Origin of the sequence: Streptomyces sp. NBC_01707 (genome assembly GCF_041438805.1) — a bacterium.
In the GTDB taxonomy this organism is placed as follows: Bacteria; Actinomycetota; Actinomycetes; order Streptomycetales; family Streptomycetaceae; genus Streptomyces.
This window is the reverse complement of the sequence record NZ_CP109190.1, coordinates 4,984,448-5,445,820: the sequence shown is the minus strand read 5'-3', so window position 1 is coordinate 5,445,820 and position 461,373 is coordinate 4,984,448. Positions and strand designations below refer to the sequence as shown.

Annotated in this window: 401 protein-coding genes, 18 tRNA genes, 1 other RNA gene, 5 pseudogenes and 3 riboswitches (2 of these 428 only partly in view); of the genes and pseudogenes, 205 read left to right on the top strand and 220 right to left on the bottom strand. The window is 69.6% G+C overall.

Annotation, left to right across the window (positions count from 1 at the left end):
- Together OG963_RS24515 and OG963_RS24510 are read left to right on the top strand one after the other, a co-directional pair.
- Positions 1-315, top strand: the end of a protein-coding gene (locus OG963_RS24515; RefSeq protein ID WP_093774090.1) for a TetR/AcrR family transcriptional regulator. The gene continues 567 nt to the left of window position 1, outside the view; 315 of the gene's 882 nt are visible here — the last part of the coding sequence; the start codon falls outside the window, past its left edge; the stop codon is at positions 313-315.
- Positions 316-692: 377 nt separating this feature from the next.
- Complete coding sequence (locus OG963_RS24510; protein WP_371799456.1) at positions 693-2,684, top strand: sigma-70 family RNA polymerase sigma factor; 1,992 nt, start codon at positions 693-695, stop codon at positions 2,682-2,684.
- 49 nt (positions 2,685-2,733) lie between these two features.
- Here the strand turns inward: OG963_RS24510 and OG963_RS24505 are convergent, their stop codons facing one another.
- Positions 2,734-4,845, bottom strand: a complete 2,112-nt coding sequence (locus OG963_RS24505; RefSeq protein ID WP_030929581.1) for an asparagine synthase-related protein — start codon at positions 4,843-4,845, stop codon at positions 2,734-2,736.
- A 1,106-nt stretch (positions 4,846-5,951) separates the two neighbouring features.
- Between OG963_RS24505 and OG963_RS24500 the strand changes: the two genes are divergently transcribed.
- From OG963_RS24500 to OG963_RS24485, 4 genes are all read left to right on the top strand, one after another.
- Complete coding sequence (locus tag OG963_RS24500; protein ID WP_371799455.1) at positions 5,952-7,520, top strand: sporulation protein; 1,569 nt, start codon at positions 5,952-5,954, stop codon at positions 7,518-7,520.
- Positions 7,521-7,681: 161 nt separating this feature from the next.
- Positions 7,682-8,938: an L-2-hydroxyglutarate oxidase gene (gene lhgO / locus OG963_RS24495; protein WP_093774086.1), complete on the top strand. Its 1,257-nt coding sequence runs from the start codon at positions 7,682-7,684 to the stop codon at positions 8,936-8,938.
- On the top strand, positions 8,931-9,740 hold the full coding sequence (gene trmB, locus OG963_RS24490; RefSeq protein WP_234322222.1) for a tRNA (guanosine(46)-N7)-methyltransferase TrmB: 810 nt from the start codon (positions 8,931-8,933) through the stop codon (positions 9,738-9,740). Before lhgO ends, trmB begins: the two co-directional genes overlap by 8 nt.
- Before the next feature lie 90 nt (positions 9,741-9,830).
- On the top strand, positions 9,831-11,432 hold the full coding sequence (locus OG963_RS24485) for a PrsW family intramembrane metalloprotease (protein WP_371799454.1): 1,602 nt from the start codon (positions 9,831-9,833) through the stop codon (positions 11,430-11,432).
- A gap of 4 nt (positions 11,433-11,436) precedes the next feature.
- Here OG963_RS24485 and OG963_RS24480 read toward each other — a convergent pair whose 3' ends face one another.
- From OG963_RS24480 to OG963_RS24455, 6 genes are all read right to left on the bottom strand, one after another.
- Positions 11,437-12,381, bottom strand: coding sequence for an aldo/keto reductase (locus OG963_RS24480; RefSeq protein WP_030929595.1), 945 nt, complete (start codon positions 12,379-12,381; stop codon positions 11,437-11,439).
- Positions 12,382-12,552: 171 nt separating this feature from the next.
- Positions 12,553-13,659 (bottom strand): M23 family metallopeptidase, encoded by a 1,107-nt coding sequence (locus tag OG963_RS24475; protein WP_093774082.1) that lies wholly within the window; start codon positions 13,657-13,659, stop codon positions 12,553-12,555.
- Between the two features lie 11 nt (positions 13,660-13,670).
- Positions 13,671-13,823: riboswitch (cyclic di-AMP (ydaO/yuaA leader) on the bottom strand.
- Between the two features lie 247 nt (positions 13,824-14,070).
- Positions 14,071-15,213, bottom strand: coding sequence for a PP2C family protein-serine/threonine phosphatase (locus OG963_RS24470; RefSeq protein ID WP_030929601.1), 1,143 nt, complete (start codon positions 15,211-15,213; stop codon positions 14,071-14,073).
- A gap of 280 nt (positions 15,214-15,493) precedes the next feature.
- A tRNA-Met gene (locus OG963_RS24465) sits at positions 15,494-15,567 on the bottom strand.
- Positions 15,568-15,685: 118 nt separating this feature from the next.
- Positions 15,686-16,882: a flotillin family protein gene (locus OG963_RS24460; RefSeq protein WP_037823135.1), complete on the bottom strand. Its 1,197-nt coding sequence runs from the start codon at positions 16,880-16,882 to the stop codon at positions 15,686-15,688.
- Positions 16,883-16,959: 77 nt separating this feature from the next.
- On the bottom strand, positions 16,960-17,181 hold the full coding sequence (locus OG963_RS24455) for a hypothetical protein (protein ID WP_218160197.1): 222 nt from the start codon (positions 17,179-17,181) through the stop codon (positions 16,960-16,962).
- A gap of 159 nt (positions 17,182-17,340) precedes the next feature.
- On the opposite strand from OG963_RS24455, the gene OG963_RS24450 reads away from it, so the two are divergent.
- Positions 17,341-17,757, top strand: coding sequence for an SHOCT domain-containing protein (locus tag OG963_RS24450; RefSeq protein ID WP_093774080.1), 417 nt, complete (start codon positions 17,341-17,343; stop codon positions 17,755-17,757).
- A 6-nt stretch (positions 17,758-17,763) separates the two neighbouring features.
- On the opposite strand, the gene OG963_RS24445 is transcribed toward OG963_RS24450, so the two are convergent.
- Entirely contained in the window at positions 17,764-18,948 is a 1,185-nt protein-coding gene (locus OG963_RS24445; RefSeq protein ID WP_371799453.1) for a sulfite oxidase, read from the bottom strand.
- Between the two features lie 149 nt (positions 18,949-19,097).
- Here OG963_RS24445 and OG963_RS24440 point away from each other — a divergent pair, with 149 nt between their 5' ends.
- The 4 genes from OG963_RS24440 (at position 19,098) to cobM (ending at position 23,309) form a co-directional block, all read left to right on the top strand.
- Positions 19,098-20,483, top strand: a complete 1,386-nt coding sequence (locus tag OG963_RS24440) for an FAD-binding oxidoreductase (protein WP_319325303.1) — start codon at positions 19,098-19,100, stop codon at positions 20,481-20,483.
- Between the two features lie 174 nt (positions 20,484-20,657).
- Positions 20,658-21,065 carry an SSI family serine proteinase inhibitor gene (locus tag OG963_RS24435; RefSeq protein ID WP_256223920.1) on the top strand — a complete coding sequence of 136 codons (408 nt, stop codon included), beginning with the start codon at positions 20,658-20,660 and terminating at the stop codon, positions 21,063-21,065.
- 211 nt (positions 21,066-21,276) lie between these two features.
- Positions 21,277-22,563 (top strand): precorrin-6y C5,15-methyltransferase (decarboxylating) subunit CbiE, encoded by a 1,287-nt coding sequence (cbiE, locus tag OG963_RS24430; RefSeq protein ID WP_371800321.1) that lies wholly within the window; start codon positions 21,277-21,279, stop codon positions 22,561-22,563.
- On the top strand, positions 22,560-23,309 hold the full coding sequence (gene cobM / locus OG963_RS24425) for a precorrin-4 C(11)-methyltransferase (RefSeq protein WP_093930933.1): 750 nt from the start codon (positions 22,560-22,562) through the stop codon (positions 23,307-23,309). Before cbiE ends, cobM begins: the two co-directional genes overlap by 4 nt.
- A gap of 110 nt (positions 23,310-23,419) precedes the next feature.
- Here cobM and OG963_RS24420 read toward each other — a convergent pair whose 3' ends face one another.
- Positions 23,420-24,535: a cobalt-precorrin-5B (C(1))-methyltransferase gene (locus OG963_RS24420; RefSeq protein ID WP_371799452.1), complete on the bottom strand. Its 1,116-nt coding sequence runs from the start codon at positions 24,533-24,535 to the stop codon at positions 23,420-23,422.
- Positions 24,536-24,550: 15 nt separating this feature from the next.
- Between OG963_RS24420 and OG963_RS24415 the strand changes: the two genes are divergently transcribed.
- Positions 24,551-25,297: a cobalt-precorrin-6A reductase gene (locus tag OG963_RS24415; protein WP_030929627.1), complete on the top strand. Its 747-nt coding sequence runs from the start codon at positions 24,551-24,553 to the stop codon at positions 25,295-25,297.
- Positions 25,298-25,330: 33 nt separating this feature from the next.
- Here OG963_RS24415 and OG963_RS24410 read toward each other — a convergent pair whose 3' ends face one another.
- The 3 genes from OG963_RS24410 to OG963_RS24400 all read right to left on the bottom strand — a co-directional run bounded on the left by OG963_RS24410 (position 25,331) and on the right by OG963_RS24400 (position 28,859).
- Positions 25,331-26,845, bottom strand: a complete 1,515-nt coding sequence (locus tag OG963_RS24410) for a precorrin-2 C(20)-methyltransferase (RefSeq protein ID WP_093774069.1) — start codon at positions 26,843-26,845, stop codon at positions 25,331-25,333.
- 2 nt (positions 26,846-26,847) lie between these two features.
- Positions 26,848-27,474: a precorrin-8X methylmutase gene (locus OG963_RS24405; RefSeq protein ID WP_030929633.1), complete on the bottom strand. Its 627-nt coding sequence runs from the start codon at positions 27,472-27,474 to the stop codon at positions 26,848-26,850.
- Between the two features lie 68 nt (positions 27,475-27,542).
- Positions 27,543-28,859, bottom strand: a complete 1,317-nt coding sequence (locus tag OG963_RS24400; RefSeq protein WP_093774165.1) for a cobalamin biosynthesis protein CobG — start codon at positions 28,857-28,859, stop codon at positions 27,543-27,545.
- Positions 28,860-28,962: 103 nt separating this feature from the next.
- Positions 28,963-29,038, top strand: a riboswitch (cobalamin riboswitch).
- A gap of 93 nt (positions 29,039-29,131) precedes the next feature.
- Here OG963_RS24400 and cobN point away from each other — a divergent pair.
- The gene (gene cobN / locus OG963_RS24395; protein ID WP_093930935.1) at positions 29,132-32,731 is read left to right on the top strand and encodes a cobaltochelatase subunit CobN; all 3,600 of its coding nucleotides are present in this window, start codon (positions 29,132-29,134) and stop codon (positions 32,729-32,731) included.
- A 37-nt stretch (positions 32,732-32,768) separates the two neighbouring features.
- Here cobN and OG963_RS24390 read toward each other — a convergent pair whose 3' ends face one another.
- Positions 32,769-33,890 (bottom strand): peptidoglycan bridge formation glycyltransferase FemA/FemB family protein, encoded by a 1,122-nt coding sequence (locus tag OG963_RS24390; protein ID WP_030929642.1) that lies wholly within the window; start codon positions 33,888-33,890, stop codon positions 32,769-32,771.
- 185 nt (positions 33,891-34,075) lie between these two features.
- Here OG963_RS24390 and OG963_RS24385 point away from each other — a divergent pair, with 185 nt between their 5' ends.
- Positions 34,076-35,704, top strand: coding sequence for a hypothetical protein (locus tag OG963_RS24385; RefSeq protein WP_093774163.1), 1,629 nt, complete (start codon positions 34,076-34,078; stop codon positions 35,702-35,704).
- A 123-nt stretch (positions 35,705-35,827) separates the two neighbouring features.
- Here the strand turns inward: OG963_RS24385 and OG963_RS24380 are convergent.
- The 6 genes from OG963_RS24380 to OG963_RS24355 form a co-directional block, all read right to left on the bottom strand.
- Positions 35,828-35,900 (bottom strand) — tRNA-Lys (locus OG963_RS24380).
- Positions 35,901-35,990: 90 nt separating this feature from the next.
- Complete coding sequence (locus OG963_RS24375; RefSeq protein ID WP_371127975.1) at positions 35,991-37,511, bottom strand: amino acid permease; 1,521 nt, start codon at positions 37,509-37,511, stop codon at positions 35,991-35,993.
- Between the two features lie 124 nt (positions 37,512-37,635).
- Complete coding sequence (locus OG963_RS24370) at positions 37,636-37,875, bottom strand: VCBS repeat-containing protein (RefSeq protein ID WP_176902192.1); 240 nt, start codon at positions 37,873-37,875, stop codon at positions 37,636-37,638.
- A 114-nt stretch (positions 37,876-37,989) separates the two neighbouring features.
- Positions 37,990-40,263: a DEAD/DEAH box helicase gene (locus OG963_RS24365; RefSeq protein ID WP_093774065.1), complete on the bottom strand. Its 2,274-nt coding sequence runs from the start codon at positions 40,261-40,263 to the stop codon at positions 37,990-37,992.
- 209 nt (positions 40,264-40,472) lie between these two features.
- Positions 40,473-41,066, bottom strand: coding sequence for a hypothetical protein (locus OG963_RS24360; protein ID WP_319739107.1), 594 nt, complete (start codon positions 41,064-41,066; stop codon positions 40,473-40,475).
- A gap of 162 nt (positions 41,067-41,228) precedes the next feature.
- Complete coding sequence (locus OG963_RS24355) at positions 41,229-41,579, bottom strand: metallopeptidase family protein (RefSeq protein WP_030929660.1); 351 nt, start codon at positions 41,577-41,579, stop codon at positions 41,229-41,231.
- Between the two features lie 102 nt (positions 41,580-41,681).
- Here OG963_RS24355 and OG963_RS24350 point away from each other — a divergent pair, with 102 nt between their 5' ends.
- The 4 genes from OG963_RS24350 (at position 41,682) to OG963_RS24335 (ending at position 43,713) form a co-directional block, all read left to right on the top strand.
- Positions 41,682-43,262 carry a metallophosphoesterase gene (locus tag OG963_RS24350; protein WP_093774061.1) on the top strand — a complete coding sequence of 527 codons (1,581 nt, stop codon included), beginning with the start codon at positions 41,682-41,684 and terminating at the stop codon, positions 43,260-43,262.
- A 169-nt stretch (positions 43,263-43,431) separates the two neighbouring features.
- Positions 43,432-43,504: transfer RNA gene (locus OG963_RS24345), tRNA-Glu, on the top strand.
- A 38-nt stretch (positions 43,505-43,542) separates the two neighbouring features.
- A tRNA-Asp gene (locus tag OG963_RS24340) sits at positions 43,543-43,617 on the top strand.
- A gap of 22 nt (positions 43,618-43,639) precedes the next feature.
- Positions 43,640-43,713, top strand: a tRNA-Phe gene (locus OG963_RS24335).
- Positions 43,714-43,754: 41 nt separating this feature from the next.
- Here the strand turns inward: OG963_RS24335 and OG963_RS24330 are convergent.
- The 3 genes from OG963_RS24330 to OG963_RS24320 are packed head-to-tail and all read right to left on the bottom strand — an operon-like array spanning position 43,755 to position 45,760.
- Positions 43,755-44,603, bottom strand: a complete 849-nt coding sequence (locus OG963_RS24330; RefSeq protein WP_093774060.1) for a cytochrome c biogenesis CcdA family protein — start codon at positions 44,601-44,603, stop codon at positions 43,755-43,757.
- The gene (locus OG963_RS24325; protein WP_371799451.1) at positions 44,600-45,370 is read right to left on the bottom strand and encodes a DsbA family protein; all 771 of its coding nucleotides are present in this window, start codon (positions 45,368-45,370) and stop codon (positions 44,600-44,602) included. Before OG963_RS24325 ends, OG963_RS24330 begins: the two co-directional genes overlap by 4 nt.
- A 60-nt stretch (positions 45,371-45,430) precedes the next feature.
- Positions 45,431-45,760, bottom strand: coding sequence for a hypothetical protein (locus OG963_RS24320; protein WP_093930937.1), 330 nt, complete (start codon positions 45,758-45,760; stop codon positions 45,431-45,433).
- Positions 45,761-45,912: 152 nt separating this feature from the next.
- On the opposite strand from OG963_RS24320, the gene hrpA reads away from it, so the two are divergent.
- The 3 genes from hrpA to OG963_RS24305 all read left to right on the top strand — a co-directional run bounded on the left by hrpA (position 45,913) and on the right by OG963_RS24305 (position 50,576).
- Positions 45,913-49,845 carry an ATP-dependent RNA helicase HrpA gene (gene hrpA / locus OG963_RS24315; RefSeq protein ID WP_319325312.1) on the top strand — a complete coding sequence of 1,311 codons (3,933 nt, stop codon included), beginning with the start codon at positions 45,913-45,915 and terminating at the stop codon, positions 49,843-49,845.
- Between the two features lie 115 nt (positions 49,846-49,960).
- A tRNA-Asp gene (locus OG963_RS24310) sits at positions 49,961-50,035 on the top strand.
- A 139-nt stretch (positions 50,036-50,174) separates the two neighbouring features.
- The gene (locus OG963_RS24305) at positions 50,175-50,576 is read left to right on the top strand and encodes a DUF6274 family protein (RefSeq protein WP_319325313.1); all 402 of its coding nucleotides are present in this window, start codon (positions 50,175-50,177) and stop codon (positions 50,574-50,576) included.
- Between the two features lie 412 nt (positions 50,577-50,988).
- On the opposite strand, the gene bldC is transcribed toward OG963_RS24305, so the two are convergent.
- Together bldC and OG963_RS24295 are read right to left on the bottom strand one after the other, a co-directional pair.
- The gene (gene bldC / locus OG963_RS24300; RefSeq protein WP_003949541.1) at positions 50,989-51,195 is read right to left on the bottom strand and encodes a developmental transcriptional regulator BldC; all 207 of its coding nucleotides are present in this window, start codon (positions 51,193-51,195) and stop codon (positions 50,989-50,991) included.
- 537 nt (positions 51,196-51,732) lie between these two features.
- Positions 51,733-52,578, bottom strand: a complete 846-nt coding sequence (locus OG963_RS24295) for a hypothetical protein (protein WP_371799450.1) — start codon at positions 52,576-52,578, stop codon at positions 51,733-51,735.
- Between the two features lie 175 nt (positions 52,579-52,753).
- Here OG963_RS24295 and OG963_RS24290 point away from each other — a divergent pair, with 175 nt between their 5' ends.
- Complete coding sequence (locus tag OG963_RS24290) at positions 52,754-53,836, top strand: Glu/Leu/Phe/Val dehydrogenase dimerization domain-containing protein (RefSeq protein ID WP_093774049.1); 1,083 nt, start codon at positions 52,754-52,756, stop codon at positions 53,834-53,836.
- Positions 53,837-54,172: 336 nt separating this feature from the next.
- Positions 54,173-54,430, top strand: coding sequence for a DUF3073 domain-containing protein (locus OG963_RS24285; RefSeq protein ID WP_030929682.1), 258 nt, complete (start codon positions 54,173-54,175; stop codon positions 54,428-54,430).
- A gap of 163 nt (positions 54,431-54,593) precedes the next feature.
- On the opposite strand, the gene purM is transcribed toward OG963_RS24285, so the two are convergent.
- Positions 54,594-55,661 carry a phosphoribosylformylglycinamidine cyclo-ligase gene (purM, locus tag OG963_RS24280; protein ID WP_093774047.1) on the bottom strand — a complete coding sequence of 356 codons (1,068 nt, stop codon included), beginning with the start codon at positions 55,659-55,661 and terminating at the stop codon, positions 54,594-54,596.
- 59 nt (positions 55,662-55,720) lie between these two features.
- Positions 55,721-57,247: an amidophosphoribosyltransferase gene (gene purF / locus OG963_RS24275; RefSeq protein ID WP_093774045.1), complete on the bottom strand. Its 1,527-nt coding sequence runs from the start codon at positions 57,245-57,247 to the stop codon at positions 55,721-55,723.
- A 482-nt stretch (positions 57,248-57,729) separates the two neighbouring features.
- Here purF and OG963_RS24270 point away from each other — a divergent pair, with 482 nt between their 5' ends.
- On the top strand, positions 57,730-57,822 hold the full coding sequence (locus OG963_RS24270) for a putative leader peptide (protein ID WP_362270235.1): 93 nt from the start codon (positions 57,730-57,732) through the stop codon (positions 57,820-57,822).
- A 238-nt stretch (positions 57,823-58,060) separates the two neighbouring features.
- Positions 58,061-59,500: a sulfatase gene (locus OG963_RS24265; protein ID WP_371799449.1), complete on the top strand. Its 1,440-nt coding sequence runs from the start codon at positions 58,061-58,063 to the stop codon at positions 59,498-59,500.
- Between the two features lies 1 nt (position 59,501).
- Here OG963_RS24265 and OG963_RS24260 read toward each other — a convergent pair whose 3' ends face one another.
- From OG963_RS24260 to purS, 5 genes are all read right to left on the bottom strand, one after another.
- Positions 59,502-60,290, bottom strand: a complete 789-nt coding sequence (locus OG963_RS24260) for an META domain-containing protein (RefSeq protein ID WP_256223925.1) — start codon at positions 60,288-60,290, stop codon at positions 59,502-59,504.
- Positions 60,291-60,351: 61 nt separating this feature from the next.
- Positions 60,352-61,152 carry a maleylpyruvate isomerase family mycothiol-dependent enzyme gene (locus OG963_RS24255; protein WP_093774041.1) on the bottom strand — a complete coding sequence of 267 codons (801 nt, stop codon included), beginning with the start codon at positions 61,150-61,152 and terminating at the stop codon, positions 60,352-60,354.
- A gap of 202 nt (positions 61,153-61,354) precedes the next feature.
- Positions 61,355-63,604: a phosphoribosylformylglycinamidine synthase subunit PurL gene (gene purL / locus OG963_RS24250; RefSeq protein ID WP_093774039.1), complete on the bottom strand. Its 2,250-nt coding sequence runs from the start codon at positions 63,602-63,604 to the stop codon at positions 61,355-61,357.
- Positions 63,601-64,281, bottom strand: coding sequence for a phosphoribosylformylglycinamidine synthase subunit PurQ (gene purQ, locus OG963_RS24245; RefSeq protein ID WP_030929707.1), 681 nt, complete (start codon positions 64,279-64,281; stop codon positions 63,601-63,603). The genes purL and purQ overlap by 4 nt, the downstream gene beginning before the upstream one ends.
- Complete coding sequence (gene purS, locus OG963_RS24240; RefSeq protein WP_030929711.1) at positions 64,278-64,538, bottom strand: phosphoribosylformylglycinamidine synthase subunit PurS; 261 nt, start codon at positions 64,536-64,538, stop codon at positions 64,278-64,280. Before purS ends, purQ begins: the two co-directional genes overlap by 4 nt.
- Before the next feature lie 381 nt (positions 64,539-64,919).
- Between purS and OG963_RS24235 the strand changes: the two genes are divergently transcribed.
- The 8 genes from OG963_RS24235 to OG963_RS24200 all read left to right on the top strand — a co-directional run bounded on the left by OG963_RS24235 (position 64,920) and on the right by OG963_RS24200 (position 69,462).
- On the top strand, positions 64,920-65,255 hold the full coding sequence (locus tag OG963_RS24235; protein WP_030929714.1) for an Lsr2 family protein: 336 nt from the start codon (positions 64,920-64,922) through the stop codon (positions 65,253-65,255).
- Positions 65,256-65,381: 126 nt separating this feature from the next.
- Positions 65,382-65,453 (top strand) — tRNA-Gly (locus tag OG963_RS24230).
- Positions 65,454-65,534: 81 nt separating this feature from the next.
- Positions 65,535-65,607: transfer RNA gene (locus tag OG963_RS24225), tRNA-Gly, on the top strand.
- A gap of 152 nt (positions 65,608-65,759) precedes the next feature.
- Positions 65,760-66,716 (top strand): ABC transporter ATP-binding protein, encoded by a 957-nt coding sequence (locus OG963_RS24220; protein ID WP_093774037.1) that lies wholly within the window; start codon positions 65,760-65,762, stop codon positions 66,714-66,716.
- Entirely contained in the window at positions 66,713-67,483 is a 771-nt protein-coding gene (locus OG963_RS24215; protein ID WP_030929720.1) for an ABC transporter permease, read from the top strand. The genes OG963_RS24220 and OG963_RS24215 overlap by 4 nt, the downstream gene beginning before the upstream one ends.
- A 19-nt stretch (positions 67,484-67,502) precedes the next feature.
- Positions 67,503-68,756, top strand: a complete 1,254-nt coding sequence (locus OG963_RS24210; protein WP_371800320.1) for a sensor histidine kinase — start codon at positions 67,503-67,505, stop codon at positions 68,754-68,756.
- The gene (locus tag OG963_RS24205) at positions 68,753-69,364 is read left to right on the top strand and encodes a response regulator transcription factor (RefSeq protein WP_093774033.1); all 612 of its coding nucleotides are present in this window, start codon (positions 68,753-68,755) and stop codon (positions 69,362-69,364) included. The genes OG963_RS24210 and OG963_RS24205 overlap by 4 nt, the downstream gene beginning before the upstream one ends.
- A gap of 22 nt (positions 69,365-69,386) precedes the next feature.
- Positions 69,387-69,462, top strand: a tRNA-Gly gene (locus tag OG963_RS24200).
- A gap of 44 nt (positions 69,463-69,506) precedes the next feature.
- Here OG963_RS24200 and OG963_RS24195 read toward each other — a convergent pair.
- The 6 genes from OG963_RS24195 to ffs all read right to left on the bottom strand — a co-directional run bounded on the left by OG963_RS24195 (position 69,507) and on the right by ffs (position 77,990).
- Positions 69,507-70,406 carry a phosphoribosylaminoimidazolesuccinocarboxamide synthase gene (locus OG963_RS24195; RefSeq protein WP_093774031.1) on the bottom strand — a complete coding sequence of 300 codons (900 nt, stop codon included), beginning with the start codon at positions 70,404-70,406 and terminating at the stop codon, positions 69,507-69,509.
- Positions 70,407-70,517: 111 nt separating this feature from the next.
- Positions 70,518-71,978, bottom strand: coding sequence for a N,N-dimethylformamidase beta subunit family domain-containing protein (locus OG963_RS24190; RefSeq protein WP_093774029.1), 1,461 nt, complete (start codon positions 71,976-71,978; stop codon positions 70,518-70,520).
- 212 nt (positions 71,979-72,190) lie between these two features.
- The gene (locus OG963_RS24185) at positions 72,191-73,954 is read right to left on the bottom strand and encodes a hypothetical protein (RefSeq protein WP_093774027.1); all 1,764 of its coding nucleotides are present in this window, start codon (positions 73,952-73,954) and stop codon (positions 72,191-72,193) included.
- Positions 73,955-74,270: 316 nt separating this feature from the next.
- Positions 74,271-75,521 carry a phosphoribosylamine--glycine ligase gene (gene purD / locus OG963_RS24180; protein WP_030929733.1) on the bottom strand — a complete coding sequence of 417 codons (1,251 nt, stop codon included), beginning with the start codon at positions 75,519-75,521 and terminating at the stop codon, positions 74,271-74,273.
- A gap of 93 nt (positions 75,522-75,614) precedes the next feature.
- Positions 75,615-77,780: a DNA polymerase III subunit gamma and tau gene (locus OG963_RS24175; protein WP_093930941.1), complete on the bottom strand. Its 2,166-nt coding sequence runs from the start codon at positions 77,778-77,780 to the stop codon at positions 75,615-75,617.
- 113 nt (positions 77,781-77,893) lie between these two features.
- Positions 77,894-77,990, bottom strand: an RNA gene (gene ffs, locus OG963_RS24170) — signal recognition particle sRNA small type.
- 109 nt (positions 77,991-78,099) lie between these two features.
- Here ffs and OG963_RS24165 point away from each other — a divergent pair.
- Positions 78,100-78,187, top strand: a tRNA-Ser gene (locus OG963_RS24165).
- 80 nt (positions 78,188-78,267) lie between these two features.
- Here the strand turns inward: OG963_RS24165 and OG963_RS24160 are convergent.
- The 12 genes from OG963_RS24160 to OG963_RS24105 form a co-directional block, all read right to left on the bottom strand.
- The gene (locus OG963_RS24160; RefSeq protein ID WP_371799448.1) at positions 78,268-79,527 is read right to left on the bottom strand and encodes a tyrosine-type recombinase/integrase; all 1,260 of its coding nucleotides are present in this window, start codon (positions 79,525-79,527) and stop codon (positions 78,268-78,270) included.
- A gap of 9 nt (positions 79,528-79,536) precedes the next feature.
- Entirely contained in the window at positions 79,537-79,782 is a 246-nt protein-coding gene (locus OG963_RS24155; protein WP_371799447.1) for a helix-turn-helix domain-containing protein, read from the bottom strand.
- A 170-nt stretch (positions 79,783-79,952) separates the two neighbouring features.
- The gene (locus OG963_RS24150; RefSeq protein ID WP_371799446.1) at positions 79,953-81,203 is read right to left on the bottom strand and encodes a DUF3631 domain-containing protein; all 1,251 of its coding nucleotides are present in this window, start codon (positions 81,201-81,203) and stop codon (positions 79,953-79,955) included.
- 349 nt (positions 81,204-81,552) lie between these two features.
- A complete protein-coding gene (locus OG963_RS24145) occupies positions 81,553-82,455 on the bottom strand; it encodes a bifunctional DNA primase/polymerase (RefSeq protein ID WP_371799445.1) in 903 nt (300 codons plus the stop codon).
- An 83-nt stretch (positions 82,456-82,538) separates the two neighbouring features.
- Positions 82,539-82,712, bottom strand: a complete 174-nt coding sequence (locus OG963_RS24140; protein ID WP_371799444.1) for a hypothetical protein — start codon at positions 82,710-82,712, stop codon at positions 82,539-82,541.
- Positions 82,713-82,723: 11 nt separating this feature from the next.
- On the bottom strand, positions 82,724-83,212 hold the full coding sequence (locus OG963_RS24135; RefSeq protein WP_371799443.1) for a hypothetical protein: 489 nt from the start codon (positions 83,210-83,212) through the stop codon (positions 82,724-82,726).
- 212 nt (positions 83,213-83,424) lie between these two features.
- A complete protein-coding gene (locus OG963_RS24130; RefSeq protein WP_371799442.1) occupies positions 83,425-85,509 on the bottom strand; it encodes a hypothetical protein in 2,085 nt (694 codons plus the stop codon).
- A 2-nt stretch (positions 85,510-85,511) separates the two neighbouring features.
- A complete protein-coding gene (locus tag OG963_RS24125; protein ID WP_371799441.1) occupies positions 85,512-87,053 on the bottom strand; it encodes a hypothetical protein in 1,542 nt (513 codons plus the stop codon).
- Positions 87,050-87,385 carry an RRQRL motif-containing zinc-binding protein gene (locus tag OG963_RS24120; RefSeq protein ID WP_371799440.1) on the bottom strand — a complete coding sequence of 112 codons (336 nt, stop codon included), beginning with the start codon at positions 87,383-87,385 and terminating at the stop codon, positions 87,050-87,052. The genes OG963_RS24125 and OG963_RS24120 overlap by 4 nt, the downstream gene beginning before the upstream one ends.
- The gene (locus tag OG963_RS24115; RefSeq protein WP_371799439.1) at positions 87,385-88,263 is read right to left on the bottom strand and encodes a hypothetical protein; all 879 of its coding nucleotides are present in this window, start codon (positions 88,261-88,263) and stop codon (positions 87,385-87,387) included. Before OG963_RS24115 ends, OG963_RS24120 begins: the two co-directional genes overlap by 1 nt.
- A complete protein-coding gene (locus tag OG963_RS24110) occupies positions 88,253-88,465 on the bottom strand; it encodes a hypothetical protein (protein WP_371799438.1) in 213 nt (70 codons plus the stop codon). Before OG963_RS24110 ends, OG963_RS24115 begins: the two co-directional genes overlap by 11 nt.
- A complete protein-coding gene (locus OG963_RS24105) occupies positions 88,462-88,770 on the bottom strand; it encodes a hypothetical protein (protein WP_371799437.1) in 309 nt (102 codons plus the stop codon). The genes OG963_RS24110 and OG963_RS24105 overlap by 4 nt, the downstream gene beginning before the upstream one ends.
- Positions 88,771-89,298: 528 nt before the next feature.
- On the opposite strand from OG963_RS24105, the gene OG963_RS24100 reads away from it, so the two are divergent.
- Both OG963_RS24100 and OG963_RS24095 read left to right on the top strand, forming a co-directional pair.
- Positions 89,299-90,072, top strand: coding sequence for a GntR family transcriptional regulator (locus OG963_RS24100; RefSeq protein ID WP_371800319.1), 774 nt, complete (start codon positions 89,299-89,301; stop codon positions 90,070-90,072).
- Entirely contained in the window at positions 90,069-90,665 is a 597-nt protein-coding gene (locus OG963_RS24095; RefSeq protein WP_371799436.1) for a GNAT family N-acetyltransferase, read from the top strand. The genes OG963_RS24100 and OG963_RS24095 overlap by 4 nt, the downstream gene beginning before the upstream one ends.
- Here the strand turns inward: OG963_RS24095 and OG963_RS24090 are convergent.
- From OG963_RS24090 to OG963_RS24075, 4 genes and pseudogenes are all read right to left on the bottom strand, one after another.
- The gene (locus OG963_RS24090; RefSeq protein WP_371799435.1) at positions 90,645-91,070 is read right to left on the bottom strand and encodes a peptidoglycan-binding protein; all 426 of its coding nucleotides are present in this window, start codon (positions 91,068-91,070) and stop codon (positions 90,645-90,647) included. The genes OG963_RS24095 and OG963_RS24090 overlap by 21 nt on opposite strands.
- Positions 91,071-91,371: 301 nt before the next feature.
- Positions 91,372-91,851, bottom strand: a complete 480-nt coding sequence (locus tag OG963_RS24085; protein WP_371799434.1) for a hypothetical protein — start codon at positions 91,849-91,851, stop codon at positions 91,372-91,374.
- Between the two features lie 13 nt (positions 91,852-91,864).
- The gene (locus tag OG963_RS24080) at positions 91,865-93,343 is read right to left on the bottom strand and encodes a reverse transcriptase domain-containing protein (RefSeq protein ID WP_371799433.1); all 1,479 of its coding nucleotides are present in this window, start codon (positions 93,341-93,343) and stop codon (positions 91,865-91,867) included.
- A 799-nt stretch (positions 93,344-94,142) separates the two neighbouring features.
- Positions 94,143-94,966 (bottom strand): annotated as a pseudogene (locus tag OG963_RS24075) (tyrosine-type recombinase/integrase); the annotation flags it as partial.
- A 118-nt stretch (positions 94,967-95,084) separates the two neighbouring features.
- Between OG963_RS24075 and OG963_RS24070 the strand changes: the two are divergent.
- Positions 95,085-95,849 carry a hypothetical protein gene (locus tag OG963_RS24070; RefSeq protein WP_093930943.1) on the top strand — a complete coding sequence of 255 codons (765 nt, stop codon included), beginning with the start codon at positions 95,085-95,087 and terminating at the stop codon, positions 95,847-95,849.
- Between the two features lie 633 nt (positions 95,850-96,482).
- Here OG963_RS24070 and OG963_RS24065 read toward each other — a convergent pair.
- Positions 96,483-97,430 carry a Ku protein gene (locus OG963_RS24065; protein ID WP_371799432.1) on the bottom strand — a complete coding sequence of 316 codons (948 nt, stop codon included), beginning with the start codon at positions 97,428-97,430 and terminating at the stop codon, positions 96,483-96,485.
- A 442-nt stretch (positions 97,431-97,872) separates the two neighbouring features.
- Here OG963_RS24065 and OG963_RS24060 point away from each other — a divergent pair, with 442 nt between their 5' ends.
- On the top strand, positions 97,873-98,892 hold the full coding sequence (locus OG963_RS24060; RefSeq protein WP_371799431.1) for an LLM class flavin-dependent oxidoreductase: 1,020 nt from the start codon (positions 97,873-97,875) through the stop codon (positions 98,890-98,892).
- Between the two features lie 148 nt (positions 98,893-99,040).
- Positions 99,041-99,655 (top strand): HhH-GPD-type base excision DNA repair protein, encoded by a 615-nt coding sequence (locus OG963_RS24055; RefSeq protein ID WP_319739113.1) that lies wholly within the window; start codon positions 99,041-99,043, stop codon positions 99,653-99,655.
- Positions 99,656-99,734: 79 nt separating this feature from the next.
- On the opposite strand, the gene OG963_RS24050 is transcribed toward OG963_RS24055, so the two are convergent.
- Positions 99,735-101,366, bottom strand: a complete 1,632-nt coding sequence (locus OG963_RS24050) for a helicase HerA-like domain-containing protein (RefSeq protein WP_319739114.1) — start codon at positions 101,364-101,366, stop codon at positions 99,735-99,737.
- A gap of 103 nt (positions 101,367-101,469) precedes the next feature.
- On the opposite strand from OG963_RS24050, the gene OG963_RS24045 reads away from it, so the two are divergent.
- Entirely contained in the window at positions 101,470-101,766 is a 297-nt protein-coding gene (locus OG963_RS24045) for a type II toxin-antitoxin system VapB family antitoxin (RefSeq protein WP_003955420.1), read from the top strand.
- A 104-nt stretch (positions 101,767-101,870) separates the two neighbouring features.
- Positions 101,871-102,488, top strand: a complete 618-nt coding sequence (locus OG963_RS24040) for a LytR C-terminal domain-containing protein (RefSeq protein ID WP_371799430.1) — start codon at positions 101,871-101,873, stop codon at positions 102,486-102,488.
- A 61-nt stretch (positions 102,489-102,549) separates the two neighbouring features.
- Here the strand turns inward: OG963_RS24040 and upp are convergent, their stop codons facing one another.
- Entirely contained in the window at positions 102,550-103,185 is a 636-nt protein-coding gene (gene upp / locus OG963_RS24035) for a uracil phosphoribosyltransferase (protein WP_030929764.1), read from the bottom strand.
- 103 nt (positions 103,186-103,288) lie between these two features.
- Between upp and OG963_RS24030 the strand changes: the two genes are divergently transcribed.
- The 4 genes from OG963_RS24030 (at position 103,289) to OG963_RS24015 (ending at position 104,957) form a co-directional block, all read left to right on the top strand.
- Entirely contained in the window at positions 103,289-103,516 is a 228-nt protein-coding gene (locus OG963_RS24030) for a hypothetical protein (RefSeq protein WP_093774013.1), read from the top strand.
- Positions 103,517-103,703: 187 nt separating this feature from the next.
- Positions 103,704-104,273, top strand: coding sequence for a hypothetical protein (locus tag OG963_RS24025; RefSeq protein ID WP_030929770.1), 570 nt, complete (start codon positions 103,704-103,706; stop codon positions 104,271-104,273).
- Between the two features lie 81 nt (positions 104,274-104,354).
- A complete protein-coding gene (tadA, locus tag OG963_RS24020) occupies positions 104,355-104,783 on the top strand; it encodes a tRNA adenosine(34) deaminase TadA (protein ID WP_030929773.1) in 429 nt (142 codons plus the stop codon).
- An 89-nt stretch (positions 104,784-104,872) separates the two neighbouring features.
- Positions 104,873-104,957 (top strand) — tRNA-Ser (locus tag OG963_RS24015).
- A gap of 235 nt (positions 104,958-105,192) precedes the next feature.
- Here OG963_RS24015 and OG963_RS24010 read toward each other — a convergent pair.
- The 3 genes and pseudogenes from OG963_RS24010 to OG963_RS24000 form a co-directional block, all read right to left on the bottom strand.
- Positions 105,193-105,339 (bottom strand): annotated as a pseudogene (locus tag OG963_RS24010) (2-phosphosulfolactate phosphatase); the annotation flags it as partial.
- 84 nt (positions 105,340-105,423) lie between these two features.
- Entirely contained in the window at positions 105,424-106,833 is a 1,410-nt protein-coding gene (locus OG963_RS24005; protein WP_371799429.1) for an FAD-binding oxidoreductase, read from the bottom strand.
- 46 nt (positions 106,834-106,879) lie between these two features.
- On the bottom strand, positions 106,880-107,857 hold the full coding sequence (locus OG963_RS24000) for an antibiotic biosynthesis monooxygenase (protein WP_371799428.1): 978 nt from the start codon (positions 107,855-107,857) through the stop codon (positions 106,880-106,882).
- 107 nt (positions 107,858-107,964) lie between these two features.
- On the opposite strand from OG963_RS24000, the gene OG963_RS23995 reads away from it, so the two are divergent.
- The 6 genes from OG963_RS23995 (at position 107,965) to OG963_RS23970 (ending at position 112,246) form a co-directional block, all read left to right on the top strand.
- A complete protein-coding gene (locus OG963_RS23995; RefSeq protein ID WP_356639490.1) occupies positions 107,965-108,531 on the top strand; it encodes a nucleoside deaminase in 567 nt (188 codons plus the stop codon).
- Positions 108,532-108,732: 201 nt separating this feature from the next.
- Positions 108,733-108,897 (top strand): hypothetical protein, encoded by a 165-nt coding sequence (locus OG963_RS23990; protein ID WP_176902190.1) that lies wholly within the window; start codon positions 108,733-108,735, stop codon positions 108,895-108,897.
- A gap of 9 nt (positions 108,898-108,906) precedes the next feature.
- Positions 108,907-109,200 carry a Dabb family protein gene (locus OG963_RS23985; RefSeq protein ID WP_030929786.1) on the top strand — a complete coding sequence of 98 codons (294 nt, stop codon included), beginning with the start codon at positions 108,907-108,909 and terminating at the stop codon, positions 109,198-109,200.
- A 208-nt stretch (positions 109,201-109,408) separates the two neighbouring features.
- Positions 109,409-110,251, top strand: a complete 843-nt coding sequence (locus OG963_RS23980) for an RNA polymerase sigma factor SigF (RefSeq protein ID WP_030929789.1) — start codon at positions 109,409-109,411, stop codon at positions 110,249-110,251.
- Between the two features lie 235 nt (positions 110,252-110,486).
- Positions 110,487-111,356 (top strand): RNA polymerase sigma factor SigF, encoded by an 870-nt coding sequence (locus OG963_RS23975; RefSeq protein ID WP_030929790.1) that lies wholly within the window; start codon positions 110,487-110,489, stop codon positions 111,354-111,356.
- A 77-nt stretch (positions 111,357-111,433) separates the two neighbouring features.
- Positions 111,434-112,246, top strand: coding sequence for a hypothetical protein (locus tag OG963_RS23970; RefSeq protein WP_093773987.1), 813 nt, complete (start codon positions 111,434-111,436; stop codon positions 112,244-112,246).
- Between the two features lie 16 nt (positions 112,247-112,262).
- Here OG963_RS23970 and OG963_RS23965 read toward each other — a convergent pair whose 3' ends face one another.
- On the bottom strand, positions 112,263-112,472 hold the full coding sequence (locus tag OG963_RS23965) for a hypothetical protein (protein WP_030929795.1): 210 nt from the start codon (positions 112,470-112,472) through the stop codon (positions 112,263-112,265).
- A gap of 275 nt (positions 112,473-112,747) precedes the next feature.
- Here OG963_RS23965 and OG963_RS23960 point away from each other — a divergent pair, with 275 nt between their 5' ends.
- The 5 genes from OG963_RS23960 (at position 112,748) to OG963_RS23940 (ending at position 118,192) form a co-directional block, all read left to right on the top strand.
- On the top strand, positions 112,748-113,269 hold the full coding sequence (locus tag OG963_RS23960; RefSeq protein WP_093773985.1) for a MarR family winged helix-turn-helix transcriptional regulator: 522 nt from the start codon (positions 112,748-112,750) through the stop codon (positions 113,267-113,269).
- Between the two features lie 23 nt (positions 113,270-113,292).
- Positions 113,293-115,776, top strand: coding sequence for an MFS transporter (locus OG963_RS23955; protein ID WP_371799427.1), 2,484 nt, complete (start codon positions 113,293-113,295; stop codon positions 115,774-115,776).
- A 156-nt stretch (positions 115,777-115,932) separates the two neighbouring features.
- A complete protein-coding gene (locus OG963_RS23950) occupies positions 115,933-116,748 on the top strand; it encodes a YceI family protein (protein WP_093773981.1) in 816 nt (271 codons plus the stop codon).
- Between the two features lie 9 nt (positions 116,749-116,757).
- Positions 116,758-117,228: a PPOX class F420-dependent oxidoreductase gene (locus OG963_RS23945; protein ID WP_030929807.1), complete on the top strand. Its 471-nt coding sequence runs from the start codon at positions 116,758-116,760 to the stop codon at positions 117,226-117,228.
- Between the two features lie 13 nt (positions 117,229-117,241).
- Complete coding sequence (locus tag OG963_RS23940; RefSeq protein WP_093773979.1) at positions 117,242-118,192, top strand: NAD(P)-dependent oxidoreductase; 951 nt, start codon at positions 117,242-117,244, stop codon at positions 118,190-118,192.
- Positions 118,193-118,217: 25 nt separating this feature from the next.
- Here OG963_RS23940 and OG963_RS23935 read toward each other — a convergent pair whose 3' ends face one another.
- Together OG963_RS23935 and OG963_RS23930 are read right to left on the bottom strand one after the other, a co-directional pair.
- Positions 118,218-118,976 (bottom strand): TetR/AcrR family transcriptional regulator, encoded by a 759-nt coding sequence (locus OG963_RS23935; RefSeq protein WP_030929813.1) that lies wholly within the window; start codon positions 118,974-118,976, stop codon positions 118,218-118,220.
- A gap of 253 nt (positions 118,977-119,229) precedes the next feature.
- Positions 119,230-120,753 (bottom strand): MFS transporter, encoded by a 1,524-nt coding sequence (locus tag OG963_RS23930; RefSeq protein WP_371799426.1) that lies wholly within the window; start codon positions 120,751-120,753, stop codon positions 119,230-119,232.
- Between the two features lie 191 nt (positions 120,754-120,944).
- On the opposite strand from OG963_RS23930, the gene OG963_RS23925 reads away from it, so the two are divergent.
- Positions 120,945-121,787: an endonuclease/exonuclease/phosphatase family protein gene (locus tag OG963_RS23925; RefSeq protein WP_093773973.1), complete on the top strand. Its 843-nt coding sequence runs from the start codon at positions 120,945-120,947 to the stop codon at positions 121,785-121,787.
- 13 nt (positions 121,788-121,800) lie between these two features.
- On the opposite strand, the gene OG963_RS23920 is transcribed toward OG963_RS23925, so the two are convergent.
- From OG963_RS23920 to OG963_RS23895, 6 genes are all read right to left on the bottom strand, one after another.
- Positions 121,801-123,960: a glycosyltransferase family 39 protein gene (locus OG963_RS23920; RefSeq protein WP_371799425.1), complete on the bottom strand. Its 2,160-nt coding sequence runs from the start codon at positions 123,958-123,960 to the stop codon at positions 121,801-121,803.
- Positions 123,957-125,258, bottom strand: a complete 1,302-nt coding sequence (locus OG963_RS23915) for a bifunctional glycosyltransferase family 2/GtrA family protein (protein ID WP_093773969.1) — start codon at positions 125,256-125,258, stop codon at positions 123,957-123,959. Before OG963_RS23915 ends, OG963_RS23920 begins: the two co-directional genes overlap by 4 nt.
- A gap of 26 nt (positions 125,259-125,284) precedes the next feature.
- Positions 125,285-126,895: a HAMP domain-containing sensor histidine kinase gene (locus OG963_RS23910; protein WP_093930992.1), complete on the bottom strand. Its 1,611-nt coding sequence runs from the start codon at positions 126,893-126,895 to the stop codon at positions 125,285-125,287.
- Positions 126,896-126,911: 16 nt separating this feature from the next.
- Positions 126,912-127,649, bottom strand: a complete 738-nt coding sequence (locus OG963_RS23905; RefSeq protein ID WP_371799424.1) for a response regulator transcription factor — start codon at positions 127,647-127,649, stop codon at positions 126,912-126,914.
- A 78-nt stretch (positions 127,650-127,727) separates the two neighbouring features.
- Positions 127,728-128,606: an amidohydrolase family protein gene (locus OG963_RS23900; RefSeq protein ID WP_093773967.1), complete on the bottom strand. Its 879-nt coding sequence runs from the start codon at positions 128,604-128,606 to the stop codon at positions 127,728-127,730.
- A gap of 50 nt (positions 128,607-128,656) precedes the next feature.
- Positions 128,657-129,565 (bottom strand): DUF2797 domain-containing protein, encoded by a 909-nt coding sequence (locus OG963_RS23895; protein ID WP_093773965.1) that lies wholly within the window; start codon positions 129,563-129,565, stop codon positions 128,657-128,659.
- A 143-nt stretch (positions 129,566-129,708) separates the two neighbouring features.
- Between OG963_RS23895 and sigJ the strand changes: the two genes are divergently transcribed.
- Positions 129,709-130,653, top strand: coding sequence for an RNA polymerase sigma factor SigJ (gene sigJ, locus OG963_RS23890; RefSeq protein WP_093930950.1), 945 nt, complete (start codon positions 129,709-129,711; stop codon positions 130,651-130,653).
- 92 nt (positions 130,654-130,745) lie between these two features.
- Entirely contained in the window at positions 130,746-131,942 is a 1,197-nt protein-coding gene (locus OG963_RS23885; protein WP_093930951.1) for an NAD(P)/FAD-dependent oxidoreductase, read from the top strand.
- 128 nt (positions 131,943-132,070) lie between these two features.
- Here the strand turns inward: OG963_RS23885 and OG963_RS23880 are convergent, their stop codons facing one another.
- Positions 132,071-134,125 (bottom strand): SpoIIE family protein phosphatase, encoded by a 2,055-nt coding sequence (locus tag OG963_RS23880; RefSeq protein WP_319739140.1) that lies wholly within the window; start codon positions 134,123-134,125, stop codon positions 132,071-132,073.
- A 382-nt stretch (positions 134,126-134,507) separates the two neighbouring features.
- Between OG963_RS23880 and OG963_RS23875 the strand changes: the two genes are divergently transcribed.
- On the top strand, positions 134,508-135,095 hold the full coding sequence (locus OG963_RS23875; protein ID WP_371799423.1) for a hypothetical protein: 588 nt from the start codon (positions 134,508-134,510) through the stop codon (positions 135,093-135,095).
- Here the strand turns inward: OG963_RS23875 and OG963_RS23870 are convergent.
- Together OG963_RS23870 and OG963_RS23865 are read right to left on the bottom strand one after the other, a co-directional pair.
- Positions 135,019-135,846, bottom strand: a complete 828-nt coding sequence (locus OG963_RS23870) for a GNAT family N-acetyltransferase (RefSeq protein ID WP_371799422.1) — start codon at positions 135,844-135,846, stop codon at positions 135,019-135,021. The genes OG963_RS23875 and OG963_RS23870 overlap by 77 nt on opposite strands.
- Positions 135,827-136,123, bottom strand: a complete 297-nt coding sequence (locus OG963_RS23865) for a UTRA domain-containing protein (protein WP_371799421.1) — start codon at positions 136,121-136,123, stop codon at positions 135,827-135,829. Before OG963_RS23865 ends, OG963_RS23870 begins: the two co-directional genes overlap by 20 nt.
- A 30-nt stretch (positions 136,124-136,153) precedes the next feature.
- On the opposite strand from OG963_RS23865, the gene OG963_RS23860 reads away from it, so the two are divergent.
- Positions 136,154-136,867: a site-specific integrase gene (locus tag OG963_RS23860; protein WP_371799420.1), complete on the top strand. Its 714-nt coding sequence runs from the start codon at positions 136,154-136,156 to the stop codon at positions 136,865-136,867.
- A 93-nt stretch (positions 136,868-136,960) separates the two neighbouring features.
- On the opposite strand, the gene OG963_RS23855 is transcribed toward OG963_RS23860, so the two are convergent.
- Positions 136,961-137,033, bottom strand: a tRNA-Arg gene (locus OG963_RS23855).
- Between the two features lie 218 nt (positions 137,034-137,251).
- Positions 137,252-137,342, bottom strand: a tRNA-Ser gene (locus tag OG963_RS23850).
- 199 nt (positions 137,343-137,541) lie between these two features.
- On the opposite strand from OG963_RS23850, the gene OG963_RS23845 reads away from it, so the two are divergent.
- Positions 137,542-138,033 (top strand): SSI family serine proteinase inhibitor, encoded by a 492-nt coding sequence (locus tag OG963_RS23845; RefSeq protein WP_371799419.1) that lies wholly within the window; start codon positions 137,542-137,544, stop codon positions 138,031-138,033.
- Between the two features lie 226 nt (positions 138,034-138,259).
- Positions 138,260-142,327, top strand: coding sequence for a PAS domain-containing protein (locus OG963_RS23840; protein WP_371799418.1), 4,068 nt, complete (start codon positions 138,260-138,262; stop codon positions 142,325-142,327).
- Between the two features lie 111 nt (positions 142,328-142,438).
- Here OG963_RS23840 and OG963_RS23835 read toward each other — a convergent pair whose 3' ends face one another.
- The 9 genes from OG963_RS23835 to OG963_RS23795 all read right to left on the bottom strand — a co-directional run bounded on the left by OG963_RS23835 (position 142,439) and on the right by OG963_RS23795 (position 151,048).
- Positions 142,439-144,088, bottom strand: a complete 1,650-nt coding sequence (locus tag OG963_RS23835; protein WP_030929851.1) for a long-chain fatty acid--CoA ligase — start codon at positions 144,086-144,088, stop codon at positions 142,439-142,441.
- Positions 144,089-144,243: 155 nt separating this feature from the next.
- Positions 144,244-144,639 carry a nuclear transport factor 2 family protein gene (locus tag OG963_RS23830; protein WP_093773947.1) on the bottom strand — a complete coding sequence of 132 codons (396 nt, stop codon included), beginning with the start codon at positions 144,637-144,639 and terminating at the stop codon, positions 144,244-144,246.
- A gap of 160 nt (positions 144,640-144,799) precedes the next feature.
- Positions 144,800-145,489, bottom strand: a complete 690-nt coding sequence (locus tag OG963_RS23825; protein ID WP_093773945.1) for a SigE family RNA polymerase sigma factor — start codon at positions 145,487-145,489, stop codon at positions 144,800-144,802.
- Positions 145,490-145,667: 178 nt separating this feature from the next.
- Entirely contained in the window at positions 145,668-146,837 is a 1,170-nt protein-coding gene (locus OG963_RS23820) for a lipid-transfer protein (protein ID WP_371799417.1), read from the bottom strand.
- Positions 146,834-147,229 carry a MaoC family dehydratase gene (locus OG963_RS23815; protein WP_093773941.1) on the bottom strand — a complete coding sequence of 132 codons (396 nt, stop codon included), beginning with the start codon at positions 147,227-147,229 and terminating at the stop codon, positions 146,834-146,836. The genes OG963_RS23820 and OG963_RS23815 overlap by 4 nt, the downstream gene beginning before the upstream one ends.
- Positions 147,226-148,317 carry an acyl-CoA dehydrogenase family protein gene (locus tag OG963_RS23810; protein WP_319739143.1) on the bottom strand — a complete coding sequence of 364 codons (1,092 nt, stop codon included), beginning with the start codon at positions 148,315-148,317 and terminating at the stop codon, positions 147,226-147,228. Before OG963_RS23810 ends, OG963_RS23815 begins: the two co-directional genes overlap by 4 nt.
- Position 148,318: 1 nt before the next feature.
- Entirely contained in the window at positions 148,319-149,254 is a 936-nt protein-coding gene (locus tag OG963_RS23805; protein ID WP_362270268.1) for a bifunctional MaoC family dehydratase N-terminal/OB-fold nucleic acid binding domain-containing protein, read from the bottom strand.
- Between the two features lie 74 nt (positions 149,255-149,328).
- Positions 149,329-150,531 carry an acyl-CoA dehydrogenase family protein gene (locus tag OG963_RS23800; RefSeq protein WP_362270190.1) on the bottom strand — a complete coding sequence of 401 codons (1,203 nt, stop codon included), beginning with the start codon at positions 150,529-150,531 and terminating at the stop codon, positions 149,329-149,331.
- Between the two features lie 205 nt (positions 150,532-150,736).
- Entirely contained in the window at positions 150,737-151,048 is a 312-nt protein-coding gene (locus OG963_RS23795; RefSeq protein WP_319739145.1) for a hypothetical protein, read from the bottom strand.
- A gap of 379 nt (positions 151,049-151,427) precedes the next feature.
- Between OG963_RS23795 and OG963_RS23790 the strand changes: the two genes are divergently transcribed.
- Positions 151,428-152,333, top strand: a complete 906-nt coding sequence (locus OG963_RS23790; protein ID WP_093773931.1) for a bifunctional DNA primase/polymerase — start codon at positions 151,428-151,430, stop codon at positions 152,331-152,333.
- Between the two features lie 82 nt (positions 152,334-152,415).
- Here the strand turns inward: OG963_RS23790 and OG963_RS23785 are convergent.
- Both OG963_RS23785 and OG963_RS23780 read right to left on the bottom strand, forming a co-directional pair.
- Positions 152,416-152,502, bottom strand: a tRNA-Ser gene (locus OG963_RS23785).
- Between the two features lie 49 nt (positions 152,503-152,551).
- A complete protein-coding gene (locus OG963_RS23780) occupies positions 152,552-154,018 on the bottom strand; it encodes a S1C family serine protease (protein WP_093773929.1) in 1,467 nt (488 codons plus the stop codon).
- A 222-nt stretch (positions 154,019-154,240) separates the two neighbouring features.
- Here OG963_RS23780 and OG963_RS23775 point away from each other — a divergent pair, with 222 nt between their 5' ends.
- From OG963_RS23775 to OG963_RS23765, 3 genes are all read left to right on the top strand, one after another.
- Positions 154,241-155,044 (top strand): glycerophosphodiester phosphodiesterase, encoded by an 804-nt coding sequence (locus OG963_RS23775; protein ID WP_093930993.1) that lies wholly within the window; start codon positions 154,241-154,243, stop codon positions 155,042-155,044.
- A gap of 53 nt (positions 155,045-155,097) precedes the next feature.
- Complete coding sequence (locus OG963_RS23770) at positions 155,098-155,703, top strand: ATP-binding protein (protein ID WP_093773927.1); 606 nt, start codon at positions 155,098-155,100, stop codon at positions 155,701-155,703.
- Between the two features lie 250 nt (positions 155,704-155,953).
- Positions 155,954-156,919: a DUF5926 family protein gene (locus OG963_RS23765; RefSeq protein WP_030929889.1), complete on the top strand. Its 966-nt coding sequence runs from the start codon at positions 155,954-155,956 to the stop codon at positions 156,917-156,919.
- Positions 156,920-158,058: 1,139 nt separating this feature from the next.
- Here the strand turns inward: OG963_RS23765 and OG963_RS23760 are convergent.
- Complete coding sequence (locus tag OG963_RS23760; protein WP_093773925.1) at positions 158,059-158,742, bottom strand: bifunctional DNA primase/polymerase; 684 nt, start codon at positions 158,740-158,742, stop codon at positions 158,059-158,061.
- Between the two features lie 471 nt (positions 158,743-159,213).
- On the opposite strand from OG963_RS23760, the gene OG963_RS23755 reads away from it, so the two are divergent.
- Both OG963_RS23755 and OG963_RS23750 read left to right on the top strand, forming a co-directional pair.
- Positions 159,214-160,701, top strand: a complete 1,488-nt coding sequence (locus OG963_RS23755) for a PP2C family protein-serine/threonine phosphatase (RefSeq protein WP_371799416.1) — start codon at positions 159,214-159,216, stop codon at positions 160,699-160,701.
- Between the two features lie 207 nt (positions 160,702-160,908).
- Positions 160,909-162,372, top strand: coding sequence for an aminopeptidase P family protein (locus OG963_RS23750; protein ID WP_093773921.1), 1,464 nt, complete (start codon positions 160,909-160,911; stop codon positions 162,370-162,372).
- Between the two features lie 82 nt (positions 162,373-162,454).
- Here the strand turns inward: OG963_RS23750 and OG963_RS23745 are convergent, their stop codons facing one another.
- Entirely contained in the window at positions 162,455-163,018 is a 564-nt protein-coding gene (locus tag OG963_RS23745; protein ID WP_093773919.1) for an ATP-binding protein, read from the bottom strand.
- 228 nt (positions 163,019-163,246) lie between these two features.
- Between OG963_RS23745 and OG963_RS23740 the strand changes: the two genes are divergently transcribed.
- The gene (locus OG963_RS23740; RefSeq protein WP_176902187.1) at positions 163,247-164,083 is read left to right on the top strand and encodes a hypothetical protein; all 837 of its coding nucleotides are present in this window, start codon (positions 163,247-163,249) and stop codon (positions 164,081-164,083) included.
- Between the two features lie 41 nt (positions 164,084-164,124).
- Here OG963_RS23740 and OG963_RS23735 read toward each other — a convergent pair whose 3' ends face one another.
- Complete coding sequence (locus OG963_RS23735) at positions 164,125-164,265, bottom strand: hypothetical protein (protein WP_176902186.1); 141 nt, start codon at positions 164,263-164,265, stop codon at positions 164,125-164,127.
- Between OG963_RS23735 and OG963_RS23730 the strand changes: the two genes are divergently transcribed.
- The 8 genes from OG963_RS23730 (at position 164,264) to OG963_RS23695 (ending at position 173,186) form a co-directional block, all read left to right on the top strand.
- Entirely contained in the window at positions 164,264-165,010 is a 747-nt protein-coding gene (locus OG963_RS23730) for a YcnI family protein (protein WP_093773915.1), read from the top strand. The genes OG963_RS23735 and OG963_RS23730 overlap by 2 nt on opposite strands.
- 46 nt (positions 165,011-165,056) lie before the next feature.
- Entirely contained in the window at positions 165,057-165,707 is a 651-nt protein-coding gene (locus OG963_RS23725) for an SCO family protein (RefSeq protein WP_093930964.1), read from the top strand.
- Positions 165,704-166,153 (top strand): copper chaperone PCu(A)C, encoded by a 450-nt coding sequence (locus tag OG963_RS23720; protein WP_371799415.1) that lies wholly within the window; start codon positions 165,704-165,706, stop codon positions 166,151-166,153. Before OG963_RS23725 ends, OG963_RS23720 begins: the two co-directional genes overlap by 4 nt.
- Before the next feature lie 14 nt (positions 166,154-166,167).
- On the top strand, positions 166,168-168,108 hold the full coding sequence (locus OG963_RS23715; RefSeq protein ID WP_093930965.1) for a copper resistance CopC/CopD family protein: 1,941 nt from the start codon (positions 166,168-166,170) through the stop codon (positions 168,106-168,108).
- A gap of 23 nt (positions 168,109-168,131) precedes the next feature.
- Complete coding sequence (efeB, locus tag OG963_RS23710; protein ID WP_093773909.1) at positions 168,132-169,493, top strand: iron uptake transporter deferrochelatase/peroxidase subunit; 1,362 nt, start codon at positions 168,132-168,134, stop codon at positions 169,491-169,493.
- A 27-nt stretch (positions 169,494-169,520) separates the two neighbouring features.
- Positions 169,521-170,456 carry a prephenate dehydratase gene (gene pheA / locus OG963_RS23705; protein WP_093773907.1) on the top strand — a complete coding sequence of 312 codons (936 nt, stop codon included), beginning with the start codon at positions 169,521-169,523 and terminating at the stop codon, positions 170,454-170,456.
- A 658-nt stretch (positions 170,457-171,114) separates the two neighbouring features.
- Positions 171,115-172,392 carry a serine--tRNA ligase gene (gene serS / locus OG963_RS23700; protein ID WP_030929924.1) on the top strand — a complete coding sequence of 426 codons (1,278 nt, stop codon included), beginning with the start codon at positions 171,115-171,117 and terminating at the stop codon, positions 172,390-172,392.
- Positions 172,389-173,186, top strand: a complete 798-nt coding sequence (locus OG963_RS23695) for an HAD family hydrolase (RefSeq protein WP_030929926.1) — start codon at positions 172,389-172,391, stop codon at positions 173,184-173,186. Before serS ends, OG963_RS23695 begins: the two co-directional genes overlap by 4 nt.
- 74 nt (positions 173,187-173,260) lie before the next feature.
- Here OG963_RS23695 and OG963_RS23690 read toward each other — a convergent pair.
- From OG963_RS23690 to OG963_RS23665, 6 genes and pseudogenes are all read right to left on the bottom strand, one after another.
- Positions 173,261-173,347: transfer RNA gene (locus OG963_RS23690), tRNA-Ser, on the bottom strand.
- Between the two features lie 273 nt (positions 173,348-173,620).
- Positions 173,621-174,334, bottom strand: a pseudogene (locus OG963_RS23685) (hypothetical protein).
- A gap of 304 nt (positions 174,335-174,638) precedes the next feature.
- Complete coding sequence (locus OG963_RS23680) at positions 174,639-175,358, bottom strand: ABC transporter permease (RefSeq protein ID WP_030929931.1); 720 nt, start codon at positions 175,356-175,358, stop codon at positions 174,639-174,641.
- 30 nt (positions 175,359-175,388) lie between these two features.
- Complete coding sequence (locus OG963_RS23675) at positions 175,389-176,300, bottom strand: ABC transporter ATP-binding protein (protein ID WP_030929934.1); 912 nt, start codon at positions 176,298-176,300, stop codon at positions 175,389-175,391.
- A complete protein-coding gene (locus tag OG963_RS23670; protein WP_030929936.1) occupies positions 176,297-177,205 on the bottom strand; it encodes an ABC transporter permease in 909 nt (302 codons plus the stop codon). Before OG963_RS23670 ends, OG963_RS23675 begins: the two co-directional genes overlap by 4 nt.
- A complete protein-coding gene (locus OG963_RS23665; RefSeq protein WP_030929939.1) occupies positions 177,195-178,169 on the bottom strand; it encodes an ABC transporter ATP-binding protein in 975 nt (324 codons plus the stop codon). The genes OG963_RS23670 and OG963_RS23665 overlap by 11 nt, the downstream gene beginning before the upstream one ends.
- Before the next feature lie 365 nt (positions 178,170-178,534).
- Here OG963_RS23665 and OG963_RS23660 point away from each other — a divergent pair, with 365 nt between their 5' ends.
- From OG963_RS23660 to OG963_RS23630, 7 genes are all read left to right on the top strand, one after another.
- Positions 178,535-179,386, top strand: coding sequence for a M24 family metallopeptidase (locus OG963_RS23660; RefSeq protein ID WP_371799414.1), 852 nt, complete (start codon positions 178,535-178,537; stop codon positions 179,384-179,386).
- Complete coding sequence (locus OG963_RS23655; protein ID WP_093930967.1) at positions 179,383-181,164, top strand: SDR family oxidoreductase; 1,782 nt, start codon at positions 179,383-179,385, stop codon at positions 181,162-181,164. Before OG963_RS23660 ends, OG963_RS23655 begins: the two co-directional genes overlap by 4 nt.
- A gap of 20 nt (positions 181,165-181,184) precedes the next feature.
- The gene (locus OG963_RS23650) at positions 181,185-182,135 is read left to right on the top strand and encodes a MerR family transcriptional regulator (protein ID WP_371799413.1); all 951 of its coding nucleotides are present in this window, start codon (positions 181,185-181,187) and stop codon (positions 182,133-182,135) included.
- 147 nt (positions 182,136-182,282) lie between these two features.
- Positions 182,283-182,825, top strand: a complete 543-nt coding sequence (locus tag OG963_RS23645) for an RNA 2'-phosphotransferase (protein ID WP_030930650.1) — start codon at positions 182,283-182,285, stop codon at positions 182,823-182,825.
- Positions 182,826-182,938: 113 nt separating this feature from the next.
- Positions 182,939-183,394, top strand: a complete 456-nt coding sequence (locus OG963_RS23640) for a hypothetical protein (RefSeq protein ID WP_093773901.1) — start codon at positions 182,939-182,941, stop codon at positions 183,392-183,394.
- Between the two features lie 3 nt (positions 183,395-183,397).
- Positions 183,398-184,342: an LLM class flavin-dependent oxidoreductase gene (locus tag OG963_RS23635; protein WP_371126390.1), complete on the top strand. Its 945-nt coding sequence runs from the start codon at positions 183,398-183,400 to the stop codon at positions 184,340-184,342.
- Between the two features lie 188 nt (positions 184,343-184,530).
- A complete protein-coding gene (locus tag OG963_RS23630) occupies positions 184,531-185,391 on the top strand; it encodes a Cof-type HAD-IIB family hydrolase (protein WP_093773897.1) in 861 nt (286 codons plus the stop codon).
- Between the two features lie 43 nt (positions 185,392-185,434).
- Here the strand turns inward: OG963_RS23630 and OG963_RS23625 are convergent, their stop codons facing one another.
- The 5 genes from OG963_RS23625 to hisC all read right to left on the bottom strand — a co-directional run bounded on the left by OG963_RS23625 (position 185,435) and on the right by hisC (position 194,732).
- Positions 185,435-187,141 (bottom strand): GAF domain-containing sensor histidine kinase, encoded by a 1,707-nt coding sequence (locus OG963_RS23625; RefSeq protein WP_093930968.1) that lies wholly within the window; start codon positions 187,139-187,141, stop codon positions 185,435-185,437.
- A gap of 84 nt (positions 187,142-187,225) precedes the next feature.
- Positions 187,226-190,771, bottom strand: coding sequence for a thiol reductant ABC exporter subunit CydD (cydD, locus tag OG963_RS23620; protein WP_093773894.1), 3,546 nt, complete (start codon positions 190,769-190,771; stop codon positions 187,226-187,228).
- A 90-nt stretch (positions 190,772-190,861) separates the two neighbouring features.
- Positions 190,862-191,863, bottom strand: coding sequence for a cytochrome d ubiquinol oxidase subunit II (gene cydB / locus OG963_RS23615; RefSeq protein WP_093773893.1), 1,002 nt, complete (start codon positions 191,861-191,863; stop codon positions 190,862-190,864).
- A gap of 18 nt (positions 191,864-191,881) precedes the next feature.
- Positions 191,882-193,390, bottom strand: coding sequence for a cytochrome ubiquinol oxidase subunit I (locus OG963_RS23610; protein WP_093773892.1), 1,509 nt, complete (start codon positions 193,388-193,390; stop codon positions 191,882-191,884).
- Positions 193,391-193,652: 262 nt separating this feature from the next.
- On the bottom strand, positions 193,653-194,732 hold the full coding sequence (hisC, locus tag OG963_RS23605; protein ID WP_030930626.1) for a histidinol-phosphate transaminase: 1,080 nt from the start codon (positions 194,730-194,732) through the stop codon (positions 193,653-193,655).
- 367 nt (positions 194,733-195,099) lie between these two features.
- Here hisC and OG963_RS23600 point away from each other — a divergent pair, with 367 nt between their 5' ends.
- The 4 genes from OG963_RS23600 (at position 195,100) to OG963_RS23585 (ending at position 200,093) form a co-directional block, all read left to right on the top strand.
- Entirely contained in the window at positions 195,100-196,212 is a 1,113-nt protein-coding gene (locus OG963_RS23600) for a LacI family DNA-binding transcriptional regulator (RefSeq protein ID WP_078879120.1), read from the top strand.
- 173 nt (positions 196,213-196,385) lie between these two features.
- Entirely contained in the window at positions 196,386-197,441 is a 1,056-nt protein-coding gene (locus OG963_RS23595; protein ID WP_030930621.1) for a metallophosphoesterase, read from the top strand.
- 182 nt (positions 197,442-197,623) lie between these two features.
- On the top strand, positions 197,624-198,448 hold the full coding sequence (locus OG963_RS23590; RefSeq protein ID WP_030930618.1) for a membrane protein: 825 nt from the start codon (positions 197,624-197,626) through the stop codon (positions 198,446-198,448).
- Between the two features lie 562 nt (positions 198,449-199,010).
- Positions 199,011-200,093: a hypothetical protein gene (locus OG963_RS23585; protein WP_093773890.1), complete on the top strand. Its 1,083-nt coding sequence runs from the start codon at positions 199,011-199,013 to the stop codon at positions 200,091-200,093.
- 10 nt (positions 200,094-200,103) lie between these two features.
- Here OG963_RS23585 and thiC read toward each other — a convergent pair whose 3' ends face one another.
- On the bottom strand, positions 200,104-201,912 hold the full coding sequence (gene thiC, locus OG963_RS23580; protein WP_371799412.1) for a phosphomethylpyrimidine synthase ThiC: 1,809 nt from the start codon (positions 201,910-201,912) through the stop codon (positions 200,104-200,106).
- Positions 201,905-202,038: riboswitch (TPP riboswitch) on the bottom strand. (Overlaps the previous gene by 8 nt.)
- 71 nt (positions 202,039-202,109) lie before the next feature.
- On the opposite strand from thiC, the gene OG963_RS23575 reads away from it, so the two are divergent.
- On the top strand, positions 202,110-203,447 hold the full coding sequence (locus OG963_RS23575; RefSeq protein ID WP_093930974.1) for a YibE/F family protein: 1,338 nt from the start codon (positions 202,110-202,112) through the stop codon (positions 203,445-203,447).
- Positions 203,448-203,542: 95 nt separating this feature from the next.
- On the opposite strand, the gene OG963_RS23570 is transcribed toward OG963_RS23575, so the two are convergent.
- The 4 genes from OG963_RS23570 to OG963_RS23555 form a co-directional block, all read right to left on the bottom strand.
- Positions 203,543-203,980, bottom strand: coding sequence for an SsgA family sporulation/cell division regulator (locus tag OG963_RS23570; RefSeq protein WP_030930605.1), 438 nt, complete (start codon positions 203,978-203,980; stop codon positions 203,543-203,545).
- Positions 203,981-204,081: 101 nt separating this feature from the next.
- A complete protein-coding gene (locus tag OG963_RS23565; RefSeq protein ID WP_176902184.1) occupies positions 204,082-204,852 on the bottom strand; it encodes an IclR family transcriptional regulator in 771 nt (256 codons plus the stop codon).
- 247 nt (positions 204,853-205,099) lie between these two features.
- Positions 205,100-205,318: a DUF5326 family protein gene (locus tag OG963_RS23560; RefSeq protein ID WP_030930600.1), complete on the bottom strand. Its 219-nt coding sequence runs from the start codon at positions 205,316-205,318 to the stop codon at positions 205,100-205,102.
- A 137-nt stretch (positions 205,319-205,455) separates the two neighbouring features.
- On the bottom strand, positions 205,456-205,773 hold the full coding sequence (locus OG963_RS23555) for a cupin domain-containing protein (RefSeq protein ID WP_030930598.1): 318 nt from the start codon (positions 205,771-205,773) through the stop codon (positions 205,456-205,458).
- A 68-nt stretch (positions 205,774-205,841) separates the two neighbouring features.
- Here OG963_RS23555 and OG963_RS23550 point away from each other — a divergent pair, with 68 nt between their 5' ends.
- The 4 genes from OG963_RS23550 (at position 205,842) to OG963_RS23535 (ending at position 209,064) form a co-directional block, all read left to right on the top strand.
- Positions 205,842-206,219 (top strand): phage holin family protein, encoded by a 378-nt coding sequence (locus OG963_RS23550; protein WP_030930596.1) that lies wholly within the window; start codon positions 205,842-205,844, stop codon positions 206,217-206,219.
- A gap of 75 nt (positions 206,220-206,294) precedes the next feature.
- Positions 206,295-207,425, top strand: coding sequence for a cystathionine gamma-lyase (locus tag OG963_RS23545; protein ID WP_030930594.1), 1,131 nt, complete (start codon positions 206,295-206,297; stop codon positions 207,423-207,425).
- Between the two features lie 210 nt (positions 207,426-207,635).
- Positions 207,636-208,532 carry a LysR family transcriptional regulator gene (locus tag OG963_RS23540; RefSeq protein WP_093773882.1) on the top strand — a complete coding sequence of 299 codons (897 nt, stop codon included), beginning with the start codon at positions 207,636-207,638 and terminating at the stop codon, positions 208,530-208,532.
- 52 nt (positions 208,533-208,584) lie between these two features.
- Positions 208,585-209,064 (top strand): NUDIX domain-containing protein, encoded by a 480-nt coding sequence (locus OG963_RS23535; protein WP_030930591.1) that lies wholly within the window; start codon positions 208,585-208,587, stop codon positions 209,062-209,064.
- Positions 209,065-209,117: 53 nt separating this feature from the next.
- Here the strand turns inward: OG963_RS23535 and OG963_RS23530 are convergent.
- Positions 209,118-210,248 (bottom strand): annotated as a pseudogene (locus OG963_RS23530) (globin domain-containing protein); the annotation flags it as partial.
- A gap of 355 nt (positions 210,249-210,603) precedes the next feature.
- Here OG963_RS23530 and OG963_RS23525 point away from each other — a divergent pair.
- Both OG963_RS23525 and OG963_RS23520 read left to right on the top strand, forming a co-directional pair.
- Positions 210,604-211,131 carry a DUF2269 domain-containing protein gene (locus OG963_RS23525; protein WP_093773878.1) on the top strand — a complete coding sequence of 176 codons (528 nt, stop codon included), beginning with the start codon at positions 210,604-210,606 and terminating at the stop codon, positions 211,129-211,131.
- Positions 211,132-211,136: 5 nt separating this feature from the next.
- A complete protein-coding gene (locus tag OG963_RS23520; RefSeq protein ID WP_093773876.1) occupies positions 211,137-212,024 on the top strand; it encodes a GNAT family N-acetyltransferase in 888 nt (295 codons plus the stop codon).
- Positions 212,025-212,154: 130 nt separating this feature from the next.
- Here OG963_RS23520 and OG963_RS23515 read toward each other — a convergent pair whose 3' ends face one another.
- On the bottom strand, positions 212,155-212,586 hold the full coding sequence (locus tag OG963_RS23515) for a heme-binding protein (RefSeq protein WP_093773874.1): 432 nt from the start codon (positions 212,584-212,586) through the stop codon (positions 212,155-212,157).
- Between the two features lie 56 nt (positions 212,587-212,642).
- Complete coding sequence (locus OG963_RS23510; protein WP_093773872.1) at positions 212,643-213,854, bottom strand: MFS transporter; 1,212 nt, start codon at positions 213,852-213,854, stop codon at positions 212,643-212,645.
- Positions 213,855-213,992: 138 nt separating this feature from the next.
- Here OG963_RS23510 and OG963_RS23505 point away from each other — a divergent pair, with 138 nt between their 5' ends.
- Genes OG963_RS23505 through OG963_RS23495 form a run of 3 tightly spaced genes read left to right on the top strand, consistent with a single transcriptional unit; the run spans position 213,993 to position 216,146 of the window.
- A complete protein-coding gene (locus tag OG963_RS23505) occupies positions 213,993-214,460 on the top strand; it encodes a MarR family winged helix-turn-helix transcriptional regulator (RefSeq protein ID WP_093773870.1) in 468 nt (155 codons plus the stop codon).
- A gap of 19 nt (positions 214,461-214,479) precedes the next feature.
- Entirely contained in the window at positions 214,480-214,932 is a 453-nt protein-coding gene (locus OG963_RS23500; protein WP_371799411.1) for a GNAT family N-acetyltransferase, read from the top strand.
- A gap of 50 nt (positions 214,933-214,982) precedes the next feature.
- Complete coding sequence (locus OG963_RS23495; RefSeq protein WP_093773868.1) at positions 214,983-216,146, top strand: winged helix DNA-binding domain-containing protein; 1,164 nt, start codon at positions 214,983-214,985, stop codon at positions 216,144-216,146.
- Positions 216,147-216,240: 94 nt separating this feature from the next.
- Here OG963_RS23495 and OG963_RS23490 read toward each other — a convergent pair whose 3' ends face one another.
- Positions 216,241-217,623, bottom strand: coding sequence for a serine hydrolase domain-containing protein (locus tag OG963_RS23490; RefSeq protein WP_371799410.1), 1,383 nt, complete (start codon positions 217,621-217,623; stop codon positions 216,241-216,243).
- Positions 217,624-217,687: 64 nt separating this feature from the next.
- On the bottom strand, positions 217,688-218,272 hold the full coding sequence (locus tag OG963_RS23485; protein WP_093773864.1) for a dihydrofolate reductase family protein: 585 nt from the start codon (positions 218,270-218,272) through the stop codon (positions 217,688-217,690).
- A gap of 116 nt (positions 218,273-218,388) precedes the next feature.
- Here OG963_RS23485 and OG963_RS23480 point away from each other — a divergent pair, with 116 nt between their 5' ends.
- Positions 218,389-218,979, top strand: a complete 591-nt coding sequence (locus tag OG963_RS23480) for a TetR/AcrR family transcriptional regulator (RefSeq protein ID WP_093930978.1) — start codon at positions 218,389-218,391, stop codon at positions 218,977-218,979.
- Between the two features lie 127 nt (positions 218,980-219,106).
- Here the strand turns inward: OG963_RS23480 and dnaB are convergent, their stop codons facing one another.
- Complete coding sequence (dnaB, locus tag OG963_RS23475; protein ID WP_030930560.1) at positions 219,107-220,585, bottom strand: replicative DNA helicase; 1,479 nt, start codon at positions 220,583-220,585, stop codon at positions 219,107-219,109.
- Positions 220,586-221,044: 459 nt separating this feature from the next.
- Here dnaB and OG963_RS23470 point away from each other — a divergent pair, with 459 nt between their 5' ends.
- Positions 221,045-222,382, top strand: a complete 1,338-nt coding sequence (locus OG963_RS23470) for an MATE family efflux transporter (protein ID WP_030930558.1) — start codon at positions 221,045-221,047, stop codon at positions 222,380-222,382.
- A 105-nt stretch (positions 222,383-222,487) separates the two neighbouring features.
- On the opposite strand, the gene rplI is transcribed toward OG963_RS23470, so the two are convergent.
- The 4 genes from rplI to rpsF all read right to left on the bottom strand — a co-directional run bounded on the left by rplI (position 222,488) and on the right by rpsF (position 224,212).
- A complete protein-coding gene (gene rplI / locus OG963_RS23465; RefSeq protein ID WP_030930556.1) occupies positions 222,488-222,934 on the bottom strand; it encodes a 50S ribosomal protein L9 in 447 nt (148 codons plus the stop codon).
- Positions 222,935-222,952: 18 nt separating this feature from the next.
- Positions 222,953-223,189 (bottom strand): 30S ribosomal protein S18, encoded by a 237-nt coding sequence (rpsR, locus tag OG963_RS23460; RefSeq protein WP_003967857.1) that lies wholly within the window; start codon positions 223,187-223,189, stop codon positions 222,953-222,955.
- A 43-nt stretch (positions 223,190-223,232) separates the two neighbouring features.
- On the bottom strand, positions 223,233-223,847 hold the full coding sequence (locus tag OG963_RS23455) for a single-stranded DNA-binding protein (protein WP_030930554.1): 615 nt from the start codon (positions 223,845-223,847) through the stop codon (positions 223,233-223,235).
- Between the two features lie 74 nt (positions 223,848-223,921).
- Complete coding sequence (gene rpsF, locus OG963_RS23450) at positions 223,922-224,212, bottom strand: 30S ribosomal protein S6 (protein ID WP_030930552.1); 291 nt, start codon at positions 224,210-224,212, stop codon at positions 223,922-223,924.
- A 278-nt stretch (positions 224,213-224,490) separates the two neighbouring features.
- On the opposite strand from rpsF, the gene OG963_RS23445 reads away from it, so the two are divergent.
- The 3 genes from OG963_RS23445 to OG963_RS23435 all read left to right on the top strand — a co-directional run bounded on the left by OG963_RS23445 (position 224,491) and on the right by OG963_RS23435 (position 227,299).
- Positions 224,491-224,805, top strand: coding sequence for a hypothetical protein (locus OG963_RS23445; RefSeq protein ID WP_030930550.1), 315 nt, complete (start codon positions 224,491-224,493; stop codon positions 224,803-224,805).
- Between the two features lie 210 nt (positions 224,806-225,015).
- A complete protein-coding gene (locus tag OG963_RS23440; protein ID WP_030930547.1) occupies positions 225,016-226,134 on the top strand; it encodes a peptidoglycan bridge formation glycyltransferase FemA/FemB family protein in 1,119 nt (372 codons plus the stop codon).
- Between the two features lie 133 nt (positions 226,135-226,267).
- Positions 226,268-227,299 carry an alanine racemase gene (locus OG963_RS23435; RefSeq protein WP_030930544.1) on the top strand — a complete coding sequence of 344 codons (1,032 nt, stop codon included), beginning with the start codon at positions 226,268-226,270 and terminating at the stop codon, positions 227,297-227,299.
- 78 nt (positions 227,300-227,377) lie between these two features.
- Here the strand turns inward: OG963_RS23435 and OG963_RS23430 are convergent, their stop codons facing one another.
- Together OG963_RS23430 and OG963_RS23425 are read right to left on the bottom strand one after the other, a co-directional pair.
- Positions 227,378-228,874: a glycosyltransferase family 87 protein gene (locus tag OG963_RS23430; RefSeq protein WP_093773860.1), complete on the bottom strand. Its 1,497-nt coding sequence runs from the start codon at positions 228,872-228,874 to the stop codon at positions 227,378-227,380.
- A 138-nt stretch (positions 228,875-229,012) separates the two neighbouring features.
- Positions 229,013-231,763 carry a transglycosylase domain-containing protein gene (locus OG963_RS23425; protein ID WP_093773858.1) on the bottom strand — a complete coding sequence of 917 codons (2,751 nt, stop codon included), beginning with the start codon at positions 231,761-231,763 and terminating at the stop codon, positions 229,013-229,015.
- Positions 231,764-232,140: 377 nt separating this feature from the next.
- On the opposite strand from OG963_RS23425, the gene OG963_RS23420 reads away from it, so the two are divergent.
- From OG963_RS23420 to OG963_RS23410, 3 genes are all read left to right on the top strand, one after another.
- Positions 232,141-232,848 carry a PadR family transcriptional regulator gene (locus tag OG963_RS23420; protein ID WP_093773856.1) on the top strand — a complete coding sequence of 236 codons (708 nt, stop codon included), beginning with the start codon at positions 232,141-232,143 and terminating at the stop codon, positions 232,846-232,848.
- A gap of 67 nt (positions 232,849-232,915) precedes the next feature.
- Positions 232,916-233,998, top strand: coding sequence for an inositol-3-phosphate synthase (locus OG963_RS23415; RefSeq protein WP_030930532.1), 1,083 nt, complete (start codon positions 232,916-232,918; stop codon positions 233,996-233,998).
- 124 nt (positions 233,999-234,122) lie between these two features.
- A complete protein-coding gene (locus tag OG963_RS23410) occupies positions 234,123-235,391 on the top strand; it encodes an MFS transporter (protein ID WP_093773854.1) in 1,269 nt (422 codons plus the stop codon).
- A 227-nt stretch (positions 235,392-235,618) separates the two neighbouring features.
- Here OG963_RS23410 and OG963_RS23405 read toward each other — a convergent pair whose 3' ends face one another.
- Positions 235,619-237,061 (bottom strand): CCA tRNA nucleotidyltransferase, encoded by a 1,443-nt coding sequence (locus OG963_RS23405; RefSeq protein WP_093930982.1) that lies wholly within the window; start codon positions 237,059-237,061, stop codon positions 235,619-235,621.
- A 183-nt stretch (positions 237,062-237,244) separates the two neighbouring features.
- Here OG963_RS23405 and OG963_RS23400 point away from each other — a divergent pair, with 183 nt between their 5' ends.
- The 7 genes from OG963_RS23400 (at position 237,245) to trxA (ending at position 246,912) form a co-directional block, all read left to right on the top strand.
- Positions 237,245-239,542: a DUF6049 family protein gene (locus tag OG963_RS23400; protein WP_093773850.1), complete on the top strand. Its 2,298-nt coding sequence runs from the start codon at positions 237,245-237,247 to the stop codon at positions 239,540-239,542.
- 49 nt (positions 239,543-239,591) lie between these two features.
- The gene (gene murJ, locus OG963_RS23395; RefSeq protein ID WP_371799409.1) at positions 239,592-241,748 is read left to right on the top strand and encodes a murein biosynthesis integral membrane protein MurJ; all 2,157 of its coding nucleotides are present in this window, start codon (positions 239,592-239,594) and stop codon (positions 241,746-241,748) included.
- A gap of 128 nt (positions 241,749-241,876) precedes the next feature.
- Entirely contained in the window at positions 241,877-243,598 is a 1,722-nt protein-coding gene (locus OG963_RS23390) for a protein kinase family protein (protein WP_093930983.1), read from the top strand.
- Positions 243,599-243,757: 159 nt separating this feature from the next.
- Positions 243,758-244,462, top strand: coding sequence for an RNA polymerase sigma factor SigM (gene sigM, locus OG963_RS23385; RefSeq protein WP_319325344.1), 705 nt, complete (start codon positions 243,758-243,760; stop codon positions 244,460-244,462).
- The gene (locus OG963_RS23380; RefSeq protein ID WP_093773842.1) at positions 244,459-245,439 is read left to right on the top strand and encodes an anti-sigma factor; all 981 of its coding nucleotides are present in this window, start codon (positions 244,459-244,461) and stop codon (positions 245,437-245,439) included. Before sigM ends, OG963_RS23380 begins: the two co-directional genes overlap by 4 nt.
- Before the next feature lie 133 nt (positions 245,440-245,572).
- Positions 245,573-246,535, top strand: a complete 963-nt coding sequence (gene trxB, locus OG963_RS23375; RefSeq protein ID WP_030930510.1) for a thioredoxin-disulfide reductase — start codon at positions 245,573-245,575, stop codon at positions 246,533-246,535.
- 44 nt (positions 246,536-246,579) lie between these two features.
- Positions 246,580-246,912: a thioredoxin gene (gene trxA, locus OG963_RS23370; RefSeq protein ID WP_030930508.1), complete on the top strand. Its 333-nt coding sequence runs from the start codon at positions 246,580-246,582 to the stop codon at positions 246,910-246,912.
- A 79-nt stretch (positions 246,913-246,991) separates the two neighbouring features.
- On the opposite strand, the gene OG963_RS23365 is transcribed toward trxA, so the two are convergent.
- From OG963_RS23365 to rpmH, 9 genes are all read right to left on the bottom strand, one after another.
- A complete protein-coding gene (locus tag OG963_RS23365) occupies positions 246,992-247,609 on the bottom strand; it encodes a GNAT family N-acetyltransferase (RefSeq protein WP_030930506.1) in 618 nt (205 codons plus the stop codon).
- Between the two features lie 298 nt (positions 247,610-247,907).
- Positions 247,908-249,005: a ParB/RepB/Spo0J family partition protein gene (locus OG963_RS23360; protein ID WP_093773838.1), complete on the bottom strand. Its 1,098-nt coding sequence runs from the start codon at positions 249,003-249,005 to the stop codon at positions 247,908-247,910.
- Positions 249,002-250,078, bottom strand: a complete 1,077-nt coding sequence (locus OG963_RS23355) for a ParA family protein (RefSeq protein ID WP_078852786.1) — start codon at positions 250,076-250,078, stop codon at positions 249,002-249,004. Before OG963_RS23355 ends, OG963_RS23360 begins: the two co-directional genes overlap by 4 nt.
- Positions 250,079-250,371: 293 nt before the next feature.
- Positions 250,372-251,088, bottom strand: a complete 717-nt coding sequence (gene rsmG, locus OG963_RS23350; protein ID WP_030973746.1) for a 16S rRNA (guanine(527)-N(7))-methyltransferase RsmG — start codon at positions 251,086-251,088, stop codon at positions 250,372-250,374.
- A gap of 109 nt (positions 251,089-251,197) precedes the next feature.
- Positions 251,198-251,707, bottom strand: a complete 510-nt coding sequence (locus tag OG963_RS23345; RefSeq protein ID WP_030930494.1) for a R3H domain-containing nucleic acid-binding protein — start codon at positions 251,705-251,707, stop codon at positions 251,198-251,200.
- 14 nt (positions 251,708-251,721) lie between these two features.
- Positions 251,722-252,990: a membrane protein insertase YidC gene (gene yidC, locus OG963_RS23340; protein ID WP_371799408.1), complete on the bottom strand. Its 1,269-nt coding sequence runs from the start codon at positions 252,988-252,990 to the stop codon at positions 251,722-251,724.
- Positions 252,991-252,993: 3 nt separating this feature from the next.
- Positions 252,994-253,353 carry a membrane protein insertion efficiency factor YidD gene (gene yidD, locus OG963_RS23335; RefSeq protein WP_078879115.1) on the bottom strand — a complete coding sequence of 120 codons (360 nt, stop codon included), beginning with the start codon at positions 253,351-253,353 and terminating at the stop codon, positions 252,994-252,996.
- A complete protein-coding gene (gene rnpA, locus OG963_RS23330; protein ID WP_093773834.1) occupies positions 253,350-253,721 on the bottom strand; it encodes a ribonuclease P protein component in 372 nt (123 codons plus the stop codon). Before rnpA ends, yidD begins: the two co-directional genes overlap by 4 nt.
- 18 nt (positions 253,722-253,739) lie before the next feature.
- Entirely contained in the window at positions 253,740-253,877 is a 138-nt protein-coding gene (gene rpmH, locus OG963_RS23325) for a 50S ribosomal protein L34 (RefSeq protein WP_030930485.1), read from the bottom strand.
- Positions 253,878-254,269: 392 nt separating this feature from the next.
- Here rpmH and dnaA point away from each other — a divergent pair, with 392 nt between their 5' ends.
- The 9 genes from dnaA to OG963_RS23280 all read left to right on the top strand — a co-directional run bounded on the left by dnaA (position 254,270) and on the right by OG963_RS23280 (position 267,080).
- Positions 254,270-256,069 (top strand): chromosomal replication initiator protein DnaA, encoded by a 1,800-nt coding sequence (gene dnaA / locus OG963_RS23320; protein ID WP_093773832.1) that lies wholly within the window; start codon positions 254,270-254,272, stop codon positions 256,067-256,069.
- A gap of 1,026 nt (positions 256,070-257,095) precedes the next feature.
- On the top strand, positions 257,096-258,226 hold the full coding sequence (dnaN, locus tag OG963_RS23315; RefSeq protein WP_030930479.1) for a DNA polymerase III subunit beta: 1,131 nt from the start codon (positions 257,096-257,098) through the stop codon (positions 258,224-258,226).
- Between the two features lie 130 nt (positions 258,227-258,356).
- A complete protein-coding gene (gene gnd, locus OG963_RS23310; protein ID WP_093773830.1) occupies positions 258,357-259,235 on the top strand; it encodes a phosphogluconate dehydrogenase (NAD(+)-dependent, decarboxylating) in 879 nt (292 codons plus the stop codon).
- Between the two features lie 86 nt (positions 259,236-259,321).
- Complete coding sequence (recF, locus tag OG963_RS23305; RefSeq protein WP_030930476.1) at positions 259,322-260,452, top strand: DNA replication/repair protein RecF; 1,131 nt, start codon at positions 259,322-259,324, stop codon at positions 260,450-260,452.
- Positions 260,449-261,042 carry a DUF721 domain-containing protein gene (locus tag OG963_RS23300; protein WP_093931442.1) on the top strand — a complete coding sequence of 198 codons (594 nt, stop codon included), beginning with the start codon at positions 260,449-260,451 and terminating at the stop codon, positions 261,040-261,042. The genes recF and OG963_RS23300 overlap by 4 nt, the downstream gene beginning before the upstream one ends.
- A gap of 415 nt (positions 261,043-261,457) precedes the next feature.
- Complete coding sequence (gene gyrB, locus OG963_RS23295) at positions 261,458-263,527, top strand: DNA topoisomerase (ATP-hydrolyzing) subunit B (RefSeq protein WP_093773826.1); 2,070 nt, start codon at positions 261,458-261,460, stop codon at positions 263,525-263,527.
- 46 nt (positions 263,528-263,573) lie between these two features.
- Positions 263,574-266,216: a DNA gyrase subunit A gene (gyrA, locus tag OG963_RS23290; RefSeq protein WP_093773824.1), complete on the top strand. Its 2,643-nt coding sequence runs from the start codon at positions 263,574-263,576 to the stop codon at positions 266,214-266,216.
- A gap of 93 nt (positions 266,217-266,309) precedes the next feature.
- Entirely contained in the window at positions 266,310-266,933 is a 624-nt protein-coding gene (locus OG963_RS23285; protein WP_371799407.1) for a DUF3566 domain-containing protein, read from the top strand.
- A gap of 70 nt (positions 266,934-267,003) precedes the next feature.
- Positions 267,004-267,080, top strand: a tRNA-Ile gene (locus OG963_RS23280).
- A gap of 618 nt (positions 267,081-267,698) precedes the next feature.
- Here the strand turns inward: OG963_RS23280 and OG963_RS23275 are convergent.
- Positions 267,699-268,067, bottom strand: a complete 369-nt coding sequence (locus OG963_RS23275) for a DUF6344 domain-containing protein (RefSeq protein WP_030930466.1) — start codon at positions 268,065-268,067, stop codon at positions 267,699-267,701.
- Between the two features lie 274 nt (positions 268,068-268,341).
- On the opposite strand from OG963_RS23275, the gene OG963_RS23270 reads away from it, so the two are divergent.
- The 3 genes from OG963_RS23270 (at position 268,342) to OG963_RS23260 (ending at position 271,930) form a co-directional block, all read left to right on the top strand.
- A complete protein-coding gene (locus OG963_RS23270; RefSeq protein WP_003958712.1) occupies positions 268,342-268,476 on the top strand; it encodes a DLW-39 family protein in 135 nt (44 codons plus the stop codon).
- A gap of 221 nt (positions 268,477-268,697) precedes the next feature.
- Positions 268,698-270,578, top strand: coding sequence for a VWA domain-containing protein (locus tag OG963_RS23265; protein WP_371799406.1), 1,881 nt, complete (start codon positions 268,698-268,700; stop codon positions 270,576-270,578).
- Positions 270,578-271,930, top strand: coding sequence for a hypothetical protein (locus OG963_RS23260; protein ID WP_093773818.1), 1,353 nt, complete (start codon positions 270,578-270,580; stop codon positions 271,928-271,930). Before OG963_RS23265 ends, OG963_RS23260 begins: the two co-directional genes overlap by 1 nt.
- A gap of 54 nt (positions 271,931-271,984) precedes the next feature.
- Here OG963_RS23260 and OG963_RS23255 read toward each other — a convergent pair whose 3' ends face one another.
- Complete coding sequence (locus OG963_RS23255) at positions 271,985-273,394, bottom strand: protein kinase (RefSeq protein ID WP_362270104.1); 1,410 nt, start codon at positions 273,392-273,394, stop codon at positions 271,985-271,987.
- A gap of 81 nt (positions 273,395-273,475) precedes the next feature.
- Positions 273,476-274,024, bottom strand: coding sequence for a DNA-binding protein (locus tag OG963_RS23250; RefSeq protein ID WP_030930454.1), 549 nt, complete (start codon positions 274,022-274,024; stop codon positions 273,476-273,478).
- 170 nt (positions 274,025-274,194) lie between these two features.
- Here OG963_RS23250 and OG963_RS23245 point away from each other — a divergent pair.
- Positions 274,195-274,267: transfer RNA gene (locus OG963_RS23245), tRNA-Ala, on the top strand.
- A 198-nt stretch (positions 274,268-274,465) separates the two neighbouring features.
- Here OG963_RS23245 and OG963_RS23240 read toward each other — a convergent pair.
- Positions 274,466-275,404 (bottom strand): LysR family transcriptional regulator, encoded by a 939-nt coding sequence (locus OG963_RS23240; RefSeq protein ID WP_371799405.1) that lies wholly within the window; start codon positions 275,402-275,404, stop codon positions 274,466-274,468.
- Between the two features lie 73 nt (positions 275,405-275,477).
- On the opposite strand from OG963_RS23240, the gene OG963_RS23235 reads away from it, so the two are divergent.
- Genes OG963_RS23235 through OG963_RS23220 form a run of 4 tightly spaced genes read left to right on the top strand, consistent with a single transcriptional unit; the run spans position 275,478 to position 279,727 of the window.
- Complete coding sequence (locus OG963_RS23235; RefSeq protein ID WP_093931444.1) at positions 275,478-277,001, top strand: aminotransferase class I/II-fold pyridoxal phosphate-dependent enzyme; 1,524 nt, start codon at positions 275,478-275,480, stop codon at positions 276,999-277,001.
- A gap of 59 nt (positions 277,002-277,060) precedes the next feature.
- A complete protein-coding gene (locus OG963_RS23230; RefSeq protein WP_093773810.1) occupies positions 277,061-278,008 on the top strand; it encodes an ABC transporter substrate-binding protein in 948 nt (315 codons plus the stop codon).
- Positions 278,009-278,051: 43 nt separating this feature from the next.
- Positions 278,052-278,969 (top strand): amino acid ABC transporter permease, encoded by a 918-nt coding sequence (locus OG963_RS23225; protein ID WP_371799404.1) that lies wholly within the window; start codon positions 278,052-278,054, stop codon positions 278,967-278,969.
- Positions 278,966-279,727, top strand: coding sequence for an amino acid ABC transporter ATP-binding protein (locus OG963_RS23220; RefSeq protein WP_093931445.1), 762 nt, complete (start codon positions 278,966-278,968; stop codon positions 279,725-279,727). The genes OG963_RS23225 and OG963_RS23220 overlap by 4 nt, the downstream gene beginning before the upstream one ends.
- Positions 279,728-279,889: 162 nt before the next feature.
- On the opposite strand, the gene OG963_RS23215 is transcribed toward OG963_RS23220, so the two are convergent.
- Positions 279,890-280,606 carry a DUF5324 family protein gene (locus tag OG963_RS23215; protein ID WP_093774145.1) on the bottom strand — a complete coding sequence of 239 codons (717 nt, stop codon included), beginning with the start codon at positions 280,604-280,606 and terminating at the stop codon, positions 279,890-279,892.
- 376 nt (positions 280,607-280,982) lie between these two features.
- Here OG963_RS23215 and OG963_RS23210 point away from each other — a divergent pair, with 376 nt between their 5' ends.
- Entirely contained in the window at positions 280,983-281,510 is a 528-nt protein-coding gene (locus tag OG963_RS23210) for a peptidylprolyl isomerase (RefSeq protein WP_030972436.1), read from the top strand.
- Between the two features lie 154 nt (positions 281,511-281,664).
- Positions 281,665-282,561 (top strand): rhomboid family intramembrane serine protease, encoded by an 897-nt coding sequence (locus OG963_RS23205; protein ID WP_030930432.1) that lies wholly within the window; start codon positions 281,665-281,667, stop codon positions 282,559-282,561.
- A 301-nt stretch (positions 282,562-282,862) separates the two neighbouring features.
- Here OG963_RS23205 and crgA read toward each other — a convergent pair whose 3' ends face one another.
- Positions 282,863-283,117, bottom strand: coding sequence for a cell division protein CrgA (gene crgA, locus OG963_RS23200; protein ID WP_093773804.1), 255 nt, complete (start codon positions 283,115-283,117; stop codon positions 282,863-282,865).
- 136 nt (positions 283,118-283,253) lie between these two features.
- On the opposite strand from crgA, the gene OG963_RS23195 reads away from it, so the two are divergent.
- Genes OG963_RS23195 through OG963_RS23170 form a run of 6 tightly spaced genes read left to right on the top strand, consistent with a single transcriptional unit; the run spans position 283,254 to position 287,768 of the window.
- On the top strand, positions 283,254-284,021 hold the full coding sequence (locus OG963_RS23195) for a DUF881 domain-containing protein (RefSeq protein WP_093773802.1): 768 nt from the start codon (positions 283,254-283,256) through the stop codon (positions 284,019-284,021).
- A gap of 25 nt (positions 284,022-284,046) precedes the next feature.
- The gene (locus OG963_RS23190) at positions 284,047-284,772 is read left to right on the top strand and encodes a class E sortase (protein ID WP_093931446.1); all 726 of its coding nucleotides are present in this window, start codon (positions 284,047-284,049) and stop codon (positions 284,770-284,772) included.
- Positions 284,773-284,828: 56 nt separating this feature from the next.
- Complete coding sequence (locus OG963_RS23185) at positions 284,829-285,011, top strand: hypothetical protein (RefSeq protein WP_030930420.1); 183 nt, start codon at positions 284,829-284,831, stop codon at positions 285,009-285,011.
- Entirely contained in the window at positions 285,008-285,646 is a 639-nt protein-coding gene (locus tag OG963_RS23180) for an aminodeoxychorismate/anthranilate synthase component II (protein WP_030930417.1), read from the top strand. The genes OG963_RS23185 and OG963_RS23180 overlap by 4 nt, the downstream gene beginning before the upstream one ends.
- Positions 285,643-287,010, top strand: coding sequence for a class E sortase (locus OG963_RS23175; RefSeq protein ID WP_093773798.1), 1,368 nt, complete (start codon positions 285,643-285,645; stop codon positions 287,008-287,010). The genes OG963_RS23180 and OG963_RS23175 overlap by 4 nt, the downstream gene beginning before the upstream one ends.
- Before the next feature lie 26 nt (positions 287,011-287,036).
- Positions 287,037-287,768, top strand: a complete 732-nt coding sequence (locus tag OG963_RS23170; protein ID WP_030930410.1) for a class E sortase — start codon at positions 287,037-287,039, stop codon at positions 287,766-287,768.
- A 69-nt stretch (positions 287,769-287,837) separates the two neighbouring features.
- On the opposite strand, the gene OG963_RS23165 is transcribed toward OG963_RS23170, so the two are convergent.
- From OG963_RS23165 to OG963_RS23135, 7 genes are all read right to left on the bottom strand, one after another.
- Complete coding sequence (locus tag OG963_RS23165) at positions 287,838-288,854, bottom strand: restriction endonuclease (RefSeq protein ID WP_093931449.1); 1,017 nt, start codon at positions 288,852-288,854, stop codon at positions 287,838-287,840.
- A gap of 202 nt (positions 288,855-289,056) precedes the next feature.
- Positions 289,057-291,054 (bottom strand): Stk1 family PASTA domain-containing Ser/Thr kinase, encoded by a 1,998-nt coding sequence (pknB, locus tag OG963_RS23160; protein ID WP_319325355.1) that lies wholly within the window; start codon positions 291,052-291,054, stop codon positions 289,057-289,059.
- A gap of 170 nt (positions 291,055-291,224) precedes the next feature.
- Complete coding sequence (locus tag OG963_RS23155) at positions 291,225-292,679, bottom strand: penicillin-binding transpeptidase domain-containing protein (protein ID WP_030930400.1); 1,455 nt, start codon at positions 292,677-292,679, stop codon at positions 291,225-291,227.
- A complete protein-coding gene (locus OG963_RS23150) occupies positions 292,676-294,094 on the bottom strand; it encodes an FtsW/RodA/SpoVE family cell cycle protein (RefSeq protein ID WP_093773792.1) in 1,419 nt (472 codons plus the stop codon). The genes OG963_RS23155 and OG963_RS23150 overlap by 4 nt, the downstream gene beginning before the upstream one ends.
- A 23-nt stretch (positions 294,095-294,117) precedes the next feature.
- Positions 294,118-295,623 (bottom strand): Stp1/IreP family PP2C-type Ser/Thr phosphatase, encoded by a 1,506-nt coding sequence (locus OG963_RS23145; RefSeq protein ID WP_093774143.1) that lies wholly within the window; start codon positions 295,621-295,623, stop codon positions 294,118-294,120.
- A gap of 129 nt (positions 295,624-295,752) precedes the next feature.
- Positions 295,753-296,268 (bottom strand): FHA domain-containing protein, encoded by a 516-nt coding sequence (locus OG963_RS23140; protein WP_030930391.1) that lies wholly within the window; start codon positions 296,266-296,268, stop codon positions 295,753-295,755.
- A 10-nt stretch (positions 296,269-296,278) separates the two neighbouring features.
- Complete coding sequence (locus tag OG963_RS23135) at positions 296,279-297,154, bottom strand: DUF3662 and FHA domain-containing protein (protein ID WP_093773790.1); 876 nt, start codon at positions 297,152-297,154, stop codon at positions 296,279-296,281.
- Between the two features lie 326 nt (positions 297,155-297,480).
- Between OG963_RS23135 and OG963_RS23130 the strand changes: the two genes are divergently transcribed.
- Positions 297,481-297,563, top strand: a tRNA-Leu gene (locus OG963_RS23130).
- Positions 297,564-297,761: 198 nt separating this feature from the next.
- On the opposite strand, the gene OG963_RS23125 is transcribed toward OG963_RS23130, so the two are convergent.
- A complete protein-coding gene (locus OG963_RS23125) occupies positions 297,762-298,373 on the bottom strand; it encodes an FMN-dependent NADH-azoreductase (protein ID WP_030930385.1) in 612 nt (203 codons plus the stop codon).
- 129 nt (positions 298,374-298,502) lie between these two features.
- Here OG963_RS23125 and OG963_RS23120 point away from each other — a divergent pair, with 129 nt between their 5' ends.
- Positions 298,503-298,847: a helix-turn-helix domain-containing protein gene (locus OG963_RS23120; protein WP_030972465.1), complete on the top strand. Its 345-nt coding sequence runs from the start codon at positions 298,503-298,505 to the stop codon at positions 298,845-298,847.
- A 39-nt stretch (positions 298,848-298,886) separates the two neighbouring features.
- On the opposite strand, the gene OG963_RS23115 is transcribed toward OG963_RS23120, so the two are convergent.
- Entirely contained in the window at positions 298,887-299,354 is a 468-nt protein-coding gene (locus OG963_RS23115) for a MarR family winged helix-turn-helix transcriptional regulator (RefSeq protein ID WP_371799403.1), read from the bottom strand.
- 77 nt (positions 299,355-299,431) lie between these two features.
- On the opposite strand from OG963_RS23115, the gene OG963_RS23110 reads away from it, so the two are divergent.
- The 4 genes from OG963_RS23110 (at position 299,432) to OG963_RS23095 (ending at position 303,594) form a co-directional block, all read left to right on the top strand.
- A complete protein-coding gene (locus tag OG963_RS23110) occupies positions 299,432-300,592 on the top strand; it encodes a hypothetical protein (RefSeq protein ID WP_319325356.1) in 1,161 nt (386 codons plus the stop codon).
- A 136-nt stretch (positions 300,593-300,728) separates the two neighbouring features.
- Positions 300,729-302,180 (top strand): DUF2252 domain-containing protein, encoded by a 1,452-nt coding sequence (locus OG963_RS23105; RefSeq protein ID WP_371799402.1) that lies wholly within the window; start codon positions 300,729-300,731, stop codon positions 302,178-302,180.
- Between the two features lie 59 nt (positions 302,181-302,239).
- Positions 302,240-303,190 carry a hypothetical protein gene (locus OG963_RS23100; RefSeq protein ID WP_093773784.1) on the top strand — a complete coding sequence of 317 codons (951 nt, stop codon included), beginning with the start codon at positions 302,240-302,242 and terminating at the stop codon, positions 303,188-303,190.
- A 59-nt stretch (positions 303,191-303,249) separates the two neighbouring features.
- Positions 303,250-303,594, top strand: a complete 345-nt coding sequence (locus OG963_RS23095) for a rhodanese-like domain-containing protein (RefSeq protein ID WP_030930368.1) — start codon at positions 303,250-303,252, stop codon at positions 303,592-303,594.
- Between the two features lie 57 nt (positions 303,595-303,651).
- Here OG963_RS23095 and OG963_RS23090 read toward each other — a convergent pair whose 3' ends face one another.
- From OG963_RS23090 to paaA, 6 genes are all read right to left on the bottom strand, one after another.
- Entirely contained in the window at positions 303,652-304,848 is a 1,197-nt protein-coding gene (locus tag OG963_RS23090) for an acyl-CoA dehydrogenase family protein (RefSeq protein WP_319739172.1), read from the bottom strand.
- Positions 304,849-304,982: 134 nt separating this feature from the next.
- Positions 304,983-306,041, bottom strand: coding sequence for a 2Fe-2S iron-sulfur cluster-binding protein (locus OG963_RS23085; RefSeq protein WP_093773780.1), 1,059 nt, complete (start codon positions 306,039-306,041; stop codon positions 304,983-304,985).
- Positions 306,042-306,548, bottom strand: coding sequence for a 1,2-phenylacetyl-CoA epoxidase subunit PaaD (paaD, locus tag OG963_RS23080; protein WP_371799401.1), 507 nt, complete (start codon positions 306,546-306,548; stop codon positions 306,042-306,044). It lies immediately after the preceding gene.
- Positions 306,542-307,243: a 1,2-phenylacetyl-CoA epoxidase subunit PaaC gene (gene paaC, locus OG963_RS23075; RefSeq protein WP_371799400.1), complete on the bottom strand. Its 702-nt coding sequence runs from the start codon at positions 307,241-307,243 to the stop codon at positions 306,542-306,544. The genes paaD and paaC overlap by 7 nt, the downstream gene beginning before the upstream one ends.
- Entirely contained in the window at positions 307,240-307,530 is a 291-nt protein-coding gene (gene paaB / locus OG963_RS23070; RefSeq protein WP_018513917.1) for a 1,2-phenylacetyl-CoA epoxidase subunit PaaB, read from the bottom strand. Before paaB ends, paaC begins: the two co-directional genes overlap by 4 nt.
- On the bottom strand, positions 307,527-308,576 hold the full coding sequence (gene paaA / locus OG963_RS23065) for a 1,2-phenylacetyl-CoA epoxidase subunit PaaA (RefSeq protein WP_093931454.1): 1,050 nt from the start codon (positions 308,574-308,576) through the stop codon (positions 307,527-307,529). Before paaA ends, paaB begins: the two co-directional genes overlap by 4 nt.
- Positions 308,577-308,691: 115 nt before the next feature.
- On the opposite strand from paaA, the gene OG963_RS23060 reads away from it, so the two are divergent.
- The 3 genes from OG963_RS23060 to OG963_RS23050 are packed head-to-tail and all read left to right on the top strand — an operon-like array spanning position 308,692 to position 311,452.
- Positions 308,692-309,468 (top strand): DUF5819 family protein, encoded by a 777-nt coding sequence (locus tag OG963_RS23060; RefSeq protein WP_371799399.1) that lies wholly within the window; start codon positions 308,692-308,694, stop codon positions 309,466-309,468.
- Positions 309,465-310,700 (top strand): HTTM domain-containing protein, encoded by a 1,236-nt coding sequence (locus OG963_RS23055; RefSeq protein ID WP_362270078.1) that lies wholly within the window; start codon positions 309,465-309,467, stop codon positions 310,698-310,700. The genes OG963_RS23060 and OG963_RS23055 overlap by 4 nt, the downstream gene beginning before the upstream one ends.
- Entirely contained in the window at positions 310,697-311,452 is a 756-nt protein-coding gene (locus tag OG963_RS23050; RefSeq protein ID WP_371799398.1) for a TrmH family RNA methyltransferase, read from the top strand. Before OG963_RS23055 ends, OG963_RS23050 begins: the two co-directional genes overlap by 4 nt.
- Before the next feature lie 93 nt (positions 311,453-311,545).
- Here OG963_RS23050 and paaN read toward each other — a convergent pair whose 3' ends face one another.
- The gene (gene paaN, locus OG963_RS23045) at positions 311,546-313,246 is read right to left on the bottom strand and encodes a phenylacetic acid degradation protein PaaN (RefSeq protein ID WP_093931457.1); all 1,701 of its coding nucleotides are present in this window, start codon (positions 313,244-313,246) and stop codon (positions 311,546-311,548) included.
- A 123-nt stretch (positions 313,247-313,369) separates the two neighbouring features.
- Between paaN and OG963_RS23040 the strand changes: the two genes are divergently transcribed.
- On the top strand, positions 313,370-313,963 hold the full coding sequence (locus tag OG963_RS23040; protein ID WP_030930337.1) for a TetR/AcrR family transcriptional regulator: 594 nt from the start codon (positions 313,370-313,372) through the stop codon (positions 313,961-313,963).
- Between the two features lie 133 nt (positions 313,964-314,096).
- On the opposite strand, the gene OG963_RS23035 is transcribed toward OG963_RS23040, so the two are convergent.
- The gene (locus OG963_RS23035) at positions 314,097-314,603 is read right to left on the bottom strand and encodes an Lrp/AsnC family transcriptional regulator (protein ID WP_030930334.1); all 507 of its coding nucleotides are present in this window, start codon (positions 314,601-314,603) and stop codon (positions 314,097-314,099) included.
- Between the two features lie 264 nt (positions 314,604-314,867).
- Between OG963_RS23035 and pdhA (OG963_RS23030) the strand changes: the two genes are divergently transcribed.
- The 7 genes from pdhA (OG963_RS23030) to OG963_RS23000 all read left to right on the top strand — a co-directional run bounded on the left by pdhA (OG963_RS23030) (position 314,868) and on the right by OG963_RS23000 (position 323,615).
- Positions 314,868-316,031, top strand: coding sequence for a pyruvate dehydrogenase (acetyl-transferring) E1 component subunit alpha (gene pdhA / locus OG963_RS23030; RefSeq protein WP_093773766.1), 1,164 nt, complete (start codon positions 314,868-314,870; stop codon positions 316,029-316,031).
- Positions 316,028-317,056 carry an alpha-ketoacid dehydrogenase subunit beta gene (locus OG963_RS23025; RefSeq protein WP_093773764.1) on the top strand — a complete coding sequence of 343 codons (1,029 nt, stop codon included), beginning with the start codon at positions 316,028-316,030 and terminating at the stop codon, positions 317,054-317,056. The genes pdhA (OG963_RS23030) and OG963_RS23025 overlap by 4 nt, the downstream gene beginning before the upstream one ends.
- Entirely contained in the window at positions 317,056-318,450 is a 1,395-nt protein-coding gene (locus OG963_RS23020) for a dihydrolipoamide acetyltransferase family protein (RefSeq protein WP_319739174.1), read from the top strand. Before OG963_RS23025 ends, OG963_RS23020 begins: the two co-directional genes overlap by 1 nt.
- Positions 318,451-318,515: 65 nt before the next feature.
- Complete coding sequence (locus OG963_RS23015) at positions 318,516-319,364, top strand: NTP transferase domain-containing protein (RefSeq protein ID WP_093773760.1); 849 nt, start codon at positions 318,516-318,518, stop codon at positions 319,362-319,364.
- Between the two features lie 437 nt (positions 319,365-319,801).
- Positions 319,802-321,391: a molybdopterin molybdotransferase MoeA gene (locus OG963_RS23010; RefSeq protein WP_371800318.1), complete on the top strand. Its 1,590-nt coding sequence runs from the start codon at positions 319,802-319,804 to the stop codon at positions 321,389-321,391.
- Entirely contained in the window at positions 321,349-322,482 is a 1,134-nt protein-coding gene (locus OG963_RS23005; RefSeq protein ID WP_093773758.1) for a TrkA family potassium uptake protein, read from the top strand. The genes OG963_RS23010 and OG963_RS23005 overlap by 43 nt, the downstream gene beginning before the upstream one ends.
- Before the next feature lie 146 nt (positions 322,483-322,628).
- A complete protein-coding gene (locus tag OG963_RS23000) occupies positions 322,629-323,615 on the top strand; it encodes an NAD(P)H-quinone oxidoreductase (protein WP_030930315.1) in 987 nt (328 codons plus the stop codon).
- 108 nt (positions 323,616-323,723) lie between these two features.
- Here the strand turns inward: OG963_RS23000 and OG963_RS22995 are convergent, their stop codons facing one another.
- The 5 genes from OG963_RS22995 to OG963_RS22975 form a co-directional block, all read right to left on the bottom strand.
- Positions 323,724-324,272 carry a bacterial proteasome activator family protein gene (locus tag OG963_RS22995; RefSeq protein ID WP_093773756.1) on the bottom strand — a complete coding sequence of 183 codons (549 nt, stop codon included), beginning with the start codon at positions 324,270-324,272 and terminating at the stop codon, positions 323,724-323,726.
- A 134-nt stretch (positions 324,273-324,406) separates the two neighbouring features.
- Entirely contained in the window at positions 324,407-327,265 is a 2,859-nt protein-coding gene (locus tag OG963_RS22990) for an FtsX-like permease family protein (RefSeq protein ID WP_371799397.1), read from the bottom strand.
- Entirely contained in the window at positions 327,262-328,047 is a 786-nt protein-coding gene (locus OG963_RS22985; RefSeq protein WP_030930307.1) for an ABC transporter ATP-binding protein, read from the bottom strand. The genes OG963_RS22990 and OG963_RS22985 overlap by 4 nt, the downstream gene beginning before the upstream one ends.
- Positions 328,048-328,191: 144 nt before the next feature.
- A complete protein-coding gene (locus OG963_RS22980) occupies positions 328,192-328,809 on the bottom strand; it encodes a PadR family transcriptional regulator (protein WP_093773752.1) in 618 nt (205 codons plus the stop codon).
- A gap of 49 nt (positions 328,810-328,858) precedes the next feature.
- Positions 328,859-329,143: a hypothetical protein gene (locus tag OG963_RS22975; RefSeq protein ID WP_063756113.1), complete on the bottom strand. Its 285-nt coding sequence runs from the start codon at positions 329,141-329,143 to the stop codon at positions 328,859-328,861.
- A gap of 64 nt (positions 329,144-329,207) precedes the next feature.
- On the opposite strand from OG963_RS22975, the gene OG963_RS22970 reads away from it, so the two are divergent.
- Entirely contained in the window at positions 329,208-329,750 is a 543-nt protein-coding gene (locus OG963_RS22970; protein WP_093773750.1) for a hypothetical protein, read from the top strand.
- 270 nt (positions 329,751-330,020) lie between these two features.
- Here the strand turns inward: OG963_RS22970 and OG963_RS22965 are convergent, their stop codons facing one another.
- Positions 330,021-331,676, bottom strand: coding sequence for a protein kinase (locus tag OG963_RS22965; RefSeq protein ID WP_093773748.1), 1,656 nt, complete (start codon positions 331,674-331,676; stop codon positions 330,021-330,023).
- Between the two features lie 301 nt (positions 331,677-331,977).
- Here OG963_RS22965 and OG963_RS22960 point away from each other — a divergent pair, with 301 nt between their 5' ends.
- Positions 331,978-333,582, top strand: a complete 1,605-nt coding sequence (locus OG963_RS22960; protein WP_093773746.1) for a protein kinase — start codon at positions 331,978-331,980, stop codon at positions 333,580-333,582.
- 12 nt (positions 333,583-333,594) lie between these two features.
- Here OG963_RS22960 and OG963_RS22955 read toward each other — a convergent pair whose 3' ends face one another.
- The 3 genes from OG963_RS22955 to OG963_RS22945 all read right to left on the bottom strand — a co-directional run bounded on the left by OG963_RS22955 (position 333,595) and on the right by OG963_RS22945 (position 335,887).
- Complete coding sequence (locus OG963_RS22955) at positions 333,595-334,578, bottom strand: phosphotransferase (protein WP_093931460.1); 984 nt, start codon at positions 334,576-334,578, stop codon at positions 333,595-333,597.
- A gap of 63 nt (positions 334,579-334,641) precedes the next feature.
- Positions 334,642-335,076 carry a pyridoxamine 5'-phosphate oxidase family protein gene (locus OG963_RS22950; RefSeq protein ID WP_371799396.1) on the bottom strand — a complete coding sequence of 145 codons (435 nt, stop codon included), beginning with the start codon at positions 335,074-335,076 and terminating at the stop codon, positions 334,642-334,644.
- A gap of 151 nt (positions 335,077-335,227) precedes the next feature.
- Positions 335,228-335,887, bottom strand: coding sequence for a response regulator transcription factor (locus OG963_RS22945; protein WP_030930286.1), 660 nt, complete (start codon positions 335,885-335,887; stop codon positions 335,228-335,230).
- A gap of 338 nt (positions 335,888-336,225) precedes the next feature.
- Here OG963_RS22945 and pdhA (OG963_RS22940) point away from each other — a divergent pair, with 338 nt between their 5' ends.
- The 3 genes from pdhA (OG963_RS22940) to OG963_RS22930 are packed head-to-tail and all read left to right on the top strand — an operon-like array spanning position 336,226 to position 339,808.
- The gene (gene pdhA, locus OG963_RS22940; protein ID WP_030930283.1) at positions 336,226-337,374 is read left to right on the top strand and encodes a pyruvate dehydrogenase (acetyl-transferring) E1 component subunit alpha; all 1,149 of its coding nucleotides are present in this window, start codon (positions 336,226-336,228) and stop codon (positions 337,372-337,374) included.
- 2 nt (positions 337,375-337,376) lie between these two features.
- Positions 337,377-338,357 carry an alpha-ketoacid dehydrogenase subunit beta gene (locus tag OG963_RS22935; protein ID WP_030930280.1) on the top strand — a complete coding sequence of 327 codons (981 nt, stop codon included), beginning with the start codon at positions 337,377-337,379 and terminating at the stop codon, positions 338,355-338,357.
- Positions 338,358-338,368: 11 nt separating this feature from the next.
- Positions 338,369-339,808 carry a dihydrolipoamide acetyltransferase family protein gene (locus OG963_RS22930; protein ID WP_093773740.1) on the top strand — a complete coding sequence of 480 codons (1,440 nt, stop codon included), beginning with the start codon at positions 338,369-338,371 and terminating at the stop codon, positions 339,806-339,808.
- A gap of 76 nt (positions 339,809-339,884) precedes the next feature.
- On the opposite strand, the gene OG963_RS22925 is transcribed toward OG963_RS22930, so the two are convergent.
- Positions 339,885-341,798, bottom strand: a complete 1,914-nt coding sequence (locus OG963_RS22925; RefSeq protein WP_371799395.1) for a fibronectin type III domain-containing protein — start codon at positions 341,796-341,798, stop codon at positions 339,885-339,887.
- A 191-nt stretch (positions 341,799-341,989) separates the two neighbouring features.
- A complete protein-coding gene (locus tag OG963_RS22920; protein ID WP_078879111.1) occupies positions 341,990-342,889 on the bottom strand; it encodes a D-alanyl-D-alanine carboxypeptidase family protein in 900 nt (299 codons plus the stop codon).
- 173 nt (positions 342,890-343,062) lie between these two features.
- On the opposite strand from OG963_RS22920, the gene OG963_RS22915 reads away from it, so the two are divergent.
- Both OG963_RS22915 and OG963_RS22910 read left to right on the top strand, forming a co-directional pair.
- Positions 343,063-343,737 (top strand): GntR family transcriptional regulator, encoded by a 675-nt coding sequence (locus OG963_RS22915; RefSeq protein ID WP_030930267.1) that lies wholly within the window; start codon positions 343,063-343,065, stop codon positions 343,735-343,737.
- Positions 343,734-345,044 carry a nitrate/nitrite transporter gene (locus OG963_RS22910; protein ID WP_093773738.1) on the top strand — a complete coding sequence of 437 codons (1,311 nt, stop codon included), beginning with the start codon at positions 343,734-343,736 and terminating at the stop codon, positions 345,042-345,044. The genes OG963_RS22915 and OG963_RS22910 overlap by 4 nt, the downstream gene beginning before the upstream one ends.
- A 73-nt stretch (positions 345,045-345,117) precedes the next feature.
- Here the strand turns inward: OG963_RS22910 and OG963_RS22905 are convergent, their stop codons facing one another.
- Entirely contained in the window at positions 345,118-345,942 is an 825-nt protein-coding gene (locus OG963_RS22905; RefSeq protein ID WP_030930260.1) for a maleylpyruvate isomerase family mycothiol-dependent enzyme, read from the bottom strand.
- Positions 345,943-346,125: 183 nt separating this feature from the next.
- Here OG963_RS22905 and OG963_RS22900 point away from each other — a divergent pair, with 183 nt between their 5' ends.
- Together OG963_RS22900 and OG963_RS22895 are read left to right on the top strand one after the other, a co-directional pair.
- Positions 346,126-346,926 carry a carbon-nitrogen family hydrolase gene (locus tag OG963_RS22900; protein ID WP_093773736.1) on the top strand — a complete coding sequence of 267 codons (801 nt, stop codon included), beginning with the start codon at positions 346,126-346,128 and terminating at the stop codon, positions 346,924-346,926.
- A 192-nt stretch (positions 346,927-347,118) separates the two neighbouring features.
- Positions 347,119-348,936 (top strand): thioredoxin-like domain-containing protein, encoded by a 1,818-nt coding sequence (locus OG963_RS22895; protein WP_371799394.1) that lies wholly within the window; start codon positions 347,119-347,121, stop codon positions 348,934-348,936.
- A gap of 198 nt (positions 348,937-349,134) precedes the next feature.
- Here OG963_RS22895 and OG963_RS22890 read toward each other — a convergent pair whose 3' ends face one another.
- The 3 genes from OG963_RS22890 to OG963_RS22880 form a co-directional block, all read right to left on the bottom strand.
- Complete coding sequence (locus OG963_RS22890; protein ID WP_030930252.1) at positions 349,135-349,356, bottom strand: DUF6458 family protein; 222 nt, start codon at positions 349,354-349,356, stop codon at positions 349,135-349,137.
- A gap of 434 nt (positions 349,357-349,790) precedes the next feature.
- A complete protein-coding gene (locus OG963_RS22885; RefSeq protein ID WP_093774135.1) occupies positions 349,791-351,089 on the bottom strand; it encodes a M18 family aminopeptidase in 1,299 nt (432 codons plus the stop codon).
- Between the two features lie 377 nt (positions 351,090-351,466).
- Positions 351,467-353,293 (bottom strand): acyl-CoA dehydrogenase, encoded by a 1,827-nt coding sequence (locus tag OG963_RS22880; RefSeq protein ID WP_030930246.1) that lies wholly within the window; start codon positions 353,291-353,293, stop codon positions 351,467-351,469.
- Positions 353,294-353,466: 173 nt separating this feature from the next.
- Here OG963_RS22880 and OG963_RS22875 point away from each other — a divergent pair, with 173 nt between their 5' ends.
- The 3 genes from OG963_RS22875 to OG963_RS22865 all read left to right on the top strand — a co-directional run bounded on the left by OG963_RS22875 (position 353,467) and on the right by OG963_RS22865 (position 356,264).
- Complete coding sequence (locus tag OG963_RS22875; RefSeq protein WP_030930244.1) at positions 353,467-353,907, top strand: SseB family protein; 441 nt, start codon at positions 353,467-353,469, stop codon at positions 353,905-353,907.
- 173 nt (positions 353,908-354,080) lie between these two features.
- Positions 354,081-355,043, top strand: coding sequence for a pirin family protein (locus OG963_RS22870; RefSeq protein WP_093773732.1), 963 nt, complete (start codon positions 354,081-354,083; stop codon positions 355,041-355,043).
- A gap of 87 nt (positions 355,044-355,130) precedes the next feature.
- On the top strand, positions 355,131-356,264 hold the full coding sequence (locus OG963_RS22865; RefSeq protein ID WP_371799393.1) for an AI-2E family transporter: 1,134 nt from the start codon (positions 355,131-355,133) through the stop codon (positions 356,262-356,264).
- A gap of 41 nt (positions 356,265-356,305) precedes the next feature.
- On the opposite strand, the gene OG963_RS22860 is transcribed toward OG963_RS22865, so the two are convergent.
- Positions 356,306-358,384 carry a SpoIIE family protein phosphatase gene (locus tag OG963_RS22860; RefSeq protein ID WP_093773728.1) on the bottom strand — a complete coding sequence of 693 codons (2,079 nt, stop codon included), beginning with the start codon at positions 358,382-358,384 and terminating at the stop codon, positions 356,306-356,308.
- A gap of 173 nt (positions 358,385-358,557) precedes the next feature.
- On the opposite strand from OG963_RS22860, the gene aspS reads away from it, so the two are divergent.
- The 3 genes from aspS (at position 358,558) to OG963_RS22845 (ending at position 362,594) form a co-directional block, all read left to right on the top strand.
- Complete coding sequence (gene aspS, locus OG963_RS22855; RefSeq protein WP_030930233.1) at positions 358,558-360,375, top strand: aspartate--tRNA ligase; 1,818 nt, start codon at positions 358,558-358,560, stop codon at positions 360,373-360,375.
- 142 nt (positions 360,376-360,517) lie between these two features.
- Positions 360,518-361,459 (top strand): intradiol ring-cleavage dioxygenase, encoded by a 942-nt coding sequence (locus tag OG963_RS22850; RefSeq protein WP_371799392.1) that lies wholly within the window; start codon positions 360,518-360,520, stop codon positions 361,457-361,459.
- A 388-nt stretch (positions 361,460-361,847) separates the two neighbouring features.
- Positions 361,848-362,594: a L,D-transpeptidase family protein gene (locus OG963_RS22845; protein WP_371799391.1), complete on the top strand. Its 747-nt coding sequence runs from the start codon at positions 361,848-361,850 to the stop codon at positions 362,592-362,594.
- A 123-nt stretch (positions 362,595-362,717) separates the two neighbouring features.
- Here OG963_RS22845 and metG read toward each other — a convergent pair whose 3' ends face one another.
- The 4 genes from metG to OG963_RS22825 form a co-directional block, all read right to left on the bottom strand.
- On the bottom strand, positions 362,718-364,322 hold the full coding sequence (gene metG / locus OG963_RS22840) for a methionine--tRNA ligase (RefSeq protein WP_093773720.1): 1,605 nt from the start codon (positions 364,320-364,322) through the stop codon (positions 362,718-362,720).
- A 352-nt stretch (positions 364,323-364,674) separates the two neighbouring features.
- Complete coding sequence (locus OG963_RS22835) at positions 364,675-366,306, bottom strand: VWA domain-containing protein (RefSeq protein ID WP_371799390.1); 1,632 nt, start codon at positions 366,304-366,306, stop codon at positions 364,675-364,677.
- A gap of 353 nt (positions 366,307-366,659) precedes the next feature.
- Positions 366,660-367,628 carry a hypothetical protein gene (locus OG963_RS22830; RefSeq protein WP_176902179.1) on the bottom strand — a complete coding sequence of 323 codons (969 nt, stop codon included), beginning with the start codon at positions 367,626-367,628 and terminating at the stop codon, positions 366,660-366,662.
- Positions 367,628-369,124, bottom strand: a complete 1,497-nt coding sequence (locus tag OG963_RS22825) for an APC family permease (RefSeq protein WP_093931232.1) — start codon at positions 369,122-369,124, stop codon at positions 367,628-367,630. Before OG963_RS22825 ends, OG963_RS22830 begins: the two co-directional genes overlap by 1 nt.
- Positions 369,125-369,354: 230 nt before the next feature.
- Between OG963_RS22825 and OG963_RS22820 the strand changes: the two genes are divergently transcribed.
- Positions 369,355-369,765, top strand: coding sequence for an RNA-binding S4 domain-containing protein (locus OG963_RS22820; RefSeq protein ID WP_030931367.1), 411 nt, complete (start codon positions 369,355-369,357; stop codon positions 369,763-369,765).
- A gap of 88 nt (positions 369,766-369,853) precedes the next feature.
- On the opposite strand, the gene OG963_RS22815 is transcribed toward OG963_RS22820, so the two are convergent.
- The 4 genes from OG963_RS22815 to OG963_RS22800 all read right to left on the bottom strand — a co-directional run bounded on the left by OG963_RS22815 (position 369,854) and on the right by OG963_RS22800 (position 374,167).
- A complete protein-coding gene (locus OG963_RS22815) occupies positions 369,854-371,815 on the bottom strand; it encodes an FUSC family protein (protein ID WP_093773716.1) in 1,962 nt (653 codons plus the stop codon).
- 25 nt (positions 371,816-371,840) lie between these two features.
- A complete protein-coding gene (locus OG963_RS22810) occupies positions 371,841-372,089 on the bottom strand; it encodes a DUF2630 family protein (RefSeq protein ID WP_030931375.1) in 249 nt (82 codons plus the stop codon).
- 69 nt (positions 372,090-372,158) lie between these two features.
- Complete coding sequence (locus OG963_RS22805; protein WP_093773714.1) at positions 372,159-373,103, bottom strand: NADP-dependent oxidoreductase; 945 nt, start codon at positions 373,101-373,103, stop codon at positions 372,159-372,161.
- An 89-nt stretch (positions 373,104-373,192) separates the two neighbouring features.
- Positions 373,193-374,167 carry a hypothetical protein gene (locus tag OG963_RS22800; RefSeq protein ID WP_256328094.1) on the bottom strand — a complete coding sequence of 325 codons (975 nt, stop codon included), beginning with the start codon at positions 374,165-374,167 and terminating at the stop codon, positions 373,193-373,195.
- Between the two features lie 120 nt (positions 374,168-374,287).
- On the opposite strand from OG963_RS22800, the gene OG963_RS22795 reads away from it, so the two are divergent.
- On the top strand, positions 374,288-374,689 hold the full coding sequence (locus OG963_RS22795) for a hypothetical protein (RefSeq protein WP_093773712.1): 402 nt from the start codon (positions 374,288-374,290) through the stop codon (positions 374,687-374,689).
- Between the two features lie 94 nt (positions 374,690-374,783).
- A complete protein-coding gene (locus OG963_RS22790) occupies positions 374,784-375,914 on the top strand; it encodes a MerR family transcriptional regulator (protein WP_093773710.1) in 1,131 nt (376 codons plus the stop codon).
- 63 nt (positions 375,915-375,977) lie between these two features.
- On the opposite strand, the gene OG963_RS22785 is transcribed toward OG963_RS22790, so the two are convergent.
- The 3 genes from OG963_RS22785 to OG963_RS22775 all read right to left on the bottom strand — a co-directional run bounded on the left by OG963_RS22785 (position 375,978) and on the right by OG963_RS22775 (position 378,280).
- Positions 375,978-376,400, bottom strand: coding sequence for a universal stress protein (locus OG963_RS22785; RefSeq protein ID WP_030931386.1), 423 nt, complete (start codon positions 376,398-376,400; stop codon positions 375,978-375,980).
- 142 nt (positions 376,401-376,542) lie between these two features.
- Positions 376,543-377,193, bottom strand: coding sequence for an FMN reductase (locus tag OG963_RS22780; protein ID WP_093773708.1), 651 nt, complete (start codon positions 377,191-377,193; stop codon positions 376,543-376,545).
- 4 nt (positions 377,194-377,197) lie between these two features.
- Positions 377,198-378,280: an LLM class flavin-dependent oxidoreductase gene (locus tag OG963_RS22775; protein ID WP_093773706.1), complete on the bottom strand. Its 1,083-nt coding sequence runs from the start codon at positions 378,278-378,280 to the stop codon at positions 377,198-377,200.
- Between the two features lie 180 nt (positions 378,281-378,460).
- On the opposite strand from OG963_RS22775, the gene OG963_RS22770 reads away from it, so the two are divergent.
- Together OG963_RS22770 and trpS are read left to right on the top strand one after the other, a co-directional pair.
- Positions 378,461-378,589 carry a DUF6126 family protein gene (locus OG963_RS22770; protein ID WP_234322255.1) on the top strand — a complete coding sequence of 43 codons (129 nt, stop codon included), beginning with the start codon at positions 378,461-378,463 and terminating at the stop codon, positions 378,587-378,589.
- A gap of 268 nt (positions 378,590-378,857) precedes the next feature.
- Positions 378,858-379,922, top strand: coding sequence for a tryptophan--tRNA ligase (gene trpS / locus OG963_RS22765; protein ID WP_093773704.1), 1,065 nt, complete (start codon positions 378,858-378,860; stop codon positions 379,920-379,922).
- Between the two features lie 17 nt (positions 379,923-379,939).
- Here trpS and OG963_RS22760 read toward each other — a convergent pair whose 3' ends face one another.
- Positions 379,940-380,518, bottom strand: a complete 579-nt coding sequence (locus tag OG963_RS22760; RefSeq protein ID WP_093931168.1) for a 3'-5' exonuclease — start codon at positions 380,516-380,518, stop codon at positions 379,940-379,942.
- Positions 380,519-380,763: 245 nt separating this feature from the next.
- Between OG963_RS22760 and OG963_RS22755 the strand changes: the two genes are divergently transcribed.
- Positions 380,764-381,225: a DUF4267 domain-containing protein gene (locus OG963_RS22755; RefSeq protein ID WP_218160204.1), complete on the top strand. Its 462-nt coding sequence runs from the start codon at positions 380,764-380,766 to the stop codon at positions 381,223-381,225.
- A 4-nt stretch (positions 381,226-381,229) separates the two neighbouring features.
- Here the strand turns inward: OG963_RS22755 and OG963_RS22750 are convergent, their stop codons facing one another.
- The 4 genes from OG963_RS22750 to OG963_RS22735 form a co-directional block, all read right to left on the bottom strand.
- Positions 381,230-383,227, bottom strand: a complete 1,998-nt coding sequence (locus tag OG963_RS22750) for an NAD(P)-binding protein (RefSeq protein WP_093931169.1) — start codon at positions 383,225-383,227, stop codon at positions 381,230-381,232.
- Between the two features lie 25 nt (positions 383,228-383,252).
- Complete coding sequence (locus OG963_RS22745; RefSeq protein WP_371799389.1) at positions 383,253-388,145, bottom strand: DNA repair ATPase; 4,893 nt, start codon at positions 388,143-388,145, stop codon at positions 383,253-383,255.
- 248 nt (positions 388,146-388,393) lie between these two features.
- Positions 388,394-390,508: a hypothetical protein gene (locus OG963_RS22740; protein WP_093773694.1), complete on the bottom strand. Its 2,115-nt coding sequence runs from the start codon at positions 390,506-390,508 to the stop codon at positions 388,394-388,396.
- Between the two features lie 116 nt (positions 390,509-390,624).
- Positions 390,625-391,287, bottom strand: a complete 663-nt coding sequence (locus OG963_RS22735) for a hypothetical protein (protein ID WP_093773692.1) — start codon at positions 391,285-391,287, stop codon at positions 390,625-390,627.
- 300 nt (positions 391,288-391,587) lie between these two features.
- Between OG963_RS22735 and OG963_RS22730 the strand changes: the two genes are divergently transcribed.
- Positions 391,588-392,658 (top strand): CdaR family transcriptional regulator, encoded by a 1,071-nt coding sequence (locus tag OG963_RS22730; protein WP_093773690.1) that lies wholly within the window; start codon positions 391,588-391,590, stop codon positions 392,656-392,658.
- A gap of 162 nt (positions 392,659-392,820) precedes the next feature.
- Complete coding sequence (locus OG963_RS22725; protein ID WP_093773688.1) at positions 392,821-394,371, top strand: MFS transporter; 1,551 nt, start codon at positions 392,821-392,823, stop codon at positions 394,369-394,371.
- 224 nt (positions 394,372-394,595) lie between these two features.
- Here OG963_RS22725 and OG963_RS22720 read toward each other — a convergent pair whose 3' ends face one another.
- Positions 394,596-395,051, bottom strand: coding sequence for a tellurite resistance TerB family protein (locus tag OG963_RS22720; protein WP_030931413.1), 456 nt, complete (start codon positions 395,049-395,051; stop codon positions 394,596-394,598).
- A 165-nt stretch (positions 395,052-395,216) separates the two neighbouring features.
- Between OG963_RS22720 and OG963_RS22715 the strand changes: the two genes are divergently transcribed.
- Both OG963_RS22715 and OG963_RS22710 read left to right on the top strand, forming a co-directional pair.
- On the top strand, positions 395,217-395,675 hold the full coding sequence (locus OG963_RS22715) for a BlaI/MecI/CopY family transcriptional regulator (RefSeq protein WP_093774129.1): 459 nt from the start codon (positions 395,217-395,219) through the stop codon (positions 395,673-395,675).
- A gap of 3 nt (positions 395,676-395,678) precedes the next feature.
- Positions 395,679-396,611 carry a M56 family metallopeptidase gene (locus OG963_RS22710; protein WP_030931419.1) on the top strand — a complete coding sequence of 311 codons (933 nt, stop codon included), beginning with the start codon at positions 395,679-395,681 and terminating at the stop codon, positions 396,609-396,611.
- Positions 396,612-396,618: 7 nt separating this feature from the next.
- On the opposite strand, the gene OG963_RS22705 is transcribed toward OG963_RS22710, so the two are convergent.
- The 3 genes from OG963_RS22705 to OG963_RS22695 all read right to left on the bottom strand — a co-directional run bounded on the left by OG963_RS22705 (position 396,619) and on the right by OG963_RS22695 (position 399,091).
- On the bottom strand, positions 396,619-397,857 hold the full coding sequence (locus OG963_RS22705) for a cation:proton antiporter (protein ID WP_256224005.1): 1,239 nt from the start codon (positions 397,855-397,857) through the stop codon (positions 396,619-396,621).
- A gap of 2 nt (positions 397,858-397,859) precedes the next feature.
- Positions 397,860-398,330 carry a cation:proton antiporter regulatory subunit gene (locus tag OG963_RS22700; protein WP_030931425.1) on the bottom strand — a complete coding sequence of 157 codons (471 nt, stop codon included), beginning with the start codon at positions 398,328-398,330 and terminating at the stop codon, positions 397,860-397,862.
- Positions 398,331-398,539: 209 nt separating this feature from the next.
- Positions 398,540-399,091 (bottom strand): peroxiredoxin, encoded by a 552-nt coding sequence (locus OG963_RS22695; protein WP_093773686.1) that lies wholly within the window; start codon positions 399,089-399,091, stop codon positions 398,540-398,542.
- 97 nt (positions 399,092-399,188) lie between these two features.
- On the opposite strand from OG963_RS22695, the gene OG963_RS22690 reads away from it, so the two are divergent.
- From OG963_RS22690 to OG963_RS22680, 3 genes are all read left to right on the top strand, one after another.
- The gene (locus OG963_RS22690; protein WP_030931430.1) at positions 399,189-399,917 is read left to right on the top strand and encodes a serine aminopeptidase domain-containing protein; all 729 of its coding nucleotides are present in this window, start codon (positions 399,189-399,191) and stop codon (positions 399,915-399,917) included.
- Between the two features lie 191 nt (positions 399,918-400,108).
- Complete coding sequence (locus tag OG963_RS22685; RefSeq protein ID WP_093931234.1) at positions 400,109-401,824, top strand: SpoIIE family protein phosphatase; 1,716 nt, start codon at positions 400,109-400,111, stop codon at positions 401,822-401,824.
- Between the two features lie 33 nt (positions 401,825-401,857).
- Positions 401,858-402,247 carry a hypothetical protein gene (locus OG963_RS22680; RefSeq protein WP_093773684.1) on the top strand — a complete coding sequence of 130 codons (390 nt, stop codon included), beginning with the start codon at positions 401,858-401,860 and terminating at the stop codon, positions 402,245-402,247.
- Between the two features lie 211 nt (positions 402,248-402,458).
- Here OG963_RS22680 and OG963_RS22675 read toward each other — a convergent pair whose 3' ends face one another.
- Together OG963_RS22675 and OG963_RS22670 are read right to left on the bottom strand one after the other, a co-directional pair.
- Positions 402,459-403,310, bottom strand: coding sequence for a GNAT family N-acetyltransferase (locus OG963_RS22675; RefSeq protein WP_371799388.1), 852 nt, complete (start codon positions 403,308-403,310; stop codon positions 402,459-402,461).
- A gap of 61 nt (positions 403,311-403,371) precedes the next feature.
- On the bottom strand, positions 403,372-404,772 hold the full coding sequence (locus tag OG963_RS22670; RefSeq protein WP_371799387.1) for a hypothetical protein: 1,401 nt from the start codon (positions 404,770-404,772) through the stop codon (positions 403,372-403,374).
- A gap of 175 nt (positions 404,773-404,947) precedes the next feature.
- On the opposite strand from OG963_RS22670, the gene OG963_RS22665 reads away from it, so the two are divergent.
- Positions 404,948-406,240: a molybdopterin-dependent oxidoreductase gene (locus OG963_RS22665; RefSeq protein WP_093931173.1), complete on the top strand. Its 1,293-nt coding sequence runs from the start codon at positions 404,948-404,950 to the stop codon at positions 406,238-406,240.
- Between the two features lie 358 nt (positions 406,241-406,598).
- Here OG963_RS22665 and OG963_RS22660 read toward each other — a convergent pair whose 3' ends face one another.
- From OG963_RS22660 to OG963_RS22650, 3 genes are read right to left on the bottom strand one after another with little or no spacing between them, the layout of a single operon-like run.
- The gene (locus OG963_RS22660) at positions 406,599-407,465 is read right to left on the bottom strand and encodes a bifunctional 2-polyprenyl-6-hydroxyphenol methylase/3-demethylubiquinol 3-O-methyltransferase UbiG (protein ID WP_093773676.1); all 867 of its coding nucleotides are present in this window, start codon (positions 407,463-407,465) and stop codon (positions 406,599-406,601) included.
- Positions 407,462-408,133: a DUF2064 domain-containing protein gene (locus OG963_RS22655; protein WP_093773674.1), complete on the bottom strand. Its 672-nt coding sequence runs from the start codon at positions 408,131-408,133 to the stop codon at positions 407,462-407,464. The genes OG963_RS22660 and OG963_RS22655 overlap by 4 nt, the downstream gene beginning before the upstream one ends.
- On the bottom strand, positions 408,130-408,855 hold the full coding sequence (locus OG963_RS22650; RefSeq protein ID WP_030931456.1) for a glycosyltransferase family 2 protein: 726 nt from the start codon (positions 408,853-408,855) through the stop codon (positions 408,130-408,132). Before OG963_RS22650 ends, OG963_RS22655 begins: the two co-directional genes overlap by 4 nt.
- Before the next feature lie 123 nt (positions 408,856-408,978).
- On the opposite strand from OG963_RS22650, the gene OG963_RS22645 reads away from it, so the two are divergent.
- Positions 408,979-409,779 carry a response regulator transcription factor gene (locus tag OG963_RS22645; RefSeq protein WP_093773672.1) on the top strand — a complete coding sequence of 267 codons (801 nt, stop codon included), beginning with the start codon at positions 408,979-408,981 and terminating at the stop codon, positions 409,777-409,779.
- Positions 409,776-410,891: a sensor histidine kinase KdpD gene (locus OG963_RS22640; protein ID WP_030931463.1), complete on the top strand. Its 1,116-nt coding sequence runs from the start codon at positions 409,776-409,778 to the stop codon at positions 410,889-410,891. Before OG963_RS22645 ends, OG963_RS22640 begins: the two co-directional genes overlap by 4 nt.
- Here OG963_RS22640 and OG963_RS22635 read toward each other — a convergent pair.
- The 6 genes from OG963_RS22635 to OG963_RS22610 form a co-directional block, all read right to left on the bottom strand.
- Positions 410,882-411,964, bottom strand: a complete 1,083-nt coding sequence (locus OG963_RS22635) for an NAD-dependent epimerase/dehydratase family protein (protein WP_371799386.1) — start codon at positions 411,962-411,964, stop codon at positions 410,882-410,884. The two genes, OG963_RS22640 and OG963_RS22635, sit on opposite strands and share 10 nt — an antisense overlap.
- Before the next feature lie 91 nt (positions 411,965-412,055).
- Positions 412,056-413,942 (bottom strand): alkyl/aryl-sulfatase, encoded by a 1,887-nt coding sequence (locus OG963_RS22630; RefSeq protein ID WP_093773668.1) that lies wholly within the window; start codon positions 413,940-413,942, stop codon positions 412,056-412,058.
- A gap of 221 nt (positions 413,943-414,163) precedes the next feature.
- A complete protein-coding gene (locus tag OG963_RS22625; protein WP_256328090.1) occupies positions 414,164-414,775 on the bottom strand; it encodes a hypothetical protein in 612 nt (203 codons plus the stop codon).
- Entirely contained in the window at positions 414,772-416,028 is a 1,257-nt protein-coding gene (locus OG963_RS22620; protein WP_093931178.1) for an MAB_1171c family putative transporter, read from the bottom strand. Before OG963_RS22620 ends, OG963_RS22625 begins: the two co-directional genes overlap by 4 nt.
- Positions 416,029-416,072: 44 nt before the next feature.
- Positions 416,073-416,642: a toxin gene (locus OG963_RS22615; protein WP_093773664.1), complete on the bottom strand. Its 570-nt coding sequence runs from the start codon at positions 416,640-416,642 to the stop codon at positions 416,073-416,075.
- A 5-nt stretch (positions 416,643-416,647) separates the two neighbouring features.
- Entirely contained in the window at positions 416,648-417,097 is a 450-nt protein-coding gene (locus OG963_RS22610; protein WP_093774121.1) for a hypothetical protein, read from the bottom strand.
- A gap of 513 nt (positions 417,098-417,610) precedes the next feature.
- On the opposite strand from OG963_RS22610, the gene OG963_RS22605 reads away from it, so the two are divergent.
- The 4 genes from OG963_RS22605 (at position 417,611) to OG963_RS22590 (ending at position 420,677) form a co-directional block, all read left to right on the top strand.
- Entirely contained in the window at positions 417,611-417,964 is a 354-nt protein-coding gene (locus tag OG963_RS22605; RefSeq protein ID WP_030931483.1) for a MerR family transcriptional regulator, read from the top strand.
- Positions 417,965-418,269: 305 nt separating this feature from the next.
- Complete coding sequence (locus tag OG963_RS22600) at positions 418,270-418,473, top strand: cold-shock protein (protein WP_015609674.1); 204 nt, start codon at positions 418,270-418,272, stop codon at positions 418,471-418,473.
- Positions 418,474-418,748: 275 nt separating this feature from the next.
- The gene (locus OG963_RS22595) at positions 418,749-420,308 is read left to right on the top strand and encodes a DEAD/DEAH box helicase (protein ID WP_093773662.1); all 1,560 of its coding nucleotides are present in this window, start codon (positions 418,749-418,751) and stop codon (positions 420,306-420,308) included.
- 60 nt (positions 420,309-420,368) lie between these two features.
- Positions 420,369-420,677, top strand: coding sequence for an SCO5918 family protein (locus OG963_RS22590; protein WP_093773660.1), 309 nt, complete (start codon positions 420,369-420,371; stop codon positions 420,675-420,677).
- An 89-nt stretch (positions 420,678-420,766) separates the two neighbouring features.
- Here the strand turns inward: OG963_RS22590 and crcB (OG963_RS22585) are convergent, their stop codons facing one another.
- From crcB (OG963_RS22585) to OG963_RS22570, 4 genes are all read right to left on the bottom strand, one after another.
- Entirely contained in the window at positions 420,767-421,141 is a 375-nt protein-coding gene (gene crcB, locus OG963_RS22585) for a fluoride efflux transporter CrcB (protein WP_030931491.1), read from the bottom strand.
- Positions 421,138-421,521: a DUF190 domain-containing protein gene (locus OG963_RS22580; protein WP_093773658.1), complete on the bottom strand. Its 384-nt coding sequence runs from the start codon at positions 421,519-421,521 to the stop codon at positions 421,138-421,140. Before OG963_RS22580 ends, crcB (OG963_RS22585) begins: the two co-directional genes overlap by 4 nt.
- Positions 421,518-421,964 (bottom strand): fluoride efflux transporter CrcB, encoded by a 447-nt coding sequence (gene crcB, locus OG963_RS22575; protein ID WP_371800317.1) that lies wholly within the window; start codon positions 421,962-421,964, stop codon positions 421,518-421,520. Before crcB (OG963_RS22575) ends, OG963_RS22580 begins: the two co-directional genes overlap by 4 nt.
- A gap of 315 nt (positions 421,965-422,279) precedes the next feature.
- Positions 422,280-423,662 (bottom strand): glycosyltransferase family 39 protein, encoded by a 1,383-nt coding sequence (locus OG963_RS22570; RefSeq protein ID WP_256224009.1) that lies wholly within the window; start codon positions 423,660-423,662, stop codon positions 422,280-422,282.
- 526 nt (positions 423,663-424,188) lie between these two features.
- Between OG963_RS22570 and OG963_RS22565 the strand changes: the two genes are divergently transcribed.
- Entirely contained in the window at positions 424,189-424,926 is a 738-nt protein-coding gene (locus OG963_RS22565) for a polyprenol monophosphomannose synthase (protein ID WP_093774117.1), read from the top strand.
- Positions 424,927-425,123: 197 nt separating this feature from the next.
- A complete protein-coding gene (locus tag OG963_RS22560; protein ID WP_319329444.1) occupies positions 425,124-426,641 on the top strand; it encodes an alpha/beta hydrolase in 1,518 nt (505 codons plus the stop codon).
- Between the two features lie 40 nt (positions 426,642-426,681).
- On the opposite strand, the gene OG963_RS22555 is transcribed toward OG963_RS22560, so the two are convergent.
- Both OG963_RS22555 and OG963_RS22550 read right to left on the bottom strand, forming a co-directional pair.
- Entirely contained in the window at positions 426,682-427,047 is a 366-nt protein-coding gene (locus OG963_RS22555) for a PH domain-containing protein (RefSeq protein WP_030931508.1), read from the bottom strand.
- Positions 427,048-427,182: 135 nt separating this feature from the next.
- Positions 427,183-427,800 (bottom strand): annotated as a pseudogene (locus OG963_RS22550) (phosphoribosyltransferase); the annotation flags it as partial.
- A gap of 101 nt (positions 427,801-427,901) precedes the next feature.
- Between OG963_RS22550 and OG963_RS22545 the strand changes: the two are divergent.
- Positions 427,902-428,696, top strand: a complete 795-nt coding sequence (locus OG963_RS22545) for an HAD-IIA family hydrolase (RefSeq protein WP_319329441.1) — start codon at positions 427,902-427,904, stop codon at positions 428,694-428,696.
- A 194-nt stretch (positions 428,697-428,890) separates the two neighbouring features.
- Entirely contained in the window at positions 428,891-430,504 is a 1,614-nt protein-coding gene (gene dacB / locus OG963_RS22540) for a D-alanyl-D-alanine carboxypeptidase/D-alanyl-D-alanine-endopeptidase (RefSeq protein ID WP_093773650.1), read from the top strand.
- Positions 430,505-430,676: 172 nt separating this feature from the next.
- Here dacB and OG963_RS22535 read toward each other — a convergent pair whose 3' ends face one another.
- Together OG963_RS22535 and OG963_RS22530 are read right to left on the bottom strand one after the other, a co-directional pair.
- Complete coding sequence (locus OG963_RS22535; RefSeq protein WP_093773648.1) at positions 430,677-431,339, bottom strand: CAP domain-containing protein; 663 nt, start codon at positions 431,337-431,339, stop codon at positions 430,677-430,679.
- A gap of 468 nt (positions 431,340-431,807) precedes the next feature.
- Positions 431,808-432,593: a DUF72 domain-containing protein gene (locus tag OG963_RS22530; protein WP_093773646.1), complete on the bottom strand. Its 786-nt coding sequence runs from the start codon at positions 432,591-432,593 to the stop codon at positions 431,808-431,810.
- 189 nt (positions 432,594-432,782) lie between these two features.
- Between OG963_RS22530 and OG963_RS22525 the strand changes: the two genes are divergently transcribed.
- Entirely contained in the window at positions 432,783-433,523 is a 741-nt protein-coding gene (locus tag OG963_RS22525; protein WP_093773644.1) for a PP2C family serine/threonine-protein phosphatase, read from the top strand.
- 148 nt (positions 433,524-433,671) lie between these two features.
- Here OG963_RS22525 and OG963_RS22520 read toward each other — a convergent pair whose 3' ends face one another.
- The 5 genes from OG963_RS22520 to OG963_RS22500 all read right to left on the bottom strand — a co-directional run bounded on the left by OG963_RS22520 (position 433,672) and on the right by OG963_RS22500 (position 438,223).
- Positions 433,672-434,010: a P-II family nitrogen regulator gene (locus OG963_RS22520; RefSeq protein WP_030931525.1), complete on the bottom strand. Its 339-nt coding sequence runs from the start codon at positions 434,008-434,010 to the stop codon at positions 433,672-433,674.
- Positions 434,007-435,329, bottom strand: a complete 1,323-nt coding sequence (locus tag OG963_RS22515; protein WP_093931182.1) for an ammonium transporter — start codon at positions 435,327-435,329, stop codon at positions 434,007-434,009. The genes OG963_RS22520 and OG963_RS22515 overlap by 4 nt, the downstream gene beginning before the upstream one ends.
- 282 nt (positions 435,330-435,611) lie before the next feature.
- Positions 435,612-436,880 (bottom strand): ATP-binding protein, encoded by a 1,269-nt coding sequence (locus tag OG963_RS22510; RefSeq protein WP_093773640.1) that lies wholly within the window; start codon positions 436,878-436,880, stop codon positions 435,612-435,614.
- A 2-nt stretch (positions 436,881-436,882) separates the two neighbouring features.
- Positions 436,883-437,251, bottom strand: a complete 369-nt coding sequence (locus tag OG963_RS22505) for a hypothetical protein (protein ID WP_371799385.1) — start codon at positions 437,249-437,251, stop codon at positions 436,883-436,885.
- Between the two features lie 90 nt (positions 437,252-437,341).
- On the bottom strand, positions 437,342-438,223 hold the full coding sequence (locus OG963_RS22500; RefSeq protein ID WP_176902177.1) for a hypothetical protein: 882 nt from the start codon (positions 438,221-438,223) through the stop codon (positions 437,342-437,344).
- Positions 438,224-438,729: 506 nt separating this feature from the next.
- Here OG963_RS22500 and OG963_RS22495 point away from each other — a divergent pair.
- Complete coding sequence (locus OG963_RS22495) at positions 438,730-439,083, top strand: hypothetical protein (protein ID WP_093773632.1); 354 nt, start codon at positions 438,730-438,732, stop codon at positions 439,081-439,083.
- 197 nt (positions 439,084-439,280) lie between these two features.
- On the opposite strand, the gene OG963_RS22490 is transcribed toward OG963_RS22495, so the two are convergent.
- Positions 439,281-440,213, bottom strand: coding sequence for a TolB family protein (locus tag OG963_RS22490; RefSeq protein WP_371799384.1), 933 nt, complete (start codon positions 440,211-440,213; stop codon positions 439,281-439,283).
- Between the two features lie 215 nt (positions 440,214-440,428).
- On the opposite strand from OG963_RS22490, the gene OG963_RS22485 reads away from it, so the two are divergent.
- The gene (locus tag OG963_RS22485) at positions 440,429-440,734 is read left to right on the top strand and encodes a hypothetical protein (protein WP_371799383.1); all 306 of its coding nucleotides are present in this window, start codon (positions 440,429-440,431) and stop codon (positions 440,732-440,734) included.
- 240 nt (positions 440,735-440,974) lie between these two features.
- Positions 440,975-441,955 carry a helix-turn-helix transcriptional regulator gene (locus OG963_RS22480; protein ID WP_371799382.1) on the top strand — a complete coding sequence of 327 codons (981 nt, stop codon included), beginning with the start codon at positions 440,975-440,977 and terminating at the stop codon, positions 441,953-441,955.
- 246 nt (positions 441,956-442,201) lie between these two features.
- Here the strand turns inward: OG963_RS22480 and OG963_RS22475 are convergent, their stop codons facing one another.
- The 6 genes from OG963_RS22475 to OG963_RS22450 all read right to left on the bottom strand — a co-directional run bounded on the left by OG963_RS22475 (position 442,202) and on the right by OG963_RS22450 (position 447,071).
- A complete protein-coding gene (locus OG963_RS22475) occupies positions 442,202-443,668 on the bottom strand; it encodes a phytoene desaturase family protein (RefSeq protein ID WP_371799381.1) in 1,467 nt (488 codons plus the stop codon).
- The gene (locus OG963_RS22470) at positions 443,665-444,552 is read right to left on the bottom strand and encodes a serine hydrolase domain-containing protein (protein WP_371799380.1); all 888 of its coding nucleotides are present in this window, start codon (positions 444,550-444,552) and stop codon (positions 443,665-443,667) included. The genes OG963_RS22475 and OG963_RS22470 overlap by 4 nt, the downstream gene beginning before the upstream one ends.
- Complete coding sequence (locus OG963_RS22465; protein WP_143019988.1) at positions 444,537-445,034, bottom strand: hypothetical protein; 498 nt, start codon at positions 445,032-445,034, stop codon at positions 444,537-444,539. Before OG963_RS22465 ends, OG963_RS22470 begins: the two co-directional genes overlap by 16 nt.
- 71 nt (positions 445,035-445,105) lie before the next feature.
- On the bottom strand, positions 445,106-446,113 hold the full coding sequence (locus tag OG963_RS22460) for a hypothetical protein (protein WP_371799379.1): 1,008 nt from the start codon (positions 446,111-446,113) through the stop codon (positions 445,106-445,108).
- A complete protein-coding gene (locus tag OG963_RS22455) occupies positions 446,110-446,733 on the bottom strand; it encodes a DUF5819 family protein (RefSeq protein ID WP_319329414.1) in 624 nt (207 codons plus the stop codon). Before OG963_RS22455 ends, OG963_RS22460 begins: the two co-directional genes overlap by 4 nt.
- 11 nt (positions 446,734-446,744) lie before the next feature.
- Entirely contained in the window at positions 446,745-447,071 is a 327-nt protein-coding gene (locus tag OG963_RS22450; protein WP_093773617.1) for a hypothetical protein, read from the bottom strand.
- A 576-nt stretch (positions 447,072-447,647) separates the two neighbouring features.
- Between OG963_RS22450 and OG963_RS22445 the strand changes: the two genes are divergently transcribed.
- Positions 447,648-448,835, top strand: coding sequence for an acyltransferase (locus tag OG963_RS22445; RefSeq protein ID WP_093773615.1), 1,188 nt, complete (start codon positions 447,648-447,650; stop codon positions 448,833-448,835).
- A 104-nt stretch (positions 448,836-448,939) separates the two neighbouring features.
- Here OG963_RS22445 and OG963_RS22440 read toward each other — a convergent pair whose 3' ends face one another.
- Genes OG963_RS22440 through OG963_RS22430 form a run of 3 tightly spaced genes read right to left on the bottom strand, consistent with a single transcriptional unit; the run spans position 448,940 to position 451,380 of the window.
- On the bottom strand, positions 448,940-449,716 hold the full coding sequence (locus tag OG963_RS22440; RefSeq protein ID WP_093773613.1) for an ABC transporter permease: 777 nt from the start codon (positions 449,714-449,716) through the stop codon (positions 448,940-448,942).
- Positions 449,713-450,678: an ATP-binding cassette domain-containing protein gene (locus OG963_RS22435; protein WP_371799378.1), complete on the bottom strand. Its 966-nt coding sequence runs from the start codon at positions 450,676-450,678 to the stop codon at positions 449,713-449,715. The genes OG963_RS22440 and OG963_RS22435 overlap by 4 nt, the downstream gene beginning before the upstream one ends.
- Positions 450,679-450,717: 39 nt before the next feature.
- Complete coding sequence (locus OG963_RS22430) at positions 450,718-451,380, bottom strand: DUF4097 family beta strand repeat-containing protein (protein WP_093773609.1); 663 nt, start codon at positions 451,378-451,380, stop codon at positions 450,718-450,720.
- A 653-nt stretch (positions 451,381-452,033) separates the two neighbouring features.
- Here OG963_RS22430 and OG963_RS22425 point away from each other — a divergent pair.
- Positions 452,034-453,149 carry an endonuclease/exonuclease/phosphatase family protein gene (locus OG963_RS22425; protein WP_093931194.1) on the top strand — a complete coding sequence of 372 codons (1,116 nt, stop codon included), beginning with the start codon at positions 452,034-452,036 and terminating at the stop codon, positions 453,147-453,149.
- Positions 453,150-453,409: 260 nt separating this feature from the next.
- Here the strand turns inward: OG963_RS22425 and OG963_RS22420 are convergent, their stop codons facing one another.
- Positions 453,410-454,558 (bottom strand): hypothetical protein, encoded by a 1,149-nt coding sequence (locus tag OG963_RS22420; protein ID WP_371799377.1) that lies wholly within the window; start codon positions 454,556-454,558, stop codon positions 453,410-453,412.
- A gap of 59 nt (positions 454,559-454,617) precedes the next feature.
- Here OG963_RS22420 and OG963_RS22415 point away from each other — a divergent pair, with 59 nt between their 5' ends.
- Both OG963_RS22415 and OG963_RS22410 read left to right on the top strand, forming a co-directional pair.
- Entirely contained in the window at positions 454,618-455,223 is a 606-nt protein-coding gene (locus OG963_RS22415) for a TetR/AcrR family transcriptional regulator (protein ID WP_093773603.1), read from the top strand.
- 553 nt (positions 455,224-455,776) lie between these two features.
- The gene (locus OG963_RS22410) at positions 455,777-456,544 is read left to right on the top strand and encodes a hypothetical protein (protein WP_093773601.1); all 768 of its coding nucleotides are present in this window, start codon (positions 455,777-455,779) and stop codon (positions 456,542-456,544) included.
- A 294-nt stretch (positions 456,545-456,838) separates the two neighbouring features.
- Here the strand turns inward: OG963_RS22410 and OG963_RS22405 are convergent, their stop codons facing one another.
- Positions 456,839-458,833, bottom strand: a complete 1,995-nt coding sequence (locus OG963_RS22405; protein ID WP_176902176.1) for a cell wall-binding repeat-containing protein — start codon at positions 458,831-458,833, stop codon at positions 456,839-456,841.
- Positions 458,834-459,440: 607 nt separating this feature from the next.
- On the opposite strand from OG963_RS22405, the gene OG963_RS22400 reads away from it, so the two are divergent.
- Positions 459,441-459,725: a hypothetical protein gene (locus OG963_RS22400; RefSeq protein WP_319740360.1), complete on the top strand. Its 285-nt coding sequence runs from the start codon at positions 459,441-459,443 to the stop codon at positions 459,723-459,725.
- Positions 459,726-460,357: 632 nt separating this feature from the next.
- Positions 460,358-461,373: the 5' portion of an FG-GAP and VCBS repeat-containing protein gene (locus OG963_RS22395; protein ID WP_093773595.1), read on the top strand. The gene runs 442 nt beyond the window's last position; only the first 1,016 of its 1,458 coding nucleotides appear in the window; it begins with the start codon at positions 460,358-460,360; its stop codon lies off the right edge, out of view.

Below are 461,373 nucleotides of genomic sequence, written 5' to 3'. Positions count from 1 at the left end.
CGGGACGAGGTTCGGGTGCCTCACCAGCGACAGGGAGTGGCGCAGGCGGACCTCCGGGTCGTCGGTGGGCGCTCCGCCGACGAGGACGGGCTCGCGGACGACGACACGGGCGCGGCCGAGCTGCTGGAGGTTGTGGGCCGGCTGGTGGACCGGGCACGGGCGGCGGGTGAACTGCGCCACGACGTGACGGTGGCGGACGTGCTTCTCGTCATCGCCACGGCGGCACCCTCGCTGCCGGACGCGGCTCAGCAGGCCGCCGCTTCGGCCCGGCTGCTGGACATCCTGCTGGAGGGGCTGCGCTCACGCCCGGCGTGAGCGGGCTGTTCGGGCCACTCGGGCGAGGCCACCGCTCCGCGCGTGCTCCGGCGGGCCGGGTCCGTACTCCGGCGCGATCCGCGGATCCACCGGGCGGGCTGCTGTGCGCGTGAGGTCTTCGGCTCTGTGAGGGCGCCGCTTCAGGCGGGTGAGGACGGTGTGGGGGGTCGGCGTGGTTCCTGTGCGCAGGGTCGCGCTCGACAACTCACCCGCCTCCCGAACGCGTTGTTCCTTCCCTGTTCGAGTGGTTGTTAGTGCTCGCTTTCGGTAGAACGCCCCGGATGAGTGGTTGCGGGAACTGAACGACCGTCGCCATTGCGCCATGTGACACTCTTGCCCGGTGTTCGGGTCCGAAGGTGCATACGGGGGCTTCCGCGATGAGCGGTGACGGGCAGCAGGAAGAGCCGTTCGACGGCACCTCGACCGTGGGCGGTGGCACGGAGGCCGGCGGGACGCCCGCCCGGCAGGTGCCGAGTCAGGCCGGCCCCGAGCGGTCGGGCGAGGACGTCGGAGGCGGCAATGTGCTGCCCGGCCCCTGGCCGCCCGTCGGCAGCGGGCCGGCGGAGCCGGACGGCGGGATCGGCGGCGAAGCCGCCGTACCGATGCAGCGAGCAGGTGGCAGTGGCTCCGGCACCGCCGCACTCGCCCGGTCCGACGCTCAGTTGATCCTGCAGATGCGGGCCGGCGACGATCTCGCGTACGAGGAGCTGTTCCGGCGCCACTCGGGCAGTGTGCGTCGTTACGCGCGGAGCTGCTGCCGGGACGCCCATACCGCCGACGACCTGACCGCCGAGGTCTTCGCCCGCACCCTGCAGGCGGTACGGGGCGGTAAGGGGCCCGAGGAAGCCGTACGCGCGTATCTGATGACGGCCGTCCGGCACATCGCAGCCGCTTGGACAAAGACGGCGAAACGTGAGCAACTGGTCGACGATTTCGCGGTATTCGCCGCGCAGGCGGCCGGCTTCTCCGAGGTGTCGGACGCGGACACGCTGGATCTCGGCGCCGACGTCCTGGCGATGCACGTGGCCGAGCAGTCGATGGCCATGAAGGCGTTCCGCAGTCTGCCGGAGCGCTGGCAGGCGGTGCTGTGGCACACCACCGTCGAGGAGGAGTCACCGAGCGAGATCGCGCCGCTGTTCGGGCTCACCGCCAACGCCACGGCGGTGCTGGCCAGCCGGGCCCGCGAAGGGCTGAAGCAGGCGTATCTGCAGGCGCATGTCAGCCAGTCGCTCACTTCCGGCGTCGACTGTGCCCGCTATGCGGACCGGCTCGGCGCGTATGCCCGGGGCGGGCTGCGGATCCGGGCCGAGCGCGGGCTGCGCAAGCATCTGGACGAGTGCGCGAAGTGCCGGGTCGCCGTGGGCGAACTGGCCCATGTCAACGCCGGGATTCCGGCGCTGCTTCCGGTCGCGGTCATCGGCTGGTTCGCCGCCGGGTACGCGCTCAAGACCGCCGGGATAGTGGCGGGTGGCGCCGCGGGTGCGGCGGGTGCGGGTGCCGCGGCGGCGACGGGCGGGAGTTCGTCGGGCAGCTCGGCCGGTGGCGCGGCGGCCTCGGAAGGTCTGGGTGTACCGGTCAAGGTCGGGATCGCGGCAACGGTGGCCGTCGCGGCCGCGGCCGGTCTGGTGTGGGCGCTGCTCGGTGCCGAGTCGCCGAAGCCGGAGGCCAGGCCCGCGGCCAGGCCTCCGGTGGTGGCGCCCGCGGTGCCGTCGCCCGCACCGTCGAAGCCGACACCCACGCCCGAGCCGCCGAGCGCTCCCGCGCCGCCGGCGGCTGCTCACACTCCGTCCCCGAACCCCCCGACGACTATTTCCACGCCTGCCCCCACACCCACGGCCGAGCCCACGCCCGAGCCGAAACCGCCGGTCCCCGTACCGCCGGAGCCCACGCCGTCCGCGCCGGCCACGCCTGCCCCGCCACCTCCCGCGCCGCCGACCGTCTACCAGGTCAGCGAGTTGCGCTACTCCCTTCTCGGCGATCACACCGAGCCCGAGGTGAGGACGGGGGGGAGCAGTTGGGTCTGGCGGCGCTCCGGTATGTCCACCGGCGGTACGCGGTACGCGCACGGGGTGACCGTGCGGAGCAGTTCCTCGGTCACCGTCGAGCTGAACCGGCCGTGCAGCCGTTACGAGGCGATGGTCGGCGTCGACGATCTGACACGGGGGCTCGGCTCGGTGCGCTTCTCCGTGTTCAACGGTGCCGGGGCACGGCTGTGGCGCTCCCCGGTGATGAACGGCGACCATCCGCCCGTGCCGGTGAGCCTCGCTATCGCGGGACAACAGCGGATCCGGCTCGTCGTCGAACCGCACACGCCGTTCGGCGGGGTGGCGCTGGCCGACTGGGCGGAGTCGAGAATCAGCTGCGGCTGAGGCCAGGCCGGTTCGGGGGCGGGTGGTGGGTGACGGCGGCGGCCGGCCGTCAGCGTTGCAGGGTGCGTCGCGCCGGGGCCACTCCGCCCGCCACCGCGCGCTGTCGGGGGGCCGCCGTACCTGTCCAGCAGGTGCCGCGGCGCGAGACGAGGCGGCGGAGCCAGAGTTCCGTGGCGGCCAGATCGGCAAGGCCGTCCAGGGGCAGTGGTTCGCCCTCGGAGGCCGCGCGCAGTGCCTTCCGCACGACCCGGGCCTCGATCAGGCCCGCGTCGGCGAGCAGCGGAGCGTCGAAGAGCGCGATCAGGTCGGGGAGCGCGGTGCGCAGGCCGGTGCGGCTGACCGCGGTCGAGGTGGCCTGGGAGGGGGTGCCCCAGCCCGCCGGCAGTTCATGGATGCCGGCACCGGCGAGGACCCGGCGCAGGATCGCGGCGCGGGCGCCGGGCTGGACCCGCAGCGATTCGGGCAGGGCGCGGGCGGCGCGCACCACCTGGTTGTCGAGGAACGGGGCGTGCAGCCGCTGGCTGCGGATCTCGGCGGCCTGCTCCAGGACCCGGTGGTCGGCGGCGTGCCGGGCGAGCGCGGCCCGGGCGCGCGCCTCACCGGGGCGTTGCACGGAGGTGGGGCGGATCGCCGCCTCCTGCAGACGAACCGACACTTCGGCGAGCGCCTCCCCCGTCAGCCAGCGTGCGGCCGGGCCGGGCCGCGACCAGGTGAGCGCGGCGAGCGAGGCGTCGGCAGGGGTGTCGAGGCCGGGGGTGTGGCGATTGGCGTCCGGGAGGCGGTCGGCCGCCGCTTCGAGGCCGGTGCGGTAGGACGTACGGGCCAGGCGGCGGGCGGCGCGGTAGACGGTCAGCGGGACGAACAACGAGTGCGCCGACGGCCGTTCGGCTCTGGCCAGGGCGGCGACCGGGCGCAGGAGGTGGCGGCGGCGCCGGTCCATCAGGAGGTCGGCGAGACGGGCCGGGTGGGCGTCGAGGACCTGCCGTGCGCCGTCCCCGACGAAGTGGTCGGCGCTGCCCGCGGCGAGCCGGCGGCGGTGGCGTTCGGCGACGACGAGGGATGCGGCCGGTTCGTCGGTGAGCGGGCCACTACCCAGGTCGGCGTAGGGCAGGGCCTCCTCGCCGGCGGCGACGACGACGTGGTGCAGGCGCGGGTTGGCGGCGATGACCGCGGCGCGTTCGAGTTCGTCCTCGTGATCGCGGGTGGTGAGGTCGTTGAACGTGACGGCGAGCAGCCGCTCGCCCGCTCCCGTGCCGTGCCCGAGGAGCGTGCCCGGCAGCCCCGGCAGCCCCGCGGCGAGCAGGGCAAGGGTGGCGGAGGCACTGCCTCCGGAAAGATCGGCGCCGATGCCGGGGACGGGTGCGCCACGGGCGGCGCGGCGTTCGGCAGGACCCATGCCGGGGACCGGGCCCGGGTCGGGCGGCAGGGACTCGGGGGCGTGGCGTGGGGCCGTGAGCCTGGCGCGCACCGCTTCGACCAGCGCATCGCGCACCCCGTCCACGGCGCTCACCGGGTCGAGTTGGGGCGCCGCAACGGCGAGGGAGGCCACCGGTTCGTACCCGGTGATCTCGCGCGAGCCCTCGCGGAGGATGAGCGCGTGCCCCGGCGGGATGCGCTTCACCCCCACGTACGGAGTGCCGTCGCGCAGCGCCTCCGGTGTCTCGGGGCAGGCGAGCAGCGCGGCCAGGTGGCCGATGTCCAGCTGCGCCTCGATCAGGTCGGCGAGGGGGAGTGCGGCTGTCGCGTACGCCGTGCCGCCGGCCCACGGTGTGTAGAAGACCGGGCGGGCTCCGGCGAGGTCCCCGACGACGGTCACCCGTCGGCCTATCTGGACGACGGCCGTGTAACTGCCCGCCCAGGCGGTGAGATGGCGCAGCGCCCCGCCGCGGGCGGCAAGGAGGCCGAGCCGGAGCTGTTCGTCGGTGGCGCCGCAGCAGCCGAGGACGGCGAGGCGGGCGGTGGGTGTGCCCTCGGCGGTCTCCAGGGTGCTGATCCGGATCTCGTCGGGCCGCCAGTCGCCGACGGCCCAGAGCGGATCCGGGTCGCCCCACAGGAGCTGGGACCCCACGGGGTGCACCGTGCGCCCCTCGTCACCTGCGCCGACCGCCCCGACCGTGCCGAAACTCGCGGCGATACTGCTCCACCCCACCAACCAACGCATCGCCGCCTCCACAGGCTGTGGACAAAACGGCGCGCCGGAACATGTCGGGAGAACTGCGGGAGCATGCAGCGCCGTTGCGAACATGCTGCCACGACAACGGCGCGCAGGAGTGGCTGCGGACGGCGCACGTCGGAAGCGCATGCGCCCCTGGCAAAGGCCGGAGGGCAGGTGGCGGGCGCCGACTCCGGCAGCGCGGACGGCGTGGCGGATCAAGCGGCAACGGACTCAAAGGTTCCGGGTGTTGCGTTCCCCCGCCGAACCCGGACCGTACCGGGTGAAATCAGGCCAGCCTCCGACCTGCCCGCCAACAGCCCTTCGAGTGTCCGCGAATCGCTCCGACCAATCCCGACCGAGCGACGTCATTCAGCCATTCTCGGAGGGGTCTTCGACCACCGGGCACGGCGGACTGCGCACATAATGCCTCGCTATATGCCGTTCTGGGGCAAGGCTGTGGGGTCGAATCCGCACCGGTTCCGCCACCGGCTGTCCATCGGCTCCACGCACGGTCCGGGAGACGCGGTTCGCCTCCCGGACCGGTCCGCCGCCTGCGGGGAATGAGGCGGCAGTATCCCCCAGCCCACTGAGTCCAGTGCAGTGGGCCGACCCACGCAGCACCCATGGAAGCGCTCCCTCGACGGCCGGACAACAGCGCACGGCCGGGCGCACGGCCACACAGCAGGAGCACGAGGGGAGCTCACCCCGCAGGGTCCGGAGCGGCATTCCGGCAGGTCCGCAGGGCGACCGGATCGTCACGGCGGGCTCGCTCCCCGTCCGCCTCGTGTCCGCCGGCCGTCCGCCTCCTGCCCCCCTCCCGCCACTCGTACCTTTCCGCCTCCCCTCCGTCCCGTCGCGCTCCCTCCACCGTCGGTCCGCGACCCTCCGCACGGGCAACAATCCCGCCATACGGACGTCTGCCCCTTAACGGTAGGGATGCGGCGAACTACGCTGGGTTCACTGAGGTTCTCGGCAGGAGGCATATTCCTCGGGGCTCGGCCACATGCCTGTGCGGCCGGAGTGCCGGGGTCCGTCCCTGGGGAGGACACGGTACGAATGCCGCGCGCCTCGACGGGTGACGCGGCGGCCGTCTGTGTGTCGAGGGGTGGCGCATGTCCAGGGAGCAACGCGGGCCGAACGAGAAGCTCGGAACCGTTCTCGCCCTCGCGGGAATCAGCAACGCCGGGCTCGCCCGGCGGGTCAACGACCTCGGGGCGCAGCGCGGTCTGACACTTCGCTACGACAAGACCTCGGTGGCGAGATGGGTTTCCAAGGGCATGGTGCCTCAGGGCGCCGCGCCCCATCTCATCGCCGCGGCGATCGGCGCCAAACTCGGCCGCCCGGTCCCGCTGCACGAGATCGGGCTCGCGGACGCCGATCCGGCGCCGGAGGTCGGCCTCGCCTTCCCACGCGATGTGGGTGAGGCGGTGCGTTCGGCGACCGAGTTGTATCGGCTGGATCTGGCCGGACGGCGGGCGGGCGGCGGCGGGATCTGGCAGTCGCTCGCGGGCTCGTTCTCGGTCAGTGCGTATGCGACACCCGCGTCCCGCTGGCTGATATCCCCCGCCGACGCGTCGGTGGCACGCGACTCGTCGGCCGCGGAGGCGGCGATCCTCGGCACGCAGAGTGCGCCGGGCGCACAACGGGGCGCATCAGCAGGCGCGGCACCGGGCGTTCCGAGCACGGCGGGCGCACCGGGAACGCCGGGTGCGCCCGCCCTTCCCGGACAGCCGGGGCCCGACTCCATGACCGACATCTCGCCGCTCCGGGTCGGCCACAGCGACGTGACCAAGCTGCGCGAGGCGGCCCAGGACGCGCGCCGCTGGGACTCCAAGTACGGCGGCGGCGACTGGCGCTCCTCCATGGTCCCGGAGTGCTTACGGGTGGACGCGGCGCCACTGCTCCTCGGTTCGTACAGCGACGAGGTGGGCCGGGCGCTCTTCGGCGCCGCCGCCGAGCTGACCAGACTCGCCGGGTGGATGGCATTCGACACCGGCCAGCAGGAAGCCGCGCAGCGGTACTACATCCAGGCGCTGCGGCTGGCCCGGGCCGCCGCCGACGTACCGCTCGGCGGCTATGTCCTCGCCTCGATGTCACTGCAGGCGACCTATCGCGGCTTCGCCGACGAGGGGGTCGACCTTGCGCAGGCCGCCGTCGAACGCAACCGCGGGCTCGCCACCGCCCGCACCATGAGTTTCTTCCGCCTGGTCGAGGCGCGGGCCCACGCGAAGGCGAGCGACGCACCGGCCGCAGGGGCGGCGCTCAAGGCCGCCGAGAGCTGGCTGGAGCGGTCCCGGGACGGCGACGCGGACCCGTCGTGGCTGGGCTTCTACTCGTACGACAGGTTCGCCGCCGACGCCGCGGAGTGCTACCGCGATCTGAAGGCACCCCGGCAGGTGCGGCGCTTCACCGAACAGGCGCTGTCCCGGCCCACCGAGGAGTTCGTCCGCTCGCACGGGCTGCGGCTGGTGGTCTCGGCCGTCGCCGAGCTGGAGTCGGGCAACCTCGACGCGGCGTGCGCGGCGGGCACCCGGGCGGTGGAGGTGGCCGGCCGCATCTCGTCGGCGCGGACCACCGAGTACGTACGGGACCTGCTGCATCGCCTCGAACCGTACGGGGACGAGCCGCGCGTCGCCGAGCTGCGTGAGCGGGCGCGACCGCTGCTGGTGGCGCCCGCGTAGCGGCCACCCCCGGGCGGCGCCCGCCTCCTCGGATGCCTTCGCGGAGTCCTCCGGGCGACGCGCAGGCGGCCGCCGGCCGAAATCTCGGCGCCACGCTGGGCTCCGGTGGTTTGAGTGCGTTGTCAGTGGGTCAGTGCACTATCGGGGTGGGAGGTGGCGTGATGATGACGCACGCGGCGTACGACTGCGATGTGCTGGTGATCGGCGGCGGGATCGTCGGCCTGTCGACGGCGTATGCGATCACGCGGACCGCTCCGGGCACGCGGGTGACGGTGCTGGAGAAGGAATGGGGCCCGGCGCGCCATCAGACGGGGCGCAACAGCGGCGTGATCCACAGCGGTATCTACTACCGTCCTGGCTCGCTGAAGGCCCGCTATGCGGTCCGCGGCGCCGCGGAGATGGTCGACTTCTGCGCGGAGCACGGCATTCCGCATGCGGTGACCGGCAAGCTGATCGTCGCGACCGAACGGTCCGAGCTGCCCCGGCTGCACGCGCTGGTGCAGCGCGGCCGGAATCACGGGCTGCCGGTGCGGGAGCTGGGACCTGCGCAGATCACGGAGTACGAGCCGCAGGTGCGCGGGCTCGCGGCGATCCGGGTCGGGACGACCGGGGTGTGCGACTTCAAGGCGGTGACCGAGCGGTTCGCGGCCGAGGTGCGTGGCGCGGGTGGGCTGATCCGGTTCGGGGCGGAGGTCACGGCGATCGACCGCCGCCCGTGGGGTGTGGCGGTGCGGACGGCGGACGGACGGGTGGTGCGGGCACGGGTCCTGGTCAACTGCGCGGGGCTGCAGAGCGACCGGGTGGCGCTCCTCGCGGGCGACGACCCGGGCATGCGGATCGTGCCCTTCCGCGGGGAGTACTACGAGCTGGCCAGGCCGGAGCTGGTGCGCGGCCTGGTCTACCCGGTCCCCGACCCGGCGTTCCCGTTCCTCGGGGTGCATCTGACCCGGGGCCACGACGGCAGCGTCCACGTCGGGCCGAACGCGGTGCCGGCGCTGGCCCGCGAGGGGTACGGCTGGCCGGTCGTACGCCCGAACGAGCTCATGGACACGCTGGCCTGGCCCGGCTCCTGGCGGATCGCGCGCAGGCACTGGCGGTACGGGGCGGGAGAGGTGCACCGTTCGCTGTCGAAGCGCGCGTTCACGGCGGCGGTGCGGCGGCTGCTGCCCGAGGTCACCGAGGACGATCTGCGTCCCGCCGCGGCCGGCGTCAGGGCCCAGGCGGTGCTGCGCGACGGCACGCTGGTGGACGACTTCCTGATCCGCGAGGCCCCGCACACCGTGCACGTGCTGAACGCTCCGTCGCCCGCCGCCACGGCCTCGCTGCCCATCGGGCGGGAGGTGGCACGCAGGGCGCTGCTCCGGGCACGCGGGACAGGATGGAAGCCGCCCGCCGTAGAATCGGGGCATTGTGTCTGAGTCCTTGAATCCCGCCCCCGAGACCGACGAGTCCCACGATCTGCGTGCCGCCGCCTTCGAGCGGCAGCGCAGGCTGCGTCAGGAGCCGCGCTTCCCCGGCGGGCCCGCCGCCGATCCGGCCGGTTCGCACCACGAGCGCCGGATCCGTAGTTTCCAGCCGCGCCGCAGCCGTGTCACACCCGGCCAGGAGGACGCTCTGCAGCGGCTCTGGCCGAAGTGGGGTCTGGACATCGACGGACAGTCGGTCCTCGACCTGCCGGAGCTGTTCGACGGGCTCCCGGTCGTGCTGGAGATCGGCTTCGGGATGGGTGAGGCCACCGCGCAGATGGCGGCCGACGACCTGGGTACCGGCATACTCGCCGTCGATGTGCACACACCGGGCCAGGGCAACCTGCTCGGTCTCGCGGACCGGAACGGACTGTCCAACATCCGGGTCGCCAACGGTGACGCGATCATCCTGCTGCGCGAGATGCTGCCGCCGGACTCGCTCGACGGGCTGCGGGTGTACTTCCCCGACCCGTGGCCCAAGAAGCGCCACCACAAGCGGCGGCTGATCCAGCCGGAGTTCCTCGATCTGGTGGCGCAGCGGCTGAAGCCGGGGGCCGTGCTGCACTGTGCGACCGACTGGGAGCCGTACGCCGAGCAGATGCTGGAGGTGCTGACCGCGCACCCCCGCTTCGAGAACACCCAGGCGGACGGCGGCTACGCACCGCGGCCCGCGTTCCGGCCGCTGACCCGGTTCGAGGGACAGGGCCTGGACAAGGGCCATGTCGTGCACGACCTGCTGTTCACCCGCCACTGAGCCGCTGAACTGCGGATTTCCCTACGGGGTCGGTGCGCGTCCCCCGTCGCCCCATGGTCAGTTGTCGGTCCCGCTCGTTAGGGTCATCGGGTGTCCGACGGGTCTGTGCAGCAGAAGCAGTCGCAGCCGGCCGTCCCGCTTCTCCAGGAGCAGCGGGTCGGCGAGATCCTGGCGGCCGTCCCGGAGCGGGGCCAGTGGCGCTACCGGCCGCGCCGGGTCGGCCTGGTCTGGCGGAGCAAGACGTTCCGTGCCGGTGCGGTCTTCACGGTGCTGGCTCTCTGCGGACTGGTGATCCTCGCCCTGGTCCGCGATCAGACGGGTACGGAGGGGTTCCTGGTCGGTCTGGGCCTCGCCGTACTGCCGGTACCGCTGCTGATGGCGGCGTTCCGCTGGCTGGACCGGGTCGAGCCGTGGTCCTGGCGGAATCTGCTGTTCGCTTTCGCCTGGGGTGCGTGCGCCGCCGCCCTGGTCGCCATCATCGCGAATTCGTTCGCGACCCGCTGGATCGCGACGGCCACCGCCGACCCGGCGGGCGCGGACACTCTCGGCGCCACGGTGATAGCACCGGTGGTCGAGGAGAGCGCGAAGGCCGCGGCCCTCCTGCTGATCTTCCTCTTCCGGAGGCGCCACTTCAGCGGCATCCTCGACGGCGTCGTCATCGCGGGCTTCACCGCGACGGGCTTCGCCTTCACCGAGAACATCCTCTATCTGGGCAATGCCTTCGGCGAGGACCAGCAGATCGGCACGTCGGGCTTCGCGTCGGTGACGGCCGCGACGTTCTTCGTACGTGCCGTGATGACGCCGTTCGCGCATCCCCTCTTCACCGTGCTGACCGGCCTGGGCTTCGGATTCGCCGCGCTCTGCGCACGTCGCCACCGCATCCGCCGGATCCTGCTGCCCCTGCTCGGGCTGATCCTCGCGATGGGCATGCACGCCCTGTGGAACGGCTCGGGGTCGTTCGGTCCGTACGGCTTCTATGTCGTGTACGGGGCGTTCATGGTCCCGGTCTTCGGGCTGGTCACCTGGCTGGTGATCTGGTCGCGCCAGCGGGAGCTGCGGACCCTGGCCACCGAGCTGCCCGTCTATGCGGCGGCCGGCTGGCTCACCCCGGCCGAGCCGCTCGCGCTCTCCTCGATGCGGGCCCGCGGCATGGCCCGGGACATGGCGCGCCACCGGCACGCGAGTGCCTGCGGAAGCACGAACGCGTACAGCACCCCGTACGGAGCGCCGTACACGAGCCCCGGCTACGGCTGTCCCGTGCCCGGCCCGCCACCGGCCCACTCGCCAGCGTACGGCAGCAACAGGGTCGTGGCGCAGGTCCGCAGTCATGCCAAGGCGCAGGCCAGGGCGCGCGGCAGAGCGGCGGCCCGTGCGGTCGCAGAGTACGAGTCGTTCGCGACGTCGCTGGCGTTCCTGCGCCGTCAGGCCCGCCGCGGGGCCGCGGACCCGGACTTCGTGGCGCGCGAGCTGGAGCTGCTGCACCACCTCTGGCAGCGCAGGGAGGTGGCAGGACCCGCGCTGACGTACGCGGCGCAGGCGACGGGCCGCCTGCGCCCCCGGTACATACCTGCGGGGCCGGCCCCGCACCCGCAGTACGGCGGCTACCTCCCGAACCCGTATCTGGCACCCCACGCCCAACAGCCGTATGCCCGGCCGCCGTACGGCAACGTCCCGCCCCCGCGCTCCCGGTGAGGTCTCAGGCCGACGCCTCGGTGAGCTCCGCCAGTTCCTGTTCGGTCAGCTGAAGGTCGGCCACGGCCACCAGGGCGGGCACCTGCTCGACCGTACGGGCCGAGGCGATCGGCGCGGCGACGGTCGGACGGGCGGCGAGCCAGGCCAGGGCGACGGTCGCGACCTCGGCGCCGCGCTCCTCGGCGACCTTGTCGAGTGCCGCCAGGACCTTCTGTCCGCGCTCCGAGGCCAGGTGCTGACCGGCCTTCTCGGCCCGCGCGCTCTCCACCGACGCACCCGGACGGTACTTGCCGGTGAGGAAGCCCGCGGCCAGGGCGAAGTACGGGACGGCGGCGAGACCGGCGCGGGCGGCCGTCTCCTGGAGCTCGCCCTCGTACGTGTCGCGGGAGACGAGGTTGTAGTGCGGCTGCAGGGCGACGTATCGGGCGAGCCCCTCGCGCTCGGAGAAGTCCAGGGACGCCTGGAGCCGCTCCGGGCTGATGTTGGACGCGGCGATCTCGCGCACCTTGCCGTCCTTCACCAGCTGGTCGAGGGCGGTGATGATCTCCTCGACCGGGACGGTCTCGTCGTCGAAGTGCGTGTAGTAGAGGTCGATGTGGTCGGTGCCCAGCCGGCGCAGCGACTCCTCGGCCGCGGCCTTGATGGTGGTGGCGGAGAGCCCCTTGTACGCGGGGTGGGCGCCGACCTTGGTGGCGACGACGATGTCGGAACGGTTGGAGCGTGCGGCGAGCCACTTGCCGATGACCGTCTCCGACTCGCCGCCCTCGTTGCCGGGGATCCACGCGGAGTACGCGTCCGCGGTGTCCAGGAAGTTGCCGCCCGCCGCGACGTACGCGTCCAGTACGGCGAACGACTGCGCCTCGTCGGCGGTCCAGCCGAAGACGTTGCCACCGAGGGCGAGCGGGAAGACCTGGAGGTCGGAAGAGCCGAGCTTACGAAGAGAAGTCATGAGTGGATCAACGGACTCCGCCGCGCCCGCTATTCCGTACCGGGGGGGAAAGGGGGTGCAGGCGCATCCGCATGGGGTCCCAAGGACCGGGTGACAGCAGACCGGCAGCCCTGACGTCGGGGGGGAGCGTCAGGACTGCCGGGTACGAGGGGCCGGAGAACCGGCGCGGGTTCAGACGGTGAGGCCCTTGTCGCGCAGCCAGGCCATCGGGTCGATGCCGGTGCCGTCCGGGGTGTGGACCTCCAGGTGGAGGTGGGGTCCGGTCACGTTGCCGGTGGCTCCGACACGGCCGATGGTCTCGCCGGTGGTGACCTTCTGGCCGACGGTGACGTCGATCGACGACTGGTGGCAGAACCACAGTTCCGTACCGTCCTCGAGCTCCAGGACCGTGCGGTAGCCGTACGAACCGGACCAGCCCGCCGACTTGACGGTGCCGGTGTGGACGGCCTTGATCGGGGTGCCGGTCGGCGCCGCGAAGTCGAGGCCGGTGTGGTAGCCGGAGGACCACATCGAACCGGCTTCGCCGAAGGTCGAGGTGATCGTGTACGAGGAGGTGGGGATGGCGTAGGAGGCGGCGAGCTTGGCAAGCCGTGCGGCCTCGGCCTTCGCCTTCGCCGCTTCCTCCGCCTTCTTCTTGTCGGCGGCGGCCTTGGCCTCGGCGACGTCCTGCTTCGCCTTGGCCTCGGCGGCGGCCTTCTCCGCAGCGGCCTTCTCCTCAGCGGCCTTGATCTCCGCTTCGGCGGCGTTCTGCTGCTGCTCGGCCTGCTGGAGGATGCGGGCGCGCAGCGCCTCGCCGGCGTCGGTGGTGCCCTGCTCGGCCTCGGCGGTGGTGATGCCGGCACTGGTGAGCGGGGCGGTCGCAACCGCGGACTTCGCCTGGTCGGTCACGGACCCGTCGGAGAACAGGGCGCCCACGCCGGGAAGGGACTTGGCGTCGGGGAGGTTGTCCGCGAGAGAGTCGGGAAGGGAGATGGAGACCGGCGGCTTGCTCTGCGCGGTGGCCATGCCACCCGCTCCCACGGCCGCGATGACACCGACTCCGAGCACCGTGGAGCTGCGGGCGAGCCCGTTGCGCTGCTTGACGACGCGGTGCCTGCCGCGTACGGGGCGGACGGACTCCTCGGTGGGGTTCCATTCCTCCCACGCCCGGTCGGTCTCACCGAAACCGTCGGTCGCGAACTCAGTGGTGAACTCGGCGCCGAAATCGGTTCGCTGCTCGGTCGTGAAGTCGGAGCCGAACCGGGAGGGGGCTTCGGGGGCAGGCTTGTTGGACGCCACGGGGGCGCACTCCTTTCCTTCCTTCTCGCCTACCGGGTTAGCTGACGGGTTCGGAGCAGGAAGGTCTCCTACGGATCCCTCTGCCTCTCACGAGACACAGGTGTCCGATTCACCCCATGTAGGTGGTTCCCCGGTTCCCTTGCGGAATTCGGCGCTCGCGCACGGTGCCGCCACTGACGGCGGCTGGGACAACCGCGCTGCGTTATCGAACGTTAATAGACGGACGGGTCCGATTCCAAGCCGTTCCGACTGATCGTTAACGCCTTTGGCCTGGACTTTACGGGACACAATCGGGCGGAAACGGGCGAGTTGATCGCCACTCAGCCACTACCCGGTTTCTGACGTTGCGTCAAATGTTATGCGGAGCGAGGCCTTTCGATTACGCACCGTGGCATCGCCCTGCGAAGCCCTTCACCGACTCAGCCCTTCCTCACTCGCATCCCGGCCCACGATCTTCACAGTCCTGCGCCGATCCGGCTGCCTCCGGGCGGGACGTGCGACCGCGAGCAGCGCCATGTCGTCGGTGGATCGGCCGCCGGTGTGCAGCCGTACGTCGTCGACCAGCGCGGACAGCAGCTCCTCGGGCCCGGGAAAGATCCGCCCGCGCAGCCGGGCCGCCGGATCGTAGAAGACCCCTTGGGCGTCGCGCGCCTCGGAGAGTCCGTCCGTGTACGCGAGCAGCGTCATCCCGGCGTCCAGCTCCCATACGTCGGCCCGGTCCGTCCACACCCCCAGGTCCATGCCGAGCGGCAGCGCGGGCACCGTCGGGACCAACACGTCCAGTGAGCCGTCGGGGCGGAGCAGCAGCGGCTCGGGGTGGCCGCGGTTGACGATGCGCACCTCGGCCCCGCCGGGCGGGACCTCGGCGAGCACGGCGGTGACGAACCCCTCGACCGGATCGATGCCGCCCTGCCTCGCCCCCTCCCGCGCCAGCGCCCGCTCCAGCCTCCGCGCCACGCCCTCCAGCGAATCCTCCTGCTCGGCGGCCTCCCGGAACGCGCCGATGACCACCGCCACCGTCCCGACCGCTTCGAGCCCCTTGCCCCGCACGTCCCCGACCACGAGCCGTACCCCGTACGAGCTCTCCGCCACGGCGAACAGGTCACCGCCGACGAATTCGTCCGCCTGGGCGGCCTCGTACCGCGCGGCGACATGGAGCCCTCCGATCCGCTCGGACGGCGTCGGCAGCACGGCCCGCATGGCGGTCTCCGCGATGACCCGCGCCGAAGCCAGCTGCTCGGTGCTGCGCCGTACGACCCTGTTGATGACGACCGCAAGGATCGCGACCGTGATCACGGTGACGAGCTCGATGAACGGCACGACGTGCAGCAGACCGCCACTGGGCAACCGCAGCGAGAGGATCGAGCAAATCGCGGCGACGCCCGTGAGGACGGTGCTGACCGGAGAGAAGAACGGTGCGGCGATCAGCGGAGCGGCCACGAACATCGGCACGGCGGTGAAGGGCGGTGGGCTGAGGTAGTCGAAGACGAGTCCGCCGACGATCATCAGAAGCGGCAGCGCACGGACGAACCACCAGGCCCAGCCGCGCACCATGGCCCGCCCCCTGACCCGCCCCCCGAGCAGCTTCCTCGCCATCCCCACCTGTGGTCTCCTGCCCGGCGCGCCCGGTGCTGTCCTGGGCCGTGCGCCCTGTGGTCTCCTGCCCCGTGCACGCACGGCTGTCCTGACCTGCACGCGCCCGGCTGCGGACATGGGCCTGCTTCCCAGGCTTGCCGGGGCGCCGCCGCGCGGCGACTCCTCATCGGCCGAAGGGGGGACGGAAAACACGAGTCAGGCCCGGCACGCTCAATGCATGCCGGGCCTGACTCTTCAGTAGCGGGGACAGGATTTGAACCTGCGACCTCTGGGTTATGAGCCCAGCGAGCTACCGAGCTGCTCCACCCCGCGTCGGTGAACACAACTCTACGCCATCAGGAACGGACTGCTGACCACCCATGAAATGGCTGCCCGACCGAACGGCCCCCGACGCCCTTCCCGCACCTTTCCCGCCCCGGCCCTGCCCGGGTCAGTTCGAGTCGGTGATGCGCGGCGCCCGCTTCGCGTCGACCGCCGGTTTCCCCGCGCTCGCGCTGCGCTGGAGCGATTGGAGAATGGCCAGCCCCTGGCCCACCACACCCGCCGCCATCTCATTGACCCCGCTGGTTCCGTTGAGCACGGTCAGGTTGGCCCCCTTCATCCCGCGGGCGGCCGCGTCGGCCAGCGCCGGCAGGTTCTCCACGATGCGGTTGGCCGCGATCAGTTCCTGGTTGCCGTCCCGGAGCGAGGCGGCGCGGGCGGTGTTGGCGTCGGCCTGCGCCTGGGCCAGGGTCCGTTCGGTGTACGCGCTGCCGTCGGCCTGGAACTTCGCCCGGTCACGGGCGGCCTCGGCGAGCGTGCGCTGACGGTACGCCTCGGCGTCCGCCGGACGCCTGACCTCCGCCTCCAGCCGCTGTGCGGCCAGCCCGGCCTGCCGTTCGGCCAGAGCCGTCTGCTCCTCGATGACCTCCTGCGACGCCCTGGCCTGGGCCAGCGGTCCGGCCTGGGCGGCGCGGGCGTTGTACTGCTCGGTCTCGGCGAGGAAGCCGGCCCGCTTGATCGCGGTGTCCCGTTCGTACTCGGCCTTGAGCGCCGCGGCCTGCTGCTCGCGCTCGGCCGCTTCCTGGTCGGCCCTGGCCTGGGCGATCCGGGCCTGGCTGGCGACGGCGGCCGCGTGCGGGGCGGCGAGGTTGTTGATGTAGCCGGTGGCGTCGTCGATCTCCTGGATCTGGAGGGCGTCCACGACGATGCCGAGTTTCTCCATCTCGCCGTGACTTCCCGCGATGACCTCCTGGGAGACCCGGTTCCGTTCCCGGATGATCTGTTCGACGGTCAGGCCGCCGATGATGGAACGCAGGTGACCGGCGAAGATCCGGCCGGCGAGCTCTTCCATCTGGTCCTGCTCGGACAGGAAGCGGCGTGCGGCGTTGGCGATGGAGACGGCGTCGTCACCGACCTTGAAGACCGCGACTGCGCGGACGTTGAGACGGATGCCCTGCTGGGTGACGCAGTCCTCGGTGATCTCCGCCTCGCGCAGCGCCAGGGAGAGCATGCGCGCCTTCTGCTTCACGGGTACGACGAAACTGCCGTGGCCGGTGACGATCCGGAACTGGGTGTCCTGCGTCTGCCGCTTCGATCCGGAGATGAGCATCGCCTCGTTGGGGGCGGGAACGTGCCAGAACAACATGAGCGAACTCCTGCCGTCAGGTCATTTTCATCGCGGCGTCGGATCTCTGAATCGGGTCTCGGCTCCGCTTCCTGCGTTCAGGCCGGCAGCCGTTCGACGATCACGCTGCGCGCCGAGACCGAGTCGACGACAACCACACGTTCGTCCCGGTCGATCGACGTCGTCGACCATGCGGTGTAGGCCTCCGACCCGCCCCGTACGGCCACCAGCACTTCGCCGGGACCGCCCTCCGGGATCGGCACGGTCACGCGCCCGATCGCCCCGACCGGGCTCAGGGCCGACTCATCTGGGGCTCTCATACGCCCTCGCCCACGCCTCCCTCATGATTCCAAGGTACTCCGCACCACCCCTGAGGAAGGCCTCGGACGACGACGAGCAGGTGCCTATATCTGATGATATGACTGGTTCAGAATTCAGACATCAGACGCTGCGCCACAGCGACGACCAGGGAGCCGAACGTGGACGACTACCCCCTGCTCAACCTGTTCTGGACCATGCTCTGGTTCTTCCTCTGGATCATGTGGCTGTTCCTCCTCTTCAAGGTCATCGCGGACATCTTCCGCAGCGACGACCTGGGGGGCTGGGCCAAAGCGGGGTGGCTGATCCTGGCCCTGGTGCTGCCCTATCTCGGCGTCCTGATCTATGTGATCGCGCGCGGCAGATCCATGGGGAAGCGCGACCTCAAGGAGGTCCAGGAGAGAGAGGCCGCCTTCAAGGCGTACGTGCGCGAGGCCGCAGGCGCGGGTGACACGGGTGGCGGTGCGCCGAAGAGCCGCGGCAGCGTCGAGGAGCTGGCGAAACTCGCGGACCTCAAGGACCGGGGCGCCATCACGGAAGAGGAGTTCCGGCAGGCGAAGACGAAGCTCCTCATCTGAACCGCATCACCCGTGCGCCCCCTGAGGCGTACTCCTCACCCCCAGCTGTCCCGGCCCGCAGTGGACCAGGATCCGCTGGATGCGGTTGTTGCCGAAGCCGCCGCGGTTCCAGGGTTGGGTGAGGGGCTGGACCCGCCCCGCCGCATCGGTGGCGCGGGCGGCCAGGACATGGTTTCCGGGCGTGGCCGTCCACGTCGACTGCCACCGCTGCCAGGCCCAGGGGTGCGCTCCGCTCCTGTCCGGCGGGCCGAGTTCGGCGTCGTGCCAGGAACGGCAGTCGTCCGTGGTCACCTCGACCCGGGTGACCGGCGGCCGCCCCGACCAGGCCCTACCTTCCAGCAGAACGCGGCCGGGGCGTACGAAACGGATCCTGGACATGAAGTCCGGGCACCCCGGCGGGATCATCAGCGCCCGTGGGGCCATCCGGGTGACGGGCCGGCCCGGATCACCGGGCTCCTGGCGGTAGCGGTAGGCCGTCGCCTGCTGGAATCCGGTGAACGGGGCGCCCGTGAGCCGGATCTCGCGGAGCCACTTCACATGCGCCATGCCGTACCAGCCGGGCACCACCAGGCGTAGCGGATGGCCGTGCTGCGGCGGCAGCGGCCCGCCGTTCATCCGGTACGCCACCAGCACTTCCGGGTCGTCTCCGGTGGCCACGTCCAGCGGCAGGCTCCGCCGGTAGTCCTGTTCGACGCCGCGCTCGACCCCGTGGTCGGCCCCGCTGAAGACGACCTCGACGGCGTCGGGCCGGATTCCGGCCTCGGCGAGCAGCAGCCGCAGCGGTACCCCGGTCCACTCCGCCGTACCGACCGCCTCGACCAGCCATGGCTGGCTGACCGGGCGCGGTGCGAGCAGGGCCCGGCCGTTGCCCGCGCACTCCATCGTGACGCGGAGTGTGACGGCCGGGAACGACCGCAGGGCCGCCAGGTCCAGCGCGAGCGGTCTGCGGACCCGGCCGTGCACGGTGAGCTGCCAGCGCGCGACGCGGGCGTCGGGGACGTACGGGATGTCGTAGTGCACCAGTACGTAGTGCAGTCCGAGGGGGGTGACGTCGTGACGCAGCGCCTCCAGCGGCAGTCCATGGTTGCGCGCCGCGAGCGCCAGTTCCTCCGGGCTGATGCCCTCGCCGGGCCCGGCGAGGTGCCCCGGTGGGCTGAGGTCACCGGTGAAAGGCCCTGGGCCTCCATCCATGGCTTCATGGTGCGCCCACCGGCGTCCGGTGCCCACCCCTGCCCGACACCGCATGTCGCTCTTTGCGCGGCCCCTGGCGATTGCACGGCCCCCCGCCCGGCGGGAGCGTGGAGGCATCGGCGGTCCGCGCGCCCGGCAAGGAGACGACCATGGACGGCACCACTCTCGAAGCGATGCGAACCGCTCTGCGCGGCCCGGTCATCGGCCCGCAGGACCCGGAGTACCGCGAGGCCCGCACGATCTACAACGCCATGATCGACCGGCGTCCGGCCGCCGTGGTGCGGTGCACGGACGCGGCCGACGTCATGGCCGCGGTCGGCTTCATCCGCGACGAAGGTCTCGAACTCGCCGTACGGGGCGGCGGACACAGCGGTGGCGGACTGTGCCTGGTGGACGACGGCGTCACCCTCGACCTGTCACCCATGCGCTGGGCGCACATCGATCCGGGCACCCGGACCGCCCGCGTCGGCGGCGGCAGCAGGCTCGCCGACCTCGACCACGCCGCCCACGGCTTCGGGCTCGCCACCCCGGCCGGGATCCAGTCCACCACGGGCATCGGCGGCCTCACCCTCGGCGGCGGCCACGGCTATCTCACCCGCAGCTACGGCCTGACGGTGGACAACCTGCTCGCAGCGGACGTCGTACTGGCCGACGGCAGCTTCGTCACCGCGAACGAGAGCGAGAACGCCGATCTGTTCTGGGCGCTGCGGGGCGGCGGCGGGAACTTCGGCGTCGTCACCTCGTTCAGCTTCCGGCTGCATCCGGTGGACACCGTCGGTGTGGCGATCACCGTATGGCCGGTCGACCGGACCCGCGAAGTCCTCGAGTGGTACCGGGATTTCCTGCCGCAGGCGCCCGAGGAGCTGAACGGATTCTTCGCCGCGCTCAGCGTGCCGCCCGGCCCGCCGTTCCCGGAGGAGCTGCACGGCCAGAAGATGTGCGGCGTCGTCTGGTGCTGGACCGGCGACCCCGCGGTACTCGAAGAGACCCTCAAGGTCGTGAACGAACCGGGCCCGCCGGCCTTCCACTTCACCGCACCGATGCCGTACCCCGCGCTGCAGGCCATGTTCGACGACCTGCTCCCGGCCGGTCTGCAGTGGTACTGGCGCGGCAACCTCTTCGACCGGATCACGGACGCCGCCATCGACGTGCACACCAAGTACGCCGAGAACCTCCCCACCGATCTGTCGACCATGCATCTGTACCCGGTGGACGGAGCCGCCCACCGGCTGGGCCCCGACGACACGGCCTGGGCCTACCGGGACGCGGTCTGGTCCGGTGTCATCGCGGGCATCGACCCGGACCCGGACAGCGCCGAGAGGCTCAGGGAGTGGTGCGTGGACTACTGGGAGGAGCTGCATCCGCACTCGATGGGCGGCACGTACGTGAACTTCATCGGCGCGGGTGAGACGCCGGACCGGGTGAAGGCCACCTACCGCGGTCACTACGACAGGCTCGCCAAGATCAAGCAGGCCTACGACCCGGACAACTTCTTCCACGCCAACCAGAACATCACCCCCGCCGATCAGCACTGACCGCTCCCGGTTCCTCGGTCGTGGAGAGCGGACGAGGTGCGCGGCGCAGTGCGGCAGCCCCGCGTAAGAGAGATGCCCCGCGGACGGGTCGAACGGCGTGCCGGAACCTCCGCTCACCCCGTCCGTGAAGAACACCGCTCGTGTCCTCGTGACCGGCGGTTCGTTACCCCCACTGTGATCCTCTCCACCGTCGCCCGGCGCCTGGCCGCCGCCTCGCTGACAGCAGCCGCCCTGGCCGCGCCCCTGCTCATGTCCCCGACCGCGCAGGCCGACTCCCGGGAGACCCTCCTCTTCCTGACCGTCTCCGGCAGCGAGAACACCTGGATCCGCGGCATCGCCCTCGAGTGTCCGGCCACCTCCCAGGGCCACCACCCGAGGGCGGCGGAGGCGTGCGCCGCCCTGGACGAGGCCCGGGGCGACTTCGACACGCTGCCCGGCGACCCGCACCTGTGCCCGCTGATCCACGACCCCGTCACGGTCACCGCCGAGGGGACGTACGACAGCGACACGGTGGACTGGCAGCGCACCTACCCGAACGCCTGCGCCTTGGAGGCGGCAGCGGGACCCGTCTTCGCATTCTGATCCGGACTTCGGGTCTCGAACGCCCCTGCCCCGGCCCACACGCCGGGGCAGGGGCGTCCGCCTTCCTGCGTCCCGCGGAGAAGCGTTGTCCGGCCGAGGACGTTGCGGCGTACGTATGGCGATGCTCACCCGGCCGGAACGATCTCGCGGGTCAGCGCGAACAGTAGAGTTTCGGCTGCGTCAGCCCCCGAACACCGAGGTACCGGCCGTGATCCCCGCAGAGCCCGCAACACCCCCGCCACCTGCGCCGACCGTCGTGGGGATCGGCGCCGACGGGTGGGCGGGGCTGCCGGAGAGCTCGCGTGCGGTGCTGCTCGACGCGCAGGCGGTGATCGGCGGTGCACGGCAACTGGACCTGCTGCCGCCGGTCTGTACGGGACGCCGTGTGCCCTGGCCTTCTCCGCTGCGGCCCGCCGTGGCCGGTCTCCTTGCCGCACATCGGGGGCTTCGGACAGCCGTGCTGGCCAGCGGCGACCCCATGTTCTACGGCATCGGGCGCGCGCTCTGCGAGGAGTTGGGTGCGGGGAACCTCCGTGTCCTGCCGCATCCGTCGTCCGTCTCCTATGCCTGTGCCCGGCTCGGCTGGCCGCTGGAGGACACCGAGGTCGTCACGCTGGTGGGCAGACCCAACGCCCGGCTGGCCGCCGCCCTGCACGAGGGCCGGCGGCTGATGGTGCTGAGCGCGGGTGCCGGAACCCCCGGTGAAGTGGCCGCGCTGCTGCGCGAACGCGGCTTCGGGCCCAGCCCGATGCGGGTGCTGGAACAGCTCGGCGGCGAGGCCGAGGACTGTGTCACGGGGACGGCCGACGGTTGGGCGCATCCGGCGGGCGATCCGCTGAACGTCGTTGCGGTCGAGTGCCGGCGGGACCCGGACGCACTGCGGCTCGGCGCCGTACCCGGGCTGCCGGACGACGCGTACGAACACGACGGACAGCTCACCAAGCGTCATGTCCGCGCCGCAACCCTCGGGGCACTGGCCCCGGCACCCGGCGAGCTGCTGTGGGACATCGGCGGCGGTTCCGGATCGATCGCCGTCGAGTGGATGCGTACGCACCCGTCCTGTCACGCCGTCACCGTCGAGCGCGACCCGGTACGGGCCGGGCGCATCACCCGTAACGCGGACCGGCTCGGCGTCCCCGCGCTGCGTGTGGTCACCGGCCGGGCCCCGGAGGTGCTCGACGGACTGCCGGTGCCGGACGCCGTGTTCATCGGCGGCGGGCTGACCGTGCCGGGGCTGCTCGACGCCTGCTGGGACGCGCTGCCGCCCGGCGGACGGCTGGTCGCCAACACCGTCACGCTGGAGTCCGAGGCACTGCTCGCCGAGCGGTACCGGAGCCACGGCGGCGATCTGGTGCGGCTCGCGGTCGCGCACGCCGTGCCGGTCGGCGGCTTCACCGGCTGGCGGCATGCCATGCCGGTCACCCAGTGGTCCGTGTGCAAGCCCGTCGGCACCTCCCCGATACCGTCCTCACCGTCCTCATCAGGAGAGAACAGATGACCGTGTACTTCATCGGCGCCGGGCCCGGCGCCGCCGACCTGATCACGGTGCGCGGTGCCCGGACGCTCGCCGCCTGCCAGGTCTGTCTGTACGCGGGCAGCCTGGTCCCGCGCGAACTGCTCGCCGAATGCCCGCCGGACGCCCTCCTCGTCGACACCGCGCAGCTCAATCTCGACGAGATCACCGGCGAGTTGGTACGCGCACACGAGGACGGGCACGACGTGGCCCGGCTGCACTCCGGCGACCCGTCCGTCTTCAGCGCGGTCGCCGAGCAGATGAGGCGTCTCGACGCGGCAGGTGTGCCGTACGAAGTGGTGCCCGGCGTACCGGCGTTCGCGGCGGCCGCCGCGGCCCTGAAGCGGGAGCTGACCGTGCCGACCGTCGGCCAGACCGTCATCCTCACCCGGATCGCCCACCGCGCCACGGCCATGCCGGACGGCGAGGACCTGGCGACGCTCGGGCGCAGCGGTGCGCTGATCGTGCTGCACCTGGCCGCCCGGTACGTCGACCGGGTGGTCGAGGAGCTGCTGCCGCACTACGGGGCCGACTGCCCGGCCGCCGTGGTGGCCATGGCGTCCCGCCCGGACGAGCTGATCCTGCGCGGTTCGCTGAGCGACATCGCCGAGCAGGTGAAGACCGCCGGAGTGATCCGTACCGCCGTCATCATGGTCGGCCGCACGCTGGGCGCCGAGCAGTTCCGGGACAGCCACCTGTACTCGGCGGAGCGCGACCGGCACGTCTGCTGACCCCATGGGGCGCCCCCCGGGCCCCGGCCCTCACTCGCCGGACGGGCTCGAACACCGAGCCCGTCCCGTGATCGCGGACACGGGAACGGGCGGGGTGGGAGACCGAGCGGTCAGTGGACCCCGCTGCGGCCGACGACCGCGCCCGCCCGGTCGATACAGATGACGTCCACGGCCACCGGCGCCCCTCGCAGCACCGACAGCGCCTGGTCGCGGGCGGCGACCGCGACCAGGTCACCCAGGGGGACCCCGGCCGCCGCGCACAGCTGGAGGGCGGCCAGGCCCGTGTTGGCGTCCGCCACTGCGGCGGCCAGGGCCGTGTCCGCGCCGCCCCGCCGGGCGAGTTCGGCGAGGAACCCCTTGTCGACCTGGGAGCGGGCCGAGTGCAGATCCAGATGGCCCGCAGCGAGCTTCGACAGCTTCGCGAACCCGCCGCACACCGTCAGCCGGTCCACCGGATGCCTGCGTACGTACTTGAGCACCGCTCCTGCGAAGTCCCCCATGTCGAGCAGGGCGATCTCCGGCAGGCCGTACTCGGCGACGACGGTCTTCTCCGAGGTCGACCCCGTGCACCCCGCCACATGCGTGTGTCCCGCCGCGCGGGCCACGTCCACACCGCGGCGGATCGAGTCGATCCACGCCGAGCAGGAGTACGGGACGACGACCCCGGTCGTGCCGAGGATCGACAGCCCGCCCAGGATGCCCAGGCGCGGGTTCCACGTGGAACGGGCGATCTCCTCGCCGTGATCGACGGACACGGTGACCTCGACGTCGCCTGTGGCCCCGTGGTCCGCAGCGATCCGCGCGATGTGGTCGCGCATCATCTGCCGCGGCATCGGATTGATCGCGGGCTCGCCGACGTCGAGCGGCAGACCTGGGCGGGTCACCGTGCCCACCCCCGGACCCGCCCGGAACACCACACCCGAACCGGGCGGCAGGCGGCGCACGGTGGCCCGCACCAGCGCGCCGTGTGTCACGTCCGGGTCGTCCCCCGCGTCCTTGACCACGCCGACCGTCGCCCGCTCCCCGTCGAGCTCCTCCACCGCCAGCGCGAACGCGGGGGTCTGGCCCTTCGGCAGGGTGATGGACACCGGGTCGGGGAAGTCGCCGGTCAGCAGGGCCGTGTACGCCGCCGTCGTGGCCGCGGTCGCACAGGCACCGGTCGTCCAGCCGGGCCGAAGACCGGTGTGTTTGAGTTGGGCGCTGCGCCCGCCCTTCGCCTCACTCATGTCTGGACCGATCCCATGCACGTACTCGTCCTCGGTGGCACGACGGAGGCCCGCCGCCTCGCCGAGAGCCTGGCGGGGGCGCTCCCCGCCGGGGCCCGGGTCACCAGTTCGCTCGCCGGCCGGGTGGCCAGTCCGAAGCTGCCGCCCGGCGAGGTGCGGGTCGGCGGGTTCGGCGGAGCCGACGGGCTCGCCGAGTGGCTGCGTACGCACCGGGTCGACGCGCTCATCGATGCCACCCATCCTTTCGCCGGGACGATCAGTTTCCATGCGGCGTCGGCCGCCGCCGTCGCCCATGTTCCCCTGCTCGCGCTGCGCCGGCCCGGCTGGGTGCCCGTCGACGGCGACCGCTGGCATCCGGTCGGATCGCTGGACGAGGCGGCTGCCGCCCTGCCCACGCTGGGCCGCCGTGTCTTCCTGACCACCGGCCGGATGGGACTCGCCGCCTTCGCCGGCCTCGATTCCCTGTGGTTCCTGATGCGGTCGGTGGATGCCCCCGAGGGACCGTGCCCGGCGCGGATGGAGGTCCTGCTGGACCGGGGGCCCTTCACCCTCGACGGCGAGCGCGAGCTGATCCGCCGTCACCGCCTCGATGTCCTCGTCACGAAGGACAGCGGGGGCGACGCCACCGCGCCGAAGCTGGCCGCCGCCCGGGAGGCCGGCATCCCGGTGGTGGTGGTCCGCCGGCCGCCGGTCCCGGAAGGCGTACCGGTGGCCGCCACGCCGGAAGCGGCGGTGGAGTGGCTGGCCGGCCTGCGCGGCTGAGGCCGGCCCTGCCGCGGACGGCCGATGCCTGCCTCAGGCCTCCGGGTACCGCCGCGGCGTCCACACGATCTGCCGGCCGTCCCCCCGCCGCACCGACCGCGTCTGCGAGGAACCGACCAGCAGGATCGTCCGCATGTCGACCTCGGCCGGTTCCAGCTCGGCCAGGGTGACGATCCGTACGCTCTCCGAGGGCCCGCCCACATCCCGGCCGACGACCACCGGAGTGTCCGGCGAACGGAGCTCCAGCAGCAGGTCACGGGCCTTGCCGACCTGCTCGGTACGGGTCCGCGAACCCGGGTTGTACAGCGCCAGCACCAGATCCGCCGACGCGGCCGCGCGCAGCCGGGCGGCGATGACCTCCCACGGCTTGAGCCGGTCGGAGAGCGAGATCGTGGCGTAGTCGTGGCCGAGCGGCGCGCCCGCACGGGCGGCGGCGGCGTTGGCCGCGGTCACCCCGGGCAGCACCCGCACGGGCACCTTCGCGTACGCGTCCTGCGAGGCCACCTCCAGCACGGCGGTCGCCATCGCGAAGATCCCCGGGTCGCCGCCCGACACCACGGCCACGCGGCGGCCGCGGCGGGCCAGGTCGAGGGCGAACTCGGCGCGCTCCGACTCCACCTTGTTGTCCGAACCGTGGCGGGCCTGCCCTGGGCGGACCGGGACGCGGTCCAGATACGTGGTGTAGCCGACGAGGTCGTCGGCGGCGGCCAGCGCCCCGCGGGTCTCCGGGGTCAGCCACAGCGGTCCGGCGGGACCGGTACCCACGACCACGACCTCACCGGTGCCGGCCGCGTCCGCACCCGCTTCCGGGCGGGGCGCGTCGATCCGGCTGGGCAGCACCGCGACGGCGAAGTACGGCACGGAGTCCGGGTCGGTGTCCGCCAGTTCGCCGGTACGTTCCCCGGCCATCGTGGCCCGCTCGACGTAGTGCGCCTCGTCGAGCCGCCCCGACGCCTCGAAGGCGCGGCGCACCGCGGGGAACGTACGCCCGAGCTTCATCACCACGGCGGCGTCGGTGGCGGCCAGCCTGGCCGTCAGCTCCTCCTCCGGCAGGGTGCCGGGCAGGATCGTCAGCACTTCTTCGCCCTCGGCGAGCGGGGTGCCGAGCCGGGCGGCGGCCGCGCTGACCGAAGTGACGCCGGGGATCACCTCGGTGGGATAGCGGTCGGCGAGCCGCTTGTGCATGTGCATGTACGAGCCGTAGAACATCGGGTCGCCCTCGGCGAGCACCGCCACCGTCCGTCCGGCGTCCAGGTGCACCGCCAGCCGGGCCGCGGCCTCGCCGTAGAACTCCTCCATCGCACCCCGGTAGCCCCCGGGGTGGTCGGTGCTCTCCGTCGTGACCGGATAGACCAGCTTCTCCTCGATGTGGTCCGCGCGGATGTGCTCGGCGGCGATGGAGCGTGCGATGGACCGCCCGTGACGGGCGCTGTGATAGGCGATGACGTCGGCCTCGGCGATGATCTGCACCGCGCGTACGGTCATCAGTGCCGGATCGCCGGGCCCGAGTCCCACCCCGTACAGCCGGCCCGTGTTCTGTTCGCTCACTCTTACTCTTCCTCGCTGGCGATCGCGTTGAGCGCGGCCGCGGCTATGGCGCTGCCGCCGCGACGGCCCCGTACGACCAGGTGTTCCAGACCGGACGGATGGTCGGCCAGGGCGTCCTTGGACTCGGCGGCTCCGACGAAACCGACGGGCACACCGATGACCGCGGCCGGGCGGGGAGCACCCTCCTCGATCATCTCGAGCAGCCGGAACAACGCGGTCGGCGCATTGCCCACGGCCACCACCGCCCCCTCCATGCGGTCCCGCCACAGCTCCATCGCGGCGGCGCTGCGGGTCGTGCCCAGCTTCGCGGCGAGATCGGGGACCGCCGGGTCCGACAGGGTGCAGATGACCTCGTTGTCGGCGGGCAGCCGCTTGCGGGTGACACCGCTGGCGACCATGGCCACGTCGCACAGGATCGGCGCACCGGACCGCAGTGCCCGGCGGGCGTCGGCCACCACGCCCGGGGTGAAGTCGATGTCGCGTACGAGGTCGACCATGCCGCAGGCGTGGATCATGCGGACCGCGACCTGGCTGACGTCGGCGGGCAGCCCCGCGAGATCCGCCTCGGCGCGGATGGTGGCGAAGGACTGGCGGTAGATCGCCGGTCCGTCCTTCTCGTACTGGAACACGGTGGGTTCGCTCTCTCCGGTCGGTGGGTGGTCGGGCTGACAGAGTGTGGGGCCCTGGGGCCGGTGGTTCAGCTACGGGTGACGCGGGCGGCCGTCACCGCGGCGGCCAGGTCGGACGGGCTGCCGTGGACCGTCGCCGGGGCGCCCCGCACGTCTCCGCGCACCAGGGACACCTGGTGCCCGCCAGGGACGGCGACGACGTCGACCCAGCTGCCCTTGGGGTGGCCGCACCGGCGTTCACAGCCGGACCAGTACACGGGCAGTCGCGCGACGCCCGGATCCCCCGCCGTCACCGCGGCCTCCGCGTCCCCGCGGACATCGGCCAGGGACTTCGCACAGCCCGGCCGGCCGATGCAGGCCCCGACGCCGGTCCACGCGGAGTCGGGCCCGACCACCAGTCCGGCCGCGCCCCACTCGGCCAGCCGTGCCGCGGCCGCGCCGCGCGCCACACCTGTCACGACGACGCTCCGCCAGGGGGTCAGCCGCACTTCACCGCCCGCACGGGTCAGGCTCTCCCACTGAGCGCCGGTGAGGCGTCCGAACGGCACACCGACACAGAGCGCGGCCGGTCCGGAGGTGCCGACAAGTCCGTACCCGGGCTCCTGCGGCGCCGCCGGCGGCGGTACGCGCTCCAGGCGGTCGGCCGCGTCAACTCCCGCCGTACGCAATGCCGTTCCCACCCGCGACCACAACTCTGCGGCCGGGAAAGGCAGTTCGCTCACCCGCCAGGCACCCGTCTGCCGCGCCGCGTCCACGAACGTCTCGGCGGCAATCAGCGCGGCACGGGGCGCGTCCGCCCCGGAGACCCTCAGCACCGCCTCCGCGGCCCCGATCCGCAGCCACGCACCGCCGTCGACCCGCCCCAGCAGCGTCACATCCGCACCCAGTGCGTCCACATCACCGCGGCCGTCGTCGAGCGCGAACAGAAAGCGGCCGGACAACCCGGCCGCTTTGTCACTTCCGCACAACAGCCCGTCCAGCGTGGTCAGCCACGGCCGGACGTCCGAGCGGCCCCTGCCGTCGAGCCCGGAGAGCGGGGATGCCACCACATTGCGAATCCGCTCATGGCTCCAGGACGGCAGCAGCCCTACCGCACCGATGAGTTCGGCGAGCCGCCCACCGCAGTCCGCGTCGAGCCCGCGCAACTGGACATTGCCCCGCGAAGTGAGATGCAACTCACCGTCGCCCAACTCCCGTGCCGCCTCCCGGAGCACGTCCGCCTGCCGCGTGTCCAGCACGCCGCCGGGGATCCGGACCCGCGCCAGTGACCCGTCGTCCGCCCGGTGGAGCCGCAGCGACCCCGGGCAGGCATCGCCGCGGTCCCGGGAGAAGGACTCCCCCGAGGCCGACGGAGGGGTGTCGGAAGTGGACATGGCGGCGAGCATACCGACCATCATCCTGAGCGGTATGAACACCATCCGATGTACGGCCCTTACTATGCCTAGCAGCGGGCCACCCGGCCCGGCATCGCCAGAGACGGCGACAGGGGAGGAAGCCCGGTGCGAATCCGGCGCGGTCCCGCCACTGTGAGTCCGGCTGCAACAGCCGGGCGAGTCAGGAACTCCCTTCCCCACGCGCTCGACTCCGCTCGAGCAGGGGAGAACCCCATTCCGACACCGCCCGGGGCGTGGACACCCCGAGGAAGGCCCGACGCCGCATGATCCTGCTCCTGTCGACGTCCGACACCGACCTGCTCAGCGCCCGCGCCGCGGACGGTCCGGTGACCTATCGCTACGCCAACCCCTCGCGCCTGCCGCTCGCCGACCTCCCGGCTCTCCTCGACGGCACCGATCTCGTCGTCGTACGCCTCCTCGGCGGTGTCCGCGCTTGGCAGGAGGGGCTCGACCAAGTCCTCGCCACCGGGAGGCCGGTCGTCGTCCTCACCGGTGAACAGGCCCCCGACGCCCAGTTGATGGCCGCCTCCACCGTGCCGATCGGGATCGCCGCCGAGGCCCACGCCTACCTGGCGCACGGCGGCCCGGCCAACCTGGACCAGCTGGCCCGGTTCCTCTCCGACACGGTCCTGCTGACCGGCCACGGCTTCGAACCCCCGGCGCCCGCCCCCTCCTGGGGCCCCCTGGAGCGCACCGCGCGCACCACCGACGGCCCGACCATCGCGGTGCTCTACTACCGCGCCCACCACATGAGCGGGAACACCGCGTTCATCGACACGCTCTGCCGGGCGGTCGAGGACGCGGGCGCCCGCGCCCTCCCCCTGTACGTCGCCTCGCTGCGTACCCCGGAAGCCGAGCTCATCGACGAGCTGCGCGCCGCCGACGCCGTCGTCACCACCGTCCTCGCCGCCGGCGGCACCCGGCCCGCCGAGGCGTCCGCCGGCGGCGACGACGAGTCCTGGGACGCGGGCGCGCTCACCGGCCTCGATGTACCGATCCTGCAGGCGCTCTGCCTGACCGGCTCGCGCAGCGACTGGGAGGACAACGACGAGGGCGTCTCCCCGCTCGACGCGGCCAGCCAGATCGCGGTCCCCGAGTTCGACGGCCGGCTGATCACCGTCCCGTTCTCCTTCAAGGAGATCGACGAGGACGGCCTGCCCGCATACGTCGCCGACACCGAGCGCGCCGCCCGGGTCGCCGGAATCGCCGTACGCCACGCGCGGCTGCGCCACATCCCGGCCGCGGACAAGCGCCTGGCGCTCGTACTCTCCGCGTACCCGACGAAGCACTCCCGTATCGGCAACGCGGTCGGCCTCGACACCCCGGCCAGCGCCGTCGCCCTGCTGCGCCGGCTGCGCGCCGAGGGCTACGACTTCGGCCCCGAAGCCGACCTTCCCGGACTGGTCTCCGGCGACGGCGACGAGCTGATCTACGCCCTGATCGAGGCCGGCGGCCACGACCAGGAGTGGCTGACCGAGGACCAGCTGGCCCGCAACCCGGTGCGGATCCCGGCCGCCGACTACCGGCGCTGGTACGCCACCCTGCCGGCGGAACTCCGCGACGCCGTCGAGCAGCACTGGGGCCCGCCCCCCGGCGAGATGTTCGTGGACCGCTCCCGCAACCCCGAGGGCGACATCGTGCTCGCCGCCCTGCGCCGCGGGAACCTCCTGATCCTCATCCAGCCACCGCGCGGCTTCGGCGAGAACCCGATCGCGATCTACCACGACCCCGATCTGCCGCCCTCGCACCACTACTTGGCCGCATACCGCTGGATCGCGGCCGCCCAGGACGACGGCGGCTTCGGCGCCGACGCGATGATCCACCTCGGCAAGCACGGCAACCTGGAGTGGCTGCCCGGCAAGAACGCCGGCCTGTCCGCCGCCTGCGGACCGGACGCGGCCCTGGGCGATCTTCCGCTCGTCTACCCGTTCCTGGTGAACGACCCGGGCGAGGGCACGCAGGCCAAGCGCCGCGTCCACGCCACCCTGATCGACCACCTCGTACCGCCGATGGCCCGCGCGGACAGCTACGGCGACATCGCACGCCTGGAGCAGCTCCTCGACGAGCACGCCCAGATCGCCGCGATGGACCCGGCGAAGCTGCCTGCGATCCGCGCCCAGATCTGGACCCTGATCCAGGCCGCGAAGCTCGATCACGATCTGGGGCTCGACGACCGCCCGGACGATGAGGGCTTCGACGAATTCATCATGCATCTGGACGGCTGGCTCTGCGAGATCAAGGACGCCCAGATCCGCGACGGGCTGCACGTCCTGGGCGGCGCCCCGGCCGGTCCGGACCGGGTCAATCTGGTCCTGGCGATCCTGCGCGCCCGCCAGATCTGGGGTGGTACGGCCTCGCTGCCGGGCCTGCGCGAAGCACTGGGCCTGGACGAGTCCGCCGCCACCCGCACCACGGCCGACGAGGCCGAGGTGCAGGCTCGCGCCCTGGTCCAGGCGATGGAGGATGCGGACTGGAACCCGTCGTCGGTCGCGGTCGTGGCGGCGGCCCACCCTCGACCGGTACGGGACATCCTCGACTTCGCAGCCCGCGAGGTGGTCCCCCGCCTCGCCGCCACCACGGCGGAGCTGGACCACACCGTCCATGCCCTGAACGGCGGCTTCGTCCCTGCGGGCCCGTCCGGCTCCCCGCTGCGCGGCCTGGTCAACGTCCTGCCTACCGGCCGCAACTTCTACTCCGTGGACCCGAAGGCGGTCCCGTCACGGCTCGCCTGGGAGACCGGCCAGGCCCTGGCCGACTCGCTCCTGGAGCGCTACCGCACCGACAACGGCGACTGGCCCACCTCGGTCGGCCTCTCCCTCTGGGGCACCAGCGCGATGCGTACGTCGGGTGACGACGTCGCCGAGGCCTTGGCGCTGCTCGGTATCCGCCCGGTCTGGGACGACGCCTCACGCCGCGTCACCGGCCTGGAACCGATCGACCTCGCCGACCTGGGCCGCCCGCGCATCGACGTGACCCTGCGCATCTCCGGCTTCTTCCGCGACGCGTTCCCGCACACCATCGGTCTGCTCGACGACGCGGTACGCCTCGCCGCGTCCCTCGACGAACCCGCCGACCACAACCACATCCGCGCCCACGCCCAGGCCGATCTCGCCGAACACGGCGACGAACGACGCGCCACCACCCGTATCTTCGGCTCCCGCCCCGGTACGTACGGAGCGGGCCTCCTCCAGCTCATCGACAGCCGCGACTGGCGCACCGACGCCGACCTCGCCGAGGTCTACACGGTATGGGGCGGCTACGCCTACGGCCGCGAACTCGACGGCCGGCCGGCCCGCGACGAGATGGAGACGGCCTACAAGCGGATCGCCGTGGCCGCCAAGAACACGGACACCCGCGAGCACGACATCGCGGACTCGGACGACTACTTCCAGTACCACGGCGGCATGGTGGCCACCGTCCGCGCCCTGCGCGGCACGGCCCCCGAGGCGTACATCGGCGACTCCACCCGCCCGGAGACGGTCCGCACCCGCACCCTGGTCGAGGAGACATCCCGGGTCTTCCGCGCGCGCGTGGTCAACCCCAAGTGGATCGAGGCCATGCGCCGCCACGGCTACAAGGGCGCCTTCGAACTGGCCGCGACGGTCGACTACCTCTTCGGCTACGACGCGACGACGGGCGTGGTCGCCGACTGGATGTACGACAAGCTCACCGAGACGTACGTCCTGGACCCGACCAACCGCGAGTTCCTCCAGCAGGCCAACCCCTGGGCCCTCCACGGCATCGCCGAACGCCTCCTGGAAGCCGAGTCCCGCGGCATGTGGTCCAAGCCCGACCCGACGGTCCTGGAGGCGCTGCGCCAGGTGTTCCTGGAGACGGAGGGGGACCTGGAGGGCGAGGACTGAGCCCCGACGGGCGTGGTGGGACTTCCCCGACCCGGCCTCAGCGGCGGGACATGTACAGGTCGAGTGCCTTGTGCAGGAACCTGTTGAGAGGGAAGTCCCATTCGCCGAGGTACTCCACGGCCTCGCCACCCGTGCCGACCTTGAAGCGGAGCAGGCCCAGCAGGTGGTTGTCCTCGTCCAGGGTGTCGGTGATGCCACGCAGGTCGTAGACGCTCGCACCGAGTTCGTGGGCGTCGGACATCATCTGCCACTGGATGGCGTTGTTGGGCTGGACCTCGCGCTTGCGGTCGGTGGAGGCACCGTACGAGTACCAGACGTGCTCGCCCACGGTCAGCATCGTCGCCGCCGCAAGGCACTCGCCCTCGTGATGGGCGAGATAGAGCCGCATCCGGTCCGGGTCCTCGGCCGTGAGTGCGGTCCACATCCGCTGGAAGTAGGCCGCCGGGCGCGGAATGAACCGGTCCCGCCGGGCGGTCTCGACATAGAGCCGGTGGAAGGCGGGCAGGTCCTCGTAGCCGCCCCGGACCACTTTGACGCCGGCCTTCTCGGCCTTCTTGATGTTGCGGCGCCACTGCTGGTTGAGGCCTCGCTGGACCTCTTCCAGCGACTTGCCCGCGAACGGGACCTGGAACACGTACCGCGGCTGACCGGCGGCGAAGCCGTCCTCGCCGCCGGGCTCGGTCTGCCGCCAGCCCATCGCACGCAGCCGGTCGGCGATGTCGAAGGCCCGTGGCTCGCGGGCGGTGGCCTCGGCGTCCCCCAGCCGTCCGGCCCGCGGGTCGGAGATCGCGGCCTTGACGGCCTCCGCGCTCCAGCGGCGGGCGACGACGGGTGGGCCCATCTTCACCGAGAACACACCCTGCGCCTTCAGATGGTCGAGCATCGGCTGCAGCCACCGGTCCAGATCCGGCGCGGACCAGTCGATGAGCGGCCCTTCGGGCAGGTAGGCGAGGTATCGCCTGAGCTTCGGCAGCGGCCTGAGCAGGACCAGCCCCACGCCGACGAGCCGATCGCTCCCGTCGAACCAGCCCAGGCTCCGCGCCCGCCAGTCCGGCTTCACATCCCCCCACGAGGGAAGCTGCATGTGGCTCGCGGAGGGCCGGTCCCTGACGAAGGCCAGGTGGTCCTCGCGGGTGATCGCCTTCAGGCGCAGACTCATGCGCAGTGCTCCTTCGTCCGGGCGCATCAGCCTACTGAGACGCACCTCACATCAACGGCAACCGGCTCGCCGCCGCGGAGAAGAGGCAGCAGGACGCAGGTGTGATCACTCGGCCGGGTGGACCCGGCCTGGCGACCGCCGGTCGCACCTCGAGCGTCGGAGGTACTCGCGATCATGCGCAGGTGATCCCTGTGAACCGCCGCTCCGTGCGCCGCGCGCGTGGCCCCCTGGCCCCGATCGGTCTCGGCGCGCTCGCCGTCCTGTCCCTGCTGCCGGGCACGCTGCCCGCCGCCGCTCAGCCGGTGGCCGCCGCTCGGCCCCGTGCCGCCGCGCCCCTGCCGCCGCCCACCCGCGGGGAGCACCTGGCCTCCGCGCGGCTCGCCGCGATCCGGAACGATCCGGCCGCGCTGAGTGCCTTCTTCACGGCGCTGCCGAAGGGAGGGGACCTGCACAACCACCTGTCGGGCGCCGTCTCGACCGAGTACCTGATCTCGCTCGCCGCGGACGACGGTCTGTGCATCGTCGAGCAGACGCTGACTGCGGTGCCGCCGCCGTGCGGTGCGGGCCGACGGCCGGCGTCCGACGCCCTGACCGACGCCGCTTTCCGCCGCGCGGTGCTGCGCGCATGGTCCATGCAGGACTTCCCGCCGGGCCGGTCGGGGCACGACCACTTCTTCGACACGTTCGGGAAGTTCGCCGAGGTCACCTGGCGCCACCGGGGCAAGTTGCTGGCCGACGTGGCCGACACCGTCGCGAGGCAGAACCAGTTCTATCTGGAGACGATGGTGACCCCGGCGTCCGACGGCGCCCGGATCCTGGCCGACGAGGTCGGCTGGGACGAGGACCTGGCGAAGCTGCACCGCAAACTGCTGGCCGGCGGCAGGCTGGACGAACTGGTCGCCGAGGCGAGCCGGGAGACGGACGAGTCCGACGCGGAGTTCCGCACCGCGGCACGGTGCGGAACACCGCGCGCGGAGGCCGGCTGCCGAGTGCCGGTCCGGTGGATCTCCCAGGTGTCGCGCGGCAGTTCGCCGGAGCGGGTCTTCACCCAGATGGCGCTGGGGCTGCGTCTCGCCGAACGGGACGAGCGGTTCGTCGCCGTGAATCCGGTGCAGCCTGAGGACTGGGACAGCTCCTTGCGGAACTACAGCCTCCAGATGCGGATGCTCGACTATCTGCACCGTGTGTATCCCAAGGCGCACATCACTCTGCACGCGGGCGAGTTGTGGCCCGGTCTCGTCAAGCCCGAGGACCTGGCCTTCCATATCGGTGAGGCCGTGAACGTCGGCCACGCCGAACGCATCGGCCACGGTGTCGACCTGGTCCACGAGGACGACTGGCAGCGGCTCGCCCGCACCATGGCCGACCGGCAGATCGCGGTCGAGGTGCCGTTCACCAGCAACGCGCAGATCCTCGGGGTCAAGGGCGCCGACCACCCCTTCACCACCTACCGCGCCTACGGCGTGCCCGTCGTGCTGGCCACCGACGATCCCGGTGTCTCCCGGACCGACATCAGCCACGAGTACCGGTACGCCGCCAGGACGTACGACCTGGGCTACCGCGAGTTGAAGGACCTCGCACGAGCCTCCCTGGAGTACGCCTTCCTGCCGGGTGCCGGAATCTGGCGGGGCAACCCGACCCGCGACGGCTACCGTCTCACCGGCCCCTGCCGCCACAGCAGCCCCGGCGCGGACAACCTCCGGCCGCAGTGCCGGCGGCTCCTGGACACCAGCCTCAAGGCACAGGTCCAGTGGCACCAGGAGGCCGCGTTCGTGGCCTTCGAGCGGCGCTTCGCCACCACCAGGGCGGACTGACGGACCCGGCACACCCCGTCCTGACACCACGGGCGACCGCCGACGACGGAGCGCCCCGCCCGGTCGGAACCGGGCGGGGCGCTCCCATGCAGGTCAGAGGTCGAAACCTCACCCTGCGACACGTAGGCCGTGTGGGACTCGAACCCACAACCAACGGATTAAAAGTCCGCTGCTCTGCCAATTGAGCTAACGGCCCTCGGTGAATCACCCCTGAGCATAGCCCGCCTCGGCCCGGCCGCCGATCGGGTATCGGCCGCCGGGCCGGTCGCGCTGTCACCGGAGGTCGTCAGTCGGCCGACATGTCCGCGCTCGTGCGTTTGTGATCTGGTACGAGGAACCAGTGGCGCGCCGACGCGAACCACCACGTCGCCGCGAACCCCAGAACCACCAGGACCGCGATCGGGGCGTAGTTGAACGTCTCCCAGGTGACCGGGGACAGCTGCGGCAGCATGAAGAGGACTGTGATGACGACCACCCACACCACCGCGACGATCCCGATGGGCCGGGACCAGCGGCCGAGATGCCAGGGACCCGGGGTGAAGTCGTCGCCGCGCAGGAGACGGAGCAGGGTGGGGATGACGTACGCGATGTAGAGGCCGATCACCGCGATCGAGGTCACCGCGGCGTAGGCGGTGACGTTGATCAGGTACGGGAGACCGAGGACCAGTGCGCCGGCCGCGGCCAGCCAGACCGCGGCGACGGGGGTACGGGTGCGGGGGCTGACCGTGTGCCAGACACGGGAGAACGGGAGTGCGCCGTCCCGGGAGAACGCGTAGATCATGCGGCTGTTGGCGGTCACCGACGCCATCCCGCAGAACAGCTGCGCCCCGATGACGACCAGCAGCAGCAGCTTGCCGGTGGTGGCGCCGAGGGAGTCCAGGAGGATCTGGGCGGGCGGGGCGCCGGTCGGGGAGTTCAGGGCCCCGTCGTACGACTGGATGGCGAAGGTGAAGCCGAGGAGGAGGACGAAGCCGGCGATCCAGGAGGTCCAGATCGACTGGACGATGCCCCGCGGGCCCGCCGTCGCCGCGTCGTGGGTCTCCTCCGTCATGTGGGCGGACGCGTCGTAGCCGGTGAAGGTGTACTGGGCCATCAGGAGCCCGATCATCACGACGTAGAAGCCGCTGCCCCAGCCGGTGTTGTTCACGAACTCGGTGAAGACGAACGACGCCGACTGATGGGAGTCCGGTACGAAGGTCAGCGCGCCGACGATGACGGCGACCCCCAGCACGTGCCACCACACGCTCACGCTGTTCAGGATCGCGACGATGCGGACGCCGAACGTGTTCAGGAGTCCGTGCAGCAGCAGGATCGCGGCGAACAGCACGATCGTGCGGCCGGGCGTCACCTCGAAGTCGAACTGGAGATTCAGATACGCCCCGAGGAAGGAGGCCGCCCCGAAGTCGATCCCCGCGGTGACGGCGACCTGGCCGAGGACGTTGAACCAGCCCGTGAACCAGGCCCAGGCCGCCGCCGAGCGCGGCGGGGCCAGCCGGTGCGCCCAGAAGTAGAGGCCCGCGGAGGTCGGGTACGCCGAACAGATCTCCGCCATCGCCAGCCCGACGAACAGCGTCATCAGGCCGACGCCGACCCAGCCCCAGGTGATGACGGCGGGACCGCCGGTGTTCATGCCGAACAGATACAGCGTCAGGCAGCCGGAGAGCACCGAGATGATCGTGAACGAGACGGCGTAGTTGGAGAAGGCGGACATACGCCGGGCCAGCGTCTGCGTGTACCCGAGCTGCGCCAGACGCTCTTCGTCGGAAACGCCCGGTGGCGGCTTGTCCTCGCTGATGTCTGTTGTCATGACCCCAGCGATGCCCTCGCCCCGGCGCACGCATGCCGCCGTCGTGGTCACGACTGGGAAAACATGCCGTACGACGCAAGGGCGCGGCCCGGAGGCCGCGCCCCTGTCCTCACCCGCATCCGGATCAGAAGATGCCCTTGCAGCCCTGCAACCCGGTGGCGATCTGCGTGCGGCTGCTGAAGGATCCCTTGCCGTGATCGTTGTTGCGGAACAGCTTGCCCGCCGAGGCGCGCTCGATGATGTCCGCCCGGCCGTCGCCGGTGATGTCACCGACTCCGACAACGGTGTTGTACGACGCACCCCGGTCCTTGAAGACCAGCCCCCGCTCCTTGAACCGGCCCGGCGCCGTCCGTTGCAGCGCCACAGTTCGTTCGACCCGTCCTCGGCCGGGCAGCTCGCCGTACCCCTCAAATGCTGAAGCGGGCCCACTCGTGAAGAGTGGGCCCGCTTCAGCTGTTCAGCGGCTTACGCCTGAACGTCAGCCGTTGCGCTTCCAGCGCGGCTTGTCGTCGCGGCGGCCGAAGGAACCGGTGTTGGTGCCGGTGCCCGTGCCACCACGGTGGTCGTCGCGGCGGCCGGTCGGACGGTCGCTGCCACCGGAGCGGAAGCCACCGGACGGACGGTCGTCACGACGGTCGCGGTTGAACGGACGGTCGCTGCCACCGGAGCGGAAGCCACCGGACGGGCGGTCGTCACGACGGTCGCGGTTGAACGACGGGCGGTCGTTGTCGCGGTTGAACGACGGACGGTCGTTGTCACGGCGGAAGCCACCGGACGGACGGTCGTCACGACGCTGGAACCCACCACGGTCACCACCGCGGTCGTCACGACGGTCGCGGTTGAACGACGGGCGGTCGTTGTCGCGGTTGAACGACGGGCGGTCGTTGTCACGGCGGAAGCCGCCCGACGGACGGTCGTCACGACGCTGGAACCCACCACGGTCACCACCGCGGTCGTCACGACGGTCGCGGTTGAAGGACGGACGGTCGTTGTCACGGCGGAAGCCACCGGACGAGCGGTCGTCACGACGCTGGAACCCACCACGGTCACCACCGCGGTCGCCGCCGCGGTAACCACCGCGGTCGCCGCCCCGGTCGTCACGACGGTCGCCACCGCGGTTGTCGCGGCGGTCGAAGTTGCCGCGGTCGTCGCGACGGTCGTCGCGCGCTGCGGGCTGCTCCGGCACGGAGACGGCGGCCTCGATCGCGGCCTCCGCCTCGGCGGCGGCCTCGGCCACCGCTGCCTCGGGGTCGTCGCCCCGCTCGCGCGCGGCACGGGCGACCAGGCGGTCGGCCTCCTCGCGGAGCTCACCGGCGCGGCGCTGGACGCGCTCCAGCTGCTTGGTCAGGTCGGCGACCTCGCGCTCGGCCTGCTTGGCGGCGTTGTTCGCGGAGTCGGCCTGGACCTCGGTCAGCGACCGGGCACCCGTGATCTCGGCGACCTCCGGCTCGAAGACGCCCGCGCCCTGCACGATGTGGCGGGAGGCGTCGACGCCCGCGTCCTCCATCAGGCGGAAGATCTGGCGGCGCTGGTGCGGCAGCGCCAGCGAGACGACGACACCGGACTTGCCGGCCCGGGCGGTACGGCCCGAACGGTGCAGGTAGTCCTTGTGGTCACCGGCCGGGTCCACGTTCAGGACCAGGTCGATGCCGTCGACGTGGATACCGCGGGCGGCGACGTCGGTCGCGACGAGCGCGTTGACGTAACCCTTCTTGAAGTCCTCGAGAACGCGGGTACGGGCGCCCTGCGTCATGCCGCCGTGCAGCGCGTCCGCCTTCACGCCCGACTCGATGAGCTGCTCGGCGATGCGGTCCGCTCCCAGCTGGGTACGGACGAAGATGATGGTGCGGCCCTTGCGCGCGGCGATGGCCGAGGTGACCGGCGCCTTGTCCTTCGGCTTCACGACGAGGACGTGGTGCGACATGGTCGTGACGTTGCCCTGGGCGCTGTCGACCTCGTGGCTCACCGGGTTGTTCAGGTAGCGCTTGACCAGCGTGCCGATCTCGTTCTCCATCGTGGCGGAGAAGAGCATGCGCTGACCGCCGACCGGAACCTGGTCGAGCAGCTCGGTGACCTCGGGCAGGAAGCCCAGGTCGGACATCTGGTCGGCCTCGTCGAGGACGGCGACCTGGACGTTCTCCAGGGAGCAGGCGCCCCGGTTGATGATGTCGCGCAGCCGGCCCGGGGTGGCGACGAGGACGTCGACACCGCGCTCCAGCGCGTAGATCTGGTTGCCCATCGACGTACCGCCGCAGACGACCTTCATCTTCAGGCCGAGCACGTCGCCGTAAGGCTGCAGCGCGTCCGCGACCTGCATCGCGAGCTCACGGGTCGGGGTGAGGATGACCGCGCGGGGCTTCTTCTTCTCGGTGTGGCCGCCGGCCAGCGTGGCCAGGGTCGGCAGACCGAAGGAGAGCGTCTTGCCGGAGCCGGTGCGGCCACGGCCCAGGATGTCCTTGCCGGCCAGGGCGTCCGGGATGGTCGCGGCCTGGATCGGGAAGGGCGCGGTCACACCGTTCTGCGCGAGCTTGCGGACGATGCCCTCGGGCAGGCCCAGGTCCCCGAAGGTGACGGTCGGCTCGGCGTCCTCGGCATCGGCGGAGGTGGTGTCGTTGTCGGTGGTGGCCTCGGTGGAGTCGACGGTCTCGGTCGACTCGGACACCTCGGCGGCCTCGGCCACTACGGCCTCGGCTGCGGTGACAATCTCGTCGTTCTCGGGCATGACGGTGTTGTCAGAGCTGAAATTGGACATGCGAAATGCGAAACCTTCCGGAGTCTCGGCACGCGCCCATAACTCCGTGATTCGCAATTTCGACCGCCTCAATGCGGTCCAGCCACGGCAAGGGAGAGTACGCGCCACACGGCGCTCTTCTGTGTCGGCGCCGGGCAATGGGATCAAACGATCTACTACCATACGCACCCCCACCCACTTTGCGCAAACCGCGCGTCCCGAACCGCCCGCTACACCGGCCCCACCTGCGGTGACACCTCGGGCGTCCGCATGGCCTCCAGCTCGTCCGGCACGCTCATCGCGTCGCTGCGGAGCTGCACGGCCGGCGACTCGGACGGCACCGGAGGCAAATCCGACGGCTCCGGATCGGGCGTGCTCGGTGGCTCGGAGGTGGCCGGCCCCGACGGTTCGGAAGGCCCCGACGGCTCCGACGACGGCCCCGGCGGCTGCTGCGGCCCGCCGGACCCCGGCGGCGAGGGCATCGGCAGGTGCCCTCCGCGTGTCGGCAGCGGATGACCGGTCCCGACGGCCGCCTGCCCGCCGCCGGGACCGGCCGAGGCGCTCACGGAGGCACTCGGGTCCTGCGATTCGGGGGCCTCCCGGTCGGAGTGCGCCTCCGCGCCGCTTCCGGAGCGGCCCCGTCCCGTACCGGACACCGTCGAACCGTCCGGTTCACTCACCGAGCCCTTCGGCCGGGCCGACTCCGACGGGACCGGCTTCCCCCCGTCGTCGCTGACGCTCATGCAGCCGGTGGACGCGGCGATCGTCACCGCGGTGACGGCTGCCCATCGAACAGGGACGGACAAGGCGGGCAACTGGCGCACGGGCGGCACCTCCGGGGCGGGAGCCAAGCGGGACGGGAGCGGACGGGAGGGGGCGCTGTGCCCAACTCCCGTTGCCCCGCAAGGGACACGCCCCCAGCCCCGATCCCGGACGTCTCTGCGCCCCGCCCGACCCGAACGGCCGTTCCGTGTCCGCCCGTCGGCTCAGCCGTAACCCAGCGCGTGCAGCCGTTCGTCGTCGATGCCGAAATGGTGGGCGATCTCGTGGACGACCGTGATTTCCGTCTCGGCGACCACGTCCTCGCGCGACTCGCACATCCGCAGCGTCGGCCCCCGGTAGATCGTGATCCGGTCCGGCAGCACTCCGGCGTACCACTCACCGCGATCGGTCAGCGGCGTGCCCTCGTACAGCCCGAGCAGCTCCGGATCGCCGGGGTCCGGTTCGTCCTCGACGAACACCGCGACGTTGTCCATCAGCCGCGTCAGCTCCGGCGGAATGCGATCCAGGGCCTCGGCGACCAGTTCCTCGAACTCTTCGCGCGTCATCTCCAGCACCCCGCCATTGTCACGTAACCCCGGCCGCACAGCCCCCGGCCGCCGCGCCCCGCAAACGCCTCGTCCCGCATGGCCGCCCCGCTCTCCGGGCATACGCGTCCAATGCCCCGCGATCCGTTCCGCGCAGCAGCAGCCGTCCTGGCCGGAGTGAGCGCAGCGGCCGACGCGGTGGTCCGCACCCTGCGCGACCACCGCTCCCGTCCGGCCGCCCCCGGCAACCCCTCCGCACCGGCGCCCTCGCTCGGAAGCACCCCGCACCCGTACGCCCGTGCGCTGGGACTGGTCGCCGTCGTCGTGTTCGGTGCCTGGCTGGGGCTGCTGATCGTCGGCAGTGTCCGTACGCCCGTCGGGCCCATGGACACCACCATGACCCTGCGTCCCTCCCTCACCGGCGGTACGAAGATCAACGTGGCCCCGCTCGGCGCCCTGGAGCTGGACTCCCACATAGCCCCGGTCCGTCTCGACGTCGATGTCGACCGCCTCGACCCGGTGCGCTCCGAGGCTCTGGTCCAGCACCCCGAACGGCTCTCCGGTCTCCAGCAGGAGGTCACCCATGACGTCTCCACCGGCGCCCGCGATCTCGCTCTGCGCTCCTGCACGGCCGTCGTCTCCGGCGCCACCGCGCTCGGCCTCGCCGTCTACCGCCGCCCGCGCCGTGCCCTGGCCGCCGGAGGGCTCGCGCTGGCGCTCCTGGCCGCGTCCGGCGTCAGCGCGTACGCCACCTGGAACCCGAAGTCCGTGCTGGAGCCCAAGTTCTCCGGGCTGCTCTCCAGCGCTCCTTCGGTGGTCGGTGACGCCCGCTCGATCGTCACCGACTTCGACGTCTACCAGCGCGAACTGGCCCGGCTCGTCACCAATGTGACCAAGTTGTACGACGCCACGTCGACGCTTCCCGTCTACCGGCCGGACCCCGCCACCCTCCGCGTCCTGCATGTCTCCGACATCCACCTCAACCCCGCGTCCTGGCAGATCATCGGCTCGCTCGTCCAGCAGTACGACATCGACGTGATCATCGACTCGGGCGACACGATGGACCACGGCTCCGCGGTCGAGAACGGCTTCCTCGACCCGATCAGCGATCTCGGCGCGCCCTACGTCTGGGTCCGCGGGAATCACGACTCGCGGATCACCCAGATGTATCTGGAGCGGCTCGAGAACGTGCACGTGCTGGACGACGGCCGGGCGGTGGACGTCGGCGGGCTGCGGGTGGCCGGCATGGGGGACCCCCAGTTCACCCCGGACCGCTCGCAGCCCGCCCAGGGCGCGGCCGCCGAGCGGTTGGCGGGCATGCGGCTCGCCTCCGCGCTGCGCTACCAGGAGCAGGCCGGCACGCCGGTCGACATCGCCGTCACCCACGAGCCGGACGCGGCCCGCGAGACCGACGGCACGGTTCCGTTGGTCCTCGCCGGCCATGTGCACCACCGGCAGAACGAACTGATGAGATTCGGCACCCGGCTCAAGGTCGAAGGCTCCACGGGCGGCGGCGGGCTGCGCGCCGTGCAGAACAAGAAGCCGGAGAAGGTGCGCGCCTCGGTCCTCTATCTGGACCGCGCGACCCGCCGTCTGCAGGCCTGGGACGAGATCACCCTCGGCGGACTCGGCCTGACAACGGCCGAGGTCAGCCGCCATCTGCCGGAGGGGAACCAACCCGGAGCGACCCCTTCGCCTATTCGGTTTGGCTGACACCGAAACGCCGTAGTACAGTCTCCGACGTGCCCAAGGGCGCCGGTCAGGGCTTGACCGTTCCGATACCCCAGAGGTTGAAGAAGAAGCGGAACCTCTTGAGGGGAAGCGGAGTCAGATGCTTCTCAGGTCCCTCTTCGGGGGCGACAGACGTAGAAGCAGCAGTTCTGCCCTCATCGTCTAGTGGCCCAGGACGCCGCCCTTTCAAGGCGGTAGCACGGGTTCGAATCCCGTTGGGGGCACGCACCACCTTGTGCGACACTTAGTCGCACAACAGCTTGGTCCTGTGGAGCAGTTTGGAGTGCTCGCCACCCTGTCAAGGTGGAGGCCGCGGGTTCAAATCCCGTCAGGACCGCTGCAGCTCGTAAGTGCTGCGTGGCTGGGTAGCTCAGTTGGTACGAGCGATCGCCTGAAAAGCGATAGGTCGCCGGTTCGATCCCGGCCCCAGCCACCTCTCGAAGGCCCCATCCACCGGATGGGGCCTTCGTCGTGTCAGGCCTCTTCCCCGTCCGCGGAGTTCACGTCCCGGCGGCGCCACGCCCGTACCCCGAGAACCAGCAGCACCACCGCGACCGCGGTCACCAGTGCGATCGCGTCCGGCACCTGCTCACCGATGCGCCGGGCCCACTGTTCGACGGCGAACGAATCGTCGACATTCAGCAGTCCGGGCAGCGCGGTCGTCCCGTCGTAGGCCAGGAACAGCACGCCGAGCCCGATGAAGAACAGCCCCGACAGCAGGGTCGTGGTGTGCAGTTCGAAGCGGCCGAGCCGGAAGGTCCGACCGCGCAGCCACGCCCGGCGACCGAGGTCGAAGCGTTCCCAGAGCACCGCGAGCAGAAACAGCGGAACAGCCATGCCCAGGGCGTAGACGGCGAGCAACAGTCCGCCGTAGACGGGACTGCCGCTGACCGCCGCCACCGTCAGGACGCTGCCGAGGATCGGGCCGGCGCAGAAGCCGGCCAGGCCGTAGACGGCGCCGAGGGCGTAGACCGATACGGCGGTCGTCGGCCTGATCCGGCCGCTGAGCGCGGTGATCCGGCGCGAGGCGAGGCCGAGGCCGACGATCTGCGCCGCGCCGAGGACGATGATCAGCCAGCCGGCTCCGAGGACGAGCTGGTCGCGGTGACCGTAGAAGAGCCGTCCGGCATACGAGCCGGCGGCGCCGAGCGGCACAAGGGTGGTGGCCAGACCGGCGTAGAAGATGCCGGTACGGGCCAGCAGCCTGGCGGCGGAGTCGATGGAGTAGGCGAAGAAGGCGGGCAGCAGCAGGGCGCTGCACGGGCTGACCAGAGCCAGCAGCCCGCCGAGGAGGGCGGCGAAGTAGCCGATTTCCGAGGTCACTTGTCGGCGCCCTTGGCGTCCTTGGTGTTCGCGGCCCGGTCTGCCGCCGCGTCGATCGCCTGGGTGAAGACCTCCAGCGACTGGGCGCCGGCGATCGGGCGGCCGTTGATCAGGAACGACGGGGTGGAGGTGGCACCGATCCCGTATCCCTGCTCCTGGTCCCTGCTGACCGCGGCGGACGCGGCGGCACTGTCGGCGTCGCGGGCGAACCGGTCGAGGTCCGCCACCCCCGCCTGCCGGGCGAGGGCCCTCAGCCGCGCCTTGCCGAAGCCCTTCTCCTTGACCCCTTCGGCGTACGCGGCGGCATGGAACTGCCAGAAGCGGCCCTGCTGTCCGGCCGCCCAGGCGGCGCGCGCGGCCGCCTCGGACTCGGCGCCGAAGATCGGGAAGTTGCGCCATTCGATGCGCAGGGTGCCGTTGCCGACGTACTTCTTCACCAGAGCGGATTCGGTGTCGCGGGCGAACTGGCCGCAGTAGCCGCACCTGAAGTTGGCGTACTCGATGAGGACGACGGGCGCGTCCGCCCGGCCCTGCGCCAGCTTGTCGCCGGGGTCGCGACGGGCAAGCTTCGCCAGCTCGGGGTAGACGCCGGCGTCCGGGTCGGCGGTGACCTCGGCGACGTACGAGGAATCGGAAGCCGAGTGGTCCGGCGCGGTGGCCCGGTAGGAGGCGTAGCCGAACAGCGCGGCGGTGAGGACGACGCCGGTGCCGTAGAGCAGCGGCTTCCTGACGGACGGTTTCGGCGAGGACATTTTGGGCGTGGGCATGGCAAGCTCCGTGCTCGTGATGCGGGGTTGCGAGGGGGCGGCCGGGTGACGCAACGCCGTCTAGACCCGCAGTACGGAGAGTTCCACCGGGGTGGGCGCGGCAGGCCCGGGTCCCTCCAACCCGACTCGTGCGGACGGCTCGGCCGACCCCCGCCCGACGGGCCCGGGCGCCTGCCCGTGCACCGCACGGGCCCGGACCGGGACGCCCGGCTCGATGCCGTCACGCGTCGCGCCCTTGCCGCGGCCGGGCACCCGCCGACCGTCGTCGGCCGGGGCCGCCACCGTGCCGGCCTGCTGCGACGCACCGCCGCCCACAGCCGCAGCCCCGCGGCAGAGCCCCGGTACGACTACGGAAACCGCCGCCGGGCAGCACCACTGCGCACGGGACACGGGGACCAGCTTTCGACTGCGGCACGAAGATCGGTTGCCCGAAATGGTACGTGCTGTGATCCCGGGCTTCCCCACGGTCACCACGGTCGTGACGCAGACCGCGCAAAATATGTTCGCCGTTCCTCGGGCCCGGGTGCGATCCTGGGACCCGTATGTCTACTTCCTTTGCCGATCTCCAGTCCCAGCTCGGACAGCTCTCGCTCCGCGACGCGCACCGGCTCGGCCGCCGCCTCGAAGGGGCGCGCCGGATCCGTAAGCCCGACGCCCAGAAGGCCGTGCTGGACGAGATCGCCACCCAGGCCGGGAAGGCAGCCGAGCGGCTCGCAGGGCGCGCCGCGAGGGTGCCTGCTCTCTCGTACCCGGAAGAGCTTCCGGTCAGTCAGAAGAAGGACGAGATCCTGGAGGCGATACGCGACCACCAGGTCGTGATCGTCGCCGGTGAGACCGGCTCCGGCAAGACCACGCAGATCCCCAAGATCTGTATGGAGCTGGGGCGCGGTGTCCGGGGCATGATCGGGCACACCCAGCCGCGCCGGATCGCGGCCCGTACGGTCGCCGAGCGCGTCGCCGACGAGCTGAGGACCCCGCTCGGCGAGGCCGTCGGCTGGAAGGTCCGCTTCACCGACCAGGTGAACCCGGACGCCACGTATCTGAAGCTGATGACGGACGGCATCCTGCTGGCCGAGATCCAGACGGACCGCGAGCTGCTCGCGTACGACACGATCATCATCGACGAGGCCCACGAGCGGTCTCTGAACATCGACTTCCTGCTCGGCTATCTGGCCAGGCTGCTGCCCAAGCGCCCCGATCTGAAGGTCGTCATCACCTCGGCGACCATCGACCCCGAGCGCTTCGCCCGGCACTTCGGTGATGCACCGATCGTCGAGGTCAGCGGGCGTACGTATCCGGTCGAGGTGCGCTACCGGCCGCTCCTCGAAGAAGAGGGCGACGACTCCGACCGCGACCAGATCACCGCGATCTGCGACGCCGTCGACGAGCTGCAGGCGGAGGGCCCCGGCGATGTCCTGGTCTTCCTCTCCGGCGAGCGCGAGATCCGCGACACGGCGGACGCCCTGAACAAGAAGAACCTCCGCCACACCGAGGTGCTCCCGCTCTACGCGCGCCTGTCGCACGCCGAGCAGCACCGGGTGTTCCAGCGCCACACCGGCCGCAGGATCGTTCTGGCGACGAACGTCGCCGAGACCTCGCTGACCGTCCCCGGCATCAAATACGTGATCGACCCGGGCAACGCCCGGATCTCCCGCTACAGCCACCGCACCAAGGTCCAGCGGCTGCCCATCGAGCGGATCTCGCAGGCCAGCGCCAACCAGCGCAAGGGCCGCTGCGGCCGTACGTCGGACGGCATCTGCATCCGGCTGTACTCCGAGGACGACTTCCTGACCCGCCCGGAGTTCACGGACGCGGAGATCCTCCGCACGAACCTGGCGTCCGTCATCCTCCAGATGACCGCGGCCGGCCTCGGAGACATCGAGAAGTTCCCCTTCATCGACCCGCCGGACCACCGCAACATCCGCGACGGTGTGCAGCTTCTCCAGGAGCTCGGCGCACTGGACCCGGACGAGAAGGATCCGAAGAAGCGGCTGACGCAGCTGGGGCGGAAGCTCGCGCAGCTGCCCGTCGACCCCCGCCTCGCCCGCATGGTCATCGAGGCCGACCGCAACGGCTGCACGCGCGAGGTCATGGTGATCGCCGCCGCCCTCTCCATCCAGGACCCGCGCGAGCGGCCCTCGGACAAGCAGACGCAGGCCGATCAGCAGCACGCCCGCTTCAAGGACGAGACGTCGGACTTCCTGGCGTTCCTGAATCTGTGGCGGTACATCCGCGAGCAGCAGAAGGAGCGCGGCTCGTCCAGCTTCCGCCGGATGTGCAAGCAGGAGTATCTGAACTTCCTGCGCATCCGCGAATGGCAGGACATCTATGCGCAGCTGCGCACGGTCGCCAAGCAGATGGGCATGCATCTCGAGGAGCCCTCGGCGGACCTGGCCGCGCCCGAGCAGGCGGTGCACACCTCGCTGCTGGCCGGGCTGCTGTCGCACATCGGCCTGAAGGACACCGAGAAGAACGAGTACCTGGGTGCGCGCAGCGCCAAATTCGCGGTCTTCCCCGGTTCGGCGCTGTTCAAGAAGCAGCCGCGGTTCGTGATGTCGGCCGAGCTGGTCGAGACGTCCCGGCTGTGGGCGCGGGTCAATGCCAAGGTCGAGCCGGAGTGGATCGAACCGCTGGCCCAGCATCTGCTGAAGCGCACGTACAGCGAGCCGCACTGGGAGAAGGACCAGGCGGCGGTGATGGCGTACGAGCGGGTCACGCTGTACGGCGTGCCGATCGTGGCCCAGCGCAAGATCAATTTCGGCCGGATCGACGCCGAGACGTCCCGCGATCTCTTCATCCGGAACGCACTGGTCGAGGGCGACTGGCGGACGCACCATCAGTTCTTCCACGACAACCGCAAACTCCTCGGCGAGGTCGAGGAGTTGGAGCACCGGGCGCGCCGCCGCGACATCCTCGTGGACGACGAGACGCTCTTCGACTTCTACGACCAGCGGATTCCCGAGCACGTCGTCTCCGGCGCGCACTTCGACTCCTGGTGGAAGCACAAGCGCCGCGACGAGCCGGACGCGCTCGACTTCGAGCGCTCGATGCTCATCAACGAGAAGGCCGGGGCCGTCACCAAGGACGACTACCCGGACTCCTGGCGGCAGGGGAAGCTCAAATTCAAGGTGACCTACCAGTTCGAGCCCGGCGCGGACGCGGACGGTGTGACCGTCCATGTCCCCCTCCAAGTGCTCAACCAGGTCACCTCGGAGGGCTTCGACTGGCAGATCCCGGGTCTGCGCGAAGAGGTGGTCACCGAGCTGATCCGGTCGCTGCCCAAGCCGATCCGCCGGCACTACGTGCCCGCGCCGAACTACGCGGGCAAGTTCCTGGACCGGGCGGTGCCGCTGCAGGAGCCGCTGGCGGCCACACTCGCGCGTGAGCTCCAACGGATGGTCGGCGTCCCGGTCTCCGCCGACGACTTCGACCTGTCCCGGATCCCGGACCACCTGAAGATCACGTTCCGGATCGTCGACGAGCGGCGCCGCAAGGTGGCCGAGGACAAGGACCTGGAGGCGCTGAAGCTCCAGCTGCGCCCCAAGGCCCGTCAGGCCCTCTCCAAGGCCGCTGCGGCCACCGCGGGCCCGTCGGGTGAGTCCATCGAGCGCTCGGGCCTCACGGACTGGACGATCGGCACCCTGAACCGGGTCTTCGAGACCCGGCGGGCAGGCCAGCCGGTCAAGGCGTACCCGGCGCTGGTCGACCAGGGCGAGACCGTGGCCGTACGGCTCTTCGACACCGAGGCCGAGCAACTGCAGTCCATGTGGCACGGCACCCGGAAGCTGATCCTGCTGAACATCCCGGTGAACCCGGCCAAGTTCGCCTCGGACAAGCTGACGAACCAGCAGAAGCTGGCCTTGTCCCGCAACCCGCACGGCTCCATCCAGGCGCTGTTCGAGGACTGCGCGACGGCGGCGGCGGACCGGCTGATCGCCGCCCACGGCGGTCCCGCGTGGGACGAGGAGTCGTTCCGGAAGCTGTACGACAAGGTCCGCGCCGATCTCGTCGCACTGACCGAGCACACCGTCGCGCAGGTGCAGCAGGTGCTGGCCGCCTGGCAGGCCTGCGAGCGGCGCCTGAAGGCCACCAACAGCCTCGTCCTGGTCAACAACGTCACCGATGTGCGGGACCAGCTCGCGGCCCTCGTACCGCCGGGTTTCGTCACGAAGACCGGGCTGCGCAGGCTGCCCGACCTGATGCGCTACCTGGTCGCCGCGGACCGCCGGCTGCAGCAGATGCCGACGGCCGTCCAGCGCGACACCACGCGCATGGAGAAGGTCCACGAGATGCAGGACGAGTACGCCTGGCTGCTCGAACAGATGCCGCAGGGCAGGCCCGTTCCGCAGGAGGTCCTGGACATCCGCTGGATGATCGAGGAGCTCCGGGTCAGCTACTTCGCGCACGCCCTGGGCACCGCGTACCCCGTCTCCGACAAGCGGATCGTGAAGGCGATCGACGCCGCGGCGCCGTGACCCGGGCGACCTCGGCGCCGTAACCGAGCCGCCACCAGGAGTGAGGTCGACCAGAGCCTCCAACCTCCTGTACAGTCTGTTTTCGCAGCCAGCCGCAAGGCAGCAGCGAAAACCTGGTCCTGTGGAGCAGTTTGGAGTGCTCGCCACCCTGTCAAGGTGGAGGCCGCGGGTTCAAATCCCGTCAGGACCGCAGTAACGAAAGCCCGGATCCCCAAGGATCCGGGCTTTCACGCGTCTTGACTCCGGCAACTGCCAACGAGTACTCAGGCAACAGGGACTGCCCCTGTTCCACGGCACGGGGCAGCGCGTTCCACCGGGGGGTGGCGCGGATGGCGGCATCCACGGCAAGGCACGAGACCCGCGCGCTGCTGCGCGCCCACCTGGCGGCCGCTTCCGGCTATCGACACCTCACCCGGCACTGCCCGATCTGCCATCGCCTCCTGCGGCTCGCCATGGAGCCCACCACCGACTCCGTGGAGCCCGCCACGGGCTTCCTCGGGTACGTGACGGCCTCCGGGCCCGCGCGCGCCCCTGAACCCCCGGCCCCGCCCGCCGCGACGTCAGCAGGCGTTCCGGACACCGCCGCGGCCGCCACGCCCACCCACGCCTCCGACACGTCGGCCGACGAGGTGACGGCCGAGGGGGAAAGCCTGTCGCCCCATGGCCAGGAGCAAGGAATTTCCTTTCTCGGCAGTGGCGCGATCGACCCTGGCAAGACTCGGGCCGTGTGACGGGAGTCACTGAATGAGTTTTGAGAAAGGGTGACTTTACACCCTTCCTACAACTGGCGAATTTAATATGTGCAATTGCACTACTCGGACGGGGTCATCGGGGTACCGACGAAGGAGCCCTCGGGGGGCCGTCCGGCAGGGCCGGCAGGCATGCCCCACAGGCGTCACCGGGTCGGCATCTGAGCCGCCGCACCGCCGATCCAAGGGCCGCCCACAGGGCCGACCACTCGCCGTGCGGGCACAAAAAAGATCGCGCTGGACCCGGCGGAGTCCAGCGCGATCGAACGACGCACCCGTTATGACATAGGTATGGCGCCCGTTGGGGCGGACGCCCGTCGTGTGGAGCTATGGGTGGGCGAACACGGGTTGGGGGACCCGGGCAGCCCGGTTGTGGCGCGGCGACAGGGGTGTGTCAGGCCTCGCTGCGCTGCTGCGGAATACCCGCAAGCAGTGCGCGGACCTCTGCCTCGCGGTACCGGCGATGTCCACCGAGCGTGCGGATGGACGTGAGCTTGCCTGCCTTCGCCCAACGGGTGACCGTCTTCGGGTCCACGCGGAACATCGTGGCAACCTCAGCCGGGGTCAGCAGCGGCTCGGCATCAGGGGTGCGAGCGGTCATGAGCGGCCTCCTCGGGAGAACCGAACCATCTCGGTTCTTTCCTCTAAATTCTGCACCTTGACCCACGTTGCCCGAAATGGCGGACGCGGGCCGAGTCGGTTATAGGACGAACGGCTTGTCCTCGGCACTACAACTACACCATCCGTCCAGCCACGTCGGCCAAACCGATGGAATTGCCCTCCCAGGTGTTCATCAGCGACGGAAGCCGATGGACCATGCCATAGCGGACAGTCACACCACCGTGACGATCAGTCACAGAGCGATCAGGAGTCACCAGACCCCCCATAGCGTGCAATGCTGAGTATTCCGCCCATACTTGGGCGGAAGGAGTCCTCCCCGGACTCCTTGTCCTATTTTGGCACGAGGAGTAGGGAAGGGCGCAAGGGCCCAGTTAGTGCTATCCGTCACCCTTGAGGCAAAGGCCCGGTTCGGGACGTAGGTCCTGGAGCCACTGGAGTACGTTCCCGCCCCTTCGCTCCCACCGCTCTCACGCGTCACACGGGACAACGGTTCAAGGCCTGCTCGGATCGGCAGGAATCAGTTGGCGAACTGACGGTCCCTCACGGCTCGCCAGCGCTCGGCCAGCCGCCCGTACGCCTCGCCCGCGCCCTCGGAGTCACCGGCCTGCAGTGCCGCGATGCCCTCGGCGACATCCAGGGCCGACCGGTCCTCGGCGAGCTGCTTCGCCGACAGCGCGTGCACCAGGCCGCCGTAATCCAGCTCGACCAGCGCACGCGGATGGAACTCCTCCAGCCAGCGCCCGACGTCCACCAGCCCCTCGGTCAGCGGACCCTCGTCGACGCTCTCCCGCAGCGTCTTCAGCGCCCGGGCCAGCCGGCGCCGCGCCTGCACCATCGGAGTCCGGTAACGCAGCACCGGCGCTCCCCCGTCCGCGTCCGCCCCGGTGTGCTCGCGCTCCTCGTCGGCGAAGAGGACGAACCACCGCACCGGGACCTGCCACACCGCGGTTCGAATCCACGGCCGGGCGTCCGGATTGCGCTCCGCCCACCGCTCGTGGTCCGCGACCGCCTGCCCGCGCACCACCGGCGGCAGCACCGCGTCGAGCACCGGATCCGGGAACATCTCCGCCAGCTCCCCCAGTGCCAGCCAGCCGCGCAGCCGGGTCCGCCACGGACAGACGCAGACCACACCGTTCACCTCGGCGACGAACGCGTCCGCGCTCTCGTGCGCCGGCACCCCGACCGGTGGAGTGGCCACCAAGTCCGCCAGCGAACGGCGCAGTTCGTCCTGGGCCGTGGGGATGCGGGCGCGCCCCGCATACCGGGCCCAGTGGGTGCGTTCCGGCTCCGGGAAGGCCGCCAGCGGTTCGTACACCCGGAGGTAGGACGCGTAAGGGACGAGCACCGAAGACACCACCGACATGCAGCAAATCGTGTCACGCCCGTACTCCGCCGGGGGGTGATCCTCGGCACTGGAACAGATCTACGTCCGCGCAGGACTTACGCTCTTGCCCAGTCGGACCGACCGTGCCGGTCGTTCCGTGGCCCTCCCCACCTTCAGGAGGGTCCCCGCCGCTTCGTACTTGGGAGTCACCACAGTGACCGATGTGACCGACGGCGTCCTGCACACCCTGTTCCACTCGGATCAGGGGGGCCACGAGCAAGTCGTGCTCTGCCAGGACCGTGCCAGCGGCCTCAAGGCCGTCATCGCCATCCACTCCACCGCCCTGGGCCCGGCCCTCGGCGGCACCCGCTTCTATCCGTACGCCTCCGAGGAGGAGGCCGTCTCGGATGCGCTGAACCTGGCGCGCGGCATGTCGTACAAGAACGCCATGGCCGGTCTCGACCACGGCGGCGGCAAGGCCGTCATCATCGGCGACCCCGAGAAGATCAAGACCGAGGAACTGCTGCTGGCCTACGGCCGGTTCGTGGCCTCGCTCGGCGGGCGCTACGTGACCGCCTGCGACGTCGGCACCTACGTCGCCGACATGGACGTCGTCGCCCGCGAGTGCCGGTGGACCACCGGTCGCTCCCCGGAGAACGGTGGCGCCGGCGACTCCTCCGTCCTCACCGCCTTCGGCGTCTTCCAGGGCATGCGGGCCTCGGCCCAGCACCTCTGGGGCGACCCGACGCTGCGTGGCCGGAAAGTGGGGGTCGCGGGCGTCGGCAAGGTCGGCCGCCACCTCGTCGAGCATCTGCTGAAGGACGGCGCCGAGGTCGTCATCACGGACGTACGTGACGAGTCGGTACGCCGGATCACCGAGGCCCACCCCGAGGTCACGGTCGCCGCCGACACCGCCACGCTGATCCGCACCGAGGGCCTCGACATCTACGCCCCTTGCGCGCTCGGCGGCGCGCTGAACGACGACACCGTTCCGGTGCTCACGGCCAAGGTGGTGTGCGGTGCGGCCAACAACCAGCTCGCGCACCCGGGTGTCGAGAAGGACCTCGCGGATCGTTCGATCCTCTACGCCCCCGACTACGTGGTGAACGCGGGCGGTGTCATCCAGGTCGCCGACGAACTGCACGGCTTCGACTTCGACCGGTGCAAGGCGAAGGCGTCGAAGATCTTCGACACCACGCTCGCCATATTCGCACGTGCGAAGGATGACGGCATTCCGCCGGCCGCGGCGGCCGACCGGATCGCCGAGCAGCGGATGGCCGAGGCCCGCCGCCGCTGACATCCGTCACCGAGGGTCGCGGTGGCCTCACCAGGCGTCTTCCCCGTACCTCGGCGCTCCACGGCCCACCGATCCGCCGACCGGCGAGACAAGACTCACGCCGGTCGGCGGGTCGCATGCCAAGAAGAGGTTAAAATCGCAGTTGACCAGCGAGGACGGGGCTTCTTGCTGGTCCTGTTCCGGGGCCTGTGATGCGGGCGGCGTACCGTATGGCCACGGAAGCAGGTACCGTTAAAGCCCTACGGGCACGGTCTCTCTGCCGAGAGTCCGTCCTGAAACATGAACGCGTGTCAAGACTCTGGGGCCGTCGAGCCCCGTCACCGAGGGGGTCGAGCCATGGGGCGCGGCCGGGCAAAGGCCAAGCAGACAAAGGTCGCCCGCCAGCTGAAGTACAGCAGCGGCGGGACTGACCTGTCGCGTCTGGCCAATGAGCTGGGCGCATCGCCTTCGAGTCAACCACCGAACGCAGAGCCGTTCGAGGACGACGACGAGGAAGATGACCCGTACGCACAGTACGCGGATCTGTACAACGACGACGAGGACGAGGACGAGGACGATCAGTCCGGTCCGTCGTCACAGCGCCGCGGCGCTTGACCTCGCGCTGACACAACAACCCGGTTCGGGCTCGCCCGGACCGGGTTTTGTGCTGCCCGGATCCGGCTGACCGTGCCGGGCCGGGATGCGGTCGTTCCCGGGACGTCCGGCGATGGAGGGCAGAACGGCACCGGACGGCTCCGATGTGTCCTGCCCCGCCCGCCTACCGCGCGTACGAACCCGTGAGCTCGGCACCCGTCGTGTGCGTGCCACGATCCGTGATCTCGCCGGCGACCCAGGAGTCGACTCCGCGGTCGGCCAGCGTCGTGAGCGCGACGTCCACCGATTCCGCGGGGACGATCGCGATCATGCCGACACCCATGTTGAGCGTCTTCTCCAGCTCCAGCTGCTCGACCTGACCGGCCTTGCCGACCAGGTCGAAGACCGCGCCGGGCGTCCAGGTGGAGCGGTCGACCGTGGCGTGCAGCCCGTCCGGGATGACCCGGGCGAGGTTGTTGGCGAGGCCGCCGCCGGTGACGTGGCTGAAGCCGTGCACCTCGGTCGTACGGGTCAGTGCCAGGCAGTCCAGCGAGTAGATCTTGGTGGGCTCCAGGAGCTCCTCGCCGAGCGTGCGGCCGAACTCCTCGACGTCGCGGTCCAGCGCCCAGCCGGCCCGGTCGAAGACGACGTGGCGGACGAGCGAGTACCCGTTGGAGTGAAGTCCGGACGACGCCATCGCGATGACCGCGTCACCCTTACGGATACGGTCCGGGCCGAGCAGCCGGTCGGCCTCGACCACGCCCGTACCGGCACCGGCGACATCGAAGTCATCGGGGCCGAGCAGTCCCGGGTGCTCGGCGGTCTCGCCGCCGACCAGGGCGCAGCCCGCCAGGACACAGCCCTCGGCGATGCCCTTCACGATGGACGCGACACGCTCGGGATGCACCTTGCCGACGCAGATGTAGTCGGTCATGAAGAGCGGCTCGGCGCCGCAGACGACCAGGTCGTCGACGACCATGCCGACGAGGTCGTGACCGATGGTGTCGTACACGCCCATCTGGCGGGCGAGGTCGACCTTCGTGCCGACGCCGTCGGTGGCGGAGGCGAGGAGCGGACGCTCGTAACGCTTGAGCGCCGAGGCGTCGAAGAGGCCGGCGAAACCGCCGAGGCCGCCGAGGACCTCGGGGCGCCGCGTCTTCTTCACCCACTCCTTCATGAGCTCGACGGCACGGTCACCGGCCTCGATGTCGACGCCCGCTGCCGCGTAGGAAGCACCTGTTGTCTCAGACATTGCCTGGGATCTTTCGTGTGGAAATACGGGGCTGGTGGCAGGGCTGGGTGCCTGGCCGGTCACGGACGACGCAGGGCGTCGGCCGCGGCGGTGGCCGCGGGGCCCGCCGCCAGCTCGGTCTCCAGCAGCTGCTTGCCGAGCAGCTCCGGGTCCGGGAGCTCCATCGGGTACTCGCCGTCGAAGCAGGCACGGCACAGGTTCGGCTTGGCGATCGTCGTCGCTTCGATCATCGCGTCGAGCGAGATGTACGCGAGCGAGTCGGCCCCCATCGACGTGCAGATCTCGTCGACGGACATGCCGTTGGCGATCAGCTCGGCGCGGGTCGCGAAGTCGATACCGAAGAAGCAGGGCCACTTCACCGGCGGGGACGAGATCCGGATGTGGATCTCGGCGGCGCCGGCCTCACGGAGCATCCGGACCAGTGCGCGCTGCGTGTTGCCGCGGACGATCGAGTCGTCGACGACCACCAGGCGCTTGCCCTTGATGACTTCCTTGAGCGGGTTCAGCTTGAGGCGGATACCCAGCTGGCGAATGGTCTGGGACGGCTGGATGAAGGTCCGGCCGACGTAAGCGTTCTTGACCAGACCGGCACCGAACGGGATGCCGCTGGCCTCCGCGTAACCGATGGCGGCGGGGGTGCCGGACTCCGGTGTCGCTATGACCAGATCGGCCTCGACCGGGGCCTCGGCGGCCAGCTTGCGGCCCATCTCCACGCGGGAGAGGTACACGTTCCGCCCGGCGATGTCGGTGTCGGGGCGGGCCAGGTAGACGTACTCGAAGACACAGCCCTTGGGCTTCGCTTCAGCGAACCGCGAAGTGCGCAGACCGTTCTCGTCGATGGCGACGAGTTCGCCCGGCTCGATCTCGCGGACGAAGCTGGCGCCGCAGATGTCGAGGGCGGCGGATTCCGATGCCACCACCCAGCCGCGCTCCAGCCGGCCGAGGACCAGCGGGCGGATGCCCTGCGGGTCGCGGGCGGCGTAGAGGGTGTGCTCGTCCATGAAGACGAGCGAGAAGGCGCCCTTCACATCGGGAAGCACCTTGCCGGCAGCCTCCTCGATGGTGAGCGGCTTGCCGTCGTCGTCGGTCTGGCCGGCGAGCAGAGCGGTCACCAGGTCGGTGTCGTTCGTCGCGGCGACCTGGGTGGCGCGACCGTCCTTGCGGGGAAGGTCGGCGACCATCTCGGCGAGCTGGGCCGTATTGACCAGGTTGCCGTTGTGACCCAGGGCGATCGAGCCGTGCGCGGTCGCACGGAACGTCGGCTGCGCGTTCTCCCACACCGAGGCACCGGTGGTGGAGTAGCGGGCATGACCGACCGCGATATGGCCCTGGAGAGATCCCAGAGACGTTTCGTCGAAGACCTGCGAGACCAGTCCCATGTCCTTGAAGACCAGGATCTGGGACCCGTTGCTCACTGCGATGCCCGCGGACTCCTGTCCACGGTGCTGCAGGGCATACAGTCCGAAATAGGTGAGCTTGGCGACCTCTTCACCCGGAGCCCAGACACCGAAGACGCCACAAGCGTCCTGGGGGCCTTTCTCTCCGGGGAGCAGGTCGTGGTTGAGTCGTCCATCACCACGGGGCACGCCACCGAGTGTAGGCGAGATCGACCACTGGTCCGAATTGGGGACACCTCGCCGGAGCACCTGGGAACGGCGCCGGAACACCGTTCCCGGGGCCGATCGAAGGGTCACGGACAGTGATGACTCTCGGCTGCGGGCAGGCTGCGGAGCGGTCGAGGCCCGGCCTGGCGGCGGGTTACCGACCGGTTCCGGCCATGAGCGTGTCACGAGGCCTGCAGGGCCGGGCGCACGCTCGGCGAGTCGGCCGACGGGGCGGGGAAGGCGCTGGCCGAACGCTCGTTTCGTGGTGAGCCTCACACCGGACGAATGGCCGACGGGGCGGTATGCGGCTTTCCCTGCCACCATGTCTCGGCTCGCGGATCGCACCGGTCCAGGTCTCGGATCGCGCTGTCCCGGGCTGCGGATTCACCGTCCGCGACGCGTCGGCGTCCGGAGTGCGAGACCGGCGTTGACAGGCGCATGACCCCTTGGCAGGCTCCTGCCCCATGCAGCCTCTCGGTGACCGTTCGGTCACGCTCGTGGAGCGCCGCCACGTCGATCTGGGACGTGTCGCGAGCGCCATCTGTCGCTGCGTCTGATTCCCATGACGCGCACCGCGTCGACGCGCGCCTGCTGACGGCGCCGGGCCCGCCCTCGCGGCGCCCTCCACTTCCGCATTCCCTCACTCGTACCCGCGTGCGCGTCCGCATGTCCGCATGTGACGCCTGACGGGCCCTGCGTCCTCCCTCCGACGCTCCGCCGTGTGCGGCCGAGCCCTGCCCTGGAGCAGTCATGCCTTCTCGCGACCGAAGCAGTTCGAACGAAAATGTGGATTCGATGCCTCTGACCCGGCGTGCCTTCGGGACCGCCGTCGGCGCCACCGCCGCGACCGCGGCAGTCGGAATCCCGGCTGTCGCCACCCCGGCCTCCGCCGCCACGCCTGTCTCATCGGCCGTGGCCGCTCCGGCCGAGGCCGTCCGTGAGCGCCCCTTCCGGGCGGCCCGCGGCAAGCACTCCCGGCGGCCCAACATCCTCTTCATCCTCGGCGACGACCTCGGCTGGGCCGATCTCTCCTCGTACGGCTCCCCGCACATCCACACCCCGAACCTGGACCGTCTCGGCCGTCAGGGCGTGCGGTTCACGGACGCCTACTCCGGCTCCGCGACCTGCTCCCCCACCCGGTTCAGCCTCTACACCGGGCGCTACCCGGGCCGTACGAAGGGCGGTCTCGCCGAGCCGATCGCGGACCGGTCGGTGGGTCTCGAACCCACGCACCCGACGCTCGCCTCACTGTTGCGCGAAGCCGGGTACGCCACCGCGCTGATCGGCAAGTGGCACTGCGGCTATCTGCCGGACTACAGCCCCACCAAGTCCGGCTGGGACGAGTTCTTCGGGAACTTCGGCGGGGCGTTGGAGTACTACTCCAAGCTCGGCCTCGGCGGCGAGTACGACCTGTACGAGGGCGACGCCGAGTACAAGGACCTGCGCTACTACACGCGGATCCTGACCGAGCGCGCGAGCGAGTACGTACAGCGCGACCACGACAAGCCGTGGCTGCTCAATCTCAACTTCACCACCCCGCACTGGCCGTGGATCGCGGAGGGCGACACGGCCGAGAGCGCCGAGATCGTCCGCAGGATCAGGGCCGGGGGCCTGGCGGGGCTGTTCCACGCGGACGGCGGCTCGGTCGCGAAGTACAAGCAGATGGTGGAGGACCTGGACCGCTCGGTCGGCGAGGTGCTGAAGGCACTGGAGCGGTCCGGTCAGGAGGAGGACACGCTGGTCTTCTTCGCCAGCGACAACGGCGGCGAGCGGTTCTCGTACCAGTGGCCGCTGTCCGGCAACAAGTCCTCGCTGCAGGAGGGCGGGATCCGGGTCCCGGCAGTGCTGCGCTGGCCGGCCAGGATCGACCCGCACCAGGTGAGCGCTCTGCCGGTGTTCTCGCCGGACTGGACCGCGACGCTGCTGGAGCTCGGCGGCGCGCGGCCGGACCCCGCGTACCCGCTGGACGGCATCAGCCTCGCCGGATACCTGCTGAGAGGCGAGGAGCCGAGGGAGCGGGATCTGTTCTGGCGGGTACGCGGGGAGCGGGCGCTGCGACGCGGCGACTGGAAGTACTACCGGGGCAAGGGCGGGACCGACCAGCTGTTCCAGCTCGCCCATGACCAGCGGGAACAGGCGGACCGGGCGCAGGCCGAACCGAAACTGCTGGCCGAGCTGCGGGCGTCCTGGGAGAGGACGGACGCGGGCCTGCTGCCGTACTCGACGGGGTCCTGACTCACTTCCCGGGTGCGGGTGCCGCGGCGCTGAAACCCTCACCGTCCGCCGTGGTGAGGGTCAGCGTGCGGTGATCGATCCTGTACGTCGTCCTCCCGTCCAGGATCGCGAGCAGCGCGCGTTCCACCTTCATCTGCGGATCCGGGCACATCGTCCTGGTGCCGTTGATCCGGCCGAACGTGATGGCGGAGCCGGAGACCGTCGCGGTGCCTCGGATCCGGTTGCAGCCGGGGCTGCCCTGTACGGAGTCGTCCTTGCCGAAGCGCAGCTGCGCCTTCTTCCCCGCACCGGCGGGCAGCGACGAGGCGGCCGAGCCGGAGACCAGAGCGGTGACGGTCCAGGTGGTACCGACGAGCGGGGCGGCAGGCTCCGAGGTGAAGGCGATGGAGTCGCCCTTCGCTGTGGTCAGCGTCAGGCTCTTCTCCGCCGCTGCGGCGGTGAGTCTGCCGCTGAACGTGCGGGACAGGGCCCGCTCGAACCGCTGAAGATCCTTCTCGCAGCCCATCTCGGTGGTCGTGGCCGGCTTCACGGTGACCGTGTCGCCGTCCACGCGGACCGGGGCGGTGAAGTGGTTGCAGCCGAAGTTCCCGGTGGCCCTGCCGTCGGGCGTGATCGTGACGTGGGCGCCGCCCGGGGCCACGGTCCGCTTCCCTCCGACCGTCACCGAATCGACGTTCCAGTGGACGCCGGTGACAGGCCGGTCGGTCCGTACGGTGCCGCTGCCGTCGTCGGACCCCGACTCCGTACCGCACGCGGCGAGGGTGAGCAGAGCCAGGACACTGACAGTCATTCGTTGTCCGAACATGGCCATATGACGGGACGAGGGTCCGGTCCGGTTCCCCCGTCTTCCGTCAGCGGAGCAGCGGCAGCAGGTCGCTCAGGTCGGCCCGCTCACCGCTCGCGCTGACTTTCGCCTCGTCGAGCGCCCGGGACCACTGCGTACGCCCGGTGGCGAGCCGGATCCAGGTCAGCGGATCGGTCTCGACGACATTGGGCGGCGTACCGCGGGTGTGCTTCGGACCCTGGACGCACTGGACGACCGAGAACGGCGGGACCCGCACCTCGACCGAACCGCCGGGTGCCTTCTCCGCGAGGGCGTCCGTGAGCAGCCGGGTACAGGCGGCAAGGGCCTGCCGGTCGTACGGGATGTCCAGCCCGGCCGCCGCGTTCAGGTCGTCCGTGTGCACGACGAGTTCCACCGTGCGGGTGACGAGGAAGTCGCCCAGCCGCATCACGCCCACCCGGGTGGGCAGCAACCGGTCCTCGGCCGCTCCCGGCACCACCGCCTCGAACCGGTCGGCGGCCTCCGCGTACAGCGCCTCGAGGTCGGGACGTTCCGCGGCGAGCGCCTTGGTGTCATCGGTGATCCTGCCGGCTCGCCCGGCGGTCGAGAAAGGCCACTCCAGCAGCGTGAGCTCGGGCTTCTCGCCGGGCGGCTCCGGCAACTCCAGGTTCCGGCAGACGTTCGAGACAGCCATCGTCAGATGGGCGGCGAGGTCGCGCACCGTCCACTCACCGAGCCGGGTCGGCAGGTCCAGCTGATCCGGCGTCAGAGTGCCTACCGCCGCCCGGACATGGGCGAACTGTGCCTGGACGGCGGTGCGGGTCCGGACGAGGTCGTAGCGGCGGGCGCGCTTCTGGGACGGCGGCATGGCAGCGAGCCTACGGGCAGTCGGCAGGCGCCGTGCCCCGGTCGGCCCCGGTCGCGAAACAGCCCAGGCGGCACTCCGAGCCGCAGTGACGCTGCCGCTCACCACCGCCGGACCGGGCCGGCACCGGTACGCACGCGACGACGAAGCCCCCGTCCGATGGACCGGACGGGGGCTTCGCTCAAAGCGTCGGCACGGAACCGGCTCAGGCGAGCAGGCCCGGAATCGTCGCCTCGTGCGCCGTGCGGAGCTCGCTCAGCGGAATGCTGAACTCGCCCTGGACCTCGATCTCCTCGCCGTCCACGACACCGATCCGGGTGACGGGCAGACCCCGCGCCCCGCACATGTCGTTGAAGCGGAGCTCCTCGCTACGCGGAATCGAGACGACCGCGCGGCCGGCCGACTCCGAGAAGAGGAACGTGAACGCGTCCAGACCGTCCGGCACGACCAGCCGGGCACCCTTCCCGCCACGGAGGCAGGACTCGGTGACCGCCTGGATCAGACCGCCGTCGGAGAGGTCGTGCGCCGCGTCGACCATCCCGTCGCGGGACGCCGAGATCAGGATCTCGCCGAGCAGCTTCTCGCGGCCCAGGTCGACCTTGGGCGGCAGACCGCCGAGGTGGTTGTGGACGACCTCGGACCAGGCCGAGCCGCCGAACTCCTCACGCGTGTCGCCGAGCAGGTAGAGGAGCTGGCCCTCGTCCTTGAAGGCGACCGGCGTACGACGGGTCACGTCGTCGATCACACCGAGCACGGCGACGACCGGCGTCGGGTGGATCGCCGTCTCACCGGTCTGGTTGTACAGCGACACGTTGCCGCCGGTGACCGGGGTGCCCAGCTCCAGGCAGCCGTCCGCGAGACCACGGGTGGCCTCGGCGAACTGCCACATGACGTCCGGGTCCTCGGGCGAACCGAAGTTCAGGCAGTCCGAGATGGCGAGCGGCTTGGCGCCGGAGGTGGCGACATTGCGGTACGCCTCCGCCAGTGCGAGCTGCGCGCCCGTGTACGGGTCGAGCTTCGCGTACCGGCCGTTGCCGTCGGTCGCCATGGCCACGCCCAGGTTCGACTTCTCGTCGATCCGGACCATGCCGGCGTCCTCGGGCATCGCGAGCACGGTGTTGCCCTGCACGAACCGGTCGTACTGGTCCGTGATCCACGCCTTGGAGGCCTGGTTCGGAGAGGCGACCAGCTTGAGGACCTGCTCGCGCAGCTCGGCGGCGTTCGCCGGGCGGGCCAGCTTGTTCGCGTCGTCGGCCTGCAGTGCGTCCTGCCAGGACGGGCGGGCGAACGGGCGGTGGTACGTCGGGCCCTCGTGGGCGACGGACCGCGGCGGCACGTCGACGATCTGCTCGCCGTGCCAGAAGATCTCCAGCTGCGAGCCCTCGGTCACCTCACCGATGACGGTGGCGATGACGTCCCACTTCTCGCAGATCTCCATGAAGCGGTCGACCTTGTCCGGCTCGACGATCGCGCACATGCGCTCCTGCGACTCGCTCATGAGGATTTCCTCGGGCGAGAGGGAGGAGTCGCGCAGCGGAACGGTGTCCAGCTCGACGCGCATACCGCCGGAGCCCGCGGAGGCCAGCTCCGAGGTGGCGCAGGAAAGGCCCGCGCCGCCGAGGTCCTGGATACCGGCGACGAGCTTCTCGCCGAAGATCTCCAGGGTGCACTCGATCAGGAGCTTCTCCTGGAACGGGTCGCCGACCTGGACGGCCGGACGCTTCGCCGGGCCGGTCGACTCGAAGGTCTCCGAGGCCAGGACCGAGACGCCGCCGATGCCGTCGCCACCGGTGCGAGCGCCGTACAGGATCACCTTGTTGCCGGGGCCGGAGGCCTTGGCGAGGTGGATGTCCTCGTGCTTCATCACGCCGATGCAGCCGGCGTTGACGAGCGGGTTGCCCTGGTAGCAGGCGTCGAAGACGACCTCGCCGCCGATGTTCGGCAGACCGAGGCAGTTGCCGTACCCGCCGATACCCGCGACGACGCCGGGCAGCACCCGCTTGGTGTCGGGGTGGTCGGCCGCGCCGAACCGCAGCGGGTCGACGACCGCGACCGGGCGGGCGCCCATGGCGAGGATGTCGCGGACGATGCCGCCGACGCCGGTGGCCGCGCCCTGGTAGGGCTCGATGTACGAGGGGTGGTTGTGCGACTCGACCTTGAAGGTGACCGCGTAACCCTGACCGACGTCGACCACACCGGCGTTCTCGCCGATGCCGACGAGCATCGCGTCGTTGGCGGGGACCTTCTCGCCGAACTGCTTGAGGTGGACCTTGCTGCTCTTGTACGAGCAGTGCTCGGACCACATCACGGAGTACATGGCGAGCTCGGCACCGGTGGGACGACGGCCCAGGATCTCGCGGATCCGGGCGTACTCGTCCTCCTTGAGGCCGAGCTCCTTCCAGGGCTGCGCGACGTCCGGGGTCTCGGCCGCGTGCTTGACCGTATCCAGGCTCATGCGTTGACCAGCTTCTTGATGATCGAGGTGAAGAAACCGAGGCCGTCGGTGCGACCGGTTCCGATCAGCGGCTCGACGGCGTGCTCCGGGTGCGGCATCAGACCGACGACGTTGCCCGCGGCATTGGTGATGCCGGCGATGTCGCGCAGCGAACCGTTGGGGTTCACGTCCAGGTAACGGAAGGCGACACGGCCCTCCGCCTCCAGCTCGTCGAGGACGCGCTCGTCGGCGACGTAACGCCCGTCCATGTTCTTGAGCGGCACGGAGATTTCCTGGCCCGCGGAGTAGTCCGAGGTCCAGGCGGTCTCCGCGTTCTCGACGCGCAGCTTCTGGTCGCGGCAGATGAAGTGCAGGTGGTTGTTGCGCAGCATCGCGCCGGGCAGCAGATGTGCCTCGGTCAGAATCTGGAAGCCGTTGCAGATACCGAGGACCGGCATTCCGGCCTTCGCCTGCTCGATGACGGTCTCCATGACCGGCGAGAACCGGGAGATGGCTCCGGCCCTCAGATAGTCGCCGTAGGAGAAACCGCCCGCCAGGATGACCGCGTCGACCTGGTGCAGGTCCTTGTCGCGGTGCCACAGCGATACGGGTTCGGCGCCCGCGACGCGGACGGCCCTCAGGCTGTCCTGGTCGTCGAGCGTGCCGGGAAAGGTGACGACTCCGATACGAGCAGTCACTTCGACTCCTCGGCCTTCTCCACCTTCACGGTGAAGTCCTCGATGACGGTGTTGGCGAGGAACGTCTCGGCCATCTCATGAATGCGGGTGAGGGCGGCGTCGTCGACCGGCCCCTCGACCTCGAGCTCGAAACGCTTTCCCTGACGTACGTCCGCGATTCCCTCGAAGCCGAGACGGGGCAGTGCACGCTGCACCGCCTGTCCCTGCGGGTCGAGGATCTCGGGCTTGAGCATGACGTCGACTACGACGCGTGCCACTGGCACTCCCGGTGGTGGTGTGGTGCGGCTGTTTCTCCGGGGGGCTCCCCAGACCCCCGCAGGTGACCTCAGCCTACCTGGCCAGAAATTCTACGCGGGTAGATAACGTCAGGCCCTGATCACGCGGAGATATCGGCCGTGACAACGCGCGGGAAAAGTCGCGCGAAAAAAATCCTCACAGGATCGCGCATAGAAGGTGGACACGCGCAGGTAATTGGCTGGGCTTCACAATGCGGTGCCTACCGCTGTACAAATGATTAGCAGGGAAAGCAGTATTGCCTCTAAACAGTCGACACATGTCGGCCCCATCCGCCCAGCAGCCGGAAGGCCGGCATCAGCGCATGTCAGACGCGCCGATGCCGCAGGAAAGGACCAATATCCGTGGCTCAGCGCGTAGTGGTCACGCTCTCCGACGACATCGACGGGGGAGAAGCGGCGGAAACGGTTGCCTTCGCCCTGGACGGGAAGTCGTACGAGATCGACCTGAATCCGTCCAATGCAAAGAAACTGCGCAAGGCCCTGGCCCCGTACGTGGCGGCCGGCCGTAAGCAGACAAATGCCGGCAAGCACGGCAAGACCCCCGTGTCGTACCGGCACACCTCACTCGCACCCGACCCGGCGGCCGTGCGCGCCTGGGCCAGGTCGCACCGAATGGACGTACCGGCTCGCGGCCGGATCCCCAAGAAGGTCTACGAGGCCTTCCGCGAGGCGAGTTGAGGGGTACGGGAACGCACCTTGCGACGACACCCCGCAGACACCGACTTGCGCGACACCCCATCAGGTCGGCTAGAGTCTGGAGCACGCCGAGGGGCAAGGCCGAAAAGGCCGAACCTCACGCAGCGTGCGGGTGTAGTTCAGTAGCAGAACATCCCCCTTCCAGGGGGAAGGCGCAGTGTGCAATTCCTGTCACCCGCTCTACATCACTCTTATGGACCACTCCGGTGGATCGGGTAGAGTGGTGTTCGCACCGCCCAGTGAAAGCTGAGCGGCAGCAATGCGGACGTGGCTCAGTTGGTAGAGCATCACCTTGCCAAGGTGAGGGTCGCGAGTTCGAATCTCGTCGTCCGCTCTTGATCGTGTTGTTCGAAGGCCCTGGTCGATATCGACCAGGGCCTTCGTCGTATTCCGGCACCCTGCTCCGTGACCACCCATGACGTTTGTCATGGGCAGTGATGACAGCTCGCACTGCTCGCGGCCGCCATCAGGCGGAAACCTGAAGGTATGACCAGCGATGAATGCGTGATCGAGGCGGACGGGGTGCGGCGACGTTACGCCGGCGGCTTCGAGGCGGTGACCGGGATCTCCTTCTCCGTGGCGCGTGGCGAGATCTTCGCGCTGCTCGGGACGAACGGGGCGGGCAAGACATCCACCGTCGAACTGCTGGAAGGGCTGGCCCGGCCCGACGGCGGTACGGTCCGGGTGCTGGGCCACGACCCGTACCGCGAGCGCGCCGCCGTCCGCCCCCGGATCGGGGTGATGCTCCAGGAAGGCGGCTTCCCGTCCGATCTCACGGTCGCCGAGACCCTGCGGATGTGGTCGGGATGCACCAGTGCGCCGCGGCCGACCGGTGAGGCGCTGGAGCTGGTCGGGCTCCGTGACCGGGCGCGCGTACGGGTCAAGCAGCTCTCCGGCGGCGAGAAACGGCGCCTCGATCTCGCACTGGCGCTGCTCGGCCGTCCGGACGTGCTCTTCCTGGACGAGCCGACCACCGGACTCGATGCCGAGGGGCGGCGGGACACCTGGGAGCTGGTACGGACGCTGCGGGGCGGCGGCACGACGGTCCTGCTCACCACTCACTACCTGGAAGAGGCGGAATCACTCGCCGACCGGCTGGCGATCATGCACCGGGGCCGGATCGTGGTGGCGGGCACGCCTGCCGAGGTGACAGCGTCCCGTCCGGCCCGGATCCGGTTCGAGCTGCCCGACGGGGTCGGCGCGCGGCGGCTGCCGCTGGGGCTGCGGGCCGCGGCCGACGGCCGGCGGATCGAGATCCGCACCCACCGGCTGCAGGAGTCGCTGGGCGAACTGCTGCGCTGGGCACAGGAGTCGGACGTGGAACTCCTGCGGCTCGATGCCCGTTCGGCCTCGCTCGAAGAGGCATTTCTCGATATCGCCCGGACGGCGCACGACTCGACGGCGCGTGAGGCCTCAGAGCAGGAAGCGGCGGTGGCGGCATGACGAGCACAACGGCCCGGCGGCGGCTGCGTGCTCTCGGGCGGGCCGAGCTGACGCTGCTCCTGCGGAACAGGACGGCGGTCTTCGTCGCGCTGCTCGTCCCGGTCGTGATGGTCGCGGCGATGAAGTCGTCGCTCGAATCGGTCGACCTCGCCGGGACCGGCGTGAGCGTCGCCGGAGCGGCACTGAGCGGCGGCGTCGGCATGGTGCTGATCCAGGTCGTCTACATGAACCTGGCCGCCGCCTATGTCGCACGACGCGAGGATCTGGTGCTCAAGCGGCTGCGTACCGGAGAGGTGCCCGACCGGGAGATCCTCACCGGGACCGCTCTGCCGTCCGTCGCGCTGGCCCTCGCGCAGACCGCGCTGATGATCTCGGTCGGCTCCGCCGCCTTCGGGCTCGGCGGGCCGCGGCGGCCCGAACTGCTCGCCGCCGGGCTGCTGCTGGGTGCCGTGATGCTGACGGCACTGGCGGCCGCGACCTCCGTGGTGACCCGCACCGTCCAGACCGCCCAGCTCACCACCCTGCCGCTGTTCCTCGTCTCGATGGTGGGATCCGGGCTCTTCGTACCCCTCGAGGTACTGCCGGACGGGCTGGCGTCGGTGTGCGAACTGCTGCCGATGACCGGTGTGATGAGCCTCGTACGGATCGGCTGGCTCGGCGGCGGGGAAGGCGCCGAAGTGCTCGGGGCGGGGCTGAACGCACTGGTCTGGACGGCGCTCGCGGTGTTTGCTGTGCAGCGCTGGTTCCGCTGGGAACCGCGGCGGTGAGGGGGCTTGGGCGATGGGAATGCGCGTACGGGACTGGCGACGCGGCTGGCAAGAGCGCGGCAAGCTCGACCGAATTTCTCTCTATTCGCGGTTCACCGTGGCGGTGATGCCCTGGCTCTTCACGCTGGCGTGGGGACTGGCGCCCTTCTCCTCGGACATCTCGCACGATCCGCTGCCCTTGGCACTGGGCGGGGCGCTCCTGCTGGTGAGCCTCGCCCAGTGTGTGCTGAGCAACCGGAACGTGGAGCCGTCGTACGAGCACTACCTCGGCACGTCTGTCTTCCCCCGGCGCCGGCTGGTGGCGCCGTCGGCGCTGATGGCGCTGGCCCTGGGGCTGCTGGCGGCGCTGAGCGGCGTGGGCGGCATCGACGACGACGGGCTGCTTCTGCTGGTCATGAACACCCCGATGGCGTTGATGATCACCCAGGTGCTGCTCGTCCCGGCCCGCACCTTCCTGGTCCAGTCCCTGGTCCTGACGGCCCTGAGCGTCGGACTCTTCGCCGCGGTCGGGGTACGCGGCGGCATCCTGGCCGGGGTGGTCCCGACGACGATGTTCGGGGGCCTGCTGGTCCTGGTGTCCGTACGGCCCAGCGTCTGGAGCCTCAGCGTGATGTGGCAGGCGGAGGAGGCCCGGGATCTGCAGGCACGACTGGCCGTCGCCGAGGAGCGGCTGCGGTTCGGCCGGGACATGCACGACGTCCTGGGGCGCAATCTCGCCGTGATCGCGCTGAAGAGCGAACTTGCGGTGGGGCTGGCGCAGCGCGGCAGGACGGAAGCCGTGGACCAGATGGTCGAGGTGCAACGGATCGCGCGCGCCTCCCAGCAGGAGGTACGCGATGTCGTCCGCGGATACCGGGAAGCCGATCTGAGTACGGAACTCGTCGGCGCGCAGGGCGTACTGAAGGCGGCCGGCATCGAGTGCGAGGTGACGGGCGACGGCGGCGGGCAGCTGCCCGAGGCCGTGCAGTCGGCGCTCGGCTGGGCGGTGCGGGAGGCGGCGACCAATGTGCTGCGGCACGGTGACGCACGTCTCTGCACGATCCGGCTCAGCGCCTCGGCGGACAGGGTGGTGCTGAACGTGGAGAACGATGGGGCACCGTGCACGGCGGCCGGGGAGAGCGGTTCCGGGCTGGCCGGGCTGCGGGAGCGGCTCGGCGCCCTCGGCGGCTCGCTGGCCGCGGGTCCGGTGGACGACGGGCTGTTCAGGCTGACGGCAAAGATCCCGCTGACCTGCGGGGAGAACCGTCCGTCGGTTCTGGAGGGGCGGCGATGACCGCGATACGCGTACTGCTCGCCGACGACGAGCATCTGATCCGGGGGGCGCTCGCCGCGCTGCTCGCGCTGGAGGACGACCTCGTGGTGGTCGCGGAGGCGGCGACCGGCCCGGAGGCTCTCGCCATGGCGCGGGCCCACCACCCCGATGTGGTGGTCCTCGATCTGCAGATGCCGGGGGCCGACGGTGTGAGTGTGGCCACATCGCTGCGGACCGAACTGCCCGACTGCCGGACCATGATCGTGACCGGTCACGGCCGCCCCGGACATCTGAAGCGGGCGCTCGCGGCGGGTGTGCGGGCCTTCGTGCCGAAGACGGTCAGCGCCCGGCAACTGGCCGGCATCATCCGTACCGTGCACGCCGGAAGCCGTTATGTGGACCCGGAGTTGGCAGCCGACGCGATCTCCGCCGGGGACTCGCCGCTGACCGTCCGCGAGGCCGAGGTACTGGAACTGGCGGCGGACGGAGCGCCGGTGGCGGAGATCGCGGAGCGGGCGTCCCTGTCGCCGGGGACCGTGCGGAACTACCTCTCCGCGGCCGCCTCGAAGCTCGGCGCGGAGAACCGCCACGCGGCAGTGCGTCTCGCGCGGGAGCGAGGATGGGTATAGTAGTTCTCGCGCTTCGGCGCATGCGAACGTAGCTCAGCTGGTAGAGCGCAACCTTGCCAAGGTTGAGGTCGCGAGTTCGAACCTCGTCGTTCGCTCCACGCAAGAAGGCCCCGGTCCTCGTGACCGGGGCCTTCTTCGTGTCCTACTGCCAGGTGTTGCCGGTGAGGAGCTCGTACGCCTCCAGGTACTTCGACCGGGTCGCGTCGACGATCTCCTGGGGCAGTGCCGGCGGCGGCTGCTCGCTCTTGCGGTCCCAGCCGGAGGCCGGCGAGGTCAGCCAGTCCCGCACGAACTGCTTGTCGTACGAGGGCTGGGCCTTGCCCGGCTCCCAGGCGGCGGCCGGCCAGAAGCGGGACGAGTCCGGCGTGAGCACCTCGTCCGCGATGATCAGCTCGTCACCGTCGAAGCCGAACTCGAACTTCGTGTCCGCGAGGATGATGCCGCGCTCACGGGCGATGTCCCGGGCCCGGGCGTAGACGTCGAGGGTGGTGCGGCGCAGCCGGGCCGCGGTCTCCGTGCCGACCTCGCGGGCCACTTCCTCGTACGACACGTTCTCGTCGTGGTCGCCGACGGCCGCCTTGGTGGCGGGGGTGAAGATCGGCGCCGGGAGTTCGGAGCCGTCGACGAGGCCGTCGGGGAGGGCGAGGCCGCAGACCGTACGGGACACGTTGTACTCGACGAGGCCCGAGCCGGTCAGATAGCCGCGGGCGACGCACTCGACCGGGACCATCCGAAGCGACTTGCAGATCAGCGTCCGGCCGGACCAGTCCGCGGGTGCCCCGGCGGGGAGCTCCGTGGACAGGACGTGGTTCGGGACGAGATCGGAGAGCTGGTCGAACCACCACAGCGACAGCCGGGTGAGGACCCGTCCCTTGTCGGGGATCTCGGTGGGCAGGACCCAGTCGTACGCGGACATACGGTCGCTGGCGACCATGACGAGGTCGCCCGCCTCGTTCCGGTACAGATCCCGCACCTTGCCGGTGTGGAGGTGGGTGAGTCCGGGGACCACCACGGGCTCGGGCTTTTCTACGAATCCGGACACGCTGCCTCCGCGTAGGTTGATCCAGGAGTCGTTCCGATTGTCCCGTATCCGGATGGCGTGGGGTGGAGCGGGGTGGAGCAGGGGCAGTGCGTGGCGACGGTGACGCGTCGTTCAGACGTGTTTGCAGATGCGGTCGAGCAGATTGGCGGTGGCGCGCTGGATGCGCGGGTCCACATGGCCGGGGCGGTCCAGCGCCGGGGACCAGGCGAAGGTGCCGGAGGCGAAGACGAGGGCGCCTGAAGGGGCCCGGTACAGGGACGTCTCCTGGTGGCGCGTCGTGCCTTCGCTGTCCTGGTAGGGGGAGTGGGCGAGCAGGATGCGGTTCTCGTGCTGGGGGAGTGTGGTGCGCGGGAAGTAGCGGTCGGCCTCGCCCGCGACCAGGCCGTCGATCTCGTCGCCCTCGTCGGCCCCGGTCGCGTCCCAGAGCCAGTGCTCCGCGTTCCGTACGACCAGGGGGTGGGGGTCGGGGACCCGGCCCGCGTACTGGATGCCGAGGAGCTGCTGCTCGGCCCGGTCGACCTCGCGCCAGAGCGCGGGCTTCCCCGGGCCACGGCGCTTGCGGCAGGTGAGCAGGCGGTCCGGTACGCCGGACGGCGACGGGGAGAGGCTGACCTGCCAGTACATGGTGTTGGCGGAGAGGAAGACCAGCGAGGTGCCGCCGTCCCGGGCGGCCTCCGCCGTGCGGCGCATCGGTACCGACCAGTACTCGTCGTGGCCCGGGAAGACCAGACCTCGGTAGCGGCCGACGTCGATCCGGCCCGCGTGCAGATCGCGGGTGTCGGCGTACGCGATGTCGTAGCCGTACCGCTCGGCCCAGCGGATGAAGTCGTAGGCATGGCCGACATGGAGCGGCAGACCGGCACCCGCGTACGGGCGGTCGAAGGAGACGGTGACCGCGGCGTCCTCCTCGCCGAGGAGCCGGCCCTGCTCGTCCCAGGCGTGGTAGAGGCTGGCGCCGGTGCGGCCGTCCTCGGGGTAGAGGTTGTACGCCTGCCAGGTGATGTCCGGCAGGACGAGCAGCAGATCCGCCGGGTGGTCGTCGCGGACCGTGAAAGGGATGTGGGAGCGGTATCCGTCGGCCGTGGTGAGCACGGCGACATAGGCGCCGATCGACCAGTAGGTGGGGATCTGCAGCCGCCAGGACTGCCACCAGTGGTGGCAGGAGACGGTCCGGTCGGCGGTGAGCGGGGGCGGCTGGACGATGCCGGAGAGCCGCGGGCTGGTGGTGATCTTGGCGGCGCCGTCGCCGCCGTAATGGCCGATCCGGTAGATGTCCACGGAGAACTGCTGGGGCGGGTCCACGGTGATGTGGAAGTCGATCGCCTCGCCGGGGGCCGCGGCGCCGCTCGAGATGAAGCCCTTGATCTGGCGGTGTACGTCGTCGGCGGTACGGGTGCCGCCTCCGGTACCGCGGGCCAGGGCGAGATCGGCGTACCAGGGGACGACCTGGCCGGTGTCGTCGAAGTAGTTCTCACTGCCGCGCAGCCAGGGGAGGGGGCCCTGGCCGAAGGGGTCGGAGACGGCATGCGCCAGGGCACCCGATTCCCACCGACGAATCTGCTCCGCCCCCATAGCGCTTACCTCCCTCGAATCCCCCGAGACAACGGTGATGTGCCGACTGCGGTGCGCCGGATGTCAGCCTGTGGTGCGACGGCTGTCAGCGCCGATCCCCAGCACATCACATAACGCATGCACTCCGTCACCGTTCGTCGCGAATTGACGTGAATGGAACGCGCCCCTCCGGATTCCTCGCCGTGCCGGGTGGGGACGGGGTCGGCCGTGGGTCACACGAGACGGACCGGCTTGTCCGTGCGGACACCGACCGAGGCGAGCCAGCAACGCAGCGGTCCGGCGTCCCCGTCCTCGACCAGGCTGAGCACGGGGCTGCCCAGATCCGCCCTGCGCTCGCCGTCGACCAGCAGGGCCGGCCCGTCGAGCCAGTCGAGGCCGGGCGCCGCGCCTGCCGTGTCCACGGCGGCGCAGCAGACCATCGCCGCGACATGGTCGGCGAGCAGCTCCGTGCCGGTACGGGGCGGCTGGAGCGGAAAGAGCGGCAGGGGGTCGGTGCCCCAGAAGTCCAGGGCGTCCCCGTCGGACGAGGCGGGCGATCCTGCCGGAGGCTGCTGCGGGGCCGCCGCCTCCTCGCGGGCCACCGCCGCGCTGATCCCGGCCGCGAGCTCCTCACCCCGCCCGTCCGGGCCGGAGAGCTGCTCGACGACCCGGGCCAGTGTGGGCACGGCGACACCGACGGCATCGACGCCGTGTGCCCCGAAGGCCCGGACGGTCCCGACTCCCCCGACCGTCTCGTCGGGCCCTCCGGCCGGGGTGGGGCGTACGCCCATCGCGTCGAGGACGCGGAGCAGCCGCGCCGCTTCGGTACGCCACTTCCGGTCGACGACCTCTTCCGGATACTGCTGCCAGTCGACCGGGGACCAGTCGGGACCTGTCTCTGCGGGGCCGCCGTGGAAGAGGCGGGCGGCGAGCAGCGAGGCCGCCTCGTCGGCCGCGCCCGGCTCCTCGAGGAGGTCACAGGCGGGGCGCTCGCCGAGTCGGGAGGTGAAGCCGTCGGCGAGGCGATCGCGCCGGGAAAGCTCGGTGAGGGCGGAGACGACGCCGGCGTCGAGCCGGGACGGCCAGCGGCCCATCCGCCAGGCCGGCAGCGCAACCCGGGTGAGCAGCCGGTCCCAGCCCGCGTAGGCAAGGCCGACCTGCTCCTGGGCCGCGATCCGCAGCCCGTAGTCCACAGCCTGTGCACGCTCGGACGCGGCGGCGGCGACGCCCCGCTCCATCGCGGCGGCATGGCCGCGACAGCTGCGCAGGAGCAGCCGGGCGATCCAGCCGACGAGGCCGCGCGGCAGCCTCCGCAGCCGCGCGAACCCTCCGGGGGCGGCGACGGCCGCATCGGCGACCGCGCCGTCCAGCCCTCGTACGAAACGGCGGGCGGCGGCTATATCGGGGTGAGCGGCGGGTCCCGTACCCGCGACGACCGGGGCGAGCACCGCCCGTAGCTCGGCGACCCGCATCCACCACAGGAACGGCGACCCGATGACCAGCACGGGAGCCACCGGGGCGCGGTGACGGCGGCCACCGGAGGCGGCGGGCCGGGTCGCCGAGTTCTCCACGGGCTGCGCGGAGCGGTGTGTGCGGTCCTCCAGCCAGCTGTCGCAGTCGGGCGTCAGGGCTATGGCCGACGGCGCGGGCACGCCGAGCCGGTCGGCGAGATCTCGGACCAGCCGATAGAGATCGGGGGCGGCCTGCTCGGTGAGCGGGACGGTCGGACTGACCGCCGGCCTCGCTCGTGCGATCGCGACCGACACCGCTGCGGCGCCCAGCAGCACGACCGCCGCGCAGGCCGTCACGGCCCAGCGCAGGGCGTCCCAACCGCCGCCGCCGATGCGGCCCTGCGCGGCCGCGACGAGCAGCACGACGGCGACCGCCGCCGGCAGCAGGGCCGCGGCCGTTGCCCTGCTGCGGATGCGCAGCAGGGCGAGAGCTCGGGCGCGCGCAGCCTGCGCACCCAGCTCCTCACCAGTACCGGTACCGGACACGGCCGGACGTCACCCCCTCTGCCCCCGCGGCGGTAGTGCTCACTCCCCCACTGTGGCACCCGTCACTGACATCGCAATGCCGGTGGGCCAAGTGCCGGAACGCTTGCGCCGCACCCTAGTTGGGGCCTCGGCGGGCGTCATCCGGATGGCTCAGCCGTCACTCGATGGAATGGCTTTGGGCAAAGGTGCTGACGGACCGGTGTCCATAAGGCAAAGGCGCTCGGGCACCTGGTCGGGACGTCCCGGGACATGCCGCGCCCCCTCGGGCCTCGGACCTGAGGGGGCGCGATGTACAGGGCCTGCCGGGGCCGCCCGGTCAGACTCCGGCAGCCTTCCGGGCGATGTCCGTTCGCAGCTGCGAGCCTTCGAGCCGGATCCGCGCGGCCGCCGTGTAGGCACGCTCACGGGCGCCGGCGAGGTCCTTGCCGGTCGCGGTCACGGACAGCACGCGGCCGCCCGCACTGACGATCTGGTCGCCGTCTCGCCTGGTCCCGGCATGCAGGACGTAGGCATGCGGGGCATCCTGCGCCGCCACCTCGTCGAGGCCGTGGATCGGGTCACCCGTCCGCGGCGTGTCCGGGTAGTTGTGCGAGGCGATGACCACGGTGACCGCGGCGTCGTCGCGCCACTTGAGCGGGGGCAGCTCGTCGAGGTTGCCGTTGGCGGAGCCCAGCAGGACACCGGCCAGCGGGGTCTTCAGACGGGCCAGGACCACCTGGGTCTCCGGGTCACCGAAGCGGGCGTTGAACTCGATGACACGGACGCCGCGCGAGGTGATCGCGAGACCCGCGTACAGCAGCCCGGAGAAGGGGGTGCCGCGGCGGCGGAGCTCGTCGACGGTCGGCTGGAGGACCGTCTCCATGACCTCGTCGACCAGCTTGGGATCGGCCCACGGAAGAGGGGAGTACGCGCCCATGCCGCCGGTGTTCGGGCCCTCGTCGTTGTCGAGGGCCCGCTTGAAGTCCTGGGCGGGCTGGAGCGGCAGCACGGTCGTGCCATCCGTGATCGCGAAGAGGCTCACCTCGGGGCCGTCGAGGAACTCCTCGATGACCACGCGGTCGCAGGCCAGCGCGTGGGCGCGGGCCGCCTCGACGTCGTCCGTGACGACGACGCCCTTGCCTGCCGCGAGACCGTCGTCCTTGACGACGAACGGGGCGCCGAAGGCGTCGAGGGCGGTGTCGATCTCGGCAGGGGTGGTGCAGACGTAGCTGCGGGCGGTGGGGACACCCGCTCCGGCCATCACGTCCTTGGCGAACGCCTTGGAGCCCTCCAGCTGGGCCGCCTCACCGGAGGGGCCGAAGCAGGGGATGCCCGCGGCGCGCACGGCGTCGGCGACCCCGGCGACAAGCGGTGCCTCCGGGCCGACGACCACCAGCTCGGCGCCCAGTTCGGTGGCGAGGCGCGCGACGGCGTCGCCGTCGAGCGCGTCGACCGGGTGCAGTTCGGCCACCTCTGCGATGCCGGCATTGCCGGGCGCGCAGTACAGAGCGGTGACGTCGGGGTCGAGGGAAAGAGAGCGGCACAGGGCGTGTTCGCGGGCGCCGCCGCCGATGACGAGGACCTTCACGGGGTGCAGCCTAACCGCCGGGGCGCGGCGGCCTTGACGGATGCCGCTCCGTGGACGGCCCGTGAGGCGTACCGCGGCCCCGCCCGGCCCGCGCTACTCGTTGGTGAACTCCTCGACGACCGTGGCCCCCAGCTCCCGGACGATGAGGTCATGACCGGAGAGCGCCGAGTCGACCAGATCCGGGTCGTCCGCCTCCGGGGTGTCGTCCTCCGGGGCGACCGGACGCGGCGACTCGGGAGCGGCGTGCGGCTGCGGGGCGGAGGCCGCTGCGGGGGCGGCGCCCGGCTGCTGATGCTGGGCCGGCGCGGGCCGGGACTCGTACTGCTGCGGGGCGGGCGCTGCCGGGCGCTGCGGTGCGGGCGGGGCGGACGGCCGGCCGCCGCCGGTCTGCGGGGGCTGTCCCGTGCCGCCCGACGGGTCGACGATCGCCTCGATCTTCCACTGCATGTTGAACTGCTCGGCGAGTGCCTGCTTGAGCACGTCCTCGCTGCCGCTGCTCGCGAAGTTGTCGCGGGCACCGGCGTTGAGGAAGCCGATCTGCAGGGTGGCGCCGTCGAACCCGGTGACCTGCGCGTTCTGGCTGAGCAGGATCCAGGTGAACCGGCGCCGGTTCTTGACGGCCTCGAGGATGTCCGGCCACATGTTCCGCACCTGCGCGGCACCCTGCGTCATACCCGGACTCGGCTGAGGAGCACCGGGGGCGGGCGCCGGGGCTGCGGGGGCGGGGGCCGCAGGGGTGACGGGGGCCGGTGCCTGACCCGGGGCGGAGGCGGTCGGCCAGCCACCGGGGCGGCGCCCGGACTCAGGTGCGGCTGAGGCGGGCCAGGCCCCGGGACGCTGCCCACCCGCGGGAGCCTCGGGGGTCGGCTGCGGAGCGGGAGCGGCAGGCGCAGGAGCAACGGGCGCTGCCGGCGCCGCGTACTGGGCGGGCTGCGCGGGTTGTGCGGGCGCGGCGGGGGGCACGGCCTCGGGAGCGTCCCCCCGCACGGCCGCCCGCGCCGCGGCGACTCCGTCACCCGGCGGAACCACGGCCACGGGCGCGTGCGCCTGCGGTCCCGGCACGTACCCCATGGCGGGACCGGCACCGGCGGCCGCGAAGGAGGCGCCGCGTTCCAGCCGGTCCAGCCGGGTCTGCAGCGAACGCTCGTCGTCGAAGGCCGCGGGCAGCAGCACCCGGGCGCAGATCAGCTCGACCTGGAGACGGGGCGAGGTCGCCCCGCGCATCTCCGTGAGTCCCTGGTTGACCAGATCGGCGGCGCGGCTCAGTTCGGCGGCGCCGAAGACGGACGCCTGGGCCTGCATCCGCTCCACCACGTCGGCGGGTGCGTCGATGAGGCCCTTCTCCGCGGCATCGGGCACTGCGGCCAGGATCACCAGGTCGCGCAGCCGCTCCAACAGGTCGGCGACGAAGCGCCGCGGGTCGTTCCCGCCCTCGATCACCCGGTCCACGACCTCGAACGCCGCGGCCCCGTCGCCCGCGGCGAACGCGTCCACGACGGAGTCCAGCAGCGACAGGTCCGTATAACCGAGCAGCGAGGTCGCCATGGCGTATGTCACACCGTCGTCGCCCGCGCCGGCCAGCAGCTGGTCCATCACGGACATCGAGTCACGTACGGATCCGGCACCGGCCCGCACGACCAGCGGGAGGACGCCGTCCTCGACGTGGCTGTTCTCCCTGCCGCAGACCTCGCCGAGATATTCGCGCAGCGTCCCCGGCGGCACGAGGCGGAACGGGTAGTGGTGCGTACGCGACCGGATCGTGCCGATGACCTTCTCGGGCTCGGTGGTCGCGAAGATGAACTTGAGGTGCTCCGGCGGCTCCTCGACCACCTTCAGCAGGGCGTTGAACCCCGCCGACGTGACCATGTGCGCCTCGTCGATGATGTAGATCTTGTAACGACTGGACGCGGGCCCGAAGAACGCCTTCTCCCGCAGATCACGGGCGTCGTCCACGCCACCGTGCGACGCGGCGTCGATCTCGATGACATCGATCGAGCCCGGCCCGTTGCGCGCGAGGTCCCGGCAGGACTGGCACTCCCCGCACGGAGTAGGCGTCGGCCCCTGCTCACAGTTCAGACAGCGGGCGAGGATGCGCGCACTGGTCGTCTTCCCACAGCCGCGCGGCCCGCTGAACAGGTACGCGTGATTGACCCGGTTGTTCCGCAGGGCCTGCTGCAGCGGGTCAGTGACATGCTCCTGCCCAATGACCTCGGCGAACGACTCGGGGCGATAGCGGCGGTACAGCGCAAGGGACGACACACCTACGAGGTTATCGGGGCGGACCGACAACCGGCCCCGGCCCGGGCACACCACCAGGGTCCGGACGGCCCCGCACCACGGGAGAGACCGGGAAACTCCGCAGGCCCCGGGAACGCAAGGGCCCCCCACGCACCCGCCAGAGCCAACCTACCCTTGCTGCCTTCCGGCCCTGGGGGAGTTCAGTCAGATAGCGCCACGTGAGGGGCTGACGCCTACCTTAGCCGATCCCACCCCGATCAAGTCCACCGGCCGCCGTCCCGACCCCTGCCGTGGGGAACGTGTTCGCGAGCACTCCTCAACGTCTTGTATTGTTTGCCGCGGAGGATTCGCCTAGTGGCCTAGGGCGCACGCTTGGAAAGCGTGTTGGGGGCAACCCCTCACGAGTTCGAATCTCGTATCCTCCGCCATTGCTCTCACCGGGCAATACGTCGAAGGGCCCCACCGCTTGCGGTGGGGCCCTTCGACGTTCGTAGTCTCAACTGCAGTCTCAACGAGACTTCTCAGAGCCCTCCGGGCCGCTCTCCTCGGGGTCCTTGGCGACTTCCCAGATGAGTCCCCCGACCCGCTGCGCAACGTCGGCGAGGATGCCGCCCGTCACATGCTGGTACCGGGCCGCCATCGCCGTGGATGACCAGCCCATGATCTGCATCACGACCCGTTCGGGGACACCGAGGATGAGGAGCACTGTCGCCGCGGTGTGCCTCGCATCGTGCAGGCGCCCATCCCGGACCTTGGCGTCGGCGAGCAGCCGCTTCCACACGTCGTAGTCCGTACTCGGCACCAGCGGCTCGCCCACGGGGGAAGTGAAGACGAACCCCGACTCGCGCCAATCCTTCCCAGCGATCGCCCGCTCGCGTGCCTGCTCTCGGCGGTGGAGCTCCAGCAGCCTCACAAGCTCGTCGGGGACGCCGATAGCGCGGCGGCCGGCGCGCGACTTCGTGTTGGCCGTGTCCTCGTTCTTCCTGACCCGCTTCTTGCAGTAGCCCGGCTTCGTACCGCAATCGCCCCCGCACCCGTGCAGGTACTTCGGCCTCAGACGGTTCTTCCTGACGCGCAGGACACCACTGCTGGTATCGAGATCCGCCCACCGCAGCCCGAGCGCTTCACCCTGCCGCAGCCCCAGCGCGAGCGCGATAGACCAGCGGGCGCTGTTCCGGAGCTTGGCGGCCTCGAAGAGGAGACGTTGCACATCCTCGATGTCGTACGGCTCCACCTCCTCTTCCTCAATCCTCGGGGGAACCGCGAGAGCGGCGACATTCCGTGTGACGTGACCACGGCGCATTGCGTGGTTCAGTGCGGTGCGGATCGTTCGATGCGCCTGGTGGGCAGTGGCGGGCTTGCTGCCGTTGGCAAGCATCCGGCTGTAGAAGCGCTCCAGGTGTTCGGGCTCCAGCTTGTCCAGCCGGTGAGCCCCCACGCCCGGCGCGAGGTGCACTCGTACAGCCACCTCGTAGCCGGCGTACGTGTTCTCTCGCACCGAAGGCTTGGCGATCTCCTCTACCCAGTGCAGCAGCCACGCCTTCACGGTCCACGGCCGTCCGGGCTTCCGTACCTTGCCGTCGTCCCGCTGCTTCTCCAGGGCACGGACTTTCTTGATCACCTCCCCTTCGCTGACTTTGCTCATGACGTGGCGCCGGTCCGGCTTACCGTCGTCGCGGATGCCCACGGTCACGCGGCCGTGCCAGTAGCCGTCACTGCCGAGATAGATGGACGACGCCCCGTCCGGGCGCTTGGGCCGCTTGGCCATTGCTTCTCCTTACGCGGCTGCGTGGTTGCTTCGTGTCTGCATGCGCTGGGTCAGGTAGTCGACGAGCGCTTGAACGGGGACCCTTCGGCTACGGCCGAAGGGGACGGTCGGTACTGCTCCGTCGCGGATCAGGCCGTACATCGTGGTCCGGCCGATACTCAGGCGACGGGCCGCTTCCTCTACCGTCACGGCGAGCAGCGAGGGGTCAAAGTCGGCTCGGTTCGCGTCGGTCTTGTGCATCTGGACGAGTGCCACGGCTGGGACTCCTCTTCGAGTGCGTGCTCTTCCTTCGCTCTGGGGGATCCGCAACATCCGCCACGCCGCAACATTGCAGGTCAGCGGCTTGCGTTTGTGGCGGATAGCGATTCTGTGGCGGATAGGTGCCGCCACACCCGCGTGCGGCGGCACCTGCGCGCCGGTGCCGGTCAGCCGGCCACGGAGAAGAGTGGTGTGGCGGTTTCCGGAGGCGTGTGGCGGATGGCTGTGGCGCTATCCGCCACAGATTCACCCCCTCTGACCTGCGGTGTGGCGGCTGTGGCGGATGTTGCGGACCTGGGAGGGGGCGGGGGACAGTACCGGGTCCAGGCGTCCGTGAGGTCTTCCGCGTAGTAGCCCTTCGGGGTTCCGGAGGAGATGCGGATGCCGCGCGGCTTGATGGGCTTGTTGCCCGGGGTGACGTACTGACCGAGGAACTTGGCCAGACCCCGGGAGTTCAGCGGCCTGTCGTCCAGATCGGCCCACGGGGCGTCATCCATCGCGAGGAGGCGTTCGAGGATGACGGCGGTGGGCAGTCGCTCCGCTCCGCAGAACACAGCGTCGCGCAGGTCCGTGAGCAGCCGAACGCCCAGGGATGCTTCGTCGTTGTCCTGGGCGGCGTTGACGAGTTCGACGCACGCCGCCCGGGCCCGCTCGGGCCAGTGGCCGCCGGCCGCATCCGCGACGGCGAGGAGGGGTTCCCACACGTCGGCCGGCCGGTCGTTGATCCCGTCCGGCATCGCCGGCCAGGCGCCCTTCACGCTGTCGCGGACGCTATCGGCCCACTCGGCGAGACGGTCCCGCAGCGCGAACCCTTCATGCTCGTTGAGACGCTGCCGGTAGGACTCCACGCTCTCGTTGGGAGCCCGCTTGCGCATCCGGATGATGACGGAGCGGGTCAGGATCGTGTCCGGCAGGGAACCGAGCCCCGCCATGGCGACCGCGCAGAACGACGAGAACGGCTGGACGGTCTGGTTGGCGCCGTCACCGACGCAGCGGTGCATCTTCCCAGACCGCCGGTACCCCGAGTTCAGGAAGCCGCGGACCGGCTCGTTGTCCCCAGCCTTGGGACCGAACACGGTGTCAATCTCATCGAAGAGGATCGTGGGGCGGCCCTCAGGGGCGTCCACCAGGCGAAAGAGGGCGTTGGCAGAGGAGTTGACCGTGGTCAGAGCGCGGGGCACCACGGTTTCCACGATCTCCAGGGCCCGGCTCTTGCCACTGCCGGGCTCAGGGGAGAGGAACGCCAGACGGGCGGTCGAGTCGAAGCAGTCCATGAGGTGGGCGTGCGCGTCCCACAGGACCACAGCCACGTACGCGGCTTCCCTGGGGAAGATGTTGAACCGGCGGTGGAAGGCCTCCACCTCGTCGAGCAGTGCCGCGCCGTCGATGGGCGCCGTGGGCTGTGCGGGGGCGGTCATGCGGCGTTCCTCCTGTTCTCTGCGAGTGCGCGGTGTGGGCAGTGCCCGACGCGTACGCGGGTGGTCAGTGCGGTGACGGCTTTGCGGCCGCGGGCGCGTTCGTGGTGGCCGCATGCACACAGCCAGTCCGCGATGGGGAATCCGCCTCGTTCCAGCCCGCGCATGTGGAGTCCGGGTTGGATGCCGGTCACCGAGGCCGTGTGCGGGTCAGGACGAACGGATGAAAGGACGGCCTTACGGCCGACGACCTTCGGCGCACCACTGCCGGATGCGACCGGGGTCGGTTCGGCGACGCCGGGCCCGGTAAGGGCGGAGGAGGGGCATTTCAGAGGGGGATCGGGGCGGGGGCTCATGTCGTCTCCCGCGGCCGGCAGTTGCGCAGTGACCAGTTCAGGACGCTGCGCAACGTGGCGCGGCACTGGGATGCCGGGAGTCCGGCCGACTCCCCCGCCCTCTGAAATGCCTCTTCCACCTCTTGGCGGGTGAGGTCGCCCCATCCGACGAAGCGCGCCACCTTGCGGGCGCTCTCGAAGAGTTGGGCTTCACGGCGGCCCTCTTCGGTCGCGGCCACTAGGGCGGTTTCCCGTTCCAGTGCGGTCTCCGCGGCCCGGTTGCCCCGCTTCGGTACGGACAGTCGCAGTGGCTCTGTGGCGCGCTCAACGGGCTTGAGAGCGTCCAGTAGCCATCTGGGCAGTGGGGCGACGGGGGCGGCGTCGATTACCTCGTAGGCGTGGCCGTTCACGGTGCTGCCGGGGGCAACGATGTATCCGCCCCAGGCCCGGGTGTCGATCGGTGGGGCCAGGAACCCGGCCGTGTTGGCGAGCCGGATGCCGTTCGGGGCGGCGAAGTACAGGTGCTCTCCACCGCTCGCGGTCCGCACCCGGTAGGTGGTGGGGACGGCCTGGCCGGTGCGCTCGCAGAGCGCCTTGAAGGTCGTCACGCCGCAAGGCGTGTCCGCACTGCTGTTGGGCTTGGGCAGGTCGAGGTCGACGACGACCAGCCCGGACGGCCCGGTCGCGATCCCGATGTTGAACCGATCCGCGGACCAGGCCCGGTGGATGCGGTCGGGGTCGGTGGTGGCGCGCTGCTCCCACTTGCGGTGACCGGTGGTGCAGTCATCGGTGCGGGTGCAGGAGGCCTCACCGTGCAAGGCGGGCGGCTTACCGCCGGGCCGTAACGGGAACACCGCCCAGCCGCGGGCGGCGGCATCGAGCGCTGCACAGAGCAGCGCGGAACGTGCCTGATGGGTCATGCTGAACGTCTCCAGTTCTCTGTGAGAGGTGCTGGGAGAGAGGGCGGCCCCAGATCATTGGCGTGAGACGGGGGCCGCCCTCGTCAGCTGTGGAAGCGGTTGGAGTTGGGGTTCTGGTCGCACCAGTCCTCGGCGCACACCTTGTGGACCGGCTCGCGATCGTGGGAGCGCATAGGTGTCGGTTTGCCGCAGAGCACGCACGGCAGGTTCCGGGAGGCGTCGAAGTGACGGGCGTCCCGCCAGTCGAGCAGCGGCATGGCCCCACCCGTTAGCGGTGGTTGATGGTGCCGTTGGCCCGTCCGAACATCCCGCTCGCGGTGATGTTCTGCGTGATGTGCGTGGTCCCCGTGCCGGTGCCGGTCGCGCCACGTCCGAGGCGAAGCAGGAGAGGAACGCCGATGGCCGCGGCGGCGATGAAGGCGACGGCGGACCAGAGGGCTTGGCTCATGGCGATCAGTCCCGGGGCTGCGTAGGAGAGTCCGATTCCCGCGGCGGCGATGCCCCCACCGATCGTCGGCGTCAGCAGAGCGGTGGTCTTGGCCCATGCCGGGATCGGCTGCGAGACGGGCGCCAGCGGTGCGGCCGGCGCGGTGGGCTGGGTGTAGGCGAGGGTCCGTATCCCGCCGGGCAGGGTGACCATCTGGACGCCGGGCGGGATCTCCGAGGGCAGCATCACCCGCCCCTCGGGGGCGGGGAGGTAGGCGGGATAGTCGGCCGGACGTGGCTGGGTGGTGATCTCGTACGTGGTCTCATGCACGACGGGCCTCCTTCAGCAGCGCGGGCGGCGCCCCCGGTTGGGAAGGGGTGCCACCCGCGCTGACTTGTCGTGTCGCTTGTCGTTTGGCTTGTCGTGTGCCTTGTCGCTTGTCTTGTCTTGTCGCTTGTCGCCTTGCAGGTCACAAGCCGTTTTCGGCCCGCGCAGAGGCGCCCAGGGCCCTTCTCGTGCCGATGGCGACAAGCGACTGGCACTCAGTCCTCGGTGGGGTTGTCGGGTGCGTGTTGGCGGTGGACGTAGCGGGCTTTGGTGCCGGTGCCGACGCGGACGGCAGTGCCGTCCTCGGTCCATGTCTTGAGCCAGCCGACGACGGTTTGCCGGGTGGTGCCGTGTTCGTCGGCGAGGGCCCGGGCGATGGCTGAGGCGCCGGTTCCGTCCGGTCCGGCGGCGAGCAGTAGGGAGAGGGCGGCCTGTCGTGCGGCGTTGTCCTCGTTCTGGAGCGCGGACAGGTTCAGCCCGCCCGCCGTGGGGTGTTCGGTGTTTGTCCCGGGGTCGGCGAAGGTGGCGAACTCGGCGTCGATCTGCTCGCGGAACTTCCGGGCGAGCGCTTCCTCAGCGGACTCCCGATCGCCCCGGAGCGCGGACAGGTTCAGCCCGCCGGTGCTGCCGGCCGTCTGCGCCGGGGCGTCGGTGGCCGGGGTGTGGGTGGTGTCCCGCATCCAGGCCGTGCGGTCCGGATCCCACCGCGAGGCGTAGGCGTCGCCCGCGGCCTTGCGGGAGACGTCGTCCAGGTGCGGGTGCATGTCGGAAGTGGCGAGGACGATGTCGCGGATCTGGTTGGGCAGGATCCGCCAGTTCTTGAACAGCGCCGCCGGGGACTCCGGGGTGCCCATGAACCCGGCGCCCTTGAACGGGGCCTGGTCCACCTTGAGCCCTCGGGAGCCGGGGAAGACCTTGCCCAGGTCCATGCCCTCCACCTCGCCGCCGGTCAGGCAGACCCGCGCCTTGGCCTCCCGGCGGATCATCAGGTTGCCGAGGACGGATCCGGTGGCACCGAGCGCGGTCAGGACCGTGCGGATGCCCATGGCGCGCAGCATCCGGATCACTTCGAGGATCTTCTTCGCGAGGTCCTTCATGCGCCGGTCGGTGCTAGTCAGGATCTCCGCACCCTCGTCGATCACCAGCATGATCTGCGGGATCTTCGCGCTGATGGGGAGCTGGTCGGTGTTCCGCTCGGCCATCAGGTCCTGATAGGCGACCTTGCGGCGCAGACCGATCGCCAGTGCCGCATCGAGCATCAGCACGGCTTCCTCGTACGTCGAGGCGAGCCAGTCGATGCCCGGCCGGACCCCGTCGACCGGCGCCCCGTTCGCGTCGAGCGCGGGGCGGACCCAGGACAGGCCAGCCGATCCCGCGTTGAGGTCGATGACCCACGTCAGAACGTCGGTGGTGCGGGCGAACCCAGCGAGGATGACGTGCACCATGTTGGTCTTGCCGGAACCGGTGGGGCCGACGACCAGCGCGCACTGTTCGCGCAGGTAGACGCAGATCTCTTCGGCGTTGGTGCGGTAGCCCCACGGGATACCGGTGTAGATCGACAGCGGACTGTAGTCGGACGGGTAGGTGCGCTCCTCCGAGAGGACGTTGACCGTGGTCACGTCGATCAGGACGCGGCCCTGATGGATGCCCTGCGAGGCAACCGCGGTGCAGCCGTGCGGCAGACGCGCATCCGCGGACAGCTGCGCGGAGTAGCCCGCGATCTTGTCGTACGTGGCGCCGCCAGCCGGGAGTTCGGCATCAACCGTGAAGCCTGTCCCGGTGGGCCAGATCTCCACCGCGAGGACCCGCAGCGTGAGACCGCAGACCCGCTGCACCCGGTCCACCCACTCCGCAGCGATCGCACGCCGCTCGGCGGACAGTTCCCGGGCGACCTGCCGCTCAGCGGCGGCGATGGCCTCCAACTCCCGGGCCTCTTCGTACAGGAGGGTGGAGCGGGCCGCCGCACCCATGCCCACACCAATCGTGGCCAGGGAGCCGAGGGCGGCCCAGGTCAGGGGCCCGGTGGTCATGGCCCAGGTGGTCCACCCGGCCCCGATCAGCCAGGAAGCGGACCGCATGACGATGGTCCTGCCAGACAGTCGTTCGCGCAGGCTGCTGATGGTGTGGCCGATGGCGCCGGCGGCGCCGACGGCGAGGGCCCAGCCGGGGGGCATGCCGGTGGCTGCTCCGGTGGTGGCAACGGCAAGGCATCCGGTGGTGGCGGACAGAGCGCCGGTCACGGGTCCGTGACCGGCAGCCCAGTCCCACACCGGCCCCGTGGAGGCGGTGTTGGTGGTCATGATCAGACGTTCCATCCCTTCTCGGCCTCGGGCCCGTTGCGCGGGTCCTCGTGGCGGGCGATGTCCTGCTCGTGGGACTGGCGGAACAGCGGCCCCATGTCCTCGGCGACCGCCACGGCGCTCATCACGGCGCCGAAGATGTCGTTGAAGCCGTCCGCGACGTCCTTCTCCAGCGGGAACTCGCTGTCGGCCCGCTCGGCGAGGACCTTCATCACGTTCGCCACCGACGTCAGTGCCGCCGGGAGCCCCTCGACCATGGCCAGGATCTCCATGGCGTTCTCGGGGTCGTACTGCCCAGCGGCGGATTCCATCTCCGCCGCGTACTCCTCGAACCGGAAACCAGACACGCTCTCTCCCTCACTACTGCTCGTGGTGGTAGGTGCCGCCGGCGTCGGCCCAGTCGGGCGTTCCGCCGTGCCGCTGATCTGCTCGGTGCTCTCGGTCGCCTCCTGGTCGGCGGCGGCTTCGTCGTCCTGCAGGGCGGCGCGTATCGCGTCATCCCGCAGGTGGCGCTGCTCCTCGGCGGTACGGGTCATCCGGGCGTAGAGACGGCGGCCCGGACACATCAGCCAGGCCCAGCCGAACTTCCGACCGAGCGGGGTGGTGAGCATGCCGACCAGCCCCAACGCCCCGGCAAGCAGGGCGGCGCGCAGTCGACGGCCCTGGAACCGGGCGGCCGACCGCCACAGGGCCTTGCGGGCCTTCTTCCGGGCGGGTGCCTTGCGGACGTCGCCCCGCTGGGCGGCGACCTTGCCAGCGGCCCGCTGATCCCGGGCGGACCGGTTGCGGTCGATCACCGCACCCTTGGCCGCACCGACCCGGCCCGCGGCCTTGCCAACGGACCGGCCGATCGGCCCCTTACGGGCCATGGATGCCGACCTTGCTGCTGTCTTGGCACCTCGGCGGGCATCCGCCAGGGCACGCCGCGACCCGGTCGTCTCGGCCCTTCGTGCCGCCCGTGACGGGGCCGCCTGACGTGCCGACGCCCGAAGCGCTTTGACCTGTCCTGCACGCGCCGGGCCGTGCTGTCGGGTGGGCTTCTCGGAGACGGGACTGGCGGCCTTTCCTGCCCGATTGCTGGTGGTCTTGCGCTGGTGCGGCACGCCTGGGGTGGAACCGGTGCGTGAGGTGCTGCGACCTGCGTGCTTCGCGGATCGTCCGCTATTTCCGCGGGAGAATGCGCCGCGCACACCGCCCGCTGTGCGGCCTGTCCGACCGGCGCCGTGGGGGTTTGCGGTGCGGTTGGTGCGGCTGGTGGCGTGCTTGCGGTGGGCCCGGTGGTTGCGGGTTGCGGCGGCGACACCGAGGACGCATGCGCCGGTCGCGGCGACTGCGGCGGCGATGGGTCCGCCGGCGAGAGCAGCTGCGGCGAGCGCCGTGACGGTGGAGTTGGCGCCGGTCATCGCGATCGGGACCACGGGCCAACCGCCCGCCGTGTGCTCCACGGTGACCTCGGTCGGCGCAGTTGCGGGGTCAGTCTGGGGCAGTGTGGTCGGTGCGGGCTGGTTGTCGGTCACCAGCGGTTCGGTGCTGAGTTCCGTCATGCTGAACGCTCCCTTCGGATGTCATCGCAGGTGACGCACATGCCGAGCGACCGCGGGATGCAGTACCCGGCGTCCGTACGGCAGTTAGGGCAGGTCCGGCGAGCCCGCATCGCCTTCGCGAGCGCAGCAGTACGGGCCGGGGTCATCGGGCGTACGGGCTTGGCGTGGTCGATGCGGTAGAGGTAGGCGACCAGCGGGCCGCGACGCCGCCGGGGCCGCTGGAGTTCCGCGGCCACGTCCTGTCCGCCGGGCCGAAGCCCCATCGCGCGAAGCTGCCGACGGGTCGCTAGACCCTCCGGAGCCATCCGCCACCGGTACTCCTCGGTGGCCATCAGAGCGCCGCCCCCGTGGTCTGCGGTACCGGAACGAGGTGCGGGCGGCGGGTCACGCCGTCCTCTTCGAGCTGCTTGTAGACCTTGTGGACGTAGGAGGTGGAACGGGTGGAACGGACCGCCGCGGCAGGGATGGTGACGCCTTCCACCCAGCACTCCCGGATGATCCGGGCAGCCTCATCGGCGGGCAGCTTCACCGCCTCCCGGGCGGTCCCTCCACCTTGGGTGGAAGTGGGGGGAACGGTGAGGGGGAACACCCGGTGTCCACCGCAGATGACCAGCGGCGACACCGTCCGCCCGGCCACCGCCGGTGCAGCCGGGGCGGTGACGGCGGGCGGGGTGGATGCCGGGGTGGAAGCGGGGTGGACGGGCGGGGCTTCCACCCGTTCCACCACGGTGTCCACTTGATCGCGCAGCACGGCGATTCGATCAAGGATCGCGCGCCGGTAGAACGTGATCGCCTCCGCGAGAACGATCAACAGGACCGGTGGAATCGAGTGGAGGACGAGACCGGCCGGGTCCACTTCCCGCGGGACGCCAAAGGCGGTGCCCGCGGGCCAGAGAGAGGCCCAGCAGTTCATCAGCCACGTGCCCAGCCCCGCGAACCACCGGAGTCCGGTGGCCCATCCGGACGGGTGCACCCCGTGCTCCGACAGTCGGCCGTCCACGATCAGGACCGCACCGAGAGCGACCGCGACCATGGGGTCGAGCAGCCAGGCGATCCAGACGCTGATGTGGTGGTCGATCGCGAACAGCGTCACGTTCGTCGCGGTGAACGCGAGCGCGACCACCGCGACCGCCACGAGCACCTTCGTCAGGCCCGATTGCAGACCCTGTAGCGCGGCGATCTGTTCGGCCGCGCTCGTCTTACGCCTCATCACGGCCCCCGTCCCCACCGCGGTTGCGGTGTGCCCGGTGCAGGGCCATCAGGTGGAAGCAGCCGGCCACCACGAGCAGGTTCCACAGGAACCGGGCCCACGGCGGTAACGGGAGCAGCCACGACAGGACGCACGCCGCGACCAGCAGGGCCCCGCCATGGCGCAGCCACCACGCCCACAGGCCGGACAGCGGGGCGTTCATGCGGCGACCGCCGTTCGAGCGGTGCAGCCCTTTGCCGGGCGGCGGACCGCACGGCGCGGGCGCCGGCCGGACGGGCGCGGCTGCTTCAGCGGGAGGGTCCGCAGCAGGCTCTCCGCGTACGCGGCGGTCTCCGGGTCGCTCTCGCGGAGCTCCGCCAGCACCTCGTGCGCCACGTCCAGCCGGGCGGCCCGCTCCATCGCGGACTCCGCGGCCGAACCGGTAAACAGCTCCAGATCGATCCCTAGAGCCAGCTCAGCGAACTCAGTGGGGGTAACAGGCTCACGACCAGCAACGATGGTCTTCATGGGTCGTTGTCTCCTTCAGCGGTGGGACGGCCCAAACAGCGGCCCCGGTGTTCGAGCACCGGGGCCGCACGCCGTCTACGGGATGAAGCAGGAAAGACGTTCTCCGGCTCCCCTCAGCCCCGCCCGTACGACCAGTGGTCGGACGGGCAGAGGAGGCAACCGGCCGCAGCGCCGAAGCGCTCCGGGGTTGGTCGAACATGTGCGCGTCTCCTTCGGGGGCGACTCCCGTTTCAAGGAAGAGCCGCTAGCCCGTTGCAGGCAGAGACATGACCTTTCGGTCTCGTGCCATCCGGTTGCCAAGGGATCCGGTGCCCTCCCCCCGTCCCATGCGGGGCTCCTGTGCCGTGCAGTGGCGAGTCCTCCCAGGCGGGGATGTCGCCACAAGCGGGCACACTTAAAGGTGTTGCACCGCTTGCTCAACTTGTTGGTACAAGCTGTGCAGTGATGCTGCACCCACAGACAGTGAGTCGTCAAGGGATTGAGGCCTACATGTACCAACAAGTTGAGCGAGTGCGTCATGATGGGGCCATGAACAAGCAGCCGAAGTACCGGCAGGTGGCCGACGTGCTCCGTCGCGAGATCGACGGGGGCGTCTATCCTCCGGGCACTCGCCTGCCCTCTGAAAGCGAACTCTCCAGCCGCTTCGAGGCATCCCGAAACACGGTCCGCTCCGGCCTCAACATGCTGGTCAGCGAGGGGTTGATCTCCTCAAGTCAGGGACTCGGCTACGAGGTCCGCAAGCACGATGTCTTCAAGTTGAACGCCTCCCGCTTCGAGAACCTGACCTTCCCGCAGAACGGCGACGCCTACAGCACGGATGTCACAAAAGCCGGCCGCCGACCGACCCAGACGTTCCGCGTGGAAATGACTCTGGCAAGCGAGTACGTGGCGGAGCGGCTGAAGGTCGACAGCCGGTCCACGATGGTGCTCAGGTTCTGCCACCGATTCGTAGACGACGTTCCGTGGTCCACCCAGGCGACGTACTACCCCGAGTGGGTGGCAAAGGACGCGCCCCGGCTCGCAGAGCCGGGTGATGTCGCAGAGGGGACTACTCGCTACCTTGCCGGAATCGGTATCGAGCAGGCCGGATACTTCGACGAGATCGCCGCCCGTATGCCGACCCCCGATGAGGCCCGACTGCTGGACATCGGCGCAGGGGTGCCAGTACTGCTTTGGACCCGCACGGGCTATTCAGCGGACAAGCCCGTTCGATGCACGATCACCACGTTCCGGGGCGACCTCAACCGCCTGAATTACGAGATCGGTGACCTTTCCGCCCGGCCGGAGAGCGAGCCACAGTGATCATCGAGACAGCGACGCCGGACGATCTCGCCAGGCTGCTCACCTTCAGGGAAGAAGCGGCAGCCTGGCTCAGTGACCTCGGGACCGATCAGTGGCGTCGCCCGTACCCGGCCGACAAGCTACTCGCCACAATTGAATCTGGCGTCGTCTACATGGTCCGCGACGGGGAGGTGACAGCCGCCACCATCACGCTGACCCCGGAAGCCGAAGCGGGGCTGTGGACAGATCAGGAGCTTGTCGAGCGGTCGATATTCGTCAACAAGCTCACCGTCGCTCGGACCCACGCCGGCCGGGATCTAGGCGGACAGCTCCTCAACTGGGCGGCTGACCGAGCCTATCGCTCTGGCGCCACATGGCTCCGGCTCGACGCATGGACGACGAACAAACCGCTCCAGCACTACTACCTACGTCACGGCTTCACACACGTCCGCACGGTTACGGAGGGCGGCGCCGTGAACGGCGGCCCCAGAGTTTCCGGATGGCTGGCGCAGCGCGCAACAGCCCCGGAATGTCACGACTTTGACGACTTGACCAGCCAGCTCGCCGTTGGTTGTCACGAACACCAGCCCCCATCAACAGAAGGGGCCACCTGAGGCATTGGCCCAGAAGGAGAGGAACGACCAAGTTTGGGCTCCGATGCGCCCGTCGACGACGATCTCGGCACATTCCTGAAAGTCCCTTGTTGCGGAATCCGTGAGCCGGCCAAAGTCTCCGTCCTCATCTAGGCCTGCGCCTATGGCCCGATTCAGGTAGCACTGGGCTTGTTGGACCGTCCGCCCGGATGACCCCTGATGGAGGCTCGGCCGACGCTTGGTGTAGTTGCAAACGTCGGCCGGCCCCTGAGTCACGAAGTTTGTTGGATGCTTCAACTTGTGTGCGCCCTGAGTGGTGGCCACTATGGCGGTCGCAGAAGCGCCGTCGGATGCCGCGACAGCTGGCGCTCCTGCAAGGGCAATTGGGAGAGCTAGAGCTACTGCGGCGGCGAACGCACGTCGCATGCTCATCACCTCCAAGGAGGGAGCCGTCTCCTCAGCATGCGCTCCGCGCAAGCCGGTTGCATCTCGAAGACGACTGCTTGACGCTGTCGGGCTCGACACACCTTCATTCTATGTGGCGGGTGCCGTCGAACTCCTCACCTTGCGCGTCGGTCAAGGCCAAATGGCTGACATCCAAGGCCGCTTTCCTGTGTGACGGCGTTCGGTACGAAAAGGTCATCGCCGCTGGTGCGTTCCGCCAACCCGCGGCCAGGAGGTCAGCATGGAGGCCTGGCCGGGCTCGTACGTCCAGGTCACAGACGCTTCATGAGGCCATCCCCTGCTGGATACGCTTTCGCGCTACGTTGAAAGCCCGATTAGGCATCGGGACGTCGGTAGAAACGATCTGTACATAGGACGAATTCAATGAGCGCAACGTAGATTGAGCATCAATCCAATCCCGAGCGGTCGACAGCAAGGCTATTTCCATATGGACATTATGCCGTAGTGCAGTATAGGAGCGCGCTGATGACTGAAAATCGGCAGCTTTCTTGGTGGCCCCAAGGAATGAGGCTGTCGCAGCGACGGTCCCCGCTACTGCGGACACGGCACCCCAAGTAGGAGCTTTATTCATGGCCGACATAAATCCGGAAAGCGCTGACACACAGGCAGGAATGAAGACCATAAGTCGTCCCCAAAATTCAGCTCGCTTAGCCGCTTCGAAGTACGCCTGCGCACTATAAAGGCAGTTTTCTTGTATCCGTTCAAATTCGTTTTTGATGGCTTCAAATTGCTCATCATTCAAGGCAACCCCACCCTTAAGACGTTGGAATTTTAGGATTTTCCCCAAGATAATTGCATGTCCAACGCAACTCTGGCAACGAGTTTTTCACCTCGTCCAAGTACCTAACAGATAGCTTCCCTGCTTCATACAGTGCCATCAGAAGGGCCCTGCGCATTACGGTGCTCGCTTCGCTTTCGAACTTATGCCTTAGAAGCTGAGCCTCGGAAGCGGAAGCGACGCTGCCTAGGTACCTAACGGCAAACTCTCTCGGAAATTCCTCTCGATTACTGTCCTCCATTATTCCCCAAGCGGCACCCTTGATATTTTCACTCTCAGTTCCGAGTCCCACGAAGTACCGCAGCACTCTTTGCTCTACATAGGGATAGCTTGCGCTCTCAGAGGAGTGCATAAATTCTTCCAGGCGGCGCTGGATTACAGCGTGCTTACTCCCGCATACTGCGAAGTAGGCAAATATCTCCCTGGAGGCATAGGCAACTAGCCGGAGGTTGTCTAGGCACCAATCGACCGCATAGTCGTCCGCCATGTTCCTGAATCTGTTCAGAGAAAACTTCAGGTCACTGGCAATTATCTTATCCGCCGTAATCAACTTATCGAAGAATTCGCGCATGTCTCGGGCGGCCTCAGGGTCACCGGCACGAACGGCTTGATCAATCGACGCTTTCTCTGCGTTCAAGAACTCACGAAAGGACTCGAAGAAATCATGGATGCCTGTTTTGTGGGCTGACATCGATAGCCGCTTAGAACGAAGTATCCTATTGATTTCAATAATCGCATCCCTTAGCGCATTCCAGTCCTCATCGAAGATCATCACATCGTCCGAGTACCGGAAGAAAGGAAACCCATTGCGCTGCAGAAATTCATCCACGGGTGCTAGGTACGCGTTGGCCAATATGCCCGACGCATCCGACCCCTGCGGCAAACCCCAGGCATGGTTAATTCTTTGAAATCTCTTAAGGAAGGCGGAAATTCGATCGACTGCCGCTTCATTCCTGGATATCATGCCGAGATCGTCAGATAGGATCCCGATATCAACGTGCTCATAGAAAGACGAGACATCCAATGATGCCATGTTATAGCGCCAATTAGACATCAATTTTGCTTGAGCTCGTCGCCTCATCTCAGTCCAGGAGGTACGCCAAAACATTGGGCGCCCGGAGGCATGGTGCCACCTATAGCCATAGGAAGAATTGTGTCTAAAGTCATCCAGATCGGGGGCGATTTCGAAGACCATGGCATCATAAACAAGTCTATCCGCCGCCGAGAAGCGGGCCAGCGGGCGCACGCTTATCTCGTTTTTCGGATAGTCCACGATTTCAATATGCCTCGGACCAATATTGCCGTCCCGAATGGATTGTTCGCGCTCTTCCCGGTACCCCTTGTTCCACTGACTAGCAATATCGTCATAAGCGGCGATATCTGGAATTTCCGAGAACTCTTGCCCAGAAGTCATCCCGTGCAGAGCATTAGAAAGCCGATAAGATAGATCGTCCATGCAATTCCCCCCACTCCCAACCCAGATGATAAGGCACGGGTGCGTTCATGCGGAGCCCCGCGCAAACATTCAGCGCCGAGGAATGAGGGTCCTCCAAATTCGCACGTCCATGGGTTAGGAGCTTGAGCACTGCGTCTGGGGCCGCTGACGGGCCCCGTGCGGCGTCGAGAGTCGGCACGCCGCAGCCCGGGCAGTCTGTCGCCTGAGCGTGGCGGCTGAAGCTTCCGACTCGTCCCTCTGTGGCTACGCAGGGCGTGCTTCCGTGCGACGCGCATACGCCTCCCCCTACACGAGAACTGCGTGGAAGCCTCCTGGGGCTGAAGTTTCTTGGCTCGGCAGGGGGTATGGAGTGGCATCTCAGTCCAGGTGCGGCGCACGCACCAAAGCTGGCACAACTTGCCGGAACCTCGCAGTAGTCGGCACCTCTTCGTTGCGCGAAGCACCAAGGACCCTGGTCGGCCTACGGAGTCGCACAGCGCAAGGAGAAGGAAGCCAAGGCGAAGAAGCGCAAGATCCGCAAGAAGCGATAGACATTGCCACGAGACTTCCGGGAGGCCGCCGGCACAGTCTCATCCGTAGTCTCGTTCACAGCCGTACGCGGTCGTTCATCTTCCCGGCAAGCCCGCCCGTGAGCTGGCGAGTGGACGCGCACGGACCAGGATGAACGCGGCCGTGCAGAGTTGGAAAGCGTGTTGGGGGCAACCCCTCACGAGTTCGAATCTCGTATCCTCCGCCATTGCTCTCACCGGGCAATACGTCGAAGGGCCCCACTGCTTGCGGTGGGGCCCTTGACGTTGTCTCAGCCCTCGTTGTCCTGGTCTCTGTCCACAAGGGCTGTTTGTGGAGCTCCCCAGATCGCCGTGCCGATCTTCCGGGCCACCTCCTTCAACAGATGGTCGGGGACGTGGAGGTACCGTGCCCGCATCCGTGCGGCCCCGCCTGGTTCCCAACCCATGGTCTGGTCGATGACCCGGTCCGGGACACCCAGCACATGAGGACCGTTCCGGCCGTGTGCCGGGCGTCGTGCAGTCGGCCGTCCTGGACCGCAGCGTCTTCGAGAAGTCGTTTCCAGTCGTGGTAATCCGTGTTCGGGCACAACGGCCCACCTGTGAGCCTGGTGAAGACGTAGTCGGACTCGGTCCACAGATTTCCGGCGGCTTCGCACTCCCGGGCCTGGGCTTCCTTGTGCGACCGCACCATCAGGACCAGCGGACCCGGCAGGGGGACAGCCCGGCGGCCGGCACGCGACTTGGTGTTCTCTGTCTCGCGCCGTACCTGAACGCGATCGGGGCAGTACCCGGCCTTCCGGCTGCATGGCGCTGCATCCGCGCAGCCGTTTTCGTACTTGGGCCTCAGCCGGTTCCGGCGCAGCTTCGAGTACTCGTTATCCAGGTCCACGTCGACCCATCGCAGTCCGAGCGTTTCGCCCCGCCGAAGTCCGAGCGCCGGCGCCAACATCCAGCGGGCACTGTTCCGGCGCTTCTGCACTTCGAGCAGGAGACGCTGCAGCTCTTCCACGGAGTAGGGCTCAACCTCCGTCTGCTCCTCTTCCATCCGTGGTGGCTTGGCCGGTGCAGCAGCGTTCTTCGTGGCGTGGCCGCGCGTCACCGCCTGTGGAGCGGCGGGGATTGTCTGATGCCCCATCGTGATGCGCGGGTGTACAACCCCGTGTGGATGCCGGCTGTCTGTAAGGCGCTGGAGGGATGAGTTTGGTGCCTTCCGTACGGAGATTGGGGATCAGGTGGGGAAGCAGGTCTGGAGAGTCGTCGTGGCCGGTGGTGCGGCGGCGGTGTTCACGGCCGTGTCCGCAGTGCCGGCCGGCGCGGCCGAGGGTGGGGTCTCGTTCACCCGTGTCCAGGTGAACGGCGGCAAGCCGATTGTGATCGGGGTGTCGAAGGAGGTGGCGGCGCCCACCTCCTTCCGGATGGCGACCACTCACAAGTGGAAGTGGCCGGCGGTGTTCCTGTACCGCGGTGGTGCGGGTGATCGGCTGTGGCACGCCATCGAGACGAGCGACTGCATCAAGGTGAGCTCGGGCGTCTGCGACATCAACGAGACGATGTACTTCGACCCGAGCATATGGTCCATGCGCAACAGCGAGGCCGGGGCCTGGAAGGTCGGGGCCGAGGTGTCCTTCGAGGGCGGCGGTGGTGACACCGACGACGAGGGTCTGACGGTCCACGTCAAGCGCAACTCCCGCCTGACCGTCAACGCCTCGCCCGAACCGGTGTCCAAGGACAGGACCATCACCGTGACCGGAAAGGTCACGCGGGCCAACTGGGAGACGAGGAAGTACGCCTCCTACGGAGGCCGCCTGGTGAGCCTGCAGTTCAAGCCTGCCGGCGCCGCCTCCTACGCCACGGTGAAGAAGGTGTACGCGAACGGCTCGGGTGATCTCAGGACGACCGTGAAGGCCTCCAAGACGGGTACGTGGCGCTGGGTGTACTACGGCAACACCACCACCGGGCCGTCGACGTCGTCCGGGGACAACGTCGTGGTGAAGTGATGTCCGCGGTACTGGCGGGCCTGGTATCAGCGCCTGACTGTGAGGATGTCGGTGGCGCCGCCCGAGGGGCCTGACCCTCCGTCTGACAGACGCATGCTGTCCTGTTGATGATTTGTCGGCCGTTTCGGGCGGTGCCGCTCTGCACGCGGCAGGCCGGCCGGCCTCAACGGCGCACCCGCCTACGGATCAGAGGTGGCACCCACTGCCGCAGAGCCGCCCGATTGACCAAGACGAACGTATTGCGGCCATGCCCCCTCCGAGCGGTGGGGGCACGGTCACACCTACGACACCACAATCGAACGTGTGCCCTATATGCCACCTGATCTGCCTCGCCTCCGCACTCTGCGGACCTGGCACGCCATGTGGGTTGAGCGCATCGACTCGCGACGGTCGAGCAGCGGGAGAAGTAACGGCAGCAGGGCCAGGAGCGACGGCCGCTCACCCCGGACTGGATCGTTGAGCTCAGCATCGGAGTCGGCGCCCGGCCCATCGAGGTTCACGTCGGCGGGTGCCGTGCCGCGCCGGGAAGCGCTACCGGGCCATCACCCGCGGACAGGCCCTCGCCGCACTCGCCGACGGGATCCGGCCTGCATCCACTGCCGGCCAGACAGCGAGCTCGGGTTGCTCGGGTAGTCAGGCGCTGCGGGGCTTTCGGCCGGCGCTCTTCTTCGCTGCCGTCTTCTTCGTCGTGGTCTTCTTGGCCGCCGACCTTTTGGCGGGCGCCTTCTTGGCCGTCTTCTTTGCGGCCATCTTCTTGCGGGGTTTCATCTCGTGGACGGTGGCGTGTTCGCCGGTCTCGCCGCGGGACTCCTTGGCCCTCTGCACGGACGCGTTCAGGGCTGCCATCAGGTCGACGACCTGTGCCGGCTGCTGCGCTTCGCCCTCGGCTGGCTGGGCTGGTTCCTTGCCCTCGCTCTTTGCCTCGATGAGCTCTTCCAGGGCGTCCCGGTACGCGTCACGGAAGCCGGAGATGTTGTCGATGGTCATGCTGTCGGCGAGCTGTACCGCTTGCTCGATCTCTTTCTCGTCCAGTTCGGGTTCCTTCGGGGCCAGCTCGGACGGGTCGCGGATCTCGTCCGGCCACCTCATGGCGTGGAGGACGATGACGTTGTCCCGTACCCGGAGCAGGCCGAGGCGCTCGCGGTTGTGCCAGGCGAATTTCGCGATGGCAGCCTTGTCGGACCGCTCAAGTGCCCTGCGCAGCAGGGTGTACGGCTTCGCCGCTACCTGCCCGTCGGCTGCCAGGTAATAGCTGTCACCGATCCGCACCGGGTCAATCGTGTCGGCGTCCACGAACGCCGCGATCTCGATGGCCTTGGCCGTAGGCAACGGCATCTGGTCGAGCTCGTCGTCGGTGACCGGGATGGTCTGCTCCTTGGTGAGCTCGTAGCCCTTGCCGATGTCCTCCTGCGGCACGGCCTCGCCGTTGATCTCGCACACCTTCCGGGTGCGGACCCGTCCCATGTCTTCCAGGTGGACCTGGTGGAAGTGGATCGAGTGATCCTCGGTAGCCGAGATCACTCTGATGGGGATCGTGACCAGGCCAAAGCTGATAGCGCCGCTCCAGATCGTCGACGGCATACGCACCTCCCAGAACCCCATATACGGCCTGTCGGGCGGCGGTCCAGGCCACAGCAGGCAGAGACGTCTGAACCGTCACTCGTACACCGATCCTCATGCCGGACTTGGCCCCCCGCATCCCGCCTTGAGGGCGAAGCCAGCTCTCATCCGGAGGTCTGCCGGAGCGATTCGGGCCGTGGGAACGGTCTATGAACGGCATCGCCGCCGGTCAGCGGGGGAACCTGGAGGTGATGCGCCCGAATGAGCACGCGCCGCCTCCCAATGGGCGATGACCGGCGCGCGTGCGGGGCCGTACCCGTCGGTGGGCCGACTCGTCCGGACCACCTCACGGATCCGACGCCTTACGAAGGGCCCCGCTCGCGGTGGGGCCCTTTCGCCATCGGCGACAATCGGGGCAACGCCGGTGTACGGCAGTACCTGCCGTGAGCGATGGAGGAATGCTGTGCCGCCGACCTCGAAGCCACTGCGGAAGCTGGGCTTTCTGACCATCGGGCTGTTCGACGGGACCGATCCGCGCAGGGGCCACGAGGCGACCCTCTCGATCATCGAGCTGGGCGAGCGACTGGGCTTCGACAGCGCGTGGGTGCGTCATCGGCATCTGCAGTACGGCATCTCCTCCCCGGTCGTCGTTCTGGCGGCGGCCTCCCAGCGCACCAGCCGCATCCAGCTGGGCACCGCGGTCACCCCGCTGGGCTGGGAGAATCCGCTGCGGCTGGCCGAGGACCTGGCGACCGTCGACATCCTGTCGGGGGGCCGCCTCAATCCGGGGGTCAGCGTCGGCCCACCGATGCAGTACGAGCGGGTGAAGCACGCGCTGTACCCCGACACCGCCGATGCCGAGGACTTCGGTTACGAACGTGTGCGACGGCTCCTGGCATTCGTACGCGGCGAGCCGGCCACCGACTTCAGCGGTACGGAGGGTTTCGAGGCGTACTCCGACCTCGTCCAGCCGCACTCACCCGGCCTGGCCGGCCGTATGTGGTACGGCGGCGGCAGCCTGCGGTCGGCGCGCTGGGCCGGTGAGCAGGGCATGAACTTCCTGACCAGCAGCGTCGTGAAAGCGGAGGAGTCGGAGGACTTCGCCGAGATCCAGCTCTCGCACATCCGGGCCTTCCGCGCCCGTCACCCCGATGGCGAGCGTGCCCGTGTCTCCCACGGGCTGGTCGTCATCCCCACCGACACCGCCTCGGCGCAGCAGCGCGCCAAGTACGAGGCATACGCCCGCGAGCGGATGCCTCGCACCACCGCTCCGCAGGGGCCGGCCCGCATGATGTTCGCGCCCGACCTCGTCGGCAGTTCCGCCGAGATCGCTGAACGGCTCCATGCGCACGCCGCGTTCCGGGAGGTCGACGAGGTCGCGTTCGCACTGCCCTTCACCTTCGACCACGACGACTACGTCCAGATCCTCACCGACATCGCCACCGAGCTCGCCCCGGCTCTCGGCTGGCAACCGTCCGTCTGATCCAGGTCGCCGCGAGTGCTCGGACGGCCTCGGCGGCCGTCAGTGCCTGCCGCAGCGGCGATTCCCGGCGTCACGGCCCGCCGGACGCCCGACCGTTCGGCGGCACCTGGACTCGCCGTCGCCCGCCGCTGTCGCGATGATCGAAGGCATGACAGAGAGCAACAGGAGCAAGGCCATCACTTTGCGGATCGCTCAACAGCCGGAGGCGGACGAGCTTCTCGGCCGCAGCCCGCTCGCGGCCATGATCGGCATGCTGCTGGACCAGCAGGTCCCGATGGAGTGGGCCTTCTCCGGCCCGTTCACCCTGGCCCAGCGGATGGGATCCGACGACCTGGACGCCCATGAGATCGCCGCCTACGACCCCGAGGCGTTCACCGAGCTCTTCAGCGCCAAACCCGCTCTGCATCGCTATCCCGGATCCATGGCCAAACGGGTACAGCAACTGTGCCAGTTCCTGGTCGCGGAGTACGACGGTGACGCGAGCGCGGTCTGGAGCGACGCCGGGACCGGCGCCGAGCTGCTGAAACGGCTGAAGGCGCTGCCCGGGTTCGGTGACCAGAAGGCGCAGATCTTCCTGGCGCTGCTCGGCAAGCAACTGGATGTCCGGCCGACCGGCTGGCGGGCCGCGGCGGGGCCCTACGGGGAGGCCGGGTCGCACCGCTCGGTCGCCGACATCACCGGCCCCGACTCGCTCGCCAAGGTCCGCGCGCAGAAACAGGAGGCGAAGGCGGCGGCGAAGGCGGCGGCAGCAAAGAAGAGGTGAGGCCGCAGCGGCGCCCGGCCGCCGTGCCGGCTGCTCTCAGGTGGGGGCCGCCGGCCGGCTCCCACCCCCACCTCCTCCGCTACCTCCTGCGGCGCGCCGTACCGAAGAGCGAACGCGAGATCTCCCGCCCCAGCTGCGTCCCGACCGACCGCGCCAGCGACCGGAACACCCCACTCCCCACCACCTGTTCCACCAGCGAGGCGTCGTCCTCCGGCCGCCCGGACCTCTTCGCCGGCTCCTTCGCCGGCCGGCCCGCGGCCTCCGCCACGGCCCGCTGCTCCGCCTCGTGCTCGGCGGTGAGCTTCTCGTACGCCGACTCCCGGTCCACCGGCTGTGCGTAACTCCCGTACAGCGGCGATCCCTTCACCGCCGCGTCCAGTTCCGCCGCGCCGAGCGGACCCATCAGCGACTGCGGCGACCGCAGCCGGGTCGCGGCGACCGGCGTCGGCGCGCCCCGCTCGCTCAGCACGGTGATCACCGCTTCGCCGATGCCCAGCCCGGTCAGCAACTCCTCCAGGTCGTACGACGAGTTCGGGAACGTCTTCACCGTCGCCCGCAGCGCCTTCGCGTCGTCCGGGGTGAACGCCCGCAGCGCGTGCTGCACCCGGTTGCCGAGCTGCGCCAGCACATCCCCCGGCACATCGCGCGGAGTCTGCGTGACGAAGAAGATGCCCACTCCCTTGGAACGGATCAGCCGCACGGTCTGCGTGATCGAGTCCAGGAACGCCTTCGACGCCCCGTTGAAGAGCAGATGCGCCTCGTCGAAGAAGAACACCAGCTTGGGCCGCTCGAGGTCGCCGACCTCCGGCAGATCGTGGAAGAGATCCGCGAGCAGCCACATCAGGAACGTCGAGAAGAGCTCCGGCTTGTCCTGTACGGACGCCAGTTCCAGTACGGAGACCAGCCCCCGGCCGTCCGGCGCCTGCCGCAGGAACTCCGCCGTCTCGAACTCCGGCTCGCCGAAGAAGTCGCTCGCCCCCTGCTGCTCGAAGGCGGTGAGCGACCGCAGAATCACCCCGGCGGTGGCCGTGGAGAGCCCGCCGATCCCCTTCAGTTCGGGCTTGCCGGTGTCCGAGACGAGAAACGCGACGACGGCCCGCAGATCCTTCAGATCCACCAGTTCCAGGCCCTTGGCGTCGGCGTAGTGGAAGATGAGGCCGAGCGACTGCTCCTGCGTGCGGTTCAGCTGGAGCACCTTGGAAAGCAGTACGGGACCGAAGTCGGTGACCGTCGCCCGCAGCGGAATGCCGGGGCCGATGCCGCCGAGCGCGTAGAACTCGCACGGGAAGCCCTTGGCCTCCCACTGCTGCCCGACCTGCCCGGCCCGCTCGGCAACCTTGCCGCCCGGCACGCCCGGAGCGGCGATGCCGGACACGTCGCCCTTGATGTCGGCGAGAAAGACCGGCACGCCGTTGGCCGACAGCTGCTCGGCGATGAGCTGGAGGGTCTTGGTCTTGCCGGTGCCGGTGGCGCCGGCGACGAGTCCGTGCCGGTTGAGCATCGCCAGCGGGATCCGGATCTGCGCAGCAGGCAGGCATGCACCGTCCCAGAGCAGCGCACCCAGGTCGAGGGCCGCACCGTCGACGGCGTACCCGTCCGCGATCGCCCGGGCCTGCTGCGGCAGCACTCCGACGTCCTCCCCCGGGCCCGCTCCAGCGCCGTCCCCGATGCCCGATTCCGCGCTCCCGCCCGTGCTGTCGCTGCCACTCATCACGGCCTCTATTCCGGAATGTCTGCATTTATGACGCTCTGGCCAGCATCGCAGTACCGCTCCATAGCTGCGCCCGGAGCCTCTTGGCCGGTAGGCTTTCCGTGTGATCTTCAAGCGCATCGGAAATGGGCGGCCTTATCCCGACCACGGCCGGGAAAGCACCCGGCAGTGGGCGGATGTCGCGCCGCGCCCGGTCCGCCTCGACCAGCTGGTGACGACCAAGGGTCAGCTGGACCTCGAAACCCTCCTCGCCGAGGACTCCACGTTCTACGGCGACCTGTTCGCCCATGTCGTGAAGTGGCAGGGCGACCTCTATCTGGAGGACGGGCTCCACCGCGCGGTCCGCGCGGCGCTCCAGCAACGCCAGGTGCTGCACGCCCGGGTCCTCGAACTCGGCTGACGAACGGCACCCATCGGGTGCTTTCGGGTGCATTCGCACACGGACGGGTGCCATCGGTTGATCATTTAGTACGCATCTTCACCGGGTCGCACTACGCTGCGCCCATGAGCATGCTCACTCCCCCCGGCCTGGGCGGAAAGTACCGCATCACGGGCGACAAATATCCGCGCATGCGGCGTCCCCGGCACCGCCGCAGACTGGTCCTCGTGTCCCTCGCCTCCGTGGTGACCCTCGGGCTGGCCGGATGGGGGACGCTGCAGCTCATCGACGTCTTCACCGGCGACAGGACGGCCAGCGCCGCCGACCGCAAGGCCGACTGCCCCTCCGTCAAGCCGTCGGCGCCCGCGAAGGCGCTCCCGAAGCCGGCGAGGATCACGGTCAACGTCTACAACGCGACACCGCGCGGCGGGCTCGCGAAGGCCGCGGCCGACGAGCTGAAGAAGCGCGGCTTCCGCATCGGCAAGGTGGGCAACGCCTCTGCCGCCTACGACAAGAAGGTCCCCGGTCCCGGCGTCCTGCTGGGCGCCCCGACGGCCACGAGCGGCACGTTCCCGGTCCTCGGTACGCAGCTGATGGGCGCCACGCCGAAGACCGACACCCGCAAGACGGCGGATGTCGATCTGATCCTCGGTACGGCGTTCAAGAAGCTGAACACCCCGAAGGCCGCCGCTGCGGCCCTTGCCGCACTGAACAAGCCGGCCCCCGCACCCTCCTGCGGGTGACACCGCAGTACAGGATGCGAGGGCCGAGAGCCTTCTTCGGAACCGTCGGGCCGGACAGCCTCTAGTCGACGGTGCCGTACATCCGGTCGCCCGCGTCGCCGAGCCCCGGCACGATGTAGCCGTTCTCGTTGAGCCGCTCGTCGACCGAGGCGGTGACCACGGTGACCGGTGTACCGGCCAGTTCGCGCTCCATGACCTCGACGCCCTCGGGCGCCGCGAGCAGCACGACGGCGGTGACATCGTCCGCACCGCGCTTGATCAGCTCCTGGATGGCCGCGACCAGCGTGCCGCCGGTGGCGAGCATGGGGTCCAGGACGTACACCTGGCGGCCCGAGAGGTCTTCCGGCATCCGCGTGGCGTACGTCTCCGCCTGGAGCGTCTCCTCATTGCGGATCATGCCCAGGAAGCCGACCTCGGCGGTCGGCAGCAGCCGCACCATGCCGTCGAGCATGCCCAGACCGGCCCGCAGGATCGGCACGACCAGGGGCCGCGGGTGCGACAGCTTCACGCCGGTGGTCGGCGTCACCGGGGTCTCGATGTCGACCTGCTCGGTGCGCACGTCCCGGGTGGCCTCGTAGGCGAGCAGGGTGACCAGCTCGTCGGCGAGCCGCCGGAAGGTCGGGGAGTCGGTGCGCTTGTCGCGCAGGGTGGTGAGTTTGTGCGCGACCAGCGGGTGGTCGACGACGTGGATCCGCATGGGCTCAACAGTAGCCGGGCCAACCGCACCCGTGCGCTGGCATCAATCGCCCGTTCGGAGGGAAGGTGTGGGCATACGGACCCAGCCTTGGGGTGATGCGCCGATGCCCGACGGGGAGCAGCAGGAGCGGGACCAGCAGGAACCGCACGACACGCACGGCCGCCGGGACACGCTGGACGCGCCCGAGACGGACGAGGAGCGCCGCAGGCGCCGCGCCCAGTTCCTGCGTGAGCTTCATGAGGCGAAGGCACTGCGCGACCGGGTCCAGCCACGCCGGGCCAGGGCCGCCCGAATGCGCCAAGCCATGCGGATGCGGACCTTCCGCTGGTAGCCGCCGGGACCGCCGGACGGCCCCCTGGAAGCGGTGTTGTCGACAACTCATGGACGACGCAACGGTCGAACTCCTCTCGCGAACGCTCTGTTTCTGCCACGATTCCGATGGGCGGGGCACAGGACAGCCGGATCACCGACTCTCCTCCCGCCGGACCGACACCCCTATGACCAGTGGGAGAGTCACGGTGTACTTCGCCGCACTGCTCGCGCGCACCGAAGACGGGTGGGAAGCGAGCGACACGGAACTCGACGATGTGGAGACCCTGTCCGATCTGACGGATCTGGCCCGTGAGGCCTCGGTGGACGAGGACACGGTGCTCGTCTTCATCGAGCAGGAGGACGCCTGGTTCGGCGTCATCCGGGTGGACGGTGAGGAGGACCCCCGTATCTACATCTCGGACGCGTCCGCCGCCGCCCGCTCCTCCTACGGGGAGATCCTGCTCACCGATGAACTGCTCGGCCGCGAACCCGAGGCCGAGGACTCGATTGCCGCCCTCGAAGAGCTCGTCGGCCTCGACGGTACGGAGGACGGCGAACCGGACCACACCCCCGACAACGACAACGACACCGACCTCGACGACAACGACGACGACGGGCTCGACGCCGACGCCGTACCGACGGGTCCGCTCGGTGACACCGGGGTCCTGGCCGACCTCGGACTCCCCGAGAAGGAGCTGCTGATGCTGCGGACGGACGCACTGGTGGAGATCGCGGACGCGCTGGGAGCGGCCGAGGTCCTGGAAACCGTCCGTTAGGGTCCGCGGGTGACCGAACGACCGGGCCCGCACCGACTGTCAGAACCGCACGACCCTGTACGGGACCCGTGGCGGGCGCCCATGCGCCGCGCCCTGGACGAGGCCGCGCAGGCGGCGCGGGCCGGCGATGTGCCGGTCGGCGCCGTCGTCCTCGGCCCGGGTGGCGCCCTGCTCGCCACGGGACACAACGAACGCGAGGCGACCGGTGATCCGACCGCGCACGCCGAGATCCTCGCTGTGCGCCGGGCCGCCGCGGCGCTCGGCGAGTGGCGGCTTTCCGGGTGCACGCTGGTGGTCACCCTGGAGCCGTGCACGATGTGCGCGGGCGCGCTCGTGCAGTCCCGGGTGGCCCGTGTGGTCTACGGGGCACGGGACGAGAAGGCGGGCGCGGCGGGTTCGCTCTGGGACGTCGTACGGGACCGGCGGCTCAACCACCGCCCCGAAGTGATCCACGGAGTCCTGGAGGACGCCTGTTCCGCCCAGCTGACGGCCTTCTTCCGCGACCGCTGACGCTGCGGCGCCCCACCTCCGGCCCGGCTTCCGCGCGCGACGGAGAATCGGATTTCGACCCACGGCCGAGATGGTCTAAGCTCTCTCTCGGTAGCGTGTCCGAGCGGCCGAAGGAGCTCGCCTCGAAAGCGAGTGTGGGGAAACTCACCGAGGGTTCAAATCCCTCCGCTACCGCAGATGGATGAAGGGGCCGACCCGTTTGGGTCGGCCCCTTCACTGCGTTCCGGCCCGGTTTCCGTCCCAGTTGCAGTGTTGTCGTACCCCTGCAGGCGCCGAGATGCTCCGAACGGGCAACCCCCACGCAAGTAACGGAGCACCATCACGACGTGTGATGGTGCGGAAGCCGGGCGCCTGAAAGGCCCGAGCGGGTGCCGGCTCTCGCACGGCGGGAGCCGGACCTCACCAGCGATCAGGCCGAAGCCTCGTCGGGCGGCGAAGGCACGGCGCGCGGGCGGAGGGCCATGAGCGAGTCCTCCGCGGTCGCCACCATGGCAAAGGGGAACCGGTCGAGCTCAAGACGGAGTGCGACGTCATCAGAACGGACTCCCAACGCCCCGGGGCGAGACTCCGTAGCCACCCACCTCCGCACATGGGGACCGGGGCCCGTCGTGACGGTCCCCGTGATCGTGCCGGTTGCGTATCAAGGACGCTCGGGCCGGGCGCCCTGTGGCGCGGGCGCGAGGTAGGAGTGGAAGACGTTGTCCAGGTCCCACTTGAGCTTGAGTTCCTGCAGGCGGACCCAGTCGGCGGCGACGTACGAGCGCCGTGCCCGATCGGCATCGGCTTCCAGATCCGCTTCGGCGATGTAGTGACCACCGCGACCCGACGGGTCCGCCGCGGCCAGCGTCGCCCGCAGCCACCCGGTGTTCGCTGCGTCCGCGGCCGGATCGTCCCAGACCGCGTAACAGGCGAGGTAGGACTCACCGGGCGCCGAGAAAGCCATGTTCCGCAGCAGTGCCGGGTCCGGGGAGACCGGCTGCACGGGCGCGAGCACCAGGGACTTGCCGGAGGGGGCCCGGGCGAGGACGCCGGCGACGCGCGGCATCAGGGTCTCGTAACTCTCCGCCGACCACAGCGTGTCCGCCGCGTAGCGATGCGCCGACGGCCACGCCCGGGCGGCGCCGTCATGCAGTGAGGCGAAGGACGTCGGCTCGGGTGGCTGCCGGGACAGGGCCTGCTCGGCGAACGGGCAGGCGCCCAGGGGTTCGAGAGCGGCGAGCGCCTCGTCCCGCGTAGCGGCGAACGCGGTGGCACCGACAGTGATCCGCGGCCCCGGCGGGGCCGCGGCCGTCGCCTCGCCGGAGGCTGCCAGGGTGAGAGCCGTCTCGACGTTCGGCGGCAAGTCACGCGCGGTCCGGACGGCCCAGCCCGTCACCCGCTCGACGTCGGCCAGCGGGAAGGTGAGACCGGCGGTCGTGATCGCAGCGGGGTGAGGGTGCAGACCGAGCCGGAATCCGGTGACGACGGCGAAGAAGCCCGGCCCCGCGCCGCGCGCGGCCCAGAAGAGGTCGGCGTTCTCGGTCTCGCTGCAGATGACCGTCCGGCCGTCGGCGGTCACGGCCCGCATCTCCAGGACGTCGGCACATGCCGGTCCCCACACCCGGGAGTTCCAGCCGAGTCCGCCGCTCAGCAGAAAGCCGCCCACCGCGACGGAGGGGCAGTGCCCCACGGGGAAGGCCAGGTCGTGCGGGGCGAAGGCCTCGACCAGATCCGTCCCGGTGACGGCGGGCCCCACCTCGGCCGTCGCCGACACCGGGTCGACGCTGCAGTGCCGTAACCGTGACAGATCGATCAGCAGACCCCCGTCGCGGAGTTGGGAACCGGACCAGTTGTGCCCGCCGGAGCGCGTGGAGACGCGCAGCCCCTGAGCGCGTGCCCAGGCCAGGGCGAGGGGGATGTCCCGCTCGGTGGCGGCCTGCAGGATGGCCTCGGGAAACCGTTCCGGCGTCAGCCCGTTCCACACCGCGTCGGCCCGGGCGCCGTCGTAGCCGGGGTCGCCCCGCCGGAGCAGGGTTCCCTCGAAGAGGCCTGCGGGCGTCCGTTCGCGCATCAAGGCCTCCTCGAGCGGCCCGACCGCAGTCGGCCGGCGGAATCGGTCAGTGGTCGGCCAGGCCGAAGACAACGAGAAACAGTACGTAGCAGAGCACCACCACCGCGGCGCCGGCCAGGTGCACGCGGTGCCCGGTCGCGCGACCGGGCACCAGCCAGAAGGCGAGTGCCTTGTTGACCAGAGGCATCAGCAGCCAGGTCAGCGCGCTGACGCTCAGTACGTTGCCGATGAAGAGGCCGATGTATCCGGGAACGCCCAGCCCGTCCAGCCAGTGCCCCTCGGTCAGATTCAGGACCGCCACCGTGGGATAGAGAGCCAGGAGCACGGTCATGGCCTGCTTCCAGTTGGGCGGCGCGCCGTCCTGCTCGCCCTCGCCGAACCGGAACCAACCGCTGAACGCCGAGCCGACCTTGCGTACGTCGTAGGAGGCGAAGTAGTCGCGCCCCTCCTCCAACAGTGTCCGGCGGGCATCGGAGGCGAGCCAGTCGTCGAGGTGTCCGCGGGAGTCGAACCGGAAGACGGCGACCCAGTGCTCCTGCACGCCCTCCACGGGCTTGAACAGCTCGGACCCCATGAATCCGGGTGACTTGGCCTGTGCCTTGAACGCCTTCTCCTGCCAGCGCAGAAAATCCTCTTCCCGACCGGGCTTCACCTCGTGCGAGATGACGGCCGTGATCGTCTCGGGCGCCTGCTCGGCGGGGGCGCCGCCACGAAGCACCTCCTGCGTCGGAGATCCCTCGAAGAACTCCTGCCCTTCGTCGAGCAACTCCTGCCGTCTGTCCGAATCCAGCCAGGCCGTCAGGTGGTCGACACCGGTGAAACGGAAGACCGCCACCCATTCGTTCTCGTCGTCTGTTGCGGGCGGGTACACCTCGACGGCCTCGAAGCCGTCGAATTCGCGGGCCGCTTCGTTCATCCGACGCTGCCAGCGCTGATAGTCGTCGGCGCGACCCACGCACACCTTCTGCGAGGTCACCACGGTGGCGTTCTCTGCCGGCGGCTCACGGCTTGCACGGGGGCTCACCTGCAGTAGCCTAATGTATGCGTTATTTTAGGGGCAAATAAGACATTTGGTTGCCCGTTTCCCCACGTCCGTTTGGCCAAGGGCATCGATGTCGATCGGAGACCCGGATGGAACACAAAGAGCTCATCACCGAAGCGGTCCGACTGGCCACCGAGTCGGTGGAGAACGGCTGGGGCGGCCCCTTCGGCGCGGTGCTCACCCGCAACGGCGACATCATCGCCCGCGGGCAGAACCGGGTGCTGCTCACCGGCGACCCCACGGCCCACGCCGAGATCGAAACGATCCGCAAGGCCGTGCAGCGACTCAACCCCGAGGCCCCGTCGATCTCCGAGGAACACCAGAACGAGAGCACCTTGGAGTACGTGCCCCGTCCTGACGGGTCACCGGATCCCGTGCGCGAGCGGGCCCGGATGCTCCAAGGGTGCTCCATCTACATCAGCGGTGCCCCCTGCCCGATGTGCATGAGCGCCATCTACTGGTCGCGCATCGATGCGGTGTACTTCAGCTGCGACCTGGACGACACCCGCCGGATCGGCTTCGACGACGCCTACCAGTACGAGGACTTCAAGAAGCCGCTCGACCAACGCAGGATCAGGATCGAACAGGTCTACCCCGAAATCGGCGCCCAGGCCTACGACACGTGGACGAGCAAGCCGGACCGGCACGCGTACTGAAGGAGGCCCGGCCCGGAGATCCACGCCGCCGGCGCGCCCGGCGGCGCGGGCCGAAGAGGCGTCCGTCCTGGCAGTGGCGCGCGAGGCGCCGGTTCGGAAAGCCCATCGCAAACCCCGTCGGAAACCCCCACCGGATACGGCCATCTGTGCGGATAGAATCGCCCGACTGCACAGGGGGATCGAATGGGGTGGCAGGGGCTGATGGTGCAAGCGAAGAAGATCGCGCTCTACATGGTTGTCGTCTTCGTGCTGTACACGATCATCACGTCCCCAGCCCGGGCCGCTGATCTTGTCCAGGTAGGGTTCGAGGGCGTTTCGAGTGCCGCACAGGGCGTCGGCGATTTCATGTCCGAGCTCGTGAAGTAGGAGTACCCCATGATCCGCCACCTGGTCCTGTTCAAGCTGAACGACGGCGTGAAGCGCGACGATCCGCAGGTCGTCGCCGGGGCGAAGGCGTTCCAGGAGCTGTCGGGAAAGATCCCCGAGCTGGAGTTCTGGGAGTGCGCCTGGAACATCACCGACCGGCCGATCGCCTACGACTTCGCCATCAACTCCGCTGTCGCCGACGAGGACGCACTGAAGCGCTACATCGAGCATCCGGCCCATCAGGACGCCGCCGGACAGTGGCGGGCCTTCGCCACCTGGGTGATCGCCGACTATCCGTTCTGACCCCCTCGGTTCCGACCCTCCGACCCTCTCGGCCCAGGAGCGCGTAAGCCCCCCACCGATCCGGTGAGGGGCTTTTCCTCTTGTTTAAACCAACTTGACCCCAACACGGCACTACGCGGTGCTTGCACACAGTGGACATGTCTTGTGATGCTATGACCGCTTTTGACGGATGAGTTGACCGAAGTTGACCGCAAAGGGGTGGCGTATCGTGCCGGCCAGTACAGCGCCTCAAGTGCCTCCCCAGACCGTCCAGACGGAGACACCCGACGGCACGACGCCCGCCAGGACCCGGGGCGCGGACACCAGGGCGCTCACCCAGGTCCTCTTCGGGGAGCTCAAGCAGCTGGAACCGGGAACTCCGGAGCACAGCAGGGTGCGGGCGGCGCTGATCGAGGCGAACCTCCCCCTCGTCCGGTACGCCGCTGCGCGCTTCCGGAGCCGCAACGAACCGATGGAGGACGTCGTCCAGGTCGGCACGATCGGTCTGATCAACGCCATCGACCGGTTCGACCCCGAGCGCGGCGTACAGTTCCCCACCTTCGCGATGCCCACCGTCGTCGGCGAGATCAAGCGGTACTTCCGGGACAACGTACGGACCGTCCATGTACCGCGACGGCTGCACGAGCTCTGGGTCCAGGTCACCGGCGCCACCGAGGACCTGACGACCGCACACGGCCGCTCTCCCACCACCGCAGAGATCGCCGAACGACTGAAGATCTCCGAGGAGGAGGTCCTGGCCTGCATCGAGGCGGGCCGCTCCTACCACGCGACCTCGCTGGAGGCGGCCCAGGAGGGCGACGGGCTGCCCGGGCTGCTCGACCGGCTCGGCTACGAGGACCCCGCACTCGCCGGCGTCGAACACCGTGACCTGGTCCGGCACCTGCTCGTCCAGCTGCCCGAGCGCGAGCAGCGGATCCTGCTGCTGCGCTACTACAGCAATCTGACACAGTCGCAGATCAGCGCCGAACTGGGCGTCTCCCAGATGCATGTGTCAAGGCTGTTGGCGAGAAGCTTCGCGCGCCTCAGATCCGCAAATAGGATCGAGGCGTAACCGGATCGGGTAGATCACTCGAAGCCCGCCCCGGAACGCCCGAATGCCGCACACCCCCCGTTAACTGCGCATACTCCACCTTGACTTGTCGACATGTCACTACAGCGTGTTGCCGACATGTGACATTCTGCGTGAACCGCGTTTGCCGCAGCCCCACCTCCGGTATTCAGGTGGAGGCTGCGTTCCTCCGATGGTCGCGGCTCAACGCGACCGTCCGCGACCTCAAGGGGGTGGCATGTCCGCAGAACAGGGCAGCTCGAAGGTGCTCACGCTCACGAAGAGCGCACCCGCACCCGTTGTGCTCACCAGCTCGTCGGAAGCCATCGACACCCGCACTCTGTCCCGCTCCCTGTTCCAGCGGCTCGCCGCCCTGGGTCCCGCACCGGGCCCCGACGGACCGGACGACAGCCCGGAGCGTGCCTACGTACGGGACACACTCATCGAGCTCAACCTCCCGCTCGTGCGCTACGCGGCGGCGCGGTTCCGGAGCCGCAACGAACCGATGGAGGACATCGTCCAGGTCGGCACGATCGGTCTGATCAAGGCGATCGACCGGTTCGACTGCGAGCGGGGCGTGGAGTTCCCGACGTTCGCGATGCCCACCGTCGTCGGCGAGATCAAGCGCTTCTTCCGCGACACCTCCTGGTCGGTGCGGGTGCCGCGCCGTCTCCAGGAGCTGAGGCTCGCGCTGACCAAGACCAGCGACGAACTGGCCCAGAAGCTCGACCGCTCGCCGACCGTGCCGGAGCTCGCGGCGGCGCTCGGGGTCTCCGAGGAGGACGTGGTCGACGGCCTGGCCGTCGGCAACGCGTACACCGCGTCCTCGCTGGACTCGCCCTCTCCCGAGGACGACGGCGGCGAGGGTTCCCTCGCGGATCGACTCGGTTACGAGGACTCGGCGCTGGAGGGCGTCGAGTACCGCGAGTCGCTGAAGCCGCTGCTGGCCAAACTCCCGCCCCGGGAGCGGCAGATCATCATGCTGCGGTTCTTCGCCAACATGACCCAGTCGCAGATCGGCGAAGAGGTCGGCATCTCGCAGATGCACGTCTCGCGGCTGCTCACCCGGACGCTCGCACAGCTTCGGGAAGGACTCATCGCCGACTGACCGCGACCGGACACCACCGACCACCGCACCGGGGCACGAGGGTTCCGAATTGACGGACCGTCAGCCACACTGGCGCGATGCGACGTCAGACGTGGGTCTCGATCGGCCGCCGGGGCACAGTGTTTGCCGCCTCGGCGGCCGTGCTGTGCCTGGGCGGCGCGCTCGCCGCCTGTGGCACGGGGGCGGACGGGGGCGACGGCTATGTGGCGGTCGGCGCGGCGGGTGCCGGGCCGGAGAAAGCGCCGACGGGGGCGGTGGCCCCCTCGGGAAAGGTGACGCTGATCCCGCTGGACGGCGCCGGGAGCGATGACGGAGGCGGTGACGCCGGCGGAGGCGCGGAGCCGAAGCCGGGCTCCTCCGCGCGGAGCCGCTCCCCCGGCGGGGCGGTCGCCACGGGGGACGGCACGGACGGCGGTGCGCAGTCACCCGGCTCGTCCGGCGCCGCCACCACGGGCTCCGCAAGCAGCTCGAGCAGCGGTGGCGCCGGAGGTGCGGGAAGCGCCGACGGCACCGGTGGCACGGGAAGCGCCTCGCAGGGCACCTCCGGCCCACCGTCCGCACCGGGGCCCACCGCATCCGCAGGGCCCGCCGTACTGACGCTGAGCGCACCCGAGCGGGCGGCGGCCGATGACCGCTGGTGCGAAAAGGTGACCGTCGAGTTCCGCAATACCGGTGGTTCACCGGTCCGCTCGGGAACGGCCACCTTCGCCACACACATCATCGGCGCGCTGGGAATCGACTGGGCGACCATCGAATCGACAGCGCCGCTGCCCGCGCCGATCGACGCGGGAGCGGCACGGAAGAAGACGTACACCGTCTGCGTGGACGCCTGGCGGGTGCCCCTGGGCATGCATATCGAGACCCGGGACGTCACCGCCGTCTGGAAGTGACGGATGGAGAGCCAGGTCAGCCGAGCGCGAGCCAGGCGATCGCACCGAGGATGACAACCACCGCGACGACGGCGACGATCACCCCGGTCCTCGGTCCGGACGACGCGGCGGGCTGCTGCCGACGCTGCGGCTCGCCCTCGTCGACGAAGGCGCGGAACATCTGAGTGCTGCCCGCCGGGTCGTAGTTGCCCTCGGGGCCCTGGGGGGCATGGGGGTTGTGTGCCATGGGCCAGGACCCTAGCGAACTCGGGGGTACCGCCCAACCCCCGGGTCGGTGAAGGCCCCGCGCCGGAGACGGAGAACCGGTGAACCGCTTCGGGCTGTGGCGCGATGCACACGGCCGCGAAGTACGCCGGGCGCACGCTGGGCGTTTGACCCGGCCCCTACGCAGCCTTTTGCGTTCCTTTACTTATGCAAGGCTGATTTCGTTTGCCTGCAGCAACCAACAGGTTTTATGGTTGCCCTAAGCAACAACATGCAGTGGAACAGTCTGGGGGTCCCGTGGCCGCACGGAGTCAGTACGAAGAACTGGCCCGGCAACTCAGCGCCGTCGGAGCCGTCAAACGCGGACTCGCCCGCGCCCTGCCTGCTGAATGTCCTGGCGGATCCGCCGCCGTGCTGGCCCTCCTCGATCAGCACGGCGAGATGCGGATCAGCAGACTGGCCGAGCTGCTGGCCGTCGATATGTCGGTGACCAGCCGACATGTCGCCCACGTGGCCGAGCGCGGCTGGATAGAACGGTCTCCGGACCCGGCGGACAAACGGTCCCGCATCCTGCGGCTGACCCCCGCGGGAGACGACGCACTCGTCGATCTGAACCTGCGGGTCACCGACATGTTCGCCCATCACCTTCAGGAATGGTCCGACGACGACGTCGGACAGCTCAACACGCTGCTGGCCCGGCTGCGCGACAGTTTCGCCCGTCGCGGCTCCGGTGGGTGCGCCCCCGGAAAGCACAGCGACGAGTGCCGTCTGCGGCTCGCCGACAGCGACGACGACTCGTACACCCGTACACCCGTGTAACAGAAGCAAAGACAAGGAACTCAATGGCTACGACCACACCCACCGGTGTGCGGGGCGGCCACGCCAAGCACGGGGGAACCGCTTCCCCCGACGGCGCGCCGATGACACACCGGCAGATCATGGAAGCACTGACCGGGCTGCTGCTCGGCATGTTCGTCGCGATCCTGTCGTCGACCGTCGTCTCCAACGCTCTGCCCGAGATCATCTCGGACCTCGGCGGCGGCCAGTCCGCGTACACCTGGGTCGTCACGGCCTCGCTGCTCGCGATGACGGCCACCACCCCTCTGTGGGGCAAGCTCTCCGACCTGTTCAGCAAGAAGCTGCTGGTCCAGATAGCACTGATCATCTACGTCACCGGCTCGATCGTGGCCGGTCTGTCGACGAGCAGCGGCATGCTCATCGCCTGCCGTGTCGTACAGGGCATCGGCGTCGGCGGTCTCTCCGCCCTCGCCCAGATCGTGATGGCCGCGATGATCGCCCCGCGTGAGCGCGGTCGCTACAGCGGCTACCTCGGCGCGGTCTTCGCCGTCGCCACCGTCGGTGGCCCGCTGCTCGGCGGTGTCATCACCGACACCAGCTGGATGGGCTGGCGCTGGTGCTTCTACGTGGGTGTGCCGTTCGCGGTCATCGCACTGATCGTGCTCCAGAAGACCCTGAAGCTCCCGGTCGTCAAGCGTGACGTCAAGGTCGACTGGACGGGCGCGTTCTTCATCAGCGCCGCCGTCTCGCTGCTGCTGCTCTGGGTGACCTTCGCGGGCGACAAGTACGACTGGATGTCCTGGCAGACCGGCGTGATGCTGGCCGGCTCCCTGGCTCTCGTCCTGCTCTTCGTCTTCACGGAGTCCCGGGCCAGCGAGCCGATCATCCCGCTGCGCCTCTTCCGTAACCGCACCATCACGCTGGCCTCGCTCGCCTCGCTGTTCGTCGGTGTCGCCATGTTCGCGGGCACCGTCTTCTTCAGCCAGTACTTCCAGCTGGCGCGCGGCAAGTCGCCGACGATGTCCGGCGTCATGACGATCCCGATGATCACCGGCCTGTTCCTCTCGTCGACCATCTCCGGTCAGATCATCACCAAGACCGGCCGCTGGAAGGCCTGGCTGGTCAGCGGTGGTTTCCTGGTCACCGCCGGGCTCGGGTTGCTCGGCACGATCCGGTACGACACGACGTACTGGCACATCGCGATCTTCATGTTCGTGATGGGTCTCGGCATCGGCATGATGATGCAGAACCTGGTGCTCGCCACGCAGAACCAGGTCGCCCCGTCCGACCTGGGCTCGGCCAGCTCCGTCGTCACCTTCTTCCGTTCCCTCGGCGGTGCGATCGGCGTCTCGGCGCTGGGCGCCGTCATGGCGAACCGCGTCACCCACTACGTCAAGGACGGCCTCGCGGACCTGGGTCCGAAGGGCGCGGCCCTGGGCCACGGCGGTACCGGTGGCGGGGGCATCCCCGACCTGGACAAGCTGCCCGCACCGTTCCGTACGGTCGTGGAGAGCGCCTACGGACACGGTGTCGGCGACGTCTTCCTGTTCGCCGCTCCGGCGGCGCTGATCGCCTTCCTGATCACGATCTTCATCAAGGAGGTCGCGCTGAAGACGAACGCCGCGAACGACGCCCCGGCGGAGGCCGAGGTTCCTGCCGCGGTGCTCGCCGAGGTCCCGTCCGGTGCCGCCGCGCTGGTCGCCGAGGGAGCGGCCGGGGTCACCTCGGTCGACACGCTCGAGGCTCCGGTGGCAACCACGCCGGGCACGGCGGTGCGCGGTGTGGTGCGGGGCGCCGAGGGCGCGCCCGTGGCCGGTGCGGCCGTCACTCTGATCTCGCTGGGCGGCCGGCAGCTGGGGCGCTCCGTCGCCCAGGCCGACGGCAGCTACGGCGTGCAGGCGCCGGGCTCCGGCAGCTACGTCCTGATCGCGTCCGCCGACGGTTTCCAGCCGCAGGCGTCCACCGTGGTCGTCGGCGACGAGCAGCTGTCGTACGACATCCTGCTCGTCGGTACGAGTGGCCTGGCCGGGACCGTGCGGGCCGCCGAGAGCGGCTCTCCGGTCGACGGTGCCATGGTCATCGTGACCGATGTGCGCGGCGATGTGCTGGCCACCGGCAAGTCCGCCGAGAACGGCGGGTTCACCTTCACCGAGCTGGTGCCCGGTGCGGTGACCGTCGCGGTGAACGCCGCCGGGTACCGTCCGCTGGCGCTTCCGGTGGAGATCGGCGGCCAGGGGGTCACCCGGATCGACGCCACACTGCAGTCCGGCGCCCTGGTCCAGGGTGTCGTGCGGGCCGGTGCCGCGCTGCGGCCGCTGCCGGACGCCCGCGTCACGCTGGTCGACGCGGCGGGCAATGTGGTCGCCACCTCGACGACCGGCGAGGACGGGGCGTACGCCTTCGCCGACCTGGACGCGGGCGAGTACTCGGTCATCGCGACCGGCTACCCGCCGGTGGCCGGCGCGCTGACCGTGGCCGGTCGCGGGGTCGACGGCCACGACATCGAGCTCGCCCACCCCGGCGAGTGATCGAGTAGCACAGACCTCTGGTGGACAGCGCTTCGAGCGGAGAGGCTGCCCCCGGTGGAAATGGGCCCCGGTGGTGGGGACGGCAGGCAGGGGACGGCCTGCCGTCCCCGCCCCGGGGCCCGACTCATTGAGTCATGGAGCAAGGAGAGAAACGGGATGGGACTTCGCGCACAGGTACGGACGCGGGACGGCTGGGCCGTCCAGCACGCGGTCGTGACGGTGACCGACATGACCGGCACCCAGGTGCTGCGAGCCGCGGCCGACGAGGACGGGGCGGTCCGGACGGACGCTCTGCTGCCCGCCGGCGCGTACACGGTGATCGTGACCGCGGTCGGGTACGCCCCGGCCGCGTCTACCGCCCTCGTCACGGCGAGCGGCCGGGTCGAGGCCGGCACGGTGGTGCTGGCCCGCCAGGGCGGCGTGGAGCTTCCGCCGCCGGGTGCCTGGTCGCTGGACCCGGCGCACTCCTCGGTGGGCGCGGTCGCGCAGCACCTGGGGATCTCCAGCGTGCACGGCCGGTTCACCGAGTTCAGCGGCCGGATCGAGATCGCCGAGGATCTCCACCGGTCCCGGGTCGACGCGATCATCAGCGCGGCCAGCATCGATACCGGCAACGACATGCGGGACAAGCACCTGCGGTCGGCGGACTTCCTCGACTCGGACCGGTTCCCGGAGATCACGTACCGCTCCCACGGGCTGGACCCGGCCGGTCCCGACCGCTGGACCGTGCACGGCGAGCTGACGATGCACGGTGTCGCGCGAGACGTCGACCTGAACCTGAGCTACCTCGGCACCGGCCCCGACCCGTGGGGCGGGACGCGCGCGGCGTTCAGCGCCACGGCCGAGCTGCGCCGCGACGACTTCGCCATGAACTACAACCAGGTGGTCCAGGCCGGCATCTCGGCGATCGGTACGACGCTCCGGGTCGAGCTGGACATCCAGGCCGTGCAGGGTGACTCCCTGCCGTCGTAGTCTGCGGTCATGGCACCCAATATCGCGACCAACACCGCCGTGGAGCTCGACGAGTTGCTGGCGTTCGTGCGGCCCCGGCACCGGGCGATCCTGCTGACCACCCGGTCCGACGGCCGCCCCCAGGGCTCCCCGCTGACCTGTGGCGTCGACGACTCGGGCCGGATCGTCGTCTCGACCTACCCCGAACGGGCCAAGACCCGTAACGCGAAGCGGGACGAGCGCGTCAGCGTGATCGTCCTGTCGGACGACTGGAACGGGCCGTGGGTGCAGATCGACGGCTCCGCCGAGGTGATCGACGCACCCGACTCGGTCGAGCCGCTCGTCGAGTACTTCCGGAACATCTCGGGGGAGCACCCGGACTGGGACGAATACCGGGCGGCGATGGTGAAGCAGGGCAAGTCGATCATCCGCATCACTCCGGAGCGCTGGGGGCCCATTGCCACGGGCGGTTTCCCCGCCCACCTGGCGTCCGGCAACTGACCGCTGTCCGGGGATGAGTGAGAACCTTCCGGCGCCGGGCCTGCTCGCCCGGGCCCGGCTGCTGGCCGCACCGACCGTCGGCCCCTCCGTCGTCCGCGGCCTGGAGCGGATCACCGGCCGTCCGGTGGAACAGGGTTTCTCCGGCACACCGCCGGAGGAGCCCTTCATCTGCGTCGGGGCCACGCTGCCGGACGCTCTTCGGGGCGGGCCGTTGGTGTGGTTCCACAGCGTGAACGCCGGTACGGACGCCCTGCTCGGCGCCGGACCGTGGCCCTCCGGGGCGTTGCTCACCCGGACGGTGGGCCGTATGGGTGAGCGGATCGCCCAGTACGTACTGGCCTGGGTGCTCGCCGACTGCCAGTCGGTCCCCGAGTTCGCCGCCCAGCACGCACGGGCCGAGTGGCGCCGTATCCCCTCCGAACTCGCCACCGGGCGCACCGCCCTGATCTACGGGACCGGTCGCATCGGCTCGGCCGTCGCCGGGCTGCTGCGGGCGTGCGGCATCCGGACCGTGGGCGTCGGGCGCGGGGCGCGTACGGCATCGGCGGGCTTCGACCGCATCGTCGGGGCGGACGACGACGCACAGTCGCTCGCCTCGGCGCGGTGGGTGGTGTCCACGCTGCCGCTGACCCCCGCGACGGACGGCTTCTTCGGGACGGACCGTTTCGCGGGCATGGGCGGAGCCACGTTCATCAACGTCGGCCGGGGCGCGACAGTGGACATGCGAGCACTGGAGGCCGCCCTGCACACCGGTGCGGTGGGACGCGCGGTGCTCGACGTACTGCCCGAGGAGCCCGCCGGGACCGGCGACCGGTGCTGGCAGCTGCCCCGCACTGTGGTCACCTCGCACTCCGCGGGCATCACGGCGGACGAGGACATCGTCATCGACTTCGCCGCGTGCTGGGACGCGATGGCGGAGGGCCGGGTGCCGGACACGGCCGTGGATGTGGGGCGCGGGTACTGAGAGCCGTACCGGGACAGCCAGGGTCTCAGCGGTCCCGCATCGCCTCGATGCCCGCGATCAGCAGGTCCAGGGCGAAGGTGAAGTCCCGCTCGCGCATCTCCTCGACCGTGTCGCCGCCGCGGGCGTCCATCAGGTCCTGCGACGACTCCACGATCCGGCTGAGTTGCGGCTGGGACCGGATCGTGCCCATCGCCTGCTGGAAGAACTCGTCCTGGCTGAGCCCCGCTTCCGCACTGCGCTGCACGAAGTGGCCCTCGATGGTGCCGAATCCGTACACGAACTGGAAGACCGCGGAGAGTGCTCCCGTCTGCCTGCGCAGCGGCAGCCCCGTCGCCCGGATCACGTCCTGGACGGCGTACGAGAACAGCATCGAGTGCGGGCCGATGTTGAGGAAGTGACCCGCGAGCGGTGACACCCAGGTGTGCCGGACCAGCAGTTCCCGGTAGGTGGTGGCCAGTTCACGCAGCCGTTCGTGCCAGTGCGCCTCCTCCCGGGGAGGTGCGATCTCGCTGTAGACCGAGTCCAGGGCCAGCTCCAGCAGGTCGTCCTTGGTCTCGACGTACCAGTAGAGGGACATCGCGGTGACGTCCAGCTCGGCGGCGAGCCGGCGCATGGAGAATTTGGCGAGTCCCTCGGCGTCCAGCAGCCGGACCGCCGCCGCGGTGATCTTCTCGCGGTCGAGTCCGGCCGGATGATCGGCCCTGCGGTTGCGCGAGGGTGTCCGCCGGTCCAACCAGACGCTGGTCCGGGCACGGCTGTTCACACGGTCGGCCGCGGACACCATGGCGCACTCTCCTCGTCTTGCCGGCGGGACGGACCGGATCCGTACCCTGTGCGCAGTAACCGGATTCATGCGGTTCGGTACGCCCCGCCTGATGCTAAGCCCGTCCCATGATCCCTGGCGGGCGCGCGACGACGGCCACGGCACCTCGCCGAGCTGTCGGAACGCCCGGATACGCCCGCATGAGGACGTCCCTGCGCCTTGTGACACCCGCATCCGACGCCGCGCGCTGAACCACCAGGGCTGGGGGCAGCCCTCAGGCCGCCACCGCGGCCGAGTCCGCCTGGGCCGATTCTGCCCGCTCCGCCCGCCGCAGAAGTACCGCGGCGAGCAGACCGCCGGCCAGCACCGCCACCGCTCCGACCAGCTGACTCGTCTCCAGCCCCGAGGCGAAGGCATCGGTGATCCGCTGCCGCTCCCCGTCTCCGGTCGCCGCGGCGACGGCGGCGGGCAGTGAGGCGGCGCCGACCGCCGCCGGTACGAGGGCGGCGAACCGGGAGTTCAGGACCGCACCGAGCACCGCGACCCCGAGCCCGTTGCCGCATTCGGCCAGCGTGCCGTTGACCCCGGCGCCCACGCCCGCCTTCTCCGGCGGAATGGCACTCATGATCGCGTTGGCCATGGCGGGCATGGCGAGAGCGATGCCCGCGCCCATCACGACCAGGCCCAGCAGCATGCCGCCGTAGCCGTCGCCGCCGAACAGTGCGATCGCGGCGAGACCCGCGGCCAGCAGACTCATCCCGGCGGCGATGGTGGCGGGCGTGCCCAGTCTGGGCACCAGCCTGGCGCCCAGGCCCGTGAGGTTGAGCACGACGACACTCAGCGCCAGCGGAGCCGTACGCAGACCCGCCTCCAGCGGCTCGTAGCCGAGGACGAACTGGAGCTGCTGGGTGAGCAGGAACAGCGAGCCGCCCATCCCGAACGCCACCAGGATCGCACCCGCGACCGCCCCGATGAACTTCTGGTTCAGGAAGAAGTGCATGTCCAGCATCGGGTACGGGATGTGCAGCTCCCACAGCACGAAGCCGGTGAGGACGGCGACCCCGGTGAAGGCCGTGAGCAGGACCTGGCCCGAGGCCCAGCCGTGGGCCGGCCCGGAGATGATCGCGTAGACGACAGCGGCCATACCGACGGTGGAGAGCAGCGCCCCGAGCACGTCGGGGCGGTCGCCGCGCGGGTTCTTGGACTCGGGAACGAGCCGGACCACGGCGACCAGGCCGATGACCGCGACCGGAATGTTGACCAGGAAGATCGCGCCCCACCAGAAGTGGTCGAGCATGACCCCGCCGATCAGCGGCCCGACGGCGAAACCGAGCGAGTTGACGGTGGACCAGATACCGATCGCCTTCACGCGCTCGGCGTCGTCGAAGATCTGGACGACGACGGCGAGGGTCGTGGTGATCAGCAGTGCACCGCCGATGCCCATGCCCGCACGGGCGGCGATCAGTTGCCCGGACGACTGGGCGAGCCCCGCCACCAGGGAACCGACACCGAACAGGGCGAGGCCCGCGAGCAGCATCTTCTTGCGGCCGTACCGGTCGGCGGAGCTGCCCGCGGTGAGCAGCAGACCCGACTGGACGAGCGAGTAGGCGTTGATCATCCACTGCACGTCGGCGGTGGATGCGTCCAGCTCCCGGGTGAGCGAGGGGATCGCGACGTTGAGGACCGTGTTGTCGAGCAGCACGGTGAGCTGGGCGAGGCAGATGACGCCGAGGATCACCCAGCGCTGCGGGTGGCCCGGGGACGTGAGCCGGTTCTGGGCGGCTGTGGTCGCCGTCATGCGGGCTCCTGGAGTTCTTATACGGTGTACGGGAGAATCGTTGTACACCGTAAAACAACCCGCGAACGGCGTTCAAGCAACTTTCGCGCGGTACGGTGCTCGGCGCTGATCCGAGAAGGAGCCGACCAGGGTCTTTCGTTTGGATCAGATCCGGCCTGATCCAAACGAGAGGCCCTAACACCGGGAGTGGCATGTCATTGCGTCGTCGTACGGTGGAAGTCCTGATCGCTGCGGGCCTGTTGGGGGTGGCCGCCGTCCCGCCCGCCCAAGCCGCCGGGCACGGCCATCCGGTGCCGCTGCGCGTCGCCACGTACAACATCCATGCGGGCGCCGGCATGGACAACGTCTTCGATCTGGACCGGCAGGCGGCGGAACTACGCGCGCTGGACGCCGATGTGATCGGGCTTCAGGAGGTGGACGTCCACTGGGACACCCGCAGCCAGTGGCGGGATGTCGCGGGCGAGCTGGCCGAGCGGCTGCACATGCGGGTGTCGTTCGCCCCGATATACAGCCTCGATCCCACGACACCGGGAGCGTCACGGCGTGAGTTCGGAGTGGCGGTGCTGTCCAGGTACCGGATCGTGAGCGCCGAGAACCACGAGATCACCAGGCTCTCCACCCAGGTCCCCGACCCCGTTCCGGCGCCCGCGCCCGGCTTCGGGGAGGTGGTCGTACGGGTGAAGGGGATGCCCGTGCATGTATATGTGACGCACCTCGACTACCGAGGCGACCCGTCCGTACGGATCGCGCAGGTCGCCGACACCCGGCGCATCATGGCGGAGGACGAGGGGCGGAAGGTGCTGCTCGGCGACTTCAACGCGGAGCCGGGCGCTCCGGAACTCGCCCCCCTCTGGGAGGAGCTGGCCGATGCCGAACCGGGCGCGCCGACCTACCCCGCTCTGAACCCCGTGAAGCGGATCGATTTCGTGGCCGTGTCCAAGGACGGCGTACGGGTACGCGACGCGGCGGTGGCCGAGACACTTGCCTCGGACCACCGCCCCGTTGTCGCCGATCTGCTGCTGCTCCGACACTGACGGCGGGTTCGGATCAGCTCTTGGGCCGAGTCAGGTCGTAGAAGGTCGAGCTGCCTGCGGTGACCTTCTCGAAGGTGTCCTCGACCCACGAGCTGATCTTGGACGAGGTGCCGCTGTCGCCGCCCATGCCGCCCGTCCCGCCCGTGCCGCTCGAAATGAAGTAGTGGATCCTTCCGTCCTCGACGTACTGCTTGAACTGGGCGAGCGTCGGGGACGGGTCACTGCCGTTGAAGCCGCCGATCGCCATCACCGGGTCGCCGGTGGCGAGCTGGTAACTGGCGGCGTTCTGCGAGCCGATGGCCGCGGCCGCCCAGGTGTAGGCGTCGGCGTTCTTCTCCAGGAGCTTCTTGGCCTGCGAGCCGACCGACGAGCCGTTCAGCAGACCGCCCATGCCGCCGCCTCCGCCCATGCCGCCCTCGGCCATGCCGCCAGGGCCGCCGCCCGGCATGCCGTTCTGCTGCCCGGTGTTCTGCTGATTGCCCTGGGCCTGCCCCTGCCCGCCGCCACCCGGAAAGCCGCCCTGGCCGCCGGTCGGCGGCCGGCCCATGGCACCGCCCTGCTGACCGGCCTGACCGTTCCGGCTGTTCGGTCCCGGAGGCTGTATTCCGCCGCCACCCCCGGGACCACCCCGGCCGCCACCGCCCATCGTGCCGGCGCCCGACGGACCGGCCGTGACGATCGAGCCCTGGTGCCCGGTGTTCAGCGTGCTCAGGGTGTACGCGGCCGGCCCGGCCAGAGATGCGACGAAACCGATCCCCACCGCGGTGAACGCCAGCCGGCGCCCGGCCCGCGCCGCCGGCAGCAGACCCACCGCACCCACGAGACCGCCGACGAGGACGGCCCAGCGCAGCCACGGCAGGTAGTCCGGGGTCCGCCCCAGCAACACGTACGACCACAGCGCCGTGACAGCGACCGTGGCGCCGAGCACTCCGCTCGCCGCCCACTTGCCCCGCTCCTCCCACAGGACCGTGACGCCCATGCCGACGAGCGCCGCGATGTACGGGGCCAGGGCGACCGTGTAGTACTGGTGGAAGATGCCGGCCATGAAGCTGAAGACGACCGCGGTCATCAGCAGCGAGCCGCCCCAGGCGAGGAAGGCCGCGCGGGCGGTGTCCGTCCGCTTCGCCTTCCAGGTGATCCAGATGCCCGCGGCGAGCAGGATCAGCGCGGCGGGCAGCAGCCAGGAGATCTGGCTCCCGATCTCGGAGTTGAACATCCGCCCGATGCCGGTCTCGCCCCACTGGCCGCCGGACTGACCACCGCCACCGCCACCGCCGACGCTGCCGGTCTCGTCGCCGCTGATCCGGCCGAGCCCGTTGTAGCCGAAGGTCAGTTCCAGGAAGGAGTTGTTCTGCGAACCGCCGATGTACGGGCGGGAGGAGGCGGGCCAGAGCTCGACGACCGCCACCCACCAGCCGCCCGCGACCACCATCGCGAGCGCCGACAGCCCGAGTTGACCGAACCGCTTCCGTACCGTCGTCGGCGCGCACACCACGTACAGCACGGCCAGCGGCGGCAGGATCAGGAACGCCTGCAAGGTCTTCGACAGGAACGCAAGACCGACCGCGACCCCGGCCCACACGAGCCACTTCGTCCGGCCGTTCTCCAGCGCGCGCAGCACGCAGTAGACGGTCACGGTCATCAGCAGCGCGAGCAGCGCGTCCGGGTTGTTGAAGCGGAACATCAGCGCGGTCACGGGCGTGAGCGCGAACACCGTCATCGTGATCAGTCCGGCAGCCGCACCGAACCGGCGGCGCACCGCCGCGTACAGCACCCCGGCCGTCGCCACCCCCATCAACACCTGCGGAGCGAGGATCGCCCACGAGCTGAGGCCGAAGATCCGCACCGACAGGGCCATCGGCCAGAGCGTGGCCGGGGGTTTGTCGACGGTGATGGCGTTCGCCGCGTCCAGCGAACCGAAGAAGAACGCCTTCCAGCTCTGGCTGCCGGCCTGTACGGCGGCGGAGTAGAAGGAGTTGGCGTAACCGGAGGCGCTGAGGTTCCACAGGTACGCCAGCGCGATGGCCAGCAACAGGGCGAGGAAGGCGGGCCGTGCCCAGCGCGGGTCCTCGGGCCTGCCCTTCCGTAGGCGCCGCAGGAACGGCTCGTCCGCAGCCGGTGCGGCCGTGGTCGGCGGTGCCGGAAATCGGTCGGTGGGGTGCAGGGTGGTCATCGGACGTTCCCCAGTTCGTGGTGAGTGTCGTCGGCGCGGCCGGTCGCGGGGGCCCGGTCCGGGAAGACCCAGGCGCGCAACAGCAGGAACCGCAGCACCGTCGCCGCGAGGTTGGCCGCGATCAGCACGGCGAGCTCCGTGCCGTGCGAGGGCGATCCGGAGGCCGCGCCCAGCGCCGCCAGCGAGCCACTGGTCAGCGCGAGGCCGACGGCGAAGACGACGAGGCCCTGAGCCTGATGGCGTACCGCGCCGCTCCGGCCGCGTACGCCGAAGGTGAGCCTCCGGTTGGCTGCCGTATTGGCGACGGCCGACACCAGCAGCGCACCGCCGTTGGCGATCTGCGGGCCGGCGCCCAGTCGGAAGAGCGAGTACAGGGCGAGATAGAAGAGCGTGGAGAGCGCGCCCACGACGCAGAACCCGACCAGCTGCCGGGCCAGGCCGCCCGGCACACCGCTCAGTCCGCGGTCGCGCGGGTCGTCCCCGAAGGGCCGGGCGAGACGGTCCAGCGGCAGTGCCCCGACGGCCAGCGCCCGACCCACCCGCCACACACCTTTCAGATCCTCGGTAGCCGTCCGCACGATGTGGACCGTGGAGTCGGGGTCGTCGACCCAGTCCACCGGGACCTCATGGATGCGCAGCCCGGCGCGCTCCGCGAGGACCAGCATCTCGGTGTCGAAGAACCAGCCGGTGTCCTCGACCATCGGCAGCAGGCGCTGCGCGACGTCCCGCCGGATGGCCTTGAACCCGCACTGCGCGTCGCTGAACCGGGCGGCCAGCGACGACCGGAGGATGAGGTTGTAGGCCCGCGAGATGAACTCCCGCTTCGATCCCCGCACGACACGCGAACTGCGGGCCAGTCGCGATCCGATGGCCAGGTCCGAATGCCCGGAGATCAGCGGTGCGACGAGCGGGAGCAGGGCGTTGAGGTCGGTGGAGAGATCGACGTCCATATAGGCGAGGACCGGGGCGTCCGACTGCGACCAGACGGTACGCAGCGCCCGCCCGCGCCCCTTCTCCTCCAGCCGGTACGAGCGGCACCGCGGGAGGAACGCCGCCAGCCGGGCCGCCACCTGGGGCGTGCGGTCGGTGCTCGCGTTGTCGGCGACGGTGATCCGGAAGGCGTACGGGAAAGTGCGCACCAGATGGTCGTGCAGGCGCAACACACAGGTCTCGAGGTCCTTCTCCTCGTTGTAGACGGGTACCACCACGTCGAGGACGGGGGCGTCTGCCGCGTCCACCGCTCCGGCCAGGAGATGCTCCCGGGCCGGCAAGGTGCTCCAGGAAGAGTCGGTTCGCATGTCATCGACAGTCGCCAACCCCGCTGTCACACCGGTGTGATGGACCTGTGGCTGTGCTGTGAGTCGGTACGGACCGGCGGAGCAGCAGGCAGCACCGCAGGCAGATGGACGGCGAAGACCGTGCACCCCGGTACCGACCGCACCTCCACCCGGCCGCCGTGCGCAGTGACGACGGCCTGCACGATGGCCAGGCCGAGCCCGGTGGAACCGGCGCTGCGCGAGCGCGAAGCATCGCCGCGCGCGAACCGTTCGAAGACATGCGGCAGCAGCTGCGCCGGGATTCCCGGCCCGTCGTCCTGCACCTCCAGCGTCACCCACGGATGAGCGGCCCCGGCCCGTACGCGCGCGGTGACGGTGGTGCCGGGTGGGGTGTGCGTACGGGCATTGGCCAGCAGATTGACCAGCACCTGGTGGATCCTTGTCGGATCTGCGTGCGCGGTCGCGGGTTCGTCGGGCAGCTCCAGCCGCCAGTGGTGACCCCGCTGCCCGGCTGCGCGGGCATCGCTCACCGCGTCGACGACGATCGGTGACAGATCAGTGCTCTCGTACGAGAGCGGGCGCCCGGCATCGAGGCGGGCCAGGAGCAGCAGATCCTCCACCATGCCCGTCATCCGCTCCGCCTCGGACTCGATCCGCCCCAGCGCGTGCCGGGTGTCCGGACCGGTCTCCTCGCGTCCACGCCGGGTCAGTTCGGCGTAGCCGCGGATCGAGGCCAGCGGAGTCCGCAGCTCATGGCTGGCGTCCGCGACGAACTGCCGCACCCGCATCTCGCTCTCCTGGCGCACCGCCAGTGCCGAACCGACATGGCCCAGCATCCGGTTGAGCGCCGCGCCCACCTGTCCGACCTCGGTCCGCGGATCCGCCTCGGCGGCCGGCACCCGCTCCAGGGGTGCCACCTCACCGCTGTGCAGCTGGAGTTCGGAGACCCGGGTGGCGGTCGCTGCGACCCGGCGCAGTGGCCGCAGCGCAACCCCGACCATGGCGGCCCCGGCGATCCCGGCGGCGATCAGCCCGGCCCCGGTGACACAGACCTCGACGAGGATCAGGGTGGTGAGGGCGCCGCGCACCTCGGCGGCGGGGATGCCGACGAGGACGGTCGTCGTCCCGTCCGCCCCCTCGACTGCCGTCACGCGGTACGCGCCGAGCCCGGGCAGATCGACGCTCCGCGCCCCGTCCCCGATCTCGACGTGCGCCGCCTCCAGGGCCTTCTCCTCCGCCTCCTTCAGCCGCCTCTCACCGGCCACGGCGCTCTGCTCGAGGGCGGCGGAGTTGTCCTGGACCACGCTCGACGCAGTGATCGAGCCGTCCACGGACACCGCACCGAGCGTGCCGAAAGGCTGCCCGCGGGCATCTATGAAGGCCAGCGGATCGTCGTCCGGGCCGTCGGCGGGCATCGGCCGACCACCCGCGCCGGCCGCGCCGCCGCCCGGCGGCGGCTTCGTGGCCCGCATGGCGATGGAGCCCAGCTGGTCGTCGAGCTTGCCGTACATGTAACTGTGGAACGCGATGGTGGTGACCGAACCGATCACCGCGGCCACCACGGCGATCAGCGTCACCGCGGACACCACCAGCCGGGTCCGCAGTGTCCACGGCCCTCGTCCCCACCGCTCTCCGCGCCGCCCCGCCGTACGGCTCACCGGGCCGTTCACCGCGTCATTCACCGGGCTTGATGAGATATCCGGCCCCGCGCCGGGTGTGGATCATCGGCGTCCGTCCGGCGTCGATCTTCTTGCGCAGATACGAGATGTACAGCTCGACGACGTTCGCCTGCCCGCCGAAGTCGTAGTTCCACACCCGGTCCAGGATCTGCGCCTTGCTCAGCACCCGTCGCGGATTGCGCATCAGGAAGCGCAGCAGCTCGAACTCGGTCGCGGTGAGGTGGATGGAGGCCGTCCCCCGACTCACCTCATGGCTGTCCTCGTCGAGCACCAGGTCACCGACGACGAGCGTCGACTCGCTCCGTACCGTCGCCGTGCCGGATCGCCGGATCAGCCCACGCAGCCGTGCCACGACCTCCTCCAGGCTGAACGGCTTCGTCACATAGTCGTCGCCGCCCGCCGTGAGGCCGGCGATCCGGTCCTCCACCGAGTCACGTGCGGTCAGGAACAGCACGGGGACTTCGGAGAGGTCCCGGCGAAGCCTGCCGAGCACCGAGAGCCCGTCGGTGTCGGGCAGCATCACATCGAGGATCACCGCATCGGGCCGGAAGTCGCACGCCATGCGGACGGCACTCGCACCGTCCCCGGCGCTGCGCACCTCCCAGCCCTCGTAGCGCAGGGCCATGGAGAGCAGCTCGGCGAGCGGTGCCTCGTCGTCCACGACCAGCACGCGGACAGGATTGCGGTCCGGCCTCAGCAGTTCGGTACGCCCCTGGGGCGTGGTCGTCGTCATGCCGCAACCCTGTGGGACGCCTCTGAGAGGGCCCTTTTCCGATCCTGTGAATTCCCTGAGAAACCGGAAGACGCCGGCTCAGCGCCGGTCGAACATCGTGTGCGCGTTCTCGTAGCAGACCGCCCGCAACCAGTCGTCCCCCAACTCCAGCCGCTCCAGGGCATGCAACTGGTGCACGTACGGGTACGGAATGTTCGGGAAGTCCGTCCCCAGCAGAATCCGGTCCCCGAGATCGGCGAGCCGTCCCCGCTCCGCCACCGGGAACGGCGTGAGGTCCTCCGAGAAGTCCGTGAACGCCATCGTCGTATCGAGCCGAACCTCGGGGTACGCCTCCGCCAGCGCCAGGAACTCCGCGTACTCGGGCATCCCCATGTGTGCCACCACCAGCCGCAGCCGCGGGTGCCGGGCGAGCAGCCGGCCGACCGGCTCGGGCCCGGTGTACTTACCGGGCGCGGGACCCGACCCGCAGTGCATCACGACCGGGACCTCGGCCTCCGCCAGCAGCCCCCAGACCGGTTCGAGCAGTGGATCGTTCGCGTCGTACGCCCCGACCTGAAGGTGCGACTTGAAGATGCGCGCCCCCGCCTCGACAGCCTCGCGGACGTAACGCTCCACGCCGTCCTCGGGGAAGAGGGTCGCGGTGTGCAGACAATCCGGCACCCGGCGAGCGAAGTCGGCCGCCCATCCGTTCAGCCAGGCCGCCATCCCCGCCTTGTGCGGATAGAGCATCGAGGTGAACCGCCGCACGCCGAAGGACCGGAGCAGCGCGAGCCGTTCGTCCTCGTCGTGCCGGTAGGCGATCGGCCACTCCGTACCGGTGAGCGGACCGACGGAGTCGAAGTACGCCCACACCTTGCGGAGCACCCGCTCCGGCATGAAATGCGTATGGACATCGATCAGTCCCGGCAGCCCGAGCCTTTCCCAGAACCGCACCACGTCATCGCTGCCGCCACTCACCACGCACTCCTCCTCCGCCCAGACCCGTCCCGACCTGATCACCGACGATCTCAGAAGAGCCCGTCCTGCACGCCGCCGCCCCCGATATCGGTCACCGGCGCAGTCACCCCCGACCGGGCATCTGCCCCCACCAGCTCCCATCCGGTCATCAGCCGGGTGTCCAGCACGACCACCCCGTCCGTGGCCGCCAGATGCAGATCGGGCCCTGCGGCCGCGACCAGCCGCCCCGCGACCACCCCGCCGTCCGTCAACTCGGTCACCGACCGCGCCACTTCGACCGGACCGTCGAGCCCGAACAACCCGGTGTGATCGACGGGCTCGAACGGCAGCCGCTCCAGCGACTGCGGCCACCCGGCCCCGTCCCGCTCCAGTTCAGCCGCCCGCCCGTACAGCCCCTCGACCTCCGCGACCCGTTCCGCCGCCCCGGGCAGCGCGGCCCGCACCGCACGCTTGCGTACGTACGGGATCCGGTCCGGCACCCCCAGCGCCGACCGCAACAGCTCCTCGGTACGCCGCGCCGCCATCAGCGGCCCGCGCCCCAGCCAGCTGTAGACCACGGCCCCCTGCTCCCTCAGCCGCGCCGCACCCCGCTCCTCGGCGGTGATCCCCACCTTCACCATGGAGGGCCCGAACCAGGCGAGATAGACGCGGTACGTCCGCGGGTCGTCGGCAATCGTGTCGGCAGCCACCGAGTGCGCCCGGTCCAGCCGCGCGCACTCCGGGCACCGCGCCCCCGTACTCCGCCCGGACACCACGGCCCCCAGCGGACATTCGTTCCCCCGAGCGCCCACACAGTGCCGCTCACCGCCGGCGCGGAACCCGAGCTCCTTCCCGTACACAAGGACACTCACCCGCGTCGAACCGGACTCACGCTTCGCCCGATCCGTCGCCCCGCCCTTCTGCCACCCCAGGACCGGCCCTTCCTGGGGCCATCGCAACCCGGTGCAGTGCCAGCTCATGCGTGCGATCGTAACGAGGCTCCGCGCCGGGGCGGAGATCCTGACGAACAGACCGCGAACGGATGCGACGACCACGCCGACCAGTACGGTCGAACAGCGCAGGGACGCAGCCCGAGGTCCGTCACGGTACTAGGATCCGGGCCATGGCTCTGACCGTGAACGACATGGACCGGTTCGAAGCCTGCATGCCCCGTCTGGAGGCCATCGCCTACCGCCTCCTCGGCTCTGCGAGCGATGCCGAGGACGCCGTGCAGGACACGTTCCTGCGCTGGCAGGCCGCTGACATCGACCGCATCGAGGTCCCCGAGGCCTGGCTGACGAAGGTTCTCACCAACCTGTGCCTCAACCAGCTCACCTCGGCCCGGGCCCGGCGCGAGACCTATGTGGGCCAATGGCTGCCCGAGCCGCTGCTCGCCGGGGACCCGATGCTCGGCCCGGCCGACACCGCCGAGCAGCGCGAATCCGTCTCGTACGCGGTCCTCACTCTCATGGAGCGCCTCTCCCCCAACGAACGGGTGGTGTACGTGCTGCGGGAGGCCTTCGACTACCCGCACCGGCAGATCGCTGAGATCCTCGACATCACCGAGGCCGCCAGCCAGCAGATCTTCCACCGCGCCAAGAAGCACGTCGCGGACGGCAGGACCCGCACCGAGATCGACGAGGCCGCAGCCCGGCGAATCGTCGAGGAGTTCCTCGCGGCCGCCACCAGCGGCCGGACCGAGCCGCTCGTGCGGCTGCTCACCGAAGACGCCATCTCGATCGGCGACGGCGGCGGGAAGGTCCCGGCCCGCGCCAAGGCGTTCGAAGGCGCCCTCGCGGTCGCGAAATTCGTGCGGGGCCTGTTCAAGCCCGGCAAGGCCAAGCGCGCCATCGTCGGCGGCTCCCCCGGGATCTACGCCACGACCGCGAACGGCGCCCCCGCCCTCGTGGCTGTCTTCGACGGCCGGGTCGTCGGCGTCATGTGCCTGGAGATCACCGCCGAGGGGATTGCCGCGTTCCGCAACCAGGTCAACCCGGACAAGCTCGAACGCGCGACCCGGCGGTGGGCGGCCGGGGACCACGGGGAACCCTTGCTCAACGCCTTCTGACCTCGATGTGAGGTGCTTCACATCGCTCCCTTGTCAGGAAACGGCGGGCTGCCCGGTTCAAGTGGCGAACCCGCGCGAGACAGGAGCAGGGAATGCAGCACCGAATCATCGTCCTCGGAGCCGGATACACCGGAGCCATCGCCGCCGGTCGCCTCGCCAAGCGGCTGCGACCCGAGGACGTCGCCATCACTCTCGTCAACGCCGAGCCCGACTTCGTCGAGCGCGTCCGGATGCACCAGCTGGCCGTCGGCCAGAACCTCAAGCCCCGGCCCTTCAGCGAGATGTTCGCGGGCACCGGCGTCGAACTGAAGCTCGCGAAGGTCACCGGCGTCGACGTCGACAGCAAGACTGTCGCCGTCATCGACGCGAACGGTGCCGAGGAGTTGGAGTACGACAGCCTCGTGTACGCCCTCGGCAGCGGCTGGAACACCCAGGACGTCCCCGGCGCCGCCGAGCACGCCCACGAGATCAGCGGCCGCCCCGGAGCACTCCGGCTGCGCAAGCGCCTGGCCGGCCTGGACGCCGGACAGTCCGTCGTCGTCGTCGGCGGCGGCCTCACCGGCCTGGAGGCCGCGGCCGAGATCGCCGAGGCCCGCCCGGACCTCGACGTCGCCCTCGCCGCCCGCGGCGGGCTCGGCGACTGGCTCTCGCCCAAAGGCCGCCGGCACCTGCGGAAGGTCTTCGACAAGCTCGGCATCACCGTGCACGAGCGGACCGCCGTCACCGGCGTGGAGGCCGACTGCGTCACCACCGCCGACGGCACGTCCGTCCCGGCCGCGGTCACCGTGTGGACCACCGGCTTCGCGGTCCACCCGATCGCGAAGGCCACCGCTCTGGAGGTCACCGGCACAGGGCAGATCGTGGTCGACGGGACCATGCGTTCGGTCTCGCACCCGGACGTGTACGCCATCGGCGACGCGGCCATGGCCATGGGCCCCGGCGACAAGCCGCTGCGGATGTCGTGCGCCTCGGGCACCCCCACCGCGTGGCAGGCAACCGACGCCATCGCGGCACGCCTGACCGGCGGGAAGCTCCCGAACGCGCCGCTCCGCTACTTCAACCAGTGCATCTCACTGGGCCGCAAGGAAGGCGTGATCCAGTACGTCACCGCCGACGACCGTGCCGTCCGGACGGCCCTGACCGGACGGCTCGCCGCCGTCTACAAGGAGCTGGTCTGCAAAGGCGCGGCCTGGGGCGTCACCAACCCCACGCTCGGGATGCCGACTCGGCGGCGCCGCGTCGCGCAGGATCGGGCCCGGGCAGGATCGGCCGTCAACGCGTCGGCCTGACCCGGCCGCACTTCTACGGGCCTTGGACGACGACTCGGTCCCCGGGCGCGAACAGGTGGGTGGATCCACCCGGTCGGCCGCCACAGCCACGGGGCTCCGGGCGCTCGCGAAGGACCTCTTTGGAGGGTTCAGTTCGTTGCCTGGATGAGGAGGAGGGCGATGTCGTCGTTGCGAAGTGTGGTGTGGGTGGCGTGGTGGATGAGGGTGTCGGCGAGGGCTTCCATGGTCTGGTCTTGGGCGTGTGTGAGCTGGTTGGCGAGGTCGGCGATGGTGTCGTCGATGTCGGTGCCGGGGGTTTCCACGAGTCCGTCGGTGTAGAGGGCGAGTACGGCTCCGGGCGGCAGGGGGATCTCGGTGGTCGTGTAGTGGGCGGCCGGGTCGATGCCGAGCAGTAGGCCGGGGGGCAGGTCGAGAACTTCGGTGCGGCCGTCGGGGTGGCGCAGCAGTGGTGGGGGGTGGCCGGCGGTGGCCAGATGGGCGCGGTGGTGTGTCAGGTCGAGGTGGGCGTACAGGCAGCTGGCGAACAGACTGGCGCCGATGTCGGCCATGAGGCGGTTGGTCCGTGCGAGGACGTCGCCGGGCGGTGCGCCTGTTGTGGCGTGGGCGTGCACGGCGGTGCGGACCTGGCCCATGAGGGCTGCGGCGTTCACATTGTGACCTTCGACGTCGCCGATGGCCGCGGCAGCGCCGGTGGCATCGCAGCGGATGAGGTCGTAGAAGTCGCCGCCGACATCGATGCCGCGGGTGGTGGGGAGGTATCGCGCGACCACCTGAAAGCCTGGGATGGTGGGCAGGACATGCGGCAGCAGGGCGTTTTGCAGACCGTGGGCGAGCTGGTGTTTCGCGTCGTAGAGGCTGGCCCGGTCCAGGGCCTGGGTGATCAGCCCGGCCAGTGAGGTCAGGACGGCGCGTTCTGCCGGGGGGAAGGGGTGGGGCTGATCGTAGGAGAGGACGAGGGAACCGAAGGTGCGGCCGGAGACGATCAGCGGGAGGAAGGCCCAGGCGGCCTTGCCGTCATGAGGGGCGGCGGGGTAGACGCGTTCGAGGTCGGCGAAGGTGGCGAAGAAACTGGGGGCACCGGCAGCCACGACATGTGCTGCCGGGGAGCGGGAGGCCAGCGGTATCGCGTCGAGGCGGTTTATGAGGTCGGCTGTGTAGCCGCGGTGGCCGATGATGCGCAGCCGGCCTTCGTCCACGGCCATCAGGGCAAGCGCCTGGGCGCCGATGGCGGGCATCAGCTGGCCGGTTACCTGCGCGACCACCTCATGGACCCCGGCTGCCTCGGTGAGGGTGGTCGCCAGCTGCGTCAGGGGGTAGACGCCTATGACCCGGTCCGACTCCGAGGGGGGTGCCGACTGCTCCCAAGGTGCCTCGGTCGGTGCCCGCCCGGTCGTGGCGGGGGAGGTCTGGACGCTGATGCCGTAGGCGTGCGGGTACAGGCGGAAGAACAACCACTGGTCGGGCGGACGCGGCACGGTGAAGGAGATGGGCCGCCGGGTGACGATGGCTGCCCGGTAGGCGTCCCCGAAACGGGTGTCGGAGAGCCAGGGCAGTACTTTTTCGGGCCGGGCGCCCAGCAAGGCAGCGGCCTCGACCCCGACCATCTTGGCCGCGGCAGCGTTGACGAAGGTGATCCGGCCGTCCGGGTCCAGCGCCCAGCAGCCCATGGGCAACCCCTCGGCGAACTCGACCGCAGCCAGCGCCTCGGCCCGGCCGGGGATGCGGGGAGACCGCCGGGACAGTGCCCGCGGCTGGGCGCCCGGCAGGATCGGGAGGCCACGGTCGGCGGCCTGCTGCAGAAACAGCCCTGCGCGGGAGCAGAAGGCGTCCATCGCATCGCGTTCGACCCGGCCCAGCTCGGGCGGGTCCCGGGTAGGCCACACCAGCACGAGCGCACCCCACACCATCGTGCCGTGCGCCATCGGGGCGGCAGCCACCATGAAGTCATAGGGCAGCAGTAGCCCGGTCCGTGGATTGCGCAGCGCCACCTCCTCCTGACTGCCCAGCCACACCAAACGCCGCTCCCGCACGGCCTGGGCCATCGCCTCCGGGGAATCCAACGGGACCTGCGCCCACGGAGCGGTGAGCCGCACCGGCGCCCCGGACACCACCGCCAGGTGCAGCACCCGCTCGCTAGGCAACAGCAGATACACCAGCGCCACCGAAGCTCCTGTGTCCTGCACGACACGCTCCAGCGCTGCATCAAGCTCCTCAGCCCCGAACTCAGAGGCCGCGACGGGACCGGCGCCCGTGGACACCTTTCACCCACTCCCGCTGGCGATAGCAGCCGCCTGCATGTGCACGACAACAGCCACCTGCACCGGTTCCACACCCGCCGTCACCATCGCCTCCTCCGCTTGCGCCGCCTCCTGCCGATGCGCCGGTCGGCAATACCTTCGGGTCACGCCCACTGGATCCGGCAACAGACCATCGGACCGAATGTCGCATATATATGGACATTATGCCCGCATTGCCATAACGGCAGCCCGAGCGAGCGAGGCAGGAGCGCAGGGCCCCGGCGACGAGGAACCTTGATGGAGTAGGGAAAGTTCCATTGCGCACACAATGACGGACAAGGTGAACACCCGCATCGACCTACACGTCGACCGGCAGGGCAATTGCGCCGGCAGCTACCAGAACCTTGGCGCCACCACCGAGTTCGTCATCATCGGCAACCGCGCCTGGTGGGCGAACGACGAGAAAGGGCTGAACGCCTCCATCGAGTTCGCGGGATACGTGGGGCCCGAGGCGGTAGCCGCGGCTAAGGAAGCGGCCGCGAAAGCGCGCGGGAAGTACGTGGAATCGTCGGCAGCCAAGCTGACCGAGACAGTCGTCGCCCTGTCCCTGCGCAGGATGGACCGGGCGTACGCGGACGTGCCTGCCTCGGTGCCCAGCGTCGAACACAGCAGCCCCCGCACGGAGAAAGGGGAACGGCGCGTGACGCTCACCCACACGCACGAGAACGGCGAAGTGGTCGTCCAGGTGCCGAAGGCAGGAACACCGACACCCCGCCGCATCGAGTTCGAAATCCGGGACGTCCCCGTACTGGTCGACATCGACGACTACGACGCACCGGTCAAGGTACAACGGCCCGACCCTTCCGACGTGGTGCAGGCCAAAGACGTACGCGGGCTCGATCCGTTCGCCGACTGACCCCCGTACCGCCGTAGTACGCAGCGGCTGACAACGACGGAGAGGGCCTGGCAAACTGCCGCGCCTCTCCATCTGTTCCGAGAGGGCGCGTGCTGAGCCGTCCTGGAAGCTCCAGCCCCAAAGTTCTGGAGCTCCGCTCCCAATCAGTCATCGGGATACGCCGTGACGGGATCGGCGTCGACCTGTCCTCGCGAGGCGGGCCCACGGTCAGTGGAAGCTTCGGGAGGCTGAGCGCGGTAGTCGGCCGTTGAGCGAGCCACCCTGAGAGACGATGTGACGGGCTCTCAGTCCTCACGTGCCTGAACCCGAGCCGTTCGTAGTAGGAGTGAAGGCCCTCGTTCGTCCGCCAGGTGTCTATGCGCACCCAATCGCGACCTTCCATGGCGGCCAGTCTTGATGCCCAGTCCACGAGTCGCGCCCCAAGGTGCCGTCCGGCGGCTTGGCGAGCGACTATGAGCTTGTAGAGGTGGAAGGCAGTTTCGGGATGGTCCTCATCTGTCCAGAAGTCCCGATCCACGGGGCCTCTACTCACGGTGCCCAGGACCTTGCCGGAGTCGACGACGACCCAGGCACGCTCCTCATCGATCGATGCTCGCCACTTGGCGATCGCTTTGGCCCCGGTCTCGGGATCGCTCCATTGGTCAGTGCCCTTTGATCTGAGCCATACCTCGGCTTCTGTCCGGAGAGCCATGAGGGCAGGCACGTCCTCCGCCCGCGCCGGGCGGAGGTACTCAGTCAGTGTCGACTTCATAGAGGATCTTGTGCCTGTCTCCGGGGAGGATGGTGACCATGCAGCGCAGAGGCTTTCCGTCTGCGTCGTAGCCCGTTCGCGTGTGCTCCGCTACCGGCGTCGCCGCAGGCAGCGCCAGCAGTTCGGCCTCATGCCGTGTCGCCATACGCACCGCGATCTCATCCCTGTACTTGGTCCGGATGAGCCCAACGGATGCGAGGACGCCGCCCGGTGCTGCCACGTCGCGCGGTTCCATGAGGAGCGTCCCGGCGACTAGTTCCTGGGGGAAGTCATCCACGTGGTGCTGAGGTCCGCACTACAACAGGCGATGCGAGAGGAGCTGATCTCGCGGAACGTCGCTCGGATCGTGGAGACACCGACGGTCGACAGTCAGGAAGTTCGTCCCTTGGACGCGGCAGAGGCCCGAACGTTGCTCAAGGTCGCCCAGCCCCACCGCCTCCACGCGTTGTGGCTGTTGCTCGTATCCACAGGCTTGCGACGGGGGGAAGCTCTTGCCCTGACGTGGTCGGACGTCGACCTCAACGCGGGGACACTCCGGGTTCGGCGGAACGTACAGCGCATCCGGCGGGAACTCATCTTCGGCACTCCCAAGACGAAGCGTTCCGTCCGAACGATCTCGCTGCCTCAACGCTGTGTGCGGGCTCTCTCTGCTCACCGCGAGCAGCAGGAACGAGAGCGCAAGGTCGCGGGGGTGAAGTGGAAGCCGACCCCGGGGCAGCCGGCCGAACTCGTATTCAGCACGAAGTCCGGCGGGGTCACGGACCCAAGGGGCCTGAACCGGATGCTCACGATCTTGTGCCTTGAGGCTCGGGTGCGGCGGGTGCGGGTGCACGACATACGGCACACCTGCGCCTCTCTCCTGCTCGCCCAAGGCGTCGACGCCCGGACCATCATGGAGACGCTGGGCCACAGCACGATCACGATGACGCTGGACACGTACGCGCATGTGATGGGAGCGACCCTGCGAACTGCGTCCGATCGAAATGGACGACGTGTTGGGCCTCGACGAATCCGAAGATGATCCGGAGAGTGAGAGCGCAGCCTGATCGGCGCAATCCGGGGACGTTGATGTCAAAGGCCCCACCGGTTGAACCGGTGGGGCCTTTGACCTGTGTGCACTCGGCAGGATTCGAACCTGCAACCTTCTGATCCGTAGTCAGATGCTCTATCCGTTAAGCTACGAGTGCTTGGCGTTCCGGGCTTTTCTGCCTGGTCGGCGTTGCGGGAACAACATTACATGACCTGCGCCGTCACGCGAAATCCATTAGCCACACCACCTCTGACCTGCGAAAACGCCCTGTGGCGCCGCATTCGGTCAGCTCGCCTCGCGCTGCCGCGAGCACCTTCCACGCCGTCCGGATACGACTGAAGCCCCGGCCAGTGGCTCGGGGCTTCAGCGATCAAGCGGAGGCGGAGGGATTTGAACCCTCGATGGGCTTTAAGACCCAAACCGCATTAGCAGTGCGGCGCCATAGACCGGACTAGGCGACGCCTCCAGCACACCTCGCGCGAGCGCGAGTGGTGCGTGCAGATGATGACACAGCTGAGCGCTGTCTCTCCAATCGCCGCCTACGGTACTAGGCAGTCGGCCACGAGAGCAAAGCGCCCGGGTTGCGCAACGCCGCGGCATGCGGAGCGTTAGTGAAGACGGGGGTACCGCCTCCGCCGTTCTTCCGCGTCCGACAGGAGCTCCGCATGCTGCGCCGCCTCGCCCTCACCGCTGTCGCGTCCCTCGCCGTGCTGTCGGCCGTCGCACCGGCCGCGACCGCCGCAACCGGCCCCCTGCCGCTGCTGCCCCTTCCGCTGCCGCTGCCGTCGGCGCTCCAGGGCGACGACGGCACCGAGAGGACCCAGCTGAGGGTGATGGTCTCGGACTCCGGCGACCGGGAGGCCGACGGCGTGTACGAACTGCGGTGCCTCCCGGCCGGCGGTACCCATCCGGTGGCGCAGCAGGCCTGCGACCGGCTGGCGGAGCTCGCGCAGCCCACGGACGGGAATGGCGGCACGGACCCCTTCCGTCCGGTGCCCGCGGACGCCATGTGCACCCAGCAGTTCGGCGGCTCGGCCACGGCCCGGGTCACCGGAACCTGGCAGGGGCAGCACGTCGACGCGTCCTTCAACCGGACCAACGGCTGTGAGATCGCGCGCTGGAACACGCTGCGGCCGGTGCTCCCCAACATCCGCTGACCACGGTCGCCGGGCTCGCCGCAGAAGCCGTACCGGGAGCTTCACAGAACTCGCACAGGGCAGGAGTCGTACACCGTATGCACAGAACCTTGGTGAGAGCTCCCCCTCATCCGCCGTCGGATGCCCCTCCCCTGCCTTTAGACTCCTCCAGTGACAGCCTGCGGCCCGAGGGGCAAGATGGGGCCCGCTGTCGGCAAGGTGCGGTAATCAGGGAGGAAGCGTCGTCGTGAGCAGCAGGCCATCCCGAGGCGCTGCTCGCCTCGCAGCCATACTCGATGCCCTCCCGGACGGGCTGTTGCTCGTCAATTGCAACGGCACGGTCGTCAACGCCAACACCATCGCCCTCGAAATGTTCGAGACTCCGGGCACCGCGCTCGTCGGTCGTGGACTGCTCGATCTGCTGCCGGAGTTCGATTCCAAGCTGATTCCGGGGTCGATGCGCAGGCCCGAGGCCGCGGACGAGCGGGGCCGTACCAAACCGACGCGGATGACCGCGCGGCGGACCGACGGCACCGAGTACCCGGTCGAGGTCACCAGCGCCAGCCTCGAGGACGGGCAGGCCGCGTACACCGACTTCCAGGCCGGCTACACCGGCAGCTACACGGGTGACGAGCTGCTGATGCTCGTCGTACGGGATCTGTCGGGCACCGTCGACACCGAGGCCGAGCTGGCCCGTTCGCAGCGGCAGACCGAGATGATCCTGCGGGCCGCGGCCGAGGGTGTCGTCGGTACGGACACGGACGGCCGGGTCGTTCTGGTCAACCCCGCCGCCGCGCAGATCCTCGGATTCCGCGCCAGCGACCTGGGCGGCCAGGAGCTGCACCCGCTCATCCTGCACTCGCGTGCGGAGGGCGAGCCGTTCCCGTACGAGGAGTCGCCGCTCGCCGACACGCTCAAGTCCGGGCGCAAGCACCGGGTGCGCGGGCAGGTCCTGTGGTCCAAGAGCGGCGCCCCGGTGCCGGTCGACCTGACGACCGCGCCCGTCCGCGACGGGGACCAGCTGGTCGGCGCGGTGATGACGTTCACCGACCGCAGGCCGTACGAGGAACTCACCAAGCAGCACACCGCGCAGCTCGCCGAGCTGACCGAGAGCCACACCACCGAGGTCGCCGAGCTCACCGAGCGGCACACCACCGAAGTCGCCGAGCTGACCGAGAGCCACACCACCGAGCTGGCCGACCGGACCGACCGGTACGCGGCAGAGCTGGAGGAGCAGGCCGAACGGATCACGGACCTGACCGCCCGGCACCACCAGCTGACCGCCGTGCTCGGCGAGTCGCTGCGTGGCCCGCTGGAGGAGCTGAGGGGCGAGCTCTTCAAGCTCGCCGCCGACCCGGCGGGCCAGCTGTGGCCCGAGGCCAACCAGATCCTGCACCACCTGGCTGCCGGCTATGCCCGCATGACGACACTCGTCGACAACGTGCTGGGCTTCCAGCGGCTGGACAGCGGTGCGGAGCAGCTGATCAAGGAGACGGTGCTGCTCGACGGCGTCGTGACGGCCGGCATCGACGCGGCCGTCGAGCTGATCGGCCCCGGCCGGGCCCAGTTCGCGGTGCATGCGCCGCCGATCGAGGCCGAGGTCGACGCGGGTCGACTGGTGACTGCGCTCGCGCATCTGGTCGCGGATGTCGCCGGGGTCGACTCGACCGGCAAGGCGCGTGTGGTGCCGGGCGGCGGCTATGTCGACTCGACGGTGGTCGTGGCGGCGGCGCAGCGCGGTGAGGTCGTACGGATCGAGGTACGCGGACCGTTCGCCGGGGGAGACCCGGTGCACGAGCCGATCGTGCGCGGAATCGTGCGGGCGCACGGCGGTGTGCTGCAGACACACGAGATGCCGGGAATGAGCGGCAGCGCGTACGTGCTGGAGGTGCCGCTGGGTGCGGGGTCGGGCACCGTGATGCCGCCGGAGCCGCCCGTCGTGCAGGCCCCGGCGGAGGCGACGGTCGGCGGTGTTGCCGGGGCCGGTGCCGTTCAGCAGCAGCCGGGCACACCGCCCGGCGGGCGGCGCAGGGCCCGCCGGGCGTCGACGGATGCCTTCCTGGAGAGCCCGGTGGGTGCGGCGGAAGCCGGACCGGAGGCCGGCACAGGGGCGGTGGAGCCGACCGGACGGCGCCGGGCACGGCGCGAAGCGGTGGCACCGGAGGAGCCGGCTCAGCAGGTCCAGCAGGGTCCGCAGTCGCCTCAGGGGCTCGTCCCCGCACAGCAGCAGGGCGAGGGGTCCGGCCGCAGGCGGGGGAGGCCCAGCCCGGCCGAGGCGACCGCTGCGCCCGCGCAGTCCCCGCTGCCCGCACAGTCCACCCGGTCTTCGCAGCCGGGGCAGGCGTTGGCTCTGCCCGGAGCCGCGGCGCCGTCCGAGGGCTCCGTGGTGACGGCGGCCGAGGGCGCACAGGGCGGTGGCGGACGTCCGCAGCGCGGGCAGACCGTGCCGCCGCAGGGCGTTCCGGCCGAGATGCCGGCGTCTGCGGGCGGACACCGGACTCGTCAGGGCAGTGAGAATCAGCTGGCCCTCCCGGCAGCCGCTCCCGCCGCCGGCCAGGGGCAGGGCGAGGCCGCCCCGCAGCAGGGCCAGGCCCAGCCGCAGCCGACCGGGCGGCGGGCCCGTCGGGCGCTCGGGACCGCGCAGGACCGGTCCGTTCCGGCGGAGTCGGCGGGGCCGCGGACCGCGTTCGCGCTCCCGCCCGCCGATGCCGACCGGATCCCGCCCACGGCCGGTGAGGCGGACGCCTCGCTGCCTGGACGCCATGACGCCGTGCAGGCCCCGCACGACGCGCACACCCCACCGCAGGCGCACCCCACGCCGACCGGCCGCCGCCGGGCCCGTCAGACCGGCGCACCGCAGCAGCCGGAACAGCCGGAGTCCCCGCAGCAGCCGATGCAGCCCGGGCTGCCCGCGCAGCCCGGGGGCTGGGCGGAGAACGGCACGTCGGGACAGGGGCTGTCCTCCCTCACGCCGCCCGGCGACGGTCTGGACTGGGCCGGAGCGGGTCACACCACCCACACCACCGGTACCACCCACACCACCGGTACCACCGACGCCACCGGTGTGACGGAGAGCCGCCCGCGGGACACCGCACCCGCTCCTGCACCCGTGCCCGCTCCGGCAGCCGAGCCCGTGCCGGATGCGCGGCGCCAGCCGCTGCCGGCCGAGGCCCCCATGCCCGCATCCGCGTCGGCGGACTCGACGCAGGGGCGCGCGTTCAGTGTGCGGACGCTCGGGCAGGGCGTGCCGTTCGTCCAGCACCTCGCCCATCAGCAGAACCAGACGCTCGGCGGCGCCGGCCGGCGCCGTAAGCTCGCCGCCCCGCCCGAGGCCGAGCGCACCGCACAGCCCGCCGTGCCGCATCCGGCCGCCGGGCAGCCCGGTGCCGCACCGGCCGCCGCTGCGCAGCCCGCCCCCGCTCCCACCACCAACACCTCGGGGCAACTGCTGCACGCCCCTGCGGCCGAGGGGCGTGCATACGCCATCGGGGCACCCGACGAGGGCGCCGAAGGTCCGGAGCCGCTGGACGGTCCGGGAGGAGCGGTGGAAGTCGCCAACCGTCCGTCGCCGCAGCCGGTCGACGACGAGCTGCCCCCGGAGCCGCTGGACAACCCGCGTCGGCTCCTCGTCTGGCCCGCGCCGGACGTCTCCACCCAGCAGGCGCTGGGCGACCGCGGCTACCGGCCGGTGATCGTGCACTCCCGCGAGGAGGTGGACGCCCAGATCGCGGCGTTCCCCGCCGCGCTCTTCGTGGACCCGCTGACCGGCCCCATCACGCGTACGGCCCTGCAGTCGCTGCGCCAGGCGGCGGTGGCCGCGGAGGTTCCGGTACTGGTGACGGCCGGTCTGGGGCAGGCATCGCGGGAAGCGGCGTACGGTGCCGACCCCGCCGTACTCCTCAAGGCGCTCGCTCCCCGCGACAGCGACCAGCACCCGCCGCGGGTGCTGGTGATCGAGGAGCACGAGGAGATCGCGGTGGCCCTGACGGCGACGCTGGAACGCCGCGGCATGCAGGTCGCGCGGGCCGCCACCGACGACGAGGCGGTCGCGCTGGCCACCCGGATGCGGCCGAACCTGGTGGTGATGGACCTGATGCAGGTACGTCGCCGCCGGGCCGGGATCATCGATTGGCTGCGCGCGAACGGCCAGCTCAACCGGACCCCGCTGGTCGTCTACACCTCGGCCGACATGAACCGGGCGGAACTGCCGAAACTCAGCTCGGGCGAGACCGTGCTGTTCCTGGCGGAACGCTCGACGAGCGAAGACGTGCAGTCCCGCATCGTCGACCTGCTGGCGAAGATCGGCACGAACTGACCGACGGACGGACGCATGGGACGAGGGCGGTACGGGATTTCCCGTACCGCCCTCGTCGCATGCGCCTGGCAGACCCTTTTCAGGCCGTGACGGCGCCGTCCTACCCGTCGATCAGAGTTGGGTGATCTCCAGCTCGCCGTCCGCGTACTGCTTGCGGATCACCTTCTTGTCGAACTTGCCGACGCTGGTCTTCGGCACCGACGGAATGAGCGTCCAGCGCTCCGGCAGCTGCCACTTCGCTATGCCGGACTCCGCGAGGAACCCCTTCAAGGTCACGTAGTCGGCGGTGGCGCCGTCCTTGAGGACCACGGTCGCGAGCGGACGCTCGCCCCACCTCTCGTCCGGGACGGCGACGACGGCGGCCTCGGCCACATCCGGGTGCGCCATCAGGGCATTCTCCAGCTCGACGCTCGAAATCCACTCCCCGCCGGACTTGATGACGTCCTTGGCGCGGTCGGTGAGGGTGAGGAAGCCGTCCTCGCTGATGACGCCGACATCACCGGTCTTCAGCCAGCCGTCGTCGCTGAACTTGTCCTCGGGGCGCAGTGCCTCGCCGTCCGCACCTCCGTAGTACGCACCTGAGATCCAGGGGCCGCGCACCTCCAGCTCACCTGCCGACTCGCCGTCCCAGGGCAGATGGTCGCCGCCGGGGCCGACCAGCCGTGCCTCGACGCCGGCCGGGAAGCGGCCCTGGGTGATCCGGTACGGCCACTCCTGTTCCTCCGTCAGACCGGCGGGCGGGTTGGACATGGTGCCGAGCGGCGACGTCTCCGTCATGCCCCAGGCGTGGCAGAGGCGGACCCCCAGTTTGTCGTACGCCTCCATGAGAGCGGGCGGGCAGGCGGCGCCACCGATGGTGACGCGGGCCATCGAGGTCAGATCGCGCGGGTTGGCGGTGACCTCGGCGAGCAGTCCCTGCCAGATGGTGGGAACGGCGGCGGCATGGGTCGGCTTCTCACGCTCGATCATGTCGGCGAGCGGGGCGGGCTGCAGGAAGCGGTCCGGCATGAGCATGTTGACGCCGGTCATGAACGTCGCGTGCGGCAGGCCCCAGGCGTTGACGTGGAACTGGGGGACGACCACCAGCGTGGTGTCCTTGTCTGACAGCCCCATCGACTCGGCCATGTTGACCTGCATCGAGTGCAGGTAGATGGAGCGGTGGGAGTAGACGACGCCCTTGGGGTCGCCGGTGGTGCCGGAGGTGTAGCACATGGCGGCGGCCTGGCGTTCGTCCAGCTCGGGCCAGTCGTAGCTGGTCGGGCGGCCGGCGATCAGCTCCTCGTACTCGTGCACCTGCGGCACGGCTCCGTCGAGCACCGAACGGTCTCCGGGCCCCACGACCACCACATGCTCGATGGACGTCAGGTGGGGGAGGAGCGGCGCAAGAAGCGGCAGCAGCGAGCCGTTGACGAAGACGACCTTGTCGTCCGCGTGCTTGACGACCCAGATCAACTGCTCGGCGGGAAGCCTCAGGTTGAGCGTGTGGAGCACCGCGCCCATGGAGGGGATCGCGAGGTACGCCTCGACGTGCTCCGCGTTGTTCCACATGAGGGTCGCCACGCGCTGGTCGCCGACGACACCGAGCTCGTCGCGCAGGGCATGGGCGAGCTGTGTGGCACGACGGCCCACTTCGGCGAAGCTTCGCCGCTGCGGTTCGGGCTCGCCGGTCCAGGTCGTGACCTGAGACTTCCCGTGGATCGTCATCCCGTGCGTCAGGATGCGGGTGACAGTCAGCGGTACGTCCTGCATGGTGCTCAGCACGGCGTCCTCCCGGTGGGCGCTACGCGGCAGTAAGGTTCCGCTGATTCTGCGCACATACCGCTCGGTATGTCACTACTCCCGGGAGTACGAATCGCTTTCCGTCGGATTCCGCTGGCCGGCACGCGGGCGGGGCCCGCGGTGCGAGGAACCGGGAATCAGGACCAGAACTCGTCGCTGACCTGAATGTCTTCCATGCACTCGTCGAGGTCGGTGGCCTTGTCACCGATGATCCGGAAGACGATCCCGCCCATGGCGTCGATCGTCCGCCCCTTGCGCTTCGCCAGGACCCGATGCACAGACACTGCGTGCCCCCGGCCGTCGACCAGCACATTCAGCAGCGTGGCCGTCATCGTGCCGTCGCACTCCTCGGCCAGCCGCCGGTAGTGGGCGAGCATCTCGTCCCGGCCCTTGTAGTCACCGGAGAACGGACTGTTGCCCGGGACGTGGTGGGTCGCGTCGCCCGTCAGCATCTCGGCCAGCGTCTCCATGTCACCGCGGTTGAACGCTTCGTAGCCCTTGCGGACCAGCGCGGCATGCGGATGTTCAGCCATGACCGTCGCCACCTTTCTCGGCTTCTGGTTTCCCGGTGTCCTGGGAGGAAGGCTGATACCACCCACCGTCGCACCACCCGGAACGCCTCGCGAGCCCGCGCCCGCCCGCCTGCCGGCCGGTCGGGCCGCCGCACTGCCCGCCCGCCGGTGAGGTTCGGGCTCAGCGCACCGGGATCAGCTCCGGGTCCTCGCGGAGCTTGCCGAGCGCTCGTGAGACCGCGCTCTTGACGGTGCCGATGGACACCCCGAGCACCTCCGCCGTCTGCGCCTCGCTGAGGTCCTCGTAGTAGCGCAGGACGACCATCGCCCGCTGCCGGTCCGGAAGCTTCAGCACGGCCCGCCACATCGCATCGTGCAAGGACTGCTGCTCGGCGGGATCGGGCGCCGGAGAGGCCTCCTGCTCGGGCAGCTCGTCACAGGCGAACTCGTCGACCTTGCGCTTGCGCCACTGCGAGGTCCGGGTGTTCAGCAGCGCCCGGCGAACGTAACCGTCGAGGGCCCGGTGGTCCTCGATCCGCTCCCATGCCACGTACGTCTTGGTGAGCGCGGTCTGCAGCAGATCCTCGGCATCACTCGGGTTGGCGGTGAGTGAGCGCGCGGTACGCAGCAGCACCGGCCCCCGCGCCCGCACGAACGACGAGAACGACGGGTACGGCACGTACGGAGCACGCGGACCGTACGAAGTGACCGCGGTGCGCGAGGCCTGCGTGGGGGTCGATGCGCGCTGCGGGCGTGACGCCGATGAGGCGCGTGGCGCGTGCTGCGTGTGCGACGCCGACGAGGTGTGCGGCGCGTATCCGGTGGCGGCAGCGGCTCCCCTGGAGGCGCCCGTGCAGACTGGCGTGGTCATGGGTCCACGCTAGGAGTGGGCACCACCCCGGGGGATCGGCCCCAGGTCCCGAAGCCACGTCCGCCTCAGGTTGTAGGGGTGGGGCAGGCCCCACCTCCTGAAGGAGTAGAGGCCGTCATCAGGCCTCAGGGTCGCCCACGGACGTCCCCCACCGCCCCACCGGCGCCCTCGCACCCCGTCACCCGCCGTCCGTACCCAGTATGAGTCCCGAGGTGGGGACTCCCGTGCCTGCCGTCACCAGCGTTCTGGCCGCGCCGGGTATCTGGTTCACGGACGTGCCCCGGATCTGCCGGACCGCCTCCGCAATGCCGTTCATCCCGTGCAGATAGGCCTCCCCCAACTGCCCTCCGTGTGTGTTCAGCGGCAGCGCGTCGTCCGCCACGAAATCGGCGGCCTCACCCGGTCCGCAGAATCCGAACTCCTCCAGCTGCATCAGAACGAACGGGGTGAAGTGGTCGTAGAGGATGCCCACGTCGATGTCGGCGGGAGCGAGTCCGGAGGTACGCCAGAGCTGTCTGGCGACGACGTCCATCTCCGGCAGTCCGGTCATCCCGTCACGGTAGAAACTGGTCATCTGTTCCTGCGCCCGCCCGGCACCCTGAGCGGCGGCGACGATGACTGCGGGTGGCCGGGGAAGGTCACGGGCCCGCTCGGCACCGGTGACGACGATCGCCTGTCCGCCGTCGGTCTCCTGACAGCAGTCGAGCAGCCGTAGAGGTTCGACGATCCAGCGCGATGCGGCGTGATCGGCAAGCGTGATCGGCTTCTCGTAGAAGTACGCCGCCGGGTTACGCGCGGCATGACGCCGGTCGGTGACCGCGACGTGGCCGAAGGCTTCCGGCGTCAGGTTGTACGTGTGCAGGTAGCGCTGGGCTGCCATGGCGACCCACGAGGCCGGGGTGAGCAGCCCGAAGGGAAGATTCCAGCCGAGCGCGGTCCCCTCAGCCGTCGGTTCCCGGTGCTGCACCCCGGAACCGAAGCGGCGCCCCGAACGCTCGTTGAACGCGCGGTAGCAGACCACGACATCGGCCACCCCACTCGCCACCGCGAGCGCCGCCTGCTGCACGGTGGCGCAGGCCGCCCCACCTCCGTAGTGGATACGGGAGAAGAACGACAGCTCCCCCATGCCGACCGCCTGGGCGACGGTGATCTCGGGGCTGGTGTCCATCGTGAAGGTGACCAGGCCGTCGACATCGGCGGGGGTCAGTCCGGCGTCGTCGAGGGCGGCCCACACCGCTTCGACGGCCAGCTTCAGTTCGCTGCGCCCGGAGTCCTTGGAGAACTCGGTCGCCCCGATCCCCACGATCGCGGCCCGTCCGCCGAGAGAATCCGCCCTGCGCACGCTCATGCGGATCCTCCCGGAACACTGACGGTCACCTTGCCGGTGACGTGCCTGCCGAGACCATTGGTCCCGACGACCGTCACCTCTGCCGTCCCGTCGTCGCCGAGGGCCGTGACGGTGCCGCTCAACACCAGGGTGTCCCCCGGATAGTTGGGTGCGCCCAGCCTGATGGCGACCTTGTGGAGCACCGCCGAGGGCCCGAAGTGGTCGGTGACGAACCGCCCGACCAGGCCGTTGGTCGTCAGGATGTTCATGAAGATGTCCGGGGAGCCCTTCTGCTGTGCGAGCTCGGCGTCATGGTGCACGTCCTGGTAGTCGCGGGAGGCGATGGAGCCCGCGACGATCAGGGTGCGGGTCACCGCGACCTCCAGCGGTGCCAGCTCCTCGCCGACCTTCATTGCGATCCCTCCTTCACCAGCAACTGACCCAGTTCCTCGAGCACTTCGCTGCCGCATCCCAGATAGGCGTCGAGCTGGCGACCCCAGAGGAAGTGCCGGTGCACGGGGTGGTCGAGGTCGGCGCCCGTCCCACCGTGCAGATGCTGTCCGGCATGCACGACCCTCTTGCCCGCCTCCGAGGCCCACCAGGCCGCGGTCAGCGCCTGGGCCGCGTACGGCAGCCCCCTGTCGTGACGCCACGCCGCCTCGTATGCGGTGACCCTTATCGCCTCGGTGTCCATATGGGCATCGGCGGCACGCAGCAGCACCCCCTGGTTGGTGGAGAGAGGGCGCCCGAACTGTTCCCTGGTGGCGGTGTGGGCGACCGCCCGGGCCAGCGACCCGGCGCACACCCCGGCCTGCAACCCCGCGAACGCCGTTCGGCTCGCGGCCAGCACGGCTCCGTACGCCGTCGCCGCGGTCACGCTGTTCGCCCCCGTGCCCGCCCCCGTGTTCGTCCCCGTCCGTCCTGCTGGTCCAAGCCGCTCGCCGGGCGCCCGGTCCAAGGTGAGCCGGGCCGCCGACCATGGAGCCGTCGTCTCCACGGGCGTCACCGCCACACCCGGGTCTGCGATCCGTACGATCCACAGCACCCGGTCCGCGTCCGCCACGAGCACCGAAGTGGCGTCCCGCAGCCACGGCACATAGGGCACGGTGCCGCTCAACCTCCCTTCACCGTCGGCCCGTAGACCGTCTCGTGCCGGGAACGCACCGGTGGCGACAGCGGTTCCGTCCCGCAGCGGCGGAAGCAGCCGCTCCCGCTGTTCGTCCGTACCGTGCTCGGCGACGGCAAGCAGCCCGTACGCGCAGGTCACCGCGAGCGGCACCTGCGCAGTCGTTCTCCCCTGCTCCTCCAGCAGCAGTACCAGACCCAGCAGCCCGATCTCCTCGACGGCAGCCGTCAGCCCGGCCGCGCACAGCTCCTTCCACAGCTCGGTGTCCGTCCCCGTCCCGGCGGCGGCCAGCCGCTCGTGCGTGGCCAGATCTCCGAAGATCTGCGCGGCGAGACCCTGCGCCGCGGTCTGCTCCTCCGTGGGCGTGAAGTCCATGTCAACCCTCACTCCCCCGGAAGACCGGCAACTCCAACTCCGGATCCGTGCGCAGGAATTCCAGCCTGACCGGCATCCCTGTCCGCACCTTGTCGTACGGCACACCGACCACATTGCTGACCATCCGTACGCCCTCCGCCAGCTCTATCAGCGCCACCGCGTACGGCCCGGCGTCGTCGGAGGCGCCGAAGGCGGGGAAGGGCGGGTGATGCATCACCACATAACTGAAGACGGTGCCCTCGCCGCTCGCCTCGACCGTGTCCCACTCCTGGCAACCGCACTCATTGCACCCGGGCAGCCAGGGAAAACGCAGGGTCTCGCACGCGCCGCACCGCTGGATGAGTAATTTGTGTTCGGCGACGCCCTGCCAGAACCCGGCGTTGTCCCGATTGATCACCGGCCTCGGCCGCAGACTCCGGCCGCCTCCCTTCACCCCCTGCGGCCCTCCCGGACTCGTTCCTCGCCTCACCACTGCGGGCGTGTACTTGAGGATCCGGAAGCGGTGTGTCCCGGCCGGCTCCCCGGCTGCCCGGACATCCATCCGCGTCGTGACGAAGTAGCCCGTCCCCAGCCTGGTCGTCTTTCGCTCCGACACCGACTCGATCACCGCGTCGAAGGTGATCCGGTCCCCAGGCCGCAACGGCCGCAGATACTCCTGCTCGCAGTCGGTCGCGACCACCGAGGTGTACCCGGCGCCGTCGAGGAGGGCGAACAGCTCGTCGTACGCCCCTGAACGGTCCGAGTGCCCCGACAGACCGCCCATCGTCCACGCCTGCAGCATCGTGGGCGGAGCAATCGCCCCAGGTCCCGTGTATGCCGGGTTGGTGTCTCCCACGGCCTCGCACCAGTGCCTGATCATCGGCGCGTTGACCAGGTCCTTGCCGACGCCCGCGGTGGCGGCCGCCCGCCCCTCGTACACCCTGAGCCGCTCGTACAACTCGTCCGCCCCGCCCTGCCCGCCGCGCCCGCCCTGCGGGCTCCGGCGGCCGTCCTGCTCGTATCGCGCGTCCGTCACCGCTTCCCCCTCTTCATGCCGAGCCGCATCGTCGCGACGATCTCCCGCTGCACCTCGCTCACCCCGCCCCCGAAGGTGTTGATCTGTGCCGCCCTGTTCATCCGCTCCAGCTCCCCGTCCCCGAAGGAGCCGAGCGAACCACCGCGGACCATTCCGGTCTCGCCCGCGATTTCCTGGCACATTCGATACACCTCGACGGCCGATTCGGTTCCCATGAATTTCACGCCGCTCGCCTCGCCGGGGGCCAGCGAGCCCGCCCCCACATCCCCCACCAGACGCCAGTTGAGCAGGCGCGTAGCCGCCAGCCGGGCATAGGCCTCGGCCAGTCGGGACCGCACCCACGGCTCGTCAACCGGACACCACCCACTCACCGGATCGGGGGTACGGGCGTGGGCGAGCACCGCCTCGTAGAACTCCTCGGCCTGCATCCCGATCGCAGCGAGTGCCACCCGCTCATGGTTCAGCTGGTTGGTGATCAGCCCCCAGCCGCCGTTCTCCTCGCCGACCAGATTCGTGACGGGTACCCGAATCCCGTCGTAGTAGGTCGCCGTCGTGGTCAGACCACCCACCGTCTCGATGGGGGTCCAGGAGAACCCCGGGGCGTCCGTCGGCACCAGGATGATCGAGATGCCCTTGTGCTTGGCCGCATCCGGATCGGTACGGCAGGCGAGCCAGATCCAGTCCGCGTGCTGCGCATTGCTGGTGAAGATCTTCTGCCCGTCGATCACCCAGGCCTCGCCGTCCCGCACCGCTCTCGTACGCAACGCGGCCAGGTCCGTGCCCGCCTCCGGCTCGCTGTAACCGATCGCGAAGACGAGGTCGCCGTTCAGAATCCGCGGCAGGAAGTACGCCTTCTGCGCCTCGGTCCCGTACTTCATCAGGGTCGGGCCGACAGTGTTGAGCGTGACCATGGACACGGGCGCACCCGCACGGTACGCCTCGTCGAAGAAGACGAACTGCTCGTCGGGACCACGGCCCTGACCCCCGTACTCGACGGGCCAGCCCAGTCCGAGCATCCCGTCGGCGCCGATCCGACGCAGCAGCCGGCGTTGCCCGGCCGGATCATCGGCACGTCCTGCCCGCATCCCGGACGTCGCATCTGTCCCGGAGCCTTCGTCCGGCCCGGTGATCACATCGCGGAAATAGGTGCGGAGTTCGGCGCGCAGCTGCTGCTGACGCTCCGTCGGGGCGAGGTGCACGGCGGCGGGCCTTCCGGACGCGGGCGTACGGATCAGGGTTTCTGACTGTCCGTCAGATTTGTGGCCGCTGTCAAGGTCGGTGACATCCGAACGCTCCCGCGCGAGAAACGAGCGGCCTGCGCGAAGACGCGGAAGCGCCTTCACGCAGGCCGTCGTTCACCCCACCCCGCACCGGCCCCCCGACCGGTCCACGGTGGACCCCGGCTCACCAGAGTTTTGTGAAATTCACCGTGACGTTCTTGTTGAGCTGGTAGATCGTGGTGAATGCCGAGCGGTTCACCTGCGCCGAGTTGCTCTGATTCGATGCCCCGGAACCGGTGGCCTGCTGCTGCGACGTCGACGAGTTGCCGGAGTTGTTCCTGCCGACTCCACTGCCGCTGATCGTCGCAACACCCGCGTTCGACCCGTCGTTCGCGAACGAGCCGTTGTCGGCCTGGGCGACGCCGCCGAAGAGTGCGACGGCGAGGGGCAGTGCGGCGACAGCGGTGAGGGCGCGAGCGGTACGGATGCTTGCCATGTCTATTTCCTCCAGGAACCGAAAGTGCGGCTGGTTCCGAGGCAGTTGGCCGACCGCCTCGGTCTTGGTCACGACGTCGCGAGACCAAAGCTGCCCACCGAACCCCCGGCGAACCACCCAGGTCAGCCGGTTCCCCCGCAAGCATGAGGAACACCCGATAAACCTCCCACCCACTCCCAAAGCCCCAGCTCACCCCCCGGTGCCGCACAATCGCGCGCACCCCAAGAGGAAAAGCGTTTCGGCACATTTCCGCCCCCGCGCCCCATGCGATCCGGCCCACCGATCCGCAGCAACCGATCCGGCCGCGCCCTCCGCCGTCACCCACCCCACCACCCCACCCCCTCTTCCTTTCTTCGAACAGTTGTACGAACATAGAGTCATGGCCATCACCGACCGGCAGACCGCCACCCTGGCCCTCGCCCACGCGCTCTCCGCCGCCGAGCACGGGCTCCCCGTCATCCCGCTGTCCGCCACCAAGCTCCCCGCCCTGCGCTCTCCCCACCACGACGAGGACCGGCCGGTCACCTGCCGAGGCGCCTGCGGTCTCCCCGGACACGGCGTCCACGACGCCACCACGAACCCTGCCGCCGTACGCGCACTCTTCGCCGCCGCCCCCTGGGCCACCGGCTACGGAATCGCCTGCGGCCGGGCCCCGCACCACCTCATCGGCGTCGACCTCGACATCGACGCCACCGGCCGGAACGACTCCGTGGTGGCCCTCCAGCAGCTGGCACTGCACCACCTGTTCACCATCCCGCCGACGGTCACGGTGATCACTCCCAGCGGCGGCCGCCACATCTGGCTCACCGGCCCACCCGGCGTATCCGTACCGAATTCCGCAAGCCGCCTCGCCCCCGGCATCGACATCCGCGGTGCCGGCGGCTACCTGGTCGGTCCGGGCTCGGTCACCACCCGCGGCACCTACCGGCTCGCCCCCGGCGCCGCCGATCTCTCCCCGGCCCCCTGCCCCCGCGCGCTCCTCCGTCTGCTCACGCCCCCCGCACGCCCTCACCACCTCTCCGGCCGCCCCCACCACGGCCGCGGCCTGGTCCAGTTCGTTCTCGCGGCACACGAAGGACAGCGCAACACCCGTCTTTTCTGGGCTGCTTGCCGTGCGTACGAACACGGCTTCGGCGAAGCCCTGGCGGACGCCCTCACCGACGCCGCCGTCCGCACCGGCCTCACCGAACGCGAGGCCCGGGCCACCATCGCCTCGGCCGCCCGGCTCACCTCCTGTCGCCCCATGGGCCCGGAGGACGCCGACCGTCCCGACCGATCGTCCTGAGCCCGCACCACCGGGCGGTCCCGACACCGTCGGCCACGCACGCAGAAGGGGCGCCCTCTCGGACGCCCCTTCACAGGTGCTGCGGTGGGTGTGGGATTTGAACCCACGGTGACATCGCTGCCACGACGGTTTTCAAGACCGTTCCCTTAGGCCGCTCGGGCAACCCACCCCACGTCATCGGTCATGGACCGGCGTTGACGCGAGGACAGCCTAGCCGGTCAGCTGTCGCCCTTGCGCTCCCCCAGGGTGACTTCGGCCGTCGACACCTTGCCGTCGCGCTTGTAGGTCAGCGTGACCTTGTCGCCCGGCTTGTGGGTCCAGATCTCACCGATCAGGGTCGGGCCGCTGTCGATCACCGTCTCGTTGAACTTGGTGATGACGTCACCCGCCTTGAGACCGGCCTTGGCGGCGGGGCCGTCCGGGCTGACGGGCGGCGTGCCGCCCGAGCCCTGCTCCGAGATGACGGCGCCGCCGGTCTTCTCGTCCATGGTGACGGTGGCACCGATCACCGGGTAGACCGGCTGGCCGGTCTTGATCAGCTGCTGGGCGACGTTCTCCGCCTGGTTGATCGGGATCGCGAAGCCGAGGCCGATGGATCCCGCCTGGGCCTGGCCGCTGCTGCCGGTCGACTGGATGGCCGAGTTGATACCGATGACCGCACCGCGCGCATCGAGCAGCGGGCCGCCGGAGTTGCCCGGGTTGATCGAGGCGTCGGTCTGCAGCGCGCTCATGTACGAGTTACTGCCGCCGGAGCCGTCACCGGAGGCGACCGGGCGGTTCTTCGCGCTGATGATGCCGGTCGTGACCGTGTTGGACAGACCGAACGGCGCGCCGATCGCGATCGTCGAATCACCGACCGCGACCTGGTCCGAGTTGCCGAGGGCCAGCGGGGCGAGCCCCGACGGCGCGTTCTTCAGCTTCAGTACGGCGACGTCGTAACCCTCCGCGCGGCCGACCACCTCGGCGTCGTACTTCTTGCCGTTGGAGAACGTCGCCGTGAGCTGGCCACTGTTCGCCGCGGAAGCCACCACGTGGTTGTTGGTGAGGATGTGGCCTTCCTTGTCGTACACGAAGCCGGTGCCCGTGCCGCCCTCGCCGTCGCCGTTCTGCGCGTCGATCGTGACCACGCTGGGCAGCGCCCTGGCCGCGACGCCTGCGACCGTGCCGGGGTCGCGCTTGAGGGCCTGCGGATTGGTCGACGCCGTGACCGTGGTCGACCCGGAGGAGTTGCCGCTGTCGTTCCGGTCGGCGGCCCAGTAGCCGAGGGCGCCGCCGATGCCGCCCGCAACGAGCGCCGCGACCGCCACCGCGGCCACCAGACCGCTGCCGCGCGGCTTGCGCGGGGCCTCCGGCGCCGGCTGCTGGTTGGCCGCCCCCCACACGGGACCACCGCCACCGCCCTGCGCGTACGCGGGAACGGCAGGCGGGGGAGGCGGCCAGGCACCGGCCGGCTGCGGGTGCGCGGACGCCGCGTGCTGCGGCCCGGAAGGGGGCTGCGGCGGCGGCCAGTCCATCGCCTGCCCCGGCTGCTGTGGCGCTGCCGCGTGCGACGAATCCGGGCCCGCGGGCGCCGACGGGGGCGCAGGCGTGCCCTCAGGAGCAGCGGCCGGCACGGGAGGTGCGGACGGAACGGCCGGAACGGCCGGAGCCGCGGTGCCCTCGTTGCCCTCGTTCTCTGTGCTCACAGCTCTTTACTCCTCGGTTCCTCATCAATTTTCGGCAAGAGATCCGCTGTGTACGTGTCCGGAGCCAGCTTTTCCCATGACCCGTCAGGCCACTGTAAGCAGGACCTGTGCGTCCGTGCACCAATCTTTATATCCGGCAAAACGGTCCCCTGCCGCAAGGTACGCACCCCTGCCGCCACTCGGTGGCACCATGACGCGGTGACCCACGCACGGCAGCACACCATGCAACACCCCATCCAGGTCATCGCACACCGCGGGGCGTCCGACGACGCTCCCGAGCACACCCTGGCCGCCTACCGGAAGGCCATCGAGGACGGCGCGGACGCGCTGGAATGCGATGTACGGCTCACCGCCGACGGCCACCTCGTCTGCGTGCACGACCGCCGGGTGAACCGTACGTCCAACGGCCGCGGCGCCGTCTCCGCCCTGGAACTCGCCGAACTCGCCGCCCTCGACTTCGGCTCCTGGAAGGACCGCGAGGAGTCCCCGGACTGGGATCCCGTGCCGGGCGAGCTCACCTCCGTACTCACTCTCGAGCGACTGCTCGAGCTCGTCGTCGAGACGCGCACCGCCGGGCGCCCCCTCCAGCTGGCCATCGAGACGAAGCACCCCACGCGCTGGGCGGGCCAGGTGGAGGAACGGCTGCTGCATCTGCTGAAGCGCTTCGAGCTCGACACTCCGCCGGACGAGGGCCCCTCGCCGGTCCGGATCATGAGCTTCTCGGCACGCTCCCTGCACCGCATCCAGGCCGCCTCACCCACCCTGCCGACCGTCTATCTGATGCAGTTCGTCTCGCCGCGGCTGCGTGACGGGCGATTGCCGGCCGGTTCCCGGATCGCCGGTCCGGGACTGCGGATCGTACGCAGCCACCCGGGCTACATCGAGCGGCTGCACCGCGCCGGCCACCGGGTGCACGTCTGGACGGTCAACGAACCCGAGGACGTGGAGCTCTGCGCGCACCTTGGCGTGGAAGCAATCATCACGAATCGCCCAAAGCAGGTCCTGTCCCAACTGGGTCGCTTTTAACATCAGTTACAGGTTGTACACCGGCGCATTCAGCCTGTATTCGATCGTTACGAATGCGTCACCGGCAAGCCATTGGCCGGTTTCCGGTCCAGTCCAGGAGGGCATCCACTCCGTGGCGTGGGGCAAAGGAGGTCTCGGGGGTGGCGTTGGTGGTGGCACAGGAAGTGCCCACGTCGTCGAGCATGGCCGTACCCCATGGCCCTGCGGGCGTGGGGCAGGCGCGGCACCGGATGCGCGAGCAGTTGCGCAGCTACGGGGTGTCGGATTCGGTCGTCGACGATGCTGTATTGATCCTTTCCGAACTTCTCAGCAATGCCTGCCGACACGGCAGGCCGCTGGGGCGACACACAGATGTGGGTGACGGCGACGTACGGGCCGCCTGGCGCGTCGACGGAACAGGCGGACTGACCGTCGAGGTGACGGACGGAGGCGGTCCGACCCGACCGATTCCGGCCACACCGTCCGTGACGGCGCGCGGTGGCCGCGGGCTCAACATCATCAGCGCGCTCGCCGAGGAGTGGGGCGTGCGCGACAGCTCGTCCGGCGAGGTCACCGTGTGGGTGCTGATCAGCAAGGGCCGCGGGCACGGCAACGGGAACGGGCGTCTGCCGGGACTCGACGGGCTGGACTTCGCCGACGCGTTCGACGACGCGGGCTGAGGTGGCCTGAGGCCGATGCAGCGGTTCGGAATACGCACGGACCGGTGAACCGACGGGCTTGCGAACTTGCGTACGGATGGGCCTGCGCACCGACATCCGGCTGGGGCCCTGGGGCCTCCGAACGGACCGCGACACACCGGCGCTCCGGCGTACGCACCCCATGCGCCCCGGGCGGCTGTGCCCCGGATCCCGCACGGGCGGCTAGGCTCGCGGCCCAGACCGCACTGTCGCAATCGGGAGAAAGCCCACCATGGCCAAGAAGCGCCCTCAGACCAAGGCCGGGAAGCAGCAGCTCAAGGACGGCGAGATCCCGGTGGTCGGGGCTCGCGAGCCCTGCCCGTGCGGTTCTGGCCGCCGCTACAAGGCCTGTCACGGCCGCGCCGCCGCCCAGGCCGTGACCGAGCTGGTCCAGCGTCCGTTCGAGGGCCTGGCGGGTGAGTGCGACTGGGTCGCCCTGCGTGAGCTGGTGCCCGCCGCAACGGTCGAACTGACCCTGAAGGGCGGACTGCCCGAGGCCGTGCCGTCCGTGACGCTCGCGACCGTGCTGCCGATGGCGTGGCCGGCGCTGCGCCGCGACGACGGCTCCGTCCTGCTCGCCCTGCAGAACGACACCTCATCCGGCGACCTCAGCCGCGACCTCGCGGACACCCTGCAGCGTGCGCTGGAAACCGAGCCCGGCTCACCCGTCGCCGCCCGGCGCGTACCGGCTGACGGGCCGCGCCTGCAGGACCTGCTCGACCCGGAAGCCGCGTTCGAGCCGGTCGTCCACTCCGGCTTCGAGTTCTGGGTCCCGGGTGCGGAGAACGCCACGCCCGAGGTGTCCGCATCCCTGGAGCGTGCGAACGAGGCTGCGATCCCCACCACCATGCTCTCCGGCGTGGACGCCGCGTACTGGTGCGAGACCCCCGAGAAGAACCACCTGCGCTGGGTCATGCCGCACCCCGAGGAGCAGCTCCTCGACGCGCTCGCCCGGCTGCACGCCGCCGGTACCTCCTCGCTCGGCGAGGGGACGCGGCTGGTCGGCTCCTTCCGCGCGCACGGGCTGATGGTCCCGGTCTGGGATCTGCCCAGCGCGATGGGGGCGGAGGAGTGCGAGAAGCCCGCGGCCGAGCTCGCGGAGCGGCTGGCGCAGGCACTCGCCTCGGACGCTCCGCTCACCGCGGACGAGCGGCGGGCCCGCGGCGGTCTCACCAACCGCCAGGTGACGCTCAGCTGACCGTGACCGCGCGACGACAGCGGCGGTCCGATCGGTGACTCACGTCACAACTCGCAGTACCCGCAAGTAAATAGCTGTCCGAATAAGCGAGATCGAATTTGCGAACGGCAGATCTCTTGTTACCGTTCTAGAAGCCCGGTCGCTGGTGCATCCCCCGTCGCCAGCGACCGGGCGTTCTCATGCCCGGACACGGCGCAGGGAGCGACGCACGGGACCGGGCACAGCGACTGCGGATCCGGCGTCAACCCGCCACGGAGGGCACTGGATCGGATCCGGACCTCGGCATCAGCGGAACCTCCTCGGCCGCCCTGTCGGGCGACCCGTCGCCACCCGCACGCCCGGCCGCCCGCCACGCACTCCTCAAGGCCTCCGCACGACGAACGGTGCGGCATCTCGCAGTCGCGCGGCTCGTCCTGCGACTCCACCGTGCAGCGCGTTTCGACGGTCCGCCCTCCGGGCCCCATCAGCGTGAGTACGGACCGGAGTTCGTCACCCGTCGTATCGCGGTAGTAGCTGCGCGCCCATGTGGCACGCCCGTCGGTCATGACACAGGTCAACGCCCTTGGATGCCCTCGGGGGAGATCGGTTCGGGCCGCACCGGTCGACGGTCCACAGCGCGCAACCGGCCGGTCCGGCAAAGGCGGAGCCGGTCCCTCCGCCAGGCCCGCCGACTTCCCCGCGCCCGCCCGGCAGGTCGATATCGGACAGAAGTCCGGGCCAGGAACTCCCCCGCGAAGATCTTTTTGAAGCCGCCCCCCGAGACTTTTTCGAAGGCTCCTTCGAACCGGTTCCGGAAGGCACGTCAGAAAGCCCTCCGTCGCGGGACTTTGCATCGGCAGACTTTGCATCAGCCGTTACAGGACGGGGGACCGCCCGCGGTTTCCACAGACGCCGCGGGCGCGAGCACGACGGCGGAGAACACCACACCCGCTATAACGATCATGCGGAGATTCATGGCGGCCCCACCTGTCGACCGGCGGGAATTCCTGACGGTGCGCCGAAGATATCCACGAAAATGAGGGCACCGGGCCGGAGTGCACTCATTTGACGCGGAAACTCGGACGGCTCACACCCGAACGAGTGAGTCGAGCAGCCCGCCCGGACGCCGCACCGGTCTCCACGGCACCGACCGTTCTCTCTCAGTACGCGAGCCGGCTGCCGCCGTCGGGAGCGCTGTTGCTCGCTTCGACCAGCGCGTCCAGGACCGCTTCCACATCCGGCAGCCAGGGAGTCGCGGGGCCGGGCAGTGGAGCCCGTTCCCAGCGCACCTGCCCCGTACCCACCTCGGAGGGTGGAAGGACGAGATAGCCCCCCTCGCCGTGGAAGCGCAGCGAACTGGGCACCCAGTCCTTGGCGTGCAGCAGCTCGCCGAGCTGTTCGAGGGTGTAGGGAGCGACCAGCAGCGACCACCGTGTCGGTGTCGCCACCACGGGACCGAGCCGCATCCCCATCCGGTCGAGCTCGGCCAGCGCCCGGGCGCCGGCCATGGCGGGCAGGCTGAGCGCGCACGGGGCGCGACCGCCGGTGGCCAGCATGATCGGCGCGGTGGGCCGGTTGGTCCACCACCAGCGCACCATGCGCTCGTCGGTGGTCGCCGCGAGGAGGCCGGGATCGAAGGGGTGTGCGCCGGGTACGACGCACTCGGGATCGGGACAGGCACAGCCACGGCCGCGGTCACCGCGACCACCGCCTGCGCTCAGCCCCACTCCGGGAAGCACGGGCCACTGCCATGCGGTGGCACAGGTCAGGGCCGCGTCGAGCTGGGCGGGCCGTGCCTTGCGCCGGAGCCGGAGCCTGCGTCGCCTTCCGAGGATCTCGCGCATGAGCGCTCGTTCCTTTCCGTTGAACGCCGAGGGCCACATCACAACACGCGTGCGTCACGCCACGTGTGTATTACTTCACCGTGCGTACAAGCTCTCTAAGTCTGCGGTACGGGTAACCCGTCGGTACCGAGCGTGAGCCGAGTCGAGCTGAGCCGGTCCAGCCAAAAACATGGCGAGGGGCAGCGCATCGCGCCTGCCGTCCCATGGTGCACAACCCCGCCACTCGGGGATGGGGCGCGGCCGTCACATGTGAGGACGTCCGGGCTCGCTGCCAGGTTCCGGGGCGATCAGAACTGCCCCTGGTTCATCACCGATTACGTACCCAGCATGCCCGGAATGACGCTCCCCAGGGACTTCACCCCGAGGGAACCCCCTGCCGAACCAGACCCAGTCGACAGCAAATAGCGCCCATAGGGTGCATTTTTTGGCCAACTTAGTAGTCACGCGGACACCACGAATCCCGCAGGGACAATGCTGGACATCGGCTCACATCTGCGTGTACATGTGGATGCACTGATAGCGGCGCAGAATGACATGGGGGTTTGCGATGCTATTCGACGAAACGCACTGGTCGGAAAGCCGGTTGCCATGAGCGCCCCTCACCTGCCGAAAGTGGCTGGAATCGATCCCGCAGTTCCTGTTTCAGCGCACACTGGCGGGCCCCTGGACGGTGTGCCGGCCGTGCCAGGAGCCTTTCTTCAAGACCGTCTGGCCGGTTGGGTCTCCGACCTCACCACGCTGCACGAGCTCACCGAGCGCCTGGCCGGAACCAACACCCTCGACGACGCGTTGCACGAGCTTCTCGGTGCCGGCGCGGCCCTGGTCGGAGCCCGCCGCGGGCTGATCGTCTTCGAACCCTCCGACCGTCGCGGCCCGGTCTCCACCATCGGTCTCGGACTCGCCCACGCCGAGCTCGGCCACATCGAGACGGTGCCGCGCAGCGCAACCTCGTACGGCAGGATCCTGGACGGCCTCCCGGGCGCCGAAGGGCCCCAGACCAGCCCCGATCTGCTCGGCGACACCGGCCTGGACCCCCGCCAGCGCGAAGTCGCCGCCCGGCTCGGATACGCCGCCAGCTACGCCCTGCCCCTGACCACCACCGCGACGGGCCGACTCGGCGCGGCCGTCTGGCTCTACGACGAGCCCGCCGAACCCCTCGAACGCCAGCGCCACCTCGTCGGCCTCTACGCCCGTTACGCGGCCGCACACCTGGCCCGACTGCTGGAGCTGCATCGGGCCAGGGCGGAAGTGGCTGCCCTCACCGACGAGCTGCGGCCCGGCCGGCTGCCCCGGGTCCCCGGCGTGCAGCTGGCCGCCCGCCATCGCGCCGCACCGCGCGGCGGCGGCGACTGGTACGACGCCATGGCACTGCCGGAGGGTGCGCTCGGTCTCGCCGTCGGTTCGGTCGGCGGCTCCGGCCCCGGCGCGCTGACCGCCATGGGACGGCTGCGGGCCGGCCTGCGCGCGTACGCGGTGATGGAGGGCGAGGATCCGGTTGCCGTGCTCTCCGATCTGGAACTGCTGCTTCGGCTGACCGAACCCGCACGGTCCGCCACCGCCCTCTTCGCCTACTGCGAGCCCGCCGCACGCAAGATCGTGCTGGCCGGTGCCGGGCACACCCCGCCACTGGTGATCGGCGACCGGCGCGCGGAGTTCGTCGAGACCAGCCTGTCCGCGCCGCTGGGCATGCTCGCCTGCTGGGAGGCACCGAGCGTGGAGTTCGCTCCGGCGCCCGGCGAGATCGTGCTGCTGTACACCGACGGGCTGCTGCGCCGCACCGGCGACTCGATGGACCGGGCGTTCGCACGGCTCCACTCGGCGGCCGCGAGCGTGCCGAAGGCGCTGCGCCGGGACGCCGGATCGGTGGTCGACCATGTGCTGCGGACCGTCCTGCCGAACGGGCTCGACCAGGTGGACAGCGCCGAGGACATCGTCATTCTGGCCGCGCGCTTCGACTGAGCCGCGTCATCGGCGTCGCTTCGCGATCCGGCCGAGCTGTGCCGTCCGGCCGGCCTCTCCGCCCGGTCTCCGCAATCGGTCTTTTTGATCAGTCTGTGCGACGGGTCCCGGCAGCCGGTTCCTGTAAGAGGTCTTCCGGCCCTGGGCCCCCTTCCGTACGCCCGTACGATGGACGGGGTCCAGTGTCGTATCAAGGAGAGACAAGTCGTGTCTGAGGAGCCCACCCCGGAGACCCCGGAGACCGAAGAGACAGAGCCGGTCAAGCAGCGGAAGAACGGCCTGTACCCGGGCGTCTCCGATGAGCTCGCCGCCAACATGAAGTCGGGCTGGGCCGACACCGAGCTGCACGGCCTCGAGCCGATCGCCCAGGCCGAGCACACTGCGGCCCGTCGCGCCGCACTGTCCGCGCGCTTCCCCGGCGAGCGTCTGGTCATTCCCGCGGGCAACCTGAAGACCCGCTCCAATGACACCGAGTACGCGTTCCGCGCCTCCACCGAGTACGCGTACCTCACCGGCGACCAGACCCAGGACGGCGTGCTCGTCCTGGAGCCGAAGGACGGCGGGCACGAGGCGACCATCTACCTGCTGCCGCGCTCCGACCGCGAGAACGGCGAGTTCTGGCTCGACGGCCAGGGCGAGCTGTGGGTCGGCCGCCGCCACTCCCTGGCCGAGGCCGAACAGCTGCTGGGCATCCCGGCGAAGGACGTACGCCAGCTCCCGTCCGCGCTGAAGGAGGCCACCGGACCGGTCCGTAACGTCCGGGGCCACGACGCGGGCATCGAGTCCGCGCTGACCGACAAGGTCACCGCGGAGCGCGACGAGGAGCTGCGGGTCTTCCTCTCCGAAGCACGCCTGGTCAAGGACGCCTTCGAGATCGCCGAGCTGGAGAAGGCCTGCGATGCCACGGCGCGCGGCTTCGAGGACGTCGTGAAGGTCCTCGACAAGGCCGAGGCGACCAGCGAGCGCTACATCGAGGGCACGTTCTTCCTGCGCGCCCGCATCGAGGGCAACGACATCGGCTACGGCTCGATCTGCGCCGCGGGCCCGCACGCAACCACCCTGCACTGGGTCCGCAACGACGGCCCCGTACGCTCCGGCGACCTGCTGCTCCTCGACGCCGGTGTCGAGACCGATGAGCTCTACACCGCCGATGTGACGCGGACCCTTCCCATCAACGGCACGTTCACGCCGCTGCAGCGGAAGATCTACGACGCGGTGTACGAGGCCCAGGAAGCGGGAATCGCGGCCGTCAAGCCCGGCGCGGACTACCGCGACTTCCACGACGCCGCGCAGCGCGTGCTCACCGAGAAGCTCGTCGAGTGGGGTCTGCTGGGCGATCTGTCCGTGGACAAGGTCCTGGAGCTGGGTCTCCAGCGCCGCTGGACCCTGCACGGCACCGGCCACATGCTCGGCATGGACGTCCACGACTGCGCCGCCGCACGCACCGAGACCTACGTCAACGGGACGCTGGAGCCCGGCGTCTGCCTCACCGTCGAGCCCGGTCTGTACTTCCAGGCCGACGACCTGACCGTGCCGGAGGAGTACCGCGGCATCGGTGTCCGGATCGAGGACGACATCCTCGTCACCGAGGACGGCAACCGGAACCTCTCCGACAAGCTGCCCCGCCAGGCCGACGAGGTCGAGGCCTGGATGGCACAGCTCAAGGGCTGACCCAAGGGTTGATCAAGTACCGATCACCGACGGCCGGGACCGGCCGTGGACGGTCGGCACCGAGCGCCGCAGGGCGCCCCGCTCAGGACACCATGAGCAGGGCGCCCTCCCGCCATTTCAGGACCTTGTCGAAGCTCACCACCGCACCACGACCCGGGCGGTTGGCGAAGTGGACGTGGTCGGCGAGCTGTTCGATGAGGCAGAGTCCTCGGCCGTCCTCGGCACTGAGTGGCGGAAGCTGCTGCGGTTGGTGCGCGGGCGGTTGATGCGCATGTGACTGTTCGGCAGTGCGAAGCACACGCCGGGCGGGGAAGCCGGGCCCCGAATCGGCGACTTCGATACGGCACTTCTCACCGTCCAGATACGCGGTGACCCAGTACTGACCGGAGGTCGTACCGGACTGCTCGCTCCAGGAGTCCCATGCGTCCCATGGATCGCAGTCACCGGGGGCGAGGAGGTCGTCGGCGCTCCTCTGCTCCCCGCCGTGCTCGACGGCGTTCGCACAGGCTTCGCTGAGCGCGAGCGACAGGTCGAAAGAGATGTCCGGATCCACGCCCGCGGACTCCATGGTGCCGAGCAGGAAGCGACGGGCGAGCGGAACGCTCGCAGCTTCGCGCCGCAAATGGAGTGACCACCAGATGCTCATGCTCCAGCCTCCTGGCTGCGGCTCGACATACCGATACGTATTGCCGCAGTGGGCGGTTCGTAAGCACAGTTCTGATGTGAGACCGCTCATTCGGCGGATACCAGCACTCCGTACACCCGTGTATGCCGGACCCGGCCAGCTCACGCGCCTCGTGCCCAACCCTCCCGAAGACGACCTTCCGGACCTGACGCACGGAGGCCGGGGGCGCAGTGCGATGATGACCCCGCCATGTCTACGCCTGTCGCACGCGCCGGAGCCGGTCTGCGGCTCCTGAGGGCCGCGGTGTTCACCGCGGTCTGTGTCGCGCTGTCCGCGGCAGGGCACACACTGGCCTCCTGCGCGACCGTTCCCTGGTGGACGCTGCTCGCAGGCTTCCTCGGGGTCTTCGCGGTGGTGGCGCCACTCGCCGGACGCGAGCGTTCCATGCCGTCCATCGCCACCGTCCTGGCCGGCGGGCAGATCGCTCTGCACACACTCTTCGGCCTGGGCTCGCACGGCGCCTCCAGTACATCGACGGCCGACGCGGCGGGCGACGCCTCACTGATCCGGTTCGCGGCAGGCCTCGTCTGCGGCGCAGGACCGGAGCAACTGAACGCCACCACCGCCCACCGCATCGTCACCGACGCAGGCATCGATCCGGCGACGGTGACGGCGATGGACCAGGGCCATCAGCACATGGTCAGCGCGACGGGAGCGGCGGTCACCGCCGTGACCGACCCGGCCGCGCTCGCCGGTCTGCTGCCCAGCCTCCCCATGCTGCTCGGCCACCTGCTGGCCGCACTGGCCACCGGCTGGCTGCTGCGGCGTGGCGAAATCGCACTGTTCCGGCTGGTCCGGCTGTCGGCGCACGGCGCCGAGCAGCTCATGGCCGGGGCCCGGTTGCGTGCGCTGCGAGCCGCGCTCGCTCTCGTCCGGACACTGCGCGCCGGTCTCCCGGGCGCACCGGCGACCGGGCCGCACATCCCCCGTACCGCAGTCGACGCCCCGGCTCCCGCCACCGGCGATCCATTGCAGCACCTGGTGATCAGGCGCGGGCCTCCGCCCGTATTCACCCTCGCAGCCTGACGCGACACCCTCCACTCGTTGCACGCACGACTCGACCGCAGTCACCGCTCGGCGCCCGCCATGCGGTGGCCGCCGAGCTCGGTGCAGGCACGCCGCACGTGAGGAAGAGGTGTCGCGATGCCGTCGCGCATCCGCGCTTCGGACCACCTCTCTTCGTGCTTCAGTGGAGTGATTCCTGCCATGAACGTTTCCCGCATCGCCCTCGTCGGCGGCGTCGCCGCGTCCACCGTGCTGATCCTTGCCGGTACGGCATCCGCGCACGTCAGCGTGCAGCCGCAGGGCGAGGCCGCCAAGGGCGGCTACGCGACGATCAACTTCAAGGTCCCGAACGAGCGCGACGACTCCTCGACGACCAAGCTCGAGGTCAACTTCCCGACCGACCACCCGCTCGCTTCCGTGATGCCGCAGCCGGTGCCCGGCTGGAAGATCGTCGTCACCAAGAGCAAGCTCGCCAAGCCGCTCGAGATCCACGGCAACAAGATCGACGAAGCGGTCTCCAAGGTCACCTGGTCCGCCGAGGGCAGCAAGAACGACCTCGGCATCCGCCCGGGCCAGTTCCAGCAGTTCCCGCTCTCCGTCGGCCAGCTCCCCGAGGACGCCGACCAGCTGGTGTTCAAGGCCATCCAGACGTACGACAACAAGGACGTCGTCCGCTGGATCGAGGAGCAGAAGGACGGCGCCGAGGAGCCCGAGAGCCCGGCACCGGTTCTCAAGCTGACCGCCGCGACCACCGACGAGCACGGCGCCGCCGCCGACAAGGCCGGTGCGGCGGGCCCCGACCAGAAGAAGGACGAACACACCGAGGCGTCGTCCGCGTCGTCCTCCTCCAGTGACACCACGGCCCGCGTCCTCGGCATCGTCGGCATCCTCATCGGCGCCGCCGGGGTGGCCTTCGGCGTCCTGGCCGGCCGTCGACGCACCGCCTGACCCTCCGGCCCCACCGAATCACCGACCCACCAGGAATCAGCAATCCATGCGTAAGAAAACGGTGCTGGCCGCGGCGTTCGTCGCCGCGGCCGCTCTCACCCTGTCGGCCTGCGGCAGCAGCGACGACGCCGACAAGCCCCTCGCGGACGTCTCCGCCCAGGCGAAGACGCAGGCCGCGACGTTGCTCGACCAGCCGTTCACCAAGCCCGACCTCGTCCTGACCGACACCCATGGCAAGAAGTACGACCTGCGCGAGCGGACCAAGGGCAAGCCGACGCTCATCTACTTCGGCTACACCAACTGCCCCGACGTCTGCCCGCTCATCATGAGCAACATCGCCATCGCCAAGAAGTCCCTGCCCAAGGCCGACCAGGACAAGCTCCAGGTCGTCTTCGTCACCACCGACCCCGAACGGGACACCCCGTCCTCGCTGGGCAGCTGGCTCAGAGCCCAGGACGCCTCCTTCATCGGTCTCACCGGCGACTTCCCGACCATCCAGGCGGGCGCACGCCAGATCGGCATCGGCATCGACCCGCCGAAGAAGGAGAAGGACGGCACAGTCGTCTCGATGCACGGGTCGCAGGTCATCGCTTTCTCCCCGAAGACCGACAAGGGGTACGTGCTGTACAGCGAGGACACCACGCCCGACGACTACACCAAGGACCTCCCCAAGATCATCAAGGGGGAGAACCCGTGAACCGCCGCACCGTCCTCGCCGGCGTCGTCGCCCTCACCACCGGGCTGACGCTGGCGGGGTGCTCGGCCTCGGGCGACAAGCCCGAACTGAAGGTGACCGGTGCGTTCATGCCACAGCCCGTCAACGACATGGCGGCCGGCTTCCTCGTCGTGCAGAACAGCGGCGACAGCTCCGACCGGCTCACTTCGGTCACCAGCCCGCTCTCCGACGACGTCACGATCCACCGCACGACGAACCAGACGATGCGCATGGTGACGTCCTTCGAGGTGCCCGCGGGCGGCGCGCTGGACCTGGAGCGCGGCGGCAACCACATCATGTTCATGAAACTGAAGCAGCGGCCCAGGCAGGGCGAGAAGGTGTCCGTCGAGCTGCACTTCGAGAAGGCCGACCCCATAAAGGTCGACCTTCCCGTGAAGGAGACCACCTACAACCCGAAGAAGCAGTGAGGGACTGACACTCCATGACAGCCACCGCCCCGCCCTTCGGGCCCACCCCGTCCATGTCCCCGATGCGCCGACCGCTCGCCGCTGCCGCACTCCTCGCCGTATTCGTCGGCACGGTGTTCGGCCTGCTGCTGGGCGGCGCCGGACCGGCATCCGCGCACGCCGCGCTCACCGGGAGCGATCCACAGGACGGGGCGGTGGTCGCCACCGCCCCCAAGGAGGTCACGCTCACCTTCTCCGAACAGGTCGCCATGGGTGACGGATCCGTCCGGGTACTGGACCCGAGCGGCAAACGCGCCGATACCGGTGCGGAACCACGCGATCTGCACACCGGCTCCACCGTGAAGTACGGCGTCCCGCTGCACGCGGGGCTGCCCGACGGCACGTACACCGTGGCCTGGCAGGCCGTCTCCGCGGACAGCCACCCGGTCTCCGGCGCCTTCACCTTCTCCATCGGCGCCCCGTCCAAGACGACCGTCGCCGTGCCGACGGACCAGGCCGGAGGCGGCCTGGTCGGCACGCTCTACGGCATCGCACGCTACGCCGCATACGCCGGCTTCATCCTGCTGGCCGGTGGCGCCGCCTTCGTACTGGCCTGCTGGCAGCGCGGGGCGAGCGCCCGCCCGCTGCAGCACCTGGTCGTACGCGGCTGGATGACGCTCACCACGGCCACCCTGGTCATGCTTCTGCTGCGCAACCCGTACACCGGCTCCGGAAAGCTCGCGGACATCTTCGACCTGGACGGCCTGAAAGCCGTGCTCGACACCAAGCCGGGGGCCGCGCTGGTCTCCCGACTGCTGCTGCTCGGCGCCTCCGCGCTCTTCATCGCCGTGCTGTTCGGGGCGTACGCGAAGCGTGAGGACGAGCGGGAGAAGAAGGACCTGACCTTCGGGCTGGCCATCGGCGGCGCGGTCATCGCCGCCGGGATCGCCGGGACATGGGCGCTGGCCGAACACGCCTCGACCGGCATCCAGCCCGGCATCGCGATGCCCGTCGACGTACTGCACCTGCTGGCCGTCGCCACCTGGCTGGGCGGCCTGGCCGCGCTGCTGGTCGCGCTGTACCGGACGCCGGACATCGAAGTCACGGCGGTACACCGCTTCTCCCGTATCGCGTTCGGCAGCGTACTGGTGCTCACCGCGACCGGGCTCTATCAGTCCTGGCGGCAGGTCGGCTCCTGGTCCGCGCTGACCGGTACCCGGTACGGGCAACTGCTGCTCGTGAAGGTGGGGCTCGTCGCCCTCCTGGTCGGGGTCGCCTGGATCTCGCGGCGGTGGACGGCTCGCCTGGCCGCGGACACGACAGAGGCGCAGGGCGCGGGCGCCGGCACCGCTGACGCCACGACCGCGGTGGAGACCGAGCCGGTGACTGTGCCCGGGAATCCCGCACGGGCCGCCCAACTCGCCCGGCAGAAGGCCGCCGTGGCGACCGCCACGAAGAAGCGGATACGCGACGCCGACCCCGATCGGTCCGGGCTCCGCCGCTCGGTGCTGGCGGAAGTCGGTGTCGCGGTGGTGCTGTTGGCCGTGACGACCGTGCTGACCTCGACCGAGCCGGGACGGACCGAGGAGGAAGCGGCCCGCACCTCGACGGCTGCATCCGCGCCCACGACCGCGGGCCCCATCGCGGTGAGCCTGCCGTTCGACACCGGCGGCCGGAACGGCAAGGGGACGGTCCGGATGGACATCGACCCCGGTCGTACCGGCGCCAACGGGCTCCACATCTGGATCGACGGCCCCGACGGACAGCCCATGGACGTCCCCGAGGTGAAGCTCGCCTTCACCCTCGCGTCCAAGGACATCGGTCCGCTGCCCGTCGTCCCCGACCGGCTCACCGAGGGGCACTGGACGGCGAGCGGCGTCCAGATCCCGATGGCGGGCAACTGGAAGATGGCGGTGACCGTGCGTACGTCGGACATCGATCAGACCACCATCGCCAAGAACGTGAAGATCGGCTGAGCGGGATCATGAGCGGAACCAGCATGAGCAGCGCGAACAGCAAGCGCGGCTCGAACAACAAGAGCGGTACGGGCAACGCGAACAGCAAGCCCGGCACGGACGCCGGAGCCGAAGCCGCCACGGGGGACCTCTCCCGGCGACGGCTGCTCGGCGGTGTCGGCGCGGCCGGCGCGGCCGGACTGGTGCTGGGCGCGGCGGGCGGCGCGACAGGTTACGCCGCGACCCGCTCCGACGAGCCGACCGCGCTGACGACGATCGGCACGGCCCGGGCCATGTTTCACGGGAAACATCAACCGGGGATCACCACTCCGCTTCAGGCGCGCGGTCATCTCGTCGCGTTCGATCTGGCACCCGGCGCGGGACGGAAGGAAGCCGCCGCCCTGATGCGCCGATGGTCCGCCGTGGCCCAGCGGCTGATGGCCGGCGAACCCACCGCCGGCGGCAGTGCGGACGGCACGACACACGACACCGGGATCGCGCTGGACGCCGGGCCGTCCTCGCTGACCGTCACCTTCGGCTTCGGGCACACCTTCTTCGAACGCACGGGCCTGGTAGCCCATCGGCCGCCGGGGCTGGACCCGCTGCCGCCGTTCTCCTCCGACCGGCTCGACCCCAAGCGCTCGGGCGGCGATCTCTGGGTGCAGATCGGTGCCGACGACGCCCTCGTCGCCTTCCACGCATTGCGCGCCATCCAGAAGGAGTCCACCCCGGCGGCCAGGGTGCGCTGGCAGATGAACGGCTTCAACCGCACCCCCGGCGCCACGGCCGAGCCGATGACCGCCCGCAACCTGATGGGCCAGATCGACGGCACCGGCAACCCGAAACCGTCGGAGAGCGACTTCGACCGTCGCATCTTCGTCCCGTCGCACACGGCGGAGGGCGACGACGCGAAATACGGCTGGCTGGCCGGTGGCTCCTACGCAGTCGTGCGCCGGATCAGGATGCTGCTCGACGACTGGGAGAAGCTCCCGCTGGACCGGCAGGAGCGGGTCATAGGGCGGCGCAAGACGGACGGTGCACCGTTGAGCGGTGGCACCGAGACCACCGAGATGGACCTCGACAAGGCGGGGCCCGACGGCAAGCTGCTGATCCCGGACAACGCCCACGCCCGGATCTCCTCCCCCGAGAGGAACAGCGGCGCGGCGATGCTGCGGCGCCCCTTCTCGTACCACGACGGCATCGCGACGGACGGCACTCCGGACGCCGGGCTGCTGTTCATCTGCTGGCAGGCGGACCCGCTGAAGGGGTTCGTGCCGGTACAGCGCAAGCTCGACCGGGGAGACGCGCTGTCGCCGTTCGTCCGGCACGAGGCGAGCGGCCTGTTCGCGGTGCCGGGCGGCGCGGCGGAAGGGGAGTACGTGGGTCAGCGGCTGCTGGAGTCGTGAGCCACCGCGGCGCATTAGGGTGACGGTATGTCCGCCACGCGCTACGCCTATCTCGGTCCCGAAGGCACCTTCACCGAGGTCGCCCTCCGTACGCTCCCGGAAGCCGCCACCCGGGAACTCGTCCCGATGGTCTCCGTGCCGGCGGCTCTGGACGCGGTACGCAGCGGAGCTGCCGCGGCAGCCCTCGTACCGATCGAGAACTCCGTCGAGGGCGGCATCACCGCGACCCTCGACGAGCTGACGACCGGCGAACCGCTGATGATCTACCGCGAGGTGCTGCTCTCCATCACCTTCGCGCTGCTCGTACGGCCCGGCACCAAGCTGTCCGACATCAAGACGGTCACCGCGCACCCGGCCGCGCAGCCACAGGTGCGCAACTGGATGGCGGCCCATCTACCGGAGGCCCTGTGGGAGTCGGCCGCGTCCAACGCGGACGGTGCACGGCTGGTGCAGGAGGGGCGGTACGACGCCGCCTTCGCCGGTGAGTTCGCGGCGGCGACATACGGTCTCGAACCGCTGGTGACGGAGATCCACGACGCGGAGAACGCGCAGACCCGCTTCGTCCTGGTGGGCCGTCCGGCCCGGCCGGCGGCGCCGACCGGTGCGGACAAGACGTCGGTGGTCATCTGGCTGGGCGACGACCACCCCGGTGCGCTGCTCGAGCTCCTCCAGGAGTTCATGGTGCGGGGGGTGAACCTGATGCTGATCCAGTCACGGCCGACGGGTGCGGGCATCGGGAACTACTGCTTCGCAGTGGACGCCGAGGGGCACATCGCGGACCGCAGGGTCGGCGAGGCGTTGATGGGTCTGAAGCGGATCTGCCCGAAGGTGCGGTTCCTCGGTTCGTATCCGCGGGCCGGAGTGGCGCCGGAGGACGTGCGGCCGCTGCGCGCGGGGACGTCGGACACGGACTTCACGGACGCCTCGGACTGGCTGGCCCGGAATCAGGACGGCCGGGCCTGACTGTCGGGGCCAAGGGTCGCGATTGACGGTCGGTCCGAGAGTCGGGTTCGAAGGTCGGCGTCGAGGGTCGTGGTTGGTCCTCGTGCCGCGGTGGTGTGCACCCACCACCGCTGCTATCACCTGATTTTCACAACCCACAGAGTTATCCACAGGGCTGGTTCTCGACCTGGGGACAAGTCGACACCCCAATACGACATGGTCGACAAATCGCTCCAGTCACCCCACACCCCTCCACAGAGCCGCAGGTCGGCCTGTGTCACCTCAATTCCATTGATCAACTCTTTAGGACGAGGAATTCCCACCCGAATGAGTGTGTGAAGCGAGTTTGAACAGGGAATCCATGAGCCTTCATGCGGCTTTCGGAATGATCTCTTCCTGTGTCCACAGATCTTCTTCACAGCCTGTGGATAACTTCGGAGGGTCACCGCCCCCTGTGGACAAGCGACCTCCAACTCCCGCCCCACGCAAGGTCGGTGCGTCAAGAACGGAAGCCCCTTAATACCCCATTTAGGGGAATAGGAGCTCTTTATTTGACGGCCAAGATCGACTACGGCCGTCGAGCGTTCCCCAGCATTGCTAATTCCGACAATTCGGGCAAAGTGACACGCTCGGCAATATCGGTTCGAGCTATGGAAGCGCACACCGGTAGCCTGGAGAGGTGATTGACCTTCGCCTGCTCCGTGAGGACCCCGACCGTGTTCGCGCCTCCCAGCGCGCCCGTGGAGAGGACGTCGCGCTCGTCGACGCCCTTCTCTCCGCCGACGAACGGCGCAGGTCGTCCGGTGTCCGCTTCGACGAACTCCGCTCCGAGCAGAAAGCGCTCGGCAAGCTCATCCCCAAGGCTTCGCCCGAGGAGCGCACCGAGCTGCTCAAGAAGGCCGAGCAGCTGAAGGCCGACGTCAAGGCCGCCGACGCGGAACAGGACGAGGCGGACGCGGAGGCCAAGAGCCTGCTGCTGCAGCTCGGCAACATCGTCCACGAGGACGTGCCGGTCGGCGGCGAGGAGGACTTCGTCGTTCTCGAGACGCACGGCACCATCCGTGACTTCGGTGCCGAGGGCTTCGAGCCCAAGGACCACCTGGAGCTCGGCGAGGCACTCGGCGCCATCGACGTGGAGCGCGGCGCCAAGGTCTCCGGCTCGCGCTTCTACTACCTCACGGGTGTCGGCGCGCTGCTGGAGCTCGCCCTCGTCAACGCTGCGATCGCGCAGGCCACCGAGGCCGGGTTCATCCCGATGCTGACGCCGGCGCTTGTTCGCCCGCGCGCCATGGAGGGCACCGGATTCCTCGGCCAGGCCGCGGAGAACGTGTACCACCTGGAGAAGGACGACTACTACCTGGTCGGCACCTCCGAGGTCCCGCTCGCCGCGTACCACATGGACGAAATCATCGACGCGGACAAGCTGCCGCTGCGGTACGCCGGCTTTTCGCCGTGCTTCCGCCGCGAGGCCGGTACGTACGGCAAGGACACCCGGGGCATCTTCCGGGTTCACCAGTTCGACAAGGTCGAGATGTTCTCGTACGTCGACCCGGCGGACGCCGAGGCCGAGCACCGGCGTCTCCTCGACTGGGAGAAGCAGTGGCTCACCGGTCTTGAGCTGCCGTTCCAGGTGATCGATGTGGCCACCGGCGACCTGGGGTCCTCGGCCTCCCGGAAGTTCGACTGCGAGGCGTGGATCCCCACCCAGGGCAAGTACCGCGAGCTGACGTCCGCGTCGAACTGCGACGGTTTCCAGGCGCGTCGCCTCTCCGTCCGGATGCGCGAGGGCAAGAAGGTTCAGCCGCTCTCCACCCTGAACGGCACGCTCTGCGCCGTACCGCGCACCATTGTGGCGATCCTGGAGAACCACCAGCTGGCCGACGGTTCGGTGCGGGTGCCCGAGATGCTCCGTCCGTACCTGGGCGGGCGTGAGGTTCTGGAGCCGGTCGCCAAGTGACCTTCCCCTACAAACTCGTTGCGACCGACCTCGACGGCACGCTGCTGCGTAACGACGACACGGTCTCCGAGCGCACCCGCGAGGCACTGGCCGCCGTGACAGCGGCCGGTGCCGCGCACATCATCGTCACCGGACGGGCTGTCCCGTGGACCCGCCACATCCTGGACGACCTGGGCTACAACGGGATCGCGGTCTGCGGTCAGGGCGCGCAGGTCTACCACGCGGGCGAGCACAAGCTGCTGACCTCGCTGACTCTGGACCGGCAGCTCGCCGGTCTCGCGCTGTCCAAGATCGAGGCGGAGGTCGGCCCGCTGGCGCTGGCGGCGAGCCGCGACGGACTCGACGGCGAGGTGCTGGTCGGTCCCGGCTACCGGGTACAGGAAGGACCGCTTCCGGCCGTCTTCGTGGAGGACGCGACCGAGATGTGGTCCGCACCGCTGAACAAGGTCTACATCCAGCATCCGGCACTCGACGACGACGCTCTGGCGAAGGCCGCGCGCGGGGCCGTCGGCAGCCTGGTGGACGTGGTCATGGCAGGACCCGGTGTGGTGGAGATCCTGCCGCTGGGGCTGAGCAAGGCGACCGGGCTCTCGCTGGCAGCGCGCCGGCTGGGCGTGAAGGCGGCGGACACGCTCGCCTTCGGTGACATGCCGAACGACATCCCGATGTTCGCCTGGGCGCAGCACAGTGTGGCGATGGCCAACGCGCACGACGACCTGAAGGCCGTGGCACACGAGATCACCGCGTCGAACGAGGACGACGGCATCGCAGTGGTGCTGGAACAACTGCTCTAGGGATCCTTGCCGGTCGCACAGACGCACGGGTGCGTGGACGACTTGGCCGTTCCGGCTGGGCTGACGCAACTGTGCGGAGGATGCGCGGATCGAACGCGCGCGGGGTCCAGGCCCCGACGACGGCTTAGCAAGCCGCTGCCTTACCACTCGGCCAATCCTCCGGGAGGGCGGCCGCGCGATGTGCGCAGAAGGGCCGCCCCGGGCCTCCCGCTGCGAGCGGCTCGGCGGAGTGAGGTGATGGTTACTCCGGCGCCTGCTCCGGGCTGCCCCGATGGGAACTCGACGGACTCGGACTCTCGGTCATCGTCGCGCTCCTCTCCCGGTCTGTGGAATTCCTGTCGGCCTGTGCCGCACCGACAACTGTGCCTGGGGCGGACTTTCGATGCCACCCATTTTTTCCGGGTGGCACCGAAGGTCCGCGATCAGCAGTCGGATCAACGCTGCCTGTTGCGGCGGCTCAGATCCTTCAGGTTGCAGGCGAGATCATCCATCCGGCCATCGATGCGGACGATGTCCTCGGACATGTGGCCCAGTCGTACGCTCATGGCGCCGACGACCTGGTGCGTGGCGTCCAGCCGACGGTCGAGGCTGTCGAGCCGGTGCGAGATCCGGTTGAGGACCGGTTAAGGACCGGCCCGAGCTCCTGGAGAGCGATGCCGACTCCGGCGAGGCAGCTCTCGACCCGGGTGACGCGATGTTCGAGCGAGGCGTGCCCCGCACGCAGGTCCTGCTCGGCGTCGAGCAGGTAGGTGCGGACGCATCGGGCGATGTCGCTGTCGCGAAGAAGCATCGCGACATTGAGCACGGTCCTGCGGGTGTGCAGCCGGAGCTGAGTGGCTGCTTGTGGATAACTTTCTGGCCCTTCCCTCCCCTTCTCCTTCCATGGCGACAGGATGTCACTATGGAAGGAGCGCAGTTCAGGGCCCCGCAGTACCCGCATGCCGTTCTCCGTGAGCTCGTCCTGATACCGGTCGGTGAGTCTTCTGACGGCGGTTGTGGATACTTCGACGTAGCGGGCCACGCCCTCTGTGCGGATGTGAATTCCGTCCGGGAGCATGACAAGGCTTTTGACTTTGTCGAACGTCGACGCGCCCCATCTGCTCGACGCGCAGTGCGCGCGATTCGAGCAGGGCGACTTCCGTGGGCAGGGACATGCCTTCCGGTGGTGAAACCGACGCAGGGCAGCCCTGTCCCCGGGCTTCAGAGGCGGAGGCCGCTCACGGTTGCCACTCACCCAATGACCGGCCCGGCGGGTGTTCCCTCGCCGGCATCGGCAATCCCCTATTTCACGAACGCTACGACGCCACGGATTCCGGTTGCCTCCACGCATCCTGAACAACGAGCCGATAAACGGACAGTTACGCGTACGACTGTCCGCTCATGCGGCAACCCCCGCCCACCGGACGGGGGTTGCCGCCTTCGAGATGCGAAGGGAATCCGACGGGCTCCCGCTCACTCCTCGCCGGCGAGCTTCAGCGTGCGCAGCTTCTGGCCCGCGTACCAGGTGGCGAGCACCGTGACCGCCGCCAGCAGGACTGTCGCGAGCGGCAGTCCGACGTCGGAGGTGATCGCACCTTCCCCGCCGACCTTCTGCGCGAGCGCGAGCGACCACTGCTGCACGCTGAGCGTGCGCGCTCCGGGTACGAAGCTGCCGAAGAGGGCCTCCCAGACCAGCGCGTAGACCAGACCGAGGACCACTGCGTGCCTGCTGACCGTGCCGAGCAGCAGGAAGAGCGCGCTGTACGCGATCGAGGCGACCAGCGCCGCGATCGTGTACGCCACCGCGATCTGCTGGCCGTTGCCATTGAGGATCAGGCCCGCGACGAATGTCGGCAGGGCGGAGAAGACCATGGTCACTGCGATCGCCACGATCAGCTTGGTGAAGATGATCGTCGGCCGTTTCACCGGCTTGGCCAGCAGATAGACGATCGATCCGTCGTCGATCTCCGGTCCGATGGCCCCCGTACCGGCGATCACGCCGATCAACGGCACCATTGTGGCGATGGCGAAACCGCCCAGCACATTGGCGGCGACCTGGTCATCGGCCCCGGCGAACATCCGTACCGCCACGGCGATGACGATCAGCAGCGCGGGCAGGACGAAGAGGATCGCGGCCCGGCGCCGGCCGAGCAGGGCCCGGTAGGTGAGCCGGGCGACTGTGGGGTTGTACATGACGCTTCACAGCTCCTTTCAGGCCGTTGCTCAGGCCGCTACGAGATAGGAAAAGACCGATTCGAGGGACTCGTCGGACGGTGAGACGGTCAGCAGACGGATGCCGTGTTCACGCGCGACCTTCGGGAGCAGCGTGGTGAATCGTCCGAAGTCGACCGCCTGGATGCGCAGGGCCTGTTCGCCCAGGTCGACCTCGATCCCGGCCGTCGACGGGTCGGCGATGAGCGCGGCAGCGAGTGCGCGGTCGTCGCTGGACCGTACGAGATAGCGGTGCGGGCGGTCCGTCATCAGCCGGCGGATCTTCCGGAAGTCACCGGACGCCGCATGCCGTCCGGCCACGATCACCTCGATGTGCGAGGCGAGTTGCTCGACCTCTTCGAGGATGTGGGAGGAGAACAGGACCGTACGGCCTTCGGCGCCCATCCGCCGCAGCAGTTCCATCAGCTGCATCCGCTGCCGCGGGTCCATCCCGTTGAACGGCTCGTCGAGGAGCAGCACCGACGGCTCGTGGACCAGCGCGGACGCCATCTTCACGCGCTGGCGCATGCCCTTGCTGTACGTGGAGATCTTGCGGTCCTGCGCGTATTCCATCTCGACCGTGGCCAGCGCCTTGCGCGCCGCCGCATCACCGAGTCCGTGCAGTTCCGCATTGGCGACGACGAATTCGCGGCCGGTGAGGAAGTCGTACATCCCCTCCCGCTCCGGCACGATGCCGATCTGCCGGTACACCGCCTCGTTGCGCCAGATCAGTGCGCCGTCGAGCGTGACCTTGCCCGTCGACGGAGCAAGGAACCCCGCCATCATGTTGATCAGCGTGGACTTCCCTGCCCCGTTGGGGCCGAGCAGCCCGGTCACACCGGGGCCCACGGTCATGCTGACGTCGTTGACGGCGACCACATTGCCGAACCAGCGCGAGGTGTGGTCGATCTCGATGGTGGTCACAGCCCGACCCTCCGGTAGCGGCGCATCAGTACGGCGTACGAGCCGGCGACAAGCGCGAGAACAACGATCAGATACACCACACCTGCCCCGGCGCCCGGTCCTTCCCCTCCGGGGAAGGCGGAGGTGGCATCGAGGAACGCGGTCTGGACGCCGCCGATCAGCGTGATGGGCGAGAAGAGCCCCAGCCACTGCACCGCGCCCGACGAGCCCGTCTCCCAGGCGATGGCCTGGACCGTGGAGACCGCTCCGAACGAGATGGTCAGGACGGCGATCACCGCCGCGACACCGAAGCCGCGGCGCGGTGTCAGTGCGGCGACGACCAGACCGAGCCCGGCGAAGAGCACGGAGAGCAGCGCCACCGACGCCACTCCCTGCCCGAACCACTTGGTCTGGTCGGCGAAGTCGAACTTCGCCAGCAGGGCGCCCACGTACATCACCAGCAGCGGCGCCACGGTCAGGATGAACAGGGCGGATGCCATGGCGGCGTACTTGGCGACGACATAGTCGGCCCGCTCGATGGGCCGCGAGAAGTAGAGGGGGACACTCTTGAAACGGAGGTCCCGGGAAACGGACTGCGGCGCCTGCGAAGCGATGAACAGGCCGATGACGGCCTGCAGATAGATCGCAAAGTCCGTGTACTTCATCGCGAGTTTCGTCGCGTCGGGGGCGGCCATGGCGACGGCCACGATGATCAGGGCGACCAGGCACATCACACCGAAGAGCAGCATCGGCAGCACCTTGGACTTGACTGAACGACCCAGTCCGAAGGAGCCCCGCAGGGACTGCGAGTAGAGCGAGCGGCGGGCATAGGCGCGGCCCAGGCGCGGGCCGTCGTAGGAGCGGTACCCGATGTTGTGGATCCGGGAGGTCTCGTTCCCGGTCACGGCCCCGGTCTCAGTGCTCATCGTGACCGCTCCCCTTCTGCTGTGCGGCGCCGGCCAGGGCTGTCTCCGCTGCCTCTGTGGTGCCTTCGGTACGGAAGACCTCGGCGATGTGGTGGCGTCGCTGTTCCATCCGTACGAGTCCGAGTCCGAGCCCGGCGACGCTGTCGCGGACGACGTCGTACGTCTCCTCGCCGGTGGCCTCGATCAACAGGATGTGCCCGGCGCCGGGCAGACTGTCGGCCTCGATCCCGTCGCGGCCCACGAGCCTGACCCCGGCCGCCGTCAGCGCCCGGCGCAGCGCGTCTGTGCCGTCCGGGTGGGTGTCGCTGTCGGTGACCTCGACCGCGAGGGTCGTGGTGGTCTGGGTGAAATCGCTGGTGGAGCTGGACCGCAGCAGCGCGCCGCCGTCGATGACGACGACATGGTCACAGGTACGCTCCAGCTCGCCCAGGAGGTGCGAGGTCACCAGGACCGAGATGCCGAAGTCGGTGTGGATGCGGCGGATCAGGCCGAGCATCTCGTCCCGCCCGACCGGGTCCAGTCCGTTGGTCGGCTCGTCGAGGAGGACCAGTTGCGGGTCGTGGACCAGCGCCTGAGCCAGCTTCACACGCTGCTTCATACCGGTCGAGTAGCCACCGATGGGGCGGTAGCGCTCCTCGTACAGCCCCACATGGCGCAGGGTGTCGGCGGTGCGCTCGCGCGCCGCCGTCGGCGGCAGGCCGGACATCCGCGCCATGTGGACGACGAACTCGGTGGCCGAGACGTCCGGCGGCAGGCAGTCGTGCTCGGGCATGTAGCCGACCCGTTCCCGGATGGCGGCGCCACTGGTGGCGACGTCCAGCCCGAGCACCGCGGCCCGGCCTTCGGTGGCGGGGGACAGACCCAGCAGGATCTTGATCAGTGTGGACTTGCCGGCTCCATTGGCACCCACCAGGCCGGTTACACCGGGCCCGATGTCCAGGGAGAGCCGGTCAAGGGCGGTCACCCGGGGGAACCGCTTGCTCAGGCTTTCGGTTGCGATCACAGTCACGTACTCGAAGGTAGTGGCGCGGGCCACATCGGTCGTCAGACCAGGCGGTTGGATCCGCATCAGACTCCAGTCGTACGGACCCGTAGGGGGACCTCACGGAGGAGGACGGCCGAGCGCGACGAAAACTGGGGCGAGGGAGGACAGAGGGACGAAGGCCGGCGGTGGGGTCGGGGGGCGGGGTCGGGGGCGGGCCGATGCGGGTGCTCCTGGAGTTGTCCACAGGTCTGCGCACACCCCTTGACGTAGCCGCTGAGCATTGTCACATTCATCAATGTCACGTTACGAGCACGTACCGCACACGGCATGGGACGGACGGTGGCATGGCCTCATCGGTGAAGGACGCGACGGCCCCGGATCTCCAGGGGTTCAGAGAGGTGCAGCGCCTCGCGTACGAATGCGCGGAGGCGGTCGCCGCCCGGCTCGAACCGGGTGTGACGGAGCGCGAGGCGGCCCGGATGCAGCGGGAGTGGCTGCGCGAGCGCGGGGTGCGGGACTGGTTCCATCTCCCGTTCGCCTGGTTCGGGGACCGTACGGCGTTCGCCGGTTTCAAGGTGCCGCTGCAGTTCTTCCCGACCAACCGGAAGCTGGAGCCGGGGATGCCGTTCATCCTCGACATGGCCCCGGTGTACAAGGGGTTCACCGCGGACATCGGATACTCCGGCTGCCTCGGGCTCAACCCGCTGCACGACAAGCTCCTCGCCGATCTGGAGGCCCACCGAGCACTGATTCTGGGCGAGGTGCGCGAGCGGCGTTCGCTGCGCGAGATCTATGAGGACGTCGAGCGCCTGATGATCAGGCAGGGGTATGCCAACAGGCATCGCGCGTACCCCTTCGGAGTCATCGCTCACAAGATCGACCGGGTCGCCGAACGCCGGTGGTCCCCGCGTGTCTTCGGGTTCGGTACGCAGTCGCTCAAGGGACTGCTCAGCGATGCACTGCACGGGCACCGGGACGGCTGGTCGCCGCTGTGGAGCCCGTACAGCTTCTCCGACCATCCGCCGCAACCGGGGCTGTGGGCGGTCGAGCCTCATCTCGGATTCCAGGGAACGGGCGCCAAGTTCGAGGAGATCCTGGTCGTCACCGACTCCAAGGACCCCGAACAGAGCGCCTTCTGGCTGGACGACGATCTGCCGCATGTGCGGCGCTGGGCCGAGGAGAGGGTGGCGGCGTGAGTCTTCAGGACGTGCCGGGGATCCGCGAACGCCGGGTACGTACCGGCGGGATCGAGTTGTGCGTTGCCGAGCTGGGCGACGAGACCCGTCCCACGGTCGTGCTCGTGCACGGCTACCCGGACAGCAAGGAAGTCTGGACGGAGGTCGCGGAACGACTGGCCGAGCAGTGGCATGTCGTCCTGTACGACGTGCGGGGACACGGCCGGTCGACGGCTCCGGCGCCGTTGCGCGGCGGATTCACGCTGGAGAAGCTGACCGACGACTTCCTGGCCGTGGCCGACGCGGTGAGCCCGGACCGGGCGGTGCATCTGGTCGGGCACGACTGGGGTTCGGTCCAGTCGTGGGAGTTCGCGACGGTCAAGCGCACCGAGGGCCGCATCGCTTCCTTCACCTCGATGTCGGGCCCCTCCCTGGACCACTTCGGGCACTGGATCAAGCAGCGGATGTCCCGGCCCACCCCTCGCCGGATCGGGCAGCTTCTCGGCCAGGGCGCCAAGTCCTGGTACGTGTACATGCTGCACACCCCGGTGCTGCCGGAGCTTGCCTGGCGCGGCCCCCTCGGCAAGCGGTGGCCCCGGATACTGCAGCGGCTGGAGAGCGTGCCCGCAGGCGACTACCCGACGCCGTCCCTGCCGGACGACGCGGCGCACGGCGCCTGGCTCTACCGCGACAATGTCCGTGCCAGGCTGCGCAGGCCGCGGGAAGACGCTTTCGCACATGTGCCGGTCCAGCTGATCACACCGACCGGTGACATTTTCCTTTCGGAGCGGCTCTACGACCAACTGGAGCTGTGGGTACCGCAATTGGTGCGGCGCACCCTGCCCGCCAAGCACTGGGTACCACGCACCCGACCGGACCAGCTGGCTTCGTGGATCAGCGAGTTCGTAGCCGGTAACGAGTCGGCCCAGGAGGGCGGGCGGCCGCTCCAGGACCCCGCACCGACCGGGGCGCACGCGGACCGGTTCGGCGGACAACTGGTGCTGGTGACGGGCGCGGCCGGCGGTATCGGACGGGCCACCGCGTTCGCCTTCGCCGAGGCCGGCGCCCGGGTGGTGGCCGTGGACCGGGACGCGGAAGGGGTGGCCAGAACAGCCGAGTTGGCCCGTCTGATCGGGTCCCCCGCGGCCTGGGGCGAGGCGGTCGACGTCAGCGACGAGCTGGCGATGGAGAAGCTCGCCGAGAAGGTCGCGTCCGAGTACGGCATCGTCGACGTCCTGGTCAACAACGCCGGGATCGGACTGTCGGGCTCCTTCCTGGAGACCACGAGCGAGGAGTGGAAGAACGTCCTCGACGTCAATCTGTGGGGTGTCATCCACGGCTGCCGGATCTTCGGCAAGCAGATGGCCGAGCGCGGCCAGGGCGGCCATATCGTCAACACCGCATCCGCCGCTGCGTATCAGCCGTCCCGGGCACTGCCCGCGTACAGCACCTCCAAGGCGGCCGTGCTGATGCTCAGCGAGTGCTTGCGCGCCGAACTGGCCGAGCGCTCGATCGGGGTCAGCGCGATCTGCCCCGGTGTCGTGAACACCAACATCACAGCGACGACGCGCTTCGCCGGAGCCGATGCCGCCGAGGAGAAGCGGCTGCAGGAACGGACCGGGCGGCTGTACGGGCTGCGCAACTACCCCCCGGAGAAGGTTGCCGACGCGATCATCGAGGCCGTGGTGCACAACCGGGCCGTGGTGCCGGTGACACCGGAGGCCCGCGCCGCCCGGTTCCTGTCCAGGTTCAGCCCCAGCGCACTGCGCGGGATCGCCCGGCTGAAGCCGCCGCTGTGAACGGGCAGGCAACGTCGGCGGTGAGCAGCCGGTCCGCCGCCGAGTACCGGATCGAGGACCTGGCGCATGCGAGCGGCGCCACGGTCCGCACGATCCGGGCCTACCAGGACCGGGGGCTGTTGCCGACACCGGAGCGGCGCGGCCGGGCCAATATGTACGGGGACGCGCATCTTGCCCGGCTCCGGCAGATCGCCGACCTGCTGGACCGCGGCTACACGCTGGCCAGCATCAAGGAACTGCTGGAGGCGTGGGACGCGGGCCGCGGTCTCGGCGGGGTGCTCGGGCTCGTCGCCGAGGTGCAGGGGCCATGGACGGACGAACAGGCCGACCGGATCTCCCGGGACGAGCTGCACAGGAGGTTCGGCGGTGCGCAGGACGACCAGGCGGTCGCCGAGGCGGTCGAGCTCGGTGTGCTCGAGCCGATCCCGGGCCGGCCCGACGAATTCCTGGTGCCGAGTCCACAAGAGCTGTCGGTGGCTGTCGAGTTGCATGGAGCCGGCGTACCGCTGACAGCAATCTCGGTCCATCTGAGGGAACTTCGCGGACAGGTCGAACACATCGCCTCCCGGTTCCTGGAGTTCACCACGGAGCATGTGTTCGCGCGTTACCTCGGCCATCGTCCACCGACGGACGCGGATGCGGCCGAAGCCGCGGAGCTCGTGCGGCGACTACGCCCGCTCGCCCAGCAGACGGTCGATGCCGAACTGGCACGCGCCATGCGGACGTTCGCCACTCGTCATCTGCAGCATCACCTCGGGGCGGGCGTACCCAACGGCTTGTATCCCGCAGCGAGTGAGCCCCGCCCCGTGCTGCTGCCGCCGGACACAATAGGGGCTGTCCAACGGCTTGTTGGACCGCAGAATGTCGCGGCCTTCATCGCTGCTGCCACCGAACGTGAGGTTCAGGCAAGGACATTGGATGCACTTGCCACATCACATGCCGAATCCAGGCGAGTTGACCAAATGGGTTGATTACGCCTGCACTTGTCCACAGAATCATCAAATCGCCTGTGGATACGTCTAGTTGACTGGGGATCAAACCTCTGGGCGAAAATCGCCGGTGTGAATCCTGAGCAAATCCGGATGCGCCGACGAGATCACCACGGGCACTCTTGCGGGATGGATGAAAGACGCACGGTCAAGGTGTCCAAATACCTTTCGAAACACCTTCGGCATCAACCGGAGCGGATCGGTCTCACTCTCGATGCGAACGGCTGGGTGTCGATCGACGACCTCCTCCGCGCCACGGCCCGGCACAACTTCCCCATCACCCGGGCCGAGCTCGACCATGTCGTCGCGGTCAACGACAAACAGCGTTACGCCATCGAGGGCGACCGCATCCGGGCGAGCCAGGGCCACACCGTCCCGGTGGACCTCGATCTGCCGCCGGTCGAGCCGCCCTCGTACCTCTACCACGGCACGGTGGGCCGCGCCCTGGACGCGATCCGTACCGAGGGGCTGCGCCCCATGAACCGACGACACGTCCACCTCTCGTCCGACCGCGAGACGGCGACCCGTGTCGGCGCCCGGCGCGGGCGGCCCGTCGTCCTCTCTGTGGACACGGCCGCGATGTACCGGGCGGGTCATGTCTTCTACGTCAGCGCGAACGGGGTCTGGCTCACGGAGGCGGTACCGCCCGAGTTCCTGCGCTTCCCCGGCTGACTCCGAACGGCCCCGAACAGGTCCGCTCGCGTCGCCACCCCACCACACCGAGCCCGCGACCGACCGGCGGCATCGACCGGCGCAGCGGTCGGCACACCGGCATGATCGTGAGCATGTGCCGCCTCCGCTTCGCCAGCACCGAAGCCGTAGTCGTAGCGATCCGCGAGGTCGCCCGCCAATTCGACCTGGAGGTGCGGACCACCGATGAGATCGGCGCCGACCAGGTCTCGCGGCGTACTTCCGCCGGCGCGTTCTCGGTCATCGATCCGGACGGCTCGCTGCCGCACGAGGCGTTTGTCGAGCTCAGCGGCTTCCCGGCCGTCACCGTCCAGGTCTTCCCCGACGACGACGCGAAGATCACTGTCGACGGCATCGAGTTCCCCGACGTCCCACGCGACGCCGTGCCCGCCTTCCTGCGGGCGGTCCACTCCGGGACGGCCCACGTGAAAGGCACGGTCTTCCCGCCCGGATGGTGGCTGATCGTCCCGCTGCCCGGCGACGAGACCTACAAGGAGCTCGTGCCGCGCGGAACTCTGTCGCCCTGGCTCAGCCGCAGCGTCCGTCGTTAGGGGCTGTCATGTGTTTTCTGTCCGCAGCACGTCCACCGTATGGTCGTGGGTATGCGTCTGAGCACTGTAATTCTGCCGATCCACCGCTGGAGCGACGGCCGGAAGATCTGGCAGCGCGCCGAGGAGCTGGGGTTCCACGCCGCGTACACGTATGACCATCTGGCCTGGCGGACCTTCCGCGACGGACCGTGGTTCGGCGCGGTTCCGACCCTGACCGCCGCGGCCGCCGTCACCGAGCGGATGCGTCTGGGCACCCTGGTCACGTCCCCCAACTTCCGGCACCCGGTGACCTTGGCCAAGGACCTCATCACGCTGGACGACGTCTCCGACGGACGCATCACCCTCGGTATCGGCGCGGGCGGCAACGGTTTCGACGCGACGACGCTGCGCAGGAGCGACGAGGAGCCGTGGACCCCACGCGAACGGGCCGACCACTTCGCCGAGTTCGTGCCGTTGCTCGACCGGCTGCTGCGGGAGCCGTCGGTCACGCACGAGGGCGAGCTCTACGTGGCGAACGAGGCGCGGAACATCCCAGGTTGTGTGCAGCGGCCGCGGCTGCCCTTCGCGGTGGCCGCCACCGGGCCGCGCGGGCTGAGGCTTGCCGCACAGTACGGCGAGGCATGGGTCACCACCGGAGACCCCAAGTTGTTCGAGACGGGCACCCCGGAACAGTCCGTGGAGGCCATGCGCGGGCAGATCACCAAGCTCGGCACGGCCTGCGAGGCCGTCGGCCGGGATGTGGCCGAGCTGGACAAGATCCTGCTCACCGGCTTCACCCCGGACCGCCCTCTGGAGTCCTTCGACGCGTTCGTGGACTTCGCGGGCACCCACTTCGAGCTGGGTTTCACGGAGATCGTCATCCACACGCCGATCGCGGACTCCGACTTCGCGGCGGACGAGAAGGTCTTCGAGCGGATCGCCACGGAGGGCCTGTCCCAGCTCGGCTGACCCACCCCTGTCGCCCGCCGGTCGCGATACCCGCCGCCCGCTGACCGGAGCACCTGCTGTCGGCTGCGTGGCAGCGAGCCTCGAACCACTGGCATATGCCGCAGACATGTTCCCCAGCTCAGGGGCGCGCACACTCAAATGCGCGCCCCTCCGCACACCCGTGCGCTCCCGTACGCGAGAATGGCTGGGTGACCTCAGCTATCGATTCGCCTCTGCCTGCCGTTCCCCGGCTGATTGCAACCGATCTGGACGGCACTCTGCTGCGTGACGACAAAACCGTCTCGGACCGTACGATCGCGGCACTCGCCGCGGCCGAGGAGGCCGGGATCGAGGTCTTCTTCGTCACCGGCCGGCCGGCCCGTTGGATGGATGTCGTCAGCGCCCATGTCCACGGCCACGGCCTGGCGATCTGCGCGAACGGCGCCGCGGTCGCCGATCTGCACGCGGGCGGCAAGCTGGTCGAGGTCCGGCCGCTGGAACGCGATATCGCCCTCGATGTCGTCCGCACCCTGCGCGTGGCCGCCCCCGGCACCTCGTTCGCCGTCGAGCTGACCACCGGCATCCACTACGAACCGTCCTACCCGCCGTTCCACTTCGACCCGGGCGCCACCGTCGCCATCGCCGAGAAGCTGCTCCACGAAGAGGTGCGCGGTTCGGGCGCCCCCGTACTGAAGCTCCTCGCGCACCACGCGGAGACGGCACCGGACGAGTTCCTCGAAGTGGCTCGCACCGCAGCCGGTGACCGGGCGTCCTTCACCCGGTCCAGCCCCACGGCCCTGCTGGAAATCAGCGGTCCCGGCGTCTCCAAGGCCAGCACGCTGGCTCTCTGCTGCGCCGAGCGCGGCATCTCGCCCGCGGAGGTCGTCGCCTTCGGTGACATGCCGAACGACGTGGAGATGCTGAGCTGGGCGGGCACCTCGTACGCGATGGGAAACGCCCACCCCGCAGCGCTGGCCGCCGCCTCCGGCCGGACCGTCACCAACAACGAGGACGGTGTCGCGGTCGTCATCGAGCGGCTCGTCGGCGAGCGCCGGAAGCACCGTAGCTGACGCCGATCATCCCGAGGCCCGCCCGATCCGGCGAAGGCGGCCGTCACAGCGGTGCCTCCCACACCACCGTCGTGCCGCCCCCGTCGTCAGCGATTCCCGGCCCGAACCAGCTCGCCCCACCCAGCGATTCCGCCCGGCGCGCCAGGTTCCGCAGCCCGCTGCGCCGGCCGCCGTCGGGGATGCCCACCCCGTCGTCGGCGACCGACAGACGTACCCCGTCGCGTCCGTCGGGCAGCGTCGCGGTCGCATCGACGACGACGTCGATGCGGGACGCCCCGGCGTGCCGGAAGGCGTTCGACAGCGCCTCCCGCAACGCCGCGATCAGGTTCTTGCCGGTCCGCTCGCCGACCAGTGAGTCGACCGGGCCGAGGAAGCGGTGCGCCGGCTTGAAGCCGAGGGGGACGGCCGCCATGTTGATCTCGCGCAGGACGCGGGTGCGCAGCCCGGCGGGTGCCTCGGCCGGTTCCTGCTGCAGCGCGAAGATCGCGGTACGGATCTCCTGAATGGTCACGTCCAGTTCGTCGACGGCCCGGCCGACGCCGGTCTGCACCTCGGGCACCGCCGACCGGCGCTGGGCGCTCTCCAGCATCATCCCGGTGGCGAACAGCCGCTGGATGACGAGATCGTGCAGGTCACGGGCGATCCGGTCGCGGTCCTCATACACTGCGAGCCGCTCCCGGTCCCGCTGTGCCTCGGCCATCATCAGCGCGAGTGCGGCCTGTGCGGCGAACTGTGTGGCCAGGGTCCGTTCGGTCTCGGTGAAAGGCCGGTCGCCCCGGGCTCGCGGGGTGGCGAGTGCGCCGAGCACCCGTCCGCCGCTGTGCAGCGGCAGCAGCATGCTCGGGCCGAACCGGTGGGCGAGGCGGGTGATCATGCGGAAGTCGGTGGCCGCGTCGTCCGTGAAGACCGCCTCGCCGGCCAGCAGCTTCGCCACCACCGGACTCTCCGGGCCGATGATCACCCCGAGCGAGGCGGACGGCTCGTCGGCGGAGACGGCGACGACCTCCAGCCCGCCCCCCTCGGCCGGAAGGAGCACGATCCCCGCGGCGGAGGCGGCGAGGTGGCGGGCCTGCTCGGCGACGACGGCGAGGGCGTCGTCGGCGTCCCCGCCGGAGAGCAGCGCTGTGGTCACGGCCACCGATCCGTCGATCCACCGCTCGCGCTGGCGTGCCGCCTCGTAGAGCCGGGCGTTGCCGATGGCGATGCCGGCCTCCGTGGCGAGTACCCGCACCATGTGCAGGTCGTAGTCGGTGAACTCGCCCCCGCCGTCCTTCTCGGCCAGATAGAGATTGCCGAAGATCTCGCCCTGCACCCGGATGGGGACGCCGAGGAAGGTCCGCATCGGGGGATGGCCCGGCGGAAATCCGGCGAACCTGGGGTCGGCCGTCAGATCGGCGAGCTTCACGGGGGCCGGGTCGTGGAGCAGTGCACCGAGGAGCCCGCGGTGTCCATCGGGCCGGTGCCCGATGGCGGCTTCCACCTCTGTGGACACCCCGTGTGTGAGGAAGTCGGAGAGGCCCTTGCCCCCCTCGTCGGCGACGCCGATGGCGGCGTAGGCGGCGTGGGCGAGCTCGGCGGCGGTCTCGCAGATCCGGTCGAGGGTGGAGTGCAGTTCGAGCCCGGTACCGACGGAACGCATCGCTTCGAGCAGTTGCGGGACTCGGGCGGTGAGTTCGGCGGACAGGCCCTGCAGGCCGCGGGTCGCCTGCGTTGCGGCTTCGAGTGAGTCCTTCGGGTCCTGCTCTGCCATACCCAGAGCCTAGTTAGTCATATTTCGGGAGGAAAGTGGACCGATGGGTCCTGCGGATCGATCCGGCGGCCGCCGCCCTCCCCGCTACGCCCGCGAGGCGCTGTCCGGCGCTCGATCCGCCTCCCGCACGGTCTCCCGTTCGCGCTCCAGCATCCGGCGCAGCGGGCCGTCCGCCGCCGTGAGAGCGGCGTACGGACCGCGCTGCACGATCCTGCCTGCGTCCATCACCATCACCTCGTCGACCGCTTCGAGCCCCGCCAGTCGATGGGTGATCAGTACTGTCGTACGGCCCCGGGTCGCGGCCAGCAGATCCGCGGTCAGCGCGTCCGCCGTCTCCAGGTCGAGATGCTCGGCGGGCTCGTCCAGGACGAGCACGGGGAAGTCGGCGAGGAGCGCCCGGGCCAGCGCGAGCCGCTGGCGCTGGCCGCCGGAAAGGCGCGCGCCGTGCTCGCCGACGAGGGTGTCGAGCCCGTCGGGCAGCGCTTCTGCCCAGTCGAGCAGCCGCGCCCGGGCGAGGGCGGCCCGCAGTTCGTCGTCCGTTGCGACGGTGCGGGCCAGCCGGAGGTTCTCCCGGATGGAGCTGTCGAAGACATGCGCATCCTGGGCGCAGAGCCCGACGAACCGCCGGACGGTGTCCCCGTCCAGCGCCGAGGCGTCCACACCACCGATCCGGTACGTCCCTGCCCGCGCGTCCAGGAAGCGGAGCAGGACCTGCGCGAGGGTGGTCTTCCCGGAGCCGGAAGGGCCGACGACCGCGATGCGCCGACCTGCGGTCAGCGTCAGGTCGACGGAGTCCAGGGCGTCCCGCGACGCTCCCGCGTAGCGAGCCGCGACTCCCCGTACCTCCAGCGGGAAAGGTGTCGCGGGGGCCTCGGCCGGGGTGGCGGGCTCGTGCACCGGCACCGGCGCGTCCAGCACCTCGTACACCCGCTCCGCGCTCCGCTTGACCCGCTGCCGGTACTGCACGGCGAGTGGCAGACCGGTGACGGCCTCGAAGGCGGCAAGCGGGGTGAGCACCACCACCGCGAGCTCCACACCCTCCAGCCGTCCGTCGTGAACCGCCGGGACGGCGACGAGTGCGGCGGCGACGACGGTGAGTCCGCAGATCAGGGCGGAGAGGCCACCGCCGAGTGCGGTGGCCGTCGCTGCGCGTGACGCGATCCGGGTCAGGACGGTGTCGGCCTCCCGCGTACTCTCCTTGCGCGCGGGCAAGGCGCCCGCGACGGTCAGCTCGGCCGTCCCGCCGAGCAGGTCGGTGATCCGGGTGGCCAGATCGGCCCGCGCGGGCGCCAGTCGGCGTTCCGCACGACGGGCACAGGCGCCACTCACGAGCGGCACCCCGACCCCGGCCAGCAGCAGTCCGAAGGCGAGTACGACACCCGCCTGGGGCAGCAGCCAGCCGGTGAACCCGGCTGCCGCCGCTCCCACCACGACCGCGGTCCAGGCAGGCAGCAGCCACCGCAGCCAGTAGTCCTGCAGCGTGTCCACGTCGGCGACGAGCCGGGACAGCAGATCGCCGCGCCGCGTCCGGCCCAGTCCGGCCGGCGTGATGCGCTCCAGTCCGCGGTACACGGCGACGCGCAGCTCGGCGAGCATCTTCAGCACGGCGTCGTGCGAGACGAGACGCTCGGCGTAGCGGAAGACGGCGCGCCCGAGCCCGAAGGCACGGGTCGCTGTGACGGCGACCATCAGATAGAGCACCGGAGGCTGTTCGGAGGCACGGGAGATCAGCCAGCCGGAGACGGCCATCAGTCCGACGGCCGACCCCACGGCGAGGCTGCTCAGCAGCAGGGCGAGCGCCAGTTGTCCGCGCTGCGCCCCTGCGGCCTCCCGGATGCGGGTGAGCACCCGCCCGGGCCGGGCTGCGGTCCGCCGCAGCGCCTCGGGCTCCTGCCCGCCTTCGTACGTGCCCCGGTCCCCGGAGCCGTCCGCGCGCGCCTGGCGGGGCACCACGGCCGCTTCCTCGCCCGGCACCGCCCGCTGCCGTTCCGGTGCCGCACCGGGTTCCAGCACCACCACGCGGTCGGCGACCGAGAGCAGCGCCGGACGGTGCACGACCAGCAGCACGGTCCGCCCCGCCGCCAGCCTCCGTACCGCCTCGACGATCCCCGCCTCCGTCTCGCCGTCCAGGCTCGCGGTCGGCTCGTCGAGCAGCAGGAGCGGCCGGTCGGCGAGGAACGCCCGCGCGAGCGCGAGCCGCTGCCGCTGACCGGCGGAGAGTCCCGCACCGTCCTCGCCGAGGAGCGTCTGTGCTCCGTCGGGCAGTTCCGTCACGAAGTCGTACGCCCCCGCGTCCCGCAGCGCCGCTGTCACCGCACTGTCGTCCGCGTCCGGCCGGGCCAGCCGCACGTTCTCCGCGATCGTGCCCGCGAAGAGCTGTGGGCGCTGCGGCACCCAGGCGATCCGTTCCCGCCAGCGCTCGAGCGCGAGCGTCGCCAGATCGATGCCGTCGACCCGTATCCGTCCCTCGTCGGGCGTGGTGAAGCCCAGCACCACATTGAGCAGCGTGGACTTCCCGACACCGCTCGGACCGACCAGGGCGACGGTCTCCCCTTCGTCCACCACCAGCGAGGCTCCGTCGAGCGAGGGTTCGACACGGCCCTCGTGCCGTACGGTCACCCCCTCCAGCTCCAGCCGCAACGACGGCGGGATGTCCGCCGCACCGCCCGCCCGTGGCTCGGTCTCCAGAATCGCGAAGATCTCCTCGGCGGCCGAGAGCCCCTCGGCTGCCGCGTGGTACTGCGCCCCGACCTGCCGGATCGGCAGATAGGCCTCGGGCGCGAGGATCAGCACCACCAGGCCGGTGTAGAGGTCGAGTTCACCGTGCACGAGCCGCATGCCGATGGTGACGGCGACCAGCGCCACCGACAGGGTGGCGAGGAGTTCCAGGGCGAAGGACGACAGAAAGGCGATCCGCAGGGTCCGCAGGGTGGCCCTGCGGTACTGCGAGGTAATGGTGCGGATGGACTCGGCCTGCGCCTTGGCGCGACCGAAGACCTTCAGCGTCGGCAGGCCGGCGACCACGTCGAGAAAGTGTCCGGAGAGCCGCGAGAGCAGCTGCCACTGGCGGTCCATCCGGGACTGGGTGGCCCAGCCGATAAGGATCATGAAGAGCGGGATGAGCGGCAGCGTGACCACGATGATCGCCGCTGAGACCCAGTCCTCGGTGACGATCCTGGCGAGGACCGCCACCGGAACGACCACCGCGAGTCCGAGCTGTGGCAGATAGCGCGCGAAGTAGTCGTCGAGCGCGTCGACACCGCGGGTGGCGAGCGCCACCAGGGAGCCGGTGCGCTGGCCGCTCAGCCAGTCCGGTCCGAGCGCTGCCGCCCGGTCGAGCAGCCGGCCGCGGAGCTCGGACTTCACCGCCGCACTGGCCCGGTAGGCGGCCAGCTCAGTCAGCCAGGAGACCAGCGCGCGGCCGAGCGCGACCGCCACGAGCAGGATCAGCGGGGTGCGCAGACCGGGAACGGTGAGACCGTCCTCGAACCCACCCACCACCACTTCGGCGATGAGCATGGCCTGGGCGATGACCAGTACAGCCCCGACCACTCCGAGTGCCACCACGGCCGCCAGGAAGAGCCGGGTGGCGCGGGCGTGACGGAGCAGACGCGGGTCGATCGGTTTCACGTGAAACAGCCCCCAGAGAGCTCGTTCGGTGGACCGGGGCGAGAGAGGGGCCGGGACCCTTCTCTCGCCCGACAGGGAGGCCCGGACGCGTCAGTGCGCCTCGGCTATGTGCTGCGTGCCGATCCGCTTGCGGAACACCCAGTACGTCCATCCCTGGTACAGCAGCACCACGGGGGTGGCGATCCCTGCGCACCAGGTCATGATCTTCAGCGTGTACGGACTGGACGAGGCGTTGGTGACCGTGAGGCTCCAGGCGTCGTTCAGCGAGGAGGGCATGACGTCGGGGAAGAGCGTCAGGAAGAGCATCGCGACCGCAGCCGTGATGGTCACTCCGGAGAGCGCGAAGGACCAGCCCTCACGTCCGGCCGCTATGGCCCCGATCGCTCCGACCAGCGCCAGCACAGCGATGATCATCGCGACAAGGCTCTTGCCGTCGCCGTTGTCGATCTGGGTCCAGAGCAGGAAACCGAGTGCGAGCACCGCGGTGATCAGGCCCAGCTTGAGCGCCATGCCGCGCGCCCGATTCCGGATGTCGCCGACCGTCTTGAGCGCGGCGAACACCGCACCGTGGAAGGTGAAGAGGAAGAGCGTGACCAGGCCGCCGAGGATCGCGTACGGGTTGAGCAGGTCCCCGAAGTTGCCCACGTACTCCATGTCGGCATCGATCTTCACGCCGCGCACGACGTTCCCGAAGGCCACACCCCAGAGCACGGCCGGGATCAGCGAAGTCCAGAAGATCGCGTGTTCCCAGTTGGTCTGCCACTTCTCCTCGGGCCGCTTCGCCCGGTACTCGAAGGCGACACCGCGCACGATCAGGCAGAGCAGGATGATCAGCAGCGGCAGGTAGAAGCCGGAGAACAGCGTGGCGTACCACTCGGGGAAGGCGGCGAAGGTGGCGCCGCCCGCGGAGAGCAGCCATACCTCGTTGCCGTCCCAGACGGGTCCGATCGTGTTGATCAGGACCCGTCGTTCCTGGCGGTCCCGGGCCAGCAGCTTGGTGAGGACACCGATGCCGAAGTCGAAGCCCTCCAGGAAGAAGTAGCCGGTCCAGAGGACGGCGATGAGGACGAACCAGACGTCGTGGAGTTCCATCTCTCCGCTCCTCTGCTCTCAGTAGGAGAAGGCCATCGGCCGGTCGGCGTCGTCATGGTCGCCGCCGATCCTGGTGGGCGGGTTGAGGTCGGACTCCGTGAGTTCTGGTGGCCCGGCCTTGATGTACTTCGTGAGCAGCTTGACCTCGATCACGGCGAGCGCCGCGTAGAGCAGGGTGAAGAGGATCAGTGAGGCGAGCACCTCGCCCTGCGAGACACCGGGGGAGACGGCGTCTCGGGTCTGCAGCACCCCGAAGACGACCCAGGGCTGGCGGCCCGTCTCGGTGAAGATCCAGCCCCAGGCGTTGGCGATCAACGGGAAGAGCAGCGTCCAGAGGGCGACGATCCAGTAGAGCCTGGCGAGCTTCGGACTGAGTGCCTTGCTCTTGAAGAGGACCAGATGCGGCACCTCGTCCTCACCGGTCCGCAGCCCCGGTCGCAGCATGAACTTCTTCCGCGTCAGCCACAGCCCGAGCAGGCCGAGACCGAAGGACGCCATGCCGAAGCCGATCATCCAGCGGAAGCTCCAGAAGGCGACCGGGATGTTCGGCCGGTAGTCGCCGGGTCCGAACCTCTCCTGCTCGGCCTTGTTGATGTCGTTGATGCCGGGGATGTACGAGTGGAAGTTGTCGTCCGCGAGGAACGACAGTATCCCCGGGACGGAGATCTCCACGGTGTTGTGCCCCTTGGCCACATCGCCGACCGCGAAGATCGAGAAGGGTGCCGAGTTCTGCCCCTCCCAGAGCGCCTCGGCGGCGGCCATCTTCATCGGCTGCTGTTTGAACATCACCTTGCCGAGCAGGTCGCCGCTGACGGCGGTGAGCAGTCCGGCGATCACGACGGTGACCAGTCCGAGCCGCAGCGAGGTACGCATCACCGGGATGTGCCGCTTGCGCGCCAGGTGGAAGGCGGCGATGCCGACCATGAAGGCGCCGCCGACCAGGAAGGCCGCCGTGAGGGTGTGGAAGAACTGGGTGAGCGCGGTGTTCTGGGTGAGCACATGCCAGAAGTCGGTGAGCTCGGCCCGGCCGCGTTCCTTGTTGATCCGGTAGCCGACCGGATGCTGCATCCAGGAGTTGGCCGCGAGGATGAAGTACGCGGAGAGGATCGTCCCGATGGAGACCATCCAGATGCAGGCCAGGTGGATCTTCTTCGGCAGCTTGTCCCAGCCGAAGATCCACAGCCCGATGAAGGTGGACTCGAAGAAGAAGGCGATCAGCGCCTCGAAGGCCAGCGGGGCGCCGAAGACATCTCCGACGAAGCGCGAGTAGTCGGACCAGTTCATGCCGAACTGGAACTCCTGGACGATGCCGGTGACGACGCCCATGGCGATGTTGATCAGGAACAGCTTGCCCCAGAACTTGGTGGCCCTGAGGTACTTCTGATTGTCGGTCCGCACCCAGGCGGTCTGCAGGCCGGCGGTGAGCGCGGCGAGAGAGATCGTCAGGGGAACGAAAAGGAAGTGGTAGACGGTGGTGATCCCGAACTGCCATCGCGCCAAGGTCTCAGGTGCCAGAGCCAGCTCCACGTCGTCTTCTCCTTACGTCGCCGTAGTGAGCGGAGGTTCGCACTACTAACCGTCCGATCACGGGAGGAACGGGACGCGCTTGTGAACGCGTTCACATTCACAAGCAATTATGGCGCACATGCTTTCGGAGTGTTCGAGGGGGGTCCCCCTATCGGGACGCTCCCACGCGAAGGCCCCGCACCTCGACGAACGAGAGGTACGGGGCCTTCCGGTGCACGCGCGACGCCGCGCCGCGACTGGTCGCGGCAAGCGCGATCTCGATTTACAGCTCCTTGCGGTACGCCTCCGCCACCCTCAGGAAGACGTCATTGGCCTCGTCCTCGCCGATCGAGACCCGCACGCCCTCGCCCGCGAACGGCCTCACCACGACTCCGGCCCGCTCGCACGCCCCGGCGAAGTCCAGCGTGCGGTCGCCGAGACGCAGCCAGACGAAGTTGGCCTGGGACTCCGGAACGGTCCAGCCCTGGCTCACCAGAGCCTTGTGCACCCGGATGCGTTCGCAGACCAGGGAGCCGACCCGGCCGAGCAGCTCGTCCTCGGCGCGCAGCGAGGCGACCGCCGCGTCCTGCGCCAGCTGACTGACCCCGAACGGCACCGCCGTCTTGCGCAGTGCGGCCGCCACCGGCTCATGGGCCACCGCGAATCCGACCCGCAGGCCGGCCAGACCGTAGGCCTTGGAGAACGTCCGCAACACCGCCACATTGGGCCGGTCCCGGTAGATCTCTATGCCGTCCGGCACCTCGAGATCGCGGATGAACTCCTTGTACGCCTCGTCGAGCACCACCAGCACATCGCCCGGCACCCGGTCCAGGAACCGCTCCAGCTCGGCCCTGCGTACCACCGTCCCGGTCGGGTTGTTCGGGTTGCAGACGAAGATCATCCGAGTGCGGTCCGTGATCGCGTCCGCCATCGCGTCGAGGTCGTGCACCTCGCCGTCGGTCAGCGGCACCTTCACCGAGGTCGCGCCGCTGACCTGGGTGATGATCGGGTACGCCTCGAAGGAACGCCAGGCGTAGATGACCTCGTCGCCCGGGCCCGACGTGGCCTGGAGCAGCTGCTGCGCCACCCCGACGGAGCCGGTTCCGGTGGCGAGATGCGACACGGGCACGCCGAACCGGTCGGCCAGCTCGTTCATCAGACCGGTGCAGGCCATGTCCGGGTAGCGGTTGAAGTTCGCGGCCGCGGCCAGGGCGGACTCCATCACGCCGGGCAGCGGCGGATACGGGTTCTCGTTGGAGGACAGCTTGAACGCGAGCGGCCCGTCGGCCGCCGCCGGCCTGCCCGGCACATAGGCGGGGACGCCGTCCAGTTCGGCACGCAGCTTGGGGCTCGTCTCGCTCACCGCAGGTCCTCCTCGACCGTCGTACACATCAATACTGCTCACCTTATGAGGATTGGGCGCCGGTGCGAATGGGCGAGCGGAGGAATCGTCCGGTGGGCCGGGAATGGGGGAGCGTCCCTCATCCCGGCGTGCGCCGGTGGCTCACTCCGTGGCGCGCATCCCCCGAAGAGGTGAGTTGAGACCTCTTCGAAACATGGACCACTTAGCAGGCCCATCCTCATCGACACATCACACCCTACGATCGATCCCATCAACGCCCTTGCTTTGCAAGGCATTTGACACCAAACGATCATGCAAAAACGTGCCTGTCGATGCGTGAATATGCGACCGGCCCAACCGCCCGCCCGAGCCCTACTATCGGCTCGCCATGACAGCAGCAGGGAAGCACCAGGTGAGCCGGACGGAGACCCCCCGGCGCGGCGGCCGGCAGGGACGAGCGGGAATCCGGGATGTGGCCGCCGCCGCCGGGGTCTCCATCACGACCGTCTCCGACGCGCTCAACGGCAAGGGACGGCTCCCGGACGCCACCCGCAGCCATGTCCGCGAGGTCGCCGAGCGCCTGGGCTACCGCCCGTCCGCCGCGGCCCGAACCCTCCGTACCGGCAAGTCCGGCCTCATCGGCCTGACCGTGACGACGTACGGGGATGAACCTTTCACCTTCACCGAATTCGCCTACTTCGCCGAGATGGCCAGAGCGGCCACCTCCGCCGCGCTCGCCCGCGGCTACGCCCTCGTCATCCTCCCCGCCACCTCACGCCACGACGTCTGGTCGAACGTCGCCCTCGACGGCACCGTCGTCATCGACCCCTCCGACCAGGACCCGGTCGTCACCGAACTCGTCCGCCAGGGGCTGCCCGTCGTCTCGGACGGCCGCCCCGCCGGGAGCCTGCCGGTCACCGCGTGGGTGGACAACGACCACCGGGCCGCGGTGCTCGACCTCCTCGACCATCTCGCCGCCGCCGGGGCCCGTCGGATCGGCCTGCTCACCGGCACCACCACCGACACGTACACCCGTCTCTCCACCACCGCGTACCTCCACTGGTGCGAGCGCGTGGGCCAGGATCCGGTGTACGAGTCCTATCCCGCCCACGACCCGTGCGCGGGGGCGGTGGCCGCCGACCGGCTCCTCGCCCGCCCGGACCGGCCCGACGCCGTATACGGGCTCTTCGACCCCAACGGCACCGATCTGCTGGCGGCCGCGCGCCGGTACGGGTTGCGCGTCCCCGAGGATCTGCTGCTGGTCTGCTGCAGCGAGTCCACCGTGTACGCGACGACCGAGCCCCCCATCACCACGCTCTCACTCAAGCCGCGCCAAATCGGCACAGCGGTCGTCCAGCTCCTCATCGATGCGATCGAAGGTGTCGACCAGGACGGTCCGGTGGAGCGGGTGATACCGACCGAACTCATCGTCCGGACGTCCTCGCAACGCCGTCCGCCCCGTACCACGGTCAGCGCGCCTCGATCCCCGTCCAGGGACTGATCAGGCCAATTAGGACCAATCGACCGGTGAACCTGTCGTGCGCCCGGATTCACCACCCCTGGTGCATCACACTGCACGATCCGCATTCCTATGATGGGCGCACGACACCGCGGACCACCCCGACCAGCTGGGCCCGTCAGGTGTACGGCGGCGCGACGGTGGTGGAGGGGTCGATGACACAGGGGGCCGGTCAGGAACCCGTGGAGCGGACGGCGACGTTGCGTGACTTCCGTGTGCCGCCCTATGCGCAGACTCCGGCGCCGCCCGCGGCGCCGCATCCCGGCAGCGTCGTTCCGGGCGACGAGCCGGAGGGGTACACGCCCACCGCGCGCGATCTTCCCGTGATCAACCGCGGTGACACCCTCCAGGTGCAGGCCGTCCCGGATCCGCGGCCCGCCACGGACCAGGGTCTCGGACCGCTCTACGTGGTCGGCGACGTCCACGGGTACCTGGACGAGCTCCGCGACGCCCTCATGGCACAGGGCCTCATCGACGCCGAGGGCGCCTGGGCCGCGGGCAACGCCCGGCTCTGGTTCCTCGGCGACTTCACCGACCGCGGTCCGGACGGCATCGGCGTCATCGACCTGGTCATGCGTCTGTCCGCCGAGGCCGCGGCCGCGGGCGGCTACTGCAAGGCCCTGATGGGCAACCACGAACTGCTCCTCATCGGCGCCAAGCGGTTCGCCGACACGCCGGTCAACTCCGGCGCGGGCACCGCCACCTTCCAGGCCGCCTGGCTGCTCAACGGCGGCCAGAAGACCGACATGGAGCGGCTCCAGGACGTCCATCTCCAGTGGATGTCCCGTCTCGACGCGGTCGTCGAGGAGGACGGGCACCTTCTGATGCACTCCGACACGACGGCGTACCTCGACTACGGTTCCACCATCGAAGACGTCAACGAGACCGTGCACGCCATTCTCACGCGTAACGACGCCGACGAGTGCTGGGACCTGTTCCGTAAGCTCACCAGGCGGTTCGCCTTCCGCGACGAGGGGGGCTCGCAGGCCGTCCAGGAGCTGATGGGTGCGTACGGCGGACAGCGCATCGTCCATGGTCACAGCCCCATTCCGTATCTGCTCGGCGAGGTCGGCTCGGAGGACGGCGAAGACAGCGCCGGCCCCGTGGTGGACGGCCCGCACGTGTACGCAGACGGGCTCGCCATCGCCATGGACGGCGGCGTGACCATGGCCGGAAAGCTGCTGGTCGTCCGACTGCCGTTGCATGACTGACGGTCTTCGGGGAAGACGCATCCACGACCTGACCACGCCGACCACTGGGCCTATTTACGGAAACCCCCTGTCACCCCGTGCCGTGGGCGCTCTACCATCGGCCTATCAGTAGCAGGCTCTCCTCCGTTTCCGCCCAACTGCCCGGTCCAAGCGGGTACTCAGGCCCAACGGAGCATCGGGGGATGCACATGAACAGCGCTCCGCACCTGCTGGCCGAGGACCGACCCGAGTACGAGCGGATCCTCGGCGATGCGCTACGCCACGCTCACGAACGACCGGACCTGGCCGGAGTCGGCGAACGGCTCAACACGGAGCAGCTGCGCACCATGGCACTGAACGCCACGGCTCTGATCACCGCGGCGGCGGCCACCGAGTACGACCACTACGTGAAGGTCCGCGAAGAGCTGCGCGGACCGGCCGCCGACTCGGCCCAAGGCTCGGGCCTCGGATCCGAAGCGGACGATCCGGACCGGCCGGGCGCGGGCATAGGGGCGGTCGTCACCGTCCTGGCCCCGATGCTCGCGGGAACCGCCGCGCTGATCTTCCTGCTGGTCGGCTACATCCTGAAGATGCTCAGCAAGCCGCCGTCGTTCGCCGACACCATGGTCACCGCCGGCTGGTTCTTCGCGGCGGTCATGGCGGCAGCGATACTGGCCGCTGCCATCGGACTGCTCACCACGGCGCTGCGCAACGGCTCGACGTCGCTGCCGGCCGAGGACACCGAGGACGAACTGCCGGAGGACGTGGCGCGCGCCAGAGAGGCCTGGCGCCATGCGCTGCTGGAGCGGGGCATCCTGCCGTTCCTACGGGATGCGCTCGCCGATCCGACAGCCGGCCCCGCCTCACGTACACCGCACCGTTCGGCCAATCGCATCCCGAAGATCGGCTACTCCAGGCCGGACTTCTCGGGCCCGGAAGAGGGCCCGGCGGCGGGACCCCGCCCGTCGTTCACCAGCCCCGACTTCACCAGCCCGGACTTCGGAGGCCCGGAGCACGAGCTGGACTGACCGGCCGCTCCGGCCACCGAGGGGTGTCCGGAGGTCGAAGGGCCGGACGCCCCTGGTCCGCTCCCGTGAGCGACGGCGTCGTCAGGGTGGGGGCGCCAGGAGAGCCACCCCCAACTGCTCACACGGAATGCCTCGGTATCAGTCCGCTATCGGCAGATGGACGCGGTTGCCTGCAGCCGCGAACTCCTTGGCCTTCTCCGCCATGCCGGCCTCATCTCCGACTGCGAACCGCCGTGCTCACGCCGGACGTCCTGGGAATCTTCATCGAGCAGAAGGGCGGCATGCACCGGCCCCGAGCTGCGCGCGAGGTCGCAGCTCAGCACGCGGGGGCCTCTCCGGTCTCGAGCGCCTCCTCCGGTGGGGGCCGTACGAGCGTGGCGGCGTCGAGCGCGCAAAGTGACCCGTCTCGTGGTCCTGCGGCTCGGCCGGACTCCCGCTGAGCGCCGGAAGCGACAGCAACCGCACCGCGGGCCCTCCACCCGCCGCCTCCGCCCCCGGTGTGACGTCCTACGATGCGTCAGTCCTCCGGCGGATCCGGATCATCGTGCGGCAAGGGAAGTCCATGCGCCTGTCCAGATACGTCAAGAAGGCCGCCATGGGCGCGGCGGCGATACCCCTCCTCGCCGGGTGCGCGGGGGAACAGGGTACGGGCGGGGCCGTGGAGCGAGCCGCGGAGAGGCCTGCCTCCTGGACGGACCTGCCGGTGCGGACGGGCGCACGGGACGTCGTCCACACGGACGCCGACCACCGGTCGTACAAGGTCAGGATCACGGTCAAGAGCCTGGTCCGGGGCTCGGAGGAGGACATGCGGGGGGCGCGGGCGGACGAAGAGCTGAAAGGCATGGTCCCCCACTACCTCAGCTTCGAAGTCACCAACACCGGTCGGAAGAGGATCCCCGCTGCCTACATGGTGGACAGCAACTTCGCCCTGAACGGCACCGACTGGGCGCGCGGGGAGAAGGTCTACGTCAGCGGCGGCAGGCCAGGCGGGGTCGACCTGCCCTGCGCGGACACCGCGCCGAAGACGCTGGCACCCGGCGACTCGTACAACACCTGCGTGACCTACGCACTGCCCAAGGGCGTGGGCGTGCTGTCGCTGACGCACAACGCCGACGGCTACCTCGACGAGGGCGGCGCGGTCGCCACCTGGCGCGTCGAGGGCGGCCTCGAGGCGGCGTCCGCCGGGCTGGCGGAGCCGGGCGAAGTCGTCCGCGTCCGATGGGACGCCCGCGAGGACGGCGTACTCGAACTGCCCGCCACGCTGGTGTCCGTACGCCGGGGCAGCGCGACCGACCTCGCGGGCCTGGACCTCGGCCTCAACGGGAACGAGCGGCGCGGCATCCCGTACTACGTGTCGGTCACCTACACCAACCCCGGCCCGAAAGACCTCTACGCCGATCAGGCCAACCGCGTCCGCCTGCTCACCGAGGGCGGTCGGCAGATACAGGGAAAGACCCCCTTCGTCGTCGACACGAAAATCCCCGGCTGTCCTTCCGACTGGGTCGCGCGGACGATCCCGCCGGGCGACAGCGTGACGGAGTGCAGCATCCACCTGGTGACGGACGACGGCGACAAGCCGTTCGCGGTGGGTTTCGCGGAGGCGGGCCGGCCGGGGCTGGTGGCCTGGCGGGCCCCCCTCCGCTGAGGCGGCCGGGTCAGCCGGCCGACGTGCCGCCCGTCTCCGCGAGCGGCAGGTACACACGGTTGCCTGCCGCCGCGAACTCCTTCGACTTCTCCAGCATCCCTGCCTCGATCTCTTCAGCCGTCGAGCCGGTGTCACCGCCGAACTGCTCTGTGATGCTTCGACTGATCTTCATCGAGCAGAACTTGGGGCCGCACATCGAGCAGAAGTGCGCCGTTTTCGCCGGCTCGGCCGGCAGCGTCTCGTCGTGGAACTCCCGTGCCATGTCCGGGTCGAGAGCCAGGTTGAACTGGTCCTCCCACCGGAACTCGAAGCGCGCGTCCGACAGGGCGTCGTCCCAGTCCTGCGCACCCGGGTGTCCCTTGGCGAGGTCCGCCGCATGGGCCGCGATCTTGTAGGTGATCACCCCTGTCTTCACGTCGTCCCGGTTGGGCAGGCCCAGATGCTCCTTGGGCGTGACGTAGCAGAGCATCGCCGTCCCCCACCAGGCGATCATCGCGGCGCCGATGCCCGAGGTGATGTGGTCGTACGCCGGGGCCACATCGGTGGTCAGCGGGCCGAGCGTGTAGAACGGCGCCTCCTCGCAGATCTCCTGCTGGAGGTCGATGTTCTCCTTGATCTTGTGCATCGGGACATGGCCCGGGCCCTCGATCATCGTCTGGACGCCGAACCGCTTCGCGATCGTGTTGAGTTCACCGAGGGTGCGCAGTTCGGCGAACTGCGCCTCGTCGTTGGCATCGGCGATCGAGCCGGGGCGCAGCCCGTCGCCCAGCGAGTACGTCACGTCGTACGTCGCGAGGATCTCGCAGAGCTCCTCGAAGTTCTCGTACAGGAACGACTCCTTGTGGTGCGCCAGGCACCAGGCCGCCATGATCGAGCCGCCGCGGGAGACGATGCCGGTCTTGCGGCGCGCGGTGAGCGGGACGTACGGGAGGCGCACGCCGGCATGGACCGTCATGTAGTCGACGCCCTGTTCGGCCTGCTCGATGACGGTGTCCTTGTAGATCTCCCAGGTCAGTTCCTCCGCCCTGCCATCGACCTTCTCGAGGGCCTGGTAGAGCGGAACGGTGCCGATGGGCACCGGGGAGTTACGCAGAACCCACTCACGGGTGGTGTGGATGTTGCGGCCGGTGGAGAGATCCATGACCGTGTCGGCGCCCCACCGCGTCGCCCACGTCATCTTCTCGACCTCCTCCTCGATGGAGGAGGTGACCGCCGAGTTGCCGATGTTGGCGTTGACCTTCACCAGGAACCGCTTACCGATGATCATCGGCTCGATCTCCGGGTGGTTGACGTTGGCCGGCAGCACCGCGCGGCCCGCGGCGATCTCCTCGCGTACGACCTCGGGTTCGACGTTCTCCCGGATCGCCACGTACTCCATCTCCGGGGTGATCTCGCCCCGGCGGGCGTACGCGAGCTGGGTCACCGGCTGCCCGTCACGGCTGCGGCGTGGTTGCCGTGGGCGACCGGGGAAGACCGCGTCGAGGTTGCGCAGTCCACCGCGCGGCGAGGTGTGCTTGAGCCCGTCGTCCTCGGGGCGGACCGGGCGGCCCACGTACTCCTCGGTGTCGCCGCGGGCGACGATCCAGTTCTCCCGCAGCGGTGCGAGGCCGCGGCGGACGTCCGTGTCGGTGGTGGGATCGGTGTACGGCCCCGACGTGTCGTACAGCGTCACGGCGTTGCCGTTGGTGAGGTGCACCTGCCGGACCGGCACCCGGATGTCCGGGCGCGAGCCCTGGACGTATCCCTTGTGCCAGCCGATGGACTGCCCGGCCTCGTCGCTCTGGTTCGAGGCAGGCGTGCGTGTGTCCGATGTGGTCATGAGACCTACTCCCTACGCCGGCATTACCCGGTAACAGGTTCAGCGGTCGGCGCAGCCTGTCCCGTACGGATGTACGGATATCAGCGCCCTCTCAGCCCGGTGCTCCGAGCTCCCGCGTGTACAAAGGTGACATCAAGCTAGCGCCCTTCGAGGCGTACTGAACAGTGGGCCCCTTCGCTTCTTGCGATGATCCCCCGGTGACGTCCCCTCGAAATGACTCCGGATCGCAGGACCACCAGCATGGTCACTCGCACAGCCACGGGCCTGCCGCACCGGTCTCGAAACACCTGCGCAAGGTCATCGCGGCCGTTCTGATCCCGTTCACCACCGCCGTGGTGGTCGGTCTGGTGGTGCTCTGGCCGGGCGGCGCGCCCGCACACGAGCGCACCGGCGTCGGCTTCGACCGGCAGACCCAGCAGGCCACGGTGGCGAACGTGGAAAAGGTCGACTGCAAGGACGTGAACGCCGCGCAGGCCCCGGCCACCGGCAGCACCACCACGCCGTCGGGGAACGCCACTCCCGGCCGGCAGCCGGGGCTGTGCGAAAAGGCCACGATCCAGGTGACGACCGGCCACGACAAGGGAAGGACCTTCGTCGAGATCGTCCAGCCCGACGCGCCACGGCAGTTGCACGAGGGACAGGGCGTGATCGTCGCGTACGCCCCCGACGCGCCCCATGACCTTCAGTACTCCGTGACGGATGTGGACCGGAAGTTCCCGATGGCTGTGCTGGCCGGAATCTTCGCTCTCGCAGTGGTCGTGGTGGGCAGGCTGCGCGGGGTGATGGCGCTGATCGCGCTCGCCGTGTCGTTCGCCGTGCTGACCCTGTTCGTCCTCCCCGCGATCCTGCAGGGTTCGAATCCGCTGCTGGTCGCGGTCGTCGGGGCCAGCGCGATCATGCTGATCGCGCTCTACATGTGCCATGGGCCGACCGCCCGCACCTCGGTCGCGGTCATCGGCACGCTGATCTCGCTGCTGCTGATCGGGCTGCTCGGGTCGCTCTTCATCGGCTGGGCAAGCCTGACCGGCAACACCGACGACAGCACCGGCCTCATCCACGGCCTGTACCCCCACATCGACATGAGCGGCCTGCTGCTGGCCGGTGTCATCATCGGCTCGCTCGGCGTGCTGGACGATGTGACGGTCACCCAGACATCGGCGGTCTGGGAGCTGCACCAGGCGGACCCGACGATGGGCGCACGCAAGCTGTACCGGGCAGGTATCAGGATCGGTCGCGACCACATCGCCTCAGTGGTCAACACGCTGGTGCTCGCCTACGCCGGCGCCGCGCTTCCCCTGCTGCTGCTGTTCTCGATCGCGCAGAGCAGTGTGGGCACGGTGGCCAACAGCGAACTCGTGGCGGAGGAGATCGTACGAACGCTGGTCGGGTCGATCGGACTGGTCGCCTCGGTGCCGGTGACGACGGTGCTGGCGGCGCTGGTCGTCTCCGCGGACCGCACAGGGCTCGGCGCGGAAGCCGGAGCTTCGGCACCCGCACGGAACGGAAAGGGCCGACGTCGCAGGACGAGGCATTGACGCTCGATGCAGTGGCCGTCCGGGGCGCGGAGCACATATCACCCGTTCGGCAGACCCGTGTTCGACCGGTGCGCCGACCATCGGCGCAAACCTTCTCAGCCGGCGTTCTGTTCCTTGGCCAGGATCCGGCCCAGCGCCTCCTCGAGGTTTCCCTCGAAGTCACTCAGCGTGCACTCCTGGCCGAGGGGTACGAGCTTGTCCGTCCGGTCGAGAAACGCGACGAGTGGGGCTGTGCCGGCCCTGAAGAGAGCGCGGTCCGCGCCGACCTGAAGCCGGATGTGTACGTCGGACAGCCCCTCGGGCTCCGTGGGACTGATGTGCACATCACCGTCACCGCTGGGGCTGTTGAGGCCGTCCAACAGGAGCTCACGACCGAAAGCCCAGGTGACGGGGGCGTCACCGGGCAGATGGAAGGTCATCCGGATCGCATACGGATCGCATACCTCGTACCGGAGCTCCACCGGGATACGGAATGAGAGCTCCTCGGAGACGAGAAAACTCATCATGACCTCAGCTTGAACCGACTCGCGCATCGTTCAACCCCGCAGTAGATGAATCTGGCCAGGAATGATCCCCCATGGCCCTATTGACGCCATCGTGGTGCACGCGATAGCAGATCACAAGGAGTGATTTTTCAGATACTGATAGAGAACACGAACGAACGCAAGAGGCTCGCCACTTCACCGCGTAGTCGTTCGACTGCGGGGAGCAACCTATCTTCTTCGTCGAGGGGTACCGAAATGGCCATGGCGGCGGCCGTGTAGCCGACGGCGATCGGGATGGCGGCGCAGACCGTTCCGAGGGCGTACTCCTGTCGTTCGACAACAGGTTCTGTTCGCTCCAACGACCTCAGACGCTCAAGGAACGCCGGTCGGTCCCGCACCGAGTAGCGGGTCAGCGGGTGCACAGGGTGACGATCCAGATGGTCCTCACGGGCCTTCTCGTCGAGCCGGCTCAAGAGACACTGGCCGATCGCATGGGCATGCCCGGTCTCCCGGAACGAGGCCCACTCCTCGACCGCCGGCGCTGCAGGGGTATCGGCGACCGCGATCAGTTCGATCTCACCCTCGCGGTAGACGGCGCAGTACACCGGTGCACCGATGATGTCGCGCCAGCGGGCCAGCGACTGGGCCATGGTGCTGCGACGGTTCTGCAGCGCACCGTCGTCGACCAGCCGCTCGGCGGCGGAGCCGAAGAGGAATACGCCGTTCTCCCGGCGCAGATAGCCTTCGTGGGTCAGGGTGCGCAACAGGTGATAGGCGGTGGGAAGGGGAAGCCCCGCTTCCCGTGCGAGCTGCTTCGCAGGCGCCCCGTCCCGATGGGCGCCCACAGCCTCCAACAGCCTCAACGCCCGCTGAACCGAACCGATCAACGTCGGGACAGCGGTACTCGATGCCGTGGTCAAAGGTCACCCCCAGGCGTGGTGACGGGCAGTCAGCCCGTTCGTGGGGGCCGCCCCCACGGACCTGCCGCAGACCTGGGGTCCGGAGACCGAGTGTGTACACAAACCACTGGTCAGGGTGATGGCGGACAGTTGTTTCCCAGGCAACGGCAGCGGACCGCCACTGTATCGGCAGCGTCCGCGAGGGGTGTCGTTTCGTCTTGTACTTAGCTCAGCTGGGCTAATTGCCCGACTGGTGACCGGCCACCACCTACCAGTCGCCGCGCGACGACGAGGACGACATGAACTTCCGTACGACGAACACGAGCCCACCGACCAGGATCACGAAGACCAGGACCTTGAAGAGCAGACCGATCACGAACCCGATCACACTGGCGATCAGGCCGCCGAACACGACGATCGCGATGACGGGCACCGCGACCCACTTCACCCACCAGGGCATCCCCGCGAATATCTCCCGAACGGCCATCGTCCCAACCTCGTCTCTGTGCGTAACGGCTTCGATGAGCACCTGCTTCGATGCTAGAGGCGCAGGGGTGGCCCGCGGGGGCACCGGAGCCCCCGAACTCCCCTGATCGAACCCTTAGGGATCCCTGAGGACCCGGCTCAGCTCTCCGGCGGAGAGAAGACCACCATGACCCGCAGATCCTCGGTGATGTGGTGGAACTTGTGAGCCACACCGGCCGGTACGTACACCACGCTTCCCCTGCCCACCTGTGTTGTCTCCATGCCGACGGTGATCGAGGCACGGCCGCTGACCACGAGGTAGACCTCGTCCTGCTTGTGCGGCTGCTGCGGATCGAGGTCGCCGGCGTCCAGCGCGTACAGGCCGACGGACATGTTCCGTTCCCGCAGGAACTGCAGATACGCGCCGTCGTTGGCGGCCCGCTCCGCCTCCAGTTCGTCCAGCCTGAATGCCTTCATGGCCCGTCCGCCCCTTGCTTTCGCTCTGCCGGTGTTCGCCACCGATCATGTCTGCCACGATCAGACACATGAAGAATTTTGTAGTCAAGACGATCGCCAACGCAGGTGCGCTGGCCGTGGCCATCTGGCTGCTCGACAACATCACGCTGTCCGGCGGCAGTACCGGACGCAAAGTGCTCACCCTGATCCTCGTGGCCCTGCTCTTCGGGCTGGTGAACTTCGTGGTGAAGCCCATAGTCAAGGTGCTCACCCTGCCGCTGTTCATACTCACACTGGGTCTGATCACCCTTGTGGTGAACGCCCTGATGCTGCTGCTGACCTCCTGGCTGGCCGACCAGTTCGACCTCAGTTTCCATGTCGAGGGATTCTGGACCGCCGTGCTCGGCGGCCTGATCATCTCGGTCGTGTCCTGGGCACTGAATGTCGTCCTGCCGGACGAGGACTGATCCCACCGGATCGGAGCGATCAGCGAACCAGCAGGATCAGAAGCACCGGTACGACCAGAGAACAGAAGGAACAGCATGAGCACCATGGGTGACGGGACCCGGGCGGTACGGGCGGGTCTTCCAGAACCGGAGCAGTACGAACCCACGCTGCCCGGTCCGGTATTCGCCGCGCACTTCCACCTCTCCGGCGAGCCCACCGGCCCGTACACGTACGGCCGGGACACCAATCCGACGTGGACCCACCTGGAGCGGGCCATCGGTGAGCTCGAAGCGCCGGGGGAGACGGTCGAGACCACGGTGTTCGCCTCCGGCATGGCGGCGATCTCGGCCGTACTGCTGTCCCAGGTGCGGTCCGGGGACACGGTCGTCCTGCCGGACGACGGCTATCAGGCGTTGCCGCTCGTGCGCCAGCAGCTGGAGGCGTACGGCGTCGAGGTGCGGACCGCGCCCACCGGGGGCGACGCACAGCTGGCGGTCCTGGAAGGGGCCCGACTGCTGTGGATCGAGACACCGTCCAACCCTGGGCTCGACGTCTGCGACCTACGGCGGCTCATCGAGGCCGCGCACGGGGCCGGCGTCCTGGTGGCCGTCGACAACACGCTCGCCACCCCGCTCGGTCAGCGTCCGCTGGAGCTGGGCGCCGACTTCTCGGTGGCCAGTGACACCAAGGGCATGACCGGACACGGTGACATCCTGCTCGGCCACGTGACCTGCCGCGATCCGGAGCTCGCGGCGGGCGTGCGACGCTGGCGCAAGGTCGTCGGCGCGATCCCCGGACCGATGGAGGCCTGGCTCGCGCACCGTTCGCTGGCCACGCTGGAGCTGCGGATCGACCGGCAGTGCGCAAACGCGCTCGTTCTCGCCGAGGCACTGGGCAAGCGGCAGGAGATCACCGGGCTGCGGTACCCGGGGCTGCCCACCGACCCTTCGTACCCGGTCGCCGTGCGGCAGATGCGGCGCTTCGGCTCCGTGGTGTCGTTCGTACTGCCCGACCGTGACATCGCCGAGCGCTTCCTGGCCGGGTTGCGGCTGGTCGACGACGCCACGAGTTTCGGCGGCGTACGTTCCACCGCCGAGCGGCGGGCGCGCTGGGGCGGCGACGCCGTACCGGAAGGCTTCATCCGGTTCTCCGTCGGGGCCGAGGACGCGGACGACCTGGTGGCCGACGTGGAGCGGGCGCTGGACGAGGCGACGAGCCGGCGCTGAGCCCGCAGGGCACAGGAAGACATGGCCGGTACGGACGGTCCGAGCCTCCCCCCTCGTGGCTCGGACCGTCCCGGTTCCACGCGCGAAGAACCGCCTGGACAAGGCTAATTGACTCTGCGTCAGTGTCCAATCACGGTAGCGACAGCGACCTATCGACATATTTATAGTTGTTCGCGTCGGACGCTTCGCAAGGGTGGGAGGGGACAGGACGTGGACCTGGCCCTGCTGCGTACTTTCGTGACGGTGCACCGGGCCGGGTCCTTCACCCGGGCCGCCGCGCTGCTCGGCCTCTCCCAGCCCGCGGTCACCTCGCAGATACGCACACTGGAACGGCAGCTGGGCCGACCACTCTTCCTTCGCAGGGCCCGCGGCGTGACCCCGACAACCATGGGCGACGAGCTCGCGCAGCGGGCGGCCCCGCACCTGGACGCGCTGGTCGAGATCGCCGAGAGCGGGGTCGACGAGGAGTCGGCCGTACGGACGCTGCATCTGGCCGGGCCCCCGGAATTCATCTCGTTGCGCGCTCTGCCCGCACTCACTCCCCTCGTCTCCCACGGTCTCGCCCTGCGCAGTTCGTTCCTCGCGAACGCCGAGGAGACGCTGGAGGGTCTCGCCGCCGGACACCATGATCTGGCCATCGCGACGGCCCGGCCGCGCGGTGGGCTACTCACCGCGACCCCGCTCTGCGACGAGGAGCATGTACTGGTCGCCGCCCCGCTCTGGGCCGCGCGCATCGGCCCCGGAGCGCTGCGGCACAAAGGTCCTGTGGTGCTGGAGCAGCTGCCGGTGGTGGAGGTGCACGAGAGCCTGCCGCTCGTCTCCCGCTACTGGGCGGCTGTCTTCGACTGCCGCCCCGCGGCCGCGGGCACCGTCATAGCACCGGATCTGCGGGCGGTCCTGGAGTGCACCGCCGCGGGCGCCGGGCTTGCCGTGCTACCGCGCTATCTCTGCGAGGGGGCTCTGGAGCGCGGCGAGGTGGTGGCGCTCCTGGACCCGCCGGTCCCGCCACTGCGCACCTATTTCCTGGCCGCTCGGACCGGCACACTCGCCCTGCCTCACATCGCGCGGGCGCACGAGTGGCTGGTGCGCGCTGCAGCCGACTGGTGACCCCCGGGCGTGCGGGTGTTTCAGAACGGGTTCTGTGGGCCACTCTCTTGCCATGACCGAACGTCCTGTGGTCAAGCGCACCGCACGCGCCATCCTGCTCGACGGCAACGACCTCATCCTCATCAAGCGCACCAAGCCTGGGGTGGATCCGTACTGGCTCACGCCGGGCGGCGGGGTCGAGCCCGAGGACGCAACCGTTGTCGAGGCTCTTCACCGCGAGGTGGACGAGGAGCTCGGCGCCAAGATCACCGATGTGGTCCCCTGCTTCGTCGACACCGTGGAGCACATCGAGGGCGGTGGGGTGAAGGGCGTGAAGGTGCAGCACTTCTTCGTCTGCCGACTGGACTCGATGGACCTCTCCCGTCGGCACGGCCCCGAGATCGAGGATCCGTGCGGCGAGTACGACGTCGTACGGGTGCCGTTCAGCCGGATCGGGATCGCCGCCGTTCATCTCGTACCGCTGTCGCTGCGGCACTACCTGGACGGCAATATCGAGGGCGTGCGGGCGATGCACGCGCCGGACCTGGGCTGATCCGGGGCCCGTGGGCCTGTTTCTGCCTGCTCCTGCTCGGACGGGCCCCGTGTTCAGGCCGGGCCCGTCGTCGGCGCCAGTTCCTCGACGGCGTCGTAGCGGATGCGCGCGGACGGCATGCCGATGCCTGTAAGGACGTCCACGCCGCTGCGGATCATCCCCGGCGGGCCAGAGAGATAGGCGTCGTACTCGTGCCACGGGCCGAGCTCGCGCACCGCGTCGGGCAAGAGGCCCTTCAGTCCCATGCCCGACCCGCCGGAGACCACCGGGCGGACGGCGAGCCAGGGAAAGGTCTGCTGGAGCCGCAGCATGGTGTCGATGTCGTACAGGTCGCGGTCGCTTCGTGCGCCGTAGAAAACCTGCATCGGGCGCCGATCGCCGTGTTCGGCGACATCCTCGACGAGCGCCTTGATGGGTGCGATGCCCGTGCCGCCGCCCAGGCACAGCAGTCCGTTGTGGGTCGTGTGGTCGACCGTCATCGAGCCGGCGGGCGGGCCGAGCCGCAGGACGTCGCCGGGGCGGGCCCGGTGCACCAGTGCGCTGGAGACCCAGCCCGCCGGGACCGCCTTGATGTGGAACGTGAGCAGGCCGTCGGGCCGTGGCGCCGAGGCGAAGGAGTAATGCCGCCAGATCCGCGGCCACCACGGGGTCTCCAGGGCGGTGTACTGGCCCGCCAGGAAGGGGTAGGCCTGGTCGGGGCGGAGTGTGAGGATTGCTATGTCGGGCCTTCTGAGGTCATGGGAGACGATCTCCGCGACCCACCAGGCGGGCGCTCGTTCCTCGTCCTCGGCGGCCGCGTCGATCATGATCTGCGACAGCGCGGTGTAGGTACGGATCCACGCCGCCTCGGCCGCCCCGTCCCATGTGACGGCGTAGCGGCTCAGGGCGCCCAGGAGTGCCTCGCCGACCGCCGGATAGTGCGTGGGCAGGGTGCCGTATTTGCGGTGTCCCCGGGCCAGTCCGCCGAGGTACTCGGCCAGCGCATCGGGGTTGTCCATACGATCGGCGGCCATCAGGATCGCCCGCAGGAGACGGTCTCGCTGGGTGTCCATCGCGGCCGGGAAAAGGGCGCGCAGTTCGGGGTGGCGGACGAAGAGCAAGGCGTAGAAGTACGAGGTGGCCCGGTCCGCGACAGGGGCGATCTCCGTCAGCGTGCGGTGGATCAAGGCCGCATCGGGAGATCTGAGAGTTTCGTCGCCGGGCATGGTGGCCTGAGCGTCCATAACTGTGCCTCGCCTCGAACATCTTCTGGTCGCCTTGCGTGCCGACAGTGCTCGCAGCCACCGCGTGCGGCCCCTCGTCCCAGCATCCCTGCGTCGACTCAGGGCCGGACAAATAATGGGAAGTCCGGGTATCCGAACCGCGTTTCCCGTTACGCTCCCTTGCCCCATGGCCGTACCCGGGATCCAGGGCAGGGCTTCGGCCCACGGTGCCCGCCGGAGAGTTCGACAGGAAGGCGCCACGTACGCCCGAGCACGTACACACGGATACTCCCGCTGTCGGACGCCCAACTGCCCTTTGCCAGGCACCGTGTTTCACGTGAAACCACTCAAGCGCCCCGCTCGCCGAAGTCTTCTGGTCGCCCATGTCGCGGTCTCCGTCAGCTGGCTGGGCCTCAGCGTCGGCCTGCTGACACTCGGGATCACGGCCTTCCTGACCGGCGACACCACCACCGCACAGGCCGCGACCCGCGCCATGAAGATCTTCGGGGACTGGCTGGTCGTGCCCGTCGCTCTGATCTCGCTCCTCAGCGGTCTCGTGCTGGCGCTCCGTACCCCGTGGGGTCTGGCCAGACACCGCTGGGTCTGGACGAAGTTCTGGCTCACTCTGATCACCACGGCCCTGTCGATCTTCTCGCTGCGGCCAGGCATCAACGAGGCAGCGGCGCAGGGCGCCGTCGACATCAATCTGGTCGTCGCGCCTTCTGTGGCAACAGCCACGTACCTCTTCATCACCGCGGTCTCGGTACTGAAGCCATGGGGGCTGACCCGGCGCGGCCGACGGCTGCGTGTCTCGGCCAGTTCCGGTAAAGCGGTGGACGAGCGATCAGTGCGTCGGACAGCCTGAGCCCCATGCCCAGCCCACTGCCCCGTCCGCACGCCGACGCGCCCGTCCGGCGTCTCACCCGGGGAGACCTGGTCCCCTGCGCCGATCTCTGTGAGGACCGCGGCTGGCCGCGTGATGAGCCCCGATGGGGCCTGCTCCTGTCCGCAGGGACCGGCTACGGCATCGACGACCCCGAGGGCAAAGGCCTGATGGCCGCCTGTGTGGTGACCTCCTACAGCCAGGGCTTCGCCGCCGTCGGCATGTTGCTCGTCGCCGAGCGGTACGCGCGGCAAGGGATCGCCCGTCGTCTGATGCGCCATGTGATCGAGGCGACCGGGAAGACCTCGCTCAGCCTGTACGCGACGGAGCCGGGGCGGCCGCTCTACGAGGAGCTCGGCTTCGAAACGGTGGGACGGGCGGAGCGAGTGGTCGGGCACTTCCGGCCGAGCGGCTCATCGGGCGGCGGCGTTTCGACGGCGGGCGCCGTGACCGTCCGCCCGGCCGCCGCAGGGGATCTGCATGCCATGCTCCGGCTGGACGCGGAGGTCTTCGGCGCCGACCGGACGCACATTCTCGCCCGGCTGCCGGCGTTCGCGGACCACCTGCGGGTCGCGGAGGACAACGGTGAGCTGGTGGGTTACGCGGCGATCTGGCCGAGCGAGCGGACCCATGCGGTCGGTCCGCTGATCGCCCGGGACACCGATACGGCGAAGGCGCTTGTCACCTCGCTCGCGAAGGCAACGGACCGTCCTCTTCGCCTGGACATCGACGCACGTCACGGGGAACTGCTGAGCCTGCTCAAGGAGTGCGGTCTGCAAGCCGGCTCCTTCACCACGGTGATGACCTACCGGGCCCCGGAGCTGCCGGGCGACTGGACTCGTCGCTTCGCGCCGCTGACCGTGGCGACGGGCTGACACCGACCGGACCGGCCCGAGGCGTCGTCCGCCCGCGCAACCGCGAATGTCCGTCCCCTGTGCCGAGGTTCTCCAGGCACGTGGGAACGGACATTCATGCGCTTCCGCTGTCCGTGGGGTGGTTCGCCGACTAGGCGAGCGCCTCCACGGCAGCTGTCGCGAAGCCGTGGTCCTGCTCGGGTGCGCCGCCTCCCACGCCGACGGCGCCGATCAGCCGGCCGTCGCGAAAGACCGGCACCCCGCCGGCGATGAAGAGCAGCGGCCGGTCAAGGGCGGTCGGCAGGGTGTGGAAGAGCCCGCCCGGCTGGACCGCGTCGACCAGGTCGGCGGTCGGGGCACCGAGCTGGAGGGCCGTGAAGGCCTTGCGGGTGCTGGTCTCGCCCGCGATGAGGACGGCCCGGTCGTCGCGCCGGAAGGCCAGCAGGTGACCGCCCGCGTCGAGGACCGAGACGGCAGCGGCGACACCTGCTGCCTCCGCGGCGGTGCGAGCAGTGGCGACGAGCGCTTCCGCGTCCTGGATCGTCAGCGGAGTGACGGCGGCCGGCGAGAGGGTGGTGGTCATGAGGGACATCTCCTTGGTGCGATGGTGCGTACGTACGTGTGTTGGCTGTGGGGGTTTCAGCGCCGGGCTTCGGCGACTACGACCGGCTCGGGGACGTGACCGGCGACGCTTCGACTGTGCGTGCCCGTCCGGCGTTCCAGGCCGCTGGAGAGGAGGGCGAGGGCGAGGGCGGATGCGGCCAGGACGGCGCCGACCCAGTTGGGTGCGGTGTAGCCGAGACCCGCCGCGATGACGATGCCGCCGAGCCACGCCGACAGTGCGTTACCGAGGTTGAAAGCGCCGATGTTGACGGCGGAGGCGAGAGTCGGGGCACCGGCGGCCTGATCGAGCACGCGCTTCTGCAGCGGCGGTACGGTCGCGAAGCCCAGGCCGCCGATCAGAACGATGGTGACGGCTGCCGCGAACTTGTTGTGGGCGGTCAGGGTGAACAGGGACAGGACCACGGCAAGGGCACCCAGCGAGATGTACAGCATCGGCATCAGGTGGCGGTCGGCGAACTTGCCGCCGAGCAGATTGCCGCCGACCATGCCGAGCCCGAAGAGGACCAGCAGCCAGGTGACGGAGGACGCGGAGTAGCCGGCGATCTCGGTCATCATCGGCGTGATGTAGGTGATCGCGGCGAAGACACCGCCGAAGCCCAGGACGGTCATCGCCATGGCGAGCAGCACCTGCACGTTGCGGAACGCGGCCAGCTCGTGGCGGAGCCGTACGCCCTCTGCCCTCGGCTGCTCGGGAACCAGTCTGGCCACACCGAGGAGGCCGACGACTCCGAGGGCCGCGACGATGAAGAACGTGGTGCGCCACCCGACGCTCTGCCCGATGTACGTGCCCAGCGGTACGCCGACGACATTGGCGACGGTGAGGCCGGTGAACATCGTGGCGATCGCGCCGGCCTTCTTCTGCGGGGCGACCAGATCTGCCGCGACGACCGACCCGATGCCGAAGAACGCGCCGTGGGCGAGAGAGGCGATCACCCGTCCCGCGAGCATCACGCCGAAGACCGGGGCTACGGCGGACACCGCATTGCCCAGGATGAACAGCCCCATCAGGAGCATCAACATGCGTTTGCGGGTGACCCGGGTGCCGAGGACCGTCATCAGCGGGGCACCGAGTACGACACCGAGGGCATAGCCCGTGACCAGGAATCCTGCGGTCGGGATCGAGACCTGGAAGTCCGCAGCAACCTCTGGGAGCAAGCCCATGATCACGAACTCGGTGGTGCCGATACCGAATGCCCCGATGGCGAGGGCGAGGAGCGCCAGCGGCATGGGTTTCACCTTCCCAGAAGATTGCGTCTGCGCCTTACGAGCGTCGACAATAATTGCAGACGCTGGTTAATTGCAAGCGCGGGCTATTGCAGACGTCCCCTATCCTGGACGGAAGCAGCTCCGCACGGAGGAGAGACCATGACAGCGACGGATCCCGCACTGACCGCCCTCTCCCAGGGCTGGTGCGCCCTCTCCCTGCTCCACGGCAAGATCGAGGCCCGCATCGAACGGGCCCTGCAGTCCGGGCACGGCCTCAGCGTGCGGGAGTACTCCCTGCTCGACGTCCTGAGCCGGCAGCACAGCGGCCCGGGCGGCCATCTCCAGATGAAGCAGGTCGCGGACGCCGTCGTGCTCAGCCAGAGCGCCACCACCCGTCTGGTCACCCGTCTCGAGGACCGCGGGCTGCTGACCCGGTATCTCTGCGACACCGACCGCCGCGGCATCTACACGGATGTCACCGAAGCCGGCCTCACCCTTCTCTCGGAGGCGCGGCCGACGAATGACACGGCCCTGCGCGCCGCTCTCGACGAGGCAGCCAGGAATCCCGAACTGGCACCGCTCGTCAGGACGGTCGAAGAACTGAAGGTCCCCGCGCGGGCCGCGTGATCTGCGTAGTCTGCCGATCATGAGCGATCTGGAGATACGCCCTGCCGCCCTCACCGACATCCCGGCCATCGTGGCCATGCTGGCGGACGATCCCCTGGGCGCACAGCGCGAGTCACCGGACGACCTCACTCCGTACCGTGCCGCGTTCCAGCGGCTCGCCGACGACCCGAACCAGCATCTGGTCGTCGCCGTACGCGACGACGTTGTCGTGGGGACCCTGCAGCTGACCGTGATCCCCGGACTGTCCCGGCGCGGCTCGACACGCTCGATCATCGAGGGCGTCCGTATCCATGCCGACGAGCGCGGGAGCGGCCTCGGCACGCGGCTGATCCAGTGGGCCGTGGACGAATCCCGGCGCCAGGACTGCCAATTGGTCCAGCTGACGTCCGACGCGACCCGGACCGATGCGCATCGCTTCTACGAGCGACTCGGCTTCATCGCCAGTCATGTGGGCTTCAAGCTCGCCCTCTGACCACTGCCCGCAACCCGGTGGCGACATCCCAAGGACCGAAGGAGGTCTCGGTGCACGGCATCAGCGACGCACAGCGCCGGTCCAGGCTCGGCAGGCGCCATCTCCTGGCACCCGCCGTACGGGCAGCGTCCGCGGAGTCCGTGGCCGACGCGGTCGTGGCACTGCACGCCACCGACGCGGCCACGGTCTTTCTCTCCGTCTGCGCCCGGCTGTCCGAGGCCAGCGTCGGCACGGTGGAACGAGCTCTCTACGAGGAGGTCTCGCTGGTCCGGCTGCTCTCCATGCGCAACACCCTCTTCACCGTGTCGCACGGGCTCGCTCCGTACGTCGACGCGTCGAACGCCAGGGTGGTGGCCGCCAAGGAGCGCCGGACCTTCCTCAAGCACCTGCGGGACGACGGGAACGGACTGGACGCGCACTGGCTCGCCAAGACGGAGGAGGAGACTCTCGCCGCCCTGACGGCTCGTGGGTCCGCAACCGGCAGTGAGCTGTCCGCCGCCGTGCCGGCGCTGCGCACGAAGATCACGGTCTTTCCCGGCAAGAAGCAGGAGACCGTACAGGGCGTCGCCACACGCGTCATACGAGTGATGGCGGCCGACGGTCTGATCCGCAGGGACAGGCCACGTGGCTCCTGGACATCCAGCCAGTTCCGATGGACGGCAGCCGAGCCCTGGCCCGCCCGGGAGACCTCAGCGGCACAGGCGGAACTGGCCCTGCGCTGGCTCCGCTCGTACGGCCCCGCGACCGAGGCCGACCTGAAGTGGTGGACGGGCTGGGGCCTCGGCCAGGTACGCCAGGCACTGGAAGCCGCCGGAGCCGAGGAGGTGCGGCTCGACAACGGCGCCACAGGCTGGGTATCGCCTGGGGACATGGAGCTCGAACCGGACCTGGAACCCTGGGCGGCGCTGCTCCCGGCCCTCGACCCGAGCGCGATGGGCTGGGCCGATCGCGGCTTCCACTTGCCGGCCGAGTACCGGACGGCGCTCTTCGACCGAGCCGGCAACATCGGACCGACGGTGTGGTGGAACGGCCGGATCGTGGGCGGCTGGGCTCAGCGCGCCGACGGTGAGCCGGTGTGGCGACTGTTGACCGACGCCGGCCGGGAGGCCACCACCGCGATCGAGGCGGAGGCGTCCCGGCTGTCGGGATGGGTGGGTGAAACGCGGGTCACCCCGCGCTTCCGTACGCCACTGGAAAGGGAGTTGACGGCCTGAGCGGTCCGCGCCTGAGACCTGTATCGGTCACCACGCGTCGCGTTTCACGTGAAACCTGACGCCGACGCGGCACAGAGCCGTGACCGTGTGACACTCAGCCGCCGAGGCCTCGCCAGCCCCCCGCGTCCACCCCACCGGGGACGGCCGATGCAGGGTCGTACGGTTCACGCGTGAAGACGAACGACCCCAGGTCGAGGTGGCTCACGCTGCCGTCGCCCGCCCTGACGACGCGGAGCGTCTCCCCGGCGTAGTACCCGTCCAGCCCGATCCAGCTGCCGTCAGGCTGCGCGACGAACCGGGCGCCACGACCACTGCCCCGCAGCGGCTGCAGTGTCAGCCCTCCGTCCGCGGTCAACTGCAGGATGTTCGGACGCGTCCCCCAGTACCAGGGACCGGTGAGGGCGAGGAGGTCCGGGTCGACCTCGGTCAGCGGGCGCCAGGGCTCCGGAATACGGGGCTCGGCATCGGCGACGATGTCCACGATGTCTGCGGCGACCTCACCGACGAACAGTCCCGAGGTGGTGTTGGTGAGCACCACCGCAGCCACATCGTCCTCGGTGCTGAACCAGAGCGCTGCCAGAAAGCCCGGCAGTGAACCGGTGTGCCCGAGAAGGGTGCGCCCGTCCTGGCGCACGACCTGCAGACCGAGACCGTAATTTCCCTCCCAGTCGCCGGACTCGGGCGGCGCCGACGGCACGCGCATCTCCTCCACCGAGGCGGCGCCGAGAACCCGGTCGTCCCCCTCGGCAAGGAAGGAGGCGAAGCGGAGGATGTCGGTGGCCGTGGACCAGAGCTGCCCGGCCGGAGCCATCAGGCCGAGGTCCTCGGTAGGTTCGGGCAGCAAGGCATCGGCCCAGGGGTGCACCGCCCAGCCGCCCGCGTGTGGCGCCTGCGGCTGGGTGGAAGTACGGCTCATGCCCAGCGGCTCCAGAATCTCGCGCTCCAGCACCTCCGCCCAGGATGCCCCGCGCACCGTCTCGATCAGCGCACCGAGCAGGGTGTAGCCAGGGTTGGAGTAGTGATGGCGCCGGCCCGGAGGATGCATCCGGGTCTGCTCCCCGAGTACATCGGCGAGGTCGGGACGCAGGGTGCCCGGCGTCCGCTCCCACCAGGGTGCGGGCGACTCAGCAGCCAGTCCCGCACTGTGACCGAGCAGCTGAAGGATGGTGACACCGCCGACGCCCGTACCCGGCAGATGCTTCTCCAACGGGTCGTCGAGATCCAGCAGACCCTCGTCGCGCAGCCGCAGGACCAGCACGGCGGTGAAGGTCTTGGTGAGGGATCCGATCCTGAACTGCGTATCGGCGTCAGGGGAATGGTCGTCGACGCAGCTGCGGGAGCCGCTCCAGACGACCCGGCCCCGACGCTGCACCGCGGCGACGAGTGAGGGTGCGCGGCCCTCGGCCTGCGCGGTGGCGATGCGGTGCAGCAGTGCGCGCTGCGTGCCGGGAAGCAGTTCTTCTGAGTGGTAGGTCATGGTCAACAAGTACCGGCGCAGCCGCTCCGTGGCGACCCCATTTCGCGGTATGCGGGCCAAGAGGTCAACGCTTGCGGCTGTACGTCCTGACCAGCACCCCGTTGTCGAAGACACGCACCGACTCGAGCGCGAACTCGGTGGCCGCGAATTCCGATCCGAACATCGGCATGCCTGACCCGTAGACCAGCGGATACGTCTTGATCACGAGCTCGTCGATCTCGTCGAGCAACTCCCCCGCGAGCTGTGAGCCGCCGCAGAGCCAGATCCCGAGTTCGCTGTCCTCCGCCTTGAGTTCCCGCACCCTGCCGACCACATCGTCCGAGATGAGCTCGACGTTCGGGTCGGGCGATTCCTTCAGGGTCCGCGAGGCCACGAACTCACGCAGCTGGGCATACGGACTGGTGATGTTCATGTCCAGCGCCAGCTGATAGCTGGCCCTTCCCTGGACAACGGTGTCGAACTTCTGATTCTCGGCATCGTGAAAGCCGAGTTGTCGGCGGCCCTCGGTCGCAACCGTCTCCGGATACTGGGATGCGAGGAACGCGATGAACTCCTCGTTCACGAACGGGTACATGGACGACGCGTCGCCGCCCGGGTCCCCGATGAAGCCGTCGATGGAGCAGGCAATGAAGTAGGTCAGCTTTCGCACGAGTTCCCCGTTCGGTGAGGGTTGGCAGAGGACTCAACCACTACGCTTATAGTGCTTCACATGTAGTGGTTGAGCAATCCCTTTTCACCGATGAGCCAATGGATACGGAGATACGCATGGTCAGGAACCCCGAGCGCAGGACGGCGCTCGTCGACGCGGCCATCGAGGTGCTGGCGCACGAAGGCGCACGAGGACTCACCTTCCGCGCGGTCGACGCACGGGCAGGCGTCCCTGTGGGCACGTCGTCCAACTACTTCGCCAGTCGCGACGAGCTGTTCCTGCAGACGGGCGCCCGGATCACCGACCGGATGACACCGGATCCGGTCAGGGTCGAGGAAGCCATGCGCCCGACACCCTCACGCCATCTGGTCACCGAGCTGATGCAGTGGCTGGTGCAGCGCATGGCCGATGACCGCACCGGCTATCTCGCCATGCTGGAACTACGCCTGGAAGCCACCCGCCGGCCGGCCCTCCTCGATCACCTCAACCGAACGGTTCGCGCGGACCTGGACGCGAACGCCCGCTTCCACCGGGAGGCCGGTCTGCCGGGCGACGCCGACGCCTTCCTCGTGCTCTACCTCGCCATGACGGGCCTGCTGCTGGACCACTTCACCCTGCCCGGCATGCTCACCGGCGGCGCCACCGCCCACCGCGACCTGGACCGGCTGGTGGAGACGATCGTCACGCGGACCATCCCGGCGGAGTGACCACGTCGGCGAACGCGGCAAGCACGGCCGCGCTGCCCTCGCGCAATCCCAGCCCCAGGTGCGTCACACACAGCCCACCGTGAACCCACCCAGGTCACGGACCCGACGATGATCCGCCGGGCACGGCTCAGGTCTGCGCCATGTCCACGAAGCGTGAGTAGTGGCCCTGGAACGCCACGGTGATCGTCGCCGTCGGACCGTTACGGTGCTTGGCCACCATCAGGTCCGCCTCGCCCGCTCGCGGGGACTCCTTCTCGTACGCGTCCTCGCGGTGCAGCAGGATCACCATGTCGGCGTCCTGCTCGATGGAGCCGGATTCACGCAGGTCGGACACCATCGGCTTCTTGTCCGTGCGCTGCTCAGGACCACGGTTCAGCTGGGACAGCGCGATGACCGGCAGCTCCAGCTCCTTCGCCAGCAGCTTGAGGTTTCGGGACATGTCCGAGACTTCCTGCTGACGGCTCTCCGCCCGCTTCGAACCACCGGACTGCATCAGCTGCAGATAGTCGATGATCACCAGCTTGATGTCGTTCCGCTGCTTCAGCCGACGACACTTCGCCCGGATCTCCATCATCGACAGGTTCGGCGAATCGTCGATGTAGAGCGGGGCGGCCGAGACGTCCGGCATCCGGCGGGCCAGCCGCGTCCAGTCCTCGTCGGTCATCGTGCCCGAGCGCATGTGGTGCAGCGCCACCCGCGCCTCGGCGGACAGCAGACGCATCGCGATCTCGTTGCGCCCCATTTCGAGGGAGAAGATCACGCTGGGCAGGTTGTGCTTGATCGAAGCGGCCCGGGCGAAGTCCAGGGCCAGCGTGGACTTACCCATGGCCGGACGTGCCGCGATGACGATCATCTGGCCCGGGTGCAGGCCGTTCGTCAGCGCGTCGAAGTCGGTGAAGCCGGTCGGTACACCGGTCATCTCACCGGAGCGCGATCCGATCGCCTCGATCTCGTCGAGTGCGCCTTCCATGATGTCGCCGAGCGGCAGATAGTCCTCGCTGGTGCGCTGCTCGGTGACGGCGTAGATCTCGGCCTGCGCGGAGTTGACGATCTCGTCGACGTCGCCGTCGGCCGCGTATCCCATCTGCGTGATCTTCGTGCCGGCCTCGACGAGCCGCCGCAGGACCGCCCGCTCGTGGACGATCTCCGCGTAGTACGAGGCGTTGGCCGCGGTCGGCACGGACTGCACGAGGGTGTGCAGATAGGGAGCACCGCCCACCTTGGTGATCTCGCCGCGCTTGACCAGTTCGGCCGCGACGGTGATCGGGTCGGCCGGCTCGCCCTTGGCATAGAGATCGAGGATCGCCTGGAAGACGGTCTCGTGGGCGGGGCGGTAGAAGTCGTGCCCCTTGATGATCTCCACGACGTCGGCGATGGCGTCCTTGGACAGCAGCATGCCGCCGAGGACCGACTGCTCGGCGTCGAGGTCCTGCGGGGGTACGCGTTCGAAGCCGGGCGATCCACCGTCCCAGCCGCTGCTCTCCCGGCCGCGGTCGTGTTGCTCACCACGGTCCCTGCTGTCACCGCGACGCTGGCGGGAAACAGGCAGACGGTCACTGGGACCGGTGTCGGTCCAGGGGTCGTCCAAAGGCTCGGGAATACTCACCGGCCACCTCCTCCCGTCCGCTCCGCGGACCCTCGCCGTGCCACTCCTTCTTACGGCACAGCACCGACAATCGAGACGCTCGACTCCGGTTCCATCACGTCGAGATCTGTGGGATTCCAGGGCTGAAACGGGGTGTGGGCGCCGGTCCACGGTAGGCGGCCCGGCACCGTCAGCCAATCTGGTTATCCACAGGGCATGTGGACGACGGACCAGATGCTGTGGAGAACTCCGCAGAACCTGTGCACGGAGCGGGGGACAGCACTGTGGACAAACTCATAACGCCACCATGAACACGGTCCTGACCTGCCTTTTCTCCATCCACGGGCTGTGGGGGAGAAAAACTTTCAGACTCGGCACAAGATCACGGCAAACCACGCGCAGAAGAACACGACGCACCGACAAATGTAAGGACCACTATCACCTTGCATCCGTTACCTGTGGAAGGTTAGATTTGCGCCCATGACCCTGGCTCCGGTGACCTCGCACTCCAGCCGTCGACGGCATGATCGCGAGATCATCGCGCTCGCTGTCCCCGCCTTCGGCGCACTCGTCGCCGAGCCCCTCTTCGTGATGGTCGACAGCGCCATCGTCGGCCATCTGGGCACACCGCAACTGGCCGGTCTGGGGGTCGCGGCGGCACTCCTCACCACCGCCGTCAGCATCTTCGTCTTCCTCGCGTACGCCACCACGGCAGCGGTTGCACGGCGGGTAGGGGCGGGTGATCTTGCCTCCGCGATCCGGCAGGGCATGGACGGCATCTGGCTGGCTCTGCTCCTCGGTGTCGCCGTCATAGCCGTGACGCTCCCCTCGGCCCCTTGGCTCGTCGAGATCTTCGGCGCCTCCGACACCGCCGCCCCGTACGCCACCACCTATCTGCGGATATCCAGTCTCGGTATCCCTGCCATGCTCATCGTGATGGCCGCGACCGGCGTACTCCGCGGCCTGCAGGACACCAGAACCCCGCTCTACGTCGCCATCGGCGGCTTCGCGGCCAACGGCGCCCTCAACGCGGGTCTTGTCTACGGCGCCGGGCTCGGCATCGCCGGATCAGCCTGGGGCACGGTGATCGCCCAGTTCGGGATGGCTGCCGCCTATCTGATCGTGGTGGTACGGGGCGCGCGTCGGCACGGGGCCTCGCTGCGCCCCGACGCGACAGGAATCAGGGCCAGCGCACAGGCCGGCGCCCCTCTCCTGGTCCGCACCCTGTCGCTCCGTGCCGTACTGATGATCGCCACCGCCGTCGCCGCACGCCTCGGCGACACCGACATCGCCGCCCACCAGATCATCCTCTCGTTGTGGAGCCTGATGGCTTTCGCCCTCGATGCCATAGCCATCGCCGGGCAGGCCATCATCGGCCGGTATCTGGGAGCCGATGACACCCAGGGCGCACGTGAGGCATGCCGTCGCATGGTCCAGTGGGGCATCGCTTCGGGTGTGGTCCTCGGGGCACTGATCGTGCTCGCCAGGCCCCTGTTCATCCCGCTCTTCACCGGCGACGGGGCGGTCCAGGACACACTCGTCCCAGCCTTGCTGGTGGTGGCGCTTTCCCAGCCGATCGCCGGCGTGGTCTTCATCCTGGACGGTGTACTCATGGGCGCCGGGGACGGCCGCTACCTCGCCTGGGCCATGCTGATCACCCTGACCGTCTTCGCCCCGGTCGCCCTGCTCGTTCCCACGGTCGGCGGGGGGCTGACGGCTCTGTGGTGGGCGATGGCCCTGATGATGACGGTCCGCATGCTGACGCTCTGGCTGCGGACCCGTTCGGGCAAGTGGATCGTCACCGGGGCCACCCGCTGACCACCGGCCGCTGACCACCGGCCACCGAGCCTGTTTCACGTGAAACGACGAGGGGCCGCACTCCCATGGAGTGCGGCCCCTCACCTGCTCTGGTGAGCTCTGCCCTTAGGCAGCAACGACCTCGATGCCGAGCTTCGCCGCAACCTCGGGGTGCAGACGCACGGACACCTGGTGTCCGCCGAGCGTCTTGATCGGCGAGCCGAGCTCGACGCGACGCTTGTCGACGTCCGGGCCACCGGCAGCCTTGATCGCCGAGGCGATGTCGGCCGGGGTGACGGAGCCGAAGAGGCGGCCGGCGTCGCCGGAGCGAACAGCCAGACGGACCTTCACGGCCTCGAGCTTGGCCTTGACCTCGTTGGCCTGCTCGATCGTCGCGATCTCGTGGATCTTGCGGGCGCGGCGGATCTGCGCCACGTCCTTCTCGCCACCCTTGGTCCAGCGGATGGCAAAGCCACGCGGAACCAGGTAGTTACGGGCGTACCCGTCCTTGACGTCGACGACGTCGCCGGCAGTGCCGAGGCCGGAGACCTCGTGGGTGAGGATGATCTTCATTATTCGGTCACCCTTCCCTTATCGCGCGGTGGACGTGTAGGGCAGCAGCGCCATCTCACGGCTGTTCTTGACTGCCGTGGCGACGTCACGCTGGTGCTGCGTGCAGTTGCCGGTGACGCGGCGGGCACGGATCTTGCCGCGGTCGGAAATGAACTTCCGCAGCATGTTCGTGTCCTTGTAGTCCACGTACTGGGTCTTGTCCTTGCAGAACGCGCAGACCTTCTTCTTAGGCTTGCGCACAGGCGGCTTCGCCATGGTGTTTCTCCTGTGTGATCAAGAAGTGGGGGTACGAGCTGCCCTAGAAGGGAGGCTCGTCCGAGTAGCCGCCACCAGAACCGCCGGAACCGCCGGAGCTTCCGCCCCAACCGCCTCCGCCGCCCTGCTGACCCCCGCCCTGCTGGCCGCCGGCCGGCGCGCTGGTGGCCCACGGGTCGTCGGCGGGAGCACCGCCGCCGCCCTGCTGGCCACCGCCACTGGGACCGCCGCCCCAGTTGCCGCCGCCCTGCTGGCCACCGCCGTAGCCACCCTGGCCGCCCTGGCCACCGCGACCGGTGGTCTTGGTGACCTTGGCCGTGGCGCTCTTGAGGCTGGGGCCGACTTCCTCGACGTCCAGCTCGTAGACCGTGCGCTTCACGCCTTCGCGGTCTTCGTACGACCGCTGCTTCAGCCGGCCCTGCACGACAACGCGCATGCCTCGCTGAAGCGACTCGGCGACGTTCTCCGCCGCCTGCCGCCAGACCGAGCAGGTGAGGAACAGGCCTTCGCCGTCCTTCCACTCATTGGTCTGCCGGTCGAAGATGCGGGGAGTGGACGCGACACGGAACTTCGCGACCGCCGCACCGGACGGGGTGAAGCGCAGCTCGGGGTCGTCGACGAGATTGCCGACGACCGTGATGACGGTCTCGCCTGCCATGGGTGAACCTCTCGGCGGGGATTGCTTCTGGCTGCTTGCTGCTACTCGAACCCGATGACCGCTGAGCTAGATGCTCAGTGGATCTCGGGACGGAGGACCTTGGTCCGGAGGACCGACTCGTTCAGGTTCATCTGGCGGTCGAGCTCCTTGACGATCGCAGGCTCGGCCTGCAGATCGATGACCGAGTAGATGCCCTCGGGCTTCTTCTTGATCTCGTAAGCGAGACGACGACGGCCCCAGGTGTCGACCTTCTCAACCTTTCCGTTGCCCTCACGGACGACGGAGAGGAAGTTCTCGATCAGCGGGGAGACAGCGCGCTCCTCGAGATCGGGGTCGAGGATGACCATCACCTCGTAGTGACGCATGTGGAACCCACCTCCTTTGGACTCAGCGGCCACGGTCGTTCCGTGGCAGGAGGGTCGTGATGCGTAAAGCAACAGTGTCTCCGAGTAAAACAGCCGACACTGACAACGCCCTCCATCGAGAGGGGCTGCTGTGCTGGCCTGGGCAGACACCGGTGCAGACCGTACAGAGTACCCGCACACCGGCTTCCGGTTGAAATCCGGTGCTCAGGAGACGCAATCTGTACACATCGGGTGTGAGCGGCGACACCATGCGCCGCCTTTCGGCCAGGAGGTACTCCATGGCACAGACAACGCGAACCCGCCCTGCCGTTTCCCTGCTGGCCACGGACGGCAGGCCCCATCCGCTCCAGGACACCCTGATGGCGGTGACCGTCGTTCTCGGCCTTCTCGCCTTCGTGACGGCGATGTTCCACAGTCTGCATCTGATCAGCTCGTGGGCCGGACTCCTCGGGATCCTGACGGGTGCGTACGGGCAGTACATCTCGGTGACCACGCGCGAGAGGTTCCCGCTGATCCTCGGCATGGGTGCGTCCGCCATCGGATTCTTCCTGGGCATGGCCCATGGAGGCCTCTTCGGCGGTGTGATCGGCTGACTCCGGCCCGGACCCGGCCGAACGCACCGGGACCCGGCGCCGGTCCACACCAAGGGGCCGTCCAGGTCCCGGTGGACCGGGCTGCCGGGTTCCACCGGGTCGGCAAGGTCCCATAGGGCCAGACGGGGCGCTCCCCGGTCGCAGTAGGCTTCGGCGCGAGAGCCGGAGCCCCTGACCGATGGGGACACACCTGCCGAGGAGCGCCCCGACATGAGCCTGACCCTGAGGACCATCAGCCGAGAGCAGCATCTGGCGTACATCCAGAGTCTGCCTTCGGCCAGTCACTGCCAGGTCCCGGCGTGGGCTGATGTGAAGACCGAATGGCGCTCGGAGAATCTGGGATGGTTCGACAAGAGCGGCGAGTTGGTGGGCGCCGGCCTGGTCCTGTACCGCCAGCTCCCCAAGATCAAGAGGTATCTCGCGTACCTCCCTGAGGGCCCGGTCATCAACTGGTACGCCCCGAACCTGGACGACTGGCTGCAGCCGATGCTGGCGCATCTCAAGCAGCAGGGTGCCTTCTCCGTGAAGATGGGCCCGCCGGTCGTCATCCGTCGCTGGGACTCGACCGCCATCAAGTCCGGTATCCAGGACCCCGACGTGAAGCGTCTGCGCGATGTCGAGGCCACCCACATCGAGCCTCGCGCCTTCGAAGTCGCCGACCGGCTGAGGAAGATGGGCTGGCAGCAGGGCGAGGACGGCGGCGCCGGATTCGGTGACGTACAGCCGCGCTATGTCTTCCAGGTCCCGCTGGCCAACCGGTCGCTCGAAGACGTTCTCAAGGGCTTCAACCAGCTGTGGCGCCGCAACATCAAGAAGGCCGAGAAGGCCGGTGTCGAGGTCGTCCAGGGCAGTTACGAGGACCTCGCGGAATGGCAGCGGCTGTACGAGATCACCGCGGTCCGCGACCACTTCCGGCCGCGCCCGCTCTCCTACTTCCAGCGCATGTGGACGGTGCTCAACTCCGAGGACCCCAACCGCATGCGGCTCTATTTCGCGCGGCACAACGGCGTGAACCTGTCGGCGGCGACGATGCTCGTCGTCGGTGGCCACGTCTGGTACTCGTACGGCGCATCCGACAACATCGGGCGCGAGGTCCGGCCCTCGAACGCGATGCAGTGGCGCATGCTGCGCGACTCGTACGCGATGGGCGCGACCGTCTACGACCTTCGTGGCATCAGCGACTCGCTCGACGAGACGGACCACCTCTTCGGCCTGATCCAGTTCAAGGTCGGCACGGGCGGCGAAGCCGTCGAGTACGTCGGCGAGTGGGACTTCCCGCTCAACAAGCTGCTCCACAAGGCTCTCGATATGTACATGTCGCGCCGCTGACGAAAACGGCTTCATTCGTTTGAATAGGTGCTTCAGCAGGCATGCCGGAAGGCAAGCCGACAATCTCAGGCACTTCATCAAGCTCCGCACACCTCTGATACACCGCAGCCACCAGAAAGGTTCCGGACCGGCCATGGCGCTCTCCCTCTACGTCGACACCGCGCGCTGGCGGGCGCACCAGAAATCCGTGCTCGACCAGTTCCCCGGACTCGTCCCGGTCTGCAAGGGCAACGGATACGGCTTCGGCCACGAGCGGCTCGCCGACGAGGCGATCCGCTTCGGCTCCGACACCCTGGCCGTCGGCACCACCTATGAGGCGGCCCGCATAAAGGACTGGTTCAGCGGCGATCTGCTGGTGCTCACCCCGTTCCGGCGGGGCGAGGAGCCGGTGCCGCTGCCCGACCGCGTCATCCGGTCCGTGTCCTCCGTGGACGGTGTGCACGCGCTGGTCGGGGCCCGGGTCGTCATCGAGTGCATGAGCTCGATGAAGCGTCACGGCGTCAAGGAGGAGGAGCTGGGGCAGTTGCACGCCGCCATCGAGGACGTACGCCTCGAGGGTTTTGCCCTGCACCTGCCGCTGGACCGGACGGACGGCTCGGACGCGGTCGAGGAGGTCATCGGCTGGATGGACCGCCTGCGGGCGGCCCGGCTGCCGCTGCACACCATGTTCGTCAGCCATCTGCGTGCCGAGGAACTGGCCCGGCTGCAGCAGCAGTTCCCGCAGACCCGCTTCCGCGCCCGCATCGGCACGCGGCTGTGGCTCGGCGACCACGACGCGACTGAGTACCGGGGCTCCGTCCTCGACGTCACACGTGTCGTCAAGGGCGACCGGTTCGGCTACCGCCAGCAGAGAGCCGCCTCCGACGGCTGGCTGGTGGTCGTCGCCGGAGGTACGTCGCACGGCGTGGGCCTGGAGGCTCCGAAGGCCCTGCACGGCGTGATGCCGCGGGCGAAGGGCGTCGCCCGCGCCGGCCTGGCCACGGTCAACCGCAACCTGTCGCCGTTCGTCTGGGCGGGCAAGCAGCGCTGGTTCGCCGAGCCGCCGCACATGCAGGTGTCGATCCTGTTCGTGCCTTCGGATGCGCCGGAGCCGAAGGTCGGGGACGAACTGGTCGCCCATCTGCGCCACACGACCACCCAGTTCGACCGCCTCGTCGACCGCTGAGGCGGTGGGCCGGCCGGCAGAACGACCGTTGAGGCCAGGGCCTCGCCGGAGGCTCGCAGCCTTCCGGCGAGGCCCTGTTCAGTCGGTGGCGGACTCGCGCGTCGCACCCCACTCCACCCACGGTCCCTCGACCGCGTGCGCCGCGTGCCGCGGCCGGTGCGTCGCTGCGTGTCCCAGGACGAAGACGTCCTCGGCGCCGTCGAGCACCCCGCCCGACGGATCGTCCGACCCGTCGCTGCGTACGACGTCCCGCTCCGGCATCAGGATGTCCCGTACGACGACGGCGCAGAGGTACAGCGTGCCCAGCAGATGCACGGCGATCGCCAGCTGGTAGCCCTCCGTCGGCAGCCCCTGGTGCTTGTCGCCGCTCGTCGTGTACGCCAGGTACATCCAGATCCCCAGGAAGTACATGACCTCGCACGCCTGCCAGATGAGGAAGTCCCGCCAGCGCGGCCTGGCCAGCGCCGCAAGGGGGATCAGCCACAGCACGTACTGCGGCGAATAGACCTTGTTGGTGAGGATGAACGCCGCGACGACGAGAAACGCGAGCTGGGCGAAGCGGGGCCGGCGCGGGGCCATCAGCGTCAGCACACCGATGCCCGCGCACAGCAGGACCGTCAGCAGCAGCGAGATGTTGTTCACCGTGTCGACCGAGATGGAGATGCCGGCACGCTGCGCGATGATCAGCCAGAACGAGCCGAAGTCGAGCGGCCGGTCGTGGCTGAACGTGTAGAACTTCTTCCACCCCTCGGGCGCGAACACCATCACCGGCAGATTCACCACCAGCCAGGAGGCGGCCGCGCCGAGCGTCGCCACGAAGAACTCCCGCCATCTGCCCGCGCGCCAGCAGAGAACGAGGATCGGCCCCAGCAGGAATACGGGATAGAGCTTGGCGGCCGTGGCGAGGCCGATGAGGACGCCGAACGCCAGCGCACGCTGCCGGGACCACATGAGCATGGCCGCGGCCGTCAGGGCGACGGCCAGCAGGTCCCAGTTGATCGTCGCGGTGAGCGCGAAGGCGGGCGCCAGGGCGACCAGCAGCCCGTCCCACGGACGGCGCCGGTGCGTACGGGCGACACACACGGCCATGACCGCGGTACAGATCATGAGCATGCCCGCGTTGACCATCCAGTACATCTGCTCGCGGTACTGCATGGAGCCGCCGGGCGTCAGCCAGGCCGCGACCTGCATGAACACGCCCGTCAGTACGGGGTACTCGAGGTACTGCATGTCGCCGCTCAACCGGTCGAAGTACGGCACGAGGCCGTCGGCGAACCCACGTCCGACGAAGAGATGCGGAATGTCGGAGTAGCACGCGTGCGTGTACTGCGAACTGGCGCCTCTGAACCATGCCCAGTTGTAGCAAGGCGCCTTCTGCACCATGCCGAGCGCAAACATCCCGATCGCCACCAGTGCGACGACACGCACGGCTGTGAGCGGACCGGTGCCGATCCTCGCCCAGCGTCCCGACCGGCCGCCGATCAGCTCACTGCCGGCCGCCGCGATCTCGTCCTGCTGTGTGGGCCGTACGACGGGCCGCTCCTGGTGCACGCTCGTGTCCTCTGCGCTTGGCATGCCGCACATCCTGCCGTACGGGACTGTGGAGACGGCGAGGGCCGCCGCACCGAGTGGTGCGGCGGCCCTTGGGGACGTCCTCCTGCGGCTCCACCTTTGTCGGCCTGTCGGCCGCGCGGAGCGCTTGCCTGCCGGGCGCTACCCGGCCGGGCCTCCGAAGATGTTCCCGCTCCCGTTGCCGTTGCCGTTGCCGTTGCCGCCGGTGTCCGTGGTACCACCGTCGCCTGCTGACGTACCGGTGGTGGTTCCGGTGTCCGTACTGCCCGTACCACCATCGGTCGTGCCGGTGGTGGTGCCGCCGCCGGTATCCGTTCCGCTGTTGGTGCCACCGTTGTTGTTCTGGCAGTTCCAGTCCCATGCCCCGCAGCTGTTGCTCGGGTCGGGCGTCGGAACGGAGGGTGTCGTCGAAGGCGTCGTGGACGGCGTACTGGAGGGGGTCTCCGAAGGCACGTCGCTCGGCGTCGGGCTGGGGCTCTTCGCGCCGCCGCCGTAGACCGTGTCGCCCCAGGGCTGCGGCTTCGGGAAGCTCTCGGGCGTCGTTCCCTTCAGCGCTTCGATCATGTAGTCATGCCAGATCTGGGCCGGGAACGAGGCACCGTGGATCGTCTGCTCGCCACCCGTGCCGTACATCTTCTCGAACTTACGGTTCTTGTGCTTCTCGTTGTCGTCCAGCCGGTACATGCTGATGGCCGTCGACAGCTCCCGGGTGTAGCCCACGAACCAGGCGGACTTGTTGTCGTCCGTCGTACCCGTCTTGCCCGCCACGTCGCGGCCGGGGATCCGGGCAGGCGTGCCGGTCCCCTTCTCCACGACGTTCTTCAGGACGTCGGTGACGTTGTCGGCGATGGCGGGGTCGAAGGCGCGCTTGTTGACCTTCTTGTGCTGGTAGATGACCTCGCCGCGCAGCTTGACCTCTTCGACCGAGTACGGGTCGCGCTGCATTCCGCTGGTGGCGAAGGTGCCGTACGCCCCTGCCATCCGGATCGCACTCGGCTGCGACGTACCGATGGAGAAGGACGGAACGGTCGAGTCCGCCATGGAGCGGTCGTCGCGCAGACCCGCGGCGACGGCGACCTCCTTCACCTTGTCGGTGCCGACGTCCATACCGAGCTGGACGTACGGGGAGTTGGCGGACCACTGCATGGCCTCGCGAAGGGTGATGTTCCCCCTCGACTCATGGCCGTCGTTGGACTGCAGCCACTCCTTGCCGTTCTCATCGGTCCAGACTTCACCGTTGTACTTCTTGATCTTCAGCTGGTCGTCGGCGTTGTAGATGCTCTTCGGTGAGACCTGGGTACGTTCGGACTCGCCCTGGTCCGGACCGCCGGCCGGGTCACGCTTGCCGTACTCCATCGCCGCCGTCAGCACGAACGGCTTGAAGGTCGAACCGACCTGTGCACCGGTGGTGTCGGCGTTGTTGGTGTAGTGCGTCGTCGCATTCTGGCCGCCGTAGATCGCGGCGATGGCACCGGTATTCGGATCCACCGACGCGCCACCGAACTGGACGTGCGTGTCCGTCGTGGGGCGCTGCTTCGGCTTGATCTTGTTGTCGTAGACCTTCTTGACCGCGGCGTTGAGTTTGTCCACCTTGTCCTTGACGAAGGTGGTGTGGATCTCGTATCCGCCCTGGGCAAGCTTGTCCGCGGTGATGCCCTTGTCGTTGTTGTTGAGGAAGTTCGCCTTGGCCAGGTCCACCAGATAACCGATCTGGCCGCCCAACTGCGCACTCTTCTTCGGCGGGTCCGGCATGGGGAACCCCTTCTTCAGGAACTTCTGGCGGTCCCCAGCCCCCAACCGGCCGTCCTTCACCTCTTCCTCGAGGATCCAGGCCCAGCGCTTCTTCGCGCGATCCAAATTCTTTGCCGCGGTCGCCTGTACGGGGTCGTACTCGGGCGCACCCGCCGGGTCGTAGTAGGTCGCGCCCTTGAGCAGCGTGGCCAGGAAGGCACACTCGCTCGCGTCCAGATCCTTGGCGTCCTTGCCGTAGTACGTGCGCGCTGCGGCCTGGATTCCTGATGCACCTCGTCCGTAGTACGAGATGTTGAGGTAACCCTCCATGATCTTGCGCTTGGATTCGGTCTTGCCCACCTTGAGCGTGATGAAGAGCTCTTCGAACTTACGGCTCAGGGTCTGCTCCTGGTTGAGCCGTGAGTTCTTCACATACTGCTGGGTGATCGTCGAGCCACCCTGGGTCTCACCGCCCTTGGCCATGTTGTAGAAGGCTCGGGCGATACCCATGGGGTCGATTCCGCTGTCCGTTTCGAACGACTTGTTCTCCGCCGAGATGACGGCGTTCCGCATCGCTGCGGGAATCTGTGAGTAATCGATGACCTGGCGGTTGGTCTCACCACCCGTCGCGACCATCTGCGTGTTGTCGGCCCAGTAGTAGACGTTGTTCTCCGCCTTGGCGGCCGCCTTAATCGTGGGCGTGCCGACCATCGCGTAAGCCAGCCCGGCGAAGCCCATGAGCAGGCCGAGGAAGCCGATACACAGGCTGGAGACCAGCTTCCACGACGGCACCCAGCGCCTCGCTCCGTACTTGCCGGCGCGCGGGTAGTCGATGAAGCGCTTCTTGGCAGGAGGCTGATTACCGCGTCCGCGGCCCCGGCCGGGGCCTTCGCGCCCGTCGCCGCCACCGCGACGACGACCCCCTCCACCATTACCTGCACCACCCCCCTCGGCGGCACGGCGCCCGCCGCGCTGGGCGGCTCTCCTGGCCTCGGCGCGTCCGCCGTAGGGACTCTCCCCGCCGTAGGAATCGGAAGGTGACTCGGAAGTTACTCCGCGTGACGGCGCTGCACGGCGTCCTGAGGACGACTGGGCGGCTCGTCTGGCCGCGGCACGCCCGCCACCTTGCGGTTGCTGCGTTTTGCGACGGTGCTCGCTCATCGAACGACTACTCCTCGGGCAGGCGAGAACGCCTGGAAGCGGCAGTTGAGATCCGGTCCCCCCGAATTACGGACCAGCCCTGCGACAGGCTCATCCGCAGCCGATCCGGCAGGTCCGCGATGACTGACGCGCGCGGACGCCACACGGTTCCCGGTGGTCTGCATGCCGCACAGACTACGCACGGTCAAAACCCCCCTAGAGCCGAAGTTCACCCCAAATAACGCAAGTCGCTTCCCACGAATTGATGATGTGACGCCGCTCACGACGGCCCCCCTTGTCGCAATGCGGCGAGCGATCTATCGTCGGGATGTATCGAGTCGATACATCAGCTCGGCATAGGGCTCCACGAGAGCACTCGGAGTAAGGAGGAGGCGAAGTTGAGCAGACGCTCCGGCATCCTCGAATTCGCCGTACTCGGCCTGCTCCGCGAGTCGCCGATGCACGGGTACGAACTGCGCAAACGCCTCAACACCTCGTTGGGGATCTTTCGCGCCTTCAGCTACGGCACCCTCTACCCCTGCCTCAAGACGCTGGTCGCGAACGGCTGGTTGATCGAGGAGACAGGAAATGCTCCCGCCGACCTCCCGCCCGCCACCGGCCGTGCGGTCGCCCCTGCCTCTTCACTGGCAGGGCGCCGCGCCAAGATCGTCTACCGGCTGACGGCAGAAGGTAAGGAGCACTTCGAGGAGCTGCTCTCGCACACCGGCCCCGACTCCTGGGAGGACGAGCACTTCGCAGCCCGCTTCGCCTTCTTCGGGCAGACGGAGCACGAGGTGCGGATGCGCGTGCTGGAAGGCCGCCGCAGTCGGCTGGAGGAGCGCCTGGAGAAGATGCGCGCCTCTCTGGCACGGACCCGCGAACGACTCGACGACTACACACTTGAGCTGCAGCGACATGGCATGGAGTCCGTGGAGCGCGAAGTGCGCTGGCTGAACGAGCTCATCGAGAGCGAGCGGTCGGGACGGGATCAGCGACGATCCTCGCCCGAGAGCTCGGCTCCGCAGAACACAGCAGGAGAGTCGGACGGCCTGCCCCGGCATCGGGGTCACACCCCGCCGGATCCGTCCGACGACACCCGCAAATGAAGTCCCGGCAGTTCCGCCGGACCTTCATCGGAATCACCGAGAACACTCAACACAGGGAGCAACCGGAATGGGTTCGGTTCGCGTAGCCATCGTCGGCGTGGGCAACTGCGCCGCCTCGCTGGTGCAGGGCGTCGAGTACTACAAGGACGCCGATCCGGCCGGCAAGGTGCCCGGTCTGATGCACGTCCAGTTCGGCGACTACCACGTGCGTGACGTCGAGTTCGTCGCCGCCTTCGATGTCGACGCGAAGAAGGTCGGACTCGACCTCGCGGACGCCATCGGCGCCAGCGAGAACAACACGATCAAGATCGCCGACGTCCCGAACACCGGCGTGACGGTCCAGCGCGGCCACACCCACGACGGTCTGGGCAAGTACTACCGCGAGACCATCGAGGAGTCCCCCGAGGCCCCGGTCGACATCGTCCAGGTCCTCAAGGACAAGCAGGTCGACGTTCTCGTCTGCTACCTGCCCGTCGGTTCCGAGGTCGCTGCGAAGTTCTACGCGCAGTGCGCCATCGACGCCAAGGTCGCGTTCGTCAACGCCCTCCCGGTCTTCATCGCCGGCACCAAGGAGTGGGCCGACAAGTTCACCGAGGCCGGTGTCCCGATCGTCGGCGACGACATCAAGTCGCAGGTCGGCGCCACCATCACGCACCGTGTGATGGCGAAGCTCTTCGAGGACCGGGGCGTCGTCCTGGACCGCACGATGCAGCTGAACGTCGGCGGCAACATGGACTTCAAGAACATGCTCGAGCGTGAGCGCCTTGAGTCCAAGAAGATCTCCAAGACGCAGGCCGTCACCTCCCAGATCCGTGACCGTGAGCTGGGTGCCGACAACGTGCACATCGGCCCGTCGGACTACGTGGCCTGGCTGGACGACCGCAAGTGGGCGTACGTGCGCCTCGAGGGTCGCGCCTTCGGTGACGTTCCGCTGAACCTGGAGTACAAGCTCGAGGTCTGGGACTCCCCGAACTCCGCCGGTGTCATCATCGACGCCGTGCGTGCCGCGAAGATCGCCAAGGACCGCGGCATCGGTGGCCCGATCCTCTCCGCGTCCTCGTACTTCATGAAGTCCCCGCCGGTCCAGTACTTCGACGACGAGGCCCGTGAGAACGTCGAGAAGTTCATCAACGGCGACGTCGAGCGCTGACCCGACCGGAAACGGCGTGTCACCGTAGGAGGGCGATGAGCGGCAACGCTCCGCCTCTCCCACATCGTTGAGGGTCCCCGGGTAATCCGCCCGGGGACCCTCAACGTATGTGACCCTTGCCCTCATGCCCGTCGTACGTGATCTGCGCGTACTCCTGCGCCTTCGGAACTTCCGTCGTCTGCTCGTCGTACGGCTCCTCTCCCAGTCCGCCGACGGCGTCTACCAGGTCGCCCTCGCCGCGCACGTCGTCTTCTCCCCGGAGAAGCAGACATCGGCGGGAGCCATCGCCTCCGCGATGGCCGTACTGCTGCTTCCGTACTCCCTCATCGGCCCCTTCGCCGGCGTCTTCCTGGACCGCTGGCCGCGCCGTCAGGTCTTTCTGTACGGCAATCTGCTGCGCACCGCCCTCGCCTGCTGCACCGCCCTGCTGATCCTCGGCACCGCGCCCGACTGGCTCTTCTACGCCTCGGCGCTGTGCGTCACCGCGGTCAACCGCTTTGTGCTGGCGGGCCTCTCGGCCGCGCTGCCCCGGGTCGTCGACGAGGACCGGCTGGTCATGGCCAACTCGCTCTCACCGACCGCGGGAACGCTCGCCGCCACGGCAGGCGGCGGCCTCGCCTTCGCCGTACGTCTGGTCGCGGCGGACTCGGATGCAGCGGTCGTGCTGCTGGGCGCGGGGCTCTATCTGGCGTCAGCATTGGCGTCCCTACGCCTTGCGGCCGATCTTCTCGGGCCGGATCCGGGCGGCCCCCGTCTCCGACTGAGGGACGCCCTGGCCACCACCGCACGGGGGCTCGTCGACGGACTGCGCCATCTGTCGGAGCGGAAGGATGCGGCACGGGCGCTGGCGGCCATCACGGTGATCCGGTTCTGCTACGGGGCGCTGACCGTCATGGTGCTGATGCTGTGCCGGTACGCCTGGTCCGACAGCAACTCCGGCGGGCTGGCCCTGCTCGGCCTTGCCGTGGGGTTCTCAGGTGCGGGATTTTTCGCGGCCGCGCTGGTGACGCCCTGGGCTGTGGGGTGGCTCGGCCGGCTCCGCTGGATGGCGGCCTGTGCCGCCGCGGCCGCCGTCCTCGAACCCGCGCTGGGGTTGTGGTTCAGGCCCGGACCGATGCTGGTCGCGGCGTTCGTCCTCGGAGTGGTCACCCAGGGAGCGAAGATCGCAACGGACACCGTCGTGCAGGCGTCGGTGGACGACTCCTTCCGAGGCCGGATCTTCTCCCTCTACGACGTGTTGTTCAACGTGGCTTTTGTAGGTGCTGCTGCAGCAGCCGCCCTGGTCCTTCCTCCTGACGGCGAGTCGGCCGCGGTGGTGATCGGAGTTGCCGCGCTCTACACGATCGTCGCAGTGACGATGTTCCGATGGAGCCGCGTCGCCGGAGCGCTGTAAGCGTGCGTGCACCGATGGGAGGGAGGCGCACATCCGAAAGCGCCGAATGACCTCTACGCAACAGCAAGGCCCCGGACCCTTCTACGGGCAGCTACCCCACGGCCGTAACCGACGGGGTGACCTCCAAGCCGGTAGACGCGACGAGGGGCGCTGTTTCACGTGAAACAGCGCCCCTCGTCGCGTCGGTCACGTCATGTTTCACGTGAAACATGACGCCGGCTCCGACCTCAGCTCTGCGCGGCCCACCACTTCTTGAGCTCAGCGACCGCGGCATCGTGCCCCATCGGGCCGTGCTCCATCCGCAGCTCCAGCAGGAACGCGTATGCCTTGCCGATCACCGGCCCGGGGCCGACGCCCAGCGTCTGCATGATCTCGTTGCCGTCCAGGTCGGGCCGGATGGCGTCCAGCTCCTCCTGGTTCTTCAGCTGCGCAATACGCTCCTCAAGTGCGTCATACGTCCGCGAGAGGGCACCGGCCTTGCGCTTGTTCCGCGTCGTGCAGTCAGAGCGGGTCAGTTTGTGGAGCCGCTCCAGCAGCGGACCCGCATCACGCACATACCGGCGAACTGCGGAGTCGGTCCACTCCCCGTCGCCGTAGCCGTGGAAGCGCAGATGCAGCTCCACCAGCTTCGCGACATCCTTGATCATGTCGTTGGAGTACTTGAGCTCAGCCATTCGCTTCTTGACCATCTTGGCGCCCACCACCTCGTGGTGATGGAACGAGACGCGCCCGTCCTTCTCGAAGCGCCGGGTCCGCGGCTTGCCGATGTCATGGAGCAGCGCCGCGAGGCGCAGAGTGAGGTCGGGTCCGTCCTCCTCCAGATCGATCGCCTGCTCCAGGACGGTCAGCGAGTGCTCGTAGACATCCTTGTGACGGTGATGCTCGTCACTTTCAAGTCGCAGTGCGGGCAGCTCCGGCAGTACCTGCTGCGCCAGTCCCGTGGAGACCAGCAAGCCAAGACCCTTCCGAGGGTGAGCGGAGAGCAGCAGCTTGTTGAGCTCCTCACGCACCCGTTCGGCGGAGACGATCTCGATGCGTCCTGCCATCTCAGTCATCGCGGTGACCACATCGGTGGCGACATCGAAGTCCAACTGCGCGGCGAAGCGTGCGGCGCGCAGCATCCGCAGCGGGTCGTCGGAAAACGACTCCTCGGCCGTCCCAGGGGTGCGCAGCACACGCTCCGCCAGGTCCTCGCGGCCGCCGTGCGGGTCGATGAATTCCTTCTGCGGCAGTGCGACGGCCATCGCGTTGACCGTGAAATCGCGGCGAACCAGGTCTTCCTCGATGGAGTCGCCGTAGGAAACCTCCGGCTTGCGCGAGGTCCTGTCGTACGCCTCCGACCGATATGTGGTGACTTCGATCTGGTAGCCGTTCTTCTGACACCCCACCGTGCCGAAGGCGATACCGACCTCCCACACCGAGTCCGCCCACGGACGGACGATCTTCAGGACGTCCTCGGGGCGGGCATCGGTGGTGAAGTCCAGGTCGTTCCCCAGCCTGCCGAGAAGCGCGTCCCGGACCGAGCCGCCAACCAGGGCGAGACTGAATCCGGCATCCTGGAAACGGCGGGCGAGGTCGTCGGCGACCGGGGACACCCGCAGCAGTTCACTGACTGCGCGGTGCTGCACCTGGGTCAGGGCACTGGAAATGTCTTCATTGGCGTTCGGCACAACAGAAAAGGGTACGTGCCCGGACCGGCCCGGGCGTCATCGTTTCTTTTCGCCCTGCAAGACTCTCCCGATCATCAAGCGCACTCCCGAGCACGTGGCCCCCGCGCACATCGTTACCATGCGGGGACGCAGCAACGGACAACGATCGACAGCAGCTGACTACGACGAGGGACGGACGGGCGCGTGGCCGAGGCGGCAGACATTCAGGGGATCAGTCACTCTCCTGCCCGCCGGTGGCTGCGGCGCACAGCCTCCGTGATCCTCGGAGCGCCGCTCGTCGCCACTCTGCTCGCCGGTCCGGCCGTGCCCGGGGCGCAGGCCGACGAGGCGAGCAAGGCTCCGTCCGGCTCCAGCACCGTTGACGTGACCCTGGACTCCCTGGCCCCCAGCGCGCCGGTGAAGGGGGACACACTCACTGTCTCCGGCACGTTGACCAACAGGAGCAAGGAAACGGTCACCGATGCCCGGGTCGACCTGCGGGTGGGGCCGCGACTGTTCGGCAGGACATCCATCGACACGGCAGCAGAACGCACCGGGTATGTCCCCGGAAGCGATCCGGCGGCGATCGGCGGCAAGTACACACTGAAGATCGCGAAGCTCCCGTCCGGGATCACGCAGAACTTCACGCTGTCCGTGCCCGTCGGAAAACTGGGGCTCGACGACGCCGGTGTCTACCAGTTCGGTGTCTCGCTGTCCGGACAGACCTCCCGTGTCCCGTACGAGCAGGTGCTCGGCATCGAGCGCACCTTTCTTCCCTGGCAGCAGAACGAGAGTGATTCCAGGACCCGGATCACCTATCTCTGGCCGCTGATCGCGTCGGCCCACCTCACTGCCGAGACGGGTTCCGACGAGCAACAGACCCCGGTTTTCGCGGACGACGACCTCGCCGCGGAGCTCGCTCCGGGCGGGCGCCTCGAGCAGATGGTCTCGCTGGGCAGGCAGCTGCCCGTGACCTGGGTGATCGACCCGGACCTGCTGGCCGGCGTCGACGCGATGACGAAGAGCTACCGCGTCAGAGTCGGTGACACCACCATCGCCGGAAAGAACCAGGTCGTCGCCAAGCAGTGGCTCACCCAGCTGGAGTCAGCCGTGGCGGACGACAAGGTCGTCGCGCTGCCGTTCGCCGACCCGGATCTGGCATCCCTCGCCCACCGCGGAAAGAACGTCTCGGGAAGCCTCAGCCACCTGCAGAACGCCACCGAGGTGGCCAGCCCGACGGTGGAGACCGTCCTGCACGTGAAGCCGTCCACGGACTTCGCGTGGCCGGTCGAAGGCGCCATCGATCCGTCGATCGTCGATGTCGCCACATCGGCCGGTGCGCACAACGTGATCGCCCGCAGCGACAGCCTCCAGGAGACCGGAGGGCTGCCGTACACGCCGAGTGCGGCCCGGCCGATCGGTGGCGGCACCACCGCTGTCGTCGCCGACTACCGGCTCTCCAGGGCCTTCGAGGGCGACATGTCGAATGCGGGGAATTCCACCCTCGCCGTTCAGAAGTTCCTCGCCACGACCCTGGCGCTGAACGACCAGGACACGGACGACGAGCGCAGCATCGTCGTGGCACCGCAGAGGATGCCGACCGCCGCTCAGGCACAGTCGATGGCGCGCGCCCTGCACGCCCTCGACGACGAACGGTGGACTCAGCCCCTCGACCTGGTGGACGCGGCCGAGGCGAAGCCGGACGCCGACGCGACGACGAGGGTTCCCGGGACTTCCCAGTACCCGAGGAAGCTCCGCAGCCAGGAGCTGCCCACCCAGGCCTTCCAGGACATCAAGGCCACCCAGGCCTCGCTCGACAGCTTCCGGGTCATCCTCACCCAGCCCGAGCGGGTCGTAACCCCCTTCGGCAACGCGATCAACCGGTCCATGTCGACCTCGTGGCGTGGCAGGCCGCTGGAAGCACAGCAGTACCGGGACGCGGTTCGCACGTATCTGCACGGCCTCACCAACGAGGTGCAACTCATCTCCAAGTCGGACGTCACCCTGTCCGGCCGCAGCGCCACCATCCCGGTGACGGTGCAGAACAAGCTGGTGCAGGGTGTCGATCATCTTGTTCTCCGGCTGAAGTCGGACAACGCGACTCGGCTCAGGCTGAACGACGGCAGCGCGGTGGCGGAGAAGCCGATCCGCATCGCGGGCGGCCACAGCCAGTCCGTGAAGTTCGACGCCTCGGCAAACGCCAACGGCCAGGTGCAGGTGAGGGCGCAGCTCTACACCGAGGACGGCACGCCGTACGGCGAGGAGATGACCTTCACGGTGAAGGTCTCCGAGGTCACACCGACCGTGCTGCTGGTGATCGCGGGCGGACTGTTGCTGCTGGTCCTCGCGGGCATCAGGATGTACACCCATCGCAAGCGTGCCAACGCGGACGGCCCGTCCGGAGGCGACGGCGGTGAACCCGAGCAGCCGAGTGACCCGACGCCGGACACCGGTCCGGAAAGCGGGGAGCCTTCGGGCACGGGTGAGAAAGTGGACCGTTGAGCGATGTCTGTCGTGGCCGGTCGGCCGGGGACAATGAGGTGGGGTATCGATGAACGCGCCGTACGACGGTGACCGCGGTCAGGGTGCGGGCGGAGCCGGGCCCTCCGATGGATCCGCGACGCCTTCGGACCCGAGGCGGGTGGATCCCGCGCCGGACCCGTACCTCCAGGACGCGTACAACCGCGATCCCTACCGCGCCCAGGACCTCTCCGCCCAGGACCCGGTGGCGGAGGTGCTGTACGACCGCGCCGCACACCCGCCCCCGCCCCCGGGCACATACCAGCAACCGCAGCCGCTCTACCAGCAGCCGCCCGCGGCGCAGTACGCCCCCGATCCGCGCATCTGGGCGCAGACCCCGCCGCCCGAGCCCGCCGGTCCGTCCCGGCACCTGCCGTACGGCGAAGACGCGGCAACCACCCAGTTCGTCGGCGTCGACGACCTCGTCACCCAGGCGTCCGAGGGCCACGAGGGACCGGACGCGTTCGCGCACCTGTTCCGGGACCAGGAGGGGCCGGCCGGGCCCCCCGTTCCGCCCGAGCCCGAACCGGATCCGGCGCCCGCCCCGCCGAAGTCCGGCGGCCGGGCCTCCAGCCTGTTGAAGTCCAGCGCGGTGATGGCGGCCGGCACCCTGGTGTCCCGACTCACCGGATTCGTACGCAGCCTGGTGATCACCGCTGCGCTGGGTGCGGCGCTGCTCGGTGACAGTTTCACCATCGCGTACACGCTGCCGACAATGATCTACATCCTCACCGTCGGCGGCGGACTCAACTCGGTCTTCGTTCCACAGCTCGTCCGTTCCATGAAGGACGACGAGGACGGTGGCGAGGCCTACGCCAACCGTCTGCTGACCCTTGTGATGGTCGCGCTCGGCGTGATCGTGGCGATCGCCGTCTTCGCCGCCCCTCTGTTGATCCACCTGATGTCGAGCACGATCGCGAACGATCCTGCGGCCGACAACGTCGCCACCACGTTTGCCCGGTACTGCCTGCCCACCATCTTCTTCATGGGCGTGCATGTGGTGATGGGCCAGATCCTGAACGCACGCGGCAGGTTCGGCGCGATGATGTGGACCCCGGTCCTCAACAACATCGTCATGATCTTCACGTTCGGCATGTTCATCTGGGTCTACGGCACCTCGGCCGAATCCCACATGGGTGTGCAGACGATTCCGCCGGAGGGCATCCGGCTGCTGGGTATCGGCACGCTGCTCGGTCTGGTCGTCCAGGCCCTGGCGATGATTCCGTATCTGCGCGAGGCCGGCTTCCGCTTCCGTCCGCGCTTCGACTGGAAGGGCCACGGCCTCGGTAAGACGGTCAAGCTGGCCAAGTGGACCGTCCTGTTCGTCTTCGCCAACCAGGCCGGTGTCCTGGTCGTCACGCAGCTGGCGACAGCGGCCGGGAAGGCTTCCGGCAGGAATGGCGCGGGTTTCCTCGCCTACTCCAACGCCCAGCTGATCTGGGGAATGCCGCAGGCGATCATCACCGTCTCGGTCATGGCGGCCCTGCTGCCCCGTATCTCCCGTGCCGCCCACGACAACGACCCCGGCGCGGTCCGTGACGACATCTCCCAGGGGCTCCGCAACTCCGCCGTGGCCATCGTTCCGGTGGCTTTCGCGTTTCTCGCGCTCGGCGTCCCGATGTGCACCCTGCTGTACTCGTCCAGCGGCACCGAGGCGGCCCGGTCCATGGGCTTCATCCTGATGGCGTTCGGACTCGGCCTCATCCCGTACTCCGTGCAGTACGTCGTGCTGCGCGGCTTCTACGCGTACGAGGACACCCGCACGCCGTTCTACAACACGGTCATCGTCGCCGGGGTCAACGCTGCCGTCTCCGCTCTCTGCTACGTGGTCCTTCCGGCCCAGTGGGCGGTCGTCGGCATGGCGGCCTCGTACGGGCTGGCCTACGCCGTCGGCGTGGGCATCGCCTGGCGTCGACTGCGCAACCGGCTGGGCGGCGACCTGGACGGCGCCCATGTCGTGCGTACGTACGCCCGCCTGTGCCTGGCGGCGATCCCCGCAGCGGTCATCGGCGGTGGCGTGGGCTTCGCCCTCCTGCTGGGCCTGGGCGAGGGTGCCCTCGGTTCGCTGGTCGCGTTGATCTTCGGCGGGGCCGCGCTCATGGGGGTCTTCTTCGTGGCTGCGAAGCGCATGCGGATCGAAGAGATCAACGGCATGGTCGGTATGGTCCGCGGACGGCTCGGACGCTGAGGACCGACGGCCCGCACAACCATCGCCGGTCTCTGTGTGTCGTGCATAGCGCTGGAGTGTGGGCACAATTGGCGTGACTGTGCAGAGCTGGCTGGCATCGCGCAACGGATGGGGAGGCAGGAACGACGGTGGCGGAACGTAGCACGGCTGCCGTCGACGTGGCCGACAACAGCGGTGATGAACCGCTGACCGCCAAGGCGGACGAGGCCACGACCGACGGGACGACAGAAGCCCAGGACACGGAGGGCGTAAGCCCCCAGGACGCGGACGGTGAGCGAAGCAGCTCTGAAGCCGCCGCAGCGACCCCGGACCTGCACAGCGGTCACAAACTGGCGAGACGCTACCGGCTGGAGGAGTGCGTCACCCGTCTGGACGGATTCAGCAGCTGGCGTGCTGTCGACGAGAAACTGCGCCGCGCAGTGGGTGTACATCTGCTCCCTGCGGACCATCCACGAGCCCGTTCCGTGCTGGCCGCGGCCCGGTCCTCCGCGCTGCTCGGGGACCCGCGTTTCGTGCAGGTCCTCGACGCGGTCGAGGAGGACGACCTCGTCTATGTCGTCCACGAATGGCTCCCCGATGCCACCGAGCTCACGGCTCTGCTGGCCGCCGGTCCGATGGACGCTCACGATGCCTACCAGCTGGTCAGCCAGGTATCCCAGGCCATGGCGGCCGCGCACCGCGAGGGCCTCGCGCATCTGAGGCTCACACCGGGCGCGGTGCTGCGGAGCTCGACCGGCCAGTACCGGATCCGCGGCCTCGCCGTGAACGCCGCCTTGCGCGGCATCACCGCCGACGGGCCGCAGCGCGCCGACACCGAGGCAATCGGCGCCCTGCTCTATGCCGCATTGACGCAGCGCTGGCCCTACGAGATCGATGCCTACGGTCTCACCGGGCTCCCCAAGGGTGTGGGGCTGATCGCGCCCGACCAGGTGCGGGCGGGAGTCCACCGCGGCCTCTCCGAACTCGCCATGCGCGCCCTCGTCAACGACGGGGCCACCGCCTCCCGGCAGGAGCAGCCGTGCACCACACCGGACGAGCTGGCCAAGGCGGTCGCGGCGATGCCCCGCATCCGGCCGCCGGAGCCCACCTTCACGGCTCCGCCGGAATACCAGCGCACGACCTATCAGCAGGGCAGCTACGGGCGTCCGCCCGCCGGCCCCGGTGTCCCCGTGACACAGCCTGTGCTGTCCACACCGCCGGCCCCGCTCGAGAGTCGCACCGGCAAGGCGCTCAAGTGGGCCGTGTCAGCCCTCCTCATCGCGGCCCTGGGCCTCGGCAGCTGGCAGCTCGCGGAGACGCTCCTCGACCGCGGCAAGGAGAAGGACGACCCCGGAACTACACAGACGGATCCGGAGAACGGTGACAAGGCTTCTCCCGCCCCCACCAAGCCGCTGCGGCTCAGCGGTGCGACAGAGTTCATGCCCAGCGGGTCGGGAATCAAGCAGCAGGACGCACCGAACGCCGTCGACGGCAAGTCCGACACCGCCTGGATCACCCCCAGGTACGACGGCTACCCGAATTTCGGGAACCTCGCGCCCCGCAGAGACGGCAGCGGCATAGTCGTTGACCTGGGCAGTGTCCAGAACGTCAGAGGCATCAAGGTCCAGCTGTACCGCAGCGGTCAGAAGACCGAAGTGCTCGCAGCTGCCGAGGATGCCTCCGCCCCGTCGTCGCTTTCGGATTTCCCGCAGCGCCTCACCAAGCTGACCAAGGCAGGAAGCAGCCTGGAGGAGACGTTCACCAAGCCCGTACGCACCCGCTACGTGCTGATCCATGTCACCGAACTCCCACCGGACGGGTCGGCAGGTTCCTTCCGTGGCGGAATCTCGGAGATCTCCGTACTCGGCTGACCGGTCAGGCCGGCAGGGACCTCTTCCCTGCCGGCCTGCTGCATGTCCGGCTGCTGGTGACCACAGCCCTCGCTGAACTGATCTTCCTCATCTCTATGCCGCAGGGCATATGAATCGTGATAGACAGACGGCCCCGACGCACAGAGGGAGGGAGGGGAGGTGGCCTCCGAGCCGTCAGAGCCACTCAGCGACTCAGACCTCCTCGCTCGCCATGTAGCCGGTGAACCGGATGCTTTCGGTGAGCTCGTCCGACGCCACCGAGACCGCCTGTGGGCCGTGGCACTACGGACCCTGGGGGACCGCGAGGAAGCGGCCGATGCGGTCCAGGACGCCCTGGTCTCCGCCTTCCGGGCCGCCCACACCTTCCGCGGTCAGTCGGCCGTCACCACCTGGCTGCACCGCATCACTGTCAACGCATGCCTCGACCGGGTGCGTAAAGCCGCTACACGCAAGACCTCACCGGTCGACGACACCGAGCGGCTCGAGCAGCTTCTCGAGCCTCACGAATCCGCCGAGGCGCCGGCCGAACGCCAGGATCTGCACCGTGAACTTCTGGCAGCGCTCGGCACCCTTCCCGCCGAACAGCGCGCCGCGCTTGTCCTCGTGGACATGCAGGGCTACCCCGTCGCCGAGGCCGCCCGCATCCTCGACGTGCCGACCGGCACGGTGAAGAGCCGCTGCGCGCGGGGCCGGGCCCGGCTCGCTCCGCTGCTCGTCCATCTGCGCAGCGACGGCAGAGAGACCGATGATCTCAGCCCCGGAAGGAACCGGACGCAGAGAGCATCCGTCCCACCCGCGTCGGAGCCGAGCGACACAGGAACCAGTGATCCTGCCGGAGTGAAGGGCGGAGGTGGACACGCATGACATCAACGGCCGACACGACCCAGCACCCGGACGTCTCGGAGATCGCCGATCTCACCGAAGGACTGCTGTCTCCGTCCCGCACGACGGAAGTACGCCGTCACGTCGACGAGTGCGGCATCTGCGCAGAGGTCCTGGTCTCTCTCGAAGAGATCCGTGGGCTTCTTGGCGCCCTGCCTGCTCCTGAGCGCATGCCCGATGACATCGCAGACCGCATCGATGCCGCACTGGCCGCCGAACCACTTCGTGCCTCGGACGACGCGGCAGATGTTTCACGTGAAACAGCCGCTCTCGTGGAACACGCTCAGGAAGCCGGAGATCAAGAGACAGAGGGCCAGGAGACAGGGGGCCGGGAGATACAGCCGACCCTCGCGGACCGTCCTACGGGGCACCCGCGGGCCACAACCGGCCCCGGTCGCCGACCCGCACGACGACGCCGCCGCATCGTTCTCGGCACAGCCCTCGGTGCAGCCATGGTCGGCCTGAGCGTCCTGATGCTGCAGACGGTCCAGAATGCCACGGACTCCGCAGGGGCCAGCAAGGCCGCGGACAGCGGCGTGAGCGCCCCCGGAGACGGGGTGAACACGTTCTCGGGTTCTCCGCTCAGCCAACGCGTGGAAGCGCTTCTGAACAGCACCGGCATGCCCGCCTCAGGGGAATCGGACGAGAAGCGAGCGCCGTCCGTCGAGATGCAGTCGACGCCCGATTCCGAGTCCCCCGCGCCCCCCTCGCCCAAGACGCCGCTGCGCACGCCCGCCGTGACAGTCCCTACCTGCATCCAGCAGGGCATCGGACGAAGGACTCCCGCTCTCGCGATCGAGGAAGGCGCCTACGAGGGAACTCACGCCTACCTCGTAGTCCTGCCGCACCAGACCGACGCGACGCTCGTCCAGGCCTATGTCATGGACGCCGGCTGTGTCGACACAGACCCCACGGGCAAGGGCAAGCTACTCCTGACCCACAGCTACGCCCGCCCCTGAGAAGCGTGCCGAGCGCCGCTCCGGCACGTCGGGAATGCATCCCCCGTAGGATCCGTTGGGTGGGGTGTGAGTCGTTGAACCGACCCCATTAGGCGTGGACAGTAGGCAGTCTGCAGAGACGAGGAAGAAACCCGTGAGCGACGTCCGTAATGTGATCATCATCGGCTCCGGCCCTGCGGGCTACACCGCGGCCCTCTATACCGCGCGTGCGTCGCTGAAGCCCCTGGTGTTCGAGGGCGCCGTGACCGCTGGTGGCGCTCTGATGAACACCACCGACGTGGAGAACTTCCCGGGCTTCCAGGACGGGATCATGGGCCCCGAGCTCATGGACAACATGCGCGCCCAAGCGGAGCGGTTCGGCGCCGAGCTCATCCCGGACGATGTCGTTGCCGTCGATCTGGCCGGTGACATCAAGACCGTCACCGACACGGCAGGCACGGTTCACCGCGCCAAGGCCGTCATCGTCACCACCGGCTCTCAGCACCGAAAGCTCGGCCTGCCGAACGAGGACGCCCTCTCCGGACGTGGCGTCTCCTGGTGCGCGACCTGCGACGGCTTCTTCTTCAAGGACCAGGACATCGCCGTGGTCGGCGGTGGCGACACGGCCATGGAGGAGGCAACGTTCCTCTCCCGCTTCGCCAAGTCGGTCACGATCGTCCACCGCCGCGACTCGCTGCGGGCCTCCAAGGCCATGCAGGAGCGGGCCTTCGCCGACCCGAAGATCAAGTTCGCCTGGGACAGCGAGGTTGCCGGTGTCCACGGCGAGCAGAAGCTCTCCGGTCTGACGCTGCGCAACACAAAGACCGGCGAGACGTCCGAGCTCCCGGTCACCGGCCTTTTCATCGCTGTCGGCCACGACCCGCGTACGGAGCTCTTCAAGGGGCAGCTCGACCTCGATGACGAGGGCTACCTCAAGGTCAGTGCTCCTTCGACGCGCACCAACCTGACCGGTGTCTTCGGCGCCGGCGACGTCGTAGACCACACCTACCGGCAGGCCATTACCGCTGCCGGTACCGGCTGCTCCGCCGCCCTCGACGCCGAGCGCTTCCTTTCTGCGCTCGCCGACGAGGAGAAGGCCGCCGCGGCCGCCGTCTGATCCACGCCTCTCACCCCACACCCCGCAAAGTTAAGGAGGCCGCCGTGGCCGGCGCCCTGAAGAACGTGACTGACGACTCCTTTGACGAGGACGTCCTGAAGAGCGAGAAGCCCGTCCTGGTGGACTTCTGGGCCGCATGGTGCGGTCCGTGCCGCCAGATCGCCCCGTCGCTGGAGGCAATCGCAGCCGAGCACGGCGACAAGATCGAAATCGTCAAGCTCAACATCGACGAGAACCCGGCCACCGCTGCCAAGTACGGCGTGATGTCCATCCCGACGCTGAACGTGTACCAGGGCGGCGAGGTCGCCAAGACCATCGTCGGCGCCAAGCCGAAGGCCGCCATCCTCCGCGACCTCGAAGGCTTTATCGCCGAGTAGCACCGCGGTCCGCTGTTTCACGTGAAACGGGTCCATCCCCAAGGGATGGACCCGTTTCACGTTCTCGTAGGGTCTCCGATCACAGCGGCCGCAGCGCCGGTTCCTTCTGTACGGCACCGAGCAGCCGATCCAGTGCCAGTTCGACGTCTTCCTTCCATGAGAGCGTCGTGCGCAACTCCAGTCGCAGCCGTGGATGCACCGGATGCGGACGTACGGTCTTGAAGCCCACCGCCAGCAGATGGTCCGCCGGGAGCACGCACGCCGGCTCCTTCCACCGGGCATCGCCGAACGCTTCGATCGCCTTGAATCCCCGTCGCAGCAGGTCCTTGGCGACGGTCTGCACCATGACCCGCCCCAGCCCCTGCCCCTGGTAGCCGGGCGTGATCCAAGCAGTCATCAACTGCACGGCATCGGGGGAGACCGGGCTTGTGGGAAAGGCGGTCGAGCGCGGCACATACGCCGGTGGCGCATAGAGAACGAAGCCGACCGGGATGTCATCCACATAGACGACACGGCCGCAGGATCCCCATTCCAGAAGGACTGCGGAGATCCAGGCTTCCTTCTCCAGCTCCGGGGTACCTGCCTTTATCGCAGCTTCCCCACTGACCGGATCAAGCTCCCAGAAGACACACGAGCGGCACCGCTTGGGGAGATCGGGAAGGTTATCCAGTGTGAGCGGTACGAGCCGCCGTCCCATGAAGGCTGTTCCTCGCTTCCTTCGCCCGCCGCATCGCGTGCGGCGGCCAATGCGCTCCGTTCACGGAGCAGGCCGCCGACAAATCCTCCGACAGCCCCCAGGCCCAGCCCCACTGTCACCAGTTGGCTGCGGCTCACTGATCGCATGGCCCTCCCTCCGCCGAGGTGGATCAAGCTGATGTGCCATACCAGAACGAATCGTATCCACCCGGAGATGAAGTCGATACCGTGAGAAAGCAAAGGGCGGGCTGTATTCCGGCATGATCCGGAATGCAGCCCGCCCCGACGTTCCGCCGACGTCAGCTCTCGCTGTCCTCGGCAGTCTCGTCGGCGAGACCCCGCTCCAGCACGCGGCCCTCGCCCGGCGCCAGGCTGCCGAGAATGCGGTCCAGATCTTCCATCGAGGCGAACTCGACGACGATCTTTCCCTTCTTCTGTCCGAGGTCGACCTTCACCCGGGTCTCGAAACGGTCAGAGAGCCGGGATGCAAGGTCGGAGAGTGCGGGCGACAGTCGGCCGCCGGCCCGCGGCCCCTTGGACTTGGGAGCGCTGCTGGGGCGGGAGCTCATCAGCGTCACGATCTCCTCGACCGCTCGCACTGAGAGCCCCTCGGCCACGATGCGATGGGCCAGCCGGTCCTGCTCCTCGGAGTCATCCACGGACAGCAACGCCCTCGCGTGGCCGGCGGACAGCACTCCGGCAGCGACCCTGCGCTGCACCGGCGGAGACAGCCGCAGCAGCCGCAGCGTGTTGGACACCTGCGGACGGGAGCGCCCGATCCGGTCGGCCAGCTGGTCATGCGTGCACTTGAAGTCCTTGAGCAGCTGGTCGTACGCGGCCGCCTCCTCCAGCGGGTTCAGTTGAGCCCGGTGCAGGTTCTCCAGGAGCGCGTCCAGAAGCAGCTTCTCATCGTCCGTGGCCCGGACAATGGCAGGGATCCGCTCCAGACCGGCCTCGCGGCAGGCCCTCCAGCGCCGCTCGCCCATGATGAGCTCGTAGCGTTCGGGGCCCAGCTTCCGCACGACTACGGGCTGGAGCAGGCCGACCTCCCTGATGGAGGTGACCAGCTCCGCGAGCGCGTCCTCGTCGAACACCTCACGCGGCTGACGGGGGTTCGGGGTGATGGATCCGATAGGGACCTCGGCGAAGTACGCCCCAGCGGCACCCGTCGGCTCCGCGGACGACTCGGACTCCGCGGGTGCACTCGGCTCCGGCACCACGGGAGCAGCCGTGAGTGTGGTCACCTTCGCGGCGGCCACGCCTCGCTCGGTGGTCATCACCGGGATCACGCCCGACGAGTCCGAACCCGCTCCGGTAGCCGGCACCTGACGTTCCTGCGGGGCAGCGGGAATCAGTGCACCGAGCCCACGCCCCAACCCTCTACGACGCTCACTCACTGGATCCCCTCCGAAATGTTCTGCTGGCTGTTCTGGCTGCCCGTCTGGGCATGCTGAGCCTCGTAATGCACCCCGACCCCCCGAAAGGCGATCTCACGAGCGGCTTCAAGATACGACAGGGACCCACTCGAACCCGGGTCGTAGGTCAAGACAGTCTGCCCGTAGCTCGGTGCCTCCGAGATCCGCACGGACCGAGGAATGCTTGTACGCAGCACCTCCTTACCGAAGTGGCTGCGCACCTCCTCCGCCACCTGGGAAGCGAGCCTGGTCCTGCCGTCGTACATGGTGAGCAGGATCGTCGACACATGCAGATCGGGGTTGAGGTGCCCCCGAACGAGGTCGACGTTCCTCAGCAGCTGCCCCAGTCCCTCCAGCGCGTAGTACTCGCACTGGATAGGAATCAGCACCTCGGCGCCGGCGACCAGGGCATTGACCGTCAGCAGACCGAGCGAAGGCGGGCAGTCGATGAGGATGTAGTCCAACGGCTGCTCATACGCCTGAATCGCCCGCTGCAGTCGACTCTCCCGCGCCACCAGCGACACCAGCTCGATCTCCGCACCGGCGAGATCGATGGTGGCGGGGGCGCAGAAGAGGCCTTCGACGTCCGGGACGGGCTGAACCACGTCGGAGAGCGGCTTGCTCTCGACCAGGACGTCATAGATGGAGGGGACTTCGGCATGGTGATCAATGCCCAGCGCCGTGGAGGCGTTGCCCTGCGGGTCGAGGTCGACCACGAGAACGCGTGCTCCGTGAAGGGCCAGCGAGGCGGCAAGGTTGACCGTCGTAGTGGTCTTACCCACTCCGCCCTTCTGGTTGGCCACCACCATGACGCGCGTCTGGTCAGGACGAGGCAGCCCCTCGCCGGCACGGCCGAGGGCCTCGACGGCCAGCTGGGCCGCACGACCGATGGGTGTGTCATCCATCGGCGGCGGTGTTTCACGTGAAACACCGTCCCCCGCCGATTCGGTTCGGGGACCGGGGACCGGATCGGTCATCGGTCCCGCGATGTTGGCGTCGGACCGCACGGATTCACTCTCCTCGACTTCAGGCTCGCAATGAGCAGAGCCTGCCATGCTTTCGGGGTCGCGAACCAGCGAGGCCCACTCTTCTGTGGATGAATCCACTTCTGTGGACAACCCCGTAGCCCTATCGGGCTTGCGATGCCGCGGCGCGGCAGCCGCACGACCGCGACTGATGATTCCATGCAGCAGAGAGCGACGTTTCACGTGAAACACGATGCCCCTGCAGCGTAGCTACAGGGGCACGACACTCCGCGTGCGGTACATATGGCCGCTTGCGCGGAGCATCACTGGTAAACGGCGCGAACCGCATGTAACGGGCCATGTCGCTCCGTTACGGCACGGCCTCAGCGACGCCGTCGCGTACGGCTGACCCTGGCAGCCTTCGCCCTCTTTGCGGCGAACCTCACACCGCCCGGGCTCTCACCGACCACCACTCGCACCACAGTGGACATCGGTTCGACCACGCCCTCGCCGACATGCAGCACCTCGGTGTCCACCACTCCGAGCTTGCTCAAGGCCGCACGCGCTCCGCTGATCTCCTCCTCGGCGGTATCGCCCTTGAGCGCGAGCATCTCTCCGTACGGACGCAGCAGTGGCACGCCCCAGCCCGCCAGCCGATCGAGGGGCGCCACGGCGCGAGCGGTCACGACATGGACCGGCTGCAGCGTCCCCAGGACCTCCTCCGCGCGGCCGCGGACGACCGTCACGTGGTCCAGCCCCAGCAGCTCGACCACTTCCTGGAGGAAATTCGTCCGCCGAAGCAGCGGTTCCAGCAGCGTGATCTTCAGATCCGGACGTACCAGCGCCAACGGAATACCCGGGAGACCGGCACCGGAACCCACATCGCAGACCGTGACCCCCTCGGGCACGACCTCGGAGAGCACCGCACAGTTCAGCAGGTGCCGCTCCCACAGCCGCGGCACCTCACGAGGGCCGATCAGCCCTCGCTTGACCCCGGCATCGGCAAGCAGTTCCGCGTACCGGACAGCCTCCGGGAAGAACTCACCGAAAACCGCCCGCGCCCCTTCGGGCGCCTGGGGAAGTTCTACCTCCGCCGTCACGGGAACCGTCCTTCCGTACCGCATTACCGCACTGTGGGTGGCTGACTATCAGGCTGACAAAGATCGGCCCCGCCTGCGAACAGACGGGGCCGACAGAACAGGGGTCCGGTCAGGCCGGGAGAACGACGACGAAGCGCTGCGGCTCCTCGCCCTCCGACTCACTGCGCAGACCTGCGGCCGCAACCGCATCGTGCACAACCTTGCGCTCGAACGGCGTCATCGGGTCCAGCTTGACCGGCTCACCGGTCTTCTTGACCTCGTCCGCGGCCTTGGCACCCAGCTCCGCGAGGACCGCGCGCTTCTTGGCCCGGAAACCCGCGATGTCCAGCATCAGCCGACTGCGGTCACCGGTCTCCCGGTGCACGGCCAGACGCGTCAGCTCCTGGAGTGCCTCCAGCACCTCACCGTCGCGGCCCACGAGCTTCTGCAGTTCACGTGCCGAGTCGCTGATGATCGAGACCGCGGCCCGGTCCGCCTCGACATCCATGTCGATGTCACCGTCGAGGTCGGCGATGTCGAGCAGACCCTCGAGGTAGTCGGCTGCGATCTCCCCTTCCTGCTCGAGGCGGGTCAAGGTGTCGCTGCCCTCAGCGGCCGTGGAGGTGGTGCCTTCCGTCACGGATGGACTCCTTCTTACTTCTTGGACGGGTGCTTGGGCCGCTGCGGACCCTTGCGCTGTCCGGACTTGGCTTGGCGTGAGGAGCCGGACGCGGGCTTGCCGCCCGCCGGCTTGGGCTTGTCGTCCTGCGGTGCGTCCTGCTTCTCCAGCGAGGTCTTGGGCTCCGACTCGGTGGAATCGGCCTCCTTCACCCCGCCCGGCTGGGTGGCACCGCTCTGACGCTTCGCCTTGGTCTGGCGCTTGGGCTGCTGACGCTTCTGCGCGGCTCCGCCCTCGGCCTCGGCCACAGCGGTGTCGCTCTTGGTCACCGTGCCGTCCGCCTGGGCGGCGAGGCCCAGCTTGGCCAGCCCGGTGATGAACTTCCGCTCGATGTCGTTGCGGTCCGCACCCTTGGCAACGATCCGCTTGACGGTGTTGCGCTTCGTCCTGCCCCGCACCTCACCGTGAGCGGTGACACTCTTCAGCAGACGTCCCAGGTAGTGGTCCTGCGCCTTGCTGCCCGGGGTCGGGTTCTGGTTGATCACGTACATCTGCTGACCCATGGTCCAGACGTTGGTGGTCAGCCAGTAGACGAGGACGCCGACGGGGAAGTTGATGCCCATGACGGCGAAGATCAGGGGGAAGACGTACATGAGCATCTTCTGCTGCTGCATGTACGGCGTCTTGACCGTCAGGTCGACGTTCTTCGTCATCAGCTGGCGCTGGGTGAAGAACTGCGAAGCCGACATCATCACGATCATGACCGCGGTGACGACGCGGACGTCGGTCAGCGAGGCACCGAGCGCCTCGACCTTGTCCGCGCTGTCCATGAACTTGGCAGCGAGCGGTGCACCGAAGATGTGCGCCTGACGAGCGCTGTCGAGCAGCGGCTGGTCGATGACACCGATCGTCTTGCCCGAGGCGATGGCCGACAGCACGTGATACAGGGCGAAGAAGAACGGCGACTGCGCCAGGATGGGAAGGCACGAGGAGAGCGGGTTGGTACCCGTCTCCTTGTACAGCTTCATCATCTCTTCGGACTGACGCTGCTTGTCGCTCTTGTAGCGCTCCTGGATCGCCTTCATCTTCGGCTGGAGCACCTGCATGTTCCGGGTCGACTTGATCTGCTTAACAAAAAGCGGGATCAGACAGATCCGGATCAGCACCACCAGGGACACGATGGACAGGCCCCAGGCCCAACCCGTGTCATCGCCGAAGATCGCTCCGTACAGCTTGTGGAACTGGACGATGACCCACGAAACGGGGTAGGTGATAAAGCTGAACAGACTGGCAATCGTGTCCACTAATCAGGCTCCTTGAGCTTTGGGCGAGGTCTCTGAGGCCGGGCCAGGGGGTTCGGAGACCGTCCCCCCAGGAGGCACATCAGCGGCGGAGTCCCCGCCCTTGCTGCCACGTATTGCGTTACGCAGCAGTTCGTGCCAACGCGGGCGTTTGCGTGGCGGAACGTGATCCACGCCGCCGGGTGACCACGGATTGCATCGCAGGATGCGCCATGCGGTCAGCGCCGTTCCCTTGATCGCTCCGTGCCGGTCGATCGCCGTATATCCATAGTGGGAACACGACGGGTAGTAACGGCAGACAGGCCCGAGTAGTGGGCTGATCGTCCACTGATACAGCTTGATAAGAGCCAGCAGCGGGTACTTCATCGCGCGCCCCCTCCCAGCAGCCGCTGAAGGGCGGCATCCAGGTCTCGGGCCAGCTGTTCATGGTCGGCGTCGCCCGATCCGGGCAGCGCTCGTACGACAACCAGGCTACCGGGGGGCAGCAGGGTCAGTCGTTCGCGGACCAGATGGCGAAGCTTGCGCTTCACCGCTGTGCGGACGACCGCTCCACCCACGGCTTTGCTGACAACGAAACCCGCACGCGGCGGGGGAGCACTCTCCCCAGTCACGTGCGGGTCCGTTGCACCGCTGCGTAGATGGACGACGAGTAGCGGGCGGCCGGCCCGGCGTCCTCGGCGTACTGCGGTCGCGAAGTCCTCGCGCCGCCTCAGCCGATTCTCGGTAGGCAGCACGTCATGACCTGTACGCGATCAGGCGGACAGGTTGGCGCGACCCTTGCCACGGCGGGACGCGAGAATCGCGCGGCCGGCACGGGTGCGCATACGCAGCCGGAAGCCGTGGGTCTTCGCGCGACGACGGTTGTTCGGCTGGAAGGTGCGCTTGCTCACTCGGGGGCTCCAGAAATGATCGTGTGTTGGCGGGACATCGCCTGGCTGTCACCGTGCGCCCACGAGAGACTCGCGTAAACGCCTTAGTGCACCGCTTCACAATCACTGATCGTGATCTTTGCCCATCGGAGGCAGGCGGCAGCAGCCATCGACAACTCGACCTGGTCACGGTACGCGCGGCTACGCCATCCGGTCAAACCGGCTCCGCGGTGGCCCTGCGACGGCCTTACCACGACCCACGCTGTACACAGCCTGTGGACAACAACTTGAACGACGCGGGTCGGCCTGACTACCGTGGCTGAACTCCGGTTCTTTTTCTTCCCGCCTGCCGGGCCTTACCCATCCCGTCCCGAGAACCACACATTCGTGGGACCAGCGAGAGAGCGTGCCTTGTGGCTGACGTACCTGCCGATCTTGCCGCAGTGTGGCCACGAGTGCTGGAACAGCTCCTCGGGGAGGGCCAGCAGGGCATCGAGCCGAAGGACAAGCAGTGGATCGAGCGCTGCCAGCCGCTCGCACTCGTCGCCGACACTGCGCTGCTCGCCGTACCCAACGAATGGGGCAAGCGTGTCCTGGAGGGCCGGCTCGCGCCGCTCATCAGCGAAACGCTCAGCCGGGAGTGCGGCCGCCCGATCCGGATCGCGATCACCGTCGACGACTCCGCGGGCGAACCGCCGAACCCGCCGGCACCCCCGATGCACCAGTCCCAGCAGCCGCAGCAGCACCGCTACCAGGGACCGCAGCACGACGAGCGGCAGCACAACGACGCGTACGAGGGTTACGGCCACCGGCCCACCGACGACGGCATGCCGACGGCCCGGCCGGCCTACCCCGACTACCAGCAGCAGCGCCCCGAGCCGGGCGCCTGGCCACGCACCCCTGAGGATCTTTCCTGGCAGCAGCCCCGGCTCGGCGGTTTCCAGGAACGCGACACGTCCGCGGAACAGTGGCGTGAGCAGCACGACTACCGTCCGCAACAGCCGCAGCACGACTACCGGTCGCAGCCGCCCGAGCGCCAGGGCTACGAGCAGCAGCGCCCCGAGCGCCACGACATGCCGGAGCCCCAGCACCGGCAGGGCGGTCCCGGCACCGGACGCCCCGGCGGCGTCACCGGGCCGATGGGCGCACAGCCCGCACCCGCACCGGGCCCCGGCGAGCCGCATGCCCGGCTGAACCCGAAGTACCTCTTCGACACCTTCGTCATCGGCGCGTCCAACCGGTTCGCGCACGCGGCTGCCGTCGCCGTCGCCGAGGCACCCGCGAAGGCGTACAACCCCCTCTTCATCTACGGGGAGTCAGGGCTCGGCAAGACCCATCTGCTGCATGCCATCGGGCACTACGCGCGCAGCCTCTACCCGGGCACCCGGGTGCGCTACGTGAGCTCCGAGGAGTTCACCAACGAGTTCATCAACTCGATCCGCGACGGCAAGGGCGACACCTTCCGCAAGCGGTACCGCGACGTGGACATCCTCCTGGTCGACGACATCCAGTTCCTGGCGAGCAAGGAGTCGACGCAGGAGGAGTTCTTCCACACCTTCAATACGCTCCACAACGCCAACAAGCAGATCGTGCTGTCCTCGGACCGGCCGCCCAAGCAGCTGGTCACCCTGGAGGACCGGCTGCGGAACCGCTTCGAGTGGGGGCTGACCACCGACGTGCAGCCGCCGGAGCTGGAGACGCGGATCGCGATCCTCCGCAAGAAGGCGGTGCAGGAGCAGCTCAACGCTCCGCCGGAGGTCCTGGAGTTCATCGCCTCCCGTATCTCGCGCAACATCCGCGAGCTGGAGGGCGCTCTGATCCGGGTGACGGCCTTCGCCAGCCTCAACCGGCAGCCGGTGGACCTCGGGCTGACCGAGATCGTGCTCAAGGACCTGATCCCGGGCGGCGAGGACTCGGCGCCGGAAATCACGGCATCGGCCATCATGGCGGCGACCGCGGACTACTTCGGTCTGACGGTGGAGGATCTCTGCGGATCCTCGCGCAGCCGGGTACTGGTGACAGCTCGCCAGATCGCGATGTACCTCTGCCGCGAGCTGACGGATCTCTCGCTGCCCAAGATCGGCGCGCAGTTCGGTGGTCGCGACCACACGACCGTGATGCACGCGGACCGCAAGATCCGTGCGCTGATGGCGGAGCGGCGCTCCATCTACAACCAGGTCACCGAACTCACCAACCGCATCAAGAACGGCTGACGCAGCGCCGGACGGCATCTGTCACGTTCTCTGTACGGCGCCTGACGGGCGCCCCGGACGGACTCTCACACAGTCCTCGGGGCGCCCTTCGTCGTTCCAGGACGCCCGCGAAGGTCTCCTGGGCTTCTCTCAGGAGGCTTCTGAGACCTCGCCACGGACCACTGCGCCGGCTCGACGGGCCTCATGAGCGCCTCCGAAGGGTGTCCGGAACAGGTCCGAGCCCTCTTCGGAAGGCTTCCGTGCGTCTCCGTCGCAACCCCGGTGTTCGAATACACGCCGCCGACCTGGGGTTCTCCACAGATCTGGGGAGAATTCCCCCTCCACAGCCTGGGGACCACGAAGTTGTCCATACTGCTTCCACAGGGGCGACAGCCGATACTTCATCAGGCCTGGTCAAGAGCCTGGGGATTTGTGGCCAACAGTGATCCACAGCCTGTGGACAGAATATTCGTCCACAAGGGGCATTCGATGTTGTCCACTGGCGGCCCACAGGCAGGGCCATGTTGTCCCCAGCTTCTCCACACCCCTGTCCACTGTTCGGCAACGCGACACCGCCTTTCACCGCACAGAGTGAAAGGCGTCACACCAAGGAGGCCGGTTGGGCTGTGGGGAACCTGGGTAAAGCTGGGGACAGCCCTGGGGAGAAACACCCCCACCCTGTGCATCGGGTGTGCAGAACTTTCGTGTGTCCACAGAAACACCGGGTTGTCCACCGGTGCCACCCACAGGGTCGGTGGACAAAAAATGGGGCCTGACCTGCGGAAACGACGTTATCCACGGTTTCCACAGCCCCTACTACTACTGCCACTTAGAGTTAGCTGGGAATCCGCTTCGAAGTGGGGCCTGTGCACAACTTGATGCCGGAGCTCCCCGAACCTCTTGTCGCGACTTGACCCCGAGCAGCACCGAGTGTCGGTGCCGTACGTCAGACTGGTCCCCGGCGTCCTCCTCCTGCCATCGGCGGAGTGACCCGACCAGACGACGAAGGCCAGCAGGGCGAGCGAGCAACAGCAGGAGGCGGTTCCGGTGAAGATCCGGGTGGAGCGCGATGTACTCGCGGAGGCGGTGGCCTGGGTGGCTCGCAGCCTTCCGGCCCGTCCGCCGGCGCCCGTTCTTGCGGGCCTTCTGCTGAAGGCTGAGGACGGGGCCCTCAGCTTCTCGAGCTTCGACTACGAGGTCTCGGCCCGGGTCTCGGTGGATGCCGAGGTCGAGGAGGACGGCACGGTGCTGGTCTCCGGCCGACTGCTCGCCGACATCTGCCGCGCCCTTCCCAACCGTCCGGTGGAGATTTCCACCGATGGTGTGCGGGCCACCGTGGTCTGCGGCTCCTCGCGATTCACACTCCACACCCTTCCTGTGGAGGAGTACCCGGCGCTGCCGCAGATGCCGACCGCGACGGGCACGGTCCCCGGCGAGGTCTTCGCCTCCGCGGCCGCCCAGGTCGCCATCGCGGCGGGCCGCGACGACACGCTGCCGGTCCTGACCGGCGTGCGGATCGAGATCGAGGGCGACACGGTCACCCTGGCCTCCACCGACCGCTACCGCTTCGCGGTCCGCGAGTTCCTGTGGAAGCCGGAGAACCCGGACGCCTCGGCCGTCGCCCTGGTGCCCGCCAAGACGCTGCTGGACACCGCCAAGGCGCTGACCAGCGGTGACACTGTGACTCTGGCCCTGTCCGGCTCGGGTGCCGGTGAGGGCCTCATCGGTTTCGAGGGCGCGGGCCGGCGAACCACCACGCGACTGCTCGAAGGCGACCTGCCGAAGTACCGGACGCTGTTCCCCACCGAGTTCAACTCGGTCGCGGTCATCGAGACCGCCCCGTTCGTCGAGGCCGTCAAGCGTGTGGCCCTCGTTGCCGAGCGGAACACCCCGGTGCGGCTCAGCTTCGAGCAGGGTGTGCTGATCCTGGAAGCCGGTTCCAGCGACGATGCACAGGCTGTGGAGCGTGTCGACGCCGTGCTGGACGGCGATGACATCTCGATCGCCTTCAACCCGACGTTCCTGCTCGACGGGCTGAGCGCGATCGACTCACCGGTCGCCCAGCTCTCGTTCACGACGTCCACCAAGCCCGCGCTGCTCAGCGGCCGGCCCGCGGTGGATGCCGAGGCGGATGACGCGTACAAGTACCTGATCATGCCGGTCCGCCTCTCCGGCTGATACGACCGCCGGTCCGTCACGGCAGATCTGACGGGCACGCTCAGCGCCGAGCATGCCCGTCGGCCTGTCCCCGGCCGGGCGTAGGCTCGGCTATTGGGTACGAATCGGCACAACGCTTAAGGAATCTCTGATGGAGCTCGGTCTCGTCGGCCTCGGCAAGATGGGCGGCAACATGCGCGAGCGCATCCGCCGCGCAGGCCACACCGTCCTGGGTTACGACCGCAATCCGGACGTCTCCGATGTCCACAGTCTCGAAGAGCTTGTGGGCAAGCTGAAGGGCCCGCGGGTCATCTGGGTGATGGTCCCGGCCGGTGCGGCGACGCAGTCCACGATCGACGAGCTGGCCGCGCTGCTGTCGCCCGGCGACATCGTCGTGGACGGCGGGAACTCCCGCTGGACCGACGACGAGAAGCACGCGGTCGAGCTGGGCATCAAGGGCATCGGTTTCGTCGACTGCGGTGTCTCCGGTGGCGTCTGGGGCCTGGAGAACGGCTACGCGCTGATGTACGGCGGCGACGCCGACCATGTGGCGAGGGTCCAGCCGATCTTCGACGCCCTGAAGCCGGAGGGCGACTTCGGTTCCGTCCACGCGGGCAAGGTCGGCGCCGGCCACTTCGCGAAGATGGTTCACAACGGCATCGAGTACGCCATGATGCAGGCCTACGCCGAGGGCTGGGAGCTGCTGGAGAAGGTCGACTCCGTCACCGATGTGCGCGAGGTCTTCCGCTCCTGGCAGGAGGGCACGGTCATCCGTTCCTGGCTGCTCGACCTGGCGGTCAACGCGCTGGACGACGACGAGCACCTCGAGAAGCTGCGTGGCTTCGCCGCCGACTCGGGTGAGGGCCGGTGGACGGTGGAGGCGGCGATCGACAACGCGGTGCCGCTGCCTGCGATCACCGCGTCGCTCTTCGCGCGATTCGCCTCGCGTCAGGACGACTCCCCGCAGATGAAGATGATCGCCGCGCTGCGCAACCAGTTCGGTGGCCACGCGGTCGAGAACAAGAAGTAACCGCAACGCAAGGCGGGCCGGACCAGCATCTCCGGCCCGCGCTACGGAGCACGGAGCAGGAAGCCGGGAAGGTCGGCGTACACCCCATGCATGTCACGCATCTCTCGCTGGCCGACTTCCGCTCGTACGCCCGGGTCGAGGTACCTCTCGATCCGGGCGTCACCGCGTTCGTGGGTGCCAACGGCCAGGGCAAGACGAATCTCGTCGAGGCCGTCGGCTACCTCGCGACGCTCGGCAGCCATCGTGTCTCCTCAGATGCGCCGCTGGTGCGGATGGGCGCGGACCGGGCTGTCATCCGGGCCGCTGTCGCGCAGGGCGAGCGCTCCCAGCTGATCGAGCTGGAGCTCAACCCGGGCAAGGCCAATCGTGCTCGGATCAACAGGTCGTCACAGGTCAGGCCGCGTGATGTGCTGGGGATCGTACGCACGGTGCTGTTCGCGCCGGAGGATCTGGCGCTGGTCAAGGGCGATCCCGGGGAGCGTCGGCGCTTTCTCGACGAGCTGATAACGGCCCGTTCGCCGCGGATGGCGGGGGTCCGCTCGGACTACGAAAGGGTGCTGAAGCAGCGCAACACTTTGCTGAAGTCCGCGGCGATGGCGCGTAGGCACGGTGGCCGGTCGATGGATCTGTCCACCCTCGATGTGTGGGACCAGCATCTGGGCCGGGTGGGCGCGGAGCTGCTGGCACAGCGGCTCGATCTGATCGCGACTCTGCAGCCGCTGGCGGACAAGGCGTACGCGGATGTCGCGCCCGGCGGTGGCCCCGTGACTTTGGAGTACCGCAGTTCGGTCGGTGCGGGGGTGGAGCCGGCCCGTACCCGGGACGAGCTGTACGAGCAGCTGATCGTCGCCCTCGCGGAGGTGCGTAAGCAGGAGATCGAGCGGGGCGTGACGCTGGTCGGCCCGCACCGTGACGATCTGCTGCTCGGGTTGCGCGGTATGCCCGCCAAGGGGTACGCGAGCCATGGCGAGTCCTGGTCGTACGCGTTGGCGCTGCGGCTGGCTTCGTACGATCTGCTGCGCAGCGAGGGCAATGAGCCGGTGCTCGTTCTGGACGATGTCTTTGCCGAGCTGGATGCGCGGCGTAGGGAGCGGTTGGCGGAGCTGGTGGCTCCGGGTGAGCAGGTGCTGGTGACGGCCGCGGTGGACGATGACGTTCCGGGTGTGCTGGCGGGTACGCGGTACACGGTGTCGGCGGGCGAGGTGGAGCGCGTATGAGCGGCTCCGGTGGTGCGGCGAAGGGCATGGGCGGTGCCGGCGGCTCGGGCTCGGAGGAACCGGCGCGCGAGGTGAAGCAGTCGGAGGCTTCGGGCGTCGATCTGGCGCGGGTGGCGTTGCGTGCGGCGAAGGAGCAGGCTCGGGCGCGGGGCGCTGCGGCCCAGCAGAAGAAGCAGGCCAGACGGGGCGGCGGGCTGCGTTCCGGAGCGCGGGCGGACGGCCGTGATCCGTTGCCGTTGGGTGCTGCGATCAATCGTCTGATCACCGAGCGTGGCTGGGAGACGCCTGCTGCGGTGGGTGGGGTGATGGGGCGCTGGCCGCAGATCGTCGGTGAGGATCTGGCAAATCATTGTGTGCCGTTGCGCTATGACGAGGACCCCGAGGAGCGGGTGCTCACGGTGCAGTGCGACTCGACGGCGTGGGCGACGCAGCTGCGGCTGCTGGCGCCGCAGCTGGTGGCGCGGCTGAACGCGGATCTGGGGCACGGCACAGTGAAGTTGATCAAGGTGTTGGGGCCGGGCGGTCCGCAGCACAGGTACGGTCCGCTGCGCGCGCCGGGGAGCACCGGTCCGGGCGACACGTACGGCTGACCTGGGCTTTCTCTTCATGTTCGGCCCTCTGCCGGGCTCCGGCGGCAACCGTTCCCGGTTCCGTCGAGGGTCGGCCGTGGCGGTGTGCTGCCTGGTCCGGCGAGGTGCCTTCGGGGTCCGGGGCATGTCGTTCCGTGGCGAGTGAAACCGTACGGATCGGGTGATGCGTCCCTCACCGTAGCGGGAGGTTGACAGGCCGAAGCGCTGAATGCCCGTGTGAGCCTCTTAGAGCCCCTTCCTGAATATGGGGAGTCGTCAGGCGCTCATCCAGGGCGGCACATGCGGACTCAGGTACCGGCAAACCCCCATTCATGTCGGCGCTACCGGTAGACTGGTGGACAATCCCGCATCTTCGCGGGAGTCGTCGATACAAGCCGAACGACGCAGCCGCTCCCGCCTGTCCGGAGAACGGCCTGTGCTGTGCCAGAAAGGGCGCTTCGTGGCCGATTCCGGCAACCCCAACGAGAACATTCCGTCCACACCCGGTGAGAGCGGCGGGGTATCTGCCTCGTACGACGCCAGCGCGATCACCGTCCTCGAGGGTTTGGACGCGGTCCGCAAGCGGCCTGGCATGTACATCGGCTCGACCGGTGAGCGTGGCCTGCATCACTTGGTGCAGGAAGTGGTCGACAACTCGGTCGACGAGGCCCTGGCCGGGCACGCGGACACGATCGACGTCACGATCCTCGCCGACGGCGGGGTTCGGGTGATCGACAACGGCCGTGGTATCCCGGTCGACATCGTGCCGTCGGAGAAGAAGCCGGCGGTCGAGGTCGTGCTGACCGTGCTGCACGCCGGCGGTAAGTTCGGCGGTGGCGGTTATGCCGTTTCCGGCGGTCTCCACGGTGTCGGTGTCTCCGTGGTGAACGCGCTGTCGTCGCGCGTGTCAGTCGAGGTCAGGCGGGATGGCTACCGCTGGACCCAGGATTACAAGCTCGGTGTGCCGACGGCGCCGCTGGCCCGTAACGAGGCCACCGATGAGTCGGGGACGACGGTCACCTTCTGGGCCGACGGGGACATCTTCGAGACCACCGAGTACTCCTTCGAGACTCTGGCGCGCCGCTTCCAGGAGATGGCGTTCCTCAACAAGGGTCTGACGATCAAGCTCACCGACGAGCGTGAGTCGGCGAAGGCGACGGCGGGTGCGGATGTCGCGGAGGCGGTCGAGATCGCCGAGGAGGAAGCGGCCCGCACGGTCACGTACCACTACGAGGGCGGCATCGTCGACTTCGTGAAGTACCTCAACTCCCGCAAGGGCGACGTCATTCACCAGTCGGTGATCGACATCGAGGCCGAGGACAAGGAGCGACTCCTCTCGGCCGAGATCGCGATGCAGTGGAACACGCAGTACAGCGAGGGTGTGTACTCCTTCGCGAACACGATCCACACGCATGAGGGCGGTACCCACGAGGAAGGCTTCCGTGCGGCGCTGACCACGCTGGTCAACAAGTACGCGCGGGACAAGAAGCTGCTGCGTGAGAAGGACGACAACCTCACCGGTGACGACATCCGTGAGGGTCTGACGGCGATCATCTCGGTGAAGCTGGGCGAGCCGCAGTTCGAGGGCCAGACGAAGACCAAGCTGGGCAACACGGAGGCGAAGACCTTCGTGCAGAAGGTCGTCCACGAGCACCTCACGGACTGGTTCGACCGGAACCCGAACGAGGCGGCGGACATCGTCCGCAAGGGCATCGCGGCGGCCACGGCCCGTGTCGCGGCCCGCAAGGCGCGCGATCTGACGCGTCGCAAGGGGCTCCTGGAGAGTGCCTCGCTGCCGGGCAAGCTGAGTGACTGCCAGTCCAACGACCCGACGAAGTGCGAGATCTTCATCGTCGAGGGTGACTCCGCCGGTGGTTCGGCGAAGTCCGGCCGTAACCCGATGTACCAGGCCATCCTGCCGATCCGCGGCAAGATCCTGAACGTCGAGAAGGCCCGGGTCGACAAGATCCTGCAGAACACCGAGGTCCAGGCGCTGATCTCGGCCTTCGGTACCGGAGTCCATGAGGACTTCGACATCGAGAAGCTCCGCTATCACAAGATCATTCTGATGGCGGACGCCGACGTCGACGGTCAGCACATCAACACCCTGCTGCTGACGTTCCTCTTCCGCTTCATGCGTCCGCTGGTCGAGGCCGGACACGTCTACCTCTCCCGCCCGCCGCTCTACAAGATCAAGTGGGGTCGGGACGACTTCGAGTACGCGTACTCGGACCGCGAGCGCGACGCCCTCGTCGAACTCGGCAAGCAGAACGGCAAGCGGATCAGGGAAGACTCGATCCAGCGCTTCAAGGGTCTCGGCGAGATGAACGCCGAGGAACTGCGCATCACCACGATGGACATCGACCACCGGGTGCTCGGCCAGGTCACGCTGGACGACGCGGCGCAGGCCGACGACCTCTTCTCGGTGCTGATGGGTGAGGACGTCGAGGCACGGCGCTCGTTCATCCAGCGCAACGCCAAGGACGTCCGCTTCCTCGACATCTGAGTCGGCCGTACCAGCAAGCCGCCGCTCGAAAGGACTTTGACCAGCAATGGCCGACGAGAACACCCCTGTGACGCCCGAAGAAGAACCCGCAGCCGCGGGTGTGGGAATGCGTGTCGAGCCCGTCGGGCTCGAGACGGAGATGCAGCGCTCCTACCTCGACTACGCGATGTCCGTCATCGTGTCGCGTGCGCTGCCCGACGTACGGGACGGTCTCAAGCCCGTCCACCGCCGCGTGCTGTACGCGATGTACGACGGCGGCTACCGGCCCGAGAAGGGCTTCTACAAGTGCGCCCGTGTCGTCGGTGACGTCATGGGTACGTACCACCCGCACGGTGACTCGTCGATCTACGACGCACTGGTGCGACTGGCGCAGCCGTGGTCGATGCGGATGCCGCTGGTGGACTCCAACGGCAACTTCGGTTCTCCGGGCAACGACCCGGCTGCCGCCATGCGGTACACCGAGTGCAAGATGATGCCGCTGTCCATGGAGATGGTCCGGGACATCGACGAGGAGACCGTCGACTTCCAGGACAACTACGACGGCCGTAATCAGGAGCCGACGGTCCTGCCGGCGCGCTTCCCGAACCTGTTGGTCAACGGTTCCGCGGGCATCGCGGTCGGTATGGCGACCAACATCCCGCCGCACAACCTGCGTGAGGTCGCGTCGGGTGCGCAGTGGTACCTGGAGCACCCGGAGGCCTCGCACGAGGAGCTGCTGGACGCCCTGATCGAGCGGATCAAGGGCCCGGACTTCCCGACCGGTGCGCTCGTGGTGGGCCGCAAGGGCATCGAGGAGGCGTACCGCACGGGCCGTGGTTCCATCACGATGCGCGCGGTCGTCGCGGTCGAGGAGATCCAGAACCGTCAGTGCCTGGTCGTCACGGAGCTTCCGTACCAGACCAACCCCGACAACCTCGCGCAGAAGATCGCCGACCTGGTCAAGGACGGCAAGGTCGGCGGGATCGCGGACGTCCGTGACGAGACGTCCTCGCGCACCGGTCAGCGTCTTGTGGTCGTGCTGAAGAGGGACGCGGTCGCCAAGGTCGTACTGAACAACCTGTACAAGCACACCGACCTGCAGACGAACTTCGGCGCGAACATGCTGGCCCTGGTCGACGGGGTGCCGCGCACGCTGTCGATCGACGCGTTCATCCGCCACTGGGTGACGCACCAGATCGAGGTCATCGTCCGGCGTACGAGGTTCCGCCTGCGTAAGGCGGAGGAGCGGGCGCACATCCTGCGCGGTCTGCTGAAGGCCCTCGACGCTATCGACGAGGTCATCGCCCTCATCCGGCGCAGCCAGACGGTCGAGATCGCGCGTGAGGGCCTGATGGGCCTCCTGGAGATCGACGAGATCCAGGCGAACGCGATCCTGGAGATGCAGCTGCGCCGACTGGCCGCGCTGGAGCACCAGAAGATCACGGCCGAGCACGACGAGCTCCAGGCGAAGATCAACGAGTACAACCAGATCCTGGCGTCGCCCGAGCGGCAGCGGCAGATCGTCAGCGAGGAGCTGGCGGCGATCGTCGACAAGTTCGGCGACGACCGACGCTCCAAGCTGGTGCCCTTCGACGGTGACATGTCCATCGAGGACCTGATCGCCGAGGAGGACATCGTCGTCACGATCTCGCGCGGCGGCTATGTGAAGCGCACGAAGACGGACGACTACCGCTCGCAGAAGCGCGGCGGCAAGGGCGTACGCGGCACGAAGCTCAAGGAAGACGACATCGTCGACCACTTCTTCGTGTCGACGACCCACCACTGGCTGCTGTTCTTCACCAACAAGGGCCGGGTCTACCGGGCCAAGGCGTACGAGCTTCCGGACGCCGGCCGTGATGCGCGCGGGCAGCATGTCGCCAACCTGCTGGCCTTCCAGCCGGACGAGCAGATCGCCGAGATCCTGGCGATCCGCGACTACGAGGCCGCGCCGTATCTGATCCTGGCCACCAAGGGCGGCCTGGTGAAGAAGACCGCGCTGAAGGACTACGACTCGCCGCGCTCGGGCGGTGTCATCGCGATCAACCTCCGTGAGACGGAGGACGGCAGCGACGACGAGCTGATCGGTGCGGAGCTGGTGTCGGCCGATGACGATCTGCTGCTCATCAGCAAGAAGGCCCAGTCGATCAGGTTCACTGCGACGGACGAAGCGCTGCGCCCGATGGGCCGCGCCACTTCGGGTGTCAAGGGGATGAGTTTCCGCGAGGGCGACGAACTGCTCTCGATGAATGTCGTCCGGCCAGGTACGTTCGTCTTCACTGCCACCGATGGCGGGTACGCGAAGCGGACCCCCGTCGACGAGTACCGCGTTCAGGGTCGCGGCGGCCTCGGTATCAAGGCCGCCAAGATCGTGGAAGACAGGGGCTCGCTGGTCGGCGCGCTGGTGGTCGAGGAGACGGATGAGATCCTTGCCATCACGCTCGGCGGTGGTGTGATTCGCACGCGAGTCAATGAAGTCAGGGAGACGGGCCGTGACACCATGGGCGTCCAACTGATCAATCTGGGCAAGCGCGATGCCGTCGTCGGTATCGCTCGTAACGCCGAGGCCGGCCGCGAGGCCGAAGAGGTCGACGGAGCCGATGACGCCGATGGCGAGACGGCTGAGACGACTGCCGAGGTGACGACAGCCGAGTCGACTGTCGAGGGCACTGTCGAAGGCACGTCGCCTTCGGCCGGGGAGCACGAGGAGTAGAGCGTGAGTGGAGCCACGGGCGCCGGTTCGGCCGCTTCCGGAGCTGGAGCGAACGGTGCCCGTGGCCCTGCCACGGACTCCCAAGGGGGCACTGTGACAGACACCCGGGGGCCTCAGCCCCAGTACGAGGGATACGCGACCGGGCCGTTGCCCGGTGAGCGCGAGCCCGCACCGGGGCAGGCAGGCGGGCCTTACCACCCGCCGCAGGCGTACCCCTCGCCCGCGGGCGGGACGCAGGGCGGCCGGCCCCAAGGAGCGCAGCAGCACGGCACACAGGGCGGTGGACAGGACGGCGGCGGTACTCAGGCGACCCGTCTGCCCCGGACGGGGGCGCGGACAACTCCGCGTATCCGTAAGGCGCGACTGCGGGTGGCGAAGGCCGACCCGTGGTCGGTGATGAAGGTCAGCTTCCTACTCTCCATCGCGCTCGGCATCTGCACGGTCGTGGCGGCCGCGGTGCTGTGGATGGTGATGGACGCCATGGGCGTCTTCTCCACCGTGGGCGGCACGATCAGCGAGGCGACCGGTTCCAACGAGAGCAACGGCTTCGATCTGCAGTCGTTCCTGTCGCTTCCGCGCGTTCTCGTCTTCACGTCGGTCATCGCGGTGATCGACGTGGTGCTGGCCACCGCGTTGGCGACGCTGGGCGCCTTCATCTACAACTTGTCGGCGGGCTTCGTGGGCGGCGTGGAGCTCACGCTGGCCGAGGACGAGTAGGGCTTCGGGTATCGATTTTGGGACTGGCCCCGACGTGCGCTAATCTTCAGAAGTCAGCGCACAGCGCGGCGGGGCTATAGCTCAGTTGGTTAGAGCGCATCCCTGATAAGGATGAGGCCACAGGTTCAAATCCTGTTAGCCCCACCAGTACAAAGACCTCCAATCGATCATGGTTGGGGGTCTTTGACATCTCCGGCTGACATCAGCCGATGAGTAGGTCTGTCAGCAGTCCCGAGTGCAGTGGCTTCGACCGCTGTGCCGAGGCTCACACCATAGGGCCGGCGGGGGCGCCATGACTGATCGCGGTTGGTCCGACGGCAGCGATGACGAAGACCCCTTCGAACGCGGGAAGCCGGATTGGGCGTTTGTGCGGTGGATCCTTCTCGCGGGGTTCGTGATCTGCGTGATCGGCGTGGCGTGGTTCAGCTGGGCCTTCGCTCAGCGGAACCCTTAGCCCTCTCGCCGGTCATGGCTGGGTGCTTGCGATTGTCGGCGGATATCAGCCGATGGCCGTGCGGGGCGGTGCGACGTCGCGAGGGCGCGTGCGGCGGGTCGTAGGTGGCGCGCTGTACGCGCGGGTGTGTGCGTGGCGGTTGTATGTGGCGCCGTACTGCGCGGCGGTTGGCGCGTGGCGGTGTACGGGCCGGGGTGCGGCGGGAGGTTGCACCCGGCGCCTGGCTCTTTCCGACAGGTGCGCGGGCGCACGAAAAGGCCCCCGCCCGGTGTGAACCGGACCAGGGGCCCTGTGTGTCAGGTGCGCCGCTCTCAGGGCGGAAGAAGTGAGGCCTTCCCCGCCGGGGCGCCGTGAGCGATGCGGGCGGCACCTGTGGTGCCTGTGGCGCCCAGGGTGTTCCTCGTGTCCACGGTCAGGTTTCTGGTGGCCGGTGACGAGCCGTGCGCCTCGGCGCGGATGCGCTGCTTCATCGTGGGTGGCAGCGCCCTGTCACGCGGAAGGGTCCATCGCACCGACGGAGTGGTCGCGGTTGCGGGGGCAGCAGCCGTGTGCTCCTGGTTCGTGGCCGTCGGCTGCTGCGCGTTCGCGGCGGGGGCACTGATGAGCCCCATCGACGCGAGGAGCGCGAAGAAGGCGGTGATGAAGGCGGTCCAGATGCTCTTGACCTTGAAGGTGCTCATGGCCCCTCGCTTTCGGGTGGTCCGGTTTGCTTACCTTTCTGATGATGTGGATCCGGCTCGCGATTTCAGGGATCGACGCCGGGGATCCGCCGATCTTCAGATGAACACCACTCGTATGGTTCAACCGGGCTGGACGGGTCGGCGCGGGCCGGCCGGGATGGTCGGATTTGCCCGGGCGCCGGCTGGGTCGCGGGGAGGTAACCGATCGATATCGGCCGGTGTGTATAGTCGGGCGGCAGAAGTCTCCTACGTCAAGGAAAGACGAGGTCGCGCGGTGAAGAAGCTTCTCCTGGTCGCACTGGCCGCCATCGGCGGGCTCCTCGTGTACCGCCAGATCCAGGCGGATCGCGCCGAGCAGGATCTGTGGACGGAGGCGACTGACTCCGTGCCCGCAGGTTCGGGTGTGTGAGACAGAACAGCCTTTTGCGGGCCCCGGTCGCTGAGCGGCCGGGGCTTCGTGCTGTTGCGGGACCGTGACACCTGTGCTCTTGAGTTCGCTCACGCAAATCAATAAGTTGCGTGAGCAAAGAAGCCGGTATCTCGGTCGAGGGGGCACGGGTGAGGGGACTCAATCACCGTCGGACTGCAACAGCGGTGGGGGCATTGGCGGGCGGGGCGTTACTCGCCTTGATGGCGGGAGCGCTGCCGGTCGCGGCGGCCGGACCTGGAGCCCACGGAGACCATGGTGCAGCTGCCGCGCCGGGCACGGCTGCTCCGGACGACAGCAGCCTTGTCATGGTGCTCGACTCCTCCGGATCCATGGCGGACGACGACGGCACCGGCCGGACCCGGATGGAGACCGCACGTAGGGCCGTGGGCACGGTCGTGGACGGTCTTCCCGACCACTATCCGACAGGGCTGCGCGTGTACGGCGCCGATCACTCCCGGGGATGCGCGGACACCCGGCTGGTACGGCCGGTGCAACCGCTCGACCGCGCCGCCGTGAAACAGGCCGTGGCGGCCGTGCGGCCCAGGGGTGACACACCCATCGGCCTGTCCCTGCAGAAGGCCGCGAAGGACCTTCCCGGGCCCGCCGACGGCGCCATGGGGACGCGCACGATCCTGCTGATCTCCGACGGCGAGGACAACTGCGGCACGCCGCAGCCCTGCGAGGTGGCCGAGCAGCTCGGCAAGGAGGGGGCCGGGCTGCGGATCGACACCGTCGGTTTCCAGGTGAAGGGCAGGGCTCGGGAGCAGCTCGAATGCATCGCGGCGGCGGGCAACGGCCGCTACTACGACGCACCGGACGCCAAGGCGCTGGCCAGGCAGTTGCAGCGGGCATCGCAACTCTCCGCGGACGGCTACCGGTTCCGCGGCAAGCGGGTCGAGGGCGCCGCTACCGGCGACCGGGCACCGCTGCTCGCCCCCGGGCAGTATCTGGACACCATCGGCCCCGGTGAGAAGCGGTACTACGCCGTCGATCTGGACGCGGTGTCCACGGCGGACTTCTCTGCGACGGCTGTGCCGCAGCCCGGGGCGGCTGTCGATACCTTCGACGCGCTGCGTACCAGCCTTGAGTACGGCACCGACAGTTTCTGCGCGACGAACACCGAGCGCTTCTACCAGAAGGAGGGTGCGACCCCGCTGACCTCGGCGGTTGCCCGCATCCCCGCCCCGGAGGGAACCCGTGTCTGCGACAGGGCGGGCCGCTACCGGTTGGTGGTGGAGCGGGAGAGCAAGAAGGGCTCCGATGCCGCGCGTTGGCCGCTGGAGCTCGTCCACGGGGTGGAGGCACCGCTGAAGAAGGGGGTCACGCCCGCCGCGTCGGAGCCGGAGTACGGCGTGGGTGGCAGGAGTGCGGCGCTGCCCTCCGGCGACCCCCGTGATGCGCGGGGCGGCACCGGATTCAACGATGCCGAGGAGCTCGGCCGGGGCGTGTGGCGCGACCGGATCCTTCCGTCGCAGACGCTCTGGTACAAGGTTCCGGTCGGCTGGGGCCAGCAGGTGCGCTACGACGTCGAGTTCGCCAACGAGCCGACCGTGGAGCAAACCTCCTCGTACTCGTACGGGGCTACGCAGCTGTTCACGCCGGGCCGCTTCCCGGTCGGCGGTGGCGGCGAGTTCACGTCGACGGCCGTGTACAGCGGCCGTCCGGCCGCAATCAGGATGGGGTCGGTTCCGGTCTCCTGGACCAACCGCTACGAGTTCCGCCCCACGGTCCAGCCGGTGCACACCGGGGGCGAGTTCTACATCTCCGTGACGCTGGGCGCGCGGGCCGCCGAGATCGCCGAGAACCCGCAGATCGGTGTGGTGCTTCGGGTATCGGTGCTCGGCGACGAGCGGGCCGGACCGGAGTACGGTGCGCCCGCCCTCGGGAAGAAGACGGGCGACGGGGCGGACAAGAGGGGCAATTCACCTTCGGCCGCAGACAGCGACGGTACGGGCGGGGCAGGATGGACCGGCATCGCGGCCGCTGCCGGGGCGGGCGCCGTGGTGGTTGTGATCGCGGGGCTGGTGTTCGTGCGCAGCCGCCGCAGGGCGGCCACCCAGACGACGAGGGGAAGCGCGTGATGAGGCAGCGCAACAGGGGCCGGGCGACGCTGGCCGCGTTCGCGGCGATGTGCGCGGTGGCGGCGCTGCCGGGTCAGGCGTACGCGGCCGGGGAGCCTGCTCCGTACACCTTCGACCCCGAGGCCAAGTCGATCCAGGGCGCGGAGATCAGCACCGACGCGTCTGCGCTGAGCGCCGGATCCGTGTACAAGAGCTCGATCAAGCCGGGCGAGAAGCTCTACTACCGCCTCGACCTCGATGCCGACACGAATGCGTATGTCTCGGCGGTGGCGGTGCCCGAGCTCGGCGGCCAGGTCGCGTACGGGGACGGCATCAAGGTCAGTATCCGGGACAGCACGGACCTGCAGTGCAGCTCGGAGGATGCCAGGTTCGAGTCGGCGGAGTACCCCCGTCCGATCGCCGCGTACGCCTACCGGGTCCCCGAGAAGAACAGCACCACCTGCGACGACGCCGGTACGTACAACGTGCTGGTCGAGCGGGAGGGCAAGGAGACATCGACCCCGGCGGAGTGGGATCTGGAGATCCGTTACGAGTCGGAGCCGAAGCTGAAGCAGGGCGGGTCGGTACCGACCGAGGCGCCGGAGAACTGGCCGTCGGCGTCGCCGTCACCGCCCACCCAGGCCGCGCAGAAGCGGCCGGGCGGCACCAGCTACTACGACGCCACCAGCCTGGAGACCGGCGAGTGGGATGACAGCATCGAGCCGGGGCAGACCCGCTTCTACCAGGTGCCCGTGGACTGGGGACAGCAGATCTTCGCCACCGTCGATCTCGGCAACAGCGTCGACGGCTCGGACGAATACGTGGGCAGCGCGCTCGCACTGTCCCTGGACAATCCCGCGCACGGCCATGTCGACGATGCCTCACCGCTGTCGTACTCGGGTAAGCCGGCCTCCGTGTCACTCGATCCGCTGCCCCCGGTGGCGTACGAGAACCGGTTCGCCTCCAGCGCAGATGTCAGCGCCATGCGGTTCGCGGGCTGGTACTACCTGTCGGTGACGCTGAGCCCGGAGGTCGAGAAGGCGTACGGCAGGAAGGCGATCCCGATGACCCTCAAGGTGAAGGTCGAGAACTCCGCGGGTCCGTCGCCGTACGAGGGTTCCGCCGGGGTCTTCGGTGTCACACAGGACGACAAGGACATGGCCAGGAACGGGCAGAGTGCCCCGCAGGCCGCCAAGAGCGACACCATGAAGATGGTTGCCGCCGCCGGGATCGGCGCGGGCGCCGTGCTCGTGCTCGTGCTCGGGGCGTGGACGCTGCTCGCTCGGCGACGCGCGGCGACCGTCGCGGGCGGGCAGGCAGCCGTGGGCACGGCGGGGCAGCCGCCGTACGGAGGACCGCCGCAGGCCTGGTGATTCCGGGGATGGGGCCGCAGGCCGGAGACGTCAGCGGGCTGAGACCCGGTGAGCTCAGGTCTGGGTCAGCGCCCAGATACCTACGGCGAAACAGATCAGCGCCATCAGCAGGACCGGGACCGCCACCTTCGGGGGCGGTCCCGGTCGCTTCTGAGGAACGTGCGTGGCAACTCCCGCTGCGGGATGGGGAACCTGCGGCTGCTGAGCGGTGTAAGCACGAGTGAGAGCTTGTTCGTGCTGCACCGCCGCTGTCGGGGCCTGGGAGGGATCCGGTGCGGCGGCAGGGAAGGGGGAACCTGTATGCGCCGGGAGCGGAGGGGGAAAAGCGGCCGGCTGCACCGGCTGTGGCCGGGCCTGAGTCTGGGCCTGTGGCTGGGGGGTGGGCGGCTGCTGCGGGGGCGGGGCGAGGTGGAAGCTACCCGTCTCCGACATCGGGGAGGGCGACGGGGTGTGCGGCTGCTGCTGCACGGACGGCTGTACGGGCACCTGTCCGGACAGGTGGGCGTCCTGCTGGAGTGGCTGGCCCGTGGGTTCGATCTGTGGCCGCACGGCGTGCGCGGGTCCGGCGGGGGTCCGGGGGGCGGCGAGGGGGCCTGCGGGACCGAATCCGGCGGGCAGCGGGCCGATCTGATCGAAGACCTCCACCGGTTCGTCGTCGACGCCGGGCTCCGGCAGCATCTCGACAGCGGCGGTCAGCGCCTTGCGTGCGCCCGTGGCCGTCCGGAACCGGGCCTGGGGATCCGGCTGGAGCAGGCCTGCGAGGACCTGCCACAGCGGTTCCGGGATGCCCTGTGGGGCGCCGGGTGTGCCGTGCGACGCGAAATGCTCGACGAGAGCCCTGGAGTCGGGCTTCTGACCCTGCAACAGATAGAGCGCCACGAGACCGACGGCGAAGAGGTCCGCGGGGAAGTCGGGCTCCGCACCCATCATCTGCTCGGGCGCGAAGTAACCCGGCGTTCCCACCACATAGTTGGTCTCGGTGAGGCGGGGCTCGCCCTTGCGCATGGAGATGCCGAAGTCGGAGAGCCGCAGATGCGGCCGACCGGTGCCGGTGGCCTCCATCAGGATGTTGGCGGGCTTGATGTCGCGGTGCACGACACCCTCGGCGTGCACCGTCGACAGCCCGGACAACAACTGGTCCAGCAGCGTGCAGACGAAGCGCGGGGGCAGCGGGCCGTAGTCGCCGATGACATGCGCCAGCGAGCCACCGCTGACCAGATCCATGGTGAACAGGACCTTGTCGTCGTCCGCGGCCCAACTGGCCGGGGCGAGCACATGCGGATGCTCGATCCGCAGTGCCTGCTCGCGGACGAAGCGCAGCAGTGTGTGCGCGTCGCTCTGCTGGAGCACCTTGGCCGCCACGTACCGGCGACGCCGGTGGTCCCAGGCACGCCAGACGGCGCCGACGCCACCACGTCCGATCGGATCGATCAGCTCGTACCGACCCGCGAAGACCTCACCCATTGCGCTGCGCCCGCTCCCAGTTCCTGTTCCGGCTCGTGCCCGGCTCTCGGAGTTAGTGCCCTAGGACTTGTCGGACAGGCCCTAGCCCTGGTGTCCCTCGTAGTGCGCGACCGCGTCCGCGGTGCGCCCTGCCCCGTACACCTTGAGGAACTCTGCCAGTTCCGGGTGGGTCGGGGCGAGGGAGTCGGCGGCATCGATGATGTCCCCGGCGGCCGCGACCGACCGCAGCAGCGACTGGATCTCGCGGACCACGCGCCGGACGGTGGGCGCCCCGCCGGTGGTCGAGGTCTGACCGGTGCCGGTGAGGACGGAGCCGCCCTGGGACTTCTTGATCTCTTCCATGCGGTCGGTGGCCTCTCCCGCGCTGACGCTGCCGTCGGCGACGTGGCCGGCCAGTTCCTGCAGGGCCTGGACACGCTGGACGACCGCCGGGTTCCCGATCTTCGCCCGCTGGCCGCTCATCAGCTGGGAGAGCATGGGGGCGGACAGCCCGAGTACGGCGGCGAGCCGGGCCTGATTCAGGCCGAGATCATCGATCAGCCGACGGAAGAGCGCCCCCAGTGGCTCTCCGTACCAACTGCGCTGAAGCTCCCTGGCTCTTGCCGTTGCCTCTTGCTGAGCTGCGTCCATTGCGTCTCCCCTTCGCTGCGGCTTCGCTGCTGCGAACCTCGACGAGCATCTTACGGAGAGTGGTTCCTGACCGGGAGCCCCAATCTTTTTGGAAGATTCAGGGGGTCACCCGGTACTCTGGTCTGCGGCGGTGACCGAGACGCTGATGCGTCCGGTGCTGTCCGCTTTTCGGGGCCTTAGCTCAGTTGGTAGAGCGCTGCCTTTGCAAGGCAGATGTCAGGAGTTCGAATCTCCTAGGCTCCACATCTGTAGAGACTCCCCCGGCCTGTGGAAGCGCAGGCCGGGGGAGTCTCTGTGTTTCTGACGTCGGCGTTTGTGGGCGCCGGTGCCGTGTCGGTGCAGGTCTGCTGAGCGCCGCCGTATGGCATCTTCTGGCATCCCTCGGCAATCGGGACAGCAGTGAGTCCGCGGCAACGGCTGACGAGGACCGCACGAGGACGGCTACGCGAGTCCGGCGTCCTCGTCCGCGTCGCTCCAGCGCCGCTGGATCAGCTTGGCCTGTTCCGTGAGGGCCTCCACCAGCTCGCGAATACTGCGCGCGGCGGTGGTGCGGAGAACGGCAACGCTGATCTCCCGTGCCAGCGGGGCGCCCTCGAGCTGTCGTACGGCGACGTCCTCGCGCGGTGGGCCGAGGGCGAGCCGCGGGATGAGGGCCACGCCGGCGCCCGCTGCGACGAATCCCTGGACGACCGCGTAGTCGTCCGTACGCAGGGTGTGGACGGGTTCGAAGGAGTGCTGGGCGCAGGCCCAGGACAAAAGGCGGTCGCACGGGTCACGGGGGTCCGCCGCGCCGATCCAGTCGTCGTCCCTGAGTTCTTCGAGAGGCACGTACGCCTGGCCGGCGCACCGGTGGTCCTCGGGCAGGACCAGCTGCAGTGGATCGTGCAGCAGCGGATACAGCTCGAAGTCGTCGTCGAGATCGAGACGATCACCCGGCTGGGAGAAGACCAGGGCGGCGTGGAGCTCCCGTGCGCGCAGTCCCCGCAGCAGGGTCGGCAGTTCGCCTTCGGTGAGTGAGATGTGCACCCCGGCGTGACGGAGAGCCTTCACGGCGGGCGGCAGCAGCAGCGCGCCGGCCGTGGGGAACGTGCCGATGTGCAGGGTGTGCGCACCCCGTTCGGCGAGGTCCCGGACCTCCCGCTCGGCGAGTCTCAGCCGTTCGATCACTGCCTCCACGTGCGGCAGGAGTGCCGCGCCGAGCTCGGTCAGTGCGGCCCCGCGCGGCCCGCGTTGCACGAGGCGCGCGTCGAAATGGGACTCCAGCACCGCGAGGTGGTGGGTGATTGTCGGCTGGGTGTAGTGGAGGGCACGGGCTGCTGCGGCCAGGGAGCCCTCTTGCGCGATCGCCTTCAGTACGTGCAGCTGACGGAGCTCAAGCATATAGACATTATATGGAGGGTGGCAGGGAACTCATGTATTCCTCGATAGCTCAGGCGGTGCGACGCTCACCGGCGTGAACAGCACAACCACCGCATCCACTGATGCGCGACGGTCGACCGGATCCGGACAGCACCGCGCTCCGTACGCCGAAGCCCTGCGGGCCCACGCGCGCCGCAGCTGGGTTCGGCTGAACGTCCCCGGGCACGCGGCGGACACGCTCAGCTTCGAACCCCTGACCTCCCTGCTCGGGCCCGAGCCGCTCCGGCTGGACTTTCCGCCGCTCCTCGACGGGATCGATCTCGGCTCCGACGCTCCGCTGCACGAGGCGCTCGCCCTGGCCGCGGACGCCTGGGGCGCCCGGCGCACCTGGTTCCTGACCAACGGCGCCTCGCAGGGCAACCAGATCGCGTCCCTCGTGGCGCCGGCACTCGGCCCCGTCCTGGTCGTGCAGCGAAGCGTCCACTCCAGCGTCATCGACGGGCTCGTGCTGTCGGGGCTGGACGCCGCCTTCGTAGAGCCGTCGGTCGACACCGACCAGGGCATCGCCCATGGAGTCACCGCCGAGGACCTGGCCAAGGCCCTCGCCGAACAGCCGGACGCGGCGGCCGCGTACGTCGTCAGCCCCAGCTACTTCGGCGCGGTCGCCGACGTCCGTGCCCTGGCCGACACGGCCCATGCCGCCGGCGTTCCACTGATCGTGGACGAGGCATGGGGCTCGCACTTCGGCTTCCACCCGGCCCTCCCCGACAACGCGCTCTCCCAGGGCGCCGACCTGGTCACCTCCAGCACACACAAGCTGGCAGGCAGCCTCACCCAGTCGGCGATGCTCCATCTCGGCCACGGCCCGTTCGCCGACCGGCTGGAGCCGCTCGTGGAGCGTGCCTTCCGCATGGTGCAGTCGACGAGCGCGAGCGCGCTGCTCATGGCCTCGCTCGACGTGGCGCGGGCGAGCCTGATGACCAATCGTGAAGGCGTCGGCGCATCGGTGGAGGCGGCGGAGAACGCACGCCGGGTGATCCGGAGACTCGGCCGGTACGCGATCGTCAGCGACACCTTCCCGCTGTTCCCGGACATCGTCGCCGCCGATCCGCTGCGGATCGCCGTCGACACCCGCAGCGGCGGCATATCCGGGCACGAAGCGCGCAGGCTCCTGTCACGCGACCACCAGGTCATGGTGGAGGTGGCGACCGATTCCGCGATCGTCGCCGTGGTGGGCGCAGGCGCCGTGCCCGACATGGACCGCTTCATCGAAGCCCTCCACTGCCTTCCCTCCCCCCTGGTCGGCAGTGGCGAGGACGACCGGTCCCGCCTGCGGCTGCCGTCCCCCGGGCCGGCCCTGCTCACCGCCCGCGATGCCTTTCTCAGCCCCTCCCGGTCCGTGCCGGCCTCGGACGCGGTCGGCATGATCTCTGCGGACACCCTGGCGGCCTACCCCCCGGGCATCCCCAACGTGCTGCCGGGCGAGGTCATCACGGCAGAAGTGATCGATTTCCTCCAGCGCACCGCTGCCGCTCCCAGCGGTCATGTACGCGGAGCGCTCGACCCCGCCGTCTCGCGCCTTCGTGTCGTCGCCCCCGACGCACAGCTCTCGCACTGAGCCGGCCTCCTCCCCCTGCCCTCCCTGCCGGACCTGCCCGAACCCACGGAGAAACCACCATGACCAGATACATGGCCACACGCCGAGCCGTCGTGGCAACCGTCGCCGCGACAGGACTTCTCTCCCTCCTTGCCTCATGCGGCAACCAGACGAAGGACGAGGCCGACGACGGCGTCCCCAGCGCCACCTCCGCGGCCCCGCTCGCGGACAAGCTTCCCCGGGCGATCCGCGACAAGGGCGTCATCAAGGTCGGTTCGGACATCGCGTACCCGCCGGTCGAGTTCAAGGACAGCTCCGGCAAGGTCGTCGGGATCGACCCGGACATCGCGGACGCTCTCGGCAAGCAGCTCGGTGTGAAGTTCGAGTTCGAGAACGGCACCTTCGACACGCTGATCACAGGTCTGCGCGCGAAGCGGTACGACCTCGCCATGTCGGCCATGACGGATACCAAGGACCGGCAGAACGGTGTCGACCCGGAGACCGGGAAGAAGGTCGGCGAGGGCGTCGACTTCGTCGACTACTTCACCGCCGGTGTCTCGATCTACACCAGGAAGGGTGACGACCAGGGCATCAGGACCTGGGCCGACCTGTGCGGCAAGAAGATCGTCGTCCAGCGCGGCACGGTCTCCGAGGACCTTGCCGAGCTCGAGAACACCAAGTGCCTGAAGGCCAAGAAGGGCAAGATCGCGATCGAGGCCTTCGACAACGACCAGCAGGCCCAGACCCGGCTGCGGTCCGGCGGCGCGGACGCCGGGGTGTCCGACTTCCCGGTGGCGGCGTACGCGGCCAAGACCTCGGGCGGCGGGAACGACTTCCGGATCGTCGGCGATCAGGTCGAGGCCGCCCCGTACGGCATCGCCGTCGCGAAGGGCAACACCCAGCTCCGCGAAGCGATTCAGGCCGCGCTCGACGCCGTCATCAAGAACGGCGAGTACAAGAAGATCGTCGCCAAGTGGCGTGTCGAGGCCGGCGCGGTGACCGAGGCAAAGATCAACGGTGGCACATGACCGGCGAAGAAAAGTCATCGAGCCGTTGAGAGGCCACACCCCCATGTCTGTTGAGACCACAGCCCCGCCCCGCGAGCGGGAGACAGTCAAGGCCGTTCCGGTCCGGCACCACGGCCGGTACATCGCCGCCGTCATCGCCATCGCACTGTTCGCCGCGGTCGTCTACGCCTTCTCACAAGGAAAGATCAACTGGGGCGCCGTCCCCGACTACTTCCTCGACCGGCGCATCCTCGACGGCGTCGGCCAGACGCTGATCCTGACCGTCCTGTCGATGGCCATCGGCATCACCGGCGGCATCATCCTCGCGATCATGCGCCTGTCGAAGAACCCGGTGACCTCATCGATCTCCTGGTTCTACATCTGGTTCTTCCGCGGCACCCCGGTCCTGGTCCAGCTCTTCGTCTGGTTCAACCTCGGCCTCGTCTTCGAGTACATCGACCTGGGCCCGTTCTACAAGGACGAATGGTCCGACTTCATGACACCGTTCCTCACGGCACTCCTGGGGCTGGGACTGAATGAAGCCGCGTACATGGCCGAGATCTGCCGCGCCGGTCTGCTCTCGGTCGAGGAGGGCCAGACCGAGGCCTCCCACGCCCTCGGCATGAGCCACGGCAAGACGCTGCGCCGCGTCGTCATACCCCAGGCCATGCGCGTCATCGTGCCCCCCACGGGCAACGAGGTCATCAACATGCTCAAGACGACCTCCCTGGTAGCCGCAGTGCAGTACGACGAACTCCTCCGCCAGGCCCAGGACATCGGCCAGACCTCCGGTGCACCGGTGGAGATGCTGTTCCTGGCAGCCGTCTGGTACCTCGTCCTCACCTCGATCCTCAGCGTCGGCCAGTACTGCCTGGAACGCCACTACGCCCGCGGCTCCAGCCGCAGCCTCCCGCCGACTCCGCTGCAGAAGCTCAGCGCCACCCTGCTTTCCGTGCGCCGCCCGAAGGGAGTCACGGCATGAACGCGATGGTGAAGGCCGAGGGCGTCCACAAGTCCTTCGGCCCGATCGAGGTCCTCAAGGGCATCGACCTCGAAGTCGCCCCCCGCGAGGTGTTCTGCCTCATCGGCCCCTCCGGCTCCGGCAAGTCGACCTTCCTGCGCTGCATCAACCACCTGGAGAAACTCAATGCAGGCCGCCTCTACGTCGACGGCGACCTCGTCGGGTACCGGCAGAACGGCAACAAGCTTCACGAGCTCAAGGACAGCGAGGTCGCTCTGAAGCGCCGGGACATCGGCATGGTCTTCCAGCGCTTCAACCTCTTCCCGCACATGACCGCCCTCGAGAACGTCATGGAAGCCCCCGTCCAGGTCAAGGGCGAAACCAAAGCCGTCGCCCGCGAACGCGCCGGAAGACTGCTGGACCGCGTCGGCCTGGCCGACAAGGCCGGCAACTACCCCTCCCAGCTCTCCGGTGGGCAGCAACAGCGCGTCGCCATCGCCCGCGCCCTGGCGATGGAACCCAAGCTGATGCTGTTCGACGAGCCCACCTCCGCCCTCGACCCCGAACTCGTCGGCGACGTCCTCGACGTCATGCGCGGCCTCGCCGAAGACGGCATGACCATGGTCGTCGTCACCCATGAAATGGGCTTCGCACGCGAAGTCGGCGACTCCCTCGTCTTCATGGACGACGGCGTGGTCGTCGAAGCCGGCAACCCCCGGGACGTCCTCACCAACCCGCAGCACGACCGCACCAGGACCTTCCTCTCCAAGGTCTTGTGAGCGGATCTCGGCGCATGCCGAGGTGCGAAGAGGCGGTACGGATCTTCCGTACCGCCTCTCTACGCGCACACTTCTCCTCCGCCGATGGCCCTCCATGAAAAACGCAACGGGCGCCGGAAAACCTCAGGGTCTTCCCGGCGCCCGTTCTGTCGGGCCGGTTGCTCAGCGGCGGTCGTCGAGGTCCGTTCCGTCCACCTCGTCAGGGCCGGCGTCGTCCTGCTTGGCACGGACCTCGGGGTCGAGGACCGTCGGGCCGCTGCCGTCGACCGAGGTCAGCGGTGCGCGGTCGGAGACCTCCGTGGGGGCGGGGGGTTCGACCAGCCAATCCGGGTTGGCCTGCTTGTCCCACCACCGCCAGGCGGCATAGGAACCGGCCGCCACCAGGGAGACCGCGGCGAAGCCCTTCAGCGCGCGGCCGGCCTTGGCCCGCCTCCTGTTCCTCCTGACCAGCTGCTGGATCTCCTTCGGAGTGACCTGCCCGCGCAGGGCTGCCAGGGCCGCGATGCTGCGGGACGTGGCCTCCTCGGCGACGGGCTGGGCAGCGGCCACCGCGGACCCGACGCGGGGCACGGTGTACTCCGCGGCGTACTTCGTGGCCTGGCGGGTGCGGAGCGCGGCACGCTGCGCGGCCTCGTCGACCTTGGGCGGCACATGAGAGCGGGCCAGTTCGATGTGCGGTGCGAGATAGGCGTCGTACTGGACACGGGCCTGTTGGGCTGCTTTCGACGCCTTCGGCGCGAGCCGCGTACGGGCCTCGTGCGCATAGCGTGCGGCCTGGTCCTTGGCCGTCTCGGCGTAGGGCGCCACCACTTCCGCGGCGTGCTGCACGCTCTCCTTCGCCGAGTCGGTTGCGGCGCGCACGCTGTCGATGCGGGTCACGGGATCCTCCTCCTTGGTGGCGGGTAGGTACTCCGCCTTTCCACCCATTTCGAGATCATGCCTGCCGGTGGCCCAACTGGCATGTGGGGCGGGCATCCGGGTCATGAGCGACGGTCGTGAGGGACGGTCGTGAGAGACGTCCTCGGGCAATGCGGTGCAAGGGGAGCTTGCCGACGACAATGCCACGGTTCAGCTCAGTACGCGCCGGTTCGTCACGCGCTTGGCCTCATTTGTTCCTGCGGGAAGCGGCAGGCGAGCGGTGTGGAATCAGGCAAGAAGGTGAGGGATGTCCGTTCGCGGGTGGCGGTCGGGCGACCTGAGGGAGCGTCCATGCAAGGATCGGTGGACGTCAGCGAAGACTTACGGAAGGCAGATCGTGGCCGAGCAGCTTTACGCCACCTTGAAGACCAACCAAGGCGACATCGAGATCCGGCTTCTGCCGAACCACGCGCCCAAGACGGTCAAGAACTTCGTCGAGCTCGCCACGGGCGAGCGCGAGTGGACTCACCCCGCGACCGGCAAGAAGTCCAAGGACCGGCTGTACGACGGCACCGTCTTCCACCGTGTCATCAGCGGCTTCATGATCCAGGGCGGCGACCCGCTGGGCAACGGCACCGGTGGCCCGGGCTACGAGTTCGGTGACGAGTTCCACCCGGACCTCAGCTTCAACAAGCCGTACCTGCTGGCCATGGCCAACGCCGGCCCGGGCACCAACGGCTCGCAGTTCTTCGTGACCGTCTCGCCCACCGCGTGGCTGACCGGCAAGCACACCATCTTCGGTGAGGTGACGGACGAAGCCAGCAAGAAGGTCGTGGACGCCATCGCAGGCACCCAGACCAACGCCCGCACCGACCGTCCGGTGCAGGACGTGGTGATCGAATCGGTCGTCGTCGAGACCCGATGATCTCCAGTGGTCACCGGATGATCACTCTCTGATTCCTTCGCCGGGAACCAACCGCCCTGCTTGTCCGTACTGCATACATAGCGGATGAGCAGGGCGGCTTTGTGCGCGCTGGCCGCTCACGAGATACCGAGGGGACCAGGAAGTGAAGGGACCGATGGACGAGCAGCCACCCGGCACCCGCGACCAGTCCGGCGCCACCGACGGCCCGCTCGGCTGCTACCGCCACCCGGGCCGTGAGACAGGGATCCGCTGCACCCGCTGCGACCGCCCGATCTGCACCGAATGCATGGTCAGCGCCTCGGTCGGCTTCCAGTGTCCGGACTGCGTCCGTCAGGGATCCGGCACGGGGCACGGACCGGCGGCCAATCAGCCACGCACCCTCGCCGGCGGCACCATCGCGGCCGACCCCCGGCTGGTCACCAAGATCCTGCTCGCTCTCAATGTCGCCCTGTTCATCGTGGTGCACGTGAAGGGGGCGCTGCTCCAGGACCTGACGCTCTTCGGCCGGGCCAACCTCTACTACGGCGGCCCGCCGGAAGGTGTCGCCGAGGGCCAGTGGTACCGGCTGGTCACGGCGATGTTCCTGCACCAGGAGGTGTGGCACATCGCGTTCAACATGCTGGGACTGTGGTGGCTCGGCGGCCCCCTGGAGGCGGCGCTCGGGCGCGCCCGCTACCTCGCGCTCTATCTGCTCTCCGGCCTGGCGGGCAGCGCTCTCACCTACTGGCTCGCCGCACCGAATCAACCCTCGCTCGGTGCCTCCGGAGCCATCTTCGGCCTGCTGGGCGCCACCGCCGTGCTCATGCGCCGCCTGAACTACGACATGCGGCCGGTCCTCGTGCTCCTCGCGCTGAACCTGCTCTTCACCTTCACCTGGGGCGGAATCGCCTGGCAGGCGCATGTCGGCGGTCTGATCGCGGGCACGGTGATCGCCATCGCCATGGTCCATGCGCCGCGCGGGCGGCGCGCGCTGGTGCAGTACGGCACCTGTGCGCTGGTCCTGGCGGCGGTGATCCTCGTCGTGGTCGCCAGAACGGCCGCACTGACCTGATCGCAGGGGTGATCGCAGACCGGCCGAGGTCGCCCTTCGTGCAGTTGTCCACAGCGGGGATGTGATCTTGTGCATTTCTGTGGGTACAACTGTGCCCCTTGCCGCTGAGCTGGGTTTTTCCAGTCCGGACAAGGGGCGTGCCACCCCTCGACGGGGGAGGCTGCAGTCACACCGGCGTCAACATCCAGGGAGTTATCCACAGATCGTCTGACCTTTTCCCCTGCCTGTGGATAACGCTGTGGGTAACTCAGGGCAAGGGTTGCGCTACGGGGTCAGCTGTGGTGCCGGGTACGAGGTGGAGCTACTTCCACTGGGTGGAGACGCCGAAGCCACCGGCGATGAAGCCGAAGCCGACGACGATGTTCCAGTTCCCGAGCGCGTCGATCGGCAGATCGCCGTCGGTCACGTAGAAAACGACGATCCAGGCCAGACCGATCAGGAAGAACGCCAGCATCACCGGCGCCACCCAACTGCGATTGGTCAGCTTTATGTTGGTTGCCTGCTTCGCCGGGGGCGGCGTGAAGTCGGCCTTCTTGCGGATACGTGACTTCGGCACGAGGAACTCTCCTGTCGATGCGCTGCGTGACCGCGCAGGGAACTATGGCTGGCGCCGGGGCGCGAGGGGGAATGCTGCCTCCCCCGGGCGTCCGTTAGCGTAGTGCTTCCGTGGCGCCGAAGGAGATAAGGGTACGTTGAGCAATTCTGCCGACTCTCCCCAAGAGCCGGTCCGGCGCCCCTTCAGGCACCCGGTCCGGGTGCTCACCGCTGCTGTCTTCGCCCTCGCCGGACTGATCTTCGTCACCAGCGCCAACACGGCCAAGGGCACCAACATCCGCACCGACTCCTCGCTGCTGAAGCTCTCCGACCTGATCCAGCAGCGCAGCGGGAAGAACGCGGCGCTCGACGACTCCAACGCATCCCTGCGTGACGACATCGACTCCCTCGCCCAGCGCGACGACGGCAGCACGAAGGCGGAGGACGCGAGGCTCAAGGCGCTGGAGCGGGAGGCGGGCACCACGAAGCTCTCCGGCCGGGCCGTCGCGGTCACCCTCGACGACGCCCCGCCGGACGCCACCGCGAAGCCTGGCTACCCCGACCCGCAACCCAATGACCTGGTCATTCACCAGCAGGATCTGCAGGCGGTGGTCAACGCTCTCTGGCAGGGGGGCGCTCGCGGTATCCGGGTCATGGACCAGCGGCTGATCTCCACCAGTGCCGTGCGCTGCGTCGGCAACACCCTGATCCTGCAGGGCCGGGTGTACTCGCCCCCGTACAAGATCACCGCGGTCGGCAGCCCGGACAGTCTCAAGAAGGCCCTCGACAACTCCCCGGCGATCCAGAACTACCTGCTGTACGTGAAGGCGTACGGGCTGGGCTGGAAAGTCGACGAGCGCGAGGCGGTGACTCTTCCCGGCTACTCGGGCACAGTGGATCTCCACTACGCGAAGCCGGTGAAGTAGCGAGCAGTTCCGGGGAGGCCGACCGGTGTCGGTGCGACTGATCGTCAGGACGTTCAGCGAACTGTGCATCACCGTTGGCGCCCTGATCATCCTCTTTGTGGTCTACGTGTTGTTCTGGACCGGAGTGAAGGCCGCCGGCGCGACCGAGGGGCAGATCGACGGCCTTCAGGACCGGTGGGCCCGCGGGGCCGTGTCCGCACCCGCGCCGGCCGTGTCGCCCTCGCCCACCACCGATGCGCCCGCCTCCACCGCGTCCGTGCCGCCCACATCCGTCGTGTACCCGGACGGGAAGGCGTTCGCGATGCTGTACATCCCCCGTCTCGGCAAGGGCTGGCAGTGGCCCATCCTGGAGAACACCGAGGTCAGGACGTTGCAGAAGGGCCTCGGTCACTACCGGGGAACCGCCTCCCTCGGCGCGACGGGCAACTTTGCCGTGGCCGGACACCGGCGCACGTACGGGGATCCCTTCAAGGATTTCCCGGAACTGCGCCCCGGCGACGCGGTGATCGTCACGGACGGGACGACATGGTTCACGTACCGCATCGACAAGAAGCCCTACCGGACCGTGCCGAGCGACACGGGTGTGATCGACCCCGTCCCCCGCAAGTCCGGCTTCGACGGTCCCGGACGCTATCTGACGCTGACGACCTGCGACCCCGAATGGGGCAGCAGCCACCGGCTGATCGCCTGGGCGCACCTCGACGCGACCCAGCCTGTGACCGACGGCAGGCCCGCGGCTTTCCACAGCTGACCCACGCTCCGGCCCCGGCCCTTTAGTCTGGTCCCGTACCGAATGGAGGGGACAGCATGTACGGCTGGATCTGGAAGCATCTGCCGGGCAATGTGTGGGTGCGCGGGCTCATCTCGCTCGTCCTGGCGCTCGCCGTCGTCTATGTGCTTTTCCAGTACGTCTTCCCGTGGGCCGAGCCGCTGCTTCCGTTCGGGGACGTGACGGTCGACGGCACGAGCGGAACGGGGGCCGGACAGTGAGCGCCCGCATCCTTGTCGTCGACAACTACGACAGTTTTGTCTTCAACCTCGTTCAGTACCTCTACCAGCTCGGCGCCCAGTGCGAAGTACTGCGCAACGACGAGGTGACCACGGCCCATGCCCAGGACGGCTTCGACGGCGTCCTGCTCTCGCCCGGCCCCGGCACCCCCGAGCAGGCCGGTGTCTGCGTCGACATGGTGCGCCACTGTGCTGCGACCGGCGTTCCGGTCTTCGGTGTCTGCCTCGGCATGCAGTCGATGGCCGTGGCGTACGGCGGTGTGGTGGACCGGGCCCCGGAGCTGCTGCACGGCAAGACGTCGCCGGTGACCCACGAGGGCAAGGGAGTCTTCGCCGGACTGCCGTCGCCGTTCACCGCGACCCGCTACCACTCGCTGGCCGCCGAACCGGACACGATCCCGCAGGAGTTGGAGGTCACGGCGCGCACGGCCGACGGCATCATCATGGGCCTGCGCCACCGGGACCTGGCGGTGGAGGGCGTGCAGTTCCATCCGGAGTCGGTGCTGACGGAGTACGGCCATCTGATGCTGGCCAACTGGCTGACGCAGTGCGGTGATGCGGGCGCTGTCGCGAGGTCGGTGGGGCTCGCGCCGGTGGTGGGCAAGGCCGTCGCGTGACCGCACTCCGTCCCGAGCACGACCCCGGACAGGACGGCCCGTACGAGCACCATGCGTACGAGGCCACGGGTGCGTTCGAGGCGGCAGTCGAGCAGTTGGCGGATCCGCTGAACGATCCGCTGCCGGGGCAGCACGCCTCGCCGTGGTTCCCGGCGGAGGACCCTCCGGCGCAGGGGGCGGCCACCGGGGTGGCGCAGGGCGGGCAGGCACAGGCGTCACAAGGGGCTCAAGAGCCCCAGGGGGCGCCGCGCGAGTGGTATGACCCCGAGGGGTACGAACGGGACTGGTACGGGCAGCAGGAGCCCGTCACGGCGTCTTCGCCTCAGCCGCTTTCCCTCCATGACGAGACGGTCGGTCTGCGGTCGGCCGACACCCGGCGCATGGCCGATCGTGCGGTGACTCCACCCGCACCGGCGCCGCGACCGGAGTCGGAGACGGCGTACGTGCCCGAGTACGCACCGGAGCCCGACGTGGACAGCACGGCGGCGGCCGCCGATTCCCGCCCGGAGTCTGCCGAACCCGGACCGCGGACGGATTCACCGGCCGGCGGCCGCGCAGAGCGTCGGCGCGCCGCCAAGGGGCGCGGCCGCCGACGCGCCGACCCGCGGTCGGAAGCCCGGTCGGAATCAACGGCTGCGGACGGAAGACCGCTGACGCGCGTCGAGGCGAGGCGCGCCGCCCGCGCGGCCAAGGACAGCCCTGCCGTCGTCGCCAGCCGGGTCGTGGGCGAGCTGTTCATCTCGCTCGGTGTGCTGATGCTGCTGTTCGTCACGTACCAGCTGTGGTGGACGAATGTGCGTGCGGACCAGATCGCCGGCAACGAGACGCACAAGATCCAGGACGACTGGGCAAAGGGCGACCGCAAGCCCGGGGCGTTCGAGCCGGGGCAGGGCTTCGCCATCATCCACATCCCGAAACTCGACGTGGTCGCGCCGATCGCCGAGGGCACCAGCAAGGAGAAGGTCCTCGACCGCGGGATGGTCGGTCACTACGGCGACGGCGCACTCCGTACGGCGATGCCGTCGGCCGCGCAGGGCAACTTCGCGCTGGCCGGTCACCGCAACACGCACGGTGAACCGTTCCGCTACATCAACAGGCTGCGCAAGGGTGACTCGATCGTGGTCGAGACGCAGGACGCGTACTACACGTACGAGATGACCAGCGTGCTTCCGCAGACGTCACCGTCCAACGTCTCGGTGATCGGGCCGGTGCCACCCGGATCGGGGTTCACAAAGCCCGGCCGCTACATCACTCTGACGACCTGCACGCCCGAATTCACAAGTACGTACCGGTTGATCGTGTGGGGCAAGATGGTCGACGAACGGCCACGCAGCAAGGGGAAGCCCGACGCGCTCGTCGGCTGAACATCATCACAACAGGGACGGGTGCGGTGGCAGCGAGGACCCAGCAGCAGGAAGAACAGACCGACGTGTCCGCGCCCCCGGTGCGGAGCAGGGACCGCCACCCCGTGGCGACCGCGGTCAGTCTCTTCGGTGAGTTGCTGATCACTGCGGGCCTGGTGCTGGGCCTGTTCGTCGTCTACTCCTTGTGGTGGACCAATGTGCTCGCGGACCGCGAGGCCGAGAAGCAGGGGCACACCGTCCGCAACCACTGGGCCGACGGACCCGGCGCCCTCGACACCAAGGACGGCATCGGCTTCCTGCACGTACCCGCGATGAAGAACGGCGAGGTGCTGGTCAAGAAGGGCACCGACACCGAGAACCTCAACGACGGCATCGCCGGCTATTACACGGACCCGGTGAAGTCCGCTCTTCCCTGGGACAAGCAGGGCAACTTCACGCTGGCGGCGCACCGCGACGGGCACGGGGCGAAGTTCCACAACATCGACAAGGTGAAGACGGGCGACGCGGTCGTCTTCGAGACCAAGGACACCTGGTACGTCTACAAGGTCTTCAAGGAGCTCCCCGAGACCACGAAGTACAACGTCAAGGTGCTCCAGCCGGTCCCGAAGGAAGCGGGTGTGAAGAAGCCCGGCCGCTACATCACGCTGACGACGTGCACACCGGTCTACACGTCGAGGTACCGGTACATCGTGTGGGGCGAGTTGGTGCGTACGGAGAAGGTCGACAAGGACCGTACGAAACCGGTTGAGCTGCGTTAGCCGTTACGATGAGTCAGGCCCGAAGTCGCAACTATCCTTTGCGACTTCGGGCCTTCTGCGGTGTGGCTACTACCTGAGAACCTGAAGTGTCGCGCCCGCGCTCCAGGCCTCCAGCAGGCCGCGGTGTACGGCAGTGACGCCGACCTGCAGCGCGATGTCGAGCGCCTCACGAGAGAACGGGCAGGTCGCCACGTACACGGCCACGTCTGCCTGGTGCAGCGTCTTGGTACCGACGAACTTCTGCATCTCGCCGCTCCACACCGAGCGGTAGGGCGCGAAGTTCTTGCACTGGACGACGAGACGCCGCCCGTCGGCCGTGTACGCCGTGATGTCGGCACCGCGGTCGCCACTGCCGCCGTGGATCTCGACGTCGGTGCAGCCGTCCCGACGCAGCAGGCTTGCGATGTGCTGCTCGAACTCCCGCCAGTTCATGGCGTCGATGGAGGCCATGACTCCGGCTAGGGGGCGCTGCTCTCGGGTGCGCTCCAGTCGGTGCAGCCGCTGTTCGTGCTGGGCCAGCTTGCGCTGTACGCGGTGGATGTCCGCGCGCGCCGAGATGAGATCCCGACGCTGCTCGCCCGAGGCCTCGATGAGGGCGTTGAGCATGGGGACGACGGTCTTGCCGAGGATGTGGGTGATGCGGTCGTCGAGGGCGGCGGAGGAGCTGTGGACAGAGTTATCCACAGGATGAGTCCGTGCGGCGTACTCCGTGTCGAGGAGGTACGTACGCACCTGACGTGCGACTTCGCTGTCGCGGAGCAGCATGGCTACGTTGAGGACAGCTCGCCGGGGGAAGAGCGCAAGCGACGCCGTGCGTGACTGGATCCCACTGAGTTGCTTGAAGTAACTCAGTTCCGATCCAGCGAGGACGCGATAGCCGTTGCTTTCGAGCTCTTCGCGATGGTCGAACACCATGGCCCGAATGACGGTTTCGGTCACTTCGAAGTACGAGGCGACCATCGCCGTCGTCACGTGCATGCCGTCCGGAAGAAGAGACAAGGTCTTGACCTTGTCGATGACGTCCGTCCGGCTCACCACGCCATCACGCAATGCCCTCGACTCCAGCAGAGCCGTTTCGTTGATCATGCTCCCGACCTCCTATGTGTGCAGAAGTGAGGCAAGAGCTCGATACCCCGCCCCATCGATTCAACGAATCAGCACATATGAAGACACGATCGGTTTACGACTGCATGTGCGGTATGCCGGTCAGGAGGCGTCGTGGCAGGCACAGCAAAGGGCCCCGGTCACCGTTGAGGTGCCGGGGCCCGATGGGTGGTGCGGTTCGGGGTCAGTCCTGTGAGCCGGACGGGCCGCCGAAGATGTTGCCGTTCCCGTTACCGTTGCCGCCGCCAGTGGTGAGGGTGACGACGGTGGTTGCCGGGTCGGCCTGGGTGCCAGGTGCCGGATCGATGCTGATGACCCGAGCGTTGTCGTCCGTGGCGCTGCCTGGCGTGAACTGGATCTGGGTGAAGCCCTGTGCGGCCAGGAGCTGCTTGGCTTCGCCCACCGTCTTGAACCTGACCTCGGGGATCGGCTTCGTCGCAGGCTGCGTCGGGCCCTTGGAGACCTTCAGGACGATCTGCGTGTCCAGCGGCTTCTTGCCGTCCGGTGCCGGGGTCTGGTCGATGACCTCGCCCGCGGGCTTGTCCGAGTCGACGTCGCTTCGCGAGACATTCTTGAAGCCGACACCGTTGAGCTGGGCCACCGCGGCGTCGTACTGCTTGGTCCTGACATCGGGGACGTTCTGGGTGGCCTGCCTGGCGACCGTGATCTTGACCTCGGACTCCGGCTCGGCCTTCGTGCCGCCCTTGGGGTCCTGGTCGAGTACGGTGCCGGGCTCCGCGGTGGACGATTCGGTCGCTACGACCGTCACCTTGAAGCCCTTGTCCTCCAGGTTCTTACGGGCGTTCTCCTCGGACTTCTCCGTGACGTCCGGGACCTCGACCTTCGGCGCACCGGTGGAGACGACGACCGTGACGGTCTCGTTCTCCCGCATCTGGCCGTCCTTGGGGGTCTGGCTGCAGATCTTCCCCTTGGGCTGGTCGTCGCAGGGTTCCCGCGAGCCGACCTTGAGGAGGACGCCGGCGTTCGTCGCGAGATCCCTCGCCTCGTCCACGCTCGACCCGACCATGTTCGGCACGTCGACCTTGCCGTTGTCGCTGTTGTCGCCGCCGAAGACGGATCTGCCGATCAGGATCGCGCCGATCAGCACCAGAATGCCCGCGGCGATCAGCAGGATCGTCGAGGTGTTGCTCTTCTTCTGGCGTCGGCGGTCCGGGCGGTCGTCGTGTCCGTAGCCGCCGTCGTCCGGGTTGACCGGGGGCAGCATGGAGGTCTGGGCGCCGTGCTGGTCGGCAGCGCGCAGCGCTGTGGTCGGCTGGTCCTGCCCGTAACCGTCGTAGCCGCCGTAGCCGGCCGCGCCCATGGCCGCAGTGGCGGCGACCGGACGTCCGTCGAGGCAGGCCTCGATGTCGGCGCGCATCTCATCGGCCGACTGGTAGCGGTAGTCCGGGTCCTTGACCAGTGCCTTCAACACGATCGCGTCCATTTCGGGCGTGATCTCGGGGTCGAAGTTGCTGGGGGGCTGCGGCTCTTCCCGTACGTGCTGGTAGGCAACCGCGACGGGTGAGTCGCCGATGAACGGCGGCCGGACCGTCAGCAGCTCGTAGAGCAGACAGCCCGTCGAATACAGGTCGGAACGCGCGTCGACCTGCTCCCCCTTGGCCTGCTCCGGGGAGAGGTACTGGGCGGTGCCGATGACGGCCGACGTCTGGGTCATCGTCATGCCGGAGTCACCCATGGCACGGGCGATGCCGAAGTCCATGACCTTGACCTGGCCGGTGCGCGTCAGCATGACGTTCGCCGGTTTGATGTCGCGGTGGACGATGCCTGCCCGGTGCGAGTACTCCAGCGCCTGGAGGATCCCGACCGTCATTTCGAGCGTGCGCTCGGGTAGCAGTCTGCGGCCGGAGTGCAGAAGTTCTCTGAGCGTCGACCCGTCGACGTACTCCATCACGATGTACGGGATGGAGACCCCGTCGACGTAGTCCTCGCCGGTGTCGTAGACGGCAACGATCGCCGGGTGGTTGAGCGAGGCGGCGGACTGGGCCTCACGGCGGAACCGGGCCTGGAAGGACGGGTCGCGGGCGAGATCGGTCCGCAGCGTCTTCACAGCGACGGTGCGGCCGAGCCGGGTGTCGTGAGCGAGGTAGACCTCGGCCATGCCACCACGGCCGAGCACCGAGCCCAGCTCGTACCGGCCGCCGAGGCGACGCGGCTCTTCCATAACTGTTCCAGCCCTCTCCGTCAGTCCCGACCACACCGGTGTGTGGTCCGGCGGTGTGCTGCTCGCGCATACGCTACCGGCCACGCACTACCTGATCGGCCCAGAGCCGTCACCTGATATCTGACCGGTATCCCAATGTGCAGATATGGCGCCCCATGTGATGGGCGTCACTACTTGTTGTCGATGACCGCCTTCATCACATCCCGGGCGATCGGAGCGGCGAGGCCGCCACCGGAGACGTCGTCCCTGTTGGCCTGGCTGTCCTCGACCACTACGGCCACTGCGACCGGGGAGCCACTGGCGGTCTTCGCGTACGAGATGAACCAGGCGTACGGCTTCTCGCTGTTGTTCAGACCGTGCTGGGCGGTACCGGTCTTGCCGCCGACAGTGACGCCGTCTATGAGGGCGTTCTTTCCCGTGCCGCTCTTGACGACGGTCTCCATCATCTGCTGAAGCTTCTGCGCGTTCTCACCCGACAGGGGCTGGCTGAGCTGCTCCTTCTCGTGGGTGTAGATCACGTCGAGGTTAGGAGCCTGCCGCTCGGCGACCATGTACGGCTGCATGAGCTTGCCGTCGTTGGCGACCGCGGCGGCGACCATGGCCATCTGCAGCGGAGTGGCCCGGTTGGACGCCTGGCCGATGCCTGCCATGGCGTTCTGCGGCCGGTTGTCCTTCGGGTAGATGCTCGCGTCGGTGCGGACCGGGGTGAAGATCTCCTTGTTGAAGCCGAACTTGCCGGCTTCGTCCATCATCTTCTGGTTGCCCAGGTCATCACTGATCTTGCCGAAGACGGTGTTGCAGGACATCCGCAGCGCTTCCCGGAGAGAGGCGTTCTCGCACGGGATGTTGCCCTCGTTCTGCAGGACGGTGCTCACCTGCGGGAGCCGGTAGGGCAGCGGGGAGTCCGTCTTGCCGTCGATGTCGGTGTAGAGGCCGTTCTCCAGGGCCGCGGCGGCGGTGACGACCTTGAAGGTCGAGCCGGGCGGGTAGGTCTCGCGCAATGCCCGGTTGAGCATCGGCTTGTCCTTGTCCTTCAGGAGCTTCTGCCAGGCCTTGGTGTCCGTGTCGGAGTTGCCTGCGAAAGTCGAGGGGTCGTACGAGGGGGTGCTGGCGAGGGCCAGGATGGCACCGGTCTGCGGGTCGAGCGCGGCGACGGCGCCCTTCTTGTCGCCCAGTCCCTCGAAGGCGGCCTTCTGGGCGGCGGCGTTGAGCGTCGTGACGATGTTGCCGCCCTGCTTCTTCTCGCCGGTGAACATCGACAGTGTCCGGTCGAAGAAGAGCTGGTCGTCGTTGCCGGTGAGGATGCCGTCCTCGATCTTTTCGAGGAAGTTGGCGTCAAAAGCCTGCGAGGAGTACCCGGTGACCGGCGCCCACATGGGGCCGTCCTTCCAGACCCGCTTGTACTTGAAGTCGCTGCCCTTGGTCTCGACCGAGCTGGTCACGGGGTTGCCGTCGACGATGATGTTGCCCCGCTCATGGGCGTACCGCTCGATGCGGACGCGGCGGTTCTCGTCGCGGGTGTTCAACTCGTCGGCGCGGACGTACTGCAGGTAGTTGGTCCGCACGAGCAGGGCGAGGATGAGGACACCGCAGAAGATCGCGATCCGGCGCAGGGGCTTGTTCACGGTCGGACCACCTGGGTCATCTCGGCATCGGAGGAAGGGGCGGGGGCCGGTGCGGGGCGGCGGGCGGTGTCGCTGATCCGGATCAGGATGCCGATCAGAGCCCAGTTGGCGATCACGGACGAACCACCGGCGGCGAGGAACGGCATCGTCATACCGGTCAGCGGGATGAGCCCCATGACACCGCCGGCGACGACGAAGACCTGGATCGCGAAGGCGCCGGAGAGGCCGATCGCGAGGAGCTTGCCGAACGGGTCGCGGGCGGCGAGTGCGGTGCGCACACCGCGCTCGACGATCAGACCGTAGATCAGCAGGACGGCCATCATTCCGGCGAGGCCGAGCTCTTCGCCGACGGTGGAGAGAACGAAGTCGGCGTTGGCGGCGAAGCCGATCAGGTCGGAGTTGCCCTGGCCCCAGCCGGTGCCGAGGGTGCCGCCCGACCCGAAGGACATGATGGCGTTGGCGATCTGCTCGCAGGCGCCGCTCGTATCGGTGGTGTAGCAGGCGAACGGGTCCATCCAGGCGTTCACGCGGGACTGGACGTGCGGCTCAAAGGTGGCAACGCCGACTGCGCCGGCTGCGGACATCAGCAGACCGAAGACGATCCAGCTGGTTCGTTCCGTGGCGACGTACAGCATGATCACGAACAGGCCGAAGAACAGCAGAGACGTACCGAGGTCGGTCTCGAAGACCAGGATCAGGATCGACAGTCCCCAGATCACGAGGATCGGGCCGAGGTCACGGCCGCGGGGCAGGTACAGGCCCATGAAGCGGCGGCTGGCGAGGGCCAGGGCGTCACGCTTCACCATCAGATAGCCGGAGAAGAACACCGCGATGATGATCTTGGCGAACTCGCCGGGCTGGATGGAGAACGGGCCGAGGCTGATCCAGATCTTGGCGCCGTTCACCGCCGGGAAGAACATCGGCAGGATCAGCAGTACCAGTGCCAGGGCCATGGAGATGTACGTGTAGCGCTGCAGGATGCGATGGTCCTTGAGCACCATCAGTACGGCTACGAACAGGGCGACGCCGATCGCGGAGTACATCAACTGCTTGGGCGCGTCGGGGCTGAAGGCGCCGAACAGCGTCTTGGCTCGCTGAATCAGCCGCGGCGACTGGTCCAGGCGCCAGATCAGCACCAGCCCCAGCCCGTTGAGCAGGGTCGCCAGTGGCAGCAGCAGCGGATCCGCGTACGGAGCGAACTTGCGCACCACGAGGTGGGCGACGCCGCCGAGCAGGATCAGGCCGAGCCCGTATCCGAGCATGCCCGAGGGCAGCTTGCCGTCCATGGCAAGGCCCACATTGGCGTACGCGAACACCGAGATGCCGATGGCGAAAGCCATCAGGCCCAGCTCGGTGTTGCGACGGCTCGGCGCGTCGATCGCGCCGATCGTGGTCGTATTGGTGACAACGCTCATGGTGCTGAAGGCTCCCCTACGGCTTACTGCTTACCGCACTGCGGGACCAGCCTCTGCTCTTCCTCCGAGAGGCTGGGGCCGGGAGTGGGAGTCGCTGTGGTCGGCTTGGTCTTGGTGGCGTCGGACCGGGCGGACGTCTTGGTGACCTCCGAGCCCGTGCCGCCGGCTTCGCCCTCGCCGGTGCGGGCGCTGCTCTCCGCCTCGGCCGCGCGGCGTTGCGCGTCCTTCTTGCAGGCGGATGCCTGGGTCGAGAGCTCACTGATCTTCTCGCGGGCGTCCGTCAGGTTGCCCTCGGCGATGGTCGCCTCGACCTGCTTGCGCTGGTAGGGCGGGAGGTACTTGAGTTCGATCTCGGGGTGGTCCTTCTCGACCTTCGAGAGCGAGACCCACGCGAGGTCCTGGCTGATGCCGCGGAACAGTGCGACGTGTTCGTTCTTGGCGCCCACGTAGAACTGGTTCTGGGTCCAGCGGTAACCGCCGTACGCACCACCGCCGATGACGGCCAGCGCGAGCACGATGTAGAGGGACCTCTTCAGCCACCTGCGGCCGCCACCGGGCTTGACGAAGTCGTCGTCGGTGTAGGCGTCGAAGGAGCCGTTCGGCATTCCGCCGTAGCCGAGGCCGTCACCGCTTCCGGGTGGCCCGAAGCCGCCCGCGGGGGGTGGGACGGGACGGCCGAGGCCGGCCGCGCGTCCGGCGGGGGTCTCCATCGCGCCGCCGTCGTTGAGCTGGGCGGCCTGGTTCTCGGCGACCGCGCCGACGATGACCGGGGTGTCGTTGAGCCGCCCGGCCAGGGTGTCGTTGCTGTCGACGTCGAGGACGTCGGCGACGATGCAGGTGATGTTGTCCGGGCCACCGCCGCGCAGGGCGAGTTGGATGAGCTCCTGGATCGTCTCCTGCGGGCCCTGGTAGCTGGCGAGGGTCTCTTCCATCGTCTGGTGCGAGACGACGCCGGAGAGCCCGTCGGAGCAGATCAAATAGCGGTCGCCGGCCCGGACTTCACGGATGGAGAGGTCGGGTTCGACGTGGTCGCCGCTGCCCAGCGCGCGCATCAGCAGGGAGCGCTGCGGGTGGGTGGTGGCCTCTTCCTCGGTGATCCGGCCCTCGTCGACCAGCCGCTGCACCCAGGTGTGGTCCTGGGTGATCTGGGTGAGTACGCCGTCGCGCAGGAGGTACGCGCGGGAGTCGCCGACGTGGACCAGGCCCAGGCGCTGACCGGTCCAGAGCAGGGCGGTGAGCGTGGTGCCCATGCCCTCCAGCTGGGGGTCCTCCTCGACCATCATGCGCAGTTGGTCGTTGGCACGCTGGACCGCCGTGCCGAGCGAGGTGAGGATGTCCGAACCAGGCACGTCGTCGTCGAGCTGGACGAGCGTGGAGATCACCTCGGAGCTGGCGACCTCACCGGCCGCCTGACCGCCCATGCCGTCGGCGATGGCGAGAAGGCGTGGACCGGCATAGCCGGAGTCCTCGTTGCCCTCCCGGATCATGCCCTTGTGCGATCCGGCGGCGAAGCGCAGGGACAGACTCATGCGCACCTCGCCCGTCGGCTCGGGGTACAGCCGGTCTCGAGCCACACTGCCCACCCTCCGGTCGGGAGCCGGGCCGGGTCCGTTGCCCGGACGGCCGCGGCTCGCTCGCTCCGCTCGCTCATTGTCGTACTACTTCCGCAGCTCGATGACGGTCTTGCCGATCCGGATCGGCGCGCCCAGCGGAACAGGCGTCGGGGTGGTGAGACGGGTCCGGTCGAGATACGTGCCGTTGGTGGACCCGAGATCCTCGACGATCCACTGGCCGTCACGGTCGGGGTAGATCCTGGCATGCCTGCTGGACGCGTAGTCGTCGTCCAGCACGATCGTTGAGTCGTGGGCCCGTCCCAGGGTGATGGTCTGCCCCTGGAGCGCCACCGTGGTGCCGGTGAGGGTGCCCTCGGAGACGACCAGCTTTGTCGGTGCCCCCCGGCGCTGGCGGCCGGGCTGCTGGCGTTGCTGCGGTGGTGCCGCGGCAGATTGGCGTGCCTGTTGCGGACGTGCGTCGCTCGCACTGCGGCGTGAGCCGCGTTGCGTGACGCGCGTTCCGAACAGGTCGCTGCGGATGACCTGGACGGCCACGATCACGAACAGCCACAGAACGGCCAGGAAACCTAGCCGCATGACCGTCAGGGTCAGCTCTGACATTGCCCCCGCTTCACCCTTCGGCTTGCCGGTAAACGATGGTGGTGCTACCCACGACGATCCGCGAGCCGTCGCGGAGCGTAGCGCGGGTTGTGTGCTGCCCGTCTACCACGATGCCGTTGGTAGACCCGAGATCCTGGATCGTCGAGGGCGTTCCGGTCCGGATCTCACAGTGCCGGCGCGATACGCCGGGGTCGTCGATCCGCACGTCGGCTTCGGTGCTGCGTCCCAGCACCAGCGTCGGGCGGGAGATCTGATGGCGGGTGCCGTTGATCTCGATCCAGCGTCGCACCTGCGCGCTCGGCATGACGCCGGGCGCGGCCGGCGGTCGCCGGTCGGTGGTGGGTGCTCCGGGACGGCCGCCGCCCGGCGGCGGGGCCGCGGGCATGGGCGGGACGGAGCTGGGAGGGTAGCCGTAGCCGCCGGTGGGCTGAGGGGCGGCGGGCCGCCCCTGGCCCGGGTGGCCGGACTGTCCCAGGTGGCCCTGAGCGGCCTGCTGGCCCTGCTGTGACGAACTCGACGCAAGCGTGCGGCTCCGTACGCGGTAGAGCCCGGTGTCGAGATCGTCGGCCTTCTCCAGGTGGACCTTGATGGGTCCCATGAAGGTGTAGCGCTGCTGCTTGGCGTAGTCCCGGACCAGACCGGAGAGCTCGTCGCCGAGTTGGCCGGAGTACGGGCTGAGGCGCTCGTAGTCCGGGGCGCTGAGCTCGACGATGAAGTCATTGGGGACGACGGTTCGCTCGCGGTTCCAGATCGTTGCGTTGTTGTCGCACTCGCGCTGGAGGGCACCCGCGATCTCGACCGGCTGGACCTCGGACTTGAACACCTTGGCGAAGGTGCCGTTGACCAGACCTTCGAGACGCTGCTCGAAACGCTTCATGACTCCCATGGGGCACCTCCTCCGGTGTTCTCGTCCCTGTACTGCTTACTGATCGTATCCACGCGTCGGGAAATCGGCTGGTTCCCCTTCTCTGCCCTGTGGATGAGTGTCACCTCTCACACGGATCGTAGAGGTGGTGTCCTGACAGTGTCCCGCACCTCGGGTGTGCTGAGGAGGAGTGGGGGGCGGTGGTCGCGCGTTCCCGCTGTCCGTCATTCGTTCTGCATCCGTCCGCGAAACAACGGATGTGAATCCACCCTGTCCAGCGTGCTAATCTTCCGGATGTCGCCAGGCGCTCACACCAACAGGTGAGAGAGTCTGAAAACACCACTCATGCGCGAGTGGCGGAACGGCAGACGCGCTGGCTTCAGGTGCCAGTGTCCTTAGGGACGTGGGGGTTCAAATCCCCCCTCGCGCACAAGAGAGAAGCCCCACAGGCCAACGGCCTGTGGGGCTTCTCCGTTCCCCGGTGGATTCGGCGCGTTGTTTCACGTGAAACGCCCGATTCGGGGTGTTCCGGGTGAGTGGGTGTTCCGATGTGTACGAGCGTGACGAAGGGCCGGCGCCCGCGGAGGTCGACTACTCCGCGGGCACCGGCCCTTCGTCATTGCATGGCTCAGGCCGCGAGGCGGGCGGCGAGGGCCTTGGCCTTCTCCGCGGCATCGGTGAACGCCTTGGCGCGGGAAGCCTCGGCAAGGGGGATGAGCTCGGCCATCGCCGGCTGGGAGTGGGCCATCGTCAGCTCCGGAACGATGAAGTCGACCTCGGCGCCGAACATGCTCGTCAGCAGCTTCTCCAGGTAGTTCTGGACGAACTCGGAGTCCGCGCGCGGCGTGCCGGGAGCGTATGAACCGCCGCGGCTGGCGACGACGGTGACGGGGGTGCCGGTCACCGGGCTGTCGGGGCCTGCGTTGTGGCCGACGATGATCACCTGGTCGAGCCAGGCCTTCAGGGTGGACGGAATGCTGAAGTTGTACATCGGCGCGCCGATCAGTACGGCGTCCGCCGCTGCGAGTTCGGCGGCGAGCTCGCTGCGCAGCGGGTCCCCGGCGCCGGCGGCGGCCGCGGCGGCGTCCAGGTGGGGCAGCGGGTTCGCGGCGAGGTCGCGGTAGACGACCTGACCGTCAGGGTGCTGCTCGCGCCACGTCTGGACGAAGGTGGCGGTGACCTCGCGCGACGCGGATCCCTGGGGGAAGACGGCGGAGTCGAGGTGCAGGAGCGTGGCCATGGGGGTCTCCACGGATATCTAGGGATGACGCCCGACCTGACAGGAGGGCGTCCTTTTCGTACGTACCTAGTAATAGCATAGGCCCTTACTATTCGTAAGTCCCGCACAGCGACGCAGTAGTCTGGGTGTATGGCGGAGCACAGCGAACAGGCGTGTCGGCGGGTCGACGTGGGCATCACGCGCGTTTTCGAGCTGTTCGGGAAGCGCTGGACGGGCCCGATCGTGTCCGTGCTCATGCAGCATCCGGTGCACTTCGCCGATCTGCGACGGGCGATTCCGGGCATCAGTGAGCGCATGCTCTCGGACCGGCTGTCCGAGCTCGGTGCTGCCGGGCTGGTGGTCCGCGAGGTCGACGAGGGGCCGCCGCTGCGGGTCTCGTACCGCCTCACGCAGGCGGGCGCCGCGATGGAGCCCGCGCTCAAGGAGCTGGCGCTCTGGTCGAAGACGTACCTCGCGGACGACGGCGGCTGCTAGCGGCTCAGGCTCCTGCGGTTGGAGCCTCTGCGGGCAGGGCTATGACTGCCGGGGTGCGTCCCGGGTGGCCGTCCCGCCCGACGAGTTGTAGCGCAGCAGATACTCCGCGAACCGGGCCAGGTCGTCCGCCGTCCACTCCGCGAGGCGTTCCTGATAGGCCGCGCGACGGCTGGCCTGCGTCGAGGCAAGGGCCCGGGTCCCGGCTTCGGTGGGATGCAGCACCTGGATGCGGTGGTCCGCCGGGTCCTGGCGGCGCTCCACCAGGCCGAGCTTCTCCAGGGTGCCGATCTGTCGGCTGACCGTCGACTTGTCCAGCATGTAGTGCGCCGCCAGGTCGGTGGCACGGCAGCCGTGCTGGTCGTCGATGTGTGCCAGCAGTGTGTACGAGACCAGGGGCAGCTCGGGATGGAGACGGGCTGCGGCGGCGCGCGCTCGGCGTGCGAACGCGGTCAGTTCCCGCTGGATGACATCCAGTGACTCTTCGCGTTCCCGGGGGGTGCCTGTCACGGAGCTCACCTTTCTGAAATTGCAGTTGTATAGTACAACGGATTGAGGAGTTGTAAAAGCCAACCATTGGAGTTCCGATGTCCACAGGCCAGAGTGCCGCCGCCGGCTCCACCGCAGGCGCCCTGCGCCACGTGCTGAGCCATCTCGTCACTCCACTGCTGATGTGTATCGGTATGGGGCTCGCCTACCTGGGGGCGTTCCACGCTCCGGAACCGCACGACCTACGGGTGGACGTGGTGGGGTCGGGGCCGACGGCCCAGGTGCTCGCACAGACACTGCAGGACAAGGGCGACGGGGCACTGAGCGTGCGTACCGTCGCCGATCGGGCCACTGCTGTGAACGACCTCAAGACACAGGAGAGTTACGGCGCCTACCTGCCGGGGAAGCACCCCGGACTGCTGGTGGCCACCGCCTCCTCGGACACCAGCGCCACGGTGGTCGAGAAGGTCTTCACGAAGGTGGCGGCCGCGCAGGGCGACCCACTCGAGGTGACGGACACGGCGCCGACCGCGGACGGCGATCCCACCGGCCAGGGAATCTTCTTCCTCCTCGTCGCGGTGAGCATCGGGTCGTACGCATCCGTCGCGGTGATCGGTGGCGCGGGCGCGGCGCTTGCGCTGCGGATCAGGGCGGCGCTGGTCGTCGGCGCCTCGCTGATGGTGAGCGCGATCGGTGCCGCTTTCGCGGGGCCGCTGTTCGGCCTGGTGGATCACGGACTCGGCGGCGTCTGGGCGATGGCGTGGCTCTACTCGGCGGGCATCCTGACGGTCGGGGTCGGGCTGCACACGTTCTTGAAGCGGTGGACGACGCTCGGCGTGATGGTGCTGTTCGTGATGCTCAACTTCACCAGTTCCGGCGGCATCTTCCGGCCCGAACTGCAGCCCGGCTTCTTCGGTTCGCTGCACGCCTTCTGGAACGGTGCGGGCTTCGTCGAGGGTGTACGCAGCCATGTGTACTTCGGCGGGTACGCGCTCGGCGGACATGTGCTGGTGCTCACTCTGTGGCTCGTGGCGGGGCTGGCCGTGATGGGCGTGGCCGGGCTGGCCGAGGCGAAGCGGCGGAGCGTTGCCGCGGATGCTCAGGGCGCGGCCGGGTCCCGGCACCGGGCCGGGGCGGAGAGCCGGTCGGTGGCAGGGAGCGGTTCCGGGCCGGGGAGCCTGTCCGTGGCCGGGCGTCGGTCCGAGGCCGAGGCGGGCGAGGAGCTGGAGGAAGAGCTCGAGGAAACCGTCGGCGTCTGACCAGCACAGGGCGTTGTCCACAGGCGTCTGCTTCGGTTTTCCACAGGGGCAGACGCCCGTCGGCGGACGGCGGTACCGTCGTCGCCAGTTGATGTTGGACAAGGACGCCGGTCGAGGGCGGGGGAGGCTGCGTGCCATGGATCAGTTCGAGGCGACGGTGCCGGTGCAGCGGGCTGTGACGGATGGTCCGCGCATTCCGGTCGTGCCCGGGTTCGCGCGGCGCGCGGCCGTGGTGGAGCAGAGTGCGCCGCAGTCGCCCCGAGCGGCGGGCAAGGCGTTGCGTGACCGGGTGCCCAGGGCCTCGCACGACTCCCTTGTCCTTCCTTCCGGTCGGCCCGACGCGGTCCAGGCGGTCGAGGAGTCGAACCGGGGCCGCGTCCCCGGCCTCGCGCCGATCCGGGTGGGGCGGATGGCTGCCACGCCGTTCGCGTTCTTGCGGGGTTCGGCCGGGCTGATGGCCCATGACCTGATGGGCACACCCGTGACGGGGGTGGGTGCTCAGCTCTGCGGCGATGCGCATGCGGCCAACTTCGGGCTGTACGGCGATGCGCGGGGCAGCCTGGTCATCGATCTGAACGACTTCGACGAGACCGTGTTCGGCCCGTGGGAGTGGGACCTGAAGCGGCTCGCCACGTCACTGGTGCTCGCGGGGCGCGAGGCCGGGGCGGACGAGGACACCTGCCGCCAGGGCGCGTACGACACGGTGGGCGCGTACCGGCGGACGATGCGGCTGCTGGCCAGGCTTCCCGCCCTCGATGCCTGGAATGCCATCGCCGATGAGGAGCTCGTCTCGCACACGGACGCGCGGGATCTGCTCGGCACACTGGAGCGGGTCTCGCAGAAGGCCCGCAACAACACCAGCGCTCGCTTCGCCGCGAAGTCCACGGAGGAGTCCGAGGGCGGCGGACGCCGCTTCGTCGACGCACCGCCGGTGCTGCGGCGGGTGCCGGATGCGGAGGCCGCCGCGGTGGCGGCGGGGCTCGGCGACTATGTGAGCACGATCTCGCAGGACCGGGTGCCGCTGCTCGCCCGGTACGCGATCCACGATGTGGCGTTCCGGGTGGTCGGCACGGGGAGCGTCGGCACCCGGTCGTACGTCGTGCTGTTGCTCGACCACCGGGGCGAGCCGCTGGTGCTGCAGGTGAAGGAGGCGCGGCCGTCCGCGCTGGCGCCCTATCTGCCGGCCGTCGGGTTCGACGTGCCGGAGGCGGCGCACGAGGGACGGCGGGTGGTCCTCGGGCAGAAGCGGATGCAGGTCGTCAGCGACATTCTGCTGGGGTGGGCGACCGTGGACGGCCGGCAGTTCCAGGTGCGGCAGTTCCGGAACCGCAAGGGCAGTGTGGACCCGGTGGCCCTGACGGCCGACCAGGTCGACGACTACGGGCGGATGACGGGTGCGCTGCTGGCGCGGGCCCATGCGCACAGCGCCGACCCGCGGCTGATCGCGGGGTACTGCGGGAAGAACGACGAGTTGGACGAGGCGATGGCGGACTTCGCGGTGACGTACGCGGACCGTACGGAAGCCGACCATGCGGAGTTGGTGCGGGCCGTCGGTTCGGGCCGAATAGCGGCCGAGCTCGGGGTGTGAGGCGCGGTTCCGCCGACCGCGCGTCCTCGCGGCGCGGGGTGGGGCCATACGCTGGACGGGTGACCCACGAAGCCGCCGGGGTGCCGACCACCCGGAACGACGATGACCGGCAGGACAACGACCGGCAGCACGAGCAGCAGGTGCCGTACGAGCAGCATGCGGCGGGCGCGCAGCCTGGGCGCAGGGCCGACGAGGGTCCGGGCGCCGGTGCGGATGCCGGCAGTGCTGCCGACGGGGCGCGCCCCGAGGCGCGGCTGGCGAAGGCTGTGCGGGTGGCGGAGCAGGCGCTGATCGAGTTCGAGATCGCCGTGGAGACCTTCCGGGTCGAGGTCGAGAACTTCTCCCGGCTGCACCACCAGAAGCTCGGCCCGATGTACGCCCGCCTCGACGAGCTCGATGCGCAGATCGCGGAGGCCCGGGCCGCCAGGACCGGTGACCCCGAGGACCTGCGGAAGGCGCAGGAAGCGCGGGCGCTCGTGATGCCGATGCCGGGTGTCGAGGAGCTGTTCCACGACTGGATCGACTCCGATGGGCTGTCCCCCGAGGCGGCGGCCATGCTGACCGAGCAGCCGGTCCGGCCGCCCAAGCGGGTCCGGCCGACCGAGGAGGCGCGCAAGCTCTACCGCGAGCTGGCGCGCAAGGCCCACCCGGATCTGGCCCAGGACGAGACGGAGCGGGCACGCCGGGACGAATTCATCACGCGCGTCAATGCCGCTTACGGGCGCGGGGACGAAGCGCTGCTGAAGGAGCTGGCGCAGGAGTGGGCTGCCGGACCGGCCACACAGCGGGCGGAGCTCAGCGAGAGTGAGGAGCTCTACGCCAGGCTGGACTGGCTGACCCAGCGCAAGGAGCTGCTGACGGTCCTTGCCCAGGAGCTGGAGGAGAGCGCGATCGGGGCCATGCTCCGGATGGCGCCCGACGATCCGGACCGGTTGCTCGACGAGATCGCCGAGCAGCTGCTGGGCGAGGTGTCGCAGCGCGAGTCGGAGCTTGCGGGGCTGGTGCAGTAGCGTTTCTTGTGACTCGGGAGCGTGACTCCGGAGCGTACGCACGAGAGAAGGCATGACCCATGAATTTCGCTCCGCTGCCCTCGGTGGATGTCGCGGCGGTGCCGTCGGACGGCCTGGTGCTGGACGTCCGGGAGAACGACGAATGGGCCGCCGGGCATGTCGAAGGTGCCCTGCACATTCCGATGAGTGACTTCGTCGGCCGTTTCGGTGAGCTGACCGAGGCGGCCGAGGACGGTCGGCGCGTTCATGTGATGTGCCGGGTCGGTGGCCGGTCCGCCCAGGTCACCCAGTACCTGGTGCAGCAGGGCATCGACGCCGTGAACATCGATGGCGGGATGCTCGCCTGGGACGGTGCCGGACGTCCGATGGTCACCGACAACGGCACCCCGGCCTTCGTTCTCTGACCTGGCCGGGGTCCCGTCGGGTCCGCCTCGGTCGGTACGAGGTCGGGCCCGTGGTTCTCAGCCGAGGGGATGAGCGGCCAGCAGGTCGCCCAGTGCTTCCTCGTGCGCCGCCGCCGGGCCGAGGGAGAGCTCGACCTGCTTTGCCCAGGCGTGGAAGCGGTGCAGCGGGTAGTCGGTGTCCGCACCGAAGCCGCCATGCAGGTGTTGTGCCGTCTGCACGATCCGGCGGACGCCGTCCGCGGCCCAGATTTTCGCCACGGCGATATCGCCCACGACGGGCAGCGCGCCGGCTGTACCCGTGGAGATCCGCCAGGCCGCCTGCCAGAGTGTGACTTCCATGGCCCGCAGATCGATGTACCGGTCGGCCGCCTGGACAGCGACGGACTGGAATGTCGCGATGGGGAACCCGAACTGCTCGCGCTTTCCTGTGTATTCGCTCGTCATGGACAGCACCGTCTCGCCAAGTCCCAGTGCGAGCGCGCAGGTTCCGGTGGTGAGCAGGGCGCGTAGCCACTCCCAGGCCCCCGGGGTGCCGATCAGTGCCCGGTCCTCGATCCGCACTCCGTCGAGCCGCACCTCGGCCAGCAACTCGCCGCTGGTGGAGACCTGTTCGGACAGCGTGACGCCTTCGGCGGTGCGGCGTACCAGGGCCAGGACGGCGCGGCCGTCGGCTGTGTGGGCGGGCACGGCGATCCAGTGCGCGGAGTGGGCCCACGGCACGCCTGACTGCACTCCGTCGAGTACCCAGGCCGAACCGTCGCTGTCGTGGCCGGCGTCGCTGCTGTCGGCACTGCCGGACCGGTCGTTCTTCCCGTTGCTGTCACGGAGGGCGGTGACGGCGAGTTCGGCCGCATCGTGGCCGGTGCGGCCGTTGGCCCCGACGGTGAGAACAAGTTCGCCCCGGCCGACGCGGGGCAGCAGTTCGGCGGCCAGACCGGGATCGCCGTCGCGCTGGAGCGACATCGCGACCGCGCAGGTCTCCAGCAGCGGTACCCGGGCGAGTACCTTGGCCGACTCCCGCAGGACCAGGCAGAGCGCGACCGGATCGAGCCCGGCCCCGCCGTGCTCCGGCGCCAGCGCCAGGCCCAGCAGGTCGCCCGTGGCCAGCTGGGCCCAGAGGGGGCGGTCGATGTCCTCGGCGACCGCGCCCGGGGTGAGAGCGGGGCTGGGCACTCCGTCGGGCTCGACGCCCGAGAAGACCGCCCTCGCTGCCTCGACGGCCGCCTGCTGCTCCTCGGTGAAGGTGAAGTCCACTGCCCTGGCCTCCTGCGAACCGCTGCGCTCGTACTCGGACCTGACGGGTCGTCAAGATAGAACAGGTTCTACAAGAAGGGAACAGAAGGGCGGAGGAGGGCAGACGGAGAGGGCAGTGGGCCGGGGCCCCCGTGTCAGCGGTCGAAGTCGAGCTCCACCTCCGGTGTGACCGGATGTGACTGGCAGGCCAGCACATAACCCGCCCCCGTCTCTTCCGGTTCCAGCGCGAAGTTGCGGTCCATCCGGACCTCGCCGGAGACCAGGAAGGCTCTGCACGTCCCGCACACCCCGCCCTTGCAGGCGTACGGGGCGTCGGCACGGCTGCGCAGCACCGTCTCCAGCAGTGATTCGCCGTCCTGGACCGGCCAGCTGCCTGAGCGGCCGTCCAGCCTCGCGGTCAGCGTGCTGTGTGCCGGGGCCTCGACGCGGGTGCGGGTGGTTGCGGCAGGCCCGTCGTCGACGTGGAAGATCTCCTGGTGGATACGGGTCCGGTCGACACCGAGGCCGTGCAGTGCGCCTTCCGCCGCCAGAACCAGACCGAACGGCCCGCACAGATACCAGCCGTCGACCTCTCCCACCGAGAGCAGCGCAGGCAGCAGCCCGGTCAGTCGCTCCCGGTCGAGCCGGCCGGACGGCAGACCGGCCTGCTGCTCCTCACGGGAGAGCACCGTCACCAACTGGAACCGGTCCGGGTAGCGGTCCTTGAGGTCGGCGACCTCGTCCAGGAACATCGTCGAGGCCGCGGTCCGGTCGCTCCGGATCAGACAGAACCGGGCCGCAGGCTCCCGCGCCAGCAGTGTCGACGCGATCGACAACACCGGGGTGATGCCGCTGCCGCCGACGATCGCCGCGTAATGCCCGGCGCGCGGCGTGAGCACGAAACGTCCCATCGGAGGCATCGCATCGACCTGGTCGCCGACGGCGAGCTCCTTGAGGGCGTACGTGGAGAACGCACCGCCCTCGACCAGCCGGATGCCCACCCGCAGAGCCGGATCGGCCGGCGCCTCGGTGGCCGGGGCGCAGATCGAGTACGAACGCCGGATCTCCTCGCCGTCGACCGTGTAGCGCACGTTGAGATGCTGGCCGGGCTTGTGGCGGAAGGTCTCACGCAACTCGGGCGGCACCGTCAACGTGACGGCCACCGAGTCATCGGTCAGCCGCTCGATCGCGCGGACCCGGAGCGGATGGAACATCTACAACTCCTTGAAGTGGTCGAACGGTTCGCGGCAGCTCACGCAGCGGCGCAGCGCCTTGCAGGCGGTGGAGGAGAACCGGCTCAGCAGCTCCGTGTCCGTGGAGCCGCAGTGCGGGCAGCGCACGGACAGGGCGAGCGGCACCGGACCGCCGGACGAGCCGACCGCGTCGTGCGGGCGCGGTGGTGCTATGCCGAACTCGGCGAGCTTGCGCCGCCCTGCCGCACTGATGTCGTCCGTCGACCAGGCCGGTGCGAGGACGGTGACCACGGAGACCTCCGGTATCCCGTGCTCGTGCAGCACCTGCTCGATATCGGTGGACATGGTCTCGATCGCCGGGCAGCCGGTGTACGTCGGGGTGAGGAGGACCGTGACCTTGCCCGGGGCGAGCACCTCCACCCCGCGGAGCACTCCCAGCTCCTCCAGGGTCAGGACGGGCAGCTCGGGGTCGGGCACGGACCCGGCGAGCCTGCGCACCTCCTCCTCCAGCAGTGTCCCGGTCACCATGACGCTCCCGGGTGGCTGCGGTGCAGATGCTGCATCTCGGCGAGCATCCGGCCGAACGGTTCCGTGTGGATGCCCTGCCGTCCCGCTCCGGCTGTCCAGGCCCCGGACCGGGGGCCGGCCGGCACGGTCAGCGTTGCCCGCTCCAGCACGCCGGTGACGGTCGCCAGCCAGCTGTTCTGCAGCGACTGCCAGTCGATCTCCACGCCCTCGACCGGCTGGAACAGCTCACCGGTGAACCGCCACAGGGCGTCCACCCCGCGCTGCATCCGCTGGTGGCTCTCGGCCGTACCGTCGCCGAGACGCAGCGTCCAGTGCTCGGCGTGGTCCTGGTGGTAGGCGACCTCCTTGACGGCCTTCGCCGCCAGCCCGGCGAACTCCCCCTCACCGGCTGCCAACTGCTCGTACAGCCCCCGCTGATAGACGGAGAAGTAGAGCTGACGGGCGATGGTGTGGGCGAAGTCGACGTTGGGCTGCTCGACCAGCTGGACGTTGCGGAACGCCCGCTCCTCGCGCAGGAAGGCCAGCTCGTCCTCGTCCCCGGCGAGCGAGAGCAGCACCCGGGCCTGCCCGAGCAGGTCCAGGGCGATGTTGGCGAGGGCCACCTCCTCCTCCAGCACGGGCGCATGGCCCGCCCACTCCGCCAGCCGGTGCGACAGCACCAGCGCGTCGTCGCCGAGGGCGAGGGCCGCGGTCACAGGTGCTTCACCCCGTCCGGGATCTCGTAGAACGTCGGGTGCCGGTAGGGCTTGTCGCCGGCCGGTTCGAAGAACGAGTCCTTCTCGTCCGGCGAGGAGGCCGTGATCTCCGTGGACGGCACCACCCAGATGGAGACGCCCTCGGAACGGCGCGTGTACAGATCGCGGGCGTTGCGCAGGGCCATCTCGGCGTCCGGGGCGTGCAGGCTGCCCGCGTGGGTGTGGGAGAGGCCGCGCCGCGACCGCACGAACACCTCCCACAGCGGCCAGTCCGTCGAGCTGCTCATGCCGTCGCCTCCGCGGTCGGTGTCGGTGTGGTGGTGTGCTTTTCTGCGTGGTGCTTCACGGCGTACGCAGCCGCCGCGTCCCTTACCCAGGCGCCTTCTTCGTGTGCCCGGCGCCGCTGGGTGAGGCGCTGTTCGTTGCACGGGCCGTTGCCCTTCAGGACCTCCTGGAACTCCGTCCAGTCGATCGACCCGAAGTCGTGGTGTCCACGCTCCTCGTTCCACCGGAGGTCCGGGTCCGGGAGGGTGAGCCCCAGCGCCTCGGCCTGCGGGACACAGATGTCGACGAACCGCTGCCGCAGCTCGTCGTTCGAGTGCCGTTTGATCTTCCAGATCATCGACTGCTCCGAGTGCGCCGACGCGTCGTCCGGCGGGCCGAACATCATCAGCGACGGCCACCACCAGCGGTTCACCGCGTCCTGGGCCATGTCACGCTGCGCCGGGGTGCCGCGACCGAGGGCGAGCAGCAGCTCGTACCCCTGGCGCTGGTGGAAGGACTCCTCCTTGCAGATGCGAACCATGGCCCGGGCGTACGGACCGTACGAGCAGCGGCACAGCGGCACCTGGTTGGTGATCGCGGCGCCGTCCACCAGCCAGCCGATCGCGCCGACATCCGCCCAGGTCAGCGTGGGGTAATTGAAGATCGACGAATACCTCTGGCGGCCTGCGTGGAGTTTGTCGAGCAGCTCTTCGCGGCTCGTCCCGAGGGTCTCCGCCGCGCTGTAGAGATACAGCCCGTGTCCTGCCTCGTCCTGCACCTTGGCCATCAGGATCGCCTTGCGGCGCAGCGAGGGCGCGCGGCTGATCCAGTTGGCTTCGGGCTGCATGCCGATGATTTCGGAGTGGGCATGCTGGGCCATTTGCCTGATCAGCGAGGCCCGGTAGGCGTCCGGCATCCAGTCGCGCGGCTCGATGCGCTCGTCTGCTGCCACCGCGGCGTCGAACGCGGCCAGCTGGGCACCGTCAGCCCCCTCGGGGCCGCCTGCTGTCGCCTGCACTGTCCCTTGCGCCTTCGCCTGCGTCGTCTGGTCCGCAGTCACTGCCGCCATCCCGGGCTCCCTACCGACCGATCGTTCGGTTCAATGACTTCAATGGTGAGTCGGCGGCCCGTAGGGTGTCAACCCTGTGGATAACTGACCGGGGATCGACGGGGATCGGGGCGGGATGGATTCGTACGACGACAGGGGCGTCGGAGGCGGGAACGGAAGCGCCGGGCCGGAGGTGGCGCAGCGCGAGGACGCGCCGTTCGGCGCCGGCCGGGACTCTGGTTCGGCCGCAGCACCCGCGCCGCTCCGTTCCGGTATATCCGGTCTGTCTCTTCCGTACCAGATCGGTGCCGTAGTCGCGCTGTCGATCATCGGGCTGATCGCCTGCACTCACCTGGCCATGGTGTTTCTGCATGTCGCCCCCTCCAACACCCTGACCAAGCAGCACGGCAAAGTGGTCGACGACTGGGTCTATCCCGAGTTCGAACAGAACTGGAAGCTCTTCGCGCCGAATCCGCTGCAGCAGAACGTCGGCGTGCACGTCCGGGCCGAGATAGCCGGCTCCGACGGCCGCCGTACGACTGCCTGGATGAGTCTCTCCGGCGAGGACGGCAAGGGGATACGCGGCAATCTTCTCCCGAGCCACGTCGATCAGAACGAGCTCCGCCGCGGCTGGGACTTCTACCTCAACTCCCACGACACCGAGAACCGTCCGAACGGCCTGCGCGGCGAACTCGCCGAGCGCTACATCCGCCGCATCGTGATGCTCCGCCTGGGCGAGCACGACTACGGCGGCACCGTCGAGCGCATCCAGGTCCGCTCCGAAGTGCGCTCCGTCGCGGCGCCGCCGTGGAGTACGGAGAAGATCAGCACGAGGCCGAACTATCGGGTGCTGCCGTGGTGGACCGTCACCCCCGCCGACCTTCCCGAGAGCGCCAAGGAGGCGGACAAGTGAGCACGCCTTCCCCCGACCGCGGGCTCGCCCGCGGTGTTCAGCACATCACGTCCTCGGCGCTCGGCCCGTACCAGAGCGCTGTCATCCGGATCGGTTTCTCTGTCACCTATCTGCTGTTCCTGCTGCGCGAGCTGCCGCACCGTCACGAGATGTACGGCCCCGACTCCCCGTGGAGCTGGGGTATGGCGAAGCAGCTCATATCGGGCAACGAAGCCTTCTCCGCGCTCATGTGGTCGGACGGCACTGTCTGGTTCGAGCTCGTCTATGCGGTCGCCCTGCTGTCCGCCGCGCTGCTGATGGTCGGCTGGCACACCCGTGCGATGTCCGTCCTTTTCATGGTCGGTGTGCTCTCGCTGCAGAACCGCAGCATTTTCTTGGGCGACGGTGGCGACAACGTCATCCATCTGATGGCGATCTATCTGGTGCTGACGCGCTGCGGGCAGGTCTGGTCGCTGGACGCGCGTCGAGCGGCGCGGGCAGCGGCCTCTGCAGCGGCGGGCGCCGGTCGGCCGGTGCGGAACGTGGCCGGGGCGGTCCTCTGGGTGGGGCTCGGCCTGGTTCTCGTGGCGGGCTCGGTGGCTGACGGCTTCGGCGGCACCTGGTGGCTGCCGACCCTGTTCTGGGTGCTGTGGATCGGCCACGGGGCCTGGTGGGCCGTGAACCGCTACGCACCGCGGAGCGAGCCGCGCATTCTGCTCGATGTGATCGCCAACCTCGTCCACAACGCCACGCTCGTCGTGATCATGGTCGAGGTCTGTCTGATCTACGCGACAGCGGGCTGGTACAAGATCCAGGGGTCGCGCTGGCAGGACGGCACGGCGCTGTACTACCCGCTCAAGCTCGACTACTTCACGCCCTGGCCCGAACTGTCCGGCCTCCTCGCGTCCAGCGGTGTGATGGTCATGATCCTTACGTACGGCACGGTCATCGTGCAGGTCGCGTTCCCCTTCACCCTCTTCAACCGGCGCGTCAAGAACGTCCTGCTCGTCGCCATGATGTGTGAGCACGCCGGCATCGCCCTGCTGCTGGGTCTGCCCTTCTTCTCGATGGCGATGATCGCCGCAGACTCCGTCTTCCTGCCGACGGTCTTCCTGGTCTGGCTCGGCGGTCGGGTGACGCTCGGGCGGCAGCTGCTGTCCTCGCGCGCGGGCCGGGTGCCCGGGCAGCGGCGCGGCGGCGAGGAGGAGGCCCCGCAGCACAGCGGAGGCGGTGGCCATACGCTCGTCGGGTGAGCAGCGATACCGGCAGCACCGGCCGTACCAGCAGTAGCAGCAGTCCCAGCAGTGTCAGCAGCGAGGATCCGTCGGACGCAGCCCTTGCCTCGGGTGGGCCGCCCGTGGAGCCGTTGCAGTACGACGACGGGTTCGGGTCGGAGATCGGTGTCGGGCCGCATGCGCTGCCCTGGCCCGTGGGCGAGCGGTACGACCCGGAGCTGCTCGCCCACGGCGACCGGCGCAACGTCGGCGACGAGTACCGCTACTGGACGCGGGAGGCGATCGTCGCCGATCTGGATCTGCGTCGGCACGACTTCCATGTGGCGGTGGAGAACTGGGGCCACGACTTCAACATCGGGTCGGTGGTGCGCACCGCGAACGCTTTCCTCGCCAAGGAGATCCACATCGTCGGCCGGCGGCGCTGGAACCGGCGCGGCGCGATGGTCACCGACCGGTATCAGCACGTGCGGCACCATCCCGACACGGCGGATCTGACCGCCTGGGCGGCGGCCGAGGGGCTGCCGATCATCGGGATCGACAATCTGCCGGGGGCGGTGCCGCTGGAGCGGACCGTGCTGCCGCGCCGATGTGTGCTGCTCTTCGGGCAGGAAGGCCCGGGGCTCACGGAAGAGGCCCGCAAGCACGCCGCGATGGTCTGCTCGATCGCGCAGTTCGGCTCGACGCGGTCGATCAACGCGGGTGCTGCGGCGGCCATCGCCATGCATGCGTGGGTGCAGCGGTACGCCGATATTCCGGAGACCGGGGTCTGAGGGGTCGGGGACACCGGAGCCAGGGGGTTCTGCCTGCCCCCTGGCTCCTGCTCCTGTGCCCCCGGCACCGGAAGGACTGCATGCGGCCCCTTGCTAGGCCTGGCGGCGGACTTCCACCATGCGGAACCGGTTCGATACGAACGCTCCGTCGCACAGGGCGGAGTTCGCCGCAGGGTTGCCGCCCGAGCCGTGGAAGTCGGAGAAGGCCGCCGTCTGGTTGACGTACACCCCGCCCGTCAGGTTCAGCGAGAGCTGAGCCGACTCTTCGAGACAGACGTCCTCCACCGCGCGCTCCACCTCCGGCGAGGTCGTGTACGCGCCGACCGTCATCGCGCCCTTGTCACGGATCGTGCGGCGCAGCAGCTCCACCGCGTCCGCCGTCGAGTCGACCGCGACCGCGAAAGCGACCGGTCCGAAGCACTCCGAGAGATAGGCCGCCTCGTCGTCCGGCTTGGTGCCGTCGAGCTTGACGACGAGCGGGGTGCGGACCACCGCGTCCGGGAACTCCGGGTTGGCGACCTCGCGCGACGCCAGGGCGATCTCGCCCAGTCCGGCCGCCGCCTCCAGCCGGGCCTTCACCTCCGGGTTGACGAGCGCACCGAGCAGTGCGTTGGCCCGCGCGTCGTCTCCGAGCAGGCCGGTGACCGAGGCGGCGATGTCGCCGACCACCTCGTCGTACGTCTTGTCGCCGGCGTCCGTCGTGATGCCGTCGCGGGGGATCAGCAGGTTCTGCGGGGTGGTGCACATCTGGCCGCTGTACAGGGAGAGTGAGAAGGCCAGATTGGCCAGCATGCCCCGGTAGTCGTCCGTGGAGTCGACGACGATCGTGTTGACCCCGGCCTTCTCCGTGTAGACCTGGGCCTGGCGGGCGTTGGCCTCCAGCCAGTCGCCGAAGGCGGTGGACCCGGTGTAGTCGATGATCCTGATCTCGGGCCGGACCGCCAGGGTCTTGGCGATGCCCTCGCCCGGCCGCTCTGCGGCCAGACAGACCAGGTTGGGGTCGAAGCCCGACTCACTCAGCACGTCGCGGGCCACCTGCACCGTGAGCGCCAGGGGAAGAACGGCGCGCGGATGCGGCTTCACCAGGACGGGGTTACCGGTGGCGAGGGAGGCGAAGAGGCCCGGGTAGCCGTTCCACGTGGGGAAGGTGTTGCAGCCGATCAGCAGCGCGATGCCGCGGCCCGCCGAGATGAACGACTTGTGCAGCTGGAGCGGGTCGCGCTTGCCCTGGGGCTTGGACCAGTCCGCGGTCCGCGGGGTGCGGATCTGCTCCTCGTACGCGTACGTCACCGCTTCCAGGCCGCGGTCCTGGGCGTGCGGGCCGCCCGCCTGGAACGCCATCATGAAGGCCTGCCCGCTCGTGTGCATCACGGCGTGGCCGAACTCATGCGTGCGGGCGCTGATCCGCGACAAAATCTCCAGACAGACCAGGGCCCTGGTCTCGGGCCCCGCCTCACGCCAGGCGGCCATCCCCGCACGCATCGCCGGAAGCAGCACGTCCAGGTCGGCGTGCGGATATTCGACGCCGAGCTCCGGACCGTAGGGAGAGACCTCCCCGCCCGTCCAGCCGTCGGTGCCCGGCTGGCCGAGGTCGAGCCGGGTGTGCAGCACGGCGTCGAACGCGGCCTTGCCCTCGGCAGCGCTCAGGCTGCCCGGGGCGCCGCCGTCGCCGTACGCCTTCGGATGCTCGGGGTGCGGGGACCAGTACGCGCGCGTACGGACCGCGTCAAGGGCTTGGTCGAGCGTGGGGCGGTGCTTCTCGGACAGCAGTTGCGGGGAGAGCTCGGCGGCCATGACGGACCAACTCCTCATCGAGCTGGGCAGGGACGGGCGGACAGAGTTAGAGTAACCGAACGATCGGTCGGGACAAGGGGGCCCACGGAACCCGTGGACAACTCGTAGGGGAGGATCGCGGACATGACCACGGCCAAGCGGGACACGTACACCCCGGAGACTCTCCTCACCGTCGCCGTCCGTGTCTTCAACGAGCGCGGTTACGACGGCACGTCGATGGAGCACCTGTCCAAGGCGGCGGGTATCTCCAAGTCGTCCATCTACCACCATGTCGCGGGCAAGGAAGAGCTCCTGCGACGTGCGGTCAGCCGGGCGCTGGACGGGCTCTTCGGGATTCTCGACGAGTCGGGGGCGAGTCGGGGGCGCGCGATCGAGCGGGTCGAATACGTCACTCGCCGTACCGTCGAGGTGCTGATAGCCGAACTGCCCTATGTCACGCTGCTGCTGCGTGTGCGGGGCAATACGGCGGCCGAGCGCTGGGCCATGGAGCGAAGGCGCGAATTCGACCAGCGGGTGGCCGAGCTGCTGAAGGCGGCGGTCGCGGACGGTGATCTCCGCTCCGACGTGGACATACGGCTGGCGACGAGGCTGCTCTTCGGGATGGTCAACTCCCTGGTGGAGTGGTACCGGCCGCAGCCGGGCGGCGGCGCCGAGGGGGAGCAGCTGGCGGACACGGTCGTCCAGCTGGCCTTCGAGGGGATGCGCTCCAGCCGCTGAACCGCCCACGGCCGGACGGGGAAGGCCACCAGCCTGCGCAACGGCTGACCTCCCGCGGGTGCCTGCCTTCCTGGGCGCCGCAGTGATGCTCGCCGCCGGCCGGCGGCACGGGCCCCGCCGCGTGTGATCCGCGCTAGCCGAGTTCGGTGGGGCGGTCCGGGCCCGGGGCCAGGTCGGTTTCCTCGAACACCAGCAGTGTGCGGGTGGAGAGCACCTCCGGGATCGCCTGGATCCTGGTCAGGACCAGCTCGCGCAGCGACCGGTTGTCCGGGGTGTGCACCAGCAGCAGCACGTCGAAGTCGCCGCTGACCAGCGCGATGTGCGTCGCGCCCGGCAGGGCCTGGAGTTGCTCGCGCACTGTCCGCCAGGAGTTCTGGACGATCTTGAGCGTGATGTATGCGGAGGCGCCCTGTCCCGCCCGCTCATGGTTCACGCGCGCGCTGAAGCCGCGGATCACCCCGTCGTCGATGAGCCGGTTGATCCGGGCGTAGGCGTTGGCGCGCGACACGTGGACGCGGTCGGCCACCGACCGTATCGAGGCTCGGCCGTCCGTCTGGAGCAGTCGGAGGATGTCGCGGTCGATGGCGTCGAGCGGGCGCGCGGGCGGAACCTGGCCGGGGTCCTCGCCCCCGTCGGCCATTTGTTCAGCTGCCATGTCCCCGTGCCTCCCTGCCCTGGACGACCTGTCCCTATCCCAGGCTGTGAAGAACCGTTTGTCCACAGGCTGACGGTGCCTGTAGCCAAAATGCGCTCGCGACCGAACAATCGGTAGGTGAGGCGCACCACATCCGCGCCTCGGCCAGTGCTCGACATTTCGACGTATTCAGCCACCCCTCGATATCGGGCGACCCCTCGATATCGCCAGACGCTGCTCGATATCCCTCGATGCCAGGAGGTGCTTGTCATGACGGTCCAAGAGCTGCCCGGCGCGGCCGCCTACCGGCCCACGCCGCCCCCGGCCTGGAAGCCGCTCACCGACCCCGCGCCGCTGCTCCCGGACCCCGAGCCGTACCGCGTGCTCGGTACGGACGCCGCGGCCGACGCAGACCCCGAGCTGCTGCGGCGGCTCTACACCGAGCTGGTGCGCGGTCGGCGGTACAACGCCCAGGCCACCGCCCTCACCAAGCAGGGCCGGCTCGCCGTCTACCCGTCCAGCACCGGACAGGAGGCCTGCGAGATAGCCGCGGCGCTGGTGCTGGAGGAGCACGACTGGCTCTTCCCCAGCTACCGCGACACGCTCGCGGCAGTGGCGCGCGGCCTGGACCCGGTCGAGGCGCTGACCTTGCTGCGCGGTGACTGGCACACCGGTTACGACCCGCGCGAACACCGCATCGCCCCGCTCAGCACTCCGCTCGCCACCCAGCTGCCGCACGCCGTGGGCCTGGCCCACGCGGCGCGGCTCAAGGGTGACGACGTGGTGGCGCTCGCCATGGTCGGCGACGGCGGGACCAGCGAGGGCGACTTCCACGAGGCACTGAACTTCGCGGCCGTCTGGCGGGCCCCGGTGGTCTTCCTGGTGCAGAACAACGGATTTGCGATCTCCGTACCCCTGGCCAAGCAGACGGCGGCGCCGTCGCTGGCGCACAAGGCGGTGGGGTACGGCATGCCGGGCCGGCTGGTCGACGGCAATGACGCGGCCGCCGTGCACCAGGTGCTCGGCGAAGCGGTGGCGCGGGCCCGGGCGGGTGGCGGACCGACCCTGGTCGAGGCCGTGACGTACCGGATGGACGCGCATACGAACGCCGACGACGCCACGCGCTACCGCGGCGAGAGCGAGGTGGAGGCGTGGCGGGCGCACGACCCGATCCAGCTTCTGGAGCGGGAACTGACCGCCCGAGGGCTGCTCGGCGAGGAGGGCATCGAGGAGGCGCGCGTTGCTGCGGAACGGATGGCGGCCGGGCTGCGTGAGCGGATGAACGCCGATCCGGTGCTCGACCCGATGGACCTCTTCGCCCATGTCTATGCGGAACAGACCGCGCAGCTGCGGGAGCAGGCGGCCCGGCTGCGGGTGGAGCTGGACGCCGAGCAGGGCCAGGACGGTACGAGCGGTGCGGGGGACGGCCGATGACAACGGCGGCGATGGCCGGCGAGCAGACGGACAGGGCCAAGCCGGCCACCATGGCGCAGGCTCTCGGGCGTGCGCTGCGTGACTCGATGGCCGAGGACCCGACGGTGCACGTCCTCGGTGAGGACGTCGGCACGCTCGGCGGGGTCTTCCGGATCACCGACGGGCTGGCGAAGGAGTTCGGCGAGGACCGCTGTACGGACACGCCGCTGGCCGAGGCGGGCATCCTCGGTGCGGCCGTCGGCATGGCGATGTACGGGCTGCGGCCCGTGGTGGAGATGCAGTTCGACGCATTCGCCTATCCGGCGTTCGAGCAGCTCATCAGCCATGTCGCCAAGATGCGGAACCGGACCGGGGGCGCCATGCCGCTGCCGATCACGGTGCGGGTGCCGTACGGCGGCGGGATCGGCGGGGTCGAGCACCACAGTGACTCCTCGGAGGCCTACTACATGGCGACGCCGGGCCTGCACGTCGTCACACCTGCCACGGTCGACGACGCATACGGGCTGCTGCGGGCCTCGATCGCCTCGGACGATCCGGTGGTCTTCCTGGAGCCGAAGCGGCTGTACTGGTCGAAGGCGGCATGGTCGCCGGACGCGCCGGTGGAGGTCGAGCCGATCGGGCGGGCCGTGGTCCGCCGTCCCGGGCGCAGCGCGACGCTGATCACCTACGGGCCGTCCCTGCCGGTCTGCCTGGAAGCCGCGGAGGCGGCTGTCGAGGAGGGCTGGGACCTCGAAGTGGTCGACCTGCGTTCACTGGTGCCGTTCGACGACGAGACGGTCGCCGCTTCCGTGCGGCGTACCGGTCGGGCGGTCGTCGTTCATGAGTCGTCCGGGTTCGGCGGCCCCGGTGGGGAGATCGCAGCTCGCATCACCGAGCGCTGCTTCCACCACCTGGAGGCGCCGGTGCTGCGGGTCGCCGGGTTCGACATCCCGTATCCGCCGCCGATGCTGGAGCGGCACCATCTGCCGGGCGTGGACCGGGTGCTCGACGCGGTCGCGCGGCTGCAGTGGGAGGCGGAGAGCTGATGCCGAAGGTGCTCGAATTCAAGCTGCCCGACCTCGGCGAAGGGCTGACCGAGGCGGAGATCGTCCGCTGGCTGGTGGAGGTCGGCGACGTGGTCGCCATCGACCAGCCGGTCGTCGAGGTCGAGACGGCCAAGGCGATGGTGGAGGTGCCGTGTCCGTACGGGGGCGTGGTGACCGCACGCTTCGGCGAGGAGGGTACGGAACTTCCGGTCGGTTCACCGTTGTTGACGGTGGCCGTGGGGTCCGCGGAGGGTGACCTTCCCGAGGATCTCTCCGACAAGGGCACCGACGGGGCCGAGTCTTCCGGCAATGTGCTGGTGGGGTACGGGACGGGGGCGCCGGCGGCGAGACGCCGACGGGTGCGGCCCGAGGCGATTTCGGCCGCTGCAGCACCGGTGGCGGAGCCGGCCCCGGTGCCTGTGACGGCTCCTGCTCCGGCCCCGGGGCCGGTCCCTGCGCCGGTTTCCGATGAGGCGTCGGGGCCGGTGGCGGTGGTCTCTCCCCTGGTACGGAGGCTGGCGCGGCAGCACGATCTCGATCTGCGGCAGTTGACGGGGTCGGGGTTCGACGGGCTGATTCTGCGGGCCGATGTCGAATCCGCGATCAGGGCCGCGGCGAACGGGACGGCGGCGGCGCCGTCGGTGCCGGTCCCGGTGTCGCCCCCCGCCTCGAGTCCGACGTCGGCTCCGGTTGCCGGGGAGCGGATTCCGTTGCGCGGGGTACGGGGCGCGGTCGCCGACAAACTGGCGCGCAGTCGGCGTGAAATTCCCGATGCCACGTGCTGGGTCGACGCGGATGCCACCGAGCTGATGGCTGCCAGAGCAGCGATGAACGGGGCCGGTGGTCCGACCGCAGGGCCCAAGGTGTCGGTGCTCGCCCTGCTGGCCCGCATCTGCACGGCGGCCCTGGCCCGGTTCCCCGAGCTCAACTCCATGGTGGACCTGGAGGCCCGTGAGATCGTGCGGCTGCCCGCCGTCCATCTCGGCTTCGCGGCCCAGACGGAGCGAGGGCTGGTCGTCCCCGTAGTGCGGGATGCGCAGTCCCGTAACGCGGAGTCGATCGGCGCCGAGATCGGTCGGCTGACCGAGGCGGCCCGGACGGGCACGCTGACGCCGGCGGAGCTGACCGGCGGCACGTTCACGCTGAACAACTACGGGGTGTTCGGGGTCGACGGGTCGACGCCGATCATCAACCACCCCGAGGCCGCGATGCTGGGTGTCGGCCGGATCGTGCCCAAGCCGTGGGTGCACCGGGACGAGCTGGCCGTGCGCCAGGTCGTCCAGCTCTCGCTCACCTTCGACCACCGGGTCTGCGACGGGGGCACGGCGGGCGGATTCCTGCGATACGTGGCCGACTGCGTGGAACAACCGGCGCTGCTGCTGCGCACGTTGTAGGAGGAAGACGAGGAGAGAGGGGGCGGGGAGGTTCAACGGGGGCGTGTGGCACGCATACTCGGGGCATGACCGCGTATGACGCCATCGTTCTTGCCGGAGGGGCCGCCAAGCGCCTCGGGGGTGCCGACAAGCCGGCCGTTCGGGTCGGTGGCCGGGCACTGCTCGACCGGGTGCTCGCGACGTGCACCGATGCCGCCACCACTGTCGTGGTGGGCGGGCGGCGGCCCACCACGCGTGCTGTGACCTGGACACGCGAAGAGCCGCAGGGCGGGGGCCCGTTGGCGGCTCTCGACGCCGGGGTACGGCATACGGGCGCGGAGCGCCTGCTCGTCCTCTCCGCCGACCTCCCGTTCCTGGGGGAGAGCACGGTCGAGGCGCTGCTGGCCGCCGCCGGGCGCCCGGACCGCGACGGGGCCCTGTGCGTCGATCAGGACGGCCGGGACCAGCCCTTGGTCGCGGTCTACCGCGCCGAACCGCTCCGCCGCGAACTGGCTCTGCTCGCCACGGAGCACGGTGGTCTGGCCGGGCTGCCGCTGCGGTTGCTGACACACGAATTGGACCTCGCCCGCGTCGAGGCGGGTCCGCTCGCCTCGTTCGACTGCGACACCTGGGAAGACATTGCCGCAGCCCGGGCCCGCATCAGAGAGCATGGGACCGTGCTGGACGAATGGATCACCGCAGTCAAGAACGAACTGGGCATCGAACTCGACGTCGACACCGGCGTCCTGCTCGACCTCGCCCGCGATGCCGCCCACGGTGTCGCCCGGCCTGCCGCGCCCCTGACGACGTTTCTGGTCGGGTACGCGGCGGCGAAGGCGAGTAGCGGCGGGGGCGGACCCGAGGCGGTGGCCGAGGCTGCTCGCAAGGCGGCCGCACTCGCCCTCCGCTGGGCGGACGAGGCCGAGACGCCATGACGGCGTACCAGCGCAAGGCCGAAGGCGGCCCGGCGGCCGAACGGACAACCGGGGCTCCGCCGGATCCGGGGACCAGGCCTCCGACGGCTGAGCGTGCCGTCGCGGTCGCTCCGCCGGAAGACGCTGCCGTCGGAGCGGTCGGAGCGGTCGGTGCCGTCGGTGCCGTCGGTGCCGTCGGAGCGGTCGGAGCGGTCGGTGCCGTCGGGGTGACCGGCGCCGAGAAGGAAGCCGGTGCTGTCGAGCGGACCCGCTCGACGGAGGCAGGCCGGGTGGTCGGGGCGGCTGACGGCGATGAGCAAGCCCGGGTAGCGGAGGTGACCCGTGCTGCCGATGTGCCCCGGACGGCCGACGCGGCCCGAGCTGTCGAGCAGGCCCATACCGCCGAGGAAGCCGATGCCGCCGAGGAGGAGGAGCGAGCCGTCGATCAGGCTCTTGCGCTGGTTGCGGGTCACTCTTCGCATGAGCCTCGATTCGTCGCTCAGCCGCAGCCCCAGGCCAGGGCCTCGGTGCAGAGCCCCCGACAGACCGCCGGCCGGAGCGCCGAACACGGACCCGGCGCCGGCCTCGGCGCCGGAAGTTCCGGGGTCAGCCCTCGTCAGAGTTCTGGCCGCAGTTCTGGACAGGGCGATGACCAAAGCCCCGGTCACAGCTCCGACCGGAAGCCCGGCAACGGTCCTGGCAGCGGTTCCGGTCACGATTCCGGCGGGAGTCCCGGTCAGGCCCCTGCTCGGGGCCGGCGCGGACAGGCCACCGCCTGGCGTGAGGCCCGTGCTCTTGCCGCGCGGGCCGGTCGCGGCGCCGCCCCCCGTACCGAGCGACTCTCCCTCGACTCGGCCCTCGGACACGTGCTGGCTGAACCTCTGACCGCGCTCACCGACCTGCCGTCGTTCGACACGTCCGCCATGGACGGCTGGGTCGTCGCCGGACCCGGCCCCTGGGCTCTCGGCAGCAACGAGAGCGGGGGCGGAGAGCTGGGCATCCTCGCCGGGCACAGCGCCCCGGCGCCGCTCCCCGACGGTGAGGGCGTACGGATTGCCACGGGCGCCCGCATCCCGGCGAACGCCACTGCCGTGATCCGGAGCGAACACGCCCATGTGGACGAGGCCAGGGGGTTGTTGTACGCACAACGTCAGGTGGTCCCCGGGCAGGACATCCGGCCGCGCGGCCAGGAGTGCCGTTCCGGCGATCAACTGCTGCCCGCCGGAACCGTGGTGACGCCCGCTGTCCTCGGTCTGTCCGCCGCTGCCGGATACGACGAGTTGGTGACGGTCCCCCGCCCGCGCGTCGACGTCCTCGTCCTCGGGGACGAACTGCTCACCGCCGGTCTGCCGCATGACGGGCTGATCCGGGACGCTCTGGGCCCCATGATCGGACCCTGGCTGCGGGCCCTGGGCGCCGAGGTCTCCGCCCCACGCCGCCTCGGCGACGACGCGGAGGCTCTTCAGCACGCCCTCTCCACCTCCGACGCGGACCTTGTCATCACCACCGGAGGCACCGCGGCGGGTCCGGTCGATCACGTCCACCCGGTCCTCGCCAAGATCGGCGCCGGGCTGCTGGTCGACGGCGTCGCCGTACGCCCCGGCCACCCGATGCTGCTGGCCCGGCTGCCGTCCGGTGGCCCATATCTCGTAGGACTGCCCGGCAACCCGCTCGCCGCCGTCTCCGGTCTCCTCACGCTCGCCGAGCCTCTCCTACGTGGGCTGGCCGGCCGAGCGCCGGAGGAGCCGTACCGGGTCGTCGTACGCGACGAGGTGCACGGCCACCCGCACGACACCCGCTTGGTCCCCGTCGTCCATCGGGTCGGATCGGCGAAGGGCGTCGGCAGCCAGGCAGGCAACGGGGCCGGTGCCGGCGTCGAGCACGTCGTGCCTCTGCACTACAACGGCCCGGCCATGCTCCGTGGGATCGCCGCCGCCGACGGGTTGGCCGTCGTACCACCGGGCGGGGTACGGTCCGGCACCGAGGTGGAGATCCTCGATCTGCCGTGGGCCTCGGCGATGCCGTGGACGGAAGGGTGTTTCACGTGAAACTTCCCGGCCACGACGCGATGGCCCGGCGCGTCGACGAGCACCTCGTGCCCACCCGGATCCTGCTTCCGCGCCGAGTCGTCGACCGGCCGCTCCGGCAGGTCGCCAAGCGGCTGCTGATGGCGATACTTGTCCTGGCCGCCACGGTGCTGATCGTCTGGCTCGACCGTACCGGTTACCACGACGCTGCCGATGGCTCGGTGGATCTGCTGGACGCCGTCTACTACTCGACGGTCACCCTCTCCACCACGGGGTACGGCGACATCACCCCGTACAGCGACAGCGCACGGCTGACCAATGTGCTGCTCGTGACACCGCTGCGCGTGCTCTTCCTGATCATTCTGGTCGGCACCACCCTGGAGGTCCTGACGGAGCGGACCCGGGAGGACTTCCGGCTGAACCGTTGGAGAACCAACTTGCGTGACCACACAGTTGTCGTCGGCTTCGGCACCAAGGGCCGGTCTGCGATCCAGACGCTCTGTGCCACCGGTCTGAAGAAGGAACAGATCGTGATCGTCGACCCGGCGACCAAGGTGATCGAGTCCGCAAACGCCGAGGGGTTCGTGGGTGTCGTCGGCGATGCGACGCGCAGCGATGTGCTGTTGCGGGCCGAGATCCAGAAGGCGCGGCAGGTCATCATCGCCACTCAGCGCGACGACACGGCGGTGCTGGTCACGCTGACCGCGCGGCAGCTCAATCGCGGTGCGAAGATCGTCGCTGCGGTCCGCGAGGAGGAGAACGCTCCGCTGCTGCGGCAGTCCGGCGCCGATGCCGTGATCACCAGCGCCAGTGCGGCAGGCCGGCTGCTCGGTCTCTCGGTCCTCAGCCCCAGTGCGGGCACGGTGATGGAGGATCTCATCCAGCAGGGCACCGGCCTCGATCTTGTAGAACGGCCGGTGATAAAGGCCGAGGTCGGTAAGAGCGTCCGGGAGACCGACGATCTGGTCGTGAGCGTGCTGCGCGGCCACCGGCTGATCGGCTACGACGATCCGGCGGCCAGTCCGCTGCAGTTGACGGACCGCCTGATCACGATCGTGCGCGTCTCGGGCGGCGCCCCGCCACTGAATACGCTGCGCCAGCAAGGGGCGTGACAGCGGTGATTCGCCCGCGGTGAGTCGCGCGCGTTCCGGACGGAAGGCGGGCAACGTGTCGTCCGCCTCGGACGGCAGGCGACCGCGACGTGTCGTGACCCCGCCGCCGACCCGTTGCGCCGCCGTCACGGAGTAGCCTCGCCGCCATGCATGCGATCACAATCCCCGCACCCGGTGGCCCCGAGGCGCTCGTATGGGCCGAGGTCCCCGATCCCGTACCCGGCGAGGGCGAGGTCCTCGTCGAGGTCGTGTCCAGCGCGGTCAACCGCGCCGATGTTCTGCAGCGGCAGGGCTTCTACAACCCACCGCCCGGCGCGTCCCCGTACCCCGGTCTGGAGTGTGCCGGCCGGATCGCGGAGGTCGGCGCCGGTGTCACCGGCTGGTCGGTCGGCGACGAGGTGTGTGCGCTGCTCGCCGGCGGCGGTTACGCGGAGAAGGTCGCCGTACCCGCCGGGCAGCTGCTACCCGTGCCGGACGGCGTCGATCCGGTGATGGCCGCGGCGCTGCCCGAGGTGACGGCCACGGTCTGGTCGAACGTGTTCATGGTGGCCCATCTGCGCCCCGGTGAGACGCTGTTGGTGCACGGAGGCTCCAGCGGTATCGGCACGATGGCGATCCAGCTGGCCAAGGCCGTGGGCGCACGGGTCGCGGTGACCGCGGGGGGTCCCGAGAAGCTGGCGAGCTGCGCGGAGCTCGGAGCCGACATCCTGATCGACTACCGGGAGCAGGACTTCGTCGAGGAACTGAGCAAGGCGACGGACGGGGCGGGCGCGGACGTCATCCTCGACATCGTCGGTGCGAAGTACCTGGACCGGAATGTGAACGCGCTCGCCGTCAACGGCAGGCTCGCCATCATCGGCCTGCAGGGCGGCGTCAAGGGCGACCTCAATCTGGGTGCTCTGCTGAACAAGCGCGCCGCGATCACCGCAACGTCCCTGCGCGGCCGTCCGCTCGCCGAGAAGGCCGCCATCGTCGCCGCCGTGCGCGAGCATGTGTGGCCGCTGATCGGCAGCGGCGTGGTCCGGCCGATCGTGGACCGTACGCTGCCGATGTCGGACGCCGCGGAGGCCCACCGGGTGCTGGAGTCCAGCACCCACATCGGCAAGGTGCTCCTGCGCACGCCGGCGGTCTGAACGCAACCGGAGACACAGCGGGCCCGGCACACGCTCCGGTGTGCCGGGCCCGCTGTTCGTATGTACGTGGACGAGATCGAGATACGGAAGGGAACCGGAGTCCGGCCTTTACAGGTACGGGCCCGATCGGATCGCTCCGTGCGGGTCCGAGCCGTCGTCGTCCTCGTGACCGCTGCCGGGCGGAAGCGCGCGGCGCATCTGTTCCAGCTGCGCGCGGGCCGCCATCTGCTGGGCGAACAGCGCGGTCTGGATGCCGTGGAAGAGACCCTCCAGCCAGCCCACCAACTGGGCCTGTGCAATCCGGAGTTCCGCTTCGGAGGGGACCGACTCCTCGGTGAACGGCAGGGAGAGTCGTTCGAGCTCCTCCACCAGCTCCGGCGCGAGGCCGTCCTCCAGCTCCTTGACGGAGCTTGCGTGGATCTCCTTGAGCCGGACTCGGCTCGCCTCGTCGAGAGGAGCCGCCCTGACCTCTTCCAGGAGCTGCTTGATCATGCTGCCGATGCGCATGACCTTCGCGGGCTGTTCGACCATTTCTGTCACCGGGACCTCACGCGATTCGTCGTCAGTGCCACCGCCGCCGCCGATCGCCATGCCGTCCTGTCCCACTACGAGGACTTGGGGGTGCTCTTGCGACCGTTCATTCCTCGGCATCTCCATGCCGCCATTGTCTCGCACACGTGCTGTTCAACAGGGTGGTGCCCCCGATTACGGTTGATCCACCATTCTCGGGGGCAACGAAACCGCCCGGTCAGCCCCGCAATCAGCCTTCGACCGCAGTGTCCGGCCGCGCGTCACCCGGCCCGGCGCGCCACGGTCTGCCGTGAGCGGGTGAACGCCGCCGCACCCAGCCCGGCCAGCAGCGGCACCACCACGGCCAGCAACCCGATGGTCGCCCACGGCAGCACGATCGGCGTGTAGGCGGATTCCATCGGCTGCGCCCGCATGGCCTTCACGGCTTCACGCAGGTCGATGAGCCGGAGCGCCACCGCGGGGACCAGACCGGCTGCCGTGCCGAGCAGAACGCCGGTGAGCGCGACGACCAGGCACTGGAAACCGGAGAGAGTGCGCCGAACGCGTGGGGGTGCGCCCACCGCGCTGAGCGTGGTGAGGTCTGCTTCCGCGTCAGCCTTGGCGAGACCTGTCGCGATCGCGGCCGCGCCCAGGGTCACCACACCGGCGAACAGGGAGAGGAACAGCAGGATCGCGTCCTGCCGCCCGGACGGCCCCGTGTCCGACTGCAGATAGATCCCGCCGCCGGCCACTTCGACCGCCGCCGAGACCCGCTGGTCCTCGCTGTCCGTCGGCTCATGGGCGACCGCGTAGACACTGCCGTACATCTCGGTGTGCAGTCCGAGCTTCTTCGCTGCCTGCAGGGGCAGGATCATGCGGACCCCGGGTGTGGTGGCGTACTGCTCGGGTGCCTGATACACCTTCAGCCGGTCGGTTCGGGTTTCGGCCTCGCCCGGGTGCAGCTTGCGGTTCTTCTTGTCCTGGTCGCTGTACCTGTGGACGGTCTTGAGGGTGACCTCGCCGTTGTTCGCGTACGCCGGGTTGAGCAGCACGGGTGTGCCGGCGGCGAGGGCCTTGGCGGCCGCGGGGTCCCGGAGCTTCACATAGGTGGAGAGGAACTTGGCGTCGCCCAGGACGACGCCGTCCGCCATGCCGATGAACGGGCTCGCATACATCAACTCGTCCAGGCAGGCGGGGGACCGCATCAGTCTCCTGTGGTCTTCGGCGGAGAGACTTGCGGCGAGCTTCTTGGCGCCCTTGCCGACGAGCGGGCAGGAGTGGCCCTTGCCGGCGGGCTTGATCATCTCGACCGAGCCGCAGTCGTTCTCCTTCTCGTAGTAGACGTTGCAGTCGCTGCCCGCCCAGACCCGGCCGACGTCGGCATGTCCACCGGTGACGGCGAGGTTGCGTTCGACGGCGGTGCGGGCGAGCGGGAGCCGGTCGACCGCCTTGACGTCGGAGGCGGTGAGCACGACCGTGCCCGGGGTGAGGCTCGCCGTGTACTCGAAGTCCGACTCGGCCTGGCCGCTGGACATGTAGGTGGCGATGGCCACCGAACCCGCGACGGCTGCCATCACGGCGGCGACCGCGGGGGCCGTACGCCCCCGGTTGCGAGCCGCGTCGCGCAACGCCATCCGCGGGGAGAGCGGCAGCCTGCGGCCGAGCCGTCCGAGGAAACCGACGATCACCGGGATGCAGCCGAGCAGGCCGAGTTCGGCGACGACCGACCCGCCGGCGACCAGTGTCGAGTTGCCGCTGGTGCCGCCGTAGACCGCGACCGCAATGCCGATGAGCAGGGTGATGGAGCCCAGCACCGGCAGTACCCGGGAGCTGCGGCGGATGCCGCGGCGGCCGCTGAGCGACTCCAGCACGGACTGCCGGCTCGCCACGATCGCGGGTACGAGCGCTGCCAGCAGACCGGTGACCAGGCCGATCACGGCAATGATCAGCAACTCCGACGGGCGCACGTCCAGCGATCCGAAGCGGTTTCCGGCCCAGCCCTCGATCATCGGGCGGAACACCGCGGTGAGCGCGAGTCCGGCCGCGACACCGGCCACGGCGCCGACGCCGCCGAGCACCAGCCCACCGGAGAGCACCACGGCCCGGACATGGCGCCGGTCGCCACCGCACGTACCGACGAGACCGAGCTGGCGGCGGGAGCGGCGGGCGCCGACGGCGAAGGCCGGTCCGGCGAGCAGCACGAGCTCCAGTACGGCCATGGCGACCACGGTGATCAGCGCCGCGCTGAGCTCCTCGGAACCACCGTACGAGCTGCCGCTCATGGACCGGGCCATCGGGACCTCGGAGTCCGGCGGCGGGTCGAGGACGACCTGCCGGGACACGACGAGGACGCCCCGCGCGTTGGCGGCCAGCACGTCGGACCAGCTCACGCCGATCCCCTCGGCTCCCTTGACCAGCCACTCCTTGGAGTCGGCGTTCGGCGGCAGCACCTTCTTGTCGTGCTCGGCCGCGTTCGTCCACGGGGCGATGACCGCCCCCGGTTCGGCGTACAGCGCCTCGGACTCGAGGTCGTCGGGCTGTTCGACGACACCGGTGATGGTGTACGTGCGCTCGGCGCCGTGCAGAGTGGTGCGCGAACCGACGTGCAGCCCCGACTTCGTCAGGAAGGGCTCGGTGGCAGCCATCTCGCCGTCACCGTGCGGGAAGGCGCCCCGCAAGAGGGTGACCTTGCCACGGGCCATCGGGTCCGACGTCCGGATCTCGACGACGTCGGCGGTGGTGATGCCGTACTTGGTGGTGACGGTGGCCGGGACGGACTGGAGGCTGATCGCGTGCGCGCCTTCGGGGAGCGCGGTCCTTATGTCGATCGGCGGAACGGGTTCGGCGCCCGGCCCCGGGCTGTCCTCCGAAGCCGGGCTGTACGACTGCCCGTCGGGCATCTGATAAATGGCACCCGACCCCATCCCCGGATCGGTGAACAGTGCGTCGGCGGAGCCCATCGAGGCCGTCAGCTTCTCGGCCCGGGTCGGCTCCACACTGCGGTACGTCACATCGGCGGCCGTCACCCCGAGCACCGGCAGCGCGATCATCGCGACGACCAGTGCACTGCGGCCCTTGGCCCGCATCGCGTCGCGCCGGGCGATCCTGAGGGCGGCACGCCAGCCCGTGAACACGCTCACTTGGCGCCCTCGGCGGCAAGCAGCGAGTCGGCTCCGGCGGTCAGAGTCTGGTCGACGATCGAGCCGTCCCGGAGGAACACGACCCGGTCCGCCCAGGCGGCGTACCGCGGCTCGTGCGTCACCATCACCCCGGCCGCACCCTGGTCGCACCGGTTGCGCAGCAGTGCGAGGACGGCCTCACCGGTCTCGGAGTCGAGTGCCCCGGTCGGTTCGTCGGCGAGCACCAGGCGCCGGTCCCCCACCAGCGCGCGGGCGATCGCGACCCGCTGCTGCTGGCCGCCGGACATCTCGTCGGGGAACCGGTCGGCGATCTGCAGGAGGTTCATCTCCTCCAGCGCCGCCCGTGCCTCCTTGCGTGCCTTGCGCACGGAGACCCCGTCGAGCTCGCGCGGCAGGGCGATGTTCTCGGCGGCGGTCAGCGCCGGGATCAGGTTGTAGTCCTGGAAGACATAGCCGACGCTGCGCCGGCGCAGGGCCGCGACGCCCTTGCGGCCGAGGGTGGAGATGTCCTGACCCTCGATGATCACCTGGCCGCCGGTCGCGGTGTCGAGACCACCGGCCAGCGTGAGCAGGGTGGACTTGCCGGAGCCGGACGGGCCCATCACGGCGACGAGTTCACCGGTGTGCACCGAGAGATTGATGCCGCGCAGGGCGTGGACCTCGGCGATGCCGGTTCCGTGGGTACGTGTGAGGGCGCGGAGTTCGAGCACGGGAGCGTCGACCGGCAGGGGCGGGACGGACAGCCGGGGCGACGGGGTTGCGGACGGGTCGTGCGAGGACATGGTGACTGGTTCCCCCTCGGGAATGGTTCTGTGGTCGAACCCGCGTCCGCGGGCGGCCTGCGACGCGGCAGAAGGCGGTCGACGGCGCGCTCTCGGACAGGCGGCACCGTGATCGAGGACAGCCGGTGCCGCGTACGCGGATGGTCAGCGCCGTGTACGCGGGCGTGCAGGCGTGCGCGCCTGTGTGTGGTTGGCCGTACGCGCCTCCGGCTCCGGATCCGTGGCGGCGGCCTCGGCGAGACGGACCAGCCGCGACTCGCAGTGGTCCAGCCAGCGGGCCTCGGCCTCGGCCTGGAAGATCAGCTGTTCCAGTACGAGCAGCCAGGCCACTTCGTCGCGGTTGCCCGGGACGTCGGCGAGGGCCTGCGCCTTCAGCCGGGTGTAGTCCTGCATCGCTCGCACGGTGTGGTGGCGCTGGGACTGGATGACGGCCCGGATGTCGACTCCGGGAGCGCCGACAGCCATGGCGAGCTTGATCGCCAGCTCGTCGCGGGGCGGGCTGCTGCGGTCGACGGGTGTCTCGAACCAGTTCCGCAGTTCGGTACGCCCGCCGTCGGTGATCGAGTAGAGGGCGTGGCCCTGATCGTCCTCGCCGTCCTGGACGACCAGGCCGTCGCGTTCGAGCCTGCTGAGCGTGGTGTACACCTGGCCGACGTTCAGGGGCCAGGTGGAGCCGGTGCGCGACTCGAATTCGGTGCGGAGCTGGGAGCCGTAGCGTGGCCCGCGCTCCAGTAGGGCCAGAAGCCCATGGCGGATCGACATACTCAGTATGTATACCGAGTATGTTGTTCGATGCAAGCCCCTGAGTCCCTCAGTTCGTGCGACGCAGACGGAGCCCGAGAAAGCCCAGACCCAGCCCTATCAGGGCGATTCCGGTGCCCAGCGACACCAGCTGCACCTGTCGCGCGGCGGGCTGTTCGAGGCCCTGCGGCGCGAGCCGGCCCGGTACCGGGGAGCCGCTGGCCGTGGTTGTCGCCGTGATCGTCGCCGAGGGCAGTGCCGCCGGGGCCGTCGCGGCGGGCAGTTGGTCGGACTCTTCGAACGAGTCGTCCCGTTTCGCGAGCTCCCGCGGGGAGAACGGCCGGCCGGGCCGCACGCGGCCCTCCCCGGCCTCTCGCCCGGCGAGCGGGGGCTGCGCCTTGAGGCGCGCGGGCCGTCGGGTGGACCGGCCGGCGGACGGCGAGGGTGAGGGCCGGTCGGAAGCGGACGGCGAGGGCGAGGCGGAGTCGGAGACGGAGGCCGACGGCGAGGGTGAGCGTGAGGGCGAGGGCGACGGTGGGTCGGAGGCCGACGGCGACGCCGAGGTGGACGGGGCGGCCGGGGCGCTGTCGGACGGGGTCGCAGTCGCCGGAGCAGGAGGTTTCGACGGCGACTCGGCCGAAGGGGAGGCGGGTCGCTTGTCCGGTGGGGTTATGTGCGTACCGGCCGAGGGGGAGGCGGGCCGCTCGGCCGGTGGGGTTATGTGCGTTCCGGCCGAAGGGGCGATGGGCCGCTTGGCCGGTGGGGCTGTGTGCGTACCGGCCGAAGGGGCGGCGGGCGGATCGGCCGGGGGAGCGGCGGCCGGCTTGGCCGGGGAGTCGGCGGACGGCCCGGTGGACGGAGAGGAAGGGGGAGTCGTGGGGGTCTCGGGGGCCGTCGGATCGGCTGACGAAGGGCTGGTCGACCTGCGTGCCGACCCCGGCGTCCAGCCGGTTTCGCGCTGATCCGCGCGCGCCTGACCCTGCACCGGCCCTAGCGCCGCCCCCGTCGCTATCACCAGGCAGGCCAGGCACCTCGAAGCCCATGGGGGGAGGAGTCCTGAAGCCATGAGGCCAGCGTCACATGTGTCGATATGTCCGGCATCCGGTGGCATGCGAGACGAACCGTCCCGGCGCACCTCACGTGTGCCGGGACGTCACCTCTGTACGAACAGCGCTGCCGTCGAGCAGCGGTACCGCTGAACGGGCTACCGCCGCACAGCGTGAGCGGCTTGGTCAGGCCGGGTCGCCCGAGGAGATGCGCAGCTCGAAGTGGGCGCCCTTCTCGGGGACGGCGGTACCCGCGGAGGGGAACTGGTCGATGATCTGGTCCTCGGCATAGGTGTTGCCGGCGACCTCGATCGTCTTGATCGTCCACCCCGCGGCCAGGGCGCATTCCTTCGCGGAGACGATGTCCTTGTAGAGGAAGCTCGGCGCGTCGACCTTGTTCGGGTCGTCGCTGTCCTCGATGGCGTCCGTGCAGTCGTCGGTCTTCATCGTCCGGTTCCGCTCCGGATCCTTGTGCTCGCCGGCCACCGCCGAGCTGCTCGGGTCGCCCCCGTTGCCCGAGTCCGACCCCGGGTCGTCCCTCAGCGACAGCACCGTGATGAGCCCGCCGATCGCGATCAGCGCGACCACGATCGAGCCCACGATCACGGGCATGTTCCGCTTGCTGCCACCCCTGCTGCCGGAACCGCCGCCACCCACCGGCTGCGGGCTGATGTCGTACGGCGTCGGTGTCCCGTACTGATGCTGCATCGGAGACGGGGTCCCGTACGCCGGGTTCGCCTGCGGGTAGCCGTACGACGGCGAAGCGGCAGGGGCCGGTGTCGGCGGGCCGTACGGGCCGGGCTGCTGCTGGTACTGCTGCGGCTGGTACGGCATCTGCACGCTCTGCGGCGCCGGTGTGGACTGGTCGACCGGCGGGAAGACCGCCGAGCCGACGCCCGAGCCGCTGTTCGCCGGCGTGCCGCCGCCGACGATCACCGGTGCGCCCGTGCGGCCGCCCGCGTTCAGCACACGCGTGATCTCGTCCTGCATCGCCGCCGCGCTGGGGAAGCGTTCGTTCGGATTCTTCTTCAGCGCGCGGGCCACCAGCGCGTCCATCGCCGGGGTGATCGACCGGTTGATGGAGGACGGTGCGACCGGCTCCTCCTGGACGTGCGCGTACGCGATGGCGAGCGGGGAGTCCGCGTCGAACGGGATCCGGCCGGTCAGCAGCTGGAACAGCATGATGCCGACCGAGTACAGGTCGGAGCGCGCGTCCACGCCACGGCCGAGGGCCTGTTCGGGAGAGAGGTACTGGGGAGTGCCGACGACCATGCCGGTCTGCGTCATCGACGTGACGCCCGACTGCATGGCGCGGGCGATGCCGAAGTCCATGACCTTCACGACACCGCGCTTGGTCACCATGACGTTGCCGGGCTTGATGTCGCGGTGGACCAGGCCCATTTCGTGGCTGGTGTCCAGCGCGGCCAGCACGTCGCCGGTCACCTTGAGCGCCTTCTCGGCCGGCATCGCACCGTAGTTACGGATGTCCGCCTGGAGTACGGAGCCGAGCGGCTCGCCTTCGACGTACTCCATGACGATGTACGGCATCAGCGCGCCGCCGAGCTCGTCCTCGCCGGTGTCGAAGACCGAGACGATGTTGGTGTGCTGCAGCTTGGCAACAGCCTGTGCCTCGCGCCGGAACCGCTCACGGAAGGACTGCTCGCGCCCGAGCTCCGTGTGCAGCGTCTTGATCGCCACCTGGCGGTCGAGCGCGGAGTCGTACGCCAGATATACGGACGCCATTCCGCCTTCGCCGAGAAGGTCGCGGAGCTGGTAACGGCCGCCGGCGACCGAACCGCCCGCGTAGCGACCCTGGGCACCGTGTGCGCCGTCCTGGCTCATGACTTGCTCCCCCTCGGCGCGCGTCTCACGCGAAGATCCCTATTACGCGCCAAGTCTGCCCGAGGGGTACGACACGTCAAGCCGGGTGCCCGTTCCGTGACCCTACGCACAAGAAGCGTCTCGTAAGCGTTACAGGAACCGCATGGAATTTGCGTGAGCGGTGCAGCAGCCGGTTGGATGGCCCGTCCCTCTCGAAACGGGGTGTCCGACAGAGGCTGTAGCGTGACGTGGCAATGCAGCAAGGCATGCAAGACACCGTGAGAACGCGCGGACGCGCGGACAGATACGACGGCGAGGACTGATGGCACCCGAACCCGAAGCAAACGGCGGCGGAGTTTCGGATGCGGCCGACTCCTGGGGCATCGGCGGTGTGGTCGGTGACGGACGTTATCGGATGACGCACCGGCTCGGCCGGGGTGGCATGGCCGAGGTGTTCGCGGCCGAGGACGTCCGGCTCGGACGGACGGTCGCAGTGAAGCTCCTCCGTTCCGATCTCGCCGAGGACCCGGTGTCCAAGGCCCGGTTCACACGTGAAGCACAGTCGGTCGCGGGCCTCAACCACCACGCGATCGTCGCGGTGTACGACTCCGGCGAGGACGTCGTGGGCGGCCAGACCGTCCCCTACATCGTGATGGAGCTCGTCGAGGGCCGCACCATCCGTGATCTGCTGCTCAATGCCGAGGCCCCGCCGCCGGAGCAGGCGCTGATCATCGTCTCCGGGGTGCTGGAGGCCCTCGCCTACTCGCATCAGCACGGCATCGTGCACCGCGACATCAAGCCGGCGAACGTGATCATCACGCACTCCGGTGCGGTCAAGGTGATGGACTTCGGCATCGCCCGTGCGCTGCACGGCGCGCAGTCGACCATGACCCAGACCGGCATGGTCATGGGCACGCCGCAGTACCTCTCCCCCGAGCAGGCACTCGGCAAGGCCGTCGACCACCGCTCCGATCTGTACGCCACCGGCTGTCTGCTGTACGAACTCCTCGCGCTGCGGCCCCCGTTCACGGGCGAGACGCCGCTCTCGGTCGTCTACCAGCACGTCCAGGACATCCCTGTCCCGCCGTCCGAGGTCGCGGGCGCGGTGCCGCCGGAGCTGGACGGGCTCGTCATGCGTTCGCTCGCGAAGGACCCGGACGACCGGTTCCAGAGCGCCGAGGAGATGCGCGGGCTGGTCCAGTACGGCCTGCAGATGCTTCAGGTGCAGGGCGGTCACACGGGCACCTGGAACACCGGCCCGGTCGCCATGCACGAGGGGGGCCACACCCCCGCCATGGGCATGGCGGGCGGCACGATGGCGATGGGGCACCCGCAGCACGGGGACACCTCGCAGGGCCCGATCCTGCCGCCGATGAACCCGGACGACGGCGGATACGACGGCGGTCACGGGGGTGACGGCGGCCGCGGCAAGCTCTGGCTGTTCGTCGTCCTCGCACTGATCGCGATCGGGGCAGGTGTCGCCATCGCGGTCAACGCGGCGAACACCGGCGGCAACAACCACAAGAAGACGCCGACCACGACCTCCAGCTCCCCGGCGCCGACGAAGAGTTCGGAGGCGCCCAGCGACGAGGAGACGAAGGTGGTCCCGCCGCAGGACGAGACCACCGGCGGTGACCAGCAGCCGAGCTGGCAGCCGTCCACCTCGCCGTCCACCGCGCCCAGCAAGCCGTCCGAGGCCCCGTCCGAGACGGCCTCCCCGCCGGACACCGGCACCACCGGTGGCGGCACGACGACCGACGGCGGTACGAGCACGGACGGCGGCACCGGTACGGACGGGGGTACGACCACCGACGGTGGAACGACGACCGACGGTGGAACGACGACCGACGGGGGTACGACCACCGACGGCGGGACCGCCACCGGTGCCAACGGAACGGCCGGAACCGCCGCGGGCGCCACTCCCTGATGCGCCCGGCCCTCACTCCGTGAAGGCTTCGCGTACCGCCTCGTACTCCCGCGTCCACCAGACCGCCAGGGCCGACACCGCAGGAAACTGCGGGTCGGCCCTTCGGTCGTGCAGGCGGTACCGCCAGTGCAGTATCCAGAAGTCGTTGAGCCGCTCCCACCACACCCGGTGCACCGCGGCGGCGAGTTCGGCGGCGCTCGCCCCGGCTGCCCGCCGGTAGGCCCGCGCGTACGCCCGTACCTTCTCCAGTTCCAGCTTCCCGGTCGGCTGTACGAAGAAGATCGCCGCGGCCCTCACCGCCTCCTCGGCGCGCGGCTGCACCCCCAGCCGGTCCCAGTCGATGATCGCCACCGGGTCCGCGTCCCGGTACAGCACGTTCAGCGGGTGGAAGTCGCCGTGCACCCAGCCGGTCGCCGGGATGTCGGGGGTGGGCGGCCGGTGGTCGGCGTACTGCTCCAGCAGGGCGCGTCGCTCGACGAGGCGGTGTTCGGCGAGCTCGTCGAAGGCGTCCCGCGGGCGCCGGCCGCGCGTCGCGGTCAGCAGGTCGTCGATCAGGGCGAACGTGTCGGCGGCGTCCGGGCCGGCATGTCCGTACGCCTGGGCCACCCCCCTCTCCATCACCTGCGCGAGCCCGGTGTGTACGGCTCCGAGGAGCGCCCCCAGCCGCTGGGACTGGGAGGTGGTCAGCTGGGCGCCGACCCGATGCAGTCCGTCGACCCAGGGGTGCAGGGCATAGCACCGGCCACCGATCTCCGTGACCGTGTCGCCCTCCGTGTCCTCGACGGGCGGGGCCACGGGCACCCCGAGGGACTGGAGCCGCTGGGTGGCGCGGTGCTGGCGGACGATCGTCGCGCGGTCGCCGGTGGAGTCGTCGAGGTGGTGCTTGAGGAAGTACGAGCCGCGGGTGGTGGAGACCCGGTAGCCGTGGTTGAGGAGGCCCAGGGTGATGGGCTTGCAGGTGAGGGGCTCACCGGCGTTCGGATAGCGGCGCAGCACCTCGCCGACCGGAGGAACAGGCGGGAGGGTTACAGATGAGCGCGGCACTCACCAAATGTTAGATCACGCTGTGTGGTGGCTCGGTTGAGTTGTGTGGAAGTCCAGAGTGTGCATGGTGACGAAGTGGGGGTCGAGGCGGAGGTAGACCGGCTCGAAGGGTTCGCCGTTGACCTGCAGAGGCGCCGCACCGAAGCGTGTGCGCTGCTCCTTCGTGGGATGCACGACCTCGGCGGGGCCGGTGAACTGCACCGACCACAGGGCGCCGCTGTCCTCGCCGCCGCCCTCGTCGGTGGCCGCCGTGTCGAAGTTGTCCACCCCGTACGCGACGACGGTGCCGTCGCACGACTCGTGGTGACCGAGACCGCTGTGCATCCGCAGGACCACACGTCCGTCGATCACGAGATGGCGGGCCACCGCCAGGAACGGGAGAGCCCGACGGGTGGTCGCCAGCCGGCCGTACCGCACCCGACGGATCAGCTCGATCGCTCGGACTTCCATCACTTGGGTTTCCATCGCTCGGGGTTCCGCAGAGGACATGGATCCACTTTCCGGCACCTCGACGGGGGCAGAAAGAGGCCGCGGGCCCCGGTGATCGGGGACCAAGGTCCCGAAACCCGCAAATCCCCTCGCGCAGCCTCGCCGACGCGGCTCAGCGCCGCTCCGCCTGCAGACGCGCCACATAGGCGGCGGCCTGCGAGCGCCGCTCCATGCCCAGCTTGGACAGCAAACTGGAGACATAATTCTTGATCGTCTTCTCGGCGAGATGCAGCCGTTCGCCGATCACCCGGTTCGTCAGGCCCTCGCCGATCAGATCGAGGATGCGGCGTTCCTGGTCGGTGAGGGCGGACAGCTTGTCGTCGCCCCTGGCTTCCTTGCCCTCGCGCAGCCGCTCCAGCACGCGCGCGGTCGCGACGGGGTCGAGCAGCGACTTCCCGGCCGCCACGTCCCGTACCGCGGTCAGCAGCTCATTGCCGCGGATCGCCTTCAGCACGTATCCCGACGCGCCTGCCATGATCGCGTCGAAGAGAGCCTCGTCGTCGGCGTACGAGGTCAGCATCAGGCATTTGATGCTCTCGTCCTTGGAGCGGATCTCCCGGCAGACCTCCACGCCGCTGCCGTCCGGCAGTCGCACGTCGAGCACCGCCACATCGGGCCGGGTGGCGGGGATGCGGAGCAGTGCGTCCGCCGCCGTGCCCGCCTCGCCGACGACCTCGATGTCGTCCTCGACCGCCAGCAATTCGTGCACTCCGCGGCGGACGACCTCATGGTCGTCCAGCAGAAATACGGTGATTTTTCCTTCTTCGCGCACAAATGCAGTCTCACACACTCCCCTCTTCCCTGCCGCTGAACGGCGGGATAACGTGCCGTTGTTCCGGCAGCCTGCAAGGCTGTTACCAGTGCTGTGACCAGCGAAAGTTCCCGACTTTTTCGATTTACTTGGAAATCCAAGCAAAATCGCAGGTCAGATAGGGTTTCGCAGTTGTGCGACGCACTGGGTAACGTGCCTTTGACAGGACGCTCGCCGGGGCACCTGTCACGCCTGTTCCCGGCCGAGCGGCACCCACCCCGTGCACGGGTACGGACACAGGCGAGCCGCACTGGTCTCCCGGCAGACCCCGGGGGCCGGACCGACGGAGGAGCACGCACGTGACCGTGGAGAGCACTGCCGCGCGCAAACCGCGACGCAGCAGCAAGCGGACCAGCGCCGCGAAGACGCCACAGAGTTCCGAGCCCGAGCTCGTACAGCTGCTGACGCCTGAGGGCGAGCGGGTGGAGCACCCGGACTACGAAATCGACCTGACCGCGGACGAGCTGCGCGGTCTGTACCGGGACATGGTCCTGACCCGCCGCTTCGACGCCGAGGCCACCGCGCTTCAGCGTCAGGGCGAGCTGGGCCTGTGGGCCTCGCTGCTCGGCCAGGAGGCCGCCCAGATCGGCTCCGGCCGGGCGCTGCGGGACGACGACTACGTCTTCCCGACCTACCGTGAGCACGGCGTCGCCTGGTGCCGCGGGGTCGACCCGACCAATCTGCTCGGGATGTTCCGCGGTGTGAACCACGGCGGCTGGGACCCGAACACCAACAACTTCCACCTGTACACGATCGTCATCGGCTCGCAGACCCTGCACGCCACCGGCTACGCCATGGGCGTCGCCAAGGACGGCGCGGACTCGGCCGTGATCGCGTACTTCGGTGACGGCGCCTCCAGCCAGGGCGACGTCGCCGAGGCGTTCACCTTCTCCGCGGTCTACAACGCGCCCGTGGTGTTCTTCTGCCAGAACAACCAGTGGGCCATCTCCGAGCCGACCGAGAAGCAGACCCGGGTGCCGCTCTACCAGCGCGCACAGGGCTTCGGCTTCCCCGGCGTCCGGGTCGACGGCAACGACGTACTGGCCTGCCTGGCCGTCACGAAGTCGGCGCTGGAGCGGGCCCGCCGGGGCGAGGGACCCACCCTCGTCGAGGCGTTCACGTACCGGATGGGCGCGCACACCACCTCCGACGACCCGACGAAGTACCGGGCGGACGAGGAGCGCGTCTCCTGGGAGGCCAAGGACCCGATCCTGCGGCTGCGTACCTACCTGGAGCAGCAGGAACTCGCCGACGAGGCGTTCTTCACCGCGCTGGACGAGGAGAGCGAAGCCCTCGGCAAGCGGGTCCGCGAAGCGGTACGGGCCATGCCCGACCCGGACCGGATGGCGATCTTCGACCACGCCTACGCCGACGGGAACCCGCTCGTCGACGAGGAGCGCGCCCAGTTCGCCGCCTACCAGGCTTCGTTCGCCGAGGAGGGCAACTAGTCATGGCCACCCAGAAGATGTCCCTCGCGAAGGCGCTCAACGAGTCGCTGCGCAAGGCCCTCGACACCGACCCCAAGGTCCTCATCATGGGTGAGGACGTCGGCAAGCTGGGCGGGGTCTTCCGGATCACCGACGGGCTCCAGAAGGACTTCGGCGAGGACCGGGTCATCGACACCCCGCTCGCCGAGTCCGGCATCGTCGGCACGGCGATCGGTCTGGCCCTGCGCGGCTACCGGCCGATCGTGGAGATCCAGTTCGACGGCTTCGTCTTCCCGGCGTACGACCAGATCGTCACCCAGCTCGCGAAGATGCACGCCCGCGCGCTCGGCAAGATCAAGCTGCCGGTCGTCGTCCGGATCCCGTACGGCGGCGGCATCGGCGCGGTCGAGCACCACAGCGAGTCGCCCGAGGCCCTGTTCGCACATGTCGCGGGGCTGAAGGTGGTCTCGCCGTCCAACGCCTCGGACGCCTACTGGATGATGCAGCAGGCCGTCCAGAGCGACGACCCGATCATCTTCTTCGAGCCGAAGCGGCGCTACTGGGACAAGGGCGACGTCGAGACCGACCTGATCCCCGGACCGCTGCACAAGGCCGCGACGGTGCGAGAGGGCTCGGACCTCACCCTTGTCGCGTACGGCCCGATGGTGAAGGTCTGCCTCGAGGCGGCCGCGGCCGCCCAGGAGGAGGGCAAGTCCATCGAGGTCCTGGACCTGCGGTCGATGTCCCCGATCGACTTCGACGCCGTCCAGGCGTCGGTCGAGAAGACCGGCCGGCTGGTCGTGGTCCACGAGGCGCCGGTGTTCTACGGCTCCGGGGCCGAGATCGCCGCCCGCATCACGGAGCGCTGCTTCTACCATCTCGAAGCACCGGTGCTCCGGGTCGGTGGCTACCACGCCCCGTATCCGCCGGCGCGCCTCGAGGACGAGTACCTGCCGGGCCTGGACCGCGTGCTCGACGCCGTCGACCGCTCGCTGGCGTACTGAGGAGAAGGTTCGTGACGACGATGACCGAAACGTCTGCTCGCTTCCGTGAGTTCAAGATGCCCGATGTGGGCGAGGGACTGACCGAGGCCGAGATCCTCAAGTGGTACGTCCAGCCGGGCGACACCGTCACCGACGGCCAGGTCGTGTGCGAGGTCGAGACCGCCAAGGCGGCCGTGGAGCTGCCGATCCCGTTCGACGGGGTGGTGCACGAACTGCGCTTCCCCGAGGGCACGACCGTCGACGTCGGTCAGGTGATCATCGCGGTGGACGTGGTGCCGGGCGGCGGCGAAGCGGCGGAGCCGGTGGCTCCGGCCGCGGCCGAACCGGAACCGGCCGCGGAACCGGAGGCACCGAAGGGCCGCCAACCCGTGCTGGTGGGCTACGGCGTGGCCGAGTCCTCCACCAAGCGGCGCGCCCGCAAGGGCACCGAGCCGCCGGCTGCCGCGGCTGCCGCGATCCAGGGCGAGCTGAACGGTCACGCCACCGTTGCCGCTGACGTCCCCGCCCCCACCGTTGGCACCGTTGTCCCGGAGAGCCGCCCGCTCGCCAAGCCGCCGGTTCGCAAGCTGGCGAAGGACCTGGGCATCGATCTGGCGACGGTCACCCCGACCGGTCCGGGCGGGATCATCACCCGCGAGGACGTGCACGCGGCGGCCGCGCCCGTACCGGCGCCGGCATCCGTACCCACCGCCCCGGCCGCGGTGGCCGAGGCTGTCGCGGTGCCCGTCGCCGCAACCCCCGTCCCGGGTGCCCGGGAGACCCGTATCCCGGTCAAGGGCGTACGGAAGGCCATTGCGCAGGCGATGGTCGGCAGCGCTTTCACGGCGCCGCATGTCACCGAGTTCGTGACGGTCGACGTCACGCGCATGATGAAGCTCGTGGCGGAGCTCAAGGAAGACAAGGACATGGCGGGGGTCCGGGTCAACCCGCTCCTGATCATCGCCAAGGCGCTCCTGGTCGCGATCAAGCGGAACCCGGAGGTCAACGCCGCCTGGGACGAGGCCGACCAGGAGATCGTGCAGAAGCACTATGTGAACCTGGGCATCGCGGCCGCCACCCCGCGCGGTCTGATCGTGCCGAACATCAAGGACGCGCACGACAAGACCCTGCCCCAGCTCGCCGCGGCGCTGGGCGAGCTGGTCACCACGGCGCGCGAGGGCAAGACGTCCCCCGCAGCCATGGCGGGTGGCACGGTGACGATCACCAACGTCGGAGTCTTCGGCGTCGACACCGGTACGCCGATCCTGAACCCGGGCGAGTCCGCGATCCTTGCGGTCGGTGCGATCAAGCTGCAGCCGTGGGTCCACAAGGGCAAGGTGAAGCCCCGCCAGGTCACCACGTTGGCGCTGTCGTTCGACCACCGCCTGGTCGACGGTGAGCTCGGTTCCAAGGTCCTGGCGGACGTCGCCGCGATCCTGGAACAGCCCAAGAGGCTCATCACCTGGGCCTGACGGCTGTGTGAGACATGAGAAAGCGGGCCTGCGCGGAGTTTCCTCCGCACAGGCCCGCTTCTGCTGTCGGGTCAGGTCACCTGACGGGTGCCAGGACGACCCAGGCCGCGGCGGGTGCCGCCTCGGTTCCGTCGCCGAGCACGGGCGTCACCCGGTAGAAGTGGGTGGTGCCGGCCGGAGCGGTGGCGTCCGTGTACGACATCTCCGTGACGGGTCCGGTGGTCAGCTGCTCGTAGGCGTCCGTGGCCGGGTTCCAGCGTTCGACCAGGTAGCCCGTGGCGTCCGCGACCCTGTTCCAGGACAGGTCCACCGAGGTGCCGGTGGCGCCCTTGAGCGCGGTGAGCGCGAGGGACGCGTTGTCCGGCGTCTCGACGGACGGTGTCAGATCCCGCTCGGTGACGACGGCGATCTCGGCGTCGTGAGTCGCCCCGAAGTTGGAGTTGCCGGAGGTGTCCTCGACGTCGACGAAGTAGCACCGCTCCTCGCCGTCGGGCAGCCGCTCATCCGTGTAGGACGTGGTGCCCGCGCCGAGGTACACGGACGAGACGCCGTAGCAGACTCGCTCGTCCTCGCTGTCGATCAGCTCGCCGACGTACACCACGTACCGCTTGAGGTCGGGCTCGGTGTTGGCGTTCCAGCGCAGCTCGATGCCGTACTCGGTCGCCTCGGCGGTCAGCCCGGTGACCGCCGCGGGCGGGGTCAGATCCCTGGCGAGTGTCGTGACGGTGATGGTGGGGGAAGCCACCGACTCGATCGCGTTGTCGTCCCAGGCCTTGATCACGTAGTGGTACGTGGCGCCGCCTGCCGGTGAGGTGTCGGTGCAGGTGTACTGGAGCCGTCCGTTGTCGAGTCTCTTGTAGGTGGTGCTGCACCGGACCGGCTCGGTCGAGGTGTCCACGGGGAGCGTCTCGGAACGGTAGACGTGGAAGTCGTAGACATTGCCGTCGATGGCGTGATCGGTCGTCCAGGTGAAGGTCACCCTGCTGATCCCCGGTGTCGCGACGATGTCCTTCGGCGCCGCGACCGGACGGTAGGCCGTCACGGTGGAGCTGTACGCGGAGGTGCGCCCGGCGCCGTCCACGGCGGCCACCTGGTAGGTCCGCTCCTCGGATCGCTTCACCGTGGTGTCGCTGAAGGACGTGGCGGTGACGGAGCGGACCTGGCCGCCGCTTTTCAGGTTGTAGCGGACCGCGCCCGGGACGGGCTGCCAGGACAGCACGATCGCGGCGTCCGTGCCCCGCGCGGTGAGACCCGCCGGAGCGGTGACGGCGACGGTGGTCACCGGCTGGTCGGTGCTGCCGGTGGAGACGTTTCCGGCCTTGTCGTAGGCGCGGACCTCGTAGTAGTACGTCTTCCCGGCCTCGGGCGGGAGACCCGCGTACGAGGTCGCGGTGGTCGTCTTGACGTGGGTGAAGGTGCTGGAGTCCTTGAGCCGGCGGTAGACCCGGTAGCCCGCGAGGTCCATCTCGTTGTTCTTCGTCCAGGTCACCTTGGCGTTGGCCGTGGCGTTGTCGAGGACCGCCTTCACACCGACCGGGGCGAGCGGCTTGACCTTGTCGACGGTGGCCGACGTCCGCGGTGTGTAGGCGAACTTGACGTTGGCGGAGCCCGTCCAGTTGACGAAGTCGATGCGCAGGGAGTGCTTGCCCTTGGGGACGGTGACGTTGACCGTCTTCTTCTGCGTGGCGGAGACGTTCTTCCAGATGTCGACCTTGCGCACTCCGTCGACGTAGACCCGGATGCCGTCCAGGGACGACGCGGTGAAGGTGAACGGGCCGCCGGAGCCGAAGTCCCGGGTCAGGGACCAGCGGACACCGAAGTTGTTCGTCGGCAGACCGGAGGCGGGTGCGCCGGTGCCCCAGTTCTGGTCGATCACCGAGTCGCAGTCGGTCTTCTTCGGCGTTCCGGAGAACGTGGTGTTGGCGAAGAACTGGCGCTTGAAGACGGGCGAGGCACACGTCGTCGCCGCCGAAGCGGTCGTGGTACTCACAGCCGTGAGCAGACTGCAGGAGGTCGCGGCGACCGACAGCGCGGCGACGGTGCGCAGGCGTCTGTGAGAAATGCTGGTCAAGTCCGTGTTGCCCTTTCAGGCCGGATGGCGGGGAGGGCCCGGGTGCGGGAAGGGACCCGCCGCAGTGCGCGGCAGGCCCCTTCTCGTGACCCCGGGCGCGGGGTGGAGGACTACTTCTTGAAGGAGTAGTCCATGATCTTCTTCATGTCGGCGGTCCGGGTGGTCGCGCTCGTGGAGGCGAGCACGGTGCCGATCACCGTCTTGCCGTTACGGGTCGCGGCGAACACCAGGCAGTACTTGGCCGAAGGACCGGAACCGGTCTTCACGCCGATCGCACCGCTGTAACTGCTGAGCATGGTGTTGGTGTTGGACCACGACATGTAGCGGTAGCCGCCACTCTTCGTCGTGACCTTCTGCTTGGTCGACTTGGTCTTGACGACCGTGCGGAACGTGGAGTTCTTCATCGCGCTGCTGGCGATCTTCGTCAGGTCGCGCGGCGTCGAGTAGTTCGAGCCGTTCCCTATGCCGTCGAACGAGTCGAAGTGGGTGTTCTTCAGGCCGAGGGACTTGGCGGAGGCGTTCATCTTGCCGATGAACGACTTCACCCGGGCCGCGCGGGTGGTGCCGGTGCCGAACTTGTCGGCGAGGGCGTACGCGGCGTCGCAGCCGGACGGCAGCATCAGACCGTACAGAAGCTGGCGGACGGTGACCTTGTCCCCGACGATCAGGTGGGCCGACGAGGCGCCCTTGGAGACGATGTAATCGCTGTACGCCTTCTGGATCGTGACCTTGGAATCCAGGTTCAGGTTCTTCTGCGCCAGCACCACCTTGGCCGTCATGATCTTGGTGGTGGAGCCGGTGGAGCGACGGGTGTCCGCGGCCTTCGTGAAGAGAGTCTTCGCGGTGCCGTTGTTCATCACGTAGCCGCCCTTGGCGGCGATCGTGGGTGTGGGCGGCGTGGCGGCCTGCGCCGTGGCAGCGAAGACGCTGCCTGCAAGGACGGCACCCGCGGTCAGGGCCACGGTGACAGTGGCGGATGCGCGGCTTATGCCCTTAATGCCGATTTTCAACTTGAACGCTCCAAATGCCCCTGGAATGCGGCTACATGAAGGTGCCGCTCGGTGGTGAGACTCACGAGAGGAGCAGATGGATGTGCCGATTCCCGAGGTAATTTCCGGGGCTTTACCGTCCGGATCCCGGACGCCGTCCCTGCATGCACGCATGTTGTATCTATGCTGTGTGCATGCCTGCCGCACCCCCTGCCGTGACCCGCCCGCCCGTCAAGCAGCCGCCCGCCGCCGAGCGCGTCTACACCCACATCAAGCAGGCGGTGCTCGACCGCAGGTACGAGGGCGGGACGCTGCTCACCGAAGGGGACCTGGCGGAGGCCGTCGGCGTCTCCCGTACGCCGGTGCGCGAGGCGCTGCTGCGGCTCGAGGTCGAAGGGCTGATCAAGCTCTACCCGAAGAAGGGGGCCCTGGTGCTCGCCGTCTCCGCGCAGGAGATCGCGGACGTGGTCGAGACCCGGTTGCTGGTCGAGGAGTTCGCCGCCCGCAAGGCCGTGCCTGCCTCGGCGAAGCTGATCTCCCGGCTCGAGGAGCTGCTCGACGAGCAGCGGCAGCACGTGGCGGCCGGCGATCTTGCAGCCGTCTCGGTCGCGGACCGCTGCTTCCACGCCGAGATCGTGCGCAACGCGGGGAACGAGATCCTGTCGCGCCTCTACGACCAGCTGCGCGACCGGCAGTTGCGGATGGGCGTCGCCGTGATGGAGGCGCACCCCGACAGGATCGCCGCCAACATCACCGAGCACGGCGAGCTGCTGGACGCGATCAGGGCCGGTGACGCGGACGGTGCCGCACAGGTCGTACGGCGCCACGTCAGCCGGGTCAAGGTGCTGGTCCGGGGTGAGGACCGGTGAGTTCTGCCGCCGCTCCCACCCTGTCCCTGCCCGGTGATCCGCCCGGCGGCCGGCGTGCCGCCCGGGTCTGGGGCATCGGCGTCGCCGTCTACTTCGTCGCGATCATCTTCCGTACGAGCCTCGGGGTCGCCGGCCTGGACGCCGCCGACCGGTTCGGCGTCAACGCCTCCGCCCTGTCGACGTTCTCCATCCTTCAGCTGCTCGTCTACGCGGGCATGCAGATACCTGTCGGCCTGATGGTCGACCGGCTCGGCACCAAGAAGGTCCTCACCATCGGGGCCGTCCTGTTCACCGTCGGGCAGCTCGGCTTCGCGCTCTCCCCCTCGTACGCCACGGCGCTGGCCTCCCGTGCGCTGCTCGGCTGCGGTGACGCGATGACGTTCATCAGCGTGCTGCGGCTCGGCGCCCGTTGGTTCCCGGCCCGGCGCGGGCCGCTGATCGGCCAGATCGCCGCGCTCTTCGGCATGGCGGGCAACCTTGTCTCTACGCTCTTCATCGCCCGCGCCCTCCACGGCTTCGGCTGGACCGCCACGTTCGCGGGCAGCGCGGTCGCCGGGGTCGTGGTGCTGGTGCTGATGCTCCTCTTCCTCAAGGACCACCCGGAGGGGCACGAGCCGCCGCCCGTCGAGCACGCCGGCGCGGCATACGTACGCAAGCAGATCGCCGCCTCGTGGCGGGAGCCCGGAACCCGGCTCGGGATGTGGGTGCACTTCACCACGCAGTTCCCGGCCATGGTGTTCCTGCTGCTGTGGGGGATGCCGTTCCTGGTGGAGGCGCAGGGGCTGAGCCGGTCCACCGCCGGTGAGCTGCTCACCCTGGTGGTGCTCTCCAACATGGCCGTCGGCCTCGTCTACGGGCAGGTCATCGCCCGCCACCATGCGGCGCGCGCCCCGCTGGCCCTCGGCACGGTCGCGGTGACCGCCGTCCTGTGGGCGTCGGCCATCCTGTACCCGGGCGACCATGCGCCGATGTGGCTGCTGGTCACGCTCTGCGCGGTGCTCGGTGCCTGCGGTCCCGCCTCGATGATCGGCTTCGACTTCGCGCGCCCGGCCAACCCGCCGGAGCGACAGGGCACCGCGTCGGGGATCGTCAACATGGGCGGCTTCACCGCCTCGATGACCACGCTGTTCGCCGTCGGTGTGCTGCTCGACGCGACGGGCGACAACTACAGCATCGCCTTCGCCTCCGTCTTCGTGCTGGAGGCGCTCGGGGTCGTCCAGATTCTGCGGCTGCACGCCCGCGCCACGCTGCGGGAGCGGAACCACCATGTGGTCAGCCGCGTGGAGGCCGTGCACGTGCCCGCGTGACCTCTGCGGCAGCCGGCTCGGCGGCGCGCCCGTCTCTTCATTTCACGAAAGACGGGCGCCGCCGACCGCGCTGTTACGGCGTCACGGCGAAGTTCTGCAGGATCGCCGTCGCCAGCTCCTGGTCGCCCTCGACCTTGATCCGGTCCGCGACCGCCGCCGGGCGAACCCGACCGCAGGCCAGCCGGACGTAGGTCTCCCAGTCCATCGACAGCGTCACCGCGGGCCCCAGCGAAGGCGAACCGTCCACCGAACCACGGCCGTCCGCGTCGACCCTGACCGTGCGCAGGAACTCCACCGGCCCGTGCACATCGAGCACGACCGCCGAATTGGGCGGCGCGCCCGCGTCCTTGGCGACCACCTTCGGCAGCGCGGCGAGCAGCGCGTCCCGTGCGATGGCGGCTCCGGGGGAGTCCAGGTTGCCGGGCGCACCCAGCGTCGCCCGCAGATCCTGCTCGTGCACCCAGACGTCGAAGGCCCGCATCCGCAGCGCCAGTTCCAGGGTCTGCTCGGCGCCGAGCGGCGCGCGGGTCATGGTCTCCGGGTCACGCGACTCGTTCCGCAGCTGACGGGAGCGGCGGATGATCGTGTACTCCAGCTCGGAGGTCATCTCGGGTGCGGTGTGGTGGCGCCGCACATCGACCTGCATCTCCATGTAGCGGGTGAAGTCGTTCTGTACGTGGTAGAGATCGCGCGGCAGCGTGTGGATCGGCCGCGGATCGCCGAGCTGCTCGCACTCCATGCCGATGATGTGCGAGACGATGTCGCGCACCGACCAACCGGGGCACGGTGTACGGCGGTTCCACTCCCCCTCGGCGAGCGGCTTCACCAGCTCGGCTATCGACTCGACGGAGTGGGTCCAGGCATCGGCGTAGGTCTGGAGGCTGGGATGGACGGTCACGGGACCCCTCGTGCGGTTCTGCGGTGCATGGGCTGGACTGCTGGGCGCGGTCGGCGGGCGGCGGCTGCGGGCTGCGTGGGAGGTTCGGTCGCTAAGTTACGCTGCGAGCAGGCACCCCGGCAGTGCTTTCGTGTGACGATCGTAGGCCCGTGTTGACGGCTCGAATGCCAGGACGGTGGTAGTGTGCGCGCCTCCCTCATCCAGATCGCAGTAGACCCGGACGAATCCGTCAATTCCCGCAGGGATCGCGTGGCGTCGTTGGTCGCGGACCAGCGTGGCGCCGATCTGGTGGTCCTACCCGAACTCTGGCCGGTCGGCGCGTTCGCGTACACCGCTTTCGCCGACGAGGCCGAACCGCTGCACGGGCCCACCCACGACCTGATGGCGAAGGCCGCGGCCGACGCCGGAGTCTGGCTGCACGCCGGCTCCTTCGTGGAGCGTGCCGACGACGGCACGCTCTACAACACCTCGCTGGTCTTCACCCCGGAGGGCGAGCGGGCAGCCGCCTACCGCAAGATCCACCGCTTCGGCTTCGACAAGGGCGAGGCGGTGATGATGGGCGCCGGCGAGGAACTCGTGACGGTCGCCCTGCCGCAGACCACGCTCGGCCTCGCCACCTGCTACGACCTGCGCTTCCCCGAACTGTTCCGCGGCCTCGTCGACGCGGGCGCGCAGACGCTCGTCATCCCGGCGGGCTGGCCGGAGCGGCGTCGCGCCCACTGGACGCTGCTGGCCCAGGCGCGCGCCGTCGAGAACCAGGCGTACGTCCTGGCCGTCGGCACCGCCGGCACCCACGCCGGGGTCGAGCAGGCCGGGCGCAGCATCGCCGTCGACCCGTGGGGCGAGGTGCTCGCCGAGGCGGGCGCGGACGAGGAGGTGCTCACCGTGGAGTTCGACCCGGCTGGGGTCGCCGCCACGCGGGAACAGTTCCCGGCGCTGAAGGACCGACGGCTGGGTCTCGCCCCGCCGTCGAGCAGCCGCTGACGCATCGGTCGGACCGGACTCGCACCACCGTCGGGTATCCGCCGATGCATCCGTCGGACCGGGCCCGACCCGGCGTCGGGCGGAGCCCGGTTTCACGTGAAACGCCCCGGTGGGTCTCCCCGGGACGTGTGAGACCTCCATGCCCGAGACCCTCCGGAATGCGGACGCACTCCGGTGATGTTGACTGTTCACATGGCAACACGTGCGCGCGTCAGGGCCCCCGAGCTGGTCGGCAAGGGTGGCTGGCTCAATACCGGCGACCAGCAATACACCCTCGCTGACCTGCGGGGACGCATCGTCATTCTGGATTTTTGGACGTTCTGCTGTGTGAACTGTCTGCATGTCCTCGATGAGCTGCGTGACCTGGAGGAGAAGCACCGCGACACCGTGGTGATCATCGGCGTGCATTCGCCGAAGTTCGTCCACGAGGCCGAGCACCAGGCCGTCGTCGACGCCGTCGAGCGGTACGAGGTCCACCACCCCGTCCTCGACGACCCCGAACTCGCCACCTGGAAGCAGTACGCCGTCCGCGCCTGGCCGACACTGGTCGTCATCGACCCCGAGGGCTACGTCGTCGCCCAGCACGCCGGCGAGGGCCATGCGCACGCCATCGAGAAGCTCGTCGAGGAGCTGGAGGCCGAGCACGCCGCGAAGGGCACGCTGCGCCGTGGCGACGGCCCGTACGTGGCGCCCGAGCCCGTCGCCACGCATCTGCGCTTCCCCGGCAAGGCCCTGCTGCTGCCGGACGGCGGCTTCCTCGTCTCCGACACCACCCGGCACCGCCTCGTCGAGATCGAACGGGACGGTGAGACGGTCCGCCGTCACTTCGGCACCGGGGACCGGGGGCTCGCGGACGGCGCGCCCGACGAGGTCCGGTTCAGTGAGCCGCAGGGGCTTGCCGTGCTGCCCGACGGCCGGATCGCCGTCGCCGACACCGTCAACCACGCCATCCGCGCCCTCGACCTCACGACCGGGGTGACGACGACCCTCGCGGGCACCGGCCACCAGTGGTGGCAGGGCTCCCCGGCGTCCGGTCCGGCCCGAGAGGTCGACCTCTCCTCCCCGTGGGACGTCGCCTGGTTCGCCGACCGGCTGTGGATCGCCATGGCAGGCGTCCACCAGCTGTGGTCGTACGACCCCGAGTCCGGAACCGTGCAGGTCGCCGCGGGCACGACCAACGAAGGACTTGTCGACGGTCCGGCAGACGAGGCCTGGTTCGCCCAGCCGTCCGGACTTGCCGCCTCGGCCGACGGTGAACGGCTCTGGGTCGCCGACTCGGAGACGTCCGCGCTGCGGTACGTGGACCGCGACGGGAGCGTGCACACGGCTGTCGGCACCGGCCTCTTCGACTTCGGTCACCGCGACGGCGCCGCCGACCAGGCGCTCTTCCAGCACCCGCTGGGCGTGACCGCGCTGCCCGACGGGTCCGTCGCCGTCAGCGACACGTACAACCACTCCCTGCGCCGTTACGACCCCGCCACCGGCGAGGTCACCACGCTGGCCACCGATCTGCGCGAGCCGAGCGATGCCGTGGTGGTCGACGGCGATCTCGTCGTCGTCGAGTCCGCCCGGCACCGGCTGACCCGGCTGCGGCTGCCCGAGGAGGCCGTACGCGTCGCCGACCAGGCGCACCGCACCCAGCGCGCGGCCACCGAGATCGCCCCCGGCACGCTCCGGCTGGATGTGGTCTTCCAGGCACCCGCCGGTCAGAAGCTGGACACCCGGTACGGTCCCTCGACCCGGCTGCTGGTCTCGTCGACCCCGCCCGAGCTGCTGGCGGAGGGCGCCGGCCCCGGCACCGATCTCTTCCGCGACCTGGTCCTGGCCGACGGCGTCAGCGAAGGCGTCCTGCATGTGTCCGCGATGGCGGCGTCCTGCGACGACGACCCGGCCAACGAGTACCCGGCCTGCCACGTCCACCAGCAGGACTGGGGCGTCCCCGTCCGCGTGAGTGCGCAGGGGACGTCGCGGCTGCCGCTGGTGCTCGCCGGAATGGACGAGCAGGCCTGACGGGCTGACGGCCTCAGAAGTCCTCGGCGCCGTCGCGGAGTTCGGGTGCCGGGAAGCTCGTCACCCACTTCGCGGGCCGGTGGTTCGGGTGGAAGTCCACTGGCTCTCCTCCCCCGGGCGAAGAACTGAGATCATCGCCCGGGGGCCTTGCCGAACCGCCGTGAGCTGGACCGCGACGGCCAAGGTGCGGAGTTCGGTTCAGATTCCGCGGCGCTCGTCCTCGGACACGACTGTGGTGCTGGGCGGTACGACCATCCGGCGGCGCCGCGCGATGCTCGCGTAGACGAAGACTCCGATGATGCCGACGATCATCATGATCCAGCCGACCAGGTCGACATTGACGGTGTCCATCTGCCAGTCGGTGGCGAAGGTGAGTATCGCGCCGACGGCGATGAGGATGATGAATCCTCCGAGTCCCATGGGTCACGCCTCCTCGGCGGTCCGGAGGCTCCGGACCGTGTACGGATCGCGTACCCGGTCCGGCAACAACCATGTGTGGAAGGCGGATCGGCCGGCGAACCCCATCGGTACGTCCAGCTGTCCTCAGCGCCGGAGAGGCTCCACCGGCCGGGTGCGGGCGGCCCGTCGGACCGGTTGGATCCCGGCCGGTCCCGGTGAGCAGCCCGATCGCCTGTGCGCCGGCGAACGTGGCGGTGGACACCACGGTCCGGTCGCGGACCACTGTCACGGCGACCACGGCGACCACGGCGACCACGGCGACCACCGCGGCGATCGGGCCGATGCCGGTGCCGACCGGTCCGCCCCGCGCGCCTCGTTGACCGAACGGGCCGCCGGTGTCCGGGCAGGCCCCGACGGAAGGGCCGGCCCGGCAACAACCTTGTGCGGAAGGCGGATCAGCCCGCCAGGAACGCCGCCAGCGCGTTCGCCAGCAGATACGGGTCGTCCGCGCCGCACAGCTCACGCGCACTGTGCATCGACAGGATCGCGACGCCGATGTCCACGGTCTGGATGCCGTGCCGGGCCGCGGTGATCGGGCCGATCGTCGTGCCGCAGGGCATCGAGTTGTTGGAGACGAACGTCTGCCACGGCACGCCCGCCTTCTCGCACGCTGCCGCGAACACGGCCCGGCCGCTGCCGTCCGTCGCGTACCGCATGTTGACGTTGACCTTGAGGATCGGCCCGCCGTTCGCCACCGGGTGGTGTGTCGGGTCGTGGCGCTCGCCGTAGTTGGGGTGGATCGCATGACCGGTGTCGGAGGAGAGACAGACGGTCCCCGCGAAGGCCCGGGCGCGGTCCTCGTACGCGCCGCCACGGGCGAAGACGGAGCGCTCCAGCACCGTGCCGAGCAGCGGTCCGTCCGCGCCGGTGTCCGACTGCGAACCGTTCTCCTCGTGGTCGAACGCGGCCAGCACCGGGATGTACGGGATCTCGTCGTCCGGCTGTCCGGCGACGGCGGCGAGCGCGGCCGTCGCCGCGTGCACGGAGAGCAGGTTGTCCATCCGCGGCCCGGCCAGCAGTTCGCGGTCCCGGCCCAGGTAGGCCGGCGGCTCCACGGCGTGCGGCATCAGGTCCCAGCCGGTCACGTCGTCGGCGCCGACGCCCGCCTCCTCGGCGACGAACCGGATCAGGTCGCCCTCCTCGACGTCCCCGAGCCCCCAGATCGGCTGCATGTGCTTCTGCCGGTCGAGCTTGAGACCGTCGGTGTTGGCCGACCGGTCCAGATGCACGGCCAGTTGAGGCACGCGCAGCAGCGGCCGGTCGATGTTGACCAGCCGGTGTGTGCCGTCGCGCAGGCTGATCCGGCCCGCGAGACCGAGGTCCCGGTCCAGCCAGGTGTTGAGCAGGGTGCCGCCGTACACCTCGACGGCGATCTGCCGCCAGCCGTACGACCCCGTGTCGGGCAGCGGCTTCACCCGCAGATTCGGCGAGTCGGTGTGCGCCCCGGCGATCCGGAACGGGGTGTGCGCCCCGGCGCCTTCCGGCACGTACCAGGCGATGATCGCCCCGCCGCGCAGCACGTACTTCCCACCGGTGGACGCGTCCCAGGCCGCGGTCTCCTCGACCTGCCGGAAGCCGGCCTTCTCCAGCCGCGCCGCGGCGGTGGCCACGGCGTGGTACGGGGAGGGGCTGGCCATCAGGAAGGCCATCAGGTCGTCGGTGTGACCGCGGTCGAAGCGGAGGGGAGAACTCATGTTCTTCACTGTAACGACGATGGGCCGGGAAGAATCCGCGTACCGCCACCCTGGCCCTTGGGCCCGGGGCCACAGCTCGTCGATTGCTGTCAGGTCGATGTCGATGTCGTACGGGGTGGAGAGTTTGAGCCGGTCGTGGTGGACGCCGGTGGAGATGTACGTCTTGTCGACCGGGTCCAGCTCGTACGTGACACCCATGGGCCGGTCGTGCTCGCCGACCGTCTCGACGATCCAGAAGTGCTTGATGCCCGCCCCGGCGTACTTGTGCGGTTCGGTGTCGCGATCCCGGTCCTCGGAGTCGGGTGAGACGACTCGGCGCCGCCACCCGAAAGCATTCGGGTGGCGGCGCCTCGTCGACCGACGCTGTGGGCCGAAGGCTAGAACGCGGCCTCGTCCAGCTCCATCAGCGAACCGTCGACCGCCTCGGCGAGCGCGCGCTCGGCCGAGACGCCCGGCAGGACGTCGGCCGCGAAGAACTTCGCCGCGGCGATCTTGCCCTGGTAGAAGGCGACGTCCTTCGCGGAGGCGGTCGGCAGCTTCTCGGCCGCCACGGCCGCGCCCTTCAGCAGCAGGTAGCCGACGACGACATCGCCGGAGGCCAGCAGCAGGCGGGTGGTGTTCAGACCGACCTTGTAGATGTTCTTGACGTCCTCGCCGGTCGCGGTGAGGTCGGTGATCATCGTGCCGACGATCGCCTCCAGGTCCACGGCCGCCTTGGCCAGCGAGTCCAGCGCACCGGACAGCTCCTCGTTGCCCTGGGCGCCGGCGAGGAACTTCTTGATCTCCTCGGACAGCGCGTTCAGCGAGGCGCCCTGGTCGCGGACGATCTTCCGGAAGAAGAAGTCCTGGCCCTGGATCGCGGTGGTGCCCTCGTAGAGGGTGTCGATCTTGGCGTCCCGGATGTACTGCTCGATCGGGTACTCCTGGAGGTACCCGGAGCCGCCGAACGTCTGGAGCGACTGCGCCAACTGCTCGTACGACTTCTCGGAGCCGTAGCCCTTGACGATCGGGAGCAGCAGGTCGTTGAGACCGTGCAGCGCCTTCGCGTCCTCGCCGGCGGCCTCCTTCTCCTGGATCGCGTCCTGGACGGAGGCGGTGTACAGCACGAGGGAGCGCATGCCCTCCGCGTACGCCTTCTGCGTCATCAGCGAGCGGCGCACGTCGGGGTGGTGCGTGATGGTGACCTTGGGCGCGGTCTTGTCCATGAAGTTCGCCAGGTCGGTGCCCTGGACCCGCTCCTTGGCGTACTCCAGTGCGTTCAGGTACCCCGTCGAGAGGGTGGCGATGGCCTTCGTGCCGACCATCATCCGGGCGAACTCGATGATGCGGAACATCTGGCGGATGCCGTCGTGCTTGTCGCCGATCAGCCAGCCCTTGGCGGGGTGCTGGTCGCCGAACGTCATCTCGCACGTGTTGGACGCCTTGAGGCCCATCTTGTGCTCGACGTTCGTCGCGTACACGCCGTTGCGCTCGCCCAGCTCACCGGTGGTCCAGTCGAAGTGGAACTTCGGGACCATGAAGAGCGACAGACCCTTCGTGCCCGGGCCTGCGCCCTCGGGGCGGGCCAGCACGTAATGAATGATGTTCTCGGACATGTCGTGCTCGCCCGAGGTGATGAAGCGCTTCACACCCTCGATGTGCCAGGAGCCGTCCTCCTGCTCGACGGCCTTCGTGCGGCCCGCGCCGACGTCCGAACCGGCGTCCGGCTCGGTCAGCACCATCGTCGAGCCCCACTGCTTCTCGACGGCGATCTCGGCGATCTTCTTCTGCGCCTCGTTGCCCTCGTCGAAGAGGATGCCGGCGAACGCCGGGCCCGAGGAGTACATCCAGACGGCCGGGTTCGAGCCGAGCACCAGCTCCGCGTAGGACCAGATCAGGGAGCGCGGGGAAGTCGTGCCGCCGATCTCCTCGGGCAGGCCCAGGCGCCAGTACTCGGAGTCCATGAACGCCTGGTACGACTTCCTGAACGTCTCCGGGACCGGCGCCGTGTTGGTCTCCGGGTCGAAGACCGGCGGGGTGCGGTCGGCGTCGGCGAAGGAGTCGGCCAGCTCGTTCTCCGCGAGGCGGGCGACCTCGTCGAGGATGCTCTTCGCCGTCTCGACGTCCATCTCGGCGAACGGGCCGGTGCCGTACAGCTTGTCGCGCCCGAGGACCTCGAAGAGGTTGAACTCGATGTCGCGGAGATTCGACTTGTAGTGCCCCATGGGAAGGCTCCGTAATCAATAGCAGTGGCGCACAGCGCCCCGGTCAAGGGGTGAGGGCCGGGCGGGCGACGAGCTGGCGGTAGGCATATCAGCTGACCTCCCCGATGATGCTACCCGTCAGTAATAAGACGCAACCCCCCGAGGGGTGGATGTGTCCCATTACTCTTTGGGGTATGTACGGCTACGACCAGAACCAGGGTGCACAGCAGCAGATGGGTGGCGGCTACGGCGAGCAGCCGCTGTATCCCGAGCCCTCGCCGCCCTCCCTCGGTGACGCGGTACGGGCCTTCACCACCGGATCCCTGTCCGCCGAGGACTTCCAGCAGATATTCGCGACCTCGAAGGTCTACTGCCCGCGCGGCGACAACCCCGGCTTCCTCGCCCTGCACAACACCCAGCAGCCGGTGATCCCCATGTTCACCACGCTCAAGGAGCTGCGGCTGTACGCGGGCAAGGAGTCCAAGTACTTCGTGATCACCGGCGCCGAGGTGATCGATCTGCTGCCCACCGGCTACGGCTTCGTCCTCGACATGGAGGGCGAGCACCGTATGGTCTTCGACGCCAAGGCCGTCGAGCAGATGGTCGACTTCGCGATGCGCCGCATGTACGGCTGATCGCCGTCGCCCGCAGACGGCTCACCGCCGGCCTTCCGGACGTCAGGAGGGGCCCGTACCGCTCAGGTACGGGCCCCTCCTGCTGCGTGCGACGGGCCGGGAATGCGCCGCCCCTTGCAAGATGTTCACTGTTCAACTAAATTGAAGCCAGAACAATCCCGGAGGTGGCTCCCATGCCCGCAGTGACCGTCGAAAACCCACTGACCCTGCCCAAGGTCGCCGCCTCGGGCGACGCCACGGCCCGTCCCGTGCTCACCGTCACCACGGCGCCGAGCGGATTCGAGGGCGAAGGCTTCCCGGTTCGCCGCGCGTTCGCCGGGATCAACTACAAGTACCTCGACCCGTTCATCATGATGGACCAGATGGGCGAGGTGGAGTACGCGCCGGGCGAGCCCAAGGGAACTCCCTGGCACCCCCACCGCGGCTTCGAGACCGTCACGTACATCATCGACGGCACCTTCATCCACCAGGACAGCAACGGTGGCGGCGGAACCATCCGCAACGGTGACACCCAGTGGATGACGGCCGGATCCGGCCTCCTCCACATCGAGGCCCCGCCGGAGTCCCTCGTCATGTCGGGCGGCCTCTTCCACGGCCTCCAGCTCTGGGTGAACCTGCCCAAGGCCGACAAGATGATGGCCCCCCGCTACCAGGACATCCGCGGCGGCCAGGTCCAGCTCCTCGCCTCCCCGGACGGCGGCGCGCTGCTCCGCGTCATCGCCGGTGAGCTCGACGGTCACGAGGGCCCGGGCGTCACCCACACGCCGATCACGATGGTCCACGCCACCGTGCGCCCCGGCGCCGAGGTGACCCTGCCGTGGCGCGAGGACTTCAACGGACTCGCGTACGTGATGGCCGGCCGCGGCACGGTCGGTGAGGAGCGCCGCCCCGTCCGCATGGGGCAGACCGCCGTCTTCGGCGCCGGATCCTCGCTGACCGTCCGCGCGGACGAGAAGCAGGACGGCAACACCCCGGACCTGGAGGTCGTGCTGCTCGGCGGCCGTCCGATCCGGGAGCCGATGGCGCACTACGGGCCGTTCGTCATGAACAGCCAGGCCGAACTGAAGCAGGCGTTCGAGGACTTCCAGGCCGGCCGTCTCGGCACCGTGCCCGCGGTCCACGGCATGGGTGAGTGACCCTGCGCCAAGAGCCGCGCTGACGGTCCGTCACCCGTACGGCCCTGCAGGCGGGACATGACCGGCGCACCGTGATCGGGTGGGAGGGTGCATACCCAAAAGCCCCTCCTGCCCGACGCCGCGCGGCGGACAGCGGCGTGGTGCGCCGTAATTCTGCTGGTCACCGGTGTCGCCGCGGTCGCGATCTGGTTGTGCATCGTCTTCAAGACCGCGGTCACACCCGTCCTGCTCGCCCTGCTCGGTACGGCGCTGCTCGGCCCCGTCCACCGGTGGCTGGCCGACCACCGGGTGAACCGGTCGGTGGCCGCCGGGCTCACCTGCGCGCTGCTCGTCGCGGTGGGCGGCGGCGCCGGGTACATCGTCGTCACCGCGCTCATCGACACCGGCGGCCAGATCGTCCGGTCGCTGAAGGACGCAGGTCAGTGGGTCGTCGACCACTTCGGGTTGGCGCGCGACATCAATGTGTCCGACCTCGTCGCCAACGCGCAGAAGCTCGTCGAGAAGTTCGGCGCGAGCGCCGCGGGCGGGCTGCTCACCGGCATCAGCCTGGTCGGCTCACTGATCGCGACCGGCGTCCTCGCCCTGCTGCTGACCTTCTTCTTCCTGCGCGACTCCCACCGGGCCGTGGACCTCGCCCACGCCGTCGCCCCGCGCGGCACCGGTGAGCTGGTCGAGGCGATGGGGCGGCGGGCCTTCGAGGCCGTCGAGGGCTTCATGCGCGGCACCACGTTCATCGCGCTGATCGATGCCGTCTGCATCACCGTCGGCCTGCTGATCCTGCGGGTGCCGGGCGCGGTGGGGCTCGGGGCGCTGGTCTTCGTCGGCGCGTACATCCCGTACCTCGGCGCGTTCCTCTCGGGCGCTGTCGCCATCCTGGTCGCGCTCGCGGACCGGGGCGTCGTGATCGCCCTCTGGGCGCTCGGAGTGGTGCTCGCGGTCCAGGTGCTGGAGGGGCACGTGCTGCAGCCGGCGATCCAGAGCCGTACGGTCCAGATGCACCCGGCCATGATCATGATCGCGCTGACCGCGGGGGCGAGCGTGGCGGGCCTGCTGGGGATGCTGCTGGCGGTACCGGCGTGCGCGGCGGCGTTCGGTGTCCTCGGCGAACTCCGCAAGGGCTACAGCCCCGAGACGGACCCACCGCCCCCCTCCACCCCGCCCGGCGGGCCGGTGCCGCCGGACACACCACCACCCGGCACATCGAACCCGCCCGGCGATTGAGGGCGGAGCGGCCACCGGACGTGCCCGGGCCGCCCCCGCCGCTACGCCTCGTGCAGCTCGAACCAGATCGACTTCCCCGCCCCCCGCGGATCCACCCCCCACGCATCGGCCAGCATCTCCATCAGGACCAGGCCCCGCCCGCTGGACGCCATCTCGCCCGGCCGCCGCTTGTGCGGCAGTTCGTCGCTGCTGTCCGCCACCTCCACCCGCAGCCGCCGTCCGCCTCGCTCCCCGGTGGCCTCGGCGACCATCAGCGCGTCGCCGTCCGTGTGGACGAGGACGTTGGTGGTCATCTCGGAGACCATCAGCACGGCCGCGTCGATCTGTTCCGGGTCCTCCCAGTCGTGCAGCAGTTCGCGCAGTTGCTGCCGGGCGGCCGAGATCCGCTCGGGTTCGGCCTGGGCGATGGTCATCGCGGTGCGGTGCGACGCGGTCCGCGCCATGGTGCCGGCCTCGCGACGCAGCACGAGCACCGCGACGTCGTCCTCGCGGCGGTCGGCCAGCGGTCCCGTCGTGTAGTGCGACGTCGGCCCGTGCACGGCCTGCACCAGCTCGTCGGCGAGCTTCTCCAGGTCACCGATCCGCTGCTCCAGGACCGGTCGGAGCCGGTCCCAGCCGGTGGCCATGTCGTGGCCGCCGGTCTCGATCAGTCCGTCCGTGCACAGCATGATCGTCTCGCCGGTCTCCAGGACGAGCTGGGTCGTCGGATAGTCGGCGTCGGTCTCGACACCGAGCGGCAGCCCACCGCCGGTCTGCCGGATCACCGCGGTCCCGTCGCTGCTGATCACCACCGGGTCGGGGTGTCCGGCCCGGGCGATGTCGAGCGTGCCGGTCTCCGGGTCCACCTCCGCGTACAGACAGGTCGCGAACCGCGGACCGGTCTCGTCCCCGTCGTCGTAGGCGTCGGTGAGCCCGGAGAGGAACCGGGAGGCACGGGAGAGCACCGCGTCCGGGCGGTGCCCCTCGGAGGCGTACGCGCGCAGGGCGATCCGCAACTGGCCCATCAGCCCGGCCGCCCGCACGTCATGGCCCTGGACGTCGCCGATGACGAGGGCGATACGGCCGTTGGGGAGCGGGATCATGTCGTACCAGTCGCCGCCCACCTGGAGCCCGCCACCGGTCGGTACATACCGGGCGGCGACCGTCATGCCGGGGATCTCGGGACCCAGGGTCGGCATCATCGACCGTTGGAGCCCCTGCGACAGCTCCCGCTCGGTCTCGGCCTCACCCGCCCGGGCCAAGGCCTGAGCGAGCATCCGGGCCACCGTCGTCAGCACCGAACGCTCGTCAGGCGAGAACGACACCGGGTGCCGGAACCCGGCCATCCAGGCGCCCATCGTGCGGCCGGACACGATCAGCGGCAGGAAGGCCCAGGAGCGGCGTCCGAAGCGGCTGGCCAGCGGCCAGGTGGCCGGGAAGCGGCGGTGGTATTCCTCGGGCGAGGGGAGATAGATCGCCCGCCCGGTCCGTACGACCTGGGCGGCCGGGTAGTCGGTCTCCAGGGGCATGTCGTTGAACGGGTCCTCGTCGCCCGCGTTGTGCCCGTGGTGGCCGATGATCGTCAGCCGTTCGCCCGCGACACCGAAGACGGCGAGCCCGTCCGGCGAGAAGCCGGGCATGGAGAGCGAGGCGGCGACCCGCAGCACCTCCGCCGTGGAACGGGCCTCGGCCAGCGCCCGCCCCGCGTCCAGCAGGAATGCCTCGCGGGAGCGGCGCCAGTCCCCGGTGATCGGGGTGTGCGCCCCGGTGGTGCCCGGCTGCGGTTCGGCGACCTCCTGGAGGGTGCCGACCAGTACGTAGCTCTCGCTGCCGCCCGATGCGACCGGCAGCGGTTTGGAGCGGCTGCGTACGGTACGCAGCACCCGGCCGCCCCCGTCCACGATCCTCAGCCGCGCCTCGGCCAGGGTGCCCTCGGCGAGTGCGAGGTTCACCACCCCGTAGATCTCGTTCCAGTCGACCGGGTGGAAACGCGCGCGCACCGCGGCCTCGTGGAAGACGCCGGCCTCGGCCGGGAACTCGAGCAGCCGGGCCGCCTCCGCGTCGAGCGTGACCGAACCGGCTCCGTGGTCCCAGCGCCACAGGCCGGTCGCCGTCGCAGCCAGGACTTCCTCGGTACGCATTGCCCCACTTTATGAAGATGTGCTCGGCCGACGCCACCGAAGGCGGCCGTCGGCGGGTGGTCCCGACCCCGCCGGATGATCTTGAAGTGGTTATGACAATGAAGTCGTGGGGGCGCGGGCGGTAGCCTGGGGAGGCTGAATCCACCCCAACCGCGAAGACTGGATGAACGACGATGCATCGGTACAGGTCCCACACCTGCGGCGAGCTCCGCGCCTCTGACGTCGGCACCGACGTCCGGCTGAGCGGCTGGCTGCACAATCGTCGAGACCTGGGCGGCATCCTCTTCATCGATCTGCGCGACCACTACGGTCTCGTGCAGCTCGTCGCCCGCCCCGGCACACCCGGCAACGAAGCCCTGTCGAAGCTCACCAAGGAGACCGTCGTCCGCATCGACGGCAAGGTCTCCGCGCGTGGCGCCGACAACGTGAACCCGGACCTCCCGACCGGCGAGATCGAGATCGAGGTCGCCGAGGTCGAGGTGCTGGGCGAGGCCGCCCCGCTGCCCTTCACGATCAACACCGACGACGGGGTCAACGAGGAGCGGCGTCTGGAGTACCGCTTCCTCGACCTGCGCCGTGAGCGCATGCACCGCAACATCATGCTGCGCTCCGCCGTCATCGCGTCGATCCGCTCGAAGATGGTGGCTCTCGGCTTCAACGAGATGGCGACCCCGATCCTCACCGCGACCTCCCCCGAGGGCGCCCGTGACTTCGTCGTCCCGTCCCGGCTGAACCCCGGCAAGTTCTACGCCCTGCCGCAGGCCCCGCAGCAGTTCAAGCAGCTGCTGATGATCTCGGGCTTCGACCGCTACTTCCAGATCGCGCCGTGCTTCCGCGACGAGGACGCCCGCGCCGACCGCTCGCCCGGCGAGTTCTACCAGCTCGACGTCGAGATGTCGTTCGTCGAGCAGGAGGACGTCTTCCAGCCGATCGAGAAGCTGATGACCGAGCTCTTCGAGGAGTTCGGCAACGGCCGCCACGTCACGTCGCCGTTCCCGCGGATCCCGTTCCGTGAGTCGATGCTGAAGTACGGCAACGACAAGCCCGACCTGCGCGCCAAGCTGGAGCTCGTCGACATCTCCGACATCTTCGCCGGCTCGGAGTTCAAGGCGTTCGCCGGCAAGCACGTCCGCGCCCTTCCGGTGCCGGACACCGCCGGGCAGTCCCGTAAGTTCTTCGACGGCCTCGGCGAGTACGCCGTCGAGCACGGTGCGAAGGGCCTCGCCTGGGTCCGCGTCGGCGAGGACGGCACCCTCGCCGGTCCGATCGCCAAGTTCCTCACCGAGACGGACACCAAGACCCTCACCGAGCGCCTGTCGCTCGTCCCGGGCCACGCCGTCTTCTTCGGCGCCGGCGAGTTCGACGAGGTCTCCAAGATCATGTCGGCCGTCCGGGTCGAGGCCGCCAAGCGCGCCGGGCACTTCGAGGAGGGCGTCTTCCGGTTCTGCTGGGTCGTCGACTTCCCGATGTACGAGAAGGACGAGGAGACCGGCAGGATCGACTTCTCGCACAACCCGTTCTCCATGCCTCAGGGCGGCCTGGAGGACCTGGAGACGAAGGACCCGCTGGACATCCTCGCCTGGCAGTACGACATCGTCTGCAACGGCATCGAGCTGTCCTCCGGCGCCATCCGTAACCACGAGCCCGAGCTGATGATCAAGGCGTTCGAGATCGCCGGTTACGACCGTGAGACCGTCGAGCACGAGTTCGCGGGCATGCTCCGCGCTTTCCGTCTCGGCGCCCCGCCGCACGGTGGCATCGCCCCCGGTGTCGACCGCATCGTGATGCTGCTGGCCGACGAGCCGAACATCCGCGAGACGATCGCGTTCCCGCTCAACGGCAACGCGCAGGACCTGATGATGGGCGCGCCGACCGTGCTGGACGAGGCGCGGCTGCGCGAGCTGAACATTCAGCTCCGTAAGCCCGCCGCGCCGGCGAAGGAGAAGGCCGAGGCCAAGGACTCGGTGGCGAGGGACACCGGCGCGAAGTAGGCGTCAGCGGTTCCGCTTCAGTTCCACGTGAAACAGCCCCCGGTCCTCGGCCGGGGGCTGTTCCGCGTCGTGGCCGCCCTCCACAGCAACGCACAGCTGCCACACACGCCCCTGCCAGTTCCCCTGCCTAGCCTCACTTCGCATGACAGAGACTCAAGGACCTGCACACAAGAAAGACATGACGCGTCGCCGGGTGGTGTTCGCCGGAGGTGCGGCGATCGTGGCCGCCGGGATCGGGGCCGGTGTGGTCGCCGGAGCCTCGGCCGACGAGGCCACGAGCAGTGGCAGTGGGAAGAAGTCCGCCGCCGGAAAGGGCGAGGAGTGCTACCGGCTGACTTCTGAGACCACCGAGGGCCCGTACTACATCGACGCCGACAAGATCCGGAAGGACATCACCGAGGACAAGGAGGGCATCCCGATGACCCTGCGCCTCAAGGTGATCGACTCCGACACCTGCAAGCCCGTGAGCCGGGCGGCCGTCGACATCTGGCACTGTGACGCGCTGGGCATCTACTCCGGTTACGAGTCGATGAGTTCCGGCGGGCCCGGCGGTGGTGGCACTCCGCCGAGCGGGGCCCCGACGGATGCCCCGACCGGCGCCCCCACCGACGCCCCGACGGGTACGCCCCCGTCCGGCGGGCCCGGTGGCGGCGGTGGCGGACACTCGGAGCCCACCGACGACGAGCGCTATCTGCGCGGCACTCAGCTCACCGACAAGCACGGCTATGTGGAGTTCAAGACGATCTTCCCGGGCTGGTACCAGGGCCGTTGCGTGCACATCCACACCAAGGTGCACGTCGGCGGGAAGATGACCGACGCCGGATACGAGGGCGGACGCACCTGCCACACCGGTCAGTTCTTCTTCGCGGAGTCCGCGGTGCTCGACTCGGCGAAGATCGCGCCGTACTCGACCAGCACCACCACGCGTACAACCCTCACCGAGGACACCATCTACGACCAGAGCGGTGTCACGGGCGGGCTGATGAAACTCTCGTACCGCAAGAACCACATGGCGCGCGGCGTCGTCGGTTCGATCACGATGGGTGTGGACCCGGACGAGACGCACGACGGCACGGACCTCTGAGGCTCCGTTCCCCCGCCGAGGGGACGGGCCCGGAACCGCCACGACAGGGCGCGGTTCCGGGCCCTTTCCCTTGCGGGCCTGGTCGCATTCGCACGGCAGGACACACCCGAGACGACGCATCGCACCGGATCGGATGCGGCCGTATGGCCGCTTTGTCTGATTAATCATCGGTCGGCTCGGCAAAGACTGGCTCGGGGACTTCGGTGCGGGGACCTCTGTCCCCGTTGCCCTCGCCGCCGACTGCTAGGAGCTCCCCGTGCCTGTTCCCGAACCCGTGCCCCGTCCTGGCGCTCGCGCGTCCCGACGTCCCCCGTACACGGTCTGTGCGGCGCTCCTCCTCCTGTTGACCGGATGCGCTGCGCCAGGTGCGGCACCCGGACCCACCGCCATGCACACCGCCGCCCACGCGCCCGCCGCCCACGCACCCGCCGGCAACGCGCCCGCCGCCCACGCGCCCACCGGCAACGCGCCCGCCGGCAACGCGGGCGCGGCGGGCCCCGGGGCCGCTGCCGCACGCAGGCCGGCCGCCCCGACGGGCCCTTTCGAGATCCGGATGCTGGGGCAGGTGGTCAGGTCCGCGATCCCGGCCGAGTCCCGGCAAGCGCTCGTCGTCACCGGAAACTCCCCGGACTCCAGTGAGGCCACAGCCGTCCTCTACACCCGCGACGACCCCACGCTGGGCTGGCAGCCGGTCGCCGGCCCGTGGCCCGCCCACAACGCCCTGTACGGCTGGACCGACGAGCACTATGTGAACGACCTCCGGACCCCCATCGGCGTCTACGGGCTGACGGCCGCGGGCGGTCGGCTCGAAGCGCCGGGCACCGAGCTGCCTTATGTGCAGAGCCCGGCCTTCACGGCCAGCGGCGAAGGGTTCGACGGGGAGTCCCTGGAGGGGTCGTTCGACTATGTCATCGCCATCGATTACAACCGCGTCCCCGGTGCCTCCCCGCTGGACCCGACCCGTCCGCTCGGCGAGGAGCGGGGTGGCGGCATCTGGCTCCATGTCGACCACGGCGGGCCGACCCAGGGCTGCGTCTCGCTTCCCGAGGACCGGATGGAGGAGCTGCTGCGCATCCTCGACCCGGCAAAGGTTCCGGTGATCGTGATGGGTGACGTGGCGGCGCTGGCCCGCTGACCGGACGTCACGTGGACGAGTTGCCGCTGCGCACGCATACGAGAGGGGCCCGGACCGTCACCGGTCCGGGCCCCTCATCTGCGTACCGAGCCCTGCGCGGGCCTCCGGGTACCGAGCCGTGCCCTACGCGGGCTTCTCCTCCAGGCGCGGGAACAGCACCGCACCCTTCGTCACCGTCGCGCCCGCCGGCAGCTGCCCCCAGCCGCCCGCGTCCTGCACACGCTGGTCGGGCAGCGCGCCCAAGGACTCCTCGGCGCCCAGCGACTCCCACAGCTTCTGCGAGGTCTCCGGCATCACCGCGTTCAGCAGGACCGCGACACCGCGCAGTGCCTCGGCGGCCGTGTACAGGATCGTCGCGAGCCGGGCCCGGCCCTCGGGCGACTCGTCCTTGGCGACCTTCCAGGGCTCCTGCTCCGTGATGTAGCCGTTGACCTGCTTCACGAACTCGAAGATCGCCAGGATGCCGGCCTGGAAGTCCAGCTCCTCGCCGATCTTCCGGTCGGCCGTGGCGACGGCCTTCGCGAGACCCTCCTGGACCGCCTTCTCGGCCTCACCGGGGGCGGTGGCCTCCGGGAGCGCCCCGCCGAAGTACTTGCCGACCATGGCGGCGACGCGCGAGGCGAGGTTGCCGTAGTCGTTGGCGAGCTCGGAGGTGTAGCGGGCGGTGAAGTCCTCCCAGGAGAAGGAGCCGTCGTTGCCGTACGCGATCGCCCGCAGGAAGTACCAGCGGTACGCGTCCACGCCGAAGTGCGAGGTCAGGTCCTGCGGCTTGATGCCGGTCAGGTTCGACTTCGACATCTTCTCGCCGCCGACCATCAGCCAGCCATTGGCCACCACCTTGCCGGGCAGCGGCAGGCCCTGCGCCATCAGCATCGCGGGCCAGATGACCGAGTGGAAGCGGAGGATGTCCTTGCCGATGAGGTGCACGTCGGCCGGGAACGTCGCGTCGAACTTCTCCTGGTTGGCGCCGTAGCCGACCGCCGTCGCGTAGTTGAGCAGCGCGTCGACCCACACGTAGATGACGTGCTTCTCGTCCCACGGCACCGGGACACCCCAGTCGAAGGTCGAGCGCGAGATCGACAGGTCCTGCAGGCCCTGCCTGACGAAGTTCACGACCTCGTTGCGGGCCGACTCGGGCTGGATGAAGCCGGGGTTGTTCGCGTAGAACTCCAGCAGCTTCGGACCGTACTCGCTGAGCTTGAAGAAGTAGTTCTCCTCCTTGAGGATCTCCACCGGCTTCTTGTGGATCGGGCACAGCTTCGTGCCGTCCTCGGCCTCGATGAGGTCGCCGGGGAGCTTGTACTCCTCGCAGCCCACGCAGTACGGGCCTTCGTACCCGCCCTTGTAGATCTCGCCCTTGTCGTACAGGTCCTGCACGAACTCCTGCACACGGTCCGTGTGCCGCTTCTCCGTCGTACGGATGAAGTCGTCGTTCGCGATGTTCAGGTGCTCCCAGAGGGGCTTCCAGGCCTCCTCGACGAGCTTGTCGCACCATTCCTGCGGGGTGACGTTGTTCGCCTCGGCAGTGCGCATGATCTTCTGACCGTGCTCGTCCGTGCCGGTGAGGTACCACACCTTCTCGCCACGCTGGCGGTGCCAGCGGGTGAGCACGTCGCCTGCGACGGTCGTGTAGGCGTGGCCCAGGTGAGGAGCGTCGTTGACGTAGTAAATGGGGGTCGAGACGTAGTACGCCGTCGCCCCCTGCTTCTCGGATCCAGTGGCCGCCATGGTCGAAATCCTAACGGCCCGTGGGTGATCCACTCACACCGATAAACGCCGCCGCCGCTTCCGGTGGCCGTGACCCGTCCTGGGAGAGGGCGGAGATCCTCGTGGAACTCGTCGTCACGGGGGCTGCGCCGGGCGGGAGACCCCGCCGAGAGGCCCGGCGGCTCGACGCGGTGCGGGGCGTCGTGTCGCGGGACGAATGGGAGCCGGACCTGCCGCCGGCCGGGGCGGGACCGGGCTCGGTCTTTCATTCGTGCGTTCGGTAGCGGTTGGTGCCCGGCGGCACGGTCACGGCGATGCCCTGCCCGAGGGCGGGCACCGCCGTGACCGTACGTCTGCCGGTCGGCCTGTCGGGTCAGCCGTTGTCGGCGGCGGACTCGCGGGCCGTGAGCCAGGCGGGGAGCGCGGCGAGGATCTCCTGGTAGAGCGTGGCGTCGGGCACCTCGCTCGGGGCGGGGCCGGCGTGGAAGAACGCGGCGTTCGGGGCGTCCAGCTTCCGCAGGAAGTCGAAGCCCTTCGCGTCCTCGTCGCCGAACGCGACGAACTGGAAGAACAGCGGCAGCCGTGCCGCCTCGGCGAGCGCCTGCTTGGCGGGCTGCTTGGCGTCCGGCGGTCCGTCCGTCTGGAAGATCACCAGGGCGGGGCCGGTGGCCTCCGACTTCTCGTAGTGCGCGACGACCTCCTCGACGGCGCGGTGGTAGCTCGTACGGCCCAGACGGCCGAGGCCCGCGTGCAGTTCGTCGATCCGGCCCTCGTGGTCGGTGAGGCCGACCGTGCCGGTGCCGTCGATGTCGGTCGAGAAGAAGACGACGGGGACGGTGGCGTTCTCGTCGAGGTGCGCGGCGAGGGCGAGCGCGCGGTCGCCCAGGTGCTGGGCGCTGCCGTCCTTGTAGAACGGCCGCATCGAGCCGGAGCGGTCGAGCACCAGGTACACGGTGGCCCGGAGCCCGGTCAGACCGTGCGCCTCCAGCCCGGCCTGAGCCGCCTTGTAGGCGTCGACGAGCGCGGGGGCGCCGGACTCGACCCGGGCGAGGGCGACGGCGGGGGCCGCGGTGACCTCCGCAGGTGCGGTTGCCGCGGGGGCGGGGGCCTCGGCGACCTCTGCCGGCGCGGGATCGGCGTCCGGCTCGGACGGCAGGGTGTCGGCTACCGGCGCGGCGTCGGCCGCCACGGCAACCGTCTCGGGCTCGGTGGCGGCGGCGACCGGCTCGGGCTCGGTGGTGACCTCGGCGGTGGGAGCAGGCTCCAGGACCTGGGCGATCTTGGCCTCGGGCTCGGTGGCCGGTGTGGTCTCGGTCTTCGGTTCGGTGACGGTGGCCGGTTCTGCTTCGGCCTTGACCTCGGCCGGTGCGATCTCGGCCTTGGCCTCGGGCTCGGGCTCGGTGGCCGGTGTGGTCTCGGTCTTCGGTTCGGTGACGGTGGCCGGTTCTGCTTCGGCCTTGACCTCGGCCGGTGCGATCTCGGCCTTGGCCTCGGGCTCGGTGGCCGGTGTGGTCTCGGTCTTCGGTTCGGTGACGGTGGCCGGTTCTGCTTCGGCCTTGACCTCGGCCGGTGCGATCTCGGCCTCCACCTCGGCCGCAGCGGTGACCGGCGCCACCTCCACCTCGGCTTCGGCGGCGGTCGGCTCCGCCTTCGCCGGAGCCTCGGCCGCGACGCGCTTCGAGGCCGAGCCCTGGGGCGGGACCGTGTGGGTGGGCTTCGGGCTCGGTGCGGAGGCCTTGTCGAAGGCCTCCGCCACCAGGTCCGTCGCCAGGCCGCTGTCGCCCGAGAGGGTCCGGGGCGAGGCGGGGGCGGGTACCGAGACCTTTGCGGCCGACGCGGTTTCGACTGCCGGTGCGGTCTCGGCCACCGGCTCGTCCACCGCGACCGACTCCGACTCCGTGGGCCGGGTGCGCTCCGTCTGGGGCGGGACCGTGGCCGTCGTCGGCTCGTCCTGCTCCGTACGGTCGCGGCCGAACACCTTGCGCAGCAAGCTCCGAATGCCCATGGGCGAGGCCTTTCGCATGAGTTGAGTGCGATGAATGTCCGTACTGCGGGAATTGATCCCTGGCCAGGGCGGATACGTAAGGTTAGCGGCCGGATCCGGCCGTTCGGTGGCGCGGCCCGCCTCCGTGTCAATCGGACGGCGGCGGACCGGACTTCACTCTGCATTCTTTTGGAGTCTCTCGTACCGCCTGAATGCGCACCCGGCGGCACGTCGGACACGGCGAGCCGGGGCAGTTGCCGACCGTGTCGACCGGCGCCTGGACCCGCGGTCCGCCGACCCACCACCTCCGGGTGCCCGACCGTCCGGCGCAGGATCGTCGCGGCATCGGAGCCGGGGTTCCGTCCGCGCACGGTTCACGCGGTGGCGACCTGGCGGCGCCACCGCGCGAACTGGGCCGCCGCGTCCCCGGTGTACGACCACGGCACCCGCACCGCCCGGCCGTCCAGCAACCGGAACACGTCTGCGGCCTCCTTCGGCCGTCCCGCGTAACACGCGGCGTGCGCCAGGTAGTTCAGCTCGCCGACCTCCTCCGCCGCCACCGGTCCCGCCTCGCGCATCCCGAGCCACCGGTCCCAGGTGCGGCGCACGTCCGTGACGGCCAGTTCGTGGTTCCAGTGCTGCTGTCCGGTGAGCGGCGCGACGACAGGGCGCCCGTGCGTGGCATCGGAGACGTACCGGTGTTCCTCGACCCTGGCGATCTGCACCAGCACCGGCAGCGGCGAACCGGGCGGCGCCGCACCTGCCGCGTCGCGCGCGAAGTCGTACATGGTGCCGTGGGTGCCGTGCCAGCGCGCCGAGTAGTACCGCAGCAGCTGGGTGTGCCCCTCCATGTGGTGCGGATCGCGGCGGAGCAGCTCGTCCCACCACTGTGTGACGCGCCGCCTCGCCCCGTCCTCGTACAGCCGGGCCGCTGTCAGCAGCGACGCCCAGGGCATCGGATCGGGCGGGCAGACCTCGGCGGCCCGCAGACAGCAGTCGACGACCCGGTCCACCCGGTTCCGGTCGAGTCCTGTGCCCCGCCCCGCCGCGACGGCCCGGCCGAACAGCCGTACCACTTCGGTCGCCGCCTTCAGCACCTGCGCGTCGGCGCTCTTCGGCTCGGCGGCCAGCCAGGTCTCCACGGTGGTGCTGCCCGCGACGGCGTGGGCGAGGATCCGGATCCGGTGGGTCCGCAGGGCCCATCGGTTGCCGGTGGCGTACAGCAGATCGCGCACGCCCTGCCAGCGGCCGATGACGACGTCCTGGCGGGCCGCGGTGAGCGGCCGGTCGCCGAGATCCGGGTCGAAGTGCACCGGTGGGGGTGTCCGGCGGCGTACGGCCATCAGTAATCGGTGACGATCGTCGTGGAGTGGGCGTAGCCGGACGGTTCCTCGGCCCGTACGGTCTGCGAGGCGTCGAGCTTCGCCGGCCGGTAGTACGAGCTGCCGCGCCGCCAGTACCAGAGCATCGGGACGGCTCCCACGGCGAGACTGCCGAGGCCGAGCGCGAGCGCCGTCGCGCTGAAGTCGCCGAGCGCCTCGAAGAAGATCCAGAACATGAAGAGCGAGCCGGCCAGTGGCCAGAGCCCGCCGAGGACGAGGTCGGCGACCGATCGGAACAGCAGTTTGCGGTACGCGACGACCGCGGCCAGGCCCGCGAGGCCGTAGTACACGGCGATCTGTAGCCCGATGGCCTCGACGGCCACGCCCAGGATGTGGTGGACCGGCCCGAGGGCGAGGGAGGCGAGGATCAGGGCGAGGGCGACGCCTCCGACCGCGGCGACCGACACCCACGGGGTGTTCCAGCTGCGGTGCACCCGGCCGAACGCGGCGGGCATCGTGCGGTCGCGGCCCATCGCGAACAGCGAGCGCGTGACCTGGACGAGTGTGGTCTGCAACGTGGCGACGGTCGACAGCATCACGGCCACCACCAGCAGCTTCCCGCCGACTCCGGGCCACACCCGTTCGCCGAGCACGGTCAGTACGTTGGCGCTGTGCCGCTCGATGTCGTCGGCCGAGAGGATCACGTTCACCGCGATGGTGAACACCTCGACGAGCGCGAAGACGGTGAGCACGCCCACGATCCCGGCCAGGCCCGTGGTGCGGCGGCTGTTGCGGGTCTCCTCGCTGAGGTTGCCGGTGACATCCCAGCCCCAGTAGTAGAAGGCGGCGATCAGCGCACCGGAGGCGAAGCCGGAGACGCCGTCGAAGTGCTCGAAGCCGAGCCAGGACCAGTCGAAGGAGTGCGCGACGCCGGGTCCGGCGCCCGTGCCTTCACCCGGGCCGGTCCCCCGTACGAGGGCGACGACCGCGAAGACCAGCAGGATCACCAGCTCGACCCCGGAGATCACCAGCTGGGTGCGGGCGCTGAGCCGGGCTCCGCCGAGTACGACGAGCAGCATCACCAGGAACCAGCCGGCCCCGATGAAGGTGGCGAGCGTGGTGTCGTCGGCGAACCGGGAGTCGATCACTGTCAGCGTCATCGTCCCGGCGGGCAGCGATCCCGCGACCATGAACAGGGTCGCCGCGACGACCAGTGCCCAGCCGCTGAGGAAGCCCAGGAACGGGTGCAGGGTCCTGCCCACCCAGGAGTAGCCGGCGCCCGCGTTGACGTCGATCCGGCCGAGCTGCCGGTAGGCGAGGGCGATGCCGAGCATCGGTATCGCGCAGTACAGCAGGGCGGCGGGACCACCGAGACCGACCGTGCCGACGAGCACGGCACTGGTTGCGGCCAGCGAGTAGGCGGGGGCGCTCCCCGCCACGGCCATCACGATCGTGTGGAACGTGCCGAGGACATTGGGCTGGAGCCCACGGCCGGGCCGGTCGGGCGTGCTGCGCATCGCTGTTCTCAACTGCTTCCGGAAGTGTGCCGTGCCCCGGCCGGAGTCCCGTACATCCTTCAGCGGCACGACATGTGGCGGCATGTCAGAAACAGATCTTCGAAAATCCGAACGGAAGTGGTCGGTCCGCTCGAGAAGACTGACCGCATCGTAGTCCCGTGATTACAGCTGAGTGGACCTGGACGCCACGAGCGTCACGCGACGTCGGCACGGCGTCTAGAGTCGGATCCATGGTTTCCGGTGAGGCACCGCAGGCGGAGGGAAGCGTCCGCGTCGACAGTTGGATCTGGTCGGTACGGCTGACCAAGACCCGCTCGCAGGCCGCTGCCGCCTGCCGCGCCGGACATGTCAGGGTCAACGGCGACCGGGCCAAGCCCGCGCAGACCCTGCACGTGGGGGACGAGGTACGGCTGCGGCACGCCGGACGGGACCGGATCGTCGTGGTGTCGCGCATCGTGAAGAAGCGGGTCGGCCCTCCGGTGGCCGCGGAGTGCTTCGTCGACAACAGTCCGCCCCCGCCGCCGCGGGAAGCGGTGATCCAGGTGCCGGTCCGCGACCGGGGCACGGGCCGCCCGACCAAACGCGACCGCCGCGAGATGGAGCGCCTGCAGGGCCGTGGCCCCGGGGACCACCCGGCCTGAGCCGGGCACCGGTGCGCGGCCCTGGGTCGCACAGCCGTGCGGGAAACGCGACACATGCACCCTGCCCCCGTCACGTTCCGGCGACCCGCTACGGCTGTGGTGAGGCGATCGCGCGTGCCGCCGCCACCTCCTGGCGCAGCGGCGCCAGCACCCCTTCCTCGTCGCCCGGCAGTTCGGTGCGCACTGCCACCAGGACCTCGGTCGCCCGCAGCCGTTCCGCCAGCTCCCGCAGCTGCCGGCGGATCTCGGCCACTTCCGCGGGCGCCGGTTCCGGCGCCCCGTGGTTCACCCGGACCCGGGCCGCGGTCGTCGCGTCCACGATCCGCTCGATCGCGACGACCAGCGGCAACCAGGCAGCGGCCCGGGCGCCGACCGGCGGTGGTTCCGTCAGGGCGCGCTGGAACTCGGAACGTATGGAGGACAGGTCGCGGTGGATGAGGCGCCGGGCCCGCGCCCGTGCCGCATGGTCGGGGCGGGTGGCCCCGTCGCCGTCGTCCCCCGTGCCGAATGCCGACTCCACATAGTCGGCGAGGTCCGTCACCGCGTCCGCGAGCCGGTGGCCGATCCGGGTGTGCCAGCTCTCGGGCCACAGCAGATAGCCCGCCACCAGCACGATCACACAGCCGATCAGGCTGTCCACCAGGCGGGGCTGCACCAGAGCGACGCCCCGGTGGTTCAGCAGATCGGACAGCAGCAGGATGACCGGGGTGATGGCCGCGGTCTGGAACGCGTACCCCTTGACCGTGAGCGCTGGGATCAGCGGGGCCAGCAGCGCCATCACCGGTACGTCCCACCACCCGATCGGTACCTCGGCGAGGACGGGCGCGGCGATGACGAGACCGGCCGCCGTGCCCACGGCACGCAGCACCGCACGGGAGAAGACCGAGCCGAAGTCCGGCTTGAGCACGAACGTGACGGTCAGCGCCACCCAGTAGGAGCGCTCCACGGAGACCAGTGAGGTCAGCGCCTGCGCCAGGCCGATGCAGAGGGCCAGCCGGAGCCCGTACCGCCAGGAGGTCCCGGAGAACAGTACGGAGCGGGTCGCCCGCCGGATCCTCACCGCCAGCGCCGCGGGACGCCCGAGCCGGTCGTCGACGTTGTAGGCATCGGTGTTGTGCACGACGGCCGCCGCGTGGCGCAGCGCGCTGTCCACCGCCCGGGTGGCGGGTGAGTCGGGTGCGGGCAGCTCCGGTTCGGTGCCGCCGGTGCGGCTCTCCTCGACGTCCTCCGCCAGTTCGCGTACCGCCGCCGGGATCGCTTCGGGCAGCGGACACCGCCGTACATGCACCGCGGCCGCCGACTCGACGAGCGGGATGACCACGTTGAGCTGGGCGAGCAGCCGCACCATCGCGCTGCTGCGGCCGTGGTGGCGGGCCCGGCGGGCGAGGATCAGGTCGTACGAGGTGTCCAGTGACCGGGTCATCGCCCGCCGTCGCTCCTCGTAGGCGTCGGTGCCCGCCGCGGCCAGCAGATCGGCGACCGTGAGGTACGTGTCCGCGACCGAGACCCGCTCCGGCAGTTTCCGCCGCAGCGGCCACGCCAGCAGCGTCAGGGCGAGCACGAACAGGCCGCCGAACAGCAGCAGCAACGGCGCCACCCACCAAGGTTTCGGCAGCGCCAGTCCGGTGGCGACAACCGAGTTGAGCAGGAGCAGCAGCCCGGACAGCGAGGCCACGGCGCCGATCGTCGACATCATGCCGGACACCAGGGCGACGGCGGTCAACGCACCGACGGCCGCCCAGCCCGTCCCGTACACGAACGAGCCGAGCATGATGCCGAGCGCGCCGAACAGCTGCGGAACAGCGATGTTGAGGATCCGCATCCGGTACGCGTCGGCGGTGTCGCCGAGGACACCGGAGAGCGCGCCCATGGAGACCAGGGCGCCGTACACGGGCCGGTCCAGCGCAAAGCCGACGGCGAGCGGTGCGGCCAGGGCGACGGAGGCGCGGACGGCCGCGGCCCACGGGACGGGGGCCGGGTGTGGGCGAAGCCCCGTCAGCAGCCAGGCCGGTGGCGCGTACCGTTTCCGATCCGCCTCGGCATCCGCCAATGCGCTCAGCCTCCGGTGCCGTTGGTCAGTTCTGGTAGCCCTCCACCTCGCCGGCCGGGCGCACCTTCGCTCCCGACGGGTCCTCGCCGAACTCGCTGAGCGCGCGCCGCTGCCGCAACAGGTCCCAGTACTGTTCGAGTTGGGCCTCCACCGTGCGCAGGCGTGACCTCTCGTCCGCGGAGAGGCCCGTCCTGTCCCGGGTGGAGCGGTCGCGCAGGTCTCGCTCCTCGGAGACCAGACCGCCGATGTTGTCGATGATCTCCCGGTCGTCCATGACGCCTCCTTCGGCCTCGTTCGGACTTGTGCCGGACTCCCTCTGCGAGCCGTTCTTCCGGGGCGCGGGTCAGAGCGCGAACAGGGTCTTGCCGCGGGCACCGCCCGTGCGGTTCCGGTCGAGGGCCTGCGGGGCCTTCTCCAGCGGGAGTTCGATGTCGATGAGCACGTTCAGCACACCCTCCGCGGCGCCCGCCGCCAGGACGTCGAGCAGAACGGGTGTGGGTTCGAGCCGGAAGTCGATGGACCCGACGCCCTCGGGAACAGCGGCCCCGTCGGCGACGCCCCGCGTGGTGACGGCGACACCACCGCTCCGCACCAGTGCCGCCATTGCCGCGAACGCCTCCGGCGTGGTGGAGGCCAGATCTACGAGCGCATCGACGCCGCCCGGAGCCACCTCCTGTACCGCCGCTTCGAGCGGACGGGCCGTCGTGTCGATGGTGACGGCGGCGCCGAGCGCCCCCATCCGCCACCCCTCGTCGCCCCGCACCGCCGCGAGGACACGCAGATCCCGGGCGGCCGCGAGCTGGGTCAGACAGCTCCCGACGCCGCCCGCGGCCCCGATGACCAGCAGGCTCTCGTGGCCGCGGAGCACCGCCGTCTCCAGGATCTGGGCGGCGGTCATCCCGGCGGTCGGCAGCGCGGCGGCGATCCGCAGGGGGAGGCCGTCCGGGACCAGGGCGATCGCGGAGTCCTGTGGGACGGATACGTATTCGCAGTACGTGCCCGCGCCGACCGGCGATCCGGTGACCCGTCCGAAGACCGCGTCGCCGACCCGGAAGCGGTTGTCGCCGGTGCCGATCATGTCCACCCGGCCCGCGTAGTCCACGCCGATGACCAGGGGGAAGACATGCGGCACCTGCCCTCCCAGGGCACCGTCCGCGATCTGCCAGTCGGACGGGTTGAGTGCGGCGTACTCGATCCGCACCCGTACGTCACCTGCTGCGGGAATCGGCTTGGGCACCTCGACCAGGGTCGGCTCGGCCCGGAACGCGCTGACGGCTACGGCTCGCATACGGATGACCTCTCAGTCGCCCAGACAGTGACGCAGTCTCGGGCTCCACTCTTCCCCGGCCCGCGCGTCGCCGCACGTCGAACCCGGCGTCAGCGGTCGTGCCCGGAGCTGTTCCCGGGGACGGGTCCTCTCGCGGTGAGCGGTGTCAAAGGCCCGGATCCTCCTCCGGGTGCGGCGGTCTCGGGCCGTGCGGACCCGCGCCCCGCCCACATCCGCGCGACCAGCGCGCACAGCGACACCGCCGGTCCGGCGGCGAGAACGATCCACACTGCCGTGAGGAGCGAGCTCGTCAGCGCGTCGTAGACCGCCGCCGCCCCGTCGCGATCGCTGCCGGGCACCCCGGCCAGCACCCGGTTCCGGGCGACCGCGATCGCCCCGCGCAGCACCAGCGCGCCGATCGCGAAGCCCAGCCCGACGACCGCCGTGGCGGCCAGTGCGGTGAGGGCGGAGCCACGTCGTCCGGGCCCGCCGCGCGCCGCCGCCAGGAGCACGGTGGCGCCGGCGAACACCAGCGTGCCGACAGCGGGCCAGATACCGCCGGCCCGCAGCGGGCGGAACGTCTGGCGCAACTGGTCGGCGCGGTCGGCGGTGAGCAAGGTGATGTCGGTCCGCCGGACCGGGAATTCGTCGGCGAACGGCACCCCGCTGTCCACCAGGTTCTGTTTGGCCTGCTGCATCACCGGCGCCAGGTCCATGCGCACGTCCTTGCCGCTCTCACCGTTCAGCGCGGCGGTCACGGCCTCGTGGGCGCTGCGGTTTGCGGCCACCCAGGCGGAACGGAAGGCGTCCGTGGTGGTGAACGACTGCACCGCCCCGTGCAGGAAGTCCAGCGAGGCGCCCTGGAGCAGCCCGGGGTCGATCTGCTTCGTCGCCTCGTCGGTGATCAGGGTGGACATGGTGTCCTGCACGCCGGGGTCGGAGGCGAGCGGCTCCATCGCCGCGACGTACCGGTCCGGGTTGTCGATCTCCAGATCGACCCAGGCGGAAAGCGCGCTCAGCGGGACGAGGACGGCGAGCAGCACCAGCACCACCGCCGACAGAGCCGCTGAGATATTGGTCCGCATCTCCCAAGGGAATCCCGGACGGCGGCGCCGCGCCCACGGCGGTGAGCCATTCGAGTTGCCGGGCGGCGCAACCGGGTGTGCCCTTGAGTGAACAGGGGGCCACGGAAGGAGTTCTCGGCCATGGCCACACACGCTTCGATGCCACGCCGCGCCGCGCGGGCGCACACCAAGCATCCCAGCACACTCAGCTGGGCCATGCCCGTCACGCTGGGCGTGATCCTGGGCTGGTGGGCGACGTCCATCGTGCGCGGCGGCGGTGTGCTCACCGGCACGCAGCTCGCGCTCGGTCTGATCTCCGGTGCCGTGCTGGCGGCGCTCTGCTACGGACTCGGCCGGGTGCAGAAGCGACTGCCGGTGGAGGCCAAGGCCATCGCGTACGGCACGCTGTTCGGCGGTTCGGTCGGCTTCCTCTACAGCCTGTCCGCCAAGACGAGCGTGCTCGCGGCCATCGTCCTGGGCCTGGTCACCGGCGCCGGGATGCTGGTGTGCGCGTTCTACGCGTTCTACGTGACAAAGGACTGAGCCCTTCGCTTCTCCGTCATCCTTGACCTTCTCCGCGGGGGAAGCCCCAGCATCGGTGGGGCCGGGCGGACCGCCCGGTACGAGGAGGTCTGTGGTGGAACGCGAGGTGCGTGCGAAGGGCACGGCGGCGCTCGTGACGATCGGGGAGTTCGCCCGGTCGTCACGGCTGTCCGCGAAGGCCCTGCGCCGCTACGACGAGCTGGGACTGCTCCGGCCCGCCCTGGTCGATCCGGTGAACGGCTACCGGTACTACGACGGGACGCAGGTGGGGACGGCCAGGCTGGTGGCCTGGCTGCGCCGGATCGGGATGCCGCTGGCCGGGATCAAGGAGGTGGTCGCGCTCGATGCGGGCGCGGCGGCCGCGGCGATCCGGGCGTACTGGGCGCAGGTGGAGGCCGAGACGGCGGCCCGGCGGGACCTGGCGGCCTTCCTCGTCGACCATCTGGCAGCGGAGGAAGTCGAAATGTCGCAGGTCATGGACCGGGGAAGCTTGGGGACGCTCGGAATCCGGTACGCGGCGCAGTCCGACCAGGGTGCGGTGCGCGCTACCAACCAGGACGCGGCGTTCGCCGGGGCCCGGCTGCTCGCGGTCGCCGACGGGTTCGGGGAACGCGGCGCGGGGGCGAGCACGGCGGCGATCGATGCGCTGAAGCCGGTTGCGCGGAGTGCGGTGCCGGCCGCGGAGCTTCTGAACGCCCTGGAGGATGCGGCGGACCAGGCCGCACGGGCGGTACGGGACGCGGTCGCGGGGAGCGGTGCGCCGGACGAATCGGGGACGACGCTGACCGCGATGGTGTGGACCGGTTCGCAGCTGGGCCTGGTGCACATCGGGGACTCGCGGGCGTATCTGCTGCGAGGCGGTGAACTGTTCCGGATCACGCACGACCACAGCCTGGTCCAGTCGATGATCGACGACGGTTCGCTCACCGAGGAGGAGGCGGCCTCGCACCCGCAGCGCGCGCTGCTGCTCAAGGCGCTGGGGGGCGGGTCCGGTCAGGACGGTCCGGCGCGAGCCGACGTACAGCTGCGGGAGGCCAGGCCCGGAGACCGCTATCTGCTCTGTTCGGACGGCCTGTCGGCGGTGGTCGACGGTACGGAACTGTCCGGGGCGCTGAGCGCGGCGGACGGCCCCGACACAGCCGTACGGGAACTGGTCGCCCTGGCGCACGCGGCAGGTGGCCCGGACAACGTGGCCTGCGTCGTCGCGGACGTGGTGGCGCTGTAGATGCGGACGGGCCCCGCGCACCGGTGCGCGAGGCCCGTCCGTCCACCGGATCGCTCAGGTCTCTCAGTCGCGGACGACCGTCACCGGGCACGGCGCGTGCTGGGTGACATGGAGGCTTACCGAGCCGAGCAGGGTCGCCTTGAACCCGCTGTACCCGCGCGCCCCGACGACCAGCAGGTTCGCGCCCTTCGCCCGGTCCAGCAGGGCTTCGGCCGGGTTGCCGATCACCACGATCTTGCTGACCGCGGCCGCGCCCTCCGCGCCGAGGGCCTCCTCCAGTGCCTCGGTGAGCGACACGATCGCCACGGCCTGCGGATCGAAGTCCTCCGGCATGCCCGGCATCATGGACGCCCAGCTGGTCGCGGGGTACTCCCAGCTGTTGACCGCCTCCACCGAGTCACCGGTCAGCTCGGCCTGGCGTACGGCCCAGTGCAGCGCCTTGATCGACGACTCGGAGCCGTCCACGCCCACCACGATCCTGCCCATCTCTGCCTCCAGCTCGGTTCAGCACGCATCTGCCGACACACCAGCGCATTTTTGCGGATAACTGTAATCAAACCGGACGTTGGCTCGGCTGTCGGTCCGACCGCCGTCATTCGGGCGTCCGGGTGCCCGTGTGCCCCGGTGTTCAGTCCAGCCGCAGATCGGCGAGCTGCTGCTCGAACGGCACCACCTCGTCGTCGAGCCCAGGAGCCCTCGAGGCGCCGGAGGCCGCCCGGCCGCCGGAGACCATGCGCGCGAGCTCGCCGCCCGCGCGCCGGATCCGGGACGGCAGCCCCTCGGTGTACTCGTCGCCGGACGAGCCCCAGTCCTCCGACGCCGCGTACACGGAGGTCGGTACGACGGTGGCCCGCAGGTATGTGAAGAGCGGCCGCATCGCGTGTTCCAGGACGAGCGAGTGCCGGGCGGTGCCGCCGGTCGCCGCGATCAGGACGGGCTTGCCGGTCAGTGCCGTGTGGTCGATCAGGTCGAAGAACGACTTGAACAGACCGCTGTACGAGGCCGTGAAGACCGGGGACACGGCTATCAGCCCGTCCGCCGCCGCCACCGCGTCGATCGCCTCGTCCAGCGCCTGCGGCGGGAAGCCCGTCACCAGGTGGTTCGCGATGTCGACGGCCAGATCACGCAACTCGATCACCCGGATCTCGACCGGCCTGTCCTGATCGGTGGCCAGCCGCTCCCGGGCGGCCGCCGCCAGCCGGTCGGCCAGTAGTCGGGTCGACGACGGCTGGCTCAGCCCGGCGGAGACGGCGACGATCTTCAGAGCCTCGGTCTGCATGGGGTCAGATCTCCTTGGTGCGGGCGGCGACGGCGGGGTGGACCGGTGCGGAGTCCGGCACTCCGGCCGGCCGGAGGTTGGCGAACTCCTTGCGCAGTACCGGGACGACCTCCTCGCCGAGGATGTCGAGCTGCTCCAGGACCGTCTTCAGCGGGAGGCCCGCGTGGTCCATCAGGAACAGCTGGCGCTGGTAGTCGCCCACGGCGTCACGGAACGACAGGGTCCGCTCGATGACCTCCTGCGGGGAGCCGACGGTGAGCGGTGTCTGCTGCGAGAAGTCCTCCAGGGACGGGCCGTGTCCGTAGACCGGCGCGTTGTCGAAGTACGGGCGGAACTCCCGCACCGCGTCCTGCGAGTTCTTCCGCATGAACACCTGGCCGCCGAGGCCCACGATGGCCTGCTCGGCGGTGCCGTGCCCGTAGTGCGCGTACCGCTGGCGGTAGAGGTTCACCATCTTCTTGGTGTGCTCGATGGGCCAGAAGATGTTGTTGTGGAAGAAGCCGTCGCCGTAGTACGCGGCCTGCTCGGCGATCTCCGGGGAGCGGATCGAGCCGTGCCAGACGAACGGCGGGACACCGTCCAGCGGGCGCGGGGTCGCGGTGAACGACTGCAGCGGTGTGCGGAACTTGCCCGCCCAGTCGACGACGTCCTCACGCCACAGCTTGTGCAGCAGCGCGTAGTTCTCGACGGCGAGCGGGATGCCCTGGCGGATGTCCTTGCCGAACCACGGGTACACCGGGCCGGTGTTGCCGCGACCCATCATCAGGTCGACACGGCCGTCCGCGAGGTGCTGGAGCGTCGCGTAGTCCTCGGCGATCTTCACCGGATCGTTGGTGGTGATGAGGGTGGTGGACGTGGAAAGGATCAGGTTCTCGGTGCGGGCGGCGATGTAGCCGAGCGTGGTCGTCGGCGAGGACGGGACGAACGGCGGGTTGTGGTGCTCGCCGGTCGCGAAGACGTCCAGCCCCACCTCCTCGGCCTTCAGCGCGATCGCGAGGGTCGCCTTGATCCGCTCGTGCTCGGTCGGTGTCCTACCGGTCGTGGGGTCGGTGGTGACGTCTCCGACGGTGAAGATCCCGAACTGCATGGCGCCCGCCTCCGTGGTGTGAGTAGTAATGGTTGAACCTTAAACCAATTCTTTCACGGGCTACAACGGGGCACCGGTCCTCGCTATTCCGGCGCCCGGGACAGACGCCGGCGGTACGTACCCTGGACCAGGACTTCCCGGTGTGCGCCGGGCACGCGGGAGTGGGGAGAGGCAGGGCCGGTGAGCGAGAGCGAGCGCTGGAAGGAGAGGGGCGTCGCGCTGCGCGTCTTCGTGTACGTCTTCGCCACGCATCTCTTCGCGGGCTTCGTCTACTTGTTGTTCTACGTCGGCGAGCACGCCCACAAGTGAGCGGACGGGTGCGACGCGAACGGCGCCGGGGGCCTTCGCGGCGCTGCGCGAATGCCCCGCCCGATCCGGCCGGCCCGCGTTAGAATCGGGCCCATGACCTCCGTACCGTGCCGAAACTGGTGGCGCTCCACTTAGGAGCGGCCGCCTCATCAGCACGGAACCAGGGCCGTTCGACATGGACGGCCCTATTTCTCTGCCCTCGTACGGGTACGGATGCCGATCCCGGCGGGCCGTCCTCCACGCAACCAGCACCCGCGAGGAGAGACCCATGACCACCGTCGCCGCACCTGCCACCACCGTCACCCCCGCCCGGCGTCGCAGCGCCGAGCTGGAGCAGCGGATTCAGCAGGATCCCGGTCGATTCCGCGTGATGACCGGGGACCGGCCCACCGGGGCGCTGCACCTGGGGCACTACTTCGGGACCCTGCACAATCGCGTCCGGCTCCAGGATCTCGGTGTGGACGTCTTCGTGATCATCGCCGACTACCAGGTGCTCACCGACCGGGATGTCGCCGAGCGGCTCGGCGAGCACATGGAGGGGATGCTGCTGGACTATCTGGCCATCGGCATCGACCCCGCCCGCACCACGATCTTCAACCACAGCGCCGTGCCCGCGCTCAACCAGCTGATGCTGCCGTTCCTCAGCCTCGTCTCCGTCGCCGAGCTGAGCCGCAATCCCACGGTCAAGGACGAGATCGCGCACTCCCGGCAGTCCGCCGTCAGCGGGCTGATGTTCACGTATCCCGTGCATCAGGCCGCCGACATCCTGTTCTGCAAGGGCAACCTGGTCCCCGTCGGGCAGGACCAGCTGCCGCACCTCGAAGTGACCAGAAGTGTCGCCCGCCGCTTCAACGAGCGGTACGGTCCGGTCTTCCCGGAACCCGACGCCCTGCTCTCCGCCGCACCCCTGCTGCTCGGCACCGACGGCACGAAGATGAGCAAGAGCCGGGCCAACTCCATCGCGCTCGGCGCCACCGCCGACGAGACGGCCCGGCTGATCCGCGGCGCGAGGACGGACGCCGACCGGCACATCACGTACGCACCGCAGACCCGGCCCGAGGTGTCGGGGCTCGTGCTGCTCGCCGCGCTCTGCCTCGACCGTGACCCGCACGAGGTCGCGGAGGAGATCGGTGACGGCGGCGGCGCAGCGCTCAAGCGGACCGTGACGGACGCCGTCAACGAGCGGCTGGCACCGGTGCGGGCGCGGCGGGCGGAGTACGCGCAGGACATGGCGTACGTACGGTCGGTGCTGCGGGACGGCAACGAGCGGGCCGACGCGGTGGCCGAGGCGACGCTGGCGCAGGTACGACAGGTGATGGGAGGAGTGCTGTAGTACCCCCGGTCGGCAGATCAGGCTGGTTCGGCCGTCGGCCAGGCACTCCTCGCCGCCAGGTCCAGGATCAGCGCCGCGATGTTCCAGGCGTCGTCCGCGCCGCTGTGGTGCCGGCCTTCCAGCGGGAGACCCGCGACCTGCAGGGCCTGGGCCATGCCGGGGCGTTTGCGCAGGCCGTGGGCCGCGGTGAAGGGGATCTTGGCGTTGGTGTGACGGCGGCCGAACGGGTACGGAGTTCCGGTGGCCCGGCACTGGCGGGTGAACTGGTTGCGGTCGTAGTCGCCCCAGCTGGCCCAGGCACGCTGCCCTGACCGGTGCTCGGACGCCAGAAGCCGGCAGGCGTCGGCGAAGGACAGGCCCGTGTCCACCTCGGCCTGGGTCAGGCCGGTCAGCTCGGTGCAGAAGGCACTGACGGCGGACCGGACCGGGCGCACCAGGATCCGGTGGCGGGCGACCCGCTCGGCGGCGTTCAGGTCGACGACGGTCAGCCCGATCTCGATGATCTCGCCGACCGCGCCGGACGGCGGCTGTCCGTCCCAGCAGGTCGCCTCGATGTCTATGACGTTCAGAAGTGCCGGGTCCCGCAGCGCGTCCATGGGGGTGAGGGTAGGGACCGGGGGTGTGGAGGGCACGCGGTTTTCGCGGTGCGTCAGGTGCCCACCGCCATGCCGATCAGCGGATCCACCCGCGCGCGGTGTGCTCCGTCGCAGCGCTGGTGTGTGACCATGACCAAGATTCTAGCAGCGCTAGACATTTGAACAGTGCTAGGTCTACCATCGGTCGAAATTCTAGCGTTGCTAGAAAAGCTCGAACTCGCCTGCTCCGTGACTTTGTTGGGGAAATGATGACGAAGCGTCACTTCACTACCGCGCTTGCCCTGATCACCGGCGCCGCCGTGCTCTTCTTCGGACTCAACTTCCTGCTGAACCCCGAGGGCGCGCCCGACGGCTTCGGCATCGAGCCCTGGCCGCAGGGGAACGCCGCGGGCTACTTCGCCGTCAAGGGTGTACGTGATCTCGCTGTCGCGGCGACGGTGTTCCTGCTGCTCGCGCGAGGACAGCGCCGGACCCTGGGCTGGGTGGTGCTCATCGACGCGATCCTCCCGCTCGGTGACGCGCTCGCGGTCCTCACCCACGGGGGCTCGCTCACCACGGCGCTCGGCGTGCACGTCTCGGCGGCGTCGCTCGTCCTGCTGACTGCCGTGATGCTGCTCACCGAGCGCTCCACGGCAGGCTCCGTCGAGGGCCCCGCGGAGAGCTCCTCGCTCCGGGTGGGTGCGGTCCCGGACCCGTCCGACGCCTGACGCCCTAGCGGTGCGTCAACGAGCGCCGTCTGCGCAGCAGTTCCGCAAGTCCGCGGCGGGTAGCGGCGATCACCACGCGGTCCTCGGCGCGGAGTACGTAACCGGGGTGCAGATCCCAGATCAGGCCCGACGGCCGGTCCGAGGACGTGGGACCGGCCGTTGTCCGGTCCGGGTGGCGGTCCTCCGGCGGCGTGGCGTCCAGTGCCAGTACCCGCCAGGCCCCCGCCCGGAACGCCTGCTCGACCGTCCGTCCCTCCAGCTGCGGGTGGCCCGCCACCTGGATCGCCGCGAAGAGCATCACCTTCCGCTCGACCGGAATCGCGCCCAGGATCTGCCGCCCCATCATCGCGACGGCGAAGGACGGGGCAGCCAGGTGGGAGACGGACCGGGAGCGGGTCAGGGCCTGTGGGTGGGCGGTGCGCAAGGTGCGGTAGACGGCGGTGGCGAACTCGTCGTCGAAGAGGCGCAGGGCCACCTGCAGGTCCGGTTTGACCGAGCGGGCGTAGAGGGTGGCCTCCAGGTTGGTGGTGTCGGAGCTGGTCAGCGCGAGCAGGGCGCGGGAGCGCTGGATCTTCGCCGCTTCCAGGACGCCCTCCTGGGTGACGTCCCCGAGGACGACCGGTACCTGCAGCCGCCGGGCGACGGGGATGCCGCGCGCGGCCGGGTCGTCCTCCACGCACACCACAGGAATGTTGAGCTCGCGGAGCCGGACCAGCACCCTGGTACCGATCTTGCCGAGTCCGAGCAGCACCACATGGCCGGAGAGCCCGCGCGGCGGCCGGCGCAGCGCCGATGCCGTACGCAGGGAACCGAAGGCTTCGAGGACTCCCGCCACCAGCAGCGGCAGCAGCATCAGCCCGGCGACGCCGGAGAGCAGCTGGATGACCTGCCGGGCGGCCGAGTCCTCGATCGCCGGGTCGCCCATCGCGAACAGGTCGAGCAGCGTCAAGTACGCGGCGTGCAGCGGAGGTTCGCCTGTCGTGAGCGTGGAGGCGACGGCGAGGCCCAGCACCGCCGCCGCGACGCCCAGCACGGACCTGCGCAGCCGGCGCGAGAAGATCTGGCTCAGGGGTGCGCTCCTGCCGCCCATTCGTGGGGCCGGCCCGTCCGGTACGGCCTCCCGGATGGCCTCCAGGACCACCGTGCCCCGACCGGTCGCGGCGGCCACCGACTGCTGATCGGGCAGGAGTTGGGGGCCATCGGCGCCGCTGCTGTCGGAACCCTCGGCGCCCGCAGGGTCATGGGTGGTGGAGGAGAGCAGGGCGAGCGTGCACAGGCCGGGGTCGGCAACCTCGCCCTGCCGGGGCGGGGTGCGTTCGACGGCCCGCAGGAGCAGGCCCTCCGCCTGGACGACCTTGCTGGAGCCGGTCAGCGCCGTCGCGGCGAGTGCGGGCGCGGCGGTGTCGGCGTCGGAGAGGACGGTGGTCGACGTGTCCAGCGCGGTCGGGTCGAGTCCCGGTACGGCGACGGCGGCGGCCTGGTCGAGGAGGGTCTCCAGATATTGGCCGAGCTTGCGGTTGTAGAGCCGGATGACCAGCCGGACGCGGGGGTTGAGGCGGCGGGCGGTGAGTGCGGCGCGGATGTTGCGTTCGTCGTCGTCGTAGACGAGCGCCAGTGCGGCGGCCGTGTCGACACCGGCCTCCTCGAACGCCTCGTCGGACGGCTCCGAGGCCTCGAGGATGCGGACCGCCTCCACGCCGGCGCCGGTGTCGCCGCCGGAGCCGCCGTCGGCTCCTCCGGTGCCGCCGTTGCCCAGGTTGCGGTTCATCGCCGCCGACATCCGGCCGAACAGCGTGGCCGCGCGCCCGCGTTGGGTCAGCGGCAGCTCCGGGCGGCGCGGGTCGCGCCCCGGTGGGAGCAGCAGCGTCACCCGCTCCCCGTAGACGTAACGCAGCTCCACCGCCAGCCGCTGGGCGAGTGCGTCGTCGCCGCAGACGACCATGTGGCCGCTGAACGGGGAGCGTTGAGGCTGTTGGGGAAGTGTCGACACGGAACCCAGCATGCCTTGCCCGCCTCCGGTGTTCGACTCATTCGGACCGGTCGGTGATCTTCGCGCCGGTGAGCGGCCCGTCGGATCGGCGGATCGCCGACTCGACTGCCGCGATCCGGTCCGCGAGCAGACCGAGGGCCGCGACCGCCCGGGTCATGGGACCGCTGTCCGGGCCGCCCAGTGCCTGGGTGCGTACGTACGAGGCGGTGATCGCCGCCCACCGGTCGGTCTGTTCGGTGGTCAGCGTCCCCCGCAGGGCCGCCAGTTTCAGCAGGTTGGACTCGGCCCCGGTGGTGAGCGTCCGGGCCTCGCCCGCGTAGTGGTCGTCGATGACCGCGGCGAGCTCCGCGTCGTTCATCACGGGCACGATCCGTTCGGCGATCTTGTTCATGTCGCGGTACGAGCCCTGCAGCCGGAACGGGGGTTCGGTGCGCGTCGCGTCGGTCTGTGCGGCCGAGGCGATGTATGCGGCGTTCACCGCGAGGACGGTGGAGCGGGCGGTCAGCAGGTGACGCAGGACCGAGACGATCCGGTCCAGCTCGGCGGGTGGGTACGGGTGGTCGAGACGGTCGGTGTGCGCGATCGGGGAAGGGGCCGCGACGGAGGCCAGGCGCACGAGCAGTGCGAGATCTTCCCGGGAGCGGCCGGCGAGGGGTGCAAGCACCGGGTTGGCGGTCAGCGCGTTCTCGACGAAGCTGAGCGCGAAGACGTCCTCGCGGCCGCTCAGTACCTCGCCCAGATTCCACACGTCGGCCCGGTTCGCCAGCATGTCCGGGATCCGGAACCGCTCTCCGGACTCGGTGTACGGATTGCCCGTCATGCACACCGCGAACCGCTTGCCCCGCAGGTCGTAGCTGCGCGGCTCGCCGTCCCGTACCCCCTCGACGCGGCGGGTGGCGTCGCAGAGGGGGATGAACTTCTGGAGCAGTTCGGGCGAGGTGTGCTGAATGTCGTCGAGGTGCAGGAGCGTGTTGTTGCCCGCCTCCAGCGCAAAGTTGATCTTCTCGATCTCGTGCCGGGCGGTCGCGCTGCGTGCCTGTGCCGGGTCGAGCGAGGTCACTTCGCGGCCCAGCGAGGGGCCGCTGACCTTGACGAGAACCAGACCGAGCCGGTCGGCCACGTATTCCATGAGGGTCGTCTTGCCGTAGCCGGGTGGCGAGACGAGCAGCAGGAGGCCCTGTGAGTCGGTGCGCCGGTCGGCATCGGCCGTGCCGAGCTGCTTGGCGAGGCTGTCGCCGATCATCGGCAGGTAGACCTCGTCGATGAGCTGGTTGCGGACGAATGTGGACATCACCCGGGGCCGGTGGTCGTCGAGCCGCAGCCGGGTCCGTTCGGCGCCGACGAGGGTGGTGCGCTGCCGCTGGTAGGCGCGGAATCCGGGGACGGTGGTCGTGCGGAACTCCGCAGTGCGTGCGAGGAGTTCGTCCAGGCGCACGGTCAGCCGGCCCCGGTCGATGCGGGGGTGGATGCCGAGCAGGCCGTCCACGGTCGCGGCGATCGGCGCCTCGCGGTCGTATCGCTCGGTCCCCGGCTCCGGGCAGAGCTCCACGGCGACCGCCTCGGCGAGGTCACTGCTCGTGATGTCCGTGCCACCGGCGCGGGCGTACGAGGTCAGCCAGCCCTCGACGAGCTGGCGGCGTGCGGGGAGGTCGTCCCGGAGGGCGGACAGGTCCTCGTCGTATGCCGAAGTTCCGGTCGTGCGGCGGAACTTGTCCAGGAAGGTGCGGACGGCAGCGCTCGTCACGAACCCGGCGGGGCCGGAAGTCAGCTCCTCGAAGAGGTATGCGGCGGCGGCGTGCGCGTCGTCCGTCCCGATCCTGGCCGCCCACTCCTCCTGGAGCGCGGTGATCGCGGGCGCCGGGCCGAACGTCTCGCGGGCCCGGGCCAGGGAGACGGCCCGGCGCGTCCAGGAGGTGCGCAGGCCGTCGTCCGCCTCCCATGTCCAGAAGAGCTGAGCCGCCGCGCGCACCGCCGGCGGGACACGCAGCAGACCTGCTCCGGCGTGCAGTCGCAGCAGGGTGGCCAGGATGGCGGTGGCGTCCTCGTCATGGACACCGCGCTGATATCCCTCGTCGTACGCGGAGGCCGCCGACTCCCGGACCAGCACGGCAAGTTCGGCCGGTGCGAGGGCCGCCAGCGCTTCCGCGCCGTGCTCGTCCAGGAGGCTGGCGGCGAGGTGCTCGGCGCGGTAGACCGACGGGGACTCCGACGGCAGCTGCTGCTGCCAGTACGGGCGGGCCGCGTCGAACGCCGGGTCGGTGACGGGAGCCCGGTAGTCGGTTCCGGTGACGGCGAACGCGAGCCGGTCCCCGGAGGGCACGAGCGTCAGGTCGAACGGCTGGGTGTTCACCGCGAACCGGTGCCGGCCGAGCCGGATCGTCGATCCGCCGTCCGCGTACAGCTCGCTGCGGTCGCGCAGCGCCCGCCCCGCCTCCTGGCGGGCCGCCTTCAGTCGTCCGTCGAGTTCCTCGGCCCGCACCGGGTCGCCGAGCCCGCGCAGCTCGTCCGCCGTGCGGCGGACCTTGGCGACCATCGGGTCGGAGGCGAAGTACGTGTGGACCGCGTCCAGGTCGGGGAGGGCGGACAGGCGCCGGGAGACCGTCTCGAGGACCCGGGCCGCCGACTGGGCCAGTCGTTCCGCGCGACGTGCGCGGGCGTCCTGCAGTGTCTGCTTGCGGGCCGAGAACGCCTCGTACACCTCTGTCCGCCGCTCGGACAGCTGGGCGAGGAAGTCGTCGAACTCGGCGAACCGGGACTCCAGGTTCTCCAACTGGAGCAGAAGTCGGGCCAGTTGTTCGTCGCATGCGTCGGGGGAGTCCGCGGCGGCCAGCGCGCCGGTGACCGTCTGGCCGAGCAGGGCGAACTCGGCGGCGAACTCCGCCCGCCCCTCGTGGTCGAGGAGCTCCCGGCGGCGGGCGTCGAGCGTGGCGCGGGCCCGGTTCGCACCGCCGAGGACCTCGGCGATCCGCTCCAGGATCGATGTACGGACGGCTCCGTCGCCGATCTCCAGCCCGGTCACGACATCCGTGACCGTCGCCAGCCCGTCCGTCATCTCCGTCAGCCGGTCGCCGAGCGCGGCGGCGTCGACGACGGTGGTGAGCGCGGCGGCATCGGCCGTGAGCTGCTCGATGTCCTGGTGGTAGCCGGTGAACGCGTCGGCCCGGTTCAGGAACGCGACCGCCCGCTGGGCGGCCGAGCCGATGTCGGCGGCGGTGGTGGCGGTGAGCGCGGCGATCCGGTCGGTGTCCGCGTACCGCATCTCGGCGAGCGTCCCCAGGCGGCCGTGCGCACGACGCAGTTCGGTGAGCTGGGAGACCCAGGCGGCGGCCGAGCGCGGGGCCTCGCCGCGGATGCGGCGGACGAGCGCGGTGATCCGGTCCGCCGACTCCGCGAGCGCGTCGGCGGCCTGCCGGGTCAGCTCCTGCACCGTCTCGAACTCGGTGAGGACCTGCTGCGCGGTGTCCCGGAGATCGGTCAACGGGGCCGCGAGAAAATCGAGTTCGTGGTCGGCCAGCCAGTGGTAGCGGTCGGTGGCGCGGGTGCAGTCGGCGACCAGCCGTCCGTACACGGCGGCGGTCGGTGAGGTCTCGGCGGCACTGTGCGCGAGGGCGAGACAGTCGGAGATGCCGCGGACCAGATCGGCGTTGCCGATCCGGGCGAGCGGACCCGTCCCGGCCGGGCGGGAGGCGGCGTAGGTGTCGGAGACGTACGGGGTCCGCCAGCGCTGCACCGCGTGCACACGGGCGGGCTCGGCCGACGCCGTGTCCTTGAGCAGGACGAGCGTGCCGTCGTCGAGCAGGGCGTGACCGCGGCCGAGCAGCGGGGCGGCGACTTCCTGGCGGATCAGGTTGTAGGGCAGAAGAAGGCCGCGGCCGCCGTCCCGGGAACGGAAGAGGTAGAGGACGTCCTCGCCGTTGGGGGACCGGACGGCCCCCTCGAAGACCGGGTCGGCGAGGGGCTCGGCGAGGTCGAAGGTCTTCGCGGTGCCGGTGGTGAGATAGGTGCCACCGGGGAAGATGATCCCCTGGTCCTCGGGGAGCCGGTGGCAGGCCGGACCGATGGCGTCGAGGCGCTGCACGGTGGAGAGCAGGCTGTTGAAGACCAGGTGGCGCCAGGCGTCCTCGTTGTACGGGCGGATGCGCAGCAGGATCAGCGGTCCGACCTCGGCGTACTCGACGTCGGCGTCGGCGAGGGACTGAAGCGGTTCGGTGACCGGCTCCTCGTAGATGCCGTCGGGTGTGTCGGTGTCGTCGACCGTCTTCACGGTCAGGGTGCCGCCGAGTGTGTCGACGAAGAGGGCGCCGCTGTCCCCGATCGCGATGTGCGGGTGACGGCCGGGGATGTGCGACTCGCGGCCCGCCGGTGTCCAGGTGAAGTCGTGCGACGGCGGGAAGACGTGGTCGCGGTCGCCGCGCGCGTCGAGGAACGGTCCGGGGGAGCCGTCCGGGGCGAGCGCCCAGCGCAGGACACGGATGTCGTCGGCGGTGTCGCCGGTACGGAACACGGCGAGCAGCCGGCCGTCGACACGGCGCAGGCGGAGCAGGCGGGCGTTCCGGTAGTAGCGGTGCAGGGCGGTGAATTCGCGTACGAACGCCTCGTCGACGAGGAGCGTGTCGCCGCTGCCGGACAGGTCCGGTCCGTACGGCGCGAGTACGTCGGCGACGGTGGCCTCGCCGCGCGCGCCCGGCCCGCGCTCGAAGCCGAACAGCAACTGTCCGCCCACGGCGACCAGATCGCGCGGCAGCGACGGGTGCTCCGTCCGGATCTGCTCGGTGGCCAGCAACCGTAGCTCTGTCGAACCGAACGCCTCGGTACGGCGGGCGTTGAGGGCTTCGGCTCGGCGGGCGAGTTCGGCGGCGTGCGCGGCGAGGCGACGCCGCAGCACGTCGTAGGTGCCCGCGTCCACGGTGAGAGCGGGGTCGGTGTCCATGCGTACGGCTCCCTGCGGGTGTGGGTTGCGGATTGCGCGGCCTCCGGCCGCACGCCGTCCTCGATCGCCGCAGGCCGAGCCTGTCCGGCGATCGAGGACGGAACCGCGGCCCGGTCGGGCCTGAAGTGCGTGGTGGGCGGGCACGGGGCGGTCGACCCGGGCCCGTCCGGCGTTCTGGGACGGACCGGCGACGGGACGGGCCCGCCCGGCGTTCTGGGACGGACCGGCCGCCGGACGGGCCCGCCCCGCTACGCCACCGGCGCCCCGTTGCGCGCCGCCACCCCGTCATGTGCCTCCGCCGGCACCCCGACCCGCACATCCGCCAGCCCGAGCCTGCGTGCCGACTCCAGCAGCTGCCGGACCTGTCCGGCATCCGCTCCCACTCCCGGCGCGGCCATCATCCGCGTCAGCAGCGCCGACACCGTGAGGTTCTGCACATCGCCCGTGGACACCGACCCGAGCACCCGGGTCAGGTCTTCCGTGAACGACGACGACCCGTTCAGCCACGGCCCGGCGAGGGCCTTCGCCGTGTCCGAGTTCTCCATGAACCCGTCCACGCTCCTGCCGAGCGAGATCGACGAGACCAGCCGGTCGAAGAAGACCGACTCCCCGCCGACGATGTCGATGTCCGCGTTCTCCAGACCGGCGGCCACGATCGTCGCCTGCGCCTCCGCGACCTGCCGCTGCACATCGAGGCCGGCCAGCCGGATCTCCTTCTCGGCGGCGAGCCGCAGCCGGTACTCCTCGTGTCCGCGCGACGCGTCGTCCAGCGCGGCCATGGCCGCAGCCTTCTCCGTGAGCCCGGCCGCTTCGGCCTTCAACTTCTCGCCGATCATCGCCGCGTCCGCGGTCGCCTGCGCCTGGGTGCCCTCGGCGGTCGCCAGGGCCTTCAGCCGTGCGCCCTCCGCCTCGGCCCTGAGCCGGGCGGACGTGGCCTCCGCCTCGGCGAGACCGGTCTTCTCGATGACGTCGGCCGCAGCCTCCCGCACCTGCACCTCGGCCAGACCGGGCGCCGCGGACTCCGCCTGGACGCCTTCGGCGAGTCGCAGCTTGGCCCGGGCGTCGAGATCCGCGCCCTTGAGCCGGGCCTCGGCGAGCGTCAGCTGCTCCGCCGCCCGGTGGGTGGCCGCCACCTCGGCCGCCTCCGCCGCCTTGATGTCCTTGACCAGCTTCTCCTGGGCCTCGGCCTCGGCGGCGATGATCACCGATTTGCGGGTACGCTCCGACTCCTCGACGGCCCGCAGGGTCTTGATCGACTCTTCCTGCTCGGCGACCGTACGGTCCACGGCGATCCGCTCCCGGATCACATCGGCGACCTCGCGGCGCTCCGCCTCGACCTCCTTCGTCGCGGCGATTCGATTCAGCTCGGTCTGCCGTTCGCGCCCGATGACCTCGATCAGCCGGTCCTTCTCGATGCGCTCGTTCTCGACCGCGATGACCCGTTCACGGTTCTTCTGTGCGACGGCGATCTCCCGCGCCTGGTTCTCGCGCTGGATGCCGAGCTGTTCCTCGGTACGGATGAACGCCGTCTGCGCGCCCAGCCGTTCCTCCTCCTGGACCCGGGCGGTGGCCGACTCCTCGCGGGCCCGCAGGGTCTCGACCTCGCGCCGCTGCTTGATCTCGGCCTCGGCCTGTCGGCGCTCCAGCTCCAGAATGGTCTCGCGGGCGTCGACGTTCTGCCGGGTGATCTCCTTCTGCTCGGTGCGCTGGAACTCGTTGGTGCGTACGTGCTCGATCGTCGTCAGTTCGGTGATCTTGCGGATGCCCTGTGCGTCGAGGATGTTGGCGCTGTCGAGCTGCGCCATCGGCGTCTGTTCCAGGTGGTCGATCGCCGCGTCGTCGAGGTGGTAACCGTTCAGGTCGGTCCCGATGACCCGGATGATGCGGTCCCGGAACTCTTCGCGCTTGGTGTAGAGATCGACGAAGTCCAGCTGCTTGCCGACTGTCTTGAGGGCCTCGGCGAACTTCGCGGCGAAGAAGTCCTGGATGGCGATCTTGTCGCTGGCCCGCTCGGTACCGATGGCCTGGGCCACCTTGATGACGTCCTCGACGGTCTTGTTGACCCGTACGAAGAAGTTGATGTGGATGTCGGCGCGGATGTTGTCCTGGCAGATCAGGCCCTCGCGGCCGGTGCGCCGGATCTCGATCGTCTTCACCGAGATGTCCATGTACTCGGCCTTGTGCAGCACCGGCAGGACGACGGCGCCGGTGAAGGTCACGTCGACCTTCTTGGTCTTGGAGATGATCAGGGCCTTGCCCTGTTCGACCTTGCGGAAGAGCCGGCTGACGACGAGGAGCAGAGCGATCGTGATGAGCAGGACCACGGCGATGAGCACACCGAAGCCCAGGGAGATGGCATCCATGACAGTCCTTGGCGGCTGGTGAGGAAGGCGAGGTGGGTGAGAGGAGACGGAGCGCCGGGGCGGCGGCGGGCAGCCGTGTGCGCGCCGGATCACGGCGTCCGGCGGCGGCCGGCGGCTCAGCCGGTGCGGCGGGGGCGGGTACGCGGCAACTGCCGCGGTGGCGTCGGTGGTCCCGGGTCGAGCGTCACGTCGTAGGGCGAGACCCAGAAGAACTCGCCCTCGTCGTCGTACGCGTAGAGAAGCCCCGCACTGCCCGCCGTGAAGACCGCTTCGTCCGTCTGCCGCAACTGCCTGACCTGCACGATCGCGGTGGACCCGTCGGCCGCCGCGACCTCGGCCTGGCCGAAGTCGGAGCTGACGGAGCCGGTACGGATGGTGCAGACCCGGCCGAGGAAGTCCTGGCGGGACGGCGGGGGTTCGGGCGGGAAGAGGCGGCGGTAGCGGGTGACGAGCAGCCGGACCACGGCCCAGGAGATCAGCAGCGCCCCGGCGAGCACGGCACAGGCGAGCGCGGCGCGCGGAGTGCCGGTGACCGAGCTGCGGTGCAGCAGGACGGTGCCGGTCAGGCCGGCGAACCAGGCGACGACGATCATCACGGACACCGAGACGGCGACCGGCACACCGCCGATCCCGGCCAGGTCGGTGTCGAGGTCGGCGTCGAAGGAGTGGTGGTCGGCCGCACCGGCCAGGACCAGCAGCCAGAAACAGATGACGACGACCAGGGCCGCGCCGAAGAGGGCGGTCGGAAAGGAGAGCGCCGCGTCCAGGAACTCCTGCATCGGTCCACTCCCCCCTGCGTGTGAGCGGGGAGTGCGGTGGATGCGCCGTCGGCCGGTGACCCCGGTGCCGCGGCGTCGCCGAAAAGCGGCGCCGCAGCAGCCGGGTCTTCCCCCGTCCCCGTATCCCCCGTGCTCCCCCGTGTTTCCCCCCGGTGGTGCTGGGCCCGATCGTGACATCCGATGCCGATGTTCCGCATTGCCGGACTCCGGCAATCTTTCTGCGTCCTTGATGCCGGGCACCAGCACCTGCCCGGATGCGTTGAGCGAGTGTCAGTGACGCGTCAAGACTGGAGGTAGGCCGTGCCGGAGCCGGAGATCCCCGACGAGTATCTGGGGGACTACGCCCGCATCCTGGGCGAGGTCGCCGCGACCGGCCGCCGGCTGACCCGTGACGAGCTGGAGAACCGTCGGGCCCTGGGCCGGAAGGCCGCAGAGGCCGGATTCCAGCTGCGCGCCCTGGTCGGACTCCATCTGGCGGCGACCCGCACCGCCTGGCCGAGTGCCGACGCCACCGACCCGGCGTCCACCGACTGCGTGCTGGCCGCGGTCGAGCAGTGCGTCGACGCTTTCGCCGAGGGGTTCGAGCGGGCCCAGCGGCTCACCGTACGGAGGGAGGAGGCGGCGCGCCGCGAGTTCATCGACGACCTTCTGTACGGGCGCAGCGATCTGGGCCGGCTCGCCGAGCGGGCCACCCGGTTCGGGATGCGGCTGTCCCGCGCCCACGCGGTCGCGGTGGCGGCGGGCCCCCAGGCGTACACCGAGTCGGACACCGTGCCGCGGCAGGTGGAGTCGGCGCTGCTGGCCCGCTTCGACGGCCGGGAGTTCCTGCTGACGACCAAGGACGGGCGTCTGGTCTGTATAGCCCCGGGCTCCCAGCCGGACGTCCTGCGCTACTTCGCCAAGCAGGCGCATGCGGCGACGGACGGCGGCCGGGTCGCGGTCGGCCGCCCGCACCGGGGCCCGGGCGGCGTCGTCCAGTCGTACGACGAGGCGCTCGTCGCACTCGACCTGGCGGAGCGGATGCGCCTGGACGATCCGGTGCTGTACGCCGCCGACCTGCTGGTCTACCCGGTGCTGGCCCGGGACCGGCAGGCGATGGCCGATCTGGTGCGCAGCCAGCTCGGCCCGCTCCAGCAGGCCCGCGGCGGCGCCGAACCACTGCTGAAGACGCTCTCCGCGTACTTCGACGCGGGCTGTGTCGCCGCCGAGACGGCCCGGAGGCTGGCGCTGAGCGTGCGGGCGCTCACGTACCGGCTGGAGCGGGTCCATCAGCTGACCGGTTCGGACCCGTCGGACCCGATGCACCGGTACACACTGCAGACGGCGGTGATCGGCGCCCGGCTGCTGGACTGGCCCGCCAGGGAGCTCTGACACCGGTCCGCCCCGCCGACGGAGCCCGGTTCCACCCGCCCGGTTGCCGGATCCCGGCAGGTCCGAACCCGGGCGCTGCTCACCGCATGCGGGGATCCTGCCCCGCGCTTAGCGTGAAGTGCGGGGGAATTTCGGGGTGCGCACCGAGGGAGACGCAGGACCATGGCCCGTCATGCACGTCATGCACGAGAGCCGTTCGAGGAGGAACGCTCCGTGGGTGGCGTGAGCGGGACCCCCTCGCCGGCTCGCCCCGCGCCCCGGCGTGAGCGTGGGCCGGCGCATCGGTGGTGGGTGCTCGGGGTGATCGGTCTGGCGCAGCTGATGGTGGTCCTGGACGCCACCATCGTGAACATCGCCCTGCCCTCCGCCCAGCAGGACCTCGGTTTCTCCGACGGCAACCGCCAGTGGATCGTGACGGCGTACGCCCTGGCCTTCGGCTCGTTGCTGCTGCTCGGCGGCCGGATTGCCGACCTGGTGGGCCGGAAGATCGTGTTCCTGACCGGCCTGGTCGGCTTCGCGGTGGTGTCGGCGATCGGCGGCGCCGCCCCGGGCTTCGAGGTCCTCGTCGTCGCCCGAGCCCTCCAGGGCCTGTTCGCCGCGCTGCTGGCGCCGGCCGCGCTCTCGCTCCTCACCACGACGTTCAACGTCCCGAACGAGCGGGCTAAGGCCTTCGGGATCTACGGCGCCATCGCGGGGACGGGCGGCGCGGTGGGACTGCTGCTCGGCGGGGTGCTCACCGAGTACCTGAACTGGCGCTGGTGCCTGTACGTCAACCTGCTGTTCGCCCTGATCGCCTTCGTCGGCGGTGCCCGGCTGCTGAGCGCCGGCGCCCCCGCCCACCGTCCGAAGCTCGATGTCCCGGGCACGGTCCTGGTCTCGTCGGGTCTCTTCTGCATCGTGTTCGGCTTCTCGAACGCGGAGTCCCACCGGTGGAGTTCACCGGACACCTGGGGCTTCCTCGTGGCGGGCGGTGTGCTCGTGGCGGCGTTCGCCTGGTGGCAGACGCGGGCCGCGCATCCGTTGCTGCCGTTGCGGGTGGTGCTGAACCGGAACCGAGGGGCGTCCTATCTGGCGATGTTCATCGCCGGTGGCGGCATGTTCGGCGTGTTCCTGTTCCTCACCTACTACCTGCAGAGGACTCTGCTCTACTCGCCGGTCGCCACCGGTCTCGCGTTCATCCCGATGGTCGCCCTGATGATCGCGACGTCGATGACGACGACCAATGTGCTGGTGCCCCGGTTCGGCGCGAAACCGATCGTGCCGCTCGGCATGGGCATCGCCGCGGCCGCCATGGTGTGGATGACGGGCCTGGACCTGACCAGCGGATACGTCACCCATGTGCTGCCCAACCTGCTCTTCCTCGGTCTGGGCCTCGGCATGGTCTTCGCGACCGTGATGAACCTGGCCACGTACGGGGTGGCGGTCCGCGACGCGGGTGTGGCCTCGGCGATGGTCAGCACCAGCCAGCAGGTGGGCGGTTCCATCGGTACGGCGCTGCTGAACACGCTCGCCACCGGCGCCGCCACGAGCTACCTGGTCGGACGCCCACCGACCCCCGCCAACATGGCCCAGGCCCAGCTGCACAGCTACGCCACCGCGTACTGGTGGTCGGCGGGCTACTTCGCCCTCGGGCTGCTGATCACCCTGGTCCTGTACCGCAGGGGCGCGCCCCGGCCGCAGTTGGTCGAGGACGCGTCACCGGTCCGCGCCTGACGGCCGGACCTACCGGACCGGTCGACGGCTCGGCGAGCGAGGATTCGCCGGGGGTGACAGCGATGCCGGGCGCGGTGCGTGCGGAGGTGGGCCGGGAACTCGCTCGGGGGGCGCGAGTCCCCGGCCGGGCCGGGCGCGGTCCGATGGTCGGTCGGACCGCGGTGTGTTCCCGGCGGTACGGGGGGCTGTTCGGCCGCCCCGGAGAGGATGCCCGACGATGGTGTCTAGAGGTCGAACTCGTGGGGCGGAAGGTCGAGCGCGAAGCACGCCTCGCGCACGACGGCCTGCTCCGACTTGTCGAAGTCGCCGTCGGCGCCGCCGATGACGATGCCGATCTGGATGACGGCGCGGGCCTCGGCCGGCTTCTTCTTCGCCTTGCCGATCTCCTGGAGCACGCTGACCTTGCCGAAGGCGAAGTCCGCGGTGAGCTTGTTGACGTACTCGTTGAAGCGCCGCTGCAGGTCGTCCGCCGGGAAGTTCTGCAGCACCTCGTTGGAGGCGATCAGCGAGGCGACGCGCTGGCGCTCGGACGGGTCGATGGAACCGTCGGCGGCGGCGACCAGAGCGCACATGGCCATGCTCGCGTCCCGGAACGCACCGCTCTTCAGGTCGTTCTTCTTCGCCTCGAGCTGCGACTGCATCGTCGTCGCGGATTCCTTGATCCGATCCCACAGTGCCATGACGTCTCCATACGTTGCGTTGCGTTGCGTTGCCGGAACGAGATCCAACTCTACAGACGTGTAGAAGTTAGCAGGATGATCGCCCGCTGTGTCCGGGAACCGGCCTTCAGTACGATGCTGCGACGCCGTGGACGACGCGGTATCGCACGAAGGGCAGTCACCACGATGGACACGGCCGGGGCCAGCCACCCCCCGCACAACGAACTGCCCCACGACAACGTGCCCCCGGCGGGCCATCCGTCCGGCGGCCGGCGCCCCCGCAAGCGCGGGCAGGGCGAGCTGGAGGCCCAGGTCCTCGCCGTTCTGCGCTCGGCGAACGGCCCCGCGACGGCGGGCTGGGTGCAGGAACACCTCGACGGCGGCCTCGCGTACACCACCGTCATCACGATCCTGTCCCGCCTGTACGAGAAGAAGTGCGTGACCCGTGCCCGCCAGGGCCGCTCCTACACCTGGACCTCCGCCTCCGACGAGGCCGGTCTCGCCGCGCTGCGGATGCGCCGCGTCCTGGACGGCGAACGGGATCGCGAGGCCGTACTCGCCCGGTTCGTCTCGGCGTTGTCCCCGGGCGACGAGGAACGCCTGCGCGCGCTGCTGGCGCAGACGACGGAGCAGGACGAGGGCTGACCGATGGGCGTCTTCGTCTACCTGCCTCTCGTGCTGCCGCTGACCGCGCTGCCCGTCGCGCGCCTGGCCGAACAGCATCTGCACCCACGCAGCGCCACCCGCCTGCTGGCGGCCGTCGGTACGACGCTCGCCCTGTGCAGCACGGTGTGCCTGGCACTGCTGATGGTGGTGGGCACGGCTCAGCTCCCCGGCAATCCGCTGCCGGACGGCTGGTCGGACCCCGAGGTGCGCGCGGCGGTGCCGTACGAGGAGAAGGCGGGCATCGTCGCGATCGGGGTGCTGGCGGCGGTGGTCGTGGCGTGCGGGTCGGCGGTCCACCACCACGTACGCCAACGCGTCCGCGCCGCACGGGCCCTGCGGTCCCTCCCGGAGCAGCCGTCCGCGGTCGCCGTGCTGCCGGACCCGGCGCCGTACGCCTACGCGCTCCCCGGTTCCCCCGGTCGGGTGGTCGTGTCGACGGCGATGATGGAGTGCCTGACCGCGCGTGAACGCCGGGCGCTCGTCGCCCATGAGCGGGCCCACCTGACCGCCCGCCACCACCGCTACCTCCTCGCCACCCAGCTTGCCGCGCGGGCGAACCCGTTCCTGCTGCCGCTGCGTACGGCGGTGGCGTACAACACGGAACGGTGGGCGGACGAGGCGGCGGCGCAGGCGACCGGAGACCGGCGGGCGGTGGCGGGCGCGGTCGGCAAGGCGGCGCTCTTCGCCCACCGGTCACCGGACGCCCTGCCCGCGCTCGCGTCGGTCGGCCCGATCCCGCGCCGGGTCGCCGCACTCCTGGACCCCGTCCCGCCGACCCGGCTCTGGCCGCCGTCGTCCGCCCATGTCGCCTTCGCGGGACTGGTGGCCACCGCCGGAACCACGGTGTCGGCGCTGTCGTCGCTGAACGCGACGGTGACGCTGGTGCGGATCCTGCACGCGGCGACCCCGCTCTGACGACGGCTCAGTCGACGGCCGAGGCGCGCTCCACGACCGGAATCTCCTCGTGAGCGACCGGCACTGCGCCCTGGGATACACCGGCCCGACGGGCCCGCCGCTTCCGGATCCGGGCCGCGACGGGCTGGGTCCAGCGGGCGGTGAGCGGACCGACGATGACCAGGATCAGGACGTACGCGGTGGCGATGGGCCCGATGCGGGGCTCGGTCGCCACGGCAAGACCGGCGATGACGATGGAGAACTCACCGCGTGCCACGAGCGTGCCACCGGCCCGCCACCGCCCGGGCGACCCGATCCCGGCGCGCCGGGCCGCGTACCACCCGGTGCCGATCTTGGTGAAGACGGTGACGACGGCCAGCAGCAGGGCCGGCAGCAGCACGGGCGGGATCTGGGCCGGATCGGTGGAGAGACCGAAGAACACGAAGAAGACGGCGGCGAACAGATCGCGCAGCGGCGTCAGCAGCTTGCGGGCGCCCTCCGCCACCTCCCCCGAGAGCGCGATCCCGACGAGGAACGCCCCGACCGCCGCGGAGACCTGCAACTGCTGCGCCACCCCGGCCACCAGGACGGTCAGCCCGAGGACGACGAGGAGCAGCATCTCCGGATTGTCGGAGGACACGGCCCGGCTGATGAGCCGACCGTGCCGCAGCGCCAGGTACAGCACGAATCCGACGGTGCCGAGCGCGACCAGCAGGGCGATGCTGCCGCCGGCCAGGCCGACACCGGCGAGCATCGCGGTGAGCAGTGGCAGATAGACGGCCATCGACAGGTCCTCGATGACGAGAACCCCGAGAATGACGGGCGTCTCCCGGTTTCCGAGCCGCCCCAGATCGGTGAGCACCTTCGCGATGACACCCGACGAGGAGATCCAGGTGACCCCGGCCAGTGCGACGGCCCCGACGGGCCCCCACCCGAGCAGCAGCGCAGCCACCGCGCCGGGCGTCGCGTTGAGCACGAAGTCGACTACCCCGGACGGATATTGCGTCTTCAGGCTGGTCACCAGCTCGGACGCGCTGTACTCCAGCCCCAGCAGGAGCAGCAGCAGAATGACGCCGATCTCGGCGCCGACGGCGGTGAACTCCTCGCTGGCCCCGAGGGGCAGCAGCCCCCCGTCCCCGAACGCCAGGCCGGCCAGCAGATAGAGCGGAATCGGCGAGAGCCCTATCCGGCCGGCGAACCGCCCGATGATCCCGAGCCCCAGAATGACGGAGCCGAGCTCCACCAGCAGTGCGGTCGTGTCGTGCACGGTCAGCCCTCCGCAATGATCTCGGAGAGCGCGTCGACGCCCTCGCGTGTACCGACGACGACGAGCGTGTCCCCGATGGCCAGCCGGAAGTCCGGCCCCGGCGACGGGTGGGCACTGTGTGTCCGCAGCACGGCCACGATCGACGCCCCGGTCCGCGTCCGCGCCCGGGTGTCCCCGAGCAGCCGCCCCCCGTAGGGGGAGCGCGACCCGAGCGGTATGTGCTCGGTGACGAGATCGATTCCCTCGGTCCGTACGGCGTCGATGGGCGCGGCGTCGATGAGATGCGCGAGTGCGGTGGCCTCCTGTGGGGTCAGCGGCACGGAGAGCTGACACGAATCGGGGTCGTCGCGCTCGTAGAAGCCGATGAACCGCCGCCCGTCGTGGTGGACGACGACCGAAATGTGTTGTCCCGACTCGGTGGTGTAGTCGTACTGCACACCGACTCCGGGCAGCGTGGTCCGGTGGGTTCCCATGGCTTCCTCCCGAGGCGCACGACGGCACAGCGACGCACTTGGCGATCTCTTTAATGTCCCATTACCTTAACCGGAGACTTCCGCCGTTTGCGGGACACGTGTCATGGACCACCCGCGGCACCCGCCCACGCCGCGCCGATCGGGGCCCGGACACAGCCGTGCCCGGCGGCCTCCTGCTCACCGCCGGGCACGTGGGGTGGGTGGCGCCGTCAGTCGGTGGTCCCGGTCCCGCCGTCGTCGGCCGGCTGCTCGGGTGTGGGTGAAGCAAGGCCGCCCGTCGGGCCCTTGATGCCGGCGATGTGCTCGGCGAGCGTGTCCAGGGACTGGAAGGTGGCCCCGAGGACCGCGACATGCTTCCACCGCAGCACTCCGTCCGGCCCGATCAGGAACACGGCTCGGCGCACCCCGATCCCGGGCGCCGTGATCCCGTACGCCCGCGCGATCTCCCGCCCGGTGTCCGCGAGCAGCGGCATCCGCAGACCGTATGTGCGGGCGAACGACTCATGGCTGTCCACACCCTGTGGACTGATTCCCCAGACCTCCGCGTCGAGACCGGTGAAGGTCTCCATGCCGGAGGAGTACGAACAGAGCTGCTTGGTGCAGACGGTCGTGTTGTCGCCGGGGTAGAAGGCGAGCACGACGGTACGGCCGCGGGCGGCCGAGAGTGTGTAGTCGCTGCGTTCGAACGTGTCTCCGGTGAGCGTTCCGCCCGGCAGTGTGAAGTCCTGGACGGGCTGGCCGACTTGTGGTGACGATCCCATGGCGGGTCCCCTTGTGTGCGACGGATGTACGGCGTTCGGCGATATCCGGGTACAGCATGCTCGGTACGGTGGAGGCTTCCGCGACCAGGAGGTACGTATGGCGGATCGGCGACCGCCGTCGGCGGTGGTACTCCTTCTGCACGGCGGGCGCGAGACGGGTCTGGGGCCTCCCCCGCCCGGGCCGTTGAACCTTCCGGCCCTGCGCATGCGGCCGTTCGCGCGGGGCGTGGTCCGTGGGACCCGGGACGAACCGGTGGATGTGGCGGTACAGGAGGTCCGGTACGGACACCGCGGGTGGAACGGGTCCCGGGAGGACGCCCTGCACGATGCCGTACGTGCGCTGGACGGCGTGCGCCGCGAGTTCGGCGAGGTGCCGGTCGTGCTCGTCGGGCACTCGATGGGTGCCCGGGCCGCCCTGCGCGCGGCCGGGCACCCCCTGGTGCGAGGAGTGGTCGGCCTTGCGCCGTGGTGTCCGCCCGGTGATCCGGTCACCCAGCTCGCCGACCGGGACGTCGTCCTGCTGCACAGCAACCGTGACCGTGTGACGAGCCCCCAGGCCTCCCAGTCCCTCGCCACGCGGGCCCGCCGGGCGGGTGCCCGCTCCTGTCTGGTGACGATCCGCGCCAGCGACCACGCGATGCTCCGTCGGGCCCGGGCGTGGCACACGATGACGACCGGCCTGGTGAGGGGGCTGCTGGGACTGTCGGCGCTGCCGGCGGCGGTCGACGCCGCCCTCCGGCTGCCGCTGGACGCGCCGGCGTCGGACGGCACGCTGGACTACGACCGGCTGCGCGGCAGGGACAGCACGGCCACGCGCCGCTCGTGACGTGACGCGCGGCCGGTCGGCCTTCACCGGGCCGGTGACGGGGAACGCGGCCGGGACGAGGCTCGCGGTGCTCACGAGGTGATCGGCCGGGCACGGAACCGCAGATCCGTGCGGATGCGGGGTGAGGCGTGGCGGCCGACCATGAAAGGCCGGGCCGGCGGGCGGCCCGCGCCCCGATCCAGGAGGTGCTCGTGCAGGCCGATGCGTACGCCGACAGCCGGCCACCGTTCGACCTCGCGGCCCTGGCGACGCTGATCGACGGGACCACGGCCGGGGTGGGCGTCCTCGACACCGAGCTGCGCTTCCTGTACGTCAACCCGGCTCTCGAACGGCTCAACGGCATCCCGGCGGCGGAACACCTCGGACGTACCGTCTCCGAGGTCCTGCCCCACATCGATGCACGGGAGGACATGATGCGGGCGGTCCTCGCCGACGGGAAACCCCGCGAGATCACCTCCAGCGGATACACGCCCGCGGCGTCCGGTACGGCCCGGCGGTACTGGCACGGCGCGTACCACCGGCTGGAGGTGGGCGGGCAGGTGGTGGGCGTCGCGGGGATCGTGCTGGAGGTGAAGGCCTCGGACGAGGAGCGGCGCGAGCTGGAACAGGCCAAGCGGAATCTGACCCTTCTCGACAGCGCGGTCGACCGCGTCGGCACGACGCTCGACATGGACACCACCTGCGCGGAACTCGTGGACCTCGTCGTACCGGCGCTGGCGGACCTCGCGACGGTCGAGGTCTTCCTGCCGGACGTGGCACGTCCGGTACGCCCCGCGCCGCCGGGGATGCTGCGGCTGCGCCGGGCGGCGATCTCGGCGACCGCCGGACTGCGGGACGGTGTGGAGGAGTTCGGGCTGACCGGTGAGTACATCGACTACCAGGAGGACTCCGCCGTCCAGCGGTGCCTGGCGACGGATCAGCCCGTCATCGAGAACCTCAACGACGACATGCGGCTCAGCTGCTCCGCCGCCAACCCCCAACGGGTCGTCGCCTACCGCGCCCTCGGCATGCATTCGACCGTGGTCGTGCCGCTTTCGGTGCGCGGCGGGCCGCTCGGCGTCCTCGGCCTGATCCGGGCGGGGGACTCGCCGGCGTTCTCGGACGAGGACGTGGTGATCGCCCGGGAACTCGCCGGGCGGGCCGCCGTCGATCTGGACCACGCCCGGCGTTACGCCCACGAGCACACCATCGCCCTGGAACTGCAGCGTTCCCTGCTGTCCGAGCCGCGTCTGCCGCACCCGCACATCGAGGTGGCCACCCGCTATCTGCCGGCCGACCGCGGCGTGATGGTCGGCGGCGACTGGTTCGACGTCATCCCGCTGCCGGACGGGCGCCATCTCAAGGCGATGGGCGATGTGATGGGGCACGGCGTGGAGGCGGCGGTCGCGATGAGCCACTACCGGTCCCTGCTCCGGCTGCTCGCCGACGAGCTGCTGCCGCCGCACCGCATCCTGGAGCAGCTCGACCGGATGGTGGAGCGGTCGGGTCCGGACCGGGCGGCGACCTGCCTGCTGGTGGTCGTCGACCGGTACAGCAGGATGTGCGAGGTGTCGAGCGCCGGGCATCTGCCGCCGGTGTTCATCGACCCGGTGGCCGGGGGGACCAGGTTGGGCGACATAGCTGCGGGACCGCCGCTCGGCACCGGGTTGGGCGGGTACGCGACGACGCTGGTGGAGTGCGCTCCGGGGACGGTGCTGTTCATGTACACCGACGGTCTGGTGGAGCGGCGGGGCGAGGACATCGACGTATCGGTGCGCCGGCTCACGGAGCTGGCCCTGCCGGCCGGCGGGAGCCTCGACGATCTGTTGGACGAGGCGCTGGAGAAGTTCGGTCATGGCGCGGAGGACGACATCGCGGTGCTGGCTTCACGGTCCCGGCTCCCGGCCCCGGAACAGGACATTCTCTAGGGGGTGTCAGTGGTCGCTGCGAGGATCGGTGCCATGGAGTCCTCGAAGCCGCTGCTTCTCGCCGACATCGAAGCCGCCGTCCGCGCCAGTTGGGGCGCCGACACGGCCACACCTGACCACCGGCCGCACTGGACGGCCGACAACCCGGCCCGCGACCAGTGCGGGGTCACCGCCATGGTGCTCAACGACCTGCTGGGCGGCGAGCTGATCCGCGGCGAGGTGCGGGTCCACGGCGAGCGCACGGACTTCCACTGGTGGAACCGGCTGGGCGCGGGCGTGGAGATCGACCTCACGCGGGAGCAGTTCGGGCCGGAGGAGATCGTCTCGGGCGGCACGGTGATACCCCGGCCGGCGGAGATCGTACGGCTGCGCGAGGAGTACGAACTGCTCCGTGACCGGGTGCTGGACAAGCTCCGGCGCTAGGGCCTCAAGTTCGGACCGTGCTGGGCTCGGGGGCCTGGCAGGCACACCTGCCGCGTTGTCGTCGGTTCTCCCCGAGCTCTCGGCTTCGCTCGAGCAGGGGAGACCCCATTCGCTCCGCATGGGCGCCTTCCTTCGCCTTGCAGCTGAACGCACCGGACCTCGCTCCCTGATCCGGCCTGATCCGAACGAGAGACCCTGGCGGGCCGGGCGGTCAGCCGAGTTCCAGGCTGGTGATGCCGAACAGCCCGGTGTGATCGACGTCCGGCATCGGGCCCGTGTACATGCGGGCCGTCTCGAACGACGGTACGAGGCCCAGCTGTTCGGCGAGCGTGACCGCCGCCGGGTTGATGTCGGGTACGTCGACGGCGATCTCGGTGTCCGCTGCGGTGGCCGAGAGAGCGCTCACCAGGGCGGCGGCCACTTCGGGCGAAGAAGCGTGGAGGGGCCCGATGCGCGACGACGTACGACAGGGGCGCATCACGGCGAACCCCCGCAACTCCCCGTCGTCACCGACGGCGGCGAGGGCGGTGCGCCCGGGTGCGGCGATCCACGGGGCGAGAAAGCTGTCGCGCTCGGCGGGGAAGAAGCGCCGGTCGTAGACGGCCAGCCGGTCGAAGGGGAGCGAGCGGGCGTCGACGAGCGTGAGGCCGGGCGGTACGCCGATGTCCTCGGCCGGCCGGCCGACCCACCGCATGTTCGTCCAGGCAGGGCGGAATCCGGACTTCCGGTAGTTGGCCTGCTGGGCGACGACGCCGTCGAGCCCGACGTTGCGCCCGGCGAGCCGGTCCATTCCGGCGCGCCAGACCTGGATGCCGTAACCCTGGCCGCGAAGTTCCGGGCGGGTGAGATAGAAACCCAGGAACCCGGAGCCGGAGCCGTACCGGACGACGGAGACGGAGGAGATGGGCGCACCGTCGAGCCGGCCGATGAGGAAGCCGCGCGGGTCGGTGGCGAAGAAGGCCTGGCCGTCGGTCCGGCCCGGGTTCCAGCCCTCGGCGTGGGCCCACTCTCCCAGCATCTCGATGTCGTCGGCGCTTGCTGTGGTGATCTCGAATGTCGGCACGGGTCACCTGTACCCGGTGCGCGATCGGTTCAAGGACCCTGTTCGGCCACGTGGCATTCCGTCACCACCCAGTCCAGAGAAGATGGTTGACCAGAAGGGCTACGACGGCCTGCGCGATCAGCCAGCCGCGTCGGGTGTCAGGGGGAAGCAGCGCGGCGGCGGGCAGGAGCCAGAGGACGAACGGCTGCCAGATGCGTTCCGTCTCCGCCTTGCTCATCCCGGACAGATCCGCGACGAGGAGAGCGAGGAGCGCGGCCAGGGTGAGGAGGATCAGCCGGTGCCGGGCGGAGGTGGTGCCGGTGCGCAGGGCGCGAACCGATCCCGGTGCACCGGTCGCGGCCCGGCGGAGGCCGGCGACCGTGGCGAGTCCGGCCGAGACCGTGGTGGCCGCGAGGTTCGCCCAGACCCAGTAGGAGTACGGACGGATCCCGCCCGCCCCCTGGTAGTACCGCTCGACCAGCAGCCGGTACCCCTCCCACCAGTTGAAGCCCGCCAGGGTGAACGCGACGGGGACGACGAGTGCCCCGAGAAGGAAGAGGGGTACGGGGCGGGCCGTGCGGGTGAGCAGGAGGACGGTGAGGAGCAGGAGCGCGATGAGCGTCAGACCGTACGAGAGGTAGCAGGTCAGGCCGTAGAGCAGCCCGGAACCGAGGGCGGCCGCGGCGGCCCGGCGGGGGCTGTGGGGCCGGCGCGTCGTCGCCACGGCGAGGAGCGCGACCGACCATGCGGCGACCGCGGCGAAGTAGCCGTCCGCGGAGGCCCCCGTCCAGACCGCCATCGGCGCGAGGACGAGGAACGGCGCGGCGCCCCGCGCCAGGCGTTCGTCGGCCAGGGCGCGCACCGCGATCAGCGCCGCGACCACCGCGGAGCCGCCGAGCACGATGCACCAGACGCCGGCCCATCCGCCGCCGCCCAGTCCGATCCGGTCCAGCAGGACGAAGGTGAGCGTGGCGCCCGGCGGATGACCGGCGACATGCGCGGGCCAGTTGTCCGGACGGCCGATCAGGATGTGGCCGGTGAAGCCGCGCAGGGCCGCCCCGATGTCACTGAATCGGCCGATGACCTGGAGATATTCGTGCTTCGTGGTGAGCCGGTCGGCGATGCCCCGGCCCCAGCCGTCGATCATCGCCAGCGAGACGATCCAGACCAGGGAGGCGGCCCACGCGGTGCCGAGCAGGCCCCGCCAGGGCAGCCGGTCGGCGAGGCCCGGCCCGTACGCGACGACGGCCGCGGCTACGACGACGGCGGCCGGGGTGCCGGGGCCGGTGTGCGGATACCAGGACGCCAGCAGGGGCGGCCAGTGGGCGACCAGGGTCCCGTGGGCGTCCTGGATCGCGCGCCCGATCAGGACGGCCGCGGTGACGAGCAGGACACCCGCGGCGGCGGCGACCAGATCGCCGCGGCGGCCGGTGGTGCGCTGCTGCGGGGGGTGCTGGCCGGTGGTGCGTTCCTCGGTCTTCACGCAGGCACGCTATGCGGGTCGGCGCGGCTGCGGCCGGTGCAACCGGGCCACGTCACCGAACTGTCAGATCCGGCCCGGAGATCTTGGCCCGGTTGGCCGTCGCGGGGAGTGACGTCAGCGTTTCGTCAGGAGTCGTGCGGGCCCGGGTCCGGCCGCCCGGGCATAGCTTCGGGGCATGGGCGACACACGTCACAGCAGAGCATCCCGCTTCCCGTTCCCGTCGTTCCCGGACCGATCCCGGGTCCGGGAACGGCTGCCTTCGGCGCCCGGGTTCTGGCGCAGTCCGGTGCGCGGCGTGCGGTTCACGGCGGTGCTCGGTCTCGTCCTTCTCGTCGGGCTGACACTGGTGTTCGTGACGGGTCTGCTGTCGTACGCCGCGTACAACCCGGATCTCGCCGCGGTCAACGACAAGACGCCGGGCAAGGGGCTGCTGGGGTTCTACCTCTTCGCCTGGCCGACCGGGCCGCACTGGCTGTACCGGCTGGACCAGGGAGTGCATGTCACGGGCGGCATCGTGCTCGTGCCGGTGCTGCTGGCGAAGCTGTGGTCGGTGATCCCGAGACTCTTCGCGTTGCCGCCGGTCCGGTCGGTGGGGCATGCGCTGGAACGGGTCTCGTTGCTGCTGCTCGTCGGCGGCGCGCTGTTCGAGTTCGTCACGGGGCTGCTCAACATCCAGCTGGAGTACGTGTTTCCGGGGTCGTTCTATCCGCTGCACTTCTACGGAGCGTGGGTGTTCTTCGCCGGTTTCGTCGCCCATGTCGGGCTGAAGCTCCCACGGGCCGTGCGGGTGCTGCGCAGCGGGGAACTGCGCGGTGAAGTGGATGAGTTGACCGCTCCCGCCCCCGACGCGCCCACCATCTCCCGGCGTGGCGCGTTCGCCATGGTGGGCGCCGGATCGCTGCTCCTGCTGGTCACGTCGGTGGGACGGAGCTTCGACGCGCTGCGGAGCACCGCTCTCCTCACCCCGCGCGGGGTCGCCGACCCCGGGTCGGGACCCAACGGGTTCCAGATCAACAAGACGGCCGCGTCCGTCCGGGTCACCCCGGCCGACACCGGGGAACGATGGCGGCTGACCGTCCAAGGCCCTTCCGGGGAACACACGTTCACCCGGGAACAACTGCTGGCCATGGACCAGTACAGCGCGGCGCTGCCGATCGCCTGTGTGGAGGGCTGGTCGACCTCGGACCAGTGGTGGCGCGGGGTGCGGCTGCGGGACCTGGCGGCGCTCGCGGGGTACCCGGACCGGCCGCCGGGAGTGCTCGTCGAGTCGGTGCAGCGCAGTGGGCCGTTCCGCAGGGCGGCACTGCGGGACAACCAGGTACGCGACCCACGCTCGTTGCTGGCACTGGCGGTCAACGGCGAGACGCTGTCGCCGGATCACGGATTTCCGGCACGCATCATCGTGCCGGCCGCGCCGGGTGTGCTGAACACCAAATGGGTGACCCGGCTGACGTTCGGAGAGCTGTGATGAGACGGAGCGGTGAGCGGACGAAGCGGACGAAGGCGACCGGTCCGGGGGCGGTCCTCAGGCGTCGGTACGGGGAAGGGCCGCTGCAACTCGTCCTGCTGGCCGCCACGTTCGCACTCGCGGGCTATGCGGGGGTGCGGCTGCTGGAGGGGGACACGATCGCCGTGGCGGTGTGGTTCGTCGGGTCGGCGCTGCTGCACGATCTGGTGCTGCTGCCGGTGTACGCGACGGCGGACCGGGTCGTACGCGTGGCGCTCGGGTCGCGCCCCGGCCTGGTCAACTTCGTCCGCGTACCGGCCTTCCTGTCCGGGCTGCTCCTGCTGATGTGGTTCCCGCTCATCACCCGGCAGGCGAAGCACTACGAACCGGCGAGCGGACTGTCCCCCGACGTCTTCCTCGGGAACTGGCTGCTGATCACGGCCGTGCTGTTCGCGGTGTCGGCGCTCTGGCTCACGGTCCGGACCCTCCGGTCGCGGCGCAGGGCGACGAAGGGGCGGCCGTCCGCCACCCACTGATCGACCGGGTGCCAGCCGTCTGGCTGTGCGTACCGGAGCAGGGCAGGGGTACCGATCCGGGCCCACGGGAAATGCCCGTCCCCGGCACCCGTACGGTCCGGACCACCGGGTGGGCGGCGGCCGTCGTACAACCGGACCCGGACCCGCTCGTCGATGTCCGGCGACACGGTCTCCGCGATGAGCAGACCGCCGGGGGCGAGCAGCTCCGCGGTGCGCAGCAGGAGCCCGCGCGGGTCACCGCCGATGCCGATGTTGCCGTCGATGAGCAGGACGGTGCCCCAGCGGCCCTCACCGGGCAGCGGATCGAATACGGAACGGCGCAGCGCCGATCCGCCGGTCCGCAGCGTGTGGGCGACGGCCGTCTCGCTGACGTCGATGCCGAGGGCGCGGTGGCCGCGCGCGGCCAGTTCCGCGACGAGGCGGCCGGGCCCGCAGCCGATGTCGAGGACCGGCCCTTCGCAGCGGCGCAGCGCGGACAGATCGGCGGCGTCGGCACCCCCGCACCAGCGCTCGACGTCCAGGGGGAGCAGCCAGCCGTCCGTGCGGCGGAGGAAGAGTGGACCGTGGCCGTTGCGCAGTGCGTCGGCGTACGGGTCGGTGCTCCACGGGGTGATGTCCGGATGCGCGGTGCCGGGCTGTTCGGTGTCCGGGTGCCGGGTGTCCTGGGGCGCGGGAGTCAGCACCGAGCGGTTCGGCACCGTCCCGGTCATCGGCTTGCCGCCCCGGTCAGCCGGGCGAGGGTCGAGGCGAACTGCCCGTGCGGTGCGGCAGCTGCGACCTGTGCGGCGTCCGCCGCGGTGTCCACGTCCCGTAGCGGCGGCAGATCGCGCACGGTCAGCCCGGCGTCGACGAGCCGGCGCCGCTGGACGGCGCCGGTCTCCGGGGTGGACATGGGCACACCGCGCACCAGGTCCGGGTCGGGTGCGGCCAGGCCCAGCGCCCAGAAGCCGCCGTCGTCGGCGGGCCCGAACCATGCGTCGCACCCGTCCCAGGCGTTCGGGGAGAGCGCGGGCGTCAGATCCGCGGTGGTGATCTGAGGAGTGTCCATGCCGATGAGCAGCGCCGGTCCGGTGCAGCCGCCGAACGCCGCAGCGAGCCGCTCGTCGAGGCGGCCGGCGCACTGCGCGACGACTTCGATGCCGGGCGGCAGCCAGGGACCTGGCCGTCCGTCGAGTACGAGGACGCGCCGCCGGGCCGGCAGCGACAGCGCCGTGCGCAGCGTGTCGCTGAGCGCTGCCTCGGCGAGCTGCGCGGCTTCGGCAGGGGTGAAGGGCGGGGTCAGCCGCGTCTTGACGAGGCCGGGCAGCGGTTCCTTGGCGATCACGAGGAGCGTGGTGGGGCCCGGTGCGCCGCCGCGGCGGGCGGGCGCCACGCTCATCGGGACGCCCCCGGGCGTACCGCCCGCGCCGGGGTCCGTTCCGGCGGCTCGCGCAGGACGGCGCGCATGTCGCGTACCGCCTGCCACGTGCCCCGCCAGGTGCCGGTCACCTTGGATCTGCCGGTGCGCGGGAGATAGGGGACGTCCGTCTCCGCGACCCGCAGCCCGGCGTCCGACGCGCGTACCACCATCTGCAGCGGGTAGCCGCTGCGCCGGTCGGTGAGGTCCAGTGCCAGCAGGTCCGTCCGGCGCCCGGCCCGCATCGGGCCGAGGTCGTGCAGGCGCAGGCCCGTCCGGCGGCGCAGCATGCGGGCGAGCGCCAGGTTCCCCGCGCGGGCGTGCAGGGGCCAGGCGCCGCGGCCCTCGGGGCGCCGGCGGCCCAGCAGCAGATCCGTTTCCCCGTCGGCGATCCGGCGTACGAAGCCGGGCAGCAGCCCGGGGTCGAGGGAGCCGTCGCAGTCGCAGAAGCAGACGTACTCCGCCCCGGCGGCGAGCAGACCGGCATGGCACGCGGCGCCGAAGCCGCGCCGCGGCTCGTGCACGACGGTCGCCCCGAGGGAGCGGGCGAGGTCCGCCGACCCGTCGGTGGAGCCGTTGTCGACGACGATGGCACGCCAGCCGTACGGGATGCCGGCCAGCACCCGGGGCAGCGCCGCGGCCTCGTCGAGACAGGGCAGGACCACATCGGCGCGCGGGGACTGAGTGCGGAAGGAGTCGGTCACCTCGCTCACCCTACGGAGCAGAAACCGACATTTCGGGCTCCAGGTTCTTACGAAAGCCGGACGTCGGCCCTTCGGCGGACGGCCGACCGGTTTTCCCGCCAACCGGGATGCCAGAGTGGCGGTATGGAGAACATCCCGGACACCCCGGGTTCCGGCACCGCCTCCGGCGCTCCGCGTGGTCATGTGCTCGTCGTTGACGACGATCCGACGGTCGCCGAGGTGGTCGTCGGCTATCTGGACCGGGCGGGTTACGACGTCCGGCGGGCCGGCGACGGGCCGGCGGCGCTGGAGTGCTTCACGGCGCGCCGCCCGGACCTGGTCGTCCTCGATCTGATGCTGCCCGGCATGGACGGCTTCGAGGTCTGCCGCAGGATGCGGGCGCACGGCCGCGTGCCGGTGATCATGCTGACGGCGCGTGGCGACGAGGACGATCGCATCCTGGGCCTGGAGACGGGCGCGGACGACTACGTCACCAAGCCGTTCAGCCCGCGCGAGCTCGTGCTGCGCGTCGATGCGGTGCTGCGCCGGGGCCGGGGAGCGGCGCCCGGCGCGGACGCCGCCCCGGCCCCGCTGGAGTGCGCCGGACTCCGTCTCGATCCCGCGGCCCGTCGTGCGGAGCGGGACGGCCGCGAGCTCGCCCTCACCCTCCGGGAGTTCGACCTCCTGACCTTTTTCCTGCGCCATCCCGGCCGGGTGTTCACCCGGGAGGAACTGATGCGGGAGGTCTGGGGGTGGGACTTCGGCGACCTGTCGACGGTGACGGTCCACGTACGGCGGCTGCGCGGCAAGGTCGAGACGGATCCGGCCCGCCCGCAGTTGATCCAGACGGTGTGGGGCGTGGGCTACCGCCTGGACCCGGCCCTGGTCCCGGCCCGCCCGGACGGCACGGGAACCGCCCCGACCACTGATGCGGACCCCTCATGACCGACCTCCTCCTCATCGCGCTCCTCGCGTTCCTGGGCGCCGCGGCGGCCGGGCTGCTCGGTGCACTGGTCCTGCGCGCCTTCCGGCACCGTTCGCTCGTCGTGTCGCTGGCCGTCGTCGCCGCCGTCGCCGTGACCGCGATGCTCGCCGGGACCCTCGCGGTCGCCTGGGCGATGTTCCTGTCGGCGCACGATCTGACCGTCGTCACGACCGTCGTCGCCATGGCCGCCGTGGTGTCCCTCGCCACCGCGATGCTGCTGGGCCGCTGGGTCGCGGCCAGGAGCCGGGACCTGGCGCTCGCGGCCCGTTCGTTCGGCGACGGCGGTACGTTCGCCGCCCCCGAGGAGCAGGCGACGGCCGAACTCTCCTACCTGGCGGCGGAACTGGCGGCCACCAGTGCCAAGCTGGACAGTTCCCGGGAGCGCGAACGCGCACTGGAGACGTCGCGCCGTGAGCTCGTCGCATGGATCTCGCACGATCTGCGGACCCCGCTCGCCGGGCTGCGGGCCATGTCGGAGGCGCTGGAGGACGGCATGGCCGCCGACTCCGGCCGCTACCTGCGGCAGATACGGACCGAGGTGGAACGCATGAACGACATGGTCGGCGACCTCTTCGAACTCTCCCGGATCCACGCCGGATCGCTCACCCTGACCCCCACCCGCGTCTCCGCGTACGACCTGGTCGGCGACGCCCTCGCGGGCGCGGACCCGCTGGCGCGCGAGCACGGGGTGCGGCTCGTCGGCGACCGTATCGACGCCGTGCCGGTGGAGGTCGACAGCAAGGAGATGAGCCGGGTCCTGGGCAACCTCCTGATCAACGCGATCCGTCGTACCCCGGCCGACGGCACGGTCGCGGTGGCCGCTCGCCGCGCCGACGGCGGGGTGGTGCTGTCGGTGACGGACGGCTGCGGTGGCATTCCCGAGGAGGACCTGCCGAGGGTCTTCGACACGGGCTGGCGCGGCAGCCACGCCCGTACGCCGCCGGCCGGTGCGGGACTCGGGCTGGCGATCGTCCGCGGCATCGTGGAGGCGCACGACGGGCGGGCGGAGGTCCGTAACGTCACGGGCGGCTGCTGCTTCGAGGTCACCCTCCCGGCGGCCGCTCAGGCGTGAGCGGGCCGTCCTCGACCGCCCGTCGGGCCCGACCTCAGCTCCGCTCCCGCGAACTCCTTCATCCCCTCCGCGAACCCCACCTCCGGCCGCCAGCCCAGCTCCTCGCGCAGCCGGCGCGAGTCCGCCGTCACATGGCGTACGTCGCCGAGCCGGTACCCACCGGTGATCTCCGGCGCCGGGCCGCCGTGCGCGGCGGCCAGTTCCGTGGCCATCTCGCCGATCGTGTGCGGTTCGCCGCTGCCCGTGTTGTACGCGGTGAAGCTGCCGGCCGGTCGTTCCCGGACGGCCTCCAGCGCCACCGCGTTGGCGGCCGCCACGTCGCGTACGTGGACGAAGTCCCGCCGCTGGCAGCCGTCCTCGAAGACCTGCGGTGCCTCGCCCCGGGCCAGCGACGAGCGGAAGAAGGACGCGACACCCGCGTACGGGGTGTCGCGCGGCATCCCCGGCCCGTACACGTTGTGGTACCGCAGGGCCGTCGCCCGGCCGCCCGTCGCCCGAGCCCACGCGGCGGCGAGATGTTCCTGGGCGAGCTTCGTCGCCGCGTACACATTGCGCGGGTCGGCCGGCGCGTCCTCGGTGACCAGGCCCGGGGTCAACTCGTCCCCGCAGCGCGGGCAGCGTGGTTCGAACCGGCCCGCCGCCAGATCGTCCACGGCTCGCGGACCGGGCCGGACCTGCCCGTGCCGGGGACAGTCGTACCGCCCCTCGCCGTACACGACCATCGACCCGGCGAGCACCAGATCGCGCACCCCTGCACCGGCCGCCTCCGCCAGCAGCACAGCCGTCCCCAGGTCGTTGCAGCCGACGTACTCCGGGGCGTCCGCGAAGTCCTTGCCCAGGCCGACCATCGCGGCCTGGTGGCACACCGCGTCGACACCGCGCAACGCATCGGCCACGGCGTCCCGGTCCCGTACATCCGCGACGATCATTCCCTCCCGGCCGCCACGGGCACCCGCACCGTGCGCCGACTCCAGCAGCGCGTCGAACACGACCACTTCATGGCCGCGCGCCACCAGCGCCTCGGCGATGTGTCCCCCGATGAACCCGGCTCCGCCGGTGAGAAGTACGCGCATGACGCCACGTTAGATCGCCGGACGCGTTCCGCCCCGCCGCCGTACGGGCACGTCACCGGAGCGTAAGAAGCAGGAACGCCGGGTCGCGCGGTCAGCGCGTCACGATGGGGAAGTCCGGATCGGTGGAGTCCAGGACCGAGACCAGGGTCCGGAGCGCGTCGATGTCCCCGGTGTGCTCGATGGTGTCGAGCCCTTTCCCGGCCAGCAGGTCCAGCAGTTGCGAGCGGGTCAGGGTGAACGTCACGTCGGCGGGTGTGCCTTCGAAGCCGGGGGCACCCTCGAAGCCGACGGCGGCCTCCGCCGGATCCATTCTCGTCGGCACGAGGACGCCGTTGCGCAGGCTGGTGCGGTACTGCTCGTCCGGATCGGTGAAGTGCCAGTCCAGAATGGCTCGGTGATCCCACGCCTCGGGGCCGTTGATGCGGATGGCGAGCGAGTCGAAGATCTGCTCGACACTCAGCGCGGCGGGCACGCCACCGGCGGAGGGGGAGGTCCTGGTGACGCCCTGGCGCAGTTCGAGGGCGCCCATGAGGTAGCAGTTGCGCCAGATCGCGTTCTCGGCCCCGTGGGCGAGCTGCTCGAACGTCCGGGCGAGCAGTTCCTTGGCCCCGGTGTGGTCGGGCTGCGCGAAGACCGCGTGCTTGAGCAATTGGGCCGCGAAGCGCAGATCGCCGTCGGAGACGTACTCCCCGGCGCGGGCGACCACCGCGTCGACGCCGCCCATGCAGTCGACGTACCGGCGGGCGGACTCGGTCGGCGGGTGCTCCCACAGCGAGGAGGGGTGGCCGTCGTACCAGCCCAGGTAGCGCTGGTAGATCGCCTTCACGTTGTGGCTGACGGAGCCGTAGTAGCCGCGGGCGTGCCAGGAGCGGGCGAGGCCGGGCGGCAGTTCGAACACCTCGGCGATCTCGGTGGCGGTGCGGCCCTGGTTGGCCAGGCGCAGGGTCTGGTCGTGCAGATAGGCGTACAGGTCGCACTGCTCGGACAGGAACGCGGTGAGCCGCTCCGTGCCCCAGGTGGGCCAGTGGTGGGAGGCGAAGAGGACGTCGCTCTCGGAGCCGAAGAGCTGGACGGCCTCGTCGAGGCAGCGGGACCACGTCCGGGCGTCGCGGACCACGGCGCCGCGCAGCGACAGGATGTTGTGCAGCGTGTGGGTGGCGTTCTCGGCCATGCACAGGGCGCGGTGTTCGGGCAGATGGAAGTTCATCTCCGAGGGTGCCTCGGTGCCGGGCGTCAGCTGGAAGTGGAACACCACGCCGTCGACCGTCTCGACCTGCCCGGTGCCGGTGATCTCGATGGTGACCGGGAGCAGACCGTGGGTTCCGGTGGAGGTGGTGAAGCCGAGGCCCGTCCCGACCAGGCCGTCGGGGCCGCGGTCGAGGTTCGTGCCCGAGCAGTAGGCGCCGCGCCGCAGCACGGCCGTACCGGCGGACACGTTCGCGGTGACCAAGTGCTCCGTGAAGCCCTGCGGGGCGAGGAGCGGTACGCCGCCGACCTGCTCGGCCCGGCCGATGACGCCGTGGACGCCACCGAAGTGGTCGAGGTGCGAATGGGTGAAGAGCACGCCGGTGACCGGGCGGTCGCCGCGCTGCTCGCGGTAGAGCGCGAGGCCGGCCGCGGCGGTCTCGGCGGAGGCGAGCGGGTCGACGACGATCACACCGCTGTCGCCCTCGACGAGGGTCATGTTCGCCATGTCGAAGCCGCGGATCTGGTAGATGCCGTCGGTCACCCGGTACAGGCCGGCGCGGGCGCACAGCTGGGACTGCCGCCACAGGCTCGGGTTGACGCTGTCCGGGCAGTCCCCTTCCAGGAAAGCGGTGTCGGTGAAGTCCCACACCATGCGCCCGTCGTCGGTGGTGATGGTCGTGGACGACGGGCCGGCCACGAAGCCCCGGTCGGCGTTCTCGAAGTCGGTGCGGTCCGCGAAGTCCGGCGTGACCGGAGCGGCGGGTCTGCCCGATGCGGCGGCTGTGGTCATGCTGATCTCCTGGGGCCGATGGCGATACCAGCCCCCGAGCTGGGCATCTGGCCGATGGCGTCGCCCACGAATCCCTCCCGGGGCACGTGAAGCGCCGTCCCGGCCCCGTACCCGCAGGACGCTTCAGTCCGTAAAAGTCCGTCGGTACACGACTATTTGGGCAGGCCTGACGTTACGCAACCGGGGATGCGCCGGGAGAAGCACCGGTGACCGGACGGCCGTCAGACGAGCAGGAACGCGCCCGCCGTCGCCGCGCCGAGCGACGCTCCCGCCACCACCTGTGCGGCGGTGTGGTACCCGAGCGCCACCCGCGACCAGCACACGGCGGCCGTCATCGCGTACCCCAGGAGCCACCACGGGGAATGGACGGCGGCGAGCAGCGCGACGACCGCCGAGGCGACCGAGGCGTCCACCGAGATCTTCCAGACGGTGTTGACGGCGAGCAGGACGACCGTCATCGCCCACAGCGCCAGCATCGCCACCAGGATCCCGGTCGGCGCGTGCCCGAGGACCATGACGACGGACCCGGCACCGATCGAGCCCAGGATGACGAAGAAGATCGGCGCTCGCTTCGTACGGTCGACGACATGCCGGTCGCCCCAGGTGCCGCGCCCCCGCTCCCACTCGATGTAGCCGGCCGGGACGAGCCCCGCGCACAGGGCGCCGAGCAGGCCCCACAGCAGACCGGTCCAGTGGCCCGCGGCGGCCAGGCCGATGGCGAGCATGCCGACCAGCAGGACGTTGCGGGGCTGGAGCACGTCCGTGACCCTGCGGGCGGCCGGCACCCGGGCGCCGACGGTGGAGTCGGGGGTGGGGTCGATGGTGGACGTCACGCTGTCTTCTCCCGGTCGGTGAGGGACGCCAGGACGTGCCGGGCCCGGTCGTCGGTGATCGTTCGGTACGCGGCCGCCACCTGCACCAGCCACGCCACTTCGCCGTCCTGGTCGGTGGCGTGCTGCGTGCCGACCGCCCCGGCCGGCCCCGCGGCCGCGCCCGCGTTCCTGGCCGTCAGGGCGGCCTTGATCCAGTAGGCGTCGGCGAGCGGTCCGGACTTCGCGGGGTCCGGCGTATCGGCCGCTGCCGCGGCCTCGGCCGCCGGCAGCAGGCCGTCCGGTACGTAGTGGCGCAGCTTCTCGACCGCGTCCGCGATGTCGGCGGCCCACCGGTCGATCCGCAGATCGGCGGGGGTGTCGAACCGGGTCAGCTCGCGGCGCAGGGACCGCGGCGGCTCGAACGGCTGGTCGGGAAACGCGGTCATCAGCTCGTACCAGAGGGCGTGCAGCCGGCTCTGGGCCCGCCACAGCTTCACCCGGCGCCCGCCTGTGCTGAAGGCGGGGATGGACGCGCCCACCGCGAAGAACGCGAACAGCACGAGCTGCGCGGCCTCGGTGACCTCGTCGAACTCCAGGGCGAAGGCCGGGCTCGGCCGGTCGATGACGCTGACCCACAGGAACAGCGTGCGGCTGACGGTGTATCCGACCCCGATGAACATCGCGAACGTCATCATGCCGAGCCCCACCCGCAGATGGCGCAGCCGGGCGCCGGCGGTGGCCAGCGCCCACTGGTACGCGCAGACCGCGGACGCGGCACCCAGGTAGAGGTAGAACACGCTCATGTACAGCGTGGCGCCCCACTGGCCCGCGTGGTCGGAGACGAAACGGTCCGACGGTACGGAACGGTCGACGACGGTGAAGAAGAGCACCGTCAGCAGGACCAGCGTGGCGACCGACGCCTTCGCCGCCACCTGCTGGATCGTCCGGGCGAACCGTACGTGCCGCGGGATGTCACCGGCATCGGGGTACCGGCCGTAGATGGCGACGATGTAGCTGAGGATCGCCAGGATCGCGACGGTGGCGGTGTAGTGCTTGATCAGGACCGAAAGGTCGGTGACCGGGCTGTCGTTGAGGCCGATCCGGACGACCCGGGTCTTGGTCCACAGGGCGGCGGCGAATCCGGCGTAGCAGCCCCACAGGGCCCGGCGGCGCTTGTCCTCCTCGTCGCCCCACAGGGCGGCCGGCATGCGCCACACGGCGACGGCCGTCATCAGACCGGCTATGAGATAGCCGGCGAGGTCGAGCGGGGTCACGGCGAAATTCCTCTGGGTGGGGGGCAGCTGGACGGGGCGGGTGGTCAGGTCCGGCGGAACCGGCCGCGGCGGTGCGCGACGGGGCGGGAGAGCGAGTTGGCGAGGCGCCCCATCATGTCGTCGCTGGTCACGTCCCTGGCCATGCGGGGGATGAGCGAGGCCCCGAACTCGGCGACCCGCTCGTCATGGGTGTCGTACTGGGCGCGTGCCTGCACCGTGCCGTCGCCCGCCCGTAGTGCGCCGGCGACCCCGGAGTCGAGGACCCGGGAGATCAGGGACGTGTCGAAGACGGGCAGCAGGCGCTGGAGCTGCTCCGCGTCGAGCGAGGTGCCGTGGTCGAACCACTCGTGGCACAGCTCGTGCAGGATGACGTGCTGCGTCTGGTACGCGGTGGGGCGCCGCCGGTAGAGCACGAAACTGGTCGGGCCGGAGGCCAGGCGCAGTCCGCAGGCGGCGTTGACCCGCGCCAGCCGGTCGGGCATCTCGTGCAGCACGATGGTGCGCCCGCGGGCCGCCTCCATGTTCGCCACCAGGCCGTCGACGGAGAACGGCGCGGGGATGGGCAGGTCGGCCAGACCGGCCTCGCACTCTTTCCGCAGCGCACGCAGGGACATGAGGTCTACTGCTCCGCCCGGCCGTCGGCCGCGTCGCCCCGGCGGTCCTTCGCGTCCTCCAGGAGCGAGAGCGCGAACTGCAGCAGCTCCGGCGGGAGACCGTCGTCATCGAGGCCACGGCCGGCCAGCCCGCTGATCTCCCCGGTACGACGCTTCGCGAGGAACCGCAGACCCGCGACGACATCGTCGACGACCTCGGACTCCTCCTTGAAGAAGCGCCAGTCGACACCGAAGCCCAGCCCGAGGGCCTTGAGGATCTCCTCGGACGGCTGGGTGACCTTCCCGGCGAGGATGTTCGAGAAGTAGCTGTGCGACAGCGAGCCGCCGCGCTCCTTGACCAGGTCCGCGAAGACCCGCCCGGAGATCTTCTGGCCGGGGAAGGTCTCCTCCACCATGTACTCGACCTTCTGCTGCAGCGTCCGCAGCTCCGGCGGGTGTTCTTCGCCGTTGTCCATCGGGGCCCCCACGTCCACGTCCGCCGCACGCGCGTCCGTCCGAGCGGAACATCCTGCTCCGGTGCCAGGAGCGGGCTTGCGCAAACACTCTACGTCACTGTTAACTCGAAAAAACATGGGCAAGGGACCACGAGGGGAGTCCCTTGCCCATGAAGTCGTCGTACCTCCGCGCGGGCCCGCAACGAGTCGTAGCCCTTCACGACGGGGGATGCGTGAAGGGCTACGGCTTCATTATGGCCGCCGGTCGGGCCGTCATCAACTGACCGTCCGGTCAGTGTGTCCGACCGGGTGTGCGGACGGGCGTACGGCGACGCGGGCGGGCGGGCGTGTGGGGTCCGGCGCACTCCGGGGCGCAGCCCCGGTCCGGCAGGCAGATAATTTCACCTGACAGGCCCGGGAAATCTGTCGCGGCTATGCTAGAGATGATGGCTCGCACCATGAGAGTTTCTTTTTCGGTCAACGAAATCAGAGACACTTCCGATGTCTCTCCCCGCGGGCCCGGAAGAGGTGCAAATGCCCGCAGATACCCCTCCGCATGCCGCCGACCGACTCGATGACGACGACTACCCCGCCTACACCATGGGGCGCGCCGCAGAGATGATCGGCGCCACGCCGGGCTTCCTCCGGGCGATCGGTGAGGCCCGCCTGATCACGCCCCTGCGGTCCGAGGGCGGCCACCGCCGCTACTCCCGCTACCAGTTGCGTATCGCGGCCCGCGCCCGTGAGCTCGTCGACGGCGGCACGCCGATCGAGGCGGCCTGTCGCATCGTCATCCTGGAGGATCAGCTGGAGGAGGCGCTGCGACTCAACGCGGAGCTGCGCCGGCCCACGGCGGGTTCGGCCGGTGGGGCGGGTGCGGGGTCCTGAGACCGGGTCCACGGGACAGAATATCTGCTGTCGCAAGCGCAGAATTTTATCCAATGCGCGATGAGGGTTTATGACACACCGGGCGGAGCGTAATTACTTGCCGCGCCCGTACGCCTCCACCGTGCTAGTGTGGATCTCAGTTGCAGTTGTGGTTCCCAAAACTCCAAGTGCTCTCGCCGACGTAATGTGCCGGTGGGCGCGCTTTTGTATTTCCGGCATTCTTATTCCGGACGGGGTAATCATCGCGGCGACGCGGGCTCCGCACAGTGCGGAATCCCCGGGCACTGCCCCAGAAGGAGAAAAACATGGCTACTGGCACCGTTAAGTGGTTCAACGCGGAAAAGGGCTTCGGCTTCATCGAGCAGGACGGTGGCGGCGCTGACGTCTTCGCCCACTACTCGAACATCGCCGCGAGCGGCTTCCGTGAGCTGCAGGAGGGCCAGAAGGTGAACTTCGACGTCACGCAGGGCCAGAAGGGCCCGCAGGCGGAGAACATCACCCCCGCGTGATCCTGCGAATGCTCCGGCGCTGACGCGCTGACACGCACTTGCGCAGCTGGGGCCCGCACCTTGGGGTGCGGGCCCCAGCTCGTTGCTTTTTCCGGGCCCGCCACCGTGCGCCGCCCCCCAGTCCCTGTGACGGACACGGTTCATCCGTGTCGGACACGGCTCATTCTTCGCAGCCGGGCTTCGTCCACGCATTTCATCGGCCCGTTCTTGCGATTCCTGCGCCGCTCCGCCGCAGCGAATTCCTCGATACGCGCCATATCGAGGAAGGGTTCTGCATGAACCGCACAGCTCGTACGAACGACCGTTACTCCCGCAGCGGTGGCTTCCGCTCCCAGGCCGGCAGCGGCCAGGGCGGCCAGAGCCGCTACGGCGCCCCGGGCCGCTCCGGCGCCGGTTCGCGTTCCGGTTCCGGTGGCTACGGTCGTCGGCCCGCCGCCAAGCAGGGCGAGTTCGCCCTGCCGAAGACCATCACCCCCGCGCTGCCCGCCGCCGAGGCGTTCGCCGATCTGGACCTGCCCGCGCCCCTGCTGGCGGCGCTCGCCGCCGAGGGCGTGACCACGCCGTTCCCGATCCAGGCGGCCACGCTGCCCAACTCGCTCGCCGGGCGTGACGTCCTCGGCCGCGGCCGCACCGGCTCGGGCAAGACGCTCGCCTTCGGCCTCGCCCTGCTGGCCCGTACCGCAGGCCGGCGCGCCGAGCCCCGCTCCCCGCTGGCCCTGGTCCTCGTCCCCACCCGGGAGCTGGCCCAGCAGGTCACCGACGCGCTCACGCCGTACGCCAAGTCGCTGAGACTGCGCCTGGCGACCGTCGTCGGCGGGATGTCGATCGGCCGCCAGGCCGGCGCGCTGCGCGGTGGCGCCGAAGTCGTCGTCGCCACGCCCGGCCGGCTCAAGGACCTCATCGAGCGCGGCGACGCCCGCCTCGACCAGGTCACCATCACCGTCCTCGACGAGGCCGACCAGATGGCCGACATGGGCTTCATGCCGCAGGTCACCGAGCTGCTCGACCAGGTGGCGCCCGAGGGCCAGCGGATGCTGTTCTCGGCCACCCTGGACCGTAACGTCGACCTGCTGGTCCGCCGTTACCTGAACGACCCGGTGGTCCACTCCGTCGACCCGGCGGCCGGTGCGGTCACGACGATGGAGCACCACGTGCTGTACGTCCACGGCGCCGACAAGTACGCCACCACGACGGAGATCGCGGCGCGCGACGGCCGGGTGATCATGTTCCTGGACACCAAGCACGCCGTGGACAAGCTCACCGACCACCTCCTCAACAGCGGCGTACGGGCTGCCGCGCTGCACGGCGGCAAGTCGCAGCCGCAGCGCACCCGCACCCTGACCCGGTTCAAGACCGGGCACGTCACGGTGCTGGTCGCCACGAACGTCGCGGCCCGAGGCATCCACGTCGACAACCTCGACCTGGTCGTCAACGTCGACCCGCCGAGCGACCACAAGGACTACCTGCACCGCGGCGGCCGCACGGCCCGCGCCGGTGAGTCCGGCAGCGTCGTCACGCTGGTGCTGCCCAACCAGCGCCGTGAGATGACCCGCCTGATGGCCGACGCGGGGATCACCCCGCAGATCGCCCAGGTCCGCTCCGGCGAGGCCGAGCTGAACCGGATCACCGGGGCACAGGCCCCGTCGGGTGTACCGGTCACCATCACGGCACCGCTGACGGAGCGCGCCAGGAGCGGCGCGTCGTCGTCCCGTGGCCGCCGCAGCCGCCCGTCACAGGCACGCCGCACGTCGGCCGGCACGTCCTCGTCGCAGTCCTCGGCCCGCGGGGAGAGCGGCAGTTCGCCGCGCAGGTCCGCGGGCAACCGTGCGGCCTGAGCAGGACCCGGCCCACCGATCCCGTATCCCGTTCCTTCTCTTCAACCCCGTTGAGGCACTATGCGCTGCGTCATCGCCCGCTTCCCCTTCGACCTGTTCAAGAGCGAGGTCATGGAATCGATGAAGGGCATCAAGCCGGAGCCCGTCACAGGCGATTCGGTGGTCATCGGCCGCCGCGTCTATCCCGTCAAGCAGGTCGGCGAGGTGATCACCCGCCAGGACCGCCGCGACTTCACCTCCGGCGAGGTGACCCGCGCGCTGACCCGTCTCGGCTTCACCTGCCGTACCGCGGACCTGCCCGTCCCGGCGACCGCGCCGACACCGCTCGAGGCGGCGTCGGCGATGCTCGGATCGGCCACGGCCGTCTGACGCCCGTCGGGTGAGAGGCACGAGGGCCGGGGGCCGGGACGCACATGTCCCGGCCCCCGGCCCCTTCGCGCGTGCATACCGGAACAGGCCTACGCCCACAGCGCGCCGGCGACCGCGACCCCCGCGAACACCGCCCCCAGCCCCGCCACCACGCTCGCCACGACGTTGGCCGCCGCGTAGAACTTCGCTCCGCCCTCCGCCAGTCGCAGCGTCTCGTAGCTGAACGTCGAGTACGTCGTCAGCGCCCCGCACAGTCCCGTACCCACGAAGAGCTGCACCTGCGACGACGCCGCGCCGGCCGACACCGCTCCGGTGAGCAGGCCCAGCACCAGGGAGCCGGCCACGTTGACCGTGAACGTCCCCCACGGGAAGACCGTGTCGTGCCGGGACTGGACCGCCCGGTCGGTCAGATAGCGCAGTGGTGCGCCGATCGCCGCGCCGACGATCACCAACAGCCAGTTCACCGGCTCTCCTCCCGGCCGGGGTGGTGGATGACCTCGCAGGCGTCCAGGACGGCCACGCCGTCCCCGATCACCTCGTCGACGAGCGGAAGGAACGCGCGGATCCGCTCCTCCGTGTCCACGATCACGACGGCCACCGGCAGGTCCTCGCTCAGCGACAGCAGCCGCTGGGTGTGGATCATCGAAGAGGCGCCGAACCCCTCGATGCCGCGGAACACACTCGCGCCCGCCAGCCCCGCCCGGTGCGCCCGGTGCACGATCTCCGCGTAGAGGGGCCGGTGGTGCCAGCCGTCGGACTCCCCGACGAGGACGGTCAGACGCAGACCCCGTTCGGTCACCCCGCTCCCCTCGGACCCGGGCGTCCCCTCGGACCTCCTCGTCATGGCTGCCTCCATGCCAGCACGCGGCGCGTCAGCCACCCCGCAGCCCACACGGCGACCAGCGCCGCCAGCAGGGTCAGCCCGAGATACGCGATACCGGTACGGGCCCGGTCGGCGTCCACGAGCCGCTCGATGTCCACCGAGTAGGTGGAGAACGTGGTGAACCCGCCCAGCACCCCTGTACCGAAGAAGGGCCGCACCAGACGGTGCACCGACCGGACATCGCTGATGACCGCCATGAACACGCCGATCACCGCACAGCCGATGACATTCACCAGCAGCGTCGTCCAGGGGAGGCCACCCGGCGGAGTCGTCCAGATCAGCGAAGCCCCGTAGCGGCCGCACGCCCCGAGCACACCGCCGAGGGCGACGACGGCGACGACGGGCCACTGCCTGCCGGACCACCTCCGGCCCGACCGCTCGGCCCGCTGCGCGGGGACGGACATGGCGGCCTCGGCGTCGTCGGTTCCATCCGCCGCGGATCCCCGGGACCCTGGGGGTACGGGGGACATGTGGGGCTGCTGGGCTCCCATGGGCATACGTCTCCTACCTGCTGAGTGCCCGCACGCGGGCACACTCCTGCGCAAGTAGGGACCGTTGGCGGCACTGCTGCCGCGGTTCGGGTACGGCGGGCCCCACCGCCGCGCAGCAACCGTCAGTCACCATCACAGTCCCTGCTCGCACCAGAGTATCGCCCGTGAGTGCGCCCCGCCCGGCGCAGCGGCGACGGATGACCGGCGCGTGGCCGGGACTCGGCCGGGTCAGCACCTGCCCGGCCGCGCGTACAGCGTGACCTGGCCACCCTTGACCTGCACCCGGCGGCAGACGACGAATTCCTGCCGCAGGACGTCCCTCTTGACCGCCTCCTCGGGAAACGTGTCCTCCGGCTGCCCCGGCGGATCGGTGAGCGCCACGATCCGGTCGAACGCACGCAGCCGGACCCGGATGCGGTCGGCGGAGAACTCGGTGCCTTCCAGGGTGTTGCCGGCCCTCGGGCCCCGCCGCAGGGCCAGATCGGTCAGGCCCCGGAAGTCGTCCGGGTAGGAGAGGGCCCATTCCCTCCGTCGCGCCGGCATGAAGAGCACACCGGCGTCGTCCGACGCCATGGTCCGCACCTGGGCGGCGATGGCGGTGACATCGTCCTTGCGGCTGTCCGGGGTGCGCATCTGGAGCGTCACCGGGAGGAGCGCGACGACCACGCCGGCCGCCGCGCCGCCGAACAACACGGCCCGCGACCGGGACACCGCCGGCCGGACGGTCCGTCCCGCGGCGTCCCACAGCCGGTCCACGGCCGCCCCGATGAGCAGGGCCAGGGCGAGCTGGGAGTAGAGGACGTAGCGGTCCAGGTACATCGGCTCGTGGAGGGAGGCGAGGAGGAGCGTGGCCGTGGGCGCGATCAGCAGCGGCAGGGCCAGCCTGACCAGACGGAGCACGCCCGCCCGAGCCCTCGTACCCATGGCCGGTTCCGCCGCCTTCGTCGCGTACCCGGCGCAGAGCACGCCGACGAGGGTGACGGCCGCGATGACGAGCCATTCGCCCGGATGCGGCCACCCGATCCAGGAGACCTGCCCCGACTGGCCCGTGGACCGCAGGGCGAGGGGGGCGACCGCGGCCACGGACAGCGCCGCGGCGACCGCCCAGGACCGCGTCGGCGCCCGGGGCAGCCGCGAGAGGTACAGCGTCAGGCCGTGGGCGGGCAGGGCGAGGACCGCGAATTCGTGGAGCCATCCGGCGGCGACGACGGTGAGTGCGTACGCGGTCCAGCGCCGGCGGGAGGAACGGTCGACGGCGCCGACGAGCAGGTAGGTGGAGAGGGCGATGAGCGCGCACACCATGGCGTAGGAGCGGCCCTCCTGCGCGTACATCTGGACCATGGGCAGGAGGGCGAAGGCAAGACCGCCGATGAGTCCGGTACGGGGGCCCACGAGGCGGTTCCCGGTCGCCGCCACCAGAAAGGCGGAGACGGAAGTCGCGAGCACCGACGGGAGCCGGAGTGTCACGAGACCGTCGCCCCCCACGGCGAACAGCGCGTGCATGACGAAGTAGTAGAGGCCGTGCACCGCATCGGCATTGCCGAGCAGCTGCCAGATCTCGGAGAGGCTTCGACGGGCGACCTGGTACGTCACGGACTCGTCGCGCCACATGGTGTTTTCGCGACGGATCCCCCAAAGACCCATCAGCAGTGCCAGTAGCGCGGGCAATAGGCCGACCCGGTATGGGGACAGTGGCGCGGAGCCCTGTTCCGGACCTGGCTCGTGGCGTCTCCCGGGACGGCGCGTCGCGCGCAAAGCAGCCGGAGTCTGCGGAAGGTTGATGGCGCACTCCGATTCAGCGGCGAAAGGGTGCAACGGACCCGGGTCTGCGCGCCCGTCAGCGTACCCAACACCGGGGAACTCCGGGAAGAGTCAGCCGTGTTCCCGCCCGGCACCTGCGAAATCGAGAGGGCCTTTTCATCGATTCAGACCCTTGAAACCAGTGGCGTACTCGTAAATGGACTTCTGTCGGGCCGGTATCGCCTCGGCGGCGGCAGGGACCTCGCGGATCGGGCGGCCGGTGTGATGCGGGCAGCTGCCCGGACGAGCTCGCGAAGGCGCGGTTCCCGACTGCTAGGCTCGCGCGGATCAAGAGCGTGAATCATCGGTAAATGCCTGAGAGCGCAAGGGAATGGTCGTGGAGAAGACTTCCCCGAAGGTCGTGGTGGTCGTCCCCACCTACAACGAGCGGACGAACCTGCCCATCCTCGTCGATCTGCTCACGGATCTGCACGTACCGAATCTGCATGTTCTGGTGGTGGACGACAATTCGCCCGACGGCACGGGCCAGGTCGCGGACCGGCTCGCGACCGAGACCTCGGGCACGGTCGGCGTTCTGCACCGGACGGAGAAGAACGGGCTGGGCCGCGCGTATGTCGCCGGTATGACACGCGCGCTCGAAGAAGAAGCGGACGTCGTCATTCAGATGGATGCCGACCTCTCCCACCCGGCTTCGGTGGTCCCGCTCATGGTCGAGAAACTCTTCGCCGACGATGCCGCTGTCGTGATCGGTTCCCGCTACGTGGAGGGCGGTTCGCTCGCGACCGAGTGGCCTTGGCACCGCAAGGCGCTCTCCGCCTGGGCGAATTTCTACGTCAACGCGATTCTGCGGCTGCACGTGAAGGATGCCACGGCCGGTTTCAAGGCATGGCGTGCGGATTCCCTGAAAGCGATCGATCTGCCCTCCATCCGCAGCAACGGGTATTCCTTCCAGGTGGAGATGAACTACCGGACGGTCAGGCGCGGACTGAGAATCGTCGAGGTGCCGATCAGATTCGAGGAGCGGGTCAACGGCGAATCGAAGCTCGGGCTGCGCGTACAGATCGAGTCGGCGATCGCACCGTGGAAGCTGCTGTTCGGCAGGAGGAACAGTTGACCTCCGGTGTCCCTCCGGGCGGCCGCATGTGGTGGAACGTCCCTCTGCTCTGACCACCGGTGGGCACCCGGGCCCTCCCACCCCGTGGCCCGGCCCGACACCGGGGTGACCGCTCCCGAAAGCTCGGGGGCTACCCCCACCGGAGCCGTGACGCCTGCCGGATGGGAAAGAGGATCCCGCTCAACAAGCCTTGCCCCATGACCACTTACAGCAATCGGGCCCTGCTTCTCGTGCTCTCGGCGACCGCCGTCGCCACGTCCCTGACGGCGGCCACCGTCCCGACGGCCCAGGCCGCACCGGCGAAGTCCGGCGTGTCCGTCCCCGCCCTCACCTGGCGGCCCTGTGCCCAGCCCGGCGGCCCCGCCGAGCAGGAGTGCGCAGACCTGCCCGTACCGCTCGACTACGCCGACCCGGCCGGTCCGCAGCTCACCCTCGCCGTCTCCCGTCTGCGCAGTGACCGTCCCGAGGCGCGGCGCGGCACGCTGATCGTGATCCCCGGCGGCCCGGGCGGCGCCGGGGTGCAGCGGCTGACGCAGAAGGGGGCGGCATTGAGCAAGGAAATGGCGGGGGCGTACGACCTGGTCGGCCTCGATCCGCGCGGGACCGGCGGCAGTACGCGGGCGAACTGCGGGCTCGACGAGGACGACCGGTACATGACGAGCCTGCGCTCCTGGCCGGAACCGGGCGGTGACATCACGGAGAACGTCGTCCGGTCCCGGCGTACCGCCGAGGCCTGCGCCCGCAACGGGGGCGCCGTGCTCCGCAGCTTCACCACGGCGAACGAGGTGCGCGACATCGACCGCTTCCGGCAGGCGCTGGGTGAGGAGAAACTGTCGGCGTGGGGCGTCTCGTACGGTACGTACGTAGGCGCCGCGTACGCGCAGAAGTACCCGCAGCACACCGACCGTTGGGTGCTGGACAGCAGCGGTGACCCCGACCCGGCCCGGGTCGCGCGCGGCTGGCTGGCCAACATGTCGCAGGCGGCGGACGACCGCTTCCGGGACTTCGCGGCCTGGGCATCGGATCCGGCGCGGGAGGCCGAAGGGCTGCGACTGGCACGACGGGCCGAGGACGTACGGCCGTCGTTCCTCCTCCTGGCGGCGAAGCTGGACCGTGAGCCGAAGGCGACGACCACGGCGGGCGTCGCGCTGACCGGCAACCGGCTGCGGCAGGCGCTGCAGAGCGCTCTCTACAGCGACGCCTCGTTCGAGCAGACCGCCCGGCTCGTCCTGGCGGCCCAGGACCCGGCCGCCACACCGGTTCTTCCGGCCGATCTGGCGAACCCGCTGCCGGACCAGGACGCCGCGGTCATGGTGGCCGTCATCTGCAACGACGTGCGCTGGCCGGCATCCGTCTCCTCGTACCGGAGGGCGGTGGCCGCCGACCGGGTGCGTCACCCGCTGACGGCCGGGATGCCGGCCAACATCACGCCCTGCGCGTTCTGGAAGGACGCACCCGCCGAGAAGCCGACCACGATCACCTCGAAGGGCCCGTCCAACATCCTGATGATCCAGAACCTCCGGGACCCCGCTACCCCGTACTTCGGCGCGCTGAAGATGCGTGAGGCCCTGGGCGACCGTGCGCGGCTCGTCACGGTCGACCACGGGGGGCACGGTGTCTACCTGGGCAACGGCGACGCGTGCGGCACGGGCAAGGTCACCGAGTTCCTCACGACGGGGGCGCGCCCGGCGCAGGACGCGTACTGCGCGGACTGAACCGGCCGAGCAGGGTCCCGCCCGCGCAGCCGGCGGGACCCTACTTCGCCACGAACTGGGTGAGGATCGCCTGTACCTCGTAGATGTCGACGCCCTTGGTGAAGGTCTTCTGGATCGGCAGCGAGGTGCCCGAGACCCAGATCTTGAGCTCCGCGTCGAGGTCGAACGTGCCGGCGGTCTCCACGGCGAAATGCGTGATGCTCCGGTACGGCACGGAGTGGTACTCCACCTTCTTGCCGGTGATCCCCTGCTTGTCGACGAGGAGGAGGCGCCGGTCGGTGAAGAGGATGGTGTCGCGTATCAGCAGGTACGCGGCATGTACCTGCTCGCCCTGGCCCAGCAGCCGCGCGAAGTCCTGCTGCGCCGTCGCCGTATCGATGGTGTGCGCGTTCCCGAACAGTGCCATGTCGGCCCCCCATGTACTTGAAGTTGCATGTTTTTCGCACTGTATACGGGTCTGTACGGCGGCACGCCTGAACGGGCGGAGCGGTTCCGGGCGGCTCCACCCGGCCCTGCACGGATCAGGGTGGCGCTACGCCTTCAACAGGGAGATGACTTCTTCGTCGGAGGTCTGGGAGAAGTCCCGGTACCACTCGCCGACGGCCGAGAACAGAACCGGCGTGGAGAGGCAGACGACCTCGTCCACCTGCGTACGCAGCCAGGCCACCGTGTCCGCGGGGGCCACCGGAACGGCGAGTACCACGCGGGCCGCGCCCTGTGCCCGTACGACCTGGCAGGCCGCCGAGGCCGTGGCACCGGTCGCGACCCCGTCGTCGATCACGATCGCGGTACGGCCGTCGAGCGCCAGCCGCGGCCGGTCGTCACGGAACTGTTCGGCCTGCCGTACGAGTGCCGTCTGCTCGGCGCGCTCGACGGTCGCGATGTCCGAGGGACTCAGTCCTCCGCGGCGGACGACGTCGTCGTTGATCACCCGCACACCGCCCTCCCCGATGGCGCCGAAGGCCAGCTCACGGTGGTACGGGACACCGAGCTTGCGGACCACGATCACGTCGAGGGGGGCTCCGAGCGCCGTGGCGACCGCCGCGGCCACGGGAACCCCGCCGCGCGGCAGACCCAGCACCACGGGTTTCTCCCCCGCCAGATGCCTGAGCGCTTCGGCGAGGCGCTGCCCCGCATCCGTGCGATCGGTGAACAACACAGTGGCTCACCCCCGACTCAGGGGAGACAGTGACCACGTACGTACCTACTTCGAAGCAACCCCATGTGCGCCGGTCCCGCAAGTCGGCGACATTCGACCGTATGGAACGAATCGGAGTGTCCGGAGCGGCCCTGATCGACATCGACGGCGTGCTCACCGTGGACTGGCAGCCGCTGCCCGGCGCCGTGGCGGCCATGGAGCGGCTGCGTTCCGCCGGACTCCCGCTCGCCCTGGTCACCAACACCACGTCCCGCACCCGCGCCCGCATCGCCGCGAAACTGGCCGGGGCGGGCTTCCCCATCGGCGAGGACGACATCCTCACCGCACCGTCGGTCACCGCCGCGTATCTGCGCGAGCACTACCCCGGCGCCCGGTGCGCGGTGCTCAACAGCGGCGACGTGAGCGAAGACCTGGCGGGCGTGACCCTCGTCGACGTGGCGGAGGGCGCCGGGGTGGACGTGGTCGTCGTGGGAGGCGCGGGCGACGCGTTCGGCTACGCGGCCCTCAACGCGGCCTTCCGACACCTCCAGCGCGGCGCCAGGCTGGTCGCGATGCACCGGAACCTGTACTGGCGCACGTCGGAAGGGTTGGACCTCGACACCGGGGCCTTCCTCCCGGGGCTGGAACGGGCCGCCCGGGTCGAGGCGGAAGTCACCGGCAAGCCCGCCGAGGCGTTCTACGCCACCGCGCTGGCCCACCTCGGCGCCGTCGCGTCCGAGACGCTGATGGTGGGTGACGACATCGAGACCGACGTACTGGCGGCGCAGCGCTTCGGCATCACCGGCGTACTGGTCAGGACCGGCAAATACCTGCCCGAGACACACAGGTCCGCCACCGGCACCCCGGACCACGTCCTGGACTCCTTCGCGGACCTGCCCGCGCTGCTGAGGCGGTGAGCTGCCCGCGGGCGCCGTCCGAGGGGTGAGCCGCCCCTCGCGACCATACGGGCGCATCCGGCCACCCGGTCCCGCGACCGTCCGGGGGACCCGCTCGCCGCGCCGAATCGTTCCGCTCCTCGCGGCCCATAACCTCGAATCACCCTTTTTCGGTCCCAGTGAGCACCGCGAACCACACACCACGTGGAGTCCGCATGTCATCAGCCATCACGCCAGGCCGGAGCAGCAGCCGGAACAGCCAGCGTGTCCTCACCGTCCTAGGCCTCCTGCTCGCCGGCAGCGTGGCCGCGTTCGGCCTTGCCTGGGTGACGCCGTCGAAGGAGCTGGCCGGCCTCGACCCGCGCATCGCGTCGATCATGCACAAGCCCTACTACCCGCATGCCCAGTGGGGGCTGTTCCAGCAGAACCCGGCGACCGGCGAGATCGTGCAGACGCGCTCCGCCGACCAGTTCTTCATCCCCGGGTCGGTGGCCAAACTGTTCAGCGTCAGCGGCACCTGGCACACCCTCGGCAGCGATCACCGCTTCGTCACACCGGTGCACGCCGTCGGAAAGCGCCAGGGCGCGACCCTCACCGGGGACCTGGCCCTCGTCGCCCAGGGCGACCTGACCCTCGGTGGCCGTACGCGTGCGGACGGCACCGTCGCCTTCACCGCCATCGACCACACCTACGCCGACGACGTCCCCGGAGCGACCCTCACCCCGCAGAATCCGCTGGCCGGCATCGACCAGTTGGCCCAGCAGGTGCGTGACTCAGGGATCACCAAGGTGGACGGTGACGTGATCGTGGACGCGCGGCTGTTCCGTCCCGACCCGGAGCTCGATCCGACCCCGACGCCGCTGATCATCAACGACAACGTGATCGATCTGCTCACCACCCCGGGCGAAGGTGCCGGGGCACCGGCCCGGCTCGACTGGCGTCCGCACGTGGCGTCGTACACCGTGTCGTCCACCGTCCGTACCGTCGCGGCCGGCAAACCCACCGACATCACGGTCGAACCCTCCGCCGACGGCACCCGCATCAAGCTCTCCGGCACCATCGCCGCCGATTCCGACCCGGTCCTGCGGGTGTCGGACATCCGCGATCCGAACACCTTCGGCCGTACCGCCTTGATCGAGGCACTGAAGCGGGCCGGGGTCGAGGTCACCGCCAAACCCGTGGGACCCAACCCGGCCGGCCGCCTGCCCCGGTCGTACGAGGGCGCGCCGGAGGTGGCCCGGTTCACTTCTCCGTCCTACGGCGAATACGCCCGGCTCATCCTCAAGGTGAGCCACAACCTCGGGGCGAATCTCGGGATCTGCCTCATGGCTGCCAGCACGGGCAGTTCCCGGTGCGCCGACGGCTTCCCCGTGTTCGCGAAGTTCCTGGACGCCGCCAAGGTGGACCGCAAGACGGTTCAGCTCGCCGACGGCCGCGGCGGCGACCCGAGCGACCGCACCACCCCCCGCGCCGTCGCCCAGATCCTCACGTACTGGCAGGGCACCTCCGACGCGACCCGCTTCCGGGAGGCGCTGCCGACGCTGGGCGTCGACGGGTCCCTCGCGTCATCCTGCCGGAGCTGCCCCGCCCGCGGCCTGGTCTCCGCCAAGACGGGCACCGTCGCGGGTGGTGACCTCGTCAACGACCGGCTGGGCGTGGGCGCGGAGACCATCGCCGGGTATCTGGAGACCGGCAAGGGACAGTACGACGTGTTCTTCGCCGGGGTGAACGGTGCGTCGGCGCCCGACATCAAGGGCGTGCTGGCGATCGGGAACGACATGGCCGACATCGCCGCGTATCTCCAGGAGGGCCCGAGCGGCGCCTCCTGACGCCGGCCCGGCGAACCCTGATGTCGGGCCGCCGGGGACCGTCCCGTCCGCGCCATGATCCGTGCCGACGGTGGCCCGCCCGCATGGAGACGCACCGATGGCGAAGGCCCCGGCCGGCGAACCGGTCGGGGCCTTCGTCCGAGGGAGGATGCGCGCCGTCCCCGCAGTGTCCCTATCGGGCCGTGCCGAAGTCCTGGGTCCAGTAGCTGTCGGGCTGCGCGAGGCCGATGCCGATCTCCTTGAACGAGCAGTCGAGGATGTTGCGCTTGTGGCCCGGGCTGGACATCCAGGCCGCCATGACCTTCTCGGGCGTGGAGTAGCCGTAGGCGACGTTCTCGCCGTAGGAGCTCCAGCTGTAACCGGCACGCGTGATCCGGTCGCCGGGCGACGACCCGTCGGAGCCCGTGTGGGACATGTTCCGGTGGGATGCCATGTCCTTGCTGTGGTCCTGAGCGGCCTTGGTCAGCTTCGCGTTCGTGGTCAGCGGGGAGCATCCGGCCTTGCTGCGCTCGTTGTTGACGAGCGTCAGCACGCGGGCCGTGGCCCCGGATGCCGGTGCGGTCGTGGCAGGTGCGGCGGGGGACGCGGTGGTCTGCGGTGCGGTGGGAGTCGCAGTGGGGGGCTTCGACGCTCCGGCTGTCGGCTCATGACCCCAGGACGAGCCCGTCCACCGCTTGTGGGAGCTCACGTTCTCCCAGTGGCCGGAGGGGCGACCACTCGCATCACCCTGAGTACCCAGGCACGCCATGGCGGCGGAGGGCACACCCACGGCTCCCACGGCGATGACAGCGATGGCTATCGGCCGGTAGTACGACTTCCTGCGGTGCTTCCTCATGCGTGACCTCGCTCGGTGATCGCGGAGCGCCCCCAGGGGGTCCGGCCATGCCCAGTTCCTGCACCAGGGCCGCGGAGACGCCTTGCGGCCGACATTCTTGGAACTGGTGTCGGGGTGCGGCAACAGGCGTCAGTACTACCTCGGCCCGTAGCCGTGGACGGCTCTTGAAACGGGCGTGCAGGCGTGCTCGTCCGGCTCACGGGGTGGCGAAGAAGTCCGTCGGGCCGTCAGAAGCCGTTGTTCGCCGCACGAACGGGCGAAAGTGTCGAGCAGGTCGAATACCACTCGATCTTGCGCGGAGTATTTCTGCATCAAGACGGATAAAACGCACTATGCCGTCAGGCCTCGATCTACTATTCGACGACCTGAGTGCCAAAAGTCCGTGTGGCTGATGTCACGGAACGACGGGTGCGCCGGCCTCGTCGTGCCGCCGGTGACGCGGGCACTGCCGCCGGTGTCCCGTTTCGCTCAGGACGTGGACCGTGCCGGCGGGGCCGGAGGCGTACGGCTCACCGTCCGGCCCAACGCGGCTGCTGCCCGTGCGAACTTCGCGGCGTCCACGACGGCCGCGCCGCCCAGGTCGTTGTTGAAGTACACATAGACGTCGTTCGTGTCGGGCCAGGTTTCGACGATGCGGCGGGCCCAGGACTTCAACGCCTGGCGGCCGTAGCGCGGCGGCGGCTCTGCGATGCCGCCGTGAAACCGTACGTACCCCCACGACGCCGTACGCCACAGCGGTGTCACCGGGCGGGACCACCGATCGGCCCAGCACAGCGCGCTGCCGTGCCGTTCCAGTACCGTCCGGAGCTTTCGCTCCGCCTCCCACCACGAGGTGTGGCGGAGTTCGACGGCCACCCGGACCGTGTCGGGAAAGCAGGTCAGGCAGGCGTCCAGAGCCTCGGTGTCCTCCCTGAAGTGCGACGGCAGTTGCAGCAGCACGGGTCCCAGGCGGTCGCCGAGACCCTGGGCGTGATCCAACAGCCGATGCACCGGCTCCTCGGGGTCGCGCAGCCGCTTCAGATGGGTCAGGTAGCGGCTGGCCTTGACCGCCATGACGAACCCCTCCGGGGTCCGCTCGCGCCAGGAGGCGAAGATCTCCGCAGTGGGAAGCCGGTAGAAGGCGTTGTTGTTCTCCACCGTGCCGAATTGCCGGGCGTACTCCTCCAGCCACAGCCGCTGCGGTTGCCCGGGGGGATAGAGAACGCCGCGCCAGTCCTTGTACTGCCACCCTGACGTTCCGACGAGCATGGGCATGCTCCGATGCCTGCCCGTGAGGCCGGAGGCCGTAACGCCGGCCGTGACGTCTCACCCGGCGGGAGACCCACGGGGAGCTCCGTCCACCGGCCGGCGGGAACAGGGCGGCGACGAGGGCATCCGCCGGCTCGCAGCGCCACAATGGAGGTGCGGGGCGCATCTGCCGTTGCGGAGAAGCGGGGCCCTCTGATGCCGTACGTAGCTGTCACTGCACTGAGCCACACCGGGCTGATCCGCGATCACAATGAGGACAGCCTCGTTGCCGGACCGTGGACGCTGTGCGGCACCGTGACCGAGAACCCGCAGACGCTGCTGTTCCCTCTCGGCGCACCGCTCGTCGTCGCGGTCGCCGACGGTATCGGCGGGCAGCCGGCCGGCGAGGTGGCCAGTGCGCTGGTCGTCCGCGAACTCGCTGCGATCGGCCCTTCGCTGGACAGCGAGGAAACCGTGGGTGACGCTCTGAAGGCCTGCAATCATGCGGTGTACGCAGCCGCCGTCGGTCATCCGGAGCGGGCCGCCATGGGGACCACGGTCGCGGGTGCCGTCGTGCTGGCGGATTCGCTGCTCGTCTTCAATGTCGGCGACAGCAGGGTGCTCGACGCGACTCAGGACGGACTTCGCCGGGTGAGTGTCGACGACAGCCCGCCGTTGGCGCCGGGCCGGCGCACCACGTCGCTCATCACGCAGGCGCTCGGTGGTGCCACCCGGTTCAGCGCCGTCACGCCGCACGTGACGACGTTGCCGCTGTCCGCGGGCGATCGTTACCTGGTCTGCACCGACGGGCTGACCGACCCGGTGACCGAGGACGAGCTCGACAGCCTGCTGCGGGTGCACAACGACTGCAGGGTTGCGTTCGAGCTGTGGAAGGCCGCCATCGAGGCGGGCGGCCCCGACAACATCACGCTGGCGGTGGTACGCATCGGCGAGTAGCGGCCGGCGGAGGCGGGTGTTCTCGATCCTCGACGCCGCGGGCCGGGCCCTGACCGGTGCTTGCCGTGGAGCCGGAAGCCGATGGGGCGGGAGTGGTTCCGGACGAGCACCGTCAGCCGCCTTCGGTGGTGACCGCGACCGGCACCGCCTACAGCGCGTCCGGGCCCCGCTCGCCCGTACGGACCCGCACCACCGTGTCCACCGGCACCGCCCACACCTTGCCGTCGCCGATCTTGCCGGTCCGGGCGGCGCGGACCACCGCGTCGATGACCAGGTCCGCGTCCGCGTCCTCGACGACGACCTCGATGCGGGCCTTGGGCACCAGGTCGACCCGGTACTCGGCGCCCCGGTACACCTCGGTGTGGCCGCGCTGACGCCCGTATCCGCTGGCCTCCGTAACGGTCAGTCCTTGCACGCCGAGCTCCCGCAGTGCGGTCTTCACCTCGTCAAGGCGGTACGGCTTGACGATCGCGGTGATGAGCTTCATGTGGCAGGGCTCCCGTTCTTGGAGTGAGGTGTCGAGAGGGCGAGGGCCTGCGGGGCGGCATGACCCAGGACGCCGTGATCGTAGGCGCTCTCCGCGTGCACCGTCTGGTCCAGGCCCGTGAGCTCCTCCTCCGTGGAGGCGCGCACCCCCATCAGCTTGTCGATCGCCTTACCGATCCCGTAGGTCACCAGGAACGTGTACGCAGCCACGGCGAGGACGGCGACGGCCTGCCGGGCGAGCTGGCCCGGGCCGCCCCCGTAGAGGAGACCCTCCTTGCCGCCGGTCATCGTGGCCGTCGCGAACAGGCCGATGAGCAAGGTGCCGACGACACCTCCGACGAAGTGCACGCCGACCACGTCCAGCGAGTCGTCGTAGTCGAACCGGAACTTCCACGCGACCGCGTACGAGCAGACGACGCCGGCCGCGAGTCCGACCACGGCGCCGCCCAGGATGCTGACCGTGCCGCATGCGGGCGTGATCGCCACCAGTCCGGCGACCGCGCCCGACGCCGCGCCGAAGGTGGTCGGGTGGCCGTCGCGCTTCTGCTCGACGAAGAGCCAGCCGAGCAGGCCGGTGGATCCGGCGACGAGGGTGTTGAGGAGCGAGGCCGCGGCAAGACCGTTGGCACCGAGGGCCGAGCCGCCGTTGAAGCCGAGCCAGCCGAACCAGAGCAGCCCGGCACCGAGCATCACCATCGGCAGGTTGTGCGGGCGCATGGCGTCCTTCTTGAAGCCGATGCGCGGGCCCACCACCAGGGCGAGTGCCAGGCCCGACGCTCCGCACGCGATCTCCACCACGAGGCCCCCGGCGAAGTCCAGGGCGCCCAGGGAGTGCGCGATCCAGCCGCCGGGTCCCCACACCCAGTGTGCGACGGGAACGTATACGAGCAGGGTCCACACCGGCACGAGCACCAGCCAGGCCGCGAACCTCATGCGGTCCGCGACGGCGCCGCTGATCAGTGCCGCCGTGATGATCGCGAAGGTGAGCTGGAACGTGGTGAACAGCAGGGTGGGGACGCTGCCGGTGAGGGTGCCGGGACCGATGCCCGCCATGCCCGCGTGGTCGAGGTTGCCGATGAGGCCGGCGAAGACGTCGTCGCCGAAGGCCAGCGAGTAGCCGGCGACCAGCCAGACGACGGTGACCAGCGCGATGGAGACGAAGCTCATCATCAGCATGTTGAGGACGCTCTTCGAACGGACCATGCCGCCGTAGAACAGGGCCAGCCCGGGAGTCATCAGCAGGACGAGCGCGGTGGCGGCGAGCAGCCAGGCGGTGTCGCCTGAGTCGAGGCCTGCCGCGGCCAGGGTCACGGGGGTCAAGAGGGAGTCCCTCCTCGGGGCGGCGTGGGGGTCCGGCGACAGAGAGGGTGGCGGCGTCGCGTTTCGTAACGAACACCCATGCGTTTCCGGCAGATTTCATTGCGCGGAGGTGACCGAATTCTCACGGCGGCCGCCGGTGGGCGCGGGGTGCCGGGACAACCCCCGCAGGACCCGCTGCGCGGCACGCGTGACATGCGGGGCGAGGTGTTCGTTCCCGGCTCGCCCAGGTGCCGGAGCGATCGTCACGCGCGAGCCAGGACGCCACACGCGTGAGCCGGGACGCTAGATGCGGGCGAACTTGTCGCTCTGGTCCGAGAACTCCTGGGCCATGGCGCTGCTGACCGTGGGCTTGGTCGCGCCGATCGTCTCCAGGTAGTCGTCCGTGGTGGGGCGGGCCCGGGTTCCGGTGTCGATGGTGCGCTCGAACTGGGACTGGGAGACGGTACGCGCGGCGTGGGCGATGTCGGCGGGCGTGAATCCCTCACTGGCGGACGCGAGTGCCGCGTTGTCGGCCTCCGCGCCCGCTCGTGCCAGGTAGCTCCCCCACAGCGCGGCGCGGGCCGTGTGGTCGGGAGGGCCGATGGGCAGTACGTAGTCGAAGCGACCGTGCCGCAGGAAGGCCGGGTCCAGCGTGGTCACGTTGTTGGTGGCGCAGACGAGCAGTCGGCCGTCCTGGCTGCGGAACCGGACGATCGCCTTGAGCAGCTCGTTGACGATGCCGACCGCGGTCGGGTCCGCGCCGGTGCGTTCGACGGCGATCTCCTCGACCTCGTCGATGAAGACCAGTGCGTGGTCGAGCTGGGCGATCTCGTCGAACCGTCGGTTCAGCCCGGCCGCCAGCCCGTATTCGGCGGCGAGACGCGCGGGGAACAGTTCGACGAAGGGCCATCCCAGGCGGCTGGCGATCGCGTGCGCGAAGGTGCTCTTGCCCGTCCCGGGCGGACCGAACAGCATGACCGCGCGCGGCAGCTCCACCCCGTGCTGGGCGGCCAGTTCCGGATGGGCCAGCGGCAGGACCAGACGTCGCTCGATGAGCCGCTTCTCCCGTTCCATGCCCGCGACCTTCTGCCACAGCCCTCCGGGCGGCAGCTCCGCACCGAGCGCGGCCAGCATGCCGATCGCCTGAGGGGTCACGGGCCCGCGCTTCTCGAAGAACACCAGGCCGGAGCGGGTGTCGAAGTCGCAGTTGTGCAGAGCGGCGGCACCGGTCTCGCCCTCGGGCAGTACCGCGTGCACCGTCCGGACACCACCGGCGAAGAGCCGGTGCTCAAGGGTGGTGATCAGGGCACTGCCCAGACCTCGATGCCGCCAGGACGGGGCCATGCAGATACGCAGGATCCACGCCCTGTCGCCTTCCACCCTGCTCACCGCGGCCCCGATCATCACGTCGTCCGCCATGGCCACCACGGCCGGATGAAGGGCTTGGAGGGCCGCCACGGTGTCGGAGAGCTGGAAGAGGGGAGGTTCTCCGGTCGTGCCGCTCTCCATGTCCAGGAGGATCACCGCCTCGAGATCGTCCTGGGAGTAGTCCCTGACAAACCAACCCGTCATGATCAGCTCCGAGTCCTCGGCCGTACTCCCATCATCAGCCGCAGCCCGCGGTGCGCACCCGGGAGCGCGGCGCGGGCCGCGGTGGGGACCGGCCTGCTCGGGGGCCACCGGAGCCCGGCGGGCGCGTAGGAAGGGCCCGGCTCCGCCGCGCGGCTCCGGCCCGCGCCCACATCGACGGGCTCCTGCCGGACGTACTCGACGGGAGGACCGAGCCCCGCCGGGTCTTCGACCGCGCCGTCGGCCTCGACGAGGTGCCCGACGGATACCGGGTCATGGCCGGCTCGCGAGGCCCTGAAGTCCTCGTCCGGCCCTGAGCCGCTGCGCCCCTGGGGCGCCGGGCCGTGTACGGACGCTCGCACCCCTGCGGTCATGGGGGTGCTGTCCGTCAGGGCGCGGCCGGGGACGGGCCGCGTCTCCGGCCGCGCGTGTGTGGAACGTCCGTGTGCGAGGGGACGAGGCGATCAGCCGATGCACACGGCGATCAGACAGATCTGCGCCGGAGAGGTCGGATCACCCGCCGACGTGATCGGCAGCAGGTGCACAGCCGATGAACCCGTGCCGGAGTGTCCGGTGGAAGCCGGCGGAGTCGTCTCCGGGGCCTGGGTCTGGGGCTGGGCCGGGGTCTCGGCGTTGCCCGTGTGCGTCCCGTCGGCCGACTCGGGTGTGGTGTCCGGTGTGGTGCTCGAGGTCGCGGGAGAGGACGCCGTGGCGGCGGCTTTCGGCTGCCGGCTCGGCGTCGCGGTGTGCGGCACGGCGACGGCGGAGCTCCGGTGCCGGCCCGTCGTCGCAGGGCGGTCAGGGCCGGGATGCCGCGGAACCTGGGTGTCCGGTTGCTCGGACACCGAGTCGGTGGTCGCTGTCCGGGGGGTGGCCGCGGCCACCGGCTCCGGCGGTGACGATGCGTGTGTGTGGCTGTTGGAAGACCTGGTGGCCGGCAGCGCGGCAACGGTCAGGCCGCCACCGACAAGGGCAACGGCCGTCGCGGCCACGGCCCGGCGCTTGTTCTTCTTCCAGCGCGCCAGCTGTCGACGCCGAGCTGCCCGGCCCTGCCCGGTGGCGGCATTGCCTTCGGGGCCGCTGGACGAACCGGTGGCCGATGCGTCCGTCGTCGCGCCTGCGGGCACGACGCTGCCGATCGGGTCCGCCTCGGTGCGATGAGTGCCGCTGCGGGGCCCCGGGGCAGGCCACTCCTCCGTGCGCCACGCCTGATTCGTCGTAGCGGTGGAGGCGGCCGTGCCGCGGGAGTGACGGGCGGGCGGGGCGATGTCGGGAGCGTATGCGCCGCACCCCGGACACACGAGCGCCCCATTGAGAATTCGGCGGCACGCGGAGCAGTAGTCCATCTGCGATCTTTCTGTGATGGCTGCGCCGCCAGGGACGCCGACGACCTGTCTCGAGTTCGCACGTGGGATCGAGCGGGCAGCAACGCTACTGGCACGCGCCGGAGGTGATGCGCAGCCCTTGTGACGCTGCTGCAAAGATCTGTCGGCGGTGGCGCGTCCTGCTCCCGGACATGTCGTCACGAATACCGGGATGAGCGGCTGGGCCTCGCCGGTTTCGGGCTGCCGGACCGGAGGCATTTGCGCGGAGCGGGGACGGGAATGCAACTCGAGTTCCGCGGCCGGGAATTACCCAGCCGGCGATCGTCGGCTGGAGGCGGCGTGGGCGCCGCCCTCGCTCTCCGGCTCCGCGCACGCCTGTGTCGGCAGGCCGGGCCGGCTCCGGGCGCCGGCGGGCTCGGGCGAGGCTCTCGTCCGTGTCTGCCGCGGCACGGCGGTCTTCGGCGTTCAGCCGTTGGCCCCGTTGTCGAAGTTCACCGGACCGGTCCCGGTGAATAGAATCGGCTCTCATGTCGAAGCCTGACGAATTGCTCGTTGACATCGCCTACTTGGTGGAGTCCGGGCAAAGCAATCAGATGTCCCTGACCGTGGTCACCGGTGGCGCTGTCATCACCGGTCGACTGGCTCCCGAAGCCGTCTGGCGACAGCGGGTGTCGGAGGTCCTGACGGATTCGGCCCACCTGGGCGAGTTCGCCGGGACCTTCACCGCCTCCACCCGGAAGGACGGTCCCCCCACGCATCTGCACTTCCACGTCGCACGGATCCTGCAGGGTGCTGTGGGGATTCCGGAGACGGGCGGGATGTACCGGGTCTCGATCGAGGACGTCGGCGCCTGGACCGTGGGCGACTTCAGCTACCACTGACCCCGCCGGGACGGGAATCGTACGACCCGAGAGGAGGCCCGGTCGGCGCGCGCCGACCGGGCCTCCTCACTGTTCAGGCGTCGGCCTGTGCCCGCCCGTCGGTCAGACGGACGAAGGCGTTCCGAGCATCGTGGAAGCTCGCTGGAACGGGCTGAGGACGCGGGTGGGTGCGGCCTCGGGGAGGGTGCGGCGGGACCCTAGTCGGCCAGCCAGTCCGTGAGGGTCACGGGACGGTCGGTGATCACGCCGAGGTTCCCGTCGTCGGTGGCGTCGACTACATAGACGCCACTCGTGCCGGCGAGGTCGTCGACGGCGGTGAAGGCGATCCGGCTGCCGTCGGGCGAGAAGACCGGGTTCTGGATACCGGAGAGGGGCGTCGGCCACTGCGGCTCGGTGGCGGCGCCGGTGGCCACGTCCGTGATGCGCAGACCGTTCCCGGTGGACTGGACGACGCGCTGCCCGTCGGGGGACCAGTCGGCGGGCGTCGACCACGCCTGGTGGTCGGTCGTGACGGCGCGGACCTCACGGGTGGCCAGGTCCAGGACGTAGACGTCGGAGCCGGACTCCCAGCCGTCCGGTGTCTCGTACGAGGTGGTCTTCAGGAAGGCGATGCTCCGGCCGTCCGGGGAGAACGTGCCGCGGCTGCCGGAGGTGAGCACCTCGGCACCGGTGCCATCCGTGGCGATCCACTCCAGGCCGCGTGGGCTGTCGTAGACGATCCTCTTGCCGTTCGGTGACCAGTCAGGGTGTCCGACGTACGGCGCGGTGGCGTCCTCGGGCCGGACGCCCTGGGCCAGGACGCGCCGATCGCTGCCGTCGGCCTCGGCGATCACCAGGTCGCGGGCGTACATGCAGCCCTCGTCCTGCGGTATGCAGGTGTCCCGGCGCTGGATGTACGCAACCCGGGAGCCCTTGGGTGAGACGACCCCGTCCTCCGCGGCCTGGGCGAACGTGGTGGTTACGGAGCCGGTCGCCGGGTCCAGCGCGACGGTGGCGGGGGACCCCGCGGAGTAGTCCGTGGCGGTGATCAGCCCCGCCCCCACCGTTCCCCCGGCGCTTGCGGTTCCCGACAGTGGCAGGCTCGCCGCAACCGCGAGCCCGGCGGTCAACGCAGCATGTGTGAAGCGCACTCGCGCCCCTTCCTTGATTCGGTGGACCGGTCGTACCGGCCCACTGGACAGAGCGCACGCTGATCAAGAAACGTCACGTCCGGGGGTTCGCAGGTCCGTGAACCGTGATCGCCCGGTGTCTCCCGTGATCCCACGCCCGGTCGGGCATGTGAGGGGCGGAGAGCTTGCCCGGGGGCGGCTGCTGAACGTCGCTCCGATGCTGCTTTGATCAGCGTGTGACCCCTGTTGACGACCCGGCCGGCGAGAGACCGGGGCGGATGAGCCTCGCCGTCGCATTCGGCGGGGCTTCCGTCGCGTTCTGGTTCTGCTGCCCGTTCTGGATGCTCGTCTGGCTACTGGCCTTGCCGTTGGGCCTCACAGGCCTTGTCCGGGGTTACATCGAATATCGCGCCGCCTCGCGTCGGGGCACGAGCCGCGCCCAGCCTCTGGTCGGACTGGTGCTCTCGTTCTTGGGCACATCGGCGGCGGTCGCGTACCTGATCTTTCTCCTCACGCATCCGGACCTGCCGATTCAGGGCTGAGGGCTGCCCCGTGGTCCCTCGCGGGAGCGCGACGACGGTCACGGCACCTCGCCATCGCGTGGTGAGTTCTTGATCACGATCCGCCTCATGCCTCGCCGTATCGGCAACTACGCTGTCATGGAGCGCCGTTAGACTCGCGGATCGAACAGAGACCCGTCGACGGCCGAGCCCGCCTGACCAGCGAGCACGGCGAGAGAGTCGCTCGTTGTTCCAGGGGGAAAAGGCATCGTGAGCACAAGCATGTCTGTTTTCGGGCTGTCACAGACAGAAGAGGCGATATATCGGCATCTCTTGCGAAATCAGAAGACGTCCAGCGACGAGATTCATCAACTTTTGCGCATCGCGCCGCAACAGGCCACGGAGTCGGTGAACCGGCTGTGTGCGGTCGGAGTACTGAAACGCACCGCTCCCGGTGTCCTGTCCGCCGCCAGTCCGGAGACCGCCGTCCGCCGTCTCACCGAGCTACGCCTGCGCGAGCTGCACCAGGAGCTCGAACACGTCATCCGGTCCCAGCACCTTGTCTCCGAACTCCGCACCGAACAAGGGCCGAAGGGCGTCTCCGCACACGGCGTGGAGCACCTTCGGAGCCTGCCGCAGATCCGCGACAGGATCGACGACCTCGCCTTCTTCGCGCGTGAGGAGATCCTCTCCATCGAGCCCTACACCGCGCTGACGCCCGAGAACATCTCGCATGCCCGCAGGCTCGACCAGCGCTGTCTGCGCCGGAATGTCCGCATGCGCAGCGTGGTCCGCAGAGAGGCGCTCGATCACCCGCCCACAAGGGTCTACCTGCGGGAGCTCGCGGCGCAGGGTGCCGCGATCCGGGTGGCCGAGGACATCTCCGAGCGGATCCTCGTCTATGACCGGCGTGCCGCCCTGGTGCCCAAGGACCCCGCCGACAGCGCACGTGGGGCCCTGCTGGCGCATGAGGAGGGTCTGGTCGCCAACATCGTGGCCTTGTTCGAGAAGATCTGGGACCAGGCCGAGGATCTGACGGACGGTGCCGACGGACAGGCCGACGCCGGAGGCAGCGGTCCCGGGGAGATCGAACGGCGGGTGCTGGAAGCGATGTGCCGGGGCAGCAAGGACGAGATCGGTGCCCGTGCCCTGGGCATCTCCGTACGGACCTATCGACGGCATGTCGCGGAGCTGCTGCGGCTCCTGGGAGCCTCCAGTCGCCCGCACGCCGCCCTGGTGGCCCGCGAACGCGGCTGGATCTGATCACCGGATCCGGTCAGAGGGGGCGTGTGTCCTCCGGGCGCGCCGGCCACCGGATCACCGGGGGACGGCCCAGCCCGGGGGCGCACTGCCCGACGCGCAGCGTGATCCGGTCGCACCCGACGGCGCAGGCACATGCCCAGTGCGGCGGCAGCCCGGCGAGCAGCCGGACCACGGCGATCGCACCCGGTGCGGCCGATGCCCGCTGCCGGACCAGAACGACCTCCGTAGGTTCCTCACGCGAGGACGTCACCGGGTCGGCGCGGCCGCGGCAGGGGCCAGGACGGGAGCCGTGCGGACGCCGAACTCGCGGCGGAGTGCCGAAAGGGCCGCCAGGTAGCCGGACATGCCGTGCACGCTGGGTCCGGGCGGCGTGGAGGCGGAGCACAGGTACACCCCGGGCAGGGGAGTGCGGTAGGGATCCAGGCGCGGGGTCGGGCGCAGGAGGGACTGGGTGAGCGTGATCGCGCCGGCGCCGATGTCCCCGCCGACGTAGTTCGGGTTGTACGACTCGTAGTCGGCCGCCGTGATGGCGCGCTGAGCGATGACCGTGTCACCGAAGCCGGGCGCGTACCGCTCGATCCGGGATCGTACGAGCGGGATCGGGTCACGCGTATCACCGTTGGGCACGTGGGCGTAGGCCCACACGGGGCGCCTGCCCGGCCGGGCACGGCCGGGATCGGTGACCGCGGGATCCGAGAGCAGGACGAACGGCTCGCCGGTCGGCACACCCCTGGCGGTGAGCCCTTCCTGACGCACCATCTCGGCGTGGGTACCACCGATGTGCACGGTGCCGGCCCGGCCCACCGCCGGGTCGCGCCACGGGATCGGTTCGGAGACCAGGAAGTCGACCTTGGCCGCTCCGGGGCCGTAACGGAAGGCGCCCAGTGCGCGGGCGTAGCGGGCGGGCAGCCGGGAAGCGGCGAGAGCGAGGAAGCCCTTGGGGCTGGTGTCGAGGAACACGGTTCTGGCATGCCGCAGTTCACGCAGGTCGGAGACGGGCGCTCCGGTATGGAAGAGGCCGCCGTGCGCGGTGATGTCGACGGCCATCGCCTCCGCGATGCGCGCACTTCCACCGCGCGGCAGCGGCCAGCCCGATCCGTGGGCCAGGTGGCCGAGCAGCATCGCGATCGCTCCGGAGGCGATGCTGGGCAACCGGCCCATCGCATGTGCGGCCACGCCCGTCAGCAGTGCCGCCGCTTCTTCTCCCCGGAAACCGTCGAGCGAGGTGGAGTGGCGCAGCACCCGCCCGGCCAGCAGGAGCGGGGCGAGGGGATCGCGCGGCAGCATGCGGCCGGCCGAAAGGACGAAGTCGACGACGCCCGTGCTGTGATCGAGCAGCGGCTGCATCAGGCCGCGCCAGCGTTCTCCGTCCGGCCCCAGCTGCTCACAGGTCGCAAAGAGGTCCCGGTGGGCGAGGGCGGCCCGGCCGCCGTCGAGCGGATGGGCATAGCTGATATCCGGATTCAGCAGTTCGACGCCGCGCGCGCCGAGGTCGAACTCGCGGAAGAAGTGCGAGGCCGCGGCCATCGGATGCACCGCAGCGCACATGTCGTGCATGACGTCCTCGTCGAAGAGTGCCTTGCTGCGCAGTCCGCCGCCGATGTCGTCGGCGCGTTCGTACAGTTCCACCTTCAGGCCTGCGCGTGCCAGCGTGACGGCGGCCGCGAGTCCGTTGGGACCGGTGCCGACGACGGCGGCATCGACGCCGGTCATGCGCGTTCGCCTTCGTCCTGTTCCGCCGTGTTCCCGGCGGCGAGCAGGCCGAGTCCGATCTTGTCGGTGCGGTCGGGCGATCCGCCGAGCCGGTGCACGAGCACCCAGTTCCCCGTCCGGGGGACTGCCCCGGTGAAGGCCGACGCATCGCGGGTCGCCCCGTTGTGCCACAACAACGGCCCCGCCGACTGCCAGGACGGCGCCGGTTCGCCCAGCGTGCGCTCGAGCAGCAGTCCGGTGACCACGGTGGCCAGCGCGCGAGGCGTGGCCCACAACCCGCCTGCGGGCAGCATCGGCCCGTCCAGTGTCCACCGGTCGCGTTCTCCGCCGAACAGGCTCCGCGCTCCCAGCAGCCGATCGGCGGGCGGATGCGCGGTCACCTCGTCCACCCCCAGTGGGGTGAGCACGTGCTCACGAACCAATTCCTCGTACGGTCGCCCGGCCGCGGACACGAGGGCCGCACCGAGCACGGCGTAACCGAGGTTGGAGTACTCGGCCTCCTGTCCTGGTTGCCTCACGGTGACCTCCCCGAGTCGGCCCAGCAGGGCCTGCAGCGCGTCCCCGTCGAAGGCCGCGTAGGGATCGGGGCCGGTCAGGCCCGGTGGCAGCCGTTGCAGGCCCGAGGTGTGGTCCGCCAGGTTCCGTAGCGTGATGCCCGATCCGGGCGGTGTCGGGAGCCACTGCTCCACCGCGTCGTCGAGGCCGAGCAGGCCGGCCCGGGCCATCCGTACCAGTACGGTGCCGGTGAGAACCTTGCTCAGGGACCCGATCTCGACGAAGGCGGCCGGATCGTGCCCGTGCCGGGCCAGCGGCGGAGCCGAGTTCCTGAGCACGCAGACCGGAACGGGACGTAGTGACAGGCCCGCCATCAGGACTGCGCCCACTGCCGGAGAAGGGCCTCGCGTTCGGCGGGGCGTGGAGTCTTCCCCGTACCGTGCGCACGCCCCCACGCGCTGAGGACCGCCGGGCTGAGGGTGCCGGCGACGAAGCGGTCCAGCACCTGATGGGACAGCTCGACCTCGCCAGGGGTGTACGCGCCGGCGGCGGCCGAGTGCACGAGCAAATCGGCCGCACCGTCGGATGCTTGGACACGTACGGTCATCTCGGCGGGACCCTCCGGTCCGCCCAGCCCCATGGCCCCGAGCACCACGTCCAGCGTCATCGACAGCTGTCGGCCGGGGGTCGTTCTCACCGGCGCACCGACGACGGTCACCGAGCCGAGGTCGGCCCACTTCCAGGTGCCGGGCCGGGGTCCGATCGCATCGAGACCCTCGGTGGCCAACCGGACACCGGGGGCCGACTCGCCAGGTGGTGCACCGAGGTGGACCGCATCCTCGGAGACCCAGAACAGCCCGACCATTGCCACAGTTGACTCCACCGTTCGCGTATTGCCATGGGTTGGATCTGAAATGCGCGCTCAGGCAACCGGCCTGACGATCAGCCACTATTTTCCACTGCCCCCCGGACGGTCGTATCGCAGGCGTCCTTTTCCGGCCGCCGCATCCGTTCACGCAGGGACCGCTCGATCCGGGCTCTGGCGCGGGTCGCGAAGGCCAGACCCTCTCCGAGCGGCCGGCTCAGGAAGATGAGGTCACACGCCACCATCGTCAGGGCGAAGCCGGTGAGCCCCATGAAGAATCCGATGGAGACATGGAATCCGATGGACGCGACGGCGGCCCATGGGCGCAGCCGTGGCACCAGAATGCCGAGCGGGAAGTACACCAGGAAGAAGGTGGTCGAGTAGGTGCCGACGAAGACCAGTGTGTCGTTGCCGTACACCAGGTCCGACACGCCGGGCAGAGAGAATTCGGGAATGCGCATGATGTAGAAGAGCGCCGTTCCGTCCTGCCACAGCTTGCCCTGCACCTTGTACAGACCGCTGGTGACGTACACCAGACAGATCTGGGTGGCGATGGCGAGTACGCCGAGGTTGTGAAGGGGGGCCTGCAGCGCTCTCAGGACTTCGGGTAGCCGACGGGTCCAGCGCGCGGTGAGTCCCGGGGAGAGCGAGAGCCGGTCGTAGCACCGGGTCAGAACGAGCATCGGGATGACGAGGTACGCGAGATTGTCGCCGCCGTCGAGAATGAGTGGCTGGCGCTGGTAGACGGACCACAGCAGCACCCAGTGCAGGACGAGCACCGGGCGGCCGCCCACACCGAAGGTGACGGCCAGCGCGCTCAGCATGCCGATGTGGAAGACGAGTTCGAACCAGGACCCCGAACTGCTGAGCGCGTACAGGCTGAAGGTGCCGTCCCGGTCGAGGGCGGCCAGGAAGTCCTTCCACGGGAACACACCGTCCGGCCCGAAGAGATACCCGCGGTCGCCGTACTGGCTGACGTAGAACATGAGCCCGACAAAGCCGATCAGCGCCCGGGTGCCGGACACGCCCAGCACGCTCATCGGGTGGCTGCTCCATCTGTCCAGCAGCGGGACGGAGTTGCTCATCGCAGGTCACCTGCCTTCTGCCAGTCGTAGTCCTGCACGCTGATCCGGTCCTTCGCGCTCGGATCGTCGCGTTCGGACCAGGGCGGCAACTCCCTCACGTACATACGGATCTGGATGCTCCGGGGATCACCTCCGCAGGCCTGAGGCATCTGCGTCATGGAGTACCGGGAGAGGAAGCGGACGGCGTCCTCGCGCGAGTTCTTCTCGTACGGCATGAGGGGAAGAACCGGCTTCTTCTTCTCCTTCTCCGACTTGCGCAGCCGGTCGAGCAGCGGGTCCGAGTTGTAGAGGGACTGCAGGCTGCTGCCGACCAGCCGTGACATACGGGAGGGGAAGAACCGGCTCTCCTGCGCGGCGTGAACGTACGGCGACGTCACGTCGTAGTACTCGGTGACCCGGCCGTCCGCACATTTCGCCCGGGCGAGAATTCCGCGGTCGTCGGCGAGGGGGTCGGGTGCGAAAAGCATCCAGTTCTGTGCGAAATAAGGGTCCAGATAGCCGCTCACCTTGTCGTAGTAGCGCAGCTTCATCGGGGTGTACGGACTCTGTGAGAAGGCGGCGAGGAGGAAATGAAGGCCCAGGAGGGCGGCGCCGACGAGCAGCACCGCCCTCCTGGTCATGCGGTGTGCCATCACTTGTCGAAGATCGTCTCTGCCGACCGGGTGCCGGCGGCGACGCCGTCCTTGGGGGCCGAGCCAAGGCTGGCGATCTTCGTCATGTTGCCGACCTGGTTACGAAGGGCGGTGGTGCCGGCGGCCGCCTTGCCGTGCACATACGCCTTCTGGGCGATCTTGGCGACGGAGCCGATCCACATGGGAGCGGCGTCGGGGCCGCCCTTGGTGACGGACGCCTGCTGCAGAACCGGTGCCGCGGGAGCGGCCTGGGCCGAGCCCTGGACGGACAGCACCAGAGCCGCACCACCGAGCGCGATACCGGCGGCGGCGATTGCCTTCTTCATGTTCTCCCCTGTTCTCTCGTTACGGTCCGGATCACTGCCACCCGTTCACCGGGTCGTGCGCCGGATGAACGAACTGTGCGGCGAACGAGGGAATTTCGGCCGAGAAAGACGGCGCGGCAAAATGGATGACACGTTGCGAAGTGCGCCTGGCATTGGCGGTCATTGATTCCCCCGAATTCACCGGACCGTGCTTGCGGGGAAAACGATGCCAGCGGTGCGGCGTCCGATACAGAGGCTTCGGTGTCAACATGCTGCACGGTGCAGGACAGCTTCATGCCAGGGCCGCGCACTTGGGCCGCGAATGGCCGGGCGGGGCGGTCCGGCGGCCCGCTCGTACGGGATCGCCGTGAAGCCGCGGAGGACCAGTAATCCGCGAGGGGTGCATGCTCGGTGGGTGAAGTGACGGAGAACGTGGCATGGCGTGTACGCGAGGGTCTTCCGGAGGTCACCTCTCAAATGCCGGAATTATCTTCCCCTGTCCGAACTGGGCGGCTTTTCACGGACGTAGCGTGCGCTGTCTGTGGCCCGCGAGGCCCGGGTTCCGTCGCTTCCACTTGTCAGGATGGCGTAGATGTGATGCAGGGCAGGTATCAGCAACCGCTTCCTCCGGCCGTCGATTCGCTCGAAGGTGGCGTCGCGGTGGCCGAGCCATCGCCGCGGAGTCGCCCGGCGCGGAAGGCCGTCACCGCCGGGCGGGCGCTGCCCCGGCTGTACGTCATCGACGGCATACGTCTGGTCGCCGCGCTGATGGTGGCCCTGCACCACTACGTGGGTACCTCGCGCGTCGACCAGCCGGGCAACGCGTTCTGGGGCCGGCCGGTGTCCGAGATCATGCCCACGGTGTTCCGCTTCGCGTCATTCGGCTGGATCGGCGTGGAAATCTTCTTCGTGATCAGCGGCTTCGTGATCTGCATGTCGTGCTGGGGCCGAACTCCGAAGGACTTCTTCGTCTCCCGGGTGATTCGCCTCTACCCGGCGTACTGGGTCGCCGTGGCCCTCACCGTGGCCGTCCTGGTCGCCCTGCCCGGCGTGTGGGGGCGGCCGCAGGGGCGGGACATCCTGCTCAACCTGACGATGCTGCAGTCGGGCTCCGGCGTGGCGAACGTCGACGCCGTCTACTGGACCCTCTGGTCGGAGCTGCGGTTCTACCTGCTCTTCATGGTCATGGTCGCCATGGGGCTGACCTACCGCAGGGTCGTCGTGTTCTGCTGCGTGTGGGGCGCGGCCGCCATGCTCGCCCCCGTGTCCGAGTTCCCGCTGCTGGTGCTGGTGGCCGACCCGAGCGGTGCCTGGTACTTCATCGCGGGTCTGGCCCTCTACCTCGTGCACCGCTTCGGCCAGGACCTACTGCTGTGGGGCATCCTCACCCTGGCGTTGCTCATGGGCCAGCGGGAGCTGGGGCTGCGGGTCGCGTACGAAGGCGTCTCCAGCTGGCGCGGATCCGTGCTGATCTTCACGGTGTTCCTGCTCGTCATGGTCGCTGTCGCGCTCGGCTTCACCGATCACATCCGCTGGAAGTGGCTGGTGACCGCGGGCTGCCTGACCTACCCGCTCTACCTGATGCACTACGCCATCGGAACGACGCTGATCAGCCGCCTGCACGACGCCATGGACGCCCGGCTGCTGGTCGCTCTCGTCATCGCCGGCTTCCTGGTCCTGAGTTGGCTGGTCCATCGCCTCGTGGAACGGCCGGCGGCGCGGCTGCTGAAGCGAGGGCTGGAATCCTCCTTCACCCGGCTGCGCGCCTTCGGGCACGCGGTCTGACCCCCCGTCTGACGCGAACAGGGCGGCGCACGCCGACGTGGTGTCGGAGTACGCCGCCCTGGGGCGGGACGAGTTGCGGGAGGTGGCCCGCGCTGCCATGGCGGTTACTTGGGGTCGAGGTTGAACTTCGAGGCCGACCAGAAGTAGCCGAGTACCGCCAGACCCAGGCACCAGGCCACCGCCAGCCACCCGTTGTGGCCGATCTCGGTGCCGAGGAGCAGGCCGCGCAGGGTCTCGATGGCCGGGGTGAACGGCTGGTACTCGGCGATCGGCTGGAACCAGCCCGGCATCGCGTCGATGGGCACGAAGGCGCTGGAGATGAGCGGGAGGAGGATCAGCGGCATCGCGTTGTTGCTGGCCGCCTCGGCGTTCGGGCTGATCAGGCCCATGCCGACGGCGATCCAGGTGAGGGCCAGGGCGAAGAGCACGAGCAGTCCGAATGCCGCGAGCCATTCCAGGGCGGTGGCGTCGGTGGAGCGGAAGCCGATGGCCACGGCGACGGCGCCGACGAGGACCACGCTGGCGACCGACTGCAGGACGCTGCCGATGACGTGGCCGATGAGCACGGACCCACGGTGGATCGCCATCGTGCGGAAGCGGGCGATGATGCCCTCGGACATGTCGGTGGACACGGACACCGCGGTGCCGACGACGGTGGAGCCGATGGTCATGAGCAGGATGCCGGGGACGATGTAGGCGATGTAGGCGGAGCGGCCCGCGCCGCCGCTCATGGCAGCGCCGAAGATGTACACGAAGAGCAGCAGCAGCATGACCGGGGTGAGCAGCAGATTCAGCGTCAGGGACGGGTAGCGGCGGGCGTGCAGGAGGTTGCGGCGCAGCATCGTGGACGAATCGCGTACGGCGAGGGAGAGGGAGCTCATCGGACTGTCTCCTTGGGCTGGTTGGTCTGGTTGGGGATGGTGGTGGTACCGGTCAGGGCGAAGAAGACGTCGTCGAGGTCGGGGGTGTGCACGGTCAGTTCGTCGGCCTCGATGCCGGCGGAGTCCAGCCGGTCGAGGATGGAGCGCAGTTCGCGCTGGCTGCCGTCGCTGGGGATCTGCAGCGACAGTGCCTCGTCGTCCCGGCTGACGTCACGCAGGGCCGTGGCGGCGCTCTGGTAGGCGGCCGGGTCGGTGAAACGGAGCCGGACGTGGCCGCCGGGGACGATCCGCTTCAGCTCGTCGGCGGTGCCTTCGGCGGCGATCTTCCCGTTGCTCAGGACGGCGATGCGGTCGGCGAGTTCGTCGGCCTCGTCCAGGTACTGGGTGGTCAGGAAGACGGTGACACCGCCCGTGACGAGCTCACGGATGATGCCCCACATGGTGTGCCGGGAGCGGGGGTCGAGGCCGGTGGTCGGCTCGTCGAGGAAGATGATCCTCGGGCTCCCGACCAGCGTCATCGCAATGTCCAGACGGCGCTTCATGCCACCGGAGTAGGTCGAGGCGGGCTTCTTCGCCGCCTCCACCAGGTCGAAGCGCTCCAGCAGCTCGGCGGTGACCCGCCGCCCCTCGCCCTTGGACAGGTGGTGCAGGTCCGCCATGAGGAGCATGTTCTCCTCGCCGGTGATCAGCCCGTCCACAGCCGAGAACTGCCCGGTCACGCCGATCGCGGCCCGTACGGCCTGCGGGTCGTCGGCCAGGGCGTGGCCGCCGACGCGGATCTCGCCGGCGTCGGCACTGACGAGAGTGGAGAGGATCTTGACGGCGGTGGTCTTCCCGGCCCCGTTCGGGCCGAGCAGGGAGAACACCGTGCCTTCCGGGACGTTCAGGTCGATGCCGTCGAGGACGACCTTGTCGCCGTAGGACTTGCGCAGCCCGTTCGCTGCGATGGCCAAGCTGGTCATGAGTGGTGCTCCTTCTGGAAGCTGCGGGTCAGGCTGCGGTCACAGGCTGCGGGCGGTGATGTCGCCCTGGGAGGTGGTCGCGTGGATGGCGAGCTCGGCGGTGCCGTCGTTCTTGAGGTCGTTGCTGACGCGGCCGTAGGAGGTGCCGGCGTCCAGGGAGGCCGACACCCCGGCAGCGGCGGCGACGGAGATGTCGCCGGACTGGGTGCTGAGCACGACCTTGCCGTGCACGGCCTCGGCGATCCGGATGTCACCCCGGGCGGTACTGATCTCCGCAGGACCGCCCAGCCGGCCGACCTCGACATCACCGTCGACCGCACTGAGGCGGACACCCGCGGCCTCGTCGATCTTGATCTGGTGGTACGCGCCGTCGAAGACGATGTCACCGAGCCGGCCGACGGCCCGGAACTCGGTACCGGCCGCCTTCGCCTCGATGCGGGACCCGGCAGGCAGCTGAACAGTCACCTCGACAGCCCCCGACGGACCCAGGTACTGGTTCTTCACCGGGACCTCGACCCGCAGGACTCCGTCCACGTACTCGGTCGTGGTCTGCTCCGCCGCCTTCACATCCCGGCTCTTCGAAGCATTCACAGGCCGGACCTCGACCACCGTGTCGGCCCGGTCGGCGGCAATGACCTGGATCCGCCCCGCAGGGATGACCAGGACGGCGGAGATCGGGGCGAGAGTGTCGAACTTCTGCATGGTGCTCTCCTTCGGTTCGGTGTTTCCGATGATGGAAAAGCTACGTTGCGTTCGAGACTCCTTCAATAGGCTTGTTGCGCATAATCCCTATCAGCGCTGGTCAGTTCAGGGAAATCGTTGCAACGGTTCAAGCGGCTAACGCAACGACTACTATCCATTCATTGCAATGAATCAAGAGTGAACGCTATGCGGAGGCGGCAAGGGCTCACGGAGGGGATCGCGATGCCGGGCGACAGGCTCGCCCAGCAGGAAGGCCGGCAGATCGCGCTGAGGCCGCCCACGGCCTCGCCCACGCGGAGAACGCCGGACGTCCGGACCGTCCGACCTCGTCGCGAGCTCCTCCGAACGGCGAGTGGAATCGGGGCCGGGGAACCCGGCGGGGCCCGGAGGTGCGCATGGCGTCAACTCCGTTGTCCAGGCTGCCGTCCGTGCCCGCCTCTCCAGGACGGAGGTGTCTGGGCATGCGGCTCGCCCCAGGGCGTTGTCGGCTCACTGTCTTTGTCGGATCGGCCAATGTTGCGGTCGAGGTATGCACGATGCGGGTGCACCGGAGCGGTATCGCCGAGCGGACCCACAGGTTGCCCGCGTATGTTTGCCGACCCCACCCAGGAGCCGAGGGTGCAGCAGCGAGTGGCAGTGAGCGAGGACGGACCATGGCGCGGGTGGACACGGCGGAGACCGGACAGGGCGGCGGCTGCCGGGATACCGACTCCGGTACCGGGCGCGCGGACGTCCGCCGGGGTGCCGGCGCCGGGATCTGGCGTGCGCGCTTCCGGCGGGCGATCCGCAGCGGCTCCCGACCGGGGCCCTGGAAGCGCGGACCGGTGCTCGCGGCGTCGGCGCTGCTGCTCGGCCTGCTCATGCTGCTGCACGCGGAGATCCCGAACCGGATCTGGAACCTCGGCAGCCTGGCGGAGACCTGCCTGCCGTGGTTCGGCCTGTTCATCCCGGTGCTGCTGGCCGGGGCGCTGTGGCGCCGCTCCGCCTCCGCGGTGGTCGTGCTGCTGCTGCCGGTCGTGGTGTGGCTGAACCTCTTCGGCGGGCTGCTCAGCGACAGGTCCCACTCGGGCGGCGACCTCACCGTGGCCGGCCACAACGTCGGCGCCGACAACCCCGACCCGGTCGGTACCGCCCGCGACCTGGCCGCCTCAGGGGCGGACGTGCTGGCACTGGAGGAGCTGACCGAGCAGGCCCGGGGCACGTACGAGAAGGAGTTGGCGAAGGCGTACCCGTACCACACGGTGCAGGGCACGGTCGGGCTGTGGAGCAAGCTGCCGCTGTCGGACACCCGGCCGGTCGACGTCAAGATGGACCAAGGCCCGCTGGCGGCCACCAAGTCGGCCGACGTCAAGCTGGCCTACAACCGTGCCCTGCGGACCACGGTGACCACGGACCAGGGGCCGCTGGCGGTGTATGTGGCCCACCTGGGGTCCGTACGGGTCAATCCCCGGGCGGGCTTTTGGACGGAATCACGGGACAGGAACGCGCAGGCGCTCGGCGACGCCATCGCCACCGAGCGGAATGAGCGGGTGGTGCTGCTCGGCGACCTGAACGGCACCATGGACGACCGCGCGTTCGACGGCATCACCTCCCAGTTGCACTCGGCCCAGGACGCGGCCGGGGACGGCTTCGGCTTCAGCTGGCCGGCGAAGTTCCCGGTGGCGCGGATCGATCAGATCCTGACCAAGGGCGTTGAGCCGAAGAGCTCGTGGGTGATGCCGGCCACCGGCAGCGACCACCTGCCGGTGGCGGCCCGAATCAGCTGGTGAACAACGCGCACGGGCTCCGAAGGCCGGGGAGGGCGGGCGTGCCTTCGGCTGTCGAGGAACGGGCCTTCGGTCTGCGGCCGGCGACCCACCGGGCACAGAAGAGAAGGGACCGTTCGTCGTCGGCCACGGGCAGCCCGGGAGGCCGGTCTCGCCGCGGGCCCATGAGCGAGTCGGTCGGCAGGCCGCACGCGGCCGCCAACTGGACGAGGAGCTGAGCGACTTGCTCGGCCGACGGGTCGGGACGAGATCCAGCCCGCCCTTCAACAGAGCGATGAACAGCTCCGGTTCCGGCTGTTTCGTGCGCTGATGCAGCCGGAGCTCAGATGTCCTCGGCTCGGTGTATGCGCGAACGGTGCGGACTGCTGCGGGTGTTGGTCGGTGGTGCGTTGCTGCCCGACGGCCCGGTAGCGGTTCGCGAGCGCGTGGAAGACTTCCTTCGGCTCCCAGGGCAGGTCGGGGTAGGTGCGCGCCGAGGCAGGGACGCCGCTCTCCTCATCGAGGATCTTGACGACGCCGTAGGAGGCCAGGTCCGGGTCCGGTCCGGACGAGCGGTGCGGGGTGCCGAAGCCGGCGAAGCTGAACCAGAAGAGGGAGTCGACGCCCTCCTCCTCGAAGATGGGCAGAAGGTCGTCGAGGTAGCGGACTTGCTCGCTCTCGTCCCGCACCAGGTCCGCCTTGGGCGTGACGCCGTCCGGTTCCATGGCCACGTACCAGCCCGAGCCGCCGTAGTCCCCCGCTCCGCGGAAGGTGCAGCAGCCGACCTCCGTGATCGCGACAGGCTTGCCGTGGGCGAACTCCTTGCGCAGGTCGTTGCGGTACGTGGCGGCGTTGCGCAGGCTCCGGAAGGCGTCCAGGCCGACGATGTCGAACGGGCTCCAGTCCACGCCGTCCAGGGGGCAGGAGGCGTAACTGACGGGACCGCCGAAGACGGGCCGAACGGCGGTGACGACCTCGGCGAGGAAGGCGTTGACGAGGTCGGGGATGCCCTTGAGCGCAGCTTCGCGACCGGGGCCGGCCAGGACCGGGATGCGGTCGTCGAAGGTGTCGCCGGGCAGGTATCCGCGGGCGAACAGGCTCAGTTCGCAGCCTGTGACGAGGACGATGTCGGCGCCGTCGCGGCGCAGCCGCTCTGCCCGCTCGGCGCAGTCGACGAAGTACGGCAGCATCTGCTCGTTCGTCATCTCGCAGGGAAACGGCGAGAACCAGACCTCCAGGCCGACGGCCGCGGCGTACCCGGCCGCGGTCTCGATCCGGTCGGGGTCGCCGCCTGTGACGCGGACCGCGGTGCAGTGCAGGTCCTCGGCGATGACCCGCATCTCCCGCTCGACGACCCGGGGGTCGAAGCCGGGGCGGGAGCTGTCGCCGTTGGGAAAGGTGCCCGTGTCGTAGTGGATGCCCTTGCCGCGCATGGCCGACGCCTCCAATAAGAGTCACTGCGTATCTTACCGTGAGGATTAAGATACATGACGTGTCTAAAGAGTTCACGCGTAAGCGCCGCCGAGGGGCAGAGCTGGAGGCCGCGCTCCTGGAAGCGGCCTGGGACGAGTTGGTCGCGGTCGGCTACGAGCGGCTGACGTACGAGGCCGTGGCCGACCGGGCCGGCACGAGCCGCCCGGTGCTCTACCGTCGCTGGCCGTCGAAGCGGGAGCTGGTCCTGGCCGCGCTGGGCCGGCAGGCGCCGCCCCTGCCGGACGAATCACCCGACACCGGCGACCTGCGCGGCGACGTACTGGCCCTGCTGCGTCTCGTCGTCAGGCGGATGCGGGAACTGGCCCCCGTCCGCGAAGTGCTCGCCGCCGAGGAAGGGCAGGCAACGGAACTGTCCGCATATCTGGCGGCACGCAACCAGGGCCCGGGGCGCGACCGGATGCGGACGGTGCTGGACCGGGCGGCCCGGCGCGGCGAAATCGACGCTGCGGAGCCCCTCCCCGACCGGCTGGTCACGCTGCCGGTGGTACTGGTCCTCCACGACCTTTTCATGGCCCGTCGCACCCCGACCGACGCCGACCTGGAGGAAATCGTGGACCGGTTGTTCCTCCCCCTGGTCAGGCACCGGCGAGGACGACACACCTGAACGGAGCGCGGCCGGAGCGACGCGTGCCGGGCGGCCCGTCACCGGCCGTCGCGGCGTCCCGGTGGCATCAACTCACATCGACGTCGATCGGCCAGTAGCGCGGGGACGCCACAGCTTCGGGACATCGACTCGCCGATGACGGCGGCCACGGCATGCGCGGGCTCCCGCAGAAGGCTGCTTCCGGATGGTCCGACCGGAAACGCAGTTCGAGCAGCGACGGTCCGCGACGCGGTGAACTCCAAGTACGTCGGTCACCCCGGGTGGTTCAGAGATGAGACGGCACAGCCCGAGGCGCGAGCACCGCTTCGGGCATTCGATCAACCCTCGAGTCCGGCGAGTCGTCGCTCGGTGGCGCCAGCCGTGACAGCTCGGGCGGGCATGCTGCCGTCCGGCGCGTCGATGGCACTCGTCCTGGTGCTTGCCACACCGCCGTTGTCGGCTCATCGCCGTCCGCACCTGTCCCCGGCCGCCGGCCACCGGCCTGCGTCACCCGGTAAGGTGGCGACCTTCGGCCGGCGGAAGCCGTACGGAGTCCTCGAAGGCCGGGCCGAGCATGCATCTCACCGACCATCCCGCACACCGCCGCCTCAGCGCAGCGCTGGACAACCTCGCCGTCACCTTCCACGGCATGACCGCACATCCGGACGAGCACAACTGCGAGTGCCACTGGGGCAGTGCGCAGGAGCTCTCCCTTCTGAAGACGCCGGACGTGGAGCTGGAGCCGGATCTTCTGCGCCGGACCTGGCAAGCCATCGACTGGACCGATCACGCGTCCGTGCTGCGCCGCATCCTGCCGCAGTTCGCCGCGGTCCTGGTCACCGGTCGCGCGGAACCCCTGTTCGGACTGGAAGTGGCCGGGTGTTCCTTCGCCCGCGGCCGCTGGCAGCAGTGGCCCGACGATCACGCCGCTTCGGTACACGAGTTCCTGCATGCCTGGTGGGAGCACAGCCTCACCGATCCGGATGCCGTCGTCCCGGCGCACCAGGTCTTCGTGATGTGTGCCGAGGCGTCCGGATCGGTCGGCCCCTGGCTCGCCGAATGGGAGAAGCGGACCGGCGACCTCAGCGACCGCCGCCTCGCCGAGGCGGCGACGGAATGGGAGTACGAGCTCCTGGGAGACAGCCTGCCGTGGCACGTCGGCTGGTACGAGCACGACGAGGAGGAGATGCGCGCCGAACTGGTCGCCTGGCTCCTCGGCCATGCTGCGGCGCGACTCCACGAGTCGGGCGCATCGGCAGATCTGCAGCACCGGATACGGCTGCTCGGACTCACCGACGAGGACCGCTGGACGGATCCGCACTGGCCCGGCCACCGATACTGACGACAGTCGGGCGCGACCGTGGGGGCCGGACCATGTGGCCAACGGCCGGCCTCTGTCGGTGCGCTACTTGGCTGCGAAGAGTCCGGGCGTAGGGAACTGGATCAGTGCCGAAGAAGTGACGCGAGGGCCGGCTGAGCTCCGAGCTGATCGAGACCGAAGGTGAGACGGGCGCCTCGGTCGTAGTCAGTGGCCTCACTGGTCTCCGGCCATGAGCATGATCGGTGGGCGCCTGCGCTTCACGGCCGCTTACTGCCGTGCCTGGGCCGCAGCCGTCTGCGGCCCAGGCAAAGGGCGTTACCTTCGGGCAGTCACTTCGAGAGGAGCGAGATCGGGGCTCGGAGCGAGCTTGTTGCTCCCGGCAGCCAGTGGCTGGGCGGCCAGGTTCTGCGGGGCCGCTCCCTTGTAGTAAGGGGTGTAGGCGTAGTGGTCGCTCACGCTGATGGATGAACCGATCTTCGCGAGGACCGATGCGTCGACCGAGCTGGAGCCACCGAAGACGGCCACGTGGTTCACGCTCGCCGACGTCCGCATCAGGTAGTCCTTGGTGGAGAACGGCAGCGCGGTGACGTCGGTCCACAGCAGCGGACCGTACGTGGTCATTGCCGACGACGCGGAGACCCCGCCACGCCAGCTGTCCATGGAGGCCACCGCGGCATCCGACGGCAGCGACCACCACAGTTCGGCGAGTTGCCTGGCGGTCGCCTCCGCGCTGCCGCCGAGACGGTAGTAGCTGTACTTGCTGGGCCAGTGCGGAATCTTGCCGGCCTTGTACGCCTTGAGCAGTGCCGACTCCGCGTCGACCCCCACTGTGATGATCTTCGTCGTGCTCGGGCTGTACTTGTTCAGGTAGCCGTAGACGGACGCGGTCATGGTCGAGCCGTCGGTCAGCAGCACGACGGCGGTCCCTGAACTGCCCATGGAGCCCGCGGCGGAGCTGGCCGCGAGGGCGTTGTGGTAATCCGTTCCGGTGGCCAGAAACACGTACTTCGGCGCGCTGGTGATCGTCTTGGCCATGGCGACCGAGGTGGAGTAGCGCGAGACGTCGGACAGCCGCTTGGCGACGTACCCGAGCGAGGTGACCTTGGATGCCACCGAGCTGCTGAGAATGCTGGTGCCGCCGACCAGGTAGACCGTCTTGCCCTTGGGCAGCATGCGCTTCAACTCGGTCTGTACCGAGGTGTCCAAGCCTGTGCCGGAGGTCATCAGCACCGGACCGCGCTTCTTGCCGGCCAGCGAGCTTGCGGTGGTGGCGTAGGCGGAGGACGACTTGCTGATGAGGACGGCCGCGCCTGCGGTCGTCAGGCCGGGCGCGCTCTTGCCTACCGTGTTCCATGTCCATCTGGACGACGTGATGTTGGTGTCGTAGGTGTCGGAACCGTAGACCCTGGAGACCGCGTTGTTCCTGATCGGCTGCCAGGCCACATCGGTGCCCTCGCCCTGGGGGACGCGCGTCTCCGTGCCCGTGCCGAGGTCGTGGATCCACACCTGCGGGCCGCCTTGGACGTCCGGGCTGCCGGAGACGCGGATGTCGTAGGCGATCCGGTTGCCCTGCGGCGACCAGGCGGGTCGGTTGTGGTCGGTAGCGCCCGTGGTGACCTGGGTCGACCCGCTGCCGTCGGTGTTGATCGTGAACAGTTGCTTGTGCCCGCCGACGGTCCGGGTGAACGCCACCGCCTGGCCGTCCGGGGAGATGCTCGGCTCGTCCGCGTTGCTGACCAGCTTCGTGAACGCCCCGGTACGGCCGTTGTGGACCCACACGGCCGGCGTGCCGATGGTGGCGCAGCTCGTACCGGTGCGTACGAAGGCCAGCATGCCGTTGACCGCGCCGCTGGGCTTGGAATCGCAGCCGTCGACGTCGGTGTCGAACAGCGACCTGGGTGCCTGGCTGCCGTCGGCCGCGGTCACCCGCAGTCGGCCCGCGGCGGCAAAGACGATGTCGCCGCCGTCGTACCAGTACGTCGGGTCGGCCGGATGCCAGCCGCTGCCCGCCGGCATGGGGATGTCCGCGCCGGTTTCCTCCTGGCCGGCCCATTCCGTGCGGATGTGGTCGTCGTCCGGGTTCAGGTAGGCCATCTGGCTACCGTCGGCGGACCAGGCGCCCTGGTTTCCGGTGAAGTAGAACAGGGACTGCGACGACCCGTCAGGGTTGACGACGCCCATCTGGACGCCGCCCACGTCGGTGTACAGCAGTCTGCCGTCGACGGCCGGCCAACCGCCGGTGACGGCAGTGGCTGGTCCCGGAAGCCCGGCAACGAGACCGGCCGCGAGCGCGGCGACGGTCGCAAGCACCGCAGATCTGCGGCGCGTAAGCATGTTCAATGTGCCCCCAAAGTGAATGAAAGGCCACCGGGCCTCTCCCCTGAGGCGAAGGGACGGCATCGTATGCGTCGTCCTTACGGCAGCAGCGGAACAGTAATGGCAGGCCACGGCACGTGTGAAGGCAAGGGGGGCACGAGCGCACGGCGGCTCAGGCCCGAGACGGCCCGGGGAGGGCGCTCCGTGCTGCGATGACATCCGCTCCAGGAGTTCGATCCGAGTCCGCTCCGGCCGCTGCCGGTGACTGGTGTCAGGGCCGGACCGGACAGAGATGCCGGCGTACGCCCCGTCCGGCGTCGTCGAGGTCAGCCGTCGATATCAGAGGCCTTCTGATCCGTAGCTCGGAGTGGATCGGAGATCTGGTCGTTGAGGTCGCTGCCGGGCGCTGTTGGTCGCCGGCCTTCGTGCTTGGACGCTGTGGTCGCGGTACTCCGCTACTGAACAGATGGCGTTGATCGCTCTTCCCCGACGCATCGCGATTTCGTAGAGTCCGATCATTCGAGACTGGCTCTGGGGGTGCGTGGCTGTTCGTGTGGCTCGAAGTCGTGTCCTACGCGTGATCCGCGGCACTGGCTCGTTCTTGAAAGAACTCCTGGGGGAGCTCGCCGGAGAGGTAGTGCTGACGGTGGTCGCCTGCCTTGCTGCGGTGGGTCTTGCTCTGGCGTCTGTCTGGGGATGGGAGCGCAGTCCGCTTGCCACCGGGGGTGCAGGGGGTGCCTTGCTGGCCTTCGTCGGCTATGGCGGCTGGGAGCTGCTTCGTCCCGCCAGGCCGGGGCGGCGCGGGCGGCTGGCTGGCGTGGCGGCGGCCACGTTCGCCGTGGTCACCCTGTTCATCGCCTACACCTGGTCCTGCGGTTGCTCCTGAAGGATCAGGCCGGACACGCGCCTGGCATCCGTCGTGGAGGATGGGGCGCGGACCTCATCGTCCCGAAGCAGTGCGGGCTACCCTGCGACCTGCGGCCAAGCCACTCGTGAGCTGGGCGGACCGTCTGCGAGCGTCCGCGGTTGTGTGCCTTGGTGCGGGGCCGTTGCAGCGCAGTTGGACACCCGGCCCGCATGCCGCGACAGGCCGGGTAGCGCCTCACATGGATCGTCGTAGGCTGCCGAACAGTCAATGCCGAGTGCATCGGCCAACGCGGCGCCGTGCCCGTAAGAGCTCCGCAGGGGTGTTGCGCTGGACTTGCGCCAGTTGCGCATCAGCCGCGATGAACGCAGCTCCAGATCGATCCCCATACTGCATGACGCATACAGATCCTCGGGGTCTTGCCTCCGGTCTCGGTGAGGTGGGTCAATGCCGGTCGGGGTGGTGTGGGCAGGGGGAGACATGGTCGTTGTGGTCGCCGCTGGATGGTGGCGCGCGGCCTCGGACGGCCCTACAGACGGCTGACGCCGCCGCACAGCGACCACGTCCGTCATTGACGTACAACCATTGGGCGTCCGTACATGTCGAAGATCGCAGTTCAAGCGCCACCGCCCACTATCGGACAACGGAGAACCATGCGCGTCACACGTATCGTCCTCGTCATCGCCACGGCGCTGGCGGCAGCGGTCTGCGGCCCGCTCGTCGCTGCCCCCTCGGCGGTCGCGGCTTCCGCCAAGCTGGCCGACGACTTCAATGGCGACGGATACCGCGACTTCGTCATGCTCGGCGGGGCGTATGGCAAGGACGGCAGGGTCACCGTCGTCTACGGCACGTCGACCGGCCTCGGCACACGAGTCCAGACCATCCATCAGGACTCGACCGGCATACCCGGCGCGGTGGAGCAGGGTGACGACTGGGGATTCGCCGCCACCAGCGCCGACCTCGACCGCGACGGCTACGCCGACCTGGTCGTCGCCTCACCGGGCGAGGACGTCGGCGACATCCAGGACCGCGGGGGGCTGACCGTCGTCTGGGGCGGCGCCAAGGGCCTCGGTTCCGGCACTGTCTTCCACTCGCCCGTCGCGTCGGAGTACCCGGGCCAAGGGGACCGGTTCGGGCTGGACGTCGTGGCCGGCGACTTCGACGGCGACGGTGACCAGGACCTCACCGCTCTCAGCGGCAGCCGTGCTGGTGTCGTCCTGCTCAAGGGCCCGTTCACCCGCACCGGCGGAAGCGGCGGCTGGCAGTCCCTCGGCGACGGCTACGGCTATCTGGACGCCTCCCAGCTGGTGGCAGGCCGGGTCACCGCCGATGCCGCCACTGATCTGTACATCCTTGGCCGCGATCTCCAAGACGGCTACGCCGACGTCGACCTGCGTGCCTATTTCCACCGCGGGGGCAGCGATTTCATCCGGCGCGCCGGTGAGATGCGCGTGCCCGACGATGCCGGTCACCAGATCGGCGGCGGCCCCATAACCACCATCGGCGACTTCGACAAGGACGGCTACGGCGACCTCGCCATCGGCCGCGGCTACGAGCAGCCGGACGGGGAACGGGGCTACGTCACAGTCCAGTACGGCGGCTCCGCCGGGCCGAACACGGCACGCAAACCGGTGAAGTTCACTCAGGACACGGCGGGCGTACCCGGCGC

Bases quoted from the DNA above. Each gene is read 5' to 3' on its own strand.
- bldC (WP_003949541.1), bottom strand. From the start codon at position 51,195: ATGACCGCTCGCACCCCTGATGCCGAGCCGCTGCTGACCCCGGCTGAG.
- OG963_RS23640 (WP_093773901.1), top strand. From the start codon at position 182,939: ATGTGCCGCCTCCGCTTCGCCAGCACCGAAGCCGTAGTCGTAGCGATC.
- OG963_RS23020 (WP_319739174.1), top strand. From the start codon at position 317,056: ATGCCGAAGGTGCTCGAATTCAAGCTGCCCGACCTCGGCGAAGGGCTG.
- OG963_RS23755 (WP_371799416.1), top strand. From the start codon at position 159,214: ATGCTGGACATCGGCTCACATCTGCGTGTACATGTGGATGCACTGATA.
- OG963_RS22525 (WP_093773644.1), top strand. From the start codon at position 432,783: ATGCCGTACGTAGCTGTCACTGCACTGAGCCACACCGGGCTGATCCGC.
- OG963_RS23595 (WP_030930621.1), top strand. From the start codon at position 196,386: ATGACACAGGGGGCCGGTCAGGAACCCGTGGAGCGGACGGCGACGTTG.
- OG963_RS23185 (WP_030930420.1), top strand. From the start codon at position 284,829: ATGTACGGCTGGATCTGGAAGCATCTGCCGGGCAATGTGTGGGTGCGC.
- OG963_RS22700 (WP_030931425.1), bottom strand. From the start codon at position 398,330: ATGGGAACCCACCGGACCACGCTGCCCGGAGTCGGTGTGCAGTACGAC.
- paaB (WP_018513917.1), bottom strand. From the start codon at position 307,530: ATGAGCAGCTCGACGGACTGGCCGCTGTGGGAGGTGTTCGTGCGGTCG.
- efeB (WP_093773909.1), top strand. From the start codon at position 168,132: ATGAGCAGCGCGAACAGCAAGCGCGGCTCGAACAACAAGAGCGGTACG.
- OG963_RS23735 (WP_176902186.1), bottom strand. From the start codon at position 164,265: ATGGCAGGAATCACTCCACTGAAGCACGAAGAGAGGTGGTCCGAAGCG.
- OG963_RS23560 (WP_030930600.1), bottom strand. From the start codon at position 205,318: ATGGCCGTTCGGGAGATATTCGCGGGGATGCCCTGGTGGGTGAAGTGG.
- OG963_RS23095 (WP_030930368.1), top strand. From the start codon at position 303,250: ATGAATTTCGCTCCGCTGCCCTCGGTGGATGTCGCGGCGGTGCCGTCG.
- OG963_RS24265 (WP_371799449.1), top strand. From the start codon at position 58,061: ATGCCTCTGACCCGGCGTGCCTTCGGGACCGCCGTCGGCGCCACCGCC.
- OG963_RS22875 (WP_030930244.1), top strand. From the start codon at position 353,467: ATGTACGGCTACGACCAGAACCAGGGTGCACAGCAGCAGATGGGTGGC.
- OG963_RS22720 (WP_030931413.1), bottom strand. From the start codon at position 395,051: ATGGCACTGTGGGATCGGATCAAGGAATCCGCGACGACGATGCAGTCG.
- OG963_RS24105 (WP_371799437.1), bottom strand. From the start codon at position 88,770: ATGAAGACCATCGTTGCTGGTCGTGAGCCTGTTACCCCCACTGAGTTC.
- OG963_RS23355 (WP_078852786.1), bottom strand. From the start codon at position 250,078: ATGGCAGGCTCTGCTCATTGCGAGCCTGAAGTCGAGGAGAGTGAATCC.
- OG963_RS23505 (WP_093773870.1), top strand. From the start codon at position 213,993: ATGACAGCGACGGATCCCGCACTGACCGCCCTCTCCCAGGGCTGGTGC.
- OG963_RS22915 (WP_030930267.1), top strand. From the start codon at position 343,063: ATGCCTGCCGCACCCCCTGCCGTGACCCGCCCGCCCGTCAAGCAGCCG.
- OG963_RS23165 (WP_093931449.1), bottom strand. From the start codon at position 288,854: ATGATCAACGAAACGGCTCTGCTGGAGTCGAGGGCATTGCGTGATGGC.
- OG963_RS22810 (WP_030931375.1), bottom strand. From the start codon at position 372,089: ATGGACGACCGGGAGATCATCGACAACATCGGCGGTCTGGTCTCCGAG.
- OG963_RS23440 (WP_030930547.1), top strand. From the start codon at position 225,016: ATGAGCCTGACCCTGAGGACCATCAGCCGAGAGCAGCATCTGGCGTAC.
- OG963_RS23845 (WP_371799419.1), top strand. From the start codon at position 137,542: ATGCTGCGCCGCCTCGCCCTCACCGCTGTCGCGTCCCTCGCCGTGCTG.
- OG963_RS22615 (WP_093773664.1), bottom strand. From the start codon at position 416,642: ATGTCCCTGCGTGCGCTGCGGAAAGAGTGCGAGGCCGGTCTGGCCGAC.
- OG963_RS22545 (WP_319329441.1), top strand. From the start codon at position 427,902: ATGGAACGAATCGGAGTGTCCGGAGCGGCCCTGATCGACATCGACGGC.
- OG963_RS24480 (WP_030929595.1), bottom strand. From the start codon at position 12,381: ATGACTTCTCTTCGTAAGCTCGGCTCTTCCGACCTCCAGGTCTTCCCG.
- OG963_RS23625 (WP_093930968.1), bottom strand. From the start codon at position 187,141: ATGGCAGAGCAGGACCCGAAGGACTCACTCGAAGCCGCAACGCAGGCG.
- OG963_RS22605 (WP_030931483.1), top strand. From the start codon at position 417,611: ATGCCCGCAGATACCCCTCCGCATGCCGCCGACCGACTCGATGACGAC.
- OG963_RS23895 (WP_093773965.1), bottom strand. From the start codon at position 129,565: ATGAGCTGGCACTGCACCGGGTTGCGATGGCCCCAGGAAGGGCCGGTC.
- OG963_RS22800 (WP_256328094.1), bottom strand. From the start codon at position 374,167: ATGCGGACCAATATCTCAGCGGCTCTGTCGGCGGTGGTGCTGGTGCTG.
- OG963_RS23145 (WP_093774143.1), bottom strand. From the start codon at position 295,623: ATGAGTCTGTCCCTGCGCTTCGCCGCCGGATCGCACAAGGGCATGATC.
- OG963_RS22680 (WP_093773684.1), top strand. From the start codon at position 401,858: ATGGAGTCCTCGAAGCCGCTGCTTCTCGCCGACATCGAAGCCGCCGTC.
- OG963_RS22960 (WP_093773746.1), top strand. From the start codon at position 331,978: ATGGCACCCGAACCCGAAGCAAACGGCGGCGGAGTTTCGGATGCGGCC.
- OG963_RS23545 (WP_030930594.1), top strand. From the start codon at position 206,295: ATGAGCACCATGGGTGACGGGACCCGGGCGGTACGGGCGGGTCTTCCA.
- OG963_RS22450 (WP_093773617.1), bottom strand. From the start codon at position 447,071: ATGAAGAAGGCAATCGCCGCCGCCGGTATCGCGCTCGGTGGTGCGGCT.
- OG963_RS23410 (WP_093773854.1), top strand. From the start codon at position 234,123: ATGCCCGTCGTACGTGATCTGCGCGTACTCCTGCGCCTTCGGAACTTC.
- OG963_RS22725 (WP_093773688.1), top strand. From the start codon at position 392,821: ATGGCCCGTCATGCACGTCATGCACGAGAGCCGTTCGAGGAGGAACGC.
- OG963_RS23220 (WP_093931445.1), top strand. From the start codon at position 278,966: ATGAACGCGATGGTGAAGGCCGAGGGCGTCCACAAGTCCTTCGGCCCG.
- OG963_RS22870 (WP_093773732.1), top strand. From the start codon at position 354,081: ATGCCCGCAGTGACCGTCGAAAACCCACTGACCCTGCCCAAGGTCGCC.
- OG963_RS22660 (WP_093773676.1), bottom strand. From the start codon at position 407,465: ATGACCGGGACGGTGCCGAACCGCTCGGTGCTGACTCCCGCGCCCCAG.
- cobN (WP_093930935.1), top strand. From the start codon at position 29,132: ATGATCCTGCTCCTGTCGACGTCCGACACCGACCTGCTCAGCGCCCGC.
- OG963_RS22445 (WP_093773615.1), top strand. From the start codon at position 447,648: ATGCAGGGCAGGTATCAGCAACCGCTTCCTCCGGCCGTCGATTCGCTC.
- OG963_RS23965 (WP_030929795.1), bottom strand. From the start codon at position 112,472: ATGGCACACAACCCCCATGCCCCCCAGGGCCCCGAGGGCAACTACGAC.
- OG963_RS23000 (WP_030930315.1), top strand. From the start codon at position 322,629: ATGCATGCGATCACAATCCCCGCACCCGGTGGCCCCGAGGCGCTCGTA.
- OG963_RS22695 (WP_093773686.1), bottom strand. From the start codon at position 399,091: ATGGGATCGTCACCACAAGTCGGCCAGCCCGTCCAGGACTTCACACTG.
- pheA (WP_093773907.1), top strand. From the start codon at position 169,521: ATGTCCGCCACGCGCTACGCCTATCTCGGTCCCGAAGGCACCTTCACC.
- OG963_RS24115 (WP_371799439.1), bottom strand. From the start codon at position 88,263: ATGAGGCGTAAGACGAGCGCGGCCGAACAGATCGCCGCGCTACAGGGT.
- OG963_RS24305 (WP_319325313.1), top strand. From the start codon at position 50,175: ATGGCGGCATCCACGGCAAGGCACGAGACCCGCGCGCTGCTGCGCGCC.
- OG963_RS23990 (WP_176902190.1), top strand. From the start codon at position 108,733: ATGGTGCAAGCGAAGAAGATCGCGCTCTACATGGTTGTCGTCTTCGTG.
- OG963_RS23035 (WP_030930334.1), bottom strand. From the start codon at position 314,603: ATGGCCGACGGGGGCGAGGACCCCGGCCAGGTTCCGCCCGCGCGCCCG.
- OG963_RS23970 (WP_093773987.1), top strand. From the start codon at position 111,434: ATGCGACGTCAGACGTGGGTCTCGATCGGCCGCCGGGGCACAGTGTTT.
- OG963_RS22950 (WP_371799396.1), bottom strand. From the start codon at position 335,076: ATGGAAGTCCGAGCGATCGAGCTGATCCGTCGGGTGCGGTACGGCCGG.
- OG963_RS22845 (WP_371799391.1), top strand. From the start codon at position 361,848: ATGCACACCGCCGCCCACGCGCCCGCCGCCCACGCACCCGCCGGCAAC.
- OG963_RS24285 (WP_030929682.1), top strand. From the start codon at position 54,173: ATGGGGCGCGGCCGGGCAAAGGCCAAGCAGACAAAGGTCGCCCGCCAG.
- OG963_RS24220 (WP_093774037.1), top strand. From the start codon at position 65,760: ATGACCAGCGATGAATGCGTGATCGAGGCGGACGGGGTGCGGCGACGT.
- murJ (WP_371799409.1), top strand. From the start codon at position 239,592: ATGAACGCGCCGTACGACGGTGACCGCGGTCAGGGTGCGGGCGGAGCC.
- OG963_RS23680 (WP_030929931.1), bottom strand. From the start codon at position 175,358: ATGTACAACCCCACAGTCGCCCGGCTCACCTACCGGGCCCTGCTCGGC.
- OG963_RS22665 (WP_093931173.1), top strand. From the start codon at position 404,948: ATGGGCGACACACGTCACAGCAGAGCATCCCGCTTCCCGTTCCCGTCG.
- OG963_RS23555 (WP_030930598.1), bottom strand. From the start codon at position 205,773: ATGAAGGCATTCAGGCTGGACGAACTGGAGGCGGAGCGGGCCGCCAAC.
- OG963_RS23765 (WP_030929889.1), top strand. From the start codon at position 155,954: ATGGCCAAGAAGCGCCCTCAGACCAAGGCCGGGAAGCAGCAGCTCAAG.
- OG963_RS23830 (WP_093773947.1), bottom strand. From the start codon at position 144,639: ATGGCTGAACATCCGCATGCCGCGCTGGTCCGCAAGGGCTACGAAGCG.
- OG963_RS24210 (WP_371800320.1), top strand. From the start codon at position 67,503: ATGCGCGTACGGGACTGGCGACGCGGCTGGCAAGAGCGCGGCAAGCTC.
- OG963_RS22595 (WP_093773662.1), top strand. From the start codon at position 418,749: ATGAACCGCACAGCTCGTACGAACGACCGTTACTCCCGCAGCGGTGGC.
- OG963_RS22435 (WP_371799378.1), bottom strand. From the start codon at position 450,678: ATGACCAGCTTGGCCATCGCAGCGAACGGGCTGCGCAAGTCCTACGGC.
- OG963_RS23515 (WP_093773874.1), bottom strand. From the start codon at position 212,586: ATGACCACCACCCTCTCGCCGGCCGCCGTCACTCCGCTGACGATCCAG.
- OG963_RS24005 (WP_371799429.1), bottom strand. From the start codon at position 106,833: ATGCGCGAACGGACGCCCGCAGGCCTCTTCGAGGGAACCCTGCTCCGG.
- OG963_RS22895 (WP_371799394.1), top strand. From the start codon at position 347,119: ATGGCAACACGTGCGCGCGTCAGGGCCCCCGAGCTGGTCGGCAAGGGT.
- OG963_RS24190 (WP_093774029.1), bottom strand. From the start codon at position 71,978: ATGGGGGCGGAGCAGATTCGTCGGTGGGAATCGGGTGCCCTGGCGCAT.
- OG963_RS22600 (WP_015609674.1), top strand. From the start codon at position 418,270: ATGGCTACTGGCACCGTTAAGTGGTTCAACGCGGAAAAGGGCTTCGGC.
- OG963_RS23875 (WP_371799423.1), top strand. From the start codon at position 134,508: ATGACGGACAAGGTGAACACCCGCATCGACCTACACGTCGACCGGCAG.
- OG963_RS22630 (WP_093773668.1), bottom strand. From the start codon at position 413,942: ATGACCACAGCCGCCGCATCGGGCAGACCCGCCGCTCCGGTCACGCCG.
- OG963_RS24420 (WP_371799452.1), bottom strand. From the start codon at position 24,535: ATGAGTGAGGCGAAGGGCGGGCGCAGCGCCCAACTCAAACACACCGGT.
- sigJ (WP_093930950.1), top strand. From the start codon at position 129,709: ATGGCTCTGACCGTGAACGACATGGACCGGTTCGAAGCCTGCATGCCC.
- pdhA (WP_093773766.1), top strand. From the start codon at position 314,868: ATGACGGTCCAAGAGCTGCCCGGCGCGGCCGCCTACCGGCCCACGCCG.
- OG963_RS23225 (WP_371799404.1), top strand. From the start codon at position 278,052: ATGTCTGTTGAGACCACAGCCCCGCCCCGCGAGCGGGAGACAGTCAAG.
- upp (WP_030929764.1), bottom strand. From the start codon at position 103,185: ATGCGGATCCACGTCGTCGACCACCCGCTGGTCGCGCACAAACTCACC.
- OG963_RS22850 (WP_371799392.1), top strand. From the start codon at position 360,518: ATGACAGAGACTCAAGGACCTGCACACAAGAAAGACATGACGCGTCGC.
- OG963_RS22570 (WP_256224009.1), bottom strand. From the start codon at position 423,662: ATGTGGCGCGACGAGTCCGTGACGTACCAGGTCGCCCGTCGAAGCCTC.
- OG963_RS23715 (WP_093930965.1), top strand. From the start codon at position 166,168: ATGACAGCCACCGCCCCGCCCTTCGGGCCCACCCCGTCCATGTCCCCG.
- OG963_RS24350 (WP_093774061.1), top strand. From the start codon at position 41,682: ATGCCCCGCGATCCGTTCCGCGCAGCAGCAGCCGTCCTGGCCGGAGTG.
- cobM (WP_093930933.1), top strand. From the start codon at position 22,560: ATGACCGTGTACTTCATCGGCGCCGGGCCCGGCGCCGCCGACCTGATC.
- OG963_RS24455 (WP_218160197.1), bottom strand. From the start codon at position 17,181: ATGAGAGCCCCAGATGAGTCGGCCCTGAGCCCGGTCGGGGCGATCGGG.
- OG963_RS23520 (WP_093773876.1), top strand. From the start codon at position 211,137: ATGCCCAGCCCACTGCCCCGTCCGCACGCCGACGCGCCCGTCCGGCGT.
- OG963_RS22610 (WP_093774121.1), bottom strand. From the start codon at position 417,097: ATGGACAACGGCGAAGAACACCCGCCGGAGCTGCGGACGCTGCAGCAG.
- OG963_RS23740 (WP_176902187.1), top strand. From the start codon at position 163,247: ATGTCTACGCCTGTCGCACGCGCCGGAGCCGGTCTGCGGCTCCTGAGG.
- OG963_RS22560 (WP_319329444.1), top strand. From the start codon at position 425,124: ATGACCACTTACAGCAATCGGGCCCTGCTTCTCGTGCTCTCGGCGACC.
- OG963_RS23430 (WP_093773860.1), bottom strand. From the start codon at position 228,874: ATGCCAAGCGCAGAGGACACGAGCGTGCACCAGGAGCGGCCCGTCGTA.
- OG963_RS23725 (WP_093930964.1), top strand. From the start codon at position 165,057: ATGCGTAAGAAAACGGTGCTGGCCGCGGCGTTCGTCGCCGCGGCCGCT.
- OG963_RS23480 (WP_093930978.1), top strand. From the start codon at position 218,389: ATGGTCAGGAACCCCGAGCGCAGGACGGCGCTCGTCGACGCGGCCATC.
- OG963_RS23760 (WP_093773925.1), bottom strand. From the start codon at position 158,742: ATGCGCGAGATCCTCGGAAGGCGACGCAGGCTCCGGCTCCGGCGCAAG.
- OG963_RS24080 (WP_371799433.1), bottom strand. From the start codon at position 93,343: ATGGACGATCTATCTTATCGGCTTTCTAATGCTCTGCACGGGATGACT.
- OG963_RS22440 (WP_093773613.1), bottom strand. From the start codon at position 449,716: ATGAGCTCCCTCTCCCTCGCCGTACGCGATTCGTCCACGATGCTGCGC.
- OG963_RS22510 (WP_093773640.1), bottom strand. From the start codon at position 436,880: ATGACGGGTTGGTTTGTCAGGGACTACTCCCAGGACGATCTCGAGGCG.
- OG963_RS24260 (WP_256223925.1), bottom strand. From the start codon at position 60,290: ATGACTGTCAGTGTCCTGGCTCTGCTCACCCTCGCCGCGTGCGGTACG.
- OG963_RS23110 (WP_319325356.1), top strand. From the start codon at position 299,432: ATGTCCACAGGCCAGAGTGCCGCCGCCGGCTCCACCGCAGGCGCCCTG.
- OG963_RS23275 (WP_030930466.1), bottom strand. From the start codon at position 268,067: ATGAGCACCTTCAAGGTCAAGAGCATCTGGACCGCCTTCATCACCGCC.
- OG963_RS23585 (WP_093773890.1), top strand. From the start codon at position 199,011: ATGCGCCTGTCCAGATACGTCAAGAAGGCCGCCATGGGCGCGGCGGCG.
- OG963_RS24205 (WP_093774033.1), top strand. From the start codon at position 68,753: ATGACCGCGATACGCGTACTGCTCGCCGACGACGAGCATCTGATCCGG.
- recF (WP_030930476.1), top strand. From the start codon at position 259,322: ATGCATGTCACGCATCTCTCGCTGGCCGACTTCCGCTCGTACGCCCGG.
- OG963_RS23470 (WP_030930558.1), top strand. From the start codon at position 221,045: ATGACCCTGGCTCCGGTGACCTCGCACTCCAGCCGTCGACGGCATGAT.
- OG963_RS22475 (WP_371799381.1), bottom strand. From the start codon at position 443,668: ATGACCGGCGTCGATGCCGCCGTCGTCGGCACCGGTCCCAACGGACTC.
- OG963_RS24030 (WP_093774013.1), top strand. From the start codon at position 103,289: ATGCCCGACGGGGAGCAGCAGGAGCGGGACCAGCAGGAACCGCACGAC.
- OG963_RS23135 (WP_093773790.1), bottom strand. From the start codon at position 297,154: ATGGGAGTCATGAAGCGTTTCGAGCAGCGTCTCGAAGGTCTGGTCAAC.
- OG963_RS22500 (WP_176902177.1), bottom strand. From the start codon at position 438,223: ATGGACTACTGCTCCGCGTGCCGCCGAATTCTCAATGGGGCGCTCGTG.
- OG963_RS24090 (WP_371799435.1), bottom strand. From the start codon at position 91,070: ATGCGACGTGCGTTCGCCGCCGCAGTAGCTCTAGCTCTCCCAATTGCC.
- OG963_RS24365 (WP_093774065.1), bottom strand. From the start codon at position 40,263: ATGTCCAATTTCAGCTCTGACAACACCGTCATGCCCGAGAACGACGAG.
- OG963_RS23300 (WP_093931442.1), top strand. From the start codon at position 260,449: ATGAGCGGCTCCGGTGGTGCGGCGAAGGGCATGGGCGGTGCCGGCGGC.
- OG963_RS22890 (WP_030930252.1), bottom strand. From the start codon at position 349,356: ATGGGACTCGGAGGATTCATCATCCTCATCGCCGTCGGCGCGATACTC.
- OG963_RS22750 (WP_093931169.1), bottom strand. From the start codon at position 383,227: ATGCTGGGTTCCGTGTCGACACTTCCCCAACAGCCTCAACGCTCCCCG.
- OG963_RS22505 (WP_371799385.1), bottom strand. From the start codon at position 437,251: ATGACCGCAGGGGTGCGAGCGTCCGTACACGGCCCGGCGCCCCAGGGG.
- OG963_RS24140 (WP_371799444.1), bottom strand. From the start codon at position 82,712: ATGCCGCTGCTCGACTGGCGGGACGCCCGTCACTTCGACGCCTCCCGG.
- OG963_RS22860 (WP_093773728.1), bottom strand. From the start codon at position 358,384: ATGCGTACCGAGGAAGTCCTGGCTGCGACGGCGACCGGCCTGTGGCGC.
- cydB (WP_093773893.1), bottom strand. From the start codon at position 191,863: ATGGAACTCCACGACGTCTGGTTCGTCCTCATCGCCGTCCTCTGGACC.
- tadA (WP_030929773.1), top strand. From the start codon at position 104,355: ATGCGCCGCGCCCTGGACGAGGCCGCGCAGGCGGCGCGGGCCGGCGAT.
- yidD (WP_078879115.1), bottom strand. From the start codon at position 253,353: ATGAAGTACCCGCTGCTGGCTCTTATCAAGCTGTATCAGTGGACGATC.
- OG963_RS23380 (WP_093773842.1), top strand. From the start codon at position 244,459: ATGACATCAACGGCCGACACGACCCAGCACCCGGACGTCTCGGAGATC.
- OG963_RS24215 (WP_030929720.1), top strand. From the start codon at position 66,713: ATGACGAGCACAACGGCCCGGCGGCGGCTGCGTGCTCTCGGGCGGGCC.
- OG963_RS23600 (WP_078879120.1), top strand. From the start codon at position 195,100: ATGACAGCAGCAGGGAAGCACCAGGTGAGCCGGACGGAGACCCCCCGG.
- OG963_RS23150 (WP_093773792.1), bottom strand. From the start codon at position 294,094: ATGAGCGTTGTCACCAATACGACCACGATCGGCGCGATCGACGCGCCG.
- OG963_RS24505 (WP_030929581.1), bottom strand. From the start codon at position 4,845: ATGCGTTGGTTGGTGGGGTGGAGCAGTATCGCCGCGAGTTTCGGCACG.
- lhgO (WP_093774086.1), top strand. From the start codon at position 7,682: ATGATGACGCACGCGGCGTACGACTGCGATGTGCTGGTGATCGGCGGC.
- OG963_RS22530 (WP_093773646.1), bottom strand. From the start codon at position 432,593: ATGCCCATGCTCGTCGGAACGTCAGGGTGGCAGTACAAGGACTGGCGC.
- OG963_RS22935 (WP_030930280.1), top strand. From the start codon at position 337,377: ATGGCCACCCAGAAGATGTCCCTCGCGAAGGCGCTCAACGAGTCGCTG.
- OG963_RS23125 (WP_030930385.1), bottom strand. From the start codon at position 298,373: ATGGCCACGCTCCTGCACCTCGACTCCGCCGTCTTCCCCCAGGGATCC.
- purM (WP_093774047.1), bottom strand. From the start codon at position 55,661: ATGTCTGAGACAACAGGTGCTTCCTACGCGGCAGCGGGCGTCGACATC.
- OG963_RS22825 (WP_093931232.1), bottom strand. From the start codon at position 369,124: ATGCGCAGCACGCCCGACCGGCCCGGCCGTGGGCTCCAGCCCAATGTC.
- OG963_RS22420 (WP_371799377.1), bottom strand. From the start codon at position 454,558: ATGCGCGGCAAGGGCATCCACTACGACACGGGCACCTTTCCCAACGGC.
- OG963_RS22655 (WP_093773674.1), bottom strand. From the start codon at position 408,133: ATGAGCGTGGCGCCCGCCCGCCGCGGCGGCGCACCGGGCCCCACCACG.
- OG963_RS22710 (WP_030931419.1), top strand. From the start codon at position 395,679: ATGGGCGTCTTCGTCTACCTGCCTCTCGTGCTGCCGCTGACCGCGCTG.
- OG963_RS22455 (WP_319329414.1), bottom strand. From the start codon at position 446,733: ATGACCAGGAGGGCGGTGCTGCTCGTCGGCGCCGCCCTCCTGGGCCTT.
- OG963_RS23445 (WP_030930550.1), top strand. From the start codon at position 224,491: ATGGCACAGACAACGCGAACCCGCCCTGCCGTTTCCCTGCTGGCCACG.
- OG963_RS22635 (WP_371799386.1), bottom strand. From the start codon at position 411,964: ATGCGCGTACTTCTCACCGGCGGAGCCGGGTTCATCGGGGGACACATC.
- OG963_RS23250 (WP_030930454.1), bottom strand. From the start codon at position 274,024: ATGGACGCAGCTCAGCAAGAGGCAACGGCAAGAGCCAGGGAGCTTCAG.
- OG963_RS24160 (WP_371799448.1), bottom strand. From the start codon at position 79,527: ATGGCCAAGCGGCCCAAGCGCCCGGACGGGGCGTCGTCCATCTATCTC.
- OG963_RS24470 (WP_030929601.1), bottom strand. From the start codon at position 15,213: ATGGTGCGCGGCTGGGCCTGGTGGTTCGTCCGTGCGCTGCCGCTTCTG.
- OG963_RS23670 (WP_030929936.1), bottom strand. From the start codon at position 177,205: ATGAGCACTGAGACCGGGGCCGTGACCGGGAACGAGACCTCCCGGATC.
- OG963_RS23745 (WP_093773919.1), bottom strand. From the start codon at position 163,018: ATGAGCATCTGGTGGTCACTCCATTTGCGGCGCGAAGCTGCGAGCGTT.
- OG963_RS24440 (WP_319325303.1), top strand. From the start codon at position 19,098: ATGGACGGCACCACTCTCGAAGCGATGCGAACCGCTCTGCGCGGCCCG.
- OG963_RS22760 (WP_093931168.1), bottom strand. From the start codon at position 380,518: ATGGACGCGCTGCGGGACCCGGCACTTCTGAACGTCATAGACATCGAG.
- OG963_RS24270 (WP_362270235.1), top strand. From the start codon at position 57,730: ATGCAGCCTCTCGGTGACCGTTCGGTCACGCTCGTGGAGCGCCGCCAC.
- OG963_RS23645 (WP_030930650.1), top strand. From the start codon at position 182,283: ATGGATGAAAGACGCACGGTCAAGGTGTCCAAATACCTTTCGAAACAC.
- OG963_RS22580 (WP_093773658.1), bottom strand. From the start codon at position 421,521: ATGACGAGGAGGTCCGAGGGGACGCCCGGGTCCGAGGGGAGCGGGGTG.
- OG963_RS23550 (WP_030930596.1), top strand. From the start codon at position 205,842: ATGAAGAATTTTGTAGTCAAGACGATCGCCAACGCAGGTGCGCTGGCC.
- OG963_RS23985 (WP_030929786.1), top strand. From the start codon at position 108,907: ATGATCCGCCACCTGGTCCTGTTCAAGCTGAACGACGGCGTGAAGCGC.
- OG963_RS22755 (WP_218160204.1), top strand. From the start codon at position 380,764: ATGATGACGAAGCGTCACTTCACTACCGCGCTTGCCCTGATCACCGGC.
- OG963_RS22795 (WP_093773712.1), top strand. From the start codon at position 374,288: ATGGCCACACACGCTTCGATGCCACGCCGCGCCGCGCGGGCGCACACC.
- trpS (WP_093773704.1), top strand. From the start codon at position 378,858: ATGACCACCGTCGCCGCACCTGCCACCACCGTCACCCCCGCCCGGCGT.
- OG963_RS22645 (WP_093773672.1), top strand. From the start codon at position 408,979: ATGGAGAACATCCCGGACACCCCGGGTTCCGGCACCGCCTCCGGCGCT.
- thiC (WP_371799412.1), bottom strand. From the start codon at position 201,912: ATGACCACATCGGACACACGCACGCCTGCCTCGAACCAGAGCGACGAG.
- OG963_RS23140 (WP_030930391.1), bottom strand. From the start codon at position 296,268: ATGTCAGAGCTGACCCTGACGGTCATGCGGCTAGGTTTCCTGGCCGTT.
- OG963_RS23025 (WP_093773764.1), top strand. From the start codon at position 316,028: ATGACAACGGCGGCGATGGCCGGCGAGCAGACGGACAGGGCCAAGCCG.
- OG963_RS23535 (WP_030930591.1), top strand. From the start codon at position 208,585: ATGACCGAACGTCCTGTGGTCAAGCGCACCGCACGCGCCATCCTGCTC.
- OG963_RS23120 (WP_030972465.1), top strand. From the start codon at position 298,503: ATGGCGGAGCACAGCGAACAGGCGTGTCGGCGGGTCGACGTGGGCATC.
- OG963_RS23975 (WP_030929790.1), top strand. From the start codon at position 110,487: ATGTCCGCAGAACAGGGCAGCTCGAAGGTGCTCACGCTCACGAAGAGC.
- OG963_RS24255 (WP_093774041.1), bottom strand. From the start codon at position 61,152: ATGCCGCCGTCCCAGAAGCGCGCCCGCCGCTACGACCTCGTCCGGACC.
- metG (WP_093773720.1), bottom strand. From the start codon at position 364,322: ATGGCGGCCACTGGATCCGAGAAGCAGGGGGCGACGGCGTACTACGTC.
- OG963_RS23825 (WP_093773945.1), bottom strand. From the start codon at position 145,489: ATGACCACGCCAGTCTGCACGGGCGCCTCCAGGGGAGCCGCTGCCGCC.
- OG963_RS22410 (WP_093773601.1), top strand. From the start codon at position 455,777: ATGCATCTCACCGACCATCCCGCACACCGCCGCCTCAGCGCAGCGCTG.
- OG963_RS23570 (WP_030930605.1), bottom strand. From the start codon at position 203,980: ATGCGCGAGTCGGTTCAAGCTGAGGTCATGATGAGTTTTCTCGTCTCC.
- OG963_RS24040 (WP_371799430.1), top strand. From the start codon at position 101,871: ATGAGCATGCTCACTCCCCCCGGCCTGGGCGGAAAGTACCGCATCACG.
- OG963_RS23590 (WP_030930618.1), top strand. From the start codon at position 197,624: ATGCACATGAACAGCGCTCCGCACCTGCTGGCCGAGGACCGACCCGAG.
- OG963_RS24445 (WP_371799453.1), bottom strand. From the start codon at position 18,948: ATGGATGGAGGCCCAGGGCCTTTCACCGGTGACCTCAGCCCACCGGGG.
- OG963_RS22460 (WP_371799379.1), bottom strand. From the start codon at position 446,113: ATGAGCAACTCCGTCCCGCTGCTGGACAGATGGAGCAGCCACCCGATG.
- OG963_RS22785 (WP_030931386.1), bottom strand. From the start codon at position 376,400: ATGGGCAGGATCGTGGTGGGCGTGGACGGCTCCGAGTCGTCGATCAAG.
- OG963_RS22430 (WP_093773609.1), bottom strand. From the start codon at position 451,380: ATGCAGAAGTTCGACACTCTCGCCCCGATCTCCGCCGTCCTGGTCATC.
- OG963_RS22965 (WP_093773748.1), bottom strand. From the start codon at position 331,676: ATGAGCCAGGACGGCGCACACGGTGCCCAGGGTCGCTACGCGGGCGGT.
- OG963_RS22555 (WP_030931508.1), bottom strand. From the start codon at position 427,047: ATGGCACTGTTCGGGAACGCGCACACCATCGATACGGCGACGGCGCAG.
- OG963_RS22980 (WP_093773752.1), bottom strand. From the start codon at position 328,809: ATGTCGATCCGCCATGGGCTTCTGGCCCTACTGGAGCGCGGGCCACGC.
- OG963_RS22690 (WP_030931430.1), top strand. From the start codon at position 399,189: ATGGCGGATCGGCGACCGCCGTCGGCGGTGGTACTCCTTCTGCACGGC.
- OG963_RS23770 (WP_093773927.1), top strand. From the start codon at position 155,098: ATGCGTCACCGGCAAGCCATTGGCCGGTTTCCGGTCCAGTCCAGGAGG.
- OG963_RS23060 (WP_371799399.1), top strand. From the start codon at position 308,692: ATGGATTCGTACGACGACAGGGGCGTCGGAGGCGGGAACGGAAGCGCC.
- OG963_RS22590 (WP_093773660.1), top strand. From the start codon at position 420,369: ATGCGCTGCGTCATCGCCCGCTTCCCCTTCGACCTGTTCAAGAGCGAG.
- OG963_RS22820 (WP_030931367.1), top strand. From the start codon at position 369,355: ATGGTTTCCGGTGAGGCACCGCAGGCGGAGGGAAGCGTCCGCGTCGAC.
- OG963_RS24500 (WP_371799455.1), top strand. From the start codon at position 5,952: ATGTCCAGGGAGCAACGCGGGCCGAACGAGAAGCTCGGAACCGTTCTC.
- OG963_RS23820 (WP_371799417.1), bottom strand. From the start codon at position 146,837: ATGAGCGTGCGCAGGGCGGATTCTCTCGGCGGACGGGCCGCGATCGTG.
- OG963_RS22805 (WP_093773714.1), bottom strand. From the start codon at position 373,103: ATGCGAGCCGTAGCCGTCAGCGCGTTCCGGGCCGAGCCGACCCTGGTC.
- purL (WP_093774039.1), bottom strand. From the start codon at position 63,604: ATGAGCCTGGATACGGTCAAGCACGCGGCCGAGACCCCGGACGTCGCG.
- OG963_RS24110 (WP_371799438.1), bottom strand. From the start codon at position 88,465: ATGAACGCCCCGCTGTCCGGCCTGTGGGCGTGGTGGCTGCGCCATGGC.
- OG963_RS23365 (WP_030930506.1), bottom strand. From the start codon at position 247,609: ATGGGACGGCGGCTCGTACCGCTCACACTGGATAACCTTCCCGATCTC.
- OG963_RS23955 (WP_371799427.1), top strand. From the start codon at position 113,293: ATGGCTACGACCACACCCACCGGTGTGCGGGGCGGCCACGCCAAGCAC.
- OG963_RS23930 (WP_371799426.1), bottom strand. From the start codon at position 120,753: ATGACGGCGACCACAGCCGCCCAGAACCGGCTCACGTCCCCGGGCCAC.
- OG963_RS22995 (WP_093773756.1), bottom strand. From the start codon at position 324,272: ATGGAGATGCCGAGGAATGAACGGTCGCAAGAGCACCCCCAAGTCCTC.
- OG963_RS22495 (WP_093773632.1), top strand. From the start codon at position 438,730: ATGTCGAAGCCTGACGAATTGCTCGTTGACATCGCCTACTTGGTGGAG.
- OG963_RS22745 (WP_371799389.1), bottom strand. From the start codon at position 388,145: ATGGACACCGACCCCGCTCTCACCGTGGACGCGGGCACCTACGACGTG.
- OG963_RS23730 (WP_093773915.1), top strand. From the start codon at position 164,264: ATGAACGTTTCCCGCATCGCCCTCGTCGGCGGCGTCGCCGCGTCCACC.
- OG963_RS24375 (WP_371127975.1), bottom strand. From the start codon at position 37,511: ATGACAACAGACATCAGCGAGGACAAGCCGCCACCGGGCGTTTCCGAC.
- OG963_RS22480 (WP_371799382.1), top strand. From the start codon at position 440,975: ATGTCTGTTTTCGGGCTGTCACAGACAGAAGAGGCGATATATCGGCAT.
- gnd (WP_093773830.1), top strand. From the start codon at position 258,357: ATGGAGCTCGGTCTCGTCGGCCTCGGCAAGATGGGCGGCAACATGCGC.
- OG963_RS23260 (WP_093773818.1), top strand. From the start codon at position 270,578: ATGAGGCAGCGCAACAGGGGCCGGGCGACGCTGGCCGCGTTCGCGGCG.
- OG963_RS23040 (WP_030930337.1), top strand. From the start codon at position 313,370: ATGACCACGGCCAAGCGGGACACGTACACCCCGGAGACTCTCCTCACC.
- OG963_RS22715 (WP_093774129.1), top strand. From the start codon at position 395,217: ATGGACACGGCCGGGGCCAGCCACCCCCCGCACAACGAACTGCCCCAC.
- OG963_RS23255 (WP_362270104.1), bottom strand. From the start codon at position 273,394: ATGGGTGAGGTCTTCGCGGGTCGGTACGAGCTGATCGATCCGATCGGA.
- OG963_RS23885 (WP_093930951.1), top strand. From the start codon at position 130,746: ATGCAGCACCGAATCATCGTCCTCGGAGCCGGATACACCGGAGCCATC.
- OG963_RS23950 (WP_093773981.1), top strand. From the start codon at position 115,933: ATGGGACTTCGCGCACAGGTACGGACGCGGGACGGCTGGGCCGTCCAG.
- rplI (WP_030930556.1), bottom strand. From the start codon at position 222,934: ATGAAGATCATCCTCACCCACGAGGTCTCCGGCCTCGGCACTGCCGGC.
- OG963_RS22740 (WP_093773694.1), bottom strand. From the start codon at position 390,508: ATGGATGCCATCTCCCTGGGCTTCGGTGTGCTCATCGCCGTGGTCCTG.
- OG963_RS24055 (WP_319739113.1), top strand. From the start codon at position 99,041: ATGACAGAGAGCAACAGGAGCAAGGCCATCACTTTGCGGATCGCTCAA.
- OG963_RS23860 (WP_371799420.1), top strand. From the start codon at position 136,154: ATGCGAGAGGAGCTGATCTCGCGGAACGTCGCTCGGATCGTGGAGACA.
- OG963_RS24400 (WP_093774165.1), bottom strand. From the start codon at position 28,859: ATGCTCGCCGCCATGTCCACTTCCGACACCCCTCCGTCGGCCTCGGGG.
- OG963_RS23435 (WP_030930544.1), top strand. From the start codon at position 226,268: ATGGCGCTCTCCCTCTACGTCGACACCGCGCGCTGGCGGGCGCACCAG.
- OG963_RS23915 (WP_093773969.1), bottom strand. From the start codon at position 125,258: ATGCGAACCGACTCTTCCTGGAGCACCTTGCCGGCCCGGGAGCATCTC.
- OG963_RS24125 (WP_371799441.1), bottom strand. From the start codon at position 87,053: ATGACGGAACTCAGCACCGAACCGCTGGTGACCGACAACCAGCCCGCA.
- OG963_RS23425 (WP_093773858.1), bottom strand. From the start codon at position 231,763: ATGAGCGAGCACCGTCGCAAAACGCAGCAACCGCAAGGTGGCGGGCGT.
- OG963_RS23775 (WP_093930993.1), top strand. From the start codon at position 154,241: ATGCAACACCCCATCCAGGTCATCGCACACCGCGGGGCGTCCGACGAC.
- OG963_RS23920 (WP_371799425.1), bottom strand. From the start codon at position 123,960: ATGACCACCCTGCACCCCACCGACCGATTTCCGGCACCGCCGACCACG.
- OG963_RS23905 (WP_371799424.1), bottom strand. From the start codon at position 127,649: ATGACGACGACCACGCCCCAGGGGCGTACCGAACTGCTGAGGCCGGAC.
- OG963_RS22885 (WP_093774135.1), bottom strand. From the start codon at position 351,089: ATGAGTTCTCCCCTCCGCTTCGACCGCGGTCACACCGACGACCTGATG.
- OG963_RS22640 (WP_030931463.1), top strand. From the start codon at position 409,776: ATGACCGACCTCCTCCTCATCGCGCTCCTCGCGTTCCTGGGCGCCGCG.
- OG963_RS24460 (WP_037823135.1), bottom strand. From the start codon at position 16,882: ATGTTGTTCTGGCACGTTCCCGCCCCCAACGAGGCGATGCTCATCTCC.
- OG963_RS23510 (WP_093773872.1), bottom strand. From the start codon at position 213,854: ATGCCGCTGGCGCTCCTCGCCCTCGCCATCGGGGCATTCGGTATCGGC.
- OG963_RS23940 (WP_093773979.1), top strand. From the start codon at position 117,242: ATGAGTGAGAACCTTCCGGCGCCGGGCCTGCTCGCCCGGGCCCGGCTG.
- OG963_RS23815 (WP_093773941.1), bottom strand. From the start codon at position 147,229: ATGAAGGTCGGCGAGGAGCTGGCACCGCTGGAGGTCGCGGTGACCCGC.
- OG963_RS24325 (WP_371799451.1), bottom strand. From the start codon at position 45,370: ATGCCCACGCCCAAAATGTCCTCGCCGAAACCGTCCGTCAGGAAGCCG.
- OG963_RS23945 (WP_030929807.1), top strand. From the start codon at position 116,758: ATGGCACCCAATATCGCGACCAACACCGCCGTGGAGCTCGACGAGTTG.
- OG963_RS23660 (WP_371799414.1), top strand. From the start codon at position 178,535: ATGGCCTCATCGGTGAAGGACGCGACGGCCCCGGATCTCCAGGGGTTC.
- OG963_RS23455 (WP_030930554.1), bottom strand. From the start codon at position 223,847: ATGGCAGGCGAGACCGTCATCACGGTCGTCGGCAATCTCGTCGACGAC.
- OG963_RS22880 (WP_030930246.1), bottom strand. From the start codon at position 353,293: ATGGGGCACTACAAGTCGAATCTCCGCGACATCGAGTTCAACCTCTTC.
- OG963_RS23995 (WP_356639490.1), top strand. From the start codon at position 107,965: ATGGAACACAAAGAGCTCATCACCGAAGCGGTCCGACTGGCCACCGAG.
- OG963_RS22425 (WP_093931194.1), top strand. From the start codon at position 452,034: ATGGCGCGGGTGGACACGGCGGAGACCGGACAGGGCGGCGGCTGCCGG.
- OG963_RS23265 (WP_371799406.1), top strand. From the start codon at position 268,698: ATGGCGGGAGCGCTGCCGGTCGCGGCGGCCGGACCTGGAGCCCACGGA.
- OG963_RS23795 (WP_319739145.1), bottom strand. From the start codon at position 151,048: ATGGCAAGCATCCGTACCGCTCGCGCCCTCACCGCTGTCGCCGCACTG.
- pknB (WP_319325355.1), bottom strand. From the start codon at position 291,054: ATGGAAGAGCCGCGTCGCCTCGGCGGCCGGTACGAGCTGGGCTCGGTG.
- OG963_RS22775 (WP_093773706.1), bottom strand. From the start codon at position 378,280: ATGCAGTTCGGGATCTTCACCGTCGGAGACGTCACCACCGACCCCACG.
- OG963_RS24145 (WP_371799445.1), bottom strand. From the start codon at position 82,455: ATGACCCATCAGGCACGTTCCGCGCTGCTCTGTGCAGCGCTCGATGCC.
- OG963_RS23790 (WP_093773931.1), top strand. From the start codon at position 151,428: ATGGCCATCACCGACCGGCAGACCGCCACCCTGGCCCTCGCCCACGCG.
- OG963_RS23500 (WP_371799411.1), top strand. From the start codon at position 214,480: ATGAGCGATCTGGAGATACGCCCTGCCGCCCTCACCGACATCCCGGCC.
- OG963_RS24510 (WP_371799456.1), top strand. From the start codon at position 693: ATGAGCGGTGACGGGCAGCAGGAAGAGCCGTTCGACGGCACCTCGACC.
- OG963_RS22985 (WP_030930307.1), bottom strand. From the start codon at position 328,047: ATGTCCTCGCACGACCCGTCCGCAACCCCGTCGCCCCGGCTGTCCGTC.
- OG963_RS23925 (WP_093773973.1), top strand. From the start codon at position 120,945: ATGTCATTGCGTCGTCGTACGGTGGAAGTCCTGATCGCTGCGGGCCTG.
- OG963_RS23810 (WP_319739143.1), bottom strand. From the start codon at position 148,317: ATGGACTTCACGCCCACGGAGGAGCAGACCGCGGCGCAGGGTCTCGCC.
- OG963_RS23935 (WP_030929813.1), bottom strand. From the start codon at position 118,976: ATGGTGTCCGCGGCCGACCGTGTGAACAGCCGTGCCCGGACCAGCGTC.
- paaN (WP_093931457.1), bottom strand. From the start codon at position 313,246: ATGGCCGCCGAGCTCTCCCCGCAACTGCTGTCCGAGAAGCACCGCCCC.
- gyrA (WP_093773824.1), top strand. From the start codon at position 263,574: ATGGCCGACGAGAACACCCCTGTGACGCCCGAAGAAGAACCCGCAGCC.
- OG963_RS24390 (WP_030929642.1), bottom strand. From the start codon at position 33,890: ATGAGTCTGCGCCTGAAGGCGATCACCCGCGAGGACCACCTGGCCTTC.
- OG963_RS23415 (WP_030930532.1), top strand. From the start codon at position 232,916: ATGGGTTCGGTTCGCGTAGCCATCGTCGGCGTGGGCAACTGCGCCGCC.
- aspS (WP_030930233.1), top strand. From the start codon at position 358,558: ATGCATCGGTACAGGTCCCACACCTGCGGCGAGCTCCGCGCCTCTGAC.
- dacB (WP_093773650.1), top strand. From the start codon at position 428,891: ATGTCATCAGCCATCACGCCAGGCCGGAGCAGCAGCCGGAACAGCCAG.
- rpsR (WP_003967857.1), bottom strand. From the start codon at position 223,189: ATGGCGAAGCCGCCTGTGCGCAAGCCTAAGAAGAAGGTCTGCGCGTTC.
- OG963_RS24130 (WP_371799442.1), bottom strand. From the start codon at position 85,509: ATGACCACCAACACCGCCTCCACGGGGCCGGTGTGGGACTGGGCTGCC.
- paaD (WP_371799401.1), bottom strand. From the start codon at position 306,548: ATGGTGACCGGGACACTGCTGGAGGAGGAGGTGCGCAGGCTCGCCGGG.
- OG963_RS22780 (WP_093773708.1), bottom strand. From the start codon at position 377,193: ATGCAGACCGAGGCTCTGAAGATCGTCGCCGTCTCCGCCGGGCTGAGC.
- OG963_RS23085 (WP_093773780.1), bottom strand. From the start codon at position 306,041: ATGTTCCATCCGCTCCGGGTCCGCGCGATCGAGCGGCTGACCGATGAC.
- OG963_RS23230 (WP_093773810.1), top strand. From the start codon at position 277,061: ATGACCAGATACATGGCCACACGCCGAGCCGTCGTGGCAACCGTCGCC.
- paaA (WP_093931454.1), bottom strand. From the start codon at position 308,576: ATGGCGGCAGTGACTGCGGACCAGACGACGCAGGCGAAGGCGCAAGGG.
- OG963_RS24120 (WP_371799440.1), bottom strand. From the start codon at position 87,385: ATGGCCACCGAGGAGTACCGGTGGCGGATGGCTCCGGAGGGTCTAGCG.
- OG963_RS23490 (WP_371799410.1), bottom strand. From the start codon at position 217,623: ATGACCTACCACTCAGAAGAACTGCTTCCCGGCACGCAGCGCGCACTG.
- OG963_RS24295 (WP_371799450.1), bottom strand. From the start codon at position 52,578: ATGTCGGTGGTGTCTTCGGTGCTCGTCCCTTACGCGTCCTACCTCCGG.
- OG963_RS22835 (WP_371799390.1), bottom strand. From the start codon at position 366,306: ATGGGCATTCGGAGCTTGCTGCGCAAGGTGTTCGGCCGCGACCGTACG.
- OG963_RS23870 (WP_371799422.1), bottom strand. From the start codon at position 135,846: ATGAAGTCGACACTGACTGAGTACCTCCGCCCGGCGCGGGCGGAGGAC.
- OG963_RS23105 (WP_371799402.1), top strand. From the start codon at position 300,729: ATGGATCAGTTCGAGGCGACGGTGCCGGTGCAGCGGGCTGTGACGGAT.
- OG963_RS22535 (WP_093773648.1), bottom strand. From the start codon at position 431,339: ATGAGGAAGCACCGCAGGAAGTCGTACTACCGGCCGATAGCCATCGCT.
- OG963_RS24065 (WP_371799432.1), bottom strand. From the start codon at position 97,430: ATGCCGTCGACGATCTGGAGCGGCGCTATCAGCTTTGGCCTGGTCACG.
- rpsF (WP_030930552.1), bottom strand. From the start codon at position 224,212: ATGCGTCACTACGAGGTGATGGTCATCCTCGACCCCGATCTCGAGGAG.
- OG963_RS24100 (WP_371800319.1), top strand. From the start codon at position 89,299: ATGAACAAGCAGCCGAAGTACCGGCAGGTGGCCGACGTGCTCCGTCGC.
- OG963_RS22520 (WP_030931525.1), bottom strand. From the start codon at position 434,010: ATGAAGCTCATCACCGCGATCGTCAAGCCGTACCGCCTTGACGAGGTG.
- crcB (WP_371800317.1), bottom strand. From the start codon at position 421,964: ATGTCCGTCCCCGCGCAGCGGGCCGAGCGGTCGGGCCGGAGGTGGTCC.
- OG963_RS23240 (WP_371799405.1), bottom strand. From the start codon at position 275,404: ATGCTTGAGCTCCGTCAGCTGCACGTACTGAAGGCGATCGCGCAAGAG.
- OG963_RS23205 (WP_030930432.1), top strand. From the start codon at position 281,665: ATGGACGAGCAGCCACCCGGCACCCGCGACCAGTCCGGCGCCACCGAC.
- OG963_RS24415 (WP_030929627.1), top strand. From the start codon at position 24,551: ATGCACGTACTCGTCCTCGGTGGCACGACGGAGGCCCGCCGCCTCGCC.
- OG963_RS24150 (WP_371799446.1), bottom strand. From the start codon at position 81,203: ATGACCGCCCCCGCACAGCCCACGGCGCCCATCGACGGCGCGGCACTG.
- OG963_RS24050 (WP_319739114.1), bottom strand. From the start codon at position 101,366: ATGAGTGGCAGCGACAGCACGGGCGGGAGCGCGGAATCGGGCATCGGG.
- OG963_RS22830 (WP_176902179.1), bottom strand. From the start codon at position 367,628: ATGGCCGTACGCCGCCGGACACCCCCACCGGTGCACTTCGACCCGGAT.
- hrpA (WP_319325312.1), top strand. From the start codon at position 45,913: ATGTCTACTTCCTTTGCCGATCTCCAGTCCCAGCTCGGACAGCTCTCG.
- OG963_RS22735 (WP_093773692.1), bottom strand. From the start codon at position 391,287: ATGCAGGAGTTCCTGGACGCGGCGCTCTCCTTTCCGACCGCCCTCTTC.
- OG963_RS23015 (WP_093773760.1), top strand. From the start codon at position 318,516: ATGACCGCGTATGACGCCATCGTTCTTGCCGGAGGGGCCGCCAAGCGC.